This is a genomic window from Delftia sp. WY8, from assembly GCF_018437695.1.
GTDB lineage: Bacteria > Pseudomonadota > Gammaproteobacteria > Burkholderiales > Burkholderiaceae_C > Comamonas > Comamonas tsuruhatensis.
Window position 1 is genome coordinate 628,054 of the sequence record NZ_CP049795.1, and the last position, 447,303, is coordinate 1,075,356.

The window sequence follows — 447,303 nt, forward strand, 5'->3', positions numbered from 1 at the left end:
GCGGCCGGCACCATGGCGCTGCTGGCCATGCCCGTGGCTGGCGAGTCGGTGCCGGATTTCTCGTGGATCTGGCTGACGGCCGCCGTGGCCATGGCCTGCGCCAGCATCCTGATCCAGCTGACCATGAACTGGGCCCAGAAGTCCCTGTCGCCCACGCGCGCCACCGTGATCTATGCCAGCGAGCCGGTCTGGGCCGGCATCGTGGGACGCATGGCCGGCGACCGGCTGCCGGGGCTGGCCATCCTGGGGGCAGTGCTGATCGTGGGCGGGGTGCTGGTCAGCGAGCTGAAATGGAGCCGGCGCAAGGCTGGAGCATCCACGGCTTGAGAGGGACGGGGGCGACATCCGTGGTGCTGTCCCGGTGCTGCCTTGATGCGGCCTTGATGGCGTTGTGCGCAAACACAATCCGCCCTTGAGGCAGCCGTCCCTAGAGTCAAGGCCTCACAACAAATGGCTTCCCGATGAAGCCGCGCCGCCATGAGACCTGTCGCCATCCTCCAGCACGAATCCACCCAGGGCCCCGGCGTTCTGCGTGAACACCTGGAGCAGCAGTGCATTCCCTACCGAATGTTGCAGCCCGCCCTCGATGGCAGAGCCCCTGTGCATGCCGCCGACTACAGCGGCATCGTGGTGCTGGGCAGCAACCATTGTGTCAACGAGGGCCTGCCCTGGATGGAGGATGAACAGTCCCTGCTGGCCGACGCGCTGCGGCATGACGTTCCCGTGCTCGGCCACTGCTTCGGCGCACAGATGCTGGCGCGCGCCATGGGCGCCAGGGTCTGGCGCAACCCCTGCCCCAACATTGGCTGGAGCCGCATCTGGGTGACGGCCGCCGCCCAGCAGCTCATGGACCTGCCGCGCGAGGCCACGATCTTCCATTGGCACTACGACACCTTCGAGATCCCGCGCGGCGCCGTGCGCACCATGTACGGCAGCCATTGCCTGAACAAGGGTTTTCGACATGGCCGGCACTGGGCCTTCCAGGGCCACATGGAGGTGACTGCCGCCAGCGTGGCTGCCTGGTGCGCCGAAGGCCATGACGAGCTGCTGCGCGCACGCGGCCCCGCGGCGCAGACCGAGAGCGAGATCCTGCGCCACCTGGACCTGCGCATTCCCGTGCTGCATGCCCTGGCCCACCGCACCTACCGTGCCTGGACGTCACAGCTGCAGCGGCCCGTGGTCGTGCCCCTGAGCGCGGCCAGCCGGTAAACCTTCCAGGCCAGGCAATCCCTGGTGAATACCCTGGGTGCGCTTGACGCAGCTTTTGCGTGCAGGGAAACTTTCGATACGAAATAGAAAACTTTCGAATCGAAAGAATCCATGCAGGAACAAGGCAACAGTTCACTCAAGCGCAGGCTGCAGATCGTGGAGCTGGCGCGCAAGACCGACGAGGTGCGGGTCGAGGCGCTGAGCGTGCTCTTCGGCGTCTCCACCGTCACCATCCGCAACGACCTGCACTACCTGGAGCAGCAGGGCTATGTGGTGCGCGCCTTCGGCAAAGCGCGCTACAACCCGGCCCTGCTCAAGACGGCGGCCGAGCTGCCTGGCGCCCACGCCGCCGCACAAGGCCCGGCACAGGCCCAGGTGGCCCAGGGCGCCCTGGGCTGGATTGAAGACGATGCGTCCGTCTTTCTTGGCGGTGGCCGCATCACCCACCGCGTGCTGCCGCTGCTGGCCAGCCGCCAGGGCATTGCGCTGACGCTGCATGACCTGTCCATGGTGGCGACGGCACGGCAGTTTCTCGATTGCACCATCCACGTCACGGGCGGCTCGCTGGCCGGCGACGAGCCCTGCCTCATCGGCCCCGGCGCTGAAACGGGCCTGCGCGGCCGGCCGCTGGACATCTGCCTTTTCGAGATCTGTGGCATCGACGAGCGCAACCGCCTGCTGTGCCGCGACCCGGGCGCCGCACGGCTGTACGCGGCAGCCGTGGAGCACAGCGCCAAGGCCGTGGCGCTGGCACTGGATCTGGACAGCACCTCGGGCGGACACCCGGTCTGCGACATCGCTCAACTCGACGGCCTGTGCGCACACCAGGACATGGAGCCCGGCGCCTTCGATCTGCTGGCACGCCACCGGCTGCAGGCCACCCACAAGGCCGAGGGCCGCATCGAGTTCGCCAGAAGCTGAGTTTTTCCACAACGACAGAGGGAGGGAGACCGCCATGGACCGCAACACGTTTCTCCGGCGCATGCTGGCCGGCGCATTCACATTCGGCCTGCCGGCCAGCCCGGCGCTTGCACAGCCGGGCCCCGGCCCCGCGCGCACCATCGGTGTGTCCCTGCTCACGCAGCAGCACCCGTTCTACCTGGAGCTGGCCCAGGCCATGCAGCAGGAAGCCGCGCGGCAGGGGCTGAAGCTGGACCTGAGCATTGCCAACCAGGACCTGGGCAAGCAGATCTCCGATGTGGAGGACTTCGTCAGCAAGAAGGTCGATGCCATCATCCTGTCGCCCGTGGATTCACGCGGCGTGAAGGCCGCCGTGCTCAAGGCTGCCGCCGCCCGCATACCCGTGATCACCGTGGACATTGCGGCCAGCGGGGTGGAAGTGGCCTCGCACGTGGCCACCGACAACCGCGCCGGCGGCGTGCTCGCCGGCCAGCTCATGGCCCGCGCCACGGGTGGCAAGGGCCAGATCGGGGTGCTGCACTACCCGTCCATACAGTCCGTGGTCGATCGCGTGGAGGGCTTCAAGTCGGCCATCGCGGCCTTCCCCGGCATGAAGATCGTCTCGGTACAACCCGGCATCACACGCGCCGAGGCCCTGTCCGCATCGCAGAACATGCTGCAGGCCCACCCCGATCTCGCTGGCATCTTCGGGTTTGGCGACGATGCGGCCCTGGCTGCACTGGCCAGCGTCAAGGGCGCAAGAAAGCTGGAGCAGGTCAAGATCGTCGGCTTTGACGGCATGGCCGAGGCCCGCGCAGCCGTGGACCGCGAACCGGCCTTCGTGGGCGTGATCCGCCAGTACCCCGACCAGCTGGGACTGCAAGCCGTGGCCATTGCCGCGCAGCTGCTGCAGGGCAAGCCGGTGGAGAAACTCCACCCCGTGCTGCCCGGCGTGTACACGGCTGCCGCCAGGTAAATGGACCTGCGGAGCCCGCCATGCCAGGCCCCACTGCACACGGCCGCCCAGGCCGTGCCATGCTCGACGCCGTTGCGCCGCCCCCCATGCTCGAGGCCCGGGCGCTGGCCAAATCCTTCGGCGCCGTGCAGGCGCTCAAAGGCGTTTCCTTCCGCCTGCGCGCAGGCACGGTGCACACGCTGCTGGGCGAGAACGGGGCCGGCAAATCCACCCTGCTCAAGATCCTGGCCGGCGTGCACCGGCCCGATGGCGGCCAGCTGCTGATCGAGGGTGCCGGCACCGAGCTGGCCAGCCCCGCCGATGCGCAGCGCCACGGTATCGCCATCGTTCACCAGGAGCTGAGCCTGGCGCCCAACCTCAGCGTGGCGGACAACCTGTTTGCCGCGCGCCTCCCGCAGCGGGCCGGCTGCGTGGACCGCCGCGCACTGCGCCGCGACGCCGCCGCGCTGCTGGCCCGCCTGGGCATGGACCTGGACTCCAACGCGCAGGTGGCCGAACTGTCGCTGGCCCAGCGCCAGCTGGTGGAGATCGCCAAGGCGCTGTGCCAGCCCGCGCGCATCGTCATCATGGATGAGCCCACCTCCTCGCTCAGTGACAGCGAGGCGCAGATTCTCTTCAACCTCATCGCCCGCCTCAAGGCCGAGGGGCGCGCCATCATCTACGTGTCGCACCGCATGGACGAGATCATGCGCATCTCCGACGAGATCACCGTCATGCGCGATGGCAGCTCCATCTGCACCCTGGCGCGGGACGAAACCGACATCGGGGCGCTGATCGCGCTCATGGTGGGACGCCAGATGCAGGACATCTATCCGCCGCGCGGCCCCACCCCTGACCGCAGCACGCGCGCCCTGCTCCAGGTGCGCGGCCTGGGCCTGGCCGGGCGCTTCGAAGGCATTGACTTCGAGGTCCATGCGGGCGAGATCGTGGGCTTTTTCGGGCTGGTGGGCTCGGGCCGGTCCGATGTCATGGATGCGCTGTTCGGCATGCACCGCTGCACGGGCAGCATCCTCATGCACGGCCGGCCGCTGCGCCTGCGCTCGCCGGCCGACGCCATTGGCCAGGGCATGGCCTTCGTGACCGAGAACCGCAAGGAGCAAGGCCTGGTGCTGGACCAGTCCGTGCAGCACAACATCTGCATGGTGCAGGTGCACAGCGGGCGCGGCGGCGCACTGCTCACCGACGAGGCGGCCGAGCAATCGCTGGCCCGCGCCTGCGTGCAGCGGCTGAAGATACGCGTTGCCGGCCTGCACCAGCCCGTGCGCCAGCTGTCGGGCGGCAACCAGCAAAAGATCGTGTTCGCCAAATGGCTGGCCATGCGCCCCCGGCTGCTGGTGCTGGACGAGCCCACGCGCGGCATCGACGTGGGCGCGAAGTTCGAGATCTATGCCCTGATCCGCGAGCTGGCAGCGGCCGGCACGGCCGTCATCCTGGTGTCGTCGGAACTGCCCGAGGCACTGGCCATGAGCGACCGCCTGCTGGTCATGCGCAACAAGCGCCTCGTCCAGAGCCTGGACACCCTCCATCTGCGCCAGGAGACCGTGATGGCGCACGCCACCGGAGCAGGACTGCCATGACCCCTTCCGAACTGAGCATCACCGCGTCTGGCTCCTCCAAGGCCTCCAACGCCTCCGACGCTGCCGAAAGCATCCCGGGCAGCCAGGAAACATGGCGAGACGGCTTGCGAGGTGGCTGGCGATCGCTGCGGCGCCACGCCGGCACCCTCATGGGCCTGGCCGCCCTGGTGCTGCTGTTCTCCCTGCTGTCGCCGGCCTTTCTGACGGCTGGCAACCTGCGCAACGTGCTGCTGCAGGTGTCCATCATCGCCATCGTGGCCTTCGGCATGACCTATGTGCTGCTGCTGGGCGAGATCGACCTCTCGGTGGGATCGGTGGTCGCCCTGGCCGGCAGCGTGGCCGGCCTGATGCTGGGCCAGGGCCTGGCGCCCGCCCTGGTGCTGCCCGCCGTGCTGCTGTGCGGCCTGCTGCTGGGCGCGCTCAACGGCTCGCTGTCGGCGCTGCTGCATCTGCCGTCCTTCATCGTGACGGTGGCGACCATGGGCATCTTCCGGGGTCTGGCCTATATCGTCTCGGGCGGCATGCCGGCGCCGGTGGACAACGAGGCCTTTCTGTGGATCGGCAACGGCGAATGGCTGGGCATGCCCGTGCCCATCTGGATCCTGGCCGCACTGCTGGCCGCCAACCACTTCGTGCTGGCCCGCACCGTCTTTGGCCGCAAGACCTATCTGGCAGGCGGCAATGCCGAGGCGGCCACCTATGCGGGCATACGGGTGGGGCGGCTCAAGATCGCCATCTTCATGCTGTCGGGGCTGATGGCGGCCGTGGGCGGCCTGCTGCTCACCTCCCGCCTGTACTCGGCCCAGCCCAACGCGGCCATGGGCTGGGAGCTGGACGCCATTGCCGCCGCCGTGCTGGGCGGCACGCGCCTGGCCGGAGGCCACGGCAGCGTTGCGGGAACCTTGATAGGGGCGCTGATGATCGGCGTCATCAACAACGGCATGAACCTGATGAGCGTGCCCTACTTCTATCAGCTCATCGTCAAGGGCAGCGTGATTCTGGTGGCCGTGTGCATCGATGTGCACAGCAGGCGCAGGCGCTGACGCATGGGCCGGCGGTGCAGCGAACGGCGCACGGGGTTTGATTCCAAAGGGAGGGAGAGCATGCAATCCATCATGACCATGGGCGAGATCCTCGTCGAAATCATGGCCGAGCGAAAAGGCCAGAGCTTTCGCGCGCCGGGGCCGCTGGCCGGGCCCTATGCCAGCGGGGCGCCCGCCATCTTCATCGACCAGGTGGCCCGGCTGGGCCACCCGGCCGCCATCATCGGCTGCGTGGGCGATGATGATTTTGGCTGGCTCAACATCGACCGCCTGCGCCGCGACGGCGTGGACACCAGCGCTATCGCCGTGTGCCAAAACGCCGTCACGGGCAGCGCCTTCGTCACCTACCGCGACAGCGGCGAGCGCGACTTCATCTTCAACATCACCAACAGCGCCTCGGCACAGCTGCAGCCCGAGCAGGTCAACCAGGCCGTGCTCAAGGACTGCGCGCACTTCCATGTCATGGGCTCGTCGCTGTTCTCGTTTCGCATCATCGATGCCATGAAGAAGGCCATCGAGATCGTCAAGGCCCAGGGCGGCACCGTGTCCTTCGACCCCAACGTGCGCAAGGAGATGCTGCGCATCCCCGAAATGCGCGAAGCCCTGGCCTACATCCTGGAGTTCACCGACATCTTCCTGCCCAGCGGCCACGAGGTCACCCAGCTGGCCCGCTCGGCAGACGAGGCCGGCGCCATCGCCGAGATCTTTGCGCGCGGCGTGCGCGAAATTGTGGTCAAGCGCGGCGCCGACGGCTGCAGCTATTTCAGTGCCGACGAGCGCATCGACCTTGACGCCCTTGCCGTGGACGTGGCCGACCCCACGGGCGCGGGCGACTGCTTTGGCGCCACCTTCATCGCCTGCCGGCGCCTGGGCAAGACCGCGCTGCAATCGCTGCGCTACGCCAATGCGGCCGGCGCGCTGGCCGTCTCCAGCACGGGGCCGATGGAGGGCACATCCGGCTTTGCGGGGCTCGACGCGCTGCTGGCACAACAGCCGCAGCACCTGCGGCATGCGGTGATGGAGGGCTGAAACCATGCTCACCCACCTCACCCGTCTGGCACAGTCACGCTGCGGGCAGGCGCCAGCAGCTGCTGGCGGCGCGAACGGCGCACTCGGCATCTACTCCATCTGCTCGGCCCATCCCCTGGTCATCGAGGCGGCCATGCACCAGGCGCTGGACGACGGCACGCCGCTACTCGTGGAGGCCACCGCCAACCAGGTCAACCAGTTCGGCGGCTACACCGGCATGCAGCCCGCCGACTTCCGCCGCTTCGTGCTGGCCATCGCCCACCGCGTCGGCCTGCCGCCAGACCGCGTGCTGCTGGGCGGCGACCACCTGGGCCCCACGGCGTGGACACACCTGCCTGCCGCCGAGGCCATGGAACTGGCGCAGGACCTGGTACACGCCTATGCGGCGGCCGGCTTCGTGAAGCTGCACCTGGACGCCAGCATGGCCTGCGCAGACGACCCCCAGGCGCTGGACGACGAAACCGTGGCCCGCCGCGCCGCACTGCTCTGCCAGGCGGCCGAGCAGGCCAGCACCTGCCCCGCGCCCGGCCCGGCCTACGTGATCGGCACCGAAGTGCCCGTGCCCGGCGGCGCCGCGCATGCGCTGGAGCATGTGCAAGTCACTGCCCGCGCCGACGCCCAGCGCACGCTGCAGGTGCACCGCGACGTCTTCGCGCAGCAGGGGCTGGACGCTGTCTGGCCGCGCATCATCGCGCTGGTGGTGCAGCCGGGCGTGGAGTTCGATCACACGCGCGTGGTGGACTACGCGCCAGCCGGGGCAGCCGACCTCCGGCAGTTGCTGCGCCAGCATCCGCAACTGGTCTTCGAGGCCCACTCCACCGACTACCAGCGGCCCGAGGCCCTGCGCCAGCTGGTGCAGGACGGCTTTGCCATCCTCAAGGTCGGGCCCGGCGCCACTTTTGCGCTGCGCGAGGCGCTGTTCGCGCTGGCCGCCATCGAAGAGCAGCTCATCGACGCGCACCAGCGCTCCCACCTGCCTGCCGTGCTGGAGTCCGCCATGCTGGGCCGCCCCGCCAACTGGGAGCGCTACTACCGCTACGAGCAGCCCGATCCCGGCGCCCAAAGGCTGCTGCGCATCTACAGCTACAGCGACCGCATCCGCTACTACTGGGCCGACCCCACGGTGAACGCCGCCGTGGCGCGGCTGCTGGACAACCTGTCCGCCTGCACCCTGCCCGAGAACATGCTCAGCCAGTTCCTCCCAGCCCAATACCAGGCGGTGCGCGCCGGGCGGCTGGCACCCTCGCCCCACGCACTGGTGCTGGACCGCGTGCGCGAGGCGATACGGCCGTATGCGGCAGCCTGCAACGCGAGCCTCACAGCTGCCCCGCCTCCCCCCTGATCAAATCCCACACGCTTTGCGCCACGGGCGACAGTTCGCGTTGGCGGCGGCGCACCAGCATGATGTCGCGCTGCACGCGCGGCAGCAGGGGGCGGCTGGCAAGGGCGTCGGGGGCGTCGCCACTCGCGGGAATTCGCCATGCCTGCGGCACGGCCAGTTCCGGCACCACGCTCAGGCCCAGGCCCGCCTGGAGCATGCAGAAGATGGTGGTGGTGTGGCCGACTTCCTGCACCACGGCGGCCTCGGCATCGTGGGCCTGCAGCGCGGCGTCGATCAGGCGGCGGCTGCCCGAGGCGTGGTCCAGTAGCACCAGCGGCTGGCCGGCCAGGTCGCTCCAGGCCACCTGGCGCTTGCGAGCCAGCCGGTGCGTGGCCGGGCAGACCAGGCAAAAGGGCTCGCTGAGTATGGTTTCGCAGTGCAGGTCGTCGCGGCCCTGTGGGTCGATGACCACGCCGAAGTCCACCTCGCCGCTGCGCACGCTTTGCAGCACGTCGCTCTGGATGCGGTCCAGCAGCAGCAGCTCGATGCCCGGCGCCTGCTCGCGGCAGCGCGCAATGCAGCGCGGCATCAGATGCGCCGACAGCGTGGGGCTGCTGGCCACGCGCACCTTGCCCAGGCGCTGGGTGGCCAGGCCGCTGACTTCGAGCAGGCATTCATCCAGCGCGTCCAGCACGCGCGTGGCATGGCCCTGCAGCAGTCGGCCGGCGTCGGTCAGCTCCACCTCGCGCGTGGTGCGGTGCAAAAGCTGCACGCCCAGGGCCTGCTCCAGCTCGGTGACGTTGCGGCTGACGGCGGGCTGGGTGAGCGCCATCAGCTCGCCGGCGCGGCTGAAGTTGCGGCTTTCCGCCACGGCCAGGAAGGCGCGCAGCTGGCGCAGGCTGATATTCATACGGAAAAATTATAAAACCATCAGATAAATCCATTTCTCTTTTCAATGGCCGTGGCGTCCAATCGGGGCCTTGCAGCCTGGCTGCACGAACCGATAGTTAGTTGGAGAGAGTTTTCCCATGGCACGCCCCCGCTTCGCCCCTGACAATTTCACGCTGATGCTGCTGTCCACCGTGGCACTGGCCAGCTTCCTGCCCGCCTCGGGCACCGTCTCGCAATGGCTGGAGGTGGCGACCACGCTCATGGTCAGCCTGCTGTTCTTCCTGCACGGCGCCAAGCTCTCGCGCGAGGCCATCTTTGCCGGCATAGGCCACTGGCGCCTGCACCTGACCATCTTTGCCGCCACCTTCGTGCTCTTTCCCCTGCTGGGCTGGGCGCTGCGCCCCGTGCTGGAGCCCCTGGTCACGCCCGAGATGTACATGGGCGTGCTCTTCCTGTGCACGCTGCCGGCCACGGTGCAATCGGCCATCGCCTTCACGGCCATGGCGCGCGGCAACATGCCCGCTGCCGTGTGCAGCGCATCGGCCTCCACGCTGATGGGCATCGTGATCACGCCCATCCTGGTCAGCATGCTGCTGCACAAGAGCGCCGAAGGGGGCGACGCGCTGCAGGCCATCGGCAAGATCGCGCTGCAGCTGCTGCTGCCCTTTGTGCTGGGCCATCTGCTGCGGCCCGTGATCGGCGGCTTCATCTCGCGCCATGCCAAGCGCGTGAAGTTCGTGGACCAGGGCTCCATCCTGCTGGTGGTGTACACGGCCTTCAGCGCCGCCGTCATCAGCGGCCTGTGGCAGCAGACGCCCCTGCCTGCGCTGCTGGGCCTGCTGCTGCTGTCGTCCATCCTGCTGGCCCTGGTGCTGGTCATCACGTCATGGACGGCGCGCCGCCTGGGCTTTTCCAAGGAGGACGAGATCACCCTGGTGTTCTGCGGCTCCAAGAAGAGCCTGGTCAGCGGCGTGCCCATGGCCAAGGTGCTGTTCGAGTCCAGCGCCGTGGGCGCCATCGTGCTGCCGCTGATGATCTTCCACCAGCTGCAGCTCATGGTCTGCGCCGTGCTGGCCCAGCGCTATGCACGCCGGCCCATGCACCCCGAGGCGATCGAGGATGGCGCCGTGCCCGCCAGCGCTGCGCCGGCCGCCAAGGCCGGAACGGCGCCGGCCAAATAAGGCACTGGCGCGCTCCCACAACGAAAAAGCCTGGCTCTCGCGCCAGGCTTTTTTGCATCTCAGCCCTTCAGGGCCAGGTTGTTGAGCTTGTCCAGCCGTTCAGGCCAGGTTCCCTGCTGCGCCGACTGCAGCAGGATGCGCGTCCAGGCGATCCAGGCGTCCCACTGCACGCGCTTGTCCCAGGCATTGCCCCAGCCGCTGAAGCACTGCAGCGCGCTGGTGGCTGCGCGCGCGGCGTCGTCGGCGCGGCCGGCAGACAGGTAGAGCTGGGCCAGCACCATTTGCGGCTCGCCCACCCAGGGGTTCAGGCGCACGGCGCTTTCCAGCACGGCCGTGGCGGCGTCCAGGTCCACCAGCGGCTGGTCCAGCTGGATCACCGACCAGTACAGCGACACGGCAGCGGCCTCGTCGCTAGGCGACAGCTGCCGGCTGCAATGGTCGAACACCGGCGGCAGCGGCAGCTGGGCGCGCAGCGCCGGGTGCTGCAGCGCACGGCCCAGGTCGCTGATCTGGCTGAGCATGCGGCTGGCAGGTCGCATGGGACCGGGCCACAGCGAGGCCGCCCAGTGCACGCCCTGCTGCCGCTGGTTCTGCACCTGCGGAAACTGCGAGTAGATGTCTTCCTGCCAGCTGAACCACTGCTCCATGGCATCGGCCATGCTCACGATGGTGAAGGCCGCCACCTCATAGGCGCTCAGGCGCTGGCTGCGGCCGGCGGATTCCAGCGCCATGGAGCCGTCTTCGGCCAGGTCGCCGGCCAGGATCTTCTGCATGAACTGCGTGCGGCTCATGGTGCAGAACAGGTAGACCAGGTGCTCGGCGCCCTCGCCCACCAGTTCGCGCAGGCGGCCGCGCTCGCTGCCCGCGTCGAACTTGACCAGGTCCACGAAGGCGTTGCCGTAGACGCTGTGCAGCAGGCCCAGCAGGCGCACGTCGCGCGGCTGGCGCCACAGCGCCAGCGAACGCGCCACGCCCGCCAGGTGGTGGCGGAAGGTGCCGGCCTTGTGCCAGTCCTGGCCCACGCCGCGCGCCAGCACCACGGGAAGCACAGGAGCGAGGTCGGCATCCTTGGCCAGCCATTCCTCGTCCAGCAGGTCCTGGGCGCGCGTGAACAGCGCCTCGTCAAGTGTCTGGAACAGTGTCGGGACAGGCAGGCTCATGCGGGCACCTCCATGGCAGCGGCGGGCCGCTGGGTATATTGCGCCACCCAGCCCGCCGTGTCGGCGAACAGGCGCAGCGCCTTGATGCGCCGCGTGGCGGTCAGCGTGAAGCGGTGCTCCACGCCGGCCGGTATGCGCAGGTAGTCGCCGGGCTGCACGCGCAGCACGCGCTCTTCGCCGTGGGCATCAAAAAAGCCGAACAGGCCTTCGCCTTCGAGGATGTAGCGCACCTCGTCATCGGCATGGGTGTGGGGCTTGTCGAAGCGCTCCAGCGCCTCGTCCAGGCCCGGCGTGCCTGGGTGCAGCACGACCAGGTCCATGCTGTGGTAGCCATGGGCCACGCATTCGTCGACCACCAGCATGCCCACGGCCTGGACCACGGTGGCCTTGCCGCCGTCGTCCAGCTGGGCCTGTGCCAGCAGCGCGGCCAGGCCGGGCTCGGGCACCAGCGGACGGTGCTGCCATTGCACGCCGATGGCGGCCACGAAGTCCGCGTCGGAAACTTGGTGCGATGCGAGGCTGCCCATGGTCTTACCAGGCCGCCGTGTAGGCGCCCTTGAACTGCGTGTCGATGAACTGGCGCACCTCGGGCGACTGATAGGCCTTGACGAAGGCCTGCAGGCCCGCGTCCTTTTCATGGCCGGCGCGCGTGGCGATCAGCACGGTCACGTACGGCGTGTCCGTGGCTTCCAGCGCCAGCGAATCCTTTTGCGGCGACAGGCCTGCGGCCACGGCGTAGCTGCTGTTGACGGCGGCGGCGTCCAGGTCGTCCAGCGAGCGCGCCAGCTGGGCGGCCTCCAGCTCGACGAACCTCAGCTTCTTCGGATTGGCCGTGATGTCCAGCACCGAGGCACGGGCGCCCGCGCCGGTCTTCAGTTCGATCAGCTTTTGCGCGGCCAGCACCATCAGCGCACGCGAGCCATTGGTGGGGTCGTTGGGGATGCCCACGCGCGCACCGCTCTTGAGGTCGGCCAGGCTTTTGATCTTCTTGGAGTACACGCCCATCTGCTGGTTGACCGCACGGGCCACGGGCACGAGCTTGTAGCCGCGGTCCTTGTTCTGGGCGTCCATGAAGGGCTGGTGCTGGTAGATGTTGGCATCCAGCTCGCCCTGCGACAGCGCCGCATTGGGCTGGATGAAGTCGCCGAACTCGACCAGCTTCACCTTCAGGCCGTTCTTCTCGGCCACCTTCCTGGCCACCTCGGCGATCTGGGCATGCGGGCCCGAGGTCACGCCGATGGTGACCGAGCCGTCGGCCGCATGGGCCGGCAGCGCGGCCATTCCCGCCAGGGGCAGGACGGCGGTCAGGGCCAGCGATTGAAGCAATGCGCGCTTTTTCATGGAATCCCTCTTTCAGACAATCTCGCGGCAGCTTGCCGCCCCGGCCACGCCAGCCGCACCGGCCGCCGGGGTGTGTGGATCAGCGGTGGCTCAACCTGCGCACCGCCCAGTCGCCCAGGCTCTGGATGGCCTGCACGAAGAAGATCAGGATGATGACCACGGCCAGCATCACATCGGGCAAAAAGCGCTGGTAGCCGTAGCGGATGCCCAGGTCGCCCAGGCCGCCGCCGCCAATGGCGCCGGCCATGGCCGAGTAGCCGGTCAGGCTCACGAAGCTGATGGTCAGGCCTGCCACGATGCCGGGCAGCGCCTCGGGCAGCAGGATCTTCCAGACGATCTGGCCCGTGGTGGCGCCCATGGACTGGGCCGCTTCCACCAGGCCGTTGTCCACCTCGCGCAGCGCGGTCTCCACCAGGCGCGCCACGAAGGGCGCTGCCGCAATGGTCAGCGGCACCACGGCCGCCCAGGTGCCGATGGACGAGCCCGTGATCAGACGCGTCAGCGGGATGATGGCGACCAAAAGGATGATGAAGGGGGTGGAGCGCAGGGCATTGACGATCCAGCCCACGATCTTGTTGGCCGGGCCGTTCTGCAGCACGCCGCCGTGGTCGGTCAGGCGCAGGAACACGCCCAGGGGAATGCCGATCAGGCCGCCCACCAGGCCCGAGACGCCGACCATGATGATGGTCTCCCACAGCGAGCTGACGAACAGCTCCAGCATCATTTCCGAAAAATTCTCAAACATCGCTCAATCCCTGGTGGAAACGATCTGCACCTGCACGCCGGTGGCGCGCAGATGGTCCACGGCGGCATCGATCTTTGCCGCGTCGCCGCTGGCGAAGACGGCCAGCGAGCCGAAGGTCTGCTCCTGGATCTCGTCGATCTGGCCATGCAGGATGGACAGGTCCAGCCCCAGCTCACGGATCAGGTGCGACAGGATGGGCTGGTAGGCGCTCTCGCCCGCATACGACAGGCGCAGCAGCCGGCCTTGCTGGCCCGGCGCCAGCTGGGCGGCCAGCGCATTCACGCGCACGGCCACCGACTCGGGCAGTTGCTGGGGCACGATCTCGTCGATCAGGCTGCGCGTGATGGCCTGCTGCGGGCGCGTGAACACGTCGATCACGGGGCCCAGCTCGGCAATCTCGCCGCCGTCGATCACGGCCACGCGGTCGGCGATCTGCTTGATCACCTGCATCTGGTGCGTGATCAGCACCACGGTCAGGCCCAGCTCGCGGTTGACCTTGCGCAGCAGGTCCAGGATGGAGCGCGTGGTCTCGGGGTCCAGGGCCGAGGTGGCTTCGTCCGACAGCAGCACCTTGGGGTGGCTGGCCAGCGCGCGCGCAATGCCCACGCGCTGCTTTTGCCCGCCCGAGATCTGCGCCGGATAGCGGTCGCGCAGCGCGCTCAGGCCCACCAGGTCCAGCAGCGGGTCCACGCGCTTCTTGATGTCGTCGGCCGACATGCCCGCCAGCTCCAGCGGCAGCGCGGCGTTGTCGAACACCGTGCGCGAGGACAGCAGGTTGAAATGCTGGAACACCATGCCGATGTCGCGGCGCGCCGTGCGCAGCTCGGCATCGCTGAGCTGCATCAGGTCACGGCCGCCCACCAGCACCTGGCCGGAGGTCGGGCGGTTGAGCAGGTTCAGGCAGCGCACCAGCGAGCTTTTGCCCGCGCCGCTGCGGCCGATGATGCCGAACACCTCGCCCGACTCGATCTGCAGGTTGATGCCCCGCAAGGCATGGACGGGCCCGGTGGGGCCCTTGTAGGTCAGGGAAAGATCCCGAATCTCGATCATGAAAAAACGCCGCGGCGCAGGACGGCCTGGGGACGCCGCTGCGCATTGTTGGGAAGTGGGAGCAAATATAGGTTGCGCGTATAAAAACGCAAACTATAAAAAAATAAAGTAATAAGAAGCTCCGGTTATGCCCGGGACTTCACTACTTTCTGCACAACCCTCAACTATGCCTGAATGTGGACACGCCCTTGCCCTGCCGGGCTATGCGCGGCGCCACGGAGCACTGCGGAAAGGCCGTTCTTGCGGCGGCGTCTGATTGACAGTGCGGCCGGCACGCTGCCGTCGCGGCCTGGCGGCCCCGGCCCGCTCCTGCTTTTGACGATGGCACGCACCCGCCGCTGCCGCCGCGCTGACGCCAGAAGCAGCCTTTGCTGACAGGCCGCGCGGCATGCGCCCTCCTACAGTGGGCTCAACCCCACAGGAGAAGAGCGCCATGCGCCCAGAACAACACTCCGGCGCCGGCAGCCAGGCCGGCGCGGCTCCCTTGTCGCGGCGCGGCTTTCTGCAGGCCGCCAGCATCGCAGGCGTCAGCGTCTGGGTGGCGCCGCTGGCCAGCCAGGCCTATGCAGCCCTCTTTGAAGACCGCGTCCTGGGCAGCGTGGCCCGCGAGCCGGCCACCCAGCTGCCGCGCATGCGGCTCGATGGCCGCTCCAAGGTCATGGGCGCCAAGGTCTTCGCCCGCGATATCCGCGCACGCGACATGCCGCACTGGCCCCAGCAGCAATCCCATGCCTTCATCGTGCGCACCACGCTGGCCGACCGGCTGTTCGACGGCATGGACCTTTCCGCACTGGACGGCGAGCTGGCGCCCGACCGCGTGGTCACCGCCGAAGACCTGGCGCGCGACGGCCTGGCCTTTCCCGAGTTCTATGGCGAGGACATGCTGCTGCCCGCAGGCAAGACCCCCGCCTACCTGGGCCAGGCCGTGGCCATCCTGATCTACCACGACTTCGCGCGCTTTCGCTTTGCCAAGGAAAGGCTGCAGGCCACGGCCGGCGTCATCCGCTACGGCCGCATCACGGGCGCGCTGGACCGTCCACCCTGGGGCGTGTTCCGCTATGTGCGCCAGGGCGGCGCAACGGCCTTTGACGACGACGTGTTCTCCAGCCTGCGCGATGCCCCGCTGTTCCCCGCCGAACGCAAGCCGCTGGTCTGGCCGCAGATCTCCAAGGCCGACGCGGTCACGGCACGCGGCCTGCGCGCGGCCGAGCAGATCGCCCAGGAACTGGCCACGCCGCCGGCCGACTGGCTGGTGCTGCAGCGCCACTACGCCACGCAATCGGTGGACACGGCCGCGCTGGAGCCCGACAACGCCAACTGCTGGTATGACGCGGCCACGCAAAGCCTGCACATGGTGCTGGCCACGCAATCGCCGCACGAAGTGGCCGAATGGGCAGCGCAGATGGTGCAGGCCAGCAGGTTCCCGCTCAAGCGCCTTTTCGTGCACCCGTGCTACACGGTGGGCTACGGCTCCAAGGACCACGCGCCCATGCCTTACTACGGCCTGGTCTGCGCGCTGTATGCGGACGGCAAGCCCGTGCGCCTGGCCAATGACCGGTTCGAGCAGTTCCAGTCCTCGCTCAAGCGCCATGCCTTCGAGATCGACTACACCATGGCCATCGACAGGAAGACCGGCCTCTTCCAGAGCCTGGTGGCCAACATGACGGCCAATGGCGGCGGCCGGGCCAACTTCTCGCCCTCGGTCGCCATGGTCGGCGGCACGGCGGCGCAGTCCATCTACTACTTTCCCAAGAACGACATCACCGCCGTGGCCCTGGCCAGCCGTGCGCTGGACGCGGGCTCGGCACGCGGCTACGGCACGCTGCAGAGCATGGCGGCCACCGAGATGATGGTGGACGAAATCGCCGAACTGCTGCAGATCGACCCCATCGAGCTGCGCCTGCGCAACGTGCTGACCTCGGGCGCCAAGAACACCCAGGGCGCCATTGCCGCCGGTGCCCTGCGCGCCGACGAGGTGCTGGAGCGCGCCCGCCGCCATCCGCTGTGGACCGAGCGCGCCAAGCGCAAGACCGCCTACGAGGCCAGCCACCCGGGCCAGCGCTACGGCGTGGGCTTTGCCTGCGTGCAAAAGGACTTCGGCACGGGCGGCGAAGCGGCCTTCGCCCGCATCGAGATATCGCCCCAGGGCCGCGTGCTGCTGCACCACTCTGGCACCGAGATCGGCACGGGCATGGGCACCTCGCAGGCCCAGCTGTGCGTGCAATGGTTCGGCAAGCCCGCCGACGAGCTGCAGACCGCCTGCCTGGACTGGCCGGAGCTGCCGCTCAAGGCCGAGGGCGACAACTACACCATGCCCCAGGCCGACCAGGACCGATTCGCCACGCGGCCGCTGTGGACGCCGGTCTACGCCTCGCCGGCCAGCGCCAGCAACTCGGCCTACTACTACAGCCACGCCACCAGCGAGACGGCGCGCGTGGTCTTCGAGCACGGCCTGTGGCCGGCCGCCGTCGCCATCTGGAGCCAGGGCACGGGCGGCGGCCAGAAGGCGCCCTACGTGGTGCGCCGCGAGGATGCGCGCTGGGTCAACGGCATGCTCACGGCCAACGGCATGCAGCCGCTGTCCCTGCAGGCCCTGGCCCAGAAGGCCCATGCCATGCAGCTGGTCACGGGCGCCGTGGGCCATACCTTCAACCGCTGGCAATGGGCCGAGGCGGACTTCGACATCCTGGGCACCAGCGCGCGCCGGCCGCTGGACGCGCTGGCCGTGCGCCTGGGCAGCGCGCCCGATGCTGGCGCCGTCACGCCTGCCCCTGACACCACCGACACACCGCAGGCGGCCACGCCTGTCGAGGCCTCTGTCACCGCGCGGCGCAGCGCCGCCGGCTACCGCATGATTGCGCGGCGCAACCTGTTCTATCCGCCCATGCAGCGCAACAACGCGGGCGTCACCTACTACAGCGCCAATGCGGCCCTGGTCGAGCTGGCGGTGGACACGGGCACGGGCGCGGTCGAGCTGCTGGCCCACCACTCCATCATGGAATGCGGGCGGCCCATCGTGCCCGAGCTGGTGCACGGCCAGCTCGAAGGCGGCATTGCCATGGGCATAGGCCATGCGCTGTACGAAACCATGCCGCTGTACGAGGGCGGCCCCGGCGACGGCAACTGGAACTTCCACCGCTACCACCTGCCGCGCGGCAGCGAGGTGGCGGTCTGGAAGCAGACGGCCGAGCTGCTGCCCCCGCTGTCCGACACCGACCCACCCAAGGGCATTGCCGAGGTGGTGATGATTCCCATCGTCGCCGCCATCGTCAACGGACTGCACCACGCCATTGGCAAGCGCTTCCACGACCTGCCCGTGACCCCGCAAAAGATCAGGGAGGCACTCGCACCATGAGCCTTGTCCCGCGCCCCTTGTCGCTGACCGTCAACGGCCAGGCCGTCGGCCCCATGGACGTGCCCGAAGGCATGCCCATGATCGACTTCCTGCACGAATACCTGAACCTCACCGGCTCGCGCCTGGGCTGCGGCATCGGCGAATGCCGGGCCTGCACCGTCATCGTGGACGGGCCCGAGGGCAGCCGCGAGATGCGCACCTGCATCACCGGCGTCCACTACTTCCAGGGCCGCAAGGTCCGCACCATCGAAGGCATTGCCGACCCGGCCGGCGCGGACACCGCGCCCCCGCCCTCGCCCGGCGCCTCGGGCCAGCCGCGCAAGGTCATCGCCATCAGCCCCGTGCAGCAGAAGTACCTGGAGCATTTCAGCTTCCAGTGCGGCTACTGCACGCCGGGCTTCGTCATCGCGGCCACGGTGCTGGTCGAGCGCCTGGCCAAGGCGCCCATCCACGCGGCCGATGTGGAACAGGTCGTGGGCGAGGCGCTGCAGTCCCACCTGTGCCGCTGCACCGGCTATGTGCGCTACTACGCGGCCGTGAAGGACCTGGTCCTGAACACGCCCGGGCTGACCTTGAAAGGATGAGCGCCATGTCCGCCGCCGACCCCAGCACAGCCACCGCCGCGCCACCCGCAGACTACAGCGGTGCCCGCCCCCCGCCACCGCGCAGGCCCAGGCGCCGCTGGCGCGGGCTGCTGCTCGTCCTCCTGCTGCTGGCCGTGCTGTTTGCCATTGCCGCCGTCTGGGGCAACCGGCCCCATGTGCCGCAGCGCGAGCCGCAGGCCGTGCACCGCAGCCCCCAGCAGTTGGCCCAGGGCCTGTATCTGGCGCGCGCCGCCGACTGCATGGCCTGCCATGACGGGGTGGGTGGCATGGGTGGCGCCCGGGAAGGCCAGCCCTTTGCGGGCGGCAAGCCCCTGCCCACGCCCTTCGGCACCCTCTACGGCACCAACATCACCCCCGACCCGGACCACGGCATAGGCCGCTGGACGGCCGAGGAATTCCACGCCGCCGTCACCCGCGGCACGGCGCCGGGCGGGCGCCAGCTCTACCCGGCCATGCCCTATGCCTCCTACCACCTGATGAGCCGCGAAGACTCGGACCTGATCTACGGCTACCTGATGAACATCCGGCCCGTGGCCCAGCCCAACACCAAGCCCGCCCTGCCCTTCCCCTTCAACCTGCGCGTGCTCATGTTCGGCTGGAAGACGCTGTTCCTGTCCAGCGCGCCGCTGCCCGTGGGCTCGCAGGGCCAGAGCCCTGCCTGGCTGCGCGGGCAGTACCTGGGCAATGTCATGGGCCACTGCGCCGAATGCCACACGCCGCGCGGCATGTTCGGCCAGATGCAGAAGGACCACTGGCTGCAGGGCGGCACGCTGTCCCTGTTCACGGCCCCCGGCATCACCGCCGAAGCCCTGGCCGCACGCGGCTGGACGCGCGAGGGCATGGCCCAGTTCCTGCAGACGGGCTTCTCGGCCCACGGCAGCGCCTTCGATGAAATGCACGAGGTCATCGCCAACAGCACCCGGTACCTCACGGCCGAGGACATGACGGCGCTGTCCACCTTCCTGCTGGGCGACAACCCGCCCGCGCCCCAGCCGCTGCCGGCCGCCGTGTCCCCGGATTCCGGCACCGGCAACAGCGCCGGCAACAGCGCCGGCAATGGCGCGGTCAACGGCGCGGGCACGCTGGACGCAGGCCGGGGCCACTACATGGCGCTGTGCGCCAGCTGCCACGGCAGCGAGGGCCTGGGCCGCAGCCTCACCATGCCCCCGCTCAAGGGCAACAGCACCGTGCGCCAGGCCGACGCCCGCAACCTGGTGCTGGCCATCCTCGTCGGCCTGCCCAAGCACCCGGCCACCCAGCAGGGCCCCACGCCCCTGCCCGGCATGCCCGGCTTCATGCAGGAACTGACCGATGGCGAAGTCGCCGCCCTGGCCAACTACACCCGCACGGCCCTGGGCGGCCAGCCTGCCGATGTGACCGCAGCCCAGGTGGCCGACCTGCGCAGCGCAGCGGGCAAGGCGGGGCACAGGGCTGCGCCCTGAAACCCCGGGCTGTTCTGCAAAGACCCTGCCCCCCTATGCCCGCGCCTGCGTCTTGGCGGTTGCGGGGGTTGAGGGGGTTGGGGGGTTGCAATCCTGCCGAAGGACAGGACTGCTTCGTGAACTGGCTGTGATCACAGCCCGAAACCCCGCCCATTGTTTCCACCACGGAACCAACCGCGTTCCACCACCCTCCTTTGCCAGCCGCCCCTGTCTCCCTAGAGTGAAAGCAAAAGGAGACAAGCATGTTCGAAGCCAATCTATTCCAGGGCCAGCGCGTCCTGATCACCGGGGGCGGCACGGGGCTGGGCCTGGCCATGGCGGCCAAGCTGGCGGAGCTGGGTGCCGAGCTGCACCTGTGCGGCCGGCGGCATTCCGTGGTGCAGCAGGCCTGCGAGATGCTGAGCAACGACACGGGCGCGCAGGCCTTTGCGCATGAACTCGACATTCGCCAGCCCGAGGCCGTGCACACCGTCATCGACCGCATCTGGGCCGAACACGGCCCGCTGACGAGCCTGGTCAACAACGCGGCCGGCAACTTCGTCAGCCGCACCGAGGACCTGAGCATCAACGGCTTCCATGCCATCTCGGACATCGTCTTCCGGGGCACCTTCTACGTCACCCAGGCCGTGGGCCGCCGCTGGATCGCCGAAGGGCTGCCGGGCTCGGTGCTGTCCATCGTCGTCACCTGGGTGGACACGGGTTCGCCCTTCGTCGTGCCCTCGGCCATGTCCAAGGCCGGGCTGGACGCCATGACCAAATCGCTGGCCGTGGAATGGGGTCCCAAGCGCATACGGTTCAACGCGATTGCGCCGGGCGTGATTCCCACCCAGGGCGCCAGCCAGCGCCTGCGCCCCAGGATCGACGGCAACGAGGACTCGGCCGACCGCCGCCGCCTGGACAACCCCACGCGCCGCCTGGGCACGGGCGAGGACATCGGCAACATGGCCGCCTTCATCCTGGCCCCGGGCAACACCTGGCTCAACGGCCAGACCATCACGCTGGACGGCGGCGACGCCCTGGCCAATGGCGCCTACTTCACCGAATACCAGGCCTGGGACGATGCCGACTGGGCGCGCGCCGGGCAGATGGCCAAGGCCGCCAACCAGCCCAACGTCAACGATGGGGAGCAGGAGGCCACGCCCACATGAGCACCGCCGCCACGCCCCATTCCACCCTGGTCTTCGAACAGCGCACGCTGACCGGCGCCGCCCAGCAGCAGCGCGGCCGCCAGCTGGCCCAGGGCCTGCGCAGCCTGGGCCTGGCCGAAGGCGACGTGCTGGCCGTCTTCCTGCGCAACGGCATCGAATACGCCGACGTGGTCCATGCCTGCCGCATTGCGGGCATCTACTACTGCCCCATCAACTGGCATTTCACGGCCACGGAGATCGACTACATCCTGGCCGACAGCGGCGCCCGCGCCCTCATCACCAGCCAGGACCTGCTCGACGGCCTCAAGGGCGAACTCTATGCGGACCTGCCCCGGCGCGTCGCCCACGCACGCGAGCCGGAGCAGGACTACGAAGCCTGGCTGGCCGCCCAGGCACCCTACGACGGCCCGCTGGTCGCGCCGCGCGGCCACATGGCCTATACATCGGGCACCACGGGCCGTCCCAAGGGCGTGCTGCGCAAGGCGTTTCCCGTGGAAGAGCTGCCCCGGCGCCTGGCCGTGAACCAGGCGCTGATCGCCACCGCCTACGGCCTGCAGCCCGGCGCGCGCACCCTGCTGACCGCACCCATCTACCACAGCGCGCCCAGCCTGTACTTCCAGAACGCGCTCCTGCTCAGCGAGCTGGTGGTGCTGGAGCAGCGCTTCGACCCCGAGCGCTTCCTGCAGCTGGTGCAGGAGCACCGCATCGACACCGCCTACATGGTGCCCATCATGTACGTGCGCCTGCTCCGGCTGCCGCGCGAAGTGCGCGAGCGCTACGACATTTCCTCGCTGCGCTTCATTGCCTCCACCGGCTCGCCCTGCGCGCCCGAGGTCAAGAAGGCCATGATCGAGTGGATGGGGCCCATCATCAACGAGACCTATGCCTCCAGCGAGTCGGGCCTGGTCACCTTCATCGGCTCGGCCGATGCCCTCACCCACCCCGGCAGCGCGGGCCTGCCGCTGCAGGACGCCGAGGTCCGCATCCTCGACAGGCAGGGCCAGGGCCTGCCCACGGGCGAGGTGGGCCTGATCTACGTGCGCCAGCCCGCCTATGCCGACTTCACCTACAAGGGCAACGAAGAGGCCCGCCGCAAGATGGACCAGGGCGGCCTGATCACCCTGGGCGACATGGGCTACCTGGACGAGGAAGGCTTTCTCTACGTCTGCGACCGCGACTCGGACATGGTGATCTCCGGCGGCGTGAACATCTACCCGGCCGAGATAGAGAACGAGCTGCTCAGGCACCCCGGCATAGCAGACTGCGCCGTCATCGGCGTGCCCGATGCCGAGTACGGCGAACGGCTGCTGGCCCTGGTCGAGCCCGGCCAGTCAGGCACACTGCCCGAGGCCGAACTGAAAGAATGGCTGCGCGGCCGGCTGGCGGCCTACAAGCTGCCGCGCAGCTTCGTCTTCCAGCGCCTGCCCCGCGACGACAACGGAAAGATCGCCAAAAGAAAGCTGCGCGACGCCCACTGGGGCGCGACGCAGCGCAAGATCTGAACCCGCCAACACCGAAAGAGAAGGAGACAACGCATGAACAAGGCCATTGCATTGCTGCTTGCCGCTGCGGCCACCGCAGCCGCAGCCCCCGGGTTCGCCCAGTCCGACTACCCCAGCAAGCCCATCAAGCTCATCGCCCCGTATGCGCCGGGCGGCTCGGTCGATGTGCTGGCCCGCACCCTGGCCACGCACCTGTCCACGGAGCTCAAGCAGTCCGTGGTCGTGGAGAACCGGCCGGGCGCCAACACCATGATTGCCGCCTCGGCCGTGGCGCGCTCGCCGGCCGACGGCTACACCCTGCTGCTGGCCAGCAATGCCAGCATGGTGCTCAACCCCCTGCTCTACAAGAAGCTCAGCTACAACCCCGACCGGGAGCTGAAGCTCACCAACATCCTGGCCGAGGCCCCGCTGGTGCTGGTCACCAACAGCCAGACCGGCATCAAAAACGTGGCCGACCTCAAGGCCTACTCCAAGGCCCACGCGGGCAAGCTCAACTACAGCTCGGTCGGCCTGGGCAACCCGCTGCAGCTGACCACCGAGCTGATCAAGTCGCGCCTGGACGTGGCCGCCACCCACATTCCCTTCAACGGCAGCGCGCCGGCCCTCACCGCCCTCATGGCCAACGACACCCAGCTCATGGTGGACGTGGCCGGCACCTCCCTGCCCCACATCAAGGCCGGCAAGCTGGTGGCCATTGCCACCACCGGGCCGGAGCGCTCGCAGTTCCTGCCGCAGACGTCCACCATTGCCGAATCGGGCGTGCCGGGCTTCAGGGCCTCCACCTGGTTCGGCATTGCCGTGCCCGCAGGCACGCCCGCGGACGCGCGCAACACCCTGCAGGCCGCCGTCAACAAGGTCATGCTCAACCCCGAGTTCGCCAGCGCCCTGGGCAACCAGACCCTGGCCGCCAGAAAGCCCCAGACCCAGGCCCAGCTCGACGACTTCCTGGCCGCTGACGGCCAGATGTGGCGCAAGGTGATCGCGGACAACGCGATTGCGCTGGAGAACTGAAGACCGAAAAGGTGATGAACTAAGGGCCTAAGGGCCTAAGGGCCGGACACCTCGGCCTGCTCCACGAAGCGCAGCAGGCTGGCCCTGAGGAACTCGGTCATCACCTTGACGGCATGCGAGGGCCGACGGTCCTCGGCCGTGATGATGTACAGCCTGTCGCCCAGGCCGGACACCGTCCAGTCCGGGCACACGCGCTGCACCGCGCCCGATCGCAGCTCGTCCATCACCATGTAGTTGGGCAAGGTGGCCACGCCGCTGCCCCGGAGCATGGACTGCTTGAGGAAGGGGAAATGCTCGCTGGTGATGCAGGGCTCGCACTTGAGCGCAATCTCCTGCTGCCCCTTTTTTACCGAGACGGCATAGGTCTTGCCGTCGCCGGGCGGCGTCAGCAGCACTCCGTGGGGAATCTCGGCAGGGTCGTGGAACGGCCGCGCCTTGGCATAGGCGCTGCTGGCATACAGGCCAAAGCCCACCGGCCCCAGATCGCGCGCCACCAGGTGCTCCTGCACGTCGCGCGCCACGCGCACGGCCACATCCACCTGGGCGCTCATGGGATCGCTCACCCGGTTGGAGAACAGCACGCGGATGCGCACCTGCGGGTGCCGTTTCTGGAAGGCCAGCAGCATGTCGGCCAGGTACAGCTCGCCCAGGCCCGTGGGAATGCTCAGCCGCACCGAGCCCGTCACCACATGCTGCAGCGCGTCGATGGCGCCCTGCGCCGCCTCCACCTCCTGGATGATGCTGCGCCCGTGCTCGTACAGCACCTCGCCCGCCGCCGTCAGCAAAAAGCTGCGCGTCGTGCGGTGCAGCAGGGTCACGCCCAGCGCCGTCTCCAGCGCCTTGAGCTCCTTGCTCACCTTGGAGCGCGTGATGTCGCGCTTGCGCGCCGCAGCGCTGAGGCTGCGCGCGTCCACGATCTCTACGAAATTGCGGATGAGGTTGATGTCCATGGCTTGGGAGCGGCAGGTCAGGCGGTCGGCCTTGTGCGCGGCCGCAGGCAACGCGCCCGGACCGCCACCCCCGGACTATGGCACCGTCACGACGCCTGGCCCCGCCACCCGTGGGCGCCGGGACACAGGGCTTTCCCCGGTGCCCGCCGCATCAGTCCAGGCTGATCTGCGACGAAGCGGCCACCTGCTTCCAGGTCGTCACATCCTTGAGGATCACCGCGCCGAACTGCTCCGGCGTATTGGCCACCACCGTGCCGCCCAGCTCTGCCAGGCGCTGGCGCAGCTGCGGATCGGCCAGGGCCTGCACGCTGGCCTTGTGCAGCTTGTCGCGGATGTCCTTGGGCAGGCCCTTGGGCGCCAGCAGGCCGTTCCAGGCCTGCACGGCGTAGCCGGGCACGCCGGACTCGGCAAAGGTCGGCACATCGGGCAGCTCGCTGCTGCGCTGGGCCGTGGCCACGGCCAGCGGGCGGATCTTTCCGGACTTGATGTGCGGCAGCGAAGCCGGCAGCGGCTCCCACAGCATGGACACCTGGCCGCCGATCAGATCGGTGAAGGCCGGGCCCGCGCCACGGTAGGGCACATGCATGATCTGCACGCCCGCCTTGGCCTTGAACAGCTCCATGGCCAGATGGCCCAGCCCGCCCGCGCCCGAGGACGCATACGACAGATGGCCCGGCTGCGCCTTGGCCAGCGCGATCAGCTCCTTCAGATTGGCCGCCTTGACCGAGGGATGCACGCTGAGCACGCCCGGCACCGTGATCACCTGGGTGATGGGCGTGAAATCCTTCACCGCGTCATACGGCAGCTTGGTGTAGACGGCCGGATTCGTGCCGTGCGTGCTGGACGTGGCGCCCAGCAGCGTATAGCCGTCCGGCTTGGCATCGGCCACGAAGCGCGTGCCCAGCGAGCCACCGGCACCGGCCTTGTTCTCCACGATCACCGAGGCGCCCAGCACCTTGCCCAGCTGCTGCGCGAACAGGCGGTTCACCACATCGGCCGTGCCGCCGGGCGGAAACGGAACGATCAGGCGGATGGGCTCGGTCGTGGGCCAGCCGGCATCGGCCGCCAGGGCCGACTGCGCGGGCGCCAGGGCGCCCAGGGCCAGGGCCGCCGTGGTTGCAGACAGGCTGCGGATCATGAAATTGCGGCGTTGCATAGGATTTTTCTCCTCGTTGAAATTCTTCGGGACCAGCACTCTCCAGTCACCGGCCCAGGCGCTCCAGCCAGGCCAGCACCCGGCCCAGCACCTCGTCGCCATTGGTGTCCAGCATGCAGAAATGCGAATTGCCGGTGATGCCTGCGGCCGGCAGGTCCAACACCTCGGCACGGCCGCCCAGGCGGCGCAGCAGCTGCCAATACACATCGGTCTGCGCGCGGTACTTCTGCCACTGCGGGCTGTGCGCGAAATGGTCGCCCCACACCGCCAGGTGCGGGATGGCCGAGGCAGGCGCGAAGGCATCCGCCCCCTGCTGACCTTGCTGCCCTTCTTGCAGCACCGGCATGCCCGTAGGCTCCACCCCCACCACGGCGCGCACCAGGTGCGGCTTGCGGCTGGCCGCATGCGCGGCAAAGCCACCGCCCTGGCTGTGGCCTATCACCACACAGGGGCCGAACTGCTCCAGCAGCGCGTCATAGGCCGCCATGGCCATGGCCTCGTGCCCTAGCCAGCGCGGCACCATCTGCCGCACCAGGGCGTCAAAATTCTCATGTGGAAACCGCTGGCCGACGAAGGGCTCGCCCACACCGTCGCCTGAAGGCGCCGCATGGCCTATGCGAAACAGCGTCCACGCCTCCTCGGCACTGCGGAACACGGGTGCCTCGGCATAGATCTCGGGGAACATCGCCCAGCCCGCGCGGCCGCGCTCCACGGCATCGCAGACCACCACGTCATGGCCGGCCTCCAGCAGGCGCCACAGCCAGCCCTGGCGCCCATCGGGCGTGGACTCCCACTGCGCACCCGTCATGCCGCCGCCGTGCCACAGCAGCACCGGCAGGGGGCTGCGCGGACGCGCCAGCCGGTACTCCATGGCGTACATCTGGCCTACGGCATAGCTGCCATTCATGTCCAGCGGCCGCTCGCCGCCATTGCGCACCACTTCCCTGTGCTGGATCGGCAGATCCCGCACCGTGCGCTGCGCACCGCCAATGAAATGGCTTTGCATCTTCCTGAGGCAAACTTCAGGCATAACAGGGCTTCTCTTGCATGCCGCCATGCTAGGCATGCCCCGCCTTGGTGCTGTGCCGATTGCGGCGGCGCTGTGCCGGATCAGCACAGCCCTGCACCCACCCTACCCATGCACGAACTCAACCTCAAACTGCTGCAGGACCTGCAGGCCCTGGCCGACACCGGCAGCCTCTACAAGGCCGCCGAGCGCCGCCACATCACCCACCCTGCCTTTGGCCGCCGCATCCGCGCGCTGGAGGAATGGGCGGGCACGCCCCTGGTCGAGCGCGGCCACCAATCCACCACGCTCACGGCCGCCGGCAAGACGCTGCTGGCCTCGGCCCATGAAGTGCTGGGCATCCTGGAGCAGACCCACGGCCTGCTGCAGCGCCCCCTCCGCACGCGCGATGAAACCATCACCATCGCGGCCGGCCGCACGCTGTCGCACACCGTCCTGCCGGGCATCATCACCGCCCTCAACCAGGCCATGCCCCAGCTGTGCTGGAAAGTGGTCACCACCAGCCTGGACTACGGCGTGGAAATGCTGCTGCAAGGCAAGGTGGACCTGCTCATGTGCCACGCCCAGCCCGCCATCGAAGGCAGCCTGCAGGGCCACCACCTGGCCTGGCTGCCCGTGGGCCAGGACACGCTGATCCCCGTCAGCATCCCCCTGGTTCACCAATTGCCCAAATACGCCCTGCCCGCCCACGGCGGCGGCCCGCTGGTGCCCTACCTGGACTACGCGCAAAGCATGTCCCTGGGCAAGATCCTGCGCAGCCACCTGCATGAGCTGTGCGACACCACGCGCCTGCGCACTGTCTACGAGGCCGACCTCGCCGACTCCCTGCACGCCATGGTCCACCAGGGCCTGGGCCTGGCCTGGCTGCCGCTCACCCTGGTCAAGACCGACCTGACCGATGGCCGCCTGGCCCGCGCGGCCGGGCCCGACAAGGACGTGCCCATCAACGTGCGGCTCTACCGGCGACCCGCAGCCCAGAGCAAGCCGCTCACGCGCAGGGTGTGGGCGGGGTTGGAGAATCTTTATGGGAGGAGTCAGAAGTCGTGAATGGCATCGCCCGCCGTCAGCAGCAAGCAAACATGCGGCATCAAGGCTCTTTCAATATTGAGTAAATCTCAATAACCAGAACACACAAGATAATCGGCAATATTATCTTTGCAAACATCGGTAGATATTTATAAACACTTTCTCTCATCGACTCTGACAGAAGCCAGCCAAAGACAAACATCAACGCCACAAACCAGATAACTGATGCCACGATGGCCCCCGAAATGAAGCTCACCGGATGTGTCGATACAGCGGCCATCCCTCCTAGAAAGACTACCGTGTCAATCCACGAATAGGGATTTGCTAGAGACAACTCCCCCATGCGTAGAAAATCACCCCTGAGACGATCACTACCCACCGCATCCACGGAAAGGCCTTTGCGATCAATCGAGAGAAACAAATACACAATATAAAATACTGCCAACACCCTGATGCTCATACCCACAGCAGAGATTTCGCTGGTCATCCCAAACAGCAACGCCCCCGCCGCAATCAGAAATGCATCAGAGGCAACCGCGACAAATGCCATCGAGAGAAGACCTCTTCTCAAGACGCACATCTTGATGAAGAAGATATCTTTTGGGCTGGGAATACTGATGATTCCCAGACCGAAAGCTATACCGAGAAAGAAAGTATCCTCATCCATCAATTTATCTCTGCATTACCAAATGATATATGATTTTCCTGAATATGCCGTGAGAAATTCATCAATCTTCTTTTGTAGAAACTTGAATAATTTTTATTCAAATCCGGATTAAGAAAATAGACCACTGAAGTTCTATTCATTTCCAATTGATTGTCCACAGAATGATATATCGATTTGATCGCATGGTCTGACAAAATCGATAGTGCCGAGCCGGCCATCACAATAAATTCTCCATCTGCAAAATTTACTTGCTCCATTACTTTCCCATTATGCAAGGAAAGCCCCTTTGAGTTAGCTGTTATGAATGTAAGAAAGTGGCCATCCTCATGCGGCTCTTGAGCATAATCCCTACCATTGACTGCATTGTCTTTATAGTAAAGACATGCCTGCAAATATGAATAACATCGCCCAGATGGTTTATCATCCATGTCGAATTTAGAGAATATCTCATCCAAAATACAATCTGCAAGCCTGCTCATCCTATTCTCCAACTGCTCGGCCAATTTGTAGACCATTGCATCAGTCACGCCATTTTTCTTGTTTACTTCACTCCTTGAATACCAATAGCAAAATCTCTCACAAATATCAGCATAGCTATTGATGTTGGAAAATTCGCTACCAATCCCCATAAATCCATCGCTGTGTTTCTGATCGGAATGAGACAATTTATACTCGAAATCGGAACTACGCACAGACTCAGCAAATTCAAGGACAAGGTTATACAAATCATCATCGACCGAAAACTTACAATAACCATCTTTGATGATTCTTTGAACCACACTTTCCAAAGTACCAATTTTCCCAACGGCTAGATTTGGCCTAATTCCAATCTCATTCATCACAACACTCCCAGTTGATTCCAGAAATTACGCGCTCATTTAAATCGAACGTGCGGCAAATATCATTACAATTCATCAGAAGCCCGCCCTCCATTGCAGATACTAGTTGCCGCGCATTTCTTTTTCCATAGTTTCGTCTTAGGAACATTCTGGTTTTTAGTAATCAACCCAACTCCCCCCTGAAGACAAAGGCATCGAGAGTCTGATCGGTCAAGAAATTCGCAACTTATCGCTCTCTCGCACAGTCTGTATCCCATAAACACAAGGGGCATTTGAACTTGCCGGTGCCGCCTCCCTCGTCGTTAGACGGGAAGTGCGAAAGCCTCATTTCCTTGCCGGCAAGCGGCAAATCCAGGTGCGATGCTGGGTGCCCAAGCAAAGCACTTCACTCGAAAATTCATCCGTGAACCGGAATTTCTGCCTTGCTGATCAAGCACGCCTGCCTGAACTATGGTTGTCATTGGCATCGTGGCGGCTGCAGCCTCTGCCCAGGACTTTCCCCTTGGCCCCGCTGCAGCCTTGAACTAGCATGGCCTGCACCGTCCCGGCCGGGGCGGATCTTCCCTGGGCATCGATGAGCTTTCCCGTTCAGATTCCGATCCGAGTCCCCTGCCCTCCGGGCGTCTGCATCTGCGAGCACGATGCCCTGCTCGCCGACTCCATGGCCGACCAGCGCATCCTGCGGCTTACCAGGGAAGAGGAAAAGCGCCTGCTGCTGCGGCTCGAACAGATCACCAGCCTGCAGGACCTGCGCCATGTGGAGCAGCGCATGTATGAGCAGCTCGGCATCCGCGTGCGCATCGAGCCCGGCGCCAGCGAAGTGCGCACCGTGCGCGGCATCCAGATCGAGGTCCTGCCCATGCGCGGGCTGTGCAGCAAGACACGGCAGGCAATTCCTGCGGCGATTCGGCGAGGGATGGAGAGGACACCTGGGGTGGCGTTTGAGTTGTTGGATGAGGGGGGGTTGTTTGGGTGAGGGTTTTGGCGGTTGGTGGGGAGCGGGTTGCGGCCAAGAGCGGCTGGCCACGGCAAACTTCTGAGCGGCAGCTTCAGGATGGTTGCCGACGTTCAGCGGAGACAACCAGACGACGGCTCTCGACCCAAAGGAGTCGGTCGACGGCTCCGAAAGCGGCCGTTGGATGGGTTCACTCCGGATGCCCCAGCGGTCTCTCAGATATGTCGGCGATGTGCGCAGTGTGAGAAGTTGCGGGTCCGCACTAGAGCTGCCGTCCGAGCGAGCGACTAGGTCAGCCAGTAGCCTATTTCAACCATGTTCGCCTATCTGCATGACGGGCAGGCCAGGACAGCCGGCACGGTCTGGACCATCGTTCCTGAGCTGTGGCACACCATGCAGCGCATCGTTGAAACTTCCGCTGACGCCGGTTCGCTTTTCTCAAGCCAAGGGAGTGGGGCATCCCCGTGCTGGGGCTGGGCGTGATACTCGATGCTGTTCGGCTGCGACAGACCAAAGAACGGGTTCCGCGCCTGGCCCGTGGTCTCTCGGTGCGCTCGGACATCGATTCGTTTGAGCTCCTCGACGAGCTTTGAGGCCTGGTCGGCAGAAAGGGATTCGACCAGCGTGAACGGTGCGCTCCTTGCGATTGCTAGTGCGTCACGTAGTGCGGGCCTTGGCTTGTGAAACTTCTGGATGCGAACCACGACTCTATCCAACCCGCTTGGCTCGAAAGAGTCAACAACGACCTTCTGGATGTCGAAGTATTCGGGGCCGTTATCACGTATGCCGTGCTTGACCACGTGTTGCGTTCCACAAGCTCCACATGGCACAAGTGTTGCCCCGCTGAAGCCCTTGCCGGGCTTGATGAAATATCCGCCAATCGATACCCGCAAGTCGCAGTGAGGGCACTTTAGGTCAGTGGGCATTTTGATGAAGCTTATCTAGTTCTGCTCTTGGCCGACTGGCGACGGCCTGCACCCGTCGAATGCCTACGCTAAACCGGACGCTCAAGGCGCAGTCCCGAAGATCAGCTTTGCAGTGCTGTACTCACCAGTAGCTAAGCCCGGCTTCGGTCAGGAGCTGCCAGTGGAAGAAATAATAAGAAGTCACTCAACGTTCAATATGAACTGCAGTAGTAGGCTGCTCCCTCAATGGAGGCAGGTTCGGTTTCTCAGTCGAGAGTTTTACCAGTTTTCGCTCGACTTTCTTGGCCAAGAGAACCGATCTCGCATCCCGCCCAAAAAACCAAAACAAGCCAAAGGTCAATACAAGCACAATCAATGCTGCTATTGAAGAGAGAACGCTCTTGAGACTTAGGAGAGAGACCACCACAACAGCAGAATACCCAGCCATCGCAACGATGAAAAAAATCGTAAAACCCAGTATCAGCCCCCCGGACTTCCCAGGGGTCACTACAAGCGAACCATCATCCTCAATCTTCGAGTAGAGGAAGCTGGCTCGCAGCTCTTCCAGCGAGAAGTGCCCAGATTGGTAGGCGGCCATGACAGCTGCCGCCATTCGTGGTGAGGCAGGTCTGCCGAATGTTGAACGAAAGACAGCCTCATGCCTGGCGGCTTCGATAAATGCCGTTAATTCTCGGTGCTGCTCAGCTTCGCCACGCAGAAATGAGTGCCGCTTGAATTGCCGCTTACTGAGATATTCATCATTGAACTCGAGCAGTGTCTTCATCGCTTTGTATAGCGCTCCAGCAACTGCAACGACTGCCGCGCTTACTGCCGGCGTAGACTTCCAAAGTTCCGAGAGGTCCATAGATGTGGAAAACTAATCTTGAGTTAAGCTGCAAAGCAGCGTCTGCTTTTATCTACTTTGCTGCTGTGGGTCGATCGGAGACAGTCGCAGCCGGCCAAGAACTGTCAGTGGCGCTAATAAAATCGGATGCTCAACGGCTGAGCTCAGCCGCGACCAAAGGCGGTCAGTTGCGGCGAATGGCTAACTCTTGCGAAGTAACCGCCAAGAAGGGCGGCGGGAATTATTGATAGGAATGATATGATGCCATACCAGAGTGGTAATCCGTCAGCCATAAATATACCAATAATTATACCCACCATCCCCACTAGTCCGGAGTTTATATACTGCGCTTGTTTTGCAATGCGTGCTGCAATATATCCACTGAATACAGTGACCAGAATACCCAAAACAAGACAGGTGATTAGATATAGAGTTGAATTGCCAAGTTTTAGTAATGCCGCCTCAAGTCTTTCTGGAGGCTGATTTATCAACGAACTATCAACGAAAGCAATCGCCAGCACGATTCCCAAAATAATACTGAGAAATAAATCGCAGAATATTCCAATGGCAACCCCTTTGATACTCACTCTTTTCATGTAATTTCCTCTAATGACAAACGGTTGACATGAGAGGAGACGTCCTCTCGATGAAAGGGTTAGGCGGCACGGCGATCAGCCAACTGGGAACGGCACTCCCGCTACACTTCATGTACTCCTGATACTCCTGTCCGTTTAGACCGCGCCAACCCACAAGCCATATCTGGCGCGTGCGGTCTAAATTGGCACAGAAAAATCGGCAAGGGGTTTAAAGCCTAGCTTTGCGGTATGCATGCTGTGTAAATATGCAGTGCTAAATTCAGCCATGAAACCCGCCGCCCTCCTGTGTCGCGCGCCACACGGTTGCTGGATTAGGTCCGTGAGCGAATTCGTACGATCACTATAGCCTACACACCGAGCAGGCCTATTTGCAATGGGTCGCATGTTTGTGAAATGGCACGACTTGCGGCATCCATGAGACATGGGGCAGCTGGAAATCGAAGGCTTTTTTTCGCCACCATGGCTGAATGACAGCTTTAGAGCTTCTAGCTGAACGGCGGCTCAGGGTCGATTGCTAGCTAACGCGAACGACCGCTGGTGGCGAGTTCAGCGCTATCTCCCTGATCCGCCAAGCACGCCGTCAGGCGACAGACTGCTCACGCTGCATCGCAGCCATAGCCCGAAAAAGATCGAACGGCAGTAATAGGATCGCAAGCCGCCTTCCAAACCACCCAAACGCCCTACCCCTTCAACACCTCGCTCACCCTCTTGCGCACCGCCCTGCTCGCCTGCCCATACCTGAGCAACAACTCCGCCACCTCATCATCAGTATCCGAATAGAAAAACGCCATCGGCACCTTGAGCACTTCCGCCAACTTGCGCACGGTCAGGAGGTCCGGTCTGTGTTTCCCCTGCTCATAGCGATTGACCCGTGGCCAACCACAAACTGGTAGGCACCTGCCTCAAGTCCATCCGACAGCCCCCATCTTCTTGAACGCCCTGCCAATCAGCTACGCAACTCGTAGTATCTGCGTCACGAAAAACCGGCAAGCATCACCCCTTTCTGAAGGAGATGCAATGTCAGACGCCAATGGAATGCTTCGTGGAGAGTCGAACCCATGAAGCACATCCCCCCATCCCCTCCCCCCGAAAACACCCACGCCCAGAAGCTCGCAACAGCGCTGCATGAAATGGACCGCTTCGTGCAGCAAGGCTGTGCCGAGGTTTCCGCCTTGGCCCAGCTGGCGCTGGCCTGGCTGGAGATTCCCGAGGGCCATCAGCGGCTGGACGTGGTGGCGCAGGCGCTGGTGACCATTCGCAACAGCGCTGAATCGCTGGCGGAGTTCGCGGGCAGTGAAGCCCGGGTGATGAACTGCGAGTACGAGGACCAGGCGGAGGTGCGCCGCAGCGAGGCGGCCAAGGTGGCTGCCGAAGAGGCCGGGCATGTGTACACCGTGGCGGGGCCTGGGGTGGCGCGCGGCGTCAGGTAGTCCCGCAGGCACTGGGTCTGCGCGCCGCTGCACCCTGCATGGCCGTCTACCCCTTGCGCGTGCGAAACAGCAGCCACAGCAGATACACCCCGCCCAGCAGCCCCGTCACCAGCCCGATGGGCAGATGCAGGCGCACGGGTGCCCACTGGCTGAGCATGTCGGCCGCCACCAGCAGAACGGCGCCCATGGCTGCCGCCGTGAACAGGGGCACGTCGGGCGACAGGCCCAGGCGCCTGGCCACCTGGGGCGCGGCCAGCGCGATGAAGGCGATGGGCCCCGCCGCTGCCGTGGCGATGGCGGTCAGGGCCACGGCGGCCATCACCATGGTGAGCCGCGTGCGCGGCACGTTGACGCCGAGCTGGGTGGCGGCATCGTCGCCCAGCTCCAGCAGGTTGATGCGGCGGGCGCACCACAGCACGACGGGCACGATGGCGATGAAGCCCAGTGCGGCGGGCGCGACATGCGCCCATGTCCGCGCGCTGAGCGAGCCGGCCAGCCAGCGCTGCGCGGCGACGGCCCGGTCCAGGTCCCCCATGACCAGCAAGATGGTGTTCAGGCCCGAGAGCGTGGCCCCCACGCCTATGCCCACCAGCACCAGCCGGTAGCCGCCGGCAGCACGCCGGCCCCCGGACAGCGCAAGCACGACCGCCGCCGTGGCCATGCCCGACAGCACGGCGGCCAGCGATGTCCACAGCGGCCCGGCGTCACCCAGCACGATGAGCGCAATCGCCCCGCTGGCCGCGCCCGTGGTGAAGCCGATCACGTCCGGCGAGCCCAGCGCGTTGCGGGAGATGGACTGGAAGATGGCACCCGCCATGCCAAGCGACGCGCCCACGAAGACGGCCGTGAGGACACGCGGCAGCCGCACCCGCTGCACGATGCGCTCTGCTGCGGGGTTGGAGCCCGTGCCCAGCAGGCTGTCGAGCACTTCGGCGGGGCTGAGGGACAGGGTTCCCGTGCCCAGCAGCAGCACACCCAGCACCATGGCCAGCACGACCAGCGCCATGCCCACGGCCAGCGGCCTGGGCCGCCAGAGAAACGAACAGGCTCCCCAGCGCACAACGGATGTGTTCACGAAGGTCTTCATAGCCTGCTCAACCGGTATCTGCACGCCACCCAGACAAAGAACGGCCCTCCGATCAGGCAGGCGACGATGCCCGCAGCCACTTCGGCAGGTGCCGCGACGACGCGGCCCAGCACGTCGGCCCCCAGCAGCAGCACCGCCGCGTAGAGCGCGGACAGCGGCAGTATCCAGCGGTAGTCCGGCCCGCACGAGAGGCGTGCCAGATGCGGCGCCACCAGGCCGACGAAGGCGATAGGCCCCACGGCCGCCGTGGCAGCCCCGGCCAGCAGCATGACCGCCAGGCAGGCCAGTTGCGCGGTGGCGCGCACATTGACGCCCAGCGCCAGGCCCACGTCATGCCCCAGCGCCATGGCGTTGAGCTGGCCGACGATGGCCCAGGCCGCCGCCAGCCCTGCCGCCACGGCAGCCGCCAGCACGGCGGCGCTGGCATAGCCGCTGCCCTCCAGCGAGCCCGCCGCCCAGTGGCGGAAGCCGTCAAAGACTTCCGGGGGCGCGTTGAGCAGGATGATGCCGGCGCTGGAGGTGAGCATGACCGACAGGCCGGCCCCGGCCAGGACCAGGCGCACCGGGTGCGCGCCCGCGCCCCGGGACTGGCCGAACGCGAAGACGGCAGCGCCCGCCAGCCCCGCGCCGGCAAAGGCGCACCAGACGTACTGGAGCACGGACGTCAGGCCGAAGGCCGTCATGCCGATGAGCACGGCCAGCGCCGCGCCCGCGTTGACGCCCAGCAAGCCCGGCTCCGCCAGGGGATTGCGGGTGACGGCCTGCATGAGCGCGCCGGCCACGCCCAGTGCCATGCCGGCCAGGATGGCCACCACGGTGCGGGGCATGCGCAGCAGGCTGACGATCAGGTGCTGGTCATCACGCAGGTCCGGAGCCCGCAGCGCGCCGAGGATGTCGGCCAGCGCAATGTCGCGCGAGCCGACGGTGATGCCGAGCACGGCGATGATGGCCAGCGCCAGCAGCCCGCCTGCAAGGCCCAGCCAACGCCTGCAGTGCAGGGGGGACCGCGAGGAGGAGCGCGGGGAGGAGCGCTGGGCAGGCCGCGCCACCGCGCCTTGGAGCCGTGCACGCATGGCTCAGCGGAAATGGCTTGCCACGGCGTCGACCATCTGCTGCCCCGAGTAGTAGTCGATGCGAAACGAGGTCGGGCCCAGCGGATAGACGCGCCGGCCGGCAACGGCGGGCAGGTTGGCCAGCAGCGGATCGTCCAGGAAGGCCTGCACATCGCCCTGCGAGGCGCCGAGCAGGAAGACGGCGTCGCCGGTGATGGCGGCCGAGAGATTCTCGCGGGAGATGAATTCGAAGTCCGAGGCGCGTGTGACCTGGGCGGCCAGCGCGGGCGGCAGGCCCTCCACCTTGAAGCCCAGTGCGGCCAGCAGCCGCGCATGGGGGCTGGCGGCGCGGCCTATGGAGTAGCTGCCGGCCAGGTTGTAGGCGACGATGCTGACGGGCCGGGCCGGGGGCGTGATGGAGGCGGCGGTCTGCGCCACATGGGCATCGAAGCGGGCAATGGCTGCGGCGGCCTGCTTCGCATGGCCGGTGATGCGGCCCAGCTCGGTGGCGATGTCCTGCCAGGACTGGCTGGAGTAGTCGACCACGACCATGGGCACGCCCTGCGCCTGCAGTTCGGTGCGGTGCTGGGCCACGCTGTCGGCCCCGGTGGCGGAGGCCACCAGCAGGTCGGGGCTGGCGCCGATGGCGGCCTCGATGTCGAATTGCAGGTTGCGGTAGAGCACCTGCACGCCGCGCTTGTCGGCAACCGCGGCCCATTGCGAGAAAAAGCCCTTGTCGTCGGTCATGCGGCTGGGCGTGGTCGCGGCGGTCGCGACGACCGGCGCATCGATGGCCAGCAGGATGCCGGTCACGCTGGGCGAGGTGGAGACGATGCGCCGGGGCAGCGGTGCATGGTCTGCGTGTGCTGCAGCCGGCGTATCCGATGTACCCGATGTATCCGACGCATGCGATGTATCCGACGTATGCGGTGCGGCGCCCGCCACGGGAACGGCGGCGCGTGGAAACCATGCGAAACAGGCCAGCACGGCCAGTGCGGCGGCCGCGCCCAGGGCGGCAAGTTGGAGTCTGTTCATCTCGATCCGAAGCGACGGGGCCGGGCGCCAGGGCGGCGTCTTCAGCGTATTCCGTATTGTAGAATTCATTCCACATTGCAAACACCGAAGGACCTATCGATTGTGGGAAATGACCGGCCATGACGCAGCGCCTGAGTGCTGATGCGGTGACGCTGCGCTACGGCGAGCGCACGATTTCGCAGGGCCTGTCCCTTGCCATTCCCGATGGCTCCTTCACCGTCATCGTGGGGCCGAACGCCTGCGGCAAGTCCACCCTGCTGCGCGCGCTGTCGCGGCTGCTGGTGCCGGTGGCCGGGCAGGTCATCCTCGATGGCCGGCACATCTCGCAATTTCCCGCCAAGGAGGTGGCGCGGCGCCTGGGCCTGCTGCCGCAAAGCGCGGTGGCGCCCGAGGGCATCACGGTGGCGGACCTGGTGGCGCGGGGGCGCTACCCCCATCAATCCTTCCTGAGGCAGTGGACGGACGCGGATGAGCAGGCCGTGGCCGAGGCCATGCAGGCCACCGATGTGGCAGCGCTGTCCGGCCGCCTGCTGGACGAGCTGTCAGGCGGCCAGCGCCAGCGGGTGTGGATTGCGATGGTGCTGGCGCAGCAGACGCCGATCCTGCTGCTGGACGAGCCCACGACGTTCCTGGACATCGCCCACCAGATCGAGCTGATGGAGCTGCTGGCGGATCTCAACGACGCCGGCCGCACGGTGGTTGCGGTGCTGCACGACCTCAACCAGGCCTGCCGCTATGCCTCGCACCTGATCGCCATGCGCGACGGGCGCATTGCCGCGCAGGGCGCGCCCGGGGAGATCTTCACGGAGCAGTTGGTGCAGGAGGTGTTCGGCCTGCCGGCCGTGATCATGGCAGACCCTGTGTCGGGGACGCCCCTGGTGGTGCCCAGGGGGCGCAGGGCCGTGAATGCCGTGGAGCGCGCCGCAGGGAACTGAGGCGCCCGGGCATTTTTCCCGGCGCGGCTTTCAAGGCGAATCTGCGCTGAAGGCCCGCCCGCCCGTGGACTGGTTGATCAGGCTGGCCTCGCGGAACAGCGCGACCCGGTCTTGCGGCGACTTGAGCTGGCCCAGGTCCGAGACGGTGGTGACCGCGCAGACGATTTCATGCTGCGCATCGAACACCGGCGCCGCCTGGCCCGTGACGTTGGACAGCAGGTGGCTGGTCATCTCGGACCAGCAGCGCTCGCGCACTTCGTCGAGCACGGCCTTGGCCGGCGGCTTGCCACGGAAATGGGCGGGCTGCTGGCGCCGTGCGGCGTCGATGGTGGCCTTGGGCAGGAAGGCCTGGAACACCAGGCCGCAGGCGGTGTTGTCTATGGGCAGGATATCGCCCAGCGCCAGCGGGTTGATCGAGAAGTAGGCGCTGCGGTACCAGCGCACCAGGGTGGGCCCGCGGTCGGTCCAGATGGCGACGCCGCCGCTGAGCGCATGGCTGTGCGTCAGCGCCTTCATGCGCTGCGCCGCAATCTCCACCGCATCCACACGCTTGAGCGCGCCAATGCCGATGCTCAGCGCCGCGCTGCCCAGGTCATACAGGCCGCTGGCCGGGTCCTGCTTGGCCAGGCCTTCCTTGACGAGGCTTTGCAGGTAGCGGTGGGCCGTGGAGCCCCCCGTTCCCGTTCGCCGGGCCACCTCGCCCAGCGCCAGTTCGCTTTCGGCATTGGCCAGGACCATGAGAAACCGGGTGGCGATGGAGACGGACTGGATGGTGCCGGAGCGCTTCTCGCCGGCTGTCGTCTGAGGTGTTGTTGTTTTCAAGGGCTGGGCTTTCTTGCCTGTACCAGGCGCATCGCAGGTGGGGGCGCAGGCGCCGCCGGTGTCGATGATACCGGCTCTGCCGAAGGCTCTGCACGGGTGCGCGCACACCATTTCGCCGCTGTTTTTTTCTTCCGCATGTGGGAATGCATTCCCTACTGTGGAATTTCAATGCATGATGGCGACCTTTGAAAAATACGAATCATTCTCATCAAAGGAAGATGCTGTGAAGCTGTGTTTCCATCGCAGGCTCCCGTCCCGGGCGGGCGCCATCGCACTCTCTACCCTGATGGCGCCGGCCGGCGCCTTCGCACAGGGCGCGTCGGGTTCCGGGGGGGAATCCAACGCGCTTGAAGCGGTCGTGGTCAGCGGAGAAAAGGTCAGGCGCGAGCTCAAGGACACGGCCTCCTCCGTGTCGGTCAAGGCAGACAAGGACCTGGCCCGGCAGGAGTCCGGCAATGCCTCGGTCCACGAGGTGCTGCACGATGTGCCCAACGTGGTCTACACCGACACGGTGGGCGCGCCCATCATCCGCGGGCAGGACACGCAGGGCCCCAACAACGGCCAGAACGTCTTCTGGGGCGGCACGGTGCCGCGCGCCACCATCAACCTGGATGGGCACTACCTCAACTACAACGAGATGTTCTTCGGAGCGACCTCGGTCTGGGATGTGGAGAGCATCGAGGTGTTCCGCGGCCCGCAGACCACCTCGCAGGGTGCCAATGCCATTGCGGGCGCCATCGTCGTGAACACCAAGGACCCCAGCTTCAAGCGCGAAGGGGCCTACCAGCTGGAGGCGGGCGACTACCACTCGCGGCGTGCGTCCATCGCCGTCTCCGGCCCAGTGGGCGAAGAGCTGGCCGCGCGGCTGGCCGTGGACTACTCGGGGCGCGATACCTTCATCGACTACACCAATCCGCAGTTCCAGCGGGGCCAGGCCGATCAGGATTTCCGCGCGCTGAACGCACGCATGAAGTTCCTGTGGCTGCCCAGCCGCATTCCGGGCCTGGAGGCCAAGTTCACCTATTCCCACAACGACAGCAACCGCCCCAGCCAGGAGGCGGCGTCCGCTCCGTTCAACGCGCTGGAGCACTGGACGACGACCATGCCCAGCTGGAAGCAGAAGACCGACACCGGCATCCTCGACCTCAGCTACGAGCTGGGCAACGGCGTGCGGCTGGTCAACCAGTCCCAGTATTCGCGCTCGTCCGTGCAGCGCTACACGGGCATTCCCGGCGAGGGCGATGCCGATATCCGCCAGAACAATGTCTCCAATGAGTTCCGCGCCCTGGTGGGCAGCGACAAGGACCGCCTGAGCGGCTTCGGCGGCGTCTACTACGCGCGCACCGGCACGGACGAAAGCCTGCTGCTGCGCGGCCTGTCCGCCTTCGACGACACGAAGAAGAACCTGGGCGTCTTCGGCGAGCTGAACTGGCGCCTGGCCGACCGCTGGACCCTGACCAGCGGCCTGCGCTACCAGCAGGACGAGGTGGTGCGCACCGGCACTTCGGTGCTGGCACCCACCGCCCTCGACTACACGAAAACCTTCTCGGCACTGCTGCCCAAGCTGTCCCTGGCCTATGCCGCCACACCGCGCTGGACCGTGGGCGCGCTGGTCAGCCGGGGCTACAACCCGGGCGGTGTGTCGCTGAACCTCACCAGCCGGCAATGGGCGTATTTCAAGAAGGAGTCGATCTGGAACTACGAGCTGTTCAGCCGCGCCAGCCTGCTCGATGACCGGCTGATGCTCAACACCAACCTGTTCTACATGGACATGCGGGATGCGCAGTACAACATCCCCGTGGTCATCTCCCCGGGCGTGGCCCAGTCCTACACCATCAACGCGGAGAAGGCCCATGCCTACGGCTTCGAGCTGGGCGCCGACTACCGCGCGCTGGACAACCTGCGGATCAAGGCCGGCGTGGGCGTGCTGCGCACCCGCATCGAGGAGATGGGCAGCAACCCCGGCTACGAGCACAACCGCTTCGCCCGCTCGCCCGGCTACAACCTGAGCCTGGGCGTGAGCTGGGACGCCAGCCCCCGGTTCAATGTCTCCGGCCAGGTGCGACACCTGGACGGCTACTACTCCGATACCGCCAACACGCGCGCCTATGCGGTCGGCTCCAACACCATCGCCGACCTGCGCATGACCTATGCCTACAGCGCGCGCGTGCAGCTGTACGGCTATATCAAGAACGTCTTCGACAGGCGCGCAACGACGTACCTGCAGCAAAACCGCGGCATCGGCGGCATCGAGGCCAGCATGACCGCACCGCGCATGATCGGCGTGGGCGTGCGCGGAACGTTCTGAGATGGGAATGGCACCAGACATGACAACCCGCAAACCCCTGCACATCGGCCTTTCGCTGGCCCCCACCTGGCTGAGCGGCGACGCCTGGCGGCGGCCCGGCAGCAATATCGAAGGGCTGTACTCCAGCGACTTCGCCCTGGACCTGGCCCGGCGCGCCGAGGCCGCGCACCTGGACTTCGTCTTCCGCCCGGACGTGAGCTTTCTGCCCATGGAGGCGCTGGAGACGGGCGCGGGCTTCGCCAGCCTGGACCCCACGGTGCTGATGGCCGCGCTGGCGCGCGAGACCTCGCGCATCGGCCTGGTGTCCACGGTATCGACCACGTTTTTCCCGCCCTATGCGGTGGCGCGCCAGCTGCAGTCGCTGCACTGGATCAGCAACGGCCGCGCCGGGTGGAACATCGTCACGGCCCTGCAGGGCCACGAGAACTTCGGGCTGCACGCCATGCCCGATGCCGATGAACGCTATGCGCGGGCCGCAGAGTTCACCGACGTGGTGCGCCGGCTGTGGGCCAGCTTCCCCAACGAGGCCTTGAAGATCGACCGGGACAGCGGCCGCTACGCCGATGCCTCGCTGGTCCACCCCATAGACCACGAGGGACCGCACCTGAAGGTGCGCGGCCCCCTGAACCTGCCGGCTTTCGGCGGCCCGCGCATTCCGCTGGTGCAGGCGGGCGCGTCCAGCACAGGGCGCGACTTTGCCGCATCGGTGGCAGACATCGTCTTCGCGCCCACGCCGGACCTGGACGCGGCGCTGGAGCTGCGCCGGGACCTGTCTCGGCGCGCACAGCGCCATGGCCGCCAGGCGCAGGATGTGCGCCTGCTGCCCGGCCTGAGCCTGTACCTGGCCGACACCCGCGAGCAGGCCCGGGAGATGTTCCAGCAGACGCACGGCCGGGTGGACAGGGGCCGCAAGCTGGCATCGATCAAGGCCATGGTCGGCCTGGACCTGACGGACTGGCCCGCAGACCGGCCGATCACCGCAGCCGACCTTCCGCCGCCCGTGGCAACCCCGTCCAGCCGCACGCATGCGGGCCTGCTCAGGCGCCTGATGGAACGCGAATCATTGCGCATCGACGAGCTGCTGCAGCGGCCGGAAATCCTCTCCGCCGCGCACTGGCAGGTGGTCGGCACGGTGGACGATGCCGTGGCGCAGATCACCCAGTGGAGCGCCGCCGGCGCCATCGACGGCTTTCTGGCCGCGCCCGGCGGCTCCGTCGATTCCCTGCATTGCGTGCTGGAGCAGCTGGTGCCGCGCCTGGTGGAGGCCGGCCTGTTCCGCTCCCGCTACACGGGCACCACGTTCATGGAGCACCTCGACGAGTCGAGGTAGGGGCTGCGCCCTGCCCTCGCCGGGCCTTCACTGCGCCCGCGTGTCGGACCCGCCATCGGGCTCGAACGCAAAGCCCACGCCGTACACGGAGCGAATCCACTCATGGCGGTCGTCCGCCGCCTTGAGCTTTTTGCGCAGGTTCTTGATGTGGCTGTCGATGGCGCGCTCGTTCACGTCCAGCGTGTCGGCGCACGCCAGCTCCAGCAGCTGCGCGCGGGAGTAGAGGCGACCGGGCTGGCGCATCAGGGCCTGCAGCAAGGTCAGCTCCCGCTTGGTCAGCGGCAGCACGCTGCCGTTGAGCATGGCACGGCCCTGCTCGGGCAGCAGCGTCAGGCGTTGCTGCGCGGGGACGGGGCCGGCACTGCGGCGCAGCACGGCCTTGACGCGGGCCACGACTTCGCGCGGGGCGAAGGGTTTGCAGATGTAGTCGTCCGCGCCCAGCTCCAGGCCCAGCAGGCGGTCCATTTCCTCGACACGCGCGGTGAGCAGGATGACGGGGCTGGCGCTGTGGGGGCGGAACTGGCGCAGGATGTCCAGGCCGTCCAGCCCCGGCAGCATGATGTCCAGCACGGTGAGGTCGGGCGGGGAGCGCAGCATGCGGTCCAGCGCCTCGCGCCCGTGGCGGATGTGCTCGACTTCGTAGCCTGCATGGCGCAGGTAGTCGATGACGATGGCGGCCATGTCGGTTTCGTCCTCGACCAGGAGGATGCGGGCAGGCTTCATGGCGCGGGATTTTCCAGCAAGGGCAGCCACAGCGTGATGCGCAGGCCGCCCAGCGGCGAGGCGGCGGCCTCGATGCTGCCGCCATGGGCCTGCACGATGGTGCGGCAGATGGCCAGCCCCAGGCCGGAGCCGCCCAGGCCGTCGCCGTCGCGCACGCGGGAGGCATCCACGCGATAGAGGCGGTCGAACAGGCGCGGCAGGTGCGGGCTGGCCACGCCGGGAGCCGTGTCGTCCCAGCGCAGTTGCAGCATGCTGCGGTCCTGCATCTGGACAATTTCGGCGGACACCTGCAGCCGCCCGCCCGCAGCCGTGTAGCGCAGGCTGTTTTCCAGCAGGTTGGCAAACACCTGGTGGAGCCGGTGCGGGTCGCCCTGCACCAGCGGCGGCGGAACGCGCGCGGCCAGCTGGTCCACGGTGGAGCGGTCCAGGCCGATGCCGACTTGCTCGAAGCCCGGCCGCGCGCCGTCCAGCGCCTCGCCCAGCAGGGTCAACACATGCACGGGCACATGGCCCGAGCCGTGCAGGGCCTGCGGGTCGTCCAGGCTCACGCGCAGGTCGCTGACCAGCCGTATCAGCCGCATGATCTGCCGGTGCAGGCGCAGCGCCATGCGGTCGTCCATGGGCAGCACGCCGTCCTGCACGGCCTCGACCTCGGCGCGCATGGTGGACAGCGGTGTGCGCAGCTCATGCGCCACGTCGGCCAGCCAGCGCTGGCGCGAGGCCTCCATGGTGGCCAGTTGCACGGCCATGTCGTTGAAGGTTTCCGCAAGGCGGGCCAGTTCGGCATCGCCCTTGATGGCCACGCGCGTGTCCAGCCGCCCGGCCGCAATGCCGCGCAGGCCGTCGAGGAAGGCGGTCAGCGGCTCCAGCCAGCGCCGCGTGAGCCAGGCCGACAGCAGCAGCGCCAGCAGCAGGCCGGCCAGCCCGGTCCAGGCCACAAAACCCATCTGCTGCGCGAGGAAGGCGCGGTCCAGGTCGCGCTGCATGCCCTGCCCGGTCTGCACGGGGGACAGCACGATCTCGCCAATGGCCTGCCCGTTGGCGGCGCGCAGAACGCGGTGCGCCGCGCCTGGCTGCGGCGCCATGCCGGAGATGAGCTGGCCCTGGGCATCCAGCAGGCCCACGCGCGCCCACGGGCCGCCGAACGGGCGATCCGGCGGCGGGCCTGGGCGGTCTGTACGGTCTGTACGGTCTGTACGGTCGGAGCGATCTGAGCGATCTGAGCGATCTGAGCGATCGGCAGGCTCTCCGCCTTCCGGCCCAGGTGGCGGCGGAAACTCCGGGCCTGGCCCCGGACCGTGGCTTCCCTCAAAACCAGGCCTCGGCTCCGGCATGGACATGCGCATGGGGGGCCGTGGCCCGGGCTCGCCCGCAGGAAAGCCCCGGCCCATGCCTGCGCCCGGGCGCACCATGTCGCGCCAGAAACCGGGGTTGGCGCGCGCCGCATCCCAGCCGCCGTTTTGCTCATGGTGCTGGACCAGCCGCTCGGCCAGCCCGTCCATGCCGGTCAGCTCCACCTCGGCCATGTACGGGCCCAGGCCCCGTTGCAGACCCAGGCGCGAGAAGCCGAGAAACACCAGCAGCAGGGCCACCAGCAGCACGGCCAGGGCGAAGAAGGCCTTGTGCTGCAGCTTCAGGCGCGGGAGGCGGAGGCTCATTCAGTTGCTGCGTCAGACGGCAATGCCGATGGATATCGTGGCGGTATGGCCATTGGTGGTGTCTCCGGTGAAGGTGGGCGTCTGCCAGGCGATCTGCTCGCTGGTGTTGTCGCCGAAGACATTGTCCGATGTCACGCTGACCCGCGACAGGTTGGAGACGCTGGCGCTGTAGCCGCTGACACCGGCATAGACGGCGCTGGCCACGTCCTTGGGCATGGCCATCTGCGAGGTCAGCAGCTTGTTGGTGTAGCTGCCGGCCGTGTTGAGGCTGCGGAACACCTCGAAGTGCATGTGCGGCCAACGCCCGTCATAGCAGCCCGGGAAGATGGTCACAAAGGTGCATTCGCCATTGCTGTCCGTCGCCTGCACGCCGCGCAGGAAGTTCTGGTTGAGCAGGTCGGTGGAGTACAGCGAATACTCGCCCTCGCGGGTGCAATGCCACAGGTAGATGGCATAGCCTTCCAGCGGGCTGCAGTTGGTGCCGACGTTGACCAGGGTGATCTTGAGCGTCAGCGGCAGGCCCGCAGCCGTGCCGCTCATGCCGCCAAAGCTGCTGCGCAGGTCGCTGCGCACCACGCCGCTTTGCGACAGCACATTGACCAGGCTGCCGCGCGAGCCGTTGGAGCCGTCGGCGGGGTAAGGGCCTTCGGTTTCCGTGGGATCGACCATGCAGGCGCCGGTCGTGGTTCCTGTACCTGTGCCTGTGCCTGTGCCCGTGTCGGTGCCCGTTCCTGTCCCGGATCCGGTGCCCGTGCCGGTTCCTGTCGAATCACTGGAATCACCACCGCCGCCACAGGCGGACAGAAGCGCTGCAGCGCCGCCAGAGGCCATCAGGCCCAGCATGCGGCGCCGGTCGAGCAGGCGGCGCGCCATGACTTGCAGATCGTGCTGAAGGCCCAGGTCGTGGGCAAGATCATCGGCATCTCGAGAGTGGTTCATGGGGATGGCTTTTTCATGAGGGCCTGTGCGCAGGCCCGTGGGGTTGCAGACAGCCCGGCGGCGTGGCCCGCCGGGCCACGCGATCACTGCTGCGGATGGGGCGGCGGCCCGCCTGCGCCGGGCCCGCCAGCCGGCATGGCCACCAGCTGCCCGTTCAGGCTGCGGCAGGTGCCGGCCAGCGTCTTGCCATCGGGCGTGGTCAGGGTCACGCTGTCACCCTCGGCCTTACCCTGGCAGGCCGTATAGGCCTCGGGCGGCGGCGACGGCGGATTGCCGTGCCCCCCGTGGCCCTGCGCATGGCTGCAGGCCGCCGCGAAGGCCGCCACAGCCAGCACAAGGGCCGGGCGAATGCGTGAAGCGTTGGTTTGCGAGAAATCAATCATGGTCTTTTCCTGGAGTTGCACAGGAATTCTTGCGACCAATCTGGGGGGAAATTGGGAGAAGTGGGGACGAGCTGGTACAAGCTCACAGAGCGAGTGAGTCAACAAGCTCTGCATCGCACAACAGAACCATGAAACCAACAAGATTCCTGCTGCTGGCCGCCCTGCTCGGCCCACCCGCTCTTGCTGCAGATCTGACCGTGATCGAAATGCATGCGGCAAGCGGCAATGATCGCCCGTACAGTCTGGATGGCCAGCGGGTCAGTCCGGCTCAGTTGAGAAACACACTCTCCAGGAAGCTGACCGCTGCCCCCGATGCCAAAAGTACGGTTCGCATTGCCGTGCTGGTCGATCCCGATGTGAAGGTCGGCGCCCTCTCCGAACTTCGCGGCCTGGTGATGAAAGTGGGATTCGGCATGCCGCGCTATTTCATGACGACGCGGGTGAATGACAGGCTCTCCGAGATCCAGGTGAACTACAGCCCGGTCTTCCCGAGAAGCGGGCTGGAGGCGGTGATGTCGTCCGGCCAATCGGCTGCAGATCCAGCGGCAACAGCACCCACTCCGCCCCGCTGATCACAGCCCCAGCATTGTCCTTAGGAGTCAGAGGGCCGAGTTTTTACTCCAACACGACATTGGCCTTCTTGACCAGGCGCGCAAAGCGCTCCTGCTCGGAGCGCAGGAACTGGGCTGCCGCCTCGGGGCTGTTGAGCACGGTGTATTCGTCGCGCCGTGCAAAGCCGGCCTTGACCTCGGGGTCGGCAAAGGCAGAGGCGATGCCGTCGTGCAGGCGCCGCACCTGGGCGGGCGGCATGCCCTTGGGGCCGATGGCGGCCACCCAGCCGGCGATGTCCACGCCGGGAAAGCCCTGCTCGGCTACGGTGGGCAAATCGGGCAGCGATGCCACGCGCTCGCGGCCCATGATGCCGATGGCACGCAGCGCGCCGGATTTGAGGTGCGCCTGCGCCGTGCCCACGGCGATCACGCCGAAGTCCACCTGCCCGCTGAGCAGGTCCACCACCATCTGGCCGACGCCCTTGTAGGGAATATGGCGCGCCGTGGCGCCGGCGGCGTCCAGAAAGACTTCGGCCGCGAGGTGGAAGATGGTGCCGTTGCCGGACGAGGCGTAGTTGAGGTCGCCGGGCCGCGCCTTCATGAGCGCCTGCAGTTCGCGCGCATTGCGCGCCGCCACCTTGGGGTGGACGACCAGCACGAAGGGCGAGCCGCCGACGATGGACAGCGGCGTGATGTCGGCCAGGCTGTCGTAGGGCAGCTTCTTGAAGACGCTGGGGTTGACGGCGTGGTTGTTGGAGATGAAGGCGATGGTGTTGCCATCGGCCGGCGCCTTGACCAGGGCCTGCGTTCCCGTGATGCCGCCCGCGCCCGGCAGGTTCTCCATGACCACGGGCTGGCCGCCCAGCGAGCGCACCAGCGCAGTCTGGGCCGAGCGCACGATGGTGTCGGCGCCCGAGCCTGCCCCCACGGGCAGGATGACGCGCAGCGGCGTGCCATTTTGGGCGCGCACGCCCAGGGCAGCGGCCCCCAGCGATGCGCCGGCCAGGGCCAGCAGGGTGCGGCGGCGGAAGGAATGGGACGAGTGCATGGGGTTGTCTCCTTTTTGTGTTGTCTCATGCGCGCCGGGGTGGTTTTTCTGCGGCCTTCGGCGCCCGGGGATGGCTGTCAGGTCCGTGATGCAAGGGCTCCGAGGATTTCTTCGGTGTGCTCGCCAATCCCGGCCAGCGGCATGCGCACGCCGGGGCGGTGGCCGTTCATGAGCAGGGGCAGCAGCACCACGTCGGTCTGGCCGCCGTCTTCGGTCTGCATGGAAGCCAGGCCGCCGCTTTGGCGCAGGTGCGGGTCGTCCACCAGTTGCTCGGGCCGCGTGATGGGCGCGTAGGGAATGCCTGCGGCCTCCAGCTGCGGCGCAAGCCGGGCCGATTCATGGCTGGCCAGGATGGCGCCCAGCTCGGCCAGCAGTTGGGGGCGCACGGCCACGCGGGCGGCGTTGTCGGCGTATTCGGGGCGCTGCAGCAGGTCGGCGCGGTCCAGCACGCGGCACAGGGTGGCGAACTGCTTGTCGCTGACGGCGCCGATGAACAGCTGCTCGCCACCGGCCAGGGTGAACACGTCGTAGACGCTCCAGGCCGACACGCGCGAGGGCATGGGCGGCGGTGCCTCGCCCGTCATCAGGTACTGCTGCATGTGCTGGGAGGACAGGAAGACGCAGTTCTCGAACAGCGCGCTTTGCACCTCCTGGCCGCGCCCGGTGCGCTCACGCTCCCGCAGGGCGGCGAGCACGCCGATGGCGCCGAACATGCCGCCCATGATGTCGTTGACGCTGGTGCCCGCGCGCAGCGGCCGGCCCACGGGGCCGGTCATGTACGACAGGCCGCCCATCATCTGCACCACCTCGTCCAGCGCCAGGCGCTTTTCGTAGGGGCCGGGCAGAAAGCCCTTGTGGCTGACGTAGATGAGGCCGGGCGCGCGCTGCGACAGCGTGGCGTAGTCCAGGCCCAGGGACTGCATGAGGCCGGGGCGGAAGTTCTCCAGCACCACGTCGCTGCCAGCGGCCAGCTCGGCAGCGGTGGCGCGGCCCGCTTCGGTGGTGATGTCCAGCACCACGCTTTTCTTGTTGCGGTTGAAGCTGCGGAAAAAGCCGATGCCCAGGCCGGGCAGCGTGCGCGTTTTGTCGCCGCCCGGCGGCTCGACCTTGATGACTTCGGCGCCCAGGTCGGCCAGGATCATGCCGCAGGTGGGGCCCATGACCATGTGGGTGAATTCGATGACGCGGATGCCGGACAGCGGCAGCAGGGGTTCGGTGGCCATACAGGTGTGCTCGTGGGAAGGTAAGGGGTTCATGCAGCGGCGTTGGCTGCGTCGGCGGTGACGCTGCGCGGCAGGCCCGCGCGCCACAGCGCGCCGTGCAGGCTTTCGCCGGCCAGCCAGGCGGCCACCTTGGCGCGCAGGCGCAGCAGGGCCTCGATGTCCAGGCCCATGTCGATGTCCATGGTGTCCAGCATGAAGGCCAGGTCTTCGGTGGAGGCATTGCCGCTGGCGCCGGGCGCATGGGGGCAGCCGCCGATGCCGGCCAGCGTGGCGTCGAAGCGCGTGACGCCGGTTTGCAGTGCGGCATGCACATTGGCCAGCGCCAGGCCGCGCGTGTCGTGGAAGTGGCCGCACCAAAAGCGTTCGCCCGCAATGCGCCTCGCCTGCTCGAACAGCGATTGCACCTGGCCCGGCCCGCCATGGCCCACGGTGTCGGCCAAGCTGACGCGGTCGGCCCCCGCGTCCAGCAGGGCCTGCATGCAGCGCAGCACCTCGGCCGGCTCCACCCGGCCCTGCAGCGTGCAGCCGAAGGCCGTGCCAATGCCGCCCTCGATCAGCATCTTCGAACCTGCGGCATCGCGTGCGGCACGCATGCGGGCCACCTCGGCCACGACCTCATCGGGCGTCTTGCGCAGGTTGGCCAGGCTGTGGGCATGGCTGGCCGACAGCGGCACCAGCATCAGGTCGGCCCCGCTGGCAAGGGCGCTTTCGGCACCGCGCAGATTGGGCACCAGCACGGAGACGAACAGGCCCGGCAGCGTTCGGGCATAGGCCACCAGTTCGGCCGTGTCGGCCAGTTGGGGCAGCAGGCGTGCGGGGACAAAGGAGCCGACTTCGATCTCGCGCTGGCCGGCAGCGTAGGCGTCGCGTATCCATTCCTTCTTGCGCTCGGTGGACAGCACGGTCTGGATGCTTTGCAGGCCATCGCGCAGGCCGACCTCGCGGATGACGGCGGACTGCGGGGCACGGATGGGTTCTGGCATGGGAAGGTTCGCGTGGGGTGGTTTGTCTTGAATGGCACTTTAGACATTCCAACCAGCGTGCAGAAGCGATAATTTTTCGCCTCAGAGTTTCCCGAATGGAAATCCATAACCACCATGAAAGACCTGGACCTGACCACCCTGCGGCTCTTTGTCGCGGCCTGCGACCTGGGCAACATCGCCCGCGCGGGCGAGCAGCAGCACATCGGCTCATCGGCCATCAGCAAGCGCATGGCGCTGCTGGAAGAGCAGGTGCAGGCCCCGCTGCTGGAGCGCCACCGCCGGGGCGTGGTGCCCACCGCAGCCGGGCTGATGCTGCTGGAGCATGCACGCGCCATGCTGGCCAGCGCCGACCGCGCGGCCCGCGACATGGCGGCCTACCAGCATGGCGTGAAGGGACAGGTGCGGATACTGGCCTCGGTCTCATCGATTGCCGAGTCGCTGCCCGATGACATTGCAGCCTTTCTGCAAAAGCCCGAGCACGCGCAGATCCGCGTGGACATCGAGGAGCTGACCAGCAGCGAAATCATCCGATCCATCCGCGAAGGCCTGGCCCTGGTGGGCGTGTGCTGGAACGCGGCCGATCTGGAGGGCCTGCAGACCCTGCCCTACCGCTGCGACACCCTGGCCGTGGCCGTGCCGGCCGGCCACCCGCTGGCCTTGCGCGACAGCTGCAGCTTCAGCGAAACGCTGGATTGCGAGCATGTGGGCCTGCCCGCCTCCACGGCCGTCTACACCATGCTGGCGCGGGCGGCGGCCATCATCGGCCGGCCCCTCAATTACCGCGCCGTGGTCAGCTCCTTCGACGCCACGATCCGCTGCGTGCGCGCCGGCCTGGGCGTGGCCATCATGCCCAGGGAGATCCTGGGCATGGCGGGCCCCAGTCAGGGTGTGCAGGGCGCGCAGGGTGTGCACATGGTGCCGCTCACCGATGCCTGGGCGCGGCGGCAGTTCGCCATCTGCTTCAGGGACGGCAGCCGGCTATCGCCTGCGGCGCGCACGCTGGTGGACTATCTGGCCGGGTGCGCCCAGGCGGGCTGAACAGGCCTTGGGAGTTATCACGATTAATTGAAGTTTGCGTGATACATCCGCTACAGGGTCCCTCCAACAATGGGACCCATGAACACCGCCCTCATCACCCCCCAACCGGCACAGCCCCAGGATGGCCAGCGCATCCACCCGCTGTGGCTGCGCCTGACGCATTGGCTCAATGCGCTGGCCGTGGTCATCCTGGTGACCAGCGGCTGGCGCATCTACAACGCGGCGCCGTTCTTTGATTTCAGCTTTCCGGGCTCGATCACGCTGGGCGGCTGGCTGGGCGGGGCGCTGCAATGGCATTTCGCGGCCATGTGGCTGCTGGTGTTCAACGGGCTGCTGTACCTGCTGCTCAACATCGCCAGCGGCCGGTGGCTGCGCAAGTTCTTTCCCATCACGGTGCAGGGCGTGCGGCAGGACCTGGTGTCCGCCCTCAAGGGCCGGCTCTCGCATGCCGACCCGGCCCGCTACAACCATGTGCAAAAGCTGGCCTACCTGTTCGTGGTGCTGGACCTGGTGGTGATCGTGCTGTCGGGCCTGGTGCTGTGGAAGTCGGTGCAGTTCCCGCTGCTGCGCGAGCTGCTGGGCGGCTATGAGTCCGCAAGGCGCGTGCACTTCTTCGGCATGGCTGCGCTGGTCGCCTTTGTGGTGGTGCACCTGGCAATGGTCGCCCTGGTGCCCCGGACCTTCCTGACCATGATCCACGGCCGTGCGCCCAAGACACCATGAAAATCTTCAAAGCCCCTTCCCTGCCCGGCGTCGATGGCGAGGCCGTGGTGCGCGAGGCACGCTCGCTGATCGCCCGCAAGCTCGACCAGCCCGCACGCCGCGCCTTTTTGCAGCGATCGCTCACGCTGGGCGGCCTGTCCCTGCTCACGGGCTGCAGCATCAGCGATGACAGCCACGTCGAGGCCGCGCTCAATCAGGTATCGCGCTTCAACGACCGCGTGCAGGGCCTGCTGTTCAGCCCCACGCGGCTGGCGCCCACCTATTCAGCAGCCGAGATCACGCGCCCCTTCCCCTTCAATGCCTACTACGGCGAGGACGAGGTGCGCGAGGTGGACGAGGCCAGCTGGCGCCTGGAAGTGACCGGCATGGTCGCCGACCGCCATGCCTGGAGCCTGGCCGAGCTGCGCGCCATGCCGCAGGAAGAACAGATCACGCGCCATATCTGCGTGGAGGGCTGGAGCGCCATAGGCCGCTGGGGCGGCGTGCGTTTCGCCGATTTCCTGCGCCATATAGGCGCCGACACCAGCGCCAAGTACGTCGGCTTCAAGTGCGTGGACGACTACTTCACGAGCATCGACATGGCCACGGCCCTGCATCCGCAGACGCTGATGGCATTGACTTACGACGGGCAGCCCCTGCCGCCCAAATATGGCTTCCCGATGAAGCTTCGCATGCCCACCAAGCTGGGCTACAAGAACCCGAAGCACGTCCAGGCCATGTTCGTCACCAACACCTACTCCGGCGGCTACTGGGAAGACCAGGGCTACAACTGGTTCGGAGGCAGTTGAGCGGCCTTCCAAGCCGCTGGGCCGCCAACGAAGGTGCGAGGCCGGGCCATGCAAGGCCGGCCGATTGTGCAACCTGCAAACCGCTAATCCAAAGGAAGACTCAAATGACCAAGTTCACCACCACCGTGCTCGCCGCCTGCCTCGCCCTGGCCGGCGCCACCTCGGCATTCGCTGCGGATGAGATGTCCAAGGACGGCATGTCCAAGGGCGCAATGACCAAGGATTCCATGTCCAAGGATGGGATGAAGAAGGACTCCATGTCCAAGGACGGGATGAAGAAGGATTCCATGTCAAAGGATGGAATGAAGAAGGACTCCATGCACAAGGACGGCATGCACAAGGATGGCATGTCCAAGGACGCAATGAAGAAGGACTCCATGGGCAAGGACGGAATGTCCAAGTAAGCCGGGGAACTCGCCTGTCCCGGCCGATGCCGCCCGGGCGGCCGGGCTGGCGGGGCTGCCGGCCATGGGACCAGGCGCAAAGCCGGGTCCTTTCTGTGCACCCCCCATGCCCGCTCCGAGGCAAGAGCGGGCTGGCAGACCTCAGCGGCGCTGCGGTGGGCGCTGGCCCGGGGCGCCGCCGGAGCGTTGCTCAATATGACGGAACGTGAGACGGCCCTTGTTCAGGTCATAGGGCGACATCTCGAGCGTGACCTTGTCGCCGGCCAGCACGCGGATGCGGTGCTTGCGCATTTTTCCGCCGGTATAGGCGATGAGCTGGTGGCCGTTTTCCAGCGTTACGCGGAAGCGGGAATCAGGCAGCACTTCGTCTACCCGGCCTTGCATTTCGATCAGTTCTTCTTTAGCCAATGGGACTCCTGTGAGTACATGTTGAAAGGGGTGCGTCGCCGCAAGTTGCCGGTGCAGCACCATGCTGCGGCCTTGGGCCAGCGCAGGATGACCGCCGCACACAGGCAGCGGATCATCGGAAAAAAGGGAAAGAGGCCCCTGCAGGTGGCAGGGAGAGTGCGGGCCCGGGGAAGGGTGTTGGACCCGCGTGGTGCTCGCCGATGGGAGTGACAGTTGCGGACTTCGTCACAGTGGGCGGCCAACGGCAGTCCGGGGACTGCAAGAATGTCAGACGGGCACTGAGGAGGCGAACAACAAGGACAGCACCTCCAGCAGTATAGGTCAATTGCCGGACCCGCGTTGAAGCGGCGCCGGGTACCGCACCTGTAAGGGGCGGCATTTTCCCTGCCGCGACTGGGGCAATTCGCAGTCGAACCGGAAGAAGTGCACTGCCTTGGTGGTTGCCGCGGCATCGAAGCGGCCGCCGTCGGCCCGCCTCATGCCTTTCACCTATCCCAGCTTGGGCAGCAGGTTGAACAGCAGCACCATCAGCAGGCCCACAAAGGACACGATGGACTGCACCACGGTAATGGTCTTGGTGGCCTCGCCCATGCTCATGCCGAAGGACTCCTTCACCATCCAGAAGCCCGCGTGGTTGGCATAGTTGAAGAACAGCGAGCCGCAGCCGATGGCCAGCGCCAGCAGCGGCACGTTCAGCGAAGGATCGGAGGCCGCCAGCGGCGCCAGCAGGCCAGCCGCGCCGACGATGCCCACGGTGGCCGAGCCGGTGGACACCGACAGCAGCATGGCGATCATCCACCCCAGCACCAGCGGAGGCAGGGCGAACTGCTGGGTCATGTGGACGATGGCATCGCCCACCTTGGCGCTGGTCAGGATCTGCTGGAAGGCGCCGCCGCCCGCAATGATGAGCATGATGCCGGCGATGGGCTTGAGGCTCTGGCCCAGCGCGTCGCGCAGCTTCTCGGCATCGGCGCCGCGCAGATAGCCCAGGGTGATGGAGGCAAACACCACGCCCAGCAGCATGGCCACCAGCGGATTGCCCAGGAAGGCCGCTGCATGCAGCAGGCCCGAATCCTTGGGCAGCAGCACCTCGGCCAGCGCATGCACCAGCATCAGCAGCGCGGGCAGCAAGGCGCACAGCACGCCCATGCCGATGCTGGGCGCACTGCCCTCCCCGCCTTCCTTCTTGCCTGATGTGAACTGCTCCAGCAGGGCTGCATCGGGGCGCGTACTCATGCGCGGCGTGATGAAGGCGCCGTACAGCGGGCCGCCCAGCACCATGGCGGGGATCACGGCCAGAAAGCCGTACAGCATGGTCGGGCCGACCGTGGTGTGCAGCGTGGCAATGGCGGTGAGCGGGCCGGGGTGCGGCGGCACCATGCCGTGCATGGCGGCCAGCGCGGCGATCACGGGCACGCCCACATAGACATAGGCCGATCCCTTGAAGCGCTCATTGCTTTCCAGCTTGCGCGCCACGCTGAAGATCAGCGGCAGCATGACCACCAGCCCCACCTCGAAGAACATGGGAATGCCGATCACGAAGGCCACCAGGGTCATGGCCCAGGGAATCATGCGCTCGGACGTGCGCTGCAGGATGGCACCGGCCAGCCGCTCGGTGGTGCCGGAGTCCGCCAGGATCTTGCCCAGCATGGCGCCCAAGGCAATCACCACGCCCACCGCACCCAGCGTCTTGCCGGCCCCGTTGGTGAGGTTCTTGACGATCTCGCCCGGCGCCATGCCGGTGGCAAAGCCCACGCCAATGGAAACCACCAGCAGCGCCAGCAGGGGATGAAGACGGATGCGCGAGACGATCAGCGCGACCAGGACCAGCACGCTGGCCAGCGCGATGAGCAGCAGTTGGGTATCGAATGAAGACATAGGAGGCTTGGAGTTGTGTTTTTATGATGGACGCCCGCACGCTGGGATGCATGCGGTTTCCAATCGCTGCAAATCCTATGCCTGACCCTGAAGGGGACCTGTAGGCTCCAGGCTTGTTCGCAGGAGACTGGCTCAGAGCCGTGCCTCCCGTTCCACTACTGCAAGACCAATGAACAACCTCGGCTCCGCTGGCACTCTCGAAGTCTTTGTCAGAGCCCCCATCCAGCCGAAATTTGTGGATTTGGTGGCAGATGCGCGCGCAGCCATCGCCAGCGCCCTCGGCGAGGCGCTGGACAGCCTCTACCTGTATGGCAGCGTGGCGCGCGGCTGCGCAAGGGCGGGCTTCTCGGACCTGGACCTGACGGTGGTCCTGGTGCGCTGCCTTAGTGGACAGGAGAGCGCCCGGCTGGAGCAGCTGCGCCAGGACCTGCAACTACGTCACACAGAAGTCGTGAAGATCGATTTCGACCTGGGCACTCGGCAAGAGGTGCTGGACCCGGCCCATCTCTACAGCTGGGGCTACTGGCTCAAGCATGAGTGCCGCTGCATCCACGGCGCGGACCTGGCGCAGCAGTTTGAGGCGTTCGAGCCGTCCAGGGCGATTGCACAGGCCGTCAATGGCGACTACGTGCAGGTGCTGAACGACTACCTGCAGCGCATTGCCGGAACCCGGAACGACACGGAGGCCCTGCGCCTGCAACGCGAAGCCGCACGCAAGCTGATCCGGGCCACCAATGTGCTGCGCCCCTGCTCAGGCGGCTTCTGGCCGCGCACGCTGGAGGAGTTCGCCGATTGCTTTGCGCAGCTCCATCCGGGAATGGCGCAGTCCATGGCTTTCTTTCTGGCGCAGTCAAGGACGCCCGAGGCACCCAGAGCTCGTTTCAACGCAGAGCTTTCGGCCTTCATCAGCTGGATTCGGCGCCAGCGGGCTGCATCTACGGCAGTCTAGGTACCGGGCAACGCCAGGGCCTCAGCCGCCAAACGCCTGAACTGCCACAAAAGCTTCAAATCTCCGTCACCGCACCGTCACGCGCAGCGGGTGCAATGTAAACGTTTTCAAGAAATCGTTTACATCCATGAGCATCACCGAGGTTGCACGCCGCGCGGGACTGTCCGTCGCCACTGTTTCGCGGGTTTTCAATTCGCCGGAGGTGGTCAATGCGCAAACGCGCAGCACGGTGCTGCGCGTGGCGCAGGAAGTGGGCTATGTGGCCAATGCCAGCGCCCGCACGCTGCGCACGCGCAGCAGCAAGGTGCTGGGCGTGGTGCTGCCCACGCTCACCAATCCGGTGTTTGCCGAGTGCCTGCAGGGCATTGCCTCACAGGCGGCGCTGCGCGGCTATGCGATTTCGCCTTGCACCACCGAATACGACCACGCCGGTGAAGACGCGGCCACCACGCGGCTGCTGGCCAGCGGGGTGGATGCGCTGGTGCTGGTGGTCTCCAACCCTGGCGATTCGGCGGCGCTGGCGCGTGTGCGCCAGGCCGGCAAGCCCTATGTGCTGGCCTATCACCACACCCATGAGCATGCCTGCGTGGGCGTGGACAACACGGGCGCCGTCAGGGAGCTGGTGCTGCGCCTGGCTGCGGCAGGCCACAGCCGCATCGGCATGGTCACGGGCCAGTTGCAGGCGTCCGACCGCGCCCAGCAGCGCTGCCGTGGCTATGCGCTGGGCATGCAGGCCGCAGGCCTGTCGCCGCTGCCGGTCTGGGAGGTGCCCTTTGCCGCCACCGCCGTGCAGATGCTGCAGCAGCACCTGAGCGAGCAGGCGCCGCCCACGGCCATTGTCTGCAGCAACGATCTGCTGGCGATACGCACCATCCGCGCGGCATCGCTGGCCGGGTTCTCCGTGCCTGCGGACCTGAGCGTGGTCGGCTTTGACGGGATTGCCATGGCCGGCGATCTCACGCCTTCGCTGGCCTCGATTTCCCAGCCCAACCACGAGATCGGCTCGGCCTGCGTGCGCCTGCTGTGCGATGCGCTGGCAGGCAAGAAAACCCTGGCCGCGCAGGACAGCCTGTGCCTGCCGCATGGCTGGCGCAGCGGCGAGTCCTGCCGGCTCTGAAACCAACAACAGCGGCCCGCGCAAGCCAAGGCCGCGCCCCTCCCCTTCCCCACGCTCCCCCACCTCTTCGAGTACGCACCATGAAACTGACTGTCCTCCCCTTCAAGCTCTCCTTCAAGCGCCTTGCCCTGCTGGCCGCCACCACCGCCGTCTGCGGCACGGCGCTGGCCCAAAGCGCCATCTGCTACAACTGCCCCCCCGAATGGGCCGACTGGGGCACGCAGATCAAGGCCATCAAGGCCGATACCGGCATCACCGTGCCGCCCGACAACAAGAACTCCGGCCAGTCGCTGGCCCAGCTGGTGGCCGAGAAGGCCAGCCCCGTGGCCGATGTGACCTACCTGGGCGTGACCTTCGCCATCCAGGCGCAGAAAGACGGCGTGGTCGCCGCCTACAAGCCCGCCCACTGGGACCAGGTTCCCGCCGGCCTCAAGGACCCCAAGGGCGAGTGGGTGACCATCCATTCGGGCACGCTGGGCTTCATGGTCAACAAGGCGGCGCTGGGCGGCAAGCCCGTGCCGCAGTCCTGGGCAGACCTGCTCAAGCCCGAATACAAGGGCCTGGTCGGCTACCTGGACCCGGCCTCGGCCTTCGTGGGCTATGTGGGCGCCGTGGCCGTGAACCAGGCCATGGGCGGCACGCTGGACAACTTCCAGCCCGCCATCGACTATTTCAAGAAGCTGCAGAAGAACGAGCCCATCGTGCCCAAGCAGACCTCGTATGCACGCCTGCTGTCGGGCGAGATCGGCATCCTGCTGGACTACGACTTCAACGCCTACCGCGCCCGCTACAAGGACAAGGCCGACGTGGACTTCGTGATCCCCAAGGAAGGCACCGTGGTCATGCCCTATGTGATGAGCCTGGTGAACAAGGCGCCGCACACGGACAACGGCAAGAAGGTGCTGGACTATGTGCTGTCCGACAAGGGCCAGTCCATCTGGGCCAACGCCTACCTGCGCCCGGTGCGCGACGTGGCCCTGCCCAAGGAGGTGGCCGGCCATTTCCTGCCCGCCAGCGAGTACGCACGCGCCACCTCGGTGGACTACCAGAAGATGGCCGATGTGCAAAAGGGCTTCTCCACGCGCTACCTGCGTGAAGTGCGTTGAGCCAGGCGGACTGCATCGTGGGCATTTCCTCCCAAGCGCCAGGCGACTGGCGCGCCCGCGCGCTGCTGCTGGCCTGCAGCGCGCCGGCCGTGGCCTTCTTCGCGGCGTTCTGGCTGCTGCCGGCCGGCCTGCTGCTGGCGCTGCCGGCGCGTGAAGGCTGGCGCACCTATTTCGCCACCCTGACCGACGCGCTGTACCTGCAAAGCCTGCTGCAGACGCTGGCCCTGTCGCTGGCCGTGACCGTGGCCACGCTGCTGATCGGCGCGGTGATGGGCATTGCGCTGGCGCGCCACCGCTTCACGGGGCGCGGCCTGCTGCTGTCGCTGCTGACGCTGCCGCTGTCGTTTCCGGGCGTGATCATCGGCTTTTTCATCATCCTGCTGGGCGGGCGCCAGGGCGCGCTGGCCGATCTGTCGGTGGCGCTGGGCGGCGAGCGGATCACCTTCGCCTACGGGCTGCTGGGCCTGTTCCTGGGCTACCTGTACTTCTCGCTGCCGCGCGCCATTGCCTCCTACACGGCAGCGGCCGAGGCGCTGGACCCGCACCTGGAGGAGGCCGCGCGCTCGCTGGGCGGCAATGGCTGGAGCGTGGCGCGCGATGTGTGGTGGCCGCAGCTGCTGCCCACCACGCTGGCCTGCGGCGCCATCGTGTTCGCCACGTCGGTCGGCGCCTTCGGCACGGCCTTCACCCTGTCGAGCAAGTTCGAGGTGCTGCCCATCACCATCTACAACGAGTTCACCAACTACGCCAACTTCGCCCTGGCCGCCAGCCTGTCGATCAGCCTGGGGCTGATCACCTGGCTGGTGCTGTGGCTGTCGCGGCGCTGGGCGGGTCCGGCCGCCTCGGGAGTCTGACCATGCGGACTACACAAAAAAATAGCCCCCACGCTGCCCTTGCAGCGCAAGGTCCGCTGCCCCCCGAAGGGGCCGCTTTTTGCCTTGGGGCGGCCCGGCGGCCAAAAATGCCACCGCTGATGTGGCTGGTGACCGCCACCGTCACCGTGTTCATGCTGGCGCCCATGCTGCTGTCCGTGCTGGCCGGGCTGGTGCAGAACTACGGCCAGGGCCTGGCCAGTGGCTTGACCACGCGCTGGCTGGCCGAGGTCTGGGCCGGCTACGGCAATACCGTGCTGATGTCGCTGCTGCTGGCCTGCGCCTGCGTGGCCATGACCTTGGTGCTGGGCGTGCCCTGCGCCTATGCGCTGGCGCGCAGCCGCTCGCCCTGGGCCCGGCATTTCGAGGAGCTGCTGACCCTGCCCGTGGCCATTCCGGGCCTGGCCAGCGCCCTGGCCCTGCTGCTGGCCTATGGCAGCGTGGCCGCCTTCCGCCAGAGCTTTGCCTTCATCCTGGTGGGCCATGTGGTGTTCACCCTGCCCTTCATGGTGCGCATGGTGGGCTCGGCGCTGCGCCGCCAGGAGCTGGTGGCGCTGGAGGAGGCTGCGCGCAGCCTGGGCGCCTCGTTCGCGCAGCGCTTCCTGGGCGTGCTGGTGCCTGCCGTGCTGCCTGCCATCGTGGCTGCCTGCCTGATGGTGTTCACCCTGTCCATGGGCGAGTTCAACCTGACCTGGATGCTGCACACGCCGCTGACGCGCACCCTGCCCGTGGGCCTGGCCGACAGCTATGCGTCCATGCGCATCGAGGTGGGCTCAGCCTATACCCTCATCTTCCTCATCGTCATCCTGCCCGTGATGTGGCTGCTGCAGGCGCTGGGGCATTTCATCGAGAAGCATTATGGAAAGTAACAGCGTCGCCATCGACATCCGGCAATGCGCCAAGACCTATGCCGACGGAACGCGCGGCCTGCAGGCCACCGACCTGCGCGTGGAGCCCGGCGAGGTGCTGGCCCTGCTCGGACCCTCGGGCTGCGGCAAGACCACGCTGCTGCGCATCATCGCGGGGCTGGAGACGCCGGATGCGGGCAGCCGCATCGCCTTCGGCGACACCGACGTCACCCGCGTGCCCATAGAAAAGCGCCAGGTGGGCATGGTGTTCCAGCACTACGCGCTGTTCCCGCAGATGAGCGTGCAGGCCAACATAGCCTACGGCCTGCGCATACGCGGCGCGTCCGAGCAGGAGCAGCGCCGCGTGGTGGGCGAACTGGTGGACCTGGTGCGCCTGAACGGCCTGGAGCACAAGCGCCCGGCCGAACTGTCCGGCGGCCAGCGCCAGCGCGTGGCCCTGGCCCGAGCCGTGGCATCGCGCCCGCGCGTGCTGCTGCTGGACGAGCCGCTGACCGCGCTGGACGCCAAGCTCAAGGAAACCCTGCGTGACGAGCTGGCACAGCTGCTGCGCCAGCTGCGCATCACCGCCGTCCACGTCACGCACGACCAGCAGGAGGCCATGGCCATTGCCGACCGCATGGCCGTGATGCAGGCAGGCCGCATCCTGCAGGTGGGCGACGGTGAGAGCCTGTACCGCCGCCCGGCCCATCCCTTTGTCGCCACCTTCCTGGGGCGAGTGAACCAGGTCGAACGCAGCGAAGACGATGCGCGCAGCAACCGGCTGGCGCTGGCCGGCATGGAGCTGGCCTGTCCGGCCGAATGCACGGGCGCGGCCCGGCTGCTGCTGCGCCCTGAAGACATCGAGGTCTGCGCCGCCGGCACGCCGGGCGCCGTGCCCGCATCGGTGGCGCGCCGCGTCTTCCTGGGCGACCGCCTGCAGCTCACGCTGGAACTGGCGGGCCACACGCCGCTGATGGCCGACGTGGCCCGCGACCACGCCGCGCAATCGGGCGACCGCGTGGCCTTGCGCATCGCCCCCCACCAATGGATGCCCAACCATGCCCACGCCTGAAACCCTGCGCCCCTCCATGACCACCTTCCTGGCCCAGCTCACCGACCTGCATATCCGCGAACCCGGCCGCCTGACCTACCGTCGCATTGATACCGCCCGGTACCTGGAAAGCAGCGTGCAAAGCGTGCTCGCGCTGCCCCAGCTACCGCACGCCCTGGTGATCACCGGCGACCTGACCGACTTCGGCCGGCCTGCCGAATACGCCCACCTGCGCAGCCTGCTGGCACCGCTGGGCACCCTGCCCGTCTACCTGCTGCCCGGCAACCACGATGACCGCGACGCGCTGCGCACCGCCTTTCCCGAGCATCCCTGGCTGCGCAGCGAAGGCTTCATCCAGTACGCCGTGGACATTGGCGCGCTGCGGCTGATCGCGCTGGACACCGTGGTGCCCGGCCACAGCGAGGGCGCGTTGTGCGAGGAACGCCTGCAATGGCTGGAGCTGCAACTGGCCGCCAGCGAGGGCCGCCCCGTGGTGATCGCCATGCACCACCCGCCCTTCGAGACCCTGATAGGCCACATGGACAAGATCGGCCTGCTGCAGGGTGCGCAGGCACTCGAAGACCTGGTGCGCCGCCACCCCAACGTGCAGCGCGTGATCTGCGGCCACCTGCACCGCAGCATCCAGGTCGCCTTCGGCGGCACGGTGGCCATGACCTCGCCCGCGCCCGCCCACCAGGTCTGCCTGGACCTGGCGCCCGACGCCGCATCGGCCTGGACGCTGGAGCCGCCCGGCTTCATGCTGCACGCCCTGCCGCCCGGCGGCCGGCTGGTCAGCCATGCCGTGGCCAGCGGCCAGTTTGACGGACCGCACCCGTTCTGGGATGCGCAGGGGCGGCTGATCGACTGAGCCCGGACGCGCGCGGCCCTGGTGAAAGCCGACGAGAATATCCGCCATGGATATCAACAACATCAAGGGCCGCCTGGACTTCCTGCGCGAGGCGGAAAAGCTCAAGAGCGTGCTGCGCAGCGCCCACACCTCCACCGGCCGCACCGAAAGCACGGCAGAGCACAGCTGGCGCCTGTGCCTGATGGCCATCGCCTTCGAGGACCAGTTCGCACAGCTGGACATGCTCAAGCTGCTCAAGCTGTGCGTGATCCACGACCTGGGCGAGGCCATCCACGGCGACATCCCCGCTGTGGAAAAGAACCAGCACCCCGACAAGAGCGCGCAGGAAAAGGCCGACCTGCTGCACCTGACCCGCTCGCTGCAGCCCGGGCACCGCGACGCCATCATGGCCCTGTGGCAGGAGTACGAAGACGCCGCCACCCCCGAGGCCCGCGCCGTCAAGGCCCTGGACAAGCTGGAGACCATCCTGCAGCACAACCAGGGGATCAATCCGCAGGATTTCGACTACGGCTTCAACCTGGGCTACGGCAGGAAGTACACGGGCGCCGATCCTCTGTTCGCCCAGGTGCGCAGCCTGCTCGACGAGGACACGCGCCAGAAAATGGGCGCCGCCGCGCAGGACGCCAGCGCGACCTAGCTGCGCCAGCGCCCCTGTGGCCGCGTCAGCGGCCCGCGCCGACCCGCTGGCGCCGCCCCAGCCCCCTCCATCCAATGGCTGCGGCCAGCAGGCTCAGGACCGCAAGGGCTGTGTGCTGCAGCGTCGGCACGGGGGTCACCTGGCCACCGCCGGGGAAAGCCGCCACCGTATTGATGGACGCGGAAGCCATGCACGGCACCGTTCCCACGACCTGCCCTGCTTGCATGCACTGCACCGCCGGGTCCCCGGCATCCACGGTGGCCACATTGGTAATGGTTGCGGGCGCCGGGTTGGACACGCTGGCCATCACGGTGAACACCAGCGAGTCTCCTGCCGCGAACACGGGCACCGTGACCGCCAGCGATCCGGAGCCTGACGCCACGGGACATGGCGTGCTGGCGCCGGGCGTACAGGTCCAGGTGGCGCGCTCCAGGCCGGCAGGCAGGCTGTCGGCAATCTGCGCCTGGGTGGCGGCCACGGTCCCCGTATTCCTGACGGTGATGGTGTAGCGCACCTCCTGCCCCGCCTGCACCTGGCCTGCGGGCGAGATGCTGTGGGTCAACGACAGGGCAGGATGCACGGCCTCCCTGTGCCAGGACATGACGTTCTGGTTTTGCACGGGCGCCCCGGTCCACGCAACGGACACGCCGTTGTCGGGCATCTCATAGGTCCCCAGACAGGTGTCGCTCTCACCCGAATGGCTGACCTGCTGGGATGTTTCCGAGAACAGGGAAGCGCACATCGCGTTGTTCACGGCCGCCACCTGTTCCGTGGCCATTTCAAACCGGCTCAGCATATCCACATCATTGGGAGATCCACCCGGGCCAACGCCATTGATGGAGCGGTGCGGATTGCTTCCCGTCAGCCAGCGTTGAAGGTGGATTCTGTTTCTCACGATATTGGACCCACTGTCCGTGGAAACCCTGAAAATGAATGCGCGCACATCCGGGTCGGCACTGCTGTAGGTGGTCAATCCGTCCGAGAAACTATAGGAAGTGACCAGCGCCCTTATTTCGCTCTCGTCCAGGTCGGGCTGCAAGGGTGCGGCCGTTTCAAACCAGCCGGCCAGGCGGGCGGTCCTCGGAAAATCCTGGCATGAGCCGTGAGGCCCCAGGGGACAAGCCGTGCGATCCTGGAAATCCGAGTAGGAGGTTCTCATCTCCCCGAAGTAACGCGTCACTTGCGCGCTGGCGGGTGGGCAGGCCGAGATTGCTGCACCGGCCATCAAGGCAGCCATGAGGGCGTGATTTTTCATAGAACTCCCAGCGATAGATAGATTTGAGCTATCAAGTTATCACTGACATTGAACTTTAAAAATCACCAATCCCAAAAATTCACCATTCAATGACAAATATTTGCAATACCGCCATTGGAATGAAACTCCAAGTTGCCGTCCTGCCTACTTTTCAACGGAGAGCGCCGATGAATGCGGAACTTCATAACAACCGATCTGCCGTCCAATATCCATTTTGATTGGATCGCACAATACCCCATTTGAATCAAATCTATTGTGACAAACGTTTCAAACAGTAAATAACAATGAGGAATGGGGGTAGATCCGACCCTGGAACACCGAGGACGGCTCCCTCACCGATCCACAGGCAGCGCCAGCGTCTCCTTGACCTCTTCCATCACCACATAGCTGTGCGACTCGGCCGGCACGGGCAGTTTCTTGAGGATGTCGCCCAGCAGGCGGCGGTACTCGCGCATGCCGCCCAGGCGGGCCTTGACCAGGTAGTCGAAGCTGCCCGAGACTAGGAAGCACTCCAGCACGTCGGGCACGTGCAGCAGTTCCTGGCGCACCTTGTCAAAGACCTCGCCCGACTTGGAAGACAGCTTGATCTCCACGAACACCAGCAGCGTCTTGCCCAGCGCCTCGGGCGACAGATGGGCGTGGTAGCCGGTGATCACGCCATCACGCTCCAGGCGGCGCACGCGCTCCGAGCAGGGCGTGGCCGAGAGGCTGACCTGCTCGGCCAGCTCGGTCATGGAGATGCGGCCATCGCGCTGCAGGATGTCGAGGATCTTGCGGTCGGTGCGGTCGAGTACGCGGTTTTCACTTCTGGCGGCCATGGCGGTGCTTCCCGGGGATGATCAATCACTGGAGAGTATCAATATTTCAGTGGTTTCCACTGCCTCATCGTCAATAGACTTTGATTTCATCTTGTTGACCTGGCGGTGAATCCCATGAAAGTCCTTGTTCTTGGCGGCGGCGTCATCGGCGTGACCAGTGCGTACTACCTGGCGCGGGCCGGTGCCGAGGTCACGGTGCTGGACCGGCAGGCTGCGCCCGCGTCCGAAACCAGCTTTGCCAACGCGGGCCAGGTCTCGCCCGGCTACTCCACGCCCTGGGCGGCGCCCGGCATTCCGCTCAAGGCCCTGAAGTGGATGCTGCAGGAACACGCGCCGCTGGCCGTGCGCCTGGACGGCAGCCTGTTCCAGCTGCGCTGGATGGCGCAGATGCTGCGCAACTGCTCTGCCCAGCGCTACGCCGTCAACAAGGAACGCATGATGCGCGTGGCCGAGTACAGCCGCAGCTGCCTGCAGCAGCTGCGCGCCGACACCGGCATCGCCTACGAGCAGCGCACGGGCGGAACGCTGCAGCTGTTCCGCACCCAGGCCCAGCTGGACGCCGTGGAACGCGATGTGGCCGTGCTGCGCGAATGCGCCGTGCCCTACGAACTGCTGGACCGCGACCAGCTGGCCCAAGTGGAGCCCGCCCTGGCCCAGGCGCGCGACCGGCTGACCGGCGGCCTGCGCCTGCCCAAGGACGAGACCGGCGACTGCCACCGCTTCACCAATGAATTGGCCCGCATCGCCACCGGCCTGGGCGTGGAGTTGCGCTTCAACCAGAACGTGGATGGCCTGGTGGTCGAAGGCGGCCGCATTGCCGGCGTGCGCGTCAATGGCGAACTGCTGACCGCCGACCGCTACGTGATGGCCTTCGGCAGCTACTCGCGCCAGGCGCTGGAGCCGCTGGGGCTGGACCTGCCCGTGTACCCGGTCAAGGGCTATTCGCTCACCGTGCCGCTGGGCAACCCGGCGCTGGCGCCGCAGTCCACCGTGCTGGACGAGACCTACAAGATTGCCGTCACCCGCTTTGACGACCGCATCCGCGTGGGCGGCATGGCCGAGCTGGGCGGCTTCGACCTGCGCCTGGACCCGCGCCGCCGCGCCACGCTGGAGCTGGTGGTCAACGACCTGTTCCCGGGCGGCGACGTGGCGCGCGCCAGCTTCTGGACCGGGCTGCGGCCCATGACGCCGGACGGCACGCCCATCATCGGCGCCACGCGCTACTCCAACCTGTTCCTGAACACCGGCCACGGCACGCTGGGCTGGACCATGGCCTGCGGCTCGGGCCGGCTGATCGCCGACCTGATCACCGGCCGCAGCCCGGAAATCAGCACCGACGGCCTGGCCCTGGACCGCTACACGCACCGGCCGGCCCGGCACCTGGGGGGCAGTTCCACCCCCGTCTCCGCCTGAGCGCAAGACATCTTGAACACTTGAGGCGGCCTGCCCCGGCCCTGCTGAACGGGCCGCTACCCCAGCGTCAGGTCCCGCAGCGCGGACATCAGCGGCGACCAATGGGCCTTGGGGTGGCTGATGAGAAGCCAGCTGCGGCGCGTGCGCAGCTCGGGGATGGGCAGGGACTGCAGGCGCTCGGGATTGCTGCGCAGCACATGGCTGGGCACGTAGCACAGCAGGTCGGTCTGGCCCACGATGTCGATGGTGGCCTCGGTGTTGTGCTGGATTTCCAGGGCCACGGTGGGCGCGCCCAGGCCCTGGGCCGCGAAGGCCTCGTCCACCACCTTGCGCACGGCGGCGCCCGGTGCCGGCAAGGCCCAGGAGTAGCCCTGCAAATGCCCGAACCTCAGGCCCTGCTCCAGCGCCAGCTGGAACAGCGGGTGGCGCGGCCGTGCGGCGGCCCATAGCTCGTCCTCGCCAATGACCACCTGGGCGCAGCGCGTGGCATGGCCCGGGTAGGACGGCACCACGGCCAGGTCCAGGCTGCCGTCAAGCAGCGCGCGCTCCAGGTCGTCGGACTTGCCCACGGTCAGCCGCACGCGCAGGCCGGGGCGGCGACGCAGCAGCTCGGCCACGGCCCGGGTGGCGCGGCTTTCCGAAGTGGCCTGCGTGAAGCCCAGGCGGATCAGGCCCACATGCTGGGCCTGGATGTCGCTGGCGGCGCGCATCGTCTCCTCATGCCGCAGCACCAGTTGGCGCGCGGGCTCCATGAACAGCTGGCCGCTGCTGGTCAGCGCCACGCCATGCGTTCCGCGCGTGAACAGGGCCGCTCCCACGCCCTGCTCCACGCGGCGCACGATCTTGGAGACGGCCGGCTGGGTCAGTTGCAGGGCAGCGGCCGCACGCCCGAAATGGCCATGCTCGGCCACGGCCAGAAAGCAGGCCAGCTCGTTATAGGCAAATCCCGTCATGCCATTCCTTGTCAACGAAGAAAAACGAGAAAGCTTGCTACATTGTCGAGCAAAGCCATTCCAGATGTGCATCGATTTTCGCTGGTTTGGTTATCACCAAGACAGGGCTTGTGGCTAGAGTTTTGGCATGGAAACTTTTTGAGCCACATCATGAACCCACCAAACATCGTGCTCATCGTCGCGGACAACCTGGGCTGGGGCGAGCTGGGCTGCTACGGCGGCGGTGCGCTGCGCGGCGCGCCCACTCCGCGCATCGACCAGCTGGCGTCCGAGGGTCTGCTGCTGCAGAATTTCAACGTGGAAAGCGACTGCGTGCCCACGCGCTCGGCCCTGATGACGGGGCGCCACCCCATCCGCACGGGTGCCCTGCAATCGGTGCCGGCCGGGCTGCCCCAGGGCCTGACGCGCGGCGAGACCACGCTGGCCCAGCTGCTGTCGGCCCAGGGATATGCCACGGCGCATTTCGGCAAATGGCATCTGGGGGACATTCCGGGCCGTTATCCCTCGGACCGGGGTTTCGATGAGTGGTACGGCATTCCGCGCACCACGGACGAAAGCCAGTTCACCGCGACCACGGGCTACGACCCCCTGGTGGCGCCCCTGCCCCACATCATGGAAGGCCGCGCGGGCGCGCCCTCGGACGATGTCAAGGTCTATGACCTGGAATCGCGGCGCAACATCGATGCCGAGCTGGTGGAGCGCTCGCTGGACTTCATGCGCCGCAACCACGCCCGGGACCGCCGCTTCTTCCTGTACCTGCCCCTGGTGCACCTGCACTTTCCCACGCTGCCGCATGCGGATTTCGCGGGCCGCACCGGCCAGGGCGACTTTGCCGACTCCATGGTGGAGATGGACCACCGCGTGGGCCAGATCTCGGACGAGATCGACCGGCTCGGCCTGCGCGAGGACACCCTGTTCATCTTCTGCAGCGACAACGGCCCCGAGTTCCGCCAGCCCTACCGCGGCACGGCCGGCCCCTGGCGCGGCACCTACCACACGGCCATGGAGGGCAGCCTGCGCGTGCCCTTCATCGCACGCTGGCCGGGCCGCATCCAGGCCGGGCGCACCAGCAATGAAATCATGCACGTGACCGACATCTTCTCCACCCTGGCGGCGGTGGCGGGCGCCGCCGTGCCGCAGGACCGGCCCATCGACGGCCTGGACCAGACGGCCTTCCTGCTGGGCGAGCCCCGGTCCGCGCGCGAGGGCTTTCTCTTCTACATCAAGGACCAGCTGCGGGCCGCGAAGTGGCGCGACTGGAAGCTGCATTTCTACTGGGAGCCCGAGGTCAACGAGAGCAAGGGCAAGCTGGAGTCCCCCTACCTGTTCAACATCGTGCGCGATCCCAAGGAGGAGCATGACGTGCTGATCTTCAACACCTGGGTGCTCAACCCCATGCTGACCATGGTCCAGCGCTTCAACGAAAGCTGCAAGGCACACCCCAACACCGCGCCCGGCGCCCCCGACCAATGACCTGCGCACCCCTACCCGCCCCGCAGGCCAGCGGCTGCCTGCCGACCACCCGCCGCCATGCACTGCGCCCCCTGGCCGCCGCAGCCCTGCTGGCCCTTGCACTGCCCACGGCCCGCGCGGCCGATTCCCCGGCGCACGCGCCGCAGGGCAAGCCCATCACCTGGATCGTGGGCTTTGCGCCCGGCGGCAGCCTGGACGTGCTGACCCGCCATGTGGCCCGGCAACTGGAGGCCAGGGCCGGTGTCAGCGTGGTGGTGGAGAACCGGCCGGGCGCCTCGGGCGCGATCGGCCTGCAGGCGGCGGCCAAGGCGCCTGCCGATGGCCTGACCCTGGTCTCCGTGCCCGGACCGCAGCTGTCCGGCCCACGCCAACCCGAGGTGGGCCGCGAGCTGACCGCCGTGGCCGTGATGGCCCGGGGCGCCATGGTGCTGGTGGGCCCTGCCCCTGGTGCGGCCGGCAGCCTGGGCGAACTGGTAGCCGCCATGAAAGCCAAACCGGGCCAATGGAGCTACGCCAGTTCGGGCACGGGCACCTCCCAGCATCTGGCCGGCGAACTGCTCAACGCCCTGGCGGCCACCAGCATGGTGCATGTGCCGTACAAGGGCGGCGGCCAGGCCGTGACCGATGTGGTGGGCGGGCAGATCCCCCTGGCCATGCTGGGCGTGACGCCCGTGCTGCCGCACATCCAGTCGGGCCGGCTGAAGGCCTATGCCGTGACCAGCGCCACGCGCATAGACAGCCTGCCTGATGTACCGACCATGCGCGAGGCCGGCGTGCCCGGCTACGAGGCCACCCAGTGGTATGCCGTGGCCGTGCCCTCCGGCACGGCCCCCGAGCGGCTGGCCCAGCTCAACCAATGGATCAACCAGGCCATACAGTCGCCCGAGCTGCGCCCCACGCTGCAGGCCGCCGGGGCCGTGGCCACGCCCATGTCCCTGCCCGAGATCCAGCGCTTCATGTCCCAGGACAACGCCAAGTGGAAGAAGCTGGCTGCAGACCGGCGCCTGGCGCTGGACTGACCCCACAGCGCCGGGCAGGGCCGGGCCGCCAGCCCCTTTCAATGCGCCGAGAACCCCAGCAGGTATTCGTAGCTGAGGCTGGTGGTGCGCGCGTCGCCTGCCACGGGCAGGCGCACGATGGCCAGCAGCTGGTTCATGCCGGCACGCGGTGTGACGGTCACCAGGCCGTCGGCATCGGTTGCCAGTGGGGGGCCGCTTTCTCCCAGCGACACGCGCACGCCGGCCCGGGGCTGGCCGTTCAGCAGCACCTGGAATTGCTGGGGCTCGCCCGCGTGGGGCGAGCGGCGGGTCTTGGCGATGATCTCCAGGGTCTGGCCCAGCTTCTCGCGGGTGACCGGGCCCCATTCGAGGATGGTCTTGTGGAACTTGAGCGCATGCACGCCGCTGGTGGCGCCGGGGTTCTCGGTCATGGGCTTTTCAACCATCGGCCCCTCGCCCACGCGGCTGAAAAATCCGTTGTCGAAATGCGCGGCCAGCAGCGCGGCCTTGCGCGCCGGCGTGGCGCGGGCACCGCCGGGCACGGGCTGCACGGCCACGTCGATGCGGCGGCCGCGCGCGTCATAGGCCTCAACGCTCTTGAGCTTGCCGGCCGCAAAGTTCTCCAGCTGGCCCTCATGGCCGCCGAATTGCACGGTGTAGGCGCCGTCGGCATCGGGCTCCAGCCAGACGTTATGGGCCTGGGCCAGCGGCGCGCAGGCCAGCAGGACCACGAATGCGGCGGTTGCAACGGATGTGAAACAGGGGTTGGATTTCATTTTTTCCTCCTCAAAACTGTGTCTGCACGCCAACCTTGAGCGTGCGCGGCGCGCCGGGCGCGAACAGCGGCACGCCGCGGATGACCGAGGCCGACGTGGCATAGGCCTTGTCCCCCAGGTTGGAGACCACGGCGTAGATGCGGCTGCGCGCCGAAGGCAGGCGCCAGCTCAGGCCCAGGTCCCAGGTGGCGTAGCCGCCGTAGAAGACGCTGTTGTCGGCGGTGACGGCATAGCGGCCCACGCGGCGCCAGGTGAGCGTGCCCTCCCACTGCGCCAGCGGGCGCCAGGCCAGGCCCACGGTGGCGGTCTGCCGGGGCACGCCGGCCACCTGGTTGCCGACCAGGGCCGGGTTGCCGTTTTCGGTCACGCGCGAATGGGCGCTGCCCCAGGCCAGTTGCAAGTCCAGGTTCTTGCGCACGGCCCACAGCGCGCTGGCCTCCACGCCCGTGCGGCGCGTGGCGCCGAAGTTCTCATAGACGCCGGGCGCCACGTTGCGGATCTCGCCCGAGGACTGCAGGCGATAGGCGGCCACATCCAGCACCAGGCCCGGCATGGGCTTGATCTGCGCGCCCACTTCAGTCTGGCGGAAGATGTTGGGATCGAGCTGCGCGGCGCCCAGCGCGTACTTGGCGAAATCGCTGGCCAGCGCAAATCCTTCGGACCAGCTGGCGCGCAGCAGCACACCCGGCGCCACCTGCGAGCGCAGGCCCAGCTTGGGGCTGGCATGCGAGGTGCGCGCCAGCGGGCCGCAGGGGTCGCTGCCCGTCTCGGGGCCGTTGGGACGGCAACCGCCCGTGAAGCGATCCCAGCGCAGGCCGGCGGACAGCTGCAGCAGGCGGTGGATGGGCGCATCCACCTCGGCAAAGGCCGAGAGGGTGTTGAGCCTGGAATTGCGGTCATCCAGGGCAGCGCCCGTGCGCTCGCGCCACTGCAGGCCGTCGTAGAACTGGTAGTCGGTGGATTCGCGCACGGCCTCCAGACCCGCCACCCAGTTGATCGGGGTCAGCGCCGTGGCATGGCGGCCATTGAGGCTGGTGCCTGCGCCATAGACGGCGCGGTCATAGCTTTCCTCGCGCTGGCGCCACTGCAGTGCGTCGATGGGCCGGCTGAACCAGCGCGTGAAGCTTTGCTGCGTGGTGTAGGCATAGCCCAGCCAGGTCAGCCGTGGCGAGAGCGCGTACTGCACATCGGCGCGCAGCGTGGCGAAGTTTTTGCGCGTGCCATCGTTCATGGCGCGCGGATCGATGCCACGCGGATCGCGTGCGAACTGCCCCGCCGTCAGGTACGAAGGCGAGTCGCCCTCGCCGTGGTGCAGCCGTGCCGACAGCGCCACTTCCAGCTGCGACGAGAGCCGCTTGCTCCAGCGCAGGGATGCCGTGCTGCGCTGCATTTGCGACTGCGCGCGGAAACCGTCCGTGCGGTAGTGCTGGGCCGCCAGGTTCAGGAACTCGCCATCGCCCGGCTTCAGCCCCAGCGCCGCCTGAGCGTCCAGCGTGCCGTGCGAGGCCAGGCTCACGTCGGCCTCGCGGTAGGGGGTGTAGTCGCCCTGCTTGCGCGTCTCTATCGCCATCAGCCCTGCGCGGTTGAAGTTGCCGTACAGCGCCGACACCGGCCCCTTGTAGATGCTGATGCGCTCCATCTCCAGCGGCACGATGACGCCCAGGTCCACATAGCCGTCGGCATGCGACATGGCCTCGTTCAGTGGAATGCCGTCCAGCACCACGCCCACGTCGCCGCCGTGCCCGCCACCGCCGAAGCCGCGCATGACGATGGCGTCACCCACGCCGGACAGCTGGTAGTTCTGCACATTCATGCCCGGCACCTGGCGCAGCAACTCCTGCGGATGGCTGACATGGGCGTTGGCGATGTCCTCGGCCTCGATCACGCTGGTGGTGTAGGCGGCCGAGGCGCCGCGCGCGGTCTGGCCCTTGACCTCGACAGGCTGCAGGCTGGCCGTGGCGTCGCCCGCCTGCTGTGCACCGACATGGGGAATGCAACCCAGGCCCAGCAGGCCAGCTGCTGCAATCTGGTGCACGGCAAGGCGCCGGGAAGGGGAATTCAGGGGATGTGTCATGCGTTTCCAGGAGTTGTATGAAGAAAAAAGCAAACTTCATACCGACCTGCATGACAGGGGCTGCGCAAGGCGCCCGGCCCCGGGCTGGCTCAATCGTCGTGCGAATGCGGATGGTGGTGCGCGTGATCGTGCCCGCCAGGCTCTGCCCTGCGAACCATCACCACGTTGAGCTGGCCGTGGTGCACGCCGCGCTCGGCCGTGATGGTGTCGGCAAAGCGCCGCACGGCGCTGGCCGGGCCGCGCAGCATGACGGTTTCAATGCACTGCTCGTGGTCCAGGTGCACGTGCGTGGTGGCCATGTGCAGCTCATGGTGGTCGTGCTGCAGACTGGCCAGGCGCTCGGACAGATCGCGCTCGTGGTGGTTGTAGACATAGGACAGGTTGGCCACGCACAGGCCGTCGGCGTCCTCGCGCTCGCGCACCTGGGCCAGGTGGGCACGCAGCACGTCGCGTATGGCTTCGGAGCGGTTGTCGTAGCCGCGCGCGGCGATCCAGCCGTCGAAATCACGGGCCAGGTCGTCGTCGATGGAGATGGTGAAGCGTTCCATGGGCAGCACAAGTGAAGGGAAACAGGAAGATGGCGGCAACAGCGGGGCAGGCGCAAAAGACAGGCATCACGCCGGATCTGCCGGCCATTGTCCGGCCATCCAGGCCCTTGCCCCACATGCCTCACATGCCCCACATGCCCCACATGCAACAGCCGCGCCAATCACTGTCGGTACGGACTGGCAATAGCGACAAACCACCACGGTCATGCTTTGTTCACATTCGCGCCATATCCGGTTACGCTGATCGAGGATGCGCGGTGCGCACCGTCGATCGCTGAAAGGGGCGCGGCATGCAGTATTCATTCGATCAGCTTCTGGACATACTGCTGTCCCTGCTGGAGGCTGCGCCCGCCTGTTCTTCTCGCGACCAGGCCTTCGAACAGCTGCGCACGCTGTGGCTGCAGACCCACACCTATTTCGCGGCGCCCGAGTCCGAGCTGCGCCGCATCGCCGGCCGCCGGCTGGTCGAGCCCCATGGCTGGAAGGACCTGGACAAGGACCCCTGCTACCTGGACCACGATCCCGGCAACGGCAGCGCCCTGCGCATCTACCTGCACCGCGATGGTGGCATGGTGATACAGCGCCTGCAGGGCGACGGCCGGCAGATCCTGTTCTCGCGCCTGGGCATGCAGCTGCAGCCTGCCAGCTGAGCCCGCGCCCCGCCAACCCATCCCACGCTCAGGCGTAGGCCAGGATGTCGGCCAGCGGCCTGCGCGTCTTCTGCGGGCGCAGCGTGCCGGCCGCGTGGCCCACGGCCACCAGCATCACGGGCAGTTCGTGGGCCTGCAGGCCAAAGCCCGCTGCCAGCAGTTCCGCATCGAATCCCACCATGGGGCAGCTGGCCAGCCCCAGGCCCTGGGCGGACAGCATCAGCGTCATGGCCGCCAGCGAGGCCGAGCGCACGGCCTCGTCGCGCTGCAACTGCAGGTTGTCCGCATGCGCGGCATGGGCCTGCGCCACCCAGCCATCGGCCGTGCGCTGGCTCATCACGCCGCTGTCCACGCTGGGCTGCAAGAACTCCGCCAGCCGCGCATGGGCGGCCAGCGTGCCGCAGACGATGAAGACGGCAGAGGCGTCCTCCACCTTCTGCTGCCCATAGGCGGCGGCTTTCAGGCGCGCCTTGGCCTCGGGTGTGCGCACGGCAATGAAGCGCCAGTTCTGCAGGTTGTAGGCCGACGGGGACAGCGAGGCCTGGGCCACCAGCGCGGCCAGGGTTTCGTCGGCCAGCGGGCGGCCCGGCTCGAAACGGTCTGCGGAAACGCGCGAAGCGATGGCCTGCCCGATGGGCATGGAGGAAAGTTCGGAAGAAGTCATGTGAAACGCTCAGTGGGAAAAAAAGAGGAACCTCGATGCCAGAAACTCAGGCGCCGCGCGAAGCCGACCACTGCACCACCAGCACGCTGGCCAGCACCACCAGCAGGCCCAGGAAGGACATGCCCGTCATGGACTGCGACAGCAGCGCCCAGCCCAGGACCACGGCCGTGAGCGGGCTCAACAAGCCCAATGACGACACGGCCACCGAAGGCAGCCGCCCGATGCCGCGAAACCACAGCACATAGGCCAGCAGCGCGCCGGCAAGACACAGGTAGGCATAGGCACCCAGCTGGGTGAGAGACAGCGCGGGCAGCGGCGCATCCACCCACCAGGCCAGCGGCAGCAGCATCAGCCCGCCAAACAGCAGTTGCCAGCCCGTCAGCGCCAGCACCGGCAAGTCCACGCGCCAGCGCCGCGTCAGCCACGTGCCGGCCGCCATGCACACCGCGCCGGCCAGCGCCGCCGCCATGCCCACGGGCTCGAACACCGTCTGCGGCGACAGCAGCAGCACTGCCATGCCCGCAATGCCCGCCACGGCGGCCCACAGCGTCAGCCGCGCGGGGGAGCGCCCGTCCACCCCCCAGGCCAGGGCCATCACCAGCAGCGGCTGCACGGCGCCCAGCACGGCCGCCAGCCCGCCCGGCAGCCGGTAGGCCGCCACGAACAACAGCGCCTGGAACACGCCGATGTTCAGCGCACCCAGCACCGCCAGCCGCCACCAGCCCGAACCCGCTGGCAGCCGCCGCGTGAACAGCACCAGCAGCAACCCGGCCGGCAGCACGCGGATCAGCGCGGCCGTGAACGGCCGGTCCGGCGGCAGCAGTTCGGAAGTGACGATGTAGGTGGAACCCCAGATGGCGGGGGCCAGCGCGGTCAGCAGGATGTCGCGCCATGACATGGCAGCGCTGGCTGCAGCAGGGGCCGTGGAGGCACAGGACGATGAGGAGGAGGACATGGATTTATCTTCAATTCAAGACAAACCCATTATGCACGATTTATCTTAAAATCAAGACAAATGACCCAACCCCCCTCCCAACCCTCCTCCCAACGCCTGCCCGACCATGTCGACACCATCCTGGCCCAATGGCGCCGCGAACGCCCGGACCTGGACCCCAGCCCCATGGGGCCCATAGGCCGCATCAAGCGCTGCGCCGCCCTGCTGGAGCAGCGGCTGGAGGAATGCTTTGCACGCTTCGGCATGACCATGTGGGAGTTCGACGTGCTGGCCACGCTGCGCCGCTCGGGCGCGCCCTTCTGCCTCACGCCCACGGCCCTGTTCTCCACGCTCATGGTCACCTCGGGCACCATGACCCACCGCATGAAAAGCCTGGAGACGCGCGGCCTGGTACAGCGCCTGCCCAACCCGCAGGACGCGCGCAGCATGCTGGTGCAGCTCACCGACCAGGGGCTGGAGCTGATAGACCGCGCCGTGGAAGCGCACCTGGACAACGAGCGCGCCATGCTGGCGCCCATGCCCGCCGCCGAACTGGCCGCGCTGGACCAGCGGCTGTCTCTGCTGCTGCGCGTGCTGGAGGGCGGGCCTGAGGAGGGCACCCGCCCTGCCCCCTGAACTGGCGTATGTCCAGGTCGTTGGAACTGGCGACGGTCGTGGTGCTCACGCCCTTCGTCATGACCCGGGAACGCTTTTGGCAAAAGAGGTGCTTCCCTTGAAGCACGTCGCAGGCACCCAGCCGCTTCTCGATGCGCCATGGCAGGAATTGCTTACCCGCATGTCTCAAGACCTGCGCAACAGCCCGCATCCCGGACTCGGCAGGGCAATGCCAGAAAATCCTGATCACACAAGCGCGACCCACAGAAGACCATTGGCTTTCCCACAATCTGCTGCAAAAACCTTGGTGTCGAACTTTTGTAGCCAGATGTAATGATTTCGCCAGAGATTTCCACTAAGATGTCCATTCCAACGGTGAAATGGCGATAACAGATTCTCAAACGACTTTGATACTCCCTCAACGCACCACACCATCTTGATAATGGTTTACTAATCTCCCGCCTTGGATACAAAAGGCTGCCACAGGCTGAATGCGCGCGATTTTCAATCGTCCAATGTTCAGGCTTCTTCGGCTGATCCTTTACCGCACAATTTTCACACGAATGGCATGACGCCAGTTTATTCAGTCGGTAAACAGGCGCTTTAGCGAGTTATTCAATCTTTCAAACGGCACTGTGCAAAGCAGTCTCGCCGAGGCTTCGGCGTGGAATGGCCCTATGGCATCGGCACATAAAAAATGGGAGACATACCATGGACATATCGGAAATAGCTTTGGCAAATAGCGAATGCCATCTCGATGCTGAGCATCCAACAGCAGATGAAGTCATCGCGTCTGCACTCACTGCGCGCGAAATCGATGTACTCGAAGCGATGGCCAAAGGCCTTGGTTGCAAGGACATTGCGCACACGCTGGGCATCAGCGAACACACGGTACGCAAGCACCGCAGCAATATGTGTACACGGCTGGGCCTGCGCAATGCCGTAGAACTCGTCACGCATGCCAGGCGGCAAGGCTGGTTGAGCGCTGCCCGCTCACCGCTCCCTCTGTCTCCTCGCGAGCAGGAGGTGTTGGCGCACGTGCTGGCGGGACACACCAGCAAGGAGATCGCACGTTCGCTTTACCTCAGCGACTTGACCGTGCGCAAGCATCGCGAAAACATTCTGCGCAAACTGGGCCTGACAAGCACCGCCCAGTTGCAGACATTTGCGCCAACGGCAAGTCGCAATGGCGGCAGCATCTGATATCCAGGCCAGCGTGCATCGCCTGTCCGTGCTCACCGAATACGACATTGGAAGTATTCCATCCTCCTGATGCAATTGGGCATGATGAGTCCAACGAATACTTATGACGGCTTCAGCAGGCGCCAGTGCATTCCAGGTTTGCGCGGTTGATATGGAATATCCGCGCGAGCCTTGAAAGGCTGCAAAGGCTCATATCCCTTCACCTCTTCGCCTCTACGGTCAGCGTCCGTCGAGGCATCTTCCCGGCACCCACGTGTCGGATCCTTGCACGCAACTCAAAGGAGTATCCCGCCATGAATCATTCTTCGCGGTCACCCCCTGCGATTTCTCCCAAGCACCCCATGCCTTAGGCCCAATACCGGGCAATCATTCTCATTGGCAAAGAAAAGCGTTCATGACTTCAAACCTCATGTCGCTCCCTATCCATTCAATTTCAGGAATTGCACGCCATGTCAGATCAAGCCATGTTCAGCCAGTTGTACAACGCCCTTGTCGATAATCTCGGCACCCCGAATTTCCAGTTGCTCGGCACCCCCAAGGACTTCAGCTGGGGCACGGCTCCGACCGGGCAATGGGACCCGGCCGCCTATCAGATCGTCAGCGGCATGCCGCAGTGGTCCGCGATCGGCCAGTACGGCAGCCTCGATGCGACGCTCTTCGACGCCGTCCGCCAGATCTTTGGTCACGTGACATTCAAGGTCAGCCCCGAGCAGCAGGCCAATCAGGCGGAGCTGGCCAACCTGTGCGTCCAGAAAAGCAATGCGATGGCCAAGGCCAACAGCGACATGAACCAGTTCTACCTGAGTTCAAAGCAGAACGGCGGCTTGATATTCGCAGCCCGCTACCCTGACATCAACACCTGGCTCAACAACGCGCCGGAGGCTGCTGCCTACGTTGCCGCCATCCAGGCGGCCACCAACGCCTACAACCAGGCGGTCAAGATGAAGATGGAGCTGGAGCGGGCCAGCATGCCCAGCGATCTGCAGCGCGCCATCGACATGATGCAGATTCCGTCGGGCGACCCTGCCTCAAACAACGCACCGGCAGGCTGGACCAAGGTGCCGGATGGCTCGGGCATCCTGCGCTGGCAGCCGGACTTCCACATCGACACAACGGGCGCGGACTGGCGCGCAGCGCTCAGCAATGGCAGCGCAGGCGCGTTCTCGATCGCGATGAAATCTTCGCAATCGAGCAGCGACTTCAAGTCCTCGTTTGCCAAGGGCTCGACCAGCGTTGGCAACTTCTTCTGGAGCGTCAACGCATCGGGCGGCTGGAGCAAGTCCGACCTGTTCAACCAGGACTCGAGCTCGGCAGTGAAGATCAGCTGCGAGTCCTCCACGCGCGTGAAGGTGAATCCGGGCGACTGGTACCCGGGCGGCTTCATGAGCGAACTGGCCAAGGCCCAGCAGGGGCCGGGCGGCCAGGGCTACACCATCGTCGCCCCGTGGGTGGCCAACGGTGGCCCGGGATCGAGCTCCCTGTTCGGCCCGAACGGCATCGTCGCGGCACGGGTGTCCGAGCTGCTGGTCGTCTACAAGCCTTCGTTCGAGATCACGATGAGCGCCAACACCTACCAGCAGAACAAGCAGGCCTTCGAGGCCAGCGCGGGTGTGCGCATCGGGCCCTTCACCTTCGGTGGCACGGGCGGTCACCAGTCCGAGTACACCAAGAGCACCGCACAGGCCAATACCTTCAAGGGAAGCAGCACCTCGGTGAACCCGCAAATCATCGGCGTGATCGTCGACTTCCCGGGCATCCACTGACCTGAAGACCAGCGGGTGGGCGGGACGCCGCGGCCGGTCCTGCCCACCCCGCCCACCCCCGTCAACCGGAGACAGCGTTCATGAACGTGATCCATCAGTTCCTCGGCGGCCTGGCTGATCTGGTGCCTCCACCCCCAAGGGCCCCAAGCGTATCGAGCGGGCCGAAAACCGGCATGGTGTTCAAGCGCTCGGCATCCATTTCGGCGCCGCTGGTGCGGGGGCAGATGCTGATGCCGGTGACCGCGTGGAACTGGCCGGATCCAGTGACCGGCACCATGGCCGACGCGCAGTTTCTCTTTGCAGACACGGTGCCCCAGTCCGCTGCCAATGGCGCGCTGTACCAAGCGTCGGGGCGCAGCTTTTCGCAGGGATACAAGACCTTTCTGCAGGTACTCGAAGCCTGCAAATTTCCCTATCAGTCGATGCTTGCAGGCGCCATGCAGAAGATGGCAACGCCTCCAGGCGAACCTGCATACTCGCCCACTCCGGTGGGATGGACCAAGGTGTACAAGACCGGCTACCTCCAGTGGAAACCGATCTGGACACTGCCCAAGAGTTCGTCGGAGTGGAGCGCAGCAGTGGCTGTCGGCACGATCGCAAACCCCGGCACCTTGCGCTTGAATCTCAACGACACATCCGGCGCAGGGCCGCAGGCTCCGGCTTCCCTGCAGGCCCTGGACGCTTCCGGCCGCGTCCTTGCGCTACCCGCCGCTTCGCTGGAGACGGTGACGATCACCTCTGAATGCTGGGACCAAGTGCCGATCTACCCCGGCAGCTGGTACGACGCCTCGATGGTGGCGCTGGGTCGCGGCCTGGTGCCGGATGCAGGCGTATTCTTCGGGCCTGGCGGCCTGATGGCGTGCCGTGTGTCAACTTTCTACGTCGCGTTGAAACCCCGCTTCGACTTCACTGCCGCAGCGCCGATCCCCGCCTCGCTGCGCCAGACGCTGGATGAGGCTGACACCGTGCAGGCCATGGGTGTGACGGTTCAGCGCGCACGCGGAGACGGACAGCCAAACCAGGCCTTGCGCCTCGTGAACACGGAGCCTGCCCCCGTCATCGTGGCCGTGAGCCTTGAAACCTTGGCGTGATCCGTCACGTCTACATCACGTCACTTCACGTCAGGCGATTTGCATTGGGCACCCTCAAGGCCGCAAGGCGCGGGCTGCTTGCCATGACGCAGCAAAGTGCGTGGTGGCCGCATGCGTGGCGGCCACCGGCCCTATCGCAAACCTTCGGCCTGCAGCGCCCGGCGCACGGCAGACCGCTCCCGCATCCGCGCATACCAGCCGGCAAGATGCTCCAGGCCATCAAAGTGAATGCTCGTCTTGTAGACCGACTCCAGCCACGGCGCCTGCCCCCACTGCGTGAGCGCGAACAGATAGGCATCGGCCACGGTGAAGCCATCGCCCATCAGGTAGCGCTTGCCGGCCAGTTGCGCGTTCACCCAGGCATACCGCTGCTCCAGCTTGGGCTTGGCCGTCTCCACGCCGTACTTTCCCGCCGCCACCGCATACAGCAGCGGGATGAAGCCCTTGTGGATCTCCGAATTCAGAAAGGCCAGCCACTCCAGCAGCCGATAGCGCTCCAGGCTGCCCTGGGCCGGCGCCAGAAGTGACGCAGGCTGCAGGTCCGCCAGGTATTGCAGGACGGCGGGCCCTTCCCGCAGCAGGCTGCCGTCGTCCAATTCCAGCAGGGGGACATAGCCGAACGGGCTGAGCGCACGGAAGTCCCTGCCGTCTTCCGTCTGGTGGGTCTTGTGGTCCACCCGGACCAGTTGGAAATCAAGCCCCAGCTCGTTGAGGACAATGTGCGGCGCCAGCGAACAGGCGCCCGGCAGGTAATACAGCTTCATGGAATTTCTCTGGTGATGGAACAAGGGGCCTGCGCATTCAGGCGCAGCCCCTGGCCAATGTCATGCACCAGGGAACAATCTGGAAGAAGGCAATAAAACTGCCCATAGGTTAAAAAAATATACCTGCCGCCTGCCTATGATGGATGTGCTATGAAATCCAACATCTCCGGCTGCTCCGTGGAAGAAGCCATGCGCCTGCTGGGCGGCCGCTGGAGGCTGCTCATCGACGGCCCCCGGCGCTTTAACGACCTGCGCCGCGACATGCCCGGCATCTCCCAACGCTCCCTCACCCTGGACCTTCGCGCGCTGGAGGAAGCGGGCCTGGTCAAGCGCACGGTCTACCCCACGGCGCCGATCAAGGTGGAGTACGAACTGACGCCGGATGGGGAGCGGCTCAAGCCCGTGGTGCAAGTGATGAAGGAGTTTGGGCTGTGGGTGAAGGGGAAGGCGCTGGTTTGGACTGGCTAACACCACCGATCCACGAAGCGCGCACAAATGATCGCGGCTGCTGGTTCAGCAGCGCTTCGTGGACATCCAATCGTCCTTCAAAGCGGATTCGCAGTTTCCAAAGCCTGCAAACCAGCTGTGCGTCCTCTCCACCGCCCACCGGTGCTTAGAGTGGCTAACACCACTTCGTCACAGGCCCCCGCAGAGCAGTTATGCTCGCTGCCCTCATGGCAAGACGACCCGTTAGCAAAGAACTGTGGCGACAGCTACAACCCCTGATCCCAGCCTTCGTGCCTTCTGCCAAAGGCGGTGCGCGCAAGCTCGCAGTCAGCGATGAGGCCGCCCTCAACGGCATCTTGTTCGTGCTGCAAACAGGCATTCCATGGGAAGACCTTCCCCAATCCCTGGGCTACGGCAGCGGCATGACTTGCTGGCGGCGCCTACGCGACTGGAACGCCGCTGGTGTCTGGGAGCAGCTGCACCAGGCCATGCTGACTCGCTTGCGTGAACATGACCAAATCGATTGGAGCCGGGCCAGCATTGATGGCTCCTCGGTACCAAGCCCCCGGGGGGCCAGGAAACGGGCCCAAACCCCACGGACAGAGGCAAGCTCGGCTCCAAGCGGCACATCGTCGTAGATGCCAGAGGCATCCCGCTGGTGATCTTGGTCAGCGGCGCGAACCGGCACGACTCCAAGATGTTCGAGAGGTGCGTGGACGCGATTCCTGCGATTGCTGGCCTGCCAGGACGTCCCCGTAGAAGACCGGCAAAGCTGCACGCCGACAAAGGCTACGACTTCAAGCGATGCCGAGCCCACCTGAGGCAGCGGGGCATCATTGGCCGAATTGCCAGACGAGGCATTGAGAGCAGCGAGCGGCTGGGCAAACACCGGTGGGTGGTGGAGAGGACGCACAGCTGGTTTGCAGGCTTTGGCAAGCTGCGAATCCGCTTTGAACGACGGCTGGATATCCACGAAGCGCTGCTGAAATTGGCGGCAGCGATCATCTGCGCGCGCTTCGTGGATCGGTGGTGTTAGCCAGTCTTAATCCAACGACTACAATCAACACTATTTCGCGACTTGGTTGCCAGAGACCGCCTAAAATTAACCCTGCCTGCTTCTCCAAGTACGCTAAGGACAGCGAAGAGAACTGGGATAAAGAACTAGCCAAATTGGACGGAATCGTCGTTATCGGAAAATTTTCCCCGGCAAAGGAAGGGATGGAGCGCTTCTCTATTGAGTCCTATCAAAAAGAGCATCTTGAAAAAATCAACGCTTCTCCTTAGGAATCAAAAGTAGAAGCAGGCATACGCCCTTCTTACGTTCTTAAGCTTGCAATCTCTTTGACGCCAAAAGCAGACTCCTTCAGATGCGGAACCTCCGGTTGCAGCTGTTTGCTGGTCAACGCGAACGACAGCTTATGTCCGCAGCAGACGCTGGGCGCCGAGGCGCGAACGACCACAGCGGGTCGATTGCAGGCCGACACGAACGACCGCTGATGGGTACCTCCGGTTTGTCGCGCTGTCCCATCAAGTCTGCCGTCCGGCGACAGACCGCTCACAGCCTGAAGCCGTCGTTCAAACGTCTGCGGTGGCCTACTGCTGACGCACAGGCCTTGCACAACTGATCAGCGAAGAAATCAAAACAGGTGACGTTGCCCTCGCAACTCACTGCAAAGCCCCGTACCTGCACACTCCATTCAGCACGCCTACGTAACAGCTTTGGGCAGCTCCCGCACGCCCACACCTGCTACGATCCTCCCCGGTGCTCAACACACCTCATAGGCGGAAGTCACTCCCGTAAGTCCAGTGGCTTTTTTTCGTCCATACGTTTCGTCTTGCCTCGAGCTCCGGGGCAAGGCTTGCTTATGGCCGGGTGGCGCGCAGCTATACAAGACCCTTCGGGGGAAATCTGCGGGCGGCCCTATGACCGTGTTGAAGCACCCGGCCGCCTCTCTCAACAGGAGGCGAAGTTGGTAGTCCAACGAATCATAGGAGGCCAGTCATGGCTACGCAGACCCCGTCCGTCCGTGGAATCCCTGCAGACGACACCACTCCCCAAACCCTCCACTTCGGCGACATCCCGATCCGCACATTCCGCAGGAACGGCGTGACCTGGTTCATGGCCAAGGATGTGTGCACAGCTTTGGGAATCTCCCGCCACAAGCTGGCCATCGGCAAGCTCGCTGAAGACCACCGCTGCACCGTCCGCCTTGCCAGCGAGCCCGGCCGCATGCCCAGGCGCCAAGCCTTGGCAGCTGTCAATGCGAACGGCCTGCAGGCGCTGATTCAAGCCAGCCCATCACCTGAGGCCAAGCCCTTCAGGCGCTGGGTGCAGCGCAAGGTGTTGACTGGCGTGGATGCCCCGGCCAAAGACAGCAAACCCAAGTACAAGACCAAGCCCAGGCGCGATGCCAGGCACCCGCCCCAGAGCCTGATCCCGGGGCCTGCACCCAAGGTCTTGCGCCGCATCCGCACCTGCGATGACCTGTCTTTCACGCGGCGCAATGCGAAGGGGGAGCGCATTCAGTGGTTTGTGCCGCCGCGCGTGAACAGCGGGCATGAGCACTACGGGATTGGAGAGATCTGGTTCAGCGAGGTGGTGGAGCTGGCGCGCCACAACCCCAGGCATGCCTATGACGCCATGCGGTTTGCGGGGCCGGAGATGGCGCGGTACTGGAACCATGGGCACCCTGACGGGTTCTTTGACCGCATGGCACGTTGGGCGCTGGGGGCCATTCTTGCCAATGCGCAGGAGCCCGCGCTGCCGTTCGAGCTGCCCTGCCTGGGCTTTGCGCCGCTGGAGGGCATGGAGGCCATGCTGGCGACTGCGGCTGTGCCCCGGCCGTTGCCAGCCCATGTGCAGGAGGCCATCGACAGGCAGGCCTGGCAGGAGGCGGCCGAGTGCCAGCGGCACTACTACGAGCGCCGCCGCCGTGACCTGATGGCGCGGCACGACTGAGGCGGGCGCGACGCCTAGAAACTGTCCCAGTCGTCATCGGCCGTGGAGGCCATGGCGATGGGCTTGGCGGCAGCCGGTTTTGCCGAGGCAGCCGACGCGGCCGGGGTGGCAGGCTTGGCAACGGCAGGCGGGGCGGCTTGGGGCACAGATGCCTTGGCCGCGCCGGGCGCCAGCGACGGTGCACGGGGCGCCGCCTGCGCCTGGGCATTGCTGCCGCCCGGCAGCCGGAAGACCGAGACCACGCGCACCAGTTGATCGGACTGGTGGCGCAGGCCGGCGGCGGCGCCGGCCATTTCCTCGACCAGGGCGGCGTTTTTCTGAGTGGTCTGGTCGATGTGGGTGATGGCCTCGGCCACCTGGGCGACGCCGCTGTTTTGCTCGGCGCTGGCGTGGCTGATGTCCGAGATGAGCTGGGTGACCTTGCAGATTTCCTCCATGGCCTGTTCCATGGTTTCCCCGGCAAACGCGGCCTCCTGGTTGCCGGTGTGGATTTCGGCGACGCTGTGGCTGATGAGCTGCTTGATTTCCTTGGCGGCCTCGGCGCTGCGGCCTGCCAGGGCGCGCACTTCCTCGGCCACCACGGCAAAGCCCCGGCCATGCTCGCCCGCCCGGGCCGCTTCCACGGCGGCGTTGAGGGCGAGGATATTGGTCTGGAAGGCAATGCCGTCGATGACGCCGATGATGTCGGCAATCTTCTTGCTGCTGGCGTCTATGCCCTGCATGGTCTGCACGACCTTGCGCACGGCCTGCCCGCCTTCGGTGACGACGCGCTGGGCCTCGCGCGTGATGCGGTCGGCCGATTGCGCGTGGTCCGCGTTGTGGGCCACGGTGGAGCCTAGTTCCTCCATGGCGGCGGCGGTCTGCTCCAGCGCGCTGGCCTCGCTTTCGGTGCGGGCGGCCAGGTCCTGGTTGCCCTGGGCGATTTCCGCGCTGGCCAGGGCCACGCTGTGGGCCTGTTCGTTCACGCTGCCGACCACGCGGGTCAGGCCCGTGCTGGTGGTGTTCATGGCCTCCAGCAGGTGGCCGATTTCGTCATGGCGGTCGCTGTGCACGCGCACGGTCAGGTCGCCATCGGCAATGGCGTAGGCCATGTGGCTGGCCTGCTTCAAGGGGCGCACGATCATGCGGCGTATGAGCCAGAACCATGCCGCCGACAGCAGCAGCACGGCGCCCAGGCCCATGAGGGCGAACTGCAGGATCAGGCTGCGGGTCTCGGAGACGAATTCGTCCACGTAGGCGCTGGTGGCGATGACCCAGTTCCAGGGCGCGTAGTGGCTGAAGACGACCAGCTTGTCGCGGGGCTGCTCCTCGCCCGGGTTGGTCCAGGGATAGGCGATGCTGCCCTGCTTGCGGTCCAGCATGTCGCGGATGAAGAAGCGGCCGTCGCCGTCCCTGGACTCGCTGATGTTCTTGCCCTCCATGGCGGGATGCACCACCAGCTGGCCGCGCTGGGGCCCGTCTTCGGCGTTGAGCACGAAGTAGTAGCCGGTCTGGCCGACCTTGAGCGCGCGGATGGAGTCCTTGAAGTGCTCCAGCAGTTGCGAGAAGTCCTGGCCCACGAAGGCGATGCCCACGGTGGCGCCCGCCGCGTCCTTGAGCGGGCGGTAGTGCGTCATGTACTGGCGGCCGAACAGGTGGGCCAGGCCCATGTAGCTTTGGCCGGCCTGGATGGCGGCGTAGGCGGGGTGGGCGCGGTCCAGGCGGCTGCCCAGCACGGCCGCGCTCTGGTCGCCTTTCTCATTTTTGAGCGTGGTGGCAATGCGCACGAAGTCGCCCTGCCCCTGGGCCGCGAACACGGTGGCCACGGCGCCGGTGCTGCGCGTGAAGGCCTGCAGCTGCGCATCGTTGCCGTTGAGCGGCTGGCCGTCCAGGCTCAGCACCGGCTCGCTGCCGCCGGTGTCCAGGCTGAGCGTGCCCTGCAGGCTGTGCGCCAGGCTGTCGGCCAGGAACTGGGTGCGCTGGCGCAGCTCCTTGTCGTTGGACTCGATGAAGTTGTGCAGCGTCCGTATGCCCTGCTGCATGTCGCTGTTCATCCTGGACTGCAGGGACTTGCTGACATCCCAGGCAATGCCCAGGACCAGCAGGCCCAGGATGGAGGCGACCCAGACGAAATTGGTGATGGACAGTTTGGTGCCCAGCCCTTGGCGGCGCCAGAAACGTTGGCCGATGTGCATTGATGCATCTCCTGTGCGGCGTAGGGCGCCGCTGTTGTGTGCGCACGCGGTATCGGCATGGAATGCCTGCGTGCCAGGCCAGGCTGACCCAAGTCAAGCCGTGGCGATTCATGGGCCGAAGCGTATCGGCGCCGCCGCCTGGGGGATTTGAGATGGGTCAAGGAAGTAACCAAGTGTTGCAACAGCGGCAGAAACTGTCGGATTGCCGCCGGCGGCGGCATTCATTGCAACGGATATGGCAGCCGACGATAAGAATCGTCTTAACCTGGATTGCGCAGGTTCTGGCAAGACTGGACAGCGGTATATCGATCCGTTTTATTTCCAGAAATGCAGCCGAAAACAACCCAGAAACTGTGCGACCCATGCTACGAATTGCTGAGCAATACATCCCTGTCCAAGCCCCACCCCGGACTGAGGTTCCGCTTTTACTCGCTGGAGCAGGATGCCAATTTCGTGAACTATGGCTGCGTGCATTGCCAGGCGCCCCTGGCGATGAAGACAAGCCGGCGCGGGGCACTTCTGGGGTTTCGCCTGATGCCGTCCGAACCGCACTATCGCCTGGGCGAGGTGGACGCCGAGGGCGGCAGCCAGGCGCAAGGCCAGGCGCTGGAAGGTTGACCGGCTGGTGCAGCCCGCAGGCCGGTCAGTCGAAGAGATGGTGCTCGGCGCAGAAGGCGGCCAGGTCCTGGTTGCTGTCCACGTTCAGCTTGCGCATGGCGGAGTTCTTCTGGAGGCTGACGGTCTTGACGCTGCGCCTCAGGCGTGCGGCGATTTCCGTGATGGATTCCCCCTTGGCGAAATGCCTGAGGACTTCGAATTCGCGCGGCGAGAGGTTGTTGGCGCGCTCGCTCAGGAAAACCGTCCTCTCCTGCCTGGGCGTGCCTGCCTGGAACGAGGGCGAGTAGTAGCGCGTGTTGAGGCGCACGCATTGCAGCGCCGCCATGATCTGGCTGAGCGGATCTTCCTTGAGCAGCACGCCGGCGACGCCCGCGTCATACAGGGCCGAGATGATCATTGGATTGGAGACGGTCGTCAGCACCAGCACCTTGATGTGCGGGAAATGGCGTATCAGGTAGTCCACGTAGCGCAGGCCGTCTCCGTAGAGGTCATCGCCCGGCATGGAGTAGTCGGTCAGAACCACGTCCAGGGGGTTCGATCTGGCGTATTCCATCAAGGACGACGGGGTATCGAACGTGGCCACGACCTGGAGATTGGGGTCCTGCTCCAGGAAGTCCTTGACGCCAAGCAGGACCACGGCGTGGTCGTCCACGACAGCAATGCGCAGTTTCAGTTTCATGGGATCGCAAGCAAAGGGTTAGGGCTGGGGCAATTGCGCCATCATGGCGCGAAGGTCGGCCAGGAGGTCGTCCAGCAGGACTGACAGCGCGGCCTGCAGGCCGGGCTCCGGGGCGCCGTTCAGGAGCCGCTCCTCCAGCGCCTGGGTGCGGGCGGCAAGCTCCTGCATCCTGGCCAGCAGCAAGGCGCCGCGCATGCGGTGCAGGGCCTGGGCGGCCAGGTCGGGCCGGCGCTCCTGCAGGCCGCGGGCCAGCATTTCTATGTCGTCGTTCATGCACTGCACGAAGACCTGCCTGTGCGTCTGCAAAACGTTGGGCTCCGACAGGGCCGGGGGCGGGGGAATGTCCGCCGCCGCAGCGCCGGCCTGGGCAGGCGCCGGACGCAGGCGTTTTCTCGGCGCGAACTTCTCCAGGGTGCGGACCAGCGTGCGCAACTGGATGGGCTTGACCAGCCAGGCATTCATGCCGGCGTTCAGGCAGCGGTTTTCCTCGTCCAGCATGGCATTGGCGGTCACGCCGACGATGGGGCAGGCAACCCCCTCCGAACGCAGCCGCTCGGCGAGTTCGTAGCCGTTGAGGTAGGGCATGTTCACATCCGTCAGCACCAGATCGTGCGGGCTGATGTCCCACAGCGCCAGCGCCTCCTCCCCATCGTCGGCGACCGTGACTTCGCAGCCCAGGCTCTCGAGCTGGCCGCGCAGCGTCACCTGGTTGACGGGATTGTCCTCGGCGACCAGCACGCGCAGGTCGAACAGGGGCAGATCGGTGCCGGCACTGGCAGAGCGCTGCGCACCGCCAAGCACCTGTGCAATGCCCTGGCCGATGCTCAGGACGTTGTGCCCGTCGATGCCCCGGTTGTCCGGCGAGGACAGGTTCAGGTGCCGCCCCTTCCACTGCGGCGCGGGGCTGTCCGCCGGCAGCAGGACGTCCAGCAGCAGCTCATCGTCATGGGCCGCCACCGGGGCGGCTGCCGCCGCGCGGGCCTGGCCGCCCCAGCGCCGCAGCCAGGCGCAGATGTTGTCCGTCAGTTCCGGGTGGGGGGTGCGCACCGCGATCCGGGCGCCCTGCAGCGCGGGAGCCTCCTCCTGCTCCGGCCCCTGCTCCTGCGCGACGGTCTCCAGCCCCAGCTCGAACCAGAACCTGCTGCCCAGGCCTGGCTCGCTCCAGACCTCGATGGAGCTGGACATCATCCGGGCCAGGCTCCAGCAGATGGACAGGCCCAGGCCCGCTCCACGGGCGGTGCGGCTGCTGTTCTTGACGAGATAAAAGGGCGTGAAAAGCTCGCCATGCAGGGATTTCTCTATGCCCACGCCCGTGTCGCAGACCTCGAACACCAGCCGGGCCTGCGAGGCCGTGCCCGGCATGCTGCGCAGGCGGACGATCACATGGCCGGCCTCCGTGAACTTGATGGCGTTGCTGATGAGATTGCCCAGGATCTGGCGGATGCGCACCGCGTCGCCCAGCACCGACTCGGGCACCTGCGCGTCCACGCAGGAAAACAGCAGCAGGCCGTTTTGCTGCGCCATGGCGGCGTAGGAACTGGTGCAGTTTTGCACCAGCTCCCGGGGATTGAACGGGGCCTTTTCCAGCTGCAGCTGGCCGGCCTCGATCTTGCTGGTGTCCAGGATGTCGCTGATGATCTGCAGCAAGATGGACGAGGACGCTTCGATACGGTCCACGTATTTGCTCTGCAGCTGGGTGAGCTCGGTCATGCCCAGCAGCTCCAGCGTGCCCAGCGCGCCATACAGCGGCGTGCGGATTTCGTGGCTCATGGTCGCCAGAAAGGTGGACTTGGCCTCGTTGGCCTCGTCCGCCGCGATTCTTGCCCGCTCCAGGTTGCTTTCGATCTCCGCGCGCGCGCTGACGTCGGCAAAAATGCACAGCGTCACATCCTGGCCGAGGTAGCGCGTGGGCGCATAGGCCACATGAAGCGTCCTGCCCTGCTCGGTGACCAGGCGCTCCATGGTGCCTGCGGCCCGGGCATGGACAATCTCCTCCAGCGCCGCCTTGTTCTCCGGCGAGCCGGGACGCAGGTAGCCATCGGCCGAGTGCAGCCACTCCTGCACCAGCGAGTTGCTGAAGATGATCTTCCCGCTGCCGTAGGCCACAAGGCAGATGGCCACGGGAGCGGTTTCGATCAGCGTCCTGTTGAATTCATTGCTCTCGACGATGACCCGCTGCGCCTCCTGCGCGGGCGCAATCACCTTGCGGTTGAACCACCGGGTATAGGCCACGCCGGCCAGCAGGCTCAGCAGCAGGGCCAGCACCAGGCCGGCAGAAGGGGCGAACAGCCTGCCCTGGAAAAAGGTGGCGTAGTCCACCTGGTAGTAGCCGGTCCACCGGCCGGAGGCATCCTCGGTCTTGAGGATCAGGCCATTGCGCGTGTACTGCATCCCCGTGTCGTCCACCTGCGGGACGGGGCCGGTGCCCATGAGCACGCCGAAGTCCCGGTGCTCCAGCCAGAAAAGATGCCTGGGCAGCGTATGGATGGTTCTTTCTATGGCGCTGATGCGCTGGCGACTGAAAAGGATGGCGGCGTAGATCGGGCTTGTGGCGGCTTCGTCGCCGGCTTCGATATGGCTTGAAAAGCCGGCGGCGACCATGCCGATCATCTTTTCCGGGAACTGGGGCGACCGGAACCAGACGATTTCCTGCGCCGGCGCCGTGGAGCCGGCGCCCGGCCGGGCATCGGCGGCCCTGGCCCGCAGATGCGCCTTGACGGCGGCAATCGTGCTGTCGAACATTTCCTGCGTGACGCTCTCGTTGCCGATGGGCACGTCGATGGCCGGCACGCCGATGCTGATCGCCCCGTCCTCCTTGGTGAAGAAGGCAGCGGCTGCCGGGAAGTAGGAGCCTGCCCAGAAGGAGGAATAGCCTGCGGCCAGGGAGCTGCCCAGCGAGAAAAGCCGGTCCGGGAGCGTGTCGCAGGCCACGCGCGCAGAGCATTGCAGTGAAAAGGGAATGCCGCCGATGGCCTCGCGGCCACGGAACATGCGGTAGTCCGCCTGCGCAGGAGCGGGCACGTCGACGATGGTGGCTATCCTCTGGTCCGGCAGCGCTTTCCAGGACTCGTTGCGGCCCTTGAGCCGCCGAAGGAAGATTTCCTGCTCCTGCAGCGAGCCGACGATGGCGGAGAAGTTCAAGGCCAGGCGCCCCTGCTCCTGCTCGAAGATCCTCTCCGAACCCCACAGCAGCACGGCGATGAGGAAGATCGCCAGGGGAAGCGCTCCAAACAGTACCCGGTTCTGCCAGCGTGTGGTGCGTGTGATCTTGCTGAACGGGGAGTCGGGCATGGACGCCTTGCGTGCTTGGGTCAGGTGGGGTTGCCTTGGTGCCGGGGCTCGGATGCCAGCATAAGGGCAAATTCAACCGCAGGCACCGCGGCGGACAGCAGATAGCCCTGCACGCAATCGCATCCGATGCTGCGCAGCAACTCCAGGTCCCGGGTGGTCTCCACGCCTTCCGCCGTCACCGTCAGGCCCAGCTGCCGCCCCAGTTGCACCGACGACGTCAAGGCCGCAGTCCGCACCTCGTCACCTGCCGCACCGGCCACGAAGGCCCGGTCGATCTTCAATTCGGTGAAGGGCGTGGAGATGAGGCTGTACATCGAGCTGTATCCGCGCCCGTAGTCATCCTGGGCCAGGCCGAAGCCCTTGAGGCGCAAACGGCTCGCGCTCATGTAGTAGTTGGCGGGTATGCCGACGGCCTGGTCCTCCAGCAGCTCGAACGTGATGTTCTCCGCAGCAATGCCGCACCGGGCCGCCATGCCGTGCAACTCGTCCGGCAGGCCGATATCGTCCAGCAGCGGTACCGGCAGGTTGACGGACACAGGCACGACATGTCCGGCACTGCGCCAGGCCAGGTGCGCCGACATGGCATCTTCCATCATCCGCACCAGCAAGGCATGGTCCAGCCCATGGAACCGGATGGCGGACATGAACGAGCCCGGCATCATGAAGCCGAACTGCGGATCGTTCCAGCGCGCCAGCGCTTCCACGCCGACGATGTGGCCCGTGAGCAGGGATTTCTTGGGCTGGAACCAGGCCTGTATGGTTTTCTCCTGCAGCGCCTGCACCAGGTGGGCCTTGGCGAAAATCGGCCGCTCCCTGATGCCGGCAGCGGTTTTCCCCTCGTTTGCATGGACGGACCTGAGTTGGCTGACCAGCGCCTGGACATGGTCCGTGCCGAACGGCTTCTGGAACATCCCGATGACGGAAAAGCCGGACTCCTTGGCCATGAGACTGACGCTGTTCATCAGCCGGCGCGAGCAGGAGGTGGATATCACGAGCATGGGATGCAGGTCGCGCCGGCTCAATTCATCGATGAACTGCAGGCCGTCCATGTCAGGCATCTTCAGGTCGGTGATGACGAGATGGAATCCGCCGTCGCCCAGCTTCTCCAGGGCCTCCCGCGCGTTGCAGGCCATGTGCGTGTCCGTGAGTCCCGCCTCCATGAGCAGGCTGCGCGCGTGCTCGCAGCACAGGGGATGGTCGTCCAGGATGAGTACTTTGAATGGGGCCAGCATGGGTTCAGGTCCTGCCTTGCTTGATGTTGTTCAAGGTGGTGCGCAGCACCGCCAACGTGAATGGCTTGCACAGCAGGCTGTCGAAGCCGGCCGGCAGTCCGTCGCCCTGCCCCTGCCCCTGCCCCTGCCCTTGCGATTGCTCTTGCGCCTGCGTCTGGGTCTGCGGCTGCGGCTGCGGCTGTGCATTGGCCGTCAGACCGACGATCGGGCGGACATACCCGCGCTTTCTGAGCGCACGCGCCAGGGCCGGGCCGTCCAGCAACGGCATGTGCAGGTCGGTGAGAACGGCATCGAATTCGAGCAGGCCGGGCAGGGACAGCGCGTCCTGTCCATTGCTGGCCTGCTGGACCTCGCAGCCCAGCAACTGCAGCTGCTCTCGCAGGATGATCCTGTTGATGGGGTTGTCCTCGACGATGAGCACCCTCAGCCCCAGGGGCTCGTGGACCTGGGCGGCGGCGGCATACAGGTCGGGGCGCGCACCCGGCGCAATGCCCTGCTGGGCCAGGCCCAGCGCATGGCCCACTGCCGGCACGCCAGGCGCGCTGGCCTCCCACACGCAGGCCTGCACGGTCTCGCGGGGGCTCTCGCCCGGCGCCAGCGCCAGAACGCATTTGCCCGTCCATTGCGGACGGCGCAGCGACCGCGGCCAGGCTTGCACCAGCACGGCCTGCTCATTGGGACCCTGCACCTGGTCCCGGTAGGGCTGGGCCATGGCGCCCCAATGCCGCAGCCAGGCGCACAGGTTGTGCACGACTTCCGGAATGGCGCCATCCACGTAGACGGTGTGCGGCAACAGACTGGGCACTGCCTCATAGCCTGCCGCGCTCTCGCGCGGCAGGCGCAGCTCGAATGACACGCAGGTCCCCAGTCCCGGCTGGCTGGCGGCTGTCAGCCGCCCGCCCATCTCCTGGCTGAGGCGCAGGCAGATGGACAGCCCCAGGCCCGCGCCCTGGACCTGCTGCTGGGTGGCCGCATGGGCACGGAAGTACGGGTCGAACAGGAAGGGCTGCTGGTCCGGGTCGATGCCGATGCCCGTGTCCTGCACCTGGAACCGCAGGTCGGTGCCTTCCTCGCTGTCGCCCATGACCTGCAGGCGCAGGGCCACATGGCCGGAGAACGTGAACTTGATGGCATTGCCCACCAGGTTGTCCAGGATCTGCCGCAGCCGCAAGGCATCGCCCACCAGCAGGGGCGGCGTTTTCACATCGGAGACGGCATACAGCTGCAGGCCCTTTTGCTCGGCACGCGACAGCAGGCCTGCGGCCACGCTGTCGAGCAATTCGGTGGCCGAGAACGCCTGGGCCTCCAGCTGCAGCCGGCCCGCCTCGATGGCCGACAGGTCCAGGCTGTCGTTGACGATGCGCAGCAAGGAGGCCGATGCCTGCTGCATGGCCCCCAGGTAGCGTGTCTGTTCGGAAGGAACCCTGGACAGGGCCAGCAGCTCCAGCGTTCCCAGGATGCCAAAGAGCGGTGTGCGTATTTCGTGGCTCATGGTCGCCAGAAACTGCGTCTTGGCCTGGCTCGCCGATTCGGCGCGCTGCTTGGCATCGACCAGCGCTGCCTGCACCTGCCTGAGCGCCGTCACATCGCTGACCAGGCAGAAGACCACCGGTTCGCCCCCGTGGGTCGTGGGCGTGGTGCGGACCTCCACCCATCGCCCGTCCCCCAGCGCCAGCTCACGCGGGCCCTGCTGCATGCCCCCGGCCACGGCCTGCTCGAACCAGGAAGCATCACTGCACACCCACTGCCGGGCCAGCGCATTGGACAGCAGCAGGCTGCGATCGCTGCACCGCACCAGCGCCAGGCCCACGGGTGCCGTGTCCAGCAGCTTTCGGCAGAGCGCGTCACCGGCGGCGCAGGCCCCTGCCCGGCTCCAGGCCGAAGCCGGCACGCCGCGTCGCAGCCGGCCCACGCACCATACAAGTGCAGTCATGAAGACAAGTCCCAGCGACACGGACCACAGCAGCAGCCAGGCGTGGGCCCTGACCAGTTGCCGCACGGGCTCCCAGCGCTCTGCAAGCCATGCGGCGTTGTTCACGGATTTGCGCAGCAGCAGCGATTCGGGAAGGCCCCGGCCCACATGCATCAGCGAATACAGCGGCACGAGGTGGTCCTGCGGTGCGCTGGTGCGCCACGGCCATGCCAGACCGGCCTGGGAATGGACGGCCGCGCGGGTCGCGCCCACGGCAGCGTCCAGCAGCAGGAAATACCGGTCCATGAAAAACAGCTGCATGTCCCCCACAGGCACATGCGCGCGGCTGCGGGATGGCGGCGCCGGGGCGGCATCGTCCCTGCCGCTGTGCAAGGCGCAGGCCAGCATGGCCATGATTGCCAGTGCAAATACCGTCCAATCACGCAGCGACGCCATCCAATCGCGCAGTGCCATGGACGGGCACCACCCGTGCCGAGTCGAGCGGGAAGAAAACAGAAGGTCTTGAAACTGGCGCATTGCCAAATCATAGGAATCGGATGAAGAAACAGGGTTAAGAATTTTCTTAATCCTGCAAACCCGTGCACGCCGCTTCAACCGGGAATATCGCCCGCCTCGCTTCGTCATCAAAGACCTTGTCCGATCCCTTCAGCGATTTCAGCAGTCTTGATGATTTAAGAAAATTCTTAGACCCAAACTCGGATGCCCCGGGGATCATTGCCGGCTTGATTCATCAACAAGGGCTGCTTCATTTTCTTGGGTCAGGCCCCGGGATATTCCACACAGACGCCGCACATGCGAAATTGCAGCGCCCTTTCCAGCAATTGCGCAATCAATGCCCGCAAGGCGTTTCGGCAGTCCATTTCAGGGAAAGTAAAAAGGCAATGAGCATATACAGGCAACGATTCACTCCCACGGCGGCACGCAGGCCCCTGCGTCTGCTCGCCCTGGCATTGCTGTCGCAAGGCTGCATCGCCACGGCCCACGCATGGACCGTCGTGGTGGACAGCGCCGCCGACGCAACCGGCCCGTGCGCCAGCACCGGCCTGGGACCCTGCACGCTGCGCGATGCCATCACCTACGCCAACGCCAACCGCAACCAAGGCGGCGACAACCGCATCGAGTTCCGCATCGGTGCGGGGGGAGAGCAGACCATCGTCACTCAAAGCAACTGGAATGGCAGGCTCATGCAGCCCATTGCACCGGCCACATCGCTCACCGTGGACGCCAGCACGCAGCCTGGCTATGAGGACCACTTGCCACGCCGCCCCCTGATCACGCTGCAGTCAGGCAGCCCCGAGTTCGGCATAGGGCTCGAGCTGGCAGGCGCCATCACGGTGCGCGGCCTGGCGATAGGCGGCTTCAATACGGCCCTGGCGGTGACCGGCGACGGCAACACCGTGCTGGGCTGCCATATAGGCGTTGACGCATCGGGAACGGTTGCCATGGGCAATCGCAGCAACATCCTTGTCCACTCCGGCAACCGCAACCGCATCGGGAATCTGGATATTGGCGGGCGAAATGTCATTTCCGCGGCGGAGAATTCCGGAATATGGCTTTCCTGGCCGGGCGCCGGTACAGGAAACATCATTCAGGGAAACTACATAGGCACCGATATCACCGGCAATGTGGCCCTGGGAAACCAGGGAAACGGCATCAGCGTGGCATCCGACTTTACCGGCACGCTGATCGACAGCAACCTCGTCTCCGGCAATGTCAGGGAAACAGGCGGCTCCTCCGCGATTTCCATTTCCGGCGCCCACACGCTGGTGACCCGCAACCGAGTCGGAACCAATGCAGCCGGCACGGCCATGATTCCCAACAATGGGCCAGGCATTGCCGTATTCTTTTCGTCGGAGGGCGGACATCGCATTGGCACAGGCCCTGAGGACGGCAACCTGGTTGCCGGAAACAAGGAAACGGCCATTGAATTGAATGGAAACTACGGCGCACGCAACTCGAATACCCTGATTGCCGGGAATATCGTGGGAACCAGCCTGGATGCCAGCACCATGCTGCCCAATCAATGGGGCATCGTCATCAAGGATTCGGACGAGGTGACCGTGCGCGCAAACATCGTCGGTGGCAGCAAGGCGTCCGGCATACAGTTCCAGGGCGCCAGCAAGAACAACCTCGTGCAGGGCAACTACGTGGGCGTCAGTCCCCAGGGAACCGCCCTGCCCAACGGTGAAGGCGTTTCCTTTTTCCAGAAGGCCCATGACACCCTGGTCGGCGGTGACGACGCGGCACATGCCAACGTGATTGCCCACAACAGGCTGTTCGGCGTGGGATTGCGGGGGGACGAAGTCAAGGGCGTCTCCATGCTCGGCAATGCCATCTACGGCAATACCGAGGGAGGCATCGCACGAACCAGCCTGGCCAACGGAGATCCTGCCGAGCCGGTGCTGCTCACGGTGACGCCCGAGGGCCTGTCCGGCACGCTGAACAGCGTCGCCAACGAGAGCATGCGCATCGAGTATTTCTCGACGCCCAGGCTGCCCGACGGGCTGGTGGAGCGCGCCGCCGGCAAGGTTCTGCTGGGCTCGCAGACCGTGACCACCGATGCATCCGGCCATGCGCCCTTGGTGTTCAAGGGCGCCATGCCCCCGGGCGACCAGGCCGCTGTCACGGCGACCGCCACCCGGATTTCCACCGGTGACACCTCGCGCTTTTCCAACGCGATGGCGGCCAACGCCGCCCCCGTGGCCCTGCCGCAAGCCGTCACGACCCCGCAGGATACGGCGCTGTCCATCACCCTCGCTGGCACGGACTTCGAGTCGGACCCGTTGCGCTTCGAGATCACCGCCGGCCCCGCCCATGGCGTCATCAGCGGCTTCGATCCCCAGACGGGTACGCTGGTCTACACGCCGGCGGCCGGCTACTCCGGGCCCGATACCTTCGCCTTCACGGTATCCGACGGGCACCAGAGCGCTGCCGCACCAGCATCCGTGACCATCGAGGTGATCGCTGCCGATCCTCCCGACCCCGGTCCGGGCACGGACCCAGGACCCGGTCCCGGCCCCGGAAATGTCCAGGCCGTTCCCGGCCTGGGCCAGGGCGGCATGCTGGCACTGCTGTGCGGCATGGCCTATCTGGCCAGCCGCAGGATGAGGAAAAGGCAGGCCTGAGCCCGCAGCGGGCGCAGGTCCCGCGCAAACGTCAGGCCGGCAGCCAGCGCAGCCAGCGCGGCCGCCAGGTCAGGGTGAAGGCAATGGCCAGGGCGGCGGCTGCCAGCGTCATGATCCAGACCAGGGAGGCCATGGAGGCATGGTCCACCGCCAGGCACAGGCCCAGCGAGGCGGCCAGGCCTGAGGCGCCCAGCCAGCGCAGCAGCCTGACCTTGCCATCGGGCTGGGGCATGTCGCCGTGCACCTGCTCCCAGTGCACGTCCTTGGCCAGTGCAAACCAGCCCATGCCGGCCAGCGAGGCGGCAAAGGCGGCGGCCAGCAGCAGTGCGTCCATCAGCCCCTCAGACATGGGCCACCTCCGCGGCGCGCGAGGGCATGGCGGGCGCGGCGCGCGTCTTGAGCTTGCGCGCCACCACCACGGCCAGCACGGCGCTGGCCAGCATGAACAGGTCCACGCCGGCCACCGGCCAGTAGCCCGCGCCCAGGGTCTTGAACAGGTGGTCGCCCGTGGTCAGCCAGTTCAGCAGCACGGCCGTGACGGCCATGGCGGCCACGGCCCAGCACTGCTCGCGCCAGGCAGGATTGGGCAGGCCCCGGGCCACGGGGGCGCTGCGCACAAAGGCATGCGCCATGGCCAGCAGCCAGGTGGCCCAGAAGAAATAGCGTTCCATGTCGCCCCGGCCCGGCCAGCCTTGGGGCATGGCCTCGGGCAGCAGGCGGTTGGCGATCAGCATGCCCAGCGTGGCCACCAGCATGCCGGTGACCGTGGTGACGGCCAGGGCATCGACCACGCGCGCGCCCTGCACGCCCTGTCTGGCGTGCTGCTTCTTGCGCTTTTCCACGAAGAAGACAAAGCCGGTGGCAATGCACACGCAGCCGGCCAGGCCGCCCAGCACGTACAGCCAGCGCAGCAGCCAGTGGCGGAAGTGCTGCAGGTGCAGGCCGGTGAGGAAGGTGTTGATGCTGTCCACGGCCGTGCGCGGAGGATCTTCGCGCAGCAGGGCGCCCGTGCTGGCCTTGAAGTGGATGCCCTCGCCCGTGAGCGCGATGCGGTCGGTGCCGGCGCGGTAGACGCTGACGTAGCCGTTGGCATCGCCCACATGGGTGACGGACAGGAAGCCCACGTCGCCGGCCATGCCCTTGGCGGCCCAGCGGCGCTGTGCCTCGGCCACCATGGCGTCCACCGAGGCCATGGGTGCGGCCACGCCGGCGCGGTCGTGCGGCAGGCCGGTTTCCTCGGCCTCCATCTTCTCGTGCAACTCGTGCAGGGGCTCCAGCTGGGTATGGGTGATGGGGAAGTAGATGCCCGCAAAGATCACCAGGCCCGTGAAGGCGAAGAAGAAGTGGAAGGGCAGCGCCACCACGCCGGTGAGGTTGTGCAGGTCCAGCACGCTGCGCTGCGTGGCCTTCTTCGGACGGAAGGTGAACAGCTCGCGGAAGATCTTGCGGTGCATGACCACGCCGCTGACCAGGGCCACCAGCATGATGAGCGCGGCAAAGCCCACGATCCAGTAGCCAAGGTTCATCCAGTTGAGCGTCAGGCTGTAGTGCAGCGGGTAGAAGAACTGGCTGCCGATCTTGAGGTGATCGTCCGGCAGGGACTCGCCATTGCGCGGGTCGATGGTGCGCATGGCCCAGATCAGGGTCTCGGGCTTCTTGGCGTTGGGTACCTCGTAGCCGGCGAACAGGCCCAGCACGGGATCGCGGTGGGTGGTGTAGGCGCCCCAGCGCTGGGGCGTGTCGAAGCGCTCGGGCAGCGGGCCGTTGACCTCGCCGCGCATGGCATCGCGCGCCTGGGCGTTGGGCTGCATGGACTCGAAGACCGGCTTGAGGATCTGGTCGTACGAGGGCATGGGCGTGGGCTCGAAGCGCGAGGCCGGGATGGCCCAGCGGTCGATCTCGCGGTCGAACACCGACAGCGCGCCGAAGAAGAAGGCGGCCATGAGCACGAAGCCGAGCGCAAGCCCGAACCAGGTGTGCAGCCAGGCCATGGAAAGGCGGAAATTCTGGAACATGGTGCGTTCTCCGGATTCAGGGCAGCAGCATCTGCTGGAGCAGCGATGCGCAACCGGTCATGACAATGCCGCCGCCGGCCAGCACGGCCCAGACGCGCGGGAGGCTCTGCGCCGCAAAGGCCCAGAGGAACACCGTCAGAAACACCAGGAAGCCGAGGATGTAGCCCAGATGCTCGGCATCGTGGAACTCCATTCCGGCGGCAAACATCAGCGCCACGCCCAGGGCGATGAAGCCCCAGGTGAAGGCATAGCCGCCGAAGACGGCGGCTGCAATGCGAACCAAAATAGTTTTCATTTACAAAGAAAAATACAGTCGTGGACCAAAGTGCTCGGGGCGCATTATCCCCGAGCGCCGTCAAAACCCGTGATCGGCCGTGGTGTCCCTATGCGGGCTGGCCTGCCGCCTGCGCCTTGGCCTGCGCCTTGGCCTGCGGCGCAGAAGGCTTGAGCGTGGGCGGCGCGAACTGGAAGGTGTGGGCGCTGGCGCCCGGCCAGTAGAGCTTGAACACGTTGTGCTGCTTGTCCAGCGGCCCCAGCAGCGCGCCGGGCTCCACGCGCAGCACCAGGTTGGCGAGCTGGCGCACCTCGGTGTCGGAGATGCGCCGCACGATGTGGTGGGCCGTGATGTCGCAGGGGTGCTCCAGGCCCGCCGCCTGCACCAGCTCCTGCAGCGCATGCAGGGTCTTGTCATGGAAGTTGGCCACGCGCGTGGCCTTGTCGGGCACGACCAGGGCCTTCTGGCGCGCCGCGTCCTGCGTGGCCACGCCCGTGGGGCAGTGGCCGGTGTGGCAGTTCTGCGCCTGGATGCAGCCCAGGGCCATCATGAAGCCGCGCCCGGCGTTGCACCAGTCGGCGCCCAGCGCCATCATGCGCGCGATGTCGAAGGCCGTGATCACCTTGCCGGCCGCACCGATCTTGATGCGGTGGCGCAGGCCCACGCCGATCAGCGTGTTGTGCACCAGCAGCAGGCCTTCCTGCAGCGGCACGCCCACGTGGTCGGTGAACTCCACGGGCGCCGCGCCCGTGCCGCCCTCGGCGCCATCGACCACGATGAAGTCCGGCGTGATGTCCGTCTCCTGCATGGCCTTGACGATGGCGAACCACTCCCAGGGATGGCCCACGCAGAACTTGAAGCCCGTGGGCTTGCCGCCCGACTTCTCGCGCAGGCGGGCGATGAAATGCATCATCTCCACCGGCGTCCTGAAGGCGCTGTGGCTGGAGGGGCTGATGCAGTCCACGCCCACGGGCACGCCGCGCGCGGCGGCGATCTCGGGGGTGACCTTGGCGCCCAGCAGCATGCCGCCGTGGCCGGGCTTGGCGCCCTGGCTGAGCTTGATCTCGATGAGCTTGACCTGCGGGTCGGTGGCATTGGCGATGAACTTCTCCTCGCTGAACGTGCCATCGTCGTTGCGGCAGCCGAAGTAGCCCGAGGCCACCTCCCAGATCAGGTCGCCGCCGTGCACGCGGTGGTGCTGGCTGATGGAGCCCTCGCCCGTGTCGTGCGCAAAGCCGCCCATCTTCGCGCCCTTGTTCAGCGCCAGGATGGCATTGGCCGACAGCGCGCCAAAGCTCATGGCCGAGATGTTGAAGATGCTGGCGCTGTAGGGCTGGGTGCAGGGCGAGGCGCCTTCATCGGCGCAGCCGATGGTGATGCGGAAGTCATGCGAGGCCAGCCTGGTGGGCTGCATGGAATGGTTCACCCATTCATAGCCCTGGGCCGTGACATTGAGCTGCGTGCCCAACGGGCGGCTGTCCGGGTCGCCCTTGGCGCGCTGATAAACCAAGGAGCGCTGGGCGCGCGAGAACGGCAGCGCCTCATGGTCGGACTCGATGAAGTACTGCCGCATCTCGGGCCGGATGAACTCCAGCAGAAACCGCAGGTGGCCGATGATGGGGTAGTTGCGCAGCACCGAATGGCGCACCTGGGTCATGTCGCGCACGCCCAGCAGCGCCAGCGCGGCGCACACGCCAAAGCCCAGCCACCACCACAGCCCTCCCCACACCAGCGCCGCCACCAGCAGCCCCGCGCTGCCGACCAGGCTCAGGCAGAACGTGGTGTAGCGCAGCGGCACCCATGCGGGCAGGCGATGAACGGGAGATGCAGACGTTGACATGGCGTGGGTCCTCGGAACGAGTTGACGATCTTGTGCATGCCGCGCCTTCGAGGGCGCGCTGTGCACAAGGTTAACCCACGATCCGCGTCAGCCCTGGCGCGGCCGGGCGCCGGCGCCCGTTGCCTGCGCGGCCGCAGGCAGCACGAACCGGAAGCTCGCCCCCTGCCCCGGCGGGTCCACCAGCTCGATGCGGCAGCCGTGCAGCTCCAGCATGCGGTGGACGATGCGCAGGCCCAGGCCGCCGCCGCGGCGGGCGCCGCCCACGGTGAAGGGCCGCTCGAACAGGCCTTCGCGCAGATCGGCCGGGATGCCGGGGCCGGTGTCGGCCACGGTGACTTCGACGGCGTTGCCCGCCGCCGCCAGCGCCACCTGGATGCTGCCGCCTTCGGGGGTGTGGCGCAGCGCGTTGTCCAGCAGGTTGCCCAGCACGCGCTCGATCATCCCCAGGTCGGCCTGGACGACGGGCAGGCGGGCTGGGAAGTCGGCCCGCAGCGCCACCTGTCGCGCCTCGGCACGCAGCTCGAATTTCTGGAACACGTCCTGCACCAGGTCGGGCATGGAAAACGGCTCCGGCTCGGGCTGGACAAAGCCGTATTCCAGGCGCGCCAGCTCGAACAGGCTTTGCGCCAGCTCGCCCACCTTCTGGCTCTGTGCCAGGGCAATGCCCAGGTAGCGGCGGCGTTCGGTGGTGTCGAGCACGGCGTCCTTGAGCAGCAGCGTTTCCAGGTAGCCGTGCAGGGACGACAGCGGCGTGCGCAGGTCGTGCGAGACGTTGGCGATGAGTTCGCGCCGCTCCTGGTCCTGGCGCGTGAGGGCGCGCCACTGCTCGCCGATGCGCGCCACCATGCGGCGGTAGGCCGCGTCCAGCACGGCGATCTCGTCGCGGCTGTCCTGCGCGGCACCGGGCTGGGGGGCCGGCAGGTCCGGGGGGGTGCCATGGATGTCGAAGCCGGCCACCTCTTCGGTGAGCCGGCGCAGCGGCCGCGTGATCAGCGCAAAGGCCACCAGGCCGGCCACCAGGCACAGCAGCGCCACCAGGCCGATGGACCACAGCGCCGTGCTGAGCACCGAGTTGGCCGAGCCCTGCGCCACCAGCTGGTCATGCGCCTCGCCCTGCAGCACCACGTAGATGAAGCCCACTTCCTTGCCGTTGACGCGCAGCGGCGCCGCACTGAAGACCTTGCGCCCTTCGGTGCTGCGCGGGTCGTCACCCAGGATGGGCAGCGTGCCGCCTTCCAGCAGCCGGTGCACGGGCGCCAGGTCCACGCGCTCGCGGCGCACGCGGCCGTCGGGGGCGGCATGGCCGGCAATGCGGCCGTCGGCGTCCAGCAGGTAGACCTCCACGCTGGGGTTGACCAGCATGAGCTGGTTGAAGAAGCTGCGCACGGCGCCGGGCATGAGGCCGTTGGCGTCGGTCAGCTGGGCGTCGCGCGCAATGCTTTCGGCCACGTCGCGCGACAGGCCCTGCACCACTTCCAGCTCGTGCATGCGGCTGGCGCGCAGCTGCATCCAGGCCGAGGTGCCGCTGCACACCAGCAGCAGCACGGCAAAGACCAGGGACAGGCGCTGGGTCAGTGTCAGGCGCAGTTTCATGGTCATGCGCCCTCGCCCGCTTCGGCGAACTTGTAGCCGCGCCCCCACACGGTAAGGATGCGCGCGGGCTGGGCCGGGTCGGCTTCGATCTTGGCGCGCAGGCGGTTGATGTGGGTGTTGACGGTGTGCTCGTAGCCCTCGTGCTGGTAGCCCCAGACGGCATTGAGCAGGTCCATGCGCGAGAACACCTTGCCGGGCTGGCGCGCAAAGAAGTACAGCAGGTCGAACTCGCGCGGGGTCAGGTCCAGCCGGGCACCATGAAGCCGGGCATCGCGCGCCACGGGGTCCATGGCCAGGCCGTCAATGGACAGGCTGCCGGACTCCAGCCGCGCGTTCTGGGCCAGCGCCTCCACGCGGCGCAGCAGCGCCTTGACGCGCGCCACCAGCTCCAGCACGGAAAACGGCTTGGCCAGGTAGTCGTCGGCGCCGATCTCCAGGCCCAGGATGCGCTGCACCTCGCTGGAGCGCGCGCTGATGATGATGATGGGCGTGTAGCGCGCCATGGCGCGGGCGCGGCGGCAGATCTCCAGGCCGTCCACGCCGGGCAGCATGATGTCCAGCACCAGCGCGTCCCAGCCGCCGCGCTCCAGTTGGCGCAGGCCGTCGTCGCCGCGCGCGCAGTGCATGACTTCCAGGCCTTCGTCGCGCAGGTGCAGCGTGAGCAGGTCGGCGATATGGGCGTCGTCCTCGACGAGAAGTACGCGGCGCGTGGCGGTCATCGGATGCGGTTTCCTGGAAGTGGCGGGAGTGGCTGCCATTGTGCGCAATACCGGGGCCGGGAGTTATCACGAATCTTTGAACTCTGCGTGAGGACTTCGGGAGGCCGGCGCCCTAACCTGACTGGCATCGCATCGTTTTCAGACGCACGCAACCTTCAGGAGCACACCATGACCACCAGACGCCATCTTCTGTGGACTGCAGGCGCCGGCACCACCGCCGTGCTGGCGGCCAGCCTGTTCCCGCGCCGCGCGCCAGCGGCCGCCTCCAGCGAGGTCTTCGAGGTCAGCTACAGCGACGCCGAGTGGCGTGCCCGGCTCACGCCCGAGCAGTACCAGATCCTGCGCAAGGAAGGCACTGAGCGCGCCGGCACCAGCCCGCTGAACAAGGAGCACCGCGCCGGCACCTTTGCCTGCGCGGGCTGCGCGCTGCCGCTGTTCTCGTCCAAGACCAAGTTCGACAGCGGCACCGGCTGGCCCAGCTTCTGGCAGCCGCTGGACAAGGCCGTGGCCACGCGCCAGGACCGCACCTACGGCATGCTGCGCACCGAGGTGCATTGCCGCCGCTGCGGCGGCCACCTGGGCCATGTCTTCAACGACGGCCCCAAGCCCACGGGCCTGCGCTACTGCATGAACGGCCTGTCGCTGACGTTCACGCCCCAGCCAGCCTGAACCCGGGAGCCACGCCATGCTGCTGATCATCCTGGCCTATCTGGGCGGGGTGCTGACCATCGTCAGCCCCTGCATCCTGCCGGTGCTGCCCTTCGTCTTTGCACGCGCCGACCAGCCCTTCGCCAAAAGCGGCCTGCCGCTGCTGGCGGGCATGGCGCTGACCTTCGCCCTGGTGGCCTCGCTGGCGGCCGTGGGCGGCGGCTGGGTGGTGGCCGCCAATGAATACGGCCGCTGGCTGGCCCTGGGCCTGGTGGCCGTGTTTGCGCTGACCCTGCTGTGGCCCGGCCTGTCCGAGCGGCTGACGCGGCCGCTGGTGGCGGCGGGCTCGCGCCTTTCCGAGCGTGCCCAGGGCACGGACGGCGGTGCCCGCCCCAGCGCCTCGCTGCTGCTGGGCGTGGCCACGGGCCTGCTGTGGGCGCCCTGCGCGGGCCCCATCCTGGGCCTGATCCTCACGGGCGCCGCACTGCAGGGCGCCAACACCACCTCCAGCCTGCTACTGCTGGCCTATGCGGCCGGTGCGGCCACCTCCATGGCGGCGGCCCTGCTGCTGGGCGGCAAGGTGTTTGCGGCGCTCAAGCGCATGCTGGGCGCGGGCGAATGGGTGCGGCGCGGGCTGGGCGCGGCCATGCTGGCCGGCGTGGGCGCGATTGCGCTGGGGCTGGACACGGGCATGCTGGCGCAAGTGTCCACGGCCTCCACCGGCGGCCTGGAGCAAAGGCTGGTGGACCGCCTGAGCGGCAGGCCCGAGGGTGGTGCCATGGCCATGCAGGCCGGTCCCGCAATGATGGCCGCCGTGGATACGGACTCCGGTGCTGGCCCGGCCATGATGGCCGCAGGCGGCGCCATGCGCATGGCCGGCGGCCCGTCCCGCGCCGCCCTGCCGGACGAAGGGCTGGCCCCTGCGCTGGACGGCGCCACCGACTGGCTCAACTCCACCCCGCTGACGGCCGAACAACTGCGCGGCAAGGTGGTGCTGGTGGATTTCTGGACCTATTCCTGCATCAACTGCCTGCGCACCCTGCCCTATGTGAAGGCCTGGGCCGAGAAGTACCGCGACCAGGGCCTGGTGGTAGTGGGCGTGCATGCGCCGGAGTTCGCCTTCGAGCGCAAGCTGTCCAACGTGGAAAAGGCCATCAAGGACCTGGGCATCGGCTACCCCGTGGCCGTGGACAACGGCTACAAGATCTGGCGCGCCTTCAACAACCAGTACTGGCCGGCGCACTACTTCATCGATGCCCAGGGCCGCATCCGGCACCACCACTTTGGCGAAGGCGGCTATGCCGAGTCCGAGCGCGTGATCCAGCAACTGCTGCAGGAAGCCGGATCGAAGCAGGTGGACCAGGGCCTGATCGACGTGCAGGCCCAGGGCGTGCAGCAGGCAGCCGACATGGCAGCCGTGCGCTCGCACGAGACCTACCTGGGCTATGAGCGCGCCGAGCAATTTGCCGCCACGCCTGCCGCCGTGCACAACCAGGCCACCGCCTATGCCACGCCCGAGCGCCTGCCGCTCAACGCCTGGGGCCTGAGCGGCCAATGGACGGTGGGCCCGGAAAGCGCCACGCTGGACGGCGCCACCGGCCGCATCACCTACCGCTTCCAGGCACGCGACCTGCACCTGGTGCTGGGCCCCGGCAGCGATGGCAAGCCCGTGCGCTTCAAGGTGCTGATAGACGGCAAGGCGCCCGGCGCCTCGCGCGGCATGGACGTGGCCGCCGACGGCAGCGGCAGCGTGACCGCGCAGCGCCTGTACCAGCTGGTGCGCCAGGACGGCGGCGCAGCCGAACGCACCTTCAGCATCGAATTCCTGGACCCCGGCATCTCCGCCTATGCCTTCACCTTTGGCTGATCCCTGGCCGCTTCACTTTCACCGGAGAGACACCATGACCAACGATTCCCCCCTCGCCGCCGCACCCCGCCGCCGCGGCCTTCTCCAACTGCTGACCGGCAGCGCCGTGCTGCTGGGCGGCGCCCTGCTGTGGCAGGGCAGCGACCTGCAGGCGGCCGAGCAGGCCGTGCGCATTCCGCCACCCGCGCAGGACATGCCGGCCACGGGCCAGGGGCCGCAGAAAGCCATCTTTGCGGGCGGCTGCTTCTGGGGCGTGCAGGGCGTGTTCCAGCATGTCAAGGGCGTGCAGCGCGCCGTCTCGGGCTACAGCGGCGGCACGGCGGCCCAGGCCTCGTATTCGGCGGTGAGCAGCGGCCGCACCGGGCATGCGGAGTCGGTCGAGATCACCTATGACCCGGCCCAGGTCAGCTACGGGCAGCTGCTGCAGATCTACTTTTCCGTGGCCCATGACCCGACCCAGCTCAACCGCCAGGGGCCGGACACGGGCACGCAGTACCGCTCGGCCATCTTCGCCACCGACGCCGCGCAGCTCAAGACCGCCCAGGCCTATGTGGCCCAGCTCGATGCCGCCAAGGTCTTCGGCAAGCCCATCGTGACCCGGCTGGAGGACAAGCCCAGCTTCTTCCCTGCCGAGAACTACCACCAGGACTTCATGACCGAGAACCCGCGCCATCCCTACATCGTCATCAACGACCTGCCCAAGGTGCAACAGCTCAAGCGCCTGTTCCCGGACAGCTACCGGGCCGAGCCGGTGCTGGTCAAGCAGGCCGCGCGGCAGATGTAGCGCCTGCGCAGCGCGGGTGCCTTCAGGCATCGGGGGCGGCTGCCGTATGAGACATTTGCGGCATGCCCTCCAGCCTGCAGACCACACCCAACCCGCCCGCGCCCCCGCCCCCTGTGGCCCCCACCCGCGCCGAAGCCCTGCGCTACTGGCTGAAGCTGGGCTGCATCAGCTTTGGCGGGCCGGCCGGGCAGATCGCCATCATGCATGAGGACCTGGTGGAGCGGCGGCGCTGGATATCCGAGGGCCGATTCCTGCATGCGCTCAACTACTGCATGCTGCTGCCCGGCCCCGAGGCGCAGCAGCTGGCCACCTATATCGGCTGGCTGCTGCACCGCACCTGGGGCGGCATCGTGGCCGGCGGGCTGTTCGTGCTGCCCTCGCTGGTGCTGCTGATCGGCCTGTCCTGGATCTATGTGGCCTTCGGCCATGTGCCGGCCATTGCCGGCATCTTCTACGGCATCAAGCCGGCCGTGACGGCGCTGGTGGTGCAGGCGGCCTGGCGCGTGGGCTCGAGCACCTTGCGCAACGGCTGGCTGTGGGGCATTGCCGCGGCGGCCTTCGTGGCCATCTTCGCGCTGAAGCTGCCGTTTCCGCTGATCGTGCTGGCGGCCGGCGCACTGGGCTACCTGGGGGGCAGGCTGGCGCCGCGCCACTTCGCCCCTGCAGGCGGGCACGGCCACGGCGGCGGCAGCCACGGCCCGGCCGTCATCGACGATGACACGCCCGTACCGGCCCATGCACGGTTCAGCTGGCGTTTTTTCAGCCAGGTGCTGGCGGCCAGCCTGGGGCTGTGGGCGCTGGCGCTGGGCCTGCTGACCGCCGCCTTCGGCTGGCAGGGCGCGCTCACCCAGATGGGCTGGTTCTTCACCAAGGCGGCACTGCTGACCTTTGGCGGCGCCTATGCCGTGCTGCCCTACCTCTACCAGGGCGCGGTGGACCACTACCACTGGCTCACGGCCACGCAGATGATGGACGGGCTGGCCCTGGGCGAGACCACGCCGGGGCCGCTGATCATGGTGGTGTCCTTCGTGGGCTTCCTGGGCGGCTGGAGCACGCAGGTGTTCGGCCCCGATGCGCTGCTGCCTGCCGGCGCCGCCGCCGCCCTGGTCGTGACCTTCTTCACCTTTTTGCCGTCCTTTGCCTTCATCCTGCTGGGCGGCCCCTTCATCGAGTCCACCCATGGCAGGCTGGGCTTCACCGCGCCGCTGACGGGCATCACGGCCGCCGTGGTGGGCGTCATCGCCAACCTGGCCGTGTTCTTTGCCTGGCACGTGCTGTGGCCACAGGGCTGGGCGGGTCCCTTCGACTGGCCGTCCGCACTGCTGGGCCTGGCTGCCGCAGCCGCGCTGCTGCGCTGGAAGGTGGGCGTGATCCCCGTGGTGGTGGGCGCGGGGCTGGCCGGCCTGGCGATCACGCTGGCACGCCAGGGTGGGTAGGAAAGGCTGCGGCATGGTATCGACCACGGATGGGCATTTCAGCTGGCTGCGCTGCCGCACCGCAGGCGTGGAGGCCGTGGCCGCCGACACGGCGAGGCACTTTGGGCGGCATACCCACGAGCAGTACGGCATCGGCCTGATCGAGCGTGGCGCGCAGAAGTCCGCCAGCGGGCGAGGTCTGTACGAGGCCGGGGCCGGCGACCTCATCATGGTCAACCCCGGCGAGCTGCATGACGGCATGCCCCTGGGCGACGGCGGTCGGGCCTGGCGCATGCTCTACCTGGAGCCCTCGGTCATGGCCGGGCTCATGGCGGACATGGATGGCGCGGGGCCGGCGGCCGGCTTCGAGTTCCGCCAGCCCGCCGTGCGCGACCCGCGCCTGGCCGCGTGTTTTCAGGCCCTGTACCGCAGGATGACCGGCAGCGGCGAGCCAGCGGACGCCCTGGACCTGGACGAAGCCCTGCTGCAGCTGCTGGGCGGCATGCTGCAGCGCCCTGCCCCGGCGCCCCGCGCACCGGCCCCCATCACACTGGCCCGCGCCCGGATGGACGACGATCCCGGCGCGCCCCTGACCCTGGGCGCCCTGGCCCAAGAGGCGGGCCTGAGCCGCTACCAGTTCCTGCGTGCCTTTGCGCGCGCCACGGGCATGACGCCCCATGCCTATCTGCTGCAGCGGCGCCTGCACCAGGCGCGCGGGCTCATCGCCAGCGGCGTGCCGCTGGCCGAGGCCGCAGCGCACAGCGGCTTTGCCGACCAGAGCCATATGACGCGCCTGTTCGTGCGCAGCTTCGGCATGGCGCCCGGCTTCTATGCCAGGGCAGCCAAGGCCTGCGCTGCGTGACGCGCTGCAATTTCCTTCAAGACCACGCAAACCGGCCTGGCGAGGATGGGGATCACATCCCCTCTCCACTCACAAGGCCAGATCTTGCCGTTCTCCTACGCACCCTCCATCCCCCGCGACTTTCCTGAACTGGCCACGCAGACCTTGCTGCTGCGCGGCCTGTCGCCCGACGTGCCCGCACACGCCGTGATCGCCCCCTTCATGGCACAGGCCAGGCAGAACCTGGCCTGCACCCCGGAAAGCGAGATGCCATCCATTCAGGCCTGGCGGCGCGGCTTTGCCAGGATGGGCCTCAAGCCCACGCAATACCGCTGCGCCGCCGAGGCCCTGCTGCGCCGCCTGCGCAAGGAGGGTGATCTTCCCGGCCTGCATCCGCTGGTGGACCTGTGCAATGCGGCCTCGGTGGCCTTTGCCATTCCCGTGGCCGTCTTCGACCTGGACCGCATCAGCGGCTGCCTGCAGGTGCGCCCCGCAACCGGCAGCGAGGTCTACGAGACCTTCTCGGGCGAGATCGAATATCCCGAGCCCGGCGAAATCATCTTTGCCGACACGGCTGGCCGCGCCCACGCCCGGCGCTGGTGCAACCGCCAAAGCGGCCACTCGGCAGTGCGCGAATCCACCGTCAACGCGCTGATCGTGACCGAAGCGCTGCACGCCACCGGCAAGACGGATACGCAGCAGTTGGTGCAAGCGTTGCAGGCGGCGGCCGGTCGGCTGTGGCCCGAGGCCGTTTCACACCCAGGCAACCCGTTGCAGGCCGCCCAGGCCTGAGGCGACCGGGGCCGTTGGCGCCCCGGCACGAAGAGGGCTATCACGCTGCGCGGACTTCCCGCAAGCAAGACCGTACGCGTATCGCACCGCCCTGCACATCGACCCGCAGGTCCCTTCAAAACAAGCTTCTACGCTATCAAATTGATAACAATGCGTTGCATGCTACATACAAATGAAAAGAAAAAGAAATCATTCCCATTGTCATTCTAGAATCCGCACCCGCCATGACAGGCTGCGCTGCTGGCCCCAGGCCGGCAGCAGCGCCGACGCACCCAGAGCACGCCCCACGGCACAGGTTTCCCAGCTCTCGACCATTGACCATGCTTACCCAAAGACTCTCGCGCACGGCAGTTGCGCATGCCGCCCTGCTTGCCCTGTGCGGCGCAGCCCACGCACAGGCCCAGCCTGACAAGGTCCCCGAGGCCACGCTCGCCCCGGTCACCGTGAACGCAGGCACCGAGAAGGAAAATCCCACCGGCCCCGTGGTGGGCTTCACCGTCAAGCGCGCCATCTCGGCCACCAAGACCGACACGCCGCTGATAGAGACGCCCCAGGCCATCAGCGTGGTCACGCGCGACCAGTTCGAGGCCCAGGGCGTGCAGACGCTGCGCCAGACCACCGCCTACAGCGCCGGCGTGGTGTCCAACTATTTCGACAGCCGGGTGGACAGCTTCTCGGCACGCGGCGGCAGCGTGAGCCAGTACCAGGACGGGCTGCTGCGCACCTACGGCACCTACAACACCAGCCGCCCCGACCCCTACACGCTGGAACGCGTGGAATTCCTGCGCGGACCCTCTTCCGTGCTCTACGGCCAGGGCAGCGTGGGCGGGGTGCTCAACCTCACCAGCAAGCGCCCGCAGGCCGAGGCGCTGCGCGAGGTGCAGGTGCAGATGGGCAGCTACGGGCGCAAGCAGATCGCCACCGACCTGACCGGCGCCGTCACCGAAGACGGCCAGTGGCTGTACCGCCTGGTGGCCGTGGGCCGGGAAAGCGGCACCCAGGTGGACCATGTGAACGACGACCGCCTGGTGATCGCGCCCAGCCTGACCTGGCGGCCCAGCGCCGATACCTCGCTCACGCTGCAGGCGCTCTACCAGAAGGACAAGAGCGGCTCGCTGATCGGCTTCTTCCCCTGGCAGGGCACGCGCCTGCCCAGCCCCTACGGCCAGATTCCCACCAGCACCTTCATCGGCGAGCCCGGCTGGGACTCGTTCGACACAGAGAACAAATCCTGGGGCTACCTGTTCAGCCACCGCCTGAACGCGGACTGGACCGTGCGCCAGAACCTGCGGCGCACCATCAGCGACGTGGACTACCGCTCCATCTACACCAGCTTCACCGCCATCCCCGGCCAGGGCCGCCCTGCGCGCCCGGTCTTCAACCCCGACAACCGCAGCGTCTACCGCGATGCCTCCTGGCAGGTCAACGGCGGGCGCATGCTGGTGATCGACACGCAGCTCGAAGGCCGGCTGCGCTGGGGCACGGCCGAGCACACCGTGCTGGCCGGCATGGATGCGCAGCGCAACAGCACCAGCCAGTCCACCTGGCGCGGCCTGACCGCGCCGTTCGACGTATACAACCCCGTCTACGGCAATTTCACGCCGCCCACGGCCTCGCAGCTGGTGCGCCAGCCGGGCGTGTCGCAAAAGCAATTGGGCTTCTACGCCCAGGACCAGATCAAGTGGGGCCGCTGGACCGCCACCCTGGGCCTGCGCCACGACAGCGCCCAGACCGATACCGAAGGCCGGCCCGCCTCCGCCGTGGACGAGAAGGCCTGGACCAAGCGCGCAGGCGCCACCTACCAGATGGATGGTGGCTGGGCGCCCTACCTGGGCTACTCCGAATCCTTCCAGCCGCTGGGCGGCGTGGATGTCTACGGCACGCCCTACAAGGCCCAGCGCGGCGAGCAATGGGAAGCTGGCGTGAAATGGCAGCCGCCGGGCCAGGGCCTGTCGGCCTTTGCCGCGGTCTACACGCTGCGCGAGAAGAACCGCAAGACCACCGACCCGGCCAACCCGCTCAACAGCCTGCAGATCGGCGAGGTCAAGGTCAACGGCTTCGAGGCCGAGCTCACCGCCAGCCTGGCCCGCCACTGGGACGCCACCCTGGCCTATGCGTACACCGACGCCGTCATCTCGCGCAGCAATGGCGGCGACCAGGGTCAGCGCGTGACCAGCGTGCCGCGCCACACGGCATCGGCCTGGCTGACACACCGCTTTGCCAGCGAAGGGCGCGGCGGCTGGAGCCTGGGTGCGGGCGTGCGCTACACGGGTTCACAGTGGACGGGCACCAGCCTGGTGGACACGCCTTCGGCCACCCTGCTGGACGCCATGGTGTCCTATGACGCCGGCCCATGGCGCCTGGCCTTCAACGTGGTCAACCTGACCGACAAGGTGCAGATCACGCAGTGCCTGGCACGCGGCGACTGTTTCTACGGCCAGCGGCGCACCTTTGCGGTGACGGGAACGCACCGCTTCTGAGGACCGCCGCCGCGCGCCTTTCACAGCGCAGGCAGCTCAGGCAGGCAGCTGCCTGAAGCTCCTTCGGTCCGCCGTGCTGCCAAACGATGCGCAGCCCGACAGCACGGCGGGCGAAGGCGCGGTGGTCGACAGCGCCTCGCTGCACAGCCGGGGCAGCTGGCTGTGCTCGTCTTCCAGAGCCTGTGTCTGGATCATGGGGGCCATGGCCACCACGTTGCCGAAGATGGTGGCAAAGGCCACGTCGGCCGCGTCACGGCCCGTGCCAAAGCGCATGAAGCCCATGGGGATGGCTGTGCCAGATGCATCGAACAGATACCACCTGTCGCCCAGGTAGGCTTCCACGTAGGCATGGAAATCGGGCGGGCCCAGTGCAGGATCAGCGCCGTAGTCCGTGCCGGTGGCGATGCGGGCAGGAATGTTCAGCGCACGGCACAGCGCGATCATCAGGTGCGTGAAATCGCGGCACACGCCCACCTGCTCCACCAGGGTATCGACGGCCGAGGTGGACGAGTTGCTGGTGGCCGAAGCGAAGGTCACCAGCTCCTGCACCCACTGCTGTATGGCCAGCACGCGCGAATAGCCCGGCGCCAGTTGGCCGAAATTGCGGAAGGCCAGCTGCATCAGCCGGTCGGACTGGCAGTAGCGGCTGGGGTAGATGTACGGCAGGACCTCCAGCGGGATGCAGCGCACCGGAACCTCGCCCAGCGCCGCCGGATCCTCGCGGTGGTGCGCGATGCAGACGGTGGCCGTGTAAGTCAGGTGCAGGGGGCCTGGGTTGGCATGCAGGCGCATGAAGCGGGTGGAGGTGGCGGGCTCGGTGGCAATGTCGGGCTCCACGGGCTGGCTGAGTACCAGACGCTCGTTCTCCACCGTCTGGTGCGAGGTGTGGGCCGCATGGATGTTGAACACGAAATCGGCCCCGGCCGGATCGCGGATGTCATAAGCAAGATCCACCTGGATCTGCAGCCGGATCGCTGCGTTGGCCATTGTTTGTCCCTGGTTGGTGTGTCTGATCGCCACCATGGTGCGGGCAGCCACGCCCGCAGGCCGTAGGCCCCTGCTGAAAAGCCTGTAGTGCTTGGCAGGGACAGCGCGTGCGCCGGGCAGGAGACCCGCCTGGGGTGCAAACTCGGCTAACATCGGCGCCGCCCCGCATGGCGCAATGCCTGTGGCGGGGGCATCCACCAGCCAGGAACAGCCAAGGAGACCGCTAGATGGCGGAGATCATCGAGATATCGCGGGCGGCGCTGCACGAGCAGGTGGCGGACCGTTTGCGGTCCATGCTCATCGAGGGGCGCATCGCCCCGGGAGCCAAGCTCAACGAGCGCGAGCTGTGCGAGCAGCTGGGCGTCTCGCGCACGCCGCTGCGCGAGGCCATCAAGCTGCTGGCCGCCGAAGGCCTGGCCGACCTGCTGCCCAATCGCGGCGCCATCGCCGTCAAGCTGAGCGAGGCCGACGTCATGCACGCCTTCGAGGTGCTGGCCGGCATCGAGGGCCTGTCGGGCGAACTGGCCGCCCAGCGCATCACCGACCAGGAATTCGCCGAAATCCGCGCCCTGCACTACGAGATGATGGCCAGCGTGGCGCGCGCCGACGTGTCTGCCTACTACCGGCTCAACGCCGCCATCCACGCGGCGCTGAACAGCGCCGCCAAGAACCCCGTGCTGACGGAAACCTTCCAGCGCATCAACAACCGCGTGCAGTCGCTGCGCTTTCGCACCAACCTGGACACGGCCAAGTGGAAGCAGGCCGTCAAGGAGCACGAAGCCATGATCGAGGCCCTGGGCGCACGCGACGCCACGGCCCTGCGCGAGCTGCTGGTCACCCACCTGCACCACAAGCGCGATGCCGTGCTGGCCATGCTGCGCGCCGAGGCCCTGCAGCCGCGCAAGGCGCGCTGAAGCCCAGGGCCCCTACCGCTGCGGCGCGGCCCCCAGCGCCGCAACGCCGGCCCGCGCCACCTGCGCATCCTCTGCAGGCTTCACCCCGCTGACGCCCACGGCGCCCAGGCAGTGGCCCTCCCTGGTGATGGGCACGCCGCCTTCCAGCAGGCCCTGCAGCGCGGGCACGCTCAGGTAGGCGGTGCGGCCGCCATTGATCATTTCCTCATAGAGCCGGCTTTCCTTGCGGCCCAGTGCTGCGGCGTGGGCCTTGGCCGGCGCGATGTGGGCCGAGGCCGGTGCCGCGCCGTCCAGGCGCTGCAGCCACAGCAGGTGGCCGCCGTCATCGGCGATGGCGATGCTGACGGCCCAGCCGCGTGCCATGGCATGCGCCTCGGCGGCCTGGGCGATGGTCTTGATGTCCTGGAGGTCCAGGCAGGGCTTGTGCTTCATGGGAGTGCCTTGGTCTTGTGCGGGATGGAGGATGGCGATCAGCGGGCAGTCAGCGGGCGTCCAGCAGGCTTTCCAGCAGCCGCGCCACATGCACGGCTTCGCGCGCCGCGCCGTCGGCGATCTGGTGGCGGCAGCTGGTGCCATCGGCCACGACGATGGCCTCGGGACGCTGGCGTATGGCCGGCAGCAGGGCCGCCTCGGCCATGTCCATGGAGACCTGGTGGTGGCTGGCCTCGTAGCCGAAGCTGCCGGCCATGCCGCAGCAGGAGCTTTCGATGAGCTCGGGCTGGGCGCCGGGAATCAGCCGCAGCACGTCGAGGATGGGGCTGACGGCGCCAAAGGCCTTCTGGTGGCAATGGCCGTGCACGAGGATGGGCGCCTCGGCGGCGCGCAGCGGCAGCGCGAAGCGGCCGGCCTTCACTTCACGGGCAATGAATTCCTCGAACAGCAGGGCCTGGGCGGCAACGGCCTGCGCAGGCTCGCCCAGGCCCATGACCAGGGCTTCGTCGCGCAGGGTCAGCAGGCAGGAGGGCTCCAGGCCGACGATGGGAATGCCGGCCCGGGCCAAGGGCGCCAGGGCGTTGATCAGCGCACCGGCGCTGGCCTTGGCCTGCTCGACCATGCCGGTGGCCAGGTAGGTGCGGCCGCAGCAGTGGTGGCCGCCGCCCTCTTTGGCGGACTTGCTGGCGGTGTGCAGCGCATAGCCGGCCGCCTGCAGCACGCGGGCGGCGGCCAGGGCGTTTTCGCTCTCGAAGGTGCCGTTGAAGGTGTCCACGAAGAGCACGGCCACGCGCTCACCGGCCGCCGCGCGGGCCAGGGCCTGGTCGCGGTCAAGAAAGGTATGTGCTTCGGGCGCGCGCCAGAAGGTGTCGCTGCGCCAGGCCGGCAGCGAGCGCCGGGCGGACAGGCCCAGCAGTTTTTCGCCCAGTTGGCGCAACACGGGCAGGCGGTTGCGCAGGTTCAGCAGCCAGGGCATGCGGCTGGCCGTGGCCGCGTAGCGCGGCAGATGGGCGACCAGCCGGTCCTTGAGCGTGTGGCCATGGCGGGCCTTGTAGTGGGTCAGGAATTCCACCTTCATGCGGGCCATGTCCACGCCCGTGGGGCAGTCGCGCCTGCAGCCCTTGCAGCCCACGCACAGGTCCATGGTGTCGTGCATGGCCTCGCTGGTGAAGGCGTCCGGCCCCAGCTGGCCCGAGATGGCCAGGCGCAGGGTGTTGGCGCGGCCGCGCGTCAGGTGCTGCTCGTCGCGCGTGACGCGGTAGCTGGGGCACATGGTGCCGGCGTCGAACTTGCGGCAGTGGCCGTTGTTGTTGCACATCTCCACGGCCTTGGCAAAGCCGCCGGTGACGTCGCCGCCCGTGCCGGGCGCCGTGGTGACTTCGGTGACCGGGTCGGCCTGCACGTTCCAGGCGGACCAGTCGAGCACGGGCGTGATGGGAATGCGCCGGTAGGGCCGGGGCGCATCGGCGGGCGCAAAGCGGAACAGCCGGCCATCGTCCATCCTGGGCGTATCGATGATCTTGCCGGGGTTGAACAGGCCCTGGGGATCGAACTCCTGCTTGATGGCGCGCAGGGCCTCGGTGATGGCGGGCCCGAACTGCCAGGCAATCCACTCGCCGCGGCACAGCCCGTCGCCGTGCTCGCCGCTGAAGGCGCCCTTGTATTTGCGCACCAGTTCGGCCGCTTCCTCGGCAATGGCGCGCATGCGCGCCGCGCCGTCGGTGCGCATGTCCAGGATGGGCCGCACATGCAGCGTGCCCACGGAGGCATGGGCGTACCAGGTGCCCCGGCTGCCGTGGCGCGCGAACACTTCGGTGAGCGCGTCGGTGTACTCGGCCAGGTGCTGCAGCGGCACGGCGCAGTCCTCGATGAAGCTCACGGGCTTGCCGTCGCCCTTGAGGCTCATCATGATGTTCAGCCCCGCCTTGCGCACTTCCCAGAGGTTTTTCTGGGCCGCTTCCTCGGGCATTTCCACCACGCTGCCGGGCAGGCCCAGCTCGCCCATCAGCTCCACCAGCTGGCGCAGCCGCGCCAGCAGCGCGGCGCGGTCGTCGCCGGCGAATTCCACCAGCAAGATGGCGGCGGGCCGGCCGATGAGCGCGGTCTCTATGGTGGGCTTGAAGGCCGGGTTGGCCAGGCCCAGCTCGATCATGGTGCGGTCCACCAGCTCCACGGCCGTGGGGCCCAGCTTCACGATGTGCTGGGCCGAGTCCATGGCCGCGTGGAAGGTGGGGAAGTTGACCACGCCCAGCACCTTGGCGCGCGGCAGCGCGCTGAGCTGCAGGGTGAGCGAGCGCGTGTAGGCCAGCGTGCCCTCGGCGCCTATCAGCAGATGGGCCAGGTTGACGCTGCCGTCGGCCGTGTAGGGCCGCTCGCTCTGGTTGTCGAAGATGTCGAGGTTGTAGCCCGCCACGCGGCGCATGACCTTGGGCCAGTGGGCATGAATGTCCTCGCGGTGCTGTTGCGCCAGCCCGTGCACGAACTGCGCAATGCGCGCCGCGCGGCCCGTGGCCTGGGCCACGGGGCCGAAGTCCAGCAGCTCGCCATCGGCCATCCAGGCGCGGGCGCCGCGCACGTTGTGCACCATGTTGCCGTAGGCAATCGAGCGCGAGCCACAGGAGTTGTTGCCCGCCATGCCGCCCAGCGTGGCCTGGGCGCTGGTCGATACGTCCACCGGATACCACAGGCCGAGCTTCTTGAGCCGGGCGTTGAGGTGGTCCAGCACCAGGCCGGGCTCGACCTCGGCCGTGCCTGCATCGGGGTCCACCGAGAGGATGTTGCGCAGATGCTTGCTGTTGTCGATCACCAGGGCCGCGCCCGTGGTCTGCCCGCACTGGCTGGTGCCGCCGCCACGCGGCAGCACGGGCACCTTCAGCTCGCGGGCGATCTGCAGGGCCGTGGCGATGTCCTGCTCGCAGGTGGGCACGAAGACGCCCACGGGCATGATCTGGTAGATGGAGGCGTCGGTGGCATAGCGCCCGCGCGAGGCGGCGTCGAACAGGACCTGGCCGCGCGTGTCCGAGCGCAGGCGGCGCGCCAGCGCCTGGCAGACATCGTTAGGCGGCAGCACGGTGCCGGGGGCGGGCACGGTGTCGTCGGGGGAAGCGGCAAAGCGGTGCGTGGATTCCATCAGCATGGCGGCTCTCATTCGTTCATGGTTCGTGGGTAGATCTGGCCTGCCTTGAGCAGGGCGATGACGGTGTCGCGCTTGTGCTCCAGGTGGGCGACCAGCACCTGGCGCAGCGCGGCGGCGTCGCGCGCCTGCAGCGCCTCCAGCATGCGTTCGTGCTCCTGGACGGCGCGCTTCCACTTGGCCGCGTCCTGGTTGGTACGAAAGCGCAGCGACTGCACGCGGGCGTTGATGCGGCCATAGGTCTCGGCCAGCACGGGGTTGGCGGCGGCGCGGTTGATGGCCGAGTGGATCAGCGCATTGAGCCGGTAGTAGCCGGACAGGTCCTGGCGCGCATGGCTGGCCAGCATCTCGAAGTGCAGGGCCCGCACCTCGGCCAGCTGCTGCTCGCTGATGCGCTGCGCGGCCAGCTCGCCCGACATGCCCTCCAGCCCCGCCAGCACTTCGAAGGTCTGCAGCACATCGGTCTCGCCCAGGCGCACGGCCACGGCGCCGCGGTTGGGCACCAGGTCCACCAGCCCTTCGGAGGCCAGCAGCTTGATGGCCTCGCGCAGCGGCGTGCGCGAGACGCGCAGCTGCTCGCACAGCGCGCGCTCGTTGAGCTTGGCGCCGGGCGGTATGCGCCCTTCCACCAGCCAGGTGCGCAGCCGCGCCGCCACCTGGTCATGCAGGGCAAGCCGCGAAATCTCGATGATCTCCGCCATGGATTCTCCTGGTCGAATGAATTTTGCATTCATTTTTACGCAAGCATTTCTTAAAGCATTCATGGTTATCACCAAGGCATTTGTGAATTTTGAATGCAAAAATTCGCAAACACCCTCCCCCACAGACCGACCTGGCATTTCCTTGAAAAGGACGCACCATGCTCACGCTCGACAACCATCCCACGGGCCGCCACTTCCTCCAGATCCCCGGCCCCAGCCCGGTTCCCGACCGCATCCTGCGGGCCATGAGCCTGCCCACCATCGACCACCGGGGGCCGGAGTTCGGCCAGCTCGGCCTGAAGGTGCTGGCCGGCATCCAGCAGGTCTTCAAGACCCGGCATCCGGTGGTGATCTATCCGGCTTCCGGCACGGGCGCCTGGGAGGCGGCCCTGATCAACACGCTCAGCCCTGGCGACCATGTGCTGATGTTCGAGACCGGCCACTTCGCCTCGCTGTGGCAGAAGATGGCCACGCGCCTGGGCCTGTCCACCGAGTTCCTGTCCTATGGCGGCTCCGATGAGCACCTGCCCCAGGCGCCGGGCTGGCGCCATGGCGTGCAGGCCGGCCTGATCGAGGCGCGGCTGCGCAAGGACACGGAGCGCCGGATCCGCGCCGTGTGCGTGGTGCACAACGAGACCTCCACGGGCGTGACCTCGGACATCGCCGCCGTGCGCCGGGCCATCGACGCGGCGGGCCACCCGGCCCTGCTGCTGGTGGACACCATCTCGGGCCTGGCCAGCGCCGACTACCGCCACGATGAATGGGGCGTGGACGTGACCATCAGCGGCTCGCAAAAGGGCCTGATGCTGCCGCCCGGCATCAGCTTCAACGCGCTGTCGCCACGCGCGCTGGAGGCCGCCAAAAGCGCGAAGCTGCCCAAGTCGTTCTGGGCCTGGGACGAGATCGTGGAGATGAACCAGACCGGCTACTGGCCCTACACGCCCAACACCAACCTGCTGTACGCCCTGTCCGAATCGCTGGACATGCTGCTGGCCGAAGGGCTGGATACGGTGTTTGCGCGCCACCAGCGCTGGGCGGCCGGCGTGCGTGCCGCCGTGCAGGCCTGGGGCCTGCCCATCCAGTGCGCCGATCCGCAGGTCTACTCGCCCGTGCTCACCGGCGTGATCACGCCCGAAGGCGTGGATGCCGATGCCCTGCGCCGCCTGATCCACACGCGCTTCGACCTGTCGCTGGGCGCGGGCCTGGGCAAGCTCAAGGGCCGCATGTTCCGCATGGGCCACCTGGGCGACAGCAACGACCTGACGCTGCTGGCCATGGTGGCGGGCGTGGAGATGGGCCTGAAGCTGTCCGGCATCCGTCTGGCCGGCAGCGGCGTGCAGGCGGCCATGGATTACTTCGCGGCCCACGCCGCAGCCGGGGCGCTGCGCAAGGCCGCCTGAACCCATCGGCCGCGCGCCGAAAACCCTTGGCAGAGCCGGAGCACATGGCTCGCCCCCTTGATCGTGGATTGCACCAATACCAGGAAATAACAGGAGACAAGAGACATGACATCGCCCCGCAACCGCCTGGCGGCAACTGCCGTCGCCACCCTCGCCGCCACCGCCCTCTGCGCCCTCTCAGCCCCTGCCGCCTGGGCGCAGTGGAAGCCCGCCAAGTCCGTCGAACTCGTCGTGCCGTTTTCGGCCGGCGGCGCCTCGGACCAGATGGCGCGCGTGATCCAGGCCATCGTCACCAAGCACAAGCTGATCGAGCAGCCCGTGGTCATCCTCAACAAGGCCGGTGCCTCAGGCGCCGAGGGCATTCTGGATGTCAAGGCCTCGGCGCGCGACCCGCACAAGCTGCTGGTGGCCTCCACGGCCATCTTCACCCTGCCCATGGCCACGGCCCTGCCCTTCCAGTGGCGCGACCTGAATCCCGTGGCCATGATTGCCCAGGACCAGTTCGTGCTCTGGGTCAATGCAGAGACCGGCTACCAGACGCCCGCCGACTACCTGGCCGCCGCGCGGCAGGCCGGCGGCAAGTTCAAGATGGGCGGCACCAGTTCCAAGCGCGAGGACCAGATCATCACCGCCAACATGGAACAGGCCGCCGGCGTGAAGTTCACCTACATCCCCTACAAGGGCGGCGGCGAGGCCAGCACGCAGCTGGTGGGCAAGCACATCGACTCCAACGTCAACAACCCCAGCGAGTCCATGGCGCATTGGCGCGCGGGCCAGGTGCGGGCGCTGTGCGTGTTCGACACGCAGCGCATCGAGTACACGGCCAAGGTCACGGGCAGCCAGGCGCTGTCGGACATCCCCACCTGCAGGGAGCAGGGCCTGGACGTGCAATACACCATGCTGCGCGGCTTCTTCCTGCCGCCCGGCACCACGCCCGAGCAGGCGCAGTTCTATGCAGGCGTGATGCACAAGGTGGTGGCCACGCCCGAGTGGAAGGAGTACCTGGAGAAAAACGCGCTCAAGCCCGAGTACATGACGGGGCAGGCCTTCGTGGACTTCCTGGCCAAGGACGAGACGCGCCACCTCGACATCATGAAGAAGGCCGGTTTCCTGTCGGCCAGCGTGGCCGCCGCCGCAGCCAAGTGAGGAGCCGCGCCATGGACACCGCCATCCACCTTGCCCCGCCCTCCTCCAATTCAGCGGCGGCAGCAGCAGCAGCAGCAGCAGCCCCGGCCCAGCCCTCCAGCGCGGCCACCGAATCCATCCCCGCCACCGAAGCCCAGGCCCCCGGCCTGTCCCGCCGCCATGTGGAGTACGGCGTGGCCGCCGTGCTGCTGGCGCTGGCCGTGCTCGTGGTCTGGGACAACCAGCGCATTGGCGCGGGCTGGGGCGACACCGGCCCGCAGGCCGGCTACTTCCCGCTGCGCGTGGGCGCCGTGCTGGGCATCTGCGCCATCGCCGTCTTCGTGCAGGCGCTGCGCAGCCGCAGCCAGGAGCAGTTCGCCAGCTGGCTGCAGCTCAGGCGCGTGGCCCAGGTGCTGCTGCCGCTGACGGCCTACATCGCCGTGATCGCGCCGCTGGGCATCTACGCGGCCTCGGTGCTGTTCATCACGGGCTTCATGGTGTTTGCGGGCCGCTATCCCTGGTGGAAGGCCGTGGCGCTGTCGGGCTTCACCAGCGTGCTGCTGTTCTACGTCTTCGAGATCCAGTTCAAGGTGCCCCTGCCCAAGGGTCCGCTTGAAGCCTGGCTCGGCTATTGACCCCTGTCGCCGCCACGGAGCAACACCATGGACGAACTCCAATACCTTGCGCACGGCTTCGCGGCCGTCACCACCTGGCAGAACACGGGGCTGATGCTCACGGGCATCCTGCTGGGCATCGTCGTCGGCGTGCTGCCGGGCCTGGGCGGCCCCAACGGCGTGGCCATCCTGCTGCCGCTGACCTTCGGCATGTCGCCCACCTCGGCCATCATCCTGCTGTCGTGCATCTACTGGGGGGCGCTGTTCGGCGGCGCCATCACCTCGGTGCTGTTCAACATCCCGGGCGAGGCCTGGTCGGTGGCCACCACCTTCGACGGCTATCCCATGGCCCAGCAGGGGCACGCGGGAGCGGCGCTGACCACGGCCTTCACGGGCTCCTTCATCGGCGCCATCTCGGGCGTGATGCTGATCACCTTCCTGGCGCCGGTCGTGGCCTCGTTCGCGCTGCAGTTCGGGCCGCCGGAGTTCTTCGCGGTCTTCTTCCTGACGTTCTGCTCCTTCATCGGCATGGGCAAGGAGCCCAAGGCCAAGATCGTGGCCGCCATGGCCGTGGGCCTGCTGCTGGCGGCCGTGGGCATGGACACCATCTCGGGCGACCTGCGCATGACCTTCGGCTCCACCGAGCTGCTGCGCGGCTTTGATTTCCTGGTGGTGGTGATCGGCCTGTTCGGCATCAGCGAGATCCTGATGACCATCGAGGAAGGCCTGGCCTTCAAGGGCAAGAAGGCCTCCATCGACCTCAAGGTGGTGTTCAGGACCTGGGCCCGGCTGCCGCGCTACTGGCTGACCATGCTGCGCTCGGCCCTGGTGGGCTGCTGGATGGGCGTGACGCCGGGCGGCGCCGTGGCGGCCAGCTTCATGGGCTACGGGCTGGCCAAGAAGTTCTCGCGCGACCCCGACAGCTTCGGCAAGGGCAACCCCGAAGGCGTGCTCGCCCCCGAGACCGCCGCCCACGCGGCCGGCACCTCGGCTCTGCTGCCCATGCTGGCCCTGGGCATTCCGGGCTCGGCCACGGCGGCCGTGCTGCTGGGCGGGCTGATGATCTGGGGCCTGCAGCCCGGCCCGCTGCTGTTCACCGAGCAAAAGGACTTCGTCTGGGGCCTGATCGCCAGCATGTACCTGGGCAACATCGCCGGCCTGGTCATCGTCATGGCCACCGTGCCGCTGTTCGCCGCCATCCTGCGCGTGCCGTTTTCCATCGTCGCGCCCATGATCCTCATGGTCTGCGCCATCGGCGCCTTCACCGTGCACGGCAATGCCACGGACATCTGGCTCATGCTGGTCTTTGGCGTGGTCGGCTACGTGTTCAAGAAGCTGGACTATCCGCTGGCGCCCATGGTGCTGGCCATCGTGCTGGGCGACCGCATGGAAGACGCCTTCCGCCAGAGCATGCTCTCCAGCCAGGGCGAGTTGGGCATCTTCTGGCACAACGGCCTGTCCGGCACCATCACCACGCTGGCCCTGCTGATGCTGGTGTGGCCGCTGCTGGGCAGGCTGCGGGCGATGGCGTTCGGGGCGAGGGCTGTGGCGGCCTGAGAGGAGCCGTCTACAGCGAATCGGCCTCCGCTTCCGGCCAGAGGCGGGGGAAGTAAAAACGCAGGGCGTGCAGCGGCACGCCCAGGCGCACTCTTCCATACGGTGAATCCGTCTCCAGCAGGCCGCGCTTGAGCAGTGCCGATACCTGGGCGGTGGCCAGCCGGTCACCCAACCCCAGCATGGCCTTGAAGTCGGCCCGATCCATCTCCGCCTGGGCCGCAAAAAGATAGTGCAATGCGCGCAATGCCTCGCTGCGCACGCCTTGGCGCACCACCCGTTCCTCATAGGCAAGGCATGCCGCCATGCGTTCCTTCATGCCGTCCAGCGACAGAAGTCCCTCCATGAAGCTCACTTGGTCCATGCACAGTTCCAGCACGTATGCGATCCAGTCGATCAACCCCAGTTCGGTCAGATTGCCACGGCCATCAAGGTCACCACGGCGCGGCTCGTCTGCGGCGGCAAGCAAGGCGTAATAGCGCTCCTGCGACCGTGCGAACCCCCTCAGGGGGGACCACAGACCATTGCTCAGGCCCATGTGGGTTAGTACGAGATGTGAATGCAGCCGGGCCACGCGCCCGTTGCCGTCCCGGAACGGATGGATCCAGGCCAGGCGCTGGTGCGCAGCGGCCATGGCCACCAACTGCAACTCGCCACGGCGCACGCCGGAGTAGAAGCTCGACCAGCGGTCCAGAAAAAATGGCAACTGCCCCGCTGCAGGCGCCGCATGCCTGCCCACGCTAACCTCCCGCGTGCGCCATCGACCCGGCTCGATGGCATCGTCGCCAAGGGCGCCGGCCTCCAGATCGGCCTGGGGCAGACGGGCGAAGAGATCCTGGTGGATATCGGCCAGCATCTGGGGGGTCCAGACCTGCGCATTCGTCCATTGCGTGGACCTGTACTCCAGTTGCTCTTCAGTGGCCATGTGCGCCAGCGCCAATCGCTGACGGCGGGCCTGATCTTCGTCCTGCGCATAGTCGTTGTGCAGGGCGCGCTCGATATCCAGCGGAAAGGTGTGCTGCCCCTCGATCCTGTTCGAGTAATACGAGTTCATGGCCCGAAGCAGCCGGCGCAGGCCTGGCAATGTGTCTGGTCGGTAGCGGCCGGCCAGCCGCTCACCCAACCTGATCAGGTCATGGGAGAGCTCCAGCAAAGGGCCCAGCTTGTGTTCCCCCGGCAGCAGCGGCTCCATCTGGGCAGGATGGTCGTAGAGCAGGAATTTTTGCGACATTGATCACCTATATAAGCAGCTGATTTATATAGATGAAATCCGTTTGGTGCGAGATATTTTGCGAGTTCTTCTGCAAGATTCCCTGACACGTCCCCTAATCCCTGTACCGCTTCTTGCGAAACGCCAGCCAGGCGGCGATGACGGTGAAGGCGACGACGATGGACACCACGATCCAGAAGCCGTGCTCGTGCTCGGCCAGCGGTATGCCGCCCACGTTCATGCCGAACAGGCCGGCCAGGATGTTGATGGGCAGGGCCAGCACGGTGACCACGGTCAGCACGAAGAGGCTGTTGCTGTTGTCCTCGTTCACGGCGGCGGCCACCTCTTCCTGCAGCAGCTTGATGCGGTCCTGCAGGGTCTGCATGTCGCGCAGCATGAGCGAGAACTCCTCGCTCGCTGCGGCCAGGCCGCGCCGGTCTTCCTCGCCCATCCAGCCGGGGGGCTGCTGCAGCAGGCGGAACAGCGCGGCGGGCTCGGGCGCCAGCAGGCGCTGAAGGCGCACCAGCAGGCGGCGCAGCCGGCCCAGGTGGGCGCGCGGATGGTGGTAGCGCTGGGCCAGGATGGCGTCCTCGATATCGTCCACGCGCGCCGTGGTCTCGCGCACCACCTTGACCAGCACATCGGCCTGGGTGCGCATCAGGTGCTCCAGCAGCTCGGCCGTGCTGGCGGGGCTGTCGCCGCGGCGCACGGCGTCGCGCAGGGCATCGACAGAGCGCAGCGGCTGGGTGCGCGCGGTGATGACCAGGCGCTCGTCCAGGCAGATCCACAGCGTGGCGATGTCGGCCGAATCGAAGTTGAACTCGAAGTTCACATCGTTGAGCACGGCGACCAGGCTGTCGTCGGCGCGCTCGATGCGCGTGGAGGTCAGGCCCTCGCGCAGGGCGGCATAGAACACGTCGGGCAGGCCCGCATGGCGCTGCAGCCAGCGCAGGGACTGGGTGTGGGTCAGGTTGAAGTGCAGCCACAGGAAATCGCGCCGGCCCGCATCGGACCGGGCTGCGGCATCGGCCAGCCACTGCGCTGCGGATGGCGCCGTCACGGCCTGCACGCACTGCCGTGTGTCACTGAAGAAGCGCCAGCCGCAGATCAGGCCTGCGTCTTCGTGGGCCTGTGCCAGGGGGGAGGCTGCATCGGTCATGGGGAGGAGGAAGCACCTGCGGAAGTGGCCTGCGCGGGCCGGGCAAGTGCGGGATTCTTGGCTGCGTCCATGACAGGGATGTGACAGGCGTCATCAGACCGTCATGCACAGGCCCTTGCGTCCCCTTCCGTCCCCTCACCACCCCTTCTCTGCCCCTCCCCTTGCCGCGACCCTGCATCAGCACATCACGACGTTCTCCAGCGAGAACGAGAAGGGGCGGGAATTCGCCCCCGAGCCGCCGCCGCGCATCACGATGTCGGCACGGGAGATGCCCAGCAGGGAGATTTCGGTGTTCATCTGGGAGACGATGGCCGAGTTCATGATCTGGCCCTGCTGGATGTGCGAGGCCACGCCGATCCAGATGCTGGGCTTGAATTCGAAGACGGCCTTTTGCCGGGGGGCAATCGCGGTCTTGACGGCCAGCAGCCTGCCGTCCTTGTAGCAGCTGGCGTTGATGGCGCCTTGGGGCAGCGCGTTGAGCACCTGCACTTCCTTGGAGCTGGCGCCGTAGCCTGCGGGCGCCAGGCGATCGCCGGCGGTGGACGGCGCCATCTGGAACTGCTGGCCGTACTGCGCCTCCAGCTGCGGCGTGCAGTTGCCATGGCTGTCGCTGGCGCCGACCTGCAGGCCCAGCGGAAAGGTGAACGGATGGTTGTCGCCCTGTCCGCAGTACTTGATGACGCGCCAGGCCACGGCAGGCGCATCGAGGTCGCTGGCGACGTTCTTCTGGAAGATGACGATCTGCGGGTGGTTCGCGTCGTTCGATTGGTTGAAGAAATTGAGTTGAACGCCCATGCATTCCTCCTGGTGGAACGAAAAGCGCTGCGGCATCCCCGGGCACTGCCTGCTGTCCCGCCACGCTTGCTGCGGGAGTCACTGTAGGGAACAACGGCCTTGCGGAGAATTACGCCCGATTACATCCCTGGGCTCACCCAGGCACGGCCCAGACCCGGTCCGCGCCCACGGCAAAGAGCTGGCGGCCTGGCTCGGGCGGCAGGCTGGCCATGCCGGTGAACAGGCCGAAGGCGGGCAGCAGGGTAAAGCCCGCGTGCACGGCAAAGCACGGCAGGCGCAGGGCGTCGCGGCCGGTGCCGCGCAGCACGATGGCGGGATGGACATGGCCGGCCAGCACATGCCAGGGCCGGGCCTGCTGCGCCTGCAGGTCCTGGGTTGGCGGCGGGGGGTGATGGCAGGCGGCGAACGGCCCCAGGTGCCAGGGCTCGTCCACGATGGCAAAGCCCAGCGCGGGCGGCGGATCGCCTGCATGGCTGTCATGGTTGCCGCGCACCAGCACCAGTTCCACGGCCGCATGGCGGCTGCGCCAGCGGGCCAGTGCAGCCAGTACGGCAGGATTGCGTGCCTCGGCCGCGTGCAGGAAGTCGCCCAGCACCACGAGCCGCCGCACGGGCAGGCCCAGAAGAAGGGCCGACAGCCGCTCCAAGTTGCCCTGCGTGGTGCCCGCCGGCACGGGAATGCCGTGCGCGCGGAAGGTGGCGGCCTTGCCCAGGTGCAGGTCGGCGATGAACAGCGTGCCCTGGGCGGGCCACCACAGCGCATGCTGGGCCAGCAGGTGCACGGGCTCGCCGGCCAGGAACATGCCCAGGCTGCCGGCCAGGGCGTCGGGGGAAACAGGACTTGGCAACGGTGCGTGGCCTTTCATCAGCGGTGCAATGGTTCTACAGCAGCGGCAAGGGCCGCGAGGGCTTGCGTACGCGGCGCGGGCGGCGGCTGGCGGCATCGGCCTCGGGGCCATCGGTGGCCTGCAGCGAGAAATCCAGCGTGCGGCGCACGGCGGCCGTGTCCTCGTCCACGGCGGGGGGCTGGTCTGCCTTGGGTTTTTTCCGTGGACGCAGCGGCGGATCGGGCGGGACCAGGTCCTGCGTGCGCGGCTCGCTGGCTGCACCGCCGGCGTCTGCCGCCTCGTGCAGCTGGGCCAGCATGCGCGCGATGCGGTCGGCCAGATGCTCGTTGGTGAGCTTTTCGCGAAAGCGCTCCACCATGAGCGGGAAGGCAAACGGGCTGGGACGGCGCAGCGCGCTCACCACCAGCGTCTGCGCCTGCATGCGGCGCAACGCGGCCAGCAGCTGGGCGACATCGAGTTCCTGGCTCAGCACTTCCTCGTCGGCCTGGCGCAGCAGCAGGTTGCTGTCGTCGTACTTGCGAAACACCTCGAAGAACAGCTGTGACGAGGCCTGCAGCTGGCGCGCACTGCGGCGCTCGCCCGGGTGGCTCTGGAAGATCAGGCCCGAGACGCGGGCGATCTCGCGGAAGCGCCGCCGCGCCATCTCGGTGGCGTTGAGACTGGCCAGCACTTCGTGCAGCAGGGCATGGCGGGCTTGATGGGCCTCCTCGCCCGCCAGGTGGGCATCGTCGGCGGCCTGGTCCCAGTGGCCGTCCGCATTGGCGGTGTTGCGCGTGGCGACCGCCTGGCTGGCGGACACGCGCCCGGGCACTGCCACGGCCTGGGCCGGCTCGGCGCGCAGCAGCTCGGGCAGCATGGCGGCCCAGTCGCGCTCGGTGGCGCTCAGCAGCTCCAGCCCGTAGTCGTTGACGGCGATGGAGAAGGTGCCCGTCTCGCCCTGGGCGGCGCGCCAGGCCAGCAGGCTGGCCAGGCCCATATGGGCATGGCGGCCTGCAAACGGATAGAGAAACAGGTGCCAGCCCTCGCGCGTGCGCAGGGTTTCGGCCAGCAGCGTAGCGGGCGTGGGCAGGGCCGACCAGCGCTGTTGCACTTCCAGCAGGGGGCGCACGCAGCGCAGTTCGGGCGAGTGGTAGTCGCCCGCCGCCGCCAGCGCCAATTGCTGCACCACGAAGTCGGCCAGCACGGTGGACAGCGGCATGCGCGCGCCGGCCCAGCGCGGCACGGTGGGCCGCGTTCTGGCGGCGCGGCGCACGTAGGCGGTCATGTCCTCGATGCGCACCAGCTCCAGCACCTGGCCCGCGAAGACAAAGGCATCGCCGGGCGACAGGCGCGACAGAAAGCTCTCTTCCATGCTGCCCAGCCGCGCGCCGTGCAGGATCTGCACGCTCATGCTGGCGTCGCTGACGATGGTGCCGATGTTGGCGCGGTGCCTGCGCGCCAGCCGCGCATCGGGCATGCGCCAGATGCCCTCCGCGTCGGGCCGCACGCGCTGGTAGTCGGGATAGGCGGCCAGCGAGGGGCCGCCCCGGTGCACGAAGTCCAGGCACCACTGCCAGACCGCAGGCGCCAGCCCGGCGTAGGCGACGGTGCGGCGCACTTCGGCATACAGCTCATCGGGCACGAAACCGCCGCCCAGGGCCACGGTGGCCAGGTGCTGCACCAGCACGTCGGCGGGCTGGCGGGGGCTGGCGCGCATTTCCACCTGCTGCGCGCGCACGGCGGCGCGGGCGGCGGCGGCCTCCACCAGCTCCAGGCTGTGCGTGGGCACCAGGGTGATGCGCGAGGGCCGGCCCGGCGCATGGCCCGAGCGTCCCGCGCGCTGCAGCAGCCGCGCGATGCCCTTGGCCGAGCCGATCTGCAGCACGCGCTCCACGGGCAGGAAGTCCACGCCCAGGTCCAGGCTGCTGGTGCAGACCACGGCCTTGAGCGTGCCGGCCTTGAGCCCGGCCTCCACCCATTCGCGCACACCCCGGTCCAAAGAGCCATGGTGGATGGCGAGCAGGCCGGCCCAGTCGGGCCGGGCCTCCAGCAGCGCCTTGTACCAAAGCTCGGCCTGGGAGCGCACATTCACAAAGACCAGGGTGGAGCCGGCCGTGGCCTCCAGCTCGCGCACCACGGCCGGCAGCATGGCCAGGCCCAGGTGGCCGGCCCAGGAAAAGCGCTCGGGCCGGTCGGGCAGCAAGGTGTCCACCACCAGGCGCTTGTCCACCTGGCCCTGGACCAATACGCCGGGCCGCGGCTGGCCATGGTCGTCCAGGCCCAGCAGGGTCTGCATGGCCTCGTCCAGATTGCCCAGCGTGGCCGACATGCCCCAGACACTCAGTTGCGGGCTCCAGCCGCGCAGCCGCGCCAGGGCCAGCTGCAGTTGCACGCCGCGCTTGTTGCCCAGCAGCTCGTGCCATTCATCGGCCACCACCAGGCGCACGGAGCCCAGCAGCTCGCGCGCATCGGCCCGCGCCAGCAGCAGGGACAGGCTCTCTGGCGTGGTGACCAGCACGGTGGGCAGCTGGCGCGACTGCGCGCTGCGCTCGGCGCTTCCCGTATCGCCCGTGCGTGCGCCCACGGTCCAGCGCGCCAGCGCGGGATGGTCCTGGGCCAGCGCCTCCAAGGGCGTCTGCAGCGCCTTGAGCGTGTCGGCCGCCAGGGCGCGCATGGGCGTGATCCACAGCACGGTGAGCGGGGCGGAGGCCGGTTTTCGTTTTCCGGTGTGCGCCGGCATCGGGGTTTGCGGCGGGCCCGCAAAGGCCTGCAGCGCGCCCAGCCAGACCGCATAGGTCTTGCCTGCGCCCGTGGTCGCATGCAGCAGGCCGCTGTGGCCCTGGGCCAGCGCCTTCCACACGGCGCGCTGGAAGGCAAAGGGCTTCCAGCCCCGTGCGGCAAGCCAGGCGGTGGCGAGGGGGTGGGGGGAACGGGTGGCCATGGCGCGGTGCGTCAAGGGTGGGTCGCGGGTGGGTCGCGGGTCGGTCAAGGGTTGATCAAGGGTCGGAATGCGGCAGCAGGGCGGCCAGCGTGTCGATGGAGTCGGCCTCCTGCACAGGCTTGTCCTCGCGCCAGCGCAGCATGCGCGGAAAGCGCACGGCAATGCCGCTCTTGTGGCGTGCGCTGCGCGCAATGCCCTCGAAGCCCAGCTCGAACACCAGGGTGGGCCGCACGCTGCGCACGGGGCCGAAGCTCTCCACCGTGGTCTTGCGGATGACGGCGTCCACGCGCGCCATTTCTGCATCGGTCAGGCCCGAATAGGCCTTGGCGAAGGGCACGAGGGCGCGGCCCTCGGTGCCAGGCGGCGCGTTCCAGACGGCAAAGGTGTAATCGCTGTAGAGGCTGGCGCGACGGCCGTGGCCGCGCTGTGCGTAGATGAGCACGGCGTCCACGCTCAGCGGATCGATCTTCCACTTCCACCACACGCCGCTGTCCTTGGTGCGGCCCACGCCGTAGGCGGCATCGCGGGCCTTGAGCATCATGCCCTCCACGCCCAGGGAACGGGCCTGTTCGCGCAGTTCGGCCAGGGCGGCCCAGCTGTCGCCTTGCAGCACGGGGCTGGCCAGCAGTGCCGGATGCGCCACGGTAGCCACCAGCCGCTCCAGCCGCGCGCGCCGTTCATGCTGGGGCAACGCGCGCAGGTCCTGGCCGCGCTCCTCCAGCAGGTCATAGGCCAGCAGCACCACAGGCAGCTCGCGCAGCAGCTTGGGGCCCAGGGTCTTGCGGCCTATGCGCTTTTGCAGGTCGGCAAAGGGGCGCACATGGGCGGGCGCCTCGCCCTGCTGCGCGGCCCAGACGACGATCTCGCCGTCGATCACGGTGCCCGCAGGCAAGGCATCGCCCATGGCCTGCAGCTCGGGGAAGCGCTCGCTCACCAGTTCCTCGCCGCGCGACCAGATCCAGGTGCCCAGCGCGTCACCGCTGCCGCGCCGCACGATCTGGGCGCGTATGCCGTCCCATTTCCACTCCACCACCCATTGGGACGGCGGGCCGAGCACGGCGTCGAACTGCTCCAGCGGCAACTGCAGCGGATGGGCCAGGAAGAAGGGATAGGGGTGGCCACGGGCTTCGCCCGAATGCGCGTCATCGCCCTCTTCCTCGCCTGCCACCAGCCGCAGGTAGTCGGCCGCCCCGGGCCGCGCGCCGATGTGGGTGTAGCCCATGAGCCGCTGGGCGATGCGCTTGGCATCCACGCCGCTGACGGCCGCCAGCGCCTGCGTGACCTGCAGCCGCGACACGCCGACCCGGAAGGCGCCGGTGATCAGCTTGAAGTAGACCAGCCGCTCATCGGCCGCCAGCCGCGCCCATTGCATGCGCAGCGTGTCCGCCAGCGCCTCGGGCGCCATGCCGCGCAGCGGCAGCAGGTGGTCCGTGACCCAGGCGGCCAGGCCCAGGTCGTGCGCGTCACCGGGTGGCGGCAGCAGCAGCGCAATGGTTTCGGCCAGGTCGCCCACGGCCTCGTAGCTTTCGTCGAACAGCCATTCGGGCAGGCCGGCCGCCTCGCGCGCCAGCTCCTTCAAGACCTTGGTAGGCACCAGCTGGCGCGGCTTGCCGCCGGCCAGGAAATAGACGGCCCAGGCCGCATCGGCAGGCGCGGCGGCGCGCAGATAGGCCTGCAGCGCGGCCTGCTTGTCGCGGCTGGCGGTGCTGGCGTCCAGCGCGCGGTAGAGGGCGGCGAAGTCCTTCATGGGGCGGGCGCCTCATCCGGTGCAGCCTGGGCGGCGGCAGCCTCGTCCTCATCGCCGTATTCGGTCTGGAAGGCTTGCGCATCCAGGCCCTGCTCGCGCAGCCAGCGCACCAGCACGGCCACGCTGCCGTGGGTGACGAAGACCCGCTCGGCGCCCGTGGCGCCAATGGCGTACTGCAGGCCGGGCCAGTCGGCATGGTCGGACATGACGAAGCCCCGGTCCACGCCACGGCGGCGGCGCGTGCCGCGCAGCTGCATCCAGCCGCTGGCAAAGGCATCGGCATGGCCGGGAAACCGGCGCATCCACGGCGTGCCCTGCGCCGAGGGCGGCGCCAGCACCAGGGCGGTCTTGAGCCGTTGTGCATCCACGCCGGGGTCGGTCACGCGCAGCGTGGGCGGCAGGTCCACGCCCGCTGCGCGGTACACGGCATTGAGCGGCTCCACCGCGCCGTGCACGACGATGGGGCCGATGCGGCGGTCCACCCCATGCAGGATGCGCTGGGCCTTGCCGAAGGCATAGCACAGCAGCGCCGAGGGCCGGCCCTGGGCCGCGTTGGCCTGCCACCAGGCGTTGATGTCGGCCATGAGCTCGGGCTGGCGGGGCCAGCGGTAGATGGGCAGGCCGAAGGTGGATTCGGTGATGAAGGTGTCGCAGCGCACGGGCTCGAAGGGGGTGCAGGTGCCGTCGGCCTCGGTCTTGTAGTCGCCCGAGGCCACCCAGACCTGGCCGCCATGCTCCAGCCGCACCTGGGCCGATCCGAGCACATGGCCGGCCGGGTGCAGGGAGATGCGCACGCCGTGGTGATCGATGGCTTCGCCATACGGCAGGGTCTGCAGCGTGATGTCCGCCCCCAGCCGTGCGCGCAGCACGCCTGCGCTGTCGTCATGGGCCAGGTAATGGGCGTGCCCGGCGCGCGCATGGTCGGAGTGGCCATGCGTGATCACGGCCCGGTCCACGGGCCGCCAGGGGTCGATGTAGAAATCGCCGGCCGCGCAGTACAGGCCTTCGGGACGGGCCACGATCAGGTCGGCGGGCATGCGGGATCGGGGAAAGCAGTGCTCATGTCCCCATGCTAGTGGGGCAGTCGACGGGCGCGCGCTGGCCCGGAGCGCGGCAGGCTGTCAGCCTGCACCTACCCGCGCTGCCATGCTGCCGCAACTGGCCTGCGGCGCCCTGCAAATCGGGGAAGATAGCGCCCTGGCCCCTTCCTGCGGCCGGCCCGCCGGCTCCCTTTGATCCCACACGCACCGAACACGCCTCCATGAACAACTCCGTCGTCCGCATGTCCAATCTCTTCCTGCAGCTGGGCCTGGATGCCAGCGACCAGGCCATTGCCGACTTCATCCGCGCCCACCAGCTGGCCGCCGATGTGGATGTGGTGGATGCGCCCTACTGGAGCGATGCGCAGCGCCAGTTCCTGGCAGAGCAGCTCAAGGCCGATGCGTCGTGGTCCATCGTGGTCGACCAGCTCAGCGAGTCGCTGCACGAGGACGCCGTCAGGCAGCGCGCCGAAGGCCTGAGCTGAAGCGAGGCTGCCTGTCCACCCCGATGGCCTGCATGGACGGCAGCCCCAGGCCGCGAACGGCCATTCCGCGCCAGGACGAAGGCTGTCGGCTCACAGTCCTCCAAAGAGGTGCCTGCCCCTCAGGCCCATCCGCGTCACAAAACTGAAACAGGGAAATCGTAACATTCCCTAACAATTTTGCGATGTGCATTCCATGGATGAGTCCCGCGCCTACCTGAGCGATTCCCGGCCCCGTTTCCGCCCACCCAGCGCCGCGGACCTGTGCACCCCCGTCCCCTGCATGACCGCCGACGAGACCAACGAGAAGGTGCTCGAGGTCTTCACGCGCCACCGCGATCTGGCCAGCCTGCCCGTGGTGGAGGGCGACCGCCCCATCGGCCTGATCAACCGCAGCATCTTCCTGTCGCAGTTCAGCAAACCGTTTCGCATGGAGCTGTACGGCAAGAAGAGCTGCATCGCCTTCATGGACAAGGAGCCGCTGGTGGTCGACGCCTCCACCGACATCGACACCCTGACCGTGAAGACCGTGGAGTACGGTGAAAAGGCGCTGACCGACGGCTTCATCATCACGCGCGGCGGCCTGTTCGCCGGCGTGGGCCACGGCCTGCAGCTGATGCGTGCGGTGGCGGACATGCAGGTGGCGCGCAACCGCCAGATCATGCACAGCATCGAATACGCCAGCGTGATCCAGCAGTCGCTGCTGCGCAGCTCGCGCGAGGCCCTGGCACGCGCCTGCCCCGGCGCCGACCTGGTCTGGGAGCCGCGCGACGTGGTCGGCGGCGACTTCTACCAGTTCAGCCAGGACGGCGACGGCTGGTTTGCCACCGTGGCCGATTGCACGGGCCACGGCGTGCCCGGCGCCTTCATGACGCTGATCGCCACCAGCAGCCTGGGCCAGGCCATCAAGGAACACGGCCCGCGCGACCCGGCCGCGCTGCTGGGCCATGTGAACCGCAGCGTCAAGCAGATGCTGGGCCAGCTCGACGGCAAGGACGGCACGCCGGGCTCGGACGACGGGCTGGACGCGGCCTGCTTCTGGTTCGAGCCCGCGCACCGGCGCCTGCGCTTTGCAGGCGCGCGCCTGTCGCTGTTCCTGCTGCGCCCCGGCGCCGAGGCGGTGGAGGTGGTGGACGGCCAGCGCAAGGGCGTGGGCTATGTGGACAGCGAATTCGACTTCGCCTGGAACAACATCGGCCTGGAGCTGCCCGCAGGCACCCTGGTCTTCACCACCACCGACGGCCTGATCGACCAGGTCGGCGGCCCGCGCGGCATCACCTTCGGCAAGAAGCGCCTGCGCGAGCTGCTGCTGGAGCAGGCCGGCCGCACGCCCGCCGAGATCAACCGCGCCCTGCTGGACGCCCTGCAGGCCTGGCAAGGCGAGCACCACCGCCGTGACGACCTGACCTTCTTCTGCTTCAGAACCTGAATGCCTCCCATGCCCCAAGCACAGATCGCCGACAAGTACGGCAGCTTCTTCCACCTGGCGCGCCAGCACCAGGTGATCTTCTACTACGTGGGCTACTTCTCGCAGAACATCGTCGCGGCCATGGCCGAGGCCGTGCGGCTGCAGCTGGAAGTGGCCGGCGTGCCCGGCCCCACGCGGCGCAAGCTGTTCTCGTCCTTCGTGGAGATGGCGCAGAACATCATCCATTACTCGGCCGATGCACTGACCCCGCCCCACCAGGACGATGGCGAGCTGCGCCACGGCGCGGTCTGCATCCGCCGCGAGGACGACGGCAGCTTCGTGCTGCTGTGCGCCAACCCCATCGAGCCCGGCATGGGCGAGGCGCTGCGCGCCAAGCTCGACGCCCTGCGCAGCATGACCCTGGACGAGATCAAGAAGGCCTGCCGCCAGTCGCTGCGCGACGACGCGCCCGAAGGCAGCAAGGGCGCGGGCATGGGTTTCCTGACCCTGGCCCGCGATGCGCGCGAGCCGCTGCAGTTCGACTTCGATCCCGCCCAGACCGTGGACGGTCGTCCCGTCTTCTACCTGAAAGCCACGCTCTGAGCCGCACCGGCCAGCCAGGAACGCTCCGGCACCGGACCTGGACAGGCCGGGCGCGCAGGCACGGACAACGCACCGAGATCACGCATGGACAACCTCTACATCGCTCCGACCCCCAGCTCCCCGGAAGTGGACTTCCGGTTCGACACGCACACGCTGCACCTGCGTGGCGAGTCCTATCCGGAGAACGCCGCCGCCTTCTATGGTGGCATCCTCACCCGCCTGCAGGACTACCTGGCCCTGGCGCAGCCCGCGCAGCAGCAGGCACCGATCCAGGTGCACATCGCGCTGGCCTACTTCAACAGCTCCAGCACCAAGATGCTGTTCAACCTCATCGAGGCGCTGAGCGAGGCCGCCGAGGCCGGCCGCACCGTGGCCCTGCACTGGTACTACGACGAGGAAGACGACACCATCTGCGAATTCGGCGAGGAGCTGCGCGACGACTTTGCCGCCATTGCCTTCACCGGCCATCCCGTGAAGGCCGCGTGATGGACACCGTGGCAGCACCCGCCGCCTGCGCCGCTCCTGCAGATCTTTTCGATGCCGAGCACCGGGCCCTGCTGGCGGCCCGCGCGGCCCACGAGCTGGGTGAGGAGGCCGGCGCCCGGGCCTGCCACCAGGCCCTGGGCGCGCTGCTGGCCGCCTATGACCGCCTGCTGCGCGAAACGCGCCGGCTGGTGCGCCGCAGCGACCGGGCCGAGCTGGAGATGACCCAGCTCAACCAGCGCCTGCAGGAGCTGGCCGGCGAGCTGGAGTACCGCGCCACGCACGACCCGCTGACCGGCGTGCTCAACCGCGCGGCCATCATCGAGCGCGTGAACCGCCACTTCACCCAGCAGGGCCTGGCCCTGATCGTGCTGGACATAGACCACTTCAAGCGCGTGAACGACAGCTTCGGCCACCCCGTGGGCGACAGCGTGATCCTGGGCGTGGTGCGCTGCCTCAAGGCCGCCGTGCCGGACACGGCCCACATCGGCCGCGTGGGCGGCGAGGAATTCACCGTGCTGCTGCCCCAGCACGACAGCGACGGCGCCGTGCGCGTGGCCGAGCAGGTGCGCGCAGCCATCGAGGCCCATCCCTTCGGCCTGCCCGACGCCAGCTGCATCACGGCCAGCTTCGGCGTGAGCTGGCGCCCGAGCGGCGGCCGCTTCGACGAGGCCTACAGCCTGGCCGACGAGGCCCTGTACGCCGCCAAGCGCAGCGGGCGCAACCAGGTCGTGCGCGCGGCAGACCATGCCACGGCCTGAGCGGCGCGGACACAGACAGGGCTGAGGCATGAGTTTCGTGATGCGCGCACGGGCGCCCAGGGCGCCCGCCCCTGCTTCCGCCCCGCTGCAGCCGGCTCTGCAGCCGCCCCCGCCATCGCCCGTGCCCGGGCCTGAATGGCGGGTGCTGATCGTGGACAGCGACCCCGACGTACACGCCGCCTTCCGCCTGGCGCTGGAAGGCCACACCCTGTTCGGCCGGCCGCTGGTGTTCCTCTACGCCCGCTCTGGCACGCAGGCACGCAACCTGCTGCGCAGCGAGCAGGACCTGGCCGTGGTGGTGCTCGACGCCGTGACCGACGGCACGGGCGCCGGCCTGGACCTGGTGGACTTCATCCGCTACACGGCCGGCCTGCGCAACAGCCGCATCGTGCTGCGCACCGGCCGCCCGGGCCAGGCGCCCGATCTGGAAACCCTGCTGCGCTACGACATCAACGACTGCCGCACCAAGACCGAACTCACGCCCGACCGCCTGCTGGCCATCGTGGTGACCGCCGTGCGCTCCTACGAGCAGCTGTGCGCCATCGAGGCCAATCGCCGCAGCCTGGAGCTGATGGTGCGCTCCAGCGCCTCGCTGCTGGAGGAAACCAACCTGCACGCCTTCGCACGCGGCGTGATCACCCAGCTGGCCACCTTGCTGGGCGTGGCCAGCGAAGGCCTGGTCTGCTCGGAGGGCACGCACCCGGCCGAGCCCTACCGCGTGCTCGCGGCCACGGGGCCGTTCGCCCGGCTCATCGACCAGCCCATCGCCACCGTGCTGGCCTCGCGCGGGCTGCGCCTGCTGCGCCAGGCGCTGCAGACCCGCCGCAACATCTATGGCGTGCAGCGCGGCGTGGCCCTGTACATAGGCCGGGGCGACGAGCAGGACATGGCCGTCTTCATCGATGCGCCAGCCTCGCACAGCGCACTGGACCGCCAGCTGCTCGAAGTCTTCTGCGCCAACCTGCGCACGCTGCTGCACAACCGCGGCCTGCTGGAGCGCCTGCACCAGTCCGCCTACTTCGACCCCCTGGTCTGCCTGCCCAACCGCGCCCACTTCGTGGAAAAAGTGGACGAATGCGTGTGGCGTGGCACGCAGGACCATGTGCTGGCCCTGGTGGACATCGACGACTTCAGCGCCACCAACGACGTGATGGGCCACCGCTTCGGCGACCGCCTGCTCGAAGCCATGGCCCGCCGCCTGGCCGGCGCCCTGCCCGCCGGCGTGCTGCTGGCGCGCGTGGGCTCGGACACCTTCGGCATCCTGGGCCCCACAAGGGAAGTGGCCCTGGGCCAGTTGCTGGACTGCGCGCGCCAGCCCCTGGCCGTGGACGGCGTGCCGCACAAGGTCTCGCTGACCTGCGGCTACGTGCACCTGCCCCGTGAACGCCAGGCCGGCACCGACCTGGTCAAGGACGCCACCATCGCCCTCAAGCGCGCCAAGCGCGACCACCGGGGCCAGCTGCTGGAGTACTCCGAGCACATGGGCATGGAGGCACGCGACCGCGCCCTGCTGCTGTCCGACCTGCGCGCGGCCATCGACGGCGCCCAGCTCTTCCTGGTCTACCAGCCCCAGGTGGACCTGGAAACCCATGCCCTGGTCGGCCTGGAGGCCCTGCTGCGCTGGCCACGGCAGGACGGCAGCTTCGTGCCGCCCGACCGCTTTATTCCCGTGGCCGAGCATTCGGGCCTCATCGTGCCGCTGGGCCAATGGGTGCTGGCCACGGCCTGCCGTACCATGCGCGAACTGCTGGACGCCGGCCGCGCGCCCCGGCGCATGGCCGTCAACGTCTCCACCGTGCAGCTGCAGGACCCGGGCTTCCTGCAGACGGTGCGCCATGCCCTGGCCGAGCACGGCCTGCAGGGCGCGCAGCTGGAGCTGGAGATCACCGAGTCGGTGGCCGTGCTGCCCACCCAGCTGCTGCAGGCCACGCTCAGCGCCCTGCGCACGCTGGGCGTGACCATTGCCATCGACGACTTCGGCACCGGCTACTCCTCGCTGAGCTACCTGGAGCGCCTGCCGCTGGACCGCATCAAGATCGACCGCAGCTTCGTGCGCCAGCTTGGCGAATCACAGGAAGCGCGCATCGCCGAAATGATCGCCCAGCTGGGCCGCAAGCTCGGCCTGCAGGTCCTGGCCGAAGGCATAGAGGACGCCAGCGCCTGGCAGGCCCTGCGCACCATGGGCTGCCAGGAGGGACAGGGCTATCACGTTGCCCGGCCCATGGACAAGGCGCAGTTGCTGGGCTGGCTGGGCCAGCACAATGAAGCGCTTCAGCGGCAGCCTGGCACCTCTGAGTTCCCCTGAGGCGGCCAGGCCGCGCCCTGCTCCCTCCCTACCTACCTGCACACCGCAGGAAACCCATGCCGCCTGGCCGCCCACACCACGGCCAGCGATGCGCCCAGCAGCGCCAGCAGCACGGGCGTGAAGGCGCCCACGCCCATGCGCGCCAGCAGCAGGCCGCCCACGATGCCGCCGCCGGCAATCGCCAGGTTCCAGGCCGTGACCAGCATGGACTGCGCCACGTCGGCGGCCTCGCCCGCCGTGTGGGCAATGGCGGTCTGCAGCAGCGTGGCGGCGCCGCCAAAGGCCAGGCCCCAGACGGCCACCGCCGCATACACCAGGGCCGGCGCATCTGCGGCCACGCCCAGCATCAGCGTGGACAAGGCGAACAGCGCAATGCTGGCCAGCGTGAGCGCACGCAGGTGGCGGTCGATCAGCACGCCGGTGATCCAGATGCCCAGCACGGAGGTGGCGCCGAACACCAGCAGCACCAGGTCCGTGCGCGCGGCCATGCCCGCCACCGCCAGGAAGGGCGCGATATAGGTGTAGAGAATGTTGTGCGCCAGCACGAAGGCCAGCACCACGAACAGCACGGGACGCACGCCCGCCAGGGTGAACACGTGCCTCAGCGGCAGGTGGCGGCCTGCCGCCTGCCCCGCAAAGTCGGGCAGGCGGGCGCGCACCCAGACCATGAGCGCCAGCGCCAGCACGCTCATGAGGCCGAAGCACAGCCGCCAGCCCACCCACTGGCCCAGCACGGTGCCGGCCGGCACGCCCAGCGACAGCGCCAGCGGCGTGCCCACCATGGCAATGGCGATGGCGCGGCCCTTGAGATGGCCGGGCACCATGCGTGCCGCGTAGCCGGCCAGCAGCGCCCAAAGCAGCCCGGCCGAGACCCCCGCCAGAAAGCGCGCCACCAGGGTCAGCGCAAAGTGCGTGGACAAGGCCGTGACCGTGTTGGCGACGACAAAGCCGGCGATCGCCGCCAGCAGCAGGGGGCGGCGGTGCATGCCCTGCGTGGCGGCCGTCAGCGGTATGGCGGCCACCAGGGAACCTATGGCGTAGAGGGTGACGGTCTGGCCCACCCAGGCCTCGGTCACGGCCAGGCCCTGGGCCATCTGCGGCAGCAGGCCGGCCGGCAGCGCCTCCGTCAATATGGTGATGAAGGCTGCCATGGCCAGCGCCAGCAGGGAGGCAACGGGCAGGCGGTCCTGGCTTGTTCCGTTCATTGCGGCTCTCCCGAAGCCCCGTGGACCTCACAAACCCCGTAGACCGCGTCGCGCAAATCGTTGACGAAGCGCCCCGACATGCCCTCGTACAAGGTGTTGGTGAAGGCCACGACACTGAGCTCCTGCGCCCGGTCCACGAACCAGGAATGCCCATAGGCCCCGCCCCAGCGCCAGGTGCCCGCCGACTCGGGCGATGCGGCCAGCGCCGGATCGCGCAGCACGGAAAAGCCCAGTCCGAAGCCGAACCCGGGCGCATCGGGCAGCTCCAGCCCGCCCGTCTGGTCGCGCGCCATCTCGGCGACCAGCGCGTCGGGCAGGAGCGTTCCGCCGCCCTGGCGCAGGGCCTCCAGCAGGCGCAGGAAGTCGCCGGCCGTGCCGGCCATGCCCGCGCCGCCCGAGGCAAAGGCCCGCGCATTGAAGATGCGGGCCGGGCTGAACGGGATGCCGATGGCGCCCTCGAAGGGCGACACGGTCTCGCCCTCGGCCAGCGGATGGGGCTGCGGCACATCGCTGACATAGGCCGTGGCCACGCGCCGTGCGGCCAGTGCATCGGTCACCGCAAAGCCGGTATCGGCCATGCCCAGCGGCCCGGCCACAAGGTCGCGCACGGCCTGCTCCAGCGGCCTGCCGTGCACCTGTTCGATAAGGGCGCCCAGCACATCGGTGGCCAGCGAGTAGCCCCAGGCCGTGCCGGGCTCGTACCGCAGCGGCACGCTGGCGATGCGGCGCAGGTTCTCCGCCAGGCTGATGCCCGAGCCATCCATGCCGTCCGATACACCGGCCAGCGCATAAGGGCCCTGTGCGTCGGCCTCGAAGAAGCGGTAGCCCAGCCCCGCCGTGTGGCTGAGAAGCTGCCGCGCGGTGATGCGCGCCGGCCGGCCATCGGCCAGCCGGGGCCGGAACTGCGGCAGCCAGCGGTCCACGCCCTCATCCAGACCGAGCCGGCCCTGCGCCACCAGCACCAGGGCCGCCGCCGAAACAATGGGCTTGCTCGCCGAGGCCAGGCGGAACACCGTGTCCACGGCCATGGGCAGGCCGCGCTCGCGGTCAGCCCAGCCGGCCGCCTGGCGGTGGACCAGGGCGCCGCCACGCGCCACCAGCACCACGGTGCCGACCAGGCGCTGCGCCTCAAGCGCCTGCCGGACCACGGCCTGGATGCGGTCGGACAGGGGCGAGTTCAACGGGGCTGCAGGCAGCGCAGCGGGTGCAGCAGATGCCGCAGAAAGAGCAATCGTCATGGGAATTCCCGGGATCAATGAACAGGGTCCTGACGATAGAAAGCCCTCGATTAAAGAAAAAGTGGGGTAGATTTCCGGGTTATGCGGAGCTTTCTGTCCGCAATGAAGGAGTGGCCTTGGACAGCCTCAACGGTTTCCTGGTGTTCGTGCAGGTCGCCGAGACCCGCAGCTTCGTGGCGGCAGGCCGGCTGATGGGAGTCTCGGCATCGGCCATCGGCAAGAGCGTGGCGCGGCTGGAGGACCGGCTGGGCGTGCGCCTGTTCCACCGCAGCACGCGCAGCATCACGCTGACGGCCGAGGGCACGCTGTTCCTGGAGCGCAGCCGCCGCATCCTGGCCGAGATCGAGGCCGCGCAGCTGGAGCTGTCGCAGGCCAGCGCCGCGCCGCGTGGCCGGCTGCGGGTCAGCCTGCCCCTGGTCAGCTCGCTGGTGCTGCCGGTGCTGGGCGAGTTCATGCGCGCCTATCCCGAGATCGAGCTGGACCTGGACTTCACGGACCAGCTGGTGGATGTGATCGAGGAAGGCTTCGATGCCGTGGTGCGCACGGGCGCGCCCGCCGACTCACGCCTGTCCGCGCGCCGGCTGGGCGCCTTCGGCTACCTGCTGGTGGCCTCGCCCGGCTATCTGGCGCAGCGCGGCACGCCCCGGGTGCCCGAGGATCTGCTGCAGCACAGCTGCCTGCACTACCGCTACCCCCACAGCGGCAAGCTGGAGCCCTGGGTGCTGCGGCGCGCAGCGGGCGCGCCCGAGCTGCAGCTGCCCACCTCCATGATCTGCAACAACATCGAAACCCGGCTGTGCTTTGCGCTGCAGGGCCTGGGCATCGCCTACCTGCCGGATTTTTCCATCCGCGAGCCGCTGGCCGACGGCCGGCTGCAGCCCGTGCTGGCGGACTGGATGGAGCACACCAATGTCTTCCACGTGCTGTGGCCCGCCAGCAGGCACCCCTCGCCCAAGCTGCGGGCACTGGTGGACTTCCTGTGCGCGCGGGTGTTTCCGCAGGCGCAGGTCAAGCCCTGAGCGCGACGCGTCGGATCGCCGCCTGTTCCGCCCCCCCAAGGCCTGGTCCTGCGGCCGGGTTTCATCCCCGTGCAGCCAACCCACCCCGCTTCAGGAACCAGCTGAGAAAGCACCCCATGGCATGCTCGTTCGCCTTGTCCTCGCGGCAGAGCAGATAGTGGCTGGACTCCTCCAGCACCAGCTCCTGCAAGACCGGGCGGATTAGCAGCCCGCGCGCGATCAGCGGGCTGACCAGATGGTCCCAGCCCAGGGCCACGCCTTGGTCGCTGAGCACCATCGGGATCAGCAGGTTGTAGTCGTTGGCATTGAAGTAGTGGCCGCCGCCGGGCAGGCCGGCCTCGCGGTCCAGGCGATGGTGGGCCAGCCACACGCTCCAGTCCACATGCTCAGCGATCTGGGAGCGGACATAGGGGCTGAGGTTGAGCGGCACGCCATCACACAGTCCTTGCAGCCGGTGCGCCATCCACAGCGCCGAGAATGCTGGCGAGCAGCACAGCGACAGCGTGCGCCTGGCTGACAGCCGAGCTGCCCGCAATGCGTGCACATCACGCGCCACCACGCTGGGCGCGACCTACCGCATCGAACGGACCACGCTGAAGGCCGGCTATGGTCACCAGCGCCTGGACGGCTCCACGAGCCGATTCGCCTCGCTGGGCGTGGACCATGCGCTGTCGCCGCGCACCACGCTCAACGCCAGCCTGGGATACCGGCGGGATGCGAGTGCCGGCGGGCGCACGGCCCTGGACCTGGGGGTATCGCAAGGGTTCTGAGAAGAGCAAGGCAACCGGGCATCAATGCCGCCGCGCTGGCGTAGCGGCACTACAGCCCACGGCGCAGAGGTGTGCTCGCCGATAACCCGATCGCCGTCTCCAGGGACTGGCGATCCGTGGCAGGCCTGGACAGACGCATGGGAGCATGCGGCGGGAGTTTTTCCATCCGAGCAGGGCATGGCCAGACCGTGCCCATCTTGGGCCATATAAACCATGCGGTCCATGCACAATGCCAGCGGAGGCACATATGACCGCAACACCCTTTCGCGATACGACCTGGACAGGCGAGACACTGAATCCGCAAAAGCCACTTTGCGACCTTGTCATGAAAGGTGGAATCACCAGTGGTGTGGTCTATCCCAAACTTATCTATGAACTGTCGCAGCGCTATCAGTTCAAGAGTATTGGCGGGACATCTGCCGGGGCAATCGCTGCTGGAGCCTGTGCCGCTGCTGAATATGGCCGCCAGAATGGGCAGACCTGCTCATTCGAACGGCTGAAACAATTGCCCGAGGAACTCGGGGAGACCGTGGCGCCGGGCAAGCGCTCTCGGCTGTTGAGCCTGTTCCAGCCGTCCCCCGATCTGCGGCAGCATTTCGATGTCTTGCTACAGGTGCTGAACAAGAAGCCCCATTCCGCCATCATCGACATGCTCATACGCATGCTCACGGGCAAAATCGTTGCGGTGCTGGCGTTGCTTCTGATCGGTGCTGTCCTCTTGGGACCACTCATCCAATCCCTGTCAGGCAACGTGAATTTCTGGATGGCTACCGGCACGTCCCTCTGCGCCCTGGTATTGGTTGGGACAGCCTTGTGGCGTTGCGCTGCTGCGTCTGCCGTTTCCCGGTTTTCTATGCTCCTCGCGTGTGTGGGCATATACCTGCTGTTGGTCATCGGCTTGAAGCTGGTCAGTGGATTAGCCTGGCACTGCGCATTGTTCGGGATTGGATTGTCATTGCTGGCATGTGCCGTGCTGACCTGGGCCTTCATCTTGTCACTGGTCGGTTTTCTCTTTGCTCGCAGCCTGCTGGCAGGACTGCATCGCAACCGCTATGGTTTTTGCAGCGGAAGAACAATGCCGACCCCACCGGATTCCGAAAGTACTTCTCCCGGACTCACGGACTGGCTGACCACGTATTTCGATGATTTGGCCGGATTGAAGCAGCGCGAACACCCATTGACTTTCGGTGACCTCTGGGGCGGCGATCTCCAGAAGGAGCGCAATATCAACTTGGAGGTCATGACCAGCGCTGTCAGCCAGCACATGATCTACGGCATCCCGTTTCGCGAAGGCATGCCACCGCTGTGCTACGACCCCGAAGAGCTGAAAGACTACTTCCCAAAGCGCGTGATGGATTGGCTGGCAAGGACTGCCGTTCGGGCTGACATGCAGTGTGGCATTGCTCCCGAAGCCTATGCACCTGATACCAACATCCAGGTTGGCGAGGGCACGAATGCGAGAGTCCTGCATCGACTTCCTCATGGCGCCGATCTTCCTGTCGTCGTCGCCGTGCGCATGAGCCTGAGTTTCCCCTTGCTGCTGTCAGCGATTCCTCTGTATGCCGTGGATTTCAGCCGCAAGGGCAACCAGCTTGAGATAGACCGCGTGCGGGCGGCCAAGAAGGCTGGGGAACCTGCCAAGGCAACTCTACAGGCCACCCGGATCTGGTTCTCCGACGGCGGCATCGGAAGCAATATCCCACTGCACATGTTCGACGCACTGCTTCCAGGACACCCGACCTTCGCCATCAATCTCAAGGCGAAGCACCCCGACATCGAGATCAAGACTCCAGAAATCCAGGACAACCAGAGCGGCCGTATCTATCTGCCAGAAAACGGCGGCGGCCACCTGCGGCCCTGGACGAGCCCGAAGGACGAGAAACCTCTTCCCGGGCTGGCGGGTTTCCTGGTCAGCATCCTCAACACCATGCAGAACTGGCGCGACGAAATCCAGTTCACCTATCCGAGCTTCAAGGACCGCATCGTGCAGATCAGCCTGCGTGAGAATGAAGGAGGCTTGAACCTGGACATGCCCAAGGAAACCATCGCTGCGCTGGGCAACGCAGGCAGCATGGCGGCGCATCGCCTGATCAACCGATTCCATCCGGACGGGGCCCAGAACGGCCAGGGATGGACCAAGCACCAGAAAACCCGCCTGGCCACCTTCCTCGGTACCATGCAGCCAGGGAGCGCAGCGTTGTACAAGACCACTCCTGTGGAGCGCTGGACACAGCTGGCCAGTCGCATCGACTACACCCAGGCCCAGATGGCGCTGGCCAAAGACTTCCTCACGGAACTCGACAAACTGGGATCACTGGGCGCTGCGCAAAAACTTTCGCTGGAGTGTGCCGCCCCCAAGCCTGTTGCCCAGATCCGGATCTCTCCAAAAATTTGATGCGGCACTTACATGCCGACAGGCAGTCCATCCCGCCTCACTCATCGCCGGGCACTCCGTAGCTGGGCGCGGCCGTGGGATCGATGGCGCGCGTCTGGTAGTCCTGCATCTGCGGCGCGTAGGCGGCCCAGAGGCCTTGCAGCGCGCCGATGGGATCGTGCTCCGACCAATCCACGCGCAGGTCCGCCATGGGCCAGCTGTGCTCGCCCGCCACCTTGAGCGCGGCCGAATGCACGGGCCCGGCCTCGCCGCCTGCGGCCATGGCGGCCTGCATGGCGGCCAGCAGGCGCTCGGCCAGCGGCAGCGCCGCGCTGCGCTCGAAGGCCGGCACCATGGCCTCGATGGTGCGTTCGCTGGCCAGCAGGTTGCCCGCCGCCACGCACTGCCGCCCCACGGCGCTGGTGAAGATGCCCAGCGCCTGGCTGCCGCTGAAGACGCCGGTGCGGCCCTGCGCGTCCACCACGGTGACCTGGCGGTACTGGGGCCAGCTGCCGTCGTCCAGCGCCTGGCGCAGCGCGGCCTGGGGGTCGGCGCCCTGCTCCAGCAGGTCCAGCACGCGCGGGCCCAGGGCGGGCAGCGTGATGTTCTGCGTGGACACCACGCCCACGCCCGCGCGCACCCAGGGGCAGCGCGCGCCCACCGCAATGCTGGACGAGCTGATGGCCACGCCCAGCTGCCCGGTGCGCTCGCAGCGCCCCACAATCGAAAAAGTCATGGTTTCTTCCTCCTGCCGATGCGGCTGTACCAGGTGCTTGCTGTGGTCGACGTTCAGGCGCTGGCCGGCGGCTGCCAGTCATCGGGGATGACCGCGATCACGTCGATCTCCATCAGCCACTGCGGCTGCCCCAGGGCCGAGATGCACAGCCCCGTGGAGATGGGAAACACGCCCTTGAGCCACTTGCCCACTTCCTGGTAGACGGGCTCGCGGTAGCGCGGGTCGATGATGTAGGTGGTGGTCTTGACGATGTGCGACAGGTCGCTGCCCGCTTCCTCCAGCAGCTGCTTGACGTTCTTCATCGCCTGCTCGGCCTGCTTTTGCGGATCGCCCAGGCCGACCAGGTTGCCCTCGAAATCGGTGCCGATCTGGCCGCGCACATAGACGGTGTTGCCGGCGCGCACGGCCTGGCACAGGTCGTTGTCCAGCGACTGGTTGGGATAGGTGTCCTTGGTGTTGAACATGCGGATGCGGGTATGGGTGGGCATGGTCTGGCTCCTGCAGGGGGTGGATGGGAAGGTGTCTCAGAGCGCGCTACCTGCTACCTGCTACCTGCTGCGGGCGGCGGCGTCGTAGTCGCTGTAGCGGCGCTGCTTGGCGATGTGGTCGGCCACGAACTTGGCGTCATGCCACACGCCCCAGATGAAGGACGAGCCACGGCGCGACAGCCAGGGCAGGCCCAGGAAGTAGATGCCCGGCTCATGGCCCACGCCGCGGTGGTGGCGTGGCTTGCCGCCGGGCTCGAAGCTGTCCACCTGCAGCCAGCTGAAGTCCACCCTGTAGCCCGTGGCCCAGATGATGGAGGTGATGCCTGCGGCAGCCAGGTCGAGTTCGCGCAGCGGATGGGTCATGCACTCCGGATCGGGCAGGCGCCTGCGCGCCTCGGGCTCCTCGGGCAGGTCCAGGCCGTTGCGGCGGATGTAGTCGTCGGCCGCATCCAGCATGGCCAGGTAGTTGGCGTCGCCGTTGGCGATGTTCTCGGCCAGGTCGTCCCGGAAGCGCACACTGCCATCGGCGAAGGACTCGGTCAGCCCCACCAGGGTGATGCCCTGGTGGCCCAGCGCGCGAAAGTCCACGGTGTGGCCGCCGCGCGCGCCGCTGACGGCAATGGTCACATGCTCGCGGCCGGGCTTGGCAATGGCCGCATCCCATTCGCCCAGCACGCCCAGCCACCAGCAGAAATCACGGCCTCGGTAGGCGCGCGGCGGCCGGTCATGGGCGCCTACCGAGAGAAACACCTTGCGGCCCGCGCGCTGCAGCTCATCGGCAATCTGCACGCCCGAGGAGCCTGCGCCCACCACCAGCACGGCGCCTTCGGGCAGCTGCGCGGGGCGATGGTAGTGCGCGGAATGGATCTGCAGCAGGCGGCCATCGGCGGGCGCAGCTGGCGCTATCGGCGGGATCACCGGCACCTGGAACGGCCCCGTGGCCGCGATCACGTTGCGGGCCTCGATCACGCCCTCGGACGTTTGCACCGTGAAGCCCGGCCGGCCCTGGTTGCGCGTGACCCGCCTGACCTCCACGCCGGTGCGCACGGGCGCCTTGATCTGGCGGACATAGTCCTCGAAGTAGTCGGCCACCTCGTCCTTGCCGGGAAAGCCGTCGCGGTCGCCCTTGAACTCCAGGCCTGGAAAGCGGTCATGCCAGGCCGGCCCGTTGGCCACCAGCGAGTCCCAGCGCCCCGTGCGCCAGGCCTGGGCGATGCGCTGGCGCTCCAGCACCAGGTGCTCTACGCCAAGCTGGCTCAGGTGTTCGCTGGCCGCGATGCCGGCCTGCCCGGCGCCGACCACGAGCGTGTTGATGGTTTGGATTTCAGCTGTCATGGTGTGGGTCTCTCAGGAAAAAAAGGCGCAGGCCGTCCCGCATCGGCGCGGTGCCGACTGCCTTGGTGTGGTCCGCAACAAAAAAGGGAAGGAGGTGAAGGCCGCCCGTGCGGCGCTACAGGTACAGGTGCTTCACCACGTCGTTGGCCAGCAGCTCGCTGGCCGTGCCCGAGGCCACCAGCTGGCCCTTGAGCAGCAGATAGCCCGTGTGGGCGATGGACAGCGCCGCCTCAGCGTTCTGCTCGATGAGCAGCACGGTGATGCCTTGGCTGTGGATGCGCTGCACCGTCTCGAAGTACTCCTCGATGAGCTTGGGCGACAGGCCCAGCGTGGGCTCGTCCATCACCACCAGGCGCGGCTCGCCCATGAGCACGCGGCCCAGCGCCACCATGGCCTGCTCGCCGCCGGACAGGGTTCCCGCTGCCTGCGACAGGCGCTCGCCGACCCGGGGGAACAGGGCCACCACGCGCTCCAGCGCCTGGGCAAAGCCCTGCTGCGGGCGCAGCGCGTCGTGGCCGATCTTCAGGTTCTCCTGCACGGTCAGCTCGGCAAACAGGCGCCGCCCTTCGGGCACGAAGCCCACGCCCAGGCCGGCCAGGTCCTCGGTGCGCATGCGCGCCAGCGGCTGGCCCATGACGCGGATGGCGCCGTGGTGCACGGGCAGCAGGCCCGCAATCGCCTTGAAGGTGGTGGTCTTGCCCGCGCCGTTGGGGCCCAGCAGGCAGACGATGCTGTGCTCGGGCACCTGCAGCGAGACCTGGTTGAGCATGTTCACCACGCCATAGCGCGTGCTGATGGAGTCCAGTTCAAGCATGGCTGGCCTTTCTGCCCAGATAGGCTTCCTGCACGCGCGGCAGCCGGCGCACCGCCTCGAAGCTGTCGTCGCCGATCTTGCGCCCGTAGTCCAGCACCATCACGCGGTGCGGCAAGGTGGCGATGAGCCGCATGTCGTGCTCGATGATGATGAAGCCCAGCGCCGGATTGCCTTCGCGCAGGCGCTGGATGTCGGCGATCAGCGCATCGGTGTCGCGGTCGTCCATGCCGCTGGAGGGCTCGTCCAGCAGCACGATGCGGGGCTCGGCGGCCAGGGCGCGCGCAATCTCCAGGCGGCGGCGGTCGGCCTGCGGCAGGCTGCTGGCCAGCACGTTGCGACGCTGGTGCAAGTCGCTGGACACGCTTTGCAGCAGCGCGCAGGCGCGCTCGGCGCAGCGCTTCATCTCGGCGCGCGATACGGCCGGGCGCAGCAGCGCGGTGAGCACGCCGCAGCGGGTGCGCGCGTGCATGCCGATGATCACGTTGTCCAGCACGCTCAGCGAGCCGAACAGCCGGCTGGTCTGGAAGGTGCGCGCAATGCCGGCGCCCGCGATGTCGTGCGCGGCCATGCCCTTGAGCGAGCGGCCTTGCAGCAGCACCTCGCCCTCGGTGGGCTGGTAGATGCCGGTCAGCAGGTTCAGCAAGGTGGACTTGCCCGCGCCGTTGGGCCCGATGATGCCCAGCACCTCGCCCGCCGCCAGGTGGATGTCCACGCCCTGCACCGCCGTCAGGCCGCCGAAGCGCATGGTCAGGCCACGCCCCTCCAGGACCAGCGGGCCTGCGGTCGCGGCATGGTGGGTGGGATGGGAATCAATGCTCATGGTTGCGCACCCGTTGGGGGAAGATGCCGCGCGGGCGGATGATAAGGAAGGCGATCACCACCAGGCCGTAGAACAGGATGCGGTAGTCGGAAAACGCCCGCAGCTTCTCCGGCAGCATGGTCAGCAGGAAGGCGCCGACGATCACGCCCAGCGTGTTGTCCATGCCGCCTGCGATCACCAGCGTCATGATGGTCACGGACACCAGGAAGGTGAAGTTGTCCGGCGAGATGAAGCTCACATAGAACGCATACACCGTGCCCGCGAAGCCCGCCAGGAAGGCGTCCACCGCAAAGGCCTTGACCTTGAACCAGGTGACGTTGATGCCGCAGGCGCGTGCGGCGATCTCGTCGTCGCGCAGGGCATTCCAGGCCAGTCCCACGCGCGAGCTGTGCAGGCGCTGCGCCGAGACGATGGCCAGCCCCAGCAGGGCGACGGCCACGTAGTAGAAGTTGGCCTGGCCCGGCAGGCTGTGGCCCCACAGCGTGATGGGGTCGTTGAACGAATGCCCGAACAATGTGGGCGAAGGAATGCCCACCAGGCCGTTGGCGCCGCCCGTCCACTCCAGGTTCATCAGCAGCTGGTGCACGACGATGCCGAAGGCGATCGTCACCAGCGCCTGATAGCTGTCGCGGGTGCGCATGGACGGCAGGCCCAGCAGAAAGCCGAAGATCGTGGCCACGGCGGCGGCCACCAGCAGGCAGATCCAGAAGCTCACGCCGAAGTGGATGGCCAGCAGGGCCGACGCATAGGCGCCGATGCCGTAGGACGCGCCAGTGGCGAAGTTCGGTATGTTGGCGCTGCCCAGCTGGAAGTTCAGCGCCAGCGCCAGCACCGCGTACAGGCAGGCGATGATCATCAGGTGCATGGCGTAGCTGTCACCGCCCAGCACCCACGGAAACACCAGGGCCAGCACCACGCCCGTGCCCACGGCCAGCGGCCTGCACTGACCAAAGGCGGCCACGATGCGGTCCTCCACCAGCGGGCGTTTCTGCACCGCGACCAGGGCCACGGCAAAGCAGGCCAGCAGCGCCAGCACCGTGATCCAGCTTTCGGCCAGCAGGAACTGGCGCAGCAGCACGGCGCCCGCCAGGGCCACGCCCAGCACGATGGCGGCAGAGCCCGCACTCCGTGGTGCCGCCTGCGGCGGCGCCTGTATCGTCGTTGTCTGCATCACACCTTCTCCATTTTCTGAACGCCGAACAGGCCGGCGGGGCGAAAGATCAGCACCAGGATCACCAGGGCGAACACGAACACCAGGCGGTACGAGGTGCCGTTGGGCACATAGCCCTGCACGATGGTCTCGATGGCCGCAATCAGCAGGCTGCCGACAATGGCGCCCCCCAGCCGCCCCAGGCCGCCGACCACCGCGGCGGAAAAGCCGATCAGCCCCGCCTGCACGCCGAAGTCAAAGCGCACCACGCCCGCATAGCTGGCCAGGAAGATGCCGCCCACCGCGCCGGTGGCCGAGGCAATGAAGAAGGTGTTGCGAAACACCGGCCCCGGCGCAATCGAGAACAGCCGCGCGGTTTCGCGGTCCTGTGACACGGCGCGTATGCGCATGCCCATGGGCGTGTGGTGCAGCACATAGAGCAGCACGCCCACCAGCGCCACCGCCACCAGCACCGAGACCACGCTGATCAGGGGCAGCGGCCCGAACGGGGTGGGAACGGCCCCCTGCGCAATCGCCGGGAACGCGTGCGGATTGCTGCCCTGCGGGTACAGGTGGCGGATCAGCTCGCGGATCACGATGCCCAGCGCCACCGTGGCCACCAGCGGCATCATGGCCGGCGCATTGCGAAAGCGGCTGATCACCAGCCGGTCCAGGGCAACGCCCAGCCCTCCCACCGCCGCAATGGCCACCAGGCAGGCCAGGCCCAGCACCAGCCAGGGGGCCGAGCCGCCCAGCGCGGCGGCCAGGGCCTGCACGGCCGCCAGGGCGATGAAGGGGGCGACCATGGCCACGTCGCCATGGGAAAAGTGAATCACCTGCAGCACGCCAAACAACAGGCTGAAACCCAGGGCAAGCAGGCTGTAGATGCAGCCCAGGGTCAGCCAGTTGATGAGTTGCTGGAACAGCGCGTCATGCATCGATAGGGTTCCTCTTGTGTCGGGTTCGGCCGGGTTGGCGGGGCTTCGCTTGTCTCCATGTCACGCAGCCATTGAAGCAAGAAACCGCGCAAAACCTGCGTCGCTTTTGCCGAGGCGCTGCTTCGGAAAACGCGATCCAGTCCCGGGCCGGTGCGGCGATACATTGATCCGGCGGCGTTGCCAGACAGCGCCGGCCAGCCCGCCATGCACCGTGGCGCCCCGCCGCCCCGGGCCCCGCCCGGGCCGCCATGGCTGCCCCTCGTCTTCACCCGAACAGGACCGACCGACCATGCAAGCCTTCACGACAACCACCGCCCTCCTGCCATCGCGCCGGCGCCTTGCCGCATCCGCCCTGGCGCTGGCCGCCGCCACGCTGGCCTGCGGCGCGGCCTGGTCCCAGTCCACCGTGAAGCTGGGCTTCATCGGCCCCGTCAGCGGCGGCAACGCACAGCAGGGCCTGGGCGCGAAGAACGGCTTCCTGCTGGCCATCGACCAGTGGAATGCCACGGCCGGCGTGCCGTTCAAGGTGGAGGGCGTGGTGCTGGACGATGCCTCCGACCCGCAGACCGGCGTGTCCGCCGCGCTCAAGCTGGTCAACGACCGCGACGTGGTGGGCGCCATAGGCCACTGGAACAGCCCCGTGGCCCTGGCCACGCTGCCGGTGTTCAACCGCGTGCAGATGCCCTTCATCGTCTGGGGCGCCATCGGCCCCAAGATCACCGACCAGAACTTCGCCAACACCACGCGCGTGACGCCCACCCTGGTCAACGAGAACAAGCCGCTGGCCGCCTGGGCCGCCACGGGCCTGGGCGCAAGAAAGATCGCCATCATTGCCGACACCAGCGACTACGGGCGCGCCAACCTGGCCTCGTTCGGCAGCTTCTACAAGGCAGAAAAAGGCAGCGTGGTGGCCGAGGAAAGCTACCCCGTGGGCACCACGGATTTCCGCTCCATCCTCACCAAGATCAAGAGCCTGAACCCCGACGCGGTCTACTTCGGCGGCGTGATCACCGAGGCCGGCATCGTGCGCAAGCAGATGGCCGAGCTGGGCATGAAGCAGCCCATGCTGGGCATCAGCGGCATCTTCGATCCGCAGCTCATCCAGATCGCCGGCCCGGCCGCGGACGGCACCATCGTCGGCACGCCCAAATCGCAGACCAACCCCCGGCTGGACGCCATGAGCCGCGCCTATGCCGCCAAGGGCTATGCCGACTCCGAGAGCCCGTACACCAAGTACGCCTACGACGCCACCGGCATCCTTTTGCAATCGCTCAAGACGGCAGGCACCAAGGACCGGCAGGCCGTGGCCAAGGCCATCCGCGCCATACGCTACGACGGCGTGACCGGTACCGTGACCTTTGATGCCAACGGCCAGACGCAGGTGCCCGTGGAGCTGCAACTGCACGAGGTCAAAGACGGCAAGTGGGCCAGCCGCTGATGATCAGGACAGGCAGCCAGTACCGCGACTCCATCCGCGATGGCCGGCGGGTCTGGATGAACGGCGAGCGCGTCAACGACGTGACCACCCACCCCATGTTCAAGCCGCTGGTGGACATCCGTGCACGCATGTACGACCTGCAGCACGAGGCCGCGCTGCGCGACGCGCTCACCTACGACGAAGGCGACGGCGAGCGCCACCCCATCGCCCACAAGCTGCCGCTGACGCGCCAGGACTGGTGGGACAAGCGCCGCGCCACCGATCTGCTGCTGGAGGACATGGGCGGCGTGGTCATGCGCGTGGGCGACGAGAGCGTGGGCGAGATGTGGTCGCTGTTCGACGGCCAGGACGTGCTCAACGAGCTGGACCCGCGCTTTTCCGCCAACATCCGCACCCACATCCGCCGCGTGGTGCGTGGCGACCTGTTCCACGTATCGGCCAACACCGACCCCAAGGGCGACCGCTCGCGCCTGCCGCAGGACCAGGACCCCGACGTGCTGCTGCACGTGGTCAAGGAGACCGATGCAGGCGTCATCGTGCGCGGCGCCAAGTACGAGACCGCTGCCGCCTATGCCAACCAGGCCTTCACCAAGCCGGGGCTGGCGCACTGGGGCGACGCGGCGCAGTCCGAATACGCCATAGGCTTCATCTGCGACCTGGGCGCGCCCGGCCTGCGCTTCATCTGCCGCCCGGGCCTGGCCGCCCGCGCATCGGCCCAGGACCACCCGCTGAGCCATCGCTTCGACGAAGTGGACGCCATCGTGGTCTTCGACGACGTGCTGGTTCCCTGGGAGAACGTGCTGTTCTACCGCCACACCCGGGCCGCCCATTTCCTGCGCGAGACACTGCACCGCTACTCGGCCTTCACCTTCCTGCAGCGCAGCCTGAAGCTGGCCGACATGCTGATAGGCACGGCCCTGCACAACGCGCGCCAGACCGGCGTGGAGAAGCTGCAGGCCGTGCAGGACAGGCTGGCCGGCCTGGCCTGCTACCGCGAAGGCATCAACGCCCACCTCACGGCCGCCATCGCGCTGGCCGAGCGCAGCCCGGCCGGGCTGATGATGCCCAACCAGTCGCTGCTGTTCACGGGAAGGTCGCTGGCCACCGGCCAGCTGCACCACATGATGAACACCGTGCGCGAGCTGTGCGGCGGCCAGGTCTGCCTGACGCCGGACCACGCCAGCTTCGAGAACGAGGAAACCGGCCCCTGGCTGCGCAAGTTCTACACCCTCGGCCCGCAATGGCAGGCCGACGACCGCCGCAGGCTGCTGGCCTATGCGCGCGACCTGCTCGACTCCGACCACGCCGGCCACCGGCTCAGCTTCCAGCTGTTTGCGCAATGCCCGCCCTACGCCCAGACGGCGGCCGTGTACCGGCATTTCAACTGGGATGCGCCGCTGGACTTCGTGGGCAAGTCCGCCGGTCTGACGGACCGCGTGAAGGCCACGCAGGCGCCGGCCCAGGGCGACGGTGCGGTGGCGCAATGGTTTCGCAATCACAACGCCAGCGACTGAAGGCTGCCGGGGCCCGACCGCCGCACAATGCAGGCGTCTTGCGGGAAGGGCCTCTTGCAGCGCGGTCCGCCGCTTGGTCAACTACGCGGCGGATCACCCTGGCCGCCCTCCCCCTCTCCACCTCTTGCACACCGTGCTGACACGACTGACCTTCAGACAATTGGAATACTGCGTGGCAGCGGGCGAGTTCGGCAGCATTGCCGAGGCCGCCAACCGCATCCACGTCTCACCCTCGTCCATCTCATCGGCCATCACCCAGGTGGAGGCCGAGCTGCAGGTGCCGCTGTTCGTGCGCCACCATGCGCAAGGCCTGTCCGTCACGCCCGCAGGCGCCGAAGTCCTGCGGGAGATCCGCAGCCTGCTCGACCAGGCCATGGCCTTGTACGACGTGGCCAGCAGCGCGCAAAGCCAGGTGCGCGGCCCCGTGCGCGTGGGCTGCTTCACCACGCTGGCGGCCATGGTCGCCCCCGAGCTGTGCCAGGGATTCGCGCGCGCCCACCCCAAGGCCACGGTCACGCAGATCGAGGACCACCAGGAAGGCCTGATCCACAAGCTGCGCACCGCGCAGATCGATGTCGCCATCACCTACGACCTGCTGGTGGCCGAATCGGACATCTGCTTCGAGCCCCTGGCCCAGCTGCCGCCCATGGTCATCGTCAGCGAACTCAATCCGCTGGCCAACCACCGCTCCACCACGCTGGAGGCGCTGGCCCAGCTGCCCATGGTCCTGCTGGACCTGCCCCTGAGCCGTGAATACTTCATGTCGCTGTTCCGCGAAGCCGGCGTCTCGCCCCTGATCGCGGCCCGCAGCGCCAGCCCCGACGTGGTGCGCTCCCTGGTCGCCAACGACGTGGGCTACTCCCTGGTCAACGTGCGCCCGCGCAACTCCCATGCGCTGGACGGCAAGAAGATCGTCAACCTGCACCTGAACGGCAACCACCGCCCCATGAAACTGGGCCTGGCCTGGGCCCGCGAACAAAAGCCCCGCCATGTGGTGGAAGCCTTCATGCACCGCTGCCGCAGCTTCATCTCCAATGAATACATTCCGGGCATGACGGCGCCTGGGCGCGGGGAGGCGAACTGAGCGGCGCGCAGACCGAATCAGGGAGCCCGTCAGGCCGTGCTCTTGCGCACCTCGTATTGCAGCACCGCCATGCCCTCGCCAATCTGCCGCACGGATAACAAACGCAGCACCGGATGCAGCACCCGGCGCGGAAACAGCGGCTTGCCCCGGCCCAGCGTGGCCGAGCCCACGCTCAGGATCATCTCGTCCAGCAGGCCCGCGTCGTAGAACTGCCCCGCCAGGTCTCCGCCCCCCATGATCCAGAGATTGCCCCCGCCGGCCGCAGCCTGCATCTGCGCATGCACGGCACGCACATCACCGCTGACGAACCGGATATCGGCACCCGGGATACCAGGCAGCGTGCGGCTGGAAAACACCCAGGCAGGCTGCGTATAGGGCCACGCCGCCCCGGTTTCCCTGGCCACCGCGTCCGCGTGGCGCAGCATCCATTCGTAGGTGGCGGACCCCATGGCCAGCGCGCCCACGCCGGCAATGAACTCCGGGTAGCCCGTGGCCTGCATGTCGCCCAGCGGGAACAGCCAGTCCAGGGAGTCGTCCTCCGTGGCCAGGAATCCGTCGAGTGAGGTGGCGGCGAAGTATTGGGTCTTCATGGGGGAGATGGTAGCCAGGCAGGCGCTGCACGGCCATCCGCCCGGGTGTTGTGCGGGCCGCGCCTGGACCTCATCGTCAAATTTCTTTTGAAGCCGCCTTCAGTCTTGCGGGTCTTTTTCAATTGAAACGCCCAGGTCAACATCGCTCCATGCCCAGACGACTTGCGAACCGGGTTTCCGCCACCGCCCCAACACCTCTACAGCTCCGCCAAGGAACCGCATGACCACCGCCTCCACGCCCCTGTTTCGCCCCCTGCAGCTCGGCCCGCTCAGCCTGCCCAACCGCATGGTGATGGCCCCCATGACGCGCAGCCGCACCAGCCAGCCAGGCGACGTGCCCAATGCATTGATGGCCACCTACTACGCACAACGCGCCAGCGCCGGCCTGATCATCTCGGAAGCCACCCAGATCTCCCGCCAGGGCCAAGGCTACAGCTTCACCCCCGGCATCTATTCAGAGGCGCAGGTGGACGGTTGGCGCCGCGTCACGGACGCGGTGCACGCCGCCGGCGGGCGCATGGTGCTGCAGCTGTGGCACGTTGGCCGCATGTCGCATGCCAGCTTTCACCCCGATGGCCTGCCGGTCGCGCCTTCGGCGCTGTCGCCCCAAGCGCAGGTCTGGGTGGTCGGCGACGACGGTGTCGGCCGCATGGTCGACTGCCCCGTGCCGCGCGCACTGAGCGCACAGGACATCCAGGACGTGATCGGCGACTTCCGCAGGGGCGCGGCCAATGCGATGCGTGCCGGTTTCGATGGCGTGGAAATCCACGGCGGCAACGGCTACCTGATAGATCAGTTCCTGCGCACCACCTCCAACCACCGCACCGACGCCTACGGCGGCGGCATCGCCCAGCGCACGCGCTTCGCCGAAGAGGTCGCGGCCGCCGTGGCGGGCGAGGTCGGGGCCGAGCGCACCGGCATCCGCCTGGCGCCCTTCATCACGCAGCGCAACATGAACTGCCCGCAGATCATCGAGACCATCCTGCATCTGGCCAGCAGGCTCGACGAAATCGGCCTGGCCTACATCCACCTGTCGGAAGCCGATTGGGACGATGCGCCCGAGATTCCGCAAGACTTCCGCCACGCGCTGCGCCGCGCCTACCAGGGCAAGGTGATCGTTGCGGGCAAGTACGACGCGGAGCGCGCCCAAGCCATCCTGCACGAGGGCCTGGCAGACCTCGTCGCCTTCGGCCGCCCCTTCATTGCCAACCCGGACCTGCCGGCGCGCTACGCCGCCCAGGCGCCGCTGGCCGCATTCGATCCCAAGGCCCTGTTTGGCGGCGACGCACGCGGCTACTCGGACTACGCAGCCCTCGCCACCGCCTGAAGCCCTCCCTGCTCTCCCCTCTTCCTCAACCTTTGAAAGCACGACCATGAAAGCCGTTGGATACCAGAAGCCCCAGGCCATCAGCCAACCCGAATCGCTGATCGACATCACCCTGCCCGATCCCGTGGCCACCGGCCGCGACCTGCTGGTCGAAGTCAGGGCCGTGTCCGTCAATCCGGTGGACACCAAGGTGCGCGCCAGCGGCGCGCCCGCCGAGGGGCAAACGCACAAGGTGCTGGGCTGGGATGCCAGCGGCATCGTCAAGGCCGTGGGCCCCGAAGTCACGCTGTTCAAGCCGGGCGACCGCGTCTGGTACGCCGGCTCCATTGCGCGCCCTGGCACGAACAGCGAACTGCACCTGGTGGACGAGCGCATCGTGGGCCACGCGCCCAAGTCGCTGGACTTTGCACAGGCGGCGGCCCTGCCCCTGACCGCCATCACCGCGTGGGAGATGCTGTTCGACCGCCTGGGCATCGCGCCGGGCAAGCACCCCAGCCACAAGACGCTGCTCATCATCGGCGCCTCCGGCGGCGTGGGCTCCATCCTCACGCAGCTGGCCACGCGGCTGACCAGCCTTACCGTCATCGGCACCGCATCGCGGCCCGAGACGCAGGCCTGGGTCAAGGAGCTCGGCGCCCACCACGTGATCGATCACAGCCAGCCGATTGCCGACGAACTCAAGCGCATCGGCTTTCCCACGGTGGACCACATCGTGAGCCTCACGCAGACCGACCTGCACTTCGCACAGATCGTCGAGGCGATCGCGCCCCAGGGAAAATTCGGCCTGATCGACGATCCCGCGTCGCTGGACATCACCAAGCTCAAGCGCAAGTCGGTGTCGGTGCACTGGGAATTGATGTTCACCCGCGCCCTGTTCGGCACCGACGACATGATCGGCCAGCACCGCCTGCTCAACGAGGTTGCCGCACTGGTCGATGCCGGCCTGATCCGCACCACGCTGGCCGAGCGCTTCGGCAGCATCAACGCCGACAACCTCAAGCGCGCCCATGCCCTGATCGAGTCGGGCAAGGCGCGCGGCAAGGTGGTGCTGGAGAACTGGGGCTGAGCCATGAAGACAGAGACCATTTTCAACCTGGCCATCCTCGAGGCGAAGGCCGGCCAGCAAGACCAACTGCGCGACGCCCTGCGCGCGCTGGTGCCATTCACCCGGCAAGAGGCCGGATGCCTGGACTACACGCTGTTCGAACTGGCGGACACCCCCGGCACCTTCTACATGCGGGAGTCATTCAGGGACCAGGCAGCGCTGGATGCGCACTTCAGCATGCCGTACTTCAAGGCGTTCGAGAAACGCTTCGACGAACTGCTGGCACGCCCCCTGCAACTGGTGGGCCTGAAGGAAGTGCCCTGACGGGCGGTACGGGCCTGGGCGGAACGGACCCGGCCGACGACTAGCGCGCGGCTGCAACGCGCCGCCCCCACGCTGGCGGCAGCGTGGGGGTTGCCGCCGACAGCTGGTCCCATACGTACTGGGCGGCAAAGCCGTGGTGACGGCTGCGCGAGCGCACCAGGCAGGCTTGCCGGCCCAGATTTCTTTCGGCCAACGGGACTGCGTCCTGCACGTCCAGGCTCATTGCCGCGGCACCGTTGAGCAGCGCGACCATGCCGTTTTCACGGGCGGCATGCACCAGGTCCTCCAGCGTATCGGACTCCAGATGCACGCCCGGCTTCAGCCCCTGCGCCGCAAAGGCGTTGTCGAGTTGGCGGCGCATGGCGTATTCGCTTGGCAGCAAGGCCAGGGGGTGGTTCGCGACCTCGCTGAGCTCCAGCAGGCGTCGCCGCCGGCGGGGCTTCAATCCCACGGCCACCACCGGCTCGTCGAAGCAGGCCAGGATCTCCAGATCGGCATGCGGCTCCGGATCGAAGCTGACGGCGAGATCGAAATCGCCACGCAACACGCCCTCCACCAAGGCCTGTGCGGTGCGCCTGCGCAGTGCGATCGCCAGCTGCGGCCACTGCGCCTGGGCCCTGCGCACCACGGGCAGTACCCAGCATCCCGCGTAGGACTGCACCAGGCCGATGCGCACCAGGCCCGCCACGGTGCTCGCACGCGCCTGCACGTCGCGCAGCGCCGCCTGCAGCTCACTGAGGCAGGCCGACACCCGGCGGTCGAGCTCATGTCCGGAGGCAGTGGCTACGGCGCGCCCGCTCGCACGGTCGAACAGCTGCACGTCCAGGGTCGATTCCAGCAAGGCGATCTGCTCCGACAGCGCCGCCTGCGAGATCGAGGCATCGCGCGATGCCGCACTGAAGCTGTGCGCCCGCATCGCCGACACGAAGTAGCGCAACTGGCGCAATGAGACGAGATCGAGGGGGTCGCGGCTGCGTGCGGACATGGCCATCGGATTATCCGATAGGCGCGGCCAGAAAATGCGAATTGCGAAGAAACAAGGGCCTGCCGACACTACGGCCACGAGACAACTCTGGTCACGAGAGCACCGATGAAACGACGCAACTTCCTTCAGTACGCCAGCACGGCGACGGCCATTTCAGCCTTGGGCGCAAGCCCCTCGGCGCGCGCGCAGGCATTCCCTTCCAAGCCCATCCGCATCATCTGCCCCTATCCGGCAGGTGCGACCACCGATGCCGTCTCCCGCCTGATGGCGAATGCCTTGCAGTCGGACAGCGGCAGCACGGTGATCGTCGACAACCGCAGCGGTGCGGGCGGCAACATCGGCACGGAGGCGGCAGCACGCGCCGAGGCCGACGGCTACACGCTGCTGCTGGGCGCACTCGGCCCCATGGCCGCGAACCCGGCGCTGTACTCCAGGCTCAACTTCGATCCGGCCAAGGACTTCACACCGCTGGCATGGGCCGCCTCGGTGCCGTTGATCTGGGCCGTGCATCCCTCCTTCCCGGCGACCACGGCCAAGGAGGCGCTCGAATGGCTGCGCAAGAACCCGGGCAAGTTCTCCTACGCATCCGCCGGCAACGGCACGCCGCAGCACCTGGCGGGAGAACTCGTCAAGCGCCAGACCGGCACCTCGATCCTGCACATTCCCTACCGCGGCTCCGCGCCTGCACTCAACGACGTGCTGGGCGGCACGGTGCAGATGGTGTTCGAAGCCACGCCGGCCATCCTGCAGCATGTGCAAAGCGGGCGCCTCAAGGCGCTGGCCGTGACGTCCGCCAGGCGCATTCCCGCGCTGCCCGGCGTGCCCACGCTCAAGGAATCCGGCGTGGACGCCGAGATCAGCGGCTGGTACGGCTTTCTCGCGCCCGCCGCGACCCCGGCCGACCGCAAGGCCTGGCTGGTCAAGCACATGGGCGCGGCGCTGGCGGCCAAGGCCACGCAGGACAGGCTGGCCGAACTCGGCTCGGTGCCCATCGACAACTCGCCCCAGGCATTCGCACGCCTGCTGGACAGCGAGCGGGCACGCTGGCAGACGCTGATCCGCGAAGTCGGCATCAAGCTCGACTGAAGGCGCCGCCCCATGCCGCACATCGCCATCGAGGTATCGCCATCGTTGCTCCCGTCGATCCAGTGGGAGCCGGTCCTGCACGCCATGCACCTTGCGCTGGCCGAGCGCGGATGGGCACGGCTCGCGGACCTGAAGTCGCGCGTGGCCCCCATCGCCGTCGGACTGTGCGGCGACGACCCCCACGCGCAGCAACTGATCGCCACCCTGACGCTGACCAACCCGCGCCCGCCGCAGATGTGCTCGGCCATGGCCGAGGCCGTGTTCGAGCATCTCTCGCGCGCCGTCGACGCGCACCCGGAGTCAGCGGCGTGGGTGCAGTGCTGCGTGTTCCTGCAGGAGCACCCGAAGTCGCACTACCTCAAGCGGCAATGGAACGCGCCGCAGTCCGCTCCCCCAATTCCATGACAACGGGAAAAGCGCCATGTGTTGCGGCTGGCCGCTGGCCGCTAGCCGCTGATCGCGCGCTGCCGGCTCAGGCCGCCAGGCCTGCGGCCAGCTGCCGCACGGTCCGGGCATTGGCGCCCTTGCCGGTGATGGCCACCGCTGGAGGGTGGGCCAGCATGCGCTCGAAGACCTTGCGCACTTCCTCGGCCCCGATGCCATCGATCATCGCCAGCGTTTCGGCCACGGACGTCACGCTGCCATGGGCAAAGAGGTCCTCGACAGCCCGCTCCATGGTGGCGTAGGTCCGCTCACCCGCACGCACCCGCGAGACCGCCAGCTGGTTCTTGGCCCGCTCCAGATGCACGGGGTCGATGCCGGCAGCCTGGGCGCGCAGCAGGCCGCCTGTCGCAGCCACCAGCGCTTCGAGCTTGTCCGGCGTCGTGACGGCATGCACGATGAAATTGGCCCACACGTCACCGCCCTCCATCGCCGCATAGGCCGTATAGGCCAGTCCGAGCCGTTCACGCACGGTATCGACCAGGGGCGACGACATCCCCTCGCCCAGCAGATGGGCCGCCAGCGAGGCCACGAGACGCGCACGCTGCGGGTGCTCGCCCTGCAGCTGCTCGAACACCAGGGGATAGGCCAGGTTCACGAACACCTGGGACACCTGCGTGAAGCGTTGCGCCAGGGCCTGCCCCACATACTTTGCGGGCTGAGGGGGCAGCGCCACAGCGGGATCGGCCGACGCAGGCATGCCGGCGAACAGCTGCGCCGCCTGCTCCAGCCAGGCCGGCACATCGAAGTTTCCGGCCGCGACGACGACGGTCTTTTCTCCCACGTAATGGGTTTGCACATGGCGCACCAGATCCTGCCGGGTGAAGCCTTCGATATTGGCCACCGTGCCGATCACCGGCATGCCCATGGGGTCGTCGCCCCAGATGGCGCGGTCCAGCAGATCGCCGGCGCTGTCCTCCGGGTCCTCTTCGTACTCGATGGCCTCCTGCCGGATCACCTGCAGCTCCCTTTGCAGCTCATGCTCGGGAAACACGCTGTTCAGCACGATGTCCGCAATCATTCCCAGCAAGGCCTGCGCATGCCAGCCCAGGCCGGTCATGAAATAGCCGGTGATGTCCTTGCCGGTGAAGGCGTTGACCTCCGCGCCCAGCCGCTCCGCATCCAGGTTGATCTCCTGCACGGAACGCGTGTGCGTGCCTTTGAACGCCATGTGTTCCAGCACATGGCTGATCCCGTTGCTGGTGGAGGTCTCGTCGCGGGAGCCCACGCGCAGGAACACGCCCACGCTGACGCTCTGCAAGTGCGGCATGGGCAGCGCCAGCAGCCGGACTCCGTTCGCAAGAGTGCGCAAGGCCATGGCAGGCCGCTCCAGTTCGGTTGCCGCCAGGGGCTTTTCTTGAATCATGGGCTATTGTCGTCGCGCTCCAGAGGATGCGCAGGGCAGCCCTCTTCAGCCCTCTTTCATGTGCCTGTGATCAAAGCTGCGGGGAGCTCTGGCCCGGCCGACCTGCGCGTTAGCCCACCAGGCGCCGGAACGACGCCCGAAAATCGATGGGCTCCAGGTGCAGCTGGTCCGCCAGCGGCCCGTTCAGGATGTAGAGCCTTGGTTCCTCCCGGAACTGAAAAACCCGGTAGAGATGGAAGGCATCCCCGGCCTCTGCTGCGAAATCCAGTTCGTTGCGGCTGATGATGAAGGACGAGGCATGCCCGCCATTGGTGGTCTTGACCTCGATGAAGCGATGCTCGCCGGGCCGCTCATGCGAGAGGATGTCGTAGCCGCTCCCGTCGCCGAGCCGGTCAGACACCCAGTCCAGCTGCTGGAAAAGCTCCGGATACCCGGCATGGACAAGTCGCCGCTGCTCGAATCCGATGACCCACTGCTCTCCGGCACGGCCAAGATGCCGGTTGGCTTCATCCCGCTGGGCCCAGTTCGTCTTGCGTGGAAATCTGACCTTGGCGCCGTCTTTCGCTAACTGCGCCACTGTCTCCAGCGCAGGCGGTTCAACCAGGCAGGCATGAAAACTCTGCTCAGCAGACGTCTTGACCTCCTCCATCGCATCCACCACACGGGAAACCAGGCCCGGCTGATTCAGGACGAACTGCTGCACCGCCTGACGCAACAGAAGCTGAGCGTTGCTCCGGGGCTTGTAGCCGCGGATGAAGGGCAGCTCCAGGTCATGCAGGACGGCGCTGATGTTCTGGAACTTCAGCTCCACCGATCCCTTGCTGCGCTCACGCAGCCGCTGGCGCAACTGCGCATTGAATTCGGTCTTGGTGTAGCGCTGCTGCTCGGCCTCCAGCAAAAGCATCTCGAAATATGACGCGACCGTGGCCTGCACCTCATCGAAGGTCCAGTCTTCACCAATGCGCACGACATCGAAGCCCAGATGCTGCAATCGAGGAACGACGGTGGCCTCTCCACCGGAGAAATCAGTCGGCTTGAGCGGTCCCTCCTGCGGGAACTGATGGCCGAACGCAGCTCCGACGATGGCCTTGGAGTCGCATAGCTGCCCGGTTCTTGCATTGCGAACCAAGAAATCGCGCGATTTTCCAAATCCGTATCGCTTCAGGAATGCCGTCCGACCAAGACGTGAAAACTCGTCCAACGCCGCCTGAACGGCCGCAGGACTTTGAAGGCGAGAGATTTCAACAGCCATCAGCGTTTGGGAGAAGTATCTTCATGCGGAATCAATACCCACGGGCTAGGTCCGCAGCAGCACACAGCAAATTGCAAAGAAATAGTACTTTACGTTACAAACGCATGCTTGGTCTGGTAGCAGCCATGTCTTTCATGGGGAACACTGGACTCCGTTTGTCTGCGCGCAAGTGCTTGCACCTGGCCTGGGAATCAGGCGGCTAGTTCTTACATCCAAGCCTCGCCCAGGTTCAGAATTTTCCTAGGCGCAGCGATACTTCAGGTCTCTGAGTCCTAAGAACTGGAGAATAGGTAACAATCCGTTCCGAAAGGGTCTGGATGTGGACAAAAGTCTGATTGACGTGACGGGCGCGGTACACGCGCTGAGGCAGTTTGCGCAAGAGCGGGAGTGGCAACAATTCCATTCACCCAAGAATCTGGTCATGGCTCTCTCGGGCGAGGTGGGCGAGTTGACCGAAATATTCCAATGGATGACCGAGGCCGACTCTCATTCGGCCGCCTCGAATCCTAAAACCGCCTCGGCGGTACGCGACGAACTGGCCGATGTCGCCCTGTACCTCATCCGCTTGGCGGATGTGCTGGACGTGGACCTCAACGCAGCCATCGCCAGCAAGCTGGCTTCCAACGCCGCCAAATACCCTGTCGAGGCGTCGCGCGGCGTCAGCACCAAATACGACCAGCTGCCTGAGCCATGATCGTTTATCAGGCCGAGAAGACACAATTCCTGCTCGACTACGACGAACGCGATATTGAAGACGTCATCTACGCGAAGTACCAGGCAGCGACTCACCGCAAAGTAGCCAAGGCGGAGATCCGATCATGGCGCGAGTCGCTGGGCTACATTGCCCGCCTTCTGCGTGACCCGGAAATCGCACCCGACATCGGGGTCGCTGTCGAATTCATCCTGCCGCAATCGTCAAAACGCATCGATGTCATTCTTGCCGGACATGCCGACGACGGCTCTCGACGGCTGGTGGTGGTCGAACTCAAGCAATGGTCATCGGTCGGCGCCACCGACCGCGATGCCATCGTGCTTTTGCGCGGTGGAATGCGCCCTGACCAGGCGCGCATTCACCCCAGCTACCAGGCGTGGTCGTACACGGCATTTCTGGAGGGGTTCAACGAGGCCATCTATGACGGCGGGCTGCAGCTGAAGCCTTGCGCCTACCTGCACAACTATGCCGCCGATGGCATCATCGACTCCCCCCAGTACCAGCCCTATATCGAGCGGGCACCTTTGTTCCTGAAAGGCGATGAAGACCGCAAGAAACTCCGCGAGTTCATCAAACAGCACATCCGGCATGGCCGAGGCCGCCAGGTGCTGTTCGATCTTGAACGAGGAAGGATGCGACCATCCAAAGCGCTGGCGGATGTGGTCGGCAAGCTGCTGAAGGGCAACAGCGAGTTCGCGCTAATCGACGACCAGAAGGAAGTGTTCGAGGCTGCGAAGGCGGCATGCCGCCAGGCCAGCGCCAGCGGCAGGCCTCGCGTCTTGATCATTGAGGGCGGTCCTGGAACCGGCAAGTCGGTGATCGCCGTCAACCTGCTTGCGGCTCTGCGCGAAGGCTTGACCGTCAAATACATTTCCAAGAACGCTGCCCCACGCGCTGTCTATAGCGACAAGCTGATACAGACGCGCGACAACTCACATCTGGTCAATCTTTTCGGCGGATCAGGCTCCTTCACGGAAACCGTGCAGGATGCCTTTGATGTCTTGGTCGTGGACGAAGCACATCGCCTAACCGAAAAAAGCGGCTTCTATGGGAATCTGGGCACCCATCAGGTCAAGGAGCTGATAGAAGCTGCCAAGTGCAGCATCTTTTTCATCGACGAAGACCAGCGCGTGACTCTCAAGGATGTAGGTTCCAAGGAGATCATCCGCAAGTTTGCAGCCGAGCGGAATGCTGAGGTAGAGGAATATTCGCTGACTTCCCAATTTCGGTGCGCCGGCTCCGACGGCTATCTGGCCTGGGTAGACCATACGTTGCAGATCCGAACTACCGCCAACCCTAGCCTTGCAGATATTCCGTTTGACTTTCAGGTGTTTGACGACCCCTCGGATCTGCACAAGGCCATCGAGACGAAGAACGCCAACAACCGGGCACGCGTTGTGGCTGGTTACTGCTGGCCATGGAACAGCAAGAAGAATCCCAAGCTTATGGACGTAGTCATCGGAGACTACGAGCGCCAATGGAATCTGGACCAGGACGGCAGCCTCTGGATCGTGGCACCGAACTCTGTGGCACAGGTCGGCTGCATACACACCTGCCAGGGGCTGGAAGTGGACTATGTGGGAGTCATCATCGGGCCAGACCTGGCCATCATGGGCGACACGCTGGTGGCAGTGCCCCGAGCCAGGGACAGACATGACAAGACCATGAAGGGATTCGTGAAGATGACTAAGGAGCAGCCTGCCGAGGCCGCACGGCTGGCGGACAGCATCATCAAGAACACCTATCGCACCTTGATGACCCGTGGCATGAAGGGGTGCTATGTGTATGCCACGGACGCGAAGCTGAGGGCATACCTGCGCGAGCATTCGGCTATTCCAGCATCCCACTGAACAACGGCGGGCGGGCAGAAAAAAGCCCGCAGTGCCGCGGGCTTGATTCGGAAATACGGCCGGACGACCCCGGCCGTTTCCTATTGCGCAATCATTCCCACTCGATTATCTATAGTCACAAAACCATGTTAAATATCAATGACTTACAATACGGCAACCAACTAATGCCATGAATAATGCCATGCTCAGATCAAGAGGATGAACACTGCCTTCGCTGTTGACGGGCAATGGCCTGCTCCAGAGTCTCCCCAGGCTGCCATCCGTACAGGTCGCGGACGCTCTTCGTTCTGGCATGGCCGGGAGGCTTGAACTCGTAGCCGGCAGCAGCCATCTCGGCGGCCATGTCCTCGGTGATGAAGAACGGTTCGTTTTCTTCGTTCAGTTTCATGCTGACACCATAGCGACGTTCTAAAAACCAGAAGTCTATCCACCTCCCTCCCAGCCGATCAGTCAAGGGGTCGCCTCAGAAAACGGAAAATAAAGCACGCTAAGCCGGTTGCAGCGGTCGTAGCGGCCTGAACTTGCCCGCGCCGATCTTGGCGCTGCTGCGCCAGAGGTAATCGCCGGTGAGGTTGATGTGCTCCCAACCGAGCGGCGACAGGTACTGCAACAGCGCGTCATCAACGGCATGGCCGTTGCCACGCAGCGCGTGCGCAGCCCGTTCCAGATAGACCGTGTTCCACAACACGACGGCAGCCGTTACCAGATTGAGGCCGCTAGCCCGGTAGGGGTCTCCTCGTTTTCAGTGCAATAAGTGACGGTACGAAAAGCTAGCACTGGCGCGGAGGTGGTGTTGGTAGATCGTTGATTTCATTGACTTTCCTGTTCACTTTCAAATCTGCGATTCGTGGCGTCAAACCGTGGTCGGTTTCATCCATTGGTGCCAGTTATCGATGCATTTGGCCGCGAAGGCAGGATTTGGTCAGCATAGCGGTCAACCGGGAAGCGAAACACACCCCGCAAGTTGATGCTCTCCAGCCTGGTGGGCGCAATCTTCCCGATCAGTTCCGGTGGAATGACCTGGCGGCGGTTCGACCAGCGATCCAGGACCGCCTGCATCTGTGAGGTATTCCACGCCATCACGATGTTGGCCATCAGGCTCAACGCATCGGCCACAGCCTGCATTTCATCGACACGTTTGGCCTGCGCCGGGCTGATCCGGCCGGTATAAATGGCGCGCTTGAGGGCGTTAACAGCCTCGCCCCGATTGAGCACCCGGCGCAACTCGTTCCTGAAAGCGTCCTTGACAAAGTAGTCAGCCAAAAACGCCGTACGCAGCAACCGCCCCAATTGCACGCCAGCCTCATAGATTGGATCGCCCTGGGCGGCAGAACCGAACCGCGCAAGAGCTGCCACCGCACTGGCATGTCCGCTCATGACCGAGGCTGCCAGGTGCACCAGACTATCCCAATGCTTTTCGATCAAAGCGACGTCGACATTGGCTTCGCACACCGCAGCGATTTCTGCGGGCACTTTGGTGCCGCGTGGCACAAAGAGGTGGCGCTGTTTGAGTTCCTTCAACCGCGGGCAAAGATCAAAACCAAGCAAACGGGCATGTGACATGGCAAAGTCGGTGTAGCCATGGGTATCCACAGCAAGCTGGCTGGTCTCCAGCTTTTCTTGGCGGATGACACCTTCAATGGCCACGCCCGCCTGGCGCTCATTGAGCACAAAGGGCTGCGCATGGAAGATGCCCCACCGGTCTTTTACATGGGAGTAGATTCCAATGGAAGGTGTGTTGCGCCGAGGATCAAGCCGGGCTTGCCACACCCGTTTGGTGGTCTCCATGGTCATCATGTCAGAAGATGCCAAATCGGACCGCCCCCAGGTGGCGGCAATCGGGTGTCGCTGCATGAATTCCAGCACAGCCTGGCAGGCCTGGCTCAGACGCCGTTCGTCCCGCGCCCAGCGCATGGCCTGGCGAATGCTGGTGGCAGACAATTGCGGAATCATGCGCGCGCATTCGACCGCAGTCAGACTGGTGCCGTGGGCCATGATGCCGGCATAGACCATCAGCAGCTCGTCGGTAGAGCGCGGCTCACGTCCGAGCATGATCCAGCTAAAGCGCACCTGGGCGTCAACGGCCAGAATCACTTCCGGCAATTGAACCTCACCGATGCGGTGATCCAAAGCCGCGCGCAGCTTGGTCACTTCTGGGTCTTCGTCCTCTGCGGGCAATGGCGACAAATGGAGTTCATCATCCACGCGCAGTACGCCACTGCGGGCTGCAGCGGCCACCGCATCGACACCGGCAGTTACTCTGGCCAGCAAAGGCTTCAAGAAAGTGGCAGCCTTGCTGGGTAACGATAGACGGGCATAGTGTTTCTTGGACTCTGCCTGCCAACGCTCGTCCGTGAAGAACAAGCGCGCACGACCCCGAAAGCTCAGGCTGTGCTCAATCCAGACCGAGCCATTGCGCACCGCGCGGCGCAGGGCAAACAGGGTGGCCACCTCCAACGCCTGAAACGCCCGTTCCCGGTCTGGGCTGGAGATCGAAACCTGCCAGATCATTCCCAGACTTGGTGCCACCACTTCAACTGGCAGCTTTCTGGATCCTTTGAGATATAAAGCTTGCAGCTTGGCAAGGTACTCGATGGCAGGATGCTCGCCGGTGGCCTGCCAGGGCAGCTTTGCAATGGCGACGAGCAACGACCGCACGGGGCGAATTCCATCAATCAATCCCTCGCGGACCAGGGAGGCCCTGCTCGGTGGTTTGCGTTTCTGGGTTTCGGTGATCAAGGCTTCAAGACGGGCACGCAACTCAGCATCTGGCACCGCACCTTGCGCGCTCAAGGCAACAAGTTCGCCGAGCAGCGTTTTGTACATTGCGGCCCAATTGACGGTAGCGGGGACATCGGCGGCAGCCTGACGCCACAGATCGGCGATCCGGCGCTGCACCATAAGGATCAACTGGTCTGTGGTGGTGAACAGGCAATACCGAAGAAAGCATGCGACCTCCACGGTGCGCGCTGGCTCTTTGATCTTGGCTCCGGCTGAGGGCGGCCTGGAGACAAGTCGGCGCGCGTAGCGGCGCAAGATGAGATCGGGGATGTCTGCCAGGTGCTTATGAACGTCCAGCGTGTAAAGCAGGTCGATGCGCTCCAGTACCTCGCTGATTTGGCGGGTTGAGTGTTTCGCCGGTGCAGCCCATAGCCAACTCTGCTGGGTTTGTCCATCTGGGCGCAGCTCTGAAACTGAGGCTCGCCAGCGATCAAGTGTTGCTGGATCAACGCTGGCGGCGATGGCGGTGCCTGTTTCAACTTCAAGCTGGGCAAGTGCCGCCGCAATCAGTGTCCGAATTGCCCGCTCGTGCACGATCACCAGCTTGTTCTTGTACAGCCATTGACGCGCCCGCACGAGTAGCTGATCGCGGTCGGCGCAGCGCGCCACTTCGTCGCGCAGTTCACGTACCAGTGAGCGGCGCTGGTGCTCGCTCATCCACTGGAATCCAAGGACCGTGCAGGCTACTTGTTGGTGATCGAATAGCGTGCGCCCGCGTTCATACATGGCTCTCAGCGAGGCGACTTCTGGTGCTGCAATGCCAAGCTCGTTGCCAAGGTGGCGCCACAAGGCTACTGGAATTACCCGAAAGGCACCGAGCAAACGCCCACTCATGCGCAGGAAACCAATATGGAGCGCCAGACCAAGCTTGTGGGAATCACCTCGGCGTGCATTGATTGCGTCGCGCTCGGCACCATCGAAGGTGAAAAATGCCTTCATCTCGAAGTCGCTGATATCGCGGGGGAGCCCACGCATCCCCAAAAACGTTGTGTGCCAACCCTGCATCGTGAACCTCAAAAGTGGGAGGCCACCATACCCGTTTACAAAGCGAACAGGAAAGTCAATGAAATCAACGGTCTACCCAGACCACCCCCGCGCCAGTGCTAGCTTTGCGTACCGTCACTTATTGCACTGAAAACGAGGAGACCCCTCGATACGCTCAATACCAAGGGGTTTCTCGTTTCCGAGGGCGAACCCCAGCGTTTCCGGCTCGGCCCGGCAGTCGCTCAGATGGCTCATGCCTGGTCCGCAGGCATGAGCTACGAAACCGTTGCCCAACCCATGATGCGCCGCCTGTGGGAGAAAACCCGCGAGACCATTTCCCTGCACGTACATGAGGGTGCTTTCAGGATATGTGTTGCCGAACTTCCCAGCACGCAGCCTCTGAGCTTCAAGCGGGGCGTAGGTTATCGCGAGAAGCTCGTGCGGGGCGCCAGTGGTCGCTCGATCCTGGCATGGCTGAACGTGAGCAAGCAAGACCTTAGCGCTTATGGCGCGGAAAACGCCGCCGAAGCTAAGCGGTGCACCGAACAGCTCAAGCAGATTCGCCTCGAAGGCTACGCCACCAGTCGCGATGAGCTGATTGAGGGCGCTGTCGCTATTGCTGCGCCGTTCTTCGACAGCAGCGGCCGCGTGGTGGGATCGCTAGGGCTATTCGGTCCCAGCGCAAGACTCGACGAAGAGGTTGTGCAGGGCTATGCCGCGCTGTTAAGGGAAGAGGCTGCACAGCTTTCGGCGGCATTGGGATTCAAGAATTGTCAGGTCCCGGATGATTGCGCACGTTCTTGACGAATAAATCAGGTGCTTTCATCTTCCATTTTTTGAGTGCTTGAACTGGGGCTTCGTGTCCCAGTGCCTTTTGCGGTAAGTGGTGGTTATACAGCCAGACAAACCTGTGCAGCGTCTTCTCCAAATCCTCTGCGCTGTTGAAGTGGTGCGAGCGCAGTACTTGATTCAGGCGACCATTGAAGCGCTCGACCATGCCGTTGGTTTTTGGCGTCCTGGGCTTGGTGAGCCGATGTTCTATCCCCAGTGCTTGGCATAGCTGGACGAATTCGTGCTCGCCTGTGGGCTGGCGAGTGCGACTGCCAAACAAGCGGTCTGTGAACTCTTTGCCGTTGTCGGTGAGGATGGTGTGAATCCTAAATGCTGCAGCTTTGCGGACGGCGGCCAAGAAGGCTTTGGCGGACGCTGCCGTCTTGTGTTGCTTGATATCAATGAACACCCAGCGTGTGGCCCGATCAATGGCAACAAAGACATAGCGGCGCTTGTCCTCATCTTGCATCTGGGGCAGGTACTTCACATCTACATGCACATAGCCAGGCTCATACGCCTTGAAGGGTTTGTGCTCGCTCTCAGGCTTGGGCTTGCCCGGTCCGATCAGGAACAACTGCACGCCCCGCGCATGCGCCCGACATCGGAAGGACGGCGCAAACCCGAGCCTCAGCCGCTGCGCTAGGCAAAGACATGGTGGCGCATTACATCCCTTGCGGATACAACTTTTTTTCCAACTCATTGCGAGCGCGCTTCAGCGGCATCAAAAAAGTCTCTTTGAACTCGCTCATGCTGAGTCTCTCTGCTCTAACTGCAATGCTCATGGCAGCAATTGTGTTGCCTTGAGGGTCGCGCACTGGCGCCGCCATGGAGCGCACACCCAGCTCCAACTCTCCATCGCTGCATGACCATCCGGATTGCCGGCAAGTATCAAGCAGACCCAGCAACTCCTCCAAGTCAGTCACTGTCTGATGGGTCAGAGCCATCCGCTCAATCATCTCCAGCCTTGCACGCGCCTCCTGCTGGGGGAGTCCTGACAACAGCACCCGACCAATCGCAGAACAGTACACCGGCAACCTAGATCCTATTCCTAGGCCCGTGCTCAAGCTGCGCCGTGCGGTCGAACGGCCAATGATGATGGCATCGTCTTCCAACAAAGTACCAAGCGAAGCGGACTCTCTGGTGCGCTCCGACAGTGCGTCCAGTAGCGGCTGGGCCAACGCAGGCATGGGGCGCGATGACAGAAATGAATAGGCGATCAGCAGCGACTTGGGCTGCATCCAGAACAGCTTCCCGTCACTCTCTAGATAGCCAAGCTGTACCAGCGTGCTGAGTGAACGTCTGGCCGATGCTGGTGTGGACTGCGTGAGCCTGGCCACTTCCGACAGCGTGAGCCGGGTATGCCGACGGTCAAAGCAAGTCAGTACCCCCAATCCCTTGCGCAGCGATTCCACAAAGTTCTTGTCCTGCATAGCGATCAAATCAAGGTGTTTTCAACATTTTTGCGCATAGCGCAAAAACAGGTTTAACACAAAGTACGACATCCCCATACTGCAGTTCCCCACACAAGAAGGAGACAAGATGCGCAACGCATCCATTCGCAGACGCGAAGCATTGATCGGCATTGCCGCTGCGGTCGCTGCAACAGGTAGCCTGGCTCAGTCAAATCAACCTCTCAAGATCGTCGTGCCTTTCTCAGCGGGAGGTACCGCCGATGTACTGCCGCGCCTAGTAGCCGAAAAAATCCGCGCGGACTACGCAGGTGGCGTGATCATTGAAAATAAGCCCGGGGCTGGTGGAAACATCGGTGCCGATCTAGTGTTCCGGGCACCGCCGGACGGAATGACTGTGCTGGCCTCCCCTCCGGGGCCCATCGCCATCAACCACAACCTCTATCAGAAGCTCAGCTTTGACCCGACTCGCTGGGTACCGGTGACGATTTTGGCCACAGTGCCCAACGCCCTGGTCATCAACCCGAAGCTGCCTGTTAAGTCACTTGGCGAGTTCATTGCATACGCCAAAGCCAATCCCAAAAAAGTGACTGTGGCGACGCAAGGCGACGGCTCCACATCTCACCTGACTGCTGCCATGTTTATGCAGCTGACTGGCACTGAACTGACTGTCATCCCTTACAAGGGAACAGCCCCGGCACTGATTGACCTGATCGGTGGCAATGTGGATGTGTTTTTCGACAACATCAGCTCGTCGGCCACCTACCACCAGGCCGGCAAGGTGCGCATTCTGGCCGTTGCCGACGAGCAGCGGTCTCAAATATTGCCCCAGGTCCCCACTTTCGCCGAGCAGCAATGGCCCGCCATGCAAGCCTTGACTTTCTTTTCTGTTGTGGCTCCCCCAGGCACGAGTGCAGAAATCGCACAGAGGCTTCAGAAGCAGATGGCCCAGGCTCTGTCATCAAATGACATCCGCAAGCACTTTCTGGAACAGGGTGCCGTGCCCTGCGGTTGGGATCCCACCAAGACTGCTCAGTTCATCCGCCAGGAAACCGAGAAGTGGAAGAAGGTGCTGAAGGCCGCCAACGTCAAGCTCTAACCCTTAGGAATCAACATGCAAGAATCCATCATCCAGTGGCATGGGGCCACTAATACGCGCGTGCCTTTCGGTATCTATACCGACACAGCCAATGCTGATCAGGAACAGCAGCGCATCTATCGCGGCGAGGTCTGGAACTACCTGTGCCTGGAATCTGAAATCCCCGAGGCGGGTGATTTCCGCACGACCTTTGTTGGTGAAACACCGATAGTTGTCGTGCGGGATGCCGACCAGGAAATCTATGCCTTCGAGAACCGCTGCGCGCATCGCGGCGCGCTCATCGCGCTGGAAAAATCGGGCCGTGCGGATAGTTTCCAGTGCGTCTATCACGCCTGGAGCTACAACCGACAGGGAGATCTGACCGGCGTTGCCTTCGAGAAAGGCGTCAAGGGCCAGGGTGGCATGCCGGCCTCGTTCTGCAAAGAAGAGCATGGCCCGCGCAAGCTCCGTGTAGCTGTCTTTTGCGGTTTGGTCTTTGGCAGTTTTTCCGAGGATGTACCCAGCATTGAGGATTACCTTGGCCCTGAGATTTGCGAGCGCATAGAGCGCGTGCTGCACAAGCCCGTAGAAGTCATCGGTCGCTTCACGCAAAAGCTGCCTAACAACTGGAAGCTCTACTTCGAGAACGTGAAGGACAGCTATCACGCCAGCCTCCTGCATATGTTCTTCACCACCTTCGAGCTGAATCGCCTCTCACAAAAAGGCGGCGTCATCGTCGACGAGTCGGGTGGCCACCATGTGAGCTATTCCATGATCGATCGTAGCGCCAAAGACGACTCGTACAAGGACCAGGCCATCCGCACCGACAACGAGCGTTACCGGCTCAAAGATCCCAGCCTTCTAGAGGGCTTCGAGGAGTTCGAGGACGGCGTGACTCTGCAGATCCTTTCTGTGTTCCCTGGCTTTGTGCTGCAGCAGATTCAGAACAGCATCGCCGTGCGTCAGTTGTTGCCCAAGAGCATCTCCAGCTCGGAACTCAACTGGACCTATCTCGGCTATGCAGATGACAGTCCCGAGCAGCGCAAGGTCAGACTCAAACAGGCCAACCTCATCGGCCCGGCCGGATTCATTTCCATGGAAGACGGAGCTGTCGGTGGATTCGTTCAGCGCGGCATCGCAGGTGCGGCCGACCTTGACGCGGTCATCGAGATGGGCGGAGACCACGAAGGCTCTAGCGAGGGCCGCGCCACGGAAACCTCGGTACGCGGCTTTTGGAAAGCCTACCGCAAGCACATGGGACAGGAGATGCAAGCATGATCAATGAAATTCAAATCGCGGCCTTCAATGCCGCTTACGCGAAGACCATAGACAGTGACGCCATGGAGCAATGGCCAACCTTCTTCACGAAGGATTGCCACTATCGCGTCACCAATGTCGACAATCATGCTGAAGGGCTTGCTGCCGGCATTGTCTGGGCGGATTCACAGGACATGCTCACCGACCGAATTTCTGCGCTGCGCGAAGCCAATATCTACGAGCGCCATCGCTATCGCCATATTCTGGGTCTGCCTTCGATCCAGTCAGGCGATGCAACACAGGCCAGTGCTTCCACGCCGTTCATGGTGCTGCGCATCATGCATACAGGGGAAACAGAGGTCTTTGCCAGCGGTGAGTACCTCGACAAATTCACCACGATCGATGGCAAGTTACGCCTGCAAGAACGCATCGCGGTTTGCGACAGCACGGTGACGGACACACTGATGGCATTGCCGCTATGACAATAGTGCACCGTAGATTGGCTTTGGCCATCGGCGATCCCCACGGTATTGGCCCTGAAATTGCACTGAAAGCTCTTCAGCAGTTGTCTGCCGCCGAAAGATCCCTGATCAAGGTCTATGGACCGTGGAGCGCTCTTGAACAAGCAGCGCAGATCTGCCAAATGGAGCCCCTTCTTCAAGACCTCATTCATGAGGAAGCCGGCTCGCTGGCACAACCAGTGCAATGGGGAGAGATCACCCCGCAGGCAGGCCTATCCACGGTGCAATCTGCAACAGCAGCCATCCGGGCGTGCGAAAACGGCGAAGTCGACGCCGTCATCGCCTGCCCCCACCATGAAACGGCCATTCACCGCGCGGACATAGCGTTCAGCGGCTACCCATCTTTGCTCGCCAATGTTCTTGACATGAACGAAGACCAGGTATTCCTGATGCTGGTAGGAGCTGGCCTGCGCATAGTGCATGTCACTTTGCATGAAAGCGTGCGCAGCGCATTGGAGCGGCTCTCTCCTCAGTTGGTGGTCAACGCGGCGCAGGCTGCCGTGCAGACATGCACCTTACTCGGGGTACCTAAACCAAAAGTCGCTGTACTCGGGATCAACCCTCATGCATCTGAAGGACAGTTGTTCGGCCTGGAGGACTCCCAGATCACCGTTCCCGCTGTCGAGACACTGCGCAAGCGCGGCCTAGCAGTAGACGGCCCCATGGGAGCTGACATGGTTCTGGCACAGCGCAAGCACGACCTGTATGTAGCCATGCTGCACGATCAGGGCCATATCCCCATCAAGCTGCTGGCACCTAACGGAGCCAGCGCACTCTCCATCGGTGGCAGGGTGGTGCTTTCCAGTGTGGGCCATGGCAGCGCCATGGACATTGCAGGCCGTGGCGTGGCTGACTCCACGGCCCTCCTGCGCACGATCGCCCTGCTCGGAGCCCAACAGGTCTGAGGCCCTTCCATGAATCACCAAATCCATATCCACGACTCTGATATCGCGTTCCCCTGCGCGCCCGGGCAATCCGTGCTGGATGCGGCCCTGCAGGCTGGCATCGAACTACCTTATTCCTGCCGCAAAGGTAGCTGTGGCAATTGTGCGAGCACCCTGCTCGATGGAAATATTACTTCCTTCAATGGCATGGCCGTGCGCAGCGAACTCTGCACCTCGGAGCAGGTATTGCTGTGCAGCTGCACCGCCGCCAGCGATATCCGTATTCAGCCGAGCTCCTTTCGCCGCCTCGACCCGGAAGCCCGCAAACGTTTTACGGCCAAGGTGTACAGCAATACACTGGCGGCACCCGATGTCTCGCTGCTGCGCCTGCGCCTGCCTGCGGGCAAGCGCGCCAAATTTGAAGCCGGCCAATACCTGCTGATTCACCTCGACGACGGGGAAAGCCGCAGCTACTCTATGGCCAATCCACCCCATGAGAGTGATGGTGTCACATTGCATATCCGGCATGTACCGGGTGGCCGCTTCAGCACTATCGTCCAGCAGTTGAAGTCTGGTGACACATTAGATATTGAACTGCCATTCGGCAGCATCGCACTGAAGCCTGACGACACCAGGCCCCTGATTTGCGTTGCAGGTGGCACGGGATTTGCGCCCATTAAATCCGTTCTTGATGACTTAGCCAAACGCAAGGTTCAGCGCGACATAACGCTGATCTGGGGGGCTCGCAACCCCTCGGGCCTGTATCTTCCTAGCGCCATCGACAAGTGGCGCAAAGTCTGGCCACAGTTTCGCTACATTGCAGCCATCACCGACCTAGGCGATATGCCTGCGGATGCTCACGCAGGTCGGGTGGATGACGCGCTACGCACACACTTTGGCAACCTGCACGATCATGTGGTGCACTGCTGTGGCTCACCCTCCCTGGTTCAATCAGTGCGCACAGCAGCTTCCGATATGGGCCTGTTAGCACAGGACTTCCACGCGGATGTTTTTGCGACGAGCCCGACTGGTAGCCACTAGAAGTAGCTATTCATGCGATATCAACACGGCGGGATATGACGGAGGCTGAGCTTGCGAGTGACTTGATGGGGAATGTTTGATAAACACTGAAAGGGGCTTTATGCCTAATGCCAGTCAGTTAAGGTTCAGCTGCCTCTAGATGAGCTAAAAGGCAACGTGTTTACACGTTGCCTTTTTCATTGATGGGTATTCTCTCAGGCGCATTGCGCCAATGTCTCTCTCAAGCGCCAGATCAGCTTGATCAATTGGCAGCTTTCATTGATCGTTCTTGAATCGCCCCGGGTTTTGAGGAGGCTCCAACACTTGAGAAGATGGAGCTATGACCAAGTCAAACAAGTTCTCGCCCGAGGTGCGCGAGCGTGCCGTACGCATGGTGCAGGAGCACCGAGCCGACTACCCTTCGCTGTGGGCAGCCATTGAATCAATAGCCCCCAAGATTGGCTGCGTGCCGCAGACCTTGAACGATTGGGTCAAGAAGGCCGAGGTCGACAGCGGCCAGCGTGCCGGTACCACCACGTCAGAAGCCCAGCGCATCAAGGAGCTGGAACGTGAGGTCAAGGAGCTGCGCCGGGCCAACGACATCCTGAAGACGGCCAGCGCGTTTTTTGCGCAGGCGGAGCTCGACCGCCGATTGAAGTCTTGAAGAACTACATCGACCGCCACCGTGACGACTACGGGGTCGAGCCCATCTGCCGGGTGCTGCAGATGGCCCCATCGTGTTACTGGCGCCACGCAGCCCGGCAACGTAACCCGCAACTGCGCAGTCAACGCGCCCAGCGTGACGAGTGCTTGAAGGCGGACATCCAGCGCGTGTGGCATGCCAACTGGCAGGTCTACGGGGCCGATAAGGTCTGGCTGCAGATGAACCGCGAGGGCATCCCGGTGGCACGTTGTACTGTGGAGCGACTGATGCGTGCCATGGGCTTGCAAGGGGCTCGCCGTGGCAGGGCGGTACGTACCACCACGCCTGACACATCAGCGCCGTGCCCGCTGGACCACGTCAACCGGCACTTCAAGGCCAGCCGTCCCAACGAGCTGTGGGTATCGGACTTCACCTACGTCTCCACCTGGCAGGGCTGGCTGTACGTGGCCTTCGTGGTGGATGTGTACGCCCGGCGCATCGTGGGCTGGCGGGTCAGCCGCAGCATGCAAACGGACTTCGTGCTGGATGCGCTGGAGCAGGCGCTGTATGCCCGCCAGCCAGCAGCCCATGCCTTGACGCACCATTCCGACAGGGGCAGTCAATACGTCAGCATCCGCTACACCGAACGGTTGGACCAGGCGGGCATACAGCCCTCGGTGGGCAGCCGGGGTGACAGCTACGACAACGCGCTGGCCGAGACCATCAACGGTCTGTACAAGGCCGAGCTGATTCACCGCCGGGGCCCCTGGAAGACCAGGGAATCCGTGGAGCTGGCCACCTTGCAGTGGGTGCACTGGTTCAACCATGTCCGACTACTCACGCCGATTGGGGGCATCCCTCCGGCAGAAGCTGAGGCAAACTACTGGAGGCAACTAGCCGTCAGCGACACCTCGGCAGAGGTGTCAACTTAAACCAATCGGCCTCCTCAAAACCCGGTGCGATTCAGAACTGCTCAAGCGGGTCGACCTGAGCCGGCCGACCCTCTACCGCTTGCTCGATGGGGTCTCCTCGTTTTCAGTGCAATAAGTGACGGTACGAAAAGCTAGCACTGGCGCGGAGGTGGTGTTGGTAGATCGTTGATTTCATTGACTTTCCTGTTCACTTTCAAATCTGCGATTCGTGGCGTCAAACCGTGGTCGGTTTCATCCATTGGTGCCAGTTATCGATGCATTTGGCCGCGAAGGCAGGATTTGGTCAGCATAGCGGTCAACCGGGAAGCGAAACACACCCCGCAAGTTGATGCTCTCCAGCCTGGTGGGCGCAATCTTCCCGATCAGTTCCGGTGGAATGACCTGGCGGCGGTTCGACCAGCGATCCAGGACCGCCTGCATCTGTGAGGTATTCCACGCCATCACGATGTTGGCCATCAGGCTCAACGCATCGGCCACAGCCTGCATTTCATCGACACGTTTGGCCTGCGCCGGGCTGATCCGGCCGGTATAAATGGCGCGCTTGAGGGCGTTAACAGCCTCGCCCCGATTGAGCACCCGGCGCAACTCGTTCCTGAAAGCGTCCTTGACAAAGTAGTCAGCCAAAAACGCCGTACGCAGCAACCGCCCCAATTGCACGCCAGCCTCATAGATTGGATCGCCCTGGGCGGCAGAACCGAACCGCGCAAGAGCTGCCACCGCACTGGCATGTCCGCTCATGACCGAGGCTGCCAGGTGCACCAGACTATCCCAATGCTTTTCGATCAAAGCGACGTCGACATTGGCTTCGCACACCGCAGCGATTTCTGCGGGCACTTTGGTGCCGCGTGGCACAAAGAGGTGGCGCTGTTTGAGTTCCTTCAACCGCGGGCAAAGATCAAAACCAAGCAAACGGGCATGTGACATGGCAAAGTCGGTGTAGCCATGGGTATCCACAGCAAGCTGGCTGGTCTCCAGCTTTTCTTGGCGGATGACACCTTCAATGGCCACGCCCGCCTGGCGCTCATTGAGCACAAAGGGCTGCGCATGGAAGATGCCCCACCGGTCTTTTACATGGGAGTAGATTCCAATGGAAGGTGTGTTGCGCCGAGGATCAAGCCGGGCTTGCCACACCCGTTTGGTGGTCTCCATGGTCATCATGTCAGAAGATGCCAAATCGGACCGCCCCCAGGTGGCGGCAATCGGGTGTCGCTGCATGAATTCCAGCACAGCCTGGCAGGCCTGGCTCAGACGCCGTTCGTCCCGCGCCCAGCGCATGGCCTGGCGAATGCTGGTGGCAGACAATTGCGGAATCATGCGCGCGCATTCGACCGCAGTCAGACTGGTGCCGTGGGCCATGATGCCGGCATAGACCATCAGCAGCTCGTCGGTAGAGCGCGGCTCACGTCCGAGCATGATCCAGCTAAAGCGCACCTGGGCGTCAACGGCCAGAATCACTTCCGGCAATTGAACCTCACCGATGCGGTGATCCAAAGCCGCGCGCAGCTTGGTCACTTCTGGGTCTTCGTCCTCTGCGGGCAATGGCGACAAATGGAGTTCATCATCCACGCGCAGTACGCCACTGCGGGCTGCAGCGGCCACCGCATCGACACCGGCAGTTACTCTGGCCAGCAAAGGCTTCAAGAAAGTGGCAGCCTTGCTGGGTAACGATAGACGGGCATAGTGTTTCTTGGACTCTGCCTGCCAACGCTCGTCCGTGAAGAACAAGCGCGCACGACCCCGAAAGCTCAGGCTGTGCTCAATCCAGACCGAGCCATTGCGCACCGCGCGGCGCAGGGCAAACAGGGTGGCCACCTCCAACGCCTGAAACGCCCGTTCCCGGTCTGGGCTGGAGATCGAAACCTGCCAGATCATTCCCAGACTTGGTGCCACCACTTCAACTGGCAGCTTTCTGGATCCTTTGAGATATAAAGCTTGCAGCTTGGCAAGGTACTCGATGGCAGGATGCTCGCCGGTGGCCTGCCAGGGCAGCTTTGCAATGGCGACGAGCAACGACCGCACGGGGCGAATTCCATCAATCAATCCCTCGCGGACCAGGGAGGCCCTGCTCGGTGGTTTGCGTTTCTGGGTTTCGGTGATCAAGGCTTCAAGACGGGCACGCAACTCAGCATCTGGCACCGCACCTTGCGCGCTCAAGGCAACAAGTTCGCCGAGCAGCGTTTTGTACATTGCGGCCCAATTGACGGTAGCGGGGACATCGGCGGCAGCCTGACGCCACAGATCGGCGATCCGGCGCTGCACCATAAGGATCAACTGGTCTGTGGTGGTGAACAGGCAATACCGAAGAAAGCATGCGACCTCCACGGTGCGCGCTGGCTCTTTGATCTTGGCTCCGGCTGAGGGCGGCCTGGAGACAAGTCGGCGCGCGTAGCGGCGCAAGATGAGATCGGGGATGTCTGCCAGGTGCTTATGAACGTCCAGCGTGTAAAGCAGGTCGATGCGCTCCAGTACCTCGCTGATTTGGCGGGTTGAGTGTTTCGCCGGTGCAGCCCATAGCCAACTCTGCTGGGTTTGTCCATCTGGGCGCAGCTCTGAAACTGAGGCTCGCCAGCGATCAAGTGTTGCTGGATCAACGCTGGCGGCGATGGCGGTGCCTGTTTCAACTTCAAGCTGGGCAAGTGCCGCCGCAATCAGTGTCCGAATTGCCCGCTCGTGCACGATCACCAGCTTGTTCTTGTACAGCCATTGACGCGCCCGCACGAGTAGCTGATCGCGGTCGGCGCAGCGCGCCACTTCGTCGCGCAGTTCACGTACCAGTGAGCGGCGCTGGTGCTCGCTCATCCACTGGAATCCAAGGACCGTGCAGGCTACTTGTTGGTGATCGAATAGCGTGCGCCCGCGTTCATACATGGCTCTCAGCGAGGCGACTTCTGGTGCTGCAATGCCAAGCTCGTTGCCAAGGTGGCGCCACAAGGCTACTGGAATTACCCGAAAGGCACCGAGCAAACGCCCACTCATGCGCAGGAAACCAATATGGAGCGCCAGACCAAGCTTGTGGGAATCACCTCGGCGTGCATTGATTGCGTCGCGCTCGGCACCATCGAAGGTGAAAAATGCCTTCATCTCGAAGTCGCTGATATCGCGGGGGAGCCCACGCATCCCCAAAAACGTTGTGTGCCAACCCTGCATCGTGAACCTCAAAAGTGGGAGGCCACCATACCCGTTTACAAAGCGAACAGGAAAGTCAATGAAATCAACGATCTACCAACACCACCTCCGCGCCAGTGCTAGCTTTTCGTACCGTCACTTATTGCACTGAAAACGAGGAGACCCCAAGATCAGGATGGCGAGGGCGTTCACGAAGCCCGTCACCACCGACCGCGACACGAACCGCATCAAGGCACCCAGACGGACCCACCCAGCGATGACCTGAAGGACCCCGGTGAGCACCGTGGCGGCCAGCAGGTACTCCAGACCGTGGTCCTTCACCAACGACACCATCAGGAGCGCCATGGCACCCGTGGCGGCAGAAATCATCCCCGGTCTGCCCCCAGTGAAGGCAATGATGGTGGCGATGGAGAAGGAGGCGTACAGACCCACCTTGGGGTCCACCCCGGCAATGATGGAGAAGGCAATCGCCTCCGGGATGAGGGCGAGGGCGACAACCAGACCCGCGAGGAGGTCGTTGCGCACGTTGGACAGCCAGTCCTGGCGTAGTGTTTGAAGTGACATAGGGAGATGGCCCTCGCTGTGATGCGAAGGCGGGAAGCTCTGCAAGAGGGGTGTGACCAACTGATGCTGGTCAGGCGAAGCACGTAGGGCGCGTGGCGGCCCAGGGGAACTACGGTGGAGTCACCGAGCAGAAAAATCCCCGTGGCAGGCTCCAGCCCGGGTAGAACACCGGGTGCTTGAGAGAGGCTGCGAGGGTATGTTGCACCGCGTCATTGTACTTACCCCGCCTTCAGCCTCGACTCAGCCCCCGGCTCACAGTCAAGATGACTTGCCCGGACGCATACGACCGTGTCGCCTTCGCGCACGAAGGCGAGCAGCCGTTCCAGTTCGGGCCGCCGTGTGTCCTTGCCCGACGCCTTGTCGGTGAACACTTTATCCACCTGGATCTGTTCGAGCTGCCGTTCTGGGTTCTGGTCGAAGCTGCTGACGCGGACGTAACCGATGCGCTGACCGTGCAAGGTATCCTCCTGAGGGAAATGTGTCAGGAAGAAATCTATGACCCTTGACGGCGCATGTCAATCAATTCGGAAGGCAACTCTATTCTGACGATTTAGCGCCGGATGGTCTGACGCCAAGTTAGGGTATGCCTCAATCTGACGGTAGCGAGTCGCAGGCGTTCGGATCGGCATCGGTTTCGTTCCCTGTCTTGGCACGCGCTTCGAAGCGTTGATAACACTCCAACCCGCAGAAGTGCTCGACGTATTCCGCGCCTTCCGGGGTGAAGGCGGCATCGAGCGGGATTTCCTTGCAGCACACGCAGCAACTGGTGGTGGTCGAGTCACTTGCATTCATGGTGGCACCCCTCCATTGACTGACGAAGACGGCGAATGCCGCCGCCGGCATTGGCTTCGCGAACAGGAAGCCTTGTCCTGTGTCGCAGTCCGCTTGTCGCAATAGATCAAGACTCGCCGATGTTTCCACGCCTTCAGCCACCACATCCATGCCCAGCCCGTGCGCAAGCTGAATCACGGTGTGCACGATGGTTTGGTCGCGGCGGTCGTTGGCGAGCCCGGCGACAAACGATTGGTCGATCTTGAGCGTGCTGATTGGGCAGCACTTCAGATGTTGCAGACAGGAATACCCCGTCCCGAAGTCATCGGCGGCGAAGCGCACACCGATCTGCCGCAAGGCGTCCAGGGCGGGGAAGATCGCCGGATCACCAAACGCGACCGATTCGGTCAGCTCGATTTCGAGATACTCGGCGGGCAACTCGGCATCAGCCAGCACGCCCTTTACCCACCCGTCGAAGTCCGGTCCCACTTGGCTCGCCGAAACATTGACGGCCAGCCGGAACGGTCGCCATGCCAGCATTCGCCAGTCACGCATCTGGCGGCAGGCTTCGCCCAGCACCCAAGCGCCGATTTCAGGCATCAGGCCGGACGATTCGACCACGGGCAGGAACTGGCCCGGTGGCAATAGTCCAAGCGTCGGATGACGCCAGCGCAACAGGGCTTCCGCGCCGACAATCCCACCACTGCGCAGATCGACGACGGGCTGGTAGTGCAGTTCAAGCTGCCCGCGCTCGACCGCTTGGGCCAGTTCCGGCGTCGTCCATCCATCCGGCCGGAAAGCGCTCATTCTCTTTCCCTGAATGCCCGCAACGCCCGCGACAGGGACAGAAGGAACAGGCCGGTCAAACCGAGCGCCGCGATGACCCAATGCTCGCCGAGGAAAGCACCGGCGGTTGTGCCGGCCAGCACGACAGCGAGGATGGGCAGGTGGCAGGGGCAAGTCAGCACAGCCAGTCCGCCCCACAGGTAGCCGGTGATCGGTTTGTGCGTCTCGGACGGCAAGCGCTCGGGGTTGTTCATGGCAGACTCTCCGCGTGCTGTGCCGGCTCGGTCGGCAGGGTGGCCAACTGCACTTCCAGATCGGCCAACGCTTCGCGCCGACGCTCGACGAACTGACGCAGCAGGGCAAGCTGCGCGGCCGCTTCGTCGCCGTCCGCCGCATCCAGCGCCCGGCACAGCCGCGCCAGCGCGTCGAGGCCGATGCCCGCCTCGAAGGCCGCCCGCACGAAGCACAGCCGTTGCAAGGCGGCGTCATCGAACAAGCCGTAGCCGCCTGGTGTGCACGCCACCGGGCGCAGCAATCCGCGCAGCAGGTAGTCGCGCACGATATGCACGCTCACCCCGGCATCAAGAGCCAGCCGGGACACCGTGTAGGCGTTCATTGAACACCTCCTTTTTCTCACCCGGCGCAGCAGGAAAGCTGCTTCACATCCTTGTTGAAGGTCTGCGCCGCGAGCTTCAACCCCTCGACCATCGTCAGGTAGGGGAACAACTGGTCGGCCAGTTCCTGCACCGTCATGCGGTTGCGAATGGCCAGAGCCGCCGTCTGGATCAGTTCACCCGCTTCCGGCGCGACCGCCTGTACGCCGATCAGCCGATGGCTGCCTTCCTCGATAACCAACTTGATGAAGCCGCGTGTGTCGAAGTTGGCGAGCGCACGCGGCACGTTGTCCAAGGTCAAGGTGCGGCTGTCGGTCTCGATCCCGTCGTGGTGGGCTTCCGCCTCGCTGTAGCCCACGGTCGCCACTTGCGGATCGGTGAACACCACGGCCGGCATTGCGGTCAGGTCGAGCGCCGCATCGCCGCCGGTCATGTTGATCGCGGCACGGGTGCCGGCCGCTGCCGCCACATAGACGAACTGCGGCTGGTCGGTGCAGTCGCCGGCCGCGTAGATGTTCGGGTTGCTCGTGCGCATGCCTTGGTCGATGGCGATGGCACCTTGCGCATTGACAGTGACCCCCGCTGCGTCCAGCGCGAGGCTGCGCGTGTTCGGTGTCCGACCGGTGGCAACCAGCAGTTTGTCGGCGCGCAATTCACCGTGCGTGGTGGTCAGCACGAATTCACCGTCCATATGGGCGACCTGGCTGGCTTGCGTGTGCTCCAGCACCTCGATGCCCTCGGCACGGAAAGCGGCTGTCACCGCCTCGCCGATGGCCGGGTCTTCACGGAAGAACAAGGTATTGCGCGCCAGGACCGTGACCTTGCTGCCCAGCCGGGCAAAGGCTTGCGCCAGCTCCAGCGCCACCACCGACGAGCCGATTACGGCAAGGCGTTCGGGAATGGTGTCGCTCGCCAGGGCCTCGGTGGAAGTCCAGTAGGGTGACTCTTTCAAGCCCGGAATCGGCGGGACCGCCGGGCTGGCACCCGTGGCGACCAGGCAGCGGTCGAACATCACGACGCGCTCGCCACCCTCGTTCAAACGGACGGTAAGGCTCTGGTCGTCCTTGAAGCGCGCCTCACCGTGCACAACGGTGATGGCCGGATTACCGCCCAGGATGCCTTCGTACTTGGCGTGCCGCAGTTCGTCGACGCGGGCCTGCTGCTGGGCCAGCAGCTTACTGCGGTCAATCGTAGGCACAGTTGCCGCAATACCGCCATCGAACGGGCTTTCCCGGCGCAGATGGGCGATGTGGGCGGCGCGGATCATGATCTTGGACGGCACACAGCCGACATTGACGCAGGTGCCGCCGATGGTGCCGCGCTCGATCAGCGTGACCTGCGCGCCTTGCTCGACGGCTTTCAGCGCCGCCGCCATCGCGGCTCCACCGCTGCCAATGACCGCTACCTGCACCGGGGGCTCGTTGCCACTGTGCTTTTCGGCGGCGGCCATCCATCCCCGCACCTTGTCGAGCAGTCCGACGCGGTTGTCCGCCAGTGGCGCATCGGCTAGCGTTGCCTTGTAGCCCAGTCCGGCCACGGCGGCAGTCAGCGCGTCCGGCGATGTGCCCGGCACGATGGCGAGTTGCGCTGTGCCCTTCGGATAGGACACCAGCGCCGACTGCACGCCTGGCACTTTTTCCAGCGCTTCCTTGACGTGCGCCGCGCACGAGTCGCAAGTCATGCCGGTGATTTTTAGATGGGTCATGCAACAGATCCTTTATCGTTTGTGGCGCCAGACAATGACGTCCGTTGTGCTGCGGTGCCGTTTTCAGTGACTCACTGCTTGACGCTGGACGGATAGCCCGCGTCTGCGGTTGCCTTGGTCAGCTTCTGCACGCTGGTCTTGGCATCGTCGAAGGTGACGACCGCTTGGCGTGTCTCGAAAGTCACGTCAACTTTGCTGACGCCTTCGACCTTGGAAATCGCCTTCTTGACAGTGATCGGGCAGGCGGAGCAGGTCATGCCCGGTACGGACAGCGTGACGGTCTGGGTGGCGGCCCAGACGGGGGCAACAACGGCGGCGAGGGCGAGGGAGGCAAACAGTTTCTTCATGGTGAACTCCGATCAGTAGAAAAATGGCATGACGTAGGGAAATCCGAGCGCGACCAGAACCAGCGCGGCCACGATCCAGAAAATGAGCTTGTAAGTAGCTCGCACTTGGGGAATCGCGCAGACCTCACCCGGTTTGCAGGCCGCTGCCTGCCGGTAGATGCGCCGCCAGGCGAAGAACAACGCCACCAGCGCCACGCCGATAAAGATGGGGCGATAGGGTTCCAACACCGCCAAGTTGCCGATCCAAGCGCCGCTGAACCCCAAGGCGATCAGAACCAACGGCCCGAGGCAGCAAGCCGAGGCGAGGATGGCGGCAAGCCCTCCAGTGAAGAGCGCGCCGCGCCCGGTTTTTGGTTCAGACATGCGCTTGTCCTTTCGAATTGAAATTGGATAGCGTAACCTTACTTCCGTACTCATGTACGGAGTCAAGCGATATGGAAAACAATTTGGAGAACCTGACCATTGGCGTTTTCGCCAAGGCGGCCGGGGTCAATGTGGAGACCATCCGTTTCTATCAGCGCAAGGGCTTGTTGCTGGAGCCTGACAAGCCCTATGGCAGCATCCGCCGCTATGGCGAGGCGGATGTAACGCGGGTGCGCTTCGTGAAATCAGCCTGAATCGCACCGGGTTTTGAGGAGGCCGATTGGTTTAAGTTGACACCTCTGCCGAGGTGTCGCTGACGGCTAGTTGCCTCCAGTAGTTTGCCTCAGCTTCTGCCGGAGGGATGCCCCCAATCGGCGTGAGTAGTCGGACATGGTTGAACCAGTGCACCCACTGCAAGGTGGCCAGCTCCACGGATTCCCTGGTCTTCCAGGGGCCCCGGCGGTGAATCAGCTCGGCCTTGTACAGACCGTTGATGGTCTCGGCCAGCGCGTTGTCGTAGCTGTCACCCCGGCTGCCCACCGAGGGCTGTATGCCCGCCTGGTCCAACCGTTCGGTGTAGCGGATGCTGACGTATTGACTGCCCCTGTCGGAATGGTGCGTCAAGGCATGGGCTGCTGGCTGGCGGGCATACAGCGCCTGCTCCAGCGCATCCAGCACGAAGTCCGTTTGCATGCTGCGGCTGACCCGCCAGCCCACGATGCGCCGGGCGTACACATCCACCACGAAGGCCACGTACAGCCAGCCCTGCCAGGTGGAGACGTAGGTGAAGTCCGATACCCACAGCTCGTTGGGACGGCTGGCCTTGAAGTGCCGGTTGACGTGGTCCAGCGGGCACGGCGCTGATGTGTCAGGCGTGGTGGTACGTACCGCCCTGCCACGGCGAGCCCCTTGCAAGCCCATGGCACGCATCAGTCGCTCCACAGTACAACGTGCCACCGGGATGCCCTCGCGGTTCATCTGCAGCCAGACCTTATCGGCCCCGTAGACCTGCCAGTTGGCATGCCACACGCGCTGGATGTCCGCCTTCAAGCACTCGTCACGCTGGGCGCGTTGACTGCGCAGTTGCGGGTTACGTTGCCGGGCTGCGTGGCGCCAGTAACACGATGGGGCCATCTGCAGCACCCGGCAGATGGGCTCGACCCCGTAGTCGTCACGGTGGCGGTCGATGTAGTTCTTCAAGACTTCAATCGGCGGTCGAGCTCCGCCTGCGCAAAAAACGCGCTGGCCGTCTTCAGGATGTCGTTGGCCCGGCGCAGCTCCTTGACCTCACGTTCCAGCTCCTTGATGCGCTGGGCTTCTGACGTGGTGGTACCGGCACGCTGGCCGCTGTCGACCTCGGCCTTCTTGACCCAATCGTTCAAGGTCTGCGGCACGCAGCCAATCTTGGGGGCTATTGATTCAATGGCTGCCCACAGCGAAGGGTAGTCGGCTCGGTGCTCCTGCACCATGCGTACGGCACGCTCGCGCACCTCGGGCGAGAACTTGTTTGACTTGGTCATAGCTCCATCTTCTCAAGTGTTGGAGCCTCCTCAAAACCCGGGGCGATTCACCTCAGCGGCTGGGCTTCAGCCTGGATGAGATCGCCGAGCTGCTGCGGCTGGAGGATGGCACCCATTGCGAGGAAGCCAGCAGTCTGGCCGAGCACAAGCTCAAGGACGTGCGCGAGAAAATGGCTGACCTGGCGCGCATGGAGGCCGTGCTGTCTGAGTTGGTGTGCGCCTGCCATGCGCGAAGGGGGAACGTTTCCTGCCCGCTGATCGCGTCACTACAGGGTGGAGCAAGCTTGGCAGGTTCGGCTATGCCTTAGCGTGCTTTATTTTCCGTTTTCTGAGACGACCCCAGTCAAGAACTTCCGGCCGGCTCCAGCAAGCTGGGACGCGCCACGATAGCCTTGAACAGATTGGCGGACCGATCATCGATGAGTTCGATCTGCGGCCATGCCCTCAGTGAGCGCAGCAGGCCGCTACCCAATCCGCGATAAGGCAGGAGCTTGGCGGCAAAGGACGCCAGGATGGGGTTGCGCATATTGGAGTTGCCGGCCTTGATGTTCTCGATAGTCAGGTTGTTGGGCAGGTGGCCAGGGCTGATGATCTCGACACGATCCGCGAAGACCAGTACGCGGATCGGCGCGCTGACGAAGTAGTCGCGGTGAATGAGGGCGTTGGCGACCAGTTCTTCCCAGACGATGCGGGGAATCTCAGGCTGCCCCTGGGAGTTGAAGCCCTGCTCGCCCTGCGCGGCGCGGGTGTTAGCGACGATAAAGCCCAACGTCTGCTGGAACACGTCGGCCAGCTTGCCGACGATGTCGCGGCTGTCGATGTAGCGTTCGTCCTCAATCTGGGTGCCGACAAAGGCGACGGCCTTGACGACGAAGGCGGGTAGCGCGTAGTGCGGTGATTTGGCGAACAGCAGACCGCCCGCCACGTTGAGCTGCCCCTGGTTCATCAGGTTCATGTTGGTCAGCAACTGCGGCAGCGGCTGGTTATGCTGGGCGAGCGGCTCACCGAATTGCTGCTCGAAGAAGGTTTCGAAATAGGGCATGTCCACATCGCCCGCGCTCAAGCCCGCTACGGGCGTTTCGTCGGCGTGCACCAAACCCGCCTGCTGGAACAGGCGCTGCAATTCCTCGCGCGAGGTGGCGCGGCGCTTGTCCGAGCCGTTCTTCACCCAAATCGCGCCGTTCTTGTCCATGTAGGGCTTGTTGACGCCCTCAGCGATAGAGAGCACCAGCACCGTGCCTGCCGGGTGAGGCACGTTTTCCGTGAGCGGGTTCACGGCGGGACGCACGACCTGCGAGGCCACGTTGGCGATGAGCATGTTGAGACGAGCAACGTCGGCGCCGGATAGACCGCGCACCGAACCGTCGTCGTTCACCCCAATGAAGATGCGACCACCAGCGGTGTTGCTGAAGGCAACGATCTCTGCTGCCAAGGCGTCGGCATTGTTGATGTCCGTCTTGAACTGCTGCCGACTGTCCTCGCCCCGGCTGAGCAGGTCGATCAGCTCTGTGGTTTCCATAGGTTGTAGACCTCTTTGCGACGGTTGAAGGCTTCCTGGCCTCCTTCCATGATGTTGATGATGGCGTCCTGCACCGGGCGGGCGTCGATGCTGCCGCTTCGCGTGGCGACCTTCTCGTCCTGGTATTGGCAGGCGTGCACCTGTTCCGCGTCACCCAGCACCGGGAAGTTGGCGTTGTGGGTGGCGAAGATGAATTGGGCGTGAGGCTTCATTTCCCGTAGCAGCTTGATCACATCGTCGTAAATGGTCTGGTTGTCCAGATCGTCTTCCGGTTGGTCGATGATGATCACGTCGTTCTGGCGTTGACTGAGCACGTACAGCAACAGCGCCGAAGCGCGCTGCCCGAGAGAGTGGTGCTTCAACTCTTTGCCGCGATAGCGGATGACGAAGCGGTTGGGCACCTGCCAGGTGACGAAATCGGTCAGGTTCTGCATGAAGGTCTTTTCGAAGACCTCGGGGGTGCTGCCGGCCTTCGCCAAGGCTCCCGGCAAGGCACGTAGGAGGCCGCCAAAATCGGCATAGTCCTCCATCACTGCGCGCAGCGTGGTTTCGCGAATGTTGCTGCCCTTGAAGAGCTGCTGCATGAAGCTGATGGCGGCTTCCTTGTCGCCCTTGAAGTCCGCTTCGATCTGCAGGGCGGTGTGGCCAGCGTTCACGCGGTCCAGCTCTACCTTGATGGTATTGAACTCGCGCAGCCATAGTTCATTGAGTTTGTCGATCTCGGCAAACAGCGCGTCGCGGATGCTGGTCTGCTGTGATTCCTGCTTGGCCAGCGCCTCCAGCATTTGCTCCGCCTTGGTTTTGCGCTGCTGCTGGGCCAGGAAGTCGTCCGGCTGGATGGCAGTCATGCCGGTTTGCTTGAGCTCCTGAGCCAGTTGGCGCTCGACTTGTGCGAACTCCTCCTGAAGGCTCCTGCTTGCGCCTTCAAATTCGCCCTGTTTGGTCTTGAGGCGAGCTGCAATGACGTTCGCTTCTCGCTCGATCTGCTTGAGCTGATCGACCTTGGCAACGAGGCTGGAGAACTCAGCGTAGTAGGCCGTGAAGAAATCCGGGTTCTGCTTGGAAACGTAGCTCGTTGCGTTCCGCAGCTCGTCCTCATGCTCGGCAATCAGACTTCCTAGAGCGAGGATGAAGCTGTCTGCCCGCTCCATCATGCGCGCGAGCGCTGTGGCGTCCTGCTGGAAGCCAAGTCGCTTTTGGAGCTTATCGGCGACACCGTGCTCCGCGAACTTGGTCAGACGGAAGTTGGCATCATTTAGTTGGGTCTCGAAGTCGCGCTTGAGTTCGGCCGTGTTGCTGAGCTTGAGCCAGCGCTGAGCAGCGTCACGCACGCGCTGGCGTTGAACCTCTATTTCGTCACGCAGCACACGCAGCTTCTCGCCAACCAGCTTTTCCACCAGATCGGTCTCGAAGCCTTCGCCGGTGCTGGAAAGGTCCTTCTGGCCGAAGTAGATCGGACGGCGCAGTACGGTTTCCCGGATCGACACGCCGGGTTGCAACTTGCCGCCCAAATAGACATTCGGGGCTTCGCGGAAGATGCGGGAGATGGTGAACTCCTGTCCGTACACGTCACATGCTGTCAGCGTCACCTTGCCGCCGCTGCCAAGGGTATGGCGGATCAACTCATCCTTGTACTTGGTGTCCTGCGCCTTCTCGCCGCGTGGAATGTCGAGGGCGTAGCGTACTGCCTCCAGGATGGACGATTTGCCGCTGCCCCGGATGCCGATCAACGTGTTGAGTTCGGAAGAGAAATGCAGCACTTGCCCATCGAGGATGCCGCCGTCGAAGCGGATGCTGCGGATGTGCGACGCTTGATGTTTGGGCGGCTCCATGGCTACCCGCCCAGCGGGATCGCTCAAGGCAAACTTGACCGCCTCGAAGGACAGTTCGCCCAGCTTCAGGTAGCTGGCTTTGCCTCGACCGATTTCATCGACACTCTTAGGGTCGCTGCCTTCCAGTTCGGCGGGGTACCAGCTCTGTAGCCAGCTTTGAATCTTGGTGCGGCAGGGTTTGTCTTTGCCTGCGCCGTCGTGCGTGCGTACCTTCTGAAAAGCCAGCGTTCTGCGTCGGAAGAACTCGTTTTGCCCCAACTCAGTAAGCCGGCCGCCATCCAGCTCCGCCCACAGGCCACTCGGGGCTTCGACATGGGCGAAGACAAGGAAGAAGTCCCGGTGATAGCCTTCCAGCTTCTTGATGGTCTCCAGAAGCGACCATGAAGTGCGCCCGTTCTCCTGCTCGTACTGCGCGGGCGTTTTACCTTCGAATGCGCTGGTCAGAAAGGGGTTGATGTAATTGTGTTCATCGATCCATTCGTCGGAGAACACAACAAGCGTGTGGATGCCATTAGCCCCGTCATTGACCGACAACTCAACGCCTGGCAGCAGCGCAATACCCTTCTTCTGGGCCGTCTTGCGCAGTGCTTTGAATTCTTCGAAGTCGAACTTGTTGTGGTTGGTAATGACGCCCAATCGGATGTCCGCTTTCTCCAACGCATCCACATAGTTGCTGTTGTAGAAGTTGTCATCGCCCGTGAACTTGAATTCTCGGTCCGCTCGGGTATGCAGATGAAAGTCAGCACGGACCCACTGCGCCCCTTCTGCAAAGACCATGGATCGAGCCTCTGACTGCTTCGGTCGCAGACTTTCCATCATGGTTCATCCTTATAGTTAGTCCGCGCGTAGCCCACCAGTCGAGCGGTCTGCGGGTCATAGATAAACTCGGTGATCGATCCATCTCGAATGCGCTGAACCGCCTCGTCGATCACATGAAGTGGCACTAGGAACCATTCCTCAGGCTGCACAGGATGACCGAAGCGGTCGTTGATCGTGATGTTCAACCGCGCGGGCGCGAACAGTCTGTGGAACAGGTTCTCCATCCGGGTGCGGTTGACGCCCGCGAGCTTGTAGGTCGCTACCACTTCGACCTTCGCCAGCAGGTAGGTGGAGTCGTGTTCGGCGTTGGCAATGCGCGTCTCCACCCTGCCCCCGGTCACGCCCATCTTGTGGATGATGTCGCGGTGCTGCGCGACATAGGGATGATCGGAGAGGGAGCGCAGGACGTAGATCGTGCCGCTTTCGACATCATCGGCCTCAAGCTCGCCGCCGAAGGAGAGTTGTCCGCTCTCGGGCGAGGCCAGCCGCCGCGCGGCGGGGTCGTTGTAGAAAGCGCGCTGGAGCGAGCGCAACAGCAGATTGCTTTCGGTGCCGTTGGAGAAGATGAGGCGCAGGCGGCGGTCCACTTCCCCGGCGGTGGTTCTCAGCGGTTCGCCGACGTCTGCGACGTAGAGCGTGATTCCATCGAGAACGAAAAAGTCCCCGGCCTCAATCGCGCGGCGGCCCGCCTCTATGGGCTGGGACTGGCGCAATCCGGTCTTGACTTCCGTCGCTACGCGCTCGAACAGTGGCTTGAACGCCTCGAAGTCTTCGCAAGGCTTGCGATCCGCGATCTCCTCGGCGGCGCGCTTGTCGGCGCTGGTGCGGACATGGCGTAGGACCGTGATGTCGTCTGCGTCGGCTACGCCCGCCAGCTCGGCGGCCAGGTCGTCGATGTCGATGGCTTCATCTGCCGAAGCGGCAACGGTAGGCGCCCCGGCAAGCAAGCCCTGATGGTCCAGCGGCTCCAGCAGGGCGCGGCAGTCCGGGAGCGCACGCAAGCGGTCCAGGCGCACGGCATAGAGGCGCTCGAAAATATCGCGATCCTCACCATGCTGCGGCGCACGCCCGTGCTTCTCGGTGAAGCGTTGGATTTCCTCGAAGCCCGCGATGACGCGCTCCTCACTGGCCGGCCGTCCGGCCTTCGCCTCGGGCGGTGCGAACTCGGCAAGCTCCGCAGCGAGTTCGTCAAGATCGGAGTTACTCATAGCGCCCCTCCGCCTTGAATCGCATAAAGGCGGCCGCGCCTTCGGCCATGCGTCGCTCCCAGGCATCCTGGGAATCGAGTGCAGGAATGCGTCCGCGCTCCTTCTTGAACTGAACGGCGCGAACAGCCATCTCCTTCGCCTCGTCCGGCGTCAGACTCGTGCGCTTCGCCGAGATGGCCGCCGCGACCTGCTTCAAGCTGTCCTCGCTCATGGTCTTGGCGAGGATGGCGTAGGCTTCGCCAAAGGGGTTGATGCGGTCGATGAGGTCAATGTCCAGCTCGCGCACGTCCATCGCGAAGCGGCGCACGCCGTCGATCAGGGCGGTGTTGGGCGACCCGTCGCTCTCGCCTTCGGTGACAAGCCGCTTGGCCTGTTGCGTCAGGTTGAGGGCGGCGATGGCATGCTGGCGCACGGCCTCCTGATCTTCGGCGTCAAGCTCGGGATACTTGTCCTTGATGATCTTGCCCATGCGAACCTGCGTCAGCTCCTCGGGCACCAACTCCTCATCGAACAGGCCGCGCTCAATGGTGGGCTTGTCCTGCACGAAGGCCGCGATGACTTCGTTCAGGTCTTCCTGACAGATTCGCGCCGCCTCCTTGCTCTTGGGCTCGGCGATGCCCTTGATCTCGATTTGGTACGCCCCTGTCTGCTCATTGACGCCGATGTTGCAGCGATCCGGGTCGTAGCCACCCTCGCCGTAGTTAAAACCCGGCACCGGGCCACTGTCGGGGTTCTTGGGCTTGAACTCGAAGCGCGGAGCAAGAACCTGCTCCATCAGCAGGCTCGCCGCGATGGCCTTTAACGTATCGTTAACGGCCTCGGTGACAGCTTCCTCGGCTGCGTCCGGCTCGGCGATCAGGTTGGTGAACCTCGCGCGGGTCTTGCCGGGCGCGTCGCGGGTAGCTCGGCCGATGATCTGCACGATCTCGGTCAGGCTGGCGCGGTAGCCCACGGTCAGTGCATGTTCGCACCAAATCCAATCGAAGCCTTCCTTCGCCATGCCCAGCGCGATGATGATGTCCACATGGTCGCGGCTGTTCTTCTGCGCCGGGTCTTTGAGCGCGGCGGACACGCGGTCGCGCTTGGCGGCATCGTCATCGACGAGATCGGCGATCCGCAGCACGCGGCCATCGGGGCGCTTGACACGTTGGAAGCCGGTCGCAGGGTCGATGCCTTGCCATTCACCCAGCGCCTCGATGATGTGCTCCACTTCCCGCATCTTGTCCTTCGTGCTCTCGCGCGAATTGACATTCGGGATGTGGATGATGGTCTTCTCGGCGGGATCGAGGACATTGAGGATGTCGTCGACGTAAGGCCCGCTGTAGAAGAAGTAGCCGATGTCGAGTTGCTTGAGGTACTCGTAGCCGTTGAGCTGCTCGTAGTAGGTGTAGGTGACGGTATCGAACTTCGACTCATCCTGCGGCGCGAGCACGGCCTCGGCGTCGCCACGGAAGTAGGAGCCGGTCATGGCGACGATGTGCGTCTTGCCCCGCGCGAAGAACTGCCCCAGGTGCAAGCCGAGCTTGTTGTCCGGATTGGCCGAAACGTGGTGGAACTCATCGACCGCGATCAATCGGTCGTCGAACGCCTCGACGCCGTAGGCATCGACAGCGAAGCGGAAGGTCGCATGGGTGCAGACCAGCACCTTGTCCTCGCCTTCGAGGAATGCGCCCAGCGACTTGACCTTGCCGCCGTTGTCGTTGCCTGGCGCATTGCACAGGTTCCACTTGGGTTCGACCTGCCAGTCCGCCCAGAAGCCGTACTTCGACAGCGGTTCGTCGTTGAAGCTGGCACCGATGGACCTCTCCGGCACAACGATGATGGCCTGCTTCAAGCCTTGGTTCTTGAGCTTGTCGAGTGCCACGAACATCAGCGCACGGCTCTTGCCCGATGCGGGCGGCGACTTGATAAGCAGGTATTGCTCGCCCCGCTTCTCGTAGGCCCGCTCCTGCATGGGCCGCATCCCAAGAGCATTGGCCTTGGTCGATGCGCCGTTTCGGGCGTAGGTGACGGAAACGGACGGTACGGACTTGATCTTGTCGCTCATGCGTTGGCTCCCGCCTTGCGTTTCTTGCCCTTGGCCGGTGCAGCCGAAGCGGTCATCTTGGTATAAAGGTCAAACAGCTTTTCCAGCCGCTCAGTGTCGTTCTTGAAGCGCCGACCGATGTAGATGCGCTCCAGCACTTCGTCGTTGCGATCATGTGCGGCACGCAGGTCAGCGGGCATGTTCTCGGGGTCGTACAGGTCCGCGATGGTCGCGGGGAAGTGATGCTCCCGCGCCAGCAAGATATCCTCAGCGCAGCGCGTGAGATCGACCTTGTTCTTGTCGGTGAGCGTGGGCACGGGGAAGGTGTTCCAGCCGAGGGTATTGGAGTAGCGAATATCGGTCTTCAGCCTGCCACAAACGGTGGCGATCCAAACGAGATGCAGGCGTGATGCAATCAGTGCCAAGTTCCAAAGCGGCGCATCGTAAATCACCGACGCGAGATTGGAGACAACGGTGTCATATCCAGTTATCTCGCACGGAAGAAACAACCTTCGTTCCGACGACACATTCGGAACTGCGATTGCAGCGTGGCGACTATGAGGGGCGAAAACGAAGCGATGCGGCGTGGCAGCGTTCTCGTTGGCTTGAGCTCCGTTACTACTCAAGCGCATTTCGCGAACCTTTTCGAGGCGGTCACGAAGAATATCGATGCGATTTACCTCTTCAAGATCGTCATCCTCGATCCATATGCACCAGCGAGCTCCACCGTTTATCAATTCGCGCGATCCAACGTAGCGCTTTAGGAAGCGTCTGGCATCTGGACTCGCTGCAATTATTTGATCCTTCTCTTCAGTAGATGGTGTCAGATGACCTCCATCAGTCGGCTTATTCCCCGACTGCATATGTCCGATGGCTGAAAGCGCACTCGATCTCTTCGTGACAATCACGGTATCAGCAGCGACAAGATACGGACTAATGTTGGCGCATGATCTAACAGTGCCTTCGCCGAACAGTTTCCTTTCAGAGCCAGGGTTGGTCGTCAGGCCGAGAATCACACACGTGACAGCAGCTTTGTTACTAGCGAGGTTGCTCCACAAGAACGATGTGTGCGCAAAGTTGATCGTGTTGCACTCTTTAAATACGAGCGGCCAAAGCATTGCAACTTGCTCTCCTTGAGTGATGGAGTTAGTCGTTACGAATGCGCTTGCCGCCCCAGTAAAATTGTTGAACTGAGCTGCTTTCAGAACGAACGCGGCTACATAGTCCAAATCCTTGTAAGTCTTTAGAAGGGGCGCGAGGACTCGCGCCATGTCTTCCTTCTGCTGCGCTGTCTGACCAACGCTTCCTTGGTACGGCGGATTGCCGCAGATGTACGTCTCGCCGCCTTCGTTCTCGAAGTCAATCTCCGCTTGGTCGAGCGGCGTCTCAAACAGATCATCCGCCAGCACCTTCACGTCCGTCCCGGTGGGCGGGCAAACGCTCAACCAGTCGAGCCGCAGCGCGTTGCCGCAGGTGATCCAGTTCTCGTTACGCAGGGGCAGAAACTCGGCCAGGGCCAGCTTCTGCCCCCGGTACAGCACGTCGCACTGATACTCGGCGATGACCAGCGCAAGGCGGGCAATCTCCGCCGGGAAGTCACGCAGCTCAATCCCGCGAAAGTTGGTGAGCGGGATCTCCGACGCGCGATCCGGCTCGCCGCGCCGCCGATTGATCTCGGCCTCGATGGCGCGCATTTCCTTATAAGCGATGACCAGAAAATTGCCCGAGCCGCAGGCCGGGTCGAATACCCTGATCTTGGCAATGCGCTTGCGCAGGTTGAGCAACACGCGGGCGTTGTCGCCCGCCTCCTCCAGCTTCGCCCGCAGGTCGTCGAGGAACAGCGGATTGAGCACCTTCAGAATGTTGGGAACGCTGGTGTAGTGCATCCCCAGCTCGCCGCGCTCCTCGTCTTCGGCCACGGCCTGGATCATCGAGCCGAAGATGTCAGGATTGATCTTGGTCCAGTCCAGGCCACCAACGTGCAGCAGGTAGGACCGGGCGATCTTGCTGAATCGCGGCACCTCGTCGCCGCCGGAGAACAAAGCCCCGTTGACGTAGGGGAAATCTTCGGCCCATCGAGGAATCTTGGCGGCAGCCCGGTCCTCGCGCTTGGTGTTCATGGCGCGGAACAGCGTGGCGATGACCTCGTGCGTGTTGGACGAGTCCTTGGCGCTCATCTGCGCAACGGTTTCGGTGAAACGCCCCTTCCCGATGAAAATGTCGGTGTCCTCGGCGAAGAAACAGAAAATCAGCCGCGCCATGAGCTTGTTCATGTCGTGGCGGCGCTCCGCCGTGCCCCATTCAGGGTTGTCTTTCAGCAGTTCGACGTACAGACGGTTCAGGCGGCTGGTGGCCCGAATGTCGAAGGCGTTTTCGCTGATCTGGCGGACGGTACTGATGCCCGCCAGCGGCAGGAAGAAGCCGAAGTGGTCGGGAAAGTCTTTGAAGGCACAGGCGACGGTCTCACCGCTGGCCAGGTCTTCGGCCTCGAAGTCCGCACCGTCGGTGGCGAGGATGAACTTCGCCTTGGCCTTGGCCGTCGCCGGGCTGGCCTTGAGAGCGGCCAGCGTCTGTGTCACCCGCCCTACGTCGCAGGTCAGGATGTGGATATTGCTGGTCTGGAGAACACCGCCGAGGTCGGACTTGTTCGACGCCCCCGCGCGCAGGCGCTTGATGGTGGTCGCTTTGTTGCCGAACGCCTCAAGAAAGGCATAGGGGAACTCCGCACGGTCGAACGGCTGCTCCGCGAGGTCGGTGATGGCTTGTTCGATTTCTACGGCGTTCATGGACGTGCAGCCCCCTCTCGGGGCGAGGCCGCCTGGTTGCTATCGTTTTTCGGGGCGCTCATGTCTTGTCCTGCGTTTTCTCGGCTATCTGCGCGGCAATCCAGCGATCCAGCTCGCTGCGACGAAACCGCCAGGTGCCGCCCAGCTTGAATCCCGGTATCTCCCCCTGCTGGGCCAGCCGGTAAACGGTCTTCTTCCCTGCCTTGAGGTAGACCGCCACTTCATCCAGCGTGAGAATTTCGCTATCAGGTTGGTTCATGTCAGGCGGCTCGCTTGGTGTCGCGCGGCGAAGTCTTCCAAAGTTTGGCCAAGTTTACCATCTGATCCACCCAAGTGAACCCCGAATCTCATGTGCGCGACGCCATGGATTCGGCCGGCGCCATGCGTTGCGGCGGGCTCGCGGCACCGGCTCGATGGCAAGGCCATGTGCTTTAGCCACCGGGTCGTAGATGGTTTACGCCAAGAAGGTGGTCGGCGTGTCTTCTTCCGGGGAAAACACGCAACGTAGTACTCTTTGGCCTTCACAGCCGCGCTCTCTGTGGCCTCATCTGGATGAGACGGGCTAGGCAAATCAGCGTGAGGTGTGCGATGGGCAGGAAGGAAACCGAGGAAGCAATTGCAGACAGCCGCGCCGGCCGTGTCTCGGGGCGGTTCGCCACAGTCGCCGAGCTGCTGGCCGACCTGAACGCTGACGACACCCCGAACATTCAGCACGGCAGCGCCAACGTCTATGCCGACCTGGGCTATCCCGACGCCGGCGAAATGCTGGTCAAGACCCGACTCGTCACCAAGATCGGCGAGGCCATCAAGGCGCGACAGTTGTCGACCGAGCAAGCGGCTACGCTTCTCGGATTGACGCCGGCCGCGCTGCACGAGCTGCTGACCGGCCGCTTTCGCTCGCAATCGGTCAATGACCTGGAGCGCCTGGCATCCATGCTTGATGAGGCCAGTCGATGACAGGCTCGAAGAACCTGGAAAACTGGCTGCATGAGAAGGTCGGCCCGGCCTATGACGCCTTGAAGGCCGATCCCGCCCGCGCCGTCACGCCTGACCAGGTGCGCTACACCCTGGCCGAGCTGCTGGCCGAGGCCGAAGCCGCCGGCGTGTATCCACTGCCGCCGGAACAACGCGAATGGGTGGATGCGCCGGCCGTTGGCCGTGAGCTGACGCCTTTCGACCCGGCCGAGACGCTGACCTCGGCCGAGGCGATCAGCACCTTCCTGGCCGAAGCCGAGGCCACAGCCGACCCGGCCTATATCGAACACGCACAGGCCGTCGCAGCGCGGGCGAAGGCCATGCACGGCATCGAGTAGGAGAGCTGGCCAGCATCGCCATTCCTGGCGGTGCTGCAGCTCGACGTGCGCCGTTCTGGTGCGCTGGATCTCATCGCTAGAAGCGACGATGCGATCCACGCCAAGGGAGAAGGCCAGAGCGGCCGTCATCGTCCGATCTGGCGATGCTCGAGCACGCCAGCGCACATCGTCACCTTTGACGATGCAGGCCCGGAAATGACAAGGGCGGCCAATGGCCGCCCTTGCTGCTCCTGGTGCGCGTGCCTACGCGGCGCCGAGTGACTGCCGCACCGCGTCCAGGGCCTCGCGAAAGTCGGCAGGTGTCGCCTGGCCCGTCTCGGCCTGGTAAAACACGACCATGAAAGCGTTCGCCACGGCCTCGGCGAGCGGCCCGAGCTGCCGCGCCGCGTCCTGGTCTAGCCAGTCGAGCGCGGCGAGTTGCACGGCTGCATGATGAACGGCCTGCGTTGCATTGGTAGGATTCAGGGTTGCCATGATTCACCTCTCTAACAGGTGGGTTGTGGAAGTGTCGGCCGGCCCCACGCCGGCCGACGCGCTTATCGGCTGCCGGTGCCGTAGAAGCCGGCGGCCTCGGCCAGCGGCGTGCTTCTCGCGCTGCTGCCGTAGCTGCTGGCGTAGCCGCCCGACCTGGCCGCCAGCTTGGTGGCCTCAATGACGGGCGGAGCAGGTCGATCAACAAAGGCCGCAACTTCTGCCGCCGGGTCTGCATCAGTCGATTGATCGTCGACCGGCTCAACCTCAACCGCCTGCGCCTGGCGCTGCTCGGCAGCGGCAACGTCCAGGCAGTCGAAAAATCCTCTCGGCGTCATCGTCATACCTCCTTGTCGCGGTTGGCGAACGCGACCACTTCATCATCAGGATCAGCAGCAGCCGAATCGGCCCCTGCCAGGCTGTTGCCGCCGAAGCTGGGCACATCGTCGACCGCCCGGTCTGTCTGGCTGCTCGCCCGGATTGCGGCGGCGATCTTCCCTCCGGTGGTGTCGGCGATGCGTTCGGCGGCGGCGTCGCGGATGCTGGCCGCCTTGGCCTGCGCAACGTCGCCAATGCCTTGCACCAGGTTCGCAGCCGTCGCAGCGACAAGGCCTCCCGCACCTCGGCCGGCTTGGCCGCCAGCGTCGCTGCCGCCGCCGGCCTTCGAGCCGCCGACATCGCCGCTACCCTTCGAGCTGGAGCCGGCTTTGTCGCCGCCCCTCGATTCGCCGCCGCTGCCGCCCGAATTGCTGGAGCTTCCAGAGCTGTAAAAGCCAGCCGCCTGGCCGAGCGGCGTACTTGTGCCGGCACTGGAACCGCCGCCACCAAAGCCCGCCGCCTGCGCGAACGGTCCAGCATCGGAATCACCGCCAGCACCACCACCAAACATGGGCACTCCGCCCGATTCGCCACCGGCGCTAGCCCCTGCTTTCTCGAACGCCGCCCTAATCGCCGACATGCCGCCGGCGGCCGAGGCCGCACCGCCCATCACGGCCGCGCCAGCCACGCTGGCCGCTCCGGCGGCCATACTCGACGCGCCCATAGCCGCACCGATGGCGGCACCTGCACCGAAGTTGCCAATGCCGCCAGCGCCACCGATCCCCGAGCCGGTGATGATGCCGGCGACAAGCGGGGGCACACGATTGACCAGCATGAGCAACGCCACGCAGAACACCAGCATCACGCCCAGCTCTTCAAAGTTCAGGGTGCCGGTGTTCATCCTGGCGTAGAAGCTGGAAAGCAGGTCGTTCCCGATGCCGACCAGGAGCACCATCGTCATGATCTGCGCGGCCACGCCCAGCACGGTCTTGTAGTAGTTGATCGCCATGTCGGAAGTCCAACGGCTTCCACCGAAGCCGAGGAAGAAGATTCCGGCGTACATCAGCAGCCAGCCTGATACGAGCAGCAGCAACATATTCACGGCGACAACAGCCAGCAGGATCAGGATGCCGACGCTCAAGGCCACACCGATGAAGCTATCCACGGGCGACCAGATCGACGAGTTCCTGAATGCCTGCTTCAAGATCATGAAGCCGATATCCACAATGCCCGAGGGTGTCACCGACGCCACCCCGGACGCCTGCTCGCCGATCCGGGCCAGTGACTGGATGATCGAGTTGGCGAAGGCCGGGCCGTTGCGCAATAGCCAGAGGAAGAAGCCGAAGAACAGGATGAACCTGATGAACTCGGCGAAGAACTCGCCAATGTCAGCCTTGCGCAGCGCCATGAAGCCGAAGGTGAAAACCAGCGAGATCGTGCCCAGCGTCCAGAACAGGAACATCGCGGCATTCATCACCACCGTCTGCCAGGACGTGGCTCGCGTGGCGAACTCCGTCACCACCTGGTCAAGCATCCCCTGATTGGTGAGTTGGGCCGATGCGGCGGTGGAGTAAAGCGCGAGGGCGACGCCGATCAGCGCCGCCTTGTGCAGTGTTTTCATGGCTTCGCCTCCTTCTGGTCTTTCGGGTCGGCCAGTTCGAGCCAGTTCATGGGCTTCTCGGTCGGCGCGATGCCGCCGGCGGCCGGCGACCGGCGCGAGCACAGCCCGGCGAATTTCTCGCGCGTGGCCCTGTCCTCGATCTTCTTGATCGCCTCGATCTGGCAATTGGTGTCATTGACCTCGGGCATGGGCGGGATGGCCGGCTTGTTGTCGCAACCAGCCACCAGCACCACCACGAGGCCGGTAAGCAGCATCGTTTTCTTCATGGTGCAGGGCCTCCGTCAGCGGGTCAGTTCGAGCCAGTTTCTCGGGTTGGCCGTCCGCTCGATCCTGGACTCCCGGGAAGTCGCGCCGGCGGCCTGCTGTTGCGCCTCTAGGTCGGCCTGCGCCTGCATCCTGGCCGTCGCGGCGTTCTGCTGTGCGATCAGCAGGCCACGGATTTGCAGAAGCTGGTTTGCCTGGTTGGCGGCGAGCTGGTTGGCGTAGCCGATGGCCTGCATCTGCCCGGTCGCGCCCTGCGCGGCGGACTGGAGCCGTTCGAGCTGGCGAGCATCGGCGGAAAGGTTGCGCTGCTGTTGCTCCAGGCCCTTGAAAAGCGCGTCGTTCGCCTTCTTCTGACTCTCGCTCGCCAGGCTGCGGTTTTGCTCCATCGCAGCGCGCTCGGCATCCGAGCACCCAGCGGCCGAGAAGCAAGGCGAACCACGGTAATAGGCCACATCCTGGAACTTGCCCAGGTACGCATCGATGCTGCCGAGCTGATTCCGGTAGTAGTTCAGCGTGTCGGTGGCGGCCATCAGTCCATTGATGGTGGACTGCGCCTGGTCCCAGATATAGGCGGCCGGAGCCATGGTGTTTTGCAGCATGTTTTCGTACTGCTGCAATTGAGTCTGGTACTGCTCGATCTGCTTGAGCGTCTGCGCCACCGACTCAATGGCGGTCATGACGTTCTGCACCAGGTTGCCGCCGTCGATGACGGGGATGCCGGCCTGCGCCGGGGTGACGATGATGCTGCCGGCCAGAGCGGCGGCGAGCGCGGTTTTAGCCGCTAAAAAACGGACGTGCTTCATGGTCGCAATCTCCATTCGATGAAAGAAAGGCAATGCCTTGACCAAGCTCGCGCTTGCCCACGGCAAGGTTTCATCGAAGAGCTACGCCACTAGCTAATCGGTATCGCCCTTGGCACTGAGGCCCGGGCTTCGGTGATTCTGCTCTCGGCCCTTACGGGGTGTCCCTGGCCTTATGCGTCCTCCCGAGAGTTGATAACGCTCAGGCCGGCGGCCTGGAAGTGCCTCGTGTCGCGTCCGGCACACGGAAATTTAGCCGCTAAAACTCTCAACGGTCGGCCCTCGGCTGCACCACCGATTTCATAAGCCGACTCATTTCATCCTGAGTAGCTTCGATCCGAGCCAACAGGGCGAGAATCGTTGCATCGCCGAAACGGGCAGTGCGCGGATCGTCGGTCAGCCAGAGCTTGAGCAATCCGCCCAGCCGGCCAAGGTCGCCATTCACCCGCGCCAGCTCGCGTACGTAGTGGTAGTCCATGACTCCCTTGACCTGGTAGCCCTGGCCTACGTCGCGCAGATAGCGCGCCACGCTGATCCCCGCCATCTTGGCGTTCGCCTCAATCAGTTCGCGTTCTTCTGGAAGGCAGTACACCTTGATCGGCGGGCTGCCCTTCCTGGTGATTCGATTCTCGTCACCCATGTGTCCTCCAACCGGCGGTAGCCGGCAGCCTCGCAGAGCAGGATGCCCGTTGAGCGCCCCGCGCGAATAAGGGACAGTGAAGAAGGACAACCGGCTTGCCGGTGGGCCTACTTCACACATCCTGCCCGCCTTACGGCGTTGTTTTTGCCTCGTATGACTCATCGAACTTCGCGCTGTAACCGCACCGTTGCTTCGCAACAGCGCGCCAACAGCGGGAAAACCAACGGAAATTGCCAATGTCCGCGTGCTTGCAGAGATCCAAGAGGCCGGTAACAGCGTTTCAGCCATGCGCTTGCAGCGATTGAGCATGGAACTTTGCTTACTTCGTACCCTGCCCCATTGAGCTAGGCCGCGCATTGGTGATGTGCTGGCGAACGTACTTCAGGAACGTCTCATACCGGAAAGGGATGCGCCCGACCTCGCGCAGGTGCTCCCAGATGATCTTGAGCGCGTAGCCGGCCTCCATCGCTTCCTTCACGTCCGAGCGCACCGCCATGAAAGCGGCCAGGTAGTCCCTGCGCTTTGTTTGCGAGGTCTTCTGCTGAAGAGCCAGCCGTGCGGCCAGCTCCTCGGGGTAGCTGCTTTCTGTCGTCGCCATGTCCGTAAACCTCCGTTATCAACTGAACTACTCCGAAGGTTACGGAGTGCTGGCCTACACAACATTCCAATAATTGGCCGAAATGGTTGACATAGAGCCGATGACACAGGCACGCCCATCGAAACAGGGATGGCAGCTCATTCAGCACGGAAAATTGAACGCCAAGAGGGGAGTAGGCCGGGAGATCCCCGCCGCTCGGCCCCTCAAGTGTCAAAGAGAGGATCGCATCGTCAGAAGTGGCGATGCGAGCTCCAGCGCCGGCGGCCGTCATCGTCAGAACTGGCGATGGGGCCCTCGGTGCATCGTCGGACGTGGCGATGGTCGACCATGGCCCGGACATGGCCAGCCTCGCCGGAGATGACGATGCTGCAGCTCGACGTAGCGCGCGAAAGAAAGGCCGATCTCATGACGTGGCCAGGGCATTGAATTGAACTGTTGTATGTTGTAGCGCGCTACAACATACAACATACAACATCTTATTGACACTTGAGGGGCGCAGCGTTTTAGCCGCTAAAAAGAACCGGCCGGAGCTGACCGCCCTTCTGGCGTACAACTCGGCCGCAGGCCGACCATCGGCAAGGACTTGGCGTCGCCCTAAAGGGCGGCGGCAAGTGCCGCGCCTAGTGGATGATCTTGGAAGATCATGGATGGAATTTGCGGACTAGCCGCAAGCCCGCGCCGTTGCTCTGTTTTCCGGTTTGAGGCGGGGAACGTTGCTACGGGTGAAGGGGAACGTTGCTACGGAGCTTGGGGAACGTTACTACGGGCTTCGGCCTGCCAATTTCCCACTTCCCTGCCGCATACTCGCTGACCTTCCATCCCACGGTGGCAAGCTCGGCCAGAGCCTTGCGGGCCTTCTGGCGGCGCTTCTTCATGGCCTCGGCGTTCGCCTCGTCCGGCCAGACGTAGCCAGCAAGGGTATCGAGTTCCACGCGCCCGGCTTTGCCGGGGTCGATCCAGCCGCATAGCCGTTGGTGAATCAGGCGGGCCGGGTCGGTTTGCAGCGCCCGCACCTCGACCATCTCGATGCGGGTATATGGGCGCCGCCCAAGAATCGCCTCTGCAATCTGAGGATTCAACGCGACAAACAGCCGTCCGTCATCCTCATCGAAGGCATAGCTCATCAGGTGAAAAGACCTTTGCCGGCTTCCCTTGGTGAGCACCACCGTCACGTTTGCCATGCGCAGCAAGCACGCCTTGATCGCCCGGATGTTGTCACCGCCATCGGTCAAGCCGATTTCGCCTAGCAGGCGGGTCATGCTCTCTCGCACGACCAGCGCATCCTGCCCCACCGCGTCGAACTTCGGCTCAAGGAATAGACGGAGTTGCTTCGGCAAGTCCGCTGTTGGCTCTGGCGTCAGGATGATGCCCTTCGGCCCTCCAAGAGCCACAAGACCTTGCAGCAGCCGCATGTCATCAGCGCCAAGAGGCTCGAAACCGACGAACCGCGCTTGTTCAGTCCCGGCGTAGTGATACGTCACATCGAGCTTGAGTTTCTTCCGTTCACCGCGCTTGAGACTGCGGAACAAGCCGGGGACCAAGCAGTGCATTGGGTCGTGCCTGGCATGGGTGAGGTCAAAAGCCATCGCCTCGCCTCCGACTATTACGTCTTTCCTCATTCCTGCTGGCCTCATACAGCTCCACCGGCACCAGCACGCCGCCGGCGTGCCGCATGTACCAGCGATCAAGCGGCGTGGCGTCGTAGTTCTGCTTGCTGACGCCGAAACGCACGAAGAAGCCGCGCCGCTCATCGCCGATGGGCTGCCGGTCATGGGCGCGGTCGCTGAGGCGCTTCGCCTCGTCCTCAGTCATGCGGGCGACGTAACCGCACCACCTGGCGTTGTCGATCAGCGCGGACGCGCCACGCGCGGCCTGCTGCTGGTCGGTCTGCCCTTCGCGGGCGCTTCCTTTGCTGACGTGGTGCAGGTAGAGCACGGATGCGCCCGTGGTAGCCGCGACCTGCTCCAGCACGGCCACGAGGTGGGCCATGTTGCCGTTGCTGTTCTCATCGAGGGCGTGGATGCGGCTCAGGGTGTCCAGCACGATCAGCCTCGCCCCGGCGCTGTACTCGATGACGCGGCGCAAGTGAGCCTCGTCCATGACGTTCAGGCGCTTGCCCATGATCGGCTCAAGCACGAGGTTCTCGGCGATGGCTTGGCGGGCTGTATGCCCAAGGTGCTGGCCGATGGCGTGAATGCGCCGGACAAGCGCGGGCGGCGGGTCTTCCCCGGCCAGATAGACCACGCGCCCGGTGTGTGCGGGGGCCAGGCCCACGAGGTCGCCGCCGGCAACGCTGCATGCGATGCTCATGGCCGCTTCCAGCGCCCAGAAGCTCTTGCCCGTGGCCCCTGGGGCGACGAGCGCGCCGACGGTTCCCGCGAGGAAGCCCGGCCATATGAAGTCCAGCACCGGCGGTTCGCACTCGAACGCCGCCAGGACGTCAATCGCCACGACTCAGTTCCCCGTTCCGTACAGGGATTCGTCGCTCAGCACCTCGGCGATCTGCGAGGTTCGAAAGTAGACGCGCCGACCGATCTTCAAGCGAGCCTTGTTGATTCGCCCCGCCCATTCGCTCGTCGTGCGCAAACTGACCCGCAGGCCATCCGGTGATCGATCCAGGACGGAGGCGAGCTGTGCCATGCTCAGCAGCGGGCCGAAGCGTTGCAGTAGCGTGTCTTCTATCGTCATTGCGTAAACCTCCGTTATCAACTGAATTGCTACGAAGGTTAGGCGTTATTGGGGGTTGCCTACATCTTATTAGTTGTCCAAAATGGTTGACATGAAGAACGATCCAACCATTGTCATCTGGGAAGGCTGCGATCCCACTGTCTCGGAAGCCATCGGGCAGTTTGAGGATCGCTGGCGGCCGTATTCCGCCTCCTCGCGGCGCTACCCCATCGTTGGGCTGTTACAGGAACTTATTGACCCCGCCGTGGCTGCGTACACGGCGACGCTGCCACAACGCTACTTGGGCCATATCCCCGGAGCAGGAACAGGGGTGAGCTTCAGCGGAATCATTCGACTGATTGGACTTGATGCGATGGTTCGCATGCAGCGGCAGTTGCTGCGCCAGTTCATCAAAACGGAGGATAGGCAGACGCCAAGAGATCGGCGGTTTGTTGCAACACTCGAATCGTTGATCGGGCTTGTATGGGACTGCGCCTGCAAACGGCCGGTGAAGTCGAAGGTGCGCGACACCCGACTGAATGGCGAACGCCTCCAGGGGTTCTGCCGGTTCTGCGGATCACTCGCCGAGCTGACCTCATTCGCCGGCGGGAGCGATGATCCGAAGGCGGACGATCCAGAGGAAAGGCTTCGACTAAGCAGCCTGTATTGCCTGGATCACCGGCCTAAATTGCCGAGCGGCGCATGGAACCCTGTCTACAGACAAGCAAGGCGATCCCTCGCGCAATTCGACCTCGAACTGGCGAGACTCAACCAGCAATGCGCGAAGCCGGCCACTGCCCAAGTGAAATCGGGCGATCAACTGGTTGACAGCTACTTCTTCCACTATGTCGCAGGCCAGACCTTACAGCCGGCGGACAAGGCAGAGCTGCGCAATCAAGCACGGCTGATGGTGGACTCAAAGCTATCGGATCGCAAAAAGCAGATGCTGATGCTCCAGCGGTCTGGACTCAACCAGTCGGAGATTGCGCGAAAGCTAGGTATAGAACGCCAAGCCGTATCGAAGGCACTGACGTCGATCCCTGCGATGTTCCACTTGAGTTCAAAGTCGCGCTCGCGGCGTCAACCAAATTGACCAACTAATAGGACGAAACAATCCGCATTCACAGGCACCATCAGGCACATGTTCGCAAGTGACTGAAAGAGGCCAAGGGATGCAGACAACGACAAGTAAGACGCTCATCAACCGCAAGAAGCTACTGGCGATGATCCCGCTGTCTGAGCGCACGATTTTCAATATGGAGCAGCGGGGGGAGTTTCCGCGTCGCATTGCGCTCACCAGCCGAAACGTCGCCTGGGACTTGGCCGAGGTCGAGGAATGGATCGAGGCGCGCAAGGCATCGGGCACTCAGGCCATGCGTCCCGGCTTCACCCCGTCGGTCGCAGCAGCCACTTTTTAGCGGCTAAAACGCTACGCCCCTCAAGTGTCAATGAAACCCGGGGCCATGCCTCGATGTTCGGGCAGGCGAGCGAACTGTAATCTTCTGGCTTACGCCTTCGGCCGCTTCAGTGTCCATTCGTCGATCATGTCCGCCCAGTCTTGCAACATCGCCGTCCGCTGCTCGCGGTACTCGGCCTTGTTGTAGACGGCCCTGACGCCTCGCTGCTCGTGCGCAAGGCACTTCTCAATCCAGTCCGTGTTGTAGCCGGCCTCATGCAACAACGTGCTGGCCGTGCGCCGCAAGTCATGTGGCCCGAACTTGGCGAGCGACTTCCCTTCCTTCTGCGCCAGCCGATACGTCAGCGTCAGCACCTGGTTGAGCGTGGCGCTGCTCATGGGCAAGTCCGAGTCGTACCGCGACGGCAACACGTAGTCCGATCCGCCGGCAAAGGTCTTGAGGGCAATGAAGATGTCCAACGCCTGCCGGGACAGGAACACCAGGTGCGGATTGCGTCGCTTCATCCGCTCCTTCGGGATGGTCCAAAGCGCCTCGCTGAAGTTGATCTCGCTCCAGGTCGCGTTGGTCAGCTCGCTCTTGCGCACCATCGTCAGCAGCAACAACTTGGCGGCAGCCCGAATGGATGGCGTTGTGCCGATGCGCTCCATGTACTGATACATCAGACCGATCTCGTCGGGCGTCAGCGCACGGTCGCGCGGCTCGAACTTGGCGATAGTCGTCGGCCGCACCAGCTCTGCCGGGTTCTCGACCTTCTGGCCGCGCTCGATGGCCCAGCGAAAGACCTGCAACATCACCTCGCGAGCATGCACTGCGGTCGCCGGTGCACCGCGCTCCACGATGGCATCGGTCAGCGCCCGCAAGTCCTCGTGGGTGATCTCTCCCAGTTTCTGATTGCCGAATTTCGGCTTCAGCTCGCGCTCGTAGACTGAACGGCGCATGTCGCGGGTGGAGTCAGCCATTTGGTAGCCGCGCAGCCACTTTTCCGCCCACGCCCCGAACGTCTCCGCATCCTTGACGCGGGCCTTGTCCCGAGCCTTCTCTTTGGCCGGCGACTTCCCGGCTGCGATCATCTTCTTAGCCTCTCCCAACCGCTCGCGGGCTTCCGCAAGGGTGATGCCGCCGACGCCATAGCGGCCGAAGGTGATGGTCTCCTGCCGACCGTGGATCGAGTAGTTGTAGCGGAACGAGATCGCCCCAGCGGGCGTGACGGCCACATAGAGGCCGTCACGGTCATTTTCCTTGTAGAGCTTGTCCCTCGGCTTGAGGTTACGCAGCTTGGTATCGGTCAGCATGGTTCTCGCCCTGATTCGGCTTAAATACCATGATCTGGAACCAACCCCACCTTGGCGTAAAAACACAATGAAATCATTGCACTACGCTATATCAATACCATGATCACCAGAAAGGCGGTTACATGGCATCGGCGGCATCTCATGGCATCGAAGCATTCAATGCCATTCATCATGCCATGAAAAAACGGTGCTTGGCGATACCAAAGATTGCCAGCCAGTGCCGGAAGAAATCACAAAAAAGCCCGCAGTGACGCGGGCTTAGGTGTGTTTTCGTGCTACTCGGTGCCAGCCGATGCCAGACGCCAAATCACTCCCACTCAATCGTCGCCGGCGGCTTCGTCGACACGTCGTAGGTCACGCGGTTGATGCCGCGCACTTCGTTGATGATCCGGCCAGACACCTTCTTGAGCAGGCCGTAGGGCAGCTCGGCCCAGTCGGCGGTCATGAAGTCGCTGGTCTGCACGGCGCGCAGGGCCACGACGTAGTCGTAGGTGCGGCCGTCGCCCATGACGCCCACGCTCTTGACGGGCAGGAAGACGGTGAAGGCCTGGCTGGTGAGGTCGTACCAGTTCTTGCCGGTGGCATCGTCGGTCCAGTTGCGCAGTTCCTCGATGAAGATGGCGTCGGCGCGGCGCAGCAGGTCGGCGTATTCCTTCTTGACTTCACCCAGGATGCGAACGCCCAGGCCCGGGCCCGGGAAGGGGTGGCGGTAGACCATTTCGCGCGGCAGGCCCAGGGCCACGCCGAGTTCGCGCACTTCGTCCTTGAACAGGTCGCGCAGGGGCTCGAGCAGCTTCAGGCCGAGCTGCTCGGGCAGGCCGCCGACGTTGTGGTGGCTCTTGATGGTGACGGCCTTCTTGCTCTTGGCACCGCCCGACTCGATGACGTCGGGGTAGATGGTGCCCTGGGCCAGGAAGGTGGCGCCCTTGTGGCCTGCATCGCCGGCCTTGAGCTTGGCGGCCTCGGCCTTGAACACGTCCACGAACAGGCCGCCGATGATCTTGCGCTTGGCCTCGGGTTCGCTGACGCCGGCCAGCTTGCCCAGGAACAGGTCGCTGGCGTCCACGCGGATGACCTTGGCGTGCAGCTTGCCTTCGAACATTTCCATGACCATGTCGCCTTCATTGAGGCGCAGCAGGCCGTGGTCCACGAAGACGCAGGTCAGCTGGTCGCCGATGGCGCGGTGGATCAGGGCTGCAGCCACGGACGAATCCACGCCGCCCGACAGGCCGAGGATGACTTCCTCGTCGCCCACCTGCTCGCGGATTTTGGCGACGGCTTCCTCGATGTAGTCGCCCATGATCCAGTCGGCATTCGCCGCGCAGATCTCGCGCACGAAGCGGTTGAGCAGGGCCGCGCCCTGCACGGTGTGCGTGACTTCGGGGTGGAACTGGACGGCGTAGAAACGGCGCGCCTCGTCGGCCATGCCGGCGATGGGGCAGGACGGCGTGGAGGCCATGACCTTGAAGCCCGGGGGCAGCTCGGTGACCTTGTCGCCGTGGCTCATCCAGACCTTGAGCATGCCGTGGCCTTCGGCAGTGGCGAAGTCCTCGATGCCCTTGAGCAGTTCGGTGTGGCCATGGGCGCGCACTTCGGCGTAGCCGAATTCGCGGGTGTGCGAGCCTTCGACCTTGCCGCCCAGCTGGGTGGCCATGGTCTGCATGCCGTAGCAGATGCCCAGCACGGGAATGCCCAGCTCGAACACGGCGTCGGGGGCGCGGTCGTCCACTTCGTAGACGCTGGCGTGGCTGCCCGACAGGATCACGCCCTTGAGGCGGCCGTCGGCGGCGAATTCGCGCACCCAGTCGCTGCTGACGTCGCAGGGGTGGACTTCGCAGTAGACATGGGCTTCGCGCACGCGGCGGGCGATCAGCTGGGTGACTTGGGAGCCGAAGTCAAGAATGAGGATCTTGTCGTGTTGCATGGTCATCTCAGGCAAAGGTGATGGGAGGGGATCAGAAATCTTCAGGGGCCAGCAGCGCCAGCCCGCGCTTGCGGGCGGCGGCGGCCTGGGCCGCGTCAAAGGTGGCCAGCGGCAGGCGCAGCGACTGCGCCAGCCACAGGTAGGCCGCGTCATAGACCGGCAGGCGGGTGTCCAGCGCCACGTCGAGCACGGCCTTGTGCTGGGCGGGTGCCAGCTCGTGCAGTTCCACGCGGTGGCGGATGGCCTCGAGCACGCCCCACAGGCCCTCGACCGAGCTGTGCGGAATGCGGCCGCCGTGCACGCCCGAGGCGATCAGGTTGCCGCATTCCCACTGCCAGAGGTTGGGCGCCTGCGGGTCCACTTCATGGCGGCGGATGCGGGTATACAGGCGCTGGGTGTGCACGCTGGCGGCATCGGGCAGCAGCCAGGCGGCGGTGACGGAGGCATCGAGCACGAAGGAGGTCATGCCTGGCTCCGGCCTGCGTGGCGCAGTCGGGTGGTGGAGTCCGGCGCCTGTGCCGGCTGGGCCGGCCGCACCGTGGCCTGCAGCGCCTGCATCTGCTCCAGCTCGCGGGCGATCTGCTCGTCGGTGATCACGGGGCGGCGGCGCACCGGCAGCATGCGCACCACTTCCTTGCCGTGGCGGGTGATGCGCACTTCCTCGCCCTGCTCGACAAGTTCGATCAGGGCGGAGAAACGGGTCTTGGCTTCGTAGATGCCGACAGATTGCATGGCGGGGCTGAAAACAAAAGCAGGCCTGGTGTCCGGCCTGGCCCGAATTCTATCATTCTGACCAGAATTTCCAAAAATTCAGACCAGAACCATGCGGATATTCGCGGGCCTTGCCTCGGGGGGGGGCTGTCGGTGAACGCCACTCAGCGCTGTTCGCGCACGAAGCCGACAAACCGCGCCAGCGCGGGCGACATGACTCCGGCCGGCCAGGCCAGGCTGGTCTCGCAGACCGGCAGGGCAACGGCCTTGCTGCCTGCACGGGCGCTGGCGAAAACCGCCTCGCGGTAGACCACGCCGGGCCTGCAGAACTGCATCACGCTGGCGGGCACCCAGGCCAGGCCGATGCCGCCCCAGACCAGGTTCACGATGGTCTGCATCTGTATCGCCTGCTGCGCGATGCGCGGCACATGTCCGTGCCGTCGGTACAGATCCGTCACCGCGTCATGGAGCGAGGGCATGATGCGGCGCGGAAAGATCACCAGCGGCTGCTCCAGCACTTCGTCGAGCATCAGCCGGTCCGCACCGGCAAGCGCATGCTGCTGCGGCAGGGCCAGCACCATGGCTTCCCGTCCCACGGCCAGGCGCTCCAGGCCGGCCGGCGCATGCCCCGGGGCATGCAGCATGAGCCCGGCATCGATCTGCCCGCGCTCGAATGCCTCCATCTGCACATCGCTGGTGGCCTCGACCAGCTCCAGCGCCACACCTGGCGTGCCTGCCACGAAGTCCCGCACCCACAGCGGCAGCCGGGTGAAGCCGATGGTGGAGACAAAGGCCAGCCGCACGCGCCCCACTTCTCCCGCTGCCGCAGCCCGCGCAATCCCCGGCAGCGCCGCCGCCCGCGCCAGAAGCTCACGCACCTGCGGCACAAGCGCCTCGCCGGCGGGCGTCAGCGCGACGTGGCGGCTCGAGCGCTCGAACAGCGCCACGTCCAGGCTGCGCTCCAGCTGGGCGATGGCCTGGGTGAGCGGCGGCTGCGTCATGTGCAGGCGCGATGCGGCGCGGCCGAAGTGCAGCTCGTCCGCCACGGCCAGGAATTGCCGCCAGACGCGCAGATCAATGGGGGGCTCATTCATATGTGCAGCATATCAATCATGCCGATGAATAGGATTGGATCAGATGAATCAGTCGGCCCATACTCATCCAACCCCCACAACGAGAGACATGCCATGACCCCGCCGAACCAGATCAACCGCCGAAGCGCCCACATCACCGAAGGCAAGGCGCGCGCCGCCAACCGCTCCATGTTCTACGGCATGGGCTACAAGGAAGAGGATTTCAAGAAGCCCATGGTCGGCGTGGCCAACGGCCACAGCACGATCACGCCGTGCAACTCCGGCCTGCAAAGGCTGGCGGACGCGGCCATCGCAGGCATCGAGGAAGCCGGCGGCAACGCGCAGGTGTTCGGCACGCCGACCATCTCGGACGGCATGTCCATGGGCACGGAAGGCATGAAGTACTCGCTGGTCAGCCGCGAGGTGATCGCCGACTGCATAGAGACCTGCGTGGGCGGCCAGTGGATGGATGGCGTGCTGGTGGTCGGCGGCTGCGACAAGAACATGCCGGGCGGCATGATGGGCATGCTGCGCGCCAATGTGCCGGCCATCTATGTCTACGGCGGCACCATCCTGCCCGGCAGGTGGAAAGGCCGGGACCTGAACATCGTCAGCGTGTTCGAGGCCGTCGGCGAGAACGCCGCGGGAAAGATCAGCGACCAGGAGCTCAAGGACATCGAGCAGCACGCCATTCCCGGCACGGGCTCGTGCGGCGGCATGTACACCGCCAACACCATGTCCAGCGCGTTCGAGGCGCTGGGCATGAGCCTGCCCTACTCCTCCACCATGGCCAATCCCCATGATGAAAAGGAAAACTCGGCCAAGGAATCCGCCAGGGTGCTGATCAAGGCCATCAAGATGGACCTCAAGCCGCGCGATATCGTGACGCGCAAGTCCATCGAGAACGCGGTCTCGGTGATCATGGCGACCGGAGGCTCCACCAATGCCGTGCTGCACTTTCTCGCGATCGCCCATGCGGCCGGCGTGCCCTGGTCCATCGACGACTTCGAGCGCATCCGCCAGCGGGTGCCGGTGCTGTGCGATCTCAAGCCCAGCGGCAGATACCTGGCGGTGGACCTGCATCAGGCGGGCGGCATCCCGCAGGTGATGAAGATCCTGCTGAATGCGGGCCTGCTGCACGGCGACTGCATCACCATCTCGGGCAAGACCATCGCCGAGACCCTGGCCGGCGTGCCTGACGAACCGCCCAACCCCCAGGTCATCCGCCCCCTCTCGGATGCGCTCTACCCGCAGGGCCACCTGGCCATCCTCAAGGGCAACCTGAGTCCGGAAGGTGCGGTGGCCAAGATCACGGGCCTGAAGAACCCGGTCATCACCGGCCCGGCACGCGTGTTCAACGATGAGCAATCGGCACTGGCGGCCATCCTCGACGGCCGGATACAGGCCGGCGACGTGATGGTGCTGCGCTACCTGGGCCCCAAGGGCGGCCCCGGCATGCCGGAAATGCTGGCACCCACGGGCGCCCTGATCGGTGCCGGCCTGGGCGAGAGCGTGGGCCTGATCACCGATGGCCGCTTCTCCGGCGGCACCTGGGGCATGGTGGTCGGCCACGTGGCGCCGGAAGCGGCCGTGGGCGGCAACATCGCGCTGGTGCACGAGGGCGACTCGATCACCATCGACGCGCACGCATTGCAGCTGCAGCTGAACGTGCCCGAAGACGTGCTCGCCCAGCGCCGTGCGGCATGGAAGGCCCCCGCGCCCCGCTACACGCGGGGCGTGCAGGCCAAGTTCGCGTTCAACGCATCGAGCGCCAGCTCGGGCGCGGTGCTGGACAACTTCGCCATCTGAGCGTCGTCATCTGAGCTTCGCCATCTGAGCTTCGTGAGCGCACGAAAAAAAGAGGTCCGGGCAGTGGCTGCCCGGACCTCTTTTCCATCTCGCGCCAAGGCGCTGGATCGGGATCAGTCGGCGCGGTAGTTCGGCGCTTCCTTGGTGATCTGCACGTCATGCACGTGCGATTCACGGATGCCTGCGGCGGTGATCTCCACGAACTCGGCCGTGTTGTTCATCTCTTCGATGGTGGCGCAGCCGCAGTAGCCCATGGCAGCGCGCACGCCGCCGGCCATCTGGTAGACGATGGAGACCATGGAGCCCTTGTAGGGCACGCGGCCTTCGATGCCTTCGGGCACGAGCTTGTCGGCGTTGGGATTGCCGGTGCTCGATTCCTGGAAGTAGCGGTCGGCCGAGCCCTGCTGCATGGCGCCGATGGAGCCCATGCCGCGATAGCTCTTGTACGAACGGCCCTGGTACAGGATGACTTCGCCCGGAGCCTCTTCGGTGCCGGCGAACATGCCGCCCATCATGATGGTCGAGGCGCCAGCGGCCAGGGCCTTGGCGATATCGCCCGAGAAGCGGATGCCGCCGTCGGCGATCAGCGGCACGCCCGTGCCTTGCAGGGCCTGGGCCACGCTGTCGATGGCCATGATCTGGGGCACGCCCACACCGGCGACGATGCGCGTGGTGCAGATGGAGCCGGGGCCGATGCCGACCTTCACGGCGTCGGCGCCTGCCTCGGCCAGTGCCAGCGCAGCGGCGCCGGTGGCAATGTTGCCGCCGATGACATCGACCTGCGGGTAGTTCTGCTTGACCCAGCGCACGCGGTCGATCACGCCCTTGCTGTGGCCGTGGGCCGTGTCCACCACCAGTGCATCGACGCCTGCCTTGACCAGCAGCTCCACGCGCTGCTCGGTGCCCTCGCCCACGCCCACGGCGGCGGCCACGCGCAGGCGGCCTGCGCTGTCACGCGCTGCGTTGGGGAAGGTGGTCTGCTTGGTGATGTCCTTGACGGTGATCAGGCCCTTGAGTTCAAAGGCGTCGTTCACGACCAGGATGCGTTCGAGCTTGTGCTTGTTGAGCAGGGCCTTGGCTTCCACGGGCGTGGTGCCGTCCTTCTCGTTGACGGTGATCAGGCGCTCGCGCGGCGTCATGATCTGGCTGACCTTGACGTCGTAGCGGGTCTCGAAGCGCAGGTCGCGGCTGGTGACGATGCCCACCACCTTGCCGCCGTCGCAGACGGGAAAGCCCGAGATGCCGAGATTCTCGGACAGCTGCAGCACCTGCAGCACGGTGTGCTCGGGGGTGATGACCACGGGGTCGTGCACCACGCCGGATTCGTGGCGCTTGACCTTGGACACTTCGGCGGCCTGCTGCTCGGCCGTCATGTTCTTGTGGATGACGCCGATACCGCCCTCTTGCGCGATGGCAATGGCCAGACGCGCCTCGGTCACGGTGTCCATGGCGGCGGACACAAGGGGAATGTTCAGGGAGATGTTGCGCGAAAAGCGCGTCTTGAGCGAAGTGTCCTTGGGCAGGACCTGGGAGAAAGCGGGGACCAGAAGGACGTCGTCGAAGGTCAGGGCTTTACCGAGAAGGCGCATGTGAGAGCTCCAAAAGAAGGATTGTACCCGTGCGCCGGATCACAATGTATGCTGTAGGCCATTCGGCCCGATCCCCAACTCACCATGCACGCCATCAAGCTTGTTTTGCTAGTCACGCTTGCCGCCTGTTCGCTGCCCGCAGCCGCCCAGTGGCAATGGGTCGACGCCACAGGCCGCAAGGTCTTCAGCGACCGCGCACCGCCTCCTGACATTCCCGCCAAGAACATCCTGCGCCAGCCTGGCGGCAGCACACCGCCGCCTGCCGCCGCGCCCTCCGCCGCTGCGGCAGCTGCGGATGCAGGCACGGCGCCTGCGGCGGACGCCGCGGCACCGGCAGCACCTGCCGCAGCCGCCAAGGACACCAAGCCCGCAGGCACCGACAAGGCCCTGGAAGAACAAAAGCGCAAGGCCGAAGCCCAGGAGGCCGCCAAGGCCAAGGCGGAAAAGGAACGGATTGCCAAGCAGCGCCAGGACAACTGCGCACGCGCCAAGCAGTCCAAGACCGCGCTGTCTTCGGGCCGCCTGCTGGGCTACACGAATGAGCAGGGCGAGCGCGGCTTCATGGACGACGCCACGCGCGATGCGGAACTCAAGCGCGCCGACGCCATCATCGCCTCCGATTGCGGCGCAATGCGCTGATCGCCGAATCCGGGCCGGCTCAGTAGCCGGCCTTGGCTCCAGGCCTCTGGCGCTGGAACAGCCCCGTGGCACGAGCGCCCTGGCGTGCGAAACGCTCGCGGCGCGCCACCTTGGGGTCCACGGTCAAGGGCCGGTACAGCTCCACTCGGTCACCGTCGCGCAGGGCTTGCGTCAAAGGCGCGCTGCGGCCCCACAGGCCTGCCGGCCCGGCCTGCGCAAAGCCCAGCGCCTGCCAGCCGCCCGCCGCCGCCACCGCATCGGCAATCGTGGCACCGGCCGGCAATTGCAGAAACAGCTCGACGACTTCGCCGGCGCGCGCACTGCAGGCCAGCGTGATGCGCACAGCGGGCTGGGGTTCAGCCATAGACCTGCTCGGCACGCTTGATGAAGGCATCAACCATGGAGCCTGCAATGCGGTCGAACACCGGGCCGACCACGGCGGCCAGGGCCATGTTGTCGAAACCGTAGTCCAGTTGCAGTTCGACACGGCAGGCGCGCTGCGATCCGTCGCCCACGGGGCGGAACATCCAGTTGCCCTCCAGCCGCGAGAACGGCCCCTTGATCAGGCGGATGCTGACCTGGCGCCCGCCATCGTCGAGCACGCTGTGCGTGTTGCGCGTGACGAAGGACTTGCGCATGCCGCCGAATGCAATGCCCACCTCGGCCGTCATGCCCTGCTCGTCCTGCTCCAGCACCCTGGCCTGATCGCACCAGGGAAGGAAGTCGGCATAGTGGGCCACGTCCGTCACCAGGGCAAACATTTCTTGGGGGCTGTACCAGATCAGGACGGACTTGTTGACTTTTTTCATGAATGGGGCGGGCTGCACGGCATGCAAAACACCGGCAGCGCCGCCATGGCACAGCCGGCTGTCACAATGACGGCAAGGCGAAACTAAAATCCCGCACGGCGGGAAGACGGCAATCCAGTATTGTAGGGAGACCTTTCATCTCCAGGTTTTCGCCGCATCTATTACTCCATGGCCAAGAAACCTGAAACACAGTCGCGCATCGCCGACAACAAAAAAGCCGCATTCAACTACTTCTTCGAGGAACGCTTCGAGGCCGGCATCGTGCTGCACGGCTGGGAAGTGAAGGCACTGCGCAGCGGCAAGGTGCAGTTGACGGACGGCTACGTCATCGTCAAGGACGGCGAGCTGTTCCTGCTCGGCTGCCAGATCAACCCGCTCAAGACCGCCTCCACCCACGTCAACCCCGACGCGGCGCGCATCAAGAAACTGCTGCTCAAGAAGGACGACATCCTGCGCCTGATCGGCAAGGTGGAGCAAAAGGGCTTCACCCTGGTGCCCATCAACCTTCACTGGAAGAACGGCTATGTCAAATGCGACATTGCCCTGGCCAAGGGCAAGGCCGAGCACGACAAGCGCGACGTGATCAAGGACCGCGAAGGCAAGCGCGAGGTCGAGCGCGCCATGAAGAGCTTCAATCGTTGACGGGCATCCGCAGCTTTTTTTGCACTGCTGCGGAATAAACCGGCACGGCCCAGTGTTCATTGCAGTGTCCGGCCGCAATTTCGCGCGCCGGCAAGCACCGGAGACAGCGATGAAGAAGCTCGGCATGAAACTTGGTACCTGTGCCTTCACGGCAGCCCTGACATTGGCCCTGGCAGGCTGCTATTCCGCGCCTGCGGCCAACGCCTCTGGCCAGACGCCGCCCAGTGCGGTCAGCGTGCAAAACGGCATTCTGGTCGGCGCCAACGGCATGACGCTCTATACCTTCGACAAGGACACGGCCGGCAGTGGCAAGTCCGTCTGCAATGGCCCCTGCGCGACCAACTGGCCGCCCCTGATGGGCAAGCAGGCGCCCTCTGGCGGCAACTACAGCGTGATCCAGCGCGACGATGGCAGCAGCCAGATCGCCTACAAGGGCAAGCCCCTGTACTACTGGGTGAAGGACGGCAAGGCCGGCGATACCACGGGCGACGGCGTCATGGGCGTCTGGCATACCGCACGCCCCTGAGTCCGGCCCCCTGCGCGATCGGACCTGCCCATGGACCGCAGCCAGATCCTGGAGCACCTGCCCGGCCTGCGCCGCTACGCGCGGCTGCTGGCAGGCGATGCCTGGGCAGCCGACGACCTGGTGCAGGACACGCTGGAACGCGCCTGCCGCAAATGGCTGCTGTGGCGCTCCGATGGCGATCTGCGCGCCTGGCTGTTCACCCTGATGCACAACCTCTACCTGAACCAGCGGCGCTCTGCCGCACGAGGGCAGTGGCTGGACATCGACAGCCTGTCCGAGTCCCTGGCAGCGCCCGAGGACAGCAGCGACGCTGCCCTGGACCTGGAGCGCTGCCTGCAGCGCCTGCCCGCCGAGCAGCGGGCCGTGCTGCTGCTGGTCAGCGTGGAGGACATGAGCTATGCCGACACGGCGCGCGTGCTGCAGCTGCCCCTGGGCACCGTGATGTCGCGCCTGTCGCGCGCACGCTCCCGGTTGCGCGAGCTGATGGAGGCACCGCCCGCAGCTTCGCCCGCCCAGACTGCTGCACCCCAAGCCGCAGCCCCGTCGCTGCGCCGGCTCAAATGACGAGGCCGCCATGACTGCCCCCGCCCCCACCTCCCCCTCCTCCTGTGTCTCGGCTGCCACGGCCACCCCCGACGAGCAGCTGCATGCCCTGGTCGATGACCGCCTGCCGGCCCCACAGGCACAGGCGCTGCGCGAGCAGCTGGATGCAGACAGCGCAGCACGCGTGGAGCAATGGCAGCGCCAGCGGCAGCTGCTGCGCGCCCTGCACGGCGCCCGCAGCGAACCGCCCATGCCCGATGAAATGCGCGCCGCCGCCGAGCAGCTGCAGGGCCTGCAACAGCGCCAGCAGCAATGGTGGCGCTGGGGCGGCATGGCCGCAGGCTGGCTGCTGGCCTTCGGCCTGGGCTGGCTGGTGCACGGGCAGCAGGCAGCGCCTGCGGCACCCTCAACGGCGGACACGCTGGCCGCTGCCGCACCTGCCCGCTTCGCCCATCAGGCAGCCGTCGCCCACGCGGTCTACCAGCCCGAGCAGCGCCACCCGGTCGAGGTCGAGGCAGCGCAACAGGCCCATTTGCTGCAATGGCTTTCCAAGCGGCTGGGCCGGCCGCTGAAGCTGCCAGCCCTCACGGAACTGGGCTATGAGCTGGTGGGCGGCCGGCTGCTGCCCGGCGACAGCGGCGCACGCGCCCAGTTCATGTACCAGGATGCGGCCGGCGAGCGCATCACCCTGTATCTGGGCGCGCTGGAGGACCCGGCCACGCGTGGCGAGACCGCCTTTCGCTTCAGCAGCGACGGCCCCGTGCCCAGCTTCTACTGGGTGGACCAGGGCTTTGGCTATGCCCTCAGCGGCGCCCTGCCGCGCAACCGGCTGCTGCAGCTGGCCACTGCCGTGCACCAGCAGCTTTGAAGCCTGGGGCCACGGCTACCAGGGCAGCGGCGCCGCCTCGCCGTTGCCATGTTCGCCGTAGTACAGCGAGGGCAGGAAGCGCGACAGGTAGGTGAACTCCGTGTAGCAGTGGCGCAGCAGGCCCAGGCCTAGCGCGTCGGGCAGCTCGGCCGCCGGGTCCGTGCAGGACTGCCCCAGCAGGAAGCGGCTGCGCAGCACGCATCCAAAGGGCGTATCGCGCGCCAGGTGCACCATCTGCCCGTCCATCGGGTCCCCGCTGGCATCCAGCTGCACATGCTCGCCAAAGCCGATGCGTGCATAGACGGCGGCCGATGCGCGTTTTTCGGCAAAGGCCAGCTCCAGCTGCGCAGGGTCGAACAGCTCGCGCGGATCGTGGAACTTGAGCCTGGCCGCCACGGGCGGAATATCGGCCAGGGACTCCACGGCCTCGATGGAGGCGCCTATGTAGCTCTCGCCCTTCTTCCATTGCGCATCCCAGCCGCGATGTGCGATGTGGTCATGCGGATGCCACCACTTGATGTGCTGCGTGGTCTCGAAGAACTTGAACCACCAGTCCAGCATGCGGCCGCTGCAGCCGTGCAGGTCGGTGCGGCAGGCCACCACCAGACAGCCGCTGGGCAGGCGCTGGATTCCCGTCTCCAGCCGCAGCGGCGTGATGTGCAGCAGCTCGTCGATGCGGGAAATGTCGGGCTCGAAGGCATGGGAGTTCATGGGTGTTTTCCGTTCCTGGGTTGATGAAGAAAAGCCATCTTATATTAAAGAAACGAACAACGTTTCCAAACAATCGGATAATCCCAGCCGGGTAACAAAATGCTGCACAACCAGGCACGACCCTGCACAACACCGAACGGAACGACAAGAAATCCAATGGAATCCGAAATCACTCCTGCGGCCCCCAGGCCGCGCGGGCGGCCGGCCCGGCCCGAGCACGAGGCCAACGATGCCGCCCTGGCCGCCGCCACCTGGCTCTTGCTCAACGAAGGCTATGCCGCCACCACCATGGAAGCCGTGGCCAAGCGCGCGGGGCTGGCCAAGAAAACGCTCTACCGCTTTGCCGCCAACCGCGAGGATCTGGTGGCCCTGGTGGTGCGCAGCTGGACAGACGGTTTCCGCCCCGCCCTGTCGGCCGATGCGCAGTCGGCCTCAGAGGTGGCTCCGGCGCTGGCCGAGATCCTGCGCGTGATTGCCGCGCGCGTGCTGTCGGCCGAGGCGGTGGGGATGTTCCGCCTGCTCACCACCGATTTCCCCGCCAAGCCCGAGTTGCTGGAGGTCTACCAGCGCAACGGCATAGAGCGCGGCCGCGGCATGCTGGTGGACTGGCTGCGGCGCCAGTGCGCGAAGGGGTTGCTCAGGGCAGAGCAGCCCGATGTCATCTGCGACCTGTTGCTGTCCATGGCCATTGCCGAGCCGCTGCGGCAGATGGCCCTGGGCCTGACGCCGCCCGTGCCCGAATGGGATCCGGGCCCGCGCATTGACGACGCGGTACGGCTGCTGGCAGGCCATTCCTGCCGCATGGAGCCCGCTGATCGCTGAACCGAAAAAAAAGCCATCCGGCGCGGTGCCGGATGGCCTTTTGAACCCTTGGAGGTTTGGGCAACCGCCGCGCGATCAGTCCAGCGCCGCCAGCGGGTGCGAGTGCACGGGCCAGGGGCTGTCGAAGAAGGCACGCCATTGCGCGTCCTGCACGTCTTCGATGCGCGCGGGGTTCCAGCGCGGTTGGTGGTCCTTGTCCACGGCCAGTGCGCGTATGCCTTCGATGGTCTCGCTCTGGCCGGGGCGCAGGTAAAAGCAGTGGCGCACCATGTCGCGCTCCATGCGCAGGTCCTGGGCCAGCGTCATGCCGCGTGCGCGGCGAATCTGCTCCAGCACCACGTGCAGCATCAGCGGCGAGCGCTTGCGCAGCGTGGCTGCCGTGTGCTGCGCCCACTCGCCATCCGCCGCTTCCAGTGCCTGCACCATGGCAGCCACCGTGGGCAGGGCAAACACGCGGTCGATCTCGGCGCGGGGCTGGGCCGCTGGCTTGGCCGGGGCCGTGAACTTCGACTTCACCAGCGCCTCGACGGCCGCTGCATCGGCAAAGCTGCCGGCGGCCAGGGCATCCCACAGCGCAGGCTGCTGGTCCGAGGGCAGATAGCCATCGGCCAGGCCGAAGTCCAGCGCGTCGGCCGCGCCGATCACGTCGCCCGTCAGCGCCAGCCACTCACCCGCGTGACCGGGGCAGCGCGATAGGAAGTAGCCGCCACCCACATCGGGGAACAGGCCGATGGCCGTCTCGGGCATGGCCATCTTGGTACGCTCGGTGACGATGCGCAGCGTGCCGCCCTGGCTGATGCCCATGCCGCCGCCCATGACGATGCCGTCCATGAAGGCGATGTAGGGCTTGCCGAAGGTGTGGATCAGGTGGTTGAGCGCGTACTCCTCGGTGAAGAAGTCCTCCAGCTGCGGATTGCCCGTGCTGCCTGCGCCGTGCAGAAAACGGATGTCGCCGCCCGCGCAGAAGGCGCCGAAGGCCCCTTCCTTGCCCATGCCGCGGATGGCCACGGCCAGCACCTGATCGTCCTTTTGCCAGGCCAGCAGGGTGGCCAGCAGATCGCGCACCATGCCCAGCGACAGCGCGTTCAGCGCCTTGGCCCGGTTCAAGGTGATCATGCCAATGCGGCCCCGCACTTCGCTGAGGACTTCGCCGGCAGCTCCCGTCATATCTTGCTCCTTGTTGCTATGCATGCCCTGCCCCGGCAGCCCGGGGCGATGAGCCGCAACCATAGCTGAAAATCCGCGCCCACCCCTGACAAACAGGTGCCAATTTGCGCAAGTGCACGACAGGGCGGGCAGCCGCCGCGCACCGCAGCGCACTCAGTCCAGAGAGACACCCGTGCTCTTGACCACGCCGGCCCAGCGCTTGATCTCGCTGCGGATGTAGGCGCCGTATTCCTCGGGGGTGGAGCCCAGTCCTTCGGCGCCCTGCAGCTGCAGCTTCTCGACCACGCCCGGGTCCTTGAGCGCGCGCATCAGCTCCTGGTTGAGCCGCTGGATGATGGCGGCTGGCGTCTTCGCGGGCACCATCACGCCCTGCCAGGCCCCGGCCTCGAAGCCGGACATGCCGCTTTCGGCCAGCGTGGGTGCATCGGGGAAGTTGGGCAGGCGCTTGGAGGAACTCACGGCCAGCAGCTTGAGCCGCCCCTCCTTGATGAAGGGTGCGACGGAATTGATGGTGTCGGTCATGAAGTCGATCTGCCCGGCCACCAGATCCACGTCGGCCGGCGCGCTGCCCTTGTAGGGCACGTGGCTGGCCTCGATCTGGTAGTGCTGCACGACCTGGAAGGCCGCCAGGTGCGTGACATTGCCGTTGCCGGCCGAACCATAGGACAGCTGGCCCGCCTTGTCCCTGGCATGGCGCACGAACTCCTGCACGTTCTTCACCGGCAGCTTGGGGTTGACCACCAGGCCCAGCGGCACCACGGCCGTCAGCGCCACGGGCATCAGGTCCTTGTTCACGTCGTAGCTCATCTTCTTGTAGAGCGAAGGGCTCAGCGCAATGGACGAGGTGTTGTAGAGCACGGTGTAGCCATCGGGCGCGGCCTTGGCCACCAGGGCGTTGCCGATGTTGCCGTTGGCGCCGGGCCGGTTGTCCACGATCACGGTCTGGCCCAGTTGCTGGCCGACCTGCTGGGCCAGCACGCGCGCCACCAGGTCGGTGGGCCCGCCCGGCGGGAAAGGCACGACCAGCGTGATGGGCTTGCTGGGCCAGGGCTGCTGTGCCAGGGCCGCTCCCGGCACTGCCGCTGCGGCTGCCATGCAGGCCGCCACGGCGGCCAGCACCCTGCGCCGCCCTTGTCTGCCTGCGGCCTTGTTGCCTTTCTTGTCCATGCTGTTGTCTCCTGGTGTCGTTATGGGAATTCTTTTGTCCGTCTAGCTGCGCCCGGCCAGCAGGCGCACGGCCGTGTATTCCATGACCTTCTGGTGGCCCTGATTGAAGACCTCGATGCGCGAGGTGACGACGGCGCGGTTGCCCTTGGAGGTGGGCTTGATGGCGGTGACTTCGACCAGGGCTTCGATGGTGTCGCCCACCAGCACGGGGCCGAGGATCTTCTGGTGCAGCTCAAGCATGGCCAGGCCCGTGCCCTGGATCATGCTTTGCAGGATGAAGCCTTCGATCAGCGTATAGGTCAGCGCGCCCGGTACGGGACGGCCTGCGATGGCGCCGCCGTCATAGCCGTCCTCGATGAAGATGGCCTCCAGCATGCCGGTGACGTTGATGAAGGCGACCAGGTCGGATTCGGTCACGGTGCGGCGGAAGGTGCGCAGCTGCTGGCCAACCTGCAGGTCCTGCCAGAAAAAGCCCTGGCCCATGCGGGGCACGGCGTTCCAGGCGGCGCCAGGGTGGGGCTGCGGGGTGTTCACTGTCATCTCATGTCTCCTGTTACGTGGTCTGCAGGCCGGCGATGCGCTCGGCGCTCCAGCCCGCCTGGGCCAGCAGCGCCGCCGTGTGCTCACCCAGGCGCGGGGGCATGCCCATGGGCGCCTGCCGGCCATCCATGCGCACGGAGGAGCGAGGCAGGTGCACCGTGCCCATGGCGGCGTCGTGCAGCGGCACGAAGAACTCCGTGGCCTGCAGGTGTGGATCGGCAGGCAGATCGTCCATGCGTGCCACCGGGGCGGCAGGAATCTCCAGGCGCTGGCAGGTGTCCAGCCAGTGCTGGGTGCCGTGCAGGGCCACATGCTCGCCTGCGGTCTCCAGCAGCTCGGCAATGTGGGCCGTGCGGCTGGCCTGGCTGGCAAAGCGCGCATCCAGGGCCAGCTGCGGCTGGCCCACGGCGGCGAAGAAGCGCTGCCAGTGCGCATCGGTGTACGGCATCATGCAGACGTGGCCGTCCAGCGTTCGGTAGGGCTTGCGCCAGGGCGCCATCACGCGCGGGTAGCCTGCGCCGCTGAGCGCGGGGCTGAAGTGCATGCCGTAGAAATGCTCGACCAGGTTGAAGCCCACCATGGTCTCGTACATGGGCACTTCGACAAAGCAGCCGTGGCCGCTGCGCTCGCGCTGGAACAGCGCCGCCAGCACGGCATGCGCGGCCACCAGGGCGCAGGTCTTGTCGGCCGCGATGGTGGGCAGGTAGCGCGCCTCGCCCGTCTGGCGTTCCATCAGGTCGGCCAGGCCGCTCATGCCCTGGATGACGTCGTCGTAGGCGGGCATGCCCGCATAGGGGCCGTCCTCGCCAAAGCCATGCAGGCCTGCGTAGACCAGGCGCGGATAGCGCTCGCGCAGCGTGTCGGGGTCCAGGCCCAGCGGGGCCAGCTTCTGCGGGCGCATGCTGTGCATGAACACATCGGCCGTAGCCAGCAGCGCATGCAGGGCCTGGCGCGCCTCGTCCTGCTTGAGGTCCAGCACCACGCTCTTCTTGCTGCGGTTGGTGCCCATGAACATGGCTGCCATGCCGGGCTCCACGGCCGGGCCGGTATGGCGCGTGGAGTCGCCGGCCGGCGGCTCGATCTTGATGACTTCGGCACCATAGTCGGCCAGCACCTGGCTGGCCAGCGGCCCGAACACCACGCTGGACAGATCCAGCACCCGAATCCCTGTCAACGCAGCCTGCACTGTGGTCTCCATGTTGCTTCAGGGAGCCAGTATTTGATATCTTTGAAGTCGCGTCTAAGACTTAATTCAGCATCGCTGATACACGGTGGATATCAATGGACCTGCGCCAACTGCGTCACTTCGTCACCCTGGCCCGCACGCTCAACTACCGGCAGGCGGCCGAGCAGCTGCACATGTCGCAGCCGCCGCTGTCCCAATCCATCCGCCGGCTCGAAGACAGCCTGGGCGTGCAGCTGTTCCAGCGCGACCGCCGGGGCACGGAGCTGACCGAGGCAGGCCGGGCGGCCCTGGAAAGTGCCGAGCTGGCACTGCACCATGCGCGCCAGGTGCAGGAGGTCTCGCAGGCCACGGCCAGTGGCGAGCGCGGCCGGCTGCACATAGGCTTCATAGGCTCGGCCACGTTCTCGCTGATTCCACGGCTGGTGCAGGCCTTTCGCAGCGAATATCCGCTGATCGACCTGGTGCTGACCGAATCGACCACGCGCGAGATCTGCGCGCAGGTGGCCAGCGGCGATTTCGATGCCGGCCTGCTGCGCTACCCGGTGACGCAGGCCACCGAGCTGTCCATCACGCCCGTGGAAAAGGACGAACTGGTGGCCGTGCTGCCCGAAGGCAACCCGCTGCTGCAGCGGCCCGCCTTGCGGCTGCGGGATCTGGCCGACCAGCCATTCATCAATTACCGCCCCAGCGAAGTGCCCGGCCTGCATGCGCTTGTGGTGCTGGCCTGCCAGAACGCGGGCTTCATGCCCCAGGTCAAGCAGCATGCGGTGCAGGCCCAGACCCTGGTCAGCCTGGTGGGCGCGGGCCTGGGCGTGGCCCTGGTGCCGGCCGTCGTGGCCAAGGGCAGCACGCCGGGGGTGGTGTTCCGCGCGCTGGCAGATACCGAGAACCTGCCCTCCATCGGCCTAGCCCTGGCGCTCAATCCGCAGCAAAGCGCAGCGGCCGGCCAGCGCCTGCGCGAGTTGCTGCTGCGGCTGAATGCCTGACGGACGGCCTGGCGGACGGCCTGGCAGAAGCCGCCGTAGAAAAGACAAAGGCCGCGGATGCGGCCTTTGACAATCAGGGCGGCTAAGCCGGCTGGCTTGCGCGCCCTCGGCGCCACGGCGCTTATGCGCCTGCGCGCGAAGCACGCTTGCGCTCGTTCTCGGACAGGTGGCGCTTGCGCACGCGGATGCTCTTGGGGGTGATTTCCACCAGCTCGTCGTCCTCGATGAATTCCACCGCGTATTCCAGCGACAGGTCGATCGGGGGCGTGATCTTGATGGCATCTTCCTTGCCGGACACGCGGAAGTTGGTCAGCTGCTTGGTACGAGTGGCGTTGACCACCAGGTCGTTGTCACGGCTGTGGATGCCGATGATCATGCCTTCGTACACGGGATCGTTGGCCTTGACGAACATGCGGCCACGGTCGTCCAGCTTGCCCAGGGCGTAGGTGAAGATTTCGCCTTCGTCCATGGAGATCAGCACACCGTTCTTGCGGCCGCCGATTTCGCCCTTGTGCGGCTCGTAGCTGTCGAAGATGTTGGAGATCAGGCCGGAACCACGGGTCAGGTTCAGGAATTCGTTGGTGAAGCCGATCAGGCCACGCGCAGGAATGCGGTATTCCAGGCGCACGCGGCCGCGGCCATCGGGTTCCATGTTGACCAGCTCGCCCTTGCGCTCGCCCAGGGCCTGCATCACGCCACCCTGGTGGCCTTCCTCGATGTCGGCCGTCACCAGCTCGATGGGCTCGTGGCGCACGCCGTCCACGTCGCGGTAGACCACGCGGGGCTTGGACACGGCAAGCTCGTAGCCTTCACGGCGCATTTCTTCCAGCAGGATGGTCAGGTGCAGTTCGCCGCGGCCCGACACTTCGAAGATGCCGTCTTCGTCGGTTTCCTTGACACGCAGGGCCACGTTGGAACGCAGTTCCTTTTGCAGGCGGTCCCAGATCTGGCGGCTGGTCACGAACTTGCCTTCACGGCCCGCCAGCGGCGAGGTGTTGACGCAGAAGTTCATGGTCAGCGTGGGCTCGTCGATCTTGAGCATCGGCAGCGGCCGGGGGTTCAGCGGGTCGGTCAGCGTGACGCCCATGCCCAGGTCGGCGATACCGTTGACCAGCACGATGTCGCTGGGGCCGGCTTCGGTCACCTGCACGCGGTCGATGCCCTGGAACTTCAGCACCTGGTTGATGCGGCCCTTGTAGCTCTTGCCGTCAGGACCTTCCATGACCAGCACGTCGGTCGAAGGCTTGAGGGTGCCGGAAGTGATGCGGCCCACGCCGATGCGGCCCACGAAGGTGGAGTAGTCCAGCGCCGAGATCTGCATTTGCAGCGGAGCGGCGGGATCGCCCTTGACCGAAGGCACGTGCTTCAGGATGGTGTCGAACAGGGCCGACATGTCGGGGCCCCACTGCTCGCCCGGAGCGCCTTCTTCCAGCGAGGTCCAGCCGTTGATGCCCGAGGCGTACACCACGGGGAAGTCCAGCTGCTCGTCGGTGGCACCCAGCTTGTCGAACAGGTCGAACGCGGCGTTGACCACGTAGTCGGGACGCGCGCCGGGCTTGTCCACCTTGTTGACCACGAGGATGGGCTTCAGGCCCAGGGCCAGCGCCTTCTTGGTCACGAAGCGCGTCTGGGGCATGGGGCCTTCCTGCGCGTCGATCAGCAGCACCACGCCGTCCACCATGGACAGGGCACGCTCCACTTCACCGCCGAAGTCCGCGTGGCCGGGTGTGTCGAGGATGTTGATGTGCGTGTCGTTCCAGCTCACGGCGCAGTTCTTGGCCAGGATGGTGATGCCACGCTCGCGTTCGATGGCGTTGTTGTCCATCACCGTGTCCACGACTTTCTCGTGTTCGGCGAAGGTTCCGGATTGGCGCAGCAGCTGGTCCACCATGGTGGTTTTGCCGTGGTCCACGTGGGCGATGATCGCGATATTGCGGATTTGTTTGCTCATAGTGTTTTCCCATTGCCGCTGCGTCATGGGCGCGGCGTGTCTTCCAAAATCTGTTGAATTTCCAGTGAACTGAGCAGGCGGGCGGGGATGAGTTCCCCACGCACCACGCGCCCCACTCCCAGCAGAGCCTGTGGCTTCTCGCCATACACAGCCACCGCCTCGGCATCGGCCCAAGCGCCCTTGCGGGGCAGGCCCGTGAGAAAACGGGCCGCATCTTGCTCGCCCAGCGTGACAGCCGTGTGGCTGGCCAGCAAGGCATCGACAGGCTGCAACTGCTGCAGACGCTCGTCCTCGCCCATGGCGGCCAGCGCCTCCAGCGAGATACAGCGCTCGACACCCAGCCCGCCGGTGTCGATACGGCGCAGCGCGCGCAGGTGCGCGCCGCAGCCCAGGGCCTCTCCCACGTCCTCCGCCAGCGTGCGGATATAGGTGCCCTTGCTGCAGGTCACCAGCATCCGGATCGCCGGCTGGCCTTGGCTGTCTTGCGTCAGCGAAAGCTCCAGTGCGTGGATTGTCACTTCGCGCGCCGGACGCTCGACTTCGATGCCGGCACGCGCATATTCATAAAGAGCCTTGCCGTCCTTCTTGAGCGCGCTGTACATGGGCGGCACCTGGCGGATGGAGCCCGTGAACTGCGCCTGCACGGCGGCAAGCCGCCCGGCCGTGAGGGCGGCGGGATCGATGGCGCGCTCGCGCAGCACCTCGCCCTCGGCATCGGCCGTGGTCGTGGTCTGGCCCAGGCGCGCAATCGCCTCGTAGGTCTTGGCAGCTTCGAGCTGCAACTGGCTGAACTTGGTCGCCGCACCGAAGCACAGCGGCAACACGCCGGTGGCCAACGGGTCCAGCGTGCCGGTGTGTCCGGCCTTTTCGGCGCGCAGCAACCACTTGACCTTCTGCAAGGCGTCGTTGCTGGACAGCTCCAGCGGTTTGTCGAGCAGCAACACCCCATGCACAGGGCGCCGCTGCACCCTTGTGCGTGGCGCGTTCATGGGGCTACTCTTCCTTCCCGCGCGAGGAGACGGCCTTGGCGATCAAGGCGTTCATGTCGGCCGCACGCTCGGTGGTGCGGTCGTAGATGAAGTGCAGCGTGGGCACGGTATGGATGTGCAGGCGCTTGAACAGGCCGTTGCGCAGGAAGCCTGCGGCCTGGTTCAGGGCGTCCTGCGTCTCCTGCGGATCGCCGATCAGCAGGCTGAAGTAGACCTTGGCGTGGGCATAGTCCGGAGTCACCTCCACGCTTTGCAGCGTCACCATGCCCACGCGCGGGTCCTTCAACTCGCGTGCGATCAGCTCCGCCAGATCCCGCTGGATCTGGTCGGAGACTTTGAAGCTGCGGTTCGGCGCAGCGGACTTGCGTGTTGCCATGTCGAATTACAGCGAGCGCGCGATTTCCTTGATCTCGAACACTTCGAGCACGTCGCCTTCGCGAATGTCGTTGTAGTTCTTGAGCTTGATACCGCACTCGAAGCCTTCCTTGACTTCCTTGACGTCGTCCTTCAGGCGCTTGAGCGATTCGATCTCGCCCGTGTAGATGACCACGTTCTCGCGCAGCAGGCGGAAATGCGCATTGCGCGTAACCTGGCCTTGCGTGATGTACGAGCCGGCCACGGTGCCGATCTTCGACGCCACGAACACGGTACGGATCTCGGCCATGCCGATGATCTCTTCCTTGCGCTCGGGAGCCAGCATGCCGGACATCGCTGCCTTCACCTCTTCGACGGCGTCGTAGATGATGTTGTAGTAGCGCAGGTCCACATCGTTGCTCTCGGCCGTCTTGCGCGCCTGGGCATCGGCCCGGACGTTGAAGCCGATGATGATGGCCTTGGAGGCCAGCGCCAGGTTCACGTCGGACTCGCTGATGCCGCCCACGCCCGAGTAGACCAGCTGCACGCGGATCTCTTCGGTGGAGAGCTTGAGCAGCGATGCGCCCAGTGCTTCCTGCGAGCCCTGCATGTCGGCCTTGACGATGATGGGCAGGGTCTGGACCTCGCCCGCACCCATTTCGGCGAACATGTTCTCGAGCTTGGCAGCCTGCTGGCGAGCCAGCTTGGTGTTGCGGAACTTGCCGGCGCGGTAGGTCGCGATTTCGCGGGCGCGGCGCTCGTCCTGCAGCACCATGAAGTCGTCGCCGGCCTGGGGCACGTCGGACAGACCCTGGATTTCCACCGGGATGGAGGGGCCAGCGGACTTGGTCTGCTTGCCGTCTTCGTCCAGCATGGCGCGCACGCGGCCGTAGGTCTGGCCTGCCAGCACCACGTCGCCCACCTTCAGCGTGCCGGACTGCACCAGCACCGTGGCCACGGGGCCGCGGCCCTTGTCCAGCTGCGCTTCGATGACCAGACCCTTGGCAGCGGCTTCCACGGGAGCGGTCAGCTCCAGCACTTCGGCCTGCAGCAGGACCTGCTCCAGCAGCTCGTCGATGCCCTGGCCGGTCTTGGACGACACGGCAATGAACGGGGACTCGCCGCCGTACTCTTCAGGCACCACCTGCTCGGCCACCAGGCCTTGCTTGACGCGGTCGAGGTTGGCATCGGGCTTGTCGGCCTTGGTGATGGCAACCACGATGGGCACACCCGCCGCCTTCGCGTGCTTGATGGCTTCCTTGGTCTGGGGCATCACGCCGTCGTCGGCAGCGCACACCAGGATGACGATGTCGGTGGCCTGGGCACCACGGGCACGCATGGCCGTGAAGGCCTCGTGGCCCGGGGTGTCCAGGAAGGTGACGATGCCGCGGGGCGTCGTCACATGGTAGGCACCGATGTGCTGGGTGATGCCGCCGGCTTCGCCCGACGCAACCTTGGTGCGGCGGATGTAGTCCAGCAGCGAGGTCTTGCCGTGGTCCACGTGGCCCATGACGGTGACCACGGGGGCGCGCGACTCCTGGGCAGCTTCCTGCTGGGACACTTCCTCGGCCGTGAAGGCTTCGGGATCGTCCAGCGCAGCGACCTTGGCGGTGTGGCCCATTTCCTCGACCACGATCATGGCCGTGTCCTGGTCCAGGGGCTGGTTGATGGTGACCATCTGGCCCATCTTCATCAACACCTTGATCAGCTCGGATGCCTTGACCGACATCTTGTGCGCCAGCTCGGCCACGGTGATGGTCTCGGGCACGTGCACTTCGATGGCACGGAATTCCGTTGCCGCGCTCTGGTGCTGTCCGTCATTGCGGTCATTGCCACGACGGCCGCCACGCGGGCCGCCGCGCCAGTTGGAACGGCCGCCCACGCCACCGGAGCTGTCGCCACGGGTCTTGATTTCCTTCTTCTTGCCATCGCCGGCCCAGCTCGAGGAGAGCTTGGCGGACTTGACTTCCTTGCCGGCGCCGGCAGGCGCGCGCGCACCGGCTCCGCCGGCGGTCGTGCCAGCGGGCTTGTGCAGCGTGGTCTTCTTGGCATCGGCGGCAGCAGGCGCTGCAGGCTTTGCCACGGGCTTGGGCTCTTCGGGCTTCTTGGCCACGAGCACCTTCTTGGGCGCGGCCATCATGGCGCGAATGGCTTCGGCTTCGGCCAGCGCCTTGCGGCGGCGGTCTTCCAGATCCTTGGCGCGTTCGGCTTCCTCGGCCGCACGGGCCTTGGACTCTTCCTCGGCCTTGGCGCGTGCCGCGAGCTGGGCTTCGGCGCGCGCTATCTGGCCGGCAGCCTGCTCGCGCGAGGCTTCCTGCTTAGCGCGGTTGGCCTCGACAATCTTTGCGGCTTCGGCAGCCGCATAGGCGGCTGCGCGCTCTTCGGCTTCGCGCTCGCGCTGTTGGACTAGCTCGCGCTCTTCGCGCTCACGGCGTTGCTGTGCCAATTCTTCCTCCTCCCGGCCGATCATTTCGGCCTGGCGACGTGCTTCCCCTTCGCGGCGCACCAATTCCTGAGATTCGCGCTCCGACGCCGCGCGCTGCTCCTGGGCAGCCGCAACGGCAGCGGGGTCGGAGGCGCCTTCGGCGGCCTCGTCGCGCTTGACGAAGGTGCGCTTCTTGCGCACTTCCACCTGGATGGTGCGGGCGCGGCCCGACGAATCGGCCTGCTTGATCTCGCTGGTGGACCGTTTGGTCAGCGTGATCTTCTTGGCGCCACTTCCGTGGCTGGCCTGCAGATGGCTGAGCAGTTGCTGCTTGTCGCCGTCGGTCAACGCATCCGATGCGTTGTCCTTGGCGACGCCTGCAGCCTTGAGCTGCTGCAGCAACGTGTCAGGGGTCTTGTTGAGCTCTTTTGCAAACTCGGCAACCGTATTACTGGACATAAATGCTCTGAACCTCCCTGACCTTACTCTTGCCCTTCGGTGAACCAGTGCTCACGCGCCTTCATGATCAAAGCCTTCGCTTCTTCCTCGGTCTGCCCGGTCAGCTCGGTCAACTCATCGATGGCCAGATCGGCCAGATCGTCGCGAGTGTGCACATTGGCCTCGGCCAGCTTGTCCACGATCTCCGGAGTCATTCCCTCGAGCGTCAGCAGATCCTGCGACACCTTGCCCACGTTTTCCTCGTGCGCGATTTCCTGCGTCAGCAGGGCATCCTTCGCACGGGTGCGCAGCTCGTTCACCGTCTCTTCGTCGAACGCCTCGATTTCGAGCATTTCCTGCAGCGGCACGTAGGCCACTTCTTCCAGGGTCTCGAAACCTTCCTCGATGAGGATGTTGGCGATTTCCTCGTCCACATCGAGCTTTTCCATGAACAGCTGGCGCGCAACGGCAGACTCGTCCGCCTGCTTTTGCGCAGACTCAGCCGCGTCCATGATGTTGATCTTCCAGCCGGTAAGCTCGGAAGCCAGGCGAACGTTCTGGCCGCCACGGCCGATGGCGATGGCGAGGTTTTCCTCGTCAACCACCACGTCCATGGCGTGCTTTTCCTCGTCCACAACGATGGACGACACATTGGCCGGAGCCAGCGCACCGATCACGAACTGTGCGGGGTCCTCGGACCACAGCACGATGTCCACGCGCTCGCCAGCCAATTCATTGGTGACGGCGTTGACGCGGGTGCCCCGCACGCCGACACAGGTGCCGATGGGATCGACACGCTTGTCATGGCTGAGCACGGCGATCTTGGCGCGGCTGCCGGCATCGCGAGCGCAGCTCTTGATCTCCAGCAGGCCCTGCTCGATCTCGGGCACTTCGTTGCGGAACAGCTCGACCATGAACTCCGGCGCCGAACGCGACAGGATGATGGGCGCGCCGCGCAGCGTGGCGTCCACTTCCATGATCATGGCCCGCACGCGGTCGCCGTTGCGCAGGTTTTCCTTGGGGATCATTTCGCTGCGGCGCAGGCGTCCTTCGACACGGCCGGCCTCGACGATGATGTCGCCCTTGTCCATGCGCTTGACCGTGCCCGTGAAGATCCGGTCGCCGCGCGACAGGAACTCGTTGAGCAGCATTTCGCGCTCGGCATCGCGGATCTTTTGCAGGATGACCTGCTTGGCCGCCATCGCACCGATGCGGCCGATGGGCACCGACTCGATCTCTTCCTCGATGTACTCGCCTTCGGAGATGCCGGGGACGCGGTCCTGTGCGTCCATCAGCATTTCTTCGGCATCGGGGTTTTGCAGGCCCGCATCATCGGGCACCACCAGCCAGCGGCGGAAGGTGTCGTAGTTACCGCTGTCGCGATCGATGGCCACGCGGATGTCCACTTCACCTTGGTACAGCTTCTTCGTGGCTTGGGCCAGGGCCGATTCCACTGCACCGAACACCAAATCGCGCTCCACGTTCTTTTCGCGCGAAATGGCTTCTACCAACATCAACAATTCGCGATTCATGCGACGACTCTCCTATTTCAATCACGCAGAAAGGGGATGGCAATGCCCTTCTGCCCCAATGATTCGACGTACCCTGCCCGCTCCGATCAGACCGGCTTGGCAGAACGCCCCTTGAAATCCACAAGGGGAGCCAGACGCGCCTCGCGCAGCTCCTCCAGCGTGAAACCCAGCGCCTGCAGGGGCGCGGGAACACGCTTCTTGCTGACCCTCTGGCCAGGCTTGACGGGTGGCTCGTCGCTCCAGACGATCTGCCAGCCACCACCTTCGGCACGCTCCAGCGTGCCGCGGAATTTCTTGCGATTGGCACTGACCTGCCCTTCAGCGGCAGCGCCGATGGGCTCCTTGAGGGTCAGGTCGATAACTTCCCCGACAAAGCGGATGAAGTCCTGCTCATGCCGCAGGGGGCGGTCGATGCCCGGGGAGGAGACCTCGAGGCGCGTGTAATCCGTGCCATCGACCTCCAGCGCGAACTGCAGCTGGCGCGTGATCTTCTCGCAGTCCTCGACTGTCACGAACTGCTCCGGCACCACCGGCTCGCCCTCCACCGGGGGCTGCCAAGGCAAATCAATTGTGACGCGCAACAGCCCGCCTGCCGAGCGTTCTATTTCCACCAGGTCATAGCCCAGACCTGTCACGGTTTGTTCAACGATTTGCTGTAGTGCCACGTGTAATTAAATTCAATCCTGCAAACACAAAAGACCCGGAACGCCCCTGAAACCTTGGCAGCAGCCATGTCCCAACAGCGCCGAGCCCCATGGCAATCCCTAAGGTCGCCCGAAGATCGCCCAAAAAAAAGGGCGGTTGGTACCCGCCCGTTTGGTCGTGAATATGCCATTGTATCCGCAAACGACCTTCAGGCCAAGTTCGCGCCGTACAAATACAGGCGCTGGCAGGCACTGCGCAAGGCAGCCCAGGCCAGGGCGGACACCCCTCCGCCGGATGCTCAGGCGCCCACGCGCTCAAGCGCCTGCGCCGACTGAAGCCGCCGCAAAAGGGCCTGCGCTTCGGCGGGGTCGGCCGGGGCCGCGCCAGGGTCCTGGGCCAATGACTGCAGCATGCGCGCCACAACGCCCGGCTGGGGCAGCACCGGCCCCAGAAAGCGCGCGCGCTCGCCGTCAGCGATCAGCACAGAGGGAAAGGTTTCGATGTCCAGGTCCCCGGCCACATCCTCGCGGTCCTCGACATCAAGCCAGACGAAGTGCATCTGCGGGAACTGGGTGGCCAGCTCCGCAAACGCGCTCCGGTACTGGTTACAAACGCCGCACCATTGCGCACACAGGCAAACCACCCACCAGGGGCTGGCTGCCGCGCTGTCGTCCGGCAGCTTGCCGGCCATTGAATCCATGGAAAACCTCTCAGAAACCACGCCCTTCCCGGGCGCGATAAACCTCCATGGTACCGATTTCCGCCGCCTTGTTGCCCCAGGCATTGCGCACATAGCTGGCCACGGCGGCCACCTGTGCGTCAGACAGCACATGGCCAAAGGGCGGCATGCCATGCGGCTGCGGCTGTTGCCGCGTGGACGGGGGATAGCCACCGTCCAGCAGCACCAGCAGCAGGTTGCGCGGCTCGGCCATGGTCACGGAGGCATTGCCGGCCAGCGCAGGAAACGCGCCCGGTGTTCCCTGGCCCTGCGCACCATGGCAGACCGCGCACTGCCGTTCGTACACGGCCCGCCCCAAGGCCATCTGCCCAGGCTGCACAGCCTTGATGGCGCCGTGCCCGTCTGTGCCGGCAGATGGGGCAGCAGCGCCCTGCTCCTGCAGATAGGAAGCCAGCGCCTGCAGATCCTTTGGCTGCCAGTGCTGGGTGCTGCGCGCCACGACTTCGGCCATGGGGCCCAGTGCCGAGCCTGAAGGGCCGGACCCCGTCTGCAGCAACTGCACCCAGGCGGATTCCTGGCCGGCACGCACACCCGCCTCGCCGGGATCGAGCAGCGAAGGCGCATACCAGGACTGCCCTGCCACAAAGCCGCCGGACATGGCCTGGCCGGAGGCACCCAGGCCATTGCGCGGCGCATGGCAGGCCGCGCAATGGCCCAGCCCCTGGGCAAGATAGGCGCCGCGATTCCAGGCCGGGGCCTTCCCTGGCTGGTCCTGCCAATCCTTCGGCGAGAAGAACAGCGCCCGCCAGACGGCCAGCGACCCCTGCCAGCCATAGGGAAAGTCCAGCGCATGCGGCGGCGTCTGCGCGCGCACGGCGGGCAGGCTTTGCAGATAGGCGAACAAGGCGTCCGAATCGGCGCGCGTCACGCGGGTGTAGCTGTCATACGGGAAGGCCGGATACAGCAGGCGCCCACCACGCGAGCGCCCGTTGTGCAGCGCACGCCAGAAGTCCTGCGCCGACCACAGCCCCAAGCCCGTCTCCTTGTCGGAGGTGAGATTGCTGGTGTACAGCGTGCCGAACGCGGTGGGCAAGCCCCGCCCGCCCGCATATTCGGCACCGCCCGCCGCCGTGTGGCAGCCAGCGCAGTTGCCTACCCGCGCAAGGTAGGCGCCGCGCTCGACCAGGGCGGCCTGTGTTTCGGTCGATCCTGACCAGCCGCCGTGGCCATAGGCATGAACCCCCTGCTCCCCCCGCAGGTTGAGCCAGACCAGCAGCAGCCCCACCAGGACCAGGGCCAGGACCACAAGAGCCAGCAGGGGCCACCGCCCGCGTACGCTCGCGCTGGCCGGATTTTCCACTTGGACACTCATGGCCTGCCCTCCTGACCGCCCACAGCGGCCACCGCACCGCAGCGCAGCGGCAAGGAGCGCGCCAAGGCCTCGTGCCCTCCCGGCGTCGCCGATGCAGGCCGCGACGACAGCCATGCCGTGACGGCCACGACTTCCTGCGGCGTCAGCGCCTTGGCCACCTGGTCCATGCAATCGGGAGCGGCCGCCTGGCGCTGGCCCGAGCGCCAGGCGCCTATCTGGCTGTTGAGATAGTCGCGTGACAGGCCCAGCAGACCCGGGATATCGTCGCCCGCGCCCATGAGCCGCTGGCCATGGCAGGCAGCACAGGCGGGCAGGCCCCGCTGCGCGTCGCCCTGCAGCACCAGCTGCTCGCCACGCGCGAGGTCGGCGGGCGGCAGCTGCGCCGGCACGGGCGGCGCATAGGGCAGCTCAAGGCTTGCGAAATGCACGGCGATCTGGCGCAGATAGTCGTCCGACATGAATTCGATCAGCCGGTTCATTGCCGGATAGCTGCGGCGCCCCTGCTGGAAATTCTTGAGCTGGCGGTAAAGATAGCCCGCAGGCTTGCCCGCAATGCGAGGAAAGTAGCCGCTGGGTGTGGCCCGTCCCTCGGGACCATGGCAGGCCGTGCAGGCCAGCGCCCTGGACGCCATGGAGCCCACATCGGGCAGAGGCGCACTGACCACGGCGGGGGGCAGGTCCGCCATCGGCACGCCCGGTGCCGGCTGGGCGGACTGCGCCATCACGCCGCATGCACAGGCCGCCAGCCATGCGCCCAGCAAGCTCCTTGCCCCCTTGACGCCTGAAAGCCCTGTCCCGTACCGCCATCGCCTGCCATGTGCCATGTCCGACGCCTCCTGTTGCGTCCTGCCGACGCGCGAATGTAGTAAACCCGTCACAAGATGCCAGTCCAGCAGGAAAAGGCCCATCGGTTGAGACCCTGCCATGACCGGGCTATGCTGGCTTCTGGCTTGTCCAGAACATCGCCCGCAAGGGCTGGAGGACGGAAATTCATGGAATACAAGGACTACTACCGCATCCTGGCCGTGGACCGGCAGGCCAGTGCTGACGAGATCAAGAAGGCCTACCGCAAGCTGGCGCGCAAGTACCACCCGGACATCAGCAAGGAAGCGGATGCCTCGCAACGCATGGCCGAGATCAATGAAGCCAACGCCGTGCTGTCCGATCCCGAAAAGCGTGCGGCCTACGACGCGCTGGCCGATGCGCCCCGCCGCAGCGCAGGCGCCGGCGGATTCCAGCCGCCCCCGGACTGGGAAGGTCAGGACTTCCACTTTCGCAGCGGCGATGGCGCCATGCCGGACGGCGATGCGGATTTCAGCGAATTCTTCTCGCAGATGTTCGGCCAGGGCGCCCGCGCGCGCCATGCGGGCGGCGGGCAGCACCGACCTCCACCCGACCTGCGGGGGCAGGACCAGCACGCCAGCATCGAGCTGGACCTGCTGGACAGCTACCACGGCGCCCAGCGCAGCCTGCACCTGCGCAGCACGGTGCTGGATGAGGACGGGCGGCCGGTGGCGCGGGACAAGGAATTGCAGGTCAGCATTCCCAAGGGGGTGCGCGAAGGCCAGATGATCCGTCTGGCCGGCCAGGGGGGCCCGGGCCTGGGCAACGGTCCGGCAGGCGATCTGCTGCTGGAAGTGCACCTGCGCCACGACCCGCGCTGGTGGGCCGAGGGCAAGGATGTCTACCAGCCCGTGTCCCTGGCTCCCTGGGAAGCCGCACTGGGCGGCCCGGTCCGCGTGGCCACCATTGCCGGTGAATTCGAGGTCAGCGTGCCCGCGGGCAGCCGCGCTGGCCGCAAGCTGCGCATCAAGGGCAAGGGCTTGCCAGCCGCCACGCCGGGCGACCTGTACCTGGTGCTGGGCATCGCCCTGCCCGAGCCCAAGACCGACGCCCAGCGCCAGGCCTATGCAGCACTGGCCCAGGCCTTTCCTTCGTTCGATGCCCGCCAGCACGCAGCGGGCCAAGGAGCCACGCGATGAGCACGCCGCTGTATCCCTTCTACGAGCCCGCAGAACTGCTGGGCGAAGGCGCTCTGGACCTGCAGGATCTCGCCCGCCACTGCCAGCGCAACACCGCCTGGGTGGTGGAGCGCGTGCAGACCGGGGTGCTGTACTGCGAGAACGAGCCGGCCGGCGACGCGGCCGACGCACAGGCACAGTGGCGCTTCAGCAGCCACATGCTGGTGCGTGCGCGCCGCATAGCCCATCTGGAGCACAGCTTCGATGCCGACCCTCAACTGGCCGCGCTGACCGTGGACCTGATCGAGGAAGTGCAGATGCTGCGCCGCAAGCTCCAGGCACTGCAGCACTGAGCGCATTCGCCCCAAAAGCAAAAGCCCTCTTTCGAGGGCTTTTGCTTTCAGAACGCGGCCGCGGCAGGCACGCACGCAGCCCGCCGTGCTCAGCGGTGACGCTTGCCGGGGTTCTTCTTGGTATGGGTGTGGGCGCCACGGGCGCGGCTCACGCGCTGGCCACGGCCGGGCGTCGGCAGGGTGACGCCGTTGGGCAGGGGAGGCTGGGGAGTGAACTTGCGGTCGGCTTCGGTAACGATCTTGTTGCCCATGGCATTTCCTTCTTCAAAAAAATGAGAACGCGCAATTAGGCCATAGACCTGCAGGCCCGCGCATAAAAAAACACATGGCCTGCTCCGGCATAGGGAAAGTTCCTGCGTTGCGCAGCCCGCACAGCCGCAGTTCCGGCAGCGCCGGCCTACACCGCGGCCCGGCGTTCTGTCCTAAAGTAGGAGCACGCTGCCAAGCGCACATGATGCCCCTGGCATGCGCTCTGCCTGAACACGGAGTTCCGCACGATGTCACCCCGCCAACCACGCACAGAAGTCACCACCCCGTCCACACCCCGCCCTGCCTGGGTTCGGCCCGCGGCAGGCCTGGCTGGGCTTGCCGTCGGGGCCGCTGCAGCCGCCTTGCTTTGGAAGGGCCTGCGCAACCCGCCCATTCCTGCCACAGTGGAGCCCGTACGCGGCTGGGACATCCAGCGCTACATGGGCCGCTGGTACGAGGTGGCCCGCATAGACCACCGCTTCGAAAAAGGCCTGGAGCGCACCCAGGCCGAATACACGCCGCTTCCCGATGGAAGCGTGCATGTGCTGAACCGGGGCTACGACGCAGGCCGCCGGCGCTGGAAGTCCGCTGAAGGCAAGGCCCGCACGGTGCATGGCCCCGGCGTTGCGGCGCTCAAGGTCTCGTTCTTCGGACCGTTCTACGGCGGCTACAACGTGGTGGCCCTGGATGCCGACTACCGCTGGGCCATGGTAGTCGGCTCGGACCTGCGCTATTTCTGGATTCTTTCGCGCACCCCTGAACTGCCCGATGGCGTGGCAGCGCGCCTGCTGGCCCAGGCCCGGCTGCTGGGCGTGCCCGTGGACAAGGTTCAGTGGATTCTTCAGGACGGGGTCAATCCCACAGGCAGCTGGTAGCGGCCCGGCGGCAGGCCGGCGAACTCAGAACCCTTCGGGCATGCCGTCACCCGAAAAGCCAGCAGCCTCCACCAGCCGCTGGGTATAGGACTCACGCGGCGCGCCCAGCACCTGGGCCACGGGGCCGGATTCGACGATGGCACCATCCTTCATCACCACCACGTCATGGGCCATGGCGCGGATCACGTCCACATCGTGCGTGATGAGCAGATAGGCCAGGCCACGTTTGCGCTGCAGCCGCTGCAGCAGGCCCAGCACCTGCTGCTGAATGGTCACATCCAGCGCACTGGTGGGCTCGTCAAGCACCAGCACTTCAGGCTCCAGCACCAGGGCACGCGCAATGGCGATACGCTGGCGCTGGCCCCCGGAGAACTCATGCGGATAGCGATCGAGCAGACCGGGGAACTGCTCATCCGTCAGCCCGACGGCAGACAGCATGTCCACGACGCGGTCACGGCGCTGCCGCCCCGTGAGCGCCGGGGCGTGCACGCGCAGGCCCTCGCCAACGATCTGCTCCAGCGTCAGCCGTGGCGACAGCGATGAATACGGGTCCTGGAACACCACTTGCACCTTGCGCCGCAGCGCAAGATTGGCCGGCGAGTTGCGCGTGGCCGGCTGCCTCCAGGCCTGGCCAGCGATGCGCAGCTGGCCTTCATGCGGCAGCAGGCCCAGCACGGCCTGGGCCAGCGTGGACTTGCCCGAGCCCGACTCCCCGACCACACCCACGGTGCGCCCGGGCATCAGGTCCAGGTCGGCGGACTGCACGGCAACAAAACGCCCCTGGCCAAACCAGCCGCGCACGCCCGTCAACGGCACCGGGTAGCTGACCTTGAGGCCCTGCGCATGGACCAGCGGCTCGGGAGCCGCCCCCGGTGTACCGGCCTGCGCCTCGACCAGATCGCGGCGCGGCACACTGGCCAGCAGCTTGCGCGTGTAGGCATGGCGCGGAGCTGCCATGACCGCCGGCACCTCGCCCTGCTCCACCAGCTGCCCGCGCTCCATCACCGCCACGCGATCGGCAAAGCGCCGCACCAGGTGCAGGTCGTGGGTGATCATCAGCACGGCCATGCCGGTCTGGCGTTGCAGGTCATCGAGCAATTGCAGGATCTGTCCGCGCAGCGTGACGTCGAGCGCCGTGGTCGGCTCATCGGCCAGCAGCAGGCGCGGGCTGCTGGCCAGTGCCATGGCGATCATGGCGCGCTGACGCTGGCCGCCGCTGAGCTGATGCGGAAAGGCGCGGGCACGGCGCACGGGCTCGGCAATGCCCGTGGTCGCCAGCAGTTCGGCCGCCTGGGCCAGGGACTGCGCCCGCGTCAGCCCCTGCTTGAGGCGCAGCACCTCGCCTACCTGTTCGCCCACGGTCATCAGCGGATTGAGCGCCGTCATGGGCTCCTGGAAGATCATGGCCACGTCGCCGCCGCGCACGGCCCGCATCTCGCGCTCGGGCAGGCGCAGGAGGTCGCGGCCGTCGAAAAGCGCCTGCCCGCCCAGCTGGGCGTCACCGGCCAGCCGCAGCAGGGACAGCGCCGTGATGGTCTTGCCCGAACCGGACTCACCCACCAGCGCCAGCTTCTCACCGGCCGCCAGATCGAAGCTCACGCCGTGCACCACGTCCTTGCTGCCAAAGCGCACGCGCAGGTTGCGCACAGACAGCAGCGTCCGGCCGCGACCGGGGGCGGAAGGCATGTCCATTGCCGGCTGCTCTGCGTTCATGCGGCGTCCTTCGCATCAACGGCCGGGGCTGCATCGGTGGCAGCGGCCTTGCGCGGGTCCAGGGCATCGCGCAGCGCATCGCCCATGAAGGTCAGCAGCAGCAGCGTCACCACCAGCACCGCAAAGGTGGACAGCGAGATCCACCAGGCATCGATGCTGTTCTTGCCCTGGCTCAGCAGCTCGCCCAGGCTGGGCGTATCGGGCGGAACGCCCAGGCCCAGGAAATCAAGCGAAGTCAGCGCCAGGATGGCTGCACTCATGCGAAACGGCAAAAAGGTGACCACGGGCGTCATGCTGTTGGGCAGCAGATGGCGCCAGATCAGCGCGCCATTGCCCACGCCCAGCGCACGCGCCGACTTCACGTAGTCGAGCTGGCGGTTGCGCAGGAATTCGGCCCGCACATAGTCCGACAGCCCCATCCAGCCGAACAGCGACAGCAGCACCAGCAGCAGCGAGACGCTGGGCGCCAGCACCGCGCTGAAGATGATCAGCAGATACAGCTCGGGCATGGAGCCCCAGATCTCGATGAAGCGCTGAAACGCCAGATCGGTCCTGCCGCCGAAAAAGCCCTGGATGGCCCCCGTCACCACGCCCAGCACCACGCCGGAGGCCGTCAGCGCCAGCGCAAACAGCACGCTCACGCGAAAGCCGTAGATCAGTTGCGCCAGCAGATCGCGCCCGCGATCATCCGTGCCCAGCAGGTTCTCGCGCGAGGGCGGCGCCGGATTGGGCAAGCTCGCAAAGTAGTTGAGCGCCTGAGGCCCGTAGGGATTGAGCGTGTACAGCGCCCAGTTGCCACCCTGGCTCAGGCGATCCCGGATGTAGGGATCCAGATAGTCGGCCGCCGTCTCGAAGTCGCCGCCGAAGGTCTTCTCGGAATAATCGTTCCACAGCGGCCAGTAGGTCTGGCCTTCGTAGCGCACCACCAGGGGCCGGTCGTTGCTGATCAGCTCGGCGCCCAGGCTCAGCACCACCATCACGCAAAAAGCGACCAGGCTCCAATATCCCAGCCGATTGCGCCTGAACCGCAGCCAGGCCCGCCGCGCCGGCGAAACCGCCGCCGCCGCCAGCGGTGCAGGCGCCCCAGCCCCTGGCAGCCCCGTTCCAGAAACCACAACGGATTGCATTTCAGTGTCCATGTCGCTCCAGGAAACGAAGCCCGGCGCCACGCGCCGCCCGTCCGCCCTCCGCGATACAGGGCGCCGTGCATACCGGGCAAGCCGCGAAGCGGCTCGGAAGGTACCTAGTCAAACCGTACACGCGGATCCACCCACACATAACAAAGATCGCTGACCAGCTTGGTCACCAGGCCGATCAGCGTGAACAGGTACAGCGTGCCCAGCACCACGGGATAGTCGCGCCGTATCACGCTGTCATAGCTGAGCAGGCCCAGGCCGTCCAGCGAGAACAGCGTTTCTATCAGCAGCGAGCCCGTGAAGAAGGCACCGATGAAGGCGGCCGGAAAGCCGGTGACGATGGGAATCAGCGCATTGCGCAGCACATGCCGATAAAGCACCTGCCGCTCCGACAGGCCCTTGGCGCGGGCTGTCAGCACATATTGCTTGCGGATCTCTTCCAGAAAGGCATTCTTGGTGAGCATGGCGGTGATGGCGAAGCTGCCCGCCACCATGGCCGTGACCGGCAGCGCGATATGCCATAGATAGTCCACGATGCGCGCGCCCCAGGACAGCTCATCCCAGTTGGCCGAGGTCAGCCCGCGCAGCGGAAACCATTGCAGCTGCCCGCCGAAGATCACCAGCAGCGCCACGCCCAGCACAAAGCCCGGAATCGCATAGCCCACCAGGATCAGCAGCGTGGTGAAGAAGTCGAAACGCGAGCCGGCACGCACGGCCTTGGCAATGCCCAGGGGCACGGCCACGAGGTAGCTGATGAAAAAGGTCCACAGGCCCAGGCTGGCCGAGACCGGCAGCTTCTCCTTGATCAGCTGCCAGACATCCTTGTTCTGAAAGAAACTGCGCCCCAGATCGAACCGCGCGAACTGCCCGAGCATCTGGAAGAAGCGCTCATGGGCCGGCTTGTCAAACCCGTAGAGGGCCTTGATCTGCTCTATGCGCTGGGGGTCCACCCCCTGGTTGCCACGGTAGGCCAGGCCACCGCCTTCGCCGCCACGGCCCACGCTGGCCTTGGCTTCGGCAAGGTACTGCTCCACCGGGCCACCGGGCACGAACTGCACGACCACGAAGGTCAGCAGCAGCACGCCCAGCAGGGTCGGCACCATCAGCAGCAAGCGTTTGAGTATGTAGGCCCACATAAGAAGTCCTGCATTATGTCGATTGCCGGGGGGCACCCCGGCCCGGGAGCGTGCCCATCATGCAACGGATCGCAACGATGCGGCGGCAGCGCCCGCTCATGGAGGCGGCGCGGTCAGCACCGGCATGCGGGCCCACCAGGTATCCATGGCCCAGCTCTCGCCCTTCGCGTACGCGGGAACCACGGCGGGCCGCACCAGCCGCCAGGAGTCGTAGACCATGCGGTGCGTTCCCGCGCTCCACTGCGGAATCAGGTAGTGTCCATGCGCGATGACACGCTCCAGTGCGTGGCACGCGGGCAACAGCTGCGCCTCGGTCTTGGCCTCGGTCATGCGCCGGATCAAGGCATCGACGGCGGGATTCTTGACTCCGGGAAAATTGCCCGAGCCGTCCGTGTCCGCCGCCCGACTGCCGAACAGGTCGGCGAATTCCTGGCCCGGGTTGTTCGTGCCCTGGTAGGCAATGGAGATGATGTCGTAGTCGAACTTCTCCACGCGCTGCTGGTACAGCGCGAAGTCCGCCGAACGAAAGCGCAGCCGTATGCCCAGCTTTTCCAGATTGCGTATCCAGGGCGAGACCTGGCGTATGCCCGACTCGCTGCTGTCCAGGTACTCCAGCTCCATGGCCTGGCCCCGCGCATTGCGCAGCACGCCATCCTGAATGGTCCAGCCGGCATCGGCCAGCAATTGCCGCGCCTGGCGCAGGTTGGCACGCAGCGAGTTGTTGCCATCGGTGCGCGGCGGCTCGGCCATGGGGCCGAAAGCCTCCGGCGGAATGCTCTTGCGCAGGGGCTCCATGAGCGCCAGCTCCTCTGGCGAGGGCTCGCCATGGGTCTCGCAGGCCGTGTTGCCGAACAGCCCGCGCACGCGCTGGTAGGAGCCGTAGAACATCTGCCGGTTCATCCATTCGTAGTCCAGGGCCAGGTCCAGCGCACGGCGAACGCGCACGTCCTGCAGCAAAGGGCGCCGGGTGTTGAGCACATAGCTCTGGAACCCCGAGGGCAGCTTGTTGCTGAATTCGCCCTTGACCAGCTCGCCCCGGTCGAAGCGCTTGCCGTACAGGCGCCGCGCCCAGTCGCCGGCGCTGTAAAAACGCATCAGGTCGAACTCGCCGGCCTTCAGCGCTTCCAGCTTCGCCGTGTTGTCGCGGTAGATCTTGACGGAGATGCGGTCGAAATTGGCCGTGCCCACGCGCGCGGGCAGATCGCGCCCCCAGTAGTCCGGGTCGCGCACATAGGTGATGTCCTTGCCGAAGCGCACAGGTCCTATCCTGTAGGGCCCACTGCCGATGGGCGTATCCGTCACCACCTGGTCGAAGGGCTTGGGCTTGCCGTTTTCCATGCCCCAGTCGCGGCTGAAGACGGGAATGGCGCCCACAACCAGCGGCAGTTCCCGGTTCGGCTGCTTGAAGCGAAAGCGCACCGTGCGTTCATCCAGCACGTCGACCCCCGCCACATCGAAGAACAGCGATCGGTAGCCAGGCAATGCGTGCGGCCCCACCAGCGTGTCATAGCTGAACTTGACATCGGCAGCCAGCACGGGCTTGCCGTTGTGAAAGCGCGCTTGCGGCCGCAGCCGGAACGTGGCCGACAGGCCGTCGGGGGCAGCCTGCACATCCTCTGCCAGCAGTCCGTAGCCCGTGGCGGTCTCGTCCAGCGAGGGCCACAGCAGGGTGTCGAACATCAGTTCGGCCAGATAGGCCGGAGACGATCCCTTGATGGTGAACGGGTTGTACTTGTCAAAGGTGGAGATGCGCAGGTTGCTCACCAGGCGCAGTTCGCCGCCCTTGGGGGCCTTGGCGTTGACATAGTCGAAATGGCTGAAGCCCTCGGCATAGCGGGGCTCTCCCCACAGGGCATAGGCATGCGAGCCCCACGCCGGCACACACGCCGAGGCCAGCAGCAGCGAAGAAATCATCCAATGGCGCATGCGACAATTCTGCACCACGCAGCCAGCCGCCCGCTGGCAAACGCTGACGCGGGGCCCCGCCTTCGCCGCCAGCTGCTGCGCACTTCCACTCACTTCCTCTGGAGAACAACAATGGGCTTTCTCGCCGGTAAAAAACTGCTGATCACGGGCGTTCTGTCCAACCGCTCCATCGCCTACGGCATCGCCAAGGCCTGCCACGCACAGGGCGCGGAGCTGGCGTTCAGCTATGTAGGCGAGCGCTTCAAGGACCGCATCACCGAATTCGCTGCAGAATTCGACTCCAAGCTGATCTTTGACTGCGACGTGGCCGACGACGCCCAGATCGACAAGCTGTTCGCCGACCTGGGCGCCACCTGGGGCAAGTTCGACGGCTTCGTGCACAGCATCGGCTTCGCGCCGCGCGAGGCCATCGCCGGCAACTTCCTGGAAGGCCTGTCGCGCGAGGGCTTCAAGATCGCGCACGACATCAGCGCCTACAGCTTCCCCGCGATGGCCAAGGCGGCCCTGCCTTACCTCAATGACAAGTCCTCGCTGCTGACGCTGTCGTACCTGGGCGCGCTGCGCTCCATCCCCAACTACAACACCATGGGCCTGGCCAAGGCATCGCTGGAAGCCTCGGTGCGCTACCTGGCCGAGGCCGTGGGCCGCACGGCAGACGGCCGCGCCATCCGCGCCAACGGCATCTCGGCCGGCCCCATCAAGACGCTGGCCGCATCGGGCATCAAGGACTTCGGCAAGCTGCTGGGCCGCGTGGCCGATGCATCGCCGCTGCGCCGCAACGTGACCATCGAGGATGTGGGCAATGTGGCCGCCTTCCTGCTGTCGGACCTCGCCTCGGGCGTGACGGCCGAGATCACCTACGTGGACGGCGGCTTCAGCCAGACTGCAGGCCTGTCGGCCGACCAGGTCTAAGCGGCCACCGCCGCCCGACCGGCCCCGCAGGCATTGCCGCCTGCGGGGTTTTTTTTCGCCCGGAACCCACGACTGCGGGTCCTGCCTGCACGCGCAAGGAAATACACATCGGCTTGACTGAGGTCATTTTTGTTTTGAATGAGAATGATTCTCATGAATAATACAATTCTCAGATCAATATCAAGGAATCTCTGAAACCCTCGGAGCCAGCAGAGATGCAAGCAACCCCTGACCTCAGCCTGCCCTCTCCCGTTCCAGCCCCCATCGATGCTGCACTGCAGGCCTCGTCCCGGGTCTTCGACATCGCGGCAACGGCCCTGCCCTCGCGGCTGGCGCACTGACTGCAGGTCTCGCCCCCCCACACGCCTTACGACGCACCGATTTCCCCCGTAGTCCCTGAAAGAAACCACATGAGCAACTACACCCTGCCTCCCCTGAACTACGCCTACGACGCGCTGGAGCCCCATATCGATGCGCAGACCATGGAGATCCACTACACCAAGCACCATCAGGCCTATGTGAACAACCTGAATGCCGCACTCAAGGACACGCCGCACGGCAGCCAGCCCGTGGAGCAGCTGATCGCCGACCTGTCCCTGCTGCCCGAAGGCGTGCGCGGCGCCGTGCGCAACAACGGCGGCGGCCATGCCAACCACAGCCTGTTCTGGACCGTGATGGCCCCGGCAGACCAGGGTGGCGGAGGCGCCCCCTCGGGCGAGCTGGGCCAGGCCATCGACAGGGAGCTGGGGGGCTTCGATGCCTTCAAAGCCGCCTTCACCCAGGCCGCGCTCACGCGCTTTGGCAGCGGCTGGGCGTGGCTCGTGGTGGGCAAGGACGGCAAGCTGGCCGTGGAAAGCAGCGGCAACCAGGACAGCCCGCTGATGGCCGGCATCGGCTCCGGAGCCACCCCCATCCTGGGCCTGGACGTGTGGGAACACGCCTACTACCTCAAGTACCAGAATCGCCGCCCCGAATACATCGCGGCGTTCTACAACGTAGTCAGCTGGGCCGAAGTGGCCCGCCGCTACACCGCAGCCCGCGGCTGATCGGCCAAGCCTGCCCGCCAACGCCCCAACCCATTCCCGACCAGCATGGATCTGCCACAACGCTTCCGCTCCAAGACCAGCGTACGGTCCAACATCCGCCTGTGGATCGGCCTGGCCATCATGATGGCCGGCGCCTGGGCGCTCACCAGCCAGTTCTGGGCCTATGCCCAGAACCATCCGGTGGTCTTCCAGGCCCTGGCCGGCGGCTCGGCAGCCGCGCTGGCGACAGCCCTTGGCACCGTGCCCGTGATGCTGTCCCAGCGCCTGTCCGAGCGCACGCAGGACACCTTGTTCGGCTTTGGCGCCGGCGTCATGCTGGCGGCCTGCGCCTTCTCGCTGATCCTGCCGGGGCTGGAGGCGGTGCGTACGCAGGGCCTGTTTGGGGGCGGGGGCTGGGCGGCAGGCGCTGTCATCGGCACGGCAATCCTGCTGGGCGGCGCGGCGCTCATGCTCATGGACCGGCTGCTGCCGCACGAGCACTTCATCAAGGGCCGCGAAGGCCTGGACCCGCAAGGCGCGCGCAAGCTGCAGCGCACCTGGCTGTTCGTCTTTGCCATTGCCCTGCACAACCTGCCCGAAGGCCTGGCCATCGGCGTGGGCTATGCGGGCAACGACGGACTGCGCGCAAATGCGCTGGCCACAGGCATTGCCATCCAGGATGTGCCCGAGGGCCTGGTGGTCGCCGTGGCCCTGCTGGCTGCGGGCTACAAGCGCAGCTTTGCTGTGGCGCTGGGCATGGCATCGGGCCTGGTGGAGCCGCTGGGCGCCGTGCTGGGCGCAGTCATCGTCAGCGGCTCGGCCGCGCTGCTTCCCTGGGGCCTGGGCTTTGCGGCAGGCGCCATGCTCTTCGTGATCAGCCACGAGATCATTCCCGAGTCGCACCGCAAGGGCCACGAGGCCTTTGCCACGGGCGGCCTCATGCTGGGCTTTGTGCTGATGATGGTGCTGGACACGGCGCTGGGCTGAGTCCGCGCACCGCGCACGCCTGGCTCAGGGCAGCAAGAGCCCCAGCTCCCGCGCCGCCGCCAGCACATGGCGGGCGTGGCGCTCCTCGTAGCGGTGGGCTGGCATGGTCAGTGTCAGTGCCGCTGCCAACTCTCCATCGCGCTTGAAGACCGGGGCAGAAATCCCGGCGATCTCCCGGTGCCTGTCTCCCACCATGGCGCAGTAGCCATCGGCGCGCACGCGGGCCAACTGCGTGCGGCTGCCGCCGCGCGATGCGGCGTACAGCTCGGCATCGAACGCGGACAGCACCCGCCCGCCCGCGCCCTGCCCCAGCGGCAGCAGATCGCCGGTGCGCGCATGGTCGCGCACGGGATGGGGCGAATCCACGCGGTACAGGCACAGCCGGTCCTGCCCCTGGCGCACGTGGTAGGCCGCACTTTCGCCCGTGGCCTGCACCAGGGTACGCAGCACGGGCATGACCACGCTGTCCAGCGAGAAATGCCGGGCATACACGGTGTTCAGCCGTGCCACGGCCGGGCCCACGGCATAGCGGCCATCATCCAGGCGCAACACCCAGCCGCCATGTTCGAGCGAAGCCAGCAGCCGCAGCACGGTGCTCTTGTACAGGCGCGTGCGTTCCGACAGCTGGGCCAGCGTCAGCCCGTCATCTCCGTCGCGAAAGGCGGCCAGCAGGCTCAAGGCCCGGTCCACCGCAGCCACGCCGCCCGGCGCGGCGTTCTCGTCGGCTACCGATTCCGTCACTGATTTGCGAGGCATATCGAAGGCACCCAAGGGAAAACCCCAGGCACGCAGGCTTGACGATGGCGCGTGCAGCAGGGAATATTTCAATAGAGAGAATCAAGTTCTATCTATTAGAACGACTCAAGCGACCGATGTCAACAGGCGAATCCTGCGGTCATCGCCACCCACCACCGGATGTCCCTGCCCATGTCCTCCCACCGTTTTGACGTACTCATCAGCGAAGTCGGCCCGCGCGATGGCCTGCAGTCCGTGGCCTCCACCATGTCCACAGCGCACAAGCTGGCGTGGATCGACGCCCTGGCCCATTCGGGCCTGCAGGAGATCGAGGTCGGCTCCTTCGTCTCGCCCAAGCTGCTGCCCCAGATGGCCGACGCGGCCGAGGTGGTCGCCCACGCCATCACGCTGCCCGGCGTCACCGTGATGGCCCTGGTCCCCAATCTGCGCGGTGCCGAGGCTGCGCTGCGCGCCGGCGTCCACAAGGTCACGCTGCCCGTATCGGCCAGCCCCGCGCATTCCATGGCCAATGTGCGCAAGACCCCCATGCAGATGGTGGACGAGGTGCGGGCCATTGCCGCGCTGCGCGACGAGATCGCACCGCATGCCCTGATCGAGGCGGGCATCTCCACGGCCTTCGGCTGCACGCTGCAGGGCCTGGTGCCCGAGGACGAAGTGATTGCACTGGCCCTGGCCTGCGTGGCAGCCGGCGCCGATGAATCGGGCCTGTCCGACACCACGGGCATGGCCAACCCGGCCCAGGTGCGGCGCCTGTTCACACGGCTGCGGGCCGAGCTGGGCGAACAGGCAGGCGCGGCCCACATGCACAATACGCGCGGCCTGGGCCTGGCCAACTGCCTGGCCGCCTACGAGGCTGGCGCGCGCACCTTCGATGCCTCGCTGGCCGGCCTGGGTGGCTGCCCGTACGCGCCGGGCGCCTCGGGCAACGTGGTCACCGAAGACCTGGTCTTCATGTTCGAGGCCATGGGCATCCGCACCGGCGTGGACATCGATCGCCTGATCGCCGCCCGCCAGCCGCTGGCCGCAGGCCTGCCCGGCGAGGAGCTGCACGGCATGACGCCGCTGGCCGGACTGCCCAAGGGCTTTGCGCCCCACCCCTACGCACCGGCCTGAGCCGCGGCGACAACCCATTCATTCATTCACCGTTTCCCATGAGCCAACCCACCTCCCCCGACACGGCCGCAGGCCAGGCCACGCCACTGCCCTACGCAGGCATCCGCGTGGTCGAGTTCACCCACATGGTCATGGGTCCGTCCTGCGGCATGATGCTGGCCGACCTGGGCGCCGAAGTCATCAAGGTCGAGCCCGTGGGCCACGGCCGCGACGGCGATGCCACGCGCAAGCTGCTGGGTTCGGGCTCGGGCTTTTTCCCGCTGTTCAACCGCAACAAGAAGAGCGTGACGCTGGACCTGCAGACCGAGGAAGGCAAGCAGGCCGCGCTGCGCCTGATCGCCACGGCCGACGTGGTCTGCGAGAACTTCAAGCCCGGCACCATGCGCAAGCTGGGGCTGGACTACGACAGCCTCAAGGACCGCTTCGAGCGCCTCATCTACGTGAGCCACAAGGGCTTTCTGCCCGGCCCCTACGAGCACCGCACGGCGCTGGACGAGGTGGTGCAGATGATGGGCGGCCTGGCCTACATGACGGGCCGCCCCGGCGACCCGCTGCGCGCCGGTGCCAGCGTCAACGACATCATGGGCGGCATGTTCGGCGCCATGGGCGCGATGGCTGCCCTGGCCCAGCGCGAGAAGACCGGGCGCGGCCAGGAAGTGCAAAGCGCGCTGTTCGAGAACAACATCTTCCTGGTCGCCCAGCACATGATGCAGTTCGCCGTCACCGGCAAGCCGGCCGCGCCCATGCCGGCACGCATCTCGGCCTGGGCCATCTACGACGTGTTCGAGGTCCAGGGCGGCGAGCAGATCTTCCTGGCCGTGGTCAGCGACGGCGCCTGGCGCCTGTTCTGCGATGCCTTCGGCCTGGGCGAGCTGCGCGACGATCCGCGCCTTGGCAGCAACAACGACCGCGTGCTGGCGCGCAGCTGGCTGATGCCGCTGCTGCGCGAGAAGATGGCCCCGCACAGCGCCGCCCACATTGCCGAGGTCTTCGAGAAGAACGGCCTGCCCTTCGCCCCCATCGTACGCCCGCAGGACCTGCTGCAAGACCCGCACCTGAACGCCACGGGCGCGCTGGCCCCCATCACCCTGCCCGATGGCCGCGAGACCAAGACCGTGCTGCTGCCCTTCACGCTGGACGGCAAGCGCCTGGACGTGCGCCTGTCGCCCCCGCGCCTGGGCGAGCACAGCCTGGAGATCCTCACCGCACTGGGCTACAGCAGCGAGCAGGCCCTGGCCCTGGCCCGGGGCGAGGCCACCGACAGCCACGCCAAGGCCTCCCATTGATGCCAGGCTGAGCCACTGAAGCCGCCGCCGTCCACCCGACGCGCGGCGCCCCTGCAACCTTGCACCCCATCCACCCCACACCGGACGACGCTTGCCGCGCGCCCGGCGGGGAGGCCTTTTCCCAAAAATTCCCGGAGACAACACCATGCCCGCCATCCACCGCAACCCGGCCGCCCAAAACCGGACACAGACACTGACCCAGGCCCGCCCTTGTTCCGCCCCGCGCCGCCAGTTGCTGCTGTGCGCCCTGCCCGCATTGGCTGCCGCCCTGCTCCCGCTGGCGGCCCAGGCCCAGCCCGGCAACTGGCCCTCGCGCGCCGTGCGCATGGTCGTGCCCTACACGCCGGGCGGCGGCACGGACGCGGTCGCGCGCCAGATCAGCGAGCGCGTGGGCACGCTGAACCAATGGACCGTGGTGGTGGACAACAAGCCCGGCGCGGGCGGCAACATCGGGCTGGATGCGGTGGCCAAGTCCGCGCCGGATGGCTATACCTTCGGCATGGGCCAGACCGCCAACCTCGCCATCAACCCCGCCCTGCTGCCCAGCATGCCCTTCAACCCCCGCACCGACCTGATCCCCGTGGCCCTGGTCGCCGCCCAGCCCACGGTGCTGGTCGTGCCGCAGGACTCGCCATGGAAATCGGTGCAGGACCTGGTCAAGGCCGCCAAGGCCGACCCGGGCGGCATCCGCCAGGGACTGGCATCGACGGGCACGGTGGGCCACCTGGCCGGCGAGATGCTGGCCTTCAAGGCCGGCATCCAGGTGCTCAACGTGCCCTACAAGGGCGCAGCGCCGGCCGTGACCGACCTGCTGGGCAAGCAGACGCACTACATGTTCGGCACGCCCCAGGCCGTCTATCCGCTGCTCAAGGGCGGCAAGCTGCGCGCCCTGGCAGTGACCTCGGCCAGGCGCCTGCCCATCCTGCCCGAGGTGCCCACCGTGGCCGAGTCGGGCTATGCAGGCTTCGAGGCCGTGGACTGGAAGCTGATCGTCGCGCCCAAGGGCACGCCGGCCGCCGTCGTGCAGAAGATGAATACCGCCGTGAACGCGGCCCTGCAGCAGCCCGCCGTGCAGCAGCAACTGCAGGCCGAGGGCAGCACGGCCCTGGGCGGCAGCATGCAGGACGCGGCCCGGTACCTGCTCAAGGAGCAGACGGACTGGGCCGCGCTGATCCGCGATGCCAGGATCCGCCTGGAGTGAGCGGCAAACAGCGGGCAAGAAAAAAGGCGCGGCGCCCCTTGCGGGCACCGCGCCTTTTTGACGGGCCGTCGTCAGCCGGCCAGCCGATCAGATCGTGCGGCCGAAGGGGCCATCATCGCCCACCTGCACCATCTTGCGGCCACGCGCCGGCTTGGCAGCCGTGCCGACTTCCGGCGCCGACCCGGCCTTGCGGGCCGCTGCGGGGCGCTTGGCCGGCGCCTTGACGGCAGCAGCCTTCACGGCCTTTTTGGCAGCGGGCTTTGCCGCAGCCTTGGCAGCCGGCTTGGCCGCCGCCTTGGCCGCTGCGGATTTTCCGGCCACAGACTTGCCGGCAGCCGGCACCTTGCGGGCAGGAGCGGCCTGGGCCACGCAGTCGGCGTAGTAGCGCACCTCGCCGTCCGCGTCCTCCAGCTCCACCAGGCCGTGGATGTCGGTCTCGAAGCCAGGGCACTCCTTGGCGAACTCACGCGCGAACAGCAGGTAATCCACGATCTTGCGGTTGAACACCTCGCCGGGGATCAGCAGCGGAATGCCGGGCGGGTACGGCGTGACCAGGCCCACGGTGATGCGGCCTTCCAGGTGGTCGATCTCCACGCGCTCGGTCTTGCGGTGCGCGATGTGGGCGTAGGCATCGCTGGGCTTCATCGCGGGCTTGAGGTCCGACAGATACATCTCGGTCGTCAGGCGGGCGATGTCGTACTTGGCGTACAGCTCGTGCACGTGCTGGCACAGGTCGCGCAGGCCCATGCGCTCGTAGCGGCGGTGCTGCTGGCAGAACTCGGGCAGGATGCGTGCCAGCGGCTGGTTGCGGTCGTAGTCGTCCTTGAACTGCTGCAGCGCCGTCAGCATGGTGTTCCAGCGGCCCTTGGTGATGCCGATGGTGAACATGATGAAGAACGAGTACAGGCCCGTCTTCTCCACCACCACGCCGTGCTCGGCCAGGTACTTGGTCACGATGGAGGCCGGGATGCCCGTGTCCGAGAAATCGCCGTCCAGGTCCAGGCCCGGCGTCACGATGGTGGACTTGATCGGGTCCAGCATGTTGAAGCCGTCGGCCAGTTCGCCAAAGCCGTGCCAGTTGTCGAACTCCTTGCCGTTCTTGGCCTTGGAGCGCTTGGGCGCCGCGTCCTGGCCGCGGATGATCCAGTCCTGGGCCGAGCCGACGCCTTCATCGGCCAGTTTCTCGGGACCCCAGACCTCGAACCACCAGTCGTCGTCGCCGAACTCGTCTTCGACCTTGCGCATGGCACGGCGGAAGTCCAGCGCCTCCAGAATCGACTCTTCCACCAGGGCCGTGCCGCCGGGCGGCTCCATCATCGCGGCGGCCACGTCGCAGCTGGCGATGATGCTGTACTGGGGGCTGGTCGAGGTGTGCATCAGGTACGCCTCGTTGAACAGGTGGTGGTCCAGCTTTTCGGTCTGGCTGTCCTGCACCAGCACATGCGATGCCTGGCTGATGCCGGCCAGCAGCTTGTGGATGGACTGCGTGGCATACACCACCGAGTGCTTGGGGCGCGCGCGCTTCTTGCCCATGGCGTGGTAGCTGCCATAGAACGGGTGGAAGGCCGCGTGCGGCAGCCAGGCCTCATCGAAGTGCAGGTTGGCCACATAGCCGTCCAGCATGCTCTTGATGGTCTCGGTGTTGTAGAGCACGCCGTCGTAGGTGGACTGCGTCAGCGTCAGCACGCGCGGCTTGACCGTCTTGGCATCCACGCCCTTGAGCAGCGGATTGGCCGCGATCTTGGCCTGGATGGACTCCACCGAGAACTCGCTTTGCGGGATCGGGCCGATGATGCCGAAGTGGTTGCGCGTGGGCTTGAGGAACACCGGAATCGCACCCGTCATGATGATGGAGTGCAGGATGGACTTGTGGCAGTTGCGGTCCACCACGACCACGTCGCCGGGCGCCACGGCGTGGTGCCAGACGATCTTGTTCGACGTGGACGTGCCGTTGGTCACGAAATAGCAGTGATCGGCATTGAAGATGCGCGCGGCATTGCGCTCGCTCTCGCCGATGGCGCCGTTGTGGTCCAGCAATTGGCCCAGTTCCTCCACCGCGTTGCACACGTCGGCGCGCAGCATGTTCTCGCCGTAGAACTGGTGGTACATCTGGCCCACGGGGCTCTTGAGGAAGGCCACGCCGCCCGAGTGTCCGGGGCAGTGCCAGCTGTAGGAGCCGTCTTCCGCATAGTCCAGCAGCGCCTTGAAGAACGGCGGCTGCACGCCTTCCAGGTAGCTCTTGGCCTCGCGGATGATGTGCTTGGCCACGAACTCCGGCGTGTCCTCGAACATGTGGATGAAGCCGTGCAGCTCGCGCAGGATGTCGTTGGGCAGGTGGCGGCTGGTCTTGGTCTCGCCGTAGATGTAGATCGGCACATCGGCGTTCTTGCGGCGCACTTCGCCGATGAAGCTGCGCAGGCTGTGGATCACGGGATCGCTTTCGCCACCCAGCGAGAACTCCTCGTCATCGATGGACAGGATGAAGGCACTGGCCCGGCTTTGCTGCTGCGCGAACTGCGACAGGTCGCCGTAGCTGGTCACCCCCAGCACCTCGAAACCTTCTTGCTCGATGGCCTGTGCCAGGGCGCGGATGCCCAGGCCCGAGGTGTTCTCGGAACGGTAGTCCTCGTCGATGATGACGATGGGAAAGCGAAACTTCATGGGGGCAGCCTCCGTAACCTGAGCGGGCCTAAAAAACGAAACAGGCGCGAAGTGTAAGGAATATCCTTATTGCGCCTTTGAAGCGTGCGGCTTTTCACCCAGAATGTGGTGCACTAAACACAAGCAACCGTCATAAACAGGGAGTCTGGGAATGGAATATTCCACCATCTGGTGGCTCGTCGCCGGCGCATTGGTCATCGCCGAATTGCTGACCGGCAGCTTCTATCTGCTGATGCTGGCACTGGGCGCCATCGTCGGCGCGCTGTGCGCCCACATGGGCCTGGCGCCCATTGCCCAGCTCGTCATTGCCGCCGTGCTCGGCAGCGCCTTCGTACTGGCCTGCTACCTGGTGCGCCGGCGCCTGCCCAGCCGCCAGCCCGCCTCCAGCAACCGCGACGTCAACCTCGATGTCGGCGAATCCGTCATGGTCGAGCAATGGAACTCCGACGGCACGGCCCAGGTCCGCTACCGCGGCGCCCAATGGACCGTGATCAGCCGTCCGGGCAACCTGCCCTCTGCCGGCATGCACCGCGTGGCCGAGGTCGTCGGCAACCGGCTGCTGGTGGACAAACTCTGATTGCCCATCCCCACGCCCGCGCTTCACGGCGCGGGCATCTGCATCGGGCATAGTGGCAGGCACCATCCGCCAGCCGTCCCGCCGCCCTCTTGTTTCACCGAACGCCCCTCCGGGGCCTGGAGACACCATGGAAATCGCCATCGTCATTCTGGTCATCGCGGCCATCTTCATCGCACGGTCCATCAAGGTCGTGCCCCAGCAGCACGCCTGGGTCAAGGAACGCCTCGGCAAGTACGCCGGCACGCTCACGCCCGGCCTGAACTTCCTCGTGCCCTTCGTGGACCGCGTGGCCTACAAGCACAGCCTCAAGGAAATCCCGCTGGACGTGCCCAGCCAGGTCTGCATCACGCGCGACAACACCCAGCTGCAGGTGGATGGCATCCTCTACTTCCAGGTCACCGATCCCATGCGCGCCAGCTACGGCTCGTCCAACTACATCATGGCCGTCACCCAGCTGGCCCAGACCTCGCTGCGTTCCGTGATCGGCAAGCTCGAACTGGACAAGACCTTCGAGGAGCGCGACATGATCAACGCCCAGGTGGTCTCCGCCATCGACGAGGCCGCGCTCAACTGGGGCGTGAAGGTGCTGCGCTATGAAATCAAGGACCTGACGCCGCCGGCCGAAATCCTGCGCTCCATGCAGGCCCAGATCACGGCCGAGCGCGAAAAGCGCGCCCTGATCGCAGCCTCCGAAGGCCGCCGCCAGGAACAGATCAACATCGCCACGGGCGAGCGCGAAGCCTTCATCGCCCGCTCCGAAGGCGAGAAGCAGGCCGTCATCAACAAGGCCCAGGGCGAGGCCGAGTCCATCAAGGCGGTCGCAGACGCCACGGCCCAGGCCATCGAACGCGTGGCCAACGCCATCCGCCAGCCCGGTGGCGAGCAGGCCGTGCAGCTCAAGGTCGCCGAAAAGGCCGTCGAGGCCTATGGCCAGGTTGCCTCTGACGCCACCACCACGCTGATCGTGCCCAGCAACATGACCGAAGTCTCCAGCCTGATCACCTCGGCCATGAAGATGATCCAGACCGGCCAGCGCACCAGCTGAGAGCCGCCGCCACGCCATGAACAACGGGCCATCGCGGCCCGTTTTTCATTGCAGCGGTGTTGTGCGGATCAGGCGGGTGCGCCCACCTGCTGCACCAGGCCCATGGCGAAGCGCCCATGGCCCACGGACCAGTCCGAGTAGTCGTTCTCATGCATGAAGATGAACACGTCGGCCGGCGCCACCCCCGCCCCTTCATGCAGATTGCGCGCAATGGCCGCATACAAGGCCTTCTTCATCGCATCGCTGCGCCCGCGCCGCATGGTGATCTCGACCACCACCACGGCATCCGAACGCGCCACCCCGTTGAAACTGCGGCTGAACGCGAACTGCCCGGGAGCGTACGGGTGCACCATGTTGAACAGTTCGTCCTCGGGCATGCCGATGCCCTCCACCAGGGCGCGGTGAATGCCCTGCACGGCGGCATCGCGCTGGGAAGTGGAGGTGGACTGGGGCAGATAGGTGTGGACGAAGGGCATGGTGCTATGTGCTTTGGGATCGAATGGAGATGGAAAGTCCGGCCAGAATCCACGCAGGAATTGCCGGCCGAAGCGGCAAATCTACCGACCGGCCCATGGCCTGAAAAGCGATGATTCGGCCGGTTCTATGTACCTGGAACTCACATAGCCTCCACCCGCCCCGTGACCCGACCCATGACCCGACCCATGACCCGCCGCCTGCCCCCGCTGGCCGCCCTGCGCGCCTTTGAAGCCGCCGCACGCCTGGGCCGCATGACGGCGGCGGCGGACGAGCTGTGCGTCTCGCCCGGCGCCGTCAGCCGCCAGGTCAGGCAGCTGGAGCAGCACCTGGGCCTGCCGCTGTTCGCAGGCACCAAGGCCCGCCCCACGCTCACTGCGGCAGCGCGCACCCTGCAGCCGGCGCTGACCCAGGCCTTCGAGCAGATCCATGAGGCGGTGCGCAGCCTGGGCGACGCCCACGAAGGCCCTCTGGACGTGGCCTGCTTCAGCACCTTCACCGTCAAATGGCTGATCCCCCGGCTGTTCGACTTTCACGCGCACCACCCCGGCATCGAGGTGCGCCTGCGCACCACCGACACCGGCACCGACGCTGCACGCGAAGGCTGCGACCTGCTCATCACGGCCATCACGCACGACAGCGGCGAGGCCCTTGCAGACAACGAGACGTCCCTGCCTCTTTTCGCCGAATACCTGGGCCCGGTGATGTCCCCGGCCATGGCAGGACGCCTCCAGCAGCCTGAAGACCTGGCCAGCCTCCCCTTGCTGCACACGCGCGGCCGGCGCAACGCCTGGGACCTGTGGGCCGCCTCCATGGACATGGCCCAGCCCGCAGCGGCCGGCCCCGTCTACGAGCACTACTACTTCACGCTGGAAGCGGCGCTGCGCGGCCTGGGCGCGGCCGTCGCCCCCTGGCACCTGGTGATGGACGACGTGCAGGCCGGTCGCCTGCTGGCGCCCTTCGGCTTCACGGCCTCCGGCTACCGCTACCTGGCGCTGCGCCGCAGCACTGCGGTGCAGACCCGGCTCGACATCTTCTGCAACTGGCTGCAGGCGCAGGCACGGGCCATGCCCGAAGCGCCAGCCGTCCAGGGCATATCGATCACGCATGCAGGAAACTTCGCGGCCACCCCAAAAAATCGATGCTAGAATCGCGGTCTTCGGAGAGGTGGATGAGCGGTTTAAGTCGCACGCCTGGAAAGCGTGTGTGGGCTAATCCCCACCGCGGGTTCGAATCCCGCCCTCTCCGCCAGACATGGCGCCAAGCCAGTGAAAAAGCCCTGACGACGTTGGTCCCAGGGCTTTTTTTCGTCCACCCGATGCCTGCACGGCCGCACGCGGCGATGATGGCCCTCGATCAAGGGGGCAATGACAGGGTGTTACAGCAGCGCCCCTCTGCGCTGATAGATTGCCCGGTTAAGTCATTGCACCCGGAACGAGATGAAACCAAAAATCAACTTTATCGAGAGGGAGCGCCTCTTTCGCCGCGAGCTGAAGCGGCGCGGCGTCAAGTTCCTGCCCATGCAGGTACTGCGCCGGCTGTTCGAGAAGGCTGGTGTCTGAGGCCGTCTCAGGATCTCGCGGCTTTCCAGGGGCTCAAGCCTTCCCGAGCTGATGAAGCAGCTGGCGTAGATCGTCCTGCGAATAGGGCTTGGCCAGCCGCGTCATTCCTGGTGGCAGTGCCGGTATGTCGGCAAAGCCGCTGGCCAGGATGAAGTTCAGGCCCGGGTATCGCGCGGCAATATGCCGGGCCAGCTCCACGCCGTTCATGCCGGGCATGGCGTAGTCGGAGATGACCACGTCGAAGCGCGCCTGCCGCGCAAGCAGGTCGATGGCCTCCTGCCCGGCGCCCAGGGTCGTGACGCGGTGGCCCAGGTCTTCCAGCAGGGCCGAGGCATTGGCCCTCACCAGCGGGTCGTCATCCACCAGCAGCACATCCAGGGGCCCCACGTCCTGCACGCTTTGCCCGCCCAGATGGCAGGCCGTGCTTTCGTCCTTGGAGACGGGCATCCACATCTCCACCGTGGTGCCGCTGCCCAGGGCGCTGTGCAGCACGAGCTTGCCGCCGGACTGGGCCACCAGCCCGTCCACCATGGCCAGGCCCAGGCCGGTGCCCTTGCCCACGCCCTTGGTGGTGAAGAAGGGCTCGACCACATGCGAGAGTGTCTGTTCGTCCATGCCCTCGCCGGTGTCCACCACGCGCACGCAGACATACGAGCCCGAGGCCAGGCCCGCAAGCTGGCGCGGCAGCGTGGTTTCCACGGCCGCCGTGATCTTGATGACGCCGCCGCCCGGCATGGCATCGCGCGCATTGGCAACCAGGCTGAGGATGCTGCTCTCGAACTGGCTGGGGTCGGTGGCGATGCGCGGCAGGTCTGAGGCCAGGGCCATCTTCAGAAAGATATGCGGGCCAGCCGTCTGCTGCAGCAGGCCTTGCATCCCGGTCAGCAGCACAGCGACGTCCACGGCCTGCGTCTTCAATTCCTGCTGCCGCGCAAAGGCCATCATGCGCTGGGTCAGCGAGGCACCGCGCTGTGCGCCGCGCGTGGCGATCTCCACCAGCGAACGCAGGCGATCGTCGGGCGGCATGCGCTTGCGCAGCAATTCCAGGCTGCTGAGCACGGCCATCAGCAGATTGTTGAAATCATGGGCCACCCCGCCCGTGAAGCGGCCGATGGCCTCCATCTTCAAGGCCTGGCGCAGCTGGGCCTCGGCAGCCTTGCGCTCCGTCACATCACGCGTGACCTTGGCAAAACCGATCAGCTGGCCCTCGTCGTAGATGGCATCGATCACGACCGATGCCCAAAAACGCGAGCCGTCCTTGCGCACGCGCAGGCCTTCGGCCTCCATGCGGCCGGTGCTGACGGCCGTGCGCAGTCCCGCCTGTGGCAGCCCCGCCTGCTGGTCCTCTGGTGTGTAAAAGCGCGAGAAATGGGTATGGAGGACCTCGTCCTCTTCATAGCCCTTGATGCGCTTGGCACCCAGGTTCCAGCTGACGATGCGGCCCTCGGGATCCAGCATGTAGATCGCACAGTCGGTCACGCTCTGCACCAGCAAGGCAAAGCTGCGCTCGGCGCTGGAAAGAGGGCTGGACCGGGAAGGCACGGCCAGAGCCTGCGATGCCCCGGACGGGGGTGCATCCGCCTCGCGCACACTCAGCAGCAGGGCCAGGCTGCCATCGCCGAGCCGTACGCGCGAGCTGCATGAGGCCACGGGCCGCTCGCGTCCCGTGCAGGTCAGCAAGGGCCAGCGGCTGGCCTGCCGTGGGGCGCCTGCGGGCTCGCACTGGCTGTTGAACCAGCCTGCGCGCCCGCTGCTGGCGACGAAGCGGTCCTCGAAAACACTGCCCTCCAGGGCATCGCCGGAATGCTCCAGCAGGCTCAACGCATGGCGGTTGCAGCGCGCCAGGCGTCCATCGAGTCCGACGACGAAGACTGCGTCCGGAAAGGCCTCCAAAGCAGCAAGGCCCGGATCAAGGGGGAGTTGTGCGTCGGAGCCTGCAGGGGCCGGCGCCAGACCAGTCGAGGTCAGCATGTGAACGACTCCGTAGGCAAATGGGTTGAACGAGCCGGAAAAATTGTAAGCACCACGGGTTCATCGCAAGCGGTTGCATCACAGAATCAGGGACGAGCCTCCTGCTCGTGCCCGGCAATTGCGGGCGAACGCGCAGCCTGGAGGTCCGGCTCGGCATGCAAGGCCTCGCTGAGCTGGTCCACCACCAGCGCCCAGGTCGCATCGGCATGCCACTGCTGCGAGAACAGGGCACGTTGCGCGTCGGTCCAGAACGGTGCATCCACCAGCAGCGTGTCCTTTTCCAGCCGGTGCGAGAGGATGAACTGCTTGATGCCCTCCGGACTGGAGTCCAGCCCCAGCTGGTCGAAGAGATTGGTCATGGTGGGTTCGGCTGTGATCATGGGGGTCCTTGTTGTGACGGGGTTGGCTCAAGGCTAGAAGCTCGGCCGGCGGCACCATGTCGGACACTGAAGCAAGCTGCCGTCGGCGGCCCTTCTGCGAGTGGGCCGCAGCGCCCGCGCCGTGCAAAGCCCTGCTCCTACACGGTTGCCTCGGCGGTCCGGCGCACCATGCAGCCATCTCATCACAGGACATTGCATTCCATGAAGAAACTGCTGCTTGCCACCGCCATTTCCTTCGCAGCTGCCGCTGCCCTGTCACCCGTCCATGCCCAGGTGGGCAAGGCCGCCTCCGAAGCCGCCGACGCTGCAGACCACAAGGTGAAGGAAAAGCAGGCCGACGCCAAGGCCAAGGACAGCGGGCCGGTCGGCAAGGCCGTGAACAACGTCAAGTCGGACTACCACCACAAGCGCTCCAAGCAGTCGGCAGAGAACGCCAAGGAATCGCTGAAGAAGGCGACCGAGTAGACGGCAACGCCCGGATAGACCAAGGCCCACTCGCGTGGGCCTTTGTCTTTTGGAGAAGCCCGGCCATGCCGGGCGCAGCCTCAGAAGCTGTGCCGCAGCGCCAACATCACACTGCGCGGCGCACCGGGCAGGTTCAGGTCGGGGCTGGTGCCGTGGGCGGACACGATGCAGCAAGCAACTCAGGGCAGCGGCGCGCGCATTCCCGTCAGGCCCGGCATCACTTCCCGCATGGCCGCAATGAAGGCGCGCAGCCGCGCCGGCTGGTGGCGCGCGGGTGGGTAGACCAGATGCACGGGCAGCGGCGCCGCCTGCCAGTCGGGCGCCAGATGCACCAGGCGGCCGGCCTCCAGACCCTCGCGCACGATCCAGGCCGAGGCCAGGGCCGCGCCCAGTCCGCCCAGGGCGGCGTTGCGCAGCGCATAAAGGCTGTCGGTGCTGAGCCGGGGCTCGAACTGCAGGCGCCAGGATTTGCAGACCCGCTCATCGCCCACGCGGTGCAGCTCCAGCTCGCGCTGGTAGAAGGTGCGCAGCGCAATCCAGGGCAGGCCCTGCAGTTCGCGCGGGTGCTGGGGCACGCTGCCCTGCCCCAGCAAGGCAGGCGCGGCCACGGCAATGCGCGGCACCTCGGCCACGCGCAGCGCAATCACCGAAGGGTCGACCACGGTGCCGACCTGCACGGCGCAGTCGATGCCTTCGGCAATGAAGTCCGGCTGGCGGTCATGCAGCAGCCATTCGACCTTGACGGCCGGATGGCGGTCCAGAAACGCCAGCAGCGGCGCCATGAGCTGGTCCTGGCCAAAGGCGTGGGGCGCGACCACGCGCAGCAGGCCGCGCGGCGTGTCCTGGGCGCCGCGCAGGTCGGACTCCAGCGCGTGCCATGCCTCCAGCAGCTCGCGCGCATGCTCCAGGCAGCGCTGGCCGTCGTCGGTCAGCGCCATGGCGTGGGTGGAGCGCCGCAGCAGGCGCAGGCCCAGCGCGCGCTCCAGCGTCTGCAGGCGCCGGCTGACCGTGGGCTGGGTGGTGGACATCTGCTGCGCAGCGGCCGAAAGACTGCCGCTTTCGACGATGCGCACAAAGGTCTGCAACAGCTCGATGCGGTCAGTGCCAGAAGGCAGGGGAAGGTCGGCAAGGGTCATACGCCAAGCGTATATCGATTCTGCAGGCGCAGCCACTACCGTGGTGTGCTGCGCCGCACCACACTACGGCCATCGCTTTTCAACTGCGCCTGACAGGCGCCTCAACATGTCTTCTATTCAATCTACGCATATGCAAACCGCTGCGGGCGCGCAGGGCGCCGGCGTGCCGGCATCGCTGGTGCTGCTGATGGCGACCACGGCGGGCGTGGGCGTGGCCTCGCTCTACTACAGCCAGCCCATGCTGGGGGTGCTCGGCCCCGACCTGGGCGCAGGCGAACGCGCCGTGGGCTTTGTGCCCACGCTGACCCAGCTGGGCTATGCGCTGGGCATTTTGCTGCTGGCACCGCTGGGCGACCGCATGGACCGCCGGCGCATCATCCTGGCCAAGACCGCCGCGCTGATGCTGGCCCTGCTGGCCAGCGGGCTGGCTCCGGGCCTGGCGCCGCTGCTGGCTGCCAGCCTGGCCGTGGGCCTGGCCGCCACCCTGGCGCAGGACGTGGTACCGGCCGCCGCCACGCTGGCGCCCGAGCACCAGCGCGGCAAGGTGGTGGGCACGGTGATGACGGGGCTGCTGCTGGGCATCTTGCTGTCGCGCGTGGTCAGCGGCCTGCTGGCCGAGCATGGGGGCTGGCGCAGCGTCTACCTGCTGGCCGCCGCTGCCATGGCACTGCTGGGGGTGGCCCTGTGGCGCGGGCTGCCCAGTTTCAAACCCACCACGCAACTGCGCTATGGCGCGCTGCTGGGCTCCATGGTGCAGCTGTGGCGCAGCCAGCCTGCGCTGCGCCGCGCGGCACTGGCACAGGGCCTGCTGTCGGTGGCCTTCAGCGCGTTCTGGTCCACGCTGGCCGTGATGCTGCACCAGCAGTTCCACATGGGCAGCGCCGCTGCCGGCGCCCTGGGCCTGGCGGGTGCGGCCGGTGCGCTGGCCGCCCCGCTGGCAGGCCGGCTGGCCGACCGCAGCGGCCCGCAGCGCGTGACCTGCCTGGGTGCGGGCCTGGCCCTGGCATCGTTCGCCGTGCTGGCACTGTCGCCCTGGCTGCCGGCCGGCGCACAGCTGCCACTGCTGGTGGCCAGCGCCATCGGTTTCGACTTCGGCATCCAGGCCACGCTGGTGGCGCACCAGACCCTGGTGTATGGCCTGGAGCCTGCCGCGCGCAGCCGGCTCAATGCGCTGCTGTTCACGGGCGTGTTCATCGGCATGGCCTCGGGCTCCGCGCTGGGCGCTCTGGCCCTGGCGCAATGGGGCTGGGGCGGCGTGGTAGCCCTGGCCTGCGCGGCATCGGCGGCAGCGCTGGGCGTGCGGCTGGCCGGCCGCCAGCACTGAAGCTGGCAGGCCGGGCCGTTGGCGGGCCTGCCAGCCTATGTCCTGGCCTATGCCCCGGCCTGCAGACGCGCCGCGCGCTGCGCCAGCCGCTGCTGCTGCGAGGCACGCAGGGCAGCGATCTGCGCCAGGATCTGCTGCTGCTTTTCCATCAGGCGCTGCGTGTGCACGCCATGCGCATCCCCCGCCAGGCCCTGGGCGATGCAGGCCAGCGCGCGCGCCGGGTCGCCGCACTGCTGCCAGGTGTAGGCCAGGTTGAGCTGGGTGCGGGCATCGCGCGGGTCTATGCGCTCGGCCTGCAGGTAGGCGTCATGCGCGGCAGCAAACTGCTCCTGGCAGAACAGGCAGTCGCCCAGCACGTTCCACAGCCAGGTGCTGAGCCAGGGGTTGAGCTCCAGCGCGCTGCGCGCCAGCTCGATGCCTGCCGCAAAGTCCCGCAGCTGCAGGCCCACGAACTCCGCCACCTCGCCCAGCAGGCGCCAGTCGCGCGGGCTGCGGGTGATGGCCTGGCGGTAGCTTTCCAGCGCGGCGTCCTGCCGGCCCGACTCCAGGTGCGTGCGGGCCTCATGGGCCGGGGCCTCGAAGAACTGCTGCGCGTCGGCGCTGAAGCGGTTGAGAAAGGCGGCCGCCGTGCGCTCGCAGCCCTCGCCGATCAGCAGCCGCGCATGGATGGCCCTTTGCGCATCGCCCGAAGGCGCCAGCACCTGCCACCCCTCGCGCCCGAACAATTGCGCCAGCAGCGGGAAGTTCAGGCCGATGGCGCTGGTGCGGCCAAAGCGCTGGGAGGCGCCCGACTGGGCCGCCGCCTCGGGCGTGCAGGCGCCGTAGTCGTTGATGAGCACCAGGCCCTTGGGCGCCAGCCGCTGCTGCAGCGTCTGCAGCGCGCCGAAGGCGCCGTGGTTGACCAGCAGGCGTGTCGCGTCCTGGCTGACGGACAGGGCGGCATCCACCCAGGGCGACAGTGCCGCGTCGCCGCAGTCGAAAAATCCCGTCTCCTGCTCGAACAGGCCCACCAGGGGCAGCAGGCGCGCGCGCTCGGCCGCATCCGCGTGATCCACCAGGGCGCGGATCTCATGCGGCGACAGCGCGGTGTACTGGCGCACGAGCTGGGCATCGTCCGTCAGGCGGGTGCGTATGCGCAGCTCCTGCACCGGCCCGCCGTTCTGGCGCCGCACGACGGTGGCGGGCAGCACATCCAGCACGTAGTTGCAGAACACGGCATGCAGCGGCGGCAGCGGCACCGTGCTGCCGTCGTGCAGCCGAACGGCCTCGGGGTGCATGGCGTCGCAGCAGCCTGCCACGACCTGGCCGCCAAACTCGGCAAACAGGCCGCGCTCGTGCCACTGCGCAACGGTGCGCGGCGAGCCGTCTGTCACGTAGCAGACCAGCCGCTGGTCGAAATCACGCCCTTCCTGCTGGCACAGGTGCCGGAAGGCCTGCAGGAACATGCGCGCGAACAGGCCGCAGCCCGCGCCCAGCTCCAGCACGGCAATCGTGCCCTGCGGCGCCGTGTCCGCGCAGTGATGGAACAGCAGGGCCGCCGCATCTTCGGAGAGACGGCCGCTGTTGTTGACCACGTAGGGCACCTCGTTCTCGGCAAAGGTCAACAGGCCCGCCTGCGCCCAATGCAGATGGCCCAGCTCCCACTCGATGCTTTCGGTGATGGGCCGAAAGTCCTGCAGCAGTTGCGAGGCGACGCGCACACCGGACAGCACGTCCTGCGGCGCACGGACCGCAGCGGGCGGCCCGGTGGGCGCACCGGCAGAGGCGGAAAGGGACAGGGAAATGGGCATGGACATGGGCAAGGGCACGCGCAGCGCGGCCTCGCCCTTCGAATAGTCGGTTCTCAAGATGCTTTCTCCGGGAGATGCACGGCAGTGGCGCCTGCTCGCGCGGCAGGCGGCAGACGTCCGGCCGGGCTCAGGGCACGGGTGCCCACTTGGACCAGTTCAGGTCGGCCTGCTCGAAATCGGCCTTGAGCATGCGGCGCATGGCGGCCACCTCGTCCTGGGTGATCTGCGTTTCCTTCACCTGCTTGCCCGTGGCCAGGGTGCGGGCCTTGGCCAGATCGGCCTTGGTCACGGAGGCCGTTCCGGCCCAGATGGACTTGGCCGAACCCACGGTGACCCAGTGCTTGCCCTGGGACTGCAGGTCGGCCTGGTAGGCGGATTTCCAGCGCATGTTGTTCTGCGAAACGGCATTGAGCAGCTTGGCCAGCGAGCGCTGGTTGCTCACGCCTTCCTGGGCGAAGGCCTGGAGGTGCACGCGCTCGAACTTCAGCGGCAGCAGGCCCTGCTTGGCGGCCAGGCGGTCGCGCTCATCCCACCAGCGCGCGGCATCGGCCGCTTTGGCGGTATGCAGCTGGTTGAGCCAGTCGGCATCGGTGACGATGCTGCCGTCGCCCTTGACCCACTGGAAGCGCTTGAAGCCGATGTCGGCCGCCCGGCCGAAGTTGTGGTTGCTCTCGCCGGGGCCGGCCTTGGTCTGGGTCTCTGCCGCCTGCTGGGCAAAGGTGCGGCGGCGGCCGGTGGGCGTGATCCACAGCGCGATCTTGTGCGTGTCGTACATCTGCTGCACCAGGCTGGCCAGCTTGGCGCGGAAGGTGGGCTCGTACTCCGCATCGTTGGCAATGGCGGCCTTGCTGGTGGCCGCATCCTGGGCCTTGGCCTCGATATACACCGTCTTGGAGTTGTTCGCGGAGCGCATGTTCTGGTGCGATGCGGGCAGCATGGCGCTGAGCTTGGCCACCGTGGCGCCACCGGCTGCCGCCAGGCCCAGTGCCTCCTTGGCGCCACCGGCCTGCGGCTGGCCGGGCGCGGCCTTGGCCGCCACCAGCTTGTGGTCGTTCTGGAAACGCTCCAGCGCGGCGCGCGTCTGCGCGCCGTAGCTGCCGTCGTAGTCCACGCCCAGATAGGGTGCATTCTTGGCGTCCTTCACCACGCGCAGCATGGCCTGCAGCAGGGCCACGTCATGGACCTGGTTGCTGCCGCCCTCGCCTACGCTGTCCTTGATGTCTGGCATGTGTCTTCCCTCTTTGCGGTTGTCGGTGTCACGCGCTGCTCGGGCTCAGCGGGCGGGATCGGTCTTGCGGTCAGGTTTCCGGCCGGGCGCCTGTTCCGCCTTCGGCAGCAGATGCGCCAAAGGCACCGTGCGCGGCTGCAGCCTGGCCGAGCAGGCACGCAGCCGCAGCGATTCGGCATGCGCCTGTGCCATATCCGCGGCCACCTGCACCAGGGCGTGATGCGGCGCAGCTCCTGCGGGGCGCGTGAGCACCACGGCATAGCCTCCCAGGCAGTCGGCCTGCTGCGCGCGCGCTGCACGCGCGGCGGCCACGCCGGCATAGCGCGCAGCCACCACGGCCTGCACGGCAGCCGGCGGCGCCGATGCCTGTTCGGCAAACGCCTGCCGGCCTGCGTTCCAGCGCAGGCTGCGGGTCTCGATCTGGTCGGGGGCGTCGTCCTGCGGTGAGTCATAGCGCACCAGCAGCACCGGGATCCGGCCCGTGGGCGCCAGCACCCAGCTTTGGTAGCTGCCTGGAGGCTCTTCGTACTGCCAGGCCAGATGCGGTCCCTGGGCCGTGGCGACATAGAGCGCATGGCGGCGCTTGGGATGGTCGAAGCCGCCCATCTGCGTGACCAGCAAGGCGCGCGCCCCGCCTTGCACGCCGGGCAGGCGCAAGGTCCGCGCCGCGGCGGTGACCGTGCCTTCTTCCTCGCCGGTCGTCCAGACGCGCGCGCGCCGCGCGGCCTCGGACAAGGGATCGCCCGCGCCGTACAGCGGATCGGATGGCGCCAGCTGGGCCTGCCCTCTTGAAGCAGGCCAGGCCAGCGCCGCTGGCTTGCCTTGCTCCATACCGGCACGCACCAGCCTCAGTTCGAAGGGACAGGCCGACTCCGTGCAGGCAGGCAGGGACAACTCATAGGCAGGCGCCCCCTTGGCCGTGCCGGACGGCAGGCTTTCCAGCACCTGCCGCTGCAGCCCGGCAGCGAACGCCGTCGTACCCAGCAGCGCCACAAGCCCGAAGGCCAGTGCGGGCAATACCGGCGTCTGGCGAAATGAAGAATCGGCGCGCATTGAGTGGGAAGCCATGGTGATAGCGAGTTCCTATGATTTGCCAGACGGAAATCCGTTACTGCTGCATTTCATCGGCGCAGGCATTTTCCACAAGCTCCCATTCGATGTCTGTTGCAAAATGCATCCAACGCCGCATGAAGGAAATTCGTCCCCCGCAATGCCTCCCGGACCCCGTGCAAATACCGATTCATTGGCGGTGTTTTTTCAATAAACATCAACAATATCAATAGCTTGCACCAACACAGATGGGCAATGAAAATACCATCTTGTACACATGAAAAATGTCGCCACAGGTGGACGGTCCGCACCGGAGATTCACACCGCATTCCGGCACCTTCCATTTACACGAACTCCATTACATTTTCCACCCTGAAAATCAGTGGATGACCACCAGGCGCATGCATTGAACCCATCGCAAATCCGTCCCATGTCACGGTATTGCCTGCCGTCACTACCCGCCTGTCCGCGCCCGGACAGGCAACACCCGGCATTGCCACGGTTGCACTGCAGGCCCTGAGTGGGGCAACCATCGCCGCACGGGCCAGCGCAGCCGGCACCAGTTTCTTACCGTGGACGCCCGAAATCACTGCTACAATCGAGGGCTTCGGAGAGGTGGATGAGCGGTTTAAGTCGCACGCCTGGAAAGCGTGTGTGGGCTAATCCCCACCGCGGGTTCGAATCCCGCCCTCTCCGCCATACACCCAGCAAAACGGGCCCCTACACGGGGCCCGTTTTCGTTTCCGGGCCTGCGTTCGGCCCGGGTCCTGCCCCGCGCAGCCTCGCGCCGTATCCACCCGGCAGGCCGTCAGCGCATCAGGGAAAGTCACAGGCTGCACCTGCCGCTCAAGCCTTGCGCAGACCCCTGCCTGGGCATGCAATACGCAGGTGTCCGACAGGCACAGCCTTGTTTCAGTGATGTACTAGCTGCAACAAAGCATCCAGGCGCGCAGCTTTGTGCAACCGCAGGGCGGCGCGAACAAGCATTCAGGCCCAGCCGCAAGAGGCTTGCAGGGTGAGCGATCCGACGGAGGTTCCAAATGGAAAGCAATGTCACAAAATCCCTTCAAGTCCTCTTAATTTCCGTCAATTTCACTCAATTGACGATAGTTTTCAATCAGAGACGCCAAGCCGATCGAAAAAGCCAAAAACCCGACGTATATTCCACACCGCCTTGCAGCCTGCCCGGCCCGCCCTCGGGCTGAGACGGCCCCCGCTCTCCGGGCGCGGAGCACCAGAACAACGCAGGAGCGAAGAGCACAAGAAGACGCAAAGGGGTTGGCATGAAAATTCTTTCGTTTTTCGGGACCCGTCCCGAGGCCATCAAGATGGCGCCGCTGGTGACGGCCCTGTCGCAGACGCGCGGCATCGAAAGCGTGGTGTGCGTGACGGGTCAGCATCGCCAGATGCTGGACCAGGTGATGGAGCTGTTCGGCCTGCAGGCCCGGCACGACCTGGCCGTCATGCAACCCAGCCAGACACTCAACGGCCTGTTCTCCCGCGTGGTGGCGGGCGCCGACGGCGTGCTGGAGCAGGAAAAGCCCGACTACGTGCTCGTGCACGGCGACACCAGCACGGCCACGGCCTGTGCGCTGGCAGCATTTCACCGGCGCATTCCCGTGGGCCATGTGGAAGCCGGCCTGCGCACGGGGGATCTGGCCCAGCCCTTTCCCGAGGAAATGAACCGCCGCGTGGTCGATGTGGTCAGCCAGTGGATGTTCGCGCCCACGCCCACGTCGCGTGCCAACCTGCTGCGCGAGAACCTGCAGGGCCGCATCGCCGTGACCGGCAATACCGTCATCGATGCGCTGGCCACGCTGTGCGACCGGCTCGATGCCCGGCCCGAGCTCGCCCGCGACATTGCCGGGCGCCATCCCTGGGTGGACGCGCAGCGCCCGCTGCTGCTGGTCACGGGCCACCGGCGCGAGAACTTCGGCGAAGGCTTCCAGAACATCTGCGCCGCGCTGGCCGAGCTGGCGCGGCGCCATCCGGACCTGCTCATCGTCTACCCGGTGCACTTCAATCCTGCCGTGCGCGAGGTGGTCATGCGTACGCTGGGCGGCATGGACAACATCCGCCTCATCGATCCGCTGGACTATGTGGACTTCGTCTGGTTCATGCAGCGGGCCCGCATCATCCTGACCGATTCCGGCGGAGTGCAGGAGGAAGCACCCTACCTGGGCAAGCCCGTGCTGGTGATGCGCGATGTGACCGAGGGGCCCGAGGCCGTATCGGCCGGCACCGTGCTGCTGGTGGGCACGCAGCGCGCGCGCATCGTGGCCGAGGTGAACCGCCTGCTGACCGATGAAGGCCACCGCACCTCGTTCGCGCGCCGCATCAATCCCTATGGCGACGGACGGGCCTCGCAGCGCATCGTACGGGCCTTGCTGGGACAGCCCTTCGAGGAGTTTGCCGCCGGACCGGCAGGCATCCTCGCCACCATGGGCAAGGGCCTGGCGCCGGCCTGAAGGCCGCCAGTCCCAACGCAACGGCAGCCGCCCTGCAGCAACTGAACGTGTCACGAATCGCGTCACGAACCGAGCACCGAAGTGAAAAAGAGGCCCCCCATGCAACCGACCATCCACCGCCATTCGTTTTCCCGCACCGGGGCCCGCTGGGCGCTGGGTTCGCTGCTGGGCCTGGGCGCCCTGTTCGCCCAGACGGCATCCGCCTCGGCGCTGGGTGACGCCATACGGCAGCTGGGCGCCAGCGACGGGCTGCAGCGCAGCGTCACGCTCAAGGAGCTGGGCATTGTCGACCCGGTCGTGCTGGCCGGCACGGCCACCCAGGACTTCTACCTGCCCGTGCCGCGCGGCCTGCCTCTGGGCGATGCCAGCATCGCCTTCGATGGCCGCTACCTGAAGGGAGAGCCGGGGACCTCGACCGTGGTGATCTCGCTCAACGGTACGCCGGCCGTATCCCAGACCGTGCCGGACGGCGAAGGCACGCTGCAGCGCAACCTGCCCGTGGCCCAGCCTGCGCGCGCCAGCGACTTCGTGCGCCTGGGCGTGAACTGGCGCAACCGCAACAACAGCCAGCAGCGCTGCGACGAAAACCACTCCCTCGCCAACTCGCTGACCATCTCGCCGCAGACACGCCTGAGCTACCGCGTGGACCCGCGCGATGTGCGCACCATCGAGGATGTCTGGAACACCCTGCCCGTGCGCACCACCGTGCTGGTGTCGGGCAGGCAGCTGGAGCAGGCCTCGTTCGACAGCGCCTGGCGCATCGGTGCCAGCCTGCAGCGCAACAACAGGCGCATGCAGGTACGGGCCCTTCCTGCCGTGGGCGAGGTGATCGACCTGCGCGGCCTGGAGGTTCCCGCCGCCCTGGCCGGCGTGCCCGCCTTTGCCGCGCTGCGGGGCGCCGAGCCCCAGCACAAGCTGGCCAGTGACGCCGAACTGGGCGCGCTGCTCATGCTGGGGGCCGCCCAGGTCAGCGGCGACATCGTGGTGGCCGACAAGGCACTGCAGCAGCGCCTGACCGCCGCCTTCGCAGCCCTGCAGGCCCAGCTGGCGACCGACCCCGATGCGGGCCAGGCGCTGCAGCAATGGCGTGCCCGCCGCGCGCCGCTGGCCAGCGAGGCGCTGGCCTCGCAGCAACTGCGTGCCTTGCCCATGGGCCGCCAGATGGTGCTGGCCGTGGCCTCCGATGCGGGTGCGCGCGTGGCCGGCCTGCAGGAGGCCGCCCTGCAGCGCCTGCTGGTCAGCGACAACGTGACGGTGGCTGCGGCCCAGCCCCCGCAATGGGACGAGGCCAAGGGCATCCGCCTGTCCAGCCTGGGCGGCAGTCCCGACAGCTTCGACGTGCTGTCGCGCGGCGAGTGGACGATGAACTTCCCGCTGAGCGCCGTCGCCTCGCAGGGCCGGATGCCGGGCGAGATCACGCTGTACGTGGCCGCAGCCCCCGGCGCCTCGGCCACGCGCCCCGTGGCCACGCTGTTCTGGAACGGCATGCTGCTGTCGGCCCGCCAGCTGGACGCCAACGGCCAGCCCGAGCGCCTGCGCGCCCGCGTGCCCGGCTACGCGCTGGGCATCAACAACACCTTGCGCGTGTCGGTGCAGCGCCAGCCCTACTCGGCCGACTGCAACGAGATTCCCCAGCCCTATCCCGCCAGCGTGCTGCCGGCCATCAGCTATGTGACGCCCGGCAAGGCCGAGCCCAACGGCAGCTTCATCGGCCTGCTGCCCCTGCTGGGCGCCAGGTCGCAGCTGCTGGTGCCTGCCAGCTAACTGTCGGCCGCGCCGGCCGCGCTGGAGCGCATGGCCAACCTGGCAGCAGCTAGCGGCCTGTCGGCCTCGCAGGCCGAGCTGGTCGTGGCCCAGGCCGATGCACCCGCCAAGCCTTCCATGCCCTTCGTGGCCATGGAGGTGCCGGTGGAGGGCGCCAAGCCCCTGGTGACGGTCACGGACGGTCAGCAGCTGCGCATTCGCGGCAAGTCGCTGGACTGGCTGGACATCAAGGGGCTGAAACAGCTGTCCTCGGCCGAAGTGGTCACTGCCGGCGGCCAGCAGGGCGTGCTGTGGCGTGCCATCGGCGAGTGGACTGGCGGCCTGGGCGAGCCCTTCCTGCTCAATCGCGGCAACATCGCCGTGATCGGCGGTGACGGCCCGCTGGCCTGGGTGGACAGCAGCAACCCCGATGCCGGCATTCCGTCCGGTCCGCGCGAAGGCGCCTTCCACGAATGGCGCAACTTCCTGTCCTGGAGCGTGCCCGGCATCGCCATTGCGCTGGTCGTGGTGGTGCTGCTGGTGCTGCTGGCCTGGGCGGTGGCGCGCAGCAAGCAGCCCAGGCACTGAGCCGGGCCCGAGCCACGATGACGACGGCATGAGGCGATCACCATGATCTCTTCCCTCTACTGGCCCTACCTGGTGGCCGACTACTACCACGCGCTGGAGATCACCAGCGCCGTGGTGGCCGTCGTCATCCTGCTGTCCAGCATCGATGACCTGTTCATCGACGCCTGGTACTGGGTGCGCGAGGCCTGGCGCGCGCTGACCGTCAAGCGCCGCTACCAGCCGCTCAAGGCACAGCAGTTGCAGGAGGTCGAGGAAAAGCCGCTGGCCATCATGGTGCCGGCCTGGCTGGAGTACGACGTGATCGCGCCCATGCTCGAGAGCATGGTGGGCACGCTGGACTACAAGAACTACATGATCTTCGTGGGCACCTACCGCAATGACGAGCGCACCAAGAACGAGGTGGAGCGCATGCGCCGGCGCTACCGCCAGCTGGTCCGCGTGGAGGTGCCGCATGACGGCCCCACCTGCAAGGCCGACTGCCTCAACTGGATCGTGCAGGCCATCTTCCAGCAGAACACGCTGCAGCCCGAGCCCTTTGCCGGCGTGATCCTGCACGACAGCGAGGACGTGCTGCACCCGCTGGAGCTCAAGTACTACAACTACCTGCTGCCGCGCATGGACTTCATCCAGCTGCCCGTGACCTCCCTGGAGCGCGAGTGGTACGAGCTGGTGGCCGGCACCTACATGGACGAATTCGCCGAATGGCACACCAAGGACCTGGTGGTGCGCGAGAGCATGTCGCACATGGTGCCCTCGGCCGGCGTGGGTACCTGCTTTTCGCGCAAGGCGATGGAGGAGCTGGCGGCCGAGACCCACAACCAGCCCTTCAACACCGACACCCTGACCGAGGACTACGACATCGGCGCTCGGCTGGCGCGCCGGGGCATGAAGCAGATCTTCGGCAAGTTCCCCGTGGACTACGTGATACGGCGCAAGCCGCTGTTCGGCCTGGGCAAGGAAAAGGTGTCCACGCTGACCATGCCGCTGGGCATACGCGAGTTCTTTCCCAACACCTTCAAGACCGCCTACCGGCAAAAGGCGCGCTGGACGCTGGGCATCGGCCTGCAGGGCTGGAGCCAGGTCGGCTGGGCCGGGCCGCTGTCCACCAAGTACCTGCTGTTCCGCGACCGCAAAGGGCTGGTGACCTCCTTCGTGGCCATCCTGGCCTATCTGCTGCTGCTGAACTTCCTGGTCTTCCTGCTGGCCGACCACATGGGCTGGTGGACGGTCTACTACCCCTCCCTGTTCGCCCCCAATGGCTGGCTGGTGACGCTGATGAGCATCAACGTTGTCGCCCTGCTGCTGCGCGTGGTGCAGCGCGCCTGGTTCGTCTCGCGCCTGTACGGCTGGGAGCACGCCTTGCTGTCCGTCCCGCGCATGGTGATCGGCAACTTCATCAATGCCATGGCAGCGGCGCGCGCCTGGAAGCTGTTCATCGTCCACCTGGTCACGGGCAAGCGCCTGGCCTGGGACAAGACCATGCACGACTTCCCCTCCACAGACCAGTTGGTGCACCAGCGCCAGCGCCTGGGCGAGCTGCTGCTGTCCTGGCAGGCCATCGACGAAACCCGGCTGGCCAGCGCGCTGGAGATCCAGCGGCGCGAACGCCGCCCGCTGGGCGCCATCCTCATGGAGCAAGGCTGGCTCGACGAGGCCACGCTGCGCGAGGCCATCAGCTTCCAGCAGGGGGAGCCCACCGATCCCCCGGCACATCCCGGCTTGGCCGCAACAGGCAATCCAAGCACACCAAGGGCCGGCATATGAAGCGTCTCGCACCCCTCGTTCGCCCACTCACCCTGGCCGCCCTGCTGGGCGCCGGCTGGAACGCGCCGCCGGCCTGGCCGCAGGCCGCAGCAGCCGTCAAGGCCGAGGCGCCGCTCAGGGGCCGCGCATGGCAGCTGGCCAACCAGGCCTATGCCCATTACCAGGCCGGCCGCTTTGCGCGGGCCGCCAGCGCCGCCGCATCGGCCATACAGCTGCGTCCCGACCTGTTGCGCCTGCGCATGCTGCTGATCTACTCGCTGCAAAGGCAGGGCAAGAACGAGGAAGCGCTCAAGGCCATCGCCTCGGCCCGCGCCGCCGGGCTGGACGAGGCCACGCTGCAGCAGGCCGAGACGAATGTGCGCGCCGCTGCGGCAGGCGGGGCCGCCGCAGGTGGCGGCGCGGCCACGGCCTCCGAGGCCTACAACAAGGCCTTTCCCATCGCCACCGAGGCCTACGCCGACTACAACGCCAGGAACTACGCAGACAGCGCGCGCAAGGCCGAGCAGGCCTTTCGCCTGGACCCCACGCAAGGCCAATGGGCATTGCTGTGGATTGGTGCGCTGGAAGCCCAGGACCAGTTGGGCGCCGCCATCGAGGCCGCAGATGCCGCCCTGTCCCTGGAGCCTCCCAACAAAAGCGACCTGGTGGCCAAGCGCCAGACCCTGCGCCGCAGCCAGGCCGTGCTGCCCGCGCAAAAGGCCTACCAGGCGCTGATCGCCAACAACCCGGCGCAGGCCGTGCCCTTTGCACGCGAGGCCGTGGCGCTGGCGCCGGGAACGGCATCGCACCGCTTGCTGCTGATCACCTCGCTCATGCTGGCCGAGCAGCTGCCCGACGCGGAAAAGGCTGCCGACGAGGCACTGGCGCAGGACAACGAGGACACGGCCGCCCTGGGCATGCGCGGCTACATACGCCAGCGCCAGGGCAAGACCACGCTGGCCAACGAGGACTTCGACGACGTGCTCAAGCAGGACTGGCTGGACGAAAAGCAATCGGCCAACCTGCGCCTGATCGCGGCCGACGCAGCCCTGGCTGCGGGCGACGCGGCACGCGCCCGCGCGCTGCTGGCGCCCATGCCGGCGCAGGATGAATCCGTGGCCCGCCGCCTCAAGCAAGCCGATGGACTGCGCCCGGGCCGCGACACGCCCATGGTGGCCGATACGCGCGGTGCCTCGCAGACCCTGGCCATGGCCGACTACCCGCCGCCGCTGCAGGACTGCCGCGACACGCCCTACGGAACGGTCTGCGAGCTGCAGCCCTCCGATGCCCAGGGCGCAGGCGGCCCCAGCGCCCAGGCCTATGCGGCCTACGCGCGCCAGGACTACAAGGCCGCCATCGAACATGCGCAAACGGCCGTGGAGCAGGACCCCGACAACGAGCAGCTGCAAAAGCTGCTGACCACCACGCTGGCCGCAGGCAACCGCGACCAGCAGGGCCAGGCCCTGCTGCGGCTGGACAAGTCCCTGTCCCTCACCCCCAACGACGCCCAGCTGCTGATGCAGCGCGGCTACCTGTACTCGCGCCAGGAAGAGCCGGCCAAGGCGCTGCAGGATTTTCGTGCCGCCCGCGCCACGGGCGAGGCGCCTGCGGGCGCCATGCTGGACGAGGGCTATGCCCTGGCCGGCACCGGCGACAGCCGGGGCGCCGTGCGCACCTTCAAGCAAGCCATCGACCTGGACGATGCCGGCACCGCCAAGCTGACGCCGGGGCAGCGCGAGAACGCGCGCAGCGCCGTCTCCGGCTACTCGCGCGAATGGGGCGCCATCGTCTCCCTGGGCTACCGGGGCGCGCGGCCTGCGGGGCGCGCATTCTCGGACGGCATCCTCACCCAGGCCGGCGACGCCGTCTTCGGCACGGCGGAGGCCTACTGGCGCCCGTCCAACTTCCTCAACTCATCGACGCGCATCTTCGATGTCTACGGACGGCTGGGCAGCACCTTGCATGACGGGGGCGGCACCACGCTGGGCCAAAGCGCCATCGACCCCTGCACGGGCCTGCCCATCAATGTGCAGGCAGGCGACAACCGCGGCATCTCGGGCCTGCCCACCACCACGGGCTCGCTGGGCATGCGCTTCACGCCGTCCACCAAGTACGCGCTGACCTTTGGCATAGAGCGCCAGTTCAACATCGGCTCCGCCACGCGCTCGGGCTTCATCACGCCTGAATCGCCCCAGCTGCGCTGCCTGATGAGCGGGCGCGATCCGCTCAACCCCACGGGCCCGGCACTGGGCAATCCCATCTCGGCCAAGTACAGCGCGGGCGCTGGCCAGGGCGGCTGGCTGGCCTATGTCACCCACGGCTTCTACGAAGGCACGGGCCGGCGCACGGACCGCTCCAGCTGGTTCACCATGGAAGGCTACAGCCAGGCCGGCTATGCCAACCAGAGCATGGCCTCGCGCTTCACGCTGACAGACCAGACCAATGGCGCCGTGGTGGGCGACGGCTCGGGGCGCTACAAGCGCGAGCAATGGTTCTTCTCCACCGAGTCCCGCATCGGGCGCAGCTTCCGCGCCGACGGCATCAACCAGGGCCTGGTGATCTTCCCGTTCGGCGTGGTCGCGGCCGACTGGATCAAACAGAGGAACCGCGTGCAAGTGCGTTCCCTGCAGGCCGCCCCTGGCGCCACGCCCACCGCAGCCCAATTGGCCGCCCAGCAGGGACAGACCCTGGCCCTGCAAGGCAACGGCAGCAGCTGGTCGGCCAGCGCCGGCGTGGGCATCAGCCTGCGCCAATGGTTCCGCGAAAGCCACTACAGCACGGCCCAGTCCTATCTGGACTGGTCCATGCAGTACCGCTTCAACATCGGCGGCGGCCAGGCCGACCGCGCCAAGGGCCTGTTCATGACGCTGACGCTGTCCTATTGAAAGCCCCGCCCCGCCGCCACCACCACCACACAGACAAAAGAAAAGGAGAAAGCTCCCATGGATTCGACCAAGCAAGCACCCCGCCCCGCCCTGCACGGACTGCGCTCGGGCATGGCGCGCGCCGCACGCGGGCTGGCCGGCTGCGCCCTGGTGCTGGGCGCGCTGGCAGCGCAGGGAACGGCACAGGCACAGGACAGCTCCTCCATCGTTCTCAGGGGCAAGGACGGCTGGCTGTTTCCGGGCTGGGGCAGCCTGACCCAGGTGGACCGCGCCGGCATCACCGAATCCACGCGGCTGATCACCGAGGCGCGCAACCTGCTGGCCGCGCGCGGCGTGAAGCTGCAGGTGCTGCTGCTGCCCGACAAGGTGCGCTTCTACGCTGACAAAATGCCCGATGGCAAGGCCATGAGCGCCGATGTCCAGGGCCGCTACAAGCAGGTGCTGCAGGCGCTGCAGGGCGCAGGCATTCCCAGCTTCGACGACGAGGCCGTGCTGCGCACCGTGCGCGACAGCGGCAAGGACGTGTTCTACCGCACCGACCAGCACTGGACCCAGGCGGCGGCCGACGCCACGGCCGAAGCCACGGCCCGCATGGTCCAGGGCGAGGTGCCCCAGCTGGCGGGCCGCGCCGGCAGCGGCCTGGCCCTGGGCGACACCGTCACCGAGCGCCGCTATGGCGACCTGGCCGAGCTCTTTCTCACCGCCGAAGAGCGCAAGCAGGTGGGCCGCGAGGTCTATACCGTGCGCCGCCAGGCCCCCGCCAAGGGCCTGCTCGACGACGAGCCCGCGCCCGTCCATGTGACGGGCCACAGCATGGTCCAGCCCTACTTCGGCTTTCCGCAAAAGCTCTCCAGCCTGCTGGACCGCCCCGTCTCGCTGAACTGGAAGCCCGGCAACGTGGGCCAGTGGACCATGCTGCTGGAATATCTGGAGTCACCTGCCTTCAAGGCCCACAAGCCCCAGGTGCTGGTGTGGCAGATGTTCGAGCCCACCTACAGCTACGGCCCCAACGCGGCCGGCCAGTGGGACAACGCCTCCCTCATGCCCAGCGCCACCTGGCTGGAGCGGCTGCGCGCCGCACTCAAGGGCTGACCCGTGGACCAAGCCGCGCAAGACCTGCAAACCGACAAGGGCCACCGGCGCAATGCCTGGATCTGGGGCGCCCTGCTGCTGTCGGGCCTGGCCTGGGGTGGCTGGTCGCTGGCCCGCCACGGCCCCAAGGCCGGCGAGCTGCAGCTGTCGGCCTGGCTCGATGGCCGCGCGGGCACGGCGCTGAACAAGGGCCTGCGCCTGCCTGCGCAGTCCTCGCTGGAAACCGGCCAGGCCGCGCTGCGCTATCGCCTGCTGGGCGATACGGGCGCGCAGGTGGCCCTGGGCTGCCCGCAGTGGATGTTCTACCGCGACGGCCTGCGGCCCCAGCCCGGGGTAGGCGCCGCGCCCTTCGAGGCGCGCCAGCGCCTGCTGCGCCACTGGACACGGCAGTTGCAGGACAAGGGCATTGCCACCCTGGTGGTGGCCGTGCCCGACAAGTCGCGCATCGAGGCCGACCACCTGTGCGGCCTGCCCGTGGCACCCGTGATGCTGCAGCGCCTGGACCTGTGGCAGCAGCGCCTGCAGGCCGACGGCATTGCCTTTGCCGACCTGCGCCCCGCCCTGCAGGCCCAGGAACAGACGCAGCCCGTGTTCTTTCGCACCGACGTGCACATGAACGCCGAGGGCGCACGCGCCGCGGCCCTGGCCGTGGCCCGGGCCGCGCTGCCGCTGCTGGGCGGGCAGCGCGGCAGCCAGGCCTTCGAGGAGTCTGCGCCCGGGCCGCTGCAGCCCTTGCCCGGCGACCTGCTGGCCCTGGCCGGCCTGGCCGACGCACCGGCAGGCTGGCGCCCGCAGCGCGACGAAATACGCCCCCAGGCCATCACCCCCGTGCGCGGCGGCGGCCTGCTGGACGAGACGCCGCCCGTGCAGGTGCTGCTGGCCGGCAGCTCCAACGGCCTGCGCAGCAATTTCGCGCCACAGCTGGGCCGCGCGCTGGGCCATGAAGTCTGGAACCTCAGCATGGATGGCGGCCAGTTCAGCGGCGCCATGGTGTCCGCCCTCAAGCGCCGCGCCTCCTGGCCGGCCAGCCTGCGGCTGGTGATCTGGGAGTTCTCGGAAAACACCTTGTCCCTGCCCCTGACGGACGATGAAAAAGCGGCGCTCAAGGAGCTGGACGCCGCCTCCCCGCCTGCGTGAAACCGCCCGCTACATGCTGTTCAACTCCTATCTTTTCCTGCTGCTGTTCCTGCCCATCGCGCTGGCGGGCCACTACCTGGCCAGCGCCATCAGCCTGCGGCTGGCCGCGTTCTGGCTGTGCCTGACGTCCTTCGTCTTCTATGGCTGGTGGAACCCGCAGTTCGTCGCCCTGCTGGCCCTGTCCATTGCGTTCAACTACGTGGTGAGCCGGCTGATCCTGCGCTTTGCCGGCCATGCACGGCTGCAGGGGCTGGTGACTGCGCTGGGCGTGGGCGCGGATCTGGCGGCACTGTTCCACTACAAGTACTTCGCCACGCTGTTCAACTTCCTGGGCGAATGGGGGCTGACGCAGGGCGGCATGCACGAGCTGATCCTGCCCCTGGGCATCTCGTTCTTCACCTTCACCCAGATCGGCTACCTGCTGGACTGCCGCTCGGGCATCGTCAAGGAACGCAGCCTGCTCAGCTACGTGCTGTTCGTGACCTTCTTCCCGCACCTGATTGCCGGGCCCATCCTGCACCACAAGGAAATGATGCCGCAGTTCGCGCAGCCGGATAACTACCGGTTCCGCGCGGACAACCTGTCCATCGGGGGCACGCTGTTCGTGATCGGCCTGGCCAAGAAGGTGCTGCTGGCCGACGAGATCGCACCCTATGCGGACGCCGGCTTCGCCGCGCCCGGCGAGCTGCAGTTCTGGGCCGCCTGGGGCGCCAGCCTCAGCTACGCGCTGCAGCTGTACTTCGACTTCTCGGGCTATTCGGACATGGCCCTGGGCCTGGCGCGCATGTTCGGCATCCGTTTCCCGCTGAACTTCAACTCGCCCTACAAGGCCGGCAGCATCATCGACTTCTGGGCGCGCTGGCACATGACGCTGACGCGCTACCTCACGGCCTACCTGTACTACCCCGTGGCCATGGCCATCTCGCGCGCACGCGAAAAGCGCGGCCTGTCCGTGGGCTCCAGCGCCGCGCGCACGCCGGGCGGCTTTGCGGCCACCATCGTCGTGCCCACGCTGTTCACCATGGGGCTGGCGGGCATCTGGCACGGCGCCGGCCTGCAGTACGTGATCTTCGGCCTGCTGCATGCCTTCTACCTGTCGGTCAACCATGCCTGGCGCATCTTCGTGGTCAGCCGCAAGCCGGCCGCCGCCCGCAAATCGGGCCGGGGCGTGCAGGCGCTGTGCGTTGTCATCACCTTCATCGCCGTGCTCATCGCCCAGACCTTCTTCCGCGCCCACGGCGTGGGCGACGCCATGCTGCTGCTCAAGGGCATGGCCGGCCTGCGCGGCGTGGAGGCGCTGGAGTCGCTGTCCCACGTCCAGGGCCTGGCACTGGGCGATGCCATCCGCCTGGCCATAGGCCACCATATGCAGCTGGCCCTGGTGCTGCTGCTGCTGGCCATTGCCTGGTTCACGCCCAATGCCCACCGGATCCTGGGCCGCTTCTCGCCCGCCATGTTCAAGGTGCAGGAGGCGCCCCAGGCCTGGATGCGCTGGCGCCCCAGCGCGGGCTGGACGGCCGTGACCCTGGTCCTGCTCTTCCTGTGCCTGGTCAACCTGCACAAGGAAACCCGCTTCCTGTATTTCCAGTTCTGAAACGCCTGTTGGAGAAAAAAGCATGTCCCACAATGACATCGAAACCAAGATTGCCCAGATCATCGGAGCCATCATCCTGACCTCGGTCGAGCCCGATACGCTGCTGCTCGAATCGGGCCTGGTGGACTCGCTGTCCGCCGTGGACGTGGCCCTGGCCATCGAGAAGGAATTCGGCGTCAAGATACCGCCATCGGAGATCGACCTGCACCTGGAGTCCGTGCAAACGCTGGCGCAGTACGTGGCCGAGCAGCGCAAGGCGTGATGAGACGCCGGCACTGTCGGCCCGGCCTGCGCAGCCATCCCCATCCATCCACCGCCGCAAGGAGCCCGCATGCGATTCAGTTTTGACCGCTTCGACTTCATCGAGCCCGACGCCGGCACGCAGCGGCCGGCCGTCATCGATGCCGCCGGCACGCTGGGCTGGCAGCAACTGGCCCAGGCCGTGGAGCAATGGGAGCAGCAGGCGCTGGCGCGCGGCGCTCGCCGCGACGAGCCGCTGCTGATCACGGGGCACAAGGAGACGGCCTTTCTCGTGGCCATCCTCGGCTGCCTGCGCCTGGGCGTGCCCTTCGTGCCGGTGGACGTGATCAACCCGCCCGAGCGCATGGCGCGCATCGCCACGCTGGTGCAAGCCGGCCTGCGCTACGACGCGCAGGCCCGCAGCTTTGTGGACACCGGCATCGCCGCGCAGCCGCTGCAGGAAAAATCGCTGGCCTACATCATGTTCACCTCGGGCAGCACGGGCGATCCCAAGGGCGTGCAGATCGGGCGCGAGAGCATGGGCCTGTTCGCCGGCTGGATACGCGACTGCCTGGCCCTGGGCGAGGCGCCGGTGTTCATGGACCAGATGCTGTTCAGCTTCGACTTTTCGCTGTTCAACTGGATGGGCGCCCTGGTCACGGGCGGTGCATGCGTGCTGTGCGCGCGCGAGACCATTGCCGACCGCCAGGCCTTTGCCGCCTACCTGGCGCGCACCCATGTGAACGTCTGGGCATCCACGCCCTCCTTCGTGCGCCAGCAGCTGCTGGATGCCGACTTCGACCAGCAGCACCTGCCCGACCTGCGCGTCTTCGTCTTCGGCGCCGAATCGCTCACGCCCACCGTGGCCGAGGCGCTGTGGAGCCGCTTTCCCCAGGCGCGCATCATCAACTCCTACGGCCCCACCGAGGCCACCTGCTCCACCACCTGGGTGGAGATCGACCCCGCGCTGCGCCAGCGCGCGCCGCTGCCCTTTCCCATCGGCCGGGCCAAGCCCTATGCCGACGTCTTCCTGGACGAAGGCGAGATCTGCGTGGCCGGCGACCATGTGATGCGCGGCTACCTCAACCGCCCCGACCTGCACGCCACACGCATGTTCATGCGCAACGGCAAGCGCGGCTACCGCACGGGCGACCTGGGCGAGATCGACGGCGAGGGCCTGGTCACCTTCCACGGCCGGCGCGACGACCAGATCAAGATGCACGGCTACCGCATCGAGCTGGCCGAGGTCGATGCCGTGCTGGCCACCCTGCCCGGCGTGCGCGCGGGCGCGGCGGTGGCACTCAAGCGGCCCGACGGCTTCATCGTGCGCATGATCGGCTTCGTGGACCTGGACCGCAGCGGCCCGCCCGGCATGCACCCCCTGCCCGAAGACCTGGCCGGATGGCGCGAACTACTGGCCCAGCGCGTGCCGCCCTACATGATTCCGTCGGAACTGCTGGCCTGCCATGGCTTTCCGCTGACCCAGACCGACAAGGCCGACCGCAAGCAACTGGAGCGCATGTACCTCGACTCGCGCATGCGCCCCGCCCAATGAAACAAGGATCTGCAGGCATGACTTCCGTTTTTTCCGCTGTGAGGCGCCAAGCACTGTTCACCCTGGCCGGGCTGGCGGCCCTGTCCTGCCTGCCTGCAGCGCATGCCGAAGGCACGCTGGCCCAGCTGTACGCCGCGCGCCCCCCCGCAGGCTCGTCCTTCGTGCGCGTGGTCCACCCCGACCCGGGCAGCCTGCGCGTGAAGATCGCCGACGGCCCCGAGCAGACGCTGTCCGGCAGCAAGCCGGCCAGCAGCTACGCCATCGTCAAGGGCGACACGCCCTTTGCCATCCAGCTGGACGGCAAGAGCGCCGGCAGCATGAAGGTGGCGCCGGGCAGCTTCACCACCCTGGTGCCGCAGCGCCAGGGCAAGAACGCGGCCACGCGCTTCACGGCCATCGACGACTCCGGCGGCAGCCAGGACGCGCTCAAGGCCGAGCTGCGTTTCTACAACCTCACCACGGACTGCCCCCAGGGCAGCCTGCAGGTCGCGCCCGCGGGCATGCCCCTGTTCACGGGCGTGGCGCCGGCTGCATCGGCCAGCCGCTCCATCAACCCGGTCAGCGCCCAGCTCAGTGCCAGCTGCGCCAAGGCCGTCAGCGCGCCGCTGGCACTGCCCCAGCTGCAGCCCGGCGACCACTACAGCCTGTTCATGACGGGTACGGCCGCCGCACCCGTGCTGCGCGGCCAGGCCAGCGCCACCGACACCTACCGCCCCTGACCCAGCCCAAGGAGACCGACACAGACATGCGCACCCGCTCCGTATTGCGTGAAGACCACCTGCTGTTCAAGGAACAGGTGGACCGATTCGTGGCCACCGAGATCCTGCCCCACATCAATGACTGGGAGGCAGAGGGCATCACGCCGCGCGCCCTGTGGCGCAAGGCCGGCGACAGCGGCCTGCTCAATTGCGACCTGCCCCCGCCCTACGGCCAGGGCGGGGACTTCGGCCACGCGGCCGTGGTCATCGAGGCGCTGGCGCGTGCCAACTGCCTGGGCATCGGCTTTTCCATCCACTCCGACATGGTGGCGCCCTATCTCTGGAACTTCGGCACGCAGGTGCAGAAGGACCGCTGGCTGCCGCGCATGGCCACGGGCGAGCTGATCGGCGCCATCGCGCTGACCGAGCCCGGCGCGGGCAGCGACCTCAAGGCCGTGCGCACGCGCGCCCGCCGCAAGAGCGAGAGTGAAGGCGGCGGCTACGTGCTCAACGGCCAGAAGACCTTCATCACCAACGGCGTCAACGCCGGCCTGATGGTGGTGCTGGCCAGCACCGAGCCCGACCTGGGAGCGCGCGGCCTGTCGCTGTTCGTGGTGGAAGAAGGCATGAAGGGCCTGGGCAAGGGCCCGGCGCTGCGCAAGATAGGCCAGCACAGCCAGGACACCTGCGAGCTGTTCTTCGACGAGCTGCACCTGCCGGCCGACCACCTGCTGGGGCGCGAGAACGCAGCCTTCGAGCATGTGACCCAGGAGCTGGCGCAGGAGCGGCTGGCGATCGCGCTGCGTGCGGCGGCCTCCACCGAAGGCATGCTGGACGAGGCTGCCGAGTTCGTGCGCAACCGCAAGGTCTTCGGGCGCCGCGTGCTCGACTACCAGAACACCCGCTTCAAGTTCGCCGACGCGCTGGCCAGGACCACCATGCTGCGCGTCTTCCTGGACGACTGCCTGGCCCAGCACCTGGAAGGCTCGCTGGACTCCGTCACCGCCGCCATGGCCAAGCTCAACGCCACCGAGCTGCAGGGCCAGGTGCTGGACGAACTGCTGCAGCTGCACGGCGGCTACGGCTACATGGCCGAATACGGCATCGGCCGCGCCTGGGCCGATGCACGGGCGCTGCGGATCTTCGGCGGAAGCAGCGAGATCCTGCGAGAGATCATCGGCAAGCGCTTCTGACCCGGCAGCCATCGCGCTCAGCGGGCGGCGGCCTTCCACTCGCGCAGCAGTTGCCGGGCCTCCGGCGCGTCGTTCAGCACCCAGGGGTCGATGGCGAAGGCGACGACGCGCTGGGCGCCGTAGTCGCGGGCCACGTCCCACTGGCGGCGCACGCGCTCGAAGCTGGCCGTGCGCGCCTGGAAGTCCGAGCCATCGGGCCGCGTGGGCGGCAGTTGCTCGAACAGTTCCACGATGAGATCGAACGGCGCCCTGCGCTCGAGCAGCATCTGCTGCAGCGGTGCCAGCGCCTCGTAGTTGCGCAGTCCCGCCACGCCCACGCCGTCCTGCACCATGGGGCGCAGGGACACGCGGTCCAGCAGGATGCTCCACAGCGTGGGCAGGCTGCCCAGCGTCTGCAGCTGGCTGAAATAGGTGGAGATGCCGGGCACCTGGCCGGACGTGGCCGCTGCCGCCTGCGCCAGTGGCTGCAGTGCGCTCACCAGCAGCTCGACGCGCTCGGGCGCGGCCCAGTGGTATTGCTCCAGCTCGTAGGGGATGTACCAGCCGCGAAACGCCGCATGGCGCGGCCAGGTGCTGGCGTACATGTGGCTGGCGCCCTGCTCGGCAATATGCGCCAGATAGGGCGCGGGGCCTGCGGCGTTGGAAAGGCTGATCTGCTTCCACCAGCGCTCGTCATAGGGCAGGCCCAGGTGCACGCCCATGCCCAGTTCGGTGCAGATGTCCAGCAGGTCGGCGATCTGCGCGTCGGCCAGCATCCAGCTGTCCGCCTCGGTATCGCCCAGCAGGCCGCTCCATTGCACGAACAGCTCCCGGCAGCCCAGCGCCTGGGTGGCGGCCAGGCGCTGGCGCCATTGATCGCGCGGCATCTCCAGATGGCTGCGCCACGGCTGCAGGAAGCTGCCCGACACGGGCGCCGAAGCCGCGCAACCGACCAGCGAGGCACAGGCGGCGGCCGCGCCGGCGCCGAGGAATTCGCGTCTGGACAAATGCATGTTGGGGACGGCCGCAAGGCTGCGTGAAGGCAAGCGCCAAGAATACAGCCAAGCGGCACCGCCCCGCCCCAAGGGGGCCGGCCCAGCGGGGGTTGACCCGGCCGGGCTGAGGGTTGAATCAGAACCGACGATGAATTGGAGCCAAGGGGACGATGTCCGCGCAGATGTACTGTCGGCCCGAACCAGGCAAGGGCTTGCCGCCATTGGATCAAGTAGAAATGCCTCGCGCCACCCTGGGGTGGCGCGAGGCATTGGCGGGTAGGCCGTTGCTGGCCCTTGCCCTGGCCAGGGCGTTCTCAGGCCTTGGCCACGGCGGCCTCGGAAGGCAGGGCCTGCACGGGCTCTCCGTCCAGGGCGGCGTTGAGCTTGCTGTAGTCCAGCTCGTTTTCCCAGCGCGAGACCACCACGGTGGCCACGGCATTGCCCATGAAGTTGGTCAGCGAGCGGCACTCGCTCATGAAGCGGTCCACGCCCAGAATCAGGGCCATGCCCGCCACGGGCACTTCGGGCACCACGGCCAGCGTGGCGGCCAGGGTGATGAAGCCCGCGCCGGTCACGCCGGCAGCGCCCTTGGAGCTGAGCATGGCCACCAGCAGCAGCGCGATCTCATGGCCTAGCGTCAGGTGGGTGTTGGTGGCCTGGGCGATGAACAGCGCGGCCAGCGTCATGTAGATGTTGGTGCCGTCCAGGTTGAAGGAGTAGCCCGTGGGCACGACCAGGCCCACGACGGACTTGCCGCAGCCGGCGCGCTCCATCTTCTGCATCAGCGAAGGCAGGGCCGATTCCGAGGACGAGGTGCCCAGCACCAGCAGCAGTTCCGCCTTCAGGTAGCGCGCCAGCTTGAGCACCGAGAAGCCGCACAGCCGCGCCACGAAGCCCAGCACCACCACCACGAAGAGCAGCGAGGTGATGTAGAACGAGCCCACCAGCCAGGCCAGGTTCACCAGCGAACCCAGGCCGAACTTGCCGATGGTGAAGGCAATGGCGCCAAAGGCTCCCAGCGGCGCAGCCTTCATCAGGATGCCGACCAGCTTGAACACGGGCGCCGTCAGCGCCTCCAGGAAGTTCAGCACGGGCTTGCCCGCATCACCGACCATGGCCAGCGAGATGCCGAACAGCACGGCCACGAACAGCACCTGCAGGATGTTGTCGCCCACGAAGGGGCTGACCAGCGTCTTGGGGATGATGTCCATGGCAAAGCCGGTGAGCGTCAGCTCATGCGACTTGGCCACATAGCCCTTGACGGCGGCCTGGTCCAGGTCGGCCGGGTTGATGTTCATGCCTGCGCCCGGCTGCACCACGTGCGCCACCACCATGCCGACCACCAGGGCCAGCGTGGAGAAGAACAGGAAGTAGGCCATGGCCTTGAGGAACACGCGGCCCACGGTGCGCAGGTGCGTCATGCCCGCAATGCCGGTGACGATGGTCAGGAAGATCACCGGCGCGATGATCATCTTCACCAGCTTGATGAAGGCATCGCCCAGCGGCTTGAACTGCTCGGCATACTGGGGCTCGAAGTGGCCGAGCAGCACGCCTGCCACGATGGCGACCACCACCTGGAAATACAGCTGGCGGTAGAAAGGCAGCCGCTCGGGGCTGGCGGCGTGGGTGGGGACGGCATGCATGGTGCGGCTCCGGCGGTACTGTGTGGGGTGGGCGCACCACCAAGGTGCGGCGAGGTCCAGTTTGTACCGCTGGCGTGCTCCGGCGCCGATAACCTATTGGTATTAGGCGCAGGTGCTCTCCCTGGGAGAATGCACGCAGAATCAGGGTAATCCCCAACCCCTTCCCGCCCCTGGAAGGCACCAAGCTGGCGCCCAATCGGGTCCAGACCACCATGCCCCAACCCGTTCGACGCCCTTCACGCCGCTCCTTCTGGACCCTGCTGCTGCTGTTCGGCGGCATGCTCGCCTGCATGCTGCTGGCCGGTGAGCTGGTCTACCACCGCGCCCTGCGCGGCGAGGCCGAAAGCGTGCAGCGCCAGCTCAGCCTCTACGCCCAGGCCCTGGGCCAGCGCATAGACCGCTACCGCACCCTGCCCGAGGTGCTGGCGCTGGACGCGCAGCTGCGCGCCGCCCTCACCCACCCGCTGTCTCCCGCCGAAGTCGATGCCCTCAACCGCAAGCTGGAGCAGGCCAACGGCGCCAGCCAGTCGTCCACGCTGACCCTGATCGACCGCCACGGCACGGCCCTGGCCGCCAGCAACTGGCGCGAGACGCGCAGCAACGTGGGCGTGGACTACAGCTTCAGGCCCTATGTGCAGCAGGCGCTGTCGCGCGGCAGCGGGCGCTTCTACGGCATCGGCCTGACCACGGGCCTGCCGGGCTACTTCCTGTCGCAGGCCATACTGGACGAACAGAACGCCGTCGCGGGCCTGGTGGTGATCAAGATCGCGCTGCTGGAGCTGGAGCGCGAATGGCTGCAGACGCCTGACGTGGTCATGGCCTCGGACGAGCACGGCGTGGTCTTCCTGGCCAGCCAGCCCGACTGGCGCTACCGCCTGCTGTCACCCCTGAGCCCCGCCGACGAGGCGGACCTGGCCGCCACGCGCCAGTACATCGACCAGGAACTGCACCCCATGCGCTACCGGGTGCGCCAGGGCCTGGAGCAAGGCAGCCGCCTGGTGCAGATGCAGGAACCCGCCCTGCCCGGCACCACGCTGTGGCAGACCCTGCCCCTGCCCGGCAGCGACTGGCAGTTGCACCTGCTGCATGACACGCAGGCCAGCACCGTGGCCAGCCGCTGGGCGGCGGCGGCCGCGGCGGGGGGCTGGCTGGCCCTGGGCATGCTGGTGCTGTTCGTGCGCCAGCGCAGGCGGCTGGCCGCGCTGCGCCTGCGCAGCCGCCTGGAGCTGGAGACCGTGCTGCGCCAGCATGCCCAGGAGCTGCGCACGGCCCAGGACGGCATCGTCCAGGCCGCGCGCCAGGCCGACACGGGCCTGAGCCGCAGCCTGGAGCACCTGCCCCAGGGCGTGGTGGTGATCGATGCCGACCTCAACCTGGTGGCCTGGAACTCGCGCTACGTGGAGCTGTTCCGCTTTCCCTCCGAACTGCTGCGCACGGGCCAGCCCATAGAGAACCTGTTTCGGTACAACGCCCGGCGCGGCCTGCTGGGGCCCGGCCCCATCGAGGAGGCCATCCACCGGCGGCTGCAGCATCTGCGCAGCGGCAGCCCGCACCTGCGCGAAAGTACCAAGGACGACGGCACGGTGCTGGAGATCCGCGGCAACCCGCTGCCCGACGGCGGCTTCGTCACCAGCTATGCCGACATCACCAGCTACAAGAACGCCGCGCGCGAGCTGCGCTCGCTGGCCGATGCGCTGGAGCAGCGCATTGCCGAGCGCACGCGCGACCTGGCCGAGGCCAAGCGCGAGGCCGAGCAGGCCAACCGCTACAAGACCCGTTTCGTGGCCGCTGCCGTGCACGACCTGCTGCAGCCTCTGAACGCCGCGCGCATGTTCAGCTCCCTGCTGCGCAGCCATCTGCATGACGAGGCGGGCCGCCACGTGGCCGACAGCATCGACGGCGCCCTGGCCGCGCAGGACGCCATCCTGGGCAGCCTGCTGGACATCTCGCGCATGGAATCGGGCCAGCTGGAGGTGCGCGTGCGCGACTTCGCGCTGGGCCCGCTGCTGCAGGTCATGCGCCACAACTTCGGCATCCTGGCCGAAAGCCGGGGCCTGCGCCTGAGCGCGGTGGACACGCGCTGCGTGGTGCGCAGCGACGAGGCCCTGCTGCGCCGCATCCTGCAGAACTTCCTGTCCAACGCCATACGCTACACGCGCCAGGGCCGCATCGTCATCGGCTGCCGGCGCCAGGGCCAGCAGTTGCGCATCGAGGTGCACGACCAGGGACCGGGCATTCCCGAGAGCCTGCAGCACGAGATCTTCGAGGAATTCCGCCGCCTGGACGAGGGCCATGGCGACGACCGTGGCGCCGGGCTGGGCCTGGCCATCGTCGAGCGCCTGGGCCGGCTGCTGGGCCATGAGATCGGCCTGCGCTCGCAACTGGGCCGGGGCAGCGTGTTCTGGGTCTGCGTGCCGCTGGGCGACCCGGGCGCCGTGCCGCAGATCGCCGCAAGCGCGCAGACCGGCGACCCGGACCAGGATGCACCGCTGCAGGGCATGAACGCCTGGTATGTGGAGGACGATCCCCAGTCCTGCACCGCCATGCGCGCCCTGCTGCAGCGCTGGGGCTGCAGCGTGCCGCTGGCCGGCGGCCCGGCCGAGGCGCTTGCGCTGGCCGCGCCCGGCGAGGCGCCGCAACTGGTGCTGCTCGATGTGCGCCTGGGCCAGTTGCACGGCCCCGATGTCTACGCGCAGCTGTGCCAGCGCTGGGGCCAGTCGCCGCCCGTGATCCTGGTCACGGCCGAGCGCGACGGCATGCTGCGCCGCCAGGCGGCCGAGCGCGGCTGGGGCTTTCTGGCCAAACCCGTGCGCCCGCCCGCGCTGCGCGCGCTCATGAGCCAGATGCTGCTGCGCCACCGGTAGGGGCACGGCACGCAGCGGCATGGAGTTCAGGCCGTGCCGTCGTTCTCCAGGCTCTTGACCAGCACGGCAGCCTGCGTGCGGCTGTAGCACTCCAGCTTCTTGAGAATGGCCGTCACATGCACCTTGACGGTGTTCTCGGCCAGCCCCAGTTCATGGGCGATCTGTTTGTTGAGCAGGCCGTCGGCCAGGCACAGCAGCACGCGGAACTGCTGGGGCGTGAGCTGGGCCAGCCGCGCGGCCAGCGCGGCGTCGGCCTCGGAGCGCTCGGCGGCCATGGGCGGGAACCAGCTGCCGCCGTCCAGCACTTCCTGCAGGGCCGTGCCTATGGCCTCGGCCGGCGCCGACTTCGGAATGAAGCCTGCAGCACCGAACTGCTGGGCACGGCGGATCACGCGCGGATGGTCGTTGGATGAGATCACCACCACCGGAATGTCGGGGTACTCGCCGCGCACATGCAGCAGCGCGGAGAAGCCGCGCGCGCCCGGCATGGCCAGGTCCAGCAGCACCAGTTCGATCTCGGGGTGCTGCTGCAGCGCCGCCCCCAGGGTCGCAGCGCTTGCGGCCTCCAGCACGGCGAACTGCGGCAGGGCCTCGCGCAGCACATGGATCACCGCAGCGCGGAACAGCGGGTGGTCATCGGCAACGAGCAGGGTGGATTCGGACATGGGCGCGAGTCTGACACGTCTGCAAACACATGCCCGGCTCATGGACCCCCGTGGAGGCCGGTGGCCGGGTTGCAGGCTGGCACGCCGTTTGCAATCAGTTGCAGCCACAGGCCTGGCAACAGGCGGAAATCTTCCTCCAACCGACGAACAAGGAGCCCTGAATTGACCTTTGAGCCCTCTTGCAAGGACCTGCTGCACAGGCCTGGTGCCCCGGCCCCAACCCAGTGCACGGCAGCGTTCAAGCCGCGAGAGTGCAAAACACAAATTAAGTTTCGTCATAACTGTGTCAAAGACACCACTTTCTGGCCGGTGCAATGGCTGGGATGCGTTGTAATACGCGGCTTAGCCAGTCTGGACTGCCTCGCGCGCGCACCGCAAAGGCACGCCGACACCGGCCGGACCCTGATGCGAAAACGCCACTGTCCCAGGTTTGCCACATAGCCCGCCCAGGGCGTTTGCCTCATCGTCTGCCCCGGTCACAGCACTGGCCAACCGTTTCCACTATCCAACAATGAAAGACTCCTCAACATGAAACGTTCCTTCATCGCACTGGCCGCTGCACTGGCCTGCGCCGGCGCTGCACACGCCCAAAGCTCGGTCCAGCTGACGGGCCTGGTGGACGCCTATGCCGGCTCCATGCGCATGGCTGGCGACGCCAGCGGCAAGGGCGTCGTGGGTTCGGGCGGCATGACCACCTCCTGGTGGGGCATGAAGGGCCAGGAAGACCTGGGCGGCGGCCTGAAGGTCGATTTCCAGCTGACGGCCTTCATGCGCGTGGACACCGGCAGCCCCGGCCGCTTCGACGGCGACCCGTACTTCTCGCGCGATGCCAACGTCGGCCTGTCCGGCGGCTTCGGCACGGTGCGCCTGGGCCGCGGCATGGCGCCCAACTTCCTGCCCACCATCCTGACCAACCCCTTCGGCGACTCCTTCACCATCTCCCCGCTGGTGCTGCACGCCAACGTGGGCACGGCAGCCTGGGGCTCGGCCAACCTGACCACGCCGTCGGACACCGGTTGGAGCAACCAGATCGTCTACAGCACGCCCAAGTTCGGCGGCCTGCAGGCCAACGTCCACTACCAGTTCGGTGAAAAGGGCGGCGACTCCGGCAAGAAGAACATCGGCGTGAACGCCATGTACTTCGGCGGCCCCCTGAGCCTGGTGGCCTTCTACGAGCGCGCCCAGATCAGCAACCCCGTGAGCCTGGCCGTCATGCCCACCAAGACCGACTGGATGCTGGGCGGCACCTACAACTTCGAAGTGGCCAAGCTGTACGCGACCTATGGCCAGGCCAAGGTCAAGGACCTGGACCGCAAGAACAGCACCTACTCGCTGGGCCTGGACGTGCCCGTGAGCAGCGCCGGCACCATCAAGGCAGCCCTGGCCCGCACCAAGGCCGAGATCGGCGCCGTGGACTCCACGCGCACCACGGCCAGCCTGGGCTACGACCACTACCTGTCCAAGCGCACCGATGTGTACACCGTGCTGATGCACGACCGCATCACGGACCTGAAGTCGGGCACCAGCCTGATCGCGGGTATCCGCCACCGTTTCTAAGGCGACGCCTGGCCTGCCAGCACGGGCCGGGGACTTACGTCCCGAACTTTCAGCGAGGCCCTGCCTCGCTTTTTTTTAGGCCTTCTGAAGATCGATAGGGAATTTCTCCCACCGCTTTTTTCACGAACGTCAAGAGAGAAAGCGATTGTCCGACAGCCACGCTGCGCAATCCGGTGTGCAATGGAGTCCAGGCCCAGCCCCATGCTCTGCCTGCGCTGCCAGACAGGAGGTGCACCATGCGCAGACCCAGCCCCTTCGGACGTCATCCCTTCATTGCCTTCACCGCCACGGTATTGCTTGCCGTCGCCGCCAGCGTTGCCACCTTGTGGCTGGACAGCGCCGCCCCGGCCGCAGACACCTTGCTGCAAAAAGACCCGGGCGCCCTGCTGTCGTCGATGTAGGCCCTGCAAGCGCCTGCAAATGCCTGCTCAGCGCCATCCCTTTCGGACTGGCGCTGTTTTCATTTGCCGGCCGATGTGCCGGTTGATGTACCTGCCGATGCGCCCCCACCGCTGGCCGTCTTCTCCAGCAGCGCCAGCCTGCGCCTGACGGCCTGGGCCTTGTCCACCTCGCCCGCCTGATCATGGGCCCTGGCCTGCAGCAGCAGCCACGCCATCACCGCACGGCGCCAGCCCTGGGCCGAGGCGGTCTCGGCACCCAGCTCCAGCAACTGCGGCTGTGCCGCCCCCGCCCGCAAGGCCGCGCCGGCCGCCACCAGCCGGGGCAGCGGCTCCTTGATGGCGCTCACGGCGGCCAGCGCCGAGGCAGGCGCACCCAGCAGCGCCTGCGCCACGGGGCGCTGTAGTTCCGGCAATAGCGCAATGTCTTCGGGCCGGGGCCTGCCTTGCAAATAGCGCGCATAGGCGGCCTCCGCCGGCGCCGCGTCAAGCGCCAGCGCCTGGTAGCCGGGGCAGTCGTCCCATTCGAGACTGGCCACCTGGGCCGCGCAGCGCATCAGCTCCAGACGCGCGGCCAGGTCGGTGCGGCCCGTGGCGGCCACCTCGGCGCGGGCCTTGTCCCATTCCAGGGCCTGCACGCGCTGGCGGCCTTCCAGGTAGGCGGTGGAGGCGCGCTGGGACGCAGATTCGGCATTCAGCGCCCAGTCCGGTGCGGGCGGGCGGCTGCTGCAGCCGGCCAGCACCACGGTCAGCACGGCGCCGGCGGCGGCATGGCGCGCCAGGAGGGTTGCGGCAGAAAGTTTCTTGGCGGCAGCACTCATGGCAGCTTCAACTCCGGTTGATGGGCAAACGGCCACTTGCGCTGCAGGTCGGCCAGCACGCCTTCGAGGCGGCGCAGGTTGCCCTCGACCTCGGCGCGCAGGGCGCCCAGGTCGGCCGTGGCCTCGCGCGCATTGGAGCCCACGGCCTGGGCCTCGGCCAGCACGGCGTCCACCTTGCCCAGCGTGCGGCGCGTGTCGGCCAGCAGGCCGTTGAGCTGCACCACGGTGGAACGCACCTCGGGCATGACGCCGCCGGCGTCGAACACCTGGCTGTCGGCCCGCGCCACCATGCGCTCCATGCGGGCCAGCGTGGCGTTGGCGCGGTCCAGCAGGGCCGTCACCTTGCGCGCCTCCTGCTCGCTGCCCATGACCACGCCCAGCACGCCGCCCGGCCCCTGGGCCCGGCCGGCCAGGCCGCGCAGCTCGGTCAGCGACCCGCCCAGGGCCGAGTCCGGCGCGGTGAGCTGGGCGATGTTGCCCAGCACTTCCTTGGCCGTGGACATGATCTGCGGCAGCTCGGCCGTGGCATCGCCGCGCAGCACGGGGCGCACGGCCTCGTCGGGCAGCGGCGGATCGCTGAGGATGCCGCTGTAGGCCTTGATGGTGGTGCCACCCACCAGCCCCTTGACCAGGGTGAAGACGCTGGACTCGCGCAGCCAGTGCGCGTCCTTGCGCGGCACGTCGATGAGGATGCGCACATTGCCGTCCTCGGCCAGCTCGATGCGGCGCACGCGCCCGATCGGAAAGCCCGAGAAGGTCATGTTCATGCCCACGCTCACGCCCTCGGAGTCGTCGGCCGTGAGCACCAGGCGCTGCGTGGCGTCGAACACGCCGCGCGAGTACAGCAGGTACAGGGCCGATCCAAGAATCAGCACCAGCGTGAACAGCAGCAGGCCCGCGGCCTTGGCGCGCAGGTGCGCCACGGGCTTGAGGGCCTCGATTTCCTCGCCGTCCCAGGGGTCTGGCGGCGTGCGCCGCGTATCGGTCATGGCATTCCTTGTTCTGGCACGGGCCTTGCCGTGCATGTGGGGTTCGTGGAGTTCAGCGGGCGTGCTCAGTAATAGTTGCCCATGAGCGAGATCACCTCGATCACCAGCAGCACGGCAAACATGCGCGCAAAGCCGCCCAGCGCCGCGCCGCCGAGCCGGTGGCGCCGCAGCGGCGCATACAGGCCCGAGGCCATGGGCATGATGGCCACGGTGAGGCTGAAGAACCAGGTCTTGAGCACGAAGACCAGGGTCACGGCCGGCGTGAAGATCTGGCCGAAGATGCGCGTGTAGCCGGGCAGGCCCGCCAGCGTGAAGCCATAGACGCTCAGGTAGACGGTGACCAGGGCCACCACGCAGCTGAGCACGGCCAGCGTGACCGAGGCAAACACGCCACCGGCCGCGCGCGGCACCAGGGCCATGCGCAGCGGGTCGGAGCCGCGCTCCTGCCAGGCCTGGAGCTGGCCCCGCGCGCGCAGCTGCGCAATCAGCGTGCCGTTGGGAATGGTGCAGCGCATGGCCACGAACAGCGCGGCCGTCAGCGGGATCAGCTCGATCACCAGCACGCGCACCACCATCTCCAGCGCATAGCGCGACAGCCCATAGCTCAGCGCCGTGACGATGACGATGCGCGTGATCACCGCGCACAACAGCGCCGCCAGCGCCGTGAATCCCAGCAGGATGGGCCCGGTCTGCACATAGATCTGGTGCGCCATGGCACGCCGCGCGCCGCGCCGGTAGCTGGAAGGGGACATGGCCAGCACCAGCAGCACGGCGCCCAGGTAGACGCTGCGCCACCAGGCCAGCGCATGGTCGCGCAGCGCCGCCCAGATGCGGTCGGGAAGGGACAGGGCTGCGTGGCTGAGGCTCATCGGTCGATGATAGCGAGCCGTACCGGGACGGTCCGTCGGACGCCGGCGCAAGACAGGCAGCTGCGGACGGCGCTACACATGGCGCTTGGCGCCGGTACTGCCCAGGGCGGGTGTCAGCGGTTCGTCGGCCTGGGCGTGCAGGGCCTCGATCAGATGGCAGTAGCTGGCCGACCCGTCGCACTGGCTGCGCAGCTGCATCAGCTCATGCTCCAGCGCGCGCAGCTCGGCCAGGCGCTCGCGCACATGGCCCAGGTGGGCATCCAGGGTTTCGTTGGCGGCCACGCAGTCGGCCTTGCTGGCGCCGTCCAGCGCCAGCAGGGTGCGCACCTCGTCCAGCGACATGTCCATGGCGCGGCACAGGCGGATGAAGCGCAGCCGGTGCACATCGCTGTCGCTGTACAGCCGGTACTGGTTGTCCTCGCGCACGCCCGCGCTCAGCAGCCTTTCCTTCTCGTAGTAGCGGATGTTGGCGGCGGCCACGCCGGAACGCTTGGCCGCCTCGCCGATGCGCCAGCGCGCAGATTCATGCTGTGACATGCTTGACCTTGAAGTGACTTCACCGTTTCCAATGCTCGCATGAACTCCAATCGCCTGCCAAGCCCTCAGGGCAACGAGGCCCTGAAAGCCTTCCCAGCCCATTCCACGCCCGCCTCGACTTCGCCGTCTTCCGCCTGCGGCACCGATTGCTGCGCGCCCTTCACCATCACCCAGCCCACGCCGGCCCGCAAGAAGGCCCATGGCCACTCGCATGCGCACGGCGAGGGCCATGGCCACGATCACGACCACAATCACGACCACGGTCACGACGAGAGCGATCCCCATGCCGGCCACGACCACAGCGTGCTGCCCGGCTGGCCGCGCATCACGGCCGCGCTGATTGCAGCCGTGCTGGCCGAAGCCGCCCACTGGCTCAGCGGCTCTCAGGGCGGCGTGCCGGCCCTGCAATACGGCGGCATGGCCGTGGCCGTGCTGGCCATTGCCCTGTCGGGCCTGGGCGTCTACAAGGCCGGCATCCGCGACGTGCTGCGCCTGAAGCTGGGCATCCACGCGCTGATGGCCATTGCCGTCACGGGTGCCTTCGCCATCGGCCAGTGGCCCGAGGCCGCCATGGTCATGGCCCTGTACGCCGCGGCAGAGCGCATCGAGGACCAGGCCATGGACCGCGCGCGCAATGCCATCCGCAGCCTGCTGCAGATGGCGCCCGAGACGGCCGACGTGCTCCAGCCCGATGGCAGCGTGCAGCGCGTGGCCGCCGCCGACGTGGCGCTGGACGCCACCGTGCGCGTGGCCCCCGGCGCGCGCGTGCCGCTGGACGGCGTGGTCCTGCGAGGCCAAAGCTCGGTCAACCAGGCCCCCATCACCGGAGAAAGCGCTCTGGCCGACAAGGCCCCGGGCGACGAGCTCTACGCCGGCAGCATCAACCAGGATGGCGAGCTGCAGATGCGCGTCACCTCGGCGGCCAATGACAGCCTGATTGCGCGCATCGTCCATGCCGTGGAGCAGGCCCAGGCCTCCAAGGCGCCCACCCAGCGCTTTGTCGACCGCTTTGCCGCCGTCTACACGCCCATCGTGCTGGTGCTGGCCATTGCGCTGGCGGTTCTGGCACCGCTGGTCATGGACTGGAGCTGGCATGACGCGGCCTACCAGGCTCTGGCCCTGCTGGTCATCTCCTGCCCCTGCGCCCTGGTGCTGTCCACCCCCGTCACCGTGGTCAGCGCGCTGACGGCGGCTGCACGCCGCGGCCTGCTGATCAAGGGCGGCCAGGCGCTGGAATCGGCGCGCAAGCTGCGCGCCATTGCCCTGGACAAGACCGGCACGCTGACCACGGGCAGCCCGAAGCTGGTCGAATGGAAGTCCTGGAGCGAAGAGGATGCAGCCCGGGACGCCGCCCCTGGCCCCGCCCTGCCCGCCGCGCGCGCCCTGGCCCTGGCCGGCCGCTCGGACCACCCGGTCTCGCGCGCCATTGCTTCCGGCCTCCAGGCTGATGCCGCCGTGGCCGCCGATGCCGCGCGGGCCTCGGTCAGCAAGCTGCTGGCCCTGCCCGGCCGTGGCGTGCAGGCCGAGATCGACGGCCAGCTCTGGACCCTGGCCAACCTGCGCTGGGTGCAGGAGCAAGGCTGGGACAGCGCCGCGCTTCGTGCCAGCCTGGCCACCCATGAGGCCCAGGGCCGCACCGTGACCCTGCTGGCCGACAGCAGCGGCGTGCGGGCCCTGTTCACCGTGGCCGACCCGTTGCGGCCCCAGGCCCGCGAGGCCGTGGCACGCCTGCAGGCCCTGGGCGTGCAGCCCGTGGTGCTCAGCGGCGACAACACGGCCACCGTGCGCTCCATCGCTGCCGAAGCCGGCATCCAGGATGCGCGCGGCGGCCTGCTGCCCCAGGACAAGCTCGACGCACTGGCCGAGCTGCAACGCACACGAGGCCCCACCGCCATGACGGGCGACGGCATCAACGACGCGCCGGCCCTGGCCCAGGCCGACATCGGCTTTGCCATGGGCGGCATGCACAGCACGGGCATGGCCATGGAAACCGCCGACGTGGTGCTGATGAACGACGACCTGCGCCGCCTGCCCGAGGTGGTGGAGCTGTCACGCAGCGCCCACGCCGTGCTCTGGCAGAACATCGCCCTGTCGTTGGGCGTCAAGCTGGTGTTCTTCGCGCTGGCCCTGGCCGGCAACGCCAGCATGTGGCTGGCTGTGCTCGCCGACATGGGCGTGAGCCTGCTGGTGGTCGGCAACGGCCTGCGGCTGCGCCGCTGGGGCAGCGACAGGGAGGCGGCATGACCGACGCCCAGCGCCGTGCCGCCTTCACCCACCTGCTGCACAGCTTCCGTTCAAGCCAGGACCAGGCGCCCGCACAGCGCTGGCTGCTGCTGGAGGCCAGCCATGTGCTGGGCCAGCAGCTGCTGGGCCTGCACTGGCGATCCCACTGCTGGATGCTGCGCCACGCGCTGCAGATGCGCGACGGCAGGGAGGTCGCCGGCCAGCTGCTGCGCCTGGCCCTGGTGCCCGCAGGCCATCTGCTGGACCGGCTGCCGCGCGGCAACACCGGCCGCACCACGGTGCCGGCCACCCTGCCCATGGACATGCCACCCGCCATATCGGCGCTGATCGCCGAGGCACTGCGCACCACGCGCCGCCCGCCCGGGCAGAGGGCCCGCACCTGAGGAACTTCGTGGCACCGTCCGGTATCATCCATGCCTATGCGTCGCCCCTTGTCCATTGTCCTGGTCTTGCTGCTGGTCCTGCGTGGCCTGCTGGGCGATGCCATGGCCATGGGGGCGGCTCCGGTGATGGGCGTCCCGGCTCCGGCCGTCGCATTGGCGTCGGACTCCGCACTCCACCACCATGCGCCGGAGATAGCGCAGACGCCGGACAGCCATGAACGGCATCCGGCACACGCCACGGAGCAGCCCTCTCACCCCTCGCATACGTCGCACGCCGAGCACAGTGCAGACTGCTCCTCCCAGGCCGGCAGCCCTGCGGGCGGCAGCTGCGGCGAACATGAACATGGGCCCAGCTGCACCCTGTGCGGCATCTGCCATTCGGCCCTTTTCACCCCTGGCCAGATCGGTTCGGACGGCGCTGCGCCGTCCGCCGCACTGCGCCCCCAAGGCAGCACGCGCTTTGCCAGCGCGGCCAAGCTGCAGGCCATCAAGCCACCCATTTCCTGAAGCCTGACGCCCGAAGTGCGTCCGCGCCATCCCTGCCGCCCGTCCATGGGCAGCCCGTTCTCGGGCATGGCAGGGCGCTTGGCTGCGGATGCGTCACCCGTTACGCATTCAGGAGATCACCATGCGCCGAGCGCATTTTCTCGCCCCCCTCATCCCCCTCATCCATTTCGGGCTGGCGGCCCTTGCCACCTCCAGCCCCGCGGCCTGGGCCCAAGCCCATGACGGCAGCCTCCCCCCGGCCTCTTCCTCCGCAGGCCTGACCGGCGCCATCGATCCGGCAGCCGCCAGCCTGCCCCTGCGCCATGCGGCCCTGCCGCCCAGCGGCGCCGTGGAAACCGAACTGACCGACTGGCGCCAGGCCAACGCCGCCGTGGCCGAGTTTCCCAACGGCCATGTGGACATCCTGCGCTGGGAGGCGGCCCAGGCCGGCCGATCCACGCCTGCGCCGTCCCCGCACGGCTCTCACATGCAGCACGGAGGCCGGCCATGAAGCGCACCGTCTTCGCCCCCACCCGGCTGGTCGGCGCCATGGCTGCCGTGCTGGCCCTGGCCGGCTGCGCCAGCATCTCGCCCGACGGCCTGCGCGGCGCGGTCCAGTCCCATACCGCCAGCCGCCTGCCGGACGGCGCCGAACTGCCGCCAACCGATCTGCAGGCCCGCGACGCGGCGCAGCAGCGCATCGACGAGTGGCTGCGCCAGCCGCTGGACATGGACCAGTCCGTGCGCATCGCACTGCTCAACAACCCCGGCCTGCAGGCGCGCCTGGCACAACTGGGCGTGCAGGATGCAGACCGCGTGCAGGCCCTGACACTGCCCAACCCCACGCTGACCCTGGGCCGCATGGTCAACAGCGACGAGCGCGAGATCGAGCGCCAGCTGAGCTTCGGCCTGGTCAGCCTGATCACCCTGCCCTGGCGCAGCCGCTGGCAGGGCATGCAGATGGAACAGGCCACCCTGACCGCCGCGCAGGACGTGCTGCGGCTGGCCGCCGACACGCGCCGCGCTTGGCTGCGCGCCGTGGCCGCACGCCAGCAGCTGGCGTCCAGCGAGCGCATGCACGAGGCGGCCGAGGCCGGTGCCGAGCTGGCGCGGCGCATGGCCCGCGTGGGCAACTTCAGCCGGCTGCAGCAGGCGCGCGAGCTCAGTATCCAGCAGGACACCGCAGCCCAGCTGGCGCGTGCGCGCCTGGCCGCCACGGCCGAGCATGAGCAACTGGCCCGCCTGATGGGCCTGTGGGGACGGCGCATCGATTTCAAGCTGCCCGACCAGTTGCCCGCCATCCCGCAGGCCGCCACGCAGTTGCGCGCCGGGGACGATGCCGAGGCCACCGCGCTGCGCGAGCGCCTGGACCTGCGCGCCCTGCGCCGCGACCTGGACCATCTGGGCGAGCGCCGGGGCTGGGCGCGCGCCGGCGCCATCTTCGGCGACATCGGCCTGGGCTACAGCCGCAACACCGCCACGGACCGGGCCACCGGCCACAGCGATGTGACACGCGGCTGGGAGATCGACCTGCCCCTGCCGCTGTTCGACTGGGGCGGCGCCGCCAGCGGCCGCGCGCGCGCCGAGCTGCAGCGCAGCGCGGCCCAGCTGCAGCAAGGCGCCATCCAGGCGCGCGCCGAGGCGCGCAGCAGCTGGATGCGCTACCGCACGGCCTGGGACCTGGCCCACCAGCAGCAGGCCGAGGTGCTGCCGCTGCGCCGCTTCATCCAGGACGAAACCATGCTTCGCTACAACGGCATGTTCGTCAGCGTCTGGCAATTGCTGGCCGAGGCCCGCAGCAGCGCCCAGGCCGTGGCCACCGCCACCGATGCGCAGCGCGACTTCTGGCTGGCAGAGACCGACCTGCAGCTGGCTCTGGCCGGAACCTCGCCAGGCACGGTCGAGGCCGCATCCAGCGCCGCCGCACCCACTCCTACGAACACAGCGAGCCACTGACATGAACCGCCGCAACTTCTTCACCGGCGCGGCCGTGGCCGCCGTCTCCAGCGCCGCCGTCAGCCGCGTGGCCCTGGCCGCCCTGCCCGAGGCAGCGACCCAGTCCTCGGCCGAAACCGCCGCCCCGCTGGCCCCGCCCAACGGCCGCCCCTACCGCCCCGTGGTCACGCTCAACGGCTGGACCACCCCCTGGCGCATGAACGCAGGCGTCAAGGAATTCCACCTGGTGGCCGAGCCCGTGGTGCGCGAGGTGGCGCCGGGCTTCTTCGTCAACATGTGGGGCTACAACGGCCAGAGCCCCGGCCCCACCATCGAGGTGGTGGAAGGCGACCAGGTCCGCATCTTCGTGACCAACCGCCTGCCCGAGCACACCACCGTGCACTGGCACGGCCAGCGCCTGCCCAACGGCATGGACGGCGTGGGCGGCCTGACCCAGCCGCACATCCCGCCCGGCAAGACCTTTGTCTACGAGTTCACGGCGCGCCGGCCCGGCACCTTCATGTACCACCCGCATGCCGACGAGATGGTGCAGATGGCCATGGGAATGATGGGCCTGTGGATCACGCACCCGAAGGCCGCGCACCCGCAGATCGCCGAGGTCCAGCGCGACTACGCCTTCCTGCTGTCGGCCTACGACGTGGAGCCCGGCTCCATGACCCCACGCGTGGCCGAGATGACGGACTTCAACATCTGGACCTTCAACAGCCGGGTGTTCCCCGCCATCAGCCCCGTCGTCGCCCGGCGCGGCGACCGCGTGCGCCTGCGCGTGGGCAACCTGACCATGACCAACCACCCCATCCACGTGCATGGCCACGAATTCGAGGTCACGGGCACGGACGGCGGCCCCGTGCCCCGGTCCGCACGCTGGCCCGAGGTGACCACGGACGTGGCCGTGGGCCAGATGCGGCAGGTGGAGTTCATCGCCGACGAGCTGGGCGACTGGGCCCTGCACTGCCACAAGAGCCACCACACCATGGGCGCCATGGGCCACGACACGCCGACCATGATCGGCGTGGACCACCGGGGCCTGGTCGGCAAGATCCAGAAGATCGTGCCCGACTACATGGTCATGGGCGAGCGCGGCATGGGCGACATGGCCGCCATGGAGATGCCGCTGCCCGACAACACCTTCCCGATGATGACGGGCACGGGCCCCTTCGGCCCCCTCGAGATGGGCGGCATGTTCACCACCCTCAAGGTGCGCGAGCAGCTGGGCGCCAACGACTACGGCGACCCGGGCTGGTTCAACCACCCCAAGGGCAGCGTGGCCTATGAATGGAAGGGGCCGGCGGCCGAGGCCTCCGCACCGCGCCATACCACGCCCGGCCAGTCCCCCGGCGCACCCAGCGTGCGCAAGCCCGGTGCGGGCCATGAGCACCACTGATGCCATCCAAGGACCACCTTATGAACACCTTTGCCCTCCTCCTCGCCACCGCACTGCTCGCCGGCCCCGCTGCCGTCTTCGCCCATGGCAGCGGGGCCCACGATGACGCTCCCAAGGCCGCCGCGGTCAAGGAGCAAAAGCCCTGGGGCATCGCCGGCGATGCCTCGGCCGCCCGGCGCACCATCACCCTGGACATGAGCGACAACATGCGCTTCACACCAGAGCGCATCAGCGTCAGGCGCGGCGAGACGGTGCGCCTGCGCGTGGCCAACAAGGGCCAGGTCATGCACGAGATCGTGCTGGGCACGCCGGCCTCGCTGGACGAGCACGCGCAGATGATGCTCAAGTTCCCCACCATGGAGCACGGCGAGCCCTACATGGCCCATGTCTCGCCCGGCCAATCCGGCGACCTGGTCTGGAATTTCAACCGCGAAGGCAGCTTCGACTTTGCCTGCCTCATCCCCGGCCACTACCAGGCCGGCATGCGCGGAACCATCACCGTGACGCAATGAGCGCGCCACATCTTCCCCCCTTCAGGAGCACCCCATGAAACATGAACGCATGGCATCCGCCCACCCGCGCCGCAGTGCGCTGCGCCGCATGGCCCTGGCCTGCACGGCATTCGCCGCCCCTTCGCTGTGGGCGGCTGCACCCACGGCCCGCATCCCGGTCGAGGTCTGGAAGGACCCCAACTGCGGCTGCTGCCAGGACTGGGTGGTGCACATGGAGCACAACGGCTTTGCCGTCACCGTGCACGACACCGGCAACAGCGCCGTGCGCGCCAGGCTGGGCATTCCGGCGCGCCTGGGCTCCTGCCACACGGCCCTGGTAGAAGGCTATGCGCTCGAAGGCCATGTGCCTGCGGCCGACGTGCACAAGCTGCTCATGCAAAAGCCCAAGGCGGTGGGCATTGCCGTGCCCGGCATGCCCGTGGGCAGCCCCGGCATGGACGGCCCCGAGTACGGCGGCCGCAAGGACCCCTACGAGGTGCTGCTCATCACCAAGAACCTCATGAACAGCGACGTTTCCACCCGCACCTTCACCAGCTACCGCTGAACCCCGGAGCACACCATGCACAACACAGTCCTCCTTGTTTCCCGTACGTCCCGTACCGCCCTTGCCGTGCGCCTGGCACTTGCCGCCGCGCTGATCCCGGCCTGGGCCTGTGCCCAGGCCACGGCCCACGACCATGCGGCGCATGGCGCGCAATCTGCCGAAACCGCACCCGCCGCCGCCAGCCAGGACCTCAGCGAAGGCGAGGTCACGCGCTGGGATGCACGCACCAGCAAGGTCACGCTGCGCCACGGCGAACTCAAGAACCTGGGCATGCCGCCCATGACCATGGTCTTCCAGCTGCGCGTGGCAGCACCCGAGCCCGCCCTCAAGGCCGGCGACAAGGTGCGCTTTCGCGCCGAGCAGGACCAGGGCGCCTTCGTGGTCACGCAGCTGGAAGTGCTGCGCTGAAGACCGGGTGCAGGGCTGCCGTTTCGGCTAAGGTGAAGGCCTGTCCATCACAGAGCAGAGCAGCGCATGCCAAGCACCGACTCAGACCCCGGCTCCATCACCCGCGTACAGGGCATCGAGGTAGGCCACCACACCGATGCCCGCCGGCCCACGGGCTGCACCGTCGTGCTGGCGCGCGGCGGTGCCGTGGGGGGCTGCGATGTGCGTGGCGCCGCCCCCGGCACGCGCGAGACCGACCTGCTGCATCCCTCCAACCTGGTGCAGCAGGTGCATGCCGTCATGCTGTCGGGCGGCAGCGCCTGGGGTCTGGACGCGGCCAGCGGCGCCATGCGCTGGCTCGATGAGCAGGGAATAGGGCTGGATGTGGGCGTGGGCCGCGTGCCCATCGTGCCGGCCGCCGTGCTGTTCGACCTGGCGGTGGGCGACAGCCGCATCCGCCCGGGTGCCGATGCCGGCCATGCGGCCTGCCAGGCCGCCAGCGCCGCGCGGCCTGCCGAGGGCAATGTGGGCGCCGGCATGGGCGCCTGCGTGGGCAAGGTCTTCGGCATGGATCGCGCCATGAAGGGCGGCATCGGCACGGCCTCGCTGACCGTGCGCGGCGTCACCGTGGGCGCGCTGATCGCCTGCAATGCCGTGGGCGATGTGGTCGACCCCCACAGCGGCGCCCTGCTGGCCGGCGCGCGCAGCCCCGATGGCCGCCAGCTGCACGACACCTGCCGTGCCTTGCTGCGCGGCGAAGAGCCCCGGCCGCTGCTGGCAGGCACCAACACCACCATCGGCGTGGTTGCCACCGATGCACGCATCACCAAGGCCCAGGCCCAGCGCCTGGCCGTGGTGGCCCATGACGGCCTGGCACGCGCCATACGACCCGTGCACACCATGAGCGATGGCGACACCCTGTTCGCCCTGGGCACGGGCCTGGCCGAGCACTCGCTGGGCATGCTGACCCTGTCCGCCATGGCCGCCGAGGCCGTGGCCCTGGCCACGGTGCGCGCCGTGCTGGCCGCGCAGTCGCTGACCACGGCCGAAGGGCTGGAGCTGCCCTGTGCCAGGGAGCTGGCCGCCTGCCGGCCCTGACCGGGTTCAGGCCTGCAGTGCCACCGCCCAGGCGTCGTAGCCGTAGACGCCATCGGCATTGCCACCGGCGCGCAGCCAGTTGTTGCCGCGCGAGCCGATCTGGATCTCGCTGGTGCGCTGCATGCGCATGGCCTGGTAGCGCGCCAGGGCAGCGGGCACCTGCTGCGATCCCTGCGCAGCGTCCAGGTTGCGCGCCAGCACCACGGCATCCTCGATGGCCATGCCCGCACCCTGGGCCATGAAGGGCATCATCGGGTGGCAGGCATCGCCCAGCAGCGTGATGCGGTCCTGCGACCAGGCCGGCAGGGGATCGCGCTCGTACAGCGCGGTCTTGAGCACCGTGTCGCAGGCGTCGAGCAGCGCCCGCGCGTCAGGATGGAAATCGGCATAGAAGCCGCGCAACTCCTCGACGCTGCCCGGCGTGGTCCAGGATTCCTCATGCCACGATTCCTGGGCCGTGGTGGCAAAGATGAAGGTATCGCGCCCCTGATTCAGCGGAAAGGTCACGATCTGGCTTTGCGGCGTGGCACCCCACCATTTGGTGAAGGCCTGGATGTCGGGCACATGGCGCACGCGCTCGGTAGGCACCACCGCGCGGAAGGCCACCACGCCCGTGAAGCGCGGGCTTTCGGCGCCAAACAGGGCCGCGCGCACCACGGAGTGGATGCCGTCCGCGCCAATGAGTGCGTCCAGCCCGGCCACTTCGCTGCCATCGGTGAAGGCGATGTCCACGCCTTGCCCCGTCTGCGTGATCTGGCTGGCGCGCTTGCCCAACTGCACCTGGTCCAGCGGAAAGGCATCGGCCAGGGCCGCCAGCAGGTCCGCGCGGTGGATGGTGAGCTGGGGTGCGCCGTATTTGCGCTCGGCCTCGTCACCCATGGTCAGGCGCGAGGTTTCCTCGCCCGTGTCCCAGTTGCGGCTGATGCGGTGCGTGGGCCGTGCGGCGCTGGCGCGCACGGCGGCGGCAATGTCGGCGCCCAGGCCATCGAGGGCGCGCACGGCATTGGGCGTGAGGTTGATGTCCGCGCCCACGCGCAGGAACTGCCGGCTTTGCTCGAACACCAATACTTCATGCCCTGCCTGGTGCAGCGCATTGGCTGCCGCCAATCCGCCAATGCCTGCTCCGACGATGCCTATCCTCAAACGCGCCATGGTTCCTGTCTCCTGCTGGTGGGGTCTATTCGGTGGTGATGCGCCCCATGATCCGGGGCGCATCGATGCAGGACATTGTCTTTTTGACGCGCCTCAAACCTCAACCTCCGCAACGCCCGAATTGGGCACGATTCGTCCCCATCGGCGCCGGCGCATGTCCGGCAGGCGCCTCAGTCCACGCGCCGCAGCTGCCCTTGCGCCAGCAGCTTGTCGCGCATGCGGCGCGTCATGGACTGGGTGCTGCCATCGGTGGCCGTGAACAGGAACAGCGTCTGCTGCGGGCTGACCCAGGTCAGCTGGGTGCGGATGCTCTGCCGGGCATTGGACAGCTCCACCCAGGTGCCCAGCGCCCAGTCCTCGGAGACCACGGGCGCCACGGGTGCCACGGGTGCCACAGGTTCAGGTGCAGGTGCCACGGATGTCGCATGCGGCGTCACCTGGGGCCCGGCAGGCTCGCCGGGCATCCTGGTCGGCGACGCCGCAACGGCCGGGGGGGCAGGCAGCTCGTCCTGCAGCGCCTCGGGCAGCTCCAGATCCTGCTCGGTCAGGGTGGCCATCTCGTGCGCCATATCGTTCGCCATGGGCTGCGGCACATCCAGCGGCACCGGCATGGAGGCCGCCACGCCGAACAACGACTGTGGCAGGCGCGCTGCCGAGGAGCCGGGCCTTGCCTGGACGGGCCTGGCCTGGCCGGGCCCGGCAGCATCGAACCGGGAAGGCAGGGACGCCAGCACCGAGTCCGACCCATAGACGGTGGGCGGCACGGAGTCCAGATAAATATCCACGCTCTCTATGGGCTGGCGGACCACACCCGCATCCAGCGCATCCTGGTGCAGGCCGGCCAGGCGCGCGGCAAAGGCCTGGATCTCCTCCTCCGTGCGCCCCACGCTGCGCAGGCCGGCGCGCAGCCGGGCCTGCAGGCGCGGCGCCAGCGCCACCAGCCGGTCGGTATCGCGGCCGGCGTGTGCGGACACGCTCCACAGCAGGCTGGGCACCAGGGCGAGGTAGCCGCCGGGGTCGCGGGCCTCGCTGCCGTCCACAGGCTCCTGGACGCTGGCAATCACCTGGGCCCACGGCCCCGTGGCGAATTCCAGGATGTCATCGGGTACGCCCTGGGCACTGGGCAGGCGCCGGATGGCGGCTGCGATCTGCTCGGCCCGGGGCATGGCGGTTTCCGGCCAGCGCGGGTCCGCACGCCGCCCTTCCACGCGCCGGAGCGCGGCCGAGACGGGGCCGGTCACCGTGCCATCTTCAGGCGCTTCGCTCGGGCCCACAGGCTGCATGCCGCTGCCGCCCCAACCGTCACGCAGCTGCTGCAGCACCGTGGCAAAGGCCGATGCATCGGCGCGCTGCAGGGCCGCCAGCCGCATGGCAGCGGAATCGGCCACCTGCAGGAACTGGCCATAGCCCGGTGCGGATTCACTGTCGAACCACAGGCTGCGCGCCGTCAGCTCGTCGAGCAACTGGCGCGCAGGGTGATTGCGGTCCTCGAAAAAGCGCGTGTCCTGGACCACCAGCTGCTGCAGCAGCGGCTCCAGCCGGCCCACCGTGCGCTGCACGGAAGGCAGCAGGCGCGTGTCGGCGGCCATGAAGCGCATCATGCGCTGCAGCGTATGCAGCGCCGCGCCGTCGTCGGCGCGCGCGCCCGGGAGAGGCTCCTGCGGCTCCTGCGGCTGCAGGGCCTGCATCAGCTGCTCCAGCTGGGCCGAGTGGTGCTGCACGGACTCCAGCGCCATGCAGCTCAGCGAGGTCCAGCCTTCGGGCAGCGCCGCCAGCACGGTGGGTGCCGTCTCGCTGCCCTGCCAGGCGGTGGTCTGCAGCCGGCTTGCGCCGTCCATGGCCGGCGCAAACTGCCCGGGCACGGAATAGGCGGATGGTTGGGCCAGCATGGAAGAAGGCGCCGCAGCGGGCGCCTCGCGGTGTGAATCCATCCAGCGGGGGTCGGACAGCAGGGCGGCCACCAGGCGCCGCGTCAGCTCATCTTCCTGCGCCTGCTGGCCGAAGGCGCCGTAGGCGCGGCTCTGTGCCACGGCATCGCCATAGTGTGAAGGCGCACGCCAGCGGTTCGGCCCCGGCATGTCGGTCTGGCGCCGGCCCGGCTCGGGCGGCGGTGCCACGCCATAGGCGGCAGGCTGCACGCCCTGGTCGCGCAGGGACTGGGCCACATGGCCGTACTCGGATACCAGCAATGCGCCCAGATGCTCGCGCATGAAGCCCAGCCAGCAGGCGGCGCATTCGGGCTCGACCCCGGTGTCGTCGATCACGCGCTGCAGCGCCTGCACATAGTTGTGGGGCCTGAGCGGGTTGCGTTCGGGCTGGACACGGTCCAGGCCCTGGATGGCGCTGACCAGGGCATCGAGCTCGGCCAGTGCGATCTCCACCTGCGGCGCCACATGCTGCAGCAGGCGCTGGTGGGCCAGCTGCGACTGCAGCACGGAGTCATCCAGCAGGGAGAGGGAGGCGAAATCGGTAGTGCCGGGCACACCGGACGCACCGGAGATGCCCGGCACCGGCGGCCAGGCGGCAGCGCCACCGGATTGGCCAAAGCATTCCAGCAGCGCCAGCCCATAGCCCTTGAGCATGGCGGCCCGGTGGCGGGCCAGCAATTCCAGCGCCTCGGGGATTTCAGCGCGGCGCGGCAGGCCGGAGCCAGGCAGCTCGGCCTGCTCCATGGCATGAGCCGTGCGCTGCAGCAGCCGCAGGATCAGCGCCTCCGAGCCGCGGACAGCCTGCACCAGGCAGGCCTGCAACGCGGCAACAGAAACGGGTGGAGGATTCATGGCCCGAAGAATACAGGCTCCAGCCCGTGCCGGAGGCGCTTTGAGGCTTGCCTTTGATGCTTACTTCAGTGCCTTGTAGCGCATGCGCTTGGGCTTGGCACCTTCTTCGCCCAGACGCTTTTTCTTATCGGCTTCGTACTCCTGGTAGTTGCCGTCGAAATACACCCACTGCGAATCGCCTTCGGCGGCCAGGATGTGCGTGGCGATGCGGTCGAGGAACCAGCGATCGTGGGAGATCACCAGCACCGTGCCCGCGTACTCCAGCAGCGCATCTTCCAGCGCGCGCAGGGTTTCCACGTCCAGGTCGTTGGAGGGTTCGTCCAGCAGCAGCACGTTGCCGCCCTGGATCAGCGTCTTGGCCAGGTGCAAGCGGCCGCGCTCGCCGCCGGAGAGGTTGCCGACCTTCTTTTGCTGGTCCTGTCCGTTGAAGTTGAAGCGGCCTGCGTAGGCGCGCGAGGCCATCTGGAACTTGCCGACGTTGATGATGTCCAGCCCGCCCGAGATGTCTTCCCACACCGTCTTGTCGTTGGCCAGCGCGTCACGCGTCTGCTCCACATAGGCCATCTTGACCGTCTGGCCCACGATGACTTCGCCGGAATCGGCCTGCTCGCGCCCCGCGATCAGCTTGAACAGCGTGGACTTGCCGGCACCGTTGGGGCCGATGATGCCGACGATGGCGCCAGCGGGGATGTTCATGGTCAGGTTGTCGATGAGCACGCGGTCGCCAAAGCTCTTGGTGACGTTGTTGAACTCGATGACCTGGGTGCCCAGACGCTCGGCCACAGGAATGAAGATTTCCTGGGTTTCGTTGCGCTTTTGGTATTCGAAATCGCTCAGCTCCTCGAAGCGCGCGATACGGGCCTTGGACTTGGTCTGGCGGCCCTTGGCGTTCTGGCGAACCCACTCCAGTTCCTTCTTCAGGGCCTTGGCACGGGCTTCCTCGCCCTTTTGCTCGGACTCCAGGCGGCTTTGCTTCTGGAACAGCCATTCGGAATAGTTGCCCTTGTAGGGAATGCCGTGGCCACGGTCCAGTTCCAGGATCCACTCGGCAGCGTTGTCCAGGAAGTAGCGATCGTGGGTGATGGCCACCACGGTGCCGGTGAAGCGGTGCAGGAACTGCTCCAGCCATTCCACGGACTCGGCGTCCAAGTGGTTGGTGGGTTCGTCCAGCAGCAGCATGTCGGGCTTGGACAGCAGCAGCTTGCACAGGGCCACGCGGCGCTTTTCGCCACCGGACAGCTTGCCGATCACGGCATCCCAGGCCGGCAGGCGCAGGGCGTCGGCAGCGATCTCCAGTTGGTGCTCGGAGTCGGTGCCGGCAGCGGCGATCTTGGCTTCGAGCTCGCCTTGCTCGGCGGCCAGCGCGTCGAAGTCGGCGTCGGGCTCGGCGTAGGCGGCGTAGATTTCATCGAGGCGCGCGCGGGCCGCGTTGACTTCGGCCATGGCCTCTTCCACGGCCTGGCGCACCGTGTGCTCTGGATTGAGCTGAGGCTCCTGCGGCAGATAGCCGATGGACAGGCCCTGCATGGGCAGCGCCTCGCCTTCGAATTCCTTGTCCACCCCGGCCATGATCTTGAGCAGCGAGGACTTGCCAGAGCCGTTCAGACCCAGCACGCCGATCTTGGCGCCCGGGAAAAAGCTGAGAGAGATATCCTTCAAGATCTGCCGCTTGGGCGGCACGGTCTTGGTGAGGTGGTTCATCGAAAAAACGTATTGAGCCATTCTGGTCCGAGTACTTGAATCGTTGATTTCTGCAAAAACCGGGCAACAAATCGGTTGCACGCCAGCCGTGATTATCGGCGCATGCGACAATACCCTGCGTTGCGGGTTCCAGTTGCCCGTGACATCAGCATTCCAGCTGGGGACGATGGACGCTGTTTTCCAGGCTCCCGACATTGAACCTCATCCGCCTACGACTGGTCCGGCAACCGCCCTGGTTGCCTCGGCAGGCTGATACCCAGCGCCCCGGACGGGCGCATCTTTGATCACATGACATTTGAAGAACTGAATCTGGCTCCCGCCATTCTGAAGGCCGTGCTTGAGGAGGGTTACGAGAACCCGACTCCCATCCAGGCACAGGCCATTCCGGCGGTGCTCGCCGGCCACGACCTGCTGGCAGGCGCCCAGACCGGCACCGGCAAGACCGCGGCCTTCACCCTGCCCATGCTGCACCGCCTCTCGCAAGGCCAGGTGCCGCGCAACAAGTTCGGCGGCAAGGGCATCCGCGCCCTGGTGCTGACGCCCACGCGTGAACTCGCAGCGCAGGTCGAGGAATCGGTGCGCAGCTACGCGAAGTACCTGGACATCAACTCCACCGTCATCTTCGGCGGCGTGGGCATGAAGCCCCAGATCGACCGCATCAAGAAGGGCGTGGACATCCTGGTCGCCACGCCGGGCCGCCTGCTGGATCTGCAGCAGCAAGGCTTCATGGACCTGTCCACCGTCGAAGTCCTGGTGCTCGACGAAGCCGACCGCATGCTGGACATGGGCTTCATCCACGACGTCAAGAAGGTGCTGGCCCTGGTGCCCAAGGAAAAGCAAAGCCTGCTGTTCTCGGCCACCTTCAGCGACGAGATCCGCGACCTGGCCAACGGCCTGCTGCGCAATCCGCAGTCCATCCAGGTCACGCCGAGCAACACCACCGTGCAGCGCATCACCCAGGTGATCCACCCCGTGGGCCGCGGCAAGAAAAAGCAGGTGCTGCTGCACATCATCAACGAGAACAACTGGAGCCAGGTTCTGGTGTTCACGCGCACAAAGTTCGGCGCCAACAACGTTGCCGAATTCCTGACCAAGAACAACATCAGCGCCATGGCGCTGCACGGCAACAAGAGCCAGAGCGCACGCACCCAGGCACTGGCCGGCTTCAAGACCGGCGAGCTGCGCGCACTGGTGGCCACCGACATCGCTGCACGCGGCATCGACATCGATGAGCTGCCGCACGTCGTGAACTACGAAATCCCCAACGTCTCCGAAGACTACGTGCACCGCATCGGCCGCACGGGCCGTGCCGGGCGCGAAGGCCATGCCGTCAGCCTCGTGTGCATGGACGAAGAAGGCTTCATGATGGACATCGAGCGCTTCACCAAGCAGGAAATCCCCGTGCAGGTGCTCGAAGGCTTCGGCCCGGAAGAAGGCGAAGTGGCCGAACCCATCGCCATGGGCCGCCAGACCATCTGGGGCGGCGCGGGCAAGCCGCCCAGCCGTGACGTCATGCAGGCCGCCGCCAAGGCTGCGCGCCAGGAAATGATGGACCGCATCCGCACCAACAAGGCTGCCCAGCCCGACCGCGGCGGTCGTGCAGGCGGCCGTGGCCAGGCAGCACCCAAGGCAGGCTCGGACGAAGGCCGCTCCGAAGGCAGCGCAGGCGGCCAGGGCCGTGGCCGCAACCACGCCGGCGCAGGCGCCAACAACAAGCCGCGCCGCGACCGCTTCGACGGTCCGGGCAACGGCTCCGGCGCTGCTCACCGCCCCAAGGCAGGTCCCCAGAACGCCCCCCGTCGCGGCCCGCGTCCTGACGGCGAAGGCGGCGGTGGCCGTCGCTTCGACGACCAGCCCCCGCGCGCTGATGCCCACCTGGGCACGCAGCTCGGCCATGCACGCAGCAGCGGACCGCGCGGCGGCGCCGGTGGCGGTCAACCCGACCCGATGCGCACCAGCGTGGACACCATGGCCGAACGCGGCCGCCGCGGCGGCGGTGGCTTCAACCGCGGTGGCGGCGGCGGTGGTGGCTTCGGCGGCGGTGGCCGTGGCGGCTCCTCGCGCGGCGGCTACGGTCGCTGACCTGCACTGAATACCCGGCGTGCCAGGCGGCATGCCGGGCATTGCACCAGCCCAAAGGGCTGCATCTCCCCGGGGCTGCAGCCCTTTTGCATTGCACAGATTGCGCCTTCAGCCGACAGCGCGCCGCAAGCCTGCATGGCTATCATCCCGATAGCATTGCGGCCTGCGGCGACTGAAGGCCGCACCCCTTTTCCCGGATTCCCCAAGATTCCCCACGACTGGTTCCTCAAGGCCACGCCATGACACTGCTGACTCCACCCGCCATACCCTCCAGCCAGCGCCCCGATCCGGAGCTGCCACAGGGCCGGCTGCGGTGGTCGGCCCTGGCATGCACCGCCCTGCTGGCCGCCTGCTCCAGCACGCCGCTGCCGCCCTGGCCCACGTCCTCCAAGCCCCAGGTGGCCACGCCCACCCGCCCGGCCCCGGAAATACCCGTGGTGCCCCAGGCGACCACGCAGCCGATCGCACCGGCCAACAACCTCGTCCCCCTGCCCTACAACGCGGCCGTGGCGGCGCGCTTCCCCGACCCGGCCACGCGCTATGACACGCCCGGCCTGGCGCCGCAGCGCAACCAGTTCACCACGGCCAGCGAACTGTCTTCCTGGCTGAACAGCCAGGCCAGCAAATCTCTGGGCCGCGACACGCGCCTGGGAATCGTGCAGCCCGGCAGCTCGCAGCGCGGCAGCCCCATCCAGGCCCTGGTGGCCACGCGCGCTCCCGGCATCCAGCCGTCGGCGCTGTATGACAGCCGCCGCCCCACGGTCATGCTCGTGGCCGGCCAGCATGGCGACGAGCCTGCAGGGACCGAGGCATTGCTCATCATTGCCCGCGAACTCGCTCCCGGCGGCCTGCTGGAGCCGCTGCTGCAGCAGATCAACGTGATCCTGGTCCCGCGCGCCAACCCCGATGCCGTGGAAGCCGGCACGCGCAATGCAGCCGATGGCACCGACATCGCCCATGACCACCTGCTCCTGAACACGCCGGAGGCCAAGGCCCTGGCCACGCTGGCACGCGACTACCGCCCCGTCGCCGTGGTGGACCTGCAGGAATTCCCGGCCGCCAGCATCTTCCTGCAGAAGTACCAGGCCATACAGCGCTACGACGCCCTGCTGCAGTATTCGGCCACGGCCAACCAGAATGAATTCGTGACCAAGGCTGCGCGCGAGTGGTACACGGCACCGCTGCGCACCGCGCTGTCGCAGGCCGGCCTGAGCAGCGACTGGTACTACACCACCAGCCAGGACCTGCAGGACAAGTCCATCTCCATGGGCAGCCTGGCGCCAGATTCGCTGCGCAACATCAGCGGACTCAAGAACTCGGTGGGCTATCTGGTCAGCAGCCGTGGCTCGGACCTGGGCCGCGCCCACATCCAGCGGCGCGTGCACACCCTGGTCACCGCCGCCACACGCATGCTGCATTCGAGCGCCGAGCGCGCCAAGGACCTCACCCAGGTGCAGGCCTTCGTGGCGCGCGAGACCGCCTCTCTCGCCTGCCACCAGCAACTGGCCGTCCAGGCCGAGCAGACGCCCGAGCAGCGCACGCTCACCATGATCCAGCCCGACACGGGTGCCGACCAGCAGGTGCGCGTGGACTGGAACGCCTCCCTGCAGGCCCGCACCACGCTGTCGCGCCCGCGCTCCTGCGGCTACTGGCTGTCCGCCAGCGCCCAGACCGCCGTGGACAGGCTGCGCCTGCTGGGCCTGCAAGTGCTCAAGGTGGCCGAGCCCGGCCAGCTGCTGGCCGACTCGTACAACGAGGCCCGCTCGGCCACGCCCGCCAGCGGCGCCTATGCGCTCACGCGCGGCGCCGTCGAAGCACCCGTGGGCAGCTACTACCTGTCGATGAACCAGCCCATGGCCAATATTGCCGCTGCGGCGCTGGAGCCCGACACGCCCTACAGCTACCTCGCACGCGGCCTGGTGCCCACGCTGAGCGACATGGCGCGCGTGATGGCCCCCCCTTCGGTGGTGTTCGAGGAAGAAGAAGACGCCGAATGACGGCAAGGGCGCCAGGGCACGCCGCCAAGCCCTGAGCGCCCGCCCATTGCGGGTATGATCCGCGCTGGCCCGTCAGCGGCCATACCTGCCCGTAGCTCAACCGGATAGAGCAATTGCCTTCTAAGCAATAGGTCGGGGGTTCGAGTCCCTCCGGGCAGGCCAGTCTTTCCCCTCTGAAAGCAGTGCACCAGCCAAATCCTGGGGAACATCCAGGGAACATTTCTCGTTTTTCGTCTTTGCCGCCGTGTCACGACCTGCTGACACGACGCCCTCGTCATGGGACGCCGCCGGCCAACATCCCAAGATTTCTCGCCTGTCCTTCAGCCCCGGCACATCGAGGCACCAAAATCCAAGCCCTTCGGCACTGTCATTGGCGCCGAGGGACTTTTTGCGTTTGCGCTGCAGGCGACCGGGCCGGCCAACCCGCCACATGCGTTCGATCTCGTCTTGCCGGGGCATCCTCTGGAATGACGAGCGCGGCGTCAGGGCCTGCGACGGCCCGCAGGACTGCGCTGAACTGGGCCATTGAGCGCTGCCCGGAAGACTGACGGCTCAATGCCGCCCATGCCAATCGATCCGACACATCCCGAGCACACAGTCCGACAGCGCGTCGTTGCTGGCTTCATGAGTCACTGGAAAGCACACGGCAGCGACAAGTACCCATAACGCTTCCGGCTGCCGCCCGAAGAGCTCTACCACCTCGCTCACGTCATGCACAAAGGCGAGCACCCCGGAACGATGTAGGGCGTGCCGCTCGAAGCTGACCCCGCGACGAAAGGCGAAATGGTCGCAATCGACGGCACGGTCGTGTCGATAGCGTTGGCTGACCCAACGCCTGCGGCTTAGGCGCCAGCCGCCAACTTGTCGCGCAGTCGGAAGCCAGCCAGCACCAAATCCAAACGAGACCAAATACGCAGGCGTTTTGCGAAATCATTTGTCCATTTGCGCAACAACAATCCGGCAGGGCAATAACTATTGTTGACGTAACGTGCTCAACAAGTGTAAATTATTGTTTCCAACTGACGCAAATGGAGAGCCAATTACTCAAATACATAGCAAGCCACTCTTCTCGTCACACTAGATCGCATCATTAGTCAATGCCATATAAATCAAAACTACGTTAGTTTTTATTCAATATGAAAAATTTCCGAAAAATTCTTTCTGCCGCAGCACTCGCTCTGATTACAAGTAACTCTCATGCATGGACGTTGGTCTATGCAAATGATGCCAGCGGAAACGTGACGGCAGGAACACTTCAATCTTTACGAAATGCGGTGAGCACCGGCTCATCTGTGAAAGTCATCATTAATTCACCAAATATTCAAGTTTGGTCGATCCTATGCAACACCGCTGCACATGAGGCCGATGCTTCAAAAGGTGTGGTTTGCTATGGACCCGCGCCACTTTACGCGGGGTGGACAATAGGCAGAGACGCGGGACAAATACTCAATCCCCCGCAGGCAATGCATATTATTGTAAATACTCTTGGGCAGTACTCCCAATATGGAATCAGCTACTCTACAGGCCAAGTCACTCACAGTCTGAAGCAGAACTATCCAATGCAGTGGTACGTGGATTGAGATCTGCGTGCGGCACTCGGGCAGCAAACCCAGGTGCCGGACCTTGCTGGCTCAGAAAGCGGCGATGCGCTCGCCCAGGATCGCGGACAGCTCGTGCATCACGTCCAGTTGGCGGCGCAGGCGGCTGATGTCCTGGTCGCAGTCCATCTTCTGGTCCAGCACGTCCTTCTGCGCCAGCGTGCTGGCCAGCGGCTCGGGCATATCCAGCGCCACGCGGACAAAGCAGTCCTTGGCCCCCACCAGCGCAGCAATGCGCGCCGACTCCACGGGCTGCACCGCCAATCCCAACGGCTGCGGCTGTTCAAACTCCGGCGAAGGATGAAGCAAGGCAGGCGTGACCACCAGGCACAAAGGACAGTCGAGCGAGTGGTGCGTGCCGGCACTCGCCTGTCCTTCGTCATCCAGAACGACCACCTGCATGCTGCCATTGCCCGTGCAAACCACTTCCAGGGAGCGCGGGTGCACGATGGGCGACGCCACGGCCATCGCCAATGCCAGCATGAACCACGCCAAAGCAAGGCGGGGCAGCATCAGGCAGTTGCGCAAGGTTTGCATGCGTACGCATTATGGGGGGCCATCGCCTGTTGAGCGAGGCAACTGCCTGGCAAGCTGTTGTGAGTTCCCTGCAAAACTGCCTTGCCATCCGCCGCCTTCAAGCGGCGGCAGCGCCTTGACCAAGATCAACCGGGCCGGATCTGCATCCGCCATTGCGCAAGAAGGTTGCTGTCGGTCCGATATCGCCGCCATAATCGCGGGCTATGCACACCCTTCGCACATCGTCATTCTGGAAGCGCCTCGCCCTGGCGTGGTTCCTGCTGACGCTGGGTGTTGCAGGGGCTTCGCCCTTCGTCAACCCCAAGACCATGGAGCTCATCTGCTCCAGCGGCGGAGCCATCACCATGGTGGTTCTTGACGACGAGGGCCAGGCCCAGGCGCCAGGTCAGCACACGCTCGATTGCTCGATGTGCCTGGCCCCTGCATTGCCTCTGCCTCCCGTCAGCCTGGCGGTGGCACAACCCCATCCTCTGGCGGCAGCCCTGCATCCGTTTGCAGCGGCCCATATCGCAGCCCTGGTCGGCGCGCCGCTTCCGCCCCGCGGGCCTCCCGCACAGGCCTGATTCCCTCGCATCGATAGCGCGGCTGCCTTGGCCGCGACACCATGGCAAGGCCTTGCGCCACGCCAGTTGCGAGGTCATTTCCTGGCCTGCCCCAAGCCCCCAATGCGCCCGCCTGTGACCAGGCCGGCGGTGCGGCGCACGGGCAACGGCCTGCCCTGGATCGTCCAACAATGATTTGCGCAGTTCAGACGGACTGCGTGCACACCCATGCTTGCCCAACGCTTCACCTGCATTCCGGCCGTTTTCCACAGGTCCTCCATCGCCTTGGCCCTTCTCACACTGGCTGCCGGCGCGCATGCCCAGGAGCCTCGGATGGCCCCCGTCACCGTCAATGCCCGCCCCGTGGTGGAAGAGATGGAGCTGGATGCGTTTTCCTCCAACTCGGCCGTGATCACCCAGGACCAATTGCGCGACCAGAACGCGGTGGACCTGGCCTCGGCCCTGCGCCGCACGCCCGGTGTCCAGATCTCGCGCTACAACCCCGTGGGTGCCTTTGGCGGCGATCAGGGCGGCGCCGTCTATATCCGCGGCATGGGTGTGAGCCGACCCGGCAGCGAGATCAAGACCTATGTGGACGGCGTGCCGTTCTACATGGGACTGTGGAGCCATCCCCTGCTGGACCTGCTGCCCGTCAACGGCATGCAGTCCATCACGGTCTACAAGAGCCCGCAGCCCCAGGTCAATGGCAACAACTTCGCCTCCATCGACTTGCTCACGCGCCGCGCCACCGAGGACGGCGTGCACGGGGATGCCAGGATCTCGGCGGGCTCCTACGGCACCCTCACCGAACAGGCCAGTCTGCTGGGCAGAAGCGGCAACCTGGATTGGAGCCTGGCCCAGGGCTTTGCACGCTCCGACGGCCACCGCGCCAATGCGGATGGCCGGCTCAGCAACCTCATGGGGCGCATTGGCTACAGGCTGGATGCGAACTGGTCGGTGGCGGCCAGCTTCCTGCAGGTGGACAACAAGGCCAGGGACCCTGGCGACGCACGGCTTGCCGCTGCGGCGCTGGCCCCCCAGTACAACACCAAGGCCAGCATGTTCAGCAGCTCCGTGTCCCACGTGCATGATGACTGGCGGGGCGAGCTCAAGCTGTACAGCAACCATGGCCGTGGCGACTGGCTGGACCAGCCCGCGCCGGACGGCGACAGCATCAACAAATTCCGCATGAGCGGCCTGCGCTGGAAGGAACAGTTCTCGCCCTGGAAGGGGGCCACCGTCACTGCCGGCCTGGACCACGACCGCATTTCGGGCGATGCCGCTTTCAACCGCGTCGCACCAGCGCCGCAGGGATTTTTCCAGGCGCCCACCTTCAGGATCACCTCCCCCTATGCGGGACTCAGCCAGGAGATCCCGCTGTCGGCGACATGGAGCCTGGTGCCCTCTGCCGGCCTGCGCATGTACGACCACAGCCAGTTCAGCTCCAAGGCGGCCCCCCATGCGGGCCTGTCGCTGGCCTCGGAGCAGTTCACCGTCTACGCCAACCTGTCGCGCGGCATCAACTACCCCGGACTGGAGACGCCGCTGCTGGCATCGCTGATTCCGGCCCTGGGCTCCACGTGGCAGCAGCTGTCCGCCGAGGAGATGGACCACGCCGAACTGGGCTTCAAGTGGACGCTGTCGCAGGCCACACAGCTTGACGCCAGCATCTTCCACGACAAGGTCAAGAACCGCTATGTCTTCGGCTTTCCGCCCAATGTCCCGCCCCCGCCGCAGTTCATCAACCTGGGCGGCTACACCATGCGCGGCATGGAGCTGTCGCTGCGCCAGGCGCTGGGCGGCGGCTGGTCGGGCTTTGCCGGCCTGACGCTGCTGGACCCCAGCATGGACAACCTGCCCTACAGCCCGCGCCGCGCGCTGACGCTGGGCGTCAATGGCAAGGCCGGCCCGGTGCGGGTCGCCTTCGATGCGCAGTACCAGTCGGCAGTCTGGGCGCTGAGCCGCGCGCGGGGCGCCGATGCCGCCAACACCGAGCGCGTGGCCGGCTTTGCCGTGGCCAACCTGCGAGTGGCCTATCCGGTGCCTGCCCTGGGCAGCAAGGGAGAGGTTTTCCTGGCCGTGGAGAACCTGTTCGACCGCAACTACGCCTATCGCCCCGGCTACCCCATGCCCGGCCGCTCGGCACAGATCGGCGTGGCGGCCAGCTTCTGATCCCCCGCCCGCACAGCCCGCACAAGGAGCACGCATGAGACATCTTTCTTTGAGCAGCATCGCCCTGTCGATGGCCCTGGTCCTGGGCCTGCCCGCCACGGCGGCGGCCTCGGGCGCGACGCCCCCCGCCACGGCCGGGTCGGCTGATGCGGCGGCCATCCGCAGCGCCATGATGGCCACCTGGGACAAGCCCGAGGCCAGGCTGGAGGTAGCGCCCATTTCCATCGAAGGCGGCCATGCGGTCGCCGGATGGATACAAGGCGATCGCGGTGGCCGGGCCCTGCTGCGGCGCGACGCGCAGGGCCAATGGCTGGTGGCCGCCTGTGGCGGCGATGGACTCAAGGACCCCAAGATGCTGGCAATGGCTGGCCTGTCTGCATCGGCCGCGCGCAGTCTGGCCAGCAAGGTCGTGCAGGCCGAGTCCGCCATGCCCGCCCCGCGCCGCGCCCTGCTGTCCCTGTTCGACGGCATGGTCCATATGGACGCGCAGGGCCAGCATCCCCCATCCGCACATCCGGCCCATTGAGCCGATCGCCTCCTCCACACCATCCACCGTCTGCCTCACCTGATGTCTGTCTCCCTCTCCTTCTCGCGCAGCCCCCTGGCCCTGTCCATCGCCCTGGCACTGGCCTCGGCGGCCCATGCCCAGGGCCTGGCCGCCCCCCAACCGTTGAGCCAGGACGACTCCGCCCTGACGCTGGGCACCATCAGCATCACCTCCAAGGCCTCCGGCCCGCTGTCCACACGCAGCGTGTTCAGCTCCGTGGACATCGTGGGCGCGGACATCCTCGAGAACGAGCATGTGGACTACAGCTGGGAGCTGCTGTCCAAGGCGCCCGGCGTGCAGGTCACGCAGTTCAAGCAGGGCACGGATGCCGGGCGCTTCTCCTTCCGGGGCTTCAACGGCGAAGGCCGCATCAATGCGGTCAAGCTGCTGATCGATGGCATCCCCAGCAATGACAACGCCGGGGGCATGCCCTTTCTGGACGCTGTCTTCCCGCTGGACATCGAGGCCATCGAGATCGTGCGCGGCACCAATGACGCGCGCTACGGCCTCAACAACATCGCCGGCAATGCCAACGTGATCACCCGCACGGGCGGCAACGAGGGCCGTGCCAGCGTGACCGTGGGCAGCTTCGGCACCAAGGAGTTGCAGGTGTCCAAGGGCATCGAGAGCGGCAACTGGAGCCAGAACTATTTCCTGGCCTGGCGCGATTCGGACGGCTACCGGGACCATGCCGATGCCCGCAAGCTGTCCCTGTCCGGCAAATGGTTCTACACCTCGGACGATGGCCGCTGGCGCACCGGCGTGATCGCGCGCTACTACCGCAACAAGGCGCTGGAGTCGGGCTACCTCAGCTACGAAGAAGCCATCAAGGCGCCGCGCAGCTCCCCGGCCTACGCGGCGGCCGACCGTGGCGAGCGGGAAACCGGCCAGCTCAGCGCCCACCTGGATGGCGAACTGACGCCCGAGCTGTCGCTGTCTGCCAAGGTCTACGCCAACCAGTACGAGAACCAGCGCTGGGTACGCTTCTCGGCAGCGGGATCGCAGCAGGAGCGCTACAACGACGAGCAGCAGCAAGGCGCCATCACCACCCTGACCTGGCGCCCCAAGGTGGACTGGGCGCATGAATTCACACTCGAAGGCGGTCTGGACGCCCAGCGGCAAAGCAACCTGGGCCAGCGCTACCGCACCACGGAGCGCGTGCGGACCTCGCAGTTCCGCGACTGGGACTTCGACCTCCATACGCAGGGCGCCTATGTGCAGGCCGTGATCCGCCCCATCGAAGCCCTCAGAATCATCCCGGCGCTGCGCATTGATGACGTGGATGGCCACTTCATCGACCGCCTGGCCGGCACGCGCGCCCCCGTGCATGACTACGGCCTGATCAAGCAGCCCAAGATCAGCATCGCCTACACCCTGAGCCAGCAGGCCAGCGTCTACGCGAATTGGGGCCGGACCTTCCAGATCGGCTCGGGCATCGACGCCTACCGCACGCAGGATCGCAACCTCAGGCCCTCCATCAATGATGGCTGGGAAACGGGCGTCAAGTTCTCTCCCCTGCCCTGGCTCAACGGCCGCGTGGCCTACTGGGAGCAGCGCGCCTCGGGCGAGGTGGCCCGGGTGCTGGGCGTGGACGGCCTGCCCGACCCGGGCGGCCTGGGCAACGTGGGCAAGACGCTGCGCAAGGGCTACGACATACAGCTCAACATGAAGCCCCATGCCCGCACCACGGCGTGGATCGCCTACTCCCACCAGGTGGCACGCATCACCGCGCCCGACCCCAGCGCACCCGCCACCCTGGGCAAGGAAATCGAGAACGTGCCGCACTACCTGGTCTCGGCCGGCGTGGACTGGCAGGCCACGGACCGGCTGAAGCTGTCGGCCTGGGGCAATGCCCAGGGCGACTACTACCTGGAGCGCACCAATACCCAGGGCCGAGCAGGCAAGTTCGCCGTGCTGAACCTGGGTGCCAGCTACCGGCTCTCGGACACCATGGATCTGGGCCTGCAGGTCAAGAACGTCACCAACCGCAAGTACGTCTACGCCTGGTATGACAGCGGCTCCTCGGGCTATTCGCCCGCCGACGGGCGCGGCGTCTATGCCAGCATGAACCTGCGCTTCTGATGGACACGCCCCAGCCTTCCGACGCATCAGGCGCGGCCCAGGCGCGCCCCCAGGCACGCGACCGTGCGTCCGACCTCTACAAGGCCGTCTGGCGCTGGCATTTCTATGCCGGCCTGCTGGTCTTGCCGTTTCTCGCCTGGCTGGCGGTCACGGGAGGCCTGTATGTCTTCAAGAACCAGATCGATGGTTTTTTCCACGATCGCCTGCTGCATGTGGCGCAACCGCAGACACCCAGGGCGGCGCACTCCCATCAGGAGATCGCCGCTGCAGCACTGGCGGCGCAGCCGGGCAAGCTGCTCAAATACCTGCCCGCGCCCGGGCCGACGCGAACGGCCGAGGCGTTGATCGCAACGGTGGATGGGCAACGGCTGTCCGTCTTTGTGGACCCCTATAGGGCAGAAGTCGTGGGCACCTTGCCCGAGGGCGGCAGCGTGGCCTGGACGATACGCAAGCTGCACAGCCTGAAGTATTTCGGCTCCGTGGCACGTGGCGCCATCGAGATCGCTGCGGGCTGGTCCATCCTGCTGGTGGCCACGGGCGTTTACCTGTGGTGGCCGCGCGGCCGCAGCGGCGGTGTGGTCTCCGTGCGCGGCACGCCTAGCAAGCGGGTGTTCTGGCGGGATCTGCATGCAGTCACCGGATGGGTCGTGGGCGGTATGCTGTTGTTCCTCGCGTTGACGGGCATGCCCTGGTCAGTGCTGTGGGGCGCCAAGGCCAACCAGTGGGCCAATGGCCACAACTACGGCTACCCGGCCGGACTGCGCGTTCAGGTTCCCATGTCCGGCCTTCGGCTGTCCGAGGACGGGCACACGGCATGGTCGCTGCAGCGGGCGCAGCTGCCACAGTCGGGCCATGAGGGCCATGAGGGCCATGAGGGCCATGAGGAGCATGCAGGTCACGACGCCATGCCGGACCAAACGCCTTCATCGTCGCACTCTGCCTCCCCGTCTCAGCCTGCCTCCCTGTCCCTAGACCAGGCGGTGGCCGCTGTCGAGCGCCTGGGTATCGCAGCCGGCTATGCCATCCAGTTGCCCAAGGGGCCGCAAGGGGTCTACACCGCCTCCGTCTATCCCGAGGACCTGTCCCACCAGCGTGTGATCCATCTGGACCAGTACAGCGGCAAAGCGCTGCTGGACATGTCGTATGCGGACTATGGACCGCTCGGCAAGACCCTGGAATGGGGCATCAACGTGCACCTTGGGCAGGAATATGGCGTCGTCAACCAAATCGTATTGGTAGTGGCCTGTCTGGGCATCGCCTTGCTGTGCGTCACGGCCGCCGTGATGTGGTGGAAACGCAGGCCGGCCCGGCACCTGGGCGTGCCGCCCATGCCCGCAAACCGCCGCGTGCTGCAGGGGGTATCCGCCATCCTGCTTCTGGGAGCGATCCTGTTTCCGCTGGTGGCGGTATCCCTGCTGGTCATGGCCCTGCTGGACCGGCTGGCCTTCCCGCTCCACAGTACAGCGGCCCACTGAGCCTGAGCACGGCGCACGCATCCGACACACACGACATTTTTGCCAACGAAGGAGAACCCCATGAAACGCCACGTCCGTTTGCTTGCCCTCGCCGCCGCCATGATCAGCGGATTCGCCAATGCCCAGGTCAGCGTCAGTGATGCCTGGGTGCGTGCCACCGTGCCGCAGCAAAAGGCCACCGGCGCGTTCCTTAAGCTGCAGGCCGCCCAGGACAGCAAGCTCGTCGCAGCGACTTCGCCCCTGACGCCGGTCGTCGAAGTCCATGAGATGGCCATGCAGGACAACGTGATGAAGATGCGCCAGGTGCCGTCCATCGCGCTGCCGGCAGGCAAGACCGTGGAACTCAAGCCCGGCGGCTACCACGTGATGCTGCTGGACCTCAAGCAGCAGGTGCAGGAAGGCCAGACCGTGCCGCTGACCCTCATCATCGAAGGCAAGGACGGCAAGCGTGAATCCGTGCAGGTGCAGGCACCCGTCCGCCCGCTGGCCACCAAGGCGGCGCCCTCGGGCCACGATCACAAGCACTGACACGGGGCCCATGCGCTGCAGCAGCCTCCGCATCAAGCGCCTGGTGGCCTTCGGGCCACCCGCCTGGCCGTGGGCGTTGCCGGGCGCACGACAGCGGCGCGACCAGGGCCGGCGCTTTGCCGCCTGGATGGTTGCGGCGCTGCTGTTCGCCTTTGTGCTCCCTGCCCTGGCGATGGTGCTGGCATCGGGCCAGGTCAGTGGCGACCCGCTGGCGCGGCTGGCCATGGAAGTCTGCACACCCCTGGGCCTGCAGCAGGCGCAACCGGTGTCTGCTGCAGGCGAGCCCGAAGCCGATGGTCAAACCACGGCCGCTGGCCAGGCGCATTGCCCCCTGTGCCGGGTCGTGAGCGATGCCCCTCCTGATTTGTCCCGCGCGGACCTGCGCTTTGCCGCACCGCCGCCTCCCCCCCCGCTGCCGCCCCAGGCCCTGCGCCCGCGGGACACCGTGCTGCGCGTGGTGTTGAGCACGCCCCCCAGGGCGCCTCCCCTGTCCTGAGGCCCGAAAGGGCCGCACGGGCGGCATGCCGGCGCCCATTCCCGAACTCCTTTCCCATGCCAAGCCTCGACCTGTGTCGGGCCTGCAGGGTGACCCACGCCTGCGCGCCGCCATGGCTCCTGCGCAGGCACCAAGAAACCGTTTCCCATGCGTACCACTTACTTTGACAACACCCGCTTTCCCCTCGCCCTGATCGCCACCGCGCTGCCGCTGCTGCTGGCCGCCTGCGGTGGCGGCGGAGGCGGCGACAACGGCCAGCCCACCACGCCCACCACACCCACAGGCCCCCAGGCCGTGGCCATCGAGTTCGCCGCCAAGGCCGGCAGCCTGCCCGCCAAATGCGGCACGCCCATCGCCGGCATTGGAACCAGCCAGGCCACGGTGGACCTGCATGACCTGCGCTTTTACGTGAGCGGCGTCTCGCTGATCAATGACAAGGGCGAGGCCGTTGCCGTCACCCTGGACGTCAACGACTGGCAGACCAAGGAGGTGACGCTGATCGACCTGGAGGACGGCACCGGCGCATGCGCCGACGCAGGCACGCAGGCGCAGAACACGCAAATCAAGGGCACGGTGCCCGCAGGCACGTACAAGGGCGTCAGGATGACCGTGGGCGTGCCCTCTTCGGTCAACCACACCGACTATGCCGTCGCGCCCAAGCCGCTCGATGTGCAGGCCCTGGCCTGGTCCTGGCAGGCCGGCCGCAAGTTCGCCCAGATCGAGGTCAACCCCGTGGGCGGCGTGGCCCGCCCCGCGCCGGCCGCCCCCGGCAAGACCTTCTACGTGCACCTGGGCTCCACGGGCTGCACGGGCAACCCCGTGACCGGCGAGACGGTCAGCTGCGCGCGTCCGGACCGCATGGATTTCCGGTTCGGCGATTTCAATGCCGGCACCCAGAAGGTAGTGCTGGACATTGCGCAGCTGCTGCAGGGCTCGAACGTCAAGGAAGACCTGGGCGGCGCCGCCGGCTGCATGTCCGGGGCCACCGATCCGGAGTGCGTGCCCATCTTCAGCGCGCTCAAGATCGATCTGACCACGGGCCGCTCCATCAATGAAGGCAGCGGCCAGACCGTGTTCCGTACCGAGGCCAAGTAATGCACAAGCCCCATTCGCTTCGGCGGGTGGCGGCATGGACCGCCGCCCTGTGCGGCCTTGCCGGGGCCATCGCCCTGGCGGGCTGCGGGGGCGGCGACACCGCCGTCCACGATGACTCCGGCAGCAGCACGGGCTGGTCCTGGGCGCTGCCCTCCTTTTTCCCCACCCCCAAGGTGCCCGACACCAATCCCATGACGGCGGAGAAGGCCGAGCTCGGCCGCTTTCTGTTCTACGACAGGCCTTTCGGGCAATGGCACGCAGGCCTGCGCGAGCTGCCACATACAGTCCAAGGCCTTCACCGATGGCCTGACGACATCACTGGGCTCCACGGGGCACGCACATCCGCGCAACGCCCAGAGTCTGGCCAACGTGGTCTACAACGCCACGCTGACCTGGGCCAACCCCTCGCTGGTCACGCTTGAAAAGCAGATGGAGACGCCGCTGTTCGGCACGGACCCGGTGGAGATGGGCGTCAACGACAACAACAAGGAGGAAATCCTCGCGCGGCTGGCTGCCGACACCGGCTACGGCCCGCGCTTCGCCAGGGCCTACCCGGGCCAGGCAGCGCCCATCACCTGGGGCAATGTGATCCACGCCATCTCGGCATTCCAGCGCACCATTCTTTCGGGCAACAGCAAATATGACCAGTACCTCAAGGGCAGCACGGCACTGAACCCGGCCGAGCAGCGCGGCATGAACCTGTTCTTCGGCGAAAAGGCCGAATGCTTCCACTGCCACAGCAGCTTCAACTTCAACGACCAGATCGTGCACGCGGGCAGCCGCATCGTCGAGACCCCGTTCCACAACACGGGCCTCTACAACATCGGCGGCACCGGCGCCTTCCCCGAACCCAACCGGGGCGTCTACGAACTGACCCAGCTCTTCAAGGACATGGGCAAGTTCCGCGCGCCCAGCCTGCGCAATGTGGAAGTCACCGGCCCCTACATGCATGACGGCAGCATCGCGACGCTGGAGGAAGTGCTGCAGTTCTATGCGGCCGGGGGCCGCAACATCACCTCCGGCCCGCATGCCGGCGACGGGCGCGCCAACCCCAACAAGAACGACTTCATCAACCAGATCGCCCTGACGGCCGACGACCGCGCCGACCTGCTGGCCTTTCTCAAAACCCTCACGGACCATGAGCTGCTCACCAACCCCAGGCTCGCCGATCCCTTTGCACGGCAGGCAGGCCAATAGCATGCAACGCAGCTTCCTCGCGCAACGCACACCGCTGGCAGCGGCCATCGCCATCGCCATCGCCTTGTCGGCAGGCAGCGCCGCCGCGCACACCCTGGATGACGGCATACCGCAGACCAACGGCCTGCGCATCGACATGGCTGCGGTGGCCGCCTATCTCCATGGCGATTCCACCTTGCCGGCGCCCAGGCTGGCCGGCACGCTGGGCCTGGGCGACACGCCTGACGACCAGCGCGGCTGGCGGCTGGAGCATGGCACCCTGGGCGCCGGCCTGCGCGTATCTCCCCAACTGGGGGCCAACATCGCGATGGGCTGGCACGACAGCGACCCAGCCCACGTGGAGGCCGCCTGGATGGAAGCGCGCAGCGGCTCAGACGCCGAGCTGACCCTGGGCGCAGGCCGCAACCGCGTGCCCATGGGGCAGGTGCTCACGCGTGCCGGGCACTTCGACCGCTACGGCCAGATGCCGCTGGCCAAGCGGGCGGCCTTCAACGGCGACTGGATCGAGGATGGCGTCAACGCCGCCTGGCGTCCCCACCTGCAAGGCGCCATGTCCTGGCTGCAGGGCATTGACCTGGGGCTTTGGCGCGCCCGGCGCTTTCCCGGCAGCGACAACGCCGCCTGGGCGCCCGTCGTGCATGCCAGCGCCGCCTGGACATCGGTGCAGGCTGACGCCTTCTACAGCCGGATGCAGCCCAAGGGGCGCGGCGCCTATGTACAGCGCTCCAACAGCGGCCACATCCACACGGCGCCACAGTGCAATGCCAGCCTGCGCGACATCACCTGCTTCGACGGCACCGTGGACCTGGCCGGGGCCAGCGCCACCTGGACCACGCCGCTGCAGGGCGTCCAGCTCACCGCAGCAGGCATCTGGCGGCGCGAAAGCGGAAACCTCTATTCCCAGAACGGCGACACCCGCTACCAGGGCCGCACCCTGGGCGGCTGGCTGGAGGTGCTCTGGCAGCCGCGCGCGCGCTGGGAATTCGGTGCCCGCCAGGAATGGCTCAGAAGCACCAATCGCGTCAGCGGGCCGGGCGCCCTGCTGGTGGCCACGGACGCCAACCTGCTGCCCAACAACCCATCGCGCCGCTTCACGGCCATGGCCGGCTGGCGCCCCGTCAAAAGCGTTCTGATCGCGCTTGAAGCCGGGCGCGAGCACATTGCCGGCAAAGGCCATACGGTGGCAGGCCTGCGGCTGATCTGGACCCCCGATGCCCTGTTGGAAAGGAACTGGAAATGACCACAATGCTTCGCCGCCATGCGCTTGGAATGCTGCTGGGCATGGGCTGTGCCCTGACACTGCCGCTGACGGCACGGGCCCATGACTTCCGGGCGGGAGACCTGGTCATAGACCACCCCTACGCCACGCCCTCCATCGCCGGCTCCAGCAACGGGGCGGCGTATTTGCGGGGGATCAGGAACAAGGGAAAGAACGCCGACCGGCTCATCGGGGCCAGCACGCCAGCGGCCGCACGCGTGGAGCTGCATGAGATGAAGATGGAGGGCGACATCATGCGCATGCGCGAAGTGCCCTTCATCGAACTGCCCGCAGGCCAGGAGGTGCAGTTGCGCCATGGCCAGTCACACCACCTCATGCTGATCGATCTCAAGCAGCCCCTGCGCGAGGGTGATCGCTTCGATCTGACGCTGCAGTTCGAAAAGGCTGGCGAATACAAGGTCAAGGTCTGGGTGCAGCAACCCAAGCGCATGCCATCCGGACACCAACACCCGCATTGAACGGACATGCGAAGGGCCGTGCCCCACAAGGCGAGATGCAGCCATGAGCTGCTGCAATCGCCACCATGGGGCCTGCCGGCAGCTCAGTCTTCGTCCAGCGCCTCAAACCGCTCTGCCAGGAAATCCAGCAGCGCCCGCACGGCCGGCAGCAGCCCGCGCCGTGAGGCGAACACCGCATGGATGATCTCGCGCCGTGGCGCCCAGCCCGGGATGACGTGGACCAGTTCACCGCGCGCGATCTGCTCGCGCACCATCATCGAGGGCAGTTGCACCACGCCCACCCCCGCCAAGGCCGCCGCGCGCAGCGCCAGCATGCCGCGCGTGACCAGGCGCGGCCGGTGGCGGATGGCCGCCTGCGTGCCGTCCGGGCCGATCAGGTGCCACACATGCTCGTGCTGCGGCAGGCCCAGGTCCATGCTCGGCAGGCCTGCCAGATCGGCGGGCACCTGGGGGATGCCGCCTGTCAGCAGCTGCGGGCAGGCCACCAGGCATTGCCCGCGCTCGGCGAGCATGCGCATCACCAGGTCGCTGTCTTCCAGCGGCGGCGGGCGCACGCGGATGGCAACGTCGATTCCTTCGCCCACCACGTCCACGCGGCGGTTGGTTTCCTCGAGGTGGATCTCCACGCGCGGATACGCGGCCATGAAGGCCGCCAGCATGTCGGCGATGCGCGCATCGAGCAGCGCCACCGGGCAGGTCATGCGCACGATGCCGCGCGGCTCGGCGTGGGTCAGCGCGATGGCCTCGTCAGCGGCGTCGGCCTCCACCAGCATCGCCTTGCAGTGGCCGTAGTAGGTCTGGCCGGTCTCGGTGACGGCAAATCGCCGCGTGGAGCGCTGGATCAGGCGCGTGCCGAGACGCTCCTCAAGCTGCGCGATGCGCCGGCTCAGCTTGGATTTGGGCATCCCCAGCGCGCGGCCCGCGGGCGCAAAGCCGCCGTGGTCCACCACCTGCACGTAGTAGTAGAGGTCGTTCAGGTCTTTCATTGCACACCGCCTTCATCGTTCCTCAGATAGGACTCTGATGGCAAATATTAACGGCTACCGCGTTCATCGTTCGAATCCTATTCTCTATCCGTCAGCCAAGACCTTTGTCTGGGCGACCCAAGGAGATTCACCATGACCAAGCCCTACGTCCGCCTGGACAAGGACAACGCCGCCGTGCTGCTGGTAGACCACCAGACCGGCCTGCTATCCCTTGTACGCGACATCGACCCGGACAAGTTCAAGAACAACGTGCTGGCGCTGGCCGACATCGCCAGCTATTTCAAGCTGCCCACCATCCTGACGACCAGCTTCGAGAACGGTCCCAACGGACCGCTGGTGCCGGAGCTCAAGAGCCAGTTTCCCCAGGCGCCCTACATCGCCCGGCCCGGCAACATCAACGCCTGGGACAACGAGGACTTCGTCAAGGCCGTGAAGGCCACGGGCAAGAAGCAACTCATCATCGCCGGCGTGGTGACCGAGGTGTGCGTGGCCTTCCCCGCACTGTCGGCCATCGAGGAAGGCTTCGACGTCTTCGTGATCACTGACGCCTCCGGCACCTTCAACTCCATCACCCGCGATGCGGCGTGGAATCGCATGTCGCAGGCCGGCGTGCAACTGATGAGCTGGTTCGGCGCTGCCTGCGAACTGCACCGCGACTGGCGCAACGACGTGCAGGGGCTGGGCACTCTGTTTTCCAACCACATCCCCGACTACCGCAACCTGATCACGAGCCACACCATGCTCACCCAGGGCAATTGAGGAGAAGACCGTGAGCACACCCCAAACCATCGCCAACTTCAACGGCGCCCGCCCGGTCATCGATCCCGACAATGTCGCGATGCTGCTGATCGACCATCAAAGCGGCCTGTTCCAGACCATCAAGGACATGCCCTTCACCGAGGTGCGTGCCAATGTCACCACGCTCGCCAAGGTAGCGACACTGGCGAAGATCCCGGTCATCACCACCGCATCGGTGCCGCAGGGTCCGAACGGCCCCTTGATCCCCGAGATCCACCAGTACGCCCCGCATGCCCGGTACGTGGCGCGCAAGGGCGAGATCAACGCCTGGGACAACCCGGAGTTCGTCGCTGCCGTCAAGGCCACCGGGCGCAGGCAGCTCATCATCGCGGGGACGATCACCAGCGTCTGCATGGCCTTCCCCAGCATCGCCGCAGTGCATGAGGGCTACCAGGTCTTCGCGGTGATCGACGCCTCGGGGACCTACTCGAAAATGGCGCAGGAAATCACGCTGGCGCGCATCGTGCAGGCTGGTGTCGTGCCGATGGACACGGCGGCGGTGTGCTCGGAGGTGCAAAAGACCTGGAACCGTGAGGACGCGTTGCAGTGGGCGCAGGCCTACAGCGCAGTCTTCCCGCCGTACCAGTTGCTGATCGAAAGCTACTCCAAGGCGCAGGAAGTGGCCAGGAACGGTGAGCAGCTGGATTCGCAACGCACCTGACCGCGGTAGTACGGCACGGGTACAAGGCCGCTTGCCCAGGTCAGGGGCAGAAGTCATTACACTTGTCACCAAGCCGAAAGGCCCGGTGTGTCGAAGCACCTTACCAGTAGCGTTTGCGACCCCCAACGTCAAGCGGGGTTCTGTCATGCCCGAATTCCTGAGGCGGACGTGCCTGTGCACGCCCCTTCCAACGGTTTTGGGCGGGATGGGGCTCTCCGTGAGGACGCCCGCACGGCTACTGACGTGCTTCGAACATCCCGTCCACCCGTCTCGTGTCGAAGCGGTGCGGGTGGCTTCCTTGAATCCAGTAGGAGCCAAGCGATGACCGCATCTTCACCCGCTTCCCGACCACCCCCTTCCCTCACCACTCGCCAAGCGGGAAAAGCCAAGGCTTGCCGCAGGCATCGCAGGCCCCACTGCACCATGCGGACCGCGCTGGCCTTCATGCAGCGATCCCTGGAATTCCTGGTGCGCGTGGCAGGCGAACACGACAACGCCAACTACGACGACGACGGCACCGATGCCGATGTGGAGCTGGCCGTGGAACTGGCGCTGGAGCACATCAGGCGCCTGCGCGCAGCGGGGCCCATGGAGCGCGAGGCCTTCGCCCAGCACTGGAACATGGCGGCGGCCGCCATCCGGCTGGGGGCGCTTGCCTACGGCCGCACCGACAGCAACTACTACCGCATGCTGGGCTTTGTGCAGCAGCAGTTCGAGGTGTCGGCGGCCATGGTGGAATTTGTGGATGAGGCGCAGGACTGAGGCCCCGGCCCCGGTGGCGCTCAGCGCCAGCAGTCCTCCACCGTTCCCAGGGGCGAGATGCCCTTCACGCCCAGGGCGTTCAGGGTGTAGTCGCCGCAGCGCCTGTCCGATGCCTGGCGGCCGGTGCGCGTGGCCTTGAGCGTGTAGCCGCCGTCATTGGCGGTCGTGGCCATCGTCAGGGTGTAGTGGCCGTTCTCGGACTTGTCCCCCCAGGGCAGTCTGAGGTTGGCGACGGAGCTTGTGTAGCCGCCGTTCTGCGCCCGCCAGCGCTCCTGCCGGGCGGCGGCCTCGCCCAGCAGGCTTTGCGCCTCCACGCGCCGCGATCGCAGCACGTATTCCTGGTAGGAGGGGTAGGCGATCGCCGAAAGAATGGCGACCACCGCCACCGTGATCATCAGCTCGATCAGCGTGAATCCATGTAGCTTGCTGCGCACGCATTTCTCCTCGGGGGCCCGCAGGGCCAGCCAGACGGCCGGGGCCGGCAGGCCCCTGTGTGTAGTGGATGGGTGTGTAGTGGATGGGATGGCGGTCACGGGTTCGCTGGCTGGCGGCGCCAGCTCTGTCGCCCCCGGTCCACTCCGCTGTTGATATCGTCACCCCCGCTCTTGCCTGCGCCTCCTGCCCCGCTTTGCTTTCCGCTGGAGTCGAAGATCTTCGCGCCGCTGATGGTGGGCTTGCCCGGCCCCACCTCGTAGCCGTTGACCTGCTGGCCTGCCAGGTTGTCGGCGGCGTTGAAGATGCCGTCGCCGTTCACATCGAAGGCGACATAGTCGGTCTTGCCCCCGGTGTCGGGATCGATGGCGTAGATCGTGCTGGCCAGGCCTGCGGAGCAGGGGTCGCCCAGCGGTGGCCGGATGGAGGTGAACACCAGTCCCCGCCCGTACAGGCTCATGTCGTAGACCAGTCTTTCTCCATCGCGCGGCAGATCCACGTACCAGCCCCAGCTGTGCACATTGGAGTCGGCGGTGCTGGTGGCGTCCTTGTACCAGGTGACCGGGTTGGCCGACAGGGCGAACTTGCCCGGAAAGCCGCTCACCTGGGTGAACTGCTGGGCCTGCAGATCCCCGCGCCCCTTGCCGGCGGTAGGCAGCGGCTGCGGCGCCGCCGTGGCGGGTGTGCCGTAGCGATCCCAGACGCCGAACACCGATTGCCGGCGCATGTCCAGCTTGTCGTCATCCGTCATGAAGCGGCCCGTGCCGAAGGCCACCACATCGCCCTTGCCGCTGGAGTGCCGCACCACGTAGGGTGCGGTGGTGATGGACAGCCGCTTGCCGCCGCTGCGTTCGGACTCGCGTGCCACAAAGAACAGTTGCGCATTCCATGAGCCGCTGGCACCACTGGCCAGGTCCACGCGCCAAACATTGCCCGCAAGATCACCGGCATAGGCCACGTCCACCTTGCCATCGCCGTTGTTGTCCACCACGGCGGCACGCGACAGGCCGTTTTTCGGCGCAGGCAGCGCGTTCAGCTCCGCGGCCGTCATGCCTGCCGCGAAATCAAAGCGCCGGATGACCTCGCCACTGGAGACATCCAGCACAAACAGGCTGGACTCGCCGGAGGTGCTGTTCGACGCCTGGTAGCCATTGGACAGGAATACCACCCACCGGCCCTTGGACCGGCCGGCGTCGTTGAGCCGCGCCACGACAGGCGCGGGCATCGAGTAACCCATGCGTTCGTCCTGTTCAACCCCGAACTCCCACAGCAACCGGGGGGAGGTGGGGTCCGTGACGTCCAGCGCGAAGACCTGCCGCCCGCCCGCGCCCAGGCTGCCGACCAGCACCCTGTGCCAGGCGTTGCCGAAGTAGACATCCGAGACCACGGGCGTCCCGTCCACGAAGTAGCGGTGAGGAGCGCCGCCCGCGCCATACCGGGATGCCAGGACATTGAGCGAATCCTTCACGCCCGATGGAATGAAGGCGAACTCCTCCTTGCCCGATGCCGCGTCGAAGGCGTGCAGCATGCCGTCGTTGGCGCCCACATACAGCATCTCCTTGGCAGCCTGTTTCGCGGCAAAGGCGGCATAGGCGGTGCTGCCCTCCAGCTTGTCCGCGGCAGAGGCGCGGTACAGGCCGCCCTTGACCCGCACCAGCGAGGAATTGACGATATCGCCCAGCACATTGGGCTTTCCGCTGGCCAGGGGCTTGCGCACGCGCAAGTCATCGCGCACCTCGCCACGCAGGAACTCGATGCGCTTTTTTGCCTGGCCATCGGCGGAGTTCGTGGCCGGGTCCGTGTTGAGCACGGCCAGCCAGGACGCATCGGAGCGCTGCCCGCTGAGACTGGAGTACGTGAAAGGGCTCAGCGACACGGCACTGCCGGTCCTGCTGGGGTAGTAGATCTTGCGGTCATCGGCGGACCGCACCGACAGGAGTTCCGCCGCGCTCCAGACCAGCGTTCTGTCGCTGGTGGTGAGCTTCTCGCGGATGACGTCGCCGCTCCAGTACTGGACCTCGAACGTGGTCCGGTACAGGTCGGCGCCTTCGCCCAGTGTCGCAGTGGGCATGTCCACGCTGACCGCCGTCACGGAACTGATGCTCTGCAGGATGTCGTTGAACGCCTTGGTCAATTGCTCCTTGAGCGTGCCGGCATTGGTCACCAGAAAATAGTTGTCCGGATCTCCCGTGATCTTGGAGGGGTCGCGGTCCGGCACACCGTACTTGGCGGCATACCACAGCGGTCCCTTCAGGAAGCTGCCCGCGTCGGTCGCATTGCCGGGAGTGAAGCTGCGGGTGGCCGTGAGCCCCAGGTTCGAGCATTCGGTGCGCTGCTGTGCCGAGATGCTGCCCCGGCAGTAGCCCGGATCGCGATTGGGGGGCGTGTTGTAGGCGTAGTAGGCCGAGGCCGTGTCCTTGTCACGCACCTCCAGGTACATGCCGTCCTTGGTGGTGCCCGAGATCACATAGCCCATGTGCTGTCCCAGGCCGCCAGCGGCGTATTCGGACACCATGTCGATCTTCACCTTGTCATCGGCCTGCAGCGCGACCGTGTAGCGCGCGATGGCGTCCATGTCATGGTCGGCGCCCTGCTCCACGTCCTCGTAGTTGATGCGGAACTCCGCATAGGGCCGCCCGCCATTGACCGAGGCATCGATGTCCGCCTTGCCCGTGTTGGCAATGTTGACCACGTAGTAGTCGACGATCTGGTTGGTCGGCGTGAAGACCGCATTGTTCACGGTGCTGCCGCCGGCACTGCCGGAGACGGTCTTGGCAAACGGCGCAATGGTCACAAAGCGTTTGCCGCCGATCGGAAAGCGTATTTCCGGCAGCGGTGACGCAATGGCCACGGAGTAGGTCCTCAACGCATTCTTGCCCTGGCTGTTGCCGAAGATGGCATTCCTGGCGCCGAAACGGGCCACCCCGGCCGCATAGTAGGTGCCTTCCTTGCTGGGCTCCTCGGGAGACAGGCCGCGCGCCCAGGACAGGTCTGCAATGGTCTTGACCGAAGGAGCCTGGTCGGCATTGGCCGATGTTGACTGGCCGATGAAGAAGTTCTTCCCGTCTATGCGCTCGGCCGAGCCGATGGCCGCCACCTCGTCAGAGACATTGAAGCCATTGAGGGCGCTGGCGCCGACGCTCGCGTAGCGGCTGCCGGGCAGCTTGCCGTCGTAGGAGGGATTGATGTCGCTGAGCACCGTCATGACGGGACGGGAGCAGTACTGGTAGCCGCCCCCGCCTTCGGCCTTGGCCCTGTAGGGCGTTTCCCAGGCGGGCTTGGACAGGCCCAGGGACGCATCCTTGGAGGAGCCGCCGGCGTAGTCATAGATGTCGAGGGCCTGGGACGCGCCGCCGAAATAGCGCATGGCCTCGAACATCATTTCGCTGATGGGATTGCCCCACATGGCGCACTTCGAAGGCTTGTCCAGCGAACTGATGGGGCCGGACGTGATCCAGCCGCATTCCACGTATTTGCCGCCGGTGTAGCCGATCAGGCGCTGGCGGTCTATGTTGGCGACCACGCCATTGACACCCGTCCTGAACTGGCCCGTCTGAGGGTCGACTTCCTCTGCGAAATTGCTGATATTGCGACGCAGCACGCCGCCGGCGATGTTTTTCTCGTACGAGCCTGTGAGCAGGCCGAAGTACATCTTCCCGTTCTCTCCGAAGTCGTGCAGCAGCCCCGTGGGCTTGTAGATGGTCTTGCCGCCGTTGGGATAGGCCTTGCAGCTGGCCTCGAGCAACTGGACATTGCTGCTGGAGCAGGCCTCCACAAGCAGGTTGTAGTCGGTGATCCTGCTGCTGCCTCGCGCGCACGAATTGCTGCCTGCACAGTTGCTCTGCCCTGCAAAGCCCTCCTGGGACACCCAATCCCAGATCTGGAACGAGGAGTCATTGAGCACGCGCAACTGCGTGATGACGCCAGCGGCCTCCCCCAGCGTGGTGACGGCAAACAGATGGCGCGTGCCGGCCGCCGGCGGGCGCAGCGGCGCATAGTCCGAAATGCTGTAGACCCCGAGATCCCGCGCAGGGTCATAGGCCTTGCCCCAGCTGTGCGCATCCCTGGGAATGTAGGCGGTCTGCAAAACGGTGCGCGAAGCCGTGTCCTCCGCACGCATGCCGCCATAGAGCACGCGGCGTATGGCGTCCATGCGCGATGTGGCCAGATAGTTCAGGAAGTCGCCACTCCAGTTGTTCGAGCACTTTTTCCTGTTGCTTCCGGTCGCTGCCTGCGAGGGCACGAAAACACCCTTGGAATAGCTGTAGCAGACGTTGTTGTTGAAGTAGCCGTAGTAGTCGATCTGGTCCGGCTTGTACCCGACATCGATCACACCGTCTCCGTTGAGGTCGGAGGCATCGTTGTAGGCCTCGTAGTACAGCTTGTGGTCACGCCCCATCACCAGCATGTTCAAGGGCGCCAGCGCCTGGTTCACGAACAGCGGCATCTGGGACAGCACGGTGTCCGCACGCCCCTGGGCCTGCGCCGGCGTACTGGCCAGGGCGCACGTCCACAGCGCCAGCGCCATGGCCATCGGGCCATGCATGGTTTTCCAACTTGCAATGCGAGCCATTGAAGCTCCCTCCCCCTGCTTACTTTATGAACATGTTGACGCTGGACCGCAGGCACAGCGCATCCGCTCCGCAGGCCTGGGCCTGCGACTTTTCCGTGGCCTGGGCATTGACCTCATAGAAGTCCGTGCAGCCGGTGGCGGGTGCATCCAGCGCGGACGTCGCACTACCCGACTTGGGACAGGCGGTCGTGATGTATCGGGGATACCAGTACCCATCGGGCTTCTGAAACCCGGCCGCCTTGGCCTTGGTCGTGCGGAAATCCGTGCCGAGCCCGATGGAGTCCGTACGCACATCGGACACCGAGCAGGGAATGCCGCTGCCCTCGGCCACCGGAGTGCCGGCGCCATTGCAGGGCTTGAGTGCGACGGCATGCTCCAGCAGCTTGCGCTCGCCTTCTCGCAGCGTGCCATCCGCGGTTTCATACAGCCGCTGGCTATCCACCATGTTGGCGGCGATGCGCGCCTCCAGCGTGGCCACGCGCATGCCGACCACCGCCAGCAACAACACCAGCAGCAGCATGATCATGGACACCAGCAAGGCATTGCCGCGCTGGCGCCCCTGCAGGACACAGGACATGCAGCGGCGGCTCCGGGCTCCGATCAGCGCGGTCATGGCATCAGATTCCTCAGGGTGAGCGTGCCGGTGGCCAGTTGCAGCAGGGCGCCGGCATTCGCATCGCATCGGGCCGCGGCGCCGCCCAGTTGCGCCCAACGCTCGCAGACGGTGGAAGCCATGCCCTGCGTCACCTTGCCGGAGCTTTCCAGCAAGAGGGCAAGGCGCAGGGAACGGATGGCTTCCTGCTGCCCGGGCAACGTGGCCGCGAAGGCATCGACCCGGCGTATCGCGCCGGGCGCTGTCTGCCGATCGATGCCGAACTCGAAATGCACCGCCCGCACGCCATCGGCAAGCGGCACAACCTCCTGCGCTGCCCGGCAGACCAGCACACCACTTTCGACGGTGTATTTCTCCGCGAACATGCCGGTCGCCGGCGCCGGAGCGTCATAGGGGCCGGCGGCTCCCAGGTTCGCGGGCGTGCCCGCACAATCGGTTTCCGCAGCGTCCCGGGGCTGGAAGCGAAGGCAGATGCTCTGCGTGTCAGCTGCGTAGAGCGCCTGTCCCTGGGCGAACTGGCAGCCGTTGGGATGGGGCGACGAATCGGCAGGAAATGCGTCGAACATCGCCTGCGAAGGGTCTCTCCTGTAGCCTGCCTTGGAGAACTCGGAGTCCAGCACGGCAAGCGCCAGCCGGCTGTTGCCGAGGTTCTCGCTCTGCCCCACGCGAAAACCGAAGCTCGACAGCCCCTGCATGTAGATGGTGGTGGCAATCAGCACGAGGAACAGGCCGATGGCCAGCGCCACCATAATCTCCACCAGGGACATGCCCGCCTGGGACGGCATGCGCATGCGGCACGCCCATGCGCCCGGCCCGCGCTCAAAGCCGCGACCGCAGCGTGAATGTGCAAAATTCATTGTCGCTTCCATCCAGACATTGGCCTTTCTTGACCGGCCAGGCCACCGTCACGGACACCAGGCCATCGGCATCGGCGCTCACGGCGAAGGAGCTGTCGATGCGGTCCGCGGTGAGATCGGGCACCAGCTTGCGGGCCCGGTCGCCCCAGCAGGCCAGGCGCTGCTCCCGCGGCTGCGGCAAAGGCTGGCAGGCCGCAGGGGCCGCGGGCATCGCCGCACCCTCCAGCTTCTGGTAGCCGCCCAGCTCCGCCACGGGCGAGCCCTTCGCGTCCAGGACCGTGGCCGTATCCCCCCGCAGGGTCTCCAGCAGTTCGGAAGCCAGCATGGATGCCATCTGGCGCCGCTCGGTATCCACGGTGTATTCAATGGCACGCACATGGATGCGCACGGCGCCCAGCAGCCCCACGGCCACCAGCAGCACGGCGACGAGTACCTCGATAAGGCCTGCGCCGCTTTGACTGCGAGAAGGAAAAGGAATGGACATGTTGCAGACCCGTTGCACGCGCATCAGCAACTGCCGCCGGCAGGCAGCCGCTGCTGGCGCACAAGCCCGGCGCGAGTCACTCTCAGGCAGTGCATGCGCGTGGCATGGCGAGCCGTGACGGTCAGCGTGTACAGCGTGCTGGCGCCGGAGAACTGCCTGGCGGTCCCCGTGGTTTCGAACAGGACGCCCTGCGAAGAATCACCGGAGGGCGACACGGTCACGGCATCAGGCACCCGGGCCTCGCGCACCAGCTGCCCTCCCGACTTGGCGGACCATGTCTGCCCCGCGCCCACGAAGCTGCTTTCCACCCGTTTGTAGACCGCTTCGGAGCGAGCCAGCTGCAGCAACGACTGCAACTCGAGCGCAGCCGAGCTGACGCGCTGGTTGGCTATTTGGACGATGAAGGAAGGAGCGGCCAGAGCGGCCAGAATCGCGACCAGCGCCACCACCACCATCATCTCGATGAGGGTGAAGCCACGGGGCCATTGCCATGTGCCGCCTGGACAGCCGTTGCGCGTGTGACCGGGGTTTTTCATGCAAGCGTGCTTCTCGTTGCCGGGGAACCATGCGACAGGCCTGCAAGCCCTGCGCCATTGCTCTTGATTGATGTTTGCAATCGTAATGCAAAGGCAATTTGGAACACCTATTGACACAGGTTATGGGGCAAATATAGGACTTGTCTTATAAAAACCTGCGCAAAGCGCAACACCCCATCCAGCAAGCCCGGCCCGCCGTCCGTGCACGCAAGCTCGGCGGGACGGCCCGCGCAACGGGCATGGCATGGCCACGGTGGCGATACGGCAGGTCCCGAAGTCAGGAGGCAGGCCTCGCACCAAGCGCCTGAAAATCCACCGCAGCATGAGCGGCCGCAATCCAGCCGCAGCGCAATTGGCGATGCGAATATCCCGTCTGCTTCCAGCCCGAGGAAGATAAAGTTTGCGCCCAAAGCAAAAATCCCCAGTGCATTTCTGCACTGGGGATTTTCTTGTTTGGGGTGGCTGATGGGGCTCGAACCCACGACAACAGGAATCACAATCCTGGACTCTACCAACTGAGCTACAGCCACCGTTGAAGCATTCGATTATATGCCAAAAACCAGCAGACAAATGCTTTGGAACAGGTGTTGCGTGACGGATCGGGTGCAGCATGAACAACGGCGCATCGAGGGAAGCGGGCAAAGGGCAGGATGGCGCCATCCTCCATGCAGCCACAGCCGGCAGGGACCTTGTCCGGCGCACCTGAAGCTGCCGGGGACAAGCTGCCGGGCACAAGCAGTCCCCCTGCCGCCCAAAGCAAAAATCCCCAGAGCATTTCTGCTTTGGGGATTTTTTTATTTGGGGTGGCTGATGGGGCTCGAACCCACGACAACAGGAATCACAATCCTGGACTCTACCAACTGAGCTACAGCCACCGTAGAAGAACGCTATTTTATTCCAAAAAACTGCTTGATTTCTGAAATTTCTGTTTTTCTAGAAATTTCCCTCATCAGGGGCGCGGGACCTTGATCTGCACCTTGAGCTGTTTCTTGAGAAGCTCGTAGTATGCCATAGCTTCCGCCACGGCCGAGCTTCGCAGGAAGTCCTGCTTCTGCGCGGCAGCCGCCTGCGCATCATCGGCCGGACGCTCGACGATGCGGTTGATCTTGACCACGGCATAGCCTTGCGCGCCCAGGTCAACACCCGTCCACGCAGGCAGCTGGGCCGTAGGCGCACGCAGGGCAGCGTCCACCACTTCGCGCGACTGGCCTTCGGGCTGGTCACGGCTGATCACCTTGGCTGCGGGCAATTGCGCCGCGTCAGGCTTGGCCTTCCATGCGGCGAGCTTGGCTTCGCCATCGGCCTTGGCCAGTTCGGCGGATTTTTGCGCCACATACAGGGTGCGCAGCTTGTCGCCGACCTCGGCCATGGGCAGCGTGCGGGCAGGCGTGTACTCCACCACGCGGCCGGCCACCAACTGGTTGGAACCCAGCTCCACCGCATCGGTGTTGCGCTTGTTGTTGAGCGAATCGCTGGAGAACAGCGCCTCCAGGAAACGGGGATTGGCCAGGGGGCCCTTGACGTTGGGGCCGGGCTGGCGCGTCACATGGTCTGCCTTTTGCACGGTGAGCTTGAACTTCTCGGCCACGGGCTGCAGGCTGTCCGACTGCTCGTAGACCGCGTTGGAGAAGCCTTCCGCCAGTTCGGCGAACTTGCGCTGCGCCTGCTGCTGCTTGAGTTCAGCCTCCAGCTTGGGACGCATCTGCTCGAAGCTCGGCGCCTTGGGCTTCTTGATGTCCACCAGCGAGATGATGTGGTAGCCGAAGTCGCTGTGCACCACGTCGCTGATGTCGCCGACCTTCATGCCGAAGGCTGCGTCCTCGAACGGCTTGACCATGGCACCACGGCCGAAGTAGCCCAGGTCGCCACCCGATGCAGCGGAGCCGCCGTCCTGCGAGTTGGCCTTGGCCAGCTCGGCGAAGCGCTTGGGGTCCTTGCGCAGCTCGGCCAGCAATTCCTCGGCCTTGGCCTTGGCTTTCTCCTGCTCTGCCGCGGGGGCATCCTTGGATGCGTTGATCAGGATGTGGCTGGCGCGGCGCTCCTCGGGACCGGCCAGGCGCTCGGCGTTCTGGTTGTAGTAGGAACGCACATCGTCTTCGCTCAGCGTGATGCCGGCCTCGATGCTGGGCACATCCAGCAGCAGGTATTCCACCTTGGCCTGCTCCAGTTGCTGGAACTGGCTGGTGTGGGCGTCGTAGTAGGCCTTGAGGTCGGCCTCGGTGGGCTGGACCTTGCTGGCGTAGGCGCTGGCTTCGAAGCGTGCCACCTGCACTTCGCGGCGCTGGTACAACGCATCGATGGCCTGCTTGACCTGGGCGTCGGTCGCAAAGGCCGTGCCCGTGACGCCACCCATCACCTGGTTCATGGACAGTTCGCGGCGCAGATTGGCCTCGAAGCCCTCAGGCGTCAGGCCCTGCGATCCGACCAGGGCGCGGTAGGCTTCGGCATCCATGGAGCCATCCGGCTTCTTGAGCGCGGCAATCGCGGGAATCTCCTGCAGCGTGCGCACCAGCTGTGCATCGGATGCGGCCAGGTGCATCTTCTGCACGGCAGCGGCCAGCACCTGGTCACGCACCATCTTCTCCAGCGTGGCGTAGCGCGCCTGCGGCGAATCCAGCAGCTTGGGGTCGACGTTGGGGTTCTCGGCGCGCAGGCGGTCGCTTTCCATGCGGTGCGCGTTCTCCCAGTCGGCCTGTTTGATCTCATGTCCATCCACACGCGCGACGATCACGCTGGATTCGGTGAAGTAGTTCTGGTTGACCCCCACGAAGATGAACGAGGGAATGATCAGCAAGAACAACAAGATCATCACGAACTTGGAATGCTTGCGGATGGATTCGAACATGGTCTGTCTTTCAGTGGCAGAAATAGAAAAGGCGAACTTTCGTTCGCCTTTTGTTCTTGGTGGGTGCTGACGGGGTCGAACCGCCGACCTACGCCTTGTAAGGGCGCCGCTCTACCAACTGAGCTAAGCACCCCACCTTGACTGGTGTCAGTTCAGGGCATCCTTCAATGCCTTGCCCGGACGGAACTTGGGAACCTTGGCGGCCTTGATCTTGATGGTCTCGCCGGTGCGGGGGTTGCGGCCCGTGCGGGCGGCGCGCTTGCCAACGGCGAATGTACCAAAACCAACGAGCGACACTGTACCACCCTTTTTGAGGGTTTTCTTCACAGCCTCAATCGTGGAATCCAGTGCGCGAGCAGCCGCAGCCTTGGAGATGTCGGCGTTGTTAGCGATGTGCTCAATCAGTTCGGTTTTATTCACAAGATGCCTCTGGAGAAATAAGTGAATGGAATGTCTCTGCGGCCACCAACTTGGCGCGACCAGAAACCCGGCGCGACGGATACGGAATCTGGCTTGCCGTTCGACGCTTGCCTCGGGGCAGGCATCGGTGAATTAAAGCCATCGACCTTCCAGGTGTCAATGCACGCTGTGCATCGCAACGACAGGGCACGATTCTATGCGGTTTTGGCGCCAGCTTTGGCTTTGCGGCCGGTTTTTTGCGCGCAGCGGGTGCTAGCGGCTTCACGAATTGACAAGGGTTGACAATGGACTTGCCCGCCGCAGGCCTTGCCAGTGCTGCAATGCGCCTTGGCGCTGCGCGCCGGCAAGGCTGCAGCAGCTGCCCTGCCTCACTCATATGCTTCCAAAAGAAGAGCACCTCAGACCGCCCCGCATGTCAGGCGCATGGGCTGGGGGAGCGATCCGCAACGCCCTCAGTGCGTGACCCGCGCGCGGATCTCGGGCAGGGCTTTTTGCAGGTAGTACACCATGGACCAGACGGTGAGCACGGCGGCCACCCAGATCAGCACCTGGCCCCAGACGCCGGTGTCGATCATGCCGAACACCCGGCCGTCGTACAGCAGGAAGGGGATGGCCACCATCTGCGCCGTGGTCTTGAGCTTGCCCAGCATGTGCACGGCCACACTCTTGCCCGCGCCCAGGTGGGCCATCCATTCGCGCAGGGCCGAGATGGCGATCTCGCGGCCGATGATGATCAGGGCCACGAACACATCGGTGCGCTGCAGATGCACCAGCACCAGCAGCGAGGCGCAGACCAGGAACTTGTCGGCCACGGGATCGAGGAAGGCGCCGAAGGCCGATGTCTGGTTGAGCTTGCGCGCCAGGTAGCCGTCGAGCCAGTCGGTGGCCGCGAAGACGATGAACATGACCGTGGCGACCAGGTTGCGGGTCGCCACGTCGAAAGGCGCATAGAACACCCCGACGATCAGCGGAATCGCGACGATCCGCGTACAGGTCATCAAGGTGGGGATTGTGAGAAACATGGCCGCCATTGTGTCACGTACCTTGGTGTTTGAGGTTCTGTTTGCGGGCCTGCGGTGCAGCCCGCGGGACAGTCGTTTCAATGCAATGCACGGTAGATATCTTCAGCCAGCGCAGCCGAGATGCCGTCCACGCTGCACAGGTCTTCCACCGTGGCTTCCGACACGCCGCGCACGCCGCCGAAGCGCTGCAGCAGGCGCGCGCGCTTCTTGGGGCCCACGCCCGGAATCTCCTCGAGCTTGCCGCCGCCCACGCGCACCTTGGCGCGCGCCGCGCGCATGCCGGTGATGGCGAAGCGGTGGGCCTCGTCGCGGATCTGGGCCACCAGCATCAGCGCGGCCGAGTCGTAGCCCAGGTAGATCTTCTCGCGCCCGTCGGCAAAGACCAGTTCTTCCAGGCCGACCTTGCGCCCCTCGCCCTTTTCCACGCCCACGATGCGCGAGACATCGAGCCCCAGCTGCTCGAAGACTTCGCGCGCCATGCTGACCTGGCCCTTGCCACCGTCGACCAGCACCAGGTCCGGCAGTTGCGGCTGCTTGCCGGTGAGCTCGGCACCGCCCGCCTCTCTTTGCGCCTCGGCCACGCGGCTGTAGCGGCGCGTCAGCACCTGGCGCATGGCGGCATAGTCGTCGCCGCCCGTGATGCCTTCGATGTTGAAGCGCCGGTATTCGCTGCTTTGCATCTTGTGGTGATGGAAGACCACGCAGGAGGCCTGCGTGGCCTCGCCCGCCGTGTGCGAGATGTCGAAGCATTCGATGGTGAGTTCGTCCAGGTTCTCGCAGGCCAGGTCCAGCGCCTCGACCAGCGCGCGCGTGCGCGCCTGCTGCGAGCCTTCTTCGGCCAGCAGGCGGGCCATCTGGATGTCGGCGTTTTTTTGCGCCATCTCCAGCCAGATGCGCCGCTGCTCGCGCGGCTGCTGCACGGCGGTGATGCGCACGCCGCCTTGCTCGCTCAGCAGCGCCAGCAGTTTCTTGTCCACCGGGTGGCTGACGATGAGCACGGGCGGCACGGCCACGCCGGTGTAGTGCTGGGCGATGAAGGCCTCCAGCACGATCTCCTCGACCGGCCGCGCGGACTCGGCAAGACTGGCCTCTTCCTCGCCGGCGTAGACCGAGGCGGCATCGCCCAGGTTGGCGGGAAAGTACGGCCGGTCGCCCAGGTGGCGGCCGCCGCGCACCATGGCCAGGTTCACGCAGGCGCGGCCGCCCTGCACCTTCACGGCGAGGATGTCCACGTCGCGGTCGTCGGCGGTTTCTATGACCTGCTGGTGCAGCACGCGCGACAGTGCCGTCATCTGGTTGCGCACCTCGGCGGCCTGCTCGTATTCCATGCGCCCGGCGTGCTCCATCATGCGGGCCTCCAGCTGGCGCAGCAGTTCCTGGGTCTCGCCGCGCAGCATGGCCTCGGCATTGCGCACATCCAGCGCATAGGCTTCGGGCGAGATCAGGTCCACGCAGGGGCCGGAGCAGCGCTTGATCTGGTAGAGCAGGCAGGGCCGCGAGCGGTTGGCGAAGACCGTGTCCTCGCAGGTGCGCAGCCTGAAGACCTTTTGCAGCAGCTGGATGCTTTCCTTGACGGCCCAGGCATTGGGATAGGGGCCGAAGTAGCGGTGGCGCTTGTCCACGGCGCCGCGGTAGTAGGCCATGCGGGCGAAGAGCTGGTGGGCCGGCTCGCCATCCCGGCCGTCGCGCGCGGCCACGCCGGTGATCTTCAGATAGGGATAGCTCTTGTCGTCCCTGAACAGGATGTTGTACTTGGGTTGCTGCGTCTTGATCAGATTGTTTTCGAGCAGCAGGGCCTCGGCCTCGGAGCGCACCACCGTGGTCTCCATGCGGGCGATCTTGCTCACCATGTGGCCTATGCGCGTGCCGCCATGGTTCTTGGTGAAGTAGCTGGAGACGCGGCGCTTGAGGTTGATGGCCTTGCCCACGTACAGCAGCGCGCCTGCCGCGTCGAAATAGCGGTAGACGCCGGGCAGGCCCGGCAGCGCTGCCACCTGGGCCAGCAGTTCATCGGAATGGGGTTCGGACATGCGCCTATTGTGGCCGCTGCCCGGGCCCGCCGCAGCGGGCCTGCGGGCCCTCGGGCTCTTACTCGGCCTCGATCTTCGAGGACTTGACCACCTGGGCCCAGTTGGCCCAGTCGGTCTTGACCATGGCGCCGAGCTGCTGCGGGTTCATGTAGTCGGCCGTGGCGCCCTGCTCCTGCGCCTTTTGCTTGAAGGCCGGGTTCTCCACGACCTTCTTGAGGTCGGCCGTGAGCTTGTCGATCACGGGCCTGGGCGTGGCGGCGGGCGCGAACACGGCAAACCAGGAGGTGGCGTTGACGCCTGCGTAGCCGGCCTCGGCCGTGGTGGGCGCATCAGGCAGGCTGGGCAGGCGCTGCGTGCCGGTGACGGCCAGCACGCGCAGCTTGCCGCTTTGCACATGGGGCATGAAGGGCGGCGCCGTGCCGAAGGTCAGGTCCACCTGGCCACCCAGCAGGTCCTGCAGCGCGGGGCCCGTGCCCTTGTAGGGGACGTGGACCATCTTGATGCCGGCCTGCTGCTCCAGCATGGCGCCGGTCACGTGCTGCAGCGATCCGTTGCCGGAAGAGGCGTAGTTCAGCTTGCCCGGGTTGGCCTTGGCATAGGCCACGAGTTCGGCCAGCGTCTTCACGGGCAGCTCGGACCGCACCACGATGATCTGCGGCGCCGACAGCACATTGGCCACGGGCTGGAAGTCGCCCTGCTCCCAGGTGCGGGTCTTGGTCAGGTGGGGCGAGATCACGTGGTAGCCCGAGTACTGCATGAGCAGGGTGTAGCCATCGGCCTCGGCACGCTTGACCAGGCTGGCCGCGATGGAGCCGTTGCCACCGCCCTTGTTGTCCACCACCACCGACTGGCCGATCACCGGCGCCAGCGCCTGGGCCGCCATGCGCGCGGCCAGGTCGGTGGTGCCGCCGGCTGCGGCCGGCACGATCATGGTGATGGTCTTGGCGGGGTAGCCGCCCTGGGCCAGCGCGGCCGTGCCGCCCAGGCCCAGTCCTGCGATGGCCATGGCCACGGCTGCGATCTGTCTGCGTTGAATCTTCTTCATCTTTGTCTCCTTGGTTTGCTCGGTTCTTGTGAATGAGAATGCGCGCCGGCCTCAGCCCTTGGCCAAAGCCCGTTCGCGGATGGCTGCGAACTCGGCCGGTGGCTGGTGCAGGTCCAGCCGCGCGCCGGCCTTGGCGATCTGGCTGGCCGTGTCATGGCCGATCAGCGCGGGCAGGCTGCGCGCGGCCGCGACGATCTGCGCCAGGTCCACGCCGGTGTCGTAGCCCATGAGCTGCAGCGCGTGGACGATGTCCTCCGTGCAGGCATTGCCCGAGGCGCCCGGCGCATAGGGGCAGCCGCCCAGGCCGCCGATGGAGGCGTCGAAGCGGTCGCCGCCCGCCTCGATGGAGGCCAGCACATTGGCCAGCGCCATGCCGCGCGTGTTGTGGAAATGCAGGGTCATGCCCAGCTGCGGCCAGCGCTGCCGGAAGGCGGCCACCATGGCGCGCACCTGGGTCGGGAAGGCCATGCCCGTGGTGTCGCACAGCGTGATGCCCTGCACGCCCAGATCGGCAAAGCGCTGCACCCAGCCGAAGACTTCCTGCTGCGGCACATCGCCCTCCATGGGGCAGCCAAAGCAGCATGACAGCGAGACGTTGACGGGCACGCCCGCCTGCTGCGCCGTGGCCACGACCTGGGCCAGCGCCGCGAACGACTGGCTGCGCTGCATGCGCAGGTTGCACAGGTTGTGGGTCTCGCTGACCGACATGACGAGGTTGAGTTCGTCCGTGCGCGCCTCGATGGCGCGCTCGGCGCCCCGCGCATTGGGCACCAGGGCGGTGTAGACGGTGCCGGGGCGGCGCTCTATCTCACGCATGACGATTTCGCCGTCGCGCAGCGCGGGAATGGCGGTGGGCGAGACAAAGGCCGTGACCTCGATCTTGGACAGGCCGGCCTGCGACAGCGCATTGACCAGGGCGATCTTGTCCTCGGTGGGGACGAAGGCCTGCTCCATCTGCAGCCCGTCGCGCGTGCCGACCTCGTTGAAGAAAACGCGGCGGCCCGCGCCCTGCCAGACATCCGTGGTGTGGACGGCGTTCATTGGATCACTCCCTTGCTGCGCAGCAACGCAATCTGTTCGGCCGTGAGGCCGGCCTCGGCCAGCACCGCGTCGGTGTCGTCGCCCACATGGGGGGCGCTGGTGCGCACCGTGCCCGGCGTGAGCGAGAGCTTGGGCACGATGCCCGGCACCTCGATGTCGTCGCCGTCGCGCGTGTGCTGGCTGAGGATCATGTCGCGGGCGCGGTAGTGCGGGTCCTCGGCAATGTCCTTGGCCGTGTAGACCTTGCCGGCCGGCACGCGTGCGGCGGCCAGCTGGTCCATCACGGCCTGCACGCTCTGCGTGCGCGTCCAGCCGCCGATGACGGCATCGATCTCGGCAATGCGCGCCACGCGGCCCGCGTTGTCGGCCAGTTGCGGATCGTCGGCCAGGTCCTGGCGGCCGATGGTGGCCATCAGGCGCTTGAAGATGGAGTCGCCATTGCCGGCCACCAGCACCCAGCCGTCCTGGCAGGGATAGGCGTTGGACGGCGCAATGCCCGGCAGCGCACTGCCTGCGGCCTCGCGCACGGCACCGAAGGCGCTGTATTCGGGCAGCAGGCTTTCCATGACGTTGAACACGGCCTCATGCAGCGCCACGTCGATGACCTGGCCGGCACCGCCGTTCACCTTGCGGTGGTACAGGGCCATCATCACGCCGATCACGCCATGCAGCGCGGCCAGCGTGTCGCCAATGGACACGCCCACGCGCACCGGCACCCGGCCTGGCTCGGCCGTCAGGTGGCGCAGGCCGCCCATGGCCTCGCCGATCACGCCAAAGCCCGGCAGGTCGCGGTAGGGGCCGGTCTGGCCGTAGCCCGAGATGCGCAGGATGACCAGCCCGGGGTTGAGCGCATGCAGCTGCTCGGGCGACATGCCCCAGCCCTCCAGCGTGCCGGGACGGAAGTTCTCCACCAGCACATCGGCCTCGGCGATCAGGCGCCGCGCGATGTCCTGGCCCTCCTGCTGGCGCAGGTCCAGCGCCACCGAACGCTTGTTGCGCGACTGCACCTGCCACCAGACCGAGGTGCCGTTCTTGATCAGGCGCCAGTTGCGCAGCGGATCGCCCGCGCCCGGCGCCTCGATCTTGACCACGTCGGCGCCGAACTCGCCCAGCGTCTTGCCGCAGAACGGCCCGGCGATCAATTGCCCCATCTCGACCACGCGCACGCCGCTGAGCGCGCCGGGTGTGGGGGCCTGCCTTGTCTGTTGTGTCATGGGTTAGCGCTTCCTCTTTGTCTCCTGCGGCCGGCCTCCGATGGCATTGCCGCGGCGCCGATCTTGCCGCCGTCCGCGCCGGCCGCAAAACGCTCAAGCGCGACGCTGCCATCGCAAACCGGCATGGCAGAACCCGGTCGGGCGGGGCCGGGCGATAATCGCCACCCCATGAAACTCGACCCGATTTCGCTGCGCCTGTTCGTGGCCGTGATGGAGGAAAGCGCCATCGCCCGCGCCGCCGCACGCGAACACATCGCCCCCTCGGCCGCCAGCCGGCGGCTGGCCGAGCTGGAGAGCCAGCTGCAGGTGGAGCTGTTCACCCGCAGCAACCGCGGCAGCGTACCCACGGCCGCCGCCTATGCACTGCTGAACATGGCGCGCGGCGTGCTCAATGACCTGGACGGCATCGGCGAGCAGATGCGCGAGTACGGCAGCGGCCTGCGCGGCCATGTGCGCGTGATGGCCAACATCTCGGCCATCACCCAGTTCCTGCCCTCCCAGCTGCAGCGCTTCCTGGACCAGCATCCGCATGTGGACGTGCGCCTGCAGGAGCGGGTGAGCAGCGACATCGCGCGCGCCGTGGCCGACAACGAGGCCGATATCGGCATCCTCAACCAGGGCAGCTACGGCGAGAAGATCCGCCTGCGCCCCTACCGGCGCGACCGCCTCATCGTCATCGTCCCCCAGGGCCATGCGCTGGCTCGCCGGCGCTCGCTGCGGCTGGCCCAGGTGCTGGACCATGACCTGGTGGGCATGCACGCGGGCAGCGCGCTCAACCACCAGATCACGCGCGCCGCCGCCGACCTGGGCCTGCAGCCGCGGCTGCGCATGAAGGTGACGGGCTATGACGCGCTGTGCCTGATGGTGGCCTCGGGCCTGGGCGTCGGCATCCTGCCCGAAGGCAGTGCCCGCCTGTACCTGGGCGCCCTGCCGCTGCGCTGCATTGCGCTGGACGAGCCCTGGGCCGAGCGCCAGCTGATGCTGTGCGTGCGCTCGCAGGAGGCCCTGCCGCCCGTGGCGCAGTTGCTGGTCGAACACCTGTGCGAACCCTGACTCCCATGCTTGCCTTCAACCCCATCCCCCCGGCCCCTCTGCCAGAACAGGCCGCTGCACGGACCTGGGACATCTTCTGCCAGGTCATAGACAACTTCGGCGACATCGGCGTGTGCTGGCGCGCGGCGGCCGACCTGGCCTCACGCGGCCAGCGCGTGCGGCTGTGGATGGACGACGCCAGCGCCCTGGCCTGGATGGCGCCCCGGCCCCACCCGGCCGGGCTCAGCATGCACGGCTGGCCCACGCAGGCGCAGGACATTCCGCAGGCCGTGGGCGATGTGGTCATCGAGGCCTTCGGCTGCGAGATTCCGCCGCCCTTTCTGGCGGCCATCGCGCGCCGCGCACCGCTGTGGATCAACCTCGAATACCTGTCGGCAGAGGACTATGTGGAGCGCTGCCACCGCCTGCCCTCGCCGCTGATGTCGGGGCCGGCTGCGGGGTTGACGCGCTGGTTCTTCTATCCGGGCTTCACGGCCGCCACGGGCGGCCTGCTGCGCGAGCCGGACCTGGCCGCGCGCCAGGCGGCTTTTGCTTCCGGGGGCCGGCAGGCCTGGCGCACACGCCACGGCATAGGCACCGGCGATTGCGCCATCTCGCTGTTCTGCTACGAGCCCCCTGCCCTGCCGCACTGGCTGTGCCAGCTGCATGCTGCGCCGCCCGCACCACAGGCCACGCATCTGCTGGTGACGCCCGGGCGCGCGGCAGCCGCGGTGCAGCAGGCCATGGCCGGCGTGCCCGCCGCAGACCACGGTGCGGTGACACAGCATGCGCTGCAGCCCTGCCCCCAGCCGCAGTTCGACGAGATGCTCTGGGCCTGCGACCTGAACCTGGTGCGCGGCGAGGATTCGCTGGTACGCGCGCTGTGGGCCGGCCAGCCCCTGGTCTGGCACATCTATCCCCAGCACGACGACGCCCACCACGACAAGCTACACGCCTTCCTGGACTGGCTGCAGGCGCCGGCCAGCCTGCGCGCCTTCCACCATGCCTGGAACGGCATGGCACCGGCAAGCACCCTGCCCGCAATCACGCCTGCGCTGCTGCGGCAATGGCAGGACTGCGCACTGGCCGCGCGCGCGCGGCTGCTGCAACAGACCCCATTGATTGAGCAGCTGCAAGCTTTCGTGACCGAAAAAAGCTAGAATGCACGTTTTGCCTCCCTGGAGGCGCCGTTGCGGGCGACCGCCAGCCGGCCGCCATCGACCAACCAGGGTTGCACCCGCCGCGGAACTGCGGCAGGCGCACCGTCCCAGCGACTTCGCTTGCCTGCCCTGTTGAGCGGCTTCAACCTCAGCCAAGCAAGCTATGAAAATCGCTCAAGAAATCCGCGCCGGCAACGTGATCATGCACGGCAAGGACCCGATGATCGTCCTGAAGACCGAATACGCTCGCGGTGGCCGCGGCGCCGCCACCGTGCGCATGAAGCTCAAGGCCCTGCTGTCGAACATGGGCACCGAAGTCGTGTTCAAGGCCGACGACAAGATCGACAACGTGATCCTGGACAAGAAGGAGTGCACCTACTCCTACTTCGCCGATCCGATGTACGTCTGGATGGATGCCGAATACAACCAGTACGAAGTGGAAGCCGCCAACATGGGCGACGCCATCAACTACCTGGAAGACGGCATGCAGGCCGAAGTCGTGTTCTACGACGGCAAGGCCATCTCCTGCGAACTGCCCACGTCCGTGGAACGCGAAATCACCTGGACCGAACCCGCCGTCAAGGGCGACACATCGGGCAAGGTGCTCAAGCCCGCCAAGATCGCCACCGGCTTTGAAGTGCCCGTGCCCCTGTTCGTGAGCCAGGGCGACAAGATCGAAATCGATACCCGCACCGGCGAGTACCGCAAGCGCGTCTGACCGACGCCTGCAGTTCCCTCTGCGAAGCCCCTGGCAGTCTCTGCCAGGGGCTTTTTCTTTGGGCGCGCGGCATCCATGCAGATATTTACCCGGGTTTAATTGACTTGCAGATTTTACCCGGCTAATATCCAGCACATGACTACCGACTCTTGCATGGCGGGCGCCGAGCCCGCACCCAGCTACACCATCTTCCAGGGCCATGGCCGCCTGCTGCAGGGGGACAGGCCTGCCGTCCTGCAGTTCCTGCAAAGCCATGAACAGCAGCCGCAAGGCAGCGGATCGGCGCCGCCGCTGTGGGTTTTCGACGACCACAGCGGCATGCGGCTGGACCTGGACTGGCGCAGCGAACTGGCCGCATCGCCCGCACCCGGACAAGCCGCCGCACCGCGCAGCGTGGGCCGCCCCAAGCTGGGCGTGGTGGCACGCGAAGTCACATTGCTGCCACGGCACTGGGAATGGCTGAACCGCCAGCCCGGCGGCGCCTCCGGCGCACTGCGCAGACTGGTGGACGAGGCGCGTGGCAAGCATGCCGCACAGGATGCCGTGCGCGCCGCCACCGAGGCCGCCTACCGATTCATGAGCGAGATGGCGGGCGACCTGCCCCATTTCGAGGACGCCAGCCGCGCCCTCTTTGCACACCAGGCCGACGCCTTTGCAAGGCACACCGCCACCTGGCCCGAGGATGTGCGAAGCTATCTGCAGCAACTGAGCAGCGCTGCCTGGTCCTCGCCGCCATCGCCAGCGCAGGACTGAAGCCCCCGCCTTCCATTGCATTTTCTCGTCGCATTAACAGACACAACATGACGAAACCTAACGAACCTCTGCCCCAGGCTGCTGCGCCTGCCGCATCCAGCCCCGCCGGGCCGCCCATCGCCCACGGCACCCAGCCGCTGTGGCGCACCTTCCTGGTGTTCCTGGGCCCCATGGTCCTGGCCAATATCCTGCAGTCGCTGTCGGGCACCATCAACAGCGTCTTCATCGGCCAGATGCTGGGCGTGCAGGCCCTGGCGGCCGTCGCGGCCTTTTTTCCGGTGATGTTTCTCTTCATCGCCTTCGTGATCGGCCTGGGCGCAGGCTCCTCGGTGCTGATAGGCCAGGCCTACGGTGCGCGCATGCACGACAAGCTGCGCGCCATCGCAGGCACGGCCATGTGCATAGGGCTGCTGTTCGGCGCCGTCGTGGCCCTGTTCGGCGGACTGTTCACCGAGCCGCTGATGCGTCTGCTGGGCACGCCGCCCGACATCATGGAGCAGGCCACGCTGTATTCGCGCATCGTGCTGCTGGGCATGCCGGGGCTGTTCGTGTTCCTGCTGGCCACCTCGCTGCTGCGCGGCGTGGGCGACACGGTCTCGCCCATGCTGGCCCTGCTGATCTCCACCGGCACGGGCCTGGTCTGCACGCCGGCGCTGATTGCGGGCTGGGGCGGCCTGCCGCGCCTGGGCGTGGCCAGCGCGGGCGTGTCCATGATCCTGGGCTTCACCCTGGCCCTGGCCTGGCTGGGCTGGCGGCTGCGCCGCATAGCCAGCCCGCTGGCGCCCAATGCCGCGCTGTGGAAGGCCATGCGCATTGACCGGACCCTGCTCAAGAGCATCCTGCGCGTGGGCATTCCCACGGGCGTGCAGATGATCGCCTCGTCCATGGCCGGGCTGGTCGTCGTGTCGCTGGTCAACGGCTTCGGCTCCAGCGCCACGGCAGCCTATGGTGCGGTCAACCAGATCAACTCGTTTGCGCAGTTCCCGGTCATTTCGGTGGCCATCACGGCCTCCATCCTCGGCGCCCAGGCCATCGGCGCTGGCCGCAGCGAGCGCCTGGGCGCCATCACGGCCACGGCCATACGCATGAACCTGGTGCTGGGTGCCGCCCTGGCCCTGATCGGCAGCCTGTTCGCGCGGCCGCTGCTGGGCATGTTCATCACCGACGAGCAGGTGCTGGTGCTGGCCATCGAGCTGCTGTACATCGTGCTGTGGAGCGGCCTGCTGCTGGGCTGCTTCATTGCCCTGTCGTCCATCATGCGTGCCAGCGGCGATGTGGTCATTCCCACGGCCATCACCATCACGGTGCTCGCCGTGCTGGAGCTGCCCATGGCATGGTGGCTGAGCCGCAGCTTCGGGCTGATGGGAATCTGGATGGCCTTTCCGCTGTCCTACACCCTGACGCTGTGCCTGCAGACCGCCTACTACAAGCTGGTGTGGAAGAAGCGCCCGATCCGCCGCATGGTGTAAGGCGTGCGCCATGCAAAACAGGCTTCCCGAGGGAAGCCTGTTTTTTTGGGGGTGGGCAAAGCGTCAGGCGTTCAGGTCCAGCACCACGCGCCCTTCGATCTTGCCTTCATGCATGCGCGCGAAGATGTCGTTGATGTTCTCCAGCCGGTCGGTGGACACGGTGGCCTTGACCTTGCCCATGGCCGCGAAATCCAGCGACTCCTGCAGGTCCAGCCGCGTGCCCACGATGGAGCCGCGCACCGTCACGCCGCTGAGCACCATGTTGAAGATGGGCAGCGGGAAGCTGCCGGGCGGCAGGCCGTTGAGCGATACCGTGCCGCCGCGCCGCACCATGCCCAGCGCCTGCTCGAAGGCCTTGGGCGAGACCGCCGTGACCAGGGCGCCGTGCGCGCCGCCAATCTCCTTTTTCAGGTAAGCCGCAGGGTCCGTGGTCATGGCATTGACCGTGACCTGTGCGCCCAGGCGCCTGGCCAGCGCCAGCTTGTCGTCATCCACGTCCACCGCCGCCACGTTCAGGCCCATGGCCTTGGCATATTGCACGGCCATGTGGCCCAGGCCGCCGATGCCCGAGATCACCACCCAGTTGCCGGGCCTGGTGTCGGTGACCTTCAGGCCCTTGTAGACCGTGACGCCCGCGCACAGCACGGGCGCGATCTCGATCAGGTCCACGCTGCCGGGCAGCAGGCCCACGAAATTGGCATCGGCCAGCGCGTACTGCGCAAAGCCGCCGTTGACGGAGTAGCCGGTGTTCTTTTGCTGCTCGCACAGCGTCTCCCAGCCACCCAGGCAATGCTCGCAATGGCCGCAGGCCGTGTACAGCCACGGAATGCCCACGCGGTCGCCCTCCTTCACGTGGGTGACGCCCGCGCCCACGGCGGCCACGTAGCCCACGCCTTCGTGGCCGGGAATGAAGGGCGGATTGGGCTTGACGGGCCAGTCGCCCTGCGCCGCGTGCAAATCGGTATGGCAGACGCCGCAGGCCTCAATCTTCACCAGCACATGGCCGGGATCGGGCCTGGGCACCGGGACTTCCTCGATGGTGAGCGGCTTGCCAAACTCCCGCACCACGGCGGCCTTCATGGTCCTGTTCATTCGCGCCATCCTTTCTTTGCGTCAAAGTAGGTACAGCATTTCAGCGAAGAGCTCCGGCCGCCTTGATCGATATCAGGCACTGGTCCGGAAAAGACAAAAAAACGGGCAAGGAGAACCTTGCCCGTTTTCGGGAGATGGCAGAGCGGCAGGCTTACACGGGCTGGCCCACCAGGTCGTGACCCTGCGTGCCCACGATGCGCGCCTTCACGAAGTCGCCCACCTTGTAGGTCTTGCTGGCCTTCTCGGGCGGCAGCAGGTGCACCAGGCCGTCGATCTCGGGGGCATCGGCATAGCTGCGGCCCACGCCACCCTTCTTGCCCAGGCCCACGGACTTGTCCACCAGCACCTGCATCGTCTGGCCCACGCGCTTTTGCAGGCGCGCAGTGGAAACCTCTTCGGCCACGGCCATGAAGCGCGCGCGGCGCTCCTCACGCACTTCCAGGGGCAGCATGCCGGGAATCTCGTTGGCGGCAGCGCCTTCGACCGGGCTGTAGGCAAAGCAGCCCGCACGGTCGATCTGCGCCTCGCGCAGGAACTGCAGCAGGTGCTCGAACTCCTGCTCCGTCTCGCCGGGGAAGCCGGCGATGAAGGTGGAGCGGATCACCAGGTCGGGACAGATCTCGCGCCAGCGCTGCAGGCGCTCCAGGTTCTTTTCACCGTTGGCGGGGCGCTTCATGCGCTTCAAGACATCGGGATGGCTGTGCTGGAAGGGCACGTCCAGATAGGGCAGCACGCGGCCCGTGGCCATGAACGGAATGATCTCGTCCACGCTGGGGTACGGGTAGACATAGTGCAGGCGCACCCAGGCGCCATAGGGCTCGGCGATCTCGGCCAGCGTCTGCACCAGTTCGAGCATGCGTGTCTTCACCGGCTTGCCGTCCCAGAAGCCCGTGCGGTACTTCACGTCCACGCCATAGGCCGAGGTGTCCTGACTGATCACCAGCAGCTCCTTGACGCCACCCTCGAACAGCGCACGCGCCTCCTTGAGCACATCGCCCACCGGACGCGAAACCAGATCGCCGCGCATGGAAGGGATGATGCAGAAGGTGCAGCGGTGGTTGCAGCCCTCGGAAATCTTCAGGTAGGCGTAGTGCCTGGGCGTGAGCTTGATGCCCGCCTCGCCAAAGGCGCCCGGCACCAGGTCGATGAAGGGATCGTGCGGCTTGGGCAGATGGGTGTGGACGGCGTTCATCACCTCCTGCGTGGCGTGCGGCCCGGTCACGGCCAGCACGCTGGGGTGCACTTCCTGGATCAGGTTGCCGCCATCCTTGCCCGCCTTGGCGCCCAGGCAGCCGGTGACGATGACCTTGCCGTTCTCGGCCAGCGCCTCGCCAATGGTGTCCAGGCTCTCGCGCACGGCGTCATCGATGAAGCCGCAGGTGTTGACGATCACCAGGTCAGCGCCCTCGAAGGTCTTGGAGGTCTGGTAGCCCTCGGCGCTGAGCTGGGTAAGGATGAGTTCGGAGTCCGTGAGTGCCTTGGGGCACCCGAGGGAGACGAAGCCCACGCGCGGAGCGGCCGCGCCGGCAGGGGTTGTCATGGTTGTTGCGTCGCTCGTGGGGGTCATAGGGGCGATATTGTCCCAGTTCTGCGCGAACTTGGTAAACCGCCCCCGAACTTATCCCTGCAAGCTCAGCTATTGCGCTTGATCCCGAGCGCGCCCAGCATCTGCTCGGTCTGCTTTTGCATCTGCTCCTGCATCTGGGCGAACATGTTCTGCGACTGCTCCATATAGCTGCTCATCATGTTCTGCATGGCGGGCGGCTGCATGCGCATGAACTGGCTCCAGGCCTCGGGCGAGGTGCCCTGGGCCTGCTCGGCGAGCTTGTTCTGGAAGTCGGTGAACATCTGCACGTTCTTTTCCAGGTAGGAGCCCATGTAGCCCTGCATGGCGTGGCCGTAGAAACGGATGATGTTGGCCAGCACGGTCTCGGAGAACATGGGCGCGCCGCCCGCCTCTTCTTCCAGAATGATCTGCAGCAGGATGCTGCGCGTGAGGTCTTCGCCCGTCTTGGCGTCCTTGACCACCACGGGCTCGTTGCCCATCACGAGCTGCTTGACTTCCGTCAGCGTGATGTAGGAGGACGTGTTGGTGTCGTAGAGACGGCGGTTGGGGTATTTCTTGATCACGCGTTGGGCGCTGGGGGCGGCGGCTGTTGTCGTCTCTTGCATTGCAATGCTTCTCCTCTTGTACCTGCTGTACCTGTTTGCGCCTGCTTGCACCGGCTCATGCGGGCAATCGGCTATTGCACTGCAACAGATTCTAGGCAGCACCTGCAGCACCCGGCGCAGCAGTAACCCTGATGGGGATCAACGCATGCGACACGGCAAATGGCCGCCATGCAACCGTTGGGGCAAAAAAAATCCCGCTTGAAGCGGGATTTCTTTTTTGCAGCCCCTGGTGAGACTGCTTTGTTTGGTAGGCGCGATTGGACTCGAACCAACGACCCCCACCATGTCAAGGTGGTGCTCTAACCAGCTGAGCTACGCGCCTGTCGTTTGTTGAAGCCGCAAGTATAGCAGTGCAAAACAGGGCTTCCGGGCAAGTTGCGCAGTTTTTTGGATCAACCCGCCACCCTGGCGCGTTCCAGCATGGCGTGCATCAGCACATTGCAGCCTGCGGTGATGTCCGCGGGCGTGGCGTCCTCGATCTCGTTGTGGCTGATGCCGTCCTTGCAGGGGATGAAGACCATGCCGGCCGGCGCCAGCCGCGCCATGTAGACCGCATCATGCCCGGCGCCCGAGACGACGGGCATGTGCGAGTAGCCCAGGGCCTTGGCGGCGCGCGCCACCGCATCCACGCAGTCGGCATGGAAGGGTTGGGCGGGGTAGCTGGACACCAGGTTGATCGCTATGGGCAGGCCCGTCTCCCGGCTGATGCGGTCGGCCACTGCGCGGATGTCGGCGTCCATGGCTTCGCAGTCGGCATCGGTGGCGTTGCGCAGGTCGATGCTGAATTTGACCTGCCCCGGGATCACGTTGCGGCTGTTGGGATGGACCTGCACCATGCCCACGGTGCCGCGCCCGTGGGGCGGATGGCGGTGGGCGCAGGCCACCACTTCCTGCATCAGCTGCGCGGCCACTTGCAGCGCATCCTTGCGCAGGGCCATGGGCGTGGGGCCGGCATGGGCCTCCATGCCCGTGACCACGCAGTCATACCAGCGGATGCCCAGCACGCCGGTAACCACGCCAATGGTCCTGGCGTTGTCCTCCAGCACCGGGCCCTGCTCGATATGGGATTCGAAGTAGGCGCCGATCGGGTGGTCTCCCGGTTCCTGGCTGCCCACATAGCCGATACGCTCTAGCTCGCCCTTGACGGTCTTGCCTTCGGAGTCGGTGGCTGCATAGGCATGCTCCAGCGTGAAGGCCTTGGCGAACACGCCCGAGCCCATCATCACCGGCACGAAGCGCGAGCCTTCCTCGTTCGTCCAGAAGGCCACTTCGATGGGCGCTTCGGTCTCGATGCCGTGGTCGTTGAGCGTGCGCACCACCTCCAGCCCCGCCAGCACGCCGTAGTTGCCGTCGAACTTGCCGCCCGTGGGCTGGGTGTCGATGTGGCTGCCCGTCATGATGGGCGGCAGGCTGTTGTCGCGCCCGGGCCGGCGCATGAAGCCGTTGCCGATCTTGTCGATGGTTACCGTCATGCCCGCCTCGCGCGCCCAGCGGGTCACCAGATCACGGCCCTGGCGGTCCAGGTCGGTCAGCGTCAGGCGGCAGACGCCGCCCTTGGGCGTGGCGCCGATCTGCGCCAGCTCCATGAGTGAATCCCACAGCCGGCTTCCGTTGACGCGCAGCTGCGCGATGTCCTGCTTCACTTGGGTATCTGTATCCATTGCGGTCTCCTTGTCATGCGGGCTTCAGCGCGCCACGGCCGTGGGCTGCAGCGTGGCGGCGCGGCGTTGCACCGCATCGAAGTTGGGGCCGAAGGCAGGGCGCTTGATATAGCGCCCCTTGCCCTTCTCGGCACGCAGATCGCCCTGCGCATAGGCCACCACGCCCTGGCTGATGGTGTGGCTGGGCATGCCTTGTACGGTGCGCCCCTCGAAGATGTTGTAGTCGCCCTTGGAGCGCTGGGTCCTGACCGACAGGGTGTGCGTGGCAGCAGGGTCCCAGACGACCAGATCGGCATCGGCGCCCACGCCGACCAGGCCCTTGCGCGGATAGATGTTGAAAAGCTTGGCCGTGTTGGCCGAGGTGATGGCCACGAATTCGCTGGGCGTCAGCCGGCCGGTGTTCACGCCCGCATCCCAGATCACGGCCAGACGCTCCTCCACGCCGCCGGTGCCGTTGGGGATCTTGGCGAAGTTGTCCCGGCCCATGGCTTTCTGCGCGGCGCAGAAGGTGCAATGGTCGGTGGCCGTGGTGTGCAGCTGGCCCGACTGCAGGCCCTGCCACAAGGACTCCTGATGGCCTTTGGCACGGAAGGGCGGGCTCATCACATGGGCTGCCGCCTTGGCAAAGTCGGGGTCGCGGTACACGCTTTCGTCGATCACCAGATGGCCGGCCAGCACTTCGCCATACACGCGCTGGCCGCGTGCACGGGCCGCGGCAATGGCCTGCGCCGCCTCGGTGCAGCTGACATGCACCACGTAGATGGGCACGCCCAGCACGCCGGCGATGGCGATGGCGCGGTTGGCCGCCTCGGCCTCCACCATGGGCGGACGGGCCAGCGGATGGCCCTCGGGCCCGGTGATGCCCATCTTGGCCACTTCCTGCTGCAGCAGGTAGACCAGCTCGCCGTTTTCGGCATGCACCGTGGGCATGGCGCCCAGCTCCAGCGCGCGCTTGAAGCTGTTCACCAGCGTTTCGTCGTCGCACATGATGGCGTTCTTGTAGGCCATGAAGTGCTTGAAGCTGTTGATGCCCTCCTCTCGCACCAGCGTGCCCATGTCGGCATGGACGCTGTCGCTCCACCAGGTGACGGCCACGTGGAAGGAGTAGTCCGCCGCCGATTTCTCGGCCCAGCCGCGCCATTTGCGGTAGGCGTCCAGCAGCGGCTCCTGCGGATCGGGAATGACGAAATCGATGATGCTGGTGGTGCCACCGGCCAGCGCCGCCGCCGTGCCGGTGTAGAAGTCATCGGCCGTGACCGTGCCCATGAAGGGCAGTTGCATGTGGGTGTGCGGATCGATGCCGCCGGGCATGACGAACTGCCCCGAGGCATCGATCACCTGCGCCCCGCCCGGCACCAGGGCCGCCACATCCAGCCCCACGGCCGCAATCGTCCCATCCACACACAGCACATCGGCCTTCTCCTGCCGGTCTGCATTCACCACCGTGCCGCCACGCACCCATACCGAACCCTGTGATTGACCCATAGCGTCATGCCTCCTGTTGGTTGGTCCGGCCTATGCCTTGCTCAGCGCGGGCGCGCCCTTGGTCACCTGGCCTGCCATGCCGATGCGGTAGACCACGCCGGCAATGAACAGGCCGATGAACCATGCGTAGTCATAGGCATGCTTGAAGAAATCACCCACGTTCGGGAATGCAGCGGGGAACGCTGCGTGCAGGAAGCCGGGCAGGTTGGGCGCCACTCCCAGGGCGAAGGCGGCCACGGCCACCCAGTTCCAGCCGTTGGAGTAGCGGTAGACGCCCTCTTCCCTGTACAGGTCTTCCACCACCAGCTGCTTTTTGCGCACCAGGAAGTAGTCCACCATCAGAATGCCCGCGATCGGCCCCAGCAGTGCCGAGTAGCCGATCAGCCAGGTGAAGATGTAGCCCTCGGTCGATTCCAGGATCTTCCAGGGCATCATCACGATGGCAATGGCCACCGTCATGTAGCCGCCCACGCGGTAGCTGATCTTCCTGGGCGCCAGGGCGGAGAAGTCATAGGCCGGCCCGACCAGGTTGGCCGCCAGGTTCACACTCACGGTGTCGATCAGCAGCACGATCAGCGCGATCAGCACGGCCGCGCCCGTCATGCGGCTGGCGACATCCACGGGGTCCCACAGGGCCTTGCCGTAGATCACCACGGTGCCCGATGTCACCACCACCGCCAGCATGGCCAGCAGCCCCATGGGCACGGGCAGGCCGATGGCCTGGCCCACTACCTGGTCCTTCTGCGACTTGGCAAAGCGCGTGAAGTCCGGAATGTTCAAGGCCAGCGTGGCCCAGAAGCCCACCATGGCTGTCAGCGACGGCCAGAACACCGACATGAACTGGCCCGCCTTGGGGCCGCCCGGCGCGTACTGCGAAGGCTGCTCCATGATGGGGCCGAAGCCGCCGGCCTTCTGGTAGACCCATCCCAGCAGCACGAAGCAGATCAGGATCTTGAGCGGCGCTGTCCAGGTCTCCAGCTTGCGGATGGACTCGATGCCATGCACCACAAAGTAGAACTGGATCGCCCAGAACACCAGAAAGCACACCAGCTGCCCCACATTGATGCCCAGGCCAGCGATCTTCTCGCCTTCCAGCGGATGGCCCAGCAGCACGCCCAGCAGGGTGTAGATCATCATGCCGCCGAACCAGGTCTGGATGCCGTACCAGCCACAGGCCACCAGGGCCCGCAGCATGGCCGGCAGCTTGGCGCCGTGGGTGCCGAACGAGGCACGGGCCAGCACAGCGAAAGGAATGCCGTACCTGGCCCCGGCATGGCCGATGAGCAGCATGGGAATCAGCACGATGAGATTGCCCAGGAACACCGTCATCACCGCCTGCGACCACGACATGCCGTTCGTGATCATGCTGGCGGCCAGCGTGTATGCCGGGATGCACATCACCATGCCTATCCACAGGGCGGCGAAGTGGTACCAGGTCCAGGTGCGCTGGCTCGGCAGCGTGGGTGCGAGGTCGTGGTTCCACAGGCTGCCTGCGGACTCACCGGAATGCGGGGCATGCGACATTGCGAAGCTCCTTCTCGAAGAGAGAAATCACCAATCCATTGCTGATCCAGGGTCTGACCGTTTCCATCAAGCGCATTTCGTGCCAGGTCGGCCCGGATGCGGGCCGTGCGCCGACCTGCCGCAATGCCCCCTCTAGCCCTGCGCCGTCACGGCCTGGCGCATAGGGTTGTTCGGGTGCGTAGTCCAGTTCGCATACTCCCCGGTGACCGTCTGGCCGGTGCGAGGGTCCACCTCGCCCGGCTGCAGGCTGCGCATGGTGATGCACTCGGGCACGGGGCAGATGGACACGCACAGGTTGCAGCCCACGCATTCGGTGTCATCCACCTCGAAGCGGCGCACACCGCCCTCCTTGCTGAAAGTGATGGCCTGGTGGGAGGTGTCCTCGCAGGCCACGTGGCAGCGCCCGCACTGGATGCAGCTGTCCTGGTTGATGACGGCCTTGTCGATGTGGTTGAGGTTGAGGTCCTTCCAGTCCCTGACCGTGGGCACGGCCCGGCCCTGGAAGTCCTCGATGCGCGCAAAGCCGTGCGCGTCCATGTAGTTGGACAGCCCGTCGCACATGTCCTGCACGATGCGAAAGCCGTAGACCATGGCCGCCGTGCATACCTGGACATTGCCGCATCCCAGCGCGATGTATTCGGCCGCGTCCTTCCAGGTGGTGATGCCGCCGATCCCCGAGATGGGCAGGCCCGCTGTCTGCGGGTCGCGCGCGATCTCGGCCACCATGTTCTGGGCGATGGGCTTGACGGCCGGGCCGCAGTAGCCGCCGTGCGAGCCCTGGCCGTCGGTGCTGGGGTGCATGACCAGGGTGTCCAGGTTCACGCCCATCAGCGAGTTGATGGTGTTGATCAGGGACACCGCATCCGCCCCGCCGGCCTTGGCCGCCCGCGCGGGAAAGCGCACGTCGGTGATGTTGGGCGTGAGCTTCACGATCACCGGCAGCCGGCTGTACTGCTTGCACCACTGCGTGACCATCTGGATGTACTCGGGCACCTGGCCCACGGCCGCGCCCATGCCGCGCTCGCTCATGCCGTGCGGGCAGCCGAAGTTCAGCTCCAGCCCGTCGGCGCCGGTGTCCTCCACCATGGGCAGGATGCGCTTCCAGCTTTCCTCCACGCAGGGCACCATCAGCGAGGCGATCAGCGCGCGGTCAGGCCAGGCCTTCTTCACGCGGGTCATTTCCTCCAGGTTGGTGCGCAGCGGCCGGTCGGTGATCAGCTCGATGTTGTTCAGGCCCATCACGCGCCGGTCCTGCGCCATGAGGGTGGAGTAGCGCGGCCCGTTCACGTTGACCACATGCGGGTCCTCGCCGAGCGTCTTCCACACCACGCCGCCCCAGCCGGCCTCGAATGCGCGGGTGACGTTGATCTCCTTGTCCGTGGGCGGTGCCGAGGCCAGCCAGAACGGATTGGGGCTGGAAATGCCCAGAAAGCGGCTGCTGATGTCTGCCATGTCGATGCTCCTTGAAAAGCGCGGGCACAGCCGCTCAAACCCCGGCCGCCACGGCGCTGGTCAGCGCCTGGTGCATGGCTCGCGCGGCGACCTTGCCGTGCTCCACCGCCTGCACGGTCAGGTCCTGACCACCGGCGCGGCAGTCGCCGCCGGCCCACACGCGCGGCACGCTGGTGCGGCCTTCGTCGTCGGTGTCGATACGGCCGTCACGCAAGGCAATGGCCGCGCCCGCCGGCGTGGCGACATAGGTCTGGCCAATGGCCTTGAGCACCATGTCGGCAGGCACGTCGAACACCTCCTGCGTCACCTGCAGCCTGTCGCCCTCCATGCGGGTGCAGGCCATGCGCACGCCGCAGACCTTGCCGTCCTGCACCAGGATCTCCTGGGGCGCGGCCCACAGCCGCAGGTTGACGCCATGGGTCTGCGCCCATTCCTGCTCCACCCAGGAGGCAGACAGCGCATCCTTGCCCCGGCGGTAGAACATGGTGACCTCGTCGGCGCCCAGCAGCCGGGCCTGCACGGACGCATCCACCGCCGTCATGCCGCCGCCGATCACCACCACGCGCCGGCCCACCGGCACCGTGGATTTGTCGGCCGTCTGGCGGATGTCGGCAATGAAGTCCACCGCATTGCGCAAGCCTTCGGCCTGCGGCTCGGCCGCGCCCAGCGCATTGACGCCCGCCAGGCCCAGGCCGAGGAATACGGCGTCATGCTCTGCCAGCAGCGAATCCAGCGTGAAATCTCGTCCCAGCCGCTGGTTGTTGCGCGGCGTGATCCCGCCCACGGACAGCAGCCAGTCGATTTCCTTTTGCGCAAAATCACCGGGGGTCTTGTAGCTGGCCAGGCCGTATTCATTGAGCCCGCCCAGCTTGGGCCGGGCGTCGAACAGCACCACCTCGTGGCCCTGCAGCGCCAATTGGTGCGCGCATGTCAGGCCGGCAGGGCCAGCTCCGACCACGGCCACCTTGCGGCCCGTGGCGGCGGCACGCTGGAACAGCGGTGCACCACCGGAGGCCATGAAGGCATCGGTCGCATAGCGTTGCAGTGCACCAATTTCGACCGGCTTGTCTTCCTGGGTGTTGCGCACGCAGGCCTGCTCGCACAACTGCTCCGTGGGGCAGACACGGGAGCACATGCCGCCCAGCGGGTTGGCCGTCAGGATCTCGCGCGCCGCGCCACGGACGTTGTCCTGGGCGATGCGGGCGATGAAGGCCGGCACATCGATGCTGGTGGGGCAGGCCGTGGTGCACGGCGCGTCATAGCAGTAGTAGCAGCGCTCGGCCTCGATCAGGGCCTGGGCGCGGTTCAGCGGGGGGTGGGCGTCGGAGAAATTGGCCGCGTAGTCGGCCAGGTTCAGGCGGCCGGCGGCAATGCCGCAGGCGCGGTGCGAGGGGCTATCCATGGTGCATCCTCCAGAGTCAGGATTGAGGGCGTGAAGGGGGACACGGCATGCAGGGCCATGCCGGGCCATCTCGGACAACGCAAGGCGGCCCGCAGGAGGAACTCCTGCAAGGCCCCGGATCCAGCAACACAGTCTTCGGAGGTTTCATCGTGGTCCTCGCATGTGCAAGTGACGCCTCTTGTCGGGCGCACTGGGGGTGGAACGGAATTTACGCGGGTGAAAAAATTTACCAATCAGTAAAATCACCCAGAAAGTCGTCAGCAAGAAAGATGCCAGACAATCGCACCAAAATGGCGCCACTTATCTCCACTTACCATCTGCGCAATGGCAACCCTTTCTGACAATGCGCCCTCCTCCCAGGCCCGATCGGCCACGCGCAAGCCCACCGCTGCACGGCTGCGCAAGGAGCTGAACATCCTGCAGACGGCCGAACTGCACTTTGCGCAATACGGCTTCGAAGGCGCATCGCTGGAACTGATCGCGCACGACGCCGGCCTCAGCCGCCACAACCTGCTGTACTACTTCGCCAGCAAGGAGGAGCTGTATCTGCGCGTGCTGGGCGATGTGCTGACGCAGTGGCTGGCCGGCATGTCCGACCTGCTGCGCGGCGACGACCCGGCGGAGGCCCTGCGCATCTACATCCGGGCCAAGCTGCAGTCCTCGCGCGAGCGGCCCCATGGCTCCCGTGTCTTCACGCGCGAGGTGATGGCCGGCGCGCCCCGCTTCGGGCAGGCCATATCGAGCCAGGTAGGCCCGGCGCTGGCAGCCGACGTGCAGGCCTTCGAGCGCTGGGTGGCGCAGGGCAAGATTGCCCGCGTGGATTTCACCCACCTGATGTTCATCCTCTGGTCCGTGACCCAGGCCTACGCCGACCAGCAGGCCCAGTTCGCGCTGCTGCTGGGCCGGCCGGAACTGACCGCCGACGACTACGACACGGCGGCCGATCTGATCTACCGGCTGGTAATCCGTGGCCTGCAGCCGGATACCGCGGCTCTCGCACAATGAGCGCATGAATCACAGCATCCGCCTGAGACCCCTGGAGCGCGAAGATCTGCGCTCCGTGCATCTGCTCAACAACAATGCCGCCATCATGCGCTACTGGTTCGAGGAGCCTTACGAGACCTTCGACGAGCTTTCCGCGCTCTACGACGCGCACGTGCACGACCAGACCGAGCGCCGCTTCATCGTCGAGCACCAGGGCGATCGCGCCGGTCTCGTCGAGCTGGTGGAGATCGACCTGATCCACCGGCGCGCCGAATTCCAGATCATCATCGCCCCCGAGCAGCAGGGCCAGGGCATCGCAGCCCAGGCAACGCGGCTGGCGCTGGACTATGGCTTCAAGACGCTCAACCTGCACAAGATCTTTCTCCATGTGGACCAGGAGAACGAGAAGGCCATCCACATCTACGCGCGCATAGGATTCGTGCAGGAAGGCGTGCTGATCGACGAGTTCTTCGCCAACGGCCAGTACCGCAACGCCATCCGCATGTACCTGCTGCAAAACGACTACCTGCAGGCACAGGCCGGAGTCGGCACCTGACCTCCTGACAGAGGAGCGCGGGCCCTGCCCGCCTCCTTGACCGGCAAGTCTCCCCATCGTTGGCGGGCGCACAAACAAAAAAACCAAACAAAAAAGCCTTCTGAGTGATCAGAAGGCTTTTTGCATTCCATCTGGCAATGGAAAATTGGTAGGCGCGATTGGACTCGAACCAACGACCCCCACCATGTCAAGGTGGTGCTCTAACCAGCTGAGCTACGCGCCTGTGTTTGTTCGAGAAAGTGATTCTAGCACGGGTTTTCCAGGACTCCGACAAAAATACCCGAACAGGCTCAGCGCCGCCGTGCCGAACGCACGCCCGCCACGGCGGCCACGATACCCAGCACCTTGTTGAGGCGACCGGAATCGGCCACTTCCACGGTGAAGGTCATCCAGGCCGTTCCCTTGACGGATTGGGTCTGCACGCCGATGACATTGGTCTTCTCCCGCGCAAAGACTTCGGAGATATCGCGCAGCAGGCCCTGCCGGTCGGCCGCTTCCACGGACACATCGACCGGGTAGACGGCCGAGGCCACGGCCGCCGCCTTGGGCTGGCCCCAGGCCACGTCGATCACGCGCTCGGAATTGCGCGCTGCCATTTCACGGAAGTTGGAGCAGTCGCAGCGGTGCACGCTCACGCCCTTGCCGCGCGTGACAAAGCCCCGGATGTCGTCCGGCGGCGCAGGCTTGCAGCACTTGGCCAACTGCGTCATCAGCGAATCCACGCCCACGACCAGCACGCCGCCCTTGGGCGAGTCCGTGCCACGTGCCTTGCGCACCGGGGAGAATTCCTCGACTTCCTCCTCCGCCTCGGCCGGTCGCAGCACGGTCTCGATGTTGCGCAGCGAGTATTCATCCTTGCCGACGACTTCGAACAAGGCATCGGCCGATTTGAAGCCGAGCTGAACGGCCAGCTCCTCCAGCTTGACGGCCGTCTTGCCCTCGCGCTGCAGCAGTTTCTCGACCGCCTCGCGGCCGCGCGCCACGGTCTCGTGCGTGGCCTGGGCATTGAACCAGGCACGCACCTTGGCCTTGGCACGGTTGCTGGTCAGGTAGCCGAGGTCGGCGTTGAGCCAGTCGCGCGAGGGGCGCCCCTCCTTGACCGTGGTGATCTCCACGGTCTGGCCGTTTTGCAGCGGCGTGTTCAGCGGCACCATGGCGCCGTCCACGCGCGCACCGCGGCAGCGGTGCCCCAGGCTGGTGTGCACCGAATAGGCGAAATCCACGGGCGTCGCGCCCTGCGGCAGCTCAATGACGGCCGCATCGGGAGTGAGCACGTAGATGCGGTCCTCGAACAGGCCCCGATGGTGGGCGCCCGCCAGGTCGCTGCCCCAGGCCAGCAACTGGCGCAGCACGGCAATCTTGGCGTCGTACTCGCTGCTGGCCGTGACACCCGCGTATCCCTTGGTGCCCGCCTCCTTGTAGGCCCAGTGGGCGGCCACGCCGTGCTCGGCATGGTCGTGCATGGCCTGGGTGCGGATCTGGATCTCGATGGCGCGGCCCGTCTCGTCGCGCACCACGGTGTGCAGCGACTGGTAGCCGTTGGGCTTGGGCTTGGCGATGTAGTCGTCGAATTCCGCCTCGATGGGCGTGAACTGCTCGTGCACCCAGGACAGGGTGGCGTAGCAGTCCTTGATCGTGGGCACGACGACACGCATGGCGCGGATGTCGAAGACCTGGTCGAAGTTCAGCGACTTGCCTCGCATCTTCTTGACGATGCTGTAGATGTGCTTGGGCCTGCCTTGCACGGTGGCGCTGATGCTGTGCGCGCGCAGGTCGGCCTCCAGCCGTGCGCGCATCTGCTCCATATAGGCTTCACGCTCCACGCGCTTTTCATCGAGCAGGCGGGCCACTTCGCGGTAGGTCTCGGGCTCCAGGAAGCGCAGGGACAGATCCTCCAGCTCCCACTTGATCTGCCAGATGCCCAGCCGGTTGGCCAGCGGCGCAAACACCGTCAGCGCCTCGCGCGCAATGCCGGGCGAGACCGGGCGCTTGCTGGCTGCGTAATAGCGCAGCGTCTGCAGGCGCGACGCCAGCCGCAGCAGCACCACGCGCAGGTCGCGCGAGAAACCCAGCAGCATCTTGCGCACGTTCTCGGTCTGCGTGGCCTCATCGTCCAGGTACTGGCCGCCCAGCTCTGCACTGCGCGCCTGCTCCTGCACACGCATGAGCTTGTTGGTTTCCACGGCCAGGGTGGCGAAATTCTCGCCAAAGGCCTTGGCGATCACTTCCTGCGGGCGATTGAGGTGCACGCTGGCATGCACCAGATAGATCGCCGCCTGCATGGTTTCGGAGCCGCCGATGGTCTTGAGGATGGCAGCCACCGCATCGGCATGGGCCATGGTGTTCTCACCGGACTCCATGGTCTCGGTGGCGATCAGCGGCTCGGCAAAGCTGCGCGCGCGCGCCAGCGCGTTGACCTGTTCGGGCAGGGTCTGCGACGTGGCCGTGATCAGGTGCGGCAGCACCGACGGCACCTGGCCCGGCGCGGCTGCGCCGGGCGAAGGCGCCTGCACGGCGGCCTCGCTGCTGGCAGTCTTCATTCGTCACTCTCCCTGGCCTGCTCGGCAAGATTCATGGTGCTTGGCAAGCGCTCTTCTCCCCATAAGAACCGGCACAGCAAGGCCACCTGCCCTGCTGCGACGAAGGTGGGCGCATGCCCCACCCCTTCAAATTCCACGCAATGCGCCTTCGGGCCGCGCTGCGCCATGGCCTGTGCCGTGGCCGCCGTCAGCAGATCGGACTGCGCACCACGAACTAGCAAGACGCGTGCCTTGATCTGGTCATACAGCTGCCACAGCAGCGCTTCGCCGGCCTGGGCCATCTCGCGCGTCATGTGCTGCAGGGGCACCGCAATCTGAGGGTCATAGTGCAGGACAAGGCCGCCATCGGCGGCCGGCCGCATCATAGGTCGCGTCAATCGCAACCATTGCCCTTCGCTATGTGGGCCGAAGCCTTCGGAAATCAAGAGCAGCGCATGGGCTGCCTGCCCAAGATTTTCAAAATGCGCGCCCTTGCCCAGGTACTGACCTATGCGCTCCAGGGCAGACCACTCGATCACAGGCCCCACATCGTTGAGCACCAGCCTGCGGATGGGCGCCGGCAGCGGCAGCCCCGGCTGGCCCGCAAGCGCCATGCCGATCAGCCCGCCCATGCTGGTGCCCACCCAATCCAATTGTTCGACAGGCGCCTGCGCATGCACCTGGGCCAGCAAGGCCAGCATGTCGGCTGCGTAAAGAGGCACCTGGTAGGCGGTCGGATCCTGCAGCCAGTCGCTTTCGCCACGCCCGACCACATCGGGGCAGATCACGCGGGCACGTTCGCTGAGCCGCTCGGCCAGCGCATCAAAGTCACGCCCCTGGCGCGAAAGGCCGTGCACGCAGACCACGACATGGGGATGGTGCGGATCGCCGGTGCGATTCCATTCCCAATAAGCCATGCGGTGCGAAGCATTCTCTTGAGCAGCCGGGCTGGCAGTACGGCTCCAGGGTGAGGCACGCCCGGCAACCCCCGGGCAGGATACGTAGTTCAGCGTAGGATGATTCATGGAAACGCATTCGCGGAGCCGGCGCCGATAATGGCTGTGTTGCATCGTACATTCATTCGGAGACTCTCTATGTTGAAAGGCAAGACCGCCCTCGTGACCGGCTCGACCAGCGGCATCGGCCTCGGGATCGCGAAGGCGCTGGCCCGCCAGGGCGCCAATATCGTGCTCAATGGTTTCGGCGATGTGGACGGCCCCCGTGCCGAAGTGCTGGCCGCAGGCCAGGCCGCCGGCGCCCAGGTCGCCTACCACGGCGCCGACATGAGCCGCGTGGCAGACATCGAGGACATGGTCCAGTACAGCGTGCGCAATTTCGGCCAGATCGACATCCTCGTGAACAATGCCGGCATCCAGCACGTGGCGCGCGTGGAAGACTTCCCGCCCGAGCGCTGGGACGCCATCATCGCCATCAACCTGTCCAGCGCCTTCCACACCTCGCGCCTGGTCCTGCCCATGATGCAGGCGGCCGATGGCGGCAAGGGCTGGGGCCGCATCATCAACGTGGCCTCGGTGCACGGCCTGGTGGGTTCGGCGCAGAAGTCTGCCTACGTGGCGGCCAAGCACGGCATTGTCGGTCTGACCAAGGTCACGGCGCTGGAGAACGCCACCTCCGGCATCACCTGCAACGCCATCTGCCCCGGCTGGGTGCTGACGCCACTGGTGCAAAAGCAGGTGGACGCCAAGGCCGAGCAGCACGGCATCAGCAACGAAGAAGCCAAGAAGCTGCTGCTGGGCGAGAAAGAGCCCTCCATGCAGTTCACCACGCCCGAGGAACTGGGCGAACTGGCCGTGTTCTTCTGCTCGCCCGCCGCAGCCAACGTGCGCGGCGTGGCCTGGAACATGGATGGCGGCTGGGCGGCGCAGTAAGCGCGCCAGCACCGGCTCACGTCAAAAAAGGAGCGCCACGGCGCTCCTTTTTTCATGGGCGGCCCACGCCTGCTCAGTACATCTGCACCGAGCCCGACACGTGGACCATCACCTGCGCCTTGCCCGCTTCCACGGACACGGCATCCATTTCCGCGCCAGCGGCCTTGGCGGACATGGCCATCATGCGCGGACGCGGCATCGGCACCGAGGTATCGCTGCTGCTCACGTTGACCTCGCGCAGGCTGTAGTTGGCAAAGCCGAAGCTCTTGGACAGCGTGGAGGCGCGCTGCTTGAACTGTTCGATGGCCTTGGCCTGGGCCTCGCCTTCGACCTTTTCACGGGCCTCGCGCGACAGGCCGAAGCCCACCTGCGACAGCGTCATGTCCTGCACCTGGGCCGCCGTCTGCGTGATGCGCGCGAAGTCGCGGCCCTGCAAAAGAATCTCGGCGCGGCCCTGCCAGCCTTCCACCTTGTTGTCCTTGCCATAGCGCGGATAGATGCCGAAGCTGCCGGTGCTCACATCCATCTGGCCCGGCTGGGCGCTGCGCTTGGTCACGGCCATGGCGGCCTCGACCACCTTCTGCAGCTGGGACTGGACCGTGGCGGCATCACGCCCTTCGCGCGTGGCCGACAAGGTGGCGGTCAGCAGGTCCTGCACCACGTCCACCGAGCCTTCTGCAGACAACTGCACCACGTTGGCAGGCTGTGCCGGCGCCGTGGCGGCGTTCTGCGCCCAGGCACCGCTGGCACAGGCCAGCGCAGTGGCCGCGACCACGGACTTGACCCAGGGGCGGGACAGCTGTTTGGAAAGCTTGCTCATGCGTTCACCCTTTGAAATGAAAGGTAGTTCAGGGATACAACTGCATGCCGCCCTTTCGCTACGGCATGCCGCCAGATGGTGACAGGTGTGGAGCCAAGCAGGCCTGCCGGCTCCTCCATTGACAACATTATTGCAACGATAAATGCATCAACATGGAAAACCCATAGTTAAATATTCTAAAGACACATTTTCCGTTCTAAATTTAAACGCAACATCTGTAACACACGGCAATATTTCGGGGGTTTGTCCAGACTTTTCGGCGCAAGCTGGTAACAATGGCGGCTGTTACAAATGACCGACCGAGGATGAACATGGCCACTACGACCAACCGCACCGACAAGATCCTGGTGGTGGATGACGATGCGCGCATCCGCGACCTGCTGCGCCGCTACCTGACGCAGGAAGGCTTCGAGATCATGATTGCCGAAGATGGCAAGGCGCTGAACCGCATCCTGCTGCGCGAAACGGTGGACCTGATCGTGCTTGACCTGATGATGCCCGGCGAAGATGGCCTGTCCATCTGCCGCCGCCTGCGCTCGGCCAACGACCGCACGCCCATCATCATGCTGACCGCCAAGGGCGAGGATGTGGACCGCATCGTGGGCCTGGAAGTGGGCGCCGACGACTACCTGGGCAAGCCCTTCAACCCGCGCGAACTGCTGGCCCGCATCCATGCCGTGCTGCGCCGCCGCCCGCCGCAGGAAGCGCCGGGCGCGCCTTCCGGCGACAACGAAGTGGTGAGCTTCGGCCCCTTCACCTTCGACCTGGGCACGCGCGTGCTGCAAAAGAACGGCGAGGAACTGCCGCTGACCACGGGCGAATTCGCCATGCTCAAGGCCCTGGTGCGCCACCCGCGCCAGCCGCTGTCGCGCGAGAAGCTGGCCCTGCTGGCGCGCGGCCGCGAGTTCGAGCCCTTCGACCGAAGCCTGGACGTGCAGGTCTCGCGCCTGCGCAAGCTGATCGAGGAAGATGCCGCCGCACCGCGCTACATCCAGACGGTCTGGGGCGTCGGCTATGTGTTCGTACCGGACGGCGCGAACTGAAATGCATCACCCCCTGAGGCGCTGCGCGCCTTCCCCCTCTCTCGCTCCGCGGGAGGGGGACGACGCCCTCGCCGCGAGGCGGCTCTTGCTCGGCGTCCCTGGGTTGGGGCCGTAACGTTTTATGTGCCGTTGACAATGCGCAGCGCCAAAACCTCACCCTGTCGACCGAGACAACCGGTAACGCAGGCTGGCCGGCACAGGCGTAATCTCGCAGCCGGCCCCTAGAATGACGAACCGCTTCCATGAGTTCCTTCACCGTCCCGCCCCATGACGCCACCAGCCCTGCGCCGCTCGACTACGAGCGGCGCATGACTGCGCGCTCTCCGCTGGGACTCAATCTTTTCTGGCGTACCTTCTGCCTGCTGGCCCTGCTGCTGGTGGGCAGCATCCTGGCGTGGCTGCAGACGCTGCGCGCCTTCGAGTTCGAGCCGCGCACGCTGCACACCGCCCAGCAGATCGCCTCGCTGGTCAACCTCAGCCGCGCGGCCCTGGTGCATTCGGATGCCATCAACCGCGTCTCGCTGATCAAGACCATGGCCGACCAGGAAGGCGTGCGCATTCTGCCGCGCGAGCCTGGCGACAGCTTCGAGCTGCTGGACCAGAGCACGCTGGGCAAGCGCCTGACCGAAGAACTCACGCGCCGCCTGGGCTACGGCACCATCGTGGCGCGCAGCGTCAATGGCGAGCCGGGGCTGTGGGTGGGCTTCACCATCAATGGCGACCGCACCTGGCTGCTGATGGACCGCTCGCGCTTCACGCCGGCCAGCGGGCGCACCTGGCTGATCTGGCTGATCACGGCCGGCCTGCTGTCCCTGGCGGGGGCGGCAGCCATCGCGCGCCTGATCAACCGGCCGCTCAAGCAGCTGAGCTATGCGGCCAACCGCGTGCGAGATGGCGACTTCGACGCCAGCCAGCTCGACGAGGAAGCCGTCACCAGCGAGATCCGCGAGGTCAACATCGGCTTCAACCGCATGGCGCAGAAACTGGCCCAGCTGGAGCAGGACCGCGCGGTGATGCTGGCCGGCATCTCCCACGACCTGCGCACGCCGCTGGCGCGCCTGCGGCTGGAGACCGAGATGAGCGTGGTGGACGACGTGGCGCGCGAGCACATGGTGGCCGACATCGTGCAGCTCGACGCCACCATCGACAAATTCCTGGACTACGCCCGCCCCGACCATGTCACCCTCAACCCGGTGAACCTGCATGCCGTGGTGTCCTCCTGCGTCTATGCTGTGCAGGACCACCGCGAGCTGCAGATCAGCATGGCCGTGCCCGAAGGCGTCTATGTGCTGGCCGACGAGGTGGAACTGGCGCGCGTGATCTCCAACCTGTTCGAGAACGCACGCCGCTACGGCAAGACGCCCGAGACCGAAACCACCCACGTGGACGTGACGGCATCGGAGCGCGAAAGCTGGGTGGTGATCCGCATCCGCGACCATGGCCGTGGCGTGCCGCCCGAGCAGCTCGCCAGCCTGACACAGCCCTTCTTCCGCGGCGACTCCGCGCGCACGGCCGCAGCGGGCGCGGGCCTGGGCCTGTCCATCGTGGACAAGACGGTGCAGCGCATGGGCGGCGTGTTTGCGCTGTCCAACTCCTCCACGGGCGGGCTGGTCGCCCATGTGCAGTTGCAGCGTGCCTCGGGAGTGGCCAAGGGTGCCGAGCCCGAGCAGCGCCTGCAGCGCCCGCAGATCAAGCGCCAGCTGCCTCCGCGTGCGCAGGACGGCGCCCTGGACGGTGAAGACTGAGCACGCAGCGCGCGTTCGGCAGATACGTTCGGCAAATACAAAGGCCCCGGCGATCGTTGACCGATCGCCGGGGCCTTTTGCATGGGGATGGCACCCCGCTGGTCAGGCGCGGAACAGCAAGGCGGCGGCGCGCGCCTCCATGGCCTGTTGCTGGCCCACGGGCCCGAGCTTCTCGGCCGTCTTGGCCTTGACGTTGACCTGGTCCAGCGCCAGCCCCAGCGCCGTGGCGATGCGCTCGCGCATGGCAGTAATGTGCGGCGCCAGCTTGGGGGCCTGGGCAATGATGGTGCTGTCGATGTTGCCAATCTCCAGGCCCGTGGCGCGCACGCGGCGCGCCGCCTCCACCAGCAGCACCAGCGAATCGGCGCCGCGGAATTCGGGGTCGGTGTCGGGGAAATGCCGGCCGATGTCGCCCAGCGCCGCGCCGCCCAGCAGCGCGTCGGTGATGGCGTGCAGCAGCACGTCGGCATCGGAGTGGCCCAGCAGCCCCAGTTCATGCGGCACCTCGATGCCGCCCAGGATCAGCTTGCGCCCGGGCACCAGGGCATGCACGTCCCAGCCCTCGCCAATACGAAAATTCATGTGAAACATTCCAGGTTCAGAAAAACGGATTGCCCGACGCCTGCGGCTGGTCGCGCTTGCCCCGGTAGCGTTCCAGCGTCGCGCCATGCGCGCGCTGCGACAGCACGGCGGCAGCCAGCGCAAAGTCGTCGGGATAGGTGACCTTGAAGTTCTGCGCGCCGCCGGGCACCAGGCGCGGGCGCTGGCCCATGGCCTCCATGGCGCTGGCCTCGTCGGTCACGGCCGAGCCGGCGTGCTGCAGCGCATCGAGCAGCGGCGCGATGCGGAACATCTGCGGCGTCTGCGCCAGCCATTTGTCGCTGCGGTCCACCGTGCCCGCCACGCGCACCCCGCTGGGCCCGGCCACGGCCGTCTTGAGCGTGTCGGGCAGCTTGTGCGCCAGCAGGCCGCCCACGGCATCGTGCTCGCAGGCGTCGATCAGGGCATCGATCAGTTCGGGCGTCACCAGGCAGCGCGCGGCGTCGTGCACCAGCACCCAGTCGTGCGCGCTCGCACCGCGCGCCAGCAGCTCCTTCAGGCCGTTGGTCACGGATTCGGCCCGCGTGGCGCCGCCGCAGGCCGCCGTGGAGTAGCGCGTGGGCGACGGGCCCGGCAGGCCCTGGCGCCAGAAGTCGTCGCCAGGCGCGATCACCACCAGCGTGTGGCGCACACGCGTCGTGCCCGCAAAGGCGGCCAGCGTGTGCGCCACCATGGGCGCACCGGCCACCAGGTGGTATTGCTTGGGCAGTTCAGGCGCAGGCGCATCGGGTGCGATGGCGCGCGAGCCCGTGCCCGCGCAGGGGATCAAGGCCCACAGGCGGGCCGGCTCCAGGGATGCGGGCGCAGCCGCCGCAAGCAGATCTGTCATGGTGGCGCATTGTAGTGACGGCCATGCGCCACCATGGACATGCGGGCATGCCTGAATGGCCGCCATGCGTGCTGGCTAAAATGGTTCGATACCCCTCTGCGCGTGCCGAGGGGTTTTGTCGTTACTTCGCCCAGGCGCTGCGGCGCCAACGTCCAAGCACCATGGAACTGCCCAAGCTCACTCCCGGAAAACGCTTCACCCTGCCCCGCCCCGTGGGCAGCGCCGACGCCCTGCTGCTGGCCCGCCTGGGCGAGCGCGAGAAGGCTGCAGGCAGGGTGACGGCCATCGTCACGGCCGATGCCTCGGATGCCCAGCGGCTGATCGACGAGATGGCCTTCTTCGCACCGGGCCTGCGCTGCGCGCTGTTCCCCGACTGGGAGACCCTGCCCTACGACAGCTTCTCTCCCCACCAGGACCTGATCAGCGAGCGCCTGGCCACGCTGTGGCGCATCAACCAGCGCGACAAGGAGCATGGTGCCGACGTGGTGCTGGTGCCCGCCACCACGGCGCTGTACCGGCTGGCACCGCCCTCCTTCCTGGCCGGCTACACCTTCGAGTTCAAGAGCGGCCAGAAGCTGGACGAGGCCAAACTCAAGGCTCAGCTGACGCTGGCCGGCTACCAGCATGTCTCCCAGGTGGTCAGCCACGGCGAGTACGCGGTGCGCGGCGGCCTGATCGACCTGTTTCCCATGGGCTCGCTGCAGCCCTACCGCGTGGATCTGTTCGACGACGAGATCGACTCCATCCGCACCTTCGACCCCGACACCCAGCGCAGCCTCTACCCCGTGCCCGAGGTGCGCCTGCTGCCCGGCCGCGAGTTCCCCATGGACGAGGACGCGCGCGCCAAGTTCCGCCACCGCTGGCGCGAGCTGCTGGAGGGCGATCCCACGCGCAGCCGCATCTACAAGGACATGGGCCAGGGCATTGCCACGGCCGGCATCGAGTACTACCTGCCGCTGTTCTTCGACGAAACGGCCACCGTGTTCGACTACCTGGGCGCCGATGCCACCGTGGTGATGCATGGCGACCTGGAGCCGGCCTTCCAGCGCTTTTGGCAGGACACCAAGGAGCGCTTCCGCCTGGTGCAGGGCGACCCCGAGCGCCCGGCCCTGCCGCCCGAGGTGCTGTTCCTGTCCGCCGACCAGTTCTACACGCGCGCCAAGGAGCACGCCCAGCTCGCGCTGCGCCCAGGCACCGAGGACGTGGCCGACAGCGCCATCTTCCAGAAGCTGGAGGACCTGTCCGTGGTGCGCGGCGCCGAGGACCCGCTGGCGCGGCTGCAAAGGCACATTGCCGCCAGCGCCCACCGCGTCCTGCTGCTGGCCGAGTCCGATGGCCGCCGAGAAAGCCTGCTGGACTTCTTCCGCGCCTCGGGCGTGAACCCGCCGGTCTTCGACTCGCTGGCCGAGTTCCAGGGCGATGCGGGCGAGAAGGTGGGCATTGCCACGGCCGGGCTGATGAACGGCTTCGCATGGGTGGAGGAAGGCCTGGACTTCGTCACCGAGACCGAGCTGTTCGCCACCAGCCCCACGGGCCGCAGGCGCCGCCGGCAGGAGCAGGTCAGCGATGTGGAGGCGCTGATCAAGGACCTGTCCGAACTCAAGGTGGGCGACCCCGTGGTGCACTCGGACCACGGCATCGGCCGCTACCAGGGCCTGGTCCACATGGACATGGGCCAGAAGAACCCGGACGGCACGCCGGCCGTGCAGGAATTCCTGCACCTGGAGTACGCGGGCAACGCCGTGCTCTACGTGCCCGTCAGCCAGTTGCAGCTGATCAGCCGCTACACGGGCGTCTCACCCGAGGACGCGCCGCTGCACAAGCTCGGCGGCACGCAGTGGGAAAAGGCCAAGCGCAAGGCGGCCGAGCAGGTGCGCGACTCCGCGGCCGAGCTGCTGAACATCTACGCACGCCGCGCCGCACGCCAGGGCCATGCCTTCCGCTACTCGCCCCAGGACTACGAGCAGTTCGCCAACGACTTCGGCTTCGAGGAAACGGCGGACCAGCGCGCTGCCATCCACGCCGTGATCCAGGACATGATCAGCCCCCAGCCCATGGACCGCCTGGTCTGCGGCGACGTGGGCTTCGGCAAGACCGAGGTGGCGCTGCGCGCGGCCTTCGTGGCCATCACGGGCGGCAAGCAGGTGGCCTTCCTCGCGCCCACCACGCTGCTGGCCGAGCAGCACTACCAGACCCTGGTGGACCGCTTCTCCAAGTGGCCGATCAAGGTGGCCGAAGTCTCGCGCTTTCGCTCGGGCAAGGAGATCACGGCGGCCGTCAAGGGCATTGCCGACGGCTCGGTGGACATCGTCGTGGGCACGCACAAGCTGCTGTCCGAGTCCACGCAGTTCAAGAACCTGGGCCTGCTGATCATCGACGAGGAGCACCGCTTCGGCGTGCGCCACAAGGAAGCCATGAAGGCCATGCGCGCCGAGGTGGACGTGCTCACGCTGACGGCCACGCCCATCCCGCGCACCATGGGCATGGCGCTGGAAGGCCTGCGCGACCTGTCCGTCATCGCCACCGCGCCCCAGCGGCGCCTGGCCATCAAGACCTTTGTGCGCAACGAGGGCACGGGCGTGATCCGCGAGGCCGTGCTGCGCGAGCTCAAGCGCGGCGGCCAGTGCTACTTCCTGCACAACGAGGTCGAGACCATCGAGAACCGCAAGCAAAAGCTCGAGGAAATCCTGCCCGAGGCCCGCATCGCCGTGGCCCACGGCCAGATGCCCGAGCGCGAGCTCGAGCGCGTCATGCGCGACTTCGTGGCCCAGCGCTACAACATATTGCTGTGCTCGACCATCATCGAGACGGGCATCGACGTGCCCAGCGCCAACACCATCCTCATCAGCCGCGCCGACAAGTTCGGCCTGGCCCAGCTGCACCAGCTGCGCGGCCGCGTGGGCCGCAGCCACCACCAAGCCTATGCCTACCTGATGGTGCCCGACCTGGACAGCCTGACCAAGCAGGCCCAGCAGCGGCTGGAGGCCATCCAGCAGATGGAGGAACTGGGCTCGGGCTTCTACCTGGCCATGCACGACCTGGAGATCCGCGGCGCCGGCGAGGTGCTGGGCGAGAACCAGAGCGGCAACATGATGGAGGTGGGCTTCCAGCTCTACAACGAGATGCTGTCCGAGGCCGTGCGCAGCCTCAAGGCCGGCAAGGAGCCCGATCTGCTCAGCCCGCTGTCGGCCTCCACCGACATCAACCTGCACGCGCCGGCCCTGCTGCCGGGCGACTACTGCGGAGATGTGCACCTGCGCCTGTCCTTCTACAAGAAACTGGCCACGGCCCGCACCAGCGACCAGATCGACACCCTGCTCGAAGAAATCGTGGACCGCTTCGGCAAGCTGCCGCCCCAGGCGCAGACGCTGATCGACGTGCACCGCCTGCGCGTGCTGTCCCAGCCCTACGGCGTGGTCAAGGTCGATGCGGCGCCCGGCGTCATCAACATCACCTTCAAGCCCCAGCCGCCGGTGGACCCCATGGCCATCATCCACCTCATCCAGAAGAACAAGCACATCAAGCTGGCCGGCAACGAGAAGCTGCGCATAGAGCGCGCCCTGGACAATCCCAAGGACCGCGCCCAGATGGTGCGCGACGTGCTGCGCAGCCTGGGCCAGCCGCTGGTGGAGGCAAAGGCGGCCCAGCCCGCATAGAAGGGTTGTCCTAGCCATGTTCCTCGAAGCGAGCATCGCCCTGCTGGCCCTGGCCACCGCGCTGTGGCTGCGCCCCTGGCGCATGCTGGCCGGCCGCCCGGGTCCGGGCGGGCCGCTGGACCGCATGGCCTCGCCCCTGGTCACGCCGCTGCTGGCCGTACTCGTGCTGCTGCCCTGGATCTGGGCCCTGCCCACGCTGCACCGCATGCCGCTGCAACTGCAGTGGTCCTCGGCGCCGCTGGTGGTGCTCATGCTGGGCTGGCCTCTGGCCGTTCCGCTGCTGCTCATCGTGGGCGGGCTGGCCGCCCTGCTGTCGCCGGCCCTGGGCTGGGGAGATGCGCTGGGCATCTCGGTCTGGCAGGGCATCGTGCCCGCCACGCTGGCCATGCTCTGGGGTGCGGCGCTGCGGCGCTGGCTGCCGCACCAGATCTTTGTCTTCATTCTCGCGCGCGGCTTTGCGGGCACGGTGCTGTGCGTCTTCATCTCGGCCCTGCTGGCCCAGGCCGCAGGCCACTCGCTTCCCGGTGTCAACGAGGACCTGTCGCGCATTGCGCGCTGGCTCATGGCCTGGGGCGATGCCGTGATCACCGGCATGGTGACGGCCATCTTCGTGGTGTTCCGCCCCCAATGGCTGGCCACCTGGTCGGATGCCATCTACCTGCGCCGCCCACCCGCGCCCTGAGGGCGCATCCAGGCACAAGCCGTGGCGCGCCGCAGTGCCAAGGCCAGTGACTGCGCCGCGCGGCCCTGGCTCTGGATATGATTCGCGCCTGATACCCGCCAGCCCGGCGGCCCGTCCCTTTTTGCTGCCCCACCCATGACCGATGTCACCGAATTCGCGCCCGGACTGCTGATCCGCGGCATCCAGCCGCCACTGAAGCTGGCCGACTACAAGCTCATCGCGTTCGACATGGACTCGACGCTGATCACCATCGAATGCATCGACGAGATCGCCGACGCCACCGGCAAGAAGGCCGAGGTCGCGGCCATCACCGAAGCCACCATGCGCGGCGAGATCACCGACTTCAAGGACAGCCTGCGCCAGCGCGTGGGCAAGCTCGTCGGCGTGACCGAGGCCGACATGGCCCGCGTGCTGGCCGAGCGCCTGAAGCTCTCCCCGGGCGCCGAAACCCTGGTGCGCGCAGCCCAGGCTGCGGGCCTGAAGGTGCTGCTGGTCTCGGGCGGCTTCACCTACTTTGCCGAGCACGTGCGCGGCATGCTGGGCATCGACTTCGTGCGTGCCAACGTGCTGGAGATGCGCGATGGCGCGCTGACCGGCGGCCTGATCGAGCAGCCTTGGGGCGACATCTGCGACGGCGCCGAAAAGCGCCGCACGCTGCTGGAAGTCGCCTCGCTGCTGGGCATTCGCCCCGACCAGTGCATCGCCGTGGGCGACGGCAGCAACGACATTCCCATGATGCAGGTCGCAGGCCTGTCCGTGGCCTACCACGCCAAGCCGCGCGTGCGCAACGAGGCCAAGGTCTCCATCACCGAAGGCGGCCTGGACCGCCTGCTGGAAGTGCTGCGCTGAAAACCGGCGGCGGGGGCTGGCGCAGGCTGCTGCACTGCTCCGCAATCAATAGCTGAGAATGTTTTGTGGGCTTGCTTTTCCGGCAGGCCCCGGTCTTTTCTACAATGCTTGATGCAGCCCCATAGGCCACCGCCTCAGCGCCGGTGGCTCTCCTACAACAGCAGGCTGCACACCGGCGTATCCGCATGCCGGTGCTTGGAATCTCCTGCCCCATCCCCATGTGACACCCAAGGCCGCAGGCCTGCCCGCAGACGGGCGGCCTGTGGCGCTCCGACCGGCGCAGGCCCGCCTGCGCCGACCGTGCACATGACCACCATGATTGGAAAAACCTTCGTGAAGACTTCGTTCCGCACCACTGCCTCCGTGATCGCCCTGGCCATTGCATCGCTGACCGTGCCCACGCTGGCCCAGGCCAAGCGCATGGGCAGCGGCGGCAAGTCCGTGCGCCCGGCGTCGATCGGCAAGGCCCCTGCCCAGCCCGCAGCGCCTGCGGCGCCCACCGCCAGCAAGGCGGCAACGCCCGCCAGCCCGGCAGCTCCTGCCACGCCAGCAACGCCGGCCGCAGCCGCCGCTCCGGCAGCGGCACCTGCCACTGCAGGTGCTGCAGGCCCGGGCATGATGGGCACGCTGGGCGCCGCCGCCGTGGGCGCCGTTGCCGGCTCCATGGCCGGCAATGCGCTGGCCGGCGCCATGACCCCTGAAAAGGACGCTGCCGCCAAGGAGGCCGAAGCCAAGGCCAAGGCCGCCGAAACCGAGGCAGCCGAGCTGCAGCGCAAGGCCGATGAAGCCAAGGCCAAGGCAGAAGCCGCCCGCGCCGCCGCCAAGTAAACCGCCTGCTCCTTGCAAAAGGCCGCGCCTGTCGCGGCCTTTCTGTTTTGTCCAGCGGCTGCTTCAACGGCCTTGCGCATGCTCTCCACGCAGCGTCATCACGGCGCTGGCGATGCTCGCAACGGCCTTGCCATCATCACGCTCGATTTCACAGCGGTAGTGGCTGATCGTGCGCCCACGGTGCTCGGCCCACGCCCGCGCGCACAGCCTGGAGCGCCAGACCGGGCGCAGGAAGGCCGCCTTCAGGTCGATGCTGGTGAAACTCTGGCCTGGCTCCATCAAAGTGGAATGCGCCGTGCCTATGGCAGCATCGGCCAGTTCGCACAGCATCCCGCCATGGACCGTGCCCTGCTGGTTGCCATGGCGCTGCGCATCGGCGTCGAACTCCACGACGGCCATGGCTTCGCCGACGGCCACTATGCGAAACCCCAGCATCTGCGAGATCGCGGTCGGATAGCGCATGTGCGTGGCCTCGTCTGCGGCAAGCCGCCCTTCGATCTGCCGCTGCAGATAGTCGAGCACGGGGAGATAAGTGCGGGGAAGATGCATGGATTTCCTGTCTGGAGCGGGAGGGCAAGGCCCGGGAATGCCCGTCTCGCCAGTGTGATGACCTAGACTGGAACAATCAAAAAATTGTCCTAACTACACTCCATGGCTGCCTCTCGCGTTGCTCTGCTGACTGAACGGCTGGCCGAAGACATCCGCGCCGGCCGGCTCGCCCCCGGCACGCTGATGCCCACGCACCGCGACCTCGCGGCCCGCCATGGCATGGCCGTGGCGTCCGCCAGCAAGGTGTATGCGCGGCTGGCCTCCCTCGGCCTGGTCATCGGCGAAACCGGGCGCGGCACCTTTGTGCGGGATCGGCCGCAGCAGCGCGAATGGGATGGCAGCGACGAATCCCGCCTGAGTTCGGACACGGCCGACCTGTCCTTCAACCATCCCACCTGGCCGGGGCAGGCCGGGCTGTTGCGCTCCATGCTGCGCGAGCTGGCTGCTTCGGGCGACCTGGCTGCGCTCATGCACCAGCAGCCGCCCGGCGGCCGGCTGCACGAGCGGCGCATCGTGGCCGACTTCCTTGCCCGCGAACGCGGCCTGGCTGCCGAGCCGGAACGCATCTTCCTGGTCAACGGCGCGCAGCAAGGACTGGACATTGCCGTGCGTGCGCTGCTGCGGCCCGGCGATGCGGTGGCCGTGGACGCGCTGACCTACCCGGGCTTCAGGATGCTGGCCGAGCTCCAGGACCTGGACCTCCAGCCGGTCCCTGCCCTTGACGAGGGTCCCGACCTCGATGCATTGGAGCGGCTGTGCGCACGCCGGCGCATACGCGCCATCCATGCCATGCCCACGCTGCACAACCCCCTGGGATGGGTGATGCCGCTGGCGCAGCGCCAGCGCCTGGTGGAGATCGCAAGGCGCCACGATTGCCTGCTGATCGAGGATGCTGCCTATGCCTTTCTGGCAGGCAAGGCGCCCGCAGCCCTCGCAACGCTTGCGCCAGAGCGCTGCATTCACGTCTCCAGCCTCTCGAAAAGCGTGGCCAGCGGGTTGCGCTTCGGCTTCATGGTGGTGCCCCAGGCATGGGCAGGCCGCGTCAAGGCCGTGGTGCGCGCCAGCCACTGGAGCATGCCGGGCCTGGTCACGGCCATGGCCACGCGCTGGATGGCCAGCGGCTCCGTGCGGCAGCAGGAACAACGCATGCGGCAGGAGGCACGGCGCCGGCAGGCGATTGCGCGCAAGGCGCTGGCAGGAATGCAGATGCTGGCCCACCCCTGCTCGCTCTTCCTCTGGCTGCGCCTGCCCGGGGAGCTGCGGATGGACCGGGCGGCCACGGCGCTGGCACAGTGCGGCATCGCCGTATCGCAGGCCCACGCCTACGCAACGACACCCCATGCCCCGCATGCGCTGCGCCTGGGACTGGGTTCGGTGCCTCTGCCGCAACTGGAGGCCGTACTCGTTCAGTTGCGGGATACCGTGGAAGGCTTTCCGCCCTGAGCCTGTGCCGGGCCAGGGCCCGGTTCAGGGGCCTTGCGCTTCAGCGCCGCCCGTCGCGCAGCGGCTGCAGCAGGTGCGAAAGGCCGTTGTGGTCCAGCTCCTGCATCAGCGCCAGCAGTTGGCCCAGCTCTCCCTTGGGAAAGCCCTCGCGTGCGAACCAGTTCAGATAGTTGCCGGGAAGATCGGCGATCAGCCGGCCCTTGTACTTGCCATAGGGCATTTGCACCTGCACCAGCTTTTGCAGCATTTCGGAGTCCATGGCGGCGATGGTACGCGCTGCGCCATCGCAAGAATCCGCATAAAAAACCACAGCCTTATAACCAAATATCAAAAATGTTCAACGCGGCCCCTGGCGCAGCACTAGACTATGCGCCTGCCTGCCGCCAAGCCCGACGCGGAGCCGTTCTCCCGGGCCGGCGGCGTTTTATCGCAACCCGTTGAAGAAAGTCCTCCGGTCATGTTGAAGAAAGCCCTCTCCGCAATCGCGATTGCCACGCTGGCACTGACAGCCCAGGCCGCCGACGTGCTCAAGGTCGGTGCCACGGCCGTGCCGCATGCAGAAATCCTCAATCACATCAAGCCCGCGCTGAAGGCCCAGGGCATCGATCTGCAGATCAAGGAATTCAGCGACTACGTGCAGCCCAATGCGGCCGTCGAGGACAAGCAGCTGGACGTGAACTTCTTCCAGCACCAGCCCTACCTGGACAGCTACAACAAGGACCGCAAGACCTCTCTGGTGGCCGTGCCCAATGGCAAGGTCCATGTGGAGCCCTTCGGCGGCTACTCGCAGAAGATCAAGAACGTCAAGGATCTGAAGGACGGCGCCACCATTGCCATCCCCAACGACCCCTCCAACGGCGGCCGCGCCCTGATCCTGCTGGCCAAGCAGGGCCTGATCGAGCTCAAGGACCCCAAGAGCCTGACGCCCACGCCGCTGGATGTGGCCAAGAACCCCAAGAAGCTCAAGTTCAAGGAACTCGAAGCCCCGCTGCTGCCGCGCGCACTGGGCGATGTGGACCTGGCGCTGATCAACACCAACTACGCCATCGAGGCCAAGCTCAATCCCACCAAGGATGCGCTGTTCATCGAAGGTGCCGACTCGCCCTACACCAACATCGTGGTGTCGCGCCAGGACCGCGCCAACGATCCCAACATCGCCAAGCTGATGAACGCACTGCACACGCCTGATGTGAAGAAGTTCATCGTCGAGAAGTACAAGGGCGCCGTCGTTCCCGCGTTCTGAATGCGAGGTGGCCGCAGCCTTGCCGGCTGCGACCGTTGCGAAAAAAAAAGCGCTGCCGGGGCAGCGCTTTTTTTGTGGCTGGCATTCCTTGCCTCAGCCTGCGGAGGCCACCTCCGCCGGCGCCTTGGCCGCAGCAGCCGGCCGCGTGATGGCGCTGCCCATGGCCGCGCCCATGATGCAGGCAATGGCCAGCCACTGCGTTCCCACCAGTTGCTCATGCAGCAGCAGCATGCCCATGAGGGCGGCTATCGCGGGCTCCGTTGCCAGCGCGATGCCGAAGGTGGCGGGCGGCAGGCGGCGCAGCGCCATCATCTCCAGCGTGTAGGGCAAGGCGCTGGAGATGGCCGCAACCATCAACCCGAAAAGAAGTATGGATGGCTGCAGCAGCTTGGCCCCCGCCTCGGCCACGCCGAAGGGCACCACCACCATGGCGGCGAACACCAGGCCCAGCGACACGGCCTGGCCGCTGGGAATGCTGCCCAGCCGCTGGCCCAGCAGGATGTACAGCGCCCAGCAGATGGCGGCGCCCACGGCGCAGGCAATGCCCACGGGCTCCAGCACCAGGGCGCCGGCGCTGGCACCGCCTATGGGCAGGATCAGGGCCAGCCCCGCCACCGCCAGCGCAAGCCAGACAAAATCCACGGGCCGGCGCGAGTGGTAGATGGCCACGGCCAGCGGCCCCGAGAACTCGATGGCCACGGCCAGGCCGAAGGGAATGGTGCGCAGCGCCATGTAGAACAGCAGGTTCATGGCGCCCAGCGCCACGCCGAAACGCAGCAGCGCCCAGGCCTGAGGCCGCGCCAGCGTCCAGCGCCAGGGCCGCCAGATGGCCACCAGGATCAGCGCGGCAAAGCCCACGCGCAATGCCGAGGTGCCCTGGGCTCCCAGCACCGGAAAAAGCTGCTTGGCCAGTGACGTTCCCACGCCCAGCGCCGTCACCGAGCCCAGCACGGCCAGCAGCGGCCAAGCGCGGTTCCATGTGATGTTTGTTGTCATGGCGCGTACGATATTGCAAGCGCACCGCGCAAACAGCTCGTTTTTGAGCCGCTTCACGCAATATTCGCTCTTTTCCTCTTCTCGCCGCCAGCCGCCCATGCCCGCCATCGCCCTGGACTCCTTCGACCGCGCCATTCTCGACGTGATGCAGCGCGACAACCTCACGCCACAGCGCCTCATCGCCGAGCGCGTGCACCTTTCCGCGCCGGCCGTGCAGCGGCGCATCAAGCGGCTGCAGGAGCTGGGCGTGATCGCGGCCAACGTGGCCGTGGTCGATCCGGCGCGCATAGGCCGGCCGCTGACCGTGCTCATCAACGTGCAGCTGGTCAACGAGCGCCCCGATCTGTCGCAGGCCTTTCGCGCACGCGTGGATCGGGAGGACGCGGTACAGCAGTGTTATTACGTGACCGGTGAAGCCGACTATTCATTGATCGTCACGGCTGCCGATATGGAGGAGTACCAGGCGCTGGCGGCTCGGCTGTTTGCGGGGGACGACAACATCCGGCGCTACACCACCTCGATAGCGCTGGAACGCGTCAAGACCGGGCTGCAGCTACCGCTGCAGCCGCAAGCCACGGATGCCTGACCACCGTCATCAGATCGTTTTGAACATAGAACGCCATCACAGGCAGGGAGACTTCAATGAGCGCACCGCATCCGGACAGCATGGCCAATCTGGTGGCCATCCGCACCCTCGACAAGTACGAGAACGACTATTTCCCCAAGCGCGACCGCATCACCATCGCCTTTCGCGGCGATCTGGCAGAGCAGTTCAAGTACGACAAGATCCGTCCGCTGTCGCCGGCCCAGCGCCATGGTCACCGCGTGGTGATCGAGGCCGAGAGCCAGAAGACCGGCACCACCGGCCACTACTGCATCGAGTGCAACAGCTGGAACCTCATCGAGGCCGTGGGCACCTGGGCACCGGAGCCGGAGCAGGCGGCGGGCTGAGCCTGCCGCCTCTGGCCGGCCCAGGCCGGCTCAGGCCCCTGCCGGCGCCCAGACGCTGCCGGCCACCCACCAGGCCAACGCCAGCATCATCACGCCCGTCAGGCCATCGAGAATCCGCCAGGCACGCGGCTTCTCGAACAGGCGCCTGAGGCGGCGGCCTGCAAAGGCCAGCAGCACGAACCATGACAGGCTGGCCGAAGCGGCGCCAATCACATACACCCATTTGAGCGCGCCTTCCTGGCGCGCGCCGATGGAGCCCATCAGCAGCACCGTGTCCAGATAGACATGGGGGTTGAACAAGGTGATCACGGCCAGCGTGGAGACCACGCCCAGCAGGCCGCGCGGCGCCAGCTGCCCGCCCGAGGCGGCCAGCTGCGCATCGGGCGCCATGGCCATGCGCCACAGCGCCATCAGGCCGTAGGCCAGCAGGAACAGGGCGCCACCCAGGGTCAGGTAGCGGGCCAGATCGGGGTTGTCGCCCAGCAGCCGGGCCATGCCCGCCACGCCCAGGCCGATGAGCACCACGTCGCTGACCACGCACCATGCCACGCAGGCGCGTACATGCTGGCCGTGCACGGCCTGGCGCAGCACATACAGGTTCTGGGCTCCGATGGAGACGATGAGCGACAGGCAGACCGTGAAGCCCGCCAGCCAGGAAGAAGAAACATTTGCAGTCCACATGGGCAGGGATTGTCTGGCTCGCAAATGGTTAAGTAAAATTACATTTACTCAATCAAATGAAGAATATCTAAATGCTCGACTACGCCGGACTCGAAGCCCTGGCAGCCGTGGTGCGCGAAGGCAGCTTCGAACGCGCGGCGCGCAAGCTACACGTCACGCCCTCGGCCGTCTCCCAGCGCATCAAGCTGCTGGAAGAGCGCGTGGGCCAGGTGCTGGTGCTGCGCGGCCAGCCCTGTTCAGGCACGGAGGCAGGCCGCCGCCTGTGCCTGCATGTGGAGCAGGTCGCCCTGCTGGAAAACGACCTGCGCCGCAAGAACCCCGAACTGGTGCCCGAGGGCCAGACGGCCCTGCCCACGCTCAAGCTGGCCGTCAATGCCGACTCGCTGTCCACCTGGTTCATGGACGCCATGTCCGCCTTCACGCGCGACGGCAACGAGCTGCTGGACATCAGCATCGACGACCAGGACCACACGGCCAAGCGCATCCGCGAGGGCGAGGTGATGGCCGCCGTCACGGCCACGTCCTCGGCCATTCCGGGCTGCAACACCTGGCCGCTGGGACGCATGCGCTACGTGGCGGCCGCCAGCCCCGACTTCATCCGCCGCTACCTCAAGGACGGCATCACGCCCGAGGCCATGGCACGCACGCCCATGATGAGCTACGGCCGCAAGGACAGCCTGCAGGACCAGTGGCTGCAGCGCCTGGGCGCGGAAGGCCGGCGCAGCACGCCGCGCCACTTTCTGCCGTCCAACCAGGGCTATACGCGGGCCTGCGAGCTGGGCATGGGCTGGGGCATGCACCCGCCGCTGATGATCGGCGCGCAACTGGCCGAAGGCAGCCTGGTGGAGCTGCTGCCCGGCAACGATCTGGACATTCCCATGTACTGGGCCCATGCGCGCAATGCGCAGGCCAGCCTGCAGCGGCTGACGGACTGCGTGATCCAGGCCGCGGCGGCCTGCCTGGATCCGATGGAGTGAATGGGTGACGGCGATGGCGACGGCGGCGCCGTCCGCGCCCGGCTCAGGGCTGGCGGCCGGTGTCGTCTGCCGGGGTGGACGGCTCAGCCTGGGCCTGGTCGTTGCGTTCCGGCCGCTGTATGGTGCGCACGGCCGCGCGCACGCGGGTCAGGGTGTGGAAGTCCAGCAGGCTGGTGGCCATGATGGTTTCCCAGAGAAAGCAGGCCAGGGCCGAGAGAAACATCAGCACGCCGAACAGAAAGCCCAGCACCGCATAGCCATGGCCGTTGATGCCGTAGGCCTCGCCCAGGAACAGCAGGGCAATGGTCAGGCCGATGCAAAAGCCGCAGACGGTCAGCAGCCCTATGCAGACATTGGCCAGCCGGCCGCGCTTGCGCAGAAAGTGCAGCTCGGTCAGGCTGCGCGCGATGAATTCCTCCTCCTGCGGCGTGCGCAGCAGTTCCTCCAGCTTGCGCGCGCGGTCGATGATGCGGGCCAGCCGCCCGGCCACGGCGCCTATCATGCCGGCCACGGCCGTCAGGAAGAACACCGGCGCCAGCGCCAGCTGGATGCTGTGGGTGACGGTATCGGCGTCTAGCGACCAATTGATCATGCGGTCCTCTGCGTGCTTTCTGTTGTCTGGTCCGGCCGTGCTGCCGTGTTTTCGCGCGGACAGTATTGTGGCCGCAACCGGGGGCCGCAAGAAGCCATGCCGCCCGCTTTCAGCGTGCCGGGGGTGCCGGCAGAACCTGCGCGCACAGCGAAAGCATCTGGTCCAGCAGGGCGGGCGCCCGGTCGCGGCGGCGGACCACGCCCAGCGGCGCCAGCCGGCCCGTCAGCTGCACGTCGAGCCGGCACACGCGCGCATGGGTCTGCAGGCCCGGCGCGATGCTCAACGGCACCAGGGCCACGGCGCCGGGCTGGCTCAACAGGCCCTCCAGTATCGGCAGGGAAACGGTGGAGACAGGAAACCAGGGCGCATCGGGCAGCGCCTGGAGCACCTCGGCCTCGAAAATCCCGCGCACGGCGATGTTGGCCGTGGGCAGTACCCAGCGCGCGCCGGTCAAGGCCTGCAGCGGCACGCCACGGCGCCCGGCCAGTGCATGCGAGCGTGCGGCCACCACCACGGCCGTGTCGGCCAGCAGCGGCTCGAAGACGAAGGGGCCGGGCAGCAGCGCCGGCTCGCGGCAGAACACCGCGTCCAGCCCGCCGCCCAGCAGCTGGGGCAGCAGCCGGGTGCTGGCGTCTTCATGCACATCGACATGCACCTCGGGATGCTCGGCATAGAACCGCGCCAGCAGGGGCGAAAGAATGGCCAGGGCTGCCGCCGGAATGGCGCCCAGGCGCAGCGCGGCCGCGGCGCCCCGGCGAATGGCGGCCAGCGATTCCGCCACCTCCTCCAGCGCGGCCAGCACGCCGCGCACCGTGTCCACGAGGGTCTGGCCGGCCAGCGTGGGGCGTATGCCGCGCGCATGGCGCTCGAACAGGCGGATGTCGAGCACGCGCTCCATCTCGGCCAGCGCCTGGGTGGCTGCCGACTGGCTCATGTGCAGCGTGGCGGCGGCCTGCACCACCGAGCCGCATTGCTGCAGCGCCACCAGCAGCTGCAGCTGGCGCAGGCGCACATGCTTGGTCAGGCGCGAGAACAGCAGCCGGCCCTGGGGCGTGGCCGCATCGTCCAGGCCTTCGCGGTCGTCAAAATCGTGGCTCATGGGAATCTTGGTGTTTTCCCCAGGCAGGCCCTGGCGCGCCACAGGCGGCGAAGGGCAAGCTATCGGAACGGCTTATAGCTTGGCACAAATACCGTGGCCCACGCGGGCGGCAGGATTTCTATAGTCGCCTGCATCGGGAGCCGGCACGGCCCAGGCTGCGGCTCCCTCCCCGTCGATGGAGTCCATGCCATGCAAGCCAAGCCCCTCTTACAGCCTCTCTCTCACCTGCCGCGCCGCACCCTGCTTTCCCTGGGCGCGGGCCTTTGCGCCGCGCTGTGCGGCCTCACCCTGGCCCGCACGGCCCATGCGGCCGACGCCTATCCGAGCAAGCCCGTCAAGCTCATCGTGCCCTTTGCGGCCGGCGGCTCCACCGACATCGTCGCGCGCGTGATCGCCGAAGGCCTGCGCAGCACGCTGGGCCAGCCCGTGGTGGTGGACAACAAGGCCGGCGCGGGTGGCCTGATCGGTACCGAAAGCATTGCCCAGGCGGCGCCAGACGGATACACCATCGGCATGGCCACGGTGAGCACGGCCACCATCAACCCCTCGCTGTACACGCGCGCCGCCAGGCTGGAAGGCAGGCTCCTGCCCGTGGCCAACCTGGTGACCATGCCATCGGTCTACATGGTCCATCCCAAGATGGGCGTCAAGGATTTCGCGGGGTTCCTGGCCAGGCTGCGCGCCCAGCCCGGCGCCTACAGTGCGGGCGTGCCGGGCCTGGGCACGCTGGGCCATCTGATGGTGGCGTCCTTCAACGAGACCATGAAGACCCAGATCCAGATCGTGCCCTATCGCGGCAACGGCCCGGCGCTCAACGACGCCCTGGCGGGCATGGTGCAGGTGATGACCGATCAGCTGCCTTCGGCCATGCCCCAGATCAAGGGTGGCAAGCTCATCCCCGTGGCACTGTCGGGCGACAGCCGCTCGCCCGATCTGCCCGATGTACCCACCTTCAAGGAGCTGGGCTATGCGCAGCTCAACGAGCTGGGCATCAGCTGGTTCGGCCTGGTCGTGCCGGCCGGCACGCCGCCCGCCATCGTCCGGCAGTTGCAGGAAGCGTCCACGAAGGCCGTGCGCCTGCCCGAGGTGCAAAAGCACCTGAAGCTGCTGGGCGCATCGGTCACCGAGATGGACCAGGGCCGCTTCCCTGCCCAGATCGCCAGCGAACTGCAGCGCAACAAGGCGCTGCTGGACAAGGCAGGAGTGAAGCCGGAATGAGCGCGGTCGATCATCTCCAGGATTTCTTCCAGCAGCAGTCCGCGCGCATGGCGGCCCTGGCCGACAGCATCTGGTCGCTGGCCGAGCTGCGCTATGCCGAGACGGCTTCGGCCCAGCTGCACATCGATGCGCTGGAGCAGGCCGGGTTTCGCATCACACGCGCCCTGGCCGGCATTCCCACCGCCTTTCTGGCCGAATGGGGCGACGAGGGCCCGGTGCTGGCGTTCCTGGGCGAGTACGACGCACTGTCGGGCCTGAACCAGCAAAGCGGCGCCCTGGTCTGCACGCCGTCCACCGACAGCCCGGGCCTGGCCGGCCACGGCTGCGGCCACCACCTGCTGGGCACCTCGGCACATTTCGCGGCCATCGCGCTGCAGGAGCACCTGCGCCGCAGCGGCGCCAAGGCGCGCGTGCGCTACTACGGCTGCCCGGCCGAAGAAGGCGGATCGGGCAAGACCTTCATGGCGCGCGCCGGGGTCTTCGACGATGTGGACACGGCGCTGACCTGGCACCCGGCCAGCTTCTCCGGCGTGTTCAGCCAGAGCACGCTGGCCAATATCCAGGCCAAGTTCGTCTTCCACGGCAAGGCCTCGCATGCCGCGCACTCCCCCCACCTGGGCCGCAGCGCGCTCGACGCCGTGGAGCTGATGAACGTGGGCGTGAACTACCTGCGCGAGCACATGCCCACCGATGCGCGCGTGCACTACGCCATCACCGACTCGGGCGGCCTGTCGCCCAACGTGGTGCAGGCGCGCGCCGAGGTGCTGTACCTGGTGCGGGCCGCGCGCAACCACGAGGCGGCCGCACTCTACGAGCGCGTGCAGAACGTGGCGCGCGGCGCGGCGCTGATGACGGATTGCCGGCTGGAGATCGTCTTCGACAAGGCCTGCTCCAACCTGCTGCAGAACCGCACGCTGAACCAGGTCATGTACGAACAGATGCAGGCCCTGGGCCCGCTGCGCGTGGACCCCGGCCTGCACAGCCTGGCCGGCGACTTCCAGGCCACGCTGGACAGCAATGACGTTGACCAGGTCAGCCGCCCGCTGGCCAGCGTGCTGCGCGGCAAGGTGCCGGCCGTGTTCGAGGGCCTGGCGCCCTACGACCCCGCTGTGGAGGGCACCCTGTTCGGCTCCACCGACGTGGCCGATGTGAGCTGGATCACGCCCACCGTCCAGGCCTGGGTGGCCTGCTACGCCTTCGGCACGCCGCTGCATTCCTGGCAGATGGTCTCGCAGGGCCAGTCCGGCCTGGCCCACGCCGGCATGGTGCGCGCCGCCCAGGTGATGGCGGCCACCGCCATCGCCCTGCTGCAGCGGCCCGAGCGCATGGCCGAGGCCAAGGCGGAGCTGCTCGAGCGCCGCGGCGGCAGGCCCTATGCCTGCCCGATTCCTGCGGAGGTGCCCTTGCCGTTCATGCGGGGGTGATGTCCTTGGCATCGACGAATGTAAGGAAAATTCCTTACACTCATCTCCCAAGTCATTTGTGAAGGATTGCGCCATGCCCGACATCCATGAACTGGCCACCCTCACCTCCAAGGGCCAGGTCACGCTGCCCAAGCCCATACGCCAGGCCTTGGGCGTCGATGCGGGCGGCAAGATTGCATTCCGACTGCGCGAGGATGGCCTGGTCGTTGTCAGCCGCGCCGAAGAAGAGCATCAGGACCCCGCCATAGCGGCCTTCCTCGATCTGCTGGCTGCCGATATCCAGTCCGGCCAAAGGCTCCAGAGCCTGCCCGACGACCTGGCCCGCGACATGCTTGCGCTCGCAGGTCGTACGGTGGACCTGGATGACGATATCCAGGGCGATGTGGTGATCTGATGCAGCGCCACGGCTGGACCCTGCTGTTCCATGACTGCGTGGTGGAACAGTTGCGCAAATTGCACCAGGCCGCCCGACGCGCAGAGCACAACAGTCCGCAAGACTTCGGCTCCAATGCCAACGTCAAACTGTTCAGGGCTCTGAGCCAGTTGATGCTGGAAGTGATTCCCGGCGATCCCTCACGCGACGAATACCGCCAGGGCAATACGCTGGGAGCCAGCCACCGCCACTGGCGGCGGGCCAAGATCGGCAGAAGGTTCAGGCTGTTCTTCCGGTACGACTCCCGCTCCAGGGTGATCGTCTTCGCATGGGTCAACGACGAGCAGACCCTTCGCTCGTCGAGCAGCGCGTCCGACCCCTATGCAGTTTTCGAAAAAATGCTCGGACGCGGCCATCCGCCCGACGATTGGGAAGATCTGAAAGCGGCCAGCACGGAACATTGGCACGCAGGCCCGCAGTAGCCGGGCACCCGGCCTTTGCGCTGCCGCAAACCCGCCCCGCCGCCGCGTTGACCCATCACAAGCCCTCCACGCCATGCCACGGCGATAGTCGGATCGGGACCCCACCGATCCTACAAACCACAGGAGGACTTGTGAAGCTGATGATCGATCTCTTTTCCACCGACTACGGGCTGATGAGCCTGGGCGTCATCGTCTTCATCCTGATCATGGCGGGCTTTTTCCTGCGCCTGTTCCTGGGCAAGATGAAGCACGTGGCCAACAAGCCGCTTGAATGAAAAGATGCCCAGGCAGGGCCTGGCCTGGGCATTCGCATGCAGCCCTGCGCACTCAATAGTGCGGGGGCAGCTCGTCGCGCAGATGGGTCGCACCGCCGGCGGGCCCGCCCTCCGGCACCCGTCGGCGCAGGTCGCGCAGCTCGTCCAGGAGCCGGTCGATCTGCTGCTGCTGGCGGTAGATGGTCAGGTTCAGTTGCTCCAGCAGGTCGTCGGTGTAGCTGGCCTTGATCTCCAGCTCCATCACGCGCGCCTGCAGGGCCTGGGCCTCGTCGCGTTCGCCGCTGCGCTCGTTGTCCCCAGCCACGCTCACGCCTTGAGCGCCTGGGCCAGGCGGGCGATGCCTTCGCGGATCTTGTCCTCGTCGGCCGTGGCGAACGAGAGGCGGAAGCTGGTGGCATCGGGGTTTTGCGCGAAGAACGGCGCGCCCGGCACAAAGGCCACGCCCTGGGCGATGGCCCGCTTGGCCAGCTCGCCGGCATCGGCCAGCGCGCCGCCCTTGCCGGTCAGGCGCACCCACAGGAACAGGCCGCCCTGGGGCTGCAGGAATTCCACGGCATCGCCGAGGTGCTCGCGCAGCGCATCGCCCATGGCCTTGGCGCGGCGCGCATAGACCTCGCGCACATGGGCCAGCGTGGCGGGCATGGCGCCGGACTTCAGGTACTGCGCGGCCGTGGCCTGGGCAAAGGTGCTGGTGTGGGCGTCGCTGAACTGCTTGCACATCACGGCGCGGGCCAGCAGCTCGGGCGGGGCCACCAGCCAGCCGATGCGCAGGCCGGGGCTGAGCACCTTGCTCAGCGAGCCGCAGTGCGCCAGCCAATCGCGGCTGCCGGGCACCTGGCTGGACAGGGCCAGCAGGCTGGGAGGTGGCGCCTCGCCAAAATACAGGTCGCCGTAGGGATCGTCTTCCACCACCAGGGTCTGGTACTTGACGGCCAGCTCCAGCACCTTCTTGCGGCGCTCCAGGCTCAGCATGGCGCCGCTGGGATTGCCGAAGGTGGGAATCAGGTAGACCAGCTTGGGGCGGTGCTCGGCAATGAGCTTTTCCAGCGCATCGACCTGGGCGCCTTCGGCATCGATGGGCGCGCTGATGACTTGCGCGCCGTACAGGCGAAAGCACTGGATGGTGGCCAGGAAGGTCGGGCCTTCCACGATGACCTTGTCGCCGGGGTTGATCATGGTCTTGCCCAGCAGGTCCAGCGCCTGCTGGCTGCCCGTGGTGACCACCAGTTGCTCGGGGGCCAGCTCACGCACGCCCTTGCCGGCCATGAAGGCGGCGATCTGCTCGCGCAGCGGCTGGTAGCCCTCGGTGGCGCCGTACTGCAGCGCCGCGCCCGGCTCCTGCTGCAGCGCTGCCTGGGAGGCGGCGCTGATGCCGGCCACGTCGAACATGGCGCTGTCCGGAAAACCACCCGCGAAGCTGATGATGCCGGGCTTGCCCAGCAGCTTGAACAGCTCGCGGATGGCGGAGGTTTCTACGTTGTTCAGACGGTCGGCGAATTGCATGGGCAGGATTCTCGTTGTCGATGCGATGAAAAGGCGAAGCCTGCATTGTCGCCAATCCTGCCGCAGCTTTCCTGCACGATTAGAAGTCCCCTGAGTCGCTTCGCGCCTTCCCGTTGCACGGCGCCCCCCAAGGGGGACGACGCCATCTCTGTCCCCTCTCTCCCGGAAGGCAGCTGCGTTCAATCCACCTTGATGTCGGCCCTGGCGGCCACGGCGCGCATCTGCGGCAGTTCGCGCTCTATGCGCTCCTGCAGCGCGCTGCCCGGACCCCATGCGGGCGACAGGCCGATGTCCACCAGCTTCTTCTTCATGGCCGGCTCGGCCATGGTGTCAGCCAGCGCCTTTTCCAGCTTCTTCTGGATGGGAGCGGGCAGGCCGGCCGGGGCGAGGAAGGCAAACCAGGTGTCCATGGCAAAGCCGGGGTAGCCACTTTCGGCCACGGTGGGCACCTGGGGCAGCAGGGCCAGGCGCTGCGGGCCCAGGGCCGCGATGGGGCGGATCTTGCCGGCCTTGATCAGCGGCGTGGTGGCCACCACCGTGTCCACGGCCACCTGCACCTGGCCGCCCATCAGCGCGGTGAGGCTGGGCGAGCTGCCGTTGAAGGGCACATGCACCATGCGCATGCCCGTGGCGGTCTTGAGCATTTCGCCACCGAAGTGCACCGACGACCCCGTGCCGAAGGAGCCGTAGGACAGCTTGTCCGGATCGGCCTTGGCCAGGGCCACGAGTTCAGGCAGGGTGCGTGCAGGCGTTTCGTTGTGCGCCACCAGCACCAGCCCCATGTCGGCCACCAGGCCCAGCGGCGTGAAGCTGCGCAGCGGATCGTAGGGCAGCGGGTTGCGGATCACGGGGTTCAGCGTCAGCGTGGTGCTGGCGCCCAGCAGCAGCGTGTAGCCATCGGGCGGCGCCTTGGCCACCAGCGCGCCCGCCACCACGGTGCCCGCGCCGGGACGGTTTTCCACCACCACGGGCTGGCCCAGGCGCTCTCCCAGCGATGTGGCCAGCAGGCGGCCCAGGATGTCGGTGGCGCCGCCGGGCGCAAAGGGCACGACCAGCTTGATCGGGCGATCCGGGTAGGACTGGGCCTGGGCATGCGCCAAGGGAAAAGCAAGCGCAGCGGCGCCGGCCATCAGGCACGACAGAAAACGGGAACGGGACAAGGCCATGGCACGGATCTCCTGGGGAACGAGGGAACGGGAACCTGGGAACAAGCTCAATGCGGCAATTCAGTCGTCAGTCTTCAGTCGAGCAGCGGGCTGCGCACGCGCGACAAGCCGCTGGCCTGGTCATAGGCATGGCCGATCTGCAGCACGGCCAGGTCGGCCTGCGCCGGGCCGATGATCTGCAGCCCGGCAGGCAAGCCCTGCGGCCCGAAGCCCGCAGGCGCGGCCAGGGCCGGAAGGCCGGCCATGGTGGCAGGCACCACGGTCTGCATCCAGCGGTGGTAGGTGTCCATCTCGCGGCCGTCCACGGCGTGAGGCCAGTCCAGGGCTGCGTCGAAGGGAAAGACCTGGGCGGAAGGCAGCACCAGAAAGTCGTAGCTGTCGAACAGGCGGCGCAATGTTTCATACCAGGCCGAGCGCACGCGCGCCGCGTCATAGACGGCCATGGCCGGCAGCGCCAGGCCGCGCTCGATTTCCCAGACGGCCTCGGGCTTGAGCAGGGCGCGTTTGGCCGGATCGTTGTACAAGGCGGCGTTGGCGCCGGCCACGCTGAAGCTGCGCAGGTCGATCCAGGCGCGCCACAGGCGCTCGAAATCGAACTGCGGCACGGCCTCCTCCACCGTGCAGCCTGCGGCCGTGAAATGCTGCAGCGCCGCCCGGCAGGTCTGCAGCAGGCCAGGCTCGGTGGGCAGGTGCCCGCCCAGGTCCCCCAGCCAGCCGATGCGCAGGCCCTTGCAGTCGCGCTGCAGCTGCGCGGTCCAGTCCTGGGGCGGCTCGCTGCGGCGGGTCAGCGGCAGGCGCGCATCAAAGCCTGCCTGCACGGACAGCAGCAGGGCCAGGTCGGGGATGTCGCGCGCCATGGGGCCGGCGACGCTGAACTGCTGGAAGAACACCTCTTCCGAGGGGCCATGCGGCACGCAGCCCACCGAGGTGCGCAGTCCGTAGACATGGTTGAAGGCGGCCGGCGTGCGCAGCGAGCCCATCATGTCCGAGCCATCGGCCACGGGCAGCATGCGCAGCGCCACGGCCACGCCCGCCCCGCCGCTGCTGCCGCCTGCCGATCGCGAAGGATCGAAGGCATTGCGCGTGGTCCCGTAGACCGGGTTGTAGGTATGGCCGCCCAGGCCGAACTCGGGCGAATTGCTGCGTGCCACGAAGAGCGCACCGCCTGCGCGCATGCGCTCGAACACCACGCAATCGGCCTGCGACAGCTGGTTCGCGAAGATCGGCGATCCCTTGGTCGTGACCATGCCTGCGGCCGGCATGATGTCCTTGGGCGCCTGCGGAAAGCCGTGCAGCGGCCCCAGGCTCTGGCCGCGCGCCAGCAGCGTATCCAGCTCGCGGGAGCGGCCGCGCAGCCAGTCCCGGTCCAGCGGAGCCACCAGCGCATTGACCACGGGGTTGAGCCGGTCGATCTGCGCGCAGTAGGCATCCAGCACTTCCAGGCAGGACAGCTCGCGGCCGTGGATGGCCTTGGACAGCGCGACGGCCGACATCTCCACCACGGCACCGCCCCCGGTGGCCAGATCCGGCTGCAGCGCAGCGGCGCTTGTGCTTGACTCCATGGATTTCCTCGTTTTTGTGACAGAACGAAGTCAGCATAAGCAGGCGCAAATATTTCGACAATCGCCATTTTCTCGGCTTATCGTTGCGTTTTCCGCAAACCATAAATGGGAGCCATATGCTTTCCAACCGCCTTCAGGACACGGCCCTGCGCTACTTTCTCGAAGTGGTGCGCAGCGGCTCGGTCAGCGATGCCGCCGCGCGGCTCAACGTCTCGCCCTCGGCCGTGAGCCGCCAGGTCGCCGGTCTGGAAGAGATGCTGGGCGTGCCGCTGTTCGAGCGCCGCCCGCGCGGCATGGCGCCCAGCCCGGCAGGCGAGCTGCTGGCCGCCCACGCGCGCCGCGGTGCGCTGGAGGCCGACCGCGTGGTCTCGGATATCGAGGCCCTGCAGGGCCTGCGCCGGGGCGTGGTGCGCGTGTGCAGCTCGGGCGGCTTTGCCATCGAATTCCTGCCGCGCGCCATGGCGCTGTTTCGTGAACAGTACCCGGGCATGCAGTTCCACCTGCGCGTGGAAGCACCTGCCGCCGTGACCCAGGCCGTGCTGGGCGGCGAGGCCGATGTCGGCCTGACCTACAGCCGTGCGGCGGCACGCGATATCGAGGTCTGGCACCGCCAGGTCTCGCCCGTGGTCGCCATCATGCGGCCCGACCACGCACTGGCCCGGCATGCCAGCATCACCCTGGCCCAGATGCATCCCCATGCCATTGCCCTGCCCGAGGACGCCAACACCGCGCGCCAGCTGTTCGACATTGCCTGCAGCCACCGGCGCCTGGTGTTCGAGCCTGCCCTGGTCAGCGGCCAGTTCGAGACCCTGGTGCACTTCGTGCTGCATGGCGGCGGCCTGTCATTGGGTGGTGAGGTCACCATGCGCGAGCGTGTGCGCCGTGGCGAACTGCATGCGGTGCCCATACGCGAACGCGGCATGAATGCACGCGCCATCGAGCTGCAGACGCTGGCAGGCCGCACGCTGTCCAAGGGAGTGCGGGCCTTCGTGGAGCATCTGCGGGAGCTGCTGCCTCCCGGGTAAGAAGACGAAGTAGAAAAAGCAGAGAAAGACGGAAGGGATGGACTGCAGGCCGGGGCCCGTGCTCAGCCCTGCCCGACTTCCAGGTGGCACTGTGCCCAGTGCCACTGCGCCCGGCGCGTGGCCTCCCGCAGCCGCTGGGCCAGCACATGGCGAGCAGGCAGGCCGGGCAGATACTCGGCCATCTGGACGCCGCCGCGGCCCAGCTCCAGCAGCTCGATCTGCTCCGAGCTGTTGCCCGAGCACAGCATGATGCCCAGCGGCGCATCCTCGCCCGGCTCATGCTCATGCCGATCCAGCCAGCGCAGGTAGTGCTCCATCCGATCCTTGTCCTCGGCCGCGAATTCGCCCACCTTCAGCTCCACCGCCACCAGCCGCCGCAGCCTGCGGTGGTAGAACAGCAGGTCAAGCTGGAAATCCTGGTCATCCATCTGCATGTGCCTTTGCCGCGCCACCAGGCTGAAGCCCATGCCCGACTTCAGGAAAAAGGCCTCCATCTCGCGGATGACGGCCGCCTGCAGGTCACCCTCCTGCCAGGCATCGTGCAGCCCCAGGAAGTCGAGGATGTAGGGGTCTCGCATGAACAGCGCTGGCGACATGCGCTCGATGGCTCGCTGCGTGGGCTCCTGCGCGACCAGCGTGTCCGCATCGAAGGACAGCACGGTGCGCTCGTACAGCCGGGAATCGATGCGGCTGCGCAGCGTGCGAGCGCTCCAGCGCTCAATGCTCGCCATGCTGGCGTAGTACTCGCGCTGCAGGGCGTCCTTGAGCGGAATCAGCGCGATGAAATGCGCCCAGCTCAACTGCCGCGTGGGCGAGATGACCAGGGGCTCATCAGGAAAGGTGGTGGAGAACTGCACCATGCGCCACAGGTTCTTTTCCGAGAAACTGCCGCCATAGCCCTGGACCAGATGCCCGGCCAGGGAGGGCAGGACCTTGTCGCTGCAGCCGGCCTGCCGCACCTCGGATTCGCAGTCATGGATGTGCTGGCCGATATGCCAGTACAGCAGGGTCATTTCGCTGTTGATGGTGGAAGCCACCCGAAGCCGCGCGGCCTCGATCAGGTCGCGGACATCACCCAGCAGGGTCTGCGCCGCCGCGATCGCGGGAGAAACGGATATCTTGCGAGTGGCCATGCGGTCGCCCCCTCCTGGTGGCGTGTTGTCTGTATGTGTGGTGTCGGCGGAATCGATCCGGCCCACTATTGCCATGCGGCCCCAGCACGTCAACGCCGCAACGGCATAACCAGACGATCTGGCCCTCGCAGACATCAAAAACCAGAACAGTCCTAGAAATCACACTTGCACGACAATGCTCGCCACATCGATGGACACGCGCTTCCCACAATGAAAACCACCAGCATCGAACCCTTCTTCGCCACACTCAAGGCCGCCAACCCCTCGCCCCAGACCGAGCTGGAATACACCAACGTGTTCGAGCTGCTGTCTGCCGTGCTGCTCTCGGCCCAGGCCACGGACGTGGGCGTGAACAAGGCCACGCGCAAGCTGTTTCCCGTGGCCAATACGCCCCAGGCCATCCTGGACCTGGGACTTGAAGGGCTGGAGGGCTACATCAAGACCATCGGCCTGTACCGCAGCAAGGCCAAACACCTGATGCAGACCTGCCAGATCCTGGTAGAGCGCCACGGCGGCCAGGTGCCGCGCACGCGCGAGGAACTGGAAGCCCTGCCCGGCGTGGGCCGCAAGACCGCCAACGTGGTGCTGAACGTCGCCTTTGGCCAGCCCACCATGGCCGTGGACACGCACATCTTCCGCGTAGGCAACCGCACGGGCCTGGCGCCGGGCAAGACGCCGCTGGCCGTGGAAATGCAGCTCATGAAGCGCGTGCCGGCGGCCTACGCCGTGGACTCGCACCACTGGCTCATCCTGCTGGGCCGCTACGTCTGCCAGGCCCGCAAGCCACGCTGCTGGGAGTGCGTGGTGGCGCCGTACTGCGACTACTCGCCCAAGACGCCTGCGCCGGCTGCGGGCAAGCGCTGAGCTTCAATCGGCCTTGAAGCCCGTGGCCGCCACGGCCTTGCCCCAGGTGACCGTGTCGGCGCGCATGATGCGGGCGAGTTCGTCGCCCGTGGTGCCCGTCACGCGGAAACCGGCCTCTTCCAGCCGGCTGCGGCTGTCGGGCTGCTGCAGGGCGCGCACGATGTCGGCCTGCAGCCTGGCCACGATCTCGGGCGGTGTCTTGGCGGGCGCGACCACGCCGAACCAGGAATTGAACTCCAGCGACGGATAGCCCTGCTCCCCGATGGTCGGCAGATCGGGCATGGACGGGGTGCGCGTGGCGCCCGTGCTGCCCAGGGCCGTGAGCTTGCCGGCCTTGACCTGGGGCGCGGCCAGGGCCGCCGTGGCGAAGACGGCCTGCACGTCGCCGCTGAACAGGCCGCCCAGGGCATCGTTGGTGTTCTTGTAGTGCACGGGCTCGGGCCTGAGCTGCACGGCATTGCCGAACATGAAGGCGCCGAAGTGGCCTGGCGTGCCGGCGCCGAAGGTGGCGATGAACAGCTCCTTGCGCTGGCGCGCCCAGGCCACGAAATCGGGCACATTGCGGGCCGGCACTTTCTGCGGATTGACCAGCAGCACGAAGTCGGAGGTGACGACCTGGCTGACGGGCACAAAGTCCTTTTGCGGATCGTAGGGCAGGCGCTGGTAGGTGTTGGGGGCAATGCTGAGCTGGCCGGTCTCGCCCAGCATCAGCGTGTAGCCGTCAGGCACGGCGCGTGCCGCCTCGCTGGCGGCGATGAGGCCGCCAGCGCCCGGCTTGTTGTCCACGACCACGCCCAGGTTGCCCCATTGCTCGGACAGCTTTTGCGCAAGCAGGCGTGCCACGATGTCCGGCCCCGTTCCCGCAGGAAAGCCGACGAGCAGGCGCACGGGCTTGCTCGGAAAAGCAGGCTGGGCGCTGGCCGCGGCCCAGGGAGCCAGGCCGGTGGCCAGCACAGCGGCAAGAGTGCAGGCCACGGCGGCGCGGCGCGCCTTGGATGCAGGGTTGTTCATGTGTTGTGTCTCCTGTGTTGTAGGTATCGAAGCGGGGAAGCCCCCCTCAGAGCAGCTCGTGAAAGCGCATCTGCACGCGATCGGGATGGCGCGCGCCGGTGCCGAAGAACAGGCGCTCGTTGATCCAGCCCAGCGCCCGGCTGGCCGTCTCCATGCGGGGCGCGCAGCGGAAGTAGATATGTGCAGGGTCCACGGGCTCGCCACGTGCCAGCCTTGCCATATGGGCCGGGTCGCCGCTGCGCAAGGCCTGGTTGCAGACATAGATCAGGTCGCCGGCATCGGTCTCCAGCACATAGCGCGCATCGAGCTCGGCCAGCCCGCCGTGCACGATGCGCTGGAAGTCCGCGCCTCCGGGCAGCACGCGCGCGCTCCAGCCGTCGCCCCGGGCCGTGCCGCCCAGGATGGGGATCAGCCGGCGCCCGCCGTGCGCCGTGGCACCGACCTCCTGCGGCGGGCCCACCTGCACGCTCAGGTCGGCGAAGAAGCGAAAGCGCGGATCGGGCAAGGCCGCAAGCTGCGGCACGTCATCTGGCATGGTTCTGGGGCTCCGGTGGATGGAATCGGGACCTAGCATAAGCACCATTGCCCGGGCAGGCCGTCATCCCGGAAGATGACAGCGCCCTGCCCGCCCCTGCCATCCCTTGAGACACTGGACCTGCCCCTCCCCCGCCCTTGACGCCAGCGCCTTGCCCGGCCAGGCGTCCAGCCATGCGCTGGGCCAGATGGTGTCCAGCCTGGGTGGGCCGGGCTTCGCCCTGCAGGTGCTGCAGGCCATGAACGCGCTGCTGCCTGTCGCCTCCTGGTCGGTCTACCGCACGGGGCAGCGCAGCCGGCCGCAGCTGTTCCTGTCGGCCAGCAGCGAGGCGCGCGACACCACGCGCGAGTGCTGGCGCGCCTATCTCTCAGGCCCCCATCTGCGCGACAGCACGTGGAAGCACGGCGGCACAGCGCCGGCACTCAGCACGGCGCTGTGCCACATCACGGCCCAGGAGGTAGAAGGCGAGCACCGCGCCCTGGTCTACGACGCGCACGGCATGGCCGAGCGCGTGTCCATCGTCGAGCACCAGGACGACGGCGGTGTGTTTGCCGTCAATTTCTATCGCCACCAGCACCAGAGGGCACTGGGCGATGCGCAGATCGGCTGCTTCGAGAGCATGGCGCCCGTGCTGCTGGCCCTGGCGCACAAGCACATTGCGCTGACACAGGCGCAGCCTGCCGTGGCTGCGGCATCGGCATCCCCAGCCCCCCAGCCCAGACAGCGCCAGACATTGCCCGCCCTGCGCATGCGCCTGCTGCAGGCACAGCCCGGCCTCACGCCGCGCGAACTCGATGTGTGCGCGCGTTTGCTGCAGGGCATGACGCATGAGGGCATTGCCTGCGACCTGTGCCTGAGCCTGCCCACCGTCAAGACCTACCGCAACCGCGCCTTTGCGCGGCTGGGCATCCACTTTCGCAGCGAGCTGTTCGCGCTGGCCATGGAGCCGCAGGGCTGAGGCCTTGCGTCAATCCAGCGATGCGCCGGACGCCTTGACGATGCGCGCCCACTTGGCGATGTCCTCGCGCAGCAGGGCCGCCATCTGGGCGGGTGGCACGGGCCTGTCCGCCGGCCCGGCCAGCTCCACGCCCGAAGCTTCCAGCCGGGTGCGCAGATCACTGGCCGCCAGCGCGCGGGCCATGCCGTCCTGCAACTGCGCCAGCACCGGCGCGGGCACGCCTTCAGGCGCAAAAAGACCCACCCACAGCGTGCCGTTGTAGCCGGGCACGGTCTCGCCAATGGTGGGCACATCGGGCAGCAGCGGCGATCGCGCCGCGCCGCTCACGGCCAGCGCGCGCAGCCGGCCGGCCTGGATATGGGGCAGCGTTGACGGCAGGCTGCCGAACAGCAGCGGTACCTGCCCGCCCAGCACATCGTTGAGCGCGGGCGCCACGCCCTTGTAGGGCACATGCTGCAGCTGGATGCCCGCCATGCTGTTGAGCATCTCGCCCAGCAGATGGTTGAGCGTGCCGTTGCCGGCCGAGGCATAGCGGAACTCGTCGGGCCGGCCCCGGGCCATGGAGATCAGCTCGGGCACGGATTTGGCCGCAAAGCCGGGATGGGCCAGCAGCACATTGGGCACGGAGCCGATCAGGCCGATGGGCCGGAAGTCCTTCACCGGATCGAAACCCGGTTTGCGGTACAGCGCGGGGTTGATGGCCTGGCTGCTGCTGATGGTCATCAGCAGGGTATGTCCGTCGCGCGGCGCCTTGGCCACGGCCTGGGTGCCGATGTTGCCGCCCGCACCGGGCCGGTTCTCGACCACCACACTGGCGCCCAGCACCTCGGCCAGCTTCTGGCTCACCAGCCGGCCCACGATGTCGTTGGTGCCGCCGGGCGCCTGCGGGACGATCATCACGATGGGCCGCGCGGGCCAGGCCTGGGCATGGCCCAGCAGTGGCAAGGCGAGCGCGGCGGCCAGCAGGCTTCGGCGGTGCAAAAGGCTCGACGGCAGGGGAAAGGAAGAATCCGGCATGGTCATGTCTCCATTTGTTCTTGTCGCAAGCCCGCATGGTTGCCCGTGCCGGGCCAGCGCACAATCGCGCATTTCCTGACCCGGCCTTCGGAATTGACAAAGCCTTGACCCCGCCCATGCCCTCTTCGCCCTTCATGCCCCTCATGCACTTCGACCTGACGGACCTGCGCCTGTTCGTGCATGCCGCCGAACTGGGCAGCCTCACGCGCGCCTCGCAAAGGCAGCACCTGTCCCTGGCCGCAGCCAGCCTGCGTATCAAGGCGCTGGAGGAGCAGGCGGGCATGCCCCTGCTGTACCGCGAGGCGCGCGGCGTGCGGCCCACGCCGGCCGGCGAAGCCTTCCTGCACCATGCGCGCGGCATGCTGCTGCAGTCCGAGCAGTTGCGCCACGACCTGCAGGAGTACGGCGCCGGCCTGCGCGGCCATGTGCGGGTGTTTGCCAACACCACGGCCGTGACCGACTTTCTTCCCGAGATCCTGCCGGCCTTTCTTGCCGACCACCCGCGCGTGAACGTGGACCTGCAGGAGCGGCCCAACGCCGAGATCGCGCGCGGCGTGCTCGACGGCCGGGCCGACCTGGGCATCGTGGCCGGCCAGGTGGACACGCTGGGCCTGCAGACCATCCACTTCAGCACCGACCGGCTGGTGCTGGCCACGCCGCGCGGCCACCGCTTTGCGCGGCGCAAGCGCATTGCGTTTGCCGAGACGCTGGACGAGGACGCCATCGGCATGCAGCAGGGCAGCACGCTGCAGACATTTCTGGCAGGTGTGACCGAGCGCCTGGGCAAGCCCATGAAGCTGCGCATACAGCTGTCCAGCTTCGACGCCATGTGCCGCATGATCGGCGCCGGCGTGGGCATAGGCATCGTTCCCGAGAGCGCTGCGCGGCGCAACCGCGAAAGCATGGGGCTGGCGCTCATCGATCTGACCGACGCCTGGAGCGTGCGCGAGCGCCGCATCCTCGTGCGCGATCAGGGCCGGCTGCCGCGCCATGCACAGGCCCTGATCGAGGTGCTGCAGGCCTACTACGCCGCGCCTGCCGTCTCCTGAGCCTGCGACGCACCCTGCTCCACCAGGCTGGACAGCGAAAGAACCTGCCCGCCGCCTGCATCGAAGTTGCCCGACTCCAGCCAGCGCTGGTAGGCCGCGCGCAGCGCCGGCCATTCGCTGTCGATGATGGAGAACCAGGCCGTGTCGCGGCTGCGGCCCTTGTAGACCACGGCCTGGCGGAACACCCCCTCGAACTGGAAGCCCAGGCGCGCCGCTGCGGCACGCGACGGCGCATTCAGGCTGTCACACTTCCACTCGTAGCGGCGGTAGCCCAGCTCGTCGAAGGCGCGCTGCATCAGCAGGAACTGCGCCTCGGTGGCCGCACGCGTGCGCTTGAGCAGGCGCGAGTAGCAGACAAAGCCCACTTCCACCACTCCGCTGGCCGTGTCCACGCGCATCAGCGCCAGCGAGCCGATGGCACGGCCCGTGGCCAGGTCGATGACGGCGTGGTGCAGCGGGTCATCGCTGGCCTGGGCGGCCTCGGCAAAGCGCAGATAGGCCTGGGCATCCGCGAAGGGGCCTACCGACATGTAGGTCCAGTCGCTGGCGTCCGGCGCCTGGCTGAAGGCATCGAACAGATCGGCTGCATGGCGCGCGGCGGACAGCGGCTCCAGCCGGCAGTAGCGGCCTTGCATGGGCGTGCGCGGCGGGCGCTGGCGTGGGGTCCAGTTGGGAAGGTCGTGGCCTACGGGTTGGGAGTGGGCGTTGAGTGCGGGGGGCATGGGAGATTCCTGGTCAGGTCATTTGGCAGGGCCACGATATCGCCCGCGTGGCATCATTGAAAGCGCCATATCCTCCTTATTTCATGGTGCCACGCCGTCCATTGCATGCACGCTTCCGACCTGCTGACCAGTCCCTTGCAATCCGGCCCTGGAGCGGCTCCCCGCCAGCGCCAGCTGATCCAGCGCCTGAAGCAGGCCATCCTGGCTGGCCGGCTACCGGCCGGTGACCGCCTGCCGGCCTCGCGCTCGCTGGCGGAGGATCTGGGAGTCTCGCGCAACACCGTGCTCATCGCCTACGAGCAACTGGCGGCCGAAGGCTATGTGGTCGCCGACCGGCAGGGCACGCGCGTGGCGACTGTGTCCACCCATTCCACGGCAGCCGCCGAGGCCGCCGCCCCGCCCCCCTGCGCACCCCACACGGCCCGGCGCCTGGACCGCATCGCGCCCACGCGCCATGCCATCGACCGCAGCCTGCCCCTGACACCGGGCACGCCCGCCCTGGACAGGTTTCCCCTGCCCGCCTGGCGCCGTTCGCAGGACCGCGCATTGCGCCTTCCCGCCAGCGCCACGCTGGACTATGGCGATCCTGCGGGCGAGCCTGCGCTGCGCCAGGCCATTGCGCAGCACCTGCGCATCTCGCGCGGCGTGCGCTGCGATGCCTCGCGCATCATCGTCACCGAAGGCGCCCAGGGTGCGCTGGACCTGTGCGTGCAACTGCTCACCAACCCGGGCGACCATGCCTGGCTGGAGGAGCCCGGCTACCGGGGCGCCAAGTCGGCCTTTGCGGGGGGAGACCTGTGCGTCAGCACACTGCGCGTGGATGCCGATGGCGCAGCCATCGCCCCCGGCCTGTGGGACAGCCATCCTCCACGGCTGATCCAGATCACGCCCTCGCACCAATATCCCACGGGCGCCGTGCTGTCGGTGGCGCGCCGGCTGGACCTGCTGGAGCGCGCGCGCCGCGCGGGCGCGTGGATCATCGAAGACGACTACGACAGCGAATTCCGCCACCAGGGCACGCCCATCGCCGCCATGCAGGGCCAGGTGCCGGACGCGCCCGTGCTCTATGTGGGCACCTTCAGCAAGACCATGTTCCCGGCACTGCGCCTGGGCTTTGTGGTGCTGCCGCAGTCCCTGGCCACCAGCGCGGCATCCGCCGTGCAGGAGATGCTGCGCGGCGGCCACCGCCTGGAGCAGCTGGCCATGGCGGACTTCATGGACAGCGGTCAGTTCTCGCGCCACCTGGGCCGCATGCGGCGCCTGTACCGCGAGCGCCAGGCGGCCCTGCGCGAGGCGCTTGCCACGCAACTGGGCGTGGAGCATGAGGTGCTAGGCGGCCACGGCGGCCTGCATTTGACCGTGCGGCTGCCGCCGGACCTGTCCGACAGTGCCATCGTGGAGCAGGCGCGGCGCGCCGGCATGAACCCGGGCGCCCTCTCGTCCTTCGCCCTGGCACCGCTGCCCCAGGACAACGGCCTGGTGATCGGCTATGGCAACACCGATGCCGCGCGCTTTGGCGCGCTGGTCAGGCGGCTGGGCAAGCTGGCAGCGGCTGCATTGCAGCGCTAGCCGCAGCACAGCCCCGGCGGCTATGCCTGTTCCGAGCGCGTGCTCACCCCGGCCTGCGCAAAGCTGGCCATCTCGCCCAGCATGGCGCAGGCCGACACCAGCAGCGGCCAGGCCAGGGCCGCGCCCGAGCCTTCGCCCAGGCGCAGTTGCCAGTCCAGCAGCGGCTCGGCACCCAGGTGGGCCAGCATGCGCACATGGCCGGGCTCGCCCGAGCGGTGCGAGAAAACGCAGCGCTCCAGCACGGCCGGCTGCAGGCGGCTGGCCACCAGCACGGCGGCCGTGGTGATGAAGCCATCGACCACGATGACGCGCCGCTCGGCGGCGGCCTGCAGCACGGCGCCCACCATGGTGGCAACCTCGAAGCCGCCCATGGCCGCCAGCGCGTCCAGCGGTTCCGTGGCCTGGGCGTGCAGCTGTAGCACCTCCTGCAGCACACCGATCTTGCGCGCCAGCCCGGCCGCATCCAGGCCTGTGCCCGCACCCGTGACCTCGGCCAGCGGTTCGCCGCACAGCCGCGCCAGCAGCAAGGATGCGCTGGAGGTATTGCCGATGCCCATCTCGCCCAGCAGCAGCGCATTGCCCGGCAACTGGCGCACCAGGGCCGCGCCGTTGCGCAGGGCCATGGCGCATTCGGTGGCCGTCATGGCCGGGCCCTGGCTGCAGTCGCGCGTGCCGTAGCCCAGCTTGCGGCGCCACAGGCGCGGCTGGCCGGGCTGGGGAAGCTTGTCGTCAGGGTCCTGCTCGCGCGCGGGAAAGTCGCGTGCCACGCCGCAGTCCACCACGTTCAGCGCCAGCCCATGCTGGCGCGCCAGCACGCTGACGGCGGCGCCGCCGGCCATGAAGTTCTCGACCATCTGCCAGGTCACATCCACCGGATAGGCCGACACGCCGCGCGCCGCCAGCCCATGGTCGGCCGCAAACACCAGCATCTGCGGCTGCTGCAGCACCGGCCTGTCCTGACCCAGGATGCAGGCAATGCGCAGCGCCAGCTGCTCCAGCCGCCCCAGCGCGCCCAAAGGCTTGGTCTTGTGGTCTATGGCGTGCTGCACGCGCTGGGTGAAGGCGGCATCGGCCAGCGAGGCGATGGCGGGCACGGCGGCCGCAGAGTCGGTAGTGGGGGTTCGCATGGAAAAAGGGCTCGGCCCGGTAAGGCAGATGGCAAAAGCGCAAGTATCGCGCGCCGCGCAGGCCCGCAAGAATCCTGCAGACGCGGCTTGCAACAGCAGCAAACCTGCATTGCGCCCATGCAAGCAGCAACGGACCATTGCCAGGCTGCACTGGAAAACCACAGTCCTGGCAAATAGTCAATTTCAATTTACCAAGTTTCAGTGATTTTGCAAAAATCCACAATTTCGCAGAATCGGTACCAATCCAGCCACCTTACCCATTACCTTGCCCTGGACCTGCGCAACATCAGGCCAGGTCACCTCGCACACCCGGACAGCCCTGGCAGCGCCGCCAAGTACCGCGCCCCCGCCGGAGGCCTAGCCGACAGGAGCCATCCGTCAAATGCCTTCCCCTCTTTTTGTCCGTCGGCCACTGCCCCCCACTTCGGCCGGTCCGGTGGCCCTTGCCACCACCGCCGTCCTCGCCCTGCTTACCGGTCCTGCCGGGGCAGCAGACATCAGCCTCACGCCCCCCGCGGGTGGCGGCGTGATCATCTACTCCACACCCAACACCCCGGCGCTGCGCGTACAGCCCACGGGAGAGGTGCAACTGCCCGGGCTGCCAGGCACACCCGCCACATCCACCAGCCACGTATGCCATGACGCCAGCGGCAGTCTGGGCCGTTGCGATCCCGCCTCCACGCAGGGCGCGCAAGGACCCAGAGGCGACGCAGGCCCTACCGGCGCTACAGGACCGGCAGGTGCTACCGGCGCCACAGGCCCCGCCGGTGCCACAGGCTCTGCGGGGCCCACCGGCGCCACAGGGCTTGCCGGAGTAACGGGGCCGGCAGGCGCTGCCGGAGCCACGGGCTCCGTCGGTGCCACCGGACCGGCCGGCGCTACGGGAGCCACGGGCGCTACCGGCCCTGCCGGTGCCACCGGACCTGCCGGCACTACAGGCGCGGCAGGCGCGCCAGGTAGCCCGGGAGCAGTCGGCGCGGCGGGCACCGATGGCCGGGAATCCCTGATGGTGACCCAGGTAGAAGCTGCTGGCGCCACCTGCGCCACGGGCGGTCAGCGCATCACCCAGGGCCTGGATACCAACCGCAACGGCGTACTGGATGCAGCAGAGATCACCAGCACCAGCTATGTATGCAACGGCCTCCAAGGCTCGGTGGGCCCGCAGGGTCCCATGGGACCGACGGGCATGGGTGGTGTCACAGGTCTGGCCGAAGTGCGCCACGGCTGCGTTGCACCCGATCCGGGCGACGCCACCAAGGCCGTTATCCGCAGTGGTGAAGGCTATGCAGCAGCACGCAATGGCGCGAGCGGCCCCTTCACGATCGCCTTCAACCCCGCCGTAGCCCCGGGCAGCTACACCCTGCTGCTGGACAGTCGCACCAACAAGGGCCGGGCCGTGGCCATCGCGGCAACGGGGGACCCGTTCGCCGGCATCGTTCTGACCCCCGGCTGGGTGGACCCTGAACAGGAGACGCTGGACCGCATCTGCTTCATGCTCGCCCGTTGATACAGCCTTTGTGCACAGACCCACAGGATTTCGCCATGCCCCTGTCTTCCACTCCCTTCCTGCGCAAAACCGCCCTCGCGCTGGCCTTCGCCTTTTCCACCCCCCTCATTCCGACGGCCCATGCCGCGCCTGAAGCCTACATAGGAGAGCTCTTTCTGTTCAGCGGCAACTTCTGCCCCAGCAACACGGCTCCAGCGGCGGGTCAGACCCTTCCCATCAACCAGAACGCCGCCTTGTTTTCGATACTTGGCACGACGTATGGCGGCAATGGCGTCAACACCTTCCAGCTTCCCGACCTGCGCGGACGCGTTCCCATCGGCACAGGCGGCGCCCCCGGACTTTCCTCCTTCGTCTTGGGAGAGGCCGGCGGCAGAGAACAGCTGACACTCACACCGTCCCAGATGCCCGCGCACACGCACACCGTCTCGAACATGCCCGCCAGCACCCAAGGGGCAACCCATTCCACGCCGGGCCCAAACAGGATGCTGGCTCAAGCCCAGAACGCAGGCATCTACCGGGAGGGCGGTACAGCCGATACCTCGCTGAGCAGTACCACGTCGGTCGGAGTCACAGGGAACAACCAACCTGTTCCCATACGCGATCCATTCCTGAGCATGCAATGGTGCATTGTCCTGAACGGGATCTTTCCTCCCCGGGACTGAAGGCTTGGCCGAAAGACAGCGCCCAGGCGTCACCACACTCCCCGGCGCTGAAGCCCTGGCCGTTCTGAGACAATCGCTGCCACACGTGTCTCTCCAGCCCCCACCTCCATGACGGTTTCCTTCTCTGCCATTCAGCCCGGTCTCAAGCTTGCGGACCAGGTTGCCCGGCAGCTGGAGGCGCGCATCCGCGCCGGCAACCTGCAGCCGGGGCAGAAGCTGCCGACCGAGGCCGAGCTCGTGCAGCAGCTCGAGGTCAGCCGCACCGTCGTGCGCGAGGCGGTGTCCCAGCTCAAGTCGCGCAACCTGGTGGAATCGCGCCAGGGCAGCGGCGTGTTCGTGAAGGCGGCAGGCATAGAGCCACTGGACTTCGAAGGCCTGCCGGCGGCTGGCAGGAATGCGCTGATCCAGATCACCGAGGTGCGCCGCGCACTGGAGACCGAGGTGGCCGAACTCGCGGCGCGGCGGCGCAGCGAAGAGGATATGCAGCGCATCCACGATGCGGAGAGCGCCCTGGCCGAGGCCGTGCGGCTGGGCCGTGACGGCGTGGAGGAAGACATGGCGTTTCACCGCGCCATCGCCCAGGCTTCGGGCAATCCCTTCCTGATCAGCACGCTGGACTACCTGTCGCAGTTCCTGCGCGGCGCCATGCGCATCACGCGCGCCAACGAGGCGCGGCGCGAGGACTTCGGCAAGGCCGTGGAACGCGAGCACCACAGCATCGTGCTGGCCATCGAGGCCGGCGACCCCAAGGCCGCGCGCAAGGCCGCCGCCACGCACATGGGCAACGCCATAGACCGCATCCACCGCGCCGACGCCAGCTTCTGGGAGCAGGACGGCGAACGCCTGGCCCGCGACATCCTGGCCGCCAAGCCCTGAACCTCCGAAACCACCCCTTGGCGCATGGCCAAGGGTTTTCACCTTGTTTGGGTTTTTGCGCAAAATTTGTATGATGACATGATGACAATATCAGTCACATCTCTTTTTGCACCAGGCACACCCGGCCTTTGCCTGGGCGTTCACCCATGAGCTACGAATCCCGCATCCGCGAGCAGATCTGCGCGACCGGCGCCAGCCTCTACCAGCGCGGCTACACCGTCGGCGCTGCCGGCAACATCAGCGCGCGCCTGCATGACGGCTGGCTGATCACCCCCACCGACGCCTGCCTGGGCCGGCTCGACCCGGCAGAGCTGTCCAAGGTCGATGCCGGCGGGCAGTGGGTCAGCGGCGCCAAGCCTTCCAAGACCCTGGTCCTGCATCGGGGTATCTACGCCAATGACGGCGAGGCGCGCGCCGTCATCCACACGCATTCCACCCATCTCGTGGCGCTGACGCTGTCCGGCGTCTGGCGCGAGGACGAGGTGCTGCCGCCCATCACCCCCTACCAGGTCATGAAGGTGGGCCGCATCCCGTTGATCCGCTACCGCCGGCCCGGCGACCCGCAGGCCGCCGCCGAGGTGGCCGCGCTGGCCGGCCAGGGGCGCGGCGCCTTGTTCGAGCGCCTGGGCCCCGTGGTCTGGGAACGCTCGGTGGAGCAGGCCAGCCATGTGCTGGAAGAGCTGGAGGAGACCGCAAGGCTCTGGCTCATGACCCATCCCCGGCCGCAGCCCCTGGACGCGGCCGCCATCGACGAGCTGCGCACCACCTTCGGGGCGCGCTACTGATTTGCACAGCGGCGCCCACGGCCGCATTCCACCACCCAGCCCATCCACAGCCGCGCAGCCGCCAGGCGGCGCACCAAGCGGCGAATCAAGCGGCGAACCCAAGGGAGACTTGAAATGACGACAACGGATATCGCATCCGGCCAGGCCGGGGCCCACCCTGCCCAGGCCGACTCTGCAGAGACGGCGCGCGCCTACGCCAAGGTGTTCTGGCGCCTCGTGCCGTTCCTGATGCTGTGCTATGTGATCGCCTACCTGGACCGCGTGAACGTGGGCTTTGCCAAGCTGCAGATGTCCCAGGACCTGGGCTTCAGCGAGACCGTGTTCGGCCTGGGCGCAGGCGTGTTCTTCATCGGCTACTTCCTCTTCGAGGTGCCCAGCAACCTGCTCATGCATCGCCTGGGCGCGCGCGTCTGGATCGCCCGCATCATGATCACCTGGGGCATTCTGTCGGCCATGTTCATGTATGTGGAAACGCCCACGGGCTTCTACATCCTGCGCTTTCTGCTGGGCCTGGCCGAGGCGGGCTTCTACCCCGGCGTGATCCTGTACCTGACCTACTGGTACCCGGCCCACCGGCGAGCCAAGATCGTGGCGCTGTTCATGTCGGCCATCCCCGTGGCCGGCATCTTCGGCAACCCGCTGTCGGGCTGGATCATGCAGGCCTTCCACGGCGACCATGGCCTGCACGGCTGGCAGTGGATGTTCCTGATCGAGGCGATTCCCGCCCTGGTGATCGGCGTGGTGACCATCTTCTATCTGGACAACGGCATCTCCAGCGCCAAGTGGCTGACGACCTCCGAAAAGCAGCTGCTGGCGCGCGAGATCGAGCTGGACCAGCAGCACTCAGGTGCCCAGAAGCATTCGCTCAAGGCCGTTTTCGCCGACCGCCGCGTCTGGTGGATGTGCCTGATCTACTTCGCCTTCGTCGCCGGCCAGTACGGGCTGACCTTCTGGATGCCCACGCTGATCAAGTCCACGGGCGTCACGGGCGCGCTGAACATCGGCCTGCTCAGTGCCATCCCCTTCCTGTGCGCCATCGTGGTGATGAACCTGATGGGCCACAGCGCCGACAGGCGCCGCGAGCGCCGCTGGCACCTGATCGTGCCCGCGCTGATGGGCGCCGTGGGCTTTGCGATGACGGCCTTCTTCGCCGACAACACGGTTCTTTCCCTGATCTTCCTGTCGCTGGCCGCAGCCGGCGTGCTGACCTGCGCGCCGCTGTTCTGGTCGCTGCCCACGGCCTTCCTGTCGGGCACGGCGGCGGCGGCGGGCATTGCCATCGTCAACTCGGTCGGCAACCTCGCGGGCTTCGCCAGCCCTTACATGATCGGCTACCTCAAGGACCTGACCCAGTCCACGCAGGCCGGCATGTTCGTGCTGGCGGGGGTGCTCGTGGTGGGCGCTCTCGCGGTCTGGCTCACCCCCGCAAAGATGGTCAACCGCTGACCGGCCCTTCTTCCCATCCTTCAAGCTCCAAGCCCCAAGACACATGAAAGTACTGATCACCGGCGGCGCCGGATTCCTGGGCCAGCGCCTGGCCCGCAAGCTGCTCGAACAGGGTGCGCTGACGCTGGCCGGCACCCGCTGGCCCATCCACCAGATCGACCTGCTCGACGTGGTGGCCACCCAGGCCATTGACGACACGCGCGTGCGCTCCCTGGTGGGCGATATCGCCGACCCGCAGGTGCTGCGCGGCGCCATAGACCAGGACACAGCCGTGATCTTCCATCTGGCCGCCGTGGTCAGCGGCCAGGCCGAGGCCGACTTCGACCTGGGCATGCGCATCAACCTCGATGCCTCGCGCGCCCTGCTGGAGACCTGCCGCGCCGTGGGCCACATGCCGCGCGTGGTCTTCACCAGCTCGGTGGCCGTCTACGGGGGCGACCTGCCAGACATCGTGCTGGACGGCACGGCCCTGAACCCGCAGTCCTCCTACGGCACGCAAAAAGCCATTGCCGAGCTGCTGCTGGCCGACCACACGCGGCGCGGCTTTGTCGACGGCCGCGTGCTGCGCCTGCCCACGATCAGCGTGCGCCCGGGCCGGCCCAATGCGGCCGCCTCGTCGTTTGCCAGCGGCATCATCCGCGAGCCCCTCAACGGCGAGGCGGCCAACTGCCCCGTGGGTGCCACCACGCGCCTGTGGCTGCTGTCCCCGCGCCGCGCCGTCGAGGCCCTGGTCGCAGGCTGCGAACTCGATGCCAGCGCCGTCGCCGACCGCCGCCCCATCAACCTGCCTGGCGTGTCCGTCAGCGCAGGCGACATGGTGCGCGCGCTGCGCGAAGTGGCTGGCGACGAAGTGGCCAACCGCGTGAGCTGGCAGCCCGACGACAAGGTCGAGCGCATCGTCGGCAGCTGGCCCGGCCGCTGGGATACCACGCGCGCCGACCGGCTGGGCCTGCGCGGCGACGAGGACTTTGCGGCCATCGTGCGCGCCTACATCGCCGATGACCTGACACCCCCACGCCAGCCATGAACCACACCACCGCCACACCCCGCGCCGTCGGCGTGATCGGCCTGGGCGCCATGGGCGCCGGCATGGCGCAAAGCCTGCGCCGCGCCGGCCACCACGTGCATGTCCACGACATCCGCCCCGAGGCCGCAGCCGCCTTCGCAGCCGAAGGTGGCACGGCCTGCGCCACGCTGGCCGACATGGCCGCCGCTTGCCGCATCATCGTCAGCGTGGTCGTCAACGCCCGGCAGACCGAGGCCGTGCTGTTCGGCGAAGGCGGCATCGCCCCCGCGCTGCAGCCCGGCTCCGTCTTCATCATGTGCTCCACCGTGGACCCCAACTGGTCCGTGGCGCTGGAGGCCAGGCTGCAGGCGCAGGGCGTGCACTACATTGACGCGCCCATCTCCGGCGGCGCGGCCAAGGCCGCGTCCGGGCAGATGACCATGATGACGGCAGGCCGCCCCGAGGCCTATGCCGCCTGCGAAGGCGTGCTCGACGCCATGGCCGCCAAGGTCTACCGCCTGGGCGACAGCGCGGGCGCGGGCAGCAAGGTCAAGATCATCAACCAGCTGCTGGCCGGCGTGCACATTGCCGCAGCGGCCGAGGCCATGGCCCTGGGCCTGCGCGAAGGCGTCGATGCCGCCGCGCTCTACGAGGTCATCACCCACAGCGCCGGCAACAGCTGGATGTTCGAGAACCGCATGGCCCACGTGCTGGCCGGCGACTACACCCCGCTGTCGGCCGTGGACATCTTCGTCAAGGACCTGGGCCTGGTGCTGGACACCGCGCGCCACAGCAAATTCCCGCTGCCCCTGGCCTCCACGGCCCACCAGATGTTCATGCAGGCATCCACCGCCGGCCATGGCCGCGAGGACGACAGCGCCGTCATCAAGATATTCCCGGGCATCACCCTGCCCCAGGCTCCATCGGAATCCCCATGACCCTTCTTCTGGGCTGCATAGCCGACGACTTCACGGGCGCCACCGATCTGGCGAACAACCTGGTGCGCGCAGGCATGCGCGTGGTGCAAAGCATTGGCGTACCCGCCGGCCCGGTGGACGAGGGCGTGGACGCCGTCGTGGTCGCGCTCAAGTCGCGCACCATCGCGCCGGCCGACGCCGTCGCCCAGTCGCTGCAGGCACTGCAGTGGCTGCGAGGCCAGGGCCCCGATGGCCGGGCTCCGCAGATCTACTTCAAATACTGCTCCACCTTCGACAGCACGCCGCAGGGCAATATCGGCCCCGTGGCCGATGCGCTGATGGACGCGCTGGGTTGCGAATTCACCATTGCCACGCCGGCCTTCCCCGACAACCAGCGCACCGTCTTCAAGGGCCACCTGTTCGTGGGCGATGTGCTGCTCAGCGACAGCGGCATGCGCAACCATCCTCTCACGCCCATGACCGATGCCAACCTGGTGCGCGTGCTGCAGGCGCAGACGCGGCGCAAGGTGGGCCTGATCGACCATGTGGCCGTCGCGCAGGGCGAGGCCGCCATCCGCGCGCGTATCGCCGCACTCCAGGCCGAGGGCGTGGGCATGGCCATCGTCGATGCCGTCTCCAACGACGACCTGCTGCGCCTGGGCCCGGCGCTGGCCGGCATGCCGCTTGTCACGGCCGGCTCGGGCGTGGCCATCGGCCTGCCCGCGAACTTCGGCATACAGCCCTCGGCCCAGGCCGCTGCCCTGCCAACCGCCACCGGCCTGCAGGCGGTCGTCTCGGGCAGTTGCTCGGTGGCCACCAATGCGCAGGTGGCGCACTTCATCGCCTCGGGCCGCCCTGCCCTGGCGCTGGAGCCCCTGCGCATCGCCGCCGGCGAGGACGAAGCCGGCAAGGCCCTGGCCTGGGCCCGCCAGCACATCGCCAGCGGCCCGGTGCTGATCTACTCCACGGCCGAATCCGCGGCCGTCAAGGCCGTGCAGGGCCGCCTGGGCGTGGAGCAGGCCGGCGCACTGGTCGAACAGACCATCGCCGCCATCGCCCGGGGGCTGGTCGAGATGGGCGTGCGCCAGCTCATCGTGGCCGGTGGCGAAACCTCGGGCGCCTGCGTGCAGGCGCTGGGCATCGAGCAGATGCGCATAGGGCCGCAGATCGACCCTGGCGTGCCCTGGTGCCATGCCGCCTCGCCCCTGGCGCCGCAGGGGCTGCACCTCACGCTCAAGTCCGGCAACTTCGGCACCACGGACTTCTTCAACAAGGCCTTCGGCGCGTTGCAGCGCGCCTGATGCCACACTCAGCATCCGTTTTCAGGAAAGCTTTCATGCCCCGTTTCGCCGCCAACCTGTCCATGCTCTACAACGACCTGGACTTTCTTGACCGCTTCGAGGCCGCCGCGCGCGACGGCTTCCAGGCCGTCGAATACCTGTTCCCCTACGACTTCGCGCCCGAGCAACTGGCCCGCCGCCTGCAGGACCACGGCCTGCGGCAGGTACTGTTCAACGCCCCGCCCGGCGACTGGAACGCGGGCGAGCGCGGTCTTGCCTGCATCCCCGGGCGCGAGACGGAATTCGCCCAGGGCATGGAACGCGCCATCGCCTATGCCCGGGCCCTGGGCTGCCCGCGCATCCACGTCATGGCCGGGCTCAAGCCCGCAGGCGCCAGCGATGACATCCTGCGCGCCACCTACATCGCCAACGTGCGCCACGCCGCACGGCTGGCCGCGCCCCACGGCATCGCCATCCTGCTGGAGCCCATCAATGGCCGCGACATGCCCGGCTTCTTCCTGAGCCGCCAGGACCAGGCCCATGCGCTGCTGGCCGACATTGCCGAGCCCAACGTCCAGGTCCAGATGGACCTCTACCACTGCCAGATCGTCGAAGGCGACCTCGCCATGAAGATCCGCCAGTACCTGCCCACGGGCCGCGTGGGGCATGTGCAGATCGCAGGCGTGCCCGAACGCCACGAACCCGACGTCGGCGAGGTCAACTACCCCTACCTGTTCCGCCTGCTGGACCATCTGGGCTACGACGGCTGGATAGGCTGCGAATATCGCCCCGCGCGCGGCGCGGCCGCGCACGCTACCAGCGAGGGGCTGGGGTGGATGAAGGAGTGGCTGTAGATCCGGGCAGATACCCCCGCAGCGCACGCACCAGCGGCGAATCATCGGCACGCCGCCAGACGGCGACCGTCTCCACGGCCGTCCTTTCCCCCAGCAAGGGCCGGTAGACCACGCCTTCACGGTGCAGGGCCTGCACACAGGCGGGCACCAGCGCCACGCCCAAACCGCCAGAGACCAGGCTGACGATGGTGTGCATCTGCCGCGCCGCGAACAGCCGGGGGCTGAAGCCGTGGCGCATGCAGGTGGAGACGATGGCATCGAACATCAACGGCCCCTGGTGGCGCTCGAAGCCCAGGAAACGCTCCTGGGCCAGTTTCTCCAGCGCGATGCGCCGGTTGCGGGCCAGCGGGTGGGACTCGGGCAAGGCCACCACCAGCGGCTCGCTGCGCACCAGCACAGAGTCCAGTGACGCGGGCAGGTCCGGCGTGCGAAATACCAGGCCGATATCCAGCCGCCCGCTCTCGATGTCATGTGCAATCTGGTCGGTCGTGCCCTCCTGCAGCGATAGCCGGACCTGCGGATAGTCCTCGCCAAAGCGCCTCAGCGTTTCCGGCAGGAAGGAGTAGGCCGGCAGGCTGATGAACCCGATGGACATGGAGCCCATGAGCCCCTGCGAGGTCTCGCGTGCGCGGCGCCGCATGGTGTCGGCAGCGGCCAGCACGGCACGGGCGTCGCGCAACGCATCCTCCCCGGCTTTCGTAAGCACGATGCGCCGCGACGTGCGCTCCAGCAGCGTCACGCCCAGCTCCTCCTCCAGCTCCTTGATGGCCAGGCTCACGGGGGGCTGGGTCAGGTGCAGGCGCTCGGCCGCGCGACCGAAGTGCATCTCCTCGACCACGGCCACGAAGCACCGCAGATGTCGCATGTCCATTCATAGCCTCCGCAAATCGATCCATATGAATTGCAAATTTCCTTGCATTGAACCAGATCCCTAGACTGCGCTGCAGGCCTGTACGCACCATCCCGCGCCCAGGACAACACAAGCTGAATACAAAGCAGCAGCAGGAGACAAACATGCCAGAGCGCCTCGCGGGCCTGCCCAGGCCACGCACCCTCATACATCCCGGCCCCTGCAGCGCCGTGCGACTGGATCACCGGCAAGCGCCCGCTGCGCGCCACATGCGGCTGGCCCTGGCGCCCGGGCTGACGCTGTTCGACGCCCTCGTCGGCGCACTGTCATCGGCCAGCGTCGAGAGTGCCTCGCTGACCTTGCTGGAAGGCGATCTCGAAGACCTGGATTTCTGCGTGGCGCCACCCGATCGCAGCGGCCATGTCGTGGCCACCTACGGCCCGCCCGCGACACTGCAGTCCGCCAGGCTGCTGTTCGGCAATGCCACGCTCGGCTGCGCCGAAACAGGGCATCCGGCTGTGCACTGCCATGCCGTCTTCTCCAGCGCACAGGGCCACCTGCTCGGCGGCCATGTGCTCACGCAGCGCTGCCGCATCGTCAATGCGCCCGTCAGCGCCCTGGCGACCTCGCTGGACGGGTTCGGACTGCGCATCGCCTACGACCCTGAAACGCGCATGTCCCTGATGCGTCCGGCCGCCGCGCAGGTCTGCCATGGCTGAGGCCCGCATGGTCGAGTCAGGCCGCATGGGCCGCGTCGCCTACGCACGCATTGCCCCCAACGAAGATCTGGTGCTGAGCGTGGAAAAGCTCTGCGCGCTGCAGGGCTTTCGCAACGCCTTCGTGCGCGGCGCCCTGGGCAGCCTGGTCGATGCCTGCCTGGCGCGCGCCGACGGCAGTTGCCTGTTGCTGCGCGGGCCGGCCATCGAGGTGGTCAGCCTCGCCGGCGAGGTGCGCTGCCAGGACGACGGCTCGCTGCGTGCCTGCCTGAGCGGCGTGGTCGCCGACACCACCGGCCAGGTGCATGGCGGCCCCTTCGTGGCCGGAGCCAACCCCGTCTGCATCACCTTCGAGCTGACCCTCGAAGAGTGGCTTCCAAAAACCCCTTCTGCCTTGACCCCGGATCCAGGAGCCTGTCCATGAACCAACGAGATTCCCATCCATCCCCCGCACGCGTCGCCGTGGTCACCGGAGGGGCGCGCGGCATAGGCCGGTCCATCGGCGAATGGTTTCTACAGCGGGGCTGGCGCGTAGCGCTGCTGGACATCGACAGTGAAACGCTGGAGCGCACGGCGCAGGACATGGACTGCCCGGCCCGGCTGCTGTGCCAGCATTGCGACGTCTCGAACCCGCAGCAGGTGGACGAGGCCGCCACCGCCGTCATGGCGCGCTGGGGCCGCGTGGATGCGCTGGTCAACAACGCCGGCGTGGCGGTCTTCAAGCCCGTGCTGGAGACATCGTTCGAGGAATGGCGCACGGTCATGGCCACCAACCTCGACGGCGCCTTTCTCTGCACGCAGGCCTTCGGTGCCCGGATGGCTCGCAACGAAGGCCACGGCGGCAGCGGCGGAGCCATCGTCAACATCGCCTCCATCTCGGGCCTGCGGGCAAGCACGCTGCGCGTGGCCTATGGCACGAGCAAGGCCGCCCTCATCCACATGACGCGCCAGCATGCGGTGGAACTGGGCAATCTGGGCGTGCGCGTCAACGTGATCGCGCCAGGGCCGGTGGAGACCGAGATGGCCAAGCTCGTGCACAGCGTCGCCATACGCTCCGACTACCACGACGCCATCCCGCTGGGCCGCTACGGCACACCACAGGAAATGGCAGAGGCCGTGGGCTTTCTTTGCAGCGATACGGCCAGCTTCATCAATGGCCAGGTGCTGGCCGTCGACGGCGGCTTCGATGCCGCAGGCGTGGGTCTGCCCACGCTGCGCCGCCGGCTGGCCGAGGCACCGGCAACCGTGCAGTCCGCGCAGTCCTGAACACCGCCCGCACCACAGGAGCCACGCCATGAACCCACCCCGCATCATCGGCTGGGGCCACACGCCCTTCGGAAAGCATGCCGCAGCCGATGCCGAGCAACTGCTGCGTGACGCCATCGACCCGGCACTGCAAACCGCCGGCCTGGAGCCCCGGGACATCGACGGCATCTTCGTCGGCCACTTCAATGGCGGCCTTCTGCCCCAGGATTTCAGCGCCAGCCTGGTGGCCCTGGCCGTGCCTGAACTGCGCCATGTGCCCGCCACGCGCAGCGAGAACGCCTGCGCCACCGGCTCGGCTGCCATCTGGGCTGCGCTCGACGCCGTGCAGTCCGGCCGCATATGTTGCGCGCTGGTGGTGGGCTTCGAGATCATGAACGCCCAGCCTGGGCAGAAAATTGCCGAGATCCTGCTGCGCTGCTCCTACGTGAAGGAGGAAGCTGCCACACCGGCGGGCTTCGCAGGCGTGTTCGGGCAGATCGCCACCCGCTATTTCGAACGCTTCGGCGACCAGAGCGATGCACTGGCAGCCATCGCGGCCAAGAACCATGCCAACGGCGTGCACAACCCCTTCGCCCACATGCGGCGTGACCTGGGCCTGGACTTCTGCCGCCACGCCTCGGACAGGAACCCCTTCGTCGCAGGCCCGCTCAAGCGCTCGGACTGCTCGCTGGTCTCCGACGGCGCGGCCGCCCTGGTCATCTCGCGCCAGGCCTGCGGCAATGCCAGCGTGGCGCCCGTGCGCTGGCGCTCGCGCACCCAGGTCAACGACCTCCTGCCCCTGTCGCGGCGGGACCCCACGCGCTTCGAAGGCGCCGCCCTGGCGTGGCAGCGCGGGCTGGCCGACGCAGGCGTCACGCTGGCCGACCTGGGCTTCGTGGAAACACATGACTGCTTCACCATGGCCGAACTGCTGGAATACGAGGCCATGGGCCTGGCGCCACATGGCCAAGGCGCGCGCGCCATCCTCGACGGCAGCACATGCCGCGACGGGCGGCTGCCCGTCAACCCGTCGGGAGGACTCAAGTCGCGCGGCCATCCCATAGGCGCGACAGGCGTTTCCCAGCATGTGATGGCGGCCATGCAGCTGTCAGGCTCGGCCGGGGCCATGCAACTGCCCGCGCCCCGGCTGGGCGCCGTCTTCAACATGGGTGGTGCGGCCGTGGCCAACTACCTGAGCGTGCTGGAGGCCGCATGAACAGGCTTGCACCTGCGGACATCGCGGCAGTCCCCGCGCCCCAGGCAGCCAACCTGTCGCTGCTGCTGTCGCAGACGGCCGCCCTGTTTCCCGACAGGCCCGGCCTGATCCAGGGCGACCGCCGCTGGACCTGGGCGCAGATCGATGCGCGCGTCAATGCGCTGGTCCAAGGCCTGCGCGCGCTGGGCATGCAGGCCGGTGACCGCCTGCTGGTGCAGTCTCGCAACGGCATTGCCCTGTTTGAAAGCTGCTGGGCCGCCTTCCGGCTCGGCGCCGTCTGGGTGCCGGTCAACTTCCGGCTTACACCATCCGAAGTGGCTTGGCTGGGCCACGCCAGCGGCGCCACCGCCATGCTGGCCGAAGAGGGCTTCGCCGGCCATGTGGACGCCGTGCGCGCCGCCTCGCCACGGCTGCGGCATGTGATCACCATCGGCCGGCCTCGCGAAAGCCAGGGCGAGCAGGACTACGAGCAATTGCTGCATGACAACGCAGGCGCTCCCGCATCTACAGCCCATGTGCATGCCGATACGCCGCTGTGGTTCTTCTACACCTCCGGCACCACAGGCCGGCCCAAGGCCGCGATGCTCACCCATGGACAGATGGCCTTCGTGGTGACCAACCACCTTGCCGACCTGATCCCGGGCACGGACGAGCGCGACTGCTCCATTGCCGTGGCACCGCTGTCGCACGGCGCAGGCATACATGCCCTGCTCAACGTGGCGCGCGGTGCGGCCACAGTGCTGCCCACCGCCGACCGGCTGGACCCTGCCGAGGTCTGGGAGCTGGTGCAGCGGCACCGGGTCACCAATCTCTTCACCGTGCCCACCATCGTCAAGCTGCTGGTGGAAGACCCCGCGGTGGACCGCTTCGACCACGGATCGCTGCGCTACGTGGTCTATGCGGGCGCGCCCATGTACCACGCCGACCAGCAGCGCGCATTGCACAAGCTGGGCCCGGTGCTGGTGCAGTACTTCGGCCTGGGCGAGGTGACGGGCTGCATCACCGTGCTGACGCCCTCCATGCACGCACTGGACGACGGGCACAGCGACGGCAGCACCGGCACCGCCGACACATTGATCGGAACCTGCGGGCGCCCGCGCACGGGCATGGAGGTCGCCATCCTCGACCACCGGTTGCAGCCCGTTCCCACGGGCGCCATCGGCGAGATATGCTGCCGCGGCCCCGCCGTCTTTGCGGGCTACCACGACAACCCCGAGGCCACGGCCCAGGCCTTTCGGGGCGGCTGGTTCCACACGGGCGATCTCGGGCGGCTGGACGAGCGGGGCCTGCTCTACATCACGGGGCGGGAATCGGACATGTACATCTCGGGCGGCTCCAACGTCTATCCGCGCGAAGTCGAGGAGGCGCTGCTGACCCATCCCGCCGTGGCCGAGGTCGCCGTGCTCGGCATGCCCGACGCCACCTGGGGCGAGATCGGCGTGGCCGTGGTGGTCGCGCGGGGAGGTGCCGATGCCACCGCTGGAGACCTCACGGCCGAGGCGCTGCTGGCGCACCTGGAGGGCCGCTGCGCGCGCTACCGCTGGCCGCGCCAGTTCCACTTCTGGGACGCCCTGCCCCGCTCGGGCTACGGCAAGGTGGTCAAGAAGGAAATCCGCGAACGCCTGCTGCAGAACATGACGCAGGGAAAGGAGCAGGCCGCCCCGACCCCGTGATGCGCCCCCCCGCGCGCCGCTTGCGCCCGAACGACACAAAGACAACACTCAGGAGACAAGCCATGACCCTTTCCCGACGCCACGTGCTGCACGGTGCCGCAGCCTGCGCCCTTCCACTGGCCCTTTCACAGCGCAGCGCCTTCGCCAGCAAGGCCGAATTCCGCTACAAGTACGCCAACAACCTGCCCGCCACGCACCCCATGAACATCCGGGCCCTGCAGATGTCGCAGGCCATCCTGGCCGAGACCGGTGGACGGGTGGACATCCAGGTCTTCTCCAATGGGCAGCTCGGCTCGGACACCGATGTGCTGGGCCAGTTGCGCTCGGGCGGCGTGGAGTTCTTCACGCTGTCGGGCCTGATCCTGTCCACCCTGGTGCCGGCAGCCTCCATCAGCGGCGTGGGCTTTGCATTCGACGGCTATGACAGTGTCTGGAAGGCCATGGATGGCGAGCTGGGCGCCCATATCCGCGCACGCATCGCCCACGCCAACCTGGTGGCCATGGAGCGCATCTGGGACAACGGTTTCCGGCAGATCACCTCCTCCACGCGCCCCATCGCGGGTCCCGCCGACCTGCAGGGCTTCAAGATCCGCGTGCCCGTCTCTCCGCTGTGGACCTCGATGTTCAAGGCGCTGGACAGCGCGCCCGCGTCCATCAACTTTGCCGAGGTCTATTCCTCGCTGCAGACGAAGATCGTGGACGGGCAGGAGAACCCGCTGGCCATCATCTCCACGGCCAAGCTCTACGAGGTGCAGAAGTACTGCTCGCTCACCAACCACATGTGGGACGGTTTCTGGTTCCTGGCCAACCGCCGCGCCTGGGAAAGACTGCCCCCAGACCTGCGCGACATCGTGGCGCGACACATCAATGCCGCAGGCCTGCGCGAACGCGACGATGTCGCCGAGCTCAACGCCGGCCTGCAAAAGGAGCTGGCCGCCAAGGGCCTGGCCTTCAACACTGCCGACACCGCCGCCTTCCGTGAGCGGTTGCGCAAGGCCGGCTTCTACGCCGAATGGAAGCGCAAGCACGGTGACCAGGCCTGGGCCATCCTCGAGCGCAGCGTCGGGGCGCTGGCATGACTGCGCCCCAGGACAAGCCCGCCCATACCCCGCACGATGCCTGGACCGCGTGGGACCGCATCGACCGCTGGATGGGCGCGGCCGTGGCTTGCGCGGCGGGCCTGCTGGTGCTGGCCGATATCGGCGTGCTGTTTGCGGGAGTGGTGGCACGCTTTGTCTTCCACCAGCCACTGGTCTGGGCGGATGAACTGGCCTCCATGCTCTTCATCTGGCTGGCCATGCTGGGTGCCGTGATCGCACTGCGGCGCGCCGAGCACATGCGCATGACGGCCCTGCTCTCGCGCCTGTCGCCTGCGCGCCGAGCCCTGTTCGATGCCATCGGCACCTGTGCCACGCTGGCCTTTCTCGCCTTGGTTGCCTGGCCCGCATGGGAATGGGCAGCGGACGAGCGCTTCATCACCACGCCCGCGCTGGAAATCTCCAACATCTGGCGCGCTGCGGCACTGCCCGCCGGCATCGTGCTGATGGCTGTTTTCTCGGTGCTGCGCTTGGTGCGCAGCGGCGAAAAGGCGGCGGCCTGGAAGGCACTGGCCGTGGTGGCCGCCGTCATGGCGGCGTTCGTGCTGGCAAACGGCATCTTCGGCCTCTTCGAGGACCTGGGGCGCCTGAACCTGCTGGTCTTCTTCGTCGGCGTGGTCGCGGCCTGCGTGTTCGGCGGCGTGCCCATTGCCTTTGCCTTCGGCCTGGGCACGCTCGGCTATCTGGCCCTGGCCACGGACACCGCCCTGCCCGTGATCGTCGGGCGCATGGACGAAGGCATGTCCCACCTCATCCTGCTGGCCGTTCCGCTGTTCGTCTTCCTGGGGCTGCTGATCGAGATGACGGGCATGGCGCGCGCCATGGTGGCTTTTCTCGCGGGCCTGCTCGGCCATGTGCGCGGCGGCCTGTCCTATGTGCTTGTGGGGGCCATGTACCTGGTCTCGGGCATCTCGGGCTCCAAGGCGGCCGACATGGCGGCCGTGGCTCCGGCACTGTTCCCCGAAATGCGCAAGCGCGGCGCGGACGAAGGCGATCTGGTGGCCCTGCTGTCAGCCACAGGCGCGCAGACGGAAACCGTGCCGCCCAGCCTGGTGCTGATCACCATCGGCTCGGTCACGGGCGTGTCCATTGCAGCGCTGTTCACGGGCGGACTGCTGCCGGCGCTGGCCCTGGGCCTGTCGCTGTGTGTGGTCGTCTGGTGGCGCTCGCGCCATGACCAGCCGCCGCAGACACAGCGCCAGCCCTGGTCGCAGATCGCGCGGCTAGGCTTCATCGCCCTGCCGGCACTGGCGCTGCCCTTCGTGATCCGCGCGGCCGTGGTCGAGGGCGTGGCCACGGCCACCGAAGTCTCGACCCTGGGCATTGCCTACGCGGCCATTGCGGGTCTGCTGATCTACCGCCAGTTCGACTGGCGCCGCCTGGGGCCCATGCTCGTGGCCACGGCATCGCTGTCGGGCGCCATCCTGCTCATCATCGGCACTGCCACGGCCATGGCCTGGGGCCTGACCCAATCGGGCTTCTCGCGCTCGCTGGCGGAGGCGATGGCCGCCCTGCCCGGCGGGGCACCCGCGTTTCTCGCGGTCTCGCTACTGATCTTCGTCATCCTCGGATCGGTGTTGGAAGGCATACCCGCCATCGTGCTGTTCGGCCCGCTGCTGTTTCCCATCGCACGCGACCTGGGCATCCATGAAGTGCACTACGCCATCGTCGCCGTGCTCGCCATGGGCCTGGGCCTGTTCGCCCCACCACTGGGCGTGGGCTACTACGCAGCCTGCGCCATAGGCCAGATCCACCCGGACAAGGGCTTGCGGCCCATCGTGGGCTACCTGCTGGCGCTGTTGCTGGGTACGGTGGCGGTGGCGGCCGTGCCCTGGCTGTCGATCGGATTTCTGTAGAGGCGCGGCCGCCCGCGTTCAGGAATACTCCAGATCGCTGTGCTTGCTGGTCACCAGCCGGCCGGCCGACAGCGACATCATCAGCAGCGCAATCGCCTCATGCATGATCAGCGTGTGCGTGTTGCCGGTCTCCACCATCTTGCTGCGCAGCGATTCGCGCACCTGCAGGGAGCCGGTCACGTCGATGATGATGTCCACCGCTGCATCCACCAGATCCATGAACCGTGTGGTGACCGGCACGCCGCGCGCGCGTGCCAGTGCGATGCCGGGCTGGTTCAAATCCAGGTCGGCCACCCCAAGCAACTGCACGAAGGGCGCGTCCAGCAATTGCTGCAGCAAGGGAGTGCCGGTCTGCCCCGCACCAATGACCACGATCCGGAAGGCTTGCATGGGTTGAATCCTTTTCCATATGGGAAGTACGGCGCCATCATAGAAATGCCTTGCCGGTGCGCGCCGGTCCGGGGCGGGTGGAATGGGTTTGTATGACCCAGGTCAAATCCGGTGGACAGGGGCGTGGTGGCGGGCCAGGTCTCTGCGGTCGAGGTTCGATACCGGCTGCCTGCAGCACGGACCACACCACAGGCTGCTGACGCGGGAGCCTGCATTCGCCCACAAAAAAACCCGCCGGCTTCGTGGCCCGGCGGGTTTTCTCAGGTGAATAACAGCAGACGCTGTTATTGCCTTACAGGAACCTGTTCCGTGTACTCGCGCAGCACGCCGCCGCCTTCGACGGAGCCGCTGACTTGGCCGTCCTTGACGCGCTCCACGCAGGAGCGGCGGTCGCCTTCGTTCTTGAAGACATCGCAGCGGGCCACGGCATTGCGCTGGAAGTTGTCGCCCGACTGGACGCCGCCTCGGCGCGATTGCTCCTGGACGGCGGCGGCCTCGTGCTGGGCAGGGTCGCGGCGGTCATAGCCGCGCTTGGCGGGCCCCTTGTGCTCGGCGTGCTTCTTGTGGTGGTGATGGGGCTTGGCCTTTTCCGCGGCGGGGGGCGGAGGCGGCGTGCCATCAGGCCCGGGGCTGGGCTGGGCGGTGGCCAGGCCGGCCATGCCCAGGACGGCAGCGCCAATACACAGCTGCAGGGGACGGATCCATGGATTCTTCATAGCTTCACTCCATTCCTCGTGAAAAAGTCAAGGCCCAAGCATGCGTGTTTTCCAGCTCCCCATTTATCGGTACAGCACGGCTGCGCATGCAGTCCATGGCCTACATGTTGCCTCGCAACGCGCAAGCGGTCGCCGACCTGGGTCAAGCCTGGGTGGCAAACCAGCGCTGAACGCCGTCGGCCATGCGCGCGAAGACGCTGTCCAGCGTGGAAACCTCGGCACCCCACAGGGCGCGCAGCACGTCCGCGTTCTCGAACAGGCCGTGCCAATAGCAGCCGGCGATGCGGCCGTCAGGGCTGTGCCACAGCAGGCCCGGCACAGGCTCGGCCACGGCACTGCCAGCGGCCACCATGTCGGGGCGCACGCTGGTCTGGCCATGGTGGATTTCATAGACCCGGGCCTGCACGCCGTACAGCGCCGCCCAAGCCCCTGGCAGCGGCGGCAGCTGCACGCTGGCGGGCAGCACGGTCTTGTCGGGCGCGAACAGGGTCGTCAGCGGCAGAAGGCCCAGGCCGGCTGCGTTGCCGTCCACGCCGTGCAGGTCGATCAGCGCCTCGCCCAGCATTTGCAGGCCGCCGCAGATGCCCAGCACCTGCCGGCCTGCCGCCGCATGGGCGGCGACGGCAGCATCCAGGCCCTGGGACCGCATCCAGGCAAGATCGGCAGCCGTGGCCTTGGAGCCCGGCAGGATGATCCAGTCCGCGCCGGCCAGCTGGGCCGGCGTGCGCGCCCAGACCACGCGCAGGCCCGGCACCTGCAGCAGGGGCTGGAATTCGTCGAGGTTGCTGATGCGCGGGTAGGCGACGATGGCGATGGTGGTGTGCACGGCGCGCCCCGCCCCGCCTCCAGAGCCACGGTCGTCAAAGACGCCATCCTCCTCCGGCAGGCCATGCTGGAACTGCATGGGGATGGTGGCCACGGTGGGCACGCCGGTGCGCTCCTGCAGCATCTGCGGGGCGGGCGCCAACAGGCTGGCGTCGCCCCGGAATTTGTTGAGCACGAAGCCGCGGATCAGCGCCTGTTCTTCCGGAGGCAGCAGCGCCCAGGTGCCGTAGAGGTGGGCGAAGGCGCCGCCGCGGTCGATGTCGGATACCAGCAGGCAATGCGCGCCGCAGTGGCGCGCCACGCGCATGTTGACGACGTCGCTGGCATGCAGGTTGATCTCGGCCGGCGAGCCTGCGCCCTCGATGACGACCACGTCGTTGTCGGCACGCAGGCTGTCCAGCGCCTCGGCGATCTGCGGCCACACGCGGGCGCTGCGGCCGCGCCAGGGCAAGGCCGAGAGTTCCTCGCTGACCCGGCCCAGCAGCACGACCTGGCTGCGCATGTCGGCCTCGGGCTTGAGCAGCAGCGGGTTCATGCGCACATCGGGCGCGCAGCCTGCGGCCAGGGCCTGCAGGTACTGTGCCGTGCCGATCTCGCCCCAGGCACCGCCCGGCGCGCAGACCACGCGCGCGTTGTTGCTCATGTTCTGCGCCTTGAAGGGCGCCACCTTGTAGCCCTGGGCGCGGTACCAGGCGCACAGCGCGGTGGCCACCCAGCTCTTGCCGGCACCGCTGCTGGTGCCCAGCACCATCACGCACAGCGCGGGGCGCTGGCCGGGCTCGGGCAAGGGCAGGTTCACGGCGGCGGGTTCACTCGATTGCATGGTGTTTCTCCATTGGCTGCCAGGCAGCCAGCAAGGCGTTCTGGGATGCAGGCGCCAGCACGCCCATGCGCACGCAGCCGGGCAGGCCGAAGCTGTCGCAGTCGCGCAGCTTGATGCCCTGCGCGCGCAGTTGGGCCAGACGCGTCTGCATGGCGTCGCCCTGCCGTGCCTGCGGCCAGCGCGCCACAAAGTAATTGGCCTGCGAGCCGGGCAGCACCTGCCAGCCCAGGCGCTGCACCAGATCGATCTGTTGCGCCTTCCAATCGCGCAGCCGTTGCAGGCTTTGCGCCAGCCATTGCCGGGTGGCCGGTGCGGTCCAGGCCGTGAGCATGGCCTCGCCATGGGCGCCCACGGGCCAGGAGGGTGACAGGGCACGCAAGGCATCGATCTCGTCGTGCGGCACGGCTTCGGGCGCAATGGCGTAGGCCGCGCGCACGCCGGTCATGCCAAGGGCCTTGTTGGGAGTCCACATCTGCCAGGCATCGCGCACCGGGGAGGGCACGGCGGGTTCCATGCCCGGCTCCAGTCTGAGGGGCGCATAGGCGCAGTCGATCACGCGCCAAGTGCCGGGCGGTGCGGGCTCGCTCCACAGGGGCCAGACATCCTCGGGCCGACCCAGGGGGCTCGATGGTGCGCAGGCCCAATGCAGGCCAGGGCCAGCTTCGGTGATACCGTCGCGCGCGGCCTGGCGCAGGCGCCAGACCTGGGCCGCGTGGGCGTAGTCGCCATAGTGGTGTGCCGGCAGGCTGGCGACGGCCGCGCCCTCTCGCACCGCATGCATGGTGATTCGGTGGATGAAGTCGCTGGCACTGGCCGCGATGACGATGCGCTCGGCCTGCACGCCATGAAGGTCCGCCAGCCGTGCGCGCAACGCCGTGTAGTGCGGGTCCGGGTACTGGGCTGCATGTGCCTGGGACAGCGCATCCAGCGCCTGCGGGCAAGGTCCGCAGGCATTGCGGTTGGTGGAGAAATCGTGCGCGGGCACGCCCAGCGCATCCGTGCCGCCGTGGGTGACTGGGATCGGTTTCATGGTGTCTTTCCTGCCATCGCCCATGCAATGACCAGGGCGGCGGCCAGCCCTGCAGCCACCAGCATGGCGACCACGCGGCCCGCATGCGCCACGGCCTGCTGCAGCTCGGCCGCCTGCGGCACGCAGCCTGCGGGGTTGAGCACGTAGACGCCGGGCTTGCCCAGGCGCACACCCAGCAGCCTTGCCATGGCGCCCATGGGCCAGCCGCCGTTGGGCGACGGGGTGATGCGCGCGTCCTGGCGCAGCGCACCCCAGCCCGGACGTCGGCCAGCGGCCAGGCCGGACAAGGTCAGCAGCAAGGCGGTCAGGCGCGCCGGTATCCAGTTGAGCAGGTCATCGGCACGCGCCGTCCATTTGCCGGCCCATTGCCAGTGGCGCCGGTCATCGCCATGCCCCCGCCAGCCCGGGTAGCCCCACATGGCATCGGCCGTGTTGGCAAAACGGTAGAGGGCCGCGCCCGGCAGGCCGGCCACGGCAAACCAGAACAGCGGCGCCAGCACGGAGTCGCTGAGGTTCTCGGCCAGGGTTTCGATGGCGCTTTCGCGCACCTGGCCTGCGTCGAGCTGCGCCGTGTCCCGGCTGACCAGCCAGGTCAGGCGCTCGCGGCCTGCGGGCAGGGATTGCTGCAGTGCAGCTTCCACGGTCAGCACCTCGTCGCGCAGCATGCGCCAGGACAAAAGCGGCTTGAGCAGCACGCCCAGCACCAGGGCGCCCAGCCACCAGGGCATGGGCGGCAGCAGCCACTGGATGAACGCGTAGATGGCGAAGAACAGCAGCGCCAGCAGGCACCAGGCGACGGCGCCCAGCGCAAAGCGTGGCCAGTCGCGCACATGTTCTTCGCGTGGGGCAATTCTTCGCCCAACCGCAGCCAGCAGCCGGCCCATGGCGACCACGGGGTGCATCCACACGGGCGGCTCGCCCCAGAGCCGGTCGATCAGCAGGGCCACGGGCACGGCCAGCGCGGCGGCCAGGGCGTGGCGGGCCCAGGGGTCGGGCACAGGCTGCGACAGCGCCTGCCAGCTCCACCACAGCGGACTGAACGCGGCGCCCGACAGTTGCCAGAAATGGCTGCCGTTCATGCCTGCGGCGGCGCCCCGGCGGCGCGCTGGCCCCACAGGTCGTCGTAGAGCATGTCCTGCAGCGGCGCACGGCTGGCCCATTTCTGCTGCTGCAGCATGGGCTCTGCGTAATAGGCGGACACGGGGCCCAGGCACAGCACGGCCAGCGGCCGGCTGCCCACGGGCATTTGCAGCAGCGCGGCCAGTACCTCGGGATCGAACAGCGAGACCCAGCCCAGCCCCAGCCCCTCGGCACGCGCGGCCAGCCACAGGTTCTGGATGGCACAGGCGGCCGAGGCCACATCCATCTCGGGCAAGGTGCGGCGGCCGAAGACATGGGCATCGCGCCCGGGCGGCATGGCCACGACCAGCACCTCGGCCGCATCCAGCACGCCCTGGACCTTGAGCCGCATGAAGTCTTCCTCGCGCTCGCCCAGGGCGCGGGCGGTCTGCAGGCGCTCCTGCTCGACCACGGCGTGTATGCCCTGGCGCAACTGCGCATCGCGCACGCGGATGAAGCGCCAGGGCTGCATGAAGCCGACGCTGGGCGCATGGTGGGCGGCGCGCAGCAGGCGCAGCAGCACCTCGGGCGCGACTTCGCCGCCGCAGAAGTGGCGCATGTCGCGCCGCTCATGGATGGCGCGGTAGACGGCTGCCCGCTCGGCCTCGGCAAAGGGTTGGGCGGGAATGGTCTCTGGCGCCCGGGAATGCGTTTCGCTGCTCATGCCGCCATTGTCCGCCGCAGGCCGGGCCTGCAGGCGGCATCAGTCCTCAATACCACGCTGGGCGGGAATGCCGGCCTGGAAGGCGTGCTTGACCAGTTCCATGCGCGTGACCGTATCGGCCACGGCAATGATTTCCTCGGGGCAGCGCCGGCCCGTGAGCATGACGTGCACATGGCGCGGGCGGTCGGCCAGGGCCTGCAGCACGGGCTCCAGCGGCAGCCAGCCGTAGATCAGCGGATAGGTGATTTCGTCGAGCACGACCAGGAAGTGATCGCCCGAGAGAATGGCCGTGCGGGCGCGCTCCCAGCCTTCGCGTGCGATCTGGGCAGAGCGTTCATGGTCCTGGCTCTTCCAGCTGAAGCCGTCGCCCAGTCCCTCGATGGGCATGCCCAGCTGCTCGAACATGCGGTGCTCGCCAAAGCGCGCCGTGGGCACCTTCATGAACTGGAAGATCTTGACGGACTTGCCCCGGCCATGCGCGCGCAGGGCCAGGCCGAAGGCCGCCGTGCTCTTGCCCTTGCCGTCGCCGGTGTTCACCAGCACCAGGCCACGGCGTTCGCCTTCGGGCTTTTCATAGGGCTTTTCCGTCGGGGCCTGTTCAATCTGCATGGGTCTGTCGTCCTCAAAAGTTGCACACGCTGCGGCGGGCATGCGCCGCAGCGGAGCGCCACTTTAACCGAGGCGCACGCCCAGCCGGCGCTGCAGGGCACGCACGGCGCTGTCCACCGTGGTGAGCACGGGCAGGCCCGTGGCGGCCTCGCAGGCGGCGCGGGCACGCGCCATGCTGAACTGGGCCAGCGCAATGCGCGTGCAGCCACGCGCAGCCAGGGCCCTGGCCTGCTCGACCACCAGGCGGTCATGCGTGGCGGTGTCGCCGCGGTTGAGCGCGTCCATGGCGCCATCGGCCAGGGCAGGCACCAATTCGATGCTGGCCGGGAACTCCGGCGGCATGGACTGCAGCGTGGGCGCGAAGCTGGAGATCAAACCCAAGGCCCCCTGCTGGCCCTGCACGGCCTGCACCGCCTCTTCGATCATGGCCTCGTTGGGCTTGAGCACGGGCAGCGGCGCATGGCGCGCGGCCACGGCCTCGATGCAGGGGCCAAAGGCCGAGCAGGTGAACAAGATCCCCTGCGCGCCCGTGTCCACGGCGTACTGCGCCAGGCGCTGGAAGCGCTCGTGCATGGCGGCGTCCAGCCCGCGCCCGTTGCGCGCCAGGTCGGCCGAGAGGCTGTCGTCCAGCAGGTTCATGCGTACCGCCTCTGGCCAGTCACGCGCAAAGGCTTCGTTGATGGGAGCGACGGAGTGGCTGAGGGCGTGGATGAGGGCGATGCGGATCATGGATTGGGGGAGTCTGAAATGAAAAGGAATTATTGGGGCGCCAGCCGGGTGAACTGGGAGCGCGGCAGCAGGCGCTTGAAATCGGCATCGAAGCTGACCACATGCTCGCCCTGGTGGATGGCGGCAGCGGCCAGCCAAGCGTCCGGTACGTCATTGGCGGCAAGCGCCTTGTCGGCGCACAGTTGCCTCAACGCCGGCCATTCGGCACCCAGCACGGCCTGCTCGACGCCGGGCGATGCCAGCAATGCGTCAACGAAGCGCAAAGCCTCGACCATAGGAGTCGGGTTGACGAAGATCTTCGGATGCGTGACCAGGCGCAGAAAGTTCGCCACCACCATGGGCTGCAATTTCAACAGCACGCCCTGGCTGGCATCGGCCATGGCCTGCTCCAGCCAGTCGCGGGCCACCGAATGATGGGGGTGGTCGCTGCGCGATGCCGCAACCAGCAGGTTGACATCGGGCGTCATGGTTGATCCTGCTGACCGGCGGCATCCAGCAGCGCGCGGTTGCTCAGTGCGTCCAGCCCCGGTGCCAGTCCGCCCTTGCCGTGGTAGACGGGAAGGCGCACGCGCCGGGCAGGCGCCTGGGCCTTGCGCAAGCGCAATTGCAGGCCCTCCTCGATCAGGCGCGTCAGGCTGGTGTGCTGCTGTGCCGCATAGGTCTTTGCTTCGGTCAGCAATGCATCGTTGAGGTCAAGCGTGGTCTTCATGACGGCCCCCAGAGCAGGAATTTCGTACAGATTTCTCGCACAGATCCTTTGCAAAGATCTTTCGTACAGATTTCTGTATGTTAGAAAAATTCCGCTGGCAGGACAACCAGGCCGGCCTGCGCCCTTCAGATGCCCTTGGACGAGGGATGAGCGAAGGATGGGCGAAGGCATCATGCCCCTCACCACGCGGTCCACGATGGCCTTGGCCTCGTCCCCGATACGCCTTCAGCGATTCAGGTGTTCCCTGCAGCCTTTCGCGCCGATGACGATGCCGGTCAGAGATTCTTCGGCGTGTGTCATGGGCTCTGCACCCAGAGTGCCAATCTGCAGGATGACGTTGCGCCGCATTCCAGAGCCGGTATTCATGCCTCCGCCATGAAGCACCTTCGGGTGGATCGCCACGATCTGGCCTGGGTCACACTGCACGGTGACGGTGTCGGCCGGATCGGGAGTGGGCCAGGTGCCACTCACCTTCTGCTGCTGCGCCTCCTGGTCGGAAATGCGATGAGTGCCCGCATCAAAGCAGGTGGCACCGCTCTCCACCGACATGCCATCCAGGCAGATCATCAGACGAACAAAGCTGGAATCCCTGGTGCAGAAATACCCATTGGGATAATCGCGGTGCCAGGAGATCGACCGTCCGAATCCGGGATTCTTGACGGTCACGTTCATGAAATGGACCACTGCCTCGTCCACGCCAAGAAGCGTCGTTGCCGCCGAGACAAGCGCGGCATCGTGAAGTGTCTCTGCGAAGACTTCATCAAAGCGGGCGGGATCTCCAACAATGAAGATCGAGTTTCCGGTAAGGGCACCATCCAAGCCGGCGCGCTTGCTGGCCGGCAGATCTTTCTCGTACACCAACAGCTCGTCCAGCGCCGGATCCAGTGTCCTGGCCTGCGCATGGCGCTGGATGGCTTCAACAGATGCCACCAAGCTGTCGAGAAGGCCCTTCTCCATGGGTCTTGGCCAGATGACAAATCCCTGCTGTTCAAACATCTCCAGTGCATCGGCAAGCATCGAAAAATTCCTCCACCCTCTTTTTCCGTGAAGCGCTATTTCACCCTGTTGGGGCAGAAAAAGAGATGTATCGCAGTCTGAAAATTCAGCATGCCAATGCCGAAGCCGCCATTTGCGCCACAGCCATCGCAGCGCCAGGATCGTCACCGTCTTCCATGCTCCAGACGGCAGACAGTCCCGACCAGGCCAGCACCCATTGCAACAGGCGCCTTTGCTCCATGCCCGAGACTTCGGCAATGGTGGCCATGCGGTGCGCAAACCGCCCCGGCGCCAGCGCGCTGGCGCGGTCGGGATTGCTCAGGATGTTGGCGTAGTCAAAGCCGCGCTCGCCGTGCAGGCCCTTGGGGTCGATGGCCAGCCAGCCCAGGGGGCCGAAGTCCAGCACATTGCCGTGGTGAAGGTCACCATGCAGCACGGTCACGTCGCGCGGTGCGGCCAGCAGCTCGCGTGCCGTGGTGGCGCACAGGCCGAGCAGGCTGGCGGTTCCATGGCCTTGTGCAAGCAATGCATGGAACCACTGCGTCAGCGGCACCAGGGGTGGCAACGCCTTGGCGCGCGGTAGGTGCAGGCGCTTGGCAGCGGTGCACAGGATGCGCGTGGCCTGCTCATCGCGCACGCCACGGGCCATGTCCACCAGCGATTCGGGTCCTGTGGCGCGCAGCATCAGCAGGGCCGGCCCTTCATGGGCCAGCACAGGCGCGGCGCCGTCGCCATTCCACCAGGCCATCAGGCGGGCACCGGCCACTTCTTCGGGCTCCAGCGCAATCTTGAGCATGGCGGGCGTGACGCCCTGGCGCACGGGCAGCAACACACCGCGCGGCGTGGACAGGGGCTGGCCATCGATGGTCAGAGCCCAGCGACTCAGATACGGCGCATGGAGAGACATTTTTTCCGACAGGCAATCAGGGAGCTGCGGCTTGCCCCCGCAGCCGTGGCAGGGCCAGCCACTGCCCGTCGATGGCGCGGATGCGCAGCCGGTGCTCGAACACGGCCTCCAGCGCCGCATGCGTGGCCAGGTCGGCGCAGGCCCCCTGGTGCACCACTTGCCCCTTGTCGAGAATGACCAGGTCCTGGGCCTGCACGGCCATCGATATCTCATGCAGCACGCTGACCACGGTGCAGCCCTGGGCGACCAGGGCCTGCACGCATTCCAGCCAGTCGGCCTGGTGCGGCGGGTCGAGGTTGGCCAGGGGTTCGTCCATCAGCAGCACGCGGGCCTGCACGGCCAGGGCGCGCGCCAGCAGCACGCGCTGGCGCTCGCCGCCCGAGAGACTGCCCACGCTGCGCATGCGCCAGTCCCAGCCCTGGGTCTGGCGCAGGGCCTGCTCCACGGCGGCATGGTCTGCCTGGCTGGGCGCAGCCAGCCAGCCCTGGTGCGGCAGGCGGCCCAGCATGACCACGTCATGGACCCGCATGTCGCCGGCCACGGGCTGGTTCTGGCCCAGCCAGGCGAGCGAGCAGGCCCGTTCGCGCGCACTCCATTGCCGCAGCGGGCGGCCCAGGAGCTCCACCTCGCCTTGCACGCCAGCGCCGGATTCCATGCCTGCAAGGGCGCGCAGCAGCGTGGATTTGCCTGCGCCATTGGGGCCGACGATGGCGGTCCAGCGGCCGGCGGGCAGGGCCAGGCTCAGGCCGCCCAGGACCTGTCGATCGCCCAGGCGAACCTTCAGGGCGCGCGCTTGCAGGGCGGGGGCCGTCATGCGCCCTCCCCGCCGCGCAGGGCGTGGCGGCGGTGCATGAGCCACAGCAGGTAGCTGCCGCCCAGCAAGGCCGTGAGCGCGCCCACGGGCAGCTCCTGCGGGGCGATGAGCCAGCGCGCCAGCAGGTCGGCGGCCAGCAGCAGCACGGCGCCCATGCCCGCGCTGAGCACCAGCAGCCAGCGGTGCATGGACCGCACCATGGAGCGCACCAGATGCGGCGCGGCCAGGCCGACGAAGGCGATGAGCCCGGTCTGCGCCACGGCCGTGCCCGTGGCCAGCGCCAGCAGCAAGATGAGCACCATGCGCAGCGGCGCCAGCGGCAGGCCCAGGCTGTGGGCCGTGGCCTCGCCCAGGGACAGGCCGTCGAGCACGCGGCCCAGGCACCAGGCGCCCATGGCGGTGGCCAGCAGCACGGCCAGCATCAGCGCGCAGGCGCCCCAGCCGATGAAGGAGGTGCTGCCCAGCATGAAGGCCTGCATGGCCTGCATGATGTCCGGGTTCATCAGCAGCACCAGCGATGCGGCCGCTCCCAGCACCACCCCCACCACCACACCGGCCAGCAGCAGGCGCATGGTGTTGTGCACGCCCTGGGCCAGCACCAGGGTCAGCAGCACGGCCAGGGCTGCGCCCGCAAAGGCCGCGCCCGTGACACCCAGGCGCGCCAGGCCCGCGAGTGCAAAGGGCGAGGCGCCCAGCGCCGCCATGCTCAGCGCCACGCCCAGCGAGGCGCCCGAGGCGCTGCCCAGCAGATAGGGATCGGCCAGCGGATTGCGGAACACGCCCTGGGCAATGGCCCCGGCCAGCCCCAGCAGGCCGCCGGCCAGCCAGGCGCCCGCCGTGCGCGGCAGCCGGATCTCGGTGACGATCTGCCAGGACAGCGGATCGCTGCGCGCGGCCCACACGCTTTCCCAGCCCGTGCTGCCCACGCCCGCACCCAGCAGCATGAGCAGGGCGCTCACGGCCAGCAGGGCCAGCGCCATCCAAGGCGCCGCCAGGCCGCTGTGGTGCCTGCGGGCCTGCCTCACCGTGCGGCCCTGTTCAGGCAGCGCGCCATCAGCGCGGCGCCCTCGGCCATGCGTGGTCCGGCGCGCACCAGCACGTCCAGCTCGGCCGGTTCAAAGCGGCAGACGCGCCCGGCCTGCATGGCGCGCATGCGGCCCCAGCCCGGATAGGGCTCGCCCGAAGTGCCCAGGCTGCGGTCGCCGCCCAGGATGAAGTCCGGGTCGGCGCGCACCACGAATTCAGGGTTGATGCGCGGGAACGGCCCCAGCTGCGCGCCCACGATGTTGCGCATGCCCAGGCGCGCCAGGGTCTCGCCGATGAACGAGGACTCGCCTGCGGCAAAGGGGCCGCGGTTGACCTCGAAATACACGGTCTGCCCGCGCAGCGCGGGGGCCATGCTGCGCTCCACCTTCTGCATGCGCGCCTCGATGGCGGCCCAGACCCGGTCGGCACCCTGCTCGGGCGGCAGGTCCAGCAACTGGCCCACGGTGCGCAGCACGGCCTGCGCATCGGCATGGGTGCGCGGCTCCAGCGCCACGACCTTGAGGCCCAAGGCCTGCAGCCGCGCCACCGAGCGCGATGCCATGGACACCAGCACCAGATCGGGCTTGAGCGCGACGATGGCCTCAATGTTGGGATCGATTCCGCCGCCCACCACAGGCAGGGTCTTCACATGGGCCGGCCAGTTCGAATAGCGGTCCACGCCGACCAGGCGCTGGCAGCCGCCCAGCGCGCACACGGTCTCGGTCAGCGAGGGCAGCAGGCTGACGATGCGCTGCGGCGGCGCGGGCAGCTCCACCTGGACACCCCGCCCGTCGGTGACCTGGATGGCCGCCCGCGCCGCAGGCTGGGCCAACGCCAGGCACAGGGCCAGGCCCGGCCCCGCGAAGGCAAGACGCCATGGCCTCACGGCTGCGGGCCCTTGAGCGCCAACGGCAGGCCGGCGCACATCAGCGTGACGGTTTCGCAGCTTTGCGCCGCGCGCTGGTTGAGCACGCCCAGCGCATCGACGAAGGCCCTCACCTGCGATCCCAGCGGGATCACGCCCAGGCCGATCTCGTTGCCGACCAGGATCACCGGACCGGGCGCGCCCTGCAAGGCGTCAAGAAAGGCCGCACATTGGCCCGACCATCCACGCGTCAGTTCCTCGGAAGGCTGGGCCGGCATCATCCAGTTGGTCAGCCACAGCGTCAGGCAGTCCACCACCAGCAGGCGCTGCGGCGTGCTGTGCCGCGCAAGCATGGCGGCCAGGTCCAGGGGCTCCTCAAGCGTGGCCATGCCGGGCACGCGCTCGGCGCGGTCGCGCCGGTGGCGGGCGATGCGCTCGCGCATTTCGTCGTCCCAGGGCTGGCCGGTGGCGATCAGCGCGGCCTCGCGGTCCGGTGCGCCATCGAGCCAGGCGCGCGCCAGCAATTCGGCGCGGCGCGACTTGCCGCTTTTCTGGCCGCCCACAATGAGCTGGCTGCGGGGAAGCGAAACGGTGGAGATGGGCTCGGTCATCACGCGGTCCCCGGATGAATGTCGGCGCCCAGCAGCGCGGCCACGGCACGCGGCTGCGAGGCAAACCAGGCATGGAAATAGCTGGCATGCACGCTGCCGTGGCGGTACAGCGCCTCGCCCCGGTCGGGATGGGCGTCCTGTCCCGGACGGCTGCTGCGCCCGGCCTCGGTCATGGAAGTCTCCAGCCGGCTGTAGTGAAAGGTGTGGCCGCGCAGCAGGCCCCAGGGCGTGGGCAGTTGCAGCATGCCCAGTCCCGCCAGGCGCGGCTGCATGCAGGCATGGCCGGGCAACAGGCCCCAGAGGTCCGTGGTCCGGCCCGCGGTGTCGGTCAGTCGCTCGCACAGCGCCAGCATACCGCCGCACTCAGCCCAGACCGGGCGGCCGGCAGCCACGTGGCCGGCGATGTCGCCGCGCAGCGCGGCATTGGCGGCCAGAGCATCCAGGTGCAGCTCGGGATAGCCGCCGGGCAGCCACAGCGCATCGCAATCCGGCAGGCGCTCGCCGGCCAGCGGCGAGAAAAACGCCAGCCGCGCGCCCATGGCACGCAGGCAGTCGAGGTTGGCCGCATAGATGAAGCTGAAGGCCGCATCGCGCGCCACGGCCACGGTGCGGCCCGCCAGCCAGGGCTGCACCTGCTCGGTGCGTTCGGCAGGCAGCTCAAAATCCACGGACCAGTCCTGCCAGCTGGCGCCCTGCCCCGGCCCGGCCTGCCAGGGCAACTGGCCCAGCGGCGTGGCCTGCAGCGCGTCGGCGGCCACGTCCAGGCGCACCAGCGCATCGTCCAGTTCATGTGCGGCGACCAGGCCCAGGTGTCTTTCGGGCAGCAGCGAGGCGGCGCCTTTGCCCTGCACGCGCGCCAGCGCGCCCAGCCACAGCGAGGGATCGCGCAGGCCGGCACGCAGCAGATCGGCATGGTGGGCGCTGCCCACGCGGTTGGCCAGCAGGCCGGCCCAGCGCAGGCCCGGCCGATAGTGCTGCAGGCCATGGGCCAGCGCGCCAAAGGTGCCGGCCATGCCCGAGGCGTCGATGACGGCCAGTACCGGCAGGCCCAGCCGCTCGGCCACATCGGCCGCGCAGGGCGTGCCGTCGAACAGCCCCATGACGCCTTCCACCAGGATGAGATCGGCCTCGCAGGCGGCTGCGTGCAGGCGTGCAAGCATGTCGGACTCGCCCGTCATCCACAGGTCTACGCTGTGCACGGGCGCGCCGCTGGCCAGTTCATGCCAGTGCGGATCCAGGAAGTCGGGGCCGCACTTGAACACGCGCACGCGCCGGCCCTGGCGCGCATGCAGCCGCGCCAGCGCAGCCGTCAGCGTGGTCTTGCCCTGGCCCGAAGCCGTGGAAGTGATCAGCAGCGCCGGGCAGCGTGCCCCGCCCTGGCCAAGGTCAATGTTCATGTGTTCGCTCCGCGCGGCGCATTGTAGTGCGCGCCCGCACCGCGGCCGCAACCAATGCTTACGCAATACATCCCGCCGAAGCAGACGAGTCCTACAGATGGCGCTACGATTTTGTGAGACAGTCTGGCGCTCGCTCTCCAATACCCGAGCAAGGCGCTGACGTCAAGCCGTGTACGCCTGCCTGTTACCAGGTTTCCTCGGATACTTCCACGGAATGTGCTCACTTCGTTCGCACGTCCTACAATCTCAGCGTCTATGACCTCCCAGACTTCCCTCGACCACATTGCAGAGCGCGTGGAGCGCCTGCTGGTTCGCCACGAGGAACTGCAACGCACCAATGCGCTGCTCGCCGAGCAGGTGGCGGCCCTGACCCAGGAGCGTGATTCGCTGCGCTCGCGGCTCAACGCCGCCCGGGCCCGCGTCGATGCCCTGATCGAGCGCCTGCCCTCCAACCAGGGGGCCTGACCCCTTCGCAACCGCCGACGCCCCGAACGCCCATGAAGCAGATCGAAGTGCAAATCCTGCAGCAAAGCTATGTGCTGACCTGCCCCGATGGCCAGGAAGAGCGTCTGCTCGAAGCCGTGCGCCGTGTGGACACGGCCATGACCCGCATCCGCGACAGCGGCAAGGTCCGCTCCCGCGAGCGCGTGGCCGTGCTGTCCGCGCTGAACATGGCCTTCGACGTGCTGGACCGCGAAGCCCAGGAAAGCGCCATGGCCACGGCCCAGGCCGAGATGCAGTCCCTGCATGACGAAGCCGCTTCCCAGCACAACGCCCCATCCCAGCCGCCCGAGCCCAGCCCCGAGGAGCTGGCCGAGCGTGCGCGCCAGCAGGCCCTTGCCGAGCAACTGGTGCTGCGCCTGGACCAGGCCCTGGAGGGCGATGCGCGGCTGATCTGAGCCTGGGCCGCCGCTGCCTTTCCTTGCCCCGCACGACAGCCTCTTCGGAGGCTGTTTTCATTGCATCGCCCATGTCAATGAAAAGCCCATGCCGTTCAAAGAACTTGATCGCGGGCCTGATCAACGGCCTTAGAATGGAGGCGTCTGCAAACCCGCCGGGCTTTATAGTTCCTTGGACCAATGCTCTATGAGCCCGGGCTTGGTACATTGCCATTCGAGCGTGATCGTCTCGCGTCAGATGAACCCAACGTCTGGCTGCCCTTGCCCCCCTGAACCCCGGTTCAGGATGACGGCCCGGTGGTCTTTGCAGACACCTGATTCCAACCCGGCGCACCTCCACGGTGCGCCGGGTTTTTTGTTGCCCGCCCCCTCACTACCGATCTGCCGCCGCATGCCTGATCTGCTGTTTCTCGAACTGGCCCTGCTGGGCCTGTGCTCCGGTTTCCTGGCCGGCCTGCTGGGAGTGGGCGGCGGCATGGTGCTTGTGCCGTTTCTGACCTACTTTCTCGACAAGCGCGGGGTCGGCCCGGACCTGTCCGTGAAGATGGCGATCGCCACGGCCATGGCCACCATCGTGTTCACCTCGATCTCCAGCCTGCGCGCCCACCACGGTCGCGGCGCCGTGCGCTGGGACATCGTGCGCAGCCTGGCGCCGGGCATCATCACGGGCGGTCTGCTGGCCAGCCTGGGAGTCTTCGCACTGCTGCGTGGCAAGTACCTGGCGCTGTTCTTTGGCGTGTTCATCGGCTACATGGCGCTGCGCATGCTGCGCAGCAACAGCCAGCCCACGGCCACGCGCGCCCTGCCGGGGCCGCTGGGGCTGTACGGCGCGGGTACGGGCCTGGGCTTCATCTCGGGGCTGGTGGGGGCAGGCGGGGCCTTCATCAGCGTGCCCTTCATGATGCGCTGCTCGGTGCCCATGCACATGGCCGTGGGCACCAGCGCGGCGCTGGGCTTTCCGATTGCCGTGGTGAATGCGGCAGGCCTGATCTTCACAGGCGCGGGTGACGCGGGGCGCCCCGAATACTCGCTGGGCTACCTGTGGCTGCCGGCCCTGCTGGCACTGGCCTGCTGCAGCGTGCTGACCGCACCGCTGGGCGCGCGGGCCGCGCACCGGCTGCCCGTGGCCCAGCTCAAGCGGATCTTCGCCACGCTGCTGTTCGGCCTGGCCGCCTACATGCTCTGGAAGGGCTTGAGCGCGGGCAGCTGAGCGCTTGCCACCTGGGCCATTCTCTGCCGGTAGGCGATGGCGCCAATGCCGGCGCGCTGGGCCTGCAGGCATTCGCCGAATTGCTCGCGCGGCAGGCCCGGCGCGCACAGAAAGCCCTGGAAATAGTGGCCCTGCATGCGGTGGATGGCCGTCAGCTGCTCGTGCGTTTCCACGCCCTCGGCCACGATCTCCACGCCCAGCGCCAGACCCAGGCTGATGATGGCGCCGA

The 447,303-nt window shown here is 66.7% G+C and carries 411 protein-coding genes, 8 tRNA genes, 9 pseudogenes and 2 other annotated features (2 of these 430 cut by a window edge); of the genes and pseudogenes, 210 read left to right on the forward strand and 218 right to left on the reverse strand.

The window, feature by feature from the left end; translation table 11 throughout:
- The 8 genes from G4D77_RS02695 to G4D77_RS02730 form a co-directional block, all read left to right on the forward strand.
- A protein-coding gene (locus G4D77_RS02695; RefSeq protein ID WP_017404677.1) for a DMT family transporter crosses the window boundary here: on the forward strand, nt 1-327 show its 3' portion. 585 nt of this gene lie to the left of the window's left edge; only the last 327 of its 912 coding nucleotides appear in the window; the start codon falls outside the window, past its left edge; the stop codon is at nt 325-327.
- Nucleotides 328-477: 150 nt separating this feature from the next.
- Nucleotides 478-1,209 (forward strand): type 1 glutamine amidotransferase, encoded by a 732-nt coding sequence (locus G4D77_RS02700; RefSeq protein WP_016448076.1) that lies wholly within the window; start codon nt 478-480, stop codon nt 1,207-1,209.
- Nucleotides 1,210-1,320: 111 nt separating this feature from the next.
- Nucleotides 1,321-2,130, forward strand: coding sequence for a DeoR family transcriptional regulator (locus G4D77_RS02705; protein ID WP_154834546.1), 810 nt, complete (start codon nt 1,321-1,323; stop codon nt 2,128-2,130).
- A 34-nt stretch (nt 2,131-2,164) separates the two neighbouring features.
- Nucleotides 2,165-3,085, forward strand: coding sequence for a substrate-binding domain-containing protein (locus G4D77_RS02710; protein WP_154834547.1), 921 nt, complete (start codon nt 2,165-2,167; stop codon nt 3,083-3,085).
- 20 nt (nt 3,086-3,105) lie between these two features.
- Entirely contained in the window at nt 3,106-4,662 is a 1,557-nt protein-coding gene (locus tag G4D77_RS02715) for a sugar ABC transporter ATP-binding protein (RefSeq protein WP_154834548.1), read from the forward strand.
- Nucleotides 4,659-5,705: an ABC transporter permease gene (locus tag G4D77_RS02720; protein WP_154834549.1), complete on the forward strand. Its 1,047-nt coding sequence runs from the start codon at nt 4,659-4,661 to the stop codon at nt 5,703-5,705. Before G4D77_RS02715 ends, G4D77_RS02720 begins: the two co-directional genes overlap by 4 nt.
- A 60-nt stretch (nt 5,706-5,765) precedes the next feature.
- Complete coding sequence (locus tag G4D77_RS02725; RefSeq protein WP_154834550.1) at nt 5,766-6,734, forward strand: tagatose kinase; 969 nt, start codon at nt 5,766-5,768, stop codon at nt 6,732-6,734.
- Nucleotides 6,735-6,738: 4 nt separating this feature from the next.
- Nucleotides 6,739-8,076, forward strand: a complete 1,338-nt coding sequence (locus G4D77_RS02730) for a D-tagatose-bisphosphate aldolase, class II, non-catalytic subunit (RefSeq protein ID WP_154834551.1) — start codon at nt 6,739-6,741, stop codon at nt 8,074-8,076.
- On the opposite strand, the gene G4D77_RS02735 is transcribed toward G4D77_RS02730, so the two are convergent.
- Nucleotides 8,051-8,965, reverse strand: a complete 915-nt coding sequence (locus G4D77_RS02735; RefSeq protein WP_154834552.1) for a LysR family transcriptional regulator — start codon at nt 8,963-8,965, stop codon at nt 8,051-8,053. The genes G4D77_RS02730 and G4D77_RS02735 overlap by 26 nt on opposite strands.
- A 118-nt stretch (nt 8,966-9,083) precedes the next feature.
- On the opposite strand from G4D77_RS02735, the gene G4D77_RS02740 reads away from it, so the two are divergent.
- Nucleotides 9,084-10,127: a bile acid:sodium symporter family protein gene (locus G4D77_RS02740; RefSeq protein ID WP_017404669.1), complete on the forward strand. Its 1,044-nt coding sequence runs from the start codon at nt 9,084-9,086 to the stop codon at nt 10,125-10,127.
- A gap of 59 nt (nt 10,128-10,186) precedes the next feature.
- On the opposite strand, the gene G4D77_RS02745 is transcribed toward G4D77_RS02740, so the two are convergent.
- The 5 genes from G4D77_RS02745 to G4D77_RS02765 form a co-directional block, all read right to left on the reverse strand.
- Complete coding sequence (locus G4D77_RS02745) at nt 10,187-11,287, reverse strand: DUF6817 domain-containing protein (RefSeq protein ID WP_154834553.1); 1,101 nt, start codon at nt 11,285-11,287, stop codon at nt 10,187-10,189.
- Nucleotides 11,284-11,814, reverse strand: coding sequence for a cupin domain-containing protein (locus G4D77_RS02750; RefSeq protein WP_154834554.1), 531 nt, complete (start codon nt 11,812-11,814; stop codon nt 11,284-11,286). The genes G4D77_RS02745 and G4D77_RS02750 overlap by 4 nt, the downstream gene beginning before the upstream one ends.
- 4 nt (nt 11,815-11,818) lie before the next feature.
- Nucleotides 11,819-12,628 carry a MetQ/NlpA family ABC transporter substrate-binding protein gene (locus G4D77_RS02755; protein WP_154834555.1) on the reverse strand — a complete coding sequence of 270 codons (810 nt, stop codon included), beginning with the start codon at nt 12,626-12,628 and terminating at the stop codon, nt 11,819-11,821.
- Between the two features lie 79 nt (nt 12,629-12,707).
- Nucleotides 12,708-13,373: a methionine ABC transporter permease gene (locus G4D77_RS02760; protein WP_012205011.1), complete on the reverse strand. Its 666-nt coding sequence runs from the start codon at nt 13,371-13,373 to the stop codon at nt 12,708-12,710.
- A gap of 3 nt (nt 13,374-13,376) precedes the next feature.
- Nucleotides 13,377-14,423, reverse strand: a complete 1,047-nt coding sequence (locus G4D77_RS02765) for a methionine ABC transporter ATP-binding protein (protein ID WP_016448088.1) — start codon at nt 14,421-14,423, stop codon at nt 13,377-13,379.
- A 433-nt stretch (nt 14,424-14,856) separates the two neighbouring features.
- On the opposite strand from G4D77_RS02765, the gene G4D77_RS02770 reads away from it, so the two are divergent.
- The 6 genes from G4D77_RS02770 (at nt 14,857) to G4D77_RS02795 (ending at nt 23,486) form a co-directional block, all read left to right on the forward strand.
- Nucleotides 14,857-17,778 carry a xanthine dehydrogenase family protein molybdopterin-binding subunit gene (locus G4D77_RS02770; protein WP_154834556.1) on the forward strand — a complete coding sequence of 974 codons (2,922 nt, stop codon included), beginning with the start codon at nt 14,857-14,859 and terminating at the stop codon, nt 17,776-17,778.
- Entirely contained in the window at nt 17,775-18,362 is a 588-nt protein-coding gene (locus G4D77_RS02775) for a (2Fe-2S)-binding protein (protein ID WP_154834557.1), read from the forward strand. Before G4D77_RS02770 ends, G4D77_RS02775 begins: the two co-directional genes overlap by 4 nt.
- Before the next feature lie 5 nt (nt 18,363-18,367).
- The gene (locus G4D77_RS02780) at nt 18,368-19,825 is read left to right on the forward strand and encodes a c-type cytochrome (protein WP_154834558.1); all 1,458 of its coding nucleotides are present in this window, start codon (nt 18,368-18,370) and stop codon (nt 19,823-19,825) included.
- 242 nt (nt 19,826-20,067) lie between these two features.
- Nucleotides 20,068-20,973 carry an SDR family oxidoreductase gene (locus tag G4D77_RS02785; RefSeq protein ID WP_154834559.1) on the forward strand — a complete coding sequence of 302 codons (906 nt, stop codon included), beginning with the start codon at nt 20,068-20,070 and terminating at the stop codon, nt 20,971-20,973.
- The gene (locus G4D77_RS02790; RefSeq protein ID WP_154834560.1) at nt 20,970-22,475 is read left to right on the forward strand and encodes an acyl-CoA synthetase; all 1,506 of its coding nucleotides are present in this window, start codon (nt 20,970-20,972) and stop codon (nt 22,473-22,475) included. Before G4D77_RS02785 ends, G4D77_RS02790 begins: the two co-directional genes overlap by 4 nt.
- Nucleotides 22,476-22,508: 33 nt before the next feature.
- A complete protein-coding gene (locus G4D77_RS02795; protein ID WP_154834561.1) occupies nt 22,509-23,486 on the forward strand; it encodes a Bug family tripartite tricarboxylate transporter substrate binding protein in 978 nt (325 codons plus the stop codon).
- A 35-nt stretch (nt 23,487-23,521) separates the two neighbouring features.
- On the opposite strand, the gene G4D77_RS02800 is transcribed toward G4D77_RS02795, so the two are convergent.
- From G4D77_RS02800 to G4D77_RS02810, 3 genes are all read right to left on the reverse strand, one after another.
- Nucleotides 23,522-24,436, reverse strand: a complete 915-nt coding sequence (locus G4D77_RS02800) for a LysR family transcriptional regulator (protein ID WP_016448094.1) — start codon at nt 24,434-24,436, stop codon at nt 23,522-23,524.
- 151 nt (nt 24,437-24,587) lie between these two features.
- Nucleotides 24,588-25,592 (reverse strand): tripartite tricarboxylate transporter substrate binding protein BugE, encoded by a 1,005-nt coding sequence (locus tag G4D77_RS02805; protein WP_154834562.1) that lies wholly within the window; start codon nt 25,590-25,592, stop codon nt 24,588-24,590.
- A 46-nt stretch (nt 25,593-25,638) separates the two neighbouring features.
- Entirely contained in the window at nt 25,639-26,598 is a 960-nt protein-coding gene (locus G4D77_RS02810; protein ID WP_154834563.1) for an alpha/beta hydrolase, read from the reverse strand.
- 132 nt (nt 26,599-26,730) lie between these two features.
- Between G4D77_RS02810 and G4D77_RS02815 the strand changes: the two genes are divergently transcribed.
- Nucleotides 26,731-27,666, forward strand: coding sequence for a LysR family transcriptional regulator (locus tag G4D77_RS02815; RefSeq protein ID WP_154834564.1), 936 nt, complete (start codon nt 26,731-26,733; stop codon nt 27,664-27,666).
- 40 nt (nt 27,667-27,706) lie between these two features.
- Here the strand turns inward: G4D77_RS02815 and G4D77_RS02820 are convergent, their stop codons facing one another.
- The gene (locus tag G4D77_RS02820) at nt 27,707-28,312 is read right to left on the reverse strand and encodes a LysE/ArgO family amino acid transporter (protein ID WP_154834565.1); all 606 of its coding nucleotides are present in this window, start codon (nt 28,310-28,312) and stop codon (nt 27,707-27,709) included.
- Nucleotides 28,312-29,151 (reverse strand): 2OG-Fe(II) oxygenase family protein, encoded by an 840-nt coding sequence (locus G4D77_RS02825; protein WP_154834566.1) that lies wholly within the window; start codon nt 29,149-29,151, stop codon nt 28,312-28,314. The genes G4D77_RS02820 and G4D77_RS02825 overlap by 1 nt, the downstream gene beginning before the upstream one ends.
- Nucleotides 29,152-29,680: 529 nt before the next feature.
- Between G4D77_RS02825 and G4D77_RS02830 the strand changes: the two genes are divergently transcribed.
- Nucleotides 29,681-30,127: a hypothetical protein gene (locus G4D77_RS02830; RefSeq protein ID WP_411527197.1), complete on the forward strand. Its 447-nt coding sequence runs from the start codon at nt 29,681-29,683 to the stop codon at nt 30,125-30,127.
- A gap of 1,089 nt (nt 30,128-31,216) precedes the next feature.
- On the opposite strand, the gene G4D77_RS02835 is transcribed toward G4D77_RS02830, so the two are convergent.
- From G4D77_RS02835 to G4D77_RS31025, 3 genes are all read right to left on the reverse strand, one after another.
- Nucleotides 31,217-31,795: a hypothetical protein gene (locus G4D77_RS02835; protein ID WP_154834568.1), complete on the reverse strand. Its 579-nt coding sequence runs from the start codon at nt 31,793-31,795 to the stop codon at nt 31,217-31,219.
- Between the two features lie 224 nt (nt 31,796-32,019).
- Entirely contained in the window at nt 32,020-32,451 is a 432-nt protein-coding gene (locus G4D77_RS02840; protein WP_154834569.1) for a hypothetical protein, read from the reverse strand.
- Between the two features lie 680 nt (nt 32,452-33,131).
- Entirely contained in the window at nt 33,132-33,281 is a 150-nt protein-coding gene (locus G4D77_RS31025) for a hypothetical protein (protein ID WP_289241873.1), read from the reverse strand.
- A 228-nt stretch (nt 33,282-33,509) separates the two neighbouring features.
- Between G4D77_RS31025 and G4D77_RS02850 the strand changes: the two genes are divergently transcribed.
- Complete coding sequence (locus tag G4D77_RS02850) at nt 33,510-33,881, forward strand: hypothetical protein (RefSeq protein ID WP_063326421.1); 372 nt, start codon at nt 33,510-33,512, stop codon at nt 33,879-33,881.
- A 46-nt stretch (nt 33,882-33,927) separates the two neighbouring features.
- Here G4D77_RS02850 and G4D77_RS02855 read toward each other — a convergent pair whose 3' ends face one another.
- Genes G4D77_RS02855 through fepB form a run of 3 tightly spaced genes read right to left on the reverse strand, consistent with a single transcriptional unit; the run spans nt 33,928 to nt 37,055 of the window.
- Entirely contained in the window at nt 33,928-34,968 is a 1,041-nt protein-coding gene (locus tag G4D77_RS02855; protein WP_154834570.1) for a FecCD family ABC transporter permease, read from the reverse strand.
- The gene (locus tag G4D77_RS02860) at nt 34,965-36,041 is read right to left on the reverse strand and encodes a FecCD family ABC transporter permease (RefSeq protein WP_213757893.1); all 1,077 of its coding nucleotides are present in this window, start codon (nt 36,039-36,041) and stop codon (nt 34,965-34,967) included. The genes G4D77_RS02855 and G4D77_RS02860 overlap by 4 nt, the downstream gene beginning before the upstream one ends.
- A gap of 3 nt (nt 36,042-36,044) precedes the next feature.
- Nucleotides 36,045-37,055, reverse strand: a complete 1,011-nt coding sequence (fepB, locus tag G4D77_RS02865) for a Fe2+-enterobactin ABC transporter substrate-binding protein (protein WP_154834572.1) — start codon at nt 37,053-37,055, stop codon at nt 36,045-36,047.
- 119 nt (nt 37,056-37,174) lie between these two features.
- Between fepB and G4D77_RS02870 the strand changes: the two genes are divergently transcribed.
- Nucleotides 37,175-37,990, forward strand: coding sequence for an ABC transporter ATP-binding protein (locus G4D77_RS02870; protein ID WP_154834573.1), 816 nt, complete (start codon nt 37,175-37,177; stop codon nt 37,988-37,990).
- A 30-nt stretch (nt 37,991-38,020) separates the two neighbouring features.
- On the opposite strand, the gene G4D77_RS02875 is transcribed toward G4D77_RS02870, so the two are convergent.
- A complete protein-coding gene (locus G4D77_RS02875) occupies nt 38,021-38,812 on the reverse strand; it encodes an IclR family transcriptional regulator (protein ID WP_012204987.1) in 792 nt (263 codons plus the stop codon).
- Nucleotides 38,813-39,170: 358 nt separating this feature from the next.
- On the opposite strand from G4D77_RS02875, the gene G4D77_RS02880 reads away from it, so the two are divergent.
- Nucleotides 39,171-41,120, forward strand: coding sequence for a TonB-dependent receptor (locus G4D77_RS02880; protein WP_227740779.1), 1,950 nt, complete (start codon nt 39,171-39,173; stop codon nt 41,118-41,120).
- A 19-nt stretch (nt 41,121-41,139) separates the two neighbouring features.
- Nucleotides 41,140-42,450: an NtaA/DmoA family FMN-dependent monooxygenase gene (locus tag G4D77_RS02885; protein ID WP_154834575.1), complete on the forward strand. Its 1,311-nt coding sequence runs from the start codon at nt 41,140-41,142 to the stop codon at nt 42,448-42,450.
- A 27-nt stretch (nt 42,451-42,477) separates the two neighbouring features.
- Here the strand turns inward: G4D77_RS02885 and G4D77_RS02890 are convergent, their stop codons facing one another.
- The 4 genes from G4D77_RS02890 to G4D77_RS02905 form a co-directional block, all read right to left on the reverse strand.
- Nucleotides 42,478-43,173, reverse strand: a complete 696-nt coding sequence (locus G4D77_RS02890; protein ID WP_154834576.1) for a response regulator — start codon at nt 43,171-43,173, stop codon at nt 42,478-42,480.
- Complete coding sequence (locus G4D77_RS02895) at nt 43,170-44,831, reverse strand: ATP-binding protein (RefSeq protein WP_154834577.1); 1,662 nt, start codon at nt 44,829-44,831, stop codon at nt 43,170-43,172. The genes G4D77_RS02890 and G4D77_RS02895 overlap by 4 nt, the downstream gene beginning before the upstream one ends.
- Nucleotides 44,832-44,843: 12 nt before the next feature.
- Nucleotides 44,844-45,770 carry a dioxygenase family protein gene (locus tag G4D77_RS02900; RefSeq protein ID WP_154834578.1) on the reverse strand — a complete coding sequence of 309 codons (927 nt, stop codon included), beginning with the start codon at nt 45,768-45,770 and terminating at the stop codon, nt 44,844-44,846.
- An 83-nt stretch (nt 45,771-45,853) separates the two neighbouring features.
- Nucleotides 45,854-46,153, reverse strand: coding sequence for a hypothetical protein (locus tag G4D77_RS02905; RefSeq protein ID WP_154834579.1), 300 nt, complete (start codon nt 46,151-46,153; stop codon nt 45,854-45,856).
- Nucleotides 46,154-46,281: 128 nt separating this feature from the next.
- Here G4D77_RS02905 and G4D77_RS02910 point away from each other — a divergent pair, with 128 nt between their 5' ends.
- Entirely contained in the window at nt 46,282-46,725 is a 444-nt protein-coding gene (locus G4D77_RS02910) for a hypothetical protein (RefSeq protein WP_154834580.1), read from the forward strand.
- 43 nt (nt 46,726-46,768) lie between these two features.
- On the opposite strand, the gene G4D77_RS02915 is transcribed toward G4D77_RS02910, so the two are convergent.
- The 3 genes from G4D77_RS02915 to G4D77_RS02925 form a co-directional block, all read right to left on the reverse strand.
- The gene (locus tag G4D77_RS02915; protein ID WP_154834581.1) at nt 46,769-47,752 is read right to left on the reverse strand and encodes a tripartite tricarboxylate transporter substrate binding protein; all 984 of its coding nucleotides are present in this window, start codon (nt 47,750-47,752) and stop codon (nt 46,769-46,771) included.
- Between the two features lie 77 nt (nt 47,753-47,829).
- Complete coding sequence (locus G4D77_RS02920) at nt 47,830-48,975, reverse strand: CoA transferase (protein WP_017407219.1); 1,146 nt, start codon at nt 48,973-48,975, stop codon at nt 47,830-47,832.
- A gap of 29 nt (nt 48,976-49,004) precedes the next feature.
- Nucleotides 49,005-49,958 carry a hydroxymethylglutaryl-CoA lyase gene (locus G4D77_RS02925; protein ID WP_154834582.1) on the reverse strand — a complete coding sequence of 318 codons (954 nt, stop codon included), beginning with the start codon at nt 49,956-49,958 and terminating at the stop codon, nt 49,005-49,007.
- 114 nt (nt 49,959-50,072) lie between these two features.
- On the opposite strand from G4D77_RS02925, the gene G4D77_RS02930 reads away from it, so the two are divergent.
- From G4D77_RS02930 to G4D77_RS02945, 4 genes are all read left to right on the forward strand, one after another.
- Nucleotides 50,073-50,996, forward strand: a complete 924-nt coding sequence (locus G4D77_RS02930; RefSeq protein ID WP_154834583.1) for a LysR family transcriptional regulator — start codon at nt 50,073-50,075, stop codon at nt 50,994-50,996.
- Between the two features lie 69 nt (nt 50,997-51,065).
- Complete coding sequence (locus G4D77_RS02935) at nt 51,066-51,719, forward strand: cytochrome b/b6 domain-containing protein (RefSeq protein WP_026062850.1); 654 nt, start codon at nt 51,066-51,068, stop codon at nt 51,717-51,719.
- Nucleotides 51,716-52,507, forward strand: a complete 792-nt coding sequence (locus G4D77_RS02940) for a molybdopterin-dependent oxidoreductase (RefSeq protein ID WP_017407215.1) — start codon at nt 51,716-51,718, stop codon at nt 52,505-52,507. Before G4D77_RS02935 ends, G4D77_RS02940 begins: the two co-directional genes overlap by 4 nt.
- Nucleotides 52,508-52,611: 104 nt before the next feature.
- Nucleotides 52,612-52,911 carry a pentapeptide MXKDX repeat protein gene (locus tag G4D77_RS02945; RefSeq protein WP_016448119.1) on the forward strand — a complete coding sequence of 100 codons (300 nt, stop codon included), beginning with the start codon at nt 52,612-52,614 and terminating at the stop codon, nt 52,909-52,911.
- Nucleotides 52,912-53,052: 141 nt separating this feature from the next.
- On the opposite strand, the gene infA is transcribed toward G4D77_RS02945, so the two are convergent.
- Both infA and G4D77_RS02955 read right to left on the reverse strand, forming a co-directional pair.
- Nucleotides 53,053-53,295, reverse strand: a complete 243-nt coding sequence (infA, locus tag G4D77_RS02950; protein WP_244451708.1) for a translation initiation factor IF-1 — start codon at nt 53,293-53,295, stop codon at nt 53,053-53,055.
- Nucleotides 53,296-53,808: 513 nt separating this feature from the next.
- Nucleotides 53,809-55,197, reverse strand: coding sequence for a GntP family permease (locus G4D77_RS02955; RefSeq protein ID WP_017407212.1), 1,389 nt, complete (start codon nt 55,195-55,197; stop codon nt 53,809-53,811).
- Nucleotides 55,198-55,432: 235 nt separating this feature from the next.
- On the opposite strand from G4D77_RS02955, the gene G4D77_RS02960 reads away from it, so the two are divergent.
- From G4D77_RS02960 to G4D77_RS02995, 8 genes are all read left to right on the forward strand, one after another.
- Nucleotides 55,433-56,146: a nucleotidyltransferase domain-containing protein gene (locus tag G4D77_RS02960; RefSeq protein ID WP_227740780.1), complete on the forward strand. Its 714-nt coding sequence runs from the start codon at nt 55,433-55,435 to the stop codon at nt 56,144-56,146.
- Nucleotides 56,147-56,273: 127 nt separating this feature from the next.
- Nucleotides 56,274-57,263, forward strand: coding sequence for a LacI family DNA-binding transcriptional regulator (locus G4D77_RS02965; protein ID WP_154834585.1), 990 nt, complete (start codon nt 56,274-56,276; stop codon nt 57,261-57,263).
- 80 nt (nt 57,264-57,343) lie between these two features.
- Entirely contained in the window at nt 57,344-58,369 is a 1,026-nt protein-coding gene (locus G4D77_RS02970; RefSeq protein ID WP_154834586.1) for an ABC transporter substrate-binding protein, read from the forward strand.
- Complete coding sequence (locus G4D77_RS02975; RefSeq protein ID WP_154834587.1) at nt 58,366-59,223, forward strand: ABC transporter permease; 858 nt, start codon at nt 58,366-58,368, stop codon at nt 59,221-59,223. The genes G4D77_RS02970 and G4D77_RS02975 overlap by 4 nt, the downstream gene beginning before the upstream one ends.
- 119 nt (nt 59,224-59,342) lie before the next feature.
- On the forward strand, nt 59,343-60,110 hold the full coding sequence (locus tag G4D77_RS02980; RefSeq protein ID WP_126312014.1) for an ABC transporter permease: 768 nt from the start codon (nt 59,343-59,345) through the stop codon (nt 60,108-60,110).
- Nucleotides 60,100-61,161, forward strand: a complete 1,062-nt coding sequence (locus tag G4D77_RS02985; RefSeq protein WP_154834588.1) for an ABC transporter ATP-binding protein — start codon at nt 60,100-60,102, stop codon at nt 61,159-61,161. The genes G4D77_RS02980 and G4D77_RS02985 overlap by 11 nt, the downstream gene beginning before the upstream one ends.
- The gene (locus tag G4D77_RS02990) at nt 61,148-62,008 is read left to right on the forward strand and encodes a phosphodiesterase (protein WP_154834589.1); all 861 of its coding nucleotides are present in this window, start codon (nt 61,148-61,150) and stop codon (nt 62,006-62,008) included. The genes G4D77_RS02985 and G4D77_RS02990 overlap by 14 nt, the downstream gene beginning before the upstream one ends.
- Nucleotides 62,009-62,054: 46 nt before the next feature.
- Entirely contained in the window at nt 62,055-62,645 is a 591-nt protein-coding gene (locus tag G4D77_RS02995) for an HD domain-containing protein (RefSeq protein ID WP_016448132.1), read from the forward strand.
- 25 nt (nt 62,646-62,670) lie between these two features.
- Here the strand turns inward: G4D77_RS02995 and G4D77_RS30785 are convergent, their stop codons facing one another.
- Complete coding sequence (locus G4D77_RS30785) at nt 62,671-63,423, reverse strand: DUF11 domain-containing protein (protein WP_227740781.1); 753 nt, start codon at nt 63,421-63,423, stop codon at nt 62,671-62,673.
- 809 nt (nt 63,424-64,232) lie between these two features.
- Nucleotides 64,233-64,718, reverse strand: coding sequence for a winged helix-turn-helix transcriptional regulator (locus G4D77_RS03005; protein ID WP_016448134.1), 486 nt, complete (start codon nt 64,716-64,718; stop codon nt 64,233-64,235).
- A 114-nt stretch (nt 64,719-64,832) separates the two neighbouring features.
- On the opposite strand from G4D77_RS03005, the gene G4D77_RS03010 reads away from it, so the two are divergent.
- Nucleotides 64,833-66,131, forward strand: a complete 1,299-nt coding sequence (locus G4D77_RS03010; RefSeq protein ID WP_154834591.1) for a D-amino acid dehydrogenase — start codon at nt 64,833-64,835, stop codon at nt 66,129-66,131.
- Between the two features lie 56 nt (nt 66,132-66,187).
- Here the strand turns inward: G4D77_RS03010 and G4D77_RS03015 are convergent, their stop codons facing one another.
- Nucleotides 66,188-67,084 (reverse strand): LysR family transcriptional regulator, encoded by an 897-nt coding sequence (locus G4D77_RS03015; protein ID WP_013802902.1) that lies wholly within the window; start codon nt 67,082-67,084, stop codon nt 66,188-66,190.
- A gap of 150 nt (nt 67,085-67,234) precedes the next feature.
- Between G4D77_RS03015 and G4D77_RS03020 the strand changes: the two genes are divergently transcribed.
- Nucleotides 67,235-68,557 carry an arylsulfatase gene (locus G4D77_RS03020; protein WP_070080985.1) on the forward strand — a complete coding sequence of 441 codons (1,323 nt, stop codon included), beginning with the start codon at nt 67,235-67,237 and terminating at the stop codon, nt 68,555-68,557.
- Nucleotides 68,554-69,576: a tripartite tricarboxylate transporter substrate binding protein gene (locus G4D77_RS03025; RefSeq protein ID WP_154834592.1), complete on the forward strand. Its 1,023-nt coding sequence runs from the start codon at nt 68,554-68,556 to the stop codon at nt 69,574-69,576. The genes G4D77_RS03020 and G4D77_RS03025 overlap by 4 nt, the downstream gene beginning before the upstream one ends.
- A gap of 38 nt (nt 69,577-69,614) precedes the next feature.
- On the opposite strand, the gene G4D77_RS03030 is transcribed toward G4D77_RS03025, so the two are convergent.
- The 3 genes from G4D77_RS03030 to nikR all read right to left on the reverse strand — a co-directional run bounded on the left by G4D77_RS03030 (nt 69,615) and on the right by nikR (nt 72,953).
- Nucleotides 69,615-70,331, reverse strand: a complete 717-nt coding sequence (locus tag G4D77_RS03030; RefSeq protein WP_209669438.1) for a DUF4198 domain-containing protein — start codon at nt 70,329-70,331, stop codon at nt 69,615-69,617.
- Between the two features lie 10 nt (nt 70,332-70,341).
- Nucleotides 70,342-72,405: a TonB-dependent receptor gene (locus tag G4D77_RS03035; RefSeq protein WP_154834594.1), complete on the reverse strand. Its 2,064-nt coding sequence runs from the start codon at nt 72,403-72,405 to the stop codon at nt 70,342-70,344.
- Between the two features lie 89 nt (nt 72,406-72,494).
- Nucleotides 72,495-72,953 carry a nickel-responsive transcriptional regulator NikR gene (gene nikR / locus G4D77_RS03040; RefSeq protein ID WP_016448139.1) on the reverse strand — a complete coding sequence of 153 codons (459 nt, stop codon included), beginning with the start codon at nt 72,951-72,953 and terminating at the stop codon, nt 72,495-72,497.
- A gap of 290 nt (nt 72,954-73,243) precedes the next feature.
- On the opposite strand from nikR, the gene G4D77_RS03045 reads away from it, so the two are divergent.
- A complete protein-coding gene (locus tag G4D77_RS03045; RefSeq protein WP_154834595.1) occupies nt 73,244-73,603 on the forward strand; it encodes a hypothetical protein in 360 nt (119 codons plus the stop codon).
- Nucleotides 73,604-73,631: 28 nt separating this feature from the next.
- On the opposite strand, the gene G4D77_RS03050 is transcribed toward G4D77_RS03045, so the two are convergent.
- Complete coding sequence (locus G4D77_RS03050) at nt 73,632-74,267, reverse strand: nitroreductase family protein (RefSeq protein WP_154834596.1); 636 nt, start codon at nt 74,265-74,267, stop codon at nt 73,632-73,634.
- A 46-nt stretch (nt 74,268-74,313) separates the two neighbouring features.
- Nucleotides 74,314-75,165, reverse strand: a complete 852-nt coding sequence (locus tag G4D77_RS03055) for an EamA family transporter (protein WP_034367241.1) — start codon at nt 75,163-75,165, stop codon at nt 74,314-74,316.
- Between the two features lie 117 nt (nt 75,166-75,282).
- Between G4D77_RS03055 and G4D77_RS03060 the strand changes: the two genes are divergently transcribed.
- From G4D77_RS03060 to G4D77_RS03080, 5 genes are all read left to right on the forward strand, one after another.
- Nucleotides 75,283-75,837 carry a MarR family winged helix-turn-helix transcriptional regulator gene (locus G4D77_RS03060; RefSeq protein ID WP_154834597.1) on the forward strand — a complete coding sequence of 185 codons (555 nt, stop codon included), beginning with the start codon at nt 75,283-75,285 and terminating at the stop codon, nt 75,835-75,837.
- A gap of 97 nt (nt 75,838-75,934) precedes the next feature.
- On the forward strand, nt 75,935-76,150 hold the full coding sequence (locus G4D77_RS03065) for a hypothetical protein (RefSeq protein WP_213757894.1): 216 nt from the start codon (nt 75,935-75,937) through the stop codon (nt 76,148-76,150).
- Between the two features lie 377 nt (nt 76,151-76,527).
- Nucleotides 76,528-77,019: a response regulator transcription factor gene (locus G4D77_RS03070; protein WP_154834598.1), complete on the forward strand. Its 492-nt coding sequence runs from the start codon at nt 76,528-76,530 to the stop codon at nt 77,017-77,019.
- Between the two features lie 449 nt (nt 77,020-77,468).
- Nucleotides 77,469-78,782, forward strand: coding sequence for a hypothetical protein (locus G4D77_RS03075; protein WP_046240757.1), 1,314 nt, complete (start codon nt 77,469-77,471; stop codon nt 78,780-78,782).
- Nucleotides 78,783-78,862: 80 nt separating this feature from the next.
- Nucleotides 78,863-79,873 (forward strand): hypothetical protein, encoded by a 1,011-nt coding sequence (locus G4D77_RS03080; RefSeq protein ID WP_213757895.1) that lies wholly within the window; start codon nt 78,863-78,865, stop codon nt 79,871-79,873.
- A 131-nt stretch (nt 79,874-80,004) separates the two neighbouring features.
- Here G4D77_RS03080 and gstA read toward each other — a convergent pair whose 3' ends face one another.
- Nucleotides 80,005-80,637, reverse strand: a complete 633-nt coding sequence (gstA, locus tag G4D77_RS03085) for a glutathione transferase GstA (protein WP_154834599.1) — start codon at nt 80,635-80,637, stop codon at nt 80,005-80,007.
- A 150-nt stretch (nt 80,638-80,787) separates the two neighbouring features.
- Here gstA and G4D77_RS03090 point away from each other — a divergent pair, with 150 nt between their 5' ends.
- Nucleotides 80,788-81,105: a winged helix-turn-helix transcriptional regulator gene (locus tag G4D77_RS03090; RefSeq protein WP_154834600.1), complete on the forward strand. Its 318-nt coding sequence runs from the start codon at nt 80,788-80,790 to the stop codon at nt 81,103-81,105.
- On the opposite strand, the pseudogene G4D77_RS03095 reads toward G4D77_RS03090, so the two are convergent.
- Nucleotides 81,102-81,252: pseudogene (locus tag G4D77_RS03095) on the reverse strand (transposase); the annotation flags it as partial. The gene G4D77_RS03090 and the pseudogene G4D77_RS03095 sit on opposite strands and share 4 nt — an antisense overlap.
- Nucleotides 81,253-81,311: 59 nt before the next feature.
- Between G4D77_RS03095 and G4D77_RS03100 the strand changes: the two are divergent.
- From G4D77_RS03100 to G4D77_RS03110, 3 genes are all read left to right on the forward strand, one after another.
- A protein-coding gene (locus tag G4D77_RS03100; protein ID WP_085930546.1) for an IS5 family transposase occupies nt 81,312-82,120 on the forward strand; the annotation gives its coding sequence in 2 pieces (ribosomal slippage) (nt 81,312-81,642 and nt 81,642-82,120; 810 coding nt in all).
- On the forward strand, nt 82,114-82,368 hold the full coding sequence (locus tag G4D77_RS03105; protein ID WP_154834607.1) for a hypothetical protein: 255 nt from the start codon (nt 82,114-82,116) through the stop codon (nt 82,366-82,368). Before G4D77_RS03100 ends, G4D77_RS03105 begins: the two co-directional genes overlap by 7 nt.
- Nucleotides 82,369-83,086: 718 nt before the next feature.
- Entirely contained in the window at nt 83,087-84,043 is a 957-nt protein-coding gene (locus tag G4D77_RS03110) for a BRO-N domain-containing protein (protein WP_154834608.1), read from the forward strand.
- A gap of 14 nt (nt 84,044-84,057) precedes the next feature.
- Here the strand turns inward: G4D77_RS03110 and G4D77_RS03115 are convergent, their stop codons facing one another.
- Nucleotides 84,058-86,217, reverse strand: a complete 2,160-nt coding sequence (locus G4D77_RS03115; protein ID WP_213757896.1) for a methyl-accepting chemotaxis protein — start codon at nt 86,215-86,217, stop codon at nt 84,058-84,060.
- Nucleotides 86,218-86,589: 372 nt separating this feature from the next.
- Between G4D77_RS03115 and G4D77_RS03120 the strand changes: the two genes are divergently transcribed.
- Nucleotides 86,590-86,835 carry a hypothetical protein gene (locus G4D77_RS03120; RefSeq protein WP_223275363.1) on the forward strand — a complete coding sequence of 82 codons (246 nt, stop codon included), beginning with the start codon at nt 86,590-86,592 and terminating at the stop codon, nt 86,833-86,835.
- A 25-nt stretch (nt 86,836-86,860) separates the two neighbouring features.
- Here the strand turns inward: G4D77_RS03120 and G4D77_RS03125 are convergent, their stop codons facing one another.
- From G4D77_RS03125 to G4D77_RS03140, 4 genes are read right to left on the reverse strand one after another with little or no spacing between them, the layout of a single operon-like run.
- Nucleotides 86,861-87,514, reverse strand: a complete 654-nt coding sequence (locus G4D77_RS03125; protein WP_016448158.1) for a response regulator — start codon at nt 87,512-87,514, stop codon at nt 86,861-86,863.
- An 18-nt stretch (nt 87,515-87,532) separates the two neighbouring features.
- Nucleotides 87,533-90,805: a hybrid sensor histidine kinase/response regulator gene (locus G4D77_RS03130; protein ID WP_213757897.1), complete on the reverse strand. Its 3,273-nt coding sequence runs from the start codon at nt 90,803-90,805 to the stop codon at nt 87,533-87,535.
- Between the two features lie 20 nt (nt 90,806-90,825).
- On the reverse strand, nt 90,826-92,037 hold the full coding sequence (locus G4D77_RS03135; protein WP_017407842.1) for an EAL domain-containing response regulator: 1,212 nt from the start codon (nt 92,035-92,037) through the stop codon (nt 90,826-90,828).
- A gap of 4 nt (nt 92,038-92,041) precedes the next feature.
- A complete protein-coding gene (locus G4D77_RS03140) occupies nt 92,042-94,423 on the reverse strand; it encodes an ATP-binding protein (protein ID WP_154834611.1) in 2,382 nt (793 codons plus the stop codon).
- A 179-nt stretch (nt 94,424-94,602) separates the two neighbouring features.
- On the opposite strand from G4D77_RS03140, the gene G4D77_RS03145 reads away from it, so the two are divergent.
- The gene (locus G4D77_RS03145) at nt 94,603-97,095 is read left to right on the forward strand and encodes a cadherin-like domain-containing protein (RefSeq protein ID WP_227740783.1); all 2,493 of its coding nucleotides are present in this window, start codon (nt 94,603-94,605) and stop codon (nt 97,093-97,095) included.
- A gap of 31 nt (nt 97,096-97,126) precedes the next feature.
- Here the strand turns inward: G4D77_RS03145 and G4D77_RS03150 are convergent, their stop codons facing one another.
- The 6 genes from G4D77_RS03150 to G4D77_RS03175 form a co-directional block, all read right to left on the reverse strand.
- Entirely contained in the window at nt 97,127-97,444 is a 318-nt protein-coding gene (locus G4D77_RS03150; protein ID WP_154834612.1) for a DUF3325 domain-containing protein, read from the reverse strand.
- A complete protein-coding gene (locus tag G4D77_RS03155) occupies nt 97,437-99,110 on the reverse strand; it encodes a PepSY-associated TM helix domain-containing protein (protein ID WP_154834613.1) in 1,674 nt (557 codons plus the stop codon). The genes G4D77_RS03150 and G4D77_RS03155 overlap by 8 nt, the downstream gene beginning before the upstream one ends.
- 16 nt (nt 99,111-99,126) lie before the next feature.
- A complete protein-coding gene (locus tag G4D77_RS03160) occupies nt 99,127-99,405 on the reverse strand; it encodes a hypothetical protein (protein ID WP_016448165.1) in 279 nt (92 codons plus the stop codon).
- An 88-nt stretch (nt 99,406-99,493) separates the two neighbouring features.
- A complete protein-coding gene (locus G4D77_RS03165; protein ID WP_154834614.1) occupies nt 99,494-101,224 on the reverse strand; it encodes an FMN-binding glutamate synthase family protein in 1,731 nt (576 codons plus the stop codon).
- 87 nt (nt 101,225-101,311) lie between these two features.
- A complete protein-coding gene (locus G4D77_RS03170; RefSeq protein ID WP_034364401.1) occupies nt 101,312-102,817 on the reverse strand; it encodes a sensor histidine kinase in 1,506 nt (501 codons plus the stop codon).
- A gap of 2 nt (nt 102,818-102,819) precedes the next feature.
- Nucleotides 102,820-103,536, reverse strand: a complete 717-nt coding sequence (locus G4D77_RS03175) for a response regulator transcription factor (protein ID WP_016448168.1) — start codon at nt 103,534-103,536, stop codon at nt 102,820-102,822.
- A 168-nt stretch (nt 103,537-103,704) separates the two neighbouring features.
- Here G4D77_RS03175 and msrB point away from each other — a divergent pair, with 168 nt between their 5' ends.
- From msrB to G4D77_RS03210, 7 genes are all read left to right on the forward strand, one after another.
- On the forward strand, nt 103,705-104,205 hold the full coding sequence (gene msrB, locus G4D77_RS03180) for a peptide-methionine (R)-S-oxide reductase MsrB (protein WP_154834615.1): 501 nt from the start codon (nt 103,705-103,707) through the stop codon (nt 104,203-104,205).
- 16 nt (nt 104,206-104,221) lie between these two features.
- Nucleotides 104,222-106,051: a cytochrome c biogenesis protein DipZ gene (locus G4D77_RS03185; protein ID WP_154834616.1), complete on the forward strand. Its 1,830-nt coding sequence runs from the start codon at nt 104,222-104,224 to the stop codon at nt 106,049-106,051.
- 34 nt (nt 106,052-106,085) lie between these two features.
- A complete protein-coding gene (gene msrA, locus G4D77_RS03190; RefSeq protein WP_154834617.1) occupies nt 106,086-106,835 on the forward strand; it encodes a peptide-methionine (S)-S-oxide reductase MsrA in 750 nt (249 codons plus the stop codon).
- A gap of 62 nt (nt 106,836-106,897) precedes the next feature.
- Nucleotides 106,898-108,271, forward strand: coding sequence for a chromate efflux transporter (gene chrA / locus G4D77_RS03195; protein ID WP_213757898.1), 1,374 nt, complete (start codon nt 106,898-106,900; stop codon nt 108,269-108,271).
- Nucleotides 108,272-108,284: 13 nt separating this feature from the next.
- On the forward strand, nt 108,285-109,112 hold the full coding sequence (locus G4D77_RS03200; protein WP_154834619.1) for an AraC family transcriptional regulator: 828 nt from the start codon (nt 108,285-108,287) through the stop codon (nt 109,110-109,112).
- Nucleotides 109,113-109,196: 84 nt separating this feature from the next.
- A complete protein-coding gene (locus G4D77_RS03205; RefSeq protein WP_034364393.1) occupies nt 109,197-109,883 on the forward strand; it encodes a B3/B4 domain-containing protein in 687 nt (228 codons plus the stop codon).
- A 320-nt stretch (nt 109,884-110,203) separates the two neighbouring features.
- Nucleotides 110,204-112,363 carry a TonB-dependent siderophore receptor gene (locus G4D77_RS03210; RefSeq protein ID WP_154834620.1) on the forward strand — a complete coding sequence of 720 codons (2,160 nt, stop codon included), beginning with the start codon at nt 110,204-110,206 and terminating at the stop codon, nt 112,361-112,363.
- Between the two features lie 36 nt (nt 112,364-112,399).
- On the opposite strand, the gene G4D77_RS03215 is transcribed toward G4D77_RS03210, so the two are convergent.
- Nucleotides 112,400-113,350 carry a transglutaminase-like domain-containing protein gene (locus G4D77_RS03215; RefSeq protein ID WP_013802957.1) on the reverse strand — a complete coding sequence of 317 codons (951 nt, stop codon included), beginning with the start codon at nt 113,348-113,350 and terminating at the stop codon, nt 112,400-112,402.
- 227 nt (nt 113,351-113,577) lie between these two features.
- On the opposite strand from G4D77_RS03215, the gene G4D77_RS03220 reads away from it, so the two are divergent.
- Nucleotides 113,578-114,264, forward strand: coding sequence for a GntR family transcriptional regulator (locus tag G4D77_RS03220; protein WP_012204906.1), 687 nt, complete (start codon nt 113,578-113,580; stop codon nt 114,262-114,264).
- Nucleotides 114,265-114,276: 12 nt separating this feature from the next.
- On the opposite strand, the gene G4D77_RS03225 is transcribed toward G4D77_RS03220, so the two are convergent.
- The 3 genes from G4D77_RS03225 to G4D77_RS03235 are packed head-to-tail and all read right to left on the reverse strand — an operon-like array spanning nt 114,277 to nt 118,530.
- A complete protein-coding gene (locus tag G4D77_RS03225) occupies nt 114,277-114,696 on the reverse strand; it encodes a heme-binding protein (protein WP_154834621.1) in 420 nt (139 codons plus the stop codon).
- 49 nt (nt 114,697-114,745) lie between these two features.
- Nucleotides 114,746-117,832, reverse strand: coding sequence for an FAD-binding and (Fe-S)-binding domain-containing protein (locus G4D77_RS03230; RefSeq protein ID WP_154834622.1), 3,087 nt, complete (start codon nt 117,830-117,832; stop codon nt 114,746-114,748).
- Between the two features lie 8 nt (nt 117,833-117,840).
- Nucleotides 117,841-118,530, reverse strand: coding sequence for a GntR family transcriptional regulator (locus G4D77_RS03235; RefSeq protein ID WP_074923449.1), 690 nt, complete (start codon nt 118,528-118,530; stop codon nt 117,841-117,843).
- Nucleotides 118,531-118,688: 158 nt separating this feature from the next.
- On the opposite strand from G4D77_RS03235, the gene G4D77_RS03240 reads away from it, so the two are divergent.
- The 4 genes from G4D77_RS03240 (at nt 118,689) to G4D77_RS03255 (ending at nt 123,226) form a co-directional block, all read left to right on the forward strand.
- Nucleotides 118,689-119,930 carry a pyridoxal-phosphate-dependent aminotransferase family protein gene (locus G4D77_RS03240; RefSeq protein WP_154834623.1) on the forward strand — a complete coding sequence of 414 codons (1,242 nt, stop codon included), beginning with the start codon at nt 118,689-118,691 and terminating at the stop codon, nt 119,928-119,930.
- 105 nt (nt 119,931-120,035) lie between these two features.
- Nucleotides 120,036-121,076 carry a Bug family tripartite tricarboxylate transporter substrate binding protein gene (locus G4D77_RS03245; protein WP_154834624.1) on the forward strand — a complete coding sequence of 347 codons (1,041 nt, stop codon included), beginning with the start codon at nt 120,036-120,038 and terminating at the stop codon, nt 121,074-121,076.
- An 11-nt stretch (nt 121,077-121,087) separates the two neighbouring features.
- A complete protein-coding gene (locus G4D77_RS03250) occupies nt 121,088-121,690 on the forward strand; it encodes a tripartite tricarboxylate transporter TctB family protein (protein WP_154834625.1) in 603 nt (200 codons plus the stop codon).
- A 27-nt stretch (nt 121,691-121,717) separates the two neighbouring features.
- Nucleotides 121,718-123,226: a tripartite tricarboxylate transporter permease gene (locus tag G4D77_RS03255; protein WP_047327239.1), complete on the forward strand. Its 1,509-nt coding sequence runs from the start codon at nt 121,718-121,720 to the stop codon at nt 123,224-123,226.
- A gap of 10 nt (nt 123,227-123,236) precedes the next feature.
- Here the strand turns inward: G4D77_RS03255 and G4D77_RS03260 are convergent, their stop codons facing one another.
- From G4D77_RS03260 to G4D77_RS03290, 7 genes are all read right to left on the reverse strand, one after another.
- Complete coding sequence (locus G4D77_RS03260) at nt 123,237-124,454, reverse strand: Fic family protein (RefSeq protein WP_016453711.1); 1,218 nt, start codon at nt 124,452-124,454, stop codon at nt 123,237-123,239.
- Between the two features lie 94 nt (nt 124,455-124,548).
- Nucleotides 124,549-125,592 (reverse strand): transporter, encoded by a 1,044-nt coding sequence (locus G4D77_RS03265; RefSeq protein ID WP_016448182.1) that lies wholly within the window; start codon nt 125,590-125,592, stop codon nt 124,549-124,551.
- 177 nt (nt 125,593-125,769) lie between these two features.
- Nucleotides 125,770-126,387, reverse strand: a complete 618-nt coding sequence (locus tag G4D77_RS03270) for a hypothetical protein (RefSeq protein ID WP_016448183.1) — start codon at nt 126,385-126,387, stop codon at nt 125,770-125,772.
- 133 nt (nt 126,388-126,520) lie between these two features.
- Complete coding sequence (gene pdeM / locus G4D77_RS03275) at nt 126,521-127,252, reverse strand: ligase-associated DNA damage response endonuclease PdeM (protein WP_213757899.1); 732 nt, start codon at nt 127,250-127,252, stop codon at nt 126,521-126,523.
- 16 nt (nt 127,253-127,268) lie between these two features.
- Entirely contained in the window at nt 127,269-130,154 is a 2,886-nt protein-coding gene (locus G4D77_RS03280; protein ID WP_213757900.1) for a ligase-associated DNA damage response DEXH box helicase, read from the reverse strand.
- 55 nt (nt 130,155-130,209) lie between these two features.
- Complete coding sequence (locus G4D77_RS03285) at nt 130,210-131,901, reverse strand: ATP-dependent DNA ligase (protein ID WP_154834626.1); 1,692 nt, start codon at nt 131,899-131,901, stop codon at nt 130,210-130,212.
- Entirely contained in the window at nt 131,898-132,938 is a 1,041-nt protein-coding gene (locus G4D77_RS03290) for a ligase-associated DNA damage response exonuclease (RefSeq protein WP_154834627.1), read from the reverse strand. The genes G4D77_RS03285 and G4D77_RS03290 overlap by 4 nt, the downstream gene beginning before the upstream one ends.
- Before the next feature lie 224 nt (nt 132,939-133,162).
- Here G4D77_RS03290 and G4D77_RS03295 point away from each other — a divergent pair, with 224 nt between their 5' ends.
- From G4D77_RS03295 to G4D77_RS03320, 6 genes are all read left to right on the forward strand, one after another.
- Entirely contained in the window at nt 133,163-133,426 is a 264-nt protein-coding gene (locus tag G4D77_RS03295; protein WP_016448188.1) for a DUF2789 domain-containing protein, read from the forward strand.
- Between the two features lie 193 nt (nt 133,427-133,619).
- Nucleotides 133,620-134,852, forward strand: coding sequence for a SpoIIE family protein phosphatase (locus tag G4D77_RS03300; RefSeq protein WP_016453717.1), 1,233 nt, complete (start codon nt 133,620-133,622; stop codon nt 134,850-134,852).
- Nucleotides 134,853-134,861: 9 nt separating this feature from the next.
- Complete coding sequence (locus G4D77_RS03305) at nt 134,862-135,434, forward strand: SiaB family protein kinase (RefSeq protein ID WP_016448190.1); 573 nt, start codon at nt 134,862-134,864, stop codon at nt 135,432-135,434.
- A gap of 84 nt (nt 135,435-135,518) precedes the next feature.
- On the forward strand, nt 135,519-135,920 hold the full coding sequence (locus G4D77_RS03310; protein WP_016448191.1) for a DUF1987 domain-containing protein: 402 nt from the start codon (nt 135,519-135,521) through the stop codon (nt 135,918-135,920).
- On the forward strand, nt 135,920-136,678 hold the full coding sequence (locus tag G4D77_RS03315; protein ID WP_016448192.1) for a GGDEF domain-containing protein: 759 nt from the start codon (nt 135,920-135,922) through the stop codon (nt 136,676-136,678). Before G4D77_RS03310 ends, G4D77_RS03315 begins: the two co-directional genes overlap by 1 nt.
- 28 nt (nt 136,679-136,706) lie before the next feature.
- Nucleotides 136,707-138,983 carry a putative bifunctional diguanylate cyclase/phosphodiesterase gene (locus G4D77_RS03320; RefSeq protein ID WP_154834628.1) on the forward strand — a complete coding sequence of 759 codons (2,277 nt, stop codon included), beginning with the start codon at nt 136,707-136,709 and terminating at the stop codon, nt 138,981-138,983.
- Between the two features lie 32 nt (nt 138,984-139,015).
- Here G4D77_RS03320 and G4D77_RS03325 read toward each other — a convergent pair whose 3' ends face one another.
- Entirely contained in the window at nt 139,016-140,188 is a 1,173-nt protein-coding gene (locus tag G4D77_RS03325; protein ID WP_154834629.1) for an MFS transporter, read from the reverse strand.
- Entirely contained in the window at nt 140,185-141,426 is a 1,242-nt protein-coding gene (locus G4D77_RS03330; protein WP_154834630.1) for a serine hydrolase domain-containing protein, read from the reverse strand. Before G4D77_RS03330 ends, G4D77_RS03325 begins: the two co-directional genes overlap by 4 nt.
- A gap of 116 nt (nt 141,427-141,542) precedes the next feature.
- On the opposite strand from G4D77_RS03330, the gene G4D77_RS03335 reads away from it, so the two are divergent.
- Nucleotides 141,543-142,445, forward strand: a complete 903-nt coding sequence (locus G4D77_RS03335; RefSeq protein ID WP_047327230.1) for a LysR family transcriptional regulator — start codon at nt 141,543-141,545, stop codon at nt 142,443-142,445.
- Nucleotides 142,446-142,506: 61 nt separating this feature from the next.
- Here the strand turns inward: G4D77_RS03335 and G4D77_RS03340 are convergent, their stop codons facing one another.
- A complete protein-coding gene (locus tag G4D77_RS03340; RefSeq protein ID WP_052947234.1) occupies nt 142,507-142,875 on the reverse strand; it encodes a LysR substrate-binding domain-containing protein in 369 nt (122 codons plus the stop codon).
- Nucleotides 142,876-142,948: 73 nt separating this feature from the next.
- Here G4D77_RS03340 and G4D77_RS03345 point away from each other — a divergent pair, with 73 nt between their 5' ends.
- Both G4D77_RS03345 and G4D77_RS31070 read left to right on the forward strand, forming a co-directional pair.
- A complete protein-coding gene (locus G4D77_RS03345; RefSeq protein ID WP_047327229.1) occupies nt 142,949-143,215 on the forward strand; it encodes a porin in 267 nt (88 codons plus the stop codon).
- 247 nt (nt 143,216-143,462) lie between these two features.
- Nucleotides 143,463-145,610, forward strand: a complete 2,148-nt coding sequence (locus G4D77_RS31070) for a patatin-like phospholipase family protein (protein WP_160310748.1) — start codon at nt 143,463-143,465, stop codon at nt 145,608-145,610.
- A gap of 37 nt (nt 145,611-145,647) precedes the next feature.
- Here G4D77_RS31070 and G4D77_RS03355 read toward each other — a convergent pair whose 3' ends face one another.
- The 7 genes from G4D77_RS03355 to G4D77_RS03385 all read right to left on the reverse strand — a co-directional run bounded on the left by G4D77_RS03355 (nt 145,648) and on the right by G4D77_RS03385 (nt 151,870).
- On the reverse strand, nt 145,648-146,325 hold the full coding sequence (locus tag G4D77_RS03355; RefSeq protein WP_017406790.1) for a DUF1028 domain-containing protein: 678 nt from the start codon (nt 146,323-146,325) through the stop codon (nt 145,648-145,650).
- Nucleotides 146,326-146,378: 53 nt separating this feature from the next.
- The gene (locus G4D77_RS03360) at nt 146,379-146,813 is read right to left on the reverse strand and encodes a RidA family protein (protein WP_013802988.1); all 435 of its coding nucleotides are present in this window, start codon (nt 146,811-146,813) and stop codon (nt 146,379-146,381) included.
- Nucleotides 146,814-146,873: 60 nt separating this feature from the next.
- The gene (locus G4D77_RS03365) at nt 146,874-148,148 is read right to left on the reverse strand and encodes a flavin-containing monooxygenase (protein WP_154834631.1); all 1,275 of its coding nucleotides are present in this window, start codon (nt 148,146-148,148) and stop codon (nt 146,874-146,876) included.
- Between the two features lie 115 nt (nt 148,149-148,263).
- Nucleotides 148,264-148,962 (reverse strand): ABC transporter ATP-binding protein, encoded by a 699-nt coding sequence (locus G4D77_RS03370; protein WP_016448200.1) that lies wholly within the window; start codon nt 148,960-148,962, stop codon nt 148,264-148,266.
- On the reverse strand, nt 148,955-149,782 hold the full coding sequence (locus G4D77_RS03375) for an ABC transporter ATP-binding protein (protein ID WP_154834632.1): 828 nt from the start codon (nt 149,780-149,782) through the stop codon (nt 148,955-148,957). Before G4D77_RS03375 ends, G4D77_RS03370 begins: the two co-directional genes overlap by 8 nt.
- Nucleotides 149,772-150,953 carry a branched-chain amino acid ABC transporter permease gene (locus G4D77_RS03380; protein ID WP_154834633.1) on the reverse strand — a complete coding sequence of 394 codons (1,182 nt, stop codon included), beginning with the start codon at nt 150,951-150,953 and terminating at the stop codon, nt 149,772-149,774. The genes G4D77_RS03375 and G4D77_RS03380 overlap by 11 nt, the downstream gene beginning before the upstream one ends.
- Complete coding sequence (locus tag G4D77_RS03385) at nt 150,953-151,870, reverse strand: branched-chain amino acid ABC transporter permease (RefSeq protein ID WP_063326506.1); 918 nt, start codon at nt 151,868-151,870, stop codon at nt 150,953-150,955. The genes G4D77_RS03380 and G4D77_RS03385 overlap by 1 nt, the downstream gene beginning before the upstream one ends.
- Before the next feature lie 289 nt (nt 151,871-152,159).
- Between G4D77_RS03385 and G4D77_RS03390 the strand changes: the two genes are divergently transcribed.
- The 3 genes from G4D77_RS03390 to G4D77_RS03400 all read left to right on the forward strand — a co-directional run bounded on the left by G4D77_RS03390 (nt 152,160) and on the right by G4D77_RS03400 (nt 155,906).
- Nucleotides 152,160-153,308 carry a branched-chain amino acid ABC transporter substrate-binding protein gene (locus G4D77_RS03390; RefSeq protein ID WP_013802993.1) on the forward strand — a complete coding sequence of 383 codons (1,149 nt, stop codon included), beginning with the start codon at nt 152,160-152,162 and terminating at the stop codon, nt 153,306-153,308.
- Nucleotides 153,308-154,822, forward strand: coding sequence for a 4-hydroxyphenylacetate 3-hydroxylase family protein (locus tag G4D77_RS03395; protein ID WP_154834634.1), 1,515 nt, complete (start codon nt 153,308-153,310; stop codon nt 154,820-154,822). The genes G4D77_RS03390 and G4D77_RS03395 overlap by 1 nt, the downstream gene beginning before the upstream one ends.
- A 133-nt stretch (nt 154,823-154,955) precedes the next feature.
- Entirely contained in the window at nt 154,956-155,906 is a 951-nt protein-coding gene (locus G4D77_RS03400; RefSeq protein WP_016448205.1) for a LysR family transcriptional regulator, read from the forward strand.
- A 29-nt stretch (nt 155,907-155,935) separates the two neighbouring features.
- On the opposite strand, the gene G4D77_RS03405 is transcribed toward G4D77_RS03400, so the two are convergent.
- Nucleotides 155,936-156,496, reverse strand: a complete 561-nt coding sequence (locus G4D77_RS03405; RefSeq protein WP_154834635.1) for a dihydrofolate reductase family protein — start codon at nt 156,494-156,496, stop codon at nt 155,936-155,938.
- A gap of 220 nt (nt 156,497-156,716) precedes the next feature.
- On the opposite strand from G4D77_RS03405, the gene G4D77_RS03410 reads away from it, so the two are divergent.
- Genes G4D77_RS03410 through G4D77_RS03420 form a run of 3 tightly spaced genes read left to right on the forward strand, consistent with a single transcriptional unit; the run spans nt 156,717 to nt 159,192 of the window.
- On the forward strand, nt 156,717-157,823 hold the full coding sequence (locus G4D77_RS03410; protein ID WP_154834636.1) for an alkene reductase: 1,107 nt from the start codon (nt 156,717-156,719) through the stop codon (nt 157,821-157,823).
- A gap of 46 nt (nt 157,824-157,869) precedes the next feature.
- A complete protein-coding gene (locus G4D77_RS03415) occupies nt 157,870-158,889 on the forward strand; it encodes a zinc-binding alcohol dehydrogenase family protein (RefSeq protein ID WP_012204864.1) in 1,020 nt (339 codons plus the stop codon).
- A gap of 3 nt (nt 158,890-158,892) precedes the next feature.
- On the forward strand, nt 158,893-159,192 hold the full coding sequence (locus G4D77_RS03420; RefSeq protein ID WP_012204863.1) for a putative quinol monooxygenase: 300 nt from the start codon (nt 158,893-158,895) through the stop codon (nt 159,190-159,192).
- 40 nt (nt 159,193-159,232) lie between these two features.
- Here the strand turns inward: G4D77_RS03420 and G4D77_RS03425 are convergent, their stop codons facing one another.
- Nucleotides 159,233-160,177: a LysR family transcriptional regulator gene (locus tag G4D77_RS03425; protein ID WP_227740785.1), complete on the reverse strand. Its 945-nt coding sequence runs from the start codon at nt 160,175-160,177 to the stop codon at nt 159,233-159,235.
- A 105-nt stretch (nt 160,178-160,282) separates the two neighbouring features.
- On the opposite strand from G4D77_RS03425, the gene G4D77_RS03430 reads away from it, so the two are divergent.
- Together G4D77_RS03430 and G4D77_RS03435 are read left to right on the forward strand one after the other, a co-directional pair.
- Nucleotides 160,283-161,263 carry a Bug family tripartite tricarboxylate transporter substrate binding protein gene (locus G4D77_RS03430; RefSeq protein ID WP_154834638.1) on the forward strand — a complete coding sequence of 327 codons (981 nt, stop codon included), beginning with the start codon at nt 160,283-160,285 and terminating at the stop codon, nt 161,261-161,263.
- Nucleotides 161,264-161,275: 12 nt separating this feature from the next.
- Nucleotides 161,276-161,668 carry a 5-carboxymethyl-2-hydroxymuconate Delta-isomerase gene (locus tag G4D77_RS03435; protein ID WP_154834639.1) on the forward strand — a complete coding sequence of 131 codons (393 nt, stop codon included), beginning with the start codon at nt 161,276-161,278 and terminating at the stop codon, nt 161,666-161,668.
- Nucleotides 161,669-161,735: 67 nt separating this feature from the next.
- Here the strand turns inward: G4D77_RS03435 and G4D77_RS03440 are convergent, their stop codons facing one another.
- Complete coding sequence (locus tag G4D77_RS03440) at nt 161,736-163,022, reverse strand: M16 family metallopeptidase (RefSeq protein WP_154836385.1); 1,287 nt, start codon at nt 163,020-163,022, stop codon at nt 161,736-161,738.
- 157 nt (nt 163,023-163,179) lie between these two features.
- Nucleotides 163,180-164,322 (reverse strand): protein NO VEIN domain-containing protein, encoded by a 1,143-nt coding sequence (locus tag G4D77_RS03445; protein WP_016448214.1) that lies wholly within the window; start codon nt 164,320-164,322, stop codon nt 163,180-163,182.
- A 319-nt stretch (nt 164,323-164,641) separates the two neighbouring features.
- Between G4D77_RS03445 and G4D77_RS03450 the strand changes: the two genes are divergently transcribed.
- Nucleotides 164,642-165,016 (forward strand): nucleotide pyrophosphohydrolase, encoded by a 375-nt coding sequence (locus G4D77_RS03450; RefSeq protein WP_016448215.1) that lies wholly within the window; start codon nt 164,642-164,644, stop codon nt 165,014-165,016.
- The gene (locus tag G4D77_RS03455; RefSeq protein WP_154834640.1) at nt 165,013-166,884 is read left to right on the forward strand and encodes a DUF2075 domain-containing protein; all 1,872 of its coding nucleotides are present in this window, start codon (nt 165,013-165,015) and stop codon (nt 166,882-166,884) included. The genes G4D77_RS03450 and G4D77_RS03455 overlap by 4 nt, the downstream gene beginning before the upstream one ends.
- A gap of 190 nt (nt 166,885-167,074) precedes the next feature.
- Here G4D77_RS03455 and G4D77_RS03460 read toward each other — a convergent pair whose 3' ends face one another.
- The 3 genes and pseudogenes from G4D77_RS03460 to G4D77_RS03470 all read right to left on the reverse strand — a co-directional run bounded on the left by G4D77_RS03460 (nt 167,075) and on the right by G4D77_RS03470 (nt 170,670).
- The gene (locus tag G4D77_RS03460) at nt 167,075-167,272 is read right to left on the reverse strand and encodes a hypothetical protein (protein ID WP_063570105.1); all 198 of its coding nucleotides are present in this window, start codon (nt 167,270-167,272) and stop codon (nt 167,075-167,077) included.
- Between the two features lie 99 nt (nt 167,273-167,371).
- A pseudogene (locus tag G4D77_RS03465) lies at nt 167,372-167,611 on the reverse strand (Tn3 family transposase); the annotation flags it as partial.
- Between the two features lie 143 nt (nt 167,612-167,754).
- Nucleotides 167,755-170,670, reverse strand: coding sequence for a Tn3-like element IS1071 family transposase (locus tag G4D77_RS03470; protein ID WP_003158660.1), 2,916 nt, complete (start codon nt 170,668-170,670; stop codon nt 167,755-167,757).
- Between the two features lie 249 nt (nt 170,671-170,919).
- Between G4D77_RS03470 and G4D77_RS03475 the strand changes: the two genes are divergently transcribed.
- Nucleotides 170,920-171,453, forward strand: a complete 534-nt coding sequence (locus tag G4D77_RS03475; protein ID WP_242608422.1) for an IclR family transcriptional regulator — start codon at nt 170,920-170,922, stop codon at nt 171,451-171,453.
- On the opposite strand, the pseudogene G4D77_RS03480 reads toward G4D77_RS03475, so the two are convergent.
- Nucleotides 171,413-172,027, reverse strand: a pseudogene (locus G4D77_RS03480) (DDE-type integrase/transposase/recombinase); the annotation flags it as partial. The gene G4D77_RS03475 and the pseudogene G4D77_RS03480 sit on opposite strands and share 41 nt — an antisense overlap.
- A 115-nt stretch (nt 172,028-172,142) precedes the next feature.
- On the reverse strand, nt 172,143-172,910 hold the full coding sequence (locus tag G4D77_RS03485; RefSeq protein WP_034369210.1) for an IclR family transcriptional regulator domain-containing protein: 768 nt from the start codon (nt 172,908-172,910) through the stop codon (nt 172,143-172,145).
- A gap of 109 nt (nt 172,911-173,019) precedes the next feature.
- Between G4D77_RS03485 and G4D77_RS03490 the strand changes: the two genes are divergently transcribed.
- From G4D77_RS03490 to G4D77_RS03515, 6 genes are all read left to right on the forward strand, one after another.
- The gene (locus tag G4D77_RS03490; protein WP_034369207.1) at nt 173,020-173,988 is read left to right on the forward strand and encodes a Bug family tripartite tricarboxylate transporter substrate binding protein; all 969 of its coding nucleotides are present in this window, start codon (nt 173,020-173,022) and stop codon (nt 173,986-173,988) included.
- Between the two features lie 15 nt (nt 173,989-174,003).
- Nucleotides 174,004-175,245 carry a terephthalate 1,2-dioxygenase terminal oxygenase subunit alpha TphA2I gene (gene tphA2I, locus G4D77_RS03495; protein ID WP_034369204.1) on the forward strand — a complete coding sequence of 414 codons (1,242 nt, stop codon included), beginning with the start codon at nt 174,004-174,006 and terminating at the stop codon, nt 175,243-175,245.
- Entirely contained in the window at nt 175,242-175,706 is a 465-nt protein-coding gene (gene tphA3I / locus G4D77_RS03500; RefSeq protein ID WP_034369201.1) for a terephthalate 1,2-dioxygenase terminal oxygenase subunit beta TphA3I, read from the forward strand. Before tphA2I ends, tphA3I begins: the two co-directional genes overlap by 4 nt.
- On the forward strand, nt 175,703-176,650 hold the full coding sequence (gene tphBI / locus G4D77_RS03505) for a 1,2-dihydroxy-3,5-cyclohexadiene-1,4-dicarboxylate dehydrogenase (RefSeq protein ID WP_034369198.1): 948 nt from the start codon (nt 175,703-175,705) through the stop codon (nt 176,648-176,650). Before tphA3I ends, tphBI begins: the two co-directional genes overlap by 4 nt.
- A 9-nt stretch (nt 176,651-176,659) precedes the next feature.
- Nucleotides 176,660-177,670 (forward strand): terephthalate 1,2-dioxygenase reductase TphA1I, encoded by a 1,011-nt coding sequence (tphA1I, locus tag G4D77_RS03510; protein ID WP_034369195.1) that lies wholly within the window; start codon nt 176,660-176,662, stop codon nt 177,668-177,670.
- A 319-nt stretch (nt 177,671-177,989) separates the two neighbouring features.
- A protein-coding gene (locus tag G4D77_RS03515) for an IS3 family transposase (RefSeq protein ID WP_122974833.1) occupies nt 177,990-179,224 on the forward strand; the annotation gives its coding sequence in 2 pieces (ribosomal slippage) (nt 177,990-178,272 and nt 178,272-179,224; 1,236 coding nt in all).
- Nucleotides 178,268-178,384, forward strand: a sequence feature (AL1L pseudoknot). (Overlaps the previous gene by 117 nt.)
- A gap of 231 nt (nt 179,225-179,455) precedes the next feature.
- On the opposite strand, the gene G4D77_RS03520 is transcribed toward G4D77_RS03515, so the two are convergent.
- The 9 genes and pseudogenes from G4D77_RS03520 to merT all read right to left on the reverse strand — a co-directional run bounded on the left by G4D77_RS03520 (nt 179,456) and on the right by merT (nt 187,500).
- Entirely contained in the window at nt 179,456-182,371 is a 2,916-nt protein-coding gene (locus G4D77_RS03520) for a Tn3-like element IS1071 family transposase (protein ID WP_003158660.1), read from the reverse strand.
- Nucleotides 182,372-182,518: 147 nt separating this feature from the next.
- Nucleotides 182,519-182,914: pseudogene (locus G4D77_RS03525) on the reverse strand (SulP family inorganic anion transporter); the annotation flags it as partial.
- A gap of 218 nt (nt 182,915-183,132) precedes the next feature.
- Nucleotides 183,133-183,372, reverse strand: a complete 240-nt coding sequence (locus G4D77_RS03530) for a recombinase family protein (RefSeq protein WP_502762158.1) — start codon at nt 183,370-183,372, stop codon at nt 183,133-183,135.
- 130 nt (nt 183,373-183,502) lie between these two features.
- Complete coding sequence (locus G4D77_RS31035) at nt 183,503-184,492, reverse strand: DUF3330 domain-containing protein (RefSeq protein ID WP_003132006.1); 990 nt, start codon at nt 184,490-184,492, stop codon at nt 183,503-183,505.
- Nucleotides 184,489-184,725 (reverse strand): broad-spectrum mercury transporter MerE, encoded by a 237-nt coding sequence (gene merE / locus G4D77_RS03540; RefSeq protein WP_003132004.1) that lies wholly within the window; start codon nt 184,723-184,725, stop codon nt 184,489-184,491. The genes G4D77_RS31035 and merE overlap by 4 nt, the downstream gene beginning before the upstream one ends.
- Nucleotides 184,722-185,087 (reverse strand): mercury resistance co-regulator MerD, encoded by a 366-nt coding sequence (gene merD, locus G4D77_RS03545; protein ID WP_000995360.1) that lies wholly within the window; start codon nt 185,085-185,087, stop codon nt 184,722-184,724. Before merD ends, merE begins: the two co-directional genes overlap by 4 nt.
- A 17-nt stretch (nt 185,088-185,104) precedes the next feature.
- Complete coding sequence (merA, locus tag G4D77_RS03550; RefSeq protein WP_003158917.1) at nt 185,105-186,790, reverse strand: mercury(II) reductase; 1,686 nt, start codon at nt 186,788-186,790, stop codon at nt 185,105-185,107.
- Nucleotides 186,791-186,861: 71 nt separating this feature from the next.
- On the reverse strand, nt 186,862-187,137 hold the full coding sequence (merP, locus tag G4D77_RS03555; RefSeq protein WP_003131987.1) for a mercury resistance system periplasmic binding protein MerP: 276 nt from the start codon (nt 187,135-187,137) through the stop codon (nt 186,862-186,864).
- Between the two features lie 12 nt (nt 187,138-187,149).
- The gene (gene merT, locus G4D77_RS03560) at nt 187,150-187,500 is read right to left on the reverse strand and encodes a mercuric ion transporter MerT (protein ID WP_003131974.1); all 351 of its coding nucleotides are present in this window, start codon (nt 187,498-187,500) and stop codon (nt 187,150-187,152) included.
- 71 nt (nt 187,501-187,571) lie between these two features.
- Here merT and G4D77_RS03565 point away from each other — a divergent pair.
- Nucleotides 187,572-187,751 (forward strand): annotated as a pseudogene (locus G4D77_RS03565) (MerR family transcriptional regulator); the annotation flags it as partial.
- 34 nt (nt 187,752-187,785) lie between these two features.
- On the opposite strand, the gene G4D77_RS03570 reads toward G4D77_RS03565, so the two are convergent.
- A protein-coding gene (locus G4D77_RS03570; protein ID WP_122974833.1) for an IS3 family transposase occupies nt 187,786-189,020 on the reverse strand; the annotation gives its coding sequence in 2 pieces (ribosomal slippage) (nt 187,786-188,738 and nt 188,738-189,020; 1,236 coding nt in all).
- Nucleotides 188,626-188,742, reverse strand: a sequence feature (AL1L pseudoknot). (Overlaps the previous gene by 117 nt.)
- A 47-nt stretch (nt 189,021-189,067) precedes the next feature.
- Between G4D77_RS03570 and G4D77_RS03575 the strand changes: the two are divergent.
- Nucleotides 189,068-189,328: pseudogene (locus tag G4D77_RS03575) on the forward strand (MerR family DNA-binding protein); the annotation flags it as partial.
- A gap of 35 nt (nt 189,329-189,363) precedes the next feature.
- Here G4D77_RS03575 and G4D77_RS03580 read toward each other — a convergent pair.
- From G4D77_RS03580 to mads1, 6 genes are read right to left on the reverse strand one after another with little or no spacing between them, the layout of a single operon-like run.
- Nucleotides 189,364-190,539: an RNA/DNA-binding domain-containing protein gene (locus tag G4D77_RS03580; RefSeq protein WP_166226536.1), complete on the reverse strand. Its 1,176-nt coding sequence runs from the start codon at nt 190,537-190,539 to the stop codon at nt 189,364-189,366.
- Nucleotides 190,521-193,190 carry a TrlF family AAA-like ATPase gene (locus tag G4D77_RS03585; protein WP_116356570.1) on the reverse strand — a complete coding sequence of 890 codons (2,670 nt, stop codon included), beginning with the start codon at nt 193,188-193,190 and terminating at the stop codon, nt 190,521-190,523. Before G4D77_RS03585 ends, G4D77_RS03580 begins: the two co-directional genes overlap by 19 nt.
- Nucleotides 193,187-194,398 (reverse strand): GIY-YIG nuclease family protein, encoded by a 1,212-nt coding sequence (locus tag G4D77_RS03590; RefSeq protein ID WP_166226534.1) that lies wholly within the window; start codon nt 194,396-194,398, stop codon nt 193,187-193,189. Before G4D77_RS03590 ends, G4D77_RS03585 begins: the two co-directional genes overlap by 4 nt.
- Nucleotides 194,391-196,445, reverse strand: a complete 2,055-nt coding sequence (locus tag G4D77_RS03595; RefSeq protein WP_166226532.1) for a DEAD/DEAH box helicase — start codon at nt 196,443-196,445, stop codon at nt 194,391-194,393. The genes G4D77_RS03590 and G4D77_RS03595 overlap by 8 nt, the downstream gene beginning before the upstream one ends.
- A complete protein-coding gene (locus tag G4D77_RS03600) occupies nt 196,442-199,210 on the reverse strand; it encodes a class I SAM-dependent DNA methyltransferase (RefSeq protein WP_166226530.1) in 2,769 nt (922 codons plus the stop codon). Before G4D77_RS03600 ends, G4D77_RS03595 begins: the two co-directional genes overlap by 4 nt.
- A 58-nt stretch (nt 199,211-199,268) precedes the next feature.
- Nucleotides 199,269-199,469 carry a methylation-associated defense system helix-turn-helix domain-containing protein MAD1 gene (gene mads1, locus G4D77_RS03605; protein WP_010378957.1) on the reverse strand — a complete coding sequence of 67 codons (201 nt, stop codon included), beginning with the start codon at nt 199,467-199,469 and terminating at the stop codon, nt 199,269-199,271.
- A gap of 329 nt (nt 199,470-199,798) precedes the next feature.
- Between mads1 and G4D77_RS03610 the strand changes: the two genes are divergently transcribed.
- Nucleotides 199,799-200,167, forward strand: coding sequence for a helix-turn-helix domain-containing protein (locus tag G4D77_RS03610; RefSeq protein WP_166226528.1), 369 nt, complete (start codon nt 199,799-199,801; stop codon nt 200,165-200,167).
- Nucleotides 200,164-200,523 carry a helix-turn-helix domain-containing protein gene (locus G4D77_RS03615; protein WP_047350575.1) on the forward strand — a complete coding sequence of 120 codons (360 nt, stop codon included), beginning with the start codon at nt 200,164-200,166 and terminating at the stop codon, nt 200,521-200,523. Before G4D77_RS03610 ends, G4D77_RS03615 begins: the two co-directional genes overlap by 4 nt.
- A gap of 243 nt (nt 200,524-200,766) precedes the next feature.
- Here G4D77_RS03615 and G4D77_RS03620 read toward each other — a convergent pair whose 3' ends face one another.
- From G4D77_RS03620 to G4D77_RS03665, 10 genes are all read right to left on the reverse strand, one after another.
- Nucleotides 200,767-200,997: a type I toxin-antitoxin system ptaRNA1 family toxin gene (locus G4D77_RS03620; protein ID WP_010378963.1), complete on the reverse strand. Its 231-nt coding sequence runs from the start codon at nt 200,995-200,997 to the stop codon at nt 200,767-200,769.
- A gap of 62 nt (nt 200,998-201,059) precedes the next feature.
- Nucleotides 201,060-201,338, reverse strand: a complete 279-nt coding sequence (locus tag G4D77_RS03625; RefSeq protein ID WP_047350574.1) for a hypothetical protein — start codon at nt 201,336-201,338, stop codon at nt 201,060-201,062.
- Nucleotides 201,335-202,933: a P-type conjugative transfer protein TrbL gene (gene trbL, locus G4D77_RS03630; RefSeq protein ID WP_166226526.1), complete on the reverse strand. Its 1,599-nt coding sequence runs from the start codon at nt 202,931-202,933 to the stop codon at nt 201,335-201,337. Before trbL ends, G4D77_RS03625 begins: the two co-directional genes overlap by 4 nt.
- A complete protein-coding gene (gene trbK, locus G4D77_RS03635) occupies nt 202,930-203,199 on the reverse strand; it encodes an entry exclusion lipoprotein TrbK (protein ID WP_026437069.1) in 270 nt (89 codons plus the stop codon). The genes trbL and trbK overlap by 4 nt, the downstream gene beginning before the upstream one ends.
- A 15-nt stretch (nt 203,200-203,214) precedes the next feature.
- Nucleotides 203,215-204,000, reverse strand: coding sequence for a P-type conjugative transfer protein TrbJ (gene trbJ, locus G4D77_RS03640; protein ID WP_033996778.1), 786 nt, complete (start codon nt 203,998-204,000; stop codon nt 203,215-203,217).
- Nucleotides 204,001-204,265: 265 nt separating this feature from the next.
- Nucleotides 204,266-204,637 (reverse strand): conjugal transfer transcriptional regulator TraJ, encoded by a 372-nt coding sequence (gene traJ, locus G4D77_RS03645; RefSeq protein WP_166226524.1) that lies wholly within the window; start codon nt 204,635-204,637, stop codon nt 204,266-204,268.
- A gap of 319 nt (nt 204,638-204,956) precedes the next feature.
- A complete protein-coding gene (locus G4D77_RS03650) occupies nt 204,957-205,235 on the reverse strand; it encodes a TraK family protein (protein WP_047350570.1) in 279 nt (92 codons plus the stop codon).
- Nucleotides 205,236-205,951: 716 nt separating this feature from the next.
- Nucleotides 205,952-206,821 carry a replication protein C, IncQ-type gene (gene repC / locus G4D77_RS03655; RefSeq protein ID WP_166226522.1) on the reverse strand — a complete coding sequence of 290 codons (870 nt, stop codon included), beginning with the start codon at nt 206,819-206,821 and terminating at the stop codon, nt 205,952-205,954.
- On the reverse strand, nt 206,811-207,686 hold the full coding sequence (locus tag G4D77_RS03660; protein ID WP_166226519.1) for a helicase RepA family protein: 876 nt from the start codon (nt 207,684-207,686) through the stop codon (nt 206,811-206,813). The genes repC and G4D77_RS03660 overlap by 11 nt, the downstream gene beginning before the upstream one ends.
- 3 nt (nt 207,687-207,689) lie before the next feature.
- On the reverse strand, nt 207,690-207,923 hold the full coding sequence (locus G4D77_RS03665; protein WP_033996783.1) for an SPRY domain-containing protein: 234 nt from the start codon (nt 207,921-207,923) through the stop codon (nt 207,690-207,692).
- A 91-nt stretch (nt 207,924-208,014) separates the two neighbouring features.
- Between G4D77_RS03665 and G4D77_RS03670 the strand changes: the two genes are divergently transcribed.
- Nucleotides 208,015-208,995 (forward strand): LuxR family transcriptional regulator, encoded by a 981-nt coding sequence (locus G4D77_RS03670; RefSeq protein WP_240936558.1) that lies wholly within the window; start codon nt 208,015-208,017, stop codon nt 208,993-208,995.
- Between the two features lie 79 nt (nt 208,996-209,074).
- On the forward strand, nt 209,075-209,320 hold the full coding sequence (locus G4D77_RS03675; RefSeq protein WP_015649464.1) for a helix-turn-helix transcriptional regulator: 246 nt from the start codon (nt 209,075-209,077) through the stop codon (nt 209,318-209,320).
- 89 nt (nt 209,321-209,409) lie between these two features.
- Here the strand turns inward: G4D77_RS03675 and G4D77_RS03680 are convergent, their stop codons facing one another.
- From G4D77_RS03680 to G4D77_RS03700, 5 genes are all read right to left on the reverse strand, one after another.
- Entirely contained in the window at nt 209,410-210,612 is a 1,203-nt protein-coding gene (locus G4D77_RS03680; protein ID WP_166226515.1) for a tyrosine-type recombinase/integrase, read from the reverse strand.
- Between the two features lie 307 nt (nt 210,613-210,919).
- A complete protein-coding gene (gene guaA / locus G4D77_RS03685; RefSeq protein WP_043790222.1) occupies nt 210,920-212,536 on the reverse strand; it encodes a glutamine-hydrolyzing GMP synthase in 1,617 nt (538 codons plus the stop codon).
- Nucleotides 212,537-212,567: 31 nt separating this feature from the next.
- Entirely contained in the window at nt 212,568-213,002 is a 435-nt protein-coding gene (locus G4D77_RS03690) for a type II toxin-antitoxin system VapC family toxin (protein WP_012204856.1), read from the reverse strand.
- The gene (locus tag G4D77_RS03695) at nt 212,999-213,268 is read right to left on the reverse strand and encodes a type II toxin-antitoxin system Phd/YefM family antitoxin (protein ID WP_016452372.1); all 270 of its coding nucleotides are present in this window, start codon (nt 213,266-213,268) and stop codon (nt 212,999-213,001) included. The genes G4D77_RS03690 and G4D77_RS03695 overlap by 4 nt, the downstream gene beginning before the upstream one ends.
- A 143-nt stretch (nt 213,269-213,411) precedes the next feature.
- Entirely contained in the window at nt 213,412-214,341 is a 930-nt protein-coding gene (locus G4D77_RS03700; RefSeq protein WP_154834646.1) for a LysR family transcriptional regulator, read from the reverse strand.
- 93 nt (nt 214,342-214,434) lie between these two features.
- On the opposite strand from G4D77_RS03700, the gene ilvD reads away from it, so the two are divergent.
- The gene (ilvD, locus tag G4D77_RS03705) at nt 214,435-216,129 is read left to right on the forward strand and encodes a dihydroxy-acid dehydratase (protein ID WP_154834647.1); all 1,695 of its coding nucleotides are present in this window, start codon (nt 214,435-214,437) and stop codon (nt 216,127-216,129) included.
- A 113-nt stretch (nt 216,130-216,242) separates the two neighbouring features.
- Here the strand turns inward: ilvD and guaB are convergent, their stop codons facing one another.
- Nucleotides 216,243-217,718, reverse strand: coding sequence for an IMP dehydrogenase (guaB, locus tag G4D77_RS03710; protein WP_013803023.1), 1,476 nt, complete (start codon nt 217,716-217,718; stop codon nt 216,243-216,245).
- 84 nt (nt 217,719-217,802) lie between these two features.
- On the opposite strand from guaB, the gene G4D77_RS03715 reads away from it, so the two are divergent.
- A complete protein-coding gene (locus tag G4D77_RS03715; protein WP_034364364.1) occupies nt 217,803-218,357 on the forward strand; it encodes a DUF4124 domain-containing protein in 555 nt (184 codons plus the stop codon).
- Between the two features lie 19 nt (nt 218,358-218,376).
- Here G4D77_RS03715 and G4D77_RS03720 read toward each other — a convergent pair whose 3' ends face one another.
- On the reverse strand, nt 218,377-218,721 hold the full coding sequence (locus G4D77_RS03720; protein WP_016448868.1) for an RnfH family protein: 345 nt from the start codon (nt 218,719-218,721) through the stop codon (nt 218,377-218,379).
- A complete protein-coding gene (locus tag G4D77_RS03725) occupies nt 218,714-219,166 on the reverse strand; it encodes a type II toxin-antitoxin system RatA family toxin (RefSeq protein WP_016448869.1) in 453 nt (150 codons plus the stop codon). The genes G4D77_RS03720 and G4D77_RS03725 overlap by 8 nt, the downstream gene beginning before the upstream one ends.
- Nucleotides 219,167-219,334: 168 nt before the next feature.
- Between G4D77_RS03725 and smpB the strand changes: the two genes are divergently transcribed.
- The 4 genes from smpB (at nt 219,335) to G4D77_RS03745 (ending at nt 221,745) form a co-directional block, all read left to right on the forward strand.
- The gene (gene smpB / locus G4D77_RS03730) at nt 219,335-219,808 is read left to right on the forward strand and encodes an SsrA-binding protein SmpB (RefSeq protein WP_016448870.1); all 474 of its coding nucleotides are present in this window, start codon (nt 219,335-219,337) and stop codon (nt 219,806-219,808) included.
- Nucleotides 219,809-219,917: 109 nt separating this feature from the next.
- Entirely contained in the window at nt 219,918-220,334 is a 417-nt protein-coding gene (locus G4D77_RS03735; RefSeq protein WP_016448871.1) for a COG4315 family predicted lipoprotein, read from the forward strand.
- A 30-nt stretch (nt 220,335-220,364) separates the two neighbouring features.
- Nucleotides 220,365-220,898 carry an RNA polymerase sigma factor gene (locus tag G4D77_RS03740; RefSeq protein ID WP_016448872.1) on the forward strand — a complete coding sequence of 178 codons (534 nt, stop codon included), beginning with the start codon at nt 220,365-220,367 and terminating at the stop codon, nt 220,896-220,898.
- A gap of 10 nt (nt 220,899-220,908) precedes the next feature.
- A complete protein-coding gene (locus tag G4D77_RS03745) occupies nt 220,909-221,745 on the forward strand; it encodes an anti-sigma factor family protein (protein ID WP_034364362.1) in 837 nt (278 codons plus the stop codon).
- Between the two features lie 15 nt (nt 221,746-221,760).
- Here the strand turns inward: G4D77_RS03745 and G4D77_RS03750 are convergent, their stop codons facing one another.
- Entirely contained in the window at nt 221,761-222,456 is a 696-nt protein-coding gene (locus tag G4D77_RS03750; protein WP_016448874.1) for a DAPG hydrolase family protein, read from the reverse strand.
- A gap of 156 nt (nt 222,457-222,612) precedes the next feature.
- On the opposite strand from G4D77_RS03750, the gene G4D77_RS03755 reads away from it, so the two are divergent.
- On the forward strand, nt 222,613-223,278 hold the full coding sequence (locus tag G4D77_RS03755; protein ID WP_154834648.1) for a TetR/AcrR family transcriptional regulator: 666 nt from the start codon (nt 222,613-222,615) through the stop codon (nt 223,276-223,278).
- A 75-nt stretch (nt 223,279-223,353) separates the two neighbouring features.
- On the opposite strand, the gene G4D77_RS03760 is transcribed toward G4D77_RS03755, so the two are convergent.
- From G4D77_RS03760 to G4D77_RS03775, 4 genes are all read right to left on the reverse strand, one after another.
- The gene (locus G4D77_RS03760; RefSeq protein ID WP_016448876.1) at nt 223,354-224,445 is read right to left on the reverse strand and encodes an enoyl-CoA hydratase/isomerase family protein; all 1,092 of its coding nucleotides are present in this window, start codon (nt 224,443-224,445) and stop codon (nt 223,354-223,356) included.
- A gap of 153 nt (nt 224,446-224,598) precedes the next feature.
- Entirely contained in the window at nt 224,599-225,612 is a 1,014-nt protein-coding gene (locus G4D77_RS03765; protein WP_016448877.1) for a Bug family tripartite tricarboxylate transporter substrate binding protein, read from the reverse strand.
- Nucleotides 225,613-225,654: 42 nt separating this feature from the next.
- Nucleotides 225,655-226,152: a MaoC family dehydratase gene (locus tag G4D77_RS03770; RefSeq protein ID WP_154834649.1), complete on the reverse strand. Its 498-nt coding sequence runs from the start codon at nt 226,150-226,152 to the stop codon at nt 225,655-225,657.
- A 13-nt stretch (nt 226,153-226,165) separates the two neighbouring features.
- A complete protein-coding gene (locus G4D77_RS03775; RefSeq protein ID WP_154834650.1) occupies nt 226,166-227,350 on the reverse strand; it encodes a CaiB/BaiF CoA transferase family protein in 1,185 nt (394 codons plus the stop codon).
- Between the two features lie 83 nt (nt 227,351-227,433).
- On the opposite strand from G4D77_RS03775, the gene G4D77_RS03780 reads away from it, so the two are divergent.
- Nucleotides 227,434-228,324 carry a LysR family transcriptional regulator gene (locus G4D77_RS03780; protein WP_016452380.1) on the forward strand — a complete coding sequence of 297 codons (891 nt, stop codon included), beginning with the start codon at nt 227,434-227,436 and terminating at the stop codon, nt 228,322-228,324.
- Nucleotides 228,325-228,445: 121 nt separating this feature from the next.
- Here the strand turns inward: G4D77_RS03780 and typA are convergent, their stop codons facing one another.
- From typA to G4D77_RS03825, 9 genes are all read right to left on the reverse strand, one after another.
- Nucleotides 228,446-230,275, reverse strand: coding sequence for a translational GTPase TypA (typA, locus tag G4D77_RS03785; protein WP_026062109.1), 1,830 nt, complete (start codon nt 230,273-230,275; stop codon nt 228,446-228,448).
- Nucleotides 230,276-230,298: 23 nt separating this feature from the next.
- A complete protein-coding gene (gene truB, locus G4D77_RS03790) occupies nt 230,299-231,264 on the reverse strand; it encodes a tRNA pseudouridine(55) synthase TruB (RefSeq protein WP_043790190.1) in 966 nt (321 codons plus the stop codon).
- A 4-nt stretch (nt 231,265-231,268) separates the two neighbouring features.
- Nucleotides 231,269-231,640 (reverse strand): 30S ribosome-binding factor RbfA, encoded by a 372-nt coding sequence (rbfA, locus tag G4D77_RS03795; RefSeq protein ID WP_016448883.1) that lies wholly within the window; start codon nt 231,638-231,640, stop codon nt 231,269-231,271.
- A 6-nt stretch (nt 231,641-231,646) separates the two neighbouring features.
- Nucleotides 231,647-234,502: a translation initiation factor IF-2 gene (gene infB, locus G4D77_RS03800; RefSeq protein WP_016448884.1), complete on the reverse strand. Its 2,856-nt coding sequence runs from the start codon at nt 234,500-234,502 to the stop codon at nt 231,647-231,649.
- Nucleotides 234,503-234,525: 23 nt separating this feature from the next.
- Nucleotides 234,526-236,013, reverse strand: coding sequence for a transcription termination factor NusA (nusA, locus tag G4D77_RS03805; protein WP_016448885.1), 1,488 nt, complete (start codon nt 236,011-236,013; stop codon nt 234,526-234,528).
- A gap of 86 nt (nt 236,014-236,099) precedes the next feature.
- On the reverse strand, nt 236,100-236,678 hold the full coding sequence (gene rimP, locus G4D77_RS03810) for a ribosome maturation factor RimP (protein WP_026062108.1): 579 nt from the start codon (nt 236,676-236,678) through the stop codon (nt 236,100-236,102).
- Nucleotides 236,679-236,956: 278 nt separating this feature from the next.
- Nucleotides 236,957-237,358, reverse strand: a complete 402-nt coding sequence (locus G4D77_RS03815) for a thioredoxin family protein (RefSeq protein ID WP_016452383.1) — start codon at nt 237,356-237,358, stop codon at nt 236,957-236,959.
- Between the two features lie 10 nt (nt 237,359-237,368).
- Nucleotides 237,369-238,709 carry a c-type cytochrome gene (locus G4D77_RS03820; RefSeq protein WP_154834651.1) on the reverse strand — a complete coding sequence of 447 codons (1,341 nt, stop codon included), beginning with the start codon at nt 238,707-238,709 and terminating at the stop codon, nt 237,369-237,371.
- Nucleotides 238,706-239,533, reverse strand: a complete 828-nt coding sequence (locus G4D77_RS03825) for a c-type cytochrome (protein ID WP_154834652.1) — start codon at nt 239,531-239,533, stop codon at nt 238,706-238,708. Before G4D77_RS03825 ends, G4D77_RS03820 begins: the two co-directional genes overlap by 4 nt.
- 168 nt (nt 239,534-239,701) lie before the next feature.
- Between G4D77_RS03825 and G4D77_RS03830 the strand changes: the two genes are divergently transcribed.
- Both G4D77_RS03830 and G4D77_RS03835 read left to right on the forward strand, forming a co-directional pair.
- Nucleotides 239,702-240,691 (forward strand): DnaJ C-terminal domain-containing protein, encoded by a 990-nt coding sequence (locus tag G4D77_RS03830; RefSeq protein WP_154834653.1) that lies wholly within the window; start codon nt 239,702-239,704, stop codon nt 240,689-240,691.
- Nucleotides 240,688-241,023 carry a chaperone modulator CbpM gene (locus G4D77_RS03835; RefSeq protein WP_154834654.1) on the forward strand — a complete coding sequence of 112 codons (336 nt, stop codon included), beginning with the start codon at nt 240,688-240,690 and terminating at the stop codon, nt 241,021-241,023. The genes G4D77_RS03830 and G4D77_RS03835 overlap by 4 nt, the downstream gene beginning before the upstream one ends.
- Nucleotides 241,024-241,112: 89 nt before the next feature.
- Here the strand turns inward: G4D77_RS03835 and G4D77_RS03840 are convergent, their stop codons facing one another.
- Nucleotides 241,113-241,274, reverse strand: coding sequence for a hypothetical protein (locus G4D77_RS03840; RefSeq protein WP_012204826.1), 162 nt, complete (start codon nt 241,272-241,274; stop codon nt 241,113-241,115).
- Between the two features lie 246 nt (nt 241,275-241,520).
- Here G4D77_RS03840 and G4D77_RS03845 point away from each other — a divergent pair, with 246 nt between their 5' ends.
- Nucleotides 241,521-242,147 carry a lipocalin family protein gene (locus G4D77_RS03845; RefSeq protein ID WP_016448892.1) on the forward strand — a complete coding sequence of 209 codons (627 nt, stop codon included), beginning with the start codon at nt 241,521-241,523 and terminating at the stop codon, nt 242,145-242,147.
- A gap of 24 nt (nt 242,148-242,171) precedes the next feature.
- Here the strand turns inward: G4D77_RS03845 and G4D77_RS03850 are convergent, their stop codons facing one another.
- The 4 genes from G4D77_RS03850 to G4D77_RS03865 all read right to left on the reverse strand — a co-directional run bounded on the left by G4D77_RS03850 (nt 242,172) and on the right by G4D77_RS03865 (nt 248,058).
- A complete protein-coding gene (locus G4D77_RS03850) occupies nt 242,172-243,860 on the reverse strand; it encodes an ABC transporter ATP-binding protein (protein ID WP_154834655.1) in 1,689 nt (562 codons plus the stop codon).
- Nucleotides 243,857-244,999 (reverse strand): ABC transporter permease, encoded by a 1,143-nt coding sequence (locus G4D77_RS03855; RefSeq protein ID WP_074924285.1) that lies wholly within the window; start codon nt 244,997-244,999, stop codon nt 243,857-243,859. The genes G4D77_RS03850 and G4D77_RS03855 overlap by 4 nt, the downstream gene beginning before the upstream one ends.
- A gap of 104 nt (nt 245,000-245,103) precedes the next feature.
- Nucleotides 245,104-246,132 carry a microcin C ABC transporter permease YejB gene (locus G4D77_RS03860; protein WP_016448895.1) on the reverse strand — a complete coding sequence of 343 codons (1,029 nt, stop codon included), beginning with the start codon at nt 246,130-246,132 and terminating at the stop codon, nt 245,104-245,106.
- Nucleotides 246,133-246,228: 96 nt separating this feature from the next.
- Complete coding sequence (locus G4D77_RS03865; RefSeq protein ID WP_034348785.1) at nt 246,229-248,058, reverse strand: extracellular solute-binding protein; 1,830 nt, start codon at nt 248,056-248,058, stop codon at nt 246,229-246,231.
- Nucleotides 248,059-248,169: 111 nt separating this feature from the next.
- On the opposite strand from G4D77_RS03865, the gene fabI reads away from it, so the two are divergent.
- The 4 genes from fabI to G4D77_RS03880 all read left to right on the forward strand — a co-directional run bounded on the left by fabI (nt 248,170) and on the right by G4D77_RS03880 (nt 250,982).
- The gene (gene fabI, locus G4D77_RS03870; RefSeq protein WP_016448897.1) at nt 248,170-248,970 is read left to right on the forward strand and encodes an enoyl-ACP reductase FabI; all 801 of its coding nucleotides are present in this window, start codon (nt 248,170-248,172) and stop codon (nt 248,968-248,970) included.
- A 215-nt stretch (nt 248,971-249,185) separates the two neighbouring features.
- Nucleotides 249,186-249,311, forward strand: a complete 126-nt coding sequence (locus G4D77_RS30975) for a hypothetical protein (RefSeq protein ID WP_016448898.1) — start codon at nt 249,186-249,188, stop codon at nt 249,309-249,311.
- 69 nt (nt 249,312-249,380) lie between these two features.
- Nucleotides 249,381-250,016 (forward strand): superoxide dismutase, encoded by a 636-nt coding sequence (locus tag G4D77_RS03875; RefSeq protein WP_213757901.1) that lies wholly within the window; start codon nt 249,381-249,383, stop codon nt 250,014-250,016.
- Nucleotides 250,017-250,061: 45 nt separating this feature from the next.
- Nucleotides 250,062-250,982 (forward strand): ZIP family metal transporter, encoded by a 921-nt coding sequence (locus G4D77_RS03880; protein ID WP_016448900.1) that lies wholly within the window; start codon nt 250,062-250,064, stop codon nt 250,980-250,982.
- A 24-nt stretch (nt 250,983-251,006) separates the two neighbouring features.
- Here the strand turns inward: G4D77_RS03880 and G4D77_RS03885 are convergent, their stop codons facing one another.
- Nucleotides 251,007-251,738, reverse strand: a complete 732-nt coding sequence (locus G4D77_RS03885; RefSeq protein WP_034364346.1) for an IclR family transcriptional regulator — start codon at nt 251,736-251,738, stop codon at nt 251,007-251,009.
- Between the two features lie 159 nt (nt 251,739-251,897).
- On the opposite strand from G4D77_RS03885, the gene G4D77_RS03890 reads away from it, so the two are divergent.
- From G4D77_RS03890 to G4D77_RS03900, 3 genes are all read left to right on the forward strand, one after another.
- Nucleotides 251,898-252,851 (forward strand): hydroxymethylglutaryl-CoA lyase, encoded by a 954-nt coding sequence (locus tag G4D77_RS03890; RefSeq protein WP_046240375.1) that lies wholly within the window; start codon nt 251,898-251,900, stop codon nt 252,849-252,851.
- Nucleotides 252,852-252,889: 38 nt separating this feature from the next.
- Nucleotides 252,890-254,137, forward strand: a complete 1,248-nt coding sequence (locus tag G4D77_RS03895; RefSeq protein WP_154834656.1) for a CaiB/BaiF CoA transferase family protein — start codon at nt 252,890-252,892, stop codon at nt 254,135-254,137.
- A gap of 145 nt (nt 254,138-254,282) precedes the next feature.
- Nucleotides 254,283-255,338 carry a Bug family tripartite tricarboxylate transporter substrate binding protein gene (locus G4D77_RS03900; protein WP_017403993.1) on the forward strand — a complete coding sequence of 352 codons (1,056 nt, stop codon included), beginning with the start codon at nt 254,283-254,285 and terminating at the stop codon, nt 255,336-255,338.
- 87 nt (nt 255,339-255,425) lie between these two features.
- On the opposite strand, the gene G4D77_RS03905 is transcribed toward G4D77_RS03900, so the two are convergent.
- Entirely contained in the window at nt 255,426-257,999 is a 2,574-nt protein-coding gene (locus G4D77_RS03905; RefSeq protein ID WP_016452397.1) for an arginine/lysine/ornithine decarboxylase, read from the reverse strand.
- Nucleotides 258,000-258,150: 151 nt separating this feature from the next.
- Between G4D77_RS03905 and G4D77_RS03910 the strand changes: the two genes are divergently transcribed.
- Both G4D77_RS03910 and G4D77_RS03915 read left to right on the forward strand, forming a co-directional pair.
- A complete protein-coding gene (locus G4D77_RS03910) occupies nt 258,151-258,576 on the forward strand; it encodes an NfeD family protein (RefSeq protein ID WP_016448906.1) in 426 nt (141 codons plus the stop codon).
- A gap of 127 nt (nt 258,577-258,703) precedes the next feature.
- The gene (locus tag G4D77_RS03915; RefSeq protein WP_016448907.1) at nt 258,704-259,621 is read left to right on the forward strand and encodes an SPFH domain-containing protein; all 918 of its coding nucleotides are present in this window, start codon (nt 258,704-258,706) and stop codon (nt 259,619-259,621) included.
- 68 nt (nt 259,622-259,689) lie between these two features.
- On the opposite strand, the gene G4D77_RS03920 is transcribed toward G4D77_RS03915, so the two are convergent.
- Nucleotides 259,690-260,097 (reverse strand): tautomerase family protein, encoded by a 408-nt coding sequence (locus tag G4D77_RS03920; protein ID WP_074924276.1) that lies wholly within the window; start codon nt 260,095-260,097, stop codon nt 259,690-259,692.
- Between the two features lie 186 nt (nt 260,098-260,283).
- On the opposite strand from G4D77_RS03920, the gene G4D77_RS03925 reads away from it, so the two are divergent.
- The 3 genes from G4D77_RS03925 (at nt 260,284) to G4D77_RS30980 (ending at nt 261,657) form a co-directional block, all read left to right on the forward strand.
- Nucleotides 260,284-261,243, forward strand: a complete 960-nt coding sequence (locus G4D77_RS03925; RefSeq protein ID WP_154834657.1) for a LysR substrate-binding domain-containing protein — start codon at nt 260,284-260,286, stop codon at nt 261,241-261,243.
- A 13-nt stretch (nt 261,244-261,256) separates the two neighbouring features.
- Nucleotides 261,257-261,346: transfer RNA gene (locus G4D77_RS03930), tRNA-Ser, on the forward strand.
- A gap of 188 nt (nt 261,347-261,534) precedes the next feature.
- Nucleotides 261,535-261,657 carry a hypothetical protein gene (locus tag G4D77_RS30980; RefSeq protein ID WP_016448910.1) on the forward strand — a complete coding sequence of 41 codons (123 nt, stop codon included), beginning with the start codon at nt 261,535-261,537 and terminating at the stop codon, nt 261,655-261,657.
- Between the two features lie 33 nt (nt 261,658-261,690).
- Here G4D77_RS30980 and G4D77_RS03935 read toward each other — a convergent pair whose 3' ends face one another.
- A complete protein-coding gene (locus G4D77_RS03935; protein WP_154834658.1) occupies nt 261,691-263,628 on the reverse strand; it encodes a hybrid sensor histidine kinase/response regulator in 1,938 nt (645 codons plus the stop codon).
- Between the two features lie 86 nt (nt 263,629-263,714).
- On the reverse strand, nt 263,715-264,008 hold the full coding sequence (locus G4D77_RS03940) for a DUF2789 domain-containing protein (protein ID WP_016448912.1): 294 nt from the start codon (nt 264,006-264,008) through the stop codon (nt 263,715-263,717).
- A 201-nt stretch (nt 264,009-264,209) separates the two neighbouring features.
- On the opposite strand from G4D77_RS03940, the gene G4D77_RS03945 reads away from it, so the two are divergent.
- The gene (locus G4D77_RS03945) at nt 264,210-264,473 is read left to right on the forward strand and encodes a hypothetical protein (protein ID WP_016448913.1); all 264 of its coding nucleotides are present in this window, start codon (nt 264,210-264,212) and stop codon (nt 264,471-264,473) included.
- A 179-nt stretch (nt 264,474-264,652) separates the two neighbouring features.
- Here G4D77_RS03945 and G4D77_RS03950 read toward each other — a convergent pair whose 3' ends face one another.
- The gene (locus G4D77_RS03950) at nt 264,653-265,609 is read right to left on the reverse strand and encodes a LysR family transcriptional regulator (protein WP_154834659.1); all 957 of its coding nucleotides are present in this window, start codon (nt 265,607-265,609) and stop codon (nt 264,653-264,655) included.
- 106 nt (nt 265,610-265,715) lie between these two features.
- Between G4D77_RS03950 and G4D77_RS03955 the strand changes: the two genes are divergently transcribed.
- Complete coding sequence (locus tag G4D77_RS03955) at nt 265,716-266,933, forward strand: MFS transporter (RefSeq protein WP_154834660.1); 1,218 nt, start codon at nt 265,716-265,718, stop codon at nt 266,931-266,933.
- Nucleotides 266,934-266,980: 47 nt separating this feature from the next.
- Here G4D77_RS03955 and G4D77_RS03960 read toward each other — a convergent pair whose 3' ends face one another.
- From G4D77_RS03960 to G4D77_RS03970, 3 genes are all read right to left on the reverse strand, one after another.
- Complete coding sequence (locus tag G4D77_RS03960; RefSeq protein ID WP_154834661.1) at nt 266,981-268,780, reverse strand: SAM-dependent methyltransferase; 1,800 nt, start codon at nt 268,778-268,780, stop codon at nt 266,981-266,983.
- 70 nt (nt 268,781-268,850) lie between these two features.
- Nucleotides 268,851-269,951 (reverse strand): M15 family metallopeptidase domain-containing protein, encoded by a 1,101-nt coding sequence (locus tag G4D77_RS03965; protein ID WP_017406684.1) that lies wholly within the window; start codon nt 269,949-269,951, stop codon nt 268,851-268,853.
- A gap of 45 nt (nt 269,952-269,996) precedes the next feature.
- Nucleotides 269,997-271,019, reverse strand: a complete 1,023-nt coding sequence (locus G4D77_RS03970) for a hypothetical protein (protein WP_227740787.1) — start codon at nt 271,017-271,019, stop codon at nt 269,997-269,999.
- A gap of 591 nt (nt 271,020-271,610) precedes the next feature.
- Here G4D77_RS03970 and G4D77_RS03975 point away from each other — a divergent pair.
- From G4D77_RS03975 to G4D77_RS04030, 12 genes and pseudogenes are all read left to right on the forward strand, one after another.
- Nucleotides 271,611-271,700: transfer RNA gene (locus tag G4D77_RS03975), tRNA-Ser, on the forward strand.
- 584 nt (nt 271,701-272,284) lie between these two features.
- A complete protein-coding gene (wecB, locus tag G4D77_RS03980; RefSeq protein WP_154834662.1) occupies nt 272,285-273,469 on the forward strand; it encodes a non-hydrolyzing UDP-N-acetylglucosamine 2-epimerase in 1,185 nt (394 codons plus the stop codon).
- 99 nt (nt 273,470-273,568) lie between these two features.
- A pseudogene (locus tag G4D77_RS03985) lies at nt 273,569-275,800 on the forward strand (hypothetical protein).
- A gap of 42 nt (nt 275,801-275,842) precedes the next feature.
- Nucleotides 275,843-277,564 carry a glycosyl transferase family protein gene (locus tag G4D77_RS03990; RefSeq protein ID WP_213757902.1) on the forward strand — a complete coding sequence of 574 codons (1,722 nt, stop codon included), beginning with the start codon at nt 275,843-275,845 and terminating at the stop codon, nt 277,562-277,564.
- Entirely contained in the window at nt 277,561-280,428 is a 2,868-nt protein-coding gene (locus G4D77_RS03995; RefSeq protein ID WP_154834663.1) for an NfrA family protein, read from the forward strand. Before G4D77_RS03990 ends, G4D77_RS03995 begins: the two co-directional genes overlap by 4 nt.
- Nucleotides 280,429-280,485: 57 nt before the next feature.
- Entirely contained in the window at nt 280,486-281,520 is a 1,035-nt protein-coding gene (locus tag G4D77_RS04000) for an alginate O-acetyltransferase AlgX-related protein (protein WP_154834664.1), read from the forward strand.
- A gap of 3 nt (nt 281,521-281,523) precedes the next feature.
- Entirely contained in the window at nt 281,524-282,657 is a 1,134-nt protein-coding gene (locus G4D77_RS04005) for an alginate O-acetyltransferase AlgX-related protein (RefSeq protein WP_154834665.1), read from the forward strand.
- Nucleotides 282,658-282,670: 13 nt separating this feature from the next.
- A complete protein-coding gene (locus tag G4D77_RS04010; RefSeq protein ID WP_154834666.1) occupies nt 282,671-284,251 on the forward strand; it encodes an MBOAT family O-acyltransferase in 1,581 nt (526 codons plus the stop codon).
- Between the two features lie 22 nt (nt 284,252-284,273).
- Nucleotides 284,274-284,513, forward strand: a complete 240-nt coding sequence (locus G4D77_RS04015) for an acyl carrier protein (protein WP_016449889.1) — start codon at nt 284,274-284,276, stop codon at nt 284,511-284,513.
- A gap of 69 nt (nt 284,514-284,582) precedes the next feature.
- Nucleotides 284,583-286,046 (forward strand): AMP-binding protein, encoded by a 1,464-nt coding sequence (locus tag G4D77_RS04020; protein ID WP_154834667.1) that lies wholly within the window; start codon nt 284,583-284,585, stop codon nt 286,044-286,046.
- A 17-nt stretch (nt 286,047-286,063) separates the two neighbouring features.
- Entirely contained in the window at nt 286,064-286,765 is a 702-nt protein-coding gene (locus tag G4D77_RS04025) for an alginate O-acetyltransferase AlgF (protein WP_154834668.1), read from the forward strand.
- A gap of 26 nt (nt 286,766-286,791) precedes the next feature.
- Nucleotides 286,792-287,937 carry an acyl-CoA dehydrogenase family protein gene (locus tag G4D77_RS04030; protein ID WP_154834669.1) on the forward strand — a complete coding sequence of 382 codons (1,146 nt, stop codon included), beginning with the start codon at nt 286,792-286,794 and terminating at the stop codon, nt 287,935-287,937.
- A 17-nt stretch (nt 287,938-287,954) separates the two neighbouring features.
- On the opposite strand, the gene G4D77_RS04035 is transcribed toward G4D77_RS04030, so the two are convergent.
- Nucleotides 287,955-288,929 (reverse strand): DUF4434 domain-containing protein, encoded by a 975-nt coding sequence (locus tag G4D77_RS04035; protein ID WP_154834670.1) that lies wholly within the window; start codon nt 288,927-288,929, stop codon nt 287,955-287,957.
- 296 nt (nt 288,930-289,225) lie between these two features.
- Complete coding sequence (locus G4D77_RS04040; protein ID WP_043791482.1) at nt 289,226-290,554, reverse strand: dicarboxylate/amino acid:cation symporter; 1,329 nt, start codon at nt 290,552-290,554, stop codon at nt 289,226-289,228.
- Between the two features lie 212 nt (nt 290,555-290,766).
- On the opposite strand from G4D77_RS04040, the gene G4D77_RS04045 reads away from it, so the two are divergent.
- Complete coding sequence (locus G4D77_RS04045) at nt 290,767-293,418, forward strand: hybrid sensor histidine kinase/response regulator (protein WP_154834672.1); 2,652 nt, start codon at nt 290,767-290,769, stop codon at nt 293,416-293,418.
- A gap of 26 nt (nt 293,419-293,444) precedes the next feature.
- Here the strand turns inward: G4D77_RS04045 and G4D77_RS04050 are convergent, their stop codons facing one another.
- The gene (locus tag G4D77_RS04050) at nt 293,445-294,083 is read right to left on the reverse strand and encodes a LuxR C-terminal-related transcriptional regulator (protein WP_016449908.1); all 639 of its coding nucleotides are present in this window, start codon (nt 294,081-294,083) and stop codon (nt 293,445-293,447) included.
- Between the two features lie 528 nt (nt 294,084-294,611).
- Here G4D77_RS04050 and G4D77_RS04055 point away from each other — a divergent pair.
- Nucleotides 294,612-295,640 carry a porin gene (locus tag G4D77_RS04055; RefSeq protein WP_016449909.1) on the forward strand — a complete coding sequence of 343 codons (1,029 nt, stop codon included), beginning with the start codon at nt 294,612-294,614 and terminating at the stop codon, nt 295,638-295,640.
- 236 nt (nt 295,641-295,876) lie between these two features.
- Nucleotides 295,877-296,041, forward strand: a complete 165-nt coding sequence (locus G4D77_RS04060) for a hypothetical protein (protein WP_016449910.1) — start codon at nt 295,877-295,879, stop codon at nt 296,039-296,041.
- A gap of 59 nt (nt 296,042-296,100) precedes the next feature.
- Here the strand turns inward: G4D77_RS04060 and G4D77_RS04065 are convergent, their stop codons facing one another.
- The 4 genes from G4D77_RS04065 to G4D77_RS04080 form a co-directional block, all read right to left on the reverse strand.
- Nucleotides 296,101-296,859, reverse strand: a complete 759-nt coding sequence (locus tag G4D77_RS04065) for a hypothetical protein (protein WP_154834673.1) — start codon at nt 296,857-296,859, stop codon at nt 296,101-296,103.
- The gene (locus G4D77_RS04070; protein WP_213757903.1) at nt 296,856-297,848 is read right to left on the reverse strand and encodes an MlaD family protein; all 993 of its coding nucleotides are present in this window, start codon (nt 297,846-297,848) and stop codon (nt 296,856-296,858) included. Before G4D77_RS04070 ends, G4D77_RS04065 begins: the two co-directional genes overlap by 4 nt.
- Before the next feature lie 65 nt (nt 297,849-297,913).
- The gene (locus G4D77_RS04075; RefSeq protein WP_012204765.1) at nt 297,914-298,717 is read right to left on the reverse strand and encodes an MlaE family ABC transporter permease; all 804 of its coding nucleotides are present in this window, start codon (nt 298,715-298,717) and stop codon (nt 297,914-297,916) included.
- 72 nt (nt 298,718-298,789) lie between these two features.
- The gene (locus tag G4D77_RS04080; RefSeq protein ID WP_154834674.1) at nt 298,790-299,254 is read right to left on the reverse strand and encodes a Cd(II)/Pb(II)-responsive transcriptional regulator; all 465 of its coding nucleotides are present in this window, start codon (nt 299,252-299,254) and stop codon (nt 298,790-298,792) included.
- Nucleotides 299,255-299,293: 39 nt separating this feature from the next.
- On the opposite strand from G4D77_RS04080, the gene G4D77_RS04085 reads away from it, so the two are divergent.
- The 10 genes from G4D77_RS04085 (at nt 299,294) to G4D77_RS04130 (ending at nt 308,248) form a co-directional block, all read left to right on the forward strand.
- On the forward strand, nt 299,294-301,498 hold the full coding sequence (locus G4D77_RS04085) for a heavy metal translocating P-type ATPase (RefSeq protein WP_154834675.1): 2,205 nt from the start codon (nt 299,294-299,296) through the stop codon (nt 301,496-301,498).
- Complete coding sequence (locus G4D77_RS04090; protein WP_154834676.1) at nt 301,495-301,881, forward strand: DUF3703 domain-containing protein; 387 nt, start codon at nt 301,495-301,497, stop codon at nt 301,879-301,881. The genes G4D77_RS04085 and G4D77_RS04090 overlap by 4 nt, the downstream gene beginning before the upstream one ends.
- 48 nt (nt 301,882-301,929) lie before the next feature.
- Entirely contained in the window at nt 301,930-302,388 is a 459-nt protein-coding gene (locus tag G4D77_RS04095) for a hypothetical protein (protein WP_227740790.1), read from the forward strand.
- A gap of 121 nt (nt 302,389-302,509) precedes the next feature.
- A complete protein-coding gene (locus tag G4D77_RS04100) occupies nt 302,510-302,878 on the forward strand; it encodes a hypothetical protein (RefSeq protein ID WP_154834678.1) in 369 nt (122 codons plus the stop codon).
- Complete coding sequence (locus G4D77_RS04105; protein WP_213757904.1) at nt 302,875-304,323, forward strand: TolC family protein; 1,449 nt, start codon at nt 302,875-302,877, stop codon at nt 304,321-304,323. The genes G4D77_RS04100 and G4D77_RS04105 overlap by 4 nt, the downstream gene beginning before the upstream one ends.
- A 1-nt stretch (nt 304,324) precedes the next feature.
- The gene (locus G4D77_RS04110; protein WP_154834680.1) at nt 304,325-305,707 is read left to right on the forward strand and encodes a multicopper oxidase family protein; all 1,383 of its coding nucleotides are present in this window, start codon (nt 304,325-304,327) and stop codon (nt 305,705-305,707) included.
- A gap of 20 nt (nt 305,708-305,727) precedes the next feature.
- Complete coding sequence (locus G4D77_RS04115) at nt 305,728-306,219, forward strand: cupredoxin domain-containing protein (protein ID WP_016449918.1); 492 nt, start codon at nt 305,728-305,730, stop codon at nt 306,217-306,219.
- 34 nt (nt 306,220-306,253) lie between these two features.
- Nucleotides 306,254-306,763 carry a DUF411 domain-containing protein gene (locus G4D77_RS04120; RefSeq protein ID WP_154834681.1) on the forward strand — a complete coding sequence of 170 codons (510 nt, stop codon included), beginning with the start codon at nt 306,254-306,256 and terminating at the stop codon, nt 306,761-306,763.
- A 15-nt stretch (nt 306,764-306,778) separates the two neighbouring features.
- Complete coding sequence (locus G4D77_RS04125) at nt 306,779-307,171, forward strand: copper-binding protein (RefSeq protein ID WP_016452437.1); 393 nt, start codon at nt 306,779-306,781, stop codon at nt 307,169-307,171.
- Nucleotides 307,172-307,237: 66 nt separating this feature from the next.
- Nucleotides 307,238-308,248: a P1 family peptidase gene (locus G4D77_RS04130; RefSeq protein WP_154834682.1), complete on the forward strand. Its 1,011-nt coding sequence runs from the start codon at nt 307,238-307,240 to the stop codon at nt 308,246-308,248.
- A 6-nt stretch (nt 308,249-308,254) separates the two neighbouring features.
- Here the strand turns inward: G4D77_RS04130 and G4D77_RS04135 are convergent, their stop codons facing one another.
- The 3 genes from G4D77_RS04135 to ettA form a co-directional block, all read right to left on the reverse strand.
- Nucleotides 308,255-309,400, reverse strand: a complete 1,146-nt coding sequence (locus G4D77_RS04135) for an FAD-dependent monooxygenase (protein WP_026062174.1) — start codon at nt 309,398-309,400, stop codon at nt 308,255-308,257.
- 170 nt (nt 309,401-309,570) lie between these two features.
- Nucleotides 309,571-312,180 (reverse strand): DUF1631 family protein, encoded by a 2,610-nt coding sequence (locus tag G4D77_RS04140; protein WP_154834683.1) that lies wholly within the window; start codon nt 312,178-312,180, stop codon nt 309,571-309,573.
- Nucleotides 312,181-312,240: 60 nt separating this feature from the next.
- Nucleotides 312,241-313,902, reverse strand: a complete 1,662-nt coding sequence (gene ettA / locus G4D77_RS04145; RefSeq protein ID WP_154834684.1) for an energy-dependent translational throttle protein EttA — start codon at nt 313,900-313,902, stop codon at nt 312,241-312,243.
- Nucleotides 313,903-314,169: 267 nt separating this feature from the next.
- Here ettA and G4D77_RS04150 point away from each other — a divergent pair, with 267 nt between their 5' ends.
- The 4 genes from G4D77_RS04150 to G4D77_RS04165 all read left to right on the forward strand — a co-directional run bounded on the left by G4D77_RS04150 (nt 314,170) and on the right by G4D77_RS04165 (nt 319,540).
- Nucleotides 314,170-315,963 (forward strand): DEAD/DEAH box helicase, encoded by a 1,794-nt coding sequence (locus tag G4D77_RS04150; RefSeq protein WP_016449925.1) that lies wholly within the window; start codon nt 314,170-314,172, stop codon nt 315,961-315,963.
- A gap of 239 nt (nt 315,964-316,202) precedes the next feature.
- Nucleotides 316,203-317,960 carry a M14 family metallopeptidase gene (locus G4D77_RS04155; protein WP_016449926.1) on the forward strand — a complete coding sequence of 586 codons (1,758 nt, stop codon included), beginning with the start codon at nt 316,203-316,205 and terminating at the stop codon, nt 317,958-317,960.
- A gap of 85 nt (nt 317,961-318,045) precedes the next feature.
- Nucleotides 318,046-318,122: transfer RNA gene (locus tag G4D77_RS04160), tRNA-Arg, on the forward strand.
- A 974-nt stretch (nt 318,123-319,096) separates the two neighbouring features.
- Complete coding sequence (locus G4D77_RS04165) at nt 319,097-319,540, forward strand: hypothetical protein (protein ID WP_128422724.1); 444 nt, start codon at nt 319,097-319,099, stop codon at nt 319,538-319,540.
- Nucleotides 319,541-319,771: 231 nt separating this feature from the next.
- Here G4D77_RS04165 and G4D77_RS04170 read toward each other — a convergent pair.
- A pseudogene (locus G4D77_RS04170) lies at nt 319,772-320,095 on the reverse strand (DUF2946 family protein); the annotation flags it as partial.
- A gap of 203 nt (nt 320,096-320,298) precedes the next feature.
- Here G4D77_RS04170 and G4D77_RS04175 point away from each other — a divergent pair.
- The 11 genes and pseudogenes from G4D77_RS04175 to G4D77_RS04225 all read left to right on the forward strand — a co-directional run bounded on the left by G4D77_RS04175 (nt 320,299) and on the right by G4D77_RS04225 (nt 331,966).
- Nucleotides 320,299-320,658, forward strand: a complete 360-nt coding sequence (locus G4D77_RS04175) for a DUF2946 domain-containing protein (protein WP_088165237.1) — start codon at nt 320,299-320,301, stop codon at nt 320,656-320,658.
- 312 nt (nt 320,659-320,970) lie between these two features.
- Complete coding sequence (locus tag G4D77_RS04180) at nt 320,971-322,809, forward strand: TonB-dependent receptor (RefSeq protein ID WP_154834685.1); 1,839 nt, start codon at nt 320,971-320,973, stop codon at nt 322,807-322,809.
- A gap of 34 nt (nt 322,810-322,843) precedes the next feature.
- The gene (locus G4D77_RS04185) at nt 322,844-323,335 is read left to right on the forward strand and encodes a copper uptake system-associated protein (RefSeq protein ID WP_154834686.1); all 492 of its coding nucleotides are present in this window, start codon (nt 322,844-322,846) and stop codon (nt 323,333-323,335) included.
- Nucleotides 323,336-323,377: 42 nt separating this feature from the next.
- Nucleotides 323,378-325,438 (forward strand): TonB-dependent receptor, encoded by a 2,061-nt coding sequence (locus tag G4D77_RS04190; RefSeq protein WP_154834687.1) that lies wholly within the window; start codon nt 323,378-323,380, stop codon nt 325,436-325,438.
- A complete protein-coding gene (locus G4D77_RS04195) occupies nt 325,438-326,913 on the forward strand; it encodes a PepSY-associated TM helix domain-containing protein (protein ID WP_154834688.1) in 1,476 nt (491 codons plus the stop codon). Before G4D77_RS04190 ends, G4D77_RS04195 begins: the two co-directional genes overlap by 1 nt.
- A gap of 60 nt (nt 326,914-326,973) precedes the next feature.
- Complete coding sequence (locus G4D77_RS04200; protein WP_013803107.1) at nt 326,974-327,441, forward strand: copper chaperone PCu(A)C; 468 nt, start codon at nt 326,974-326,976, stop codon at nt 327,439-327,441.
- A gap of 10 nt (nt 327,442-327,451) precedes the next feature.
- Nucleotides 327,452-327,937 (forward strand): DUF2946 family protein, encoded by a 486-nt coding sequence (locus G4D77_RS04205; protein ID WP_154834689.1) that lies wholly within the window; start codon nt 327,452-327,454, stop codon nt 327,935-327,937.
- Between the two features lie 147 nt (nt 327,938-328,084).
- On the forward strand, nt 328,085-329,032 hold the full coding sequence (locus tag G4D77_RS04210) for an MbnP family copper-binding protein (RefSeq protein ID WP_154834690.1): 948 nt from the start codon (nt 328,085-328,087) through the stop codon (nt 329,030-329,032).
- Nucleotides 329,032-330,229 (forward strand): annotated as a pseudogene (locus tag G4D77_RS04215) (MbnH family di-heme enzyme). Before G4D77_RS04210 ends, G4D77_RS04215 begins: the two are co-directional and overlap by 1 nt.
- A 1-nt stretch (nt 330,230) precedes the next feature.
- Nucleotides 330,231-331,469, forward strand: coding sequence for a hypothetical protein (locus G4D77_RS04220; protein ID WP_154834691.1), 1,239 nt, complete (start codon nt 330,231-330,233; stop codon nt 331,467-331,469).
- Nucleotides 331,466-331,966: a copper chaperone PCu(A)C gene (locus G4D77_RS04225; RefSeq protein ID WP_154834692.1), complete on the forward strand. Its 501-nt coding sequence runs from the start codon at nt 331,466-331,468 to the stop codon at nt 331,964-331,966. Before G4D77_RS04220 ends, G4D77_RS04225 begins: the two co-directional genes overlap by 4 nt.
- 83 nt (nt 331,967-332,049) lie before the next feature.
- On the opposite strand, the gene G4D77_RS04230 is transcribed toward G4D77_RS04225, so the two are convergent.
- Nucleotides 332,050-332,952, reverse strand: coding sequence for a LysR family transcriptional regulator (locus G4D77_RS04230; RefSeq protein ID WP_016445413.1), 903 nt, complete (start codon nt 332,950-332,952; stop codon nt 332,050-332,052).
- A 132-nt stretch (nt 332,953-333,084) separates the two neighbouring features.
- Between G4D77_RS04230 and ycaC the strand changes: the two genes are divergently transcribed.
- The 3 genes from ycaC to G4D77_RS04245 all read left to right on the forward strand — a co-directional run bounded on the left by ycaC (nt 333,085) and on the right by G4D77_RS04245 (nt 335,173).
- Nucleotides 333,085-333,711: an isochorismate family cysteine hydrolase YcaC gene (gene ycaC / locus G4D77_RS04235; RefSeq protein WP_043823485.1), complete on the forward strand. Its 627-nt coding sequence runs from the start codon at nt 333,085-333,087 to the stop codon at nt 333,709-333,711.
- Between the two features lie 10 nt (nt 333,712-333,721).
- Complete coding sequence (locus G4D77_RS04240; protein WP_154834694.1) at nt 333,722-334,411, forward strand: hydrolase; 690 nt, start codon at nt 333,722-333,724, stop codon at nt 334,409-334,411.
- A 444-nt stretch (nt 334,412-334,855) separates the two neighbouring features.
- The gene (locus G4D77_RS04245; protein ID WP_154834695.1) at nt 334,856-335,173 is read left to right on the forward strand and encodes a hypothetical protein; all 318 of its coding nucleotides are present in this window, start codon (nt 334,856-334,858) and stop codon (nt 335,171-335,173) included.
- Nucleotides 335,174-335,193: 20 nt separating this feature from the next.
- On the opposite strand, the gene G4D77_RS04250 is transcribed toward G4D77_RS04245, so the two are convergent.
- The 16 genes from G4D77_RS04250 to G4D77_RS04325 form a co-directional block, all read right to left on the reverse strand.
- Complete coding sequence (locus G4D77_RS04250) at nt 335,194-335,607, reverse strand: type IV pilin protein (protein ID WP_213757905.1); 414 nt, start codon at nt 335,605-335,607, stop codon at nt 335,194-335,196.
- Between the two features lie 95 nt (nt 335,608-335,702).
- On the reverse strand, nt 335,703-340,151 hold the full coding sequence (locus tag G4D77_RS04255; protein WP_250134257.1) for a pilus assembly protein: 4,449 nt from the start codon (nt 340,149-340,151) through the stop codon (nt 335,703-335,705).
- Between the two features lie 46 nt (nt 340,152-340,197).
- Nucleotides 340,198-340,791: a pilus assembly PilX family protein gene (locus tag G4D77_RS04260; protein ID WP_154834696.1), complete on the reverse strand. Its 594-nt coding sequence runs from the start codon at nt 340,789-340,791 to the stop codon at nt 340,198-340,200.
- Complete coding sequence (locus G4D77_RS04265) at nt 340,788-341,582, reverse strand: prepilin-type N-terminal cleavage/methylation domain-containing protein (RefSeq protein ID WP_065346274.1); 795 nt, start codon at nt 341,580-341,582, stop codon at nt 340,788-340,790. The genes G4D77_RS04260 and G4D77_RS04265 overlap by 4 nt, the downstream gene beginning before the upstream one ends.
- Before the next feature lie 28 nt (nt 341,583-341,610).
- Nucleotides 341,611-342,132 (reverse strand): type IV pilus modification protein PilV, encoded by a 522-nt coding sequence (pilV, locus tag G4D77_RS04270; protein ID WP_227740792.1) that lies wholly within the window; start codon nt 342,130-342,132, stop codon nt 341,611-341,613.
- Nucleotides 342,133-342,155: 23 nt separating this feature from the next.
- Complete coding sequence (locus G4D77_RS04275; protein WP_154834698.1) at nt 342,156-342,668, reverse strand: GspH/FimT family pseudopilin; 513 nt, start codon at nt 342,666-342,668, stop codon at nt 342,156-342,158.
- A 454-nt stretch (nt 342,669-343,122) separates the two neighbouring features.
- Nucleotides 343,123-343,198 (reverse strand) — tRNA-His (locus G4D77_RS04280).
- A 269-nt stretch (nt 343,199-343,467) separates the two neighbouring features.
- Nucleotides 343,468-343,543, reverse strand: a tRNA-His gene (locus G4D77_RS04285).
- Between the two features lie 74 nt (nt 343,544-343,617).
- A complete protein-coding gene (locus tag G4D77_RS04290; RefSeq protein WP_016445403.1) occupies nt 343,618-345,513 on the reverse strand; it encodes a SurA N-terminal domain-containing protein in 1,896 nt (631 codons plus the stop codon).
- Nucleotides 345,514-345,570: 57 nt separating this feature from the next.
- Nucleotides 345,571-345,646: transfer RNA gene (locus tag G4D77_RS04295), tRNA-Val, on the reverse strand.
- A gap of 14 nt (nt 345,647-345,660) precedes the next feature.
- Nucleotides 345,661-345,933 (reverse strand): HU family DNA-binding protein, encoded by a 273-nt coding sequence (locus G4D77_RS04300; RefSeq protein WP_012204727.1) that lies wholly within the window; start codon nt 345,931-345,933, stop codon nt 345,661-345,663.
- A 452-nt stretch (nt 345,934-346,385) separates the two neighbouring features.
- Complete coding sequence (gene pgsA / locus G4D77_RS04305; protein WP_026062576.1) at nt 346,386-346,955, reverse strand: CDP-diacylglycerol--glycerol-3-phosphate 3-phosphatidyltransferase; 570 nt, start codon at nt 346,953-346,955, stop codon at nt 346,386-346,388.
- Between the two features lie 77 nt (nt 346,956-347,032).
- Nucleotides 347,033-348,985 (reverse strand): excinuclease ABC subunit UvrC, encoded by a 1,953-nt coding sequence (gene uvrC / locus G4D77_RS04310; RefSeq protein ID WP_154834699.1) that lies wholly within the window; start codon nt 348,983-348,985, stop codon nt 347,033-347,035.
- Nucleotides 348,986-349,043: 58 nt separating this feature from the next.
- Nucleotides 349,044-350,030, reverse strand: coding sequence for a Bug family tripartite tricarboxylate transporter substrate binding protein (locus G4D77_RS04315; RefSeq protein WP_016453010.1), 987 nt, complete (start codon nt 350,028-350,030; stop codon nt 349,044-349,046).
- 51 nt (nt 350,031-350,081) lie between these two features.
- The gene (locus G4D77_RS04320; RefSeq protein WP_043789697.1) at nt 350,082-351,071 is read right to left on the reverse strand and encodes a hydroxymethylglutaryl-CoA lyase; all 990 of its coding nucleotides are present in this window, start codon (nt 351,069-351,071) and stop codon (nt 350,082-350,084) included.
- Nucleotides 351,068-352,285 (reverse strand): CaiB/BaiF CoA transferase family protein, encoded by a 1,218-nt coding sequence (locus tag G4D77_RS04325; protein ID WP_016453012.1) that lies wholly within the window; start codon nt 352,283-352,285, stop codon nt 351,068-351,070. Before G4D77_RS04325 ends, G4D77_RS04320 begins: the two co-directional genes overlap by 4 nt.
- A gap of 168 nt (nt 352,286-352,453) precedes the next feature.
- Here G4D77_RS04325 and G4D77_RS04330 point away from each other — a divergent pair, with 168 nt between their 5' ends.
- From G4D77_RS04330 to G4D77_RS04350, 5 genes are all read left to right on the forward strand, one after another.
- Entirely contained in the window at nt 352,454-353,338 is an 885-nt protein-coding gene (locus G4D77_RS04330; RefSeq protein ID WP_017406152.1) for a LysR family transcriptional regulator, read from the forward strand.
- A 5-nt stretch (nt 353,339-353,343) separates the two neighbouring features.
- On the forward strand, nt 353,344-354,477 hold the full coding sequence (earP, locus tag G4D77_RS04335; protein WP_154834700.1) for an elongation factor P maturation arginine rhamnosyltransferase EarP: 1,134 nt from the start codon (nt 353,344-353,346) through the stop codon (nt 354,475-354,477).
- A 163-nt stretch (nt 354,478-354,640) separates the two neighbouring features.
- Nucleotides 354,641-355,195 (forward strand): elongation factor P, encoded by a 555-nt coding sequence (gene efp / locus G4D77_RS04340; RefSeq protein WP_016445346.1) that lies wholly within the window; start codon nt 354,641-354,643, stop codon nt 355,193-355,195.
- A gap of 153 nt (nt 355,196-355,348) precedes the next feature.
- On the forward strand, nt 355,349-355,948 hold the full coding sequence (locus G4D77_RS04345) for a DUF2239 family protein (protein ID WP_017406154.1): 600 nt from the start codon (nt 355,349-355,351) through the stop codon (nt 355,946-355,948).
- Nucleotides 355,949-355,995: 47 nt separating this feature from the next.
- Nucleotides 355,996-357,417 (forward strand): MATE family efflux transporter, encoded by a 1,422-nt coding sequence (locus G4D77_RS04350; protein ID WP_046983666.1) that lies wholly within the window; start codon nt 355,996-355,998, stop codon nt 357,415-357,417.
- 63 nt (nt 357,418-357,480) lie between these two features.
- Here G4D77_RS04350 and adhP read toward each other — a convergent pair whose 3' ends face one another.
- The 9 genes from adhP to G4D77_RS04395 all read right to left on the reverse strand — a co-directional run bounded on the left by adhP (nt 357,481) and on the right by G4D77_RS04395 (nt 368,205).
- The gene (gene adhP, locus G4D77_RS04355; RefSeq protein WP_016445343.1) at nt 357,481-358,509 is read right to left on the reverse strand and encodes an alcohol dehydrogenase AdhP; all 1,029 of its coding nucleotides are present in this window, start codon (nt 358,507-358,509) and stop codon (nt 357,481-357,483) included.
- Between the two features lie 151 nt (nt 358,510-358,660).
- Nucleotides 358,661-360,049, reverse strand: a complete 1,389-nt coding sequence (gene rimO / locus G4D77_RS04360) for a 30S ribosomal protein S12 methylthiotransferase RimO (RefSeq protein ID WP_047468807.1) — start codon at nt 360,047-360,049, stop codon at nt 358,661-358,663.
- A 92-nt stretch (nt 360,050-360,141) separates the two neighbouring features.
- The gene (gene phaR / locus G4D77_RS04365; protein WP_016445296.1) at nt 360,142-360,681 is read right to left on the reverse strand and encodes a polyhydroxyalkanoate synthesis repressor PhaR; all 540 of its coding nucleotides are present in this window, start codon (nt 360,679-360,681) and stop codon (nt 360,142-360,144) included.
- A 245-nt stretch (nt 360,682-360,926) separates the two neighbouring features.
- Nucleotides 360,927-361,003, reverse strand: a tRNA-Val gene (locus G4D77_RS04370).
- A gap of 70 nt (nt 361,004-361,073) precedes the next feature.
- Entirely contained in the window at nt 361,074-362,342 is a 1,269-nt protein-coding gene (locus G4D77_RS04375) for a Zn-dependent hydrolase (protein WP_154834701.1), read from the reverse strand.
- A 24-nt stretch (nt 362,343-362,366) separates the two neighbouring features.
- Nucleotides 362,367-363,827, reverse strand: a complete 1,461-nt coding sequence (hydA, locus tag G4D77_RS04380; protein ID WP_213757907.1) for a dihydropyrimidinase — start codon at nt 363,825-363,827, stop codon at nt 362,367-362,369.
- A gap of 30 nt (nt 363,828-363,857) precedes the next feature.
- Entirely contained in the window at nt 363,858-365,351 is a 1,494-nt protein-coding gene (locus G4D77_RS04385; RefSeq protein WP_016445279.1) for an NCS1 family nucleobase:cation symporter-1, read from the reverse strand.
- Between the two features lie 132 nt (nt 365,352-365,483).
- Nucleotides 365,484-366,803: an NAD-dependent dihydropyrimidine dehydrogenase subunit PreA gene (preA, locus tag G4D77_RS04390; protein ID WP_013803150.1), complete on the reverse strand. Its 1,320-nt coding sequence runs from the start codon at nt 366,801-366,803 to the stop codon at nt 365,484-365,486.
- Nucleotides 366,804-366,837: 34 nt separating this feature from the next.
- Nucleotides 366,838-368,205 (reverse strand): NAD(P)-dependent oxidoreductase, encoded by a 1,368-nt coding sequence (locus G4D77_RS04395; RefSeq protein ID WP_154834702.1) that lies wholly within the window; start codon nt 368,203-368,205, stop codon nt 366,838-366,840.
- Nucleotides 368,206-368,529: 324 nt separating this feature from the next.
- Here G4D77_RS04395 and G4D77_RS04400 point away from each other — a divergent pair, with 324 nt between their 5' ends.
- On the forward strand, nt 368,530-369,210 hold the full coding sequence (locus G4D77_RS04400; protein WP_154834703.1) for a TetR/AcrR family transcriptional regulator: 681 nt from the start codon (nt 368,530-368,532) through the stop codon (nt 369,208-369,210).
- A gap of 4 nt (nt 369,211-369,214) precedes the next feature.
- Nucleotides 369,215-369,745 carry a spermidine N1-acetyltransferase gene (gene speG / locus G4D77_RS04405; protein WP_016445275.1) on the forward strand — a complete coding sequence of 177 codons (531 nt, stop codon included), beginning with the start codon at nt 369,215-369,217 and terminating at the stop codon, nt 369,743-369,745.
- Nucleotides 369,746-369,891: 146 nt separating this feature from the next.
- On the opposite strand, the gene G4D77_RS04410 is transcribed toward speG, so the two are convergent.
- From G4D77_RS04410 to G4D77_RS04420, 3 genes are all read right to left on the reverse strand, one after another.
- Nucleotides 369,892-369,968, reverse strand: a tRNA-Val gene (locus G4D77_RS04410).
- Nucleotides 369,969-370,035: 67 nt separating this feature from the next.
- Nucleotides 370,036-372,285: a RelA/SpoT family protein gene (locus G4D77_RS04415; RefSeq protein WP_154834704.1), complete on the reverse strand. Its 2,250-nt coding sequence runs from the start codon at nt 372,283-372,285 to the stop codon at nt 370,036-370,038.
- Nucleotides 372,282-373,289, reverse strand: coding sequence for an alpha/beta fold hydrolase (locus tag G4D77_RS04420; protein ID WP_193726243.1), 1,008 nt, complete (start codon nt 373,287-373,289; stop codon nt 372,282-372,284). The genes G4D77_RS04415 and G4D77_RS04420 overlap by 4 nt, the downstream gene beginning before the upstream one ends.
- Before the next feature lie 69 nt (nt 373,290-373,358).
- Here G4D77_RS04420 and G4D77_RS04425 point away from each other — a divergent pair, with 69 nt between their 5' ends.
- Complete coding sequence (locus tag G4D77_RS04425; RefSeq protein WP_016445272.1) at nt 373,359-374,153, forward strand: 3-hydroxybutyrate dehydrogenase; 795 nt, start codon at nt 373,359-373,361, stop codon at nt 374,151-374,153.
- 73 nt (nt 374,154-374,226) lie between these two features.
- On the opposite strand, the gene G4D77_RS04430 is transcribed toward G4D77_RS04425, so the two are convergent.
- Nucleotides 374,227-374,973 (reverse strand): SIMPL domain-containing protein, encoded by a 747-nt coding sequence (locus G4D77_RS04430; RefSeq protein WP_061287643.1) that lies wholly within the window; start codon nt 374,971-374,973, stop codon nt 374,227-374,229.
- 305 nt (nt 374,974-375,278) lie between these two features.
- On the opposite strand from G4D77_RS04430, the gene ompR reads away from it, so the two are divergent.
- Both ompR and G4D77_RS04440 read left to right on the forward strand, forming a co-directional pair.
- Entirely contained in the window at nt 375,279-376,016 is a 738-nt protein-coding gene (gene ompR, locus G4D77_RS04435) for an osmolarity response regulator transcription factor OmpR (protein ID WP_017404718.1), read from the forward strand.
- Nucleotides 376,017-376,258: 242 nt separating this feature from the next.
- A complete protein-coding gene (locus tag G4D77_RS04440; protein WP_012204699.1) occupies nt 376,259-377,761 on the forward strand; it encodes an ATP-binding protein in 1,503 nt (500 codons plus the stop codon).
- Between the two features lie 102 nt (nt 377,762-377,863).
- On the opposite strand, the gene ispF is transcribed toward G4D77_RS04440, so the two are convergent.
- Together ispF and ispD are read right to left on the reverse strand one after the other, a co-directional pair.
- Nucleotides 377,864-378,343, reverse strand: a complete 480-nt coding sequence (gene ispF / locus G4D77_RS04445) for a 2-C-methyl-D-erythritol 2,4-cyclodiphosphate synthase (RefSeq protein ID WP_154834705.1) — start codon at nt 378,341-378,343, stop codon at nt 377,864-377,866.
- 16 nt (nt 378,344-378,359) lie between these two features.
- The gene (gene ispD / locus G4D77_RS04450; RefSeq protein ID WP_154834706.1) at nt 378,360-379,190 is read right to left on the reverse strand and encodes a 2-C-methyl-D-erythritol 4-phosphate cytidylyltransferase; all 831 of its coding nucleotides are present in this window, start codon (nt 379,188-379,190) and stop codon (nt 378,360-378,362) included.
- A gap of 161 nt (nt 379,191-379,351) precedes the next feature.
- Here ispD and mfd point away from each other — a divergent pair, with 161 nt between their 5' ends.
- From mfd to G4D77_RS04470, 4 genes are all read left to right on the forward strand, one after another.
- Complete coding sequence (gene mfd, locus G4D77_RS04455; RefSeq protein ID WP_154834707.1) at nt 379,352-382,846, forward strand: transcription-repair coupling factor; 3,495 nt, start codon at nt 379,352-379,354, stop codon at nt 382,844-382,846.
- A 16-nt stretch (nt 382,847-382,862) separates the two neighbouring features.
- Nucleotides 382,863-383,528 carry a hypothetical protein gene (locus G4D77_RS04460; protein WP_154834708.1) on the forward strand — a complete coding sequence of 222 codons (666 nt, stop codon included), beginning with the start codon at nt 382,863-382,865 and terminating at the stop codon, nt 383,526-383,528.
- Between the two features lie 135 nt (nt 383,529-383,663).
- Nucleotides 383,664-384,377: a phosphoserine phosphatase SerB gene (gene serB, locus G4D77_RS04465; protein ID WP_016445267.1), complete on the forward strand. Its 714-nt coding sequence runs from the start codon at nt 383,664-383,666 to the stop codon at nt 384,375-384,377.
- Between the two features lie 306 nt (nt 384,378-384,683).
- Entirely contained in the window at nt 384,684-385,205 is a 522-nt protein-coding gene (locus tag G4D77_RS04470; RefSeq protein ID WP_154834709.1) for an ABC transporter substrate-binding protein, read from the forward strand.
- 63 nt (nt 385,206-385,268) lie between these two features.
- Here G4D77_RS04470 and G4D77_RS04475 read toward each other — a convergent pair whose 3' ends face one another.
- Nucleotides 385,269-385,754 carry a PaaI family thioesterase gene (locus tag G4D77_RS04475; protein ID WP_016453030.1) on the reverse strand — a complete coding sequence of 162 codons (486 nt, stop codon included), beginning with the start codon at nt 385,752-385,754 and terminating at the stop codon, nt 385,269-385,271.
- Nucleotides 385,755-385,856: 102 nt separating this feature from the next.
- Here G4D77_RS04475 and G4D77_RS04480 point away from each other — a divergent pair, with 102 nt between their 5' ends.
- The gene (locus G4D77_RS04480; RefSeq protein WP_016445264.1) at nt 385,857-387,197 is read left to right on the forward strand and encodes an aminotransferase-like domain-containing protein; all 1,341 of its coding nucleotides are present in this window, start codon (nt 385,857-385,859) and stop codon (nt 387,195-387,197) included.
- Between the two features lie 40 nt (nt 387,198-387,237).
- On the opposite strand, the gene G4D77_RS04485 is transcribed toward G4D77_RS04480, so the two are convergent.
- Nucleotides 387,238-387,456 (reverse strand): DUF3820 family protein, encoded by a 219-nt coding sequence (locus G4D77_RS04485; RefSeq protein ID WP_017404429.1) that lies wholly within the window; start codon nt 387,454-387,456, stop codon nt 387,238-387,240.
- A gap of 198 nt (nt 387,457-387,654) precedes the next feature.
- Here G4D77_RS04485 and G4D77_RS04490 point away from each other — a divergent pair, with 198 nt between their 5' ends.
- Complete coding sequence (locus G4D77_RS04490) at nt 387,655-388,440, forward strand: MetQ/NlpA family ABC transporter substrate-binding protein (protein ID WP_017404430.1); 786 nt, start codon at nt 387,655-387,657, stop codon at nt 388,438-388,440.
- A 93-nt stretch (nt 388,441-388,533) separates the two neighbouring features.
- Here G4D77_RS04490 and G4D77_RS04495 read toward each other — a convergent pair whose 3' ends face one another.
- A complete protein-coding gene (locus tag G4D77_RS04495) occupies nt 388,534-389,436 on the reverse strand; it encodes an EamA family transporter (RefSeq protein ID WP_016445261.1) in 903 nt (300 codons plus the stop codon).
- Nucleotides 389,437-389,533: 97 nt separating this feature from the next.
- Between G4D77_RS04495 and G4D77_RS04500 the strand changes: the two genes are divergently transcribed.
- The gene (locus G4D77_RS04500; protein ID WP_016445260.1) at nt 389,534-390,022 is read left to right on the forward strand and encodes an Lrp/AsnC family transcriptional regulator; all 489 of its coding nucleotides are present in this window, start codon (nt 389,534-389,536) and stop codon (nt 390,020-390,022) included.
- A 56-nt stretch (nt 390,023-390,078) separates the two neighbouring features.
- Nucleotides 390,079-390,387, forward strand: a complete 309-nt coding sequence (locus G4D77_RS04505) for a hypothetical protein (RefSeq protein WP_016445259.1) — start codon at nt 390,079-390,081, stop codon at nt 390,385-390,387.
- Nucleotides 390,388-390,417: 30 nt separating this feature from the next.
- Here G4D77_RS04505 and G4D77_RS04510 read toward each other — a convergent pair whose 3' ends face one another.
- Entirely contained in the window at nt 390,418-391,068 is a 651-nt protein-coding gene (locus G4D77_RS04510) for a LysE/ArgO family amino acid transporter (RefSeq protein WP_016445258.1), read from the reverse strand.
- A 71-nt stretch (nt 391,069-391,139) separates the two neighbouring features.
- On the opposite strand from G4D77_RS04510, the gene G4D77_RS04515 reads away from it, so the two are divergent.
- Entirely contained in the window at nt 391,140-392,045 is a 906-nt protein-coding gene (locus tag G4D77_RS04515; RefSeq protein WP_016445257.1) for an HTH-type transcriptional regulator ArgP, read from the forward strand.
- Nucleotides 392,046-392,088: 43 nt separating this feature from the next.
- On the opposite strand, the gene G4D77_RS04520 is transcribed toward G4D77_RS04515, so the two are convergent.
- Complete coding sequence (locus G4D77_RS04520; RefSeq protein ID WP_016445256.1) at nt 392,089-392,637, reverse strand: DUF2721 domain-containing protein; 549 nt, start codon at nt 392,635-392,637, stop codon at nt 392,089-392,091.
- 109 nt (nt 392,638-392,746) lie between these two features.
- A complete protein-coding gene (locus tag G4D77_RS04525) occupies nt 392,747-393,736 on the reverse strand; it encodes a LysR family transcriptional regulator (protein ID WP_154834710.1) in 990 nt (329 codons plus the stop codon).
- Between the two features lie 189 nt (nt 393,737-393,925).
- Here G4D77_RS04525 and G4D77_RS04530 point away from each other — a divergent pair, with 189 nt between their 5' ends.
- From G4D77_RS04530 to G4D77_RS04550, 5 genes are all read left to right on the forward strand, one after another.
- Nucleotides 393,926-394,954: a tripartite tricarboxylate transporter substrate binding protein BugE gene (locus G4D77_RS04530; RefSeq protein ID WP_017404435.1), complete on the forward strand. Its 1,029-nt coding sequence runs from the start codon at nt 393,926-393,928 to the stop codon at nt 394,952-394,954.
- On the forward strand, nt 394,951-396,378 hold the full coding sequence (locus G4D77_RS04535; RefSeq protein ID WP_016453036.1) for a M20 family metallopeptidase: 1,428 nt from the start codon (nt 394,951-394,953) through the stop codon (nt 396,376-396,378). The genes G4D77_RS04530 and G4D77_RS04535 overlap by 4 nt, the downstream gene beginning before the upstream one ends.
- Before the next feature lie 73 nt (nt 396,379-396,451).
- Nucleotides 396,452-396,772 carry a type II toxin-antitoxin system PrlF family antitoxin gene (locus tag G4D77_RS04540; RefSeq protein ID WP_154834711.1) on the forward strand — a complete coding sequence of 107 codons (321 nt, stop codon included), beginning with the start codon at nt 396,452-396,454 and terminating at the stop codon, nt 396,770-396,772.
- The gene (locus G4D77_RS04545; protein ID WP_154834712.1) at nt 396,772-397,233 is read left to right on the forward strand and encodes a type II toxin-antitoxin system YhaV family toxin; all 462 of its coding nucleotides are present in this window, start codon (nt 396,772-396,774) and stop codon (nt 397,231-397,233) included. The genes G4D77_RS04540 and G4D77_RS04545 overlap by 1 nt, the downstream gene beginning before the upstream one ends.
- A gap of 140 nt (nt 397,234-397,373) precedes the next feature.
- A complete protein-coding gene (locus G4D77_RS04550) occupies nt 397,374-397,508 on the forward strand; it encodes a DUF3149 domain-containing protein (protein WP_016445252.1) in 135 nt (44 codons plus the stop codon).
- Between the two features lie 52 nt (nt 397,509-397,560).
- On the opposite strand, the gene G4D77_RS04555 is transcribed toward G4D77_RS04550, so the two are convergent.
- From G4D77_RS04555 to G4D77_RS04570, 4 genes are all read right to left on the reverse strand, one after another.
- Nucleotides 397,561-397,818: a SlyX family protein gene (locus G4D77_RS04555; protein ID WP_016445251.1), complete on the reverse strand. Its 258-nt coding sequence runs from the start codon at nt 397,816-397,818 to the stop codon at nt 397,561-397,563.
- A complete protein-coding gene (locus G4D77_RS04560) occupies nt 397,815-399,011 on the reverse strand; it encodes an aminotransferase-like domain-containing protein (protein ID WP_016445250.1) in 1,197 nt (398 codons plus the stop codon). Before G4D77_RS04560 ends, G4D77_RS04555 begins: the two co-directional genes overlap by 4 nt.
- A gap of 179 nt (nt 399,012-399,190) precedes the next feature.
- On the reverse strand, nt 399,191-400,177 hold the full coding sequence (locus G4D77_RS04565; RefSeq protein WP_154834714.1) for a Bug family tripartite tricarboxylate transporter substrate binding protein: 987 nt from the start codon (nt 400,175-400,177) through the stop codon (nt 399,191-399,193).
- 74 nt (nt 400,178-400,251) lie between these two features.
- Complete coding sequence (locus G4D77_RS04570) at nt 400,252-401,739, reverse strand: amidase (RefSeq protein ID WP_154834715.1); 1,488 nt, start codon at nt 401,737-401,739, stop codon at nt 400,252-400,254.
- A 116-nt stretch (nt 401,740-401,855) separates the two neighbouring features.
- Between G4D77_RS04570 and G4D77_RS04575 the strand changes: the two genes are divergently transcribed.
- Nucleotides 401,856-402,764: a LysR family transcriptional regulator gene (locus tag G4D77_RS04575; RefSeq protein ID WP_016445247.1), complete on the forward strand. Its 909-nt coding sequence runs from the start codon at nt 401,856-401,858 to the stop codon at nt 402,762-402,764.
- 62 nt (nt 402,765-402,826) lie between these two features.
- On the opposite strand, the gene G4D77_RS04580 is transcribed toward G4D77_RS04575, so the two are convergent.
- Nucleotides 402,827-403,897 (reverse strand): PDDEXK nuclease domain-containing protein, encoded by a 1,071-nt coding sequence (locus tag G4D77_RS04580; protein ID WP_016453038.1) that lies wholly within the window; start codon nt 403,895-403,897, stop codon nt 402,827-402,829.
- A gap of 210 nt (nt 403,898-404,107) precedes the next feature.
- Between G4D77_RS04580 and nth the strand changes: the two genes are divergently transcribed.
- Nucleotides 404,108-404,761, forward strand: coding sequence for an endonuclease III (gene nth / locus G4D77_RS04585; protein ID WP_017406542.1), 654 nt, complete (start codon nt 404,108-404,110; stop codon nt 404,759-404,761).
- Nucleotides 404,762-404,764: 3 nt separating this feature from the next.
- Here nth and G4D77_RS04590 read toward each other — a convergent pair whose 3' ends face one another.
- Nucleotides 404,765-405,772, reverse strand: coding sequence for a Bug family tripartite tricarboxylate transporter substrate binding protein (locus G4D77_RS04590; RefSeq protein WP_154834716.1), 1,008 nt, complete (start codon nt 405,770-405,772; stop codon nt 404,765-404,767).
- Nucleotides 405,773-405,818: 46 nt separating this feature from the next.
- Entirely contained in the window at nt 405,819-406,307 is a 489-nt protein-coding gene (locus G4D77_RS04595) for a DUF3237 domain-containing protein (protein WP_154834717.1), read from the reverse strand.
- Nucleotides 406,308-406,494: 187 nt separating this feature from the next.
- Here G4D77_RS04595 and G4D77_RS04600 point away from each other — a divergent pair, with 187 nt between their 5' ends.
- Nucleotides 406,495-407,265, forward strand: a complete 771-nt coding sequence (locus tag G4D77_RS04600; protein ID WP_154836388.1) for a helix-turn-helix transcriptional regulator — start codon at nt 406,495-406,497, stop codon at nt 407,263-407,265.
- A gap of 9 nt (nt 407,266-407,274) precedes the next feature.
- Here the strand turns inward: G4D77_RS04600 and G4D77_RS04605 are convergent, their stop codons facing one another.
- A complete protein-coding gene (locus tag G4D77_RS04605) occupies nt 407,275-408,282 on the reverse strand; it encodes a tripartite tricarboxylate transporter substrate binding protein (RefSeq protein ID WP_154834718.1) in 1,008 nt (335 codons plus the stop codon).
- A 143-nt stretch (nt 408,283-408,425) separates the two neighbouring features.
- Here G4D77_RS04605 and G4D77_RS04610 point away from each other — a divergent pair, with 143 nt between their 5' ends.
- Nucleotides 408,426-409,331: a LysR family transcriptional regulator gene (locus tag G4D77_RS04610; protein WP_026062687.1), complete on the forward strand. Its 906-nt coding sequence runs from the start codon at nt 408,426-408,428 to the stop codon at nt 409,329-409,331.
- Here the strand turns inward: G4D77_RS04610 and G4D77_RS04615 are convergent.
- Nucleotides 409,307-410,053 (reverse strand): GNAT family N-acetyltransferase, encoded by a 747-nt coding sequence (locus G4D77_RS04615; protein WP_213757908.1) that lies wholly within the window; start codon nt 410,051-410,053, stop codon nt 409,307-409,309. The genes G4D77_RS04610 and G4D77_RS04615 overlap by 25 nt on opposite strands.
- A 105-nt stretch (nt 410,054-410,158) precedes the next feature.
- Here G4D77_RS04615 and pdxR point away from each other — a divergent pair, with 105 nt between their 5' ends.
- Nucleotides 410,159-411,622 (forward strand): MocR-like pyridoxine biosynthesis transcription factor PdxR, encoded by a 1,464-nt coding sequence (gene pdxR, locus G4D77_RS04620; protein WP_213757909.1) that lies wholly within the window; start codon nt 410,159-410,161, stop codon nt 411,620-411,622.
- A 20-nt stretch (nt 411,623-411,642) separates the two neighbouring features.
- Here the strand turns inward: pdxR and cobT are convergent, their stop codons facing one another.
- Nucleotides 411,643-412,749, reverse strand: a complete 1,107-nt coding sequence (cobT, locus tag G4D77_RS04625; RefSeq protein WP_016445237.1) for a nicotinate-nucleotide--dimethylbenzimidazole phosphoribosyltransferase — start codon at nt 412,747-412,749, stop codon at nt 411,643-411,645.
- Here cobT and G4D77_RS04630 point away from each other — a divergent pair.
- The 10 genes from G4D77_RS04630 to otnI all read left to right on the forward strand — a co-directional run bounded on the left by G4D77_RS04630 (nt 412,748) and on the right by otnI (nt 422,082).
- The gene (locus G4D77_RS04630; RefSeq protein ID WP_133072888.1) at nt 412,748-412,954 is read left to right on the forward strand and encodes a hypothetical protein; all 207 of its coding nucleotides are present in this window, start codon (nt 412,748-412,750) and stop codon (nt 412,952-412,954) included. The two genes, cobT and G4D77_RS04630, sit on opposite strands and share 2 nt — an antisense overlap.
- An 801-nt stretch (nt 412,955-413,755) precedes the next feature.
- A complete protein-coding gene (locus G4D77_RS04635; protein WP_016445236.1) occupies nt 413,756-414,256 on the forward strand; it encodes a DUF7151 family protein in 501 nt (166 codons plus the stop codon).
- A 35-nt stretch (nt 414,257-414,291) separates the two neighbouring features.
- Entirely contained in the window at nt 414,292-414,918 is a 627-nt protein-coding gene (locus tag G4D77_RS04640; RefSeq protein ID WP_154834721.1) for a phage tail protein, read from the forward strand.
- 108 nt (nt 414,919-415,026) lie between these two features.
- Nucleotides 415,027-415,794, forward strand: coding sequence for a FadR/GntR family transcriptional regulator (locus G4D77_RS04645; RefSeq protein WP_016445234.1), 768 nt, complete (start codon nt 415,027-415,029; stop codon nt 415,792-415,794).
- Nucleotides 415,795-415,940: 146 nt separating this feature from the next.
- On the forward strand, nt 415,941-416,579 hold the full coding sequence (gene otnC / locus G4D77_RS04650) for a 3-oxo-tetronate 4-phosphate decarboxylase (protein ID WP_154834722.1): 639 nt from the start codon (nt 415,941-415,943) through the stop codon (nt 416,577-416,579).
- A 114-nt stretch (nt 416,580-416,693) separates the two neighbouring features.
- On the forward strand, nt 416,694-418,025 hold the full coding sequence (locus G4D77_RS04655; RefSeq protein ID WP_016445232.1) for an MFS transporter: 1,332 nt from the start codon (nt 416,694-416,696) through the stop codon (nt 418,023-418,025).
- Between the two features lie 43 nt (nt 418,026-418,068).
- Nucleotides 418,069-419,052 (forward strand): D-erythronate dehydrogenase, encoded by a 984-nt coding sequence (gene denD, locus G4D77_RS04660; protein WP_154834723.1) that lies wholly within the window; start codon nt 418,069-418,071, stop codon nt 419,050-419,052.
- On the forward strand, nt 419,049-419,969 hold the full coding sequence (gene ltnD, locus G4D77_RS04665) for an L-threonate dehydrogenase (protein ID WP_074922986.1): 921 nt from the start codon (nt 419,049-419,051) through the stop codon (nt 419,967-419,969). Before denD ends, ltnD begins: the two co-directional genes overlap by 4 nt.
- Nucleotides 419,966-421,249 carry a 3-oxo-tetronate kinase gene (gene otnK / locus G4D77_RS04670; protein ID WP_154834724.1) on the forward strand — a complete coding sequence of 428 codons (1,284 nt, stop codon included), beginning with the start codon at nt 419,966-419,968 and terminating at the stop codon, nt 421,247-421,249. The genes ltnD and otnK overlap by 4 nt, the downstream gene beginning before the upstream one ends.
- Before the next feature lie 35 nt (nt 421,250-421,284).
- Nucleotides 421,285-422,082 carry a 2-oxo-tetronate isomerase gene (gene otnI / locus G4D77_RS04675; RefSeq protein WP_154834725.1) on the forward strand — a complete coding sequence of 266 codons (798 nt, stop codon included), beginning with the start codon at nt 421,285-421,287 and terminating at the stop codon, nt 422,080-422,082.
- Here otnI and G4D77_RS04680 read toward each other — a convergent pair.
- The gene (locus tag G4D77_RS04680; protein WP_047327144.1) at nt 422,042-422,953 is read right to left on the reverse strand and encodes a LysR family transcriptional regulator; all 912 of its coding nucleotides are present in this window, start codon (nt 422,951-422,953) and stop codon (nt 422,042-422,044) included. The genes otnI and G4D77_RS04680 overlap by 41 nt on opposite strands.
- Before the next feature lie 143 nt (nt 422,954-423,096).
- On the opposite strand from G4D77_RS04680, the gene G4D77_RS04685 reads away from it, so the two are divergent.
- From G4D77_RS04685 to G4D77_RS04715, 7 genes are all read left to right on the forward strand, one after another.
- Nucleotides 423,097-423,651: a PCC domain-containing protein gene (locus tag G4D77_RS04685; protein WP_154834726.1), complete on the forward strand. Its 555-nt coding sequence runs from the start codon at nt 423,097-423,099 to the stop codon at nt 423,649-423,651.
- On the forward strand, nt 423,644-424,072 hold the full coding sequence (locus G4D77_RS04690; RefSeq protein WP_047327143.1) for a PPC domain-containing DNA-binding protein: 429 nt from the start codon (nt 423,644-423,646) through the stop codon (nt 424,070-424,072). The genes G4D77_RS04685 and G4D77_RS04690 overlap by 8 nt, the downstream gene beginning before the upstream one ends.
- Nucleotides 424,069-424,914, forward strand: coding sequence for an SDR family NAD(P)-dependent oxidoreductase (locus tag G4D77_RS04695; protein WP_047474082.1), 846 nt, complete (start codon nt 424,069-424,071; stop codon nt 424,912-424,914). Before G4D77_RS04690 ends, G4D77_RS04695 begins: the two co-directional genes overlap by 4 nt.
- A 28-nt stretch (nt 424,915-424,942) precedes the next feature.
- The gene (locus tag G4D77_RS04700) at nt 424,943-426,109 is read left to right on the forward strand and encodes an acetyl-CoA acetyltransferase (protein WP_034363084.1); all 1,167 of its coding nucleotides are present in this window, start codon (nt 424,943-424,945) and stop codon (nt 426,107-426,109) included.
- Nucleotides 426,106-427,782, forward strand: a complete 1,677-nt coding sequence (locus G4D77_RS04705) for an acyl-CoA synthetase (protein WP_154834727.1) — start codon at nt 426,106-426,108, stop codon at nt 427,780-427,782. The genes G4D77_RS04700 and G4D77_RS04705 overlap by 4 nt, the downstream gene beginning before the upstream one ends.
- 62 nt (nt 427,783-427,844) lie before the next feature.
- Nucleotides 427,845-428,861, forward strand: coding sequence for a TRAP transporter substrate-binding protein (locus tag G4D77_RS04710; protein ID WP_154834728.1), 1,017 nt, complete (start codon nt 427,845-427,847; stop codon nt 428,859-428,861).
- Nucleotides 428,858-430,735: a TRAP transporter large permease gene (locus G4D77_RS04715; protein WP_154834729.1), complete on the forward strand. Its 1,878-nt coding sequence runs from the start codon at nt 428,858-428,860 to the stop codon at nt 430,733-430,735. Before G4D77_RS04710 ends, G4D77_RS04715 begins: the two co-directional genes overlap by 4 nt.
- 18 nt (nt 430,736-430,753) lie before the next feature.
- On the opposite strand, the gene G4D77_RS04720 is transcribed toward G4D77_RS04715, so the two are convergent.
- From G4D77_RS04720 to G4D77_RS04800, 17 genes are all read right to left on the reverse strand, one after another.
- A complete protein-coding gene (locus G4D77_RS04720; RefSeq protein WP_154834730.1) occupies nt 430,754-431,125 on the reverse strand; it encodes an oxidoreductase in 372 nt (123 codons plus the stop codon).
- Between the two features lie 284 nt (nt 431,126-431,409).
- The gene (locus tag G4D77_RS04725) at nt 431,410-431,841 is read right to left on the reverse strand and encodes a hypothetical protein (protein ID WP_154834731.1); all 432 of its coding nucleotides are present in this window, start codon (nt 431,839-431,841) and stop codon (nt 431,410-431,412) included.
- A 142-nt stretch (nt 431,842-431,983) separates the two neighbouring features.
- Complete coding sequence (locus G4D77_RS04730) at nt 431,984-433,489, reverse strand: cobyric acid synthase (RefSeq protein WP_154834732.1); 1,506 nt, start codon at nt 433,487-433,489, stop codon at nt 431,984-431,986.
- Complete coding sequence (locus G4D77_RS04735; protein WP_047327137.1) at nt 433,476-434,519, reverse strand: aminotransferase class I/II-fold pyridoxal phosphate-dependent enzyme; 1,044 nt, start codon at nt 434,517-434,519, stop codon at nt 433,476-433,478. Before G4D77_RS04735 ends, G4D77_RS04730 begins: the two co-directional genes overlap by 14 nt.
- Nucleotides 434,516-435,598 carry an adenosylcobinamide-phosphate synthase CbiB gene (gene cbiB, locus G4D77_RS04740; protein WP_154834733.1) on the reverse strand — a complete coding sequence of 361 codons (1,083 nt, stop codon included), beginning with the start codon at nt 435,596-435,598 and terminating at the stop codon, nt 434,516-434,518. Before cbiB ends, G4D77_RS04735 begins: the two co-directional genes overlap by 4 nt.
- Nucleotides 435,595-436,302, reverse strand: a complete 708-nt coding sequence (gene bluB / locus G4D77_RS04745) for a 5,6-dimethylbenzimidazole synthase (protein WP_154834734.1) — start codon at nt 436,300-436,302, stop codon at nt 435,595-435,597. Before bluB ends, cbiB begins: the two co-directional genes overlap by 4 nt.
- A 39-nt stretch (nt 436,303-436,341) precedes the next feature.
- A complete protein-coding gene (gene cobO, locus G4D77_RS04750; RefSeq protein ID WP_013803210.1) occupies nt 436,342-436,911 on the reverse strand; it encodes a cob(I)yrinic acid a,c-diamide adenosyltransferase in 570 nt (189 codons plus the stop codon).
- A gap of 63 nt (nt 436,912-436,974) precedes the next feature.
- Nucleotides 436,975-437,640, reverse strand: coding sequence for an aspartate/glutamate racemase family protein (locus tag G4D77_RS04755; protein WP_154834735.1), 666 nt, complete (start codon nt 437,638-437,640; stop codon nt 436,975-436,977).
- 29 nt (nt 437,641-437,669) lie between these two features.
- Nucleotides 437,670-438,107, reverse strand: a complete 438-nt coding sequence (locus G4D77_RS04760) for a TA system VapC family ribonuclease toxin (RefSeq protein ID WP_154834736.1) — start codon at nt 438,105-438,107, stop codon at nt 437,670-437,672.
- Nucleotides 438,104-438,349 (reverse strand): DUF6364 family protein, encoded by a 246-nt coding sequence (locus G4D77_RS04765; protein ID WP_016453068.1) that lies wholly within the window; start codon nt 438,347-438,349, stop codon nt 438,104-438,106. The genes G4D77_RS04760 and G4D77_RS04765 overlap by 4 nt, the downstream gene beginning before the upstream one ends.
- A gap of 225 nt (nt 438,350-438,574) precedes the next feature.
- Nucleotides 438,575-439,366 carry a phytanoyl-CoA dioxygenase family protein gene (locus G4D77_RS04770; RefSeq protein ID WP_154834737.1) on the reverse strand — a complete coding sequence of 264 codons (792 nt, stop codon included), beginning with the start codon at nt 439,364-439,366 and terminating at the stop codon, nt 438,575-438,577.
- 85 nt (nt 439,367-439,451) lie between these two features.
- On the reverse strand, nt 439,452-440,252 hold the full coding sequence (locus G4D77_RS04775) for an aminoglycoside phosphotransferase family protein (RefSeq protein WP_154834738.1): 801 nt from the start codon (nt 440,250-440,252) through the stop codon (nt 439,452-439,454).
- 16 nt (nt 440,253-440,268) lie between these two features.
- Complete coding sequence (locus G4D77_RS04780; protein ID WP_154834739.1) at nt 440,269-441,066, reverse strand: ABC transporter ATP-binding protein; 798 nt, start codon at nt 441,064-441,066, stop codon at nt 440,269-440,271.
- Nucleotides 441,063-442,046, reverse strand: coding sequence for a FecCD family ABC transporter permease (locus tag G4D77_RS04785; protein ID WP_016453071.1), 984 nt, complete (start codon nt 442,044-442,046; stop codon nt 441,063-441,065). Before G4D77_RS04785 ends, G4D77_RS04780 begins: the two co-directional genes overlap by 4 nt.
- Before the next feature lie 41 nt (nt 442,047-442,087).
- Nucleotides 442,088-442,978 carry an ABC transporter substrate-binding protein gene (locus G4D77_RS04790; protein ID WP_154834740.1) on the reverse strand — a complete coding sequence of 297 codons (891 nt, stop codon included), beginning with the start codon at nt 442,976-442,978 and terminating at the stop codon, nt 442,088-442,090.
- The gene (locus tag G4D77_RS04795) at nt 442,975-443,568 is read right to left on the reverse strand and encodes a bifunctional adenosylcobinamide kinase/adenosylcobinamide-phosphate guanylyltransferase (protein WP_016445213.1); all 594 of its coding nucleotides are present in this window, start codon (nt 443,566-443,568) and stop codon (nt 442,975-442,977) included. Before G4D77_RS04795 ends, G4D77_RS04790 begins: the two co-directional genes overlap by 4 nt.
- Nucleotides 443,568-444,965: a cobyrinic acid a,c-diamide synthase CobB gene (locus G4D77_RS04800; RefSeq protein WP_154834741.1), complete on the reverse strand. Its 1,398-nt coding sequence runs from the start codon at nt 444,963-444,965 to the stop codon at nt 443,568-443,570. Before G4D77_RS04800 ends, G4D77_RS04795 begins: the two co-directional genes overlap by 1 nt.
- 255 nt (nt 444,966-445,220) lie before the next feature.
- On the opposite strand from G4D77_RS04800, the gene G4D77_RS04805 reads away from it, so the two are divergent.
- The 3 genes from G4D77_RS04805 (at nt 445,221) to G4D77_RS04815 (ending at nt 447,074) form a co-directional block, all read left to right on the forward strand.
- Nucleotides 445,221-445,430, forward strand: coding sequence for a hypothetical protein (locus G4D77_RS04805; protein WP_012204637.1), 210 nt, complete (start codon nt 445,221-445,223; stop codon nt 445,428-445,430).
- A gap of 32 nt (nt 445,431-445,462) precedes the next feature.
- Nucleotides 445,463-445,864, forward strand: a complete 402-nt coding sequence (locus G4D77_RS04810; RefSeq protein ID WP_016445211.1) for a cell division protein ZapA — start codon at nt 445,463-445,465, stop codon at nt 445,862-445,864.
- A 391-nt stretch (nt 445,865-446,255) separates the two neighbouring features.
- The gene (locus G4D77_RS04815; RefSeq protein ID WP_016445210.1) at nt 446,256-447,074 is read left to right on the forward strand and encodes a sulfite exporter TauE/SafE family protein; all 819 of its coding nucleotides are present in this window, start codon (nt 446,256-446,258) and stop codon (nt 447,072-447,074) included.
- Here the strand turns inward: G4D77_RS04815 and G4D77_RS04820 are convergent.
- On the reverse strand, nt 447,038-447,303 hold the final stretch of the coding sequence (locus tag G4D77_RS04820; RefSeq protein WP_154834742.1) for a bifunctional diguanylate cyclase/phosphodiesterase. The gene runs 2,221 nt beyond the window's last position; 266 of the gene's 2,487 nt are visible here — the last part of the coding sequence; the start codon falls outside the window, past its right edge — the gene reads right to left on this strand; it ends in the stop codon at nt 447,038-447,040. The genes G4D77_RS04815 and G4D77_RS04820 overlap by 37 nt on opposite strands.

Bases quoted from the DNA above. Each gene is read 5' to 3' on its own strand.
- G4D77_RS02700 (WP_016448076.1), top strand. From the start codon at position 478: ATGAGACCTGTCGCCATCCTCCAGCACGAATCCACCCAGGGCCCCGGC.
- G4D77_RS02705 (WP_154834546.1), top strand. From the start codon at position 1,321: ATGCAGGAACAAGGCAACAGTTCACTCAAGCGCAGGCTGCAGATCGTG.
- G4D77_RS02710 (WP_154834547.1), top strand. From the start codon at position 2,165: ATGGACCGCAACACGTTTCTCCGGCGCATGCTGGCCGGCGCATTCACA.
- G4D77_RS02715 (WP_154834548.1), top strand. From the start codon at position 3,106: ATGCCAGGCCCCACTGCACACGGCCGCCCAGGCCGTGCCATGCTCGAC.
- G4D77_RS02720 (WP_154834549.1), top strand. From the start codon at position 4,659: ATGACCCCTTCCGAACTGAGCATCACCGCGTCTGGCTCCTCCAAGGCC.
- G4D77_RS02725 (WP_154834550.1), top strand. From the start codon at position 5,766: ATGCAATCCATCATGACCATGGGCGAGATCCTCGTCGAAATCATGGCC.
- G4D77_RS02730 (WP_154834551.1), top strand. From the start codon at position 6,739: ATGCTCACCCACCTCACCCGTCTGGCACAGTCACGCTGCGGGCAGGCG.
- G4D77_RS02735 (WP_154834552.1), bottom strand. From the start codon at position 8,965: ATGAATATCAGCCTGCGCCAGCTGCGCGCCTTCCTGGCCGTGGCGGAA.
- G4D77_RS02740 (WP_017404669.1), top strand. From the start codon at position 9,084: ATGGCACGCCCCCGCTTCGCCCCTGACAATTTCACGCTGATGCTGCTG.
- G4D77_RS02745 (WP_154834553.1), bottom strand. From the start codon at position 11,287: ATGAGCCTGCCTGTCCCGACACTGTTCCAGACACTTGACGAGGCGCTG.
- G4D77_RS02750 (WP_154834554.1), bottom strand. From the start codon at position 11,814: ATGGGCAGCCTCGCATCGCACCAAGTTTCCGACGCGGACTTCGTGGCC.
- G4D77_RS02755 (WP_154834555.1), bottom strand. From the start codon at position 12,628: ATGAAAAAGCGCGCATTGCTTCAATCGCTGGCCCTGACCGCCGTCCTG.
- G4D77_RS02760 (WP_012205011.1), bottom strand. From the start codon at position 13,373: ATGTTTGAGAATTTTTCGGAAATGATGCTGGAGCTGTTCGTCAGCTCG.
- G4D77_RS02765 (WP_016448088.1), bottom strand. From the start codon at position 14,423: ATGATCGAGATTCGGGATCTTTCCCTGACCTACAAGGGCCCCACCGGG.
- G4D77_RS02770 (WP_154834556.1), top strand. From the start codon at position 14,857: ATGCGCCCAGAACAACACTCCGGCGCCGGCAGCCAGGCCGGCGCGGCT.
- G4D77_RS02775 (WP_154834557.1), top strand. From the start codon at position 17,775: ATGAGCCTTGTCCCGCGCCCCTTGTCGCTGACCGTCAACGGCCAGGCC.
- G4D77_RS02780 (WP_154834558.1), top strand. From the start codon at position 18,368: ATGTCCGCCGCCGACCCCAGCACAGCCACCGCCGCGCCACCCGCAGAC.
- G4D77_RS02785 (WP_154834559.1), top strand. From the start codon at position 20,068: ATGTTCGAAGCCAATCTATTCCAGGGCCAGCGCGTCCTGATCACCGGG.
- G4D77_RS02790 (WP_154834560.1), top strand. From the start codon at position 20,970: ATGAGCACCGCCGCCACGCCCCATTCCACCCTGGTCTTCGAACAGCGC.
- G4D77_RS02795 (WP_154834561.1), top strand. From the start codon at position 22,509: ATGAACAAGGCCATTGCATTGCTGCTTGCCGCTGCGGCCACCGCAGCC.
- G4D77_RS02800 (WP_016448094.1), bottom strand. From the start codon at position 24,436: ATGGACATCAACCTCATCCGCAATTTCGTAGAGATCGTGGACGCGCGC.
- G4D77_RS02805 (WP_154834562.1), bottom strand. From the start codon at position 25,592: ATGCAACGCCGCAATTTCATGATCCGCAGCCTGTCTGCAACCACGGCG.
- G4D77_RS02810 (WP_154834563.1), bottom strand. From the start codon at position 26,598: ATGCAAAGCCATTTCATTGGCGGTGCGCAGCGCACGGTGCGGGATCTG.
- G4D77_RS02815 (WP_154834564.1), top strand. From the start codon at position 26,731: ATGCACGAACTCAACCTCAAACTGCTGCAGGACCTGCAGGCCCTGGCC.
- G4D77_RS02820 (WP_154834565.1), bottom strand. From the start codon at position 28,312: ATGGATGAGGATACTTTCTTTCTCGGTATAGCTTTCGGTCTGGGAATC.
- G4D77_RS02825 (WP_154834566.1), bottom strand. From the start codon at position 29,151: ATGAATGAGATTGGAATTAGGCCAAATCTAGCCGTTGGGAAAATTGGT.
- G4D77_RS02830 (WP_411527197.1), top strand. From the start codon at position 29,681: ATGGCCTGCACCGTCCCGGCCGGGGCGGATCTTCCCTGGGCATCGATG.
- G4D77_RS02835 (WP_154834568.1), bottom strand. From the start codon at position 31,795: ATGAAGACACTGCTCGAGTTCAATGATGAATATCTCAGTAAGCGGCAA.
- G4D77_RS02840 (WP_154834569.1), bottom strand. From the start codon at position 32,451: ATGAAAAGAGTGAGTATCAAAGGGGTTGCCATTGGAATATTCTGCGAT.
- G4D77_RS02850 (WP_063326421.1), top strand. From the start codon at position 33,510: ATGAAGCACATCCCCCCATCCCCTCCCCCCGAAAACACCCACGCCCAG.
- G4D77_RS02855 (WP_154834570.1), bottom strand. From the start codon at position 34,968: ATGAAGACCTTCGTGAACACATCCGTTGTGCGCTGGGGAGCCTGTTCG.
- G4D77_RS02860 (WP_213757893.1), bottom strand. From the start codon at position 36,041: ATGCGTGCACGGCTCCAAGGCGCGGTGGCGCGGCCTGCCCAGCGCTCC.
- fepB (WP_154834572.1), bottom strand. From the start codon at position 37,055: ATGAACAGACTCCAACTTGCCGCCCTGGGCGCGGCCGCCGCACTGGCC.
- G4D77_RS02870 (WP_154834573.1), top strand. From the start codon at position 37,175: ATGACGCAGCGCCTGAGTGCTGATGCGGTGACGCTGCGCTACGGCGAG.
- G4D77_RS02885 (WP_154834575.1), top strand. From the start codon at position 41,140: ATGACAACCCGCAAACCCCTGCACATCGGCCTTTCGCTGGCCCCCACC.
- G4D77_RS02890 (WP_154834576.1), bottom strand. From the start codon at position 43,173: ATGAAGCCTGCCCGCATCCTCCTGGTCGAGGACGAAACCGACATGGCC.
- G4D77_RS02895 (WP_154834577.1), bottom strand. From the start codon at position 44,831: ATGAGCCTCCGCCTCCCGCGCCTGAAGCTGCAGCACAAGGCCTTCTTC.
- G4D77_RS02900 (WP_154834578.1), bottom strand. From the start codon at position 45,770: ATGAACCACTCTCGAGATGCCGATGATCTTGCCCACGACCTGGGCCTT.
- G4D77_RS02905 (WP_154834579.1), bottom strand. From the start codon at position 46,153: ATGATTGATTTCTCGCAAACCAACGCTTCACGCATTCGCCCGGCCCTT.
- G4D77_RS02910 (WP_154834580.1), top strand. From the start codon at position 46,282: ATGAAACCAACAAGATTCCTGCTGCTGGCCGCCCTGCTCGGCCCACCC.
- G4D77_RS02915 (WP_154834581.1), bottom strand. From the start codon at position 47,752: ATGCACTCGTCCCATTCCTTCCGCCGCCGCACCCTGCTGGCCCTGGCC.
- G4D77_RS02920 (WP_017407219.1), bottom strand. From the start codon at position 48,975: ATGGCCACCGAACCCCTGCTGCCGCTGTCCGGCATCCGCGTCATCGAA.
- G4D77_RS02925 (WP_154834582.1), bottom strand. From the start codon at position 49,958: ATGCCAGAACCCATCCGTGCCCCGCAGTCCGCCGTCATCCGCGAGGTC.
- G4D77_RS02930 (WP_154834583.1), top strand. From the start codon at position 50,073: ATGAAAGACCTGGACCTGACCACCCTGCGGCTCTTTGTCGCGGCCTGC.
- G4D77_RS02935 (WP_026062850.1), top strand. From the start codon at position 51,066: ATGGGACCCATGAACACCGCCCTCATCACCCCCCAACCGGCACAGCCC.
- G4D77_RS02940 (WP_017407215.1), top strand. From the start codon at position 51,716: ATGAAAATCTTCAAAGCCCCTTCCCTGCCCGGCGTCGATGGCGAGGCC.
- G4D77_RS02945 (WP_016448119.1), top strand. From the start codon at position 52,612: ATGACCAAGTTCACCACCACCGTGCTCGCCGCCTGCCTCGCCCTGGCC.
- infA (WP_244451708.1), bottom strand. From the start codon at position 53,295: ATGCAAGGCCGGGTAGACGAAGTGCTGCCTGATTCCCGCTTCCGCGTA.
- G4D77_RS02955 (WP_017407212.1), bottom strand. From the start codon at position 55,197: ATGTCTTCATTCGATACCCAACTGCTGCTCATCGCGCTGGCCAGCGTG.
- G4D77_RS02965 (WP_154834585.1), top strand. From the start codon at position 56,274: ATGAGCATCACCGAGGTTGCACGCCGCGCGGGACTGTCCGTCGCCACT.
- G4D77_RS02970 (WP_154834586.1), top strand. From the start codon at position 57,344: ATGAAACTGACTGTCCTCCCCTTCAAGCTCTCCTTCAAGCGCCTTGCC.
- G4D77_RS02980 (WP_126312014.1), top strand. From the start codon at position 59,343: ATGTGGCTGGTGACCGCCACCGTCACCGTGTTCATGCTGGCGCCCATG.
- G4D77_RS02985 (WP_154834588.1), top strand. From the start codon at position 60,100: ATGGAAAGTAACAGCGTCGCCATCGACATCCGGCAATGCGCCAAGACC.
- G4D77_RS02990 (WP_154834589.1), top strand. From the start codon at position 61,148: ATGCCCACGCCTGAAACCCTGCGCCCCTCCATGACCACCTTCCTGGCC.
- G4D77_RS02995 (WP_016448132.1), top strand. From the start codon at position 62,055: ATGGATATCAACAACATCAAGGGCCGCCTGGACTTCCTGCGCGAGGCG.
- G4D77_RS30785 (WP_227740781.1), bottom strand. From the start codon at position 63,423: ATGGCCACGGAACAGGTGGCGGCCGTGAACAACGCGATGTGCGCTTCC.
- G4D77_RS03005 (WP_016448134.1), bottom strand. From the start codon at position 64,718: ATGGCCGCCAGAAGTGAAAACCGCGTACTCGACCGCACCGACCGCAAG.
- G4D77_RS03010 (WP_154834591.1), top strand. From the start codon at position 64,833: ATGAAAGTCCTTGTTCTTGGCGGCGGCGTCATCGGCGTGACCAGTGCG.
- G4D77_RS03015 (WP_013802902.1), bottom strand. From the start codon at position 67,084: ATGACGGGATTTGCCTATAACGAGCTGGCCTGCTTTCTGGCCGTGGCC.
- G4D77_RS03020 (WP_070080985.1), top strand. From the start codon at position 67,235: ATGAACCCACCAAACATCGTGCTCATCGTCGCGGACAACCTGGGCTGG.
- G4D77_RS03025 (WP_154834592.1), top strand. From the start codon at position 68,554: ATGACCTGCGCACCCCTACCCGCCCCGCAGGCCAGCGGCTGCCTGCCG.
- G4D77_RS03030 (WP_209669438.1), bottom strand. From the start codon at position 70,331: ATGAAATCCAACCCCTGTTTCACATCCGTTGCAACCGCCGCATTCGTG.
- G4D77_RS03035 (WP_154834594.1), bottom strand. From the start codon at position 72,405: ATGACACATCCCCTGAATTCCCCTTCCCGGCGCCTTGCCGTGCACCAG.
- nikR (WP_016448139.1), bottom strand. From the start codon at position 72,953: ATGGAACGCTTCACCATCTCCATCGACGACGACCTGGCCCGTGATTTC.
- G4D77_RS03045 (WP_154834595.1), top strand. From the start codon at position 73,244: ATGCAGTATTCATTCGATCAGCTTCTGGACATACTGCTGTCCCTGCTG.
- G4D77_RS03050 (WP_154834596.1), bottom strand. From the start codon at position 74,267: ATGACTTCTTCCGAACTTTCCTCCATGCCCATCGGGCAGGCCATCGCT.
- G4D77_RS03055 (WP_034367241.1), bottom strand. From the start codon at position 75,165: ATGTCATGGCGCGACATCCTGCTGACCGCGCTGGCCCCCGCCATCTGG.
- G4D77_RS03060 (WP_154834597.1), top strand. From the start codon at position 75,283: ATGACCCAACCCCCCTCCCAACCCTCCTCCCAACGCCTGCCCGACCAT.
- G4D77_RS03070 (WP_154834598.1), top strand. From the start codon at position 76,528: ATGGACATATCGGAAATAGCTTTGGCAAATAGCGAATGCCATCTCGAT.
- G4D77_RS03075 (WP_046240757.1), top strand. From the start codon at position 77,469: ATGTCAGATCAAGCCATGTTCAGCCAGTTGTACAACGCCCTTGTCGAT.
- G4D77_RS03080 (WP_213757895.1), top strand. From the start codon at position 78,863: ATGAACGTGATCCATCAGTTCCTCGGCGGCCTGGCTGATCTGGTGCCT.
- gstA (WP_154834599.1), bottom strand. From the start codon at position 80,637: ATGAAGCTGTATTACCTGCCGGGCGCCTGTTCGCTGGCGCCGCACATT.
- G4D77_RS03090 (WP_154834600.1), top strand. From the start codon at position 80,788: ATGAAATCCAACATCTCCGGCTGCTCCGTGGAAGAAGCCATGCGCCTG.
- G4D77_RS03110 (WP_154834608.1), top strand. From the start codon at position 83,087: ATGGCTACGCAGACCCCGTCCGTCCGTGGAATCCCTGCAGACGACACC.
- G4D77_RS03115 (WP_213757896.1), bottom strand. From the start codon at position 86,217: ATGCACATCGGCCAACGTTTCTGGCGCCGCCAAGGGCTGGGCACCAAA.
- G4D77_RS03125 (WP_016448158.1), bottom strand. From the start codon at position 87,514: ATGAAACTGAAACTGCGCATTGCTGTCGTGGACGACCACGCCGTGGTC.
- G4D77_RS03130 (WP_213757897.1), bottom strand. From the start codon at position 90,805: ATGCCCGACTCCCCGTTCAGCAAGATCACACGCACCACACGCTGGCAG.
- G4D77_RS03135 (WP_017407842.1), bottom strand. From the start codon at position 92,037: ATGCTGGCCCCATTCAAAGTACTCATCCTGGACGACCATCCCCTGTGC.
- G4D77_RS03140 (WP_154834611.1), bottom strand. From the start codon at position 94,423: ATGGCACTGCGCGATTGGATGGCGTCGCTGCGTGATTGGACGGTATTT.
- G4D77_RS03150 (WP_154834612.1), bottom strand. From the start codon at position 97,444: ATGTCTGAGGGGCTGATGGACGCACTGCTGCTGGCCGCCGCCTTTGCC.
- G4D77_RS03155 (WP_154834613.1), bottom strand. From the start codon at position 99,110: ATGTTCCAGAATTTCCGCCTTTCCATGGCCTGGCTGCACACCTGGTTC.
- G4D77_RS03160 (WP_016448165.1), bottom strand. From the start codon at position 99,405: ATGAAAACTATTTTGGTTCGCATTGCAGCCGCCGTCTTCGGCGGCTAT.
- G4D77_RS03165 (WP_154834614.1), bottom strand. From the start codon at position 101,224: ATGTCAACGTCTGCATCTCCCGTTCATCGCCTGCCCGCATGGGTGCCG.
- G4D77_RS03170 (WP_034364401.1), bottom strand. From the start codon at position 102,817: ATGAAACTGCGCCTGACACTGACCCAGCGCCTGTCCCTGGTCTTTGCC.
- G4D77_RS03175 (WP_016448168.1), bottom strand. From the start codon at position 103,536: ATGACCGCCACGCGCCGCGTACTTCTCGTCGAGGACGACGCCCATATC.
- msrB (WP_154834615.1), top strand. From the start codon at position 103,705: ATGACCACCAGACGCCATCTTCTGTGGACTGCAGGCGCCGGCACCACC.
- G4D77_RS03185 (WP_154834616.1), top strand. From the start codon at position 104,222: ATGCTGCTGATCATCCTGGCCTATCTGGGCGGGGTGCTGACCATCGTC.
- msrA (WP_154834617.1), top strand. From the start codon at position 106,086: ATGACCAACGATTCCCCCCTCGCCGCCGCACCCCGCCGCCGCGGCCTT.
- chrA (WP_213757898.1), top strand. From the start codon at position 106,898: ATGCCCTCCAGCCTGCAGACCACACCCAACCCGCCCGCGCCCCCGCCC.
- G4D77_RS03200 (WP_154834619.1), top strand. From the start codon at position 108,285: ATGGTATCGACCACGGATGGGCATTTCAGCTGGCTGCGCTGCCGCACC.
- G4D77_RS03210 (WP_154834620.1), top strand. From the start codon at position 110,204: ATGCTTACCCAAAGACTCTCGCGCACGGCAGTTGCGCATGCCGCCCTG.
- G4D77_RS03215 (WP_013802957.1), bottom strand. From the start codon at position 113,350: ATGGCCAACGCAGCGATCCGGCTGCAGATCCAGGTGGATCTTGCTTAT.
- G4D77_RS03220 (WP_012204906.1), top strand. From the start codon at position 113,578: ATGGCGGAGATCATCGAGATATCGCGGGCGGCGCTGCACGAGCAGGTG.
- G4D77_RS03225 (WP_154834621.1), bottom strand. From the start codon at position 114,696: ATGAAGCACAAGCCCTGCCTGGACCTCCAGGACATCAAGACCATCGCC.
- G4D77_RS03230 (WP_154834622.1), bottom strand. From the start codon at position 117,832: ATGCTGATGGAATCCACGCACCGCTTTGCCGCTTCCCCCGACGACACC.
- G4D77_RS03235 (WP_074923449.1), bottom strand. From the start codon at position 118,530: ATGGCGGAGATCATCGAGATTTCGCGGCTTGCCCTGCATGACCAGGTG.
- G4D77_RS03240 (WP_154834623.1), top strand. From the start codon at position 118,689: ATGCTCACGCTCGACAACCATCCCACGGGCCGCCACTTCCTCCAGATC.
- G4D77_RS03245 (WP_154834624.1), top strand. From the start codon at position 120,036: ATGACATCGCCCCGCAACCGCCTGGCGGCAACTGCCGTCGCCACCCTC.
- G4D77_RS03250 (WP_154834625.1), top strand. From the start codon at position 121,088: ATGGACACCGCCATCCACCTTGCCCCGCCCTCCTCCAATTCAGCGGCG.
- G4D77_RS03255 (WP_047327239.1), top strand. From the start codon at position 121,718: ATGGACGAACTCCAATACCTTGCGCACGGCTTCGCGGCCGTCACCACC.
- G4D77_RS03260 (WP_016453711.1), bottom strand. From the start codon at position 124,454: ATGTCGCAAAAATTCCTGCTCTACGACCATCCTGCCCAGATGGAGCCG.
- G4D77_RS03265 (WP_016448182.1), bottom strand. From the start codon at position 125,592: ATGACCGATGCAGCCTCCCCCCTGGCACAGGCCCACGAAGACGCAGGC.
- G4D77_RS03270 (WP_016448183.1), bottom strand. From the start codon at position 126,387: ATGGGCGTTCAACTCAATTTCTTCAACCAATCGAACGACGCGAACCAC.
- pdeM (WP_213757899.1), bottom strand. From the start codon at position 127,252: ATGAAAGGCCACGCACCGTTGCCAAGTCCTGTTTCCCCCGACGCCCTG.
- G4D77_RS03280 (WP_213757900.1), bottom strand. From the start codon at position 130,154: ATGGCCACCCGTTCCCCCCACCCCCTCGCCACCGCCTGGCTTGCCGCA.
- G4D77_RS03285 (WP_154834626.1), bottom strand. From the start codon at position 131,901: ATGAAGGACTTCGCCGCCCTCTACCGCGCGCTGGACGCCAGCACCGCC.
- G4D77_RS03290 (WP_154834627.1), bottom strand. From the start codon at position 132,938: ATGCCCGCCGACCTGATCGTGGCCCGTCCCGAAGGCCTGTACTGCGCG.
- G4D77_RS03295 (WP_016448188.1), top strand. From the start codon at position 133,163: ATGAACAACTCCGTCGTCCGCATGTCCAATCTCTTCCTGCAGCTGGGC.
- G4D77_RS03300 (WP_016453717.1), top strand. From the start codon at position 133,620: ATGGATGAGTCCCGCGCCTACCTGAGCGATTCCCGGCCCCGTTTCCGC.
- G4D77_RS03305 (WP_016448190.1), top strand. From the start codon at position 134,862: ATGCCCCAAGCACAGATCGCCGACAAGTACGGCAGCTTCTTCCACCTG.
- G4D77_RS03310 (WP_016448191.1), top strand. From the start codon at position 135,519: ATGGACAACCTCTACATCGCTCCGACCCCCAGCTCCCCGGAAGTGGAC.
- G4D77_RS03315 (WP_016448192.1), top strand. From the start codon at position 135,920: ATGGACACCGTGGCAGCACCCGCCGCCTGCGCCGCTCCTGCAGATCTT.
- G4D77_RS03320 (WP_154834628.1), top strand. From the start codon at position 136,707: ATGAGTTTCGTGATGCGCGCACGGGCGCCCAGGGCGCCCGCCCCTGCT.
- G4D77_RS03325 (WP_154834629.1), bottom strand. From the start codon at position 140,188: ATGAACGGAACAAGCCAGGACCGCCTGCCCGTTGCCTCCCTGCTGGCG.
- G4D77_RS03330 (WP_154834630.1), bottom strand. From the start codon at position 141,426: ATGACGATTGCTCTTTCTGCGGCATCTGCTGCACCCGCTGCGCTGCCT.
- G4D77_RS31070 (WP_160310748.1), top strand. From the start codon at position 143,463: ATGACCGCAACACCCTTTCGCGATACGACCTGGACAGGCGAGACACTG.
- G4D77_RS03355 (WP_017406790.1), bottom strand. From the start codon at position 146,325: ATGACTTTTTCGATTGTGGGGCGCTGCGAGCGCACCGGGCAGCTGGGC.
- G4D77_RS03360 (WP_013802988.1), bottom strand. From the start codon at position 146,813: ATGCCCACCCATACCCGCATCCGCATGTTCAACACCAAGGACACCTAT.
- G4D77_RS03365 (WP_154834631.1), bottom strand. From the start codon at position 148,148: ATGACAGCTGAAATCCAAACCATCAACACGCTCGTGGTCGGCGCCGGG.
- G4D77_RS03370 (WP_016448200.1), bottom strand. From the start codon at position 148,962: ATGCTTGAACTGGACTCCATCAGCACGCGCTATGGCGTGGTGAACATG.
- G4D77_RS03375 (WP_154834632.1), bottom strand. From the start codon at position 149,782: ATGAGCATTGATTCCCATCCCACCCACCATGCCGCGACCGCAGGCCCG.
- G4D77_RS03380 (WP_154834633.1), bottom strand. From the start codon at position 150,953: ATGCAGACAACGACGATACAGGCGCCGCCGCAGGCGGCACCACGGAGT.
- G4D77_RS03385 (WP_063326506.1), bottom strand. From the start codon at position 151,870: ATGCATGACGCGCTGTTCCAGCAACTCATCAACTGGCTGACCCTGGGC.
- G4D77_RS03390 (WP_013802993.1), top strand. From the start codon at position 152,160: ATGCAAGCCTTCACGACAACCACCGCCCTCCTGCCATCGCGCCGGCGC.
- G4D77_RS03395 (WP_154834634.1), top strand. From the start codon at position 153,308: ATGATCAGGACAGGCAGCCAGTACCGCGACTCCATCCGCGATGGCCGG.
- G4D77_RS03405 (WP_154834635.1), bottom strand. From the start codon at position 156,496: ATGAAGACCCAATACTTCGCCGCCACCTCACTCGACGGATTCCTGGCC.
- G4D77_RS03410 (WP_154834636.1), top strand. From the start codon at position 156,717: ATGACCACCGCCTCCACGCCCCTGTTTCGCCCCCTGCAGCTCGGCCCG.
- G4D77_RS03415 (WP_012204864.1), top strand. From the start codon at position 157,870: ATGAAAGCCGTTGGATACCAGAAGCCCCAGGCCATCAGCCAACCCGAA.
- G4D77_RS03420 (WP_012204863.1), top strand. From the start codon at position 158,893: ATGAAGACAGAGACCATTTTCAACCTGGCCATCCTCGAGGCGAAGGCC.
- G4D77_RS03425 (WP_227740785.1), bottom strand. From the start codon at position 160,177: ATGTCCGCACGCAGCCGCGACCCCCTCGATCTCGTCTCATTGCGCCAG.
- G4D77_RS03430 (WP_154834638.1), top strand. From the start codon at position 160,283: ATGAAACGACGCAACTTCCTTCAGTACGCCAGCACGGCGACGGCCATT.
- G4D77_RS03435 (WP_154834639.1), top strand. From the start codon at position 161,276: ATGCCGCACATCGCCATCGAGGTATCGCCATCGTTGCTCCCGTCGATC.
- G4D77_RS03440 (WP_154836385.1), bottom strand. From the start codon at position 163,022: ATGGCCTTGCGCACTCTTGCGAACGGAGTCCGGCTGCTGGCGCTGCCC.
- G4D77_RS03445 (WP_016448214.1), bottom strand. From the start codon at position 164,322: ATGGCTGTTGAAATCTCTCGCCTTCAAAGTCCTGCGGCCGTTCAGGCG.
- G4D77_RS03455 (WP_154834640.1), top strand. From the start codon at position 165,013: ATGATCGTTTATCAGGCCGAGAAGACACAATTCCTGCTCGACTACGAC.
- G4D77_RS03460 (WP_063570105.1), bottom strand. From the start codon at position 167,272: ATGAAACTGAACGAAGAAAACGAACCGTTCTTCATCACCGAGGACATG.
- G4D77_RS03470 (WP_003158660.1), bottom strand. From the start codon at position 170,670: ATGCAGGGTTGGCACACAACGTTTTTGGGGATGCGTGGGCTCCCCCGC.
- G4D77_RS03475 (WP_242608422.1), top strand. From the start codon at position 170,920: ATGAGCTACGAAACCGTTGCCCAACCCATGATGCGCCGCCTGTGGGAG.
- G4D77_RS03485 (WP_034369210.1), bottom strand. From the start codon at position 172,910: ATGCAGGACAAGAACTTTGTGGAATCGCTGCGCAAGGGATTGGGGGTA.
- G4D77_RS03490 (WP_034369207.1), top strand. From the start codon at position 173,020: ATGCGCAACGCATCCATTCGCAGACGCGAAGCATTGATCGGCATTGCC.
- tphA2I (WP_034369204.1), top strand. From the start codon at position 174,004: ATGCAAGAATCCATCATCCAGTGGCATGGGGCCACTAATACGCGCGTG.
- tphA3I (WP_034369201.1), top strand. From the start codon at position 175,242: ATGATCAATGAAATTCAAATCGCGGCCTTCAATGCCGCTTACGCGAAG.
- tphBI (WP_034369198.1), top strand. From the start codon at position 175,703: ATGACAATAGTGCACCGTAGATTGGCTTTGGCCATCGGCGATCCCCAC.
- tphA1I (WP_034369195.1), top strand. From the start codon at position 176,660: ATGAATCACCAAATCCATATCCACGACTCTGATATCGCGTTCCCCTGC.
- G4D77_RS03520 (WP_003158660.1), bottom strand. From the start codon at position 182,371: ATGCAGGGTTGGCACACAACGTTTTTGGGGATGCGTGGGCTCCCCCGC.
- G4D77_RS31035 (WP_003132006.1), bottom strand. From the start codon at position 184,492: ATGAGCGCTTTCCGGCCGGATGGATGGACGACGCCGGAACTGGCCCAA.
- merE (WP_003132004.1), bottom strand. From the start codon at position 184,725: ATGAACAACCCCGAGCGCTTGCCGTCCGAGACGCACAAACCGATCACC.
- merD (WP_000995360.1), bottom strand. From the start codon at position 185,087: ATGAACGCCTACACGGTGTCCCGGCTGGCTCTTGATGCCGGGGTGAGC.
- merA (WP_003158917.1), bottom strand. From the start codon at position 186,790: ATGACCCATCTAAAAATCACCGGCATGACTTGCGACTCGTGCGCGGCG.
- merP (WP_003131987.1), bottom strand. From the start codon at position 187,137: ATGAAGAAACTGTTTGCCTCCCTCGCCCTCGCCGCCGTTGTTGCCCCC.
- merT (WP_003131974.1), bottom strand. From the start codon at position 187,500: ATGTCTGAACCAAAAACCGGGCGCGGCGCGCTCTTCACTGGAGGGCTT.
- G4D77_RS03580 (WP_166226536.1), bottom strand. From the start codon at position 190,539: ATGGAAACCACAGAGCTGATCGACCTGCTCAGCCGGGGCGAGGACAGT.
- G4D77_RS03585 (WP_116356570.1), bottom strand. From the start codon at position 193,190: ATGATGGAAAGTCTGCGACCGAAGCAGTCAGAGGCTCGATCCATGGTC.
- G4D77_RS03590 (WP_166226534.1), bottom strand. From the start codon at position 194,398: ATGAGTAACTCCGATCTTGACGAACTCGCTGCGGAGCTTGCCGAGTTC.
- G4D77_RS03595 (WP_166226532.1), bottom strand. From the start codon at position 196,445: ATGAGCGACAAGATCAAGTCCGTACCGTCCGTTTCCGTCACCTACGCC.
- G4D77_RS03600 (WP_166226530.1), bottom strand. From the start codon at position 199,210: ATGAACGCCGTAGAAATCGAACAAGCCATCACCGACCTCGCGGAGCAG.
- mads1 (WP_010378957.1), bottom strand. From the start codon at position 199,469: ATGAACCAACCTGATAGCGAAATTCTCACGCTGGATGAAGTGGCGGTC.
- G4D77_RS03610 (WP_166226528.1), top strand. From the start codon at position 199,799: ATGGGCAGGAAGGAAACCGAGGAAGCAATTGCAGACAGCCGCGCCGGC.
- G4D77_RS03615 (WP_047350575.1), top strand. From the start codon at position 200,164: ATGACAGGCTCGAAGAACCTGGAAAACTGGCTGCATGAGAAGGTCGGC.
- G4D77_RS03620 (WP_010378963.1), bottom strand. From the start codon at position 200,997: ATGGCAACCCTGAATCCTACCAATGCAACGCAGGCCGTTCATCATGCA.
- G4D77_RS03625 (WP_047350574.1), bottom strand. From the start codon at position 201,338: ATGACGATGACGCCGAGAGGATTTTTCGACTGCCTGGACGTTGCCGCT.
- trbL (WP_166226526.1), bottom strand. From the start codon at position 202,933: ATGAAAACACTGCACAAGGCGGCGCTGATCGGCGTCGCCCTCGCGCTT.
- trbK (WP_026437069.1), bottom strand. From the start codon at position 203,199: ATGAAGAAAACGATGCTGCTTACCGGCCTCGTGGTGGTGCTGGTGGCT.
- trbJ (WP_033996778.1), bottom strand. From the start codon at position 204,000: ATGAAGCACGTCCGTTTTTTAGCGGCTAAAACCGCGCTCGCCGCCGCT.
- traJ (WP_166226524.1), bottom strand. From the start codon at position 204,637: ATGGGTGACGAGAATCGAATCACCAGGAAGGGCAGCCCGCCGATCAAG.
- G4D77_RS03650 (WP_047350570.1), bottom strand. From the start codon at position 205,235: ATGGCGACGACAGAAAGCAGCTACCCCGAGGAGCTGGCCGCACGGCTG.
- repC (WP_166226522.1), bottom strand. From the start codon at position 206,821: ATGGCTTTTGACCTCACCCATGCCAGGCACGACCCAATGCACTGCTTG.
- G4D77_RS03665 (WP_033996783.1), bottom strand. From the start codon at position 207,923: ATGACGATAGAAGACACGCTACTGCAACGCTTCGGCCCGCTGCTGAGC.
- G4D77_RS03670 (WP_240936558.1), top strand. From the start codon at position 208,015: ATGAAGAACGATCCAACCATTGTCATCTGGGAAGGCTGCGATCCCACT.
- G4D77_RS03675 (WP_015649464.1), top strand. From the start codon at position 209,075: ATGCAGACAACGACAAGTAAGACGCTCATCAACCGCAAGAAGCTACTG.
- G4D77_RS03680 (WP_166226515.1), bottom strand. From the start codon at position 210,612: ATGCTGACCGATACCAAGCTGCGTAACCTCAAGCCGAGGGACAAGCTC.
- guaA (WP_043790222.1), bottom strand. From the start codon at position 212,536: ATGCAACACGACAAGATCCTCATTCTTGACTTCGGCTCCCAAGTCACC.
- G4D77_RS03690 (WP_012204856.1), bottom strand. From the start codon at position 213,002: ATGACCTCCTTCGTGCTCGATGCCTCCGTCACCGCCGCCTGGCTGCTG.
- G4D77_RS03695 (WP_016452372.1), bottom strand. From the start codon at position 213,268: ATGCAATCTGTCGGCATCTACGAAGCCAAGACCCGTTTCTCCGCCCTG.
- G4D77_RS03700 (WP_154834646.1), bottom strand. From the start codon at position 214,341: ATGAATGAGCCCCCCATTGATCTGCGCGTCTGGCGGCAATTCCTGGCC.
- ilvD (WP_154834647.1), top strand. From the start codon at position 214,435: ATGACCCCGCCGAACCAGATCAACCGCCGAAGCGCCCACATCACCGAA.
- guaB (WP_013803023.1), bottom strand. From the start codon at position 217,718: ATGCGCCTTCTCGGTAAAGCCCTGACCTTCGACGACGTCCTTCTGGTC.
- G4D77_RS03715 (WP_034364364.1), top strand. From the start codon at position 217,803: ATGCACGCCATCAAGCTTGTTTTGCTAGTCACGCTTGCCGCCTGTTCG.
- G4D77_RS03720 (WP_016448868.1), bottom strand. From the start codon at position 218,721: ATGGCTGAACCCCAGCCCGCTGTGCGCATCACGCTGGCCTGCAGTGCG.
- G4D77_RS03725 (WP_016448869.1), bottom strand. From the start codon at position 219,166: ATGAAAAAAGTCAACAAGTCCGTCCTGATCTGGTACAGCCCCCAAGAA.
- smpB (WP_016448870.1), top strand. From the start codon at position 219,335: ATGGCCAAGAAACCTGAAACACAGTCGCGCATCGCCGACAACAAAAAA.
- G4D77_RS03735 (WP_016448871.1), top strand. From the start codon at position 219,918: ATGAAGAAGCTCGGCATGAAACTTGGTACCTGTGCCTTCACGGCAGCC.
- G4D77_RS03740 (WP_016448872.1), top strand. From the start codon at position 220,365: ATGGACCGCAGCCAGATCCTGGAGCACCTGCCCGGCCTGCGCCGCTAC.
- G4D77_RS03745 (WP_034364362.1), top strand. From the start codon at position 220,909: ATGACTGCCCCCGCCCCCACCTCCCCCTCCTCCTGTGTCTCGGCTGCC.
- G4D77_RS03750 (WP_016448874.1), bottom strand. From the start codon at position 222,456: ATGAACTCCCATGCCTTCGAGCCCGACATTTCCCGCATCGACGAGCTG.
- G4D77_RS03755 (WP_154834648.1), top strand. From the start codon at position 222,613: ATGGAATCCGAAATCACTCCTGCGGCCCCCAGGCCGCGCGGGCGGCCG.
- G4D77_RS03760 (WP_016448876.1), bottom strand. From the start codon at position 224,445: ATGACGGGAGCTGCCGGCGAAGTCCTCAGCGAAGTGCGGGGCCGCATT.
- G4D77_RS03765 (WP_016448877.1), bottom strand. From the start codon at position 225,612: ATGGACAAGAAAGGCAACAAGGCCGCAGGCAGACAAGGGCGGCGCAGG.
- G4D77_RS03770 (WP_154834649.1), bottom strand. From the start codon at position 226,152: ATGACAGTGAACACCCCGCAGCCCCACCCTGGCGCCGCCTGGAACGCC.
- G4D77_RS03775 (WP_154834650.1), bottom strand. From the start codon at position 227,350: ATGGAGACCACAGTGCAGGCTGCGTTGACAGGGATTCGGGTGCTGGAT.
- G4D77_RS03780 (WP_016452380.1), top strand. From the start codon at position 227,434: ATGGACCTGCGCCAACTGCGTCACTTCGTCACCCTGGCCCGCACGCTC.
- typA (WP_026062109.1), bottom strand. From the start codon at position 230,275: ATGAGCAAACAAATCCGCAATATCGCGATCATCGCCCACGTGGACCAC.
- truB (WP_043790190.1), bottom strand. From the start codon at position 231,264: ATGAACGCGCCACGCACAAGGGTGCAGCGGCGCCCTGTGCATGGGGTG.
- rbfA (WP_016448883.1), bottom strand. From the start codon at position 231,640: ATGGCAACACGCAAGTCCGCTGCGCCGAACCGCAGCTTCAAAGTCTCC.
- infB (WP_016448884.1), bottom strand. From the start codon at position 234,502: ATGTCCAGTAATACGGTTGCCGAGTTTGCAAAAGAGCTCAACAAGACC.
- nusA (WP_016448885.1), bottom strand. From the start codon at position 236,013: ATGAATCGCGAATTGTTGATGTTGGTAGAAGCCATTTCGCGCGAAAAG.
- G4D77_RS03815 (WP_016452383.1), bottom strand. From the start codon at position 237,358: ATGGATTCAATGGCCGGCAAGCTGCCGGACGACAGCGCGGCAGCCAGC.
- G4D77_RS03820 (WP_154834651.1), bottom strand. From the start codon at position 238,709: ATGAGTGTCCAAGTGGAAAATCCGGCCAGCGCGAGCGTACGCGGGCGG.
- G4D77_RS03825 (WP_154834652.1), bottom strand. From the start codon at position 239,533: ATGGCACATGGCAGGCGATGGCGGTACGGGACAGGGCTTTCAGGCGTC.
- G4D77_RS03830 (WP_154834653.1), top strand. From the start codon at position 239,702: ATGGAATACAAGGACTACTACCGCATCCTGGCCGTGGACCGGCAGGCC.
- G4D77_RS03835 (WP_154834654.1), top strand. From the start codon at position 240,688: ATGAGCACGCCGCTGTATCCCTTCTACGAGCCCGCAGAACTGCTGGGC.
- G4D77_RS03840 (WP_012204826.1), bottom strand. From the start codon at position 241,274: ATGGGCAACAAGATCGTTACCGAAGCCGACCGCAAGTTCACTCCCCAG.
- G4D77_RS03845 (WP_016448892.1), top strand. From the start codon at position 241,521: ATGTCACCCCGCCAACCACGCACAGAAGTCACCACCCCGTCCACACCC.
- G4D77_RS03850 (WP_154834655.1), bottom strand. From the start codon at position 243,860: ATGAACGCAGAGCAGCCGGCAATGGACATGCCTTCCGCCCCCGGTCGC.
- G4D77_RS03855 (WP_074924285.1), bottom strand. From the start codon at position 244,999: ATGGACACTGAAATGCAATCCGTTGTGGTTTCTGGAACGGGGCTGCCA.
- G4D77_RS03860 (WP_016448895.1), bottom strand. From the start codon at position 246,132: ATGTGGGCCTACATACTCAAACGCTTGCTGCTGATGGTGCCGACCCTG.
- G4D77_RS03865 (WP_034348785.1), bottom strand. From the start codon at position 248,058: ATGCGCCATTGGATGATTTCTTCGCTGCTGCTGGCCTCGGCGTGTGTG.
- fabI (WP_016448897.1), top strand. From the start codon at position 248,170: ATGGGCTTTCTCGCCGGTAAAAAACTGCTGATCACGGGCGTTCTGTCC.
- G4D77_RS30975 (WP_016448898.1), top strand. From the start codon at position 249,186: ATGCAAGCAACCCCTGACCTCAGCCTGCCCTCTCCCGTTCCAGCCCCC.
- G4D77_RS03875 (WP_213757901.1), top strand. From the start codon at position 249,381: ATGAGCAACTACACCCTGCCTCCCCTGAACTACGCCTACGACGCGCTG.
- G4D77_RS03880 (WP_016448900.1), top strand. From the start codon at position 250,062: ATGGATCTGCCACAACGCTTCCGCTCCAAGACCAGCGTACGGTCCAAC.
- G4D77_RS03885 (WP_034364346.1), bottom strand. From the start codon at position 251,738: ATGCCTCGCAAATCAGTGACGGAATCGGTAGCCGACGAGAACGCCGCG.
- G4D77_RS03890 (WP_046240375.1), top strand. From the start codon at position 251,898: ATGTCCCTGCCCATGTCCTCCCACCGTTTTGACGTACTCATCAGCGAA.
- G4D77_RS03895 (WP_154834656.1), top strand. From the start codon at position 252,890: ATGAGCCAACCCACCTCCCCCGACACGGCCGCAGGCCAGGCCACGCCA.
- G4D77_RS03900 (WP_017403993.1), top strand. From the start codon at position 254,283: ATGCCCGCCATCCACCGCAACCCGGCCGCCCAAAACCGGACACAGACA.
- G4D77_RS03905 (WP_016452397.1), bottom strand. From the start codon at position 257,999: ATGAAGTTTCGCTTTCCCATCGTCATCATCGACGAGGACTACCGTTCC.
- G4D77_RS03910 (WP_016448906.1), top strand. From the start codon at position 258,151: ATGGAATATTCCACCATCTGGTGGCTCGTCGCCGGCGCATTGGTCATC.
- G4D77_RS03915 (WP_016448907.1), top strand. From the start codon at position 258,704: ATGGAAATCGCCATCGTCATTCTGGTCATCGCGGCCATCTTCATCGCA.
- G4D77_RS03920 (WP_074924276.1), bottom strand. From the start codon at position 260,097: ATGCCCTTCGTCCACACCTATCTGCCCCAGTCCACCTCCACTTCCCAG.
- G4D77_RS03925 (WP_154834657.1), top strand. From the start codon at position 260,284: ATGACCCGCCGCCTGCCCCCGCTGGCCGCCCTGCGCGCCTTTGAAGCC.
- G4D77_RS30980 (WP_016448910.1), top strand. From the start codon at position 261,535: ATGAAACCAAAAATCAACTTTATCGAGAGGGAGCGCCTCTTTCGCCGC.
- G4D77_RS03935 (WP_154834658.1), bottom strand. From the start codon at position 263,628: ATGCTGACCTCGACTGGTCTGGCGCCGGCCCCTGCAGGCTCCGACGCA.
- G4D77_RS03940 (WP_016448912.1), bottom strand. From the start codon at position 264,008: ATGATCACAGCCGAACCCACCATGACCAATCTCTTCGACCAGCTGGGG.
- G4D77_RS03945 (WP_016448913.1), top strand. From the start codon at position 264,210: ATGAAGAAACTGCTGCTTGCCACCGCCATTTCCTTCGCAGCTGCCGCT.
- G4D77_RS03950 (WP_154834659.1), bottom strand. From the start codon at position 265,609: ATGACCCTTGCCGACCTTCCCCTGCCTTCTGGCACTGACCGCATCGAG.
- G4D77_RS03955 (WP_154834660.1), top strand. From the start codon at position 265,716: ATGTCTTCTATTCAATCTACGCATATGCAAACCGCTGCGGGCGCGCAG.
- G4D77_RS03965 (WP_017406684.1), bottom strand. From the start codon at position 269,951: ATGCCAGACATCAAGGACAGCGTAGGCGAGGGCGGCAGCAACCAGGTC.
- G4D77_RS03970 (WP_227740787.1), bottom strand. From the start codon at position 271,019: ATGGCTTCCCACTCAATGCGCGCCGATTCTTCATTTCGCCAGACGCCG.
- wecB (WP_154834662.1), top strand. From the start codon at position 272,285: ATGAAAATTCTTTCGTTTTTCGGGACCCGTCCCGAGGCCATCAAGATG.
- G4D77_RS03990 (WP_213757902.1), top strand. From the start codon at position 275,843: ATGATCTCTTCCCTCTACTGGCCCTACCTGGTGGCCGACTACTACCAC.
- G4D77_RS03995 (WP_154834663.1), top strand. From the start codon at position 277,561: ATGAAGCGTCTCGCACCCCTCGTTCGCCCACTCACCCTGGCCGCCCTG.
- G4D77_RS04000 (WP_154834664.1), top strand. From the start codon at position 280,486: ATGGATTCGACCAAGCAAGCACCCCGCCCCGCCCTGCACGGACTGCGC.
- G4D77_RS04010 (WP_154834666.1), top strand. From the start codon at position 282,671: ATGCTGTTCAACTCCTATCTTTTCCTGCTGCTGTTCCTGCCCATCGCG.
- G4D77_RS04015 (WP_016449889.1), top strand. From the start codon at position 284,274: ATGTCCCACAATGACATCGAAACCAAGATTGCCCAGATCATCGGAGCC.
- G4D77_RS04020 (WP_154834667.1), top strand. From the start codon at position 284,583: ATGCGATTCAGTTTTGACCGCTTCGACTTCATCGAGCCCGACGCCGGC.
- G4D77_RS04025 (WP_154834668.1), top strand. From the start codon at position 286,064: ATGACTTCCGTTTTTTCCGCTGTGAGGCGCCAAGCACTGTTCACCCTG.
- G4D77_RS04030 (WP_154834669.1), top strand. From the start codon at position 286,792: ATGCGCACCCGCTCCGTATTGCGTGAAGACCACCTGCTGTTCAAGGAA.
- G4D77_RS04035 (WP_154834670.1), bottom strand. From the start codon at position 288,929: ATGCATTTGTCCAGACGCGAATTCCTCGGCGCCGGCGCGGCCGCCGCC.
- G4D77_RS04040 (WP_043791482.1), bottom strand. From the start codon at position 290,554: ATGCATGCCGTCCCCACCCACGCCGCCAGCCCCGAGCGGCTGCCTTTC.
- G4D77_RS04045 (WP_154834672.1), top strand. From the start codon at position 290,767: ATGCCCCAACCCGTTCGACGCCCTTCACGCCGCTCCTTCTGGACCCTG.
- G4D77_RS04050 (WP_016449908.1), bottom strand. From the start codon at position 294,083: ATGTCCGAATCCACCCTGCTCGTTGCCGATGACCACCCGCTGTTCCGC.
- G4D77_RS04055 (WP_016449909.1), top strand. From the start codon at position 294,612: ATGAAACGTTCCTTCATCGCACTGGCCGCTGCACTGGCCTGCGCCGGC.
- G4D77_RS04060 (WP_016449910.1), top strand. From the start codon at position 295,877: ATGCGCAGACCCAGCCCCTTCGGACGTCATCCCTTCATTGCCTTCACC.
- G4D77_RS04065 (WP_154834673.1), bottom strand. From the start codon at position 296,859: ATGAGTGCTGCCGCCAAGAAACTTTCTGCCGCAACCCTCCTGGCGCGC.
- G4D77_RS04070 (WP_213757903.1), bottom strand. From the start codon at position 297,848: ATGACCGATACGCGGCGCACGCCGCCAGACCCCTGGGACGGCGAGGAA.
- G4D77_RS04075 (WP_012204765.1), bottom strand. From the start codon at position 298,717: ATGAGCCTCAGCCACGCAGCCCTGTCCCTTCCCGACCGCATCTGGGCG.
- G4D77_RS04080 (WP_154834674.1), bottom strand. From the start codon at position 299,254: ATGTCACAGCATGAATCTGCGCGCTGGCGCATCGGCGAGGCGGCCAAG.
- G4D77_RS04085 (WP_154834675.1), top strand. From the start codon at position 299,294: ATGAACTCCAATCGCCTGCCAAGCCCTCAGGGCAACGAGGCCCTGAAA.
- G4D77_RS04090 (WP_154834676.1), top strand. From the start codon at position 301,495: ATGACCGACGCCCAGCGCCGTGCCGCCTTCACCCACCTGCTGCACAGC.
- G4D77_RS04100 (WP_154834678.1), top strand. From the start codon at position 302,510: ATGCGCCGAGCGCATTTTCTCGCCCCCCTCATCCCCCTCATCCATTTC.
- G4D77_RS04105 (WP_213757904.1), top strand. From the start codon at position 302,875: ATGAAGCGCACCGTCTTCGCCCCCACCCGGCTGGTCGGCGCCATGGCT.
- G4D77_RS04110 (WP_154834680.1), top strand. From the start codon at position 304,325: ATGAACCGCCGCAACTTCTTCACCGGCGCGGCCGTGGCCGCCGTCTCC.
- G4D77_RS04115 (WP_016449918.1), top strand. From the start codon at position 305,728: ATGAACACCTTTGCCCTCCTCCTCGCCACCGCACTGCTCGCCGGCCCC.
- G4D77_RS04120 (WP_154834681.1), top strand. From the start codon at position 306,254: ATGAAACATGAACGCATGGCATCCGCCCACCCGCGCCGCAGTGCGCTG.
- G4D77_RS04125 (WP_016452437.1), top strand. From the start codon at position 306,779: ATGCACAACACAGTCCTCCTTGTTTCCCGTACGTCCCGTACCGCCCTT.
- G4D77_RS04130 (WP_154834682.1), top strand. From the start codon at position 307,238: ATGCCAAGCACCGACTCAGACCCCGGCTCCATCACCCGCGTACAGGGC.
- G4D77_RS04135 (WP_026062174.1), bottom strand. From the start codon at position 309,400: ATGGCGCGTTTGAGGATAGGCATCGTCGGAGCAGGCATTGGCGGATTG.
- G4D77_RS04140 (WP_154834683.1), bottom strand. From the start codon at position 312,180: ATGAATCCTCCACCCGTTTCTGTTGCCGCGTTGCAGGCCTGCCTGGTG.
- ettA (WP_154834684.1), bottom strand. From the start codon at position 313,902: ATGGCTCAATACGTTTTTTCGATGAACCACCTCACCAAGACCGTGCCG.
- G4D77_RS04150 (WP_016449925.1), top strand. From the start codon at position 314,170: ATGACATTTGAAGAACTGAATCTGGCTCCCGCCATTCTGAAGGCCGTG.
- G4D77_RS04155 (WP_016449926.1), top strand. From the start codon at position 316,203: ATGACACTGCTGACTCCACCCGCCATACCCTCCAGCCAGCGCCCCGAT.
- G4D77_RS04165 (WP_128422724.1), top strand. From the start codon at position 319,097: ATGAAAAATTTCCGAAAAATTCTTTCTGCCGCAGCACTCGCTCTGATT.
- G4D77_RS04175 (WP_088165237.1), top strand. From the start codon at position 320,299: ATGCACACCCTTCGCACATCGTCATTCTGGAAGCGCCTCGCCCTGGCG.
- G4D77_RS04180 (WP_154834685.1), top strand. From the start codon at position 320,971: ATGGCCCCCGTCACCGTCAATGCCCGCCCCGTGGTGGAAGAGATGGAG.
- G4D77_RS04185 (WP_154834686.1), top strand. From the start codon at position 322,844: ATGAGACATCTTTCTTTGAGCAGCATCGCCCTGTCGATGGCCCTGGTC.
- G4D77_RS04190 (WP_154834687.1), top strand. From the start codon at position 323,378: ATGTCTGTCTCCCTCTCCTTCTCGCGCAGCCCCCTGGCCCTGTCCATC.
- G4D77_RS04195 (WP_154834688.1), top strand. From the start codon at position 325,438: ATGGACACGCCCCAGCCTTCCGACGCATCAGGCGCGGCCCAGGCGCGC.
- G4D77_RS04200 (WP_013803107.1), top strand. From the start codon at position 326,974: ATGAAACGCCACGTCCGTTTGCTTGCCCTCGCCGCCGCCATGATCAGC.
- G4D77_RS04205 (WP_154834689.1), top strand. From the start codon at position 327,452: ATGCGCTGCAGCAGCCTCCGCATCAAGCGCCTGGTGGCCTTCGGGCCA.
- G4D77_RS04210 (WP_154834690.1), top strand. From the start codon at position 328,085: ATGCGTACCACTTACTTTGACAACACCCGCTTTCCCCTCGCCCTGATC.
- G4D77_RS04220 (WP_154834691.1), top strand. From the start codon at position 330,231: ATGCAACGCAGCTTCCTCGCGCAACGCACACCGCTGGCAGCGGCCATC.
- G4D77_RS04225 (WP_154834692.1), top strand. From the start codon at position 331,466: ATGACCACAATGCTTCGCCGCCATGCGCTTGGAATGCTGCTGGGCATG.
- G4D77_RS04230 (WP_016445413.1), bottom strand. From the start codon at position 332,952: ATGAAAGACCTGAACGACCTCTACTACTACGTGCAGGTGGTGGACCAC.
- ycaC (WP_043823485.1), top strand. From the start codon at position 333,085: ATGACCAAGCCCTACGTCCGCCTGGACAAGGACAACGCCGCCGTGCTG.
- G4D77_RS04245 (WP_154834695.1), top strand. From the start codon at position 334,856: ATGCAGCGATCCCTGGAATTCCTGGTGCGCGTGGCAGGCGAACACGAC.
- G4D77_RS04255 (WP_250134257.1), bottom strand. From the start codon at position 340,151: ATGCATGGCCCGATGGCCATGGCGCTGGCGCTGTGGACGTGCGCCCTG.
- G4D77_RS04260 (WP_154834696.1), bottom strand. From the start codon at position 340,791: ATGACCGCGCTGATCGGAGCCCGGAGCCGCCGCTGCATGTCCTGTGTC.
- G4D77_RS04265 (WP_065346274.1), bottom strand. From the start codon at position 341,582: ATGCGCATGCCGTCCCAGGCGGGCATGTCCCTGGTGGAGATTATGGTG.
- pilV (WP_227740792.1), bottom strand. From the start codon at position 342,132: ATGTCCATTCCTTTTCCTTCTCGCAGTCAAAGCGGCGCAGGCCTTATC.
- G4D77_RS04275 (WP_154834698.1), bottom strand. From the start codon at position 342,668: ATGAAAAACCCCGGTCACACGCGCAACGGCTGTCCAGGCGGCACATGG.
- G4D77_RS04290 (WP_016445403.1), bottom strand. From the start codon at position 345,513: ATGTTCGAATCCATCCGCAAGCATTCCAAGTTCGTGATGATCTTGTTG.
- pgsA (WP_026062576.1), bottom strand. From the start codon at position 346,955: ATGTTTCTCACAATCCCCACCTTGATGACCTGTACGCGGATCGTCGCG.
- uvrC (WP_154834699.1), bottom strand. From the start codon at position 348,985: ATGTCCGAACCCCATTCCGATGAACTGCTGGCCCAGGTGGCAGCGCTG.
- G4D77_RS04315 (WP_016453010.1), bottom strand. From the start codon at position 350,030: ATGAAGAAGATTCAACGCAGACAGATCGCAGCCGTGGCCATGGCCATC.
- G4D77_RS04320 (WP_043789697.1), bottom strand. From the start codon at position 351,071: ATGAACGCCGTCCACACCACGGATGTCTGGCAGGGCGCGGGCCGCCGC.
- G4D77_RS04325 (WP_016453012.1), bottom strand. From the start codon at position 352,285: ATGACACAACAGACAAGGCAGGCCCCCACACCCGGCGCGCTCAGCGGC.
- G4D77_RS04330 (WP_017406152.1), top strand. From the start codon at position 352,454: ATGAAACTCGACCCGATTTCGCTGCGCCTGTTCGTGGCCGTGATGGAG.
- earP (WP_154834700.1), top strand. From the start codon at position 353,344: ATGCTTGCCTTCAACCCCATCCCCCCGGCCCCTCTGCCAGAACAGGCC.
- efp (WP_016445346.1), top strand. From the start codon at position 354,641: ATGAAAATCGCTCAAGAAATCCGCGCCGGCAACGTGATCATGCACGGC.
- G4D77_RS04345 (WP_017406154.1), top strand. From the start codon at position 355,349: ATGGCGGGCGCCGAGCCCGCACCCAGCTACACCATCTTCCAGGGCCAT.
- G4D77_RS04350 (WP_046983666.1), top strand. From the start codon at position 355,996: ATGACGAAACCTAACGAACCTCTGCCCCAGGCTGCTGCGCCTGCCGCA.
- adhP (WP_016445343.1), bottom strand. From the start codon at position 358,509: ATGAACAGGACCATGAAGGCCGCCGTGGTGCGGGAGTTTGGCAAGCCG.
- rimO (WP_047468807.1), bottom strand. From the start codon at position 360,049: ATGACAACCCCTGCCGGCGCGGCCGCTCCGCGCGTGGGCTTCGTCTCC.
- phaR (WP_016445296.1), bottom strand. From the start codon at position 360,681: ATGCAAGAGACGACAACAGCCGCCGCCCCCAGCGCCCAACGCGTGATC.
- G4D77_RS04375 (WP_154834701.1), bottom strand. From the start codon at position 362,342: ATGGATACAGATACCCAAGTGAAGCAGGACATCGCGCAGCTGCGCGTC.
- hydA (WP_213757907.1), bottom strand. From the start codon at position 363,827: ATGGGTCAATCACAGGGTTCGGTATGGGTGCGTGGCGGCACGGTGGTG.
- G4D77_RS04385 (WP_016445279.1), bottom strand. From the start codon at position 365,351: ATGTCGCATGCCCCGCATTCCGGTGAGTCCGCAGGCAGCCTGTGGAAC.
- preA (WP_013803150.1), bottom strand. From the start codon at position 366,803: ATGGCAGACATCAGCAGCCGCTTTCTGGGCATTTCCAGCCCCAATCCG.
- G4D77_RS04395 (WP_154834702.1), bottom strand. From the start codon at position 368,205: ATGGATAGCCCCTCGCACCGCGCCTGCGGCATTGCCGCCGGCCGCCTG.
- G4D77_RS04400 (WP_154834703.1), top strand. From the start codon at position 368,530: ATGGCAACCCTTTCTGACAATGCGCCCTCCTCCCAGGCCCGATCGGCC.
- speG (WP_016445275.1), top strand. From the start codon at position 369,215: ATGAATCACAGCATCCGCCTGAGACCCCTGGAGCGCGAAGATCTGCGC.
- G4D77_RS04415 (WP_154834704.1), bottom strand. From the start codon at position 372,285: ATGAAGACTGCCAGCAGCGAGGCCGCCGTGCAGGCGCCTTCGCCCGGC.
- G4D77_RS04420 (WP_193726243.1), bottom strand. From the start codon at position 373,289: ATGAATCATCCTACGCTGAACTACGTATCCTGCCCGGGGGTTGCCGGG.
- G4D77_RS04425 (WP_016445272.1), top strand. From the start codon at position 373,359: ATGTTGAAAGGCAAGACCGCCCTCGTGACCGGCTCGACCAGCGGCATC.
- G4D77_RS04430 (WP_061287643.1), bottom strand. From the start codon at position 374,973: ATGAGCAAGCTTTCCAAACAGCTGTCCCGCCCCTGGGTCAAGTCCGTG.
- ompR (WP_017404718.1), top strand. From the start codon at position 375,279: ATGAACATGGCCACTACGACCAACCGCACCGACAAGATCCTGGTGGTG.
- G4D77_RS04440 (WP_012204699.1), top strand. From the start codon at position 376,259: ATGAGTTCCTTCACCGTCCCGCCCCATGACGCCACCAGCCCTGCGCCG.
- ispF (WP_154834705.1), bottom strand. From the start codon at position 378,343: ATGAATTTTCGTATTGGCGAGGGCTGGGACGTGCATGCCCTGGTGCCC.
- ispD (WP_154834706.1), bottom strand. From the start codon at position 379,190: ATGACAGATCTGCTTGCGGCGGCTGCGCCCGCATCCCTGGAGCCGGCC.
- mfd (WP_154834707.1), top strand. From the start codon at position 379,352: ATGGAACTGCCCAAGCTCACTCCCGGAAAACGCTTCACCCTGCCCCGC.
- G4D77_RS04460 (WP_154834708.1), top strand. From the start codon at position 382,863: ATGTTCCTCGAAGCGAGCATCGCCCTGCTGGCCCTGGCCACCGCGCTG.
- serB (WP_016445267.1), top strand. From the start codon at position 383,664: ATGACCGATGTCACCGAATTCGCGCCCGGACTGCTGATCCGCGGCATC.
- G4D77_RS04470 (WP_154834709.1), top strand. From the start codon at position 384,684: ATGACCACCATGATTGGAAAAACCTTCGTGAAGACTTCGTTCCGCACC.
- G4D77_RS04475 (WP_016453030.1), bottom strand. From the start codon at position 385,754: ATGCATCTTCCCCGCACTTATCTCCCCGTGCTCGACTATCTGCAGCGG.
- G4D77_RS04480 (WP_016445264.1), top strand. From the start codon at position 385,857: ATGGCTGCCTCTCGCGTTGCTCTGCTGACTGAACGGCTGGCCGAAGAC.
- G4D77_RS04485 (WP_017404429.1), bottom strand. From the start codon at position 387,456: ATGGACTCCGAAATGCTGCAAAAGCTGGTGCAGGTGCAAATGCCCTAT.
- G4D77_RS04490 (WP_017404430.1), top strand. From the start codon at position 387,655: ATGTTGAAGAAAGCCCTCTCCGCAATCGCGATTGCCACGCTGGCACTG.
- G4D77_RS04495 (WP_016445261.1), bottom strand. From the start codon at position 389,436: ATGACAACAAACATCACATGGAACCGCGCTTGGCCGCTGCTGGCCGTG.
- G4D77_RS04500 (WP_016445260.1), top strand. From the start codon at position 389,534: ATGCCCGCCATCGCCCTGGACTCCTTCGACCGCGCCATTCTCGACGTG.
- G4D77_RS04505 (WP_016445259.1), top strand. From the start codon at position 390,079: ATGAGCGCACCGCATCCGGACAGCATGGCCAATCTGGTGGCCATCCGC.
- G4D77_RS04510 (WP_016445258.1), bottom strand. From the start codon at position 391,068: ATGTGGACTGCAAATGTTTCTTCTTCCTGGCTGGCGGGCTTCACGGTC.
- G4D77_RS04515 (WP_016445257.1), top strand. From the start codon at position 391,140: ATGCTCGACTACGCCGGACTCGAAGCCCTGGCAGCCGTGGTGCGCGAA.
- G4D77_RS04520 (WP_016445256.1), bottom strand. From the start codon at position 392,637: ATGATCAATTGGTCGCTAGACGCCGATACCGTCACCCACAGCATCCAG.
- G4D77_RS04525 (WP_154834710.1), bottom strand. From the start codon at position 393,736: ATGAGCCACGATTTTGACGACCGCGAAGGCCTGGACGATGCGGCCACG.
- G4D77_RS04530 (WP_017404435.1), top strand. From the start codon at position 393,926: ATGCAAGCCAAGCCCCTCTTACAGCCTCTCTCTCACCTGCCGCGCCGC.
- G4D77_RS04535 (WP_016453036.1), top strand. From the start codon at position 394,951: ATGAGCGCGGTCGATCATCTCCAGGATTTCTTCCAGCAGCAGTCCGCG.
- G4D77_RS04540 (WP_154834711.1), top strand. From the start codon at position 396,452: ATGCCCGACATCCATGAACTGGCCACCCTCACCTCCAAGGGCCAGGTC.
- G4D77_RS04545 (WP_154834712.1), top strand. From the start codon at position 396,772: ATGCAGCGCCACGGCTGGACCCTGCTGTTCCATGACTGCGTGGTGGAA.
- G4D77_RS04550 (WP_016445252.1), top strand. From the start codon at position 397,374: ATGATCGATCTCTTTTCCACCGACTACGGGCTGATGAGCCTGGGCGTC.
- G4D77_RS04560 (WP_016445250.1), bottom strand. From the start codon at position 399,011: ATGCAATTCGCCGACCGTCTGAACAACGTAGAAACCTCCGCCATCCGC.
- G4D77_RS04565 (WP_154834714.1), bottom strand. From the start codon at position 400,177: ATGGCCTTGTCCCGTTCCCGTTTTCTGTCGTGCCTGATGGCCGGCGCC.
- G4D77_RS04570 (WP_154834715.1), bottom strand. From the start codon at position 401,739: ATGGAGTCAAGCACAAGCGCCGCTGCGCTGCAGCCGGATCTGGCCACC.
- G4D77_RS04575 (WP_016445247.1), top strand. From the start codon at position 401,856: ATGCTTTCCAACCGCCTTCAGGACACGGCCCTGCGCTACTTTCTCGAA.
- G4D77_RS04580 (WP_016453038.1), bottom strand. From the start codon at position 403,897: ATGGCCACTCGCAAGATATCCGTTTCTCCCGCGATCGCGGCGGCGCAG.
- nth (WP_017406542.1), top strand. From the start codon at position 404,108: ATGAAAACCACCAGCATCGAACCCTTCTTCGCCACACTCAAGGCCGCC.
- G4D77_RS04590 (WP_154834716.1), bottom strand. From the start codon at position 405,772: ATGAACAACCCTGCATCCAAGGCGCGCCGCGCCGCCGTGGCCTGCACT.
- G4D77_RS04595 (WP_154834717.1), bottom strand. From the start codon at position 406,307: ATGCCAGATGACGTGCCGCAGCTTGCGGCCTTGCCCGATCCGCGCTTT.
- G4D77_RS04600 (WP_154836388.1), top strand. From the start codon at position 406,495: ATGGTGTCCAGCCTGGGTGGGCCGGGCTTCGCCCTGCAGGTGCTGCAG.
- G4D77_RS04605 (WP_154834718.1), bottom strand. From the start codon at position 408,282: ATGCCGGATTCTTCCTTTCCCCTGCCGTCGAGCCTTTTGCACCGCCGA.
- G4D77_RS04610 (WP_026062687.1), top strand. From the start codon at position 408,426: ATGCACTTCGACCTGACGGACCTGCGCCTGTTCGTGCATGCCGCCGAA.
- G4D77_RS04615 (WP_213757908.1), bottom strand. From the start codon at position 410,053: ATGCCCCCCGCACTCAACGCCCACTCCCAACCCGTAGGCCACGACCTT.
- pdxR (WP_213757909.1), top strand. From the start codon at position 410,159: ATGCACGCTTCCGACCTGCTGACCAGTCCCTTGCAATCCGGCCCTGGA.
- G4D77_RS04630 (WP_133072888.1), top strand. From the start codon at position 412,748: ATGGAAAAAGGGCTCGGCCCGGTAAGGCAGATGGCAAAAGCGCAAGTA.
- cobT (WP_016445237.1), bottom strand. From the start codon at position 412,749: ATGCGAACCCCCACTACCGACTCTGCGGCCGCCGTGCCCGCCATCGCC.
- G4D77_RS04635 (WP_016445236.1), top strand. From the start codon at position 413,756: ATGGTGACCCAGGTAGAAGCTGCTGGCGCCACCTGCGCCACGGGCGGT.
- G4D77_RS04640 (WP_154834721.1), top strand. From the start codon at position 414,292: ATGCCCCTGTCTTCCACTCCCTTCCTGCGCAAAACCGCCCTCGCGCTG.
- G4D77_RS04645 (WP_016445234.1), top strand. From the start codon at position 415,027: ATGACGGTTTCCTTCTCTGCCATTCAGCCCGGTCTCAAGCTTGCGGAC.
- otnC (WP_154834722.1), top strand. From the start codon at position 415,941: ATGAGCTACGAATCCCGCATCCGCGAGCAGATCTGCGCGACCGGCGCC.
- G4D77_RS04655 (WP_016445232.1), top strand. From the start codon at position 416,694: ATGACGACAACGGATATCGCATCCGGCCAGGCCGGGGCCCACCCTGCC.
- denD (WP_154834723.1), top strand. From the start codon at position 418,069: ATGAAAGTACTGATCACCGGCGGCGCCGGATTCCTGGGCCAGCGCCTG.
- ltnD (WP_074922986.1), top strand. From the start codon at position 419,049: ATGAACCACACCACCGCCACACCCCGCGCCGTCGGCGTGATCGGCCTG.
- otnK (WP_154834724.1), top strand. From the start codon at position 419,966: ATGACCCTTCTTCTGGGCTGCATAGCCGACGACTTCACGGGCGCCACC.
- otnI (WP_154834725.1), top strand. From the start codon at position 421,285: ATGCCCCGTTTCGCCGCCAACCTGTCCATGCTCTACAACGACCTGGAC.
- G4D77_RS04680 (WP_047327144.1), bottom strand. From the start codon at position 422,953: ATGGACATGCGACATCTGCGGTGCTTCGTGGCCGTGGTCGAGGAGATG.
- G4D77_RS04685 (WP_154834726.1), top strand. From the start codon at position 423,097: ATGCCAGAGCGCCTCGCGGGCCTGCCCAGGCCACGCACCCTCATACAT.
- G4D77_RS04690 (WP_047327143.1), top strand. From the start codon at position 423,644: ATGGCTGAGGCCCGCATGGTCGAGTCAGGCCGCATGGGCCGCGTCGCC.
- G4D77_RS04695 (WP_047474082.1), top strand. From the start codon at position 424,069: ATGAACCAACGAGATTCCCATCCATCCCCCGCACGCGTCGCCGTGGTC.
- G4D77_RS04700 (WP_034363084.1), top strand. From the start codon at position 424,943: ATGAACCCACCCCGCATCATCGGCTGGGGCCACACGCCCTTCGGAAAG.
- G4D77_RS04705 (WP_154834727.1), top strand. From the start codon at position 426,106: ATGAACAGGCTTGCACCTGCGGACATCGCGGCAGTCCCCGCGCCCCAG.
- G4D77_RS04710 (WP_154834728.1), top strand. From the start codon at position 427,845: ATGACCCTTTCCCGACGCCACGTGCTGCACGGTGCCGCAGCCTGCGCC.
- G4D77_RS04715 (WP_154834729.1), top strand. From the start codon at position 428,858: ATGACTGCGCCCCAGGACAAGCCCGCCCATACCCCGCACGATGCCTGG.
- G4D77_RS04720 (WP_154834730.1), bottom strand. From the start codon at position 431,125: ATGCAAGCCTTCCGGATCGTGGTCATTGGTGCGGGGCAGACCGGCACT.
- G4D77_RS04725 (WP_154834731.1), bottom strand. From the start codon at position 431,841: ATGAAGAATCCATGGATCCGTCCCCTGCAGCTGTGTATTGGCGCTGCC.
- G4D77_RS04730 (WP_154834732.1), bottom strand. From the start codon at position 433,489: ATGCAATCGAGTGAACCCGCCGCCGTGAACCTGCCCTTGCCCGAGCCC.
- G4D77_RS04735 (WP_047327137.1), bottom strand. From the start codon at position 434,519: ATGAAACCGATCCCAGTCACCCACGGCGGCACGGATGCGCTGGGCGTG.
- cbiB (WP_154834733.1), bottom strand. From the start codon at position 435,598: ATGAACGGCAGCCATTTCTGGCAACTGTCGGGCGCCGCGTTCAGTCCG.
- bluB (WP_154834734.1), bottom strand. From the start codon at position 436,302: ATGAGCAGCGAAACGCATTCCCGGGCGCCAGAGACCATTCCCGCCCAA.
- cobO (WP_013803210.1), bottom strand. From the start codon at position 436,911: ATGCAGATTGAACAGGCCCCGACGGAAAAGCCCTATGAAAAGCCCGAA.
- G4D77_RS04755 (WP_154834735.1), bottom strand. From the start codon at position 437,640: ATGATCCGCATCGCCCTCATCCACGCCCTCAGCCACTCCGTCGCTCCC.
- G4D77_RS04760 (WP_154834736.1), bottom strand. From the start codon at position 438,107: ATGACGCCCGATGTCAACCTGCTGGTTGCGGCATCGCGCAGCGACCAC.
- G4D77_RS04765 (WP_016453068.1), bottom strand. From the start codon at position 438,349: ATGAAGACCACGCTTGACCTCAACGATGCATTGCTGACCGAAGCAAAG.
- G4D77_RS04770 (WP_154834737.1), bottom strand. From the start codon at position 439,366: ATGCTTGCCGATGCACTGGAGATGTTTGAACAGCAGGGATTTGTCATC.
- G4D77_RS04775 (WP_154834738.1), bottom strand. From the start codon at position 440,252: ATGTCTCTCCATGCGCCGTATCTGAGTCGCTGGGCTCTGACCATCGAT.
- G4D77_RS04780 (WP_154834739.1), bottom strand. From the start codon at position 441,066: ATGACGGCCCCCGCCCTGCAAGCGCGCGCCCTGAAGGTTCGCCTGGGC.
- G4D77_RS04785 (WP_016453071.1), bottom strand. From the start codon at position 442,046: ATGGCGCTGGCCCTGCTGGCCGTGAGCGCCCTGCTCATGCTGCTGGGT.
- G4D77_RS04795 (WP_016445213.1), bottom strand. From the start codon at position 443,568: ATGACCGAGCCCATCTCCACCGTTTCGCTTCCCCGCAGCCAGCTCATT.
- G4D77_RS04800 (WP_154834741.1), bottom strand. From the start codon at position 444,965: ATGAACATTGACCTTGGCCAGGGCGGGGCACGCTGCCCGGCGCTGCTG.
- G4D77_RS04805 (WP_012204637.1), top strand. From the start codon at position 445,221: ATGACCTCCCAGACTTCCCTCGACCACATTGCAGAGCGCGTGGAGCGC.
- G4D77_RS04810 (WP_016445211.1), top strand. From the start codon at position 445,463: ATGAAGCAGATCGAAGTGCAAATCCTGCAGCAAAGCTATGTGCTGACC.
- G4D77_RS04815 (WP_016445210.1), top strand. From the start codon at position 446,256: ATGCCTGATCTGCTGTTTCTCGAACTGGCCCTGCTGGGCCTGTGCTCC.